Genomic DNA, 352,402 nt, shown 5'->3' with positions numbered 1-352,402 from the left:
AGCATCCTCATCACTCCAAGTTTTAATACTTCTATTTTAAAACAAAAAAAACTGTAGGCAAAGTCGATTTTCATCGAGTTTGTCTACAGTCTGAACAGAGCCTTTTGAGCTCTGCTTTTATGTCGCTTATAAACCCCGTAATAAATAATGGCAACCATATTTTACACTTCTTACTCGGTTTTGCGCCCTGCTTCCAGATAAATTCAACTCTTCAAAGCGAGTGTCCCCACCCCGTAAGGAAATGCCAATGAATACAGTACCCACTGGTTTCCCTTCTTGTTCATCGGGTCCTGCCACTCCAGTAAAACTGATACCTACATCTGCATCAAGCTTCTCCCGTACCTTAGAGGCCATTTCCATGGCACACTCTCCGCTCACGACGCCATGAGTTGAAATGGTTCCTTCGCTTACGCCTAGCACATCCGCCTTTGCATCGTTTGTATAGCTGACAATACCGCCTTTGAACACTTTTCCAGCACCTGGTATGGTCGTTAACTGTTCTTGAAACATTCCACCGGTCAAACTTTCCGCCGCCGCGATCGTTAGCTTACGGACCGTTAATTCTTTAACCAGTTCTTTTATCAGCGATGTATTATCACTTCCATAATAATATTGACCGACCCGACTAAGGATTTCCTTCTCCGCTCCCAAAATAAGCTCTTCACACTTTTCTTTAGACGATTCTTTTGCTGTAATCCTTAAAGTCACTTCCCCTTCAGCTGCAAGTGGGGCAATGGTTGGATTGGTTTGGTCTACGAGAAGATCTTCTATCACCGTTTCCAGCTCCGCTTCCCCTATTCCGTAGAAACGAAGAACCTTCGAATCAATTCGTTCATGCTTTTCAAGCCTTTTCATGATTGCTTCATATCCGTAGTTTAAGAACATTGGTTCCATTTCGCTTGGTGGACCAGGAAGCAGCATATATGTGATTCCCGATTTAGCCAAGACCATTCCGGGTGCCATGCCATGGTCGTTTGGCAATACATCACAGCCTTCCAAAACAAGAGCCTGCTTCTTATTATTTTCAGTCATTGGACGACCGCGCTTTTGAAAGTACGCTTCTATGGATTGTAGTGCATCCTCATCAAAGACGAGCTTTTTCCCAATGTGGCGAGAAATTGTCTCCTTCGTTAAATCATCCTTCGTTGGACCAAGGCCACCAGTAAAGACAATTAAGTTAGCCCGTGACTCAGCAATCTCTATGGCTTGTTGCAGACGACGGTCATTATCTCCGACGACAGTATGGTAAAAAACATTGACACCCATTTCAGCAAACTGTTGCGATAAAAACCTTCCGTTTGTATTGTTAATTTGCCCCAATAGAAGTTCAGAGCCCACTGCAATGATTTCTGCATCCATATCAACGACCCCTTCGTTACTTAGAATTAATGAAAGCTTGCTTGTTTTTCACAAAATAATCGGCCCCAGACCATATTGTAAAGATTAACGCAATCCATAGAGCGATATTGGCAAATGGAAGCGAAATAAAAGCAAATGGCAGGTTATGAAGCAATAAAGCAGATATTGAGACAATTTGTGCCCATGTTTTAATTTTACCCAATTGGTTGGCCGCGACCACTTCACCCGTACCGGCTAAAACCAGGCGTAAACCAGTAACGGCAAATTCCCGACTGATAATGACGATGGCAATCCAGGACTGGCCATACATTAAATTTAAGTCAACTAAAACAATCAATGCTGCCGAAACAAGTAATTTATCGGCCAACGGGTCTAAAAACTTCCCTAAATCAGTAACCAAATTATATTTTCTTGCAAAATGACCATCAATCCAATCCGTAGTAGAAGCTATGATGAAAAGTATAGCCCCCGCTAGATGCGCCACCGGCAATGTATACTCTCCCCAAGTAAGTGTTCCCCAAGAAAAAGGTACGAGCATGATGATTAAAAAAACTGGAATTAGACAGATTCTTGCTACTGTAATCTTATTAGGCAGATTCAAACTTTTAACCTCCAAAATATACGCTTGCTTTTAGGCAATGCGCTTTCCATCATTGTAATGTGGCCAATGGCCAGGTTTACCTATGTATAATTTACCTCAAAATCATTGATGTATGCCGGTTTAACATGGACATTTTCCATATAGAAAAGAGAAAAATAGTCATCTAAGAGATGACTATTCCGCTTTCGTAAATTGTATCGTAACCAATTGCGTAGTCATATCATTGGGTGAAATAGTATACTCAAGCTTTTCATCATTGACAAAAATTTCCGTTTCGTTTGCTCTACCAATATTAATGACAGCTTCTTTTTCTTCAGTAAAATCTATTTCCTCACTTTCATTTTCCTTGATTGTCCCTTGGAAAAGTAATTTCCCTTCACCATTTGTAATACCTACCCATGGCGAACCTTTAGAGGAAACTTTCAATTTGAAAGTATCCGAACCTTTTAACTCATACGTACTATTTTTACCGCTAGAACTGACAACAGTCAAATCCTGCTCAATCTTTTCTTCTTCTTCTTCTACAGCATTGTCTTTATCCTTTTTATCAGCTGTATCTGTTTCTTCTTTCTGGTCTTTATCTACTTTTTCTTCTTTTTCGTTAAACTCATTACTTTCGTTATATCCAACCACTTCATTCGGTTTATCGCTCTTTTTATCATTGTCATTGGACTTACTCATACTATTGGAAACCAACACCCAAATCAATATAGCGACACCAATTACCACGATCACACCTAGGATTTTAGGCAACATCTCTACAAATTTGGAGTCTTTTGCCGGAATCGTCTTACGGGTTTGTACCCTTGAAAGCTGTTCAGGCAGTTCCTCGCTATAGACAGATGGCACGTCGCTCTTGAACTCCTCGAATATTTCATCAGGGTCCAGACCTACAGCTTCACAATATTGCTTGATGAATGCCCGCACATAAAACTTTCCGGGCATCATACTATAATTTCCCTCTTCAATCCCTACAAGATACCGCTTTTGAATCTTTGTCAGTTCCTGTAAATCATCAAGGGTAAGCCCTTTGGCTTCCCTAGTTTCTTTTAATCGATTACCTAATTCAGTCAAATAAAACACCTGCCATTTTAAAAGTCAAAGGATCCAAATTCCGAACCAGAAAACTGATCTTTTTGGTCCACAACTTCATATGTAATTTCTTCTTCTGGATTGTTTCTTAGTTCAATAATATAATCAAAGTCTTCGAGCGTATACTCCGTATTTTGAACAAACACATCTGGATGTTCAATGACTTTGACAGCATCAAGCCTCATTATTTCACGGATAAGCTGCCAATGTCTCTCATTGGCGCGACGGGTTGATACAATTCCGTCTAGAATAAACAAATTATCATTATTGTACTCATCCTCGATAAGTTGACTGCGAATCGTCTGCTTTAGAAGGGTAGATGACACAAACAACCATCTTTTATTCGCACAAACGCTTGATGCAACTATCGATTCGGTCTTTCCGACTCGGGGCATTCCTCGAATACCGATTAACTTGTGACCTTCTTGTTTGAATAGTTCGGCCATAAAGTCCACCAGTAAGCCCAATTCATCACGAACAAATCTGAATGTGTTTTTTTCATCGGCATCACGTTGTATATAACGGCCATGTCTGACCGCAAGCCGATCGCGTAATTTGGGTTCTCTAAGTTTAATGACCTTTATCGTATCCATCGTATGGAGAATGGACTCAAATCTCTCTATATTTCGGCTGTCGTTTGCCCTTAAAAGCAAACCTCGCCTGCCTTGGTCGACACCGTTAATAGTGATGATATTAATGGATAGCATACCCAGCAAAGATGATATGTCCCCTAATAAACCTGGACGGTTAACTTGAATTTCATATTCAAAATACCATTCTTTTTTCTCCACGATAACACTCCTTAAGCCTAGAAGCTTTTATCCAACCATCGAGTATTACTTATCCATCATACTATTTCATCTTCTTTACTTTTAAATTATTACTGTCTAGATTCTATAATATAGTATTTCTTGATAAGTTAAAAGGAAAAACCCTATAAAAAATCTCCATTTTCATTGAAGGATAGCGGAATATTTTATATAACCAAGATAAAGGCCCCATTACAAGGGTAACGGGGCCTTTATCTTCACATATTTACTTTGTTCCGTTGTTCTCGACTAACTTGACCATTACATTTGCCATTGCTTGTTTTTCCTCATCGCTCGCAACGGACCAAAGATCAGCTAGCACTTTTTCTTGGTCGTTTTGGGGCTCAACCTGCTTAGCTAAGTAATCACCGATTTCGAAAGCCAAGCTATTTACTGTCTCATCATTCAACCCTTGGCGTTCACCCTCATTAAGACGGTCTCCCAAGAAATTTTTCCATTGATCCCAATTGTCTAATACAGACATGTGTGGTCACCCTTTCCTTCAAAATAGTACAAGTATATTTTGTGAAGGAAACGATGAAATTATGCATCTTAAAAAATTTTATTCAAGTGTACCAACCGCCATTTACACCAAGGATTTGCCCGGTTATATAAGAAGCCTTATCGGAAAGTAAATAGGAAACGGCTTCCGCCACTTCCTTGGCACTCCCCATCCTGCCCATTGGGATGTCGCCTTTAATGATTTCCAAATCCTCCGCACTAAAAGATTCCAGCATGGAAGTTGAAATCGCGCCAGGGGCGACGGCGTTTACACGAAGTCCATTTAATGATACTTCTTTGCTTAATGCCTTGATAAAGGCATTTTGCCCTCCCTTGACCATCGAATAAAGCACTTCACATGAAGCACCTGTCTGACCCCAGATGGATGTAACTGCGACGATGGCCGCCTTTTCTTGATACATTAATTTAGGCAACAATTCCTTGGTTAATTGAAAAGGGCTGGTCACATGTAGCTGAACCATTTCATTGACAATCTGCTCAGTCATGTCTGATATGAGTCCATAATAACTATTCCCGCTATTAAGGACGATGGCATGAAGAGCAAATATATTTTCCACCAATTTTTTGTAACCGTCCCCGGTAGACAAATCTGCCTGAATCGGGATGAGTTCGACCTGAAATGGACGAAGTTGTTCAATTAGATCATGAATGGCTTCCTCATTGCTATTGTAATGTAAATAAAGTGAATAATTTTCTTCCGCAAGTTTTAAAGCAATTTCCCTGCCGATTCCTCCGCTAGCTCCCGTTATAAGGGCAAAACGCTTTTCCACTTTCATGCCCCCTCTATATGTTATTTAGGAAGTACCTCACAGACCGTCATCCGCTCAACGGAGATTAGATCCTTGGCAATCTGTTCGATGTCTTCCATTTTAAGTTTTTCCAAAACTGCTACCACATCGAATAATTTCATCTCATTGAATGCATACCGCGTAAATTGGTTGGCAATATATTCGGGTGAATTCAGTGAGCGAAGGAAAGAACCAATTTTTTTCTTAATTGTTCTTTGCAAACTTTCTTCACTTAAACCAGTACCTTTTTTAGAATTCTCCAGGATTTCCAACAAAGACTTTGTTAATTTTTCAGGATTGGCCGTGTCTCCACCAATTAAAGCGAAACCAAACCCTTGTTCCTGGGTATAATCATACGAGAAGCTTTGATCAATCAATCCCTCCTCATACAGGCCTTCATGAAGGGATGAACTTTTCCCGAACAGCATTTCTAAGTATATATTCGTTGCCAGTTCCCGTTTCAAAAGTTGTTCGCCTGTTTGAAAAACATCATTGGCCTTGATTCCAATCATCACTTTCGGTGTTTGAACATTCATTTTTAAAATGTCCTTATCCTTAGCTACTGTATCGGGCTCCTTTTCGAATCTCCGTTCGATTTCCGGTTGTTCCCGGTAGTCTTTACCGTTTTGATTATCCCGTATCTGCTTCATCGTTTTCTCCACATCCACTGGTCCTACAACGAATAATAGCATGTTGCTTGGATGATAGAACGTATTGTAACAATCATAAAGCATGTCTTTCGTAATATCTGCGATTGATTCGACTGTGCCTGCGATGTCGATCTTCACAGGATGGTGATGGTACATGTTCGCAATCGTACCAAAATATAAACGCCAATCAGGGTTGTCATCATACATATTAATTTCTTGTCCTATAATGCCTTTTTCCTTCTCGACGGTCTTCTCGGAGAAATAAGGTTCTTGGACGAAGTCTATTAATGTGGTTAAGTTCCTTTCAAAATTCGATGTGCTCGAAAAAAGATAAGCCGTCCTTGTAAACGATGTGAAGGCATTGGCGGACGCACCCTGCTTAGAGAATTGTTGAAACACGTCTCCGTCTTCTTTTTCAAATAACTTATGCTCTAAGAAATGGGCAATTCCATCCGGTACTTTTGTAAATACTTCTTGGTTCAATGGTTTGAAATGGCTGTCAACTGAACCGTACTTTGTCGTAAACGTGGCGAATGATTTGTTAAACTCTTTTTTTGGAAGAATATATACCTCTAATCCATTCTCCATTTTTTCATGATAGAGCTCTTCTTTTAATTGGGCGAATTCAATTTTTTCCATTATTCTTGCACCTCCGTTCCAGATAGGAAGTAAATTGTATCTAGCTCAATCTTTTGGCCAACTTTGATAATATCTTCCTTGGTTGTCTGTTCCGTTTTTTCAAACCATTCATCAAGTGAGATATCTTTCCCCGATAGAACATTATGATAGAGGATTTCGACTAATCCCCTTGATACATCAATGGTTTCTAGAAGTTGATTTTTAATGACAGCTTTCGTTTGCTCCAATTCTTCTTCCGAAAAATTCCCTTGCTTCATTTCCTTCATTTGTTCATGAATGATATCTATCGCCTGCTTATAGTTAGCATTTTCGATGCCAGCCATCACCATTAGAAGTCCCTTATGACTTTCAAGTCTTGAGGCAGCATAATAAGCCAGGCTTGCTTTTTCCCTGACATTGATGAAAAGTTTTGAATGTGAAAAACCGCCAAAAATCCCATTAAACAGCTGGAGGGCATAATAGTCGGGATCTCCATATGAAATATGCGTCCGATACCCCATATTCAACTTCCCTTGTTTCACATCAGCACTCTCAATGATTTCTTGTTCTTTCTCAACTTTTCCCCCTATATTTCTTTGAAGTCGGGCCGGAACCCGTTCCGGAAGGGAAATATATCGGTCAGCCAGCTTCTCCACTTCTGACTCATCAATATCACCAATGACATACAGATCGATATCATCCTGAGCCAGCATTTTTTCATAAAAAGCATAAAGTGATTGTGGAGTAATGGTCTCCAGGTCTTCTAAATTGCCACTGGCCTCCAAAGCATATGGCTCATTTTTACACATTTCCTCGACAAGACGAGTAGCGGAGTATCTCATTTTATCATCATAGATTGACTGAATACGTTGCCTTAATGACCTGATTTCATTGGTAACAGTCTTGGCATCAAAAGCCCCTCCATTTGTTTTGGGATGAAAGATCACTTCAGAAAGCAACGCAAAAGCTTTTTCCAGAAGGGGGGTCGGGTCGCTTAAGAACTTTTCGTTGACGATATCAATGGTAAAGCTCACGACTTGATATTCCCCTTTTTTTGCCACATCGACGTAAAAGCCCGCTCCATATAGATCATCCAAATAAGACCGAAGCTCGGGCGTAGTTGGGAATTTACTTGTACTGCTTTGAAGCACATATGGCAATAAAGCACGGTATGTAACGGAATCCTTAGTCAGTGGAGCTTTCATTTTCAACACGAGCGTGTTTGTTTTATATTTATCCGTATGGACAATATGCAGCTTATATCCGCTTTTTTCTGTAACTGTGTCGGATGCAATAGACATGGATTAATCCTCCTCGATATGGAATGCATTCTTAATTAAGTTATTGTTTGTAGATACGTAATCTTTTAAACATCTCCTTAAAATATACATGTCAAAGGAAAATTCATGCAAGTTGCAGGTACTTTTTTTGTAAAAGTTCCAACTTAACTATCTTTACTCTGTCCCTGACATGAAAAAAAACGGTCAGCATTATAATAGCTGACCGTCAAACTTTTATCTGTTTCCTTTGATATACGGCTGACCAGATGCCTTAGGTGCATCTGCGCGACCGATGAATCCAGTTAATGCGATAATTGTTAGAACATAAGGCGCAATTAATAGATAGACAGATGGTATGTCTTTAAAGAATGGTAAGCTTGATCCCACAATACTCAAGCTTTGAGCCAGTCCAAAGAATAAGGCGGCTCCCATAGCCCCGATTGGGTGCCACTTACCAAATATCATGGCCGCAATAGCCATGAACCCTTGACCATTGATGGTCGCATGGTTGAATTCATTAGAAAAGATGGTCGCATATATTGCTCCGCCGATTCCCCCAAAAGCACCTGAAAGAAGAACGCCTGCATACCGAATTTTCGTAACGTTGACACCCATCGTATCAGCGGCCATCGGGTGCTCCCCTACAGCCCGGATTCGTAAGCCGAACGGCGTTTTATAAAGGATATACCATACGACAAATGAAATTAAAATAGCGATATAGACGATATAGTATCCATTCGAGAAGAAGATTGGACCGATGAATGGGATATCGCTTAATAATGGGACATCAATCCTCGGGAATGTTTCCGTAATACGATCTGTTTGTCCTTTATCATAAATCAGCTTGACTAAAAACATCGTGAGCCCGACTGCCAATAAGTTGATGGCGACCCCACTAACCGTTTGGTCCGCCCTGAATGTGATCGACGCAACGGCATGGAGAACCGAAAATAACAATCCGGCAACCATAGCGGCTAAAACTGCCAGCCACGGAGTCCAAGCGCCAAATGTTTCGGCAAAGGTTAAGTTAAATACAATCCCGGTGAAAGCACCAATGACCATTAATCCTTCTAACCCAATATTGATGACGCCAGCCCGTTCAGAAAATACTCCGCCGAGTGCCGTGAATATAAGCGGAGCAGCTAGAGCGATCATTGATGGTACAATAATTTGTAAAACTTGATAAAAGTCCACTTATTTCACCCCTTTCTTAAAACGATTGGCAATCCAACGAATAAAGTAACTGGATGCTACGAAGAAGATGATCAATGCAATGACAATGTCTACAATTTCACTAGGTATGCCTGTTTCAAGTGGCATGTTCAATGCCCCGGCTTTTAGTCCACCGAATAATAAGGCTGCCAACACAACACCGATGGCCGTATTCGCTCCGAGTAACGCGACTGCGATACCATCAAATCCCATACCTGTGAATCCGCCTTTTACGGCAGCATATCCGAATGTACCCAATCCTTCCATCGCTCCAGCAAGACCAGCGAATGCACCTGAAATGACCATGGATAGGATAATGTTCTTATTGACGCTCATCCCTGCGTACTCAGATGCATGCTGATTAAATCCAACCGCTTTCAATTCAAAACCGGTTTTGGTTTTTTCTAAAATGAACCACATGATGATCACACATATGATGGCTACGACAATTCCCCAGTGCATCCGGGAATAATCGGTCATACTTTCAAAGAAAGGTGAACGAAGAGAAGCAGAATCAGCAATTCTCTCTGTTTTATCCAGCTTGTCCGTCAATACGTTCCGGATTAAATAGTTCGTTACATATAAGGCCGTATAATTTAGCATGATAGAAACGATTACTTCGTGTACACGAAATTTCGCTTTTAAATACCCCGGGATAAAGGCCCACAGAGCTCCTGCAGCGGCCCCTGCTAAAATCGCTAAAGGTAAATGAATGATCCCAGGAAGTTCAAAAGCAATTCCTACCCATACTGCAGCCAGCCAGCCTACGATTAATTGTCCTTCAACACCGATATTGAATAGACCCGTACGAAAAGCAAAAGCGACCGCCAAACCGGTAAGGATATAAGGGATGATCGTCCTGACTGATTCTCCCACATAATAAGAATCCCCAACAATGCCGCCAAGCATGGAACCATATCCTGCAATTGGATCGTATCCACTGACCAACATGATGATAGCCCCTACAATTAAACCGAGGATGACGGCAATCACCGGGTTTAGTAATTTGGATAAATATTTAGATACAAACTTCATGATTTTGTCTTTAGTCATGTTGTTTCTCACCTGCTCCCGTCCGTTTACTGCCAGCCATAAGAAGCCCAAGTTCCTGTTCTGTCGTTTCTTTAGGATTGACAATGGCCACGATTTCTCCCTCGTATATAACAGCAATTCTATCGCTCACATTCATGATTTCATCCAGTTCGAATGAGATGAGAAGTACCGCCTTGCCCGCATCACGTTGTTCAATCAAACGTTTATGAATAAATTCAATCGCTCCAACATCGAGTCCTCGAGTGGGCTGTGCGGCAATCAATAAATCCGGGTTTCTATCAACTTCCCGGCCGATGATTGCTTTCTGCTGGTTTCCTCCCGATAGAGCCCTTGCAGGTGTATACTCACTTGGTGTACGAACATCATAAGATTTAATTAAAGAACGAGCTTTTTCGAATATTTTTCTTGAATTCAAGATTCCACCTTTGGAAAATGGCTGTTGATAATACGTTTGCAGGACAATGTTTTCCCCAATGCTATAATCGAGGACCAAGCCATGCTTATGACGGTCTTCCGGGATATGTCCTACCCCTGATTCCGTAATTTTCCGTGGTTTTAGATTCCGGATTTCCTTGCCATTCAATTGAATGCTACCAGCTGTCGTTTTCCTTAAACCGGCCAAAGCCTCAATGAGTTCGGATTGACCATTGCCATCCACTCCTGCGATACCGACAATTTCTCCAGCACGGACGGTTAAATCCAGGTTCCTTACGGCTGAAACTCCCCTGGCATCCTTCACTTCAAGTCCTTTTACATCTAAAACGACATCCGTTGGGGTACCTTCCGTTTTTTCCGTTTTAAATAGGACTTCCCGGCCAACCATTAAACTAGCTAGTTCATTGGGGTTTGTTTCACTGACAGTAACCGTCCCAATTCCTTGTCCTTTACGGATGACTGTCACACGATCACAAACTTCCATGATTTCCTTAAGTTTGTGGGTGATCAAAATGATAGATTTCCCTTCTCTAACGAGCGCCTTCATAATCGTTATCAGCTCTTTAATCTCTTGAGGGGTCAATACGGCCGTAGGTTCATCGAATATGAGAATCTCTGCCCCACGGTAGAGTGTTTTCAAAATTTCGACACGTTGTTGCATCCCTATCGAAATGTCGGCAATTTTCGCATGAGGGTCAACACGAAGCTGGTATTGTTCCGATAGTTTCCGAACTTCTTCACTCGCCTCTTTTAAATCAATTTTCCCAGCCTTTGAAGGTTCTTTTCCCAAAATGATATTTTCAGTGACAGTAAAAGGATCAACAAGCATAAAATGCTGATGCACCATCCCGATTCCTAAATCATTTGCAATATTTGGACTTGTGATTTTATGGGGCTCTCCATTCACTCGAATTTCCCCTTGTTCTGGTTGGTAAAGTCCAAACAGAACATTCATCAATGTCGATTTTCCGGCACCATTTTCACCCAATAATGCGTGAATCTCCCCTTTTTTCACTTGAAGGGTTACATTATCATTAGCGACGATTCCAGGAAACTCCTTTCGGATGTTCAGCATCTCAATTACATAATCCACGTATAATCAACCCCTAAATGAGTGTATATGAAACTTAACTAGAAGATTGGCTTATCCCTACCTTATTAGAAAAAACCAAATGAGAAACTATGAATCTTTCATAGTCTTTCATTCATTTTTTTCCACCAGCGTTTTTGGGGAAAAGAAGGAATAGGAAAATGTTCCCTACTCCCTCTCGATCTTTCTGATTATAATTCTTCTTGGAATTTTTTGAATTCATCATCCGTGCCAGGAACCACTAAATCACCTGACTTGATTTTCGCAGTCCATTCTTCTACTGCTTTTAAAGATTCTTCAGAAACATTGTCTTTCGATTCTGAAATGCCTACACCATTCTCTTCGATACCATATTCAATGGTTTCTCCACCAGGGAATTTTCCATCCTTCGCTTTTGTAGAAAGGTCTTTAACCGCAATATCAACGCGTTTGATCATGGATGTTAATGTAACATTTTCATCTGTTCCTGGAACATCTCCCAGTTTAACTTGATCACTATCCACACCAATTACATAAATTTCTCTCTTAGGATCTTTTTGTTTTTGTTCCACTGCTTCAGTGAATACACCTTTACCCGTACCGCCAGCAGCATGATAAATGATATCTGCTCCTGAAGAGTACATAGACCCAGCAGTAGATTTACCGATATCAGCCTTATTGAAATCACCGGCATACTTGACTTCTACTTTTGCTTTCGGGTTTACTGCCAATACACCAGCTTTGAATCCGATTTCGAATTTTTTGATTAATTCGGATTCAACTCCGCCGATAAAACCGACTTTGTTCGTTTTCGTTTGAAGTCCAGCTATAACCCCAACCAAGAAGGAACCTTGCTGTTCTTTGAAATTAATACTTGCAACATTCGGTTTATCCACAACAGTATCGACGATAGCAAAATGTGAATCAGGACGTTGGTCAGCTACTTCTTCAACTGACTCTGCTAATAAGAAACCAATGGCATAAATCAAACTGTAATCTTCACGGACAAGCGTATTCAAGTTCTTTGCATAGTCAGCATCCGATTTCGATTGCAGGTAATTGTATCCATCCTTACCTTTTTTCAAGTTATTTTCTTTCCCGAAGTCCTGAATTCCTACCCAAGCGGATTGGTTGAAAGACTCATCATCAACTCCACCCGTATCGGTCACCATCGCTACTGTGAAATTATCTTTCTTGTCTTTCCCAGTAGAAGATTCTTTATCATCGTCCTCTGAATTACCACAAGCCCCCAATAATGTACCAGCAGCAAGAACAAGCGAAAGAGCTAAACCCAATTTACGCTTTTTCATTTTTTTTCCTCCTAAGATTGATGGTTTGAGCAGGAATGTTCTGAAAAGTCATTCATGTTTGCGTTTTCAATGGTCCACAAAAAAACTAAACGGTTAACGGTGTGCCATAGTGGAAACAAACGTTTGCATTCATCCTTATGTAAGGGACTATGCCTACACCCGTTTCCGAAGGACATGAAAACTGAACATATTGGCTTTAAAGTAGTTAACAGAATACAAGATAGGCTGGTCCCAGTCATCCAGATGCATCTGCTTTAGAACGAGCAAGGCAGCTTCAGGCGTACATTTAAGGATAGGAGAAACCTTCTCATGGTATCCGATAGGCTCTATTTCAGCTACGGCATGGGTGATTTTCCTATCAGCGTCCCTTTCCAATATATCAAAAAGAGACTCATCATTACGGTCGAAATTCACCGAGAGAATAGATTCAGGAATTTTATCGATACAGTAGATGACAGGCTCACCATTCGCTGTTCTTACACGTTCAATAATCACGATGCGTTCATCCGGTGTACATGAAAACCTGCGGATATCCTCTTCTGTTGGTTCTTGAGTCGTCGAACTTAAGAAAAACGTCCCCGGCTTCATCCCTGCCTCCTCAATCATATCCGTGACACTTTTTAGTTGCTCGATACCTGAAGTGAACCGTGGCTTAGGATTGACAAAGGTTCCGACTCCATGGCGGCGAATGATGATATTTTCTTCTTCTAAAATTCGCAGTGCTTCACGAAGCGTCGCTCTACTCACTCCTAGCTTTTTTGCAAGATCGAATTCAGAAGGGAATTTTTCATTTTCCTTGTAAACTCCTGATTCAATATCTTGCTTCAGGTAATCAATGACCTGCAAATATAAATGTCGACTATCTGATTTAATAGACATACAGTTTCCCCCAGCTTGTTTCTTAAGACATCAGACATCTGATGTTGAATCATTCCTACTAATCGAAAATAATATAACATTTTTTCAACTATAAATAAATAGAGTTTTACTAATTAACTGAAAAGAATTTAGTAGAATATACCCCCCTATTTTCTTCCACGTAGTAAAAACGTTGCAAATCTTACGATTATTTGCCCTAATCCAACTATTGGTCATGGGTAAAATTCTTATTGCGAAAATGACACTGCTTTCTTTCCAAGAATCCGTTTTGCTGTATAATAGAACTTATCTTCTTTGAAGGGATGATCGAATTATGTTAAACATTACAGAATATACCGTAGAAAAATTGACCGACCCATTCGGAATCTTATCCGGAGACCGCTTTGAATACTTTTTAGATATTGAAGTTCCGGAAGAGGACGAACTCTTTTCAGAGAACGGTTTATATATCCGGGTTTTATTTGTTGTCGAAGAACAGAATGGCAGACTTGTTAAATATGACATTCTAGAAAAAGGCAGCGATCAACTGTTTGATTTCGAGTTAGAAGATGAAGAAGTAGCCATGATTACTGCCTTCTGCCTAGAGCATCTAGACGAAGCGACAGTAAATTAAAAAATACCGGGCAGTTGCCCGGTATTTTTTTATACCTAAGATAAATGCGCTTCATCATGATCATCTTTGGAAATTAACACATTACGTGGTTTACTTCCTTCATATGGACCGACGATTCCCCTTGCTTCCATTTCATCGATTAACCTTGCAGCCCGCGTATAGCCAATCCTGAAACGGCGCTGAAGCATCGAGACAGAAGCTGTCTGCATTTCGGTAATTAAAGCCACCGCTTCCCCATATAAACTATCTTCGACTTCACCGCTTGACGTCTCCGGTATCTCATCCGGAATCATTTCTTCGTTGTACTGAGCTTTCTGTTGGGAAATGACGAAAGTGACCACTTCTTCAACTTCATGATCAGATAAGAAAGCCCCTTGGACGCGAATAGGTTTTGAAGATCCAACAGGTAAAAATAGCATATCTCCACGGCCTAGCAGTTTCTCCGCACCTCCCATATCGAGTATGGTTCTTGAATCTGTTGAGGAGGAGACACTAAAAGCGATCCTGGATGGGATGTTGGCTTTGATGACACCCGTAATAACATCTACAGAGGGTCGCTGAGTGGCTATGATTAAGTGGATGCCCGCTGCCCTTGCCATCTGTGCAAGACGTGTGATAGCATCTTCTACGTCATTTGAAGCCACCATCATCAAATCAGCCAGCTCATCGACTATCACTACTATATAGGGTAACAACGGTTGTTTGGAATCTTCTTCACTGTTAAAACGGTTAACGTAATCGTTATAGCCTTCTATATTACGCGTACCCGTGTGTGAAAAGAGCTCGTAGCGTCGTTCCATTTCACTGACCACTTTTTGCAAAGCTTGGGCCGCTTTTTTTGGATTAGTCACGACTGGTGCCAGTAAATGCGGAATTCCATTATAGACATTGAGTTCCACCATTTTCGGATCAATCATCATCATCTTCACTTCATGAGGTTTTGCCCGCATCAAGATACTTGTGATAATGCCGTTGATACAGACGGATTTCCCACTGCCTGTAGCCCCCGCTACCAGTAAATGGGGCATTTTATTAAGTTCCGCCTTAACCGCTTCACCGGAAATATTTCGGCCTAGACCAATTTGCAGCTTGGCATCCGGCTTGTCCACTTCTTTTGCATCCAATACTTCTCTAAGGGAAACCATTGCCACCTCGGAATTCGGCACCTCAATCCCAATCGCCGATTTACCTGGAATCGGTGCTTCCATCCGGATATCTTTAGCTGCAAGTGCCAGTGCCAGGTCATCGGAAAGGCTCACTATTTTACTGACTTTCACCCCTACATCCGGGTGCACTTCATATTTAGTGACAGCCGGTCCCAAATAAACTTGAGTGACTCTTGCTTTGACCCCAAAGCTCTGAAAAGTACGTTCAAGCTTTGCCGCATTTTCATGAATTAATTGATACTCTCCACTTTGATCCGTTTTTTTCGGTTGCGATAACAAGGAAAGTGGCGGTAGAGCATATTCTTTATTTTCTACTTCCGTAAAATTGATGGCGGGAACAGGATCGTCATGTTCTTCTTCAACTTCAGCCGAAGGTAGCGTTTCAGCAGACGGTTGTTCATCCTTTTCATCATCACCGTATGCTTTATCTGCAAAGCTTGAAATAATACGCTCTGTCGCCACTTGTTGTGTCTCTTCTTCCTGCTGTATGGCATGAACCTCTTCTTCCACTGGTTCTTTTTCACGTTTTTTCTTTTTGACCGGATCTTTTTTCTTCTGTTTCTTATCGTTCTTCCAGGTTTTCATATCATCACTAAACGCGGTCCATTGCCTTTTAACAAAGCTACCAAGGGCGAAGGCAAATTTACCAAGAGTATCGCCTAGTGTTTTCCCAGTCAGTAATACAATCCCGATGATTATTAGGACGATGGATACGATTTTTGAACCCGCTTCATCGAACAAGAAATAAGAAGCAGCGAATAAAACAGCACCAACCATCCCACCGCCAAGATCCTTTGTGCTAGCATTTCCGGTCACTTCCATCCAGAACAATTCCCAAGTATTCGAAATGACACTTGGCTTTGCGAAAGGACCACCTTCGGCCAATAAATTAAAGAGGGTGACATGACTAAGCAGTAGCATACTCGCAACAATGAAATACAAACCAATTAACTGCCGTTTCAGCAAATATGGAACTTCTCTTTTAATCATCAAATAAAAGCCCGCCGTTATTGCCCCTAATAAAAAGAGGATATACCACTCCCCCATAAAGAAACGGACTAAAAGGACGGTACCATTTCCCACTGCCCCTAGTTTTGCAATGGCAATGACGGCCAGACTTATTATAATCAGACCAATCAATTCATATTTAAGCGTAATCTTTAATTTTTCTGTACTTTTCTTTTTCCTTTTTTTCTTCTTCACCATAAAATCACCTGATTCTTCTTGAAACTTCTTTCCATTCATATGGTACAACTCAATAGGAAACAAATGTTCGCTCATCGATTATATCAAAAAAATATCATGTTGTCCCTTGTTCGTGTCTTATCTAACATGGAATAATCAAACCAATGAATAAAGCAGCCAAAGGGCTGCTAATTTTTTCATTAGTATATCATAATTTCTCTCCGTTGGTCCTTTTTTCTAATTTCTCAACGGTTCGAATACATTGACGACTTCACCAGGCTGTACATTGGTCTTCATGTAATCCTCAGGATTCGTACTCACGATCCGATCAATGCGAAACGAACTTCCTCCTTCATGTTCCACCATAACATGAACCCCATTCACCTTCATTTCAATCATTTGTGCAATTTTCTCATGGGGATGAGGGAAGATGATTTCTTCTGGAACGATCGTATAAAGTGTCATTGCAGTAGCCCCTCTTCTCCTTTATTTGTACTTCTTTCCTCCATGAATTCATTCAGTTTCCTCATCGCCTGCCCTACTCCTCCGACACCATCAATCATTCCTACATCGACCGCTTCCACCCCGATTACATTCGTGCCTATATCCCTCGTTAAATTTCCTTTAGCGAACATTAGATCTTTAAAACTGTCTTCGGTAACATTGGAATGCCGTGTGACAAACTTTATGACCCGTTCCTGCATTTTATCTAAGTATTCAAATGTTTGCGGTACTCCAATGACCATACCTGTCAACCTAATAGGATGGATCGTCATGGTCGCCGTCTCTGCTATAAAGGAATAATCACAAGATACGGCAATCGGCACCCCAATGGAATGTCCGCCGCCTAAAACGATGGAGACGGACGGCTTAGACAAGGAAGCTAACATCTCGGCAATGGCTAGTCCCGCTTCCACGTCTCCTCCGACGGTATTTAAAATGACAAGTAACCCCTCAATATTAGGATTTTGTTCAATCGCAACAATTTGAGGAATAACATGCTCATACTTTGTCGTTTTATTTTGTGGAGGAAGTTGCATGTGACCTTCAATTTGACCAATGATCGTCAAACAATGGATTTTTGAGTCTTTCGATAATTGTGGGACACTTGTTGTTCCCAACTGCTGAATCTTCTCAATTAAAGTTGAATTTTTACCTTCCTGCCGTCCTTCATTTTCATTTGGTAATGGTGTATCCACTTATGGCAACCCCTTTCTCAAAAGCCTACGCCCTTATTATGTCTCGAGTCTTAAACTTCATTCTTCCAGTCAGATAGCCTGCATGAGAAAAAGCCTTGCCCCTTATAAAAATCGAAATCGAAAGGAATACAAAAAGGCAGAAACGTTGTATGAACGTTGCTGCCTTTTGCATTTTCACTTATTTGAAAAAGGGGTATGAAAATCCCTTCTTTATTAATATTCCATGATGATGGGTAATATCATCGGGCGACGCTTTGTTTTTTCATAGAAGAATTGGTTTAGCGCATCACGCATTTCCTGTTTCAGCGTGGACCAATCGAAAGGCTGACGAGAACCGTTTTTCTTCACTATCTCATTGACAATGGCTGTTGCTTCCGTCATCATTTTTTCTGATTCACGTACATATACGAATCCACGGGAGATGATTTCCGGACCTGCAGCAATGCTCTTATCTTGTCGATTCAACGTGACAACAACAATCAATATACCATCTTGTGATAACAGACGGCGATCACGGAGTACGATATTCCCGACATCACCAACACCACTGCCATCAATTAAAATATTTCCAGCAGTTACCTTGCCTGAAAGGGCAATCTTATCACCATTCATTTCAATGACGTCACCTTTTTCAGCAATCATGATGTTTTCCGGCTTGATTCCGGCAGAGATACCTACTTTTTGGTGAGAATAAAGGTGACGGTATTCCCCATGTACCGGTATGAAAAACTTAGGGTTCATCAGGTTGATCATCATTTTCAATTCTTCCTGACTACCATGGCCCGTAACATGGACCTTATATTTATTAGAAGAAACGACTTCCGCACCCACCCGGTAAAGTAAGTCGACGGTTTTTGATAGAATGAGTTCTCCACCCTGTAGTGGGGACGCACTGATCAAGACCGTATCCCCTTTCTTAATCGTAACTTGCTTATGAGTCTGCTTCGCCATTTTTTGAAGTGCCGCTATCGGCTCCCCTTGATGACCCGTTGATAGCACCACAATTTCACGGTCTTCGTATTGGCTGATTTCACTGACCGGAATGATTAAATCTTCTTCCACTTTTAAGTAACCTAGATTTAAGGCTGTTTCATATACCCGCTTCAGACTTTTTCCAACAACGGCCACTTTCCTTTTATTCGCTGCAGCCGCATTGAAAACATGCTGAATTCGATTTACGTTCGAAGCAAAGCAGGCAACGATAATTCTTCCGGATGTGGAACGGAAAGCTTCGGTAATATCCTTGGCCACTACCGCTTCGGATGGTGTATAGCCTGGTTTCTCCGCTCCTGTGCTATCAGATAGGAGACACAGGACCCCTTCTTCTCCTATACTTGCCATTTTGCCTATTTCCGGTTTATACAGTTCGGTCGCAGCTTGATCAAACTTGAAATCACCGGTGTAGACGATGGCCCCTTCACGGGTATGGATGACCACTCCCACAGAATCAGGGATACTATGGTTCGTACGGAAAAAGGAAACAGCAGCCTCTGGGAAACTCAAAAGGGAATCAGAGTCAATCTCAGTAAAAATTGCCCGGCCATTAAAGCCATCTTCCTTCAACTTAGTCTTAATCAGCGCTAGTGTTAACTTTGTCCCATAAACAGGAACAGGTAAATACTTCAATACATAAGCTAGGGCTCCCATATGATCTTCATGACCATGCGTTATAAAAATCCCCTGAATCCGTTCTTTGTTATCCATCAAATAAGAAATATCAGGTATAACAGCATCGATGCCAAGCATTTCTTCTTCCGGCAACATCAAACCTGCATCCAAAAGATAAAGGTCATCGTTCACCTCAACTACATACATATTTTTACCAAGTTCCCCTTGTCCCCCAAGAGAAATCACTTTAATTCCATTATTTTTATCTTTACCCAATCGAATATCCTCCTTAAAAAATAGCCGTTCATAAGTTCCAATGATTTCATTATAACTCAAGTTCAAAAAACATGACAACACATACCATTTTTAGAAAGATTTTTTCCTCTACTTGGCCATGCGTATATGTATAGGTCCCACTTCTCAATTTTTGTCTTTTTTAAAGAAAAGACTATTAGAAGTATAAGCCTTTATCCTATAACTGGAAAGAAAATAATACGGGAATCCCAAAACTAATCATTCTCTATGTAAAAACAAGCCAATCATTAAACGATCAGCTTGTTTGGTGATTATTTTTATTTATTTAAGACGGATATGAGCGTTAAGCGCTCTTTTTCAGTCAATGGTACAATTGGTAACCTGACTGAGCCTACATCTATGCCACGAATTTGAAGAGCCGTTTTAACAGGCGCAGGGCTTGGTGCTGCAAATAAGCCTTTTATGAGCGGGAGTAGCTCCTGATGAAGTCTCGCCGCTTCCGATAAGTTCCCAGTGACGAAAGCTTCAACAATTTTCTGCATTTCATTCCCGGCTACATGGGAAGCAACCGATACGACCCCAACCCCACCGATTGCTAGTACAGGAAGGGTTAAAGCATCATCGCCACTATATAAAGCGAAATCTTCATCCGTTTCGGCAATGATTTGGGTCATGGCGTTTAAATCGCCGCTCGCCTCTTTCACAGCCACGATATTCGGTATTTCCGCAAGGCGAATAATGGTCTCCGGTTCAATATTGACCGAAGCACGTCCCGGAATGTTATAAACCATGACCGGCAATGTCGTACTTTCGGCAATCGCTTTAAAATGTTGGTATAGGCCTTCCTGATTCGTTTTACTATAATAAGGAGCCACCAACATGATTGCGTCGGCGCCATTCTTTTCTGCTTTTTTAGTCAGCTCAATGGAAGCATATGTGTTATTGCTCCCAGTTCCCATGATGATTGGCACCCGTTTTTCTACAACCTTGGTGACATGGCGAAGCAAGGCTATCTTCTCTTCCGAGGATAATGTCGGTGATTCCCCAGTTGTACCCGCAAGTACAAGCGAATCCGTTCCGTTCGATAATAAGTAATTGACTAATTTAGTTGTTTTTTGAAAATCAACGTTTCCCTTGCTATCGAAAGGGGTGACCATTGCGGTTGATACTCTACCAAATATCATTATTTAACACCTCTTTAATTTTTAAAACCTCTATATAATAGATTATTCTGCTTCTATTTCATGTAAATGGAATGCATCATGAAGTGAATTTACAGCCTTGATTAAATCTTCTTCCTTCACTAGAACCCATATAGTCGTATGGCTATCCGCGGATTGTAGAATCGAGATTTCATTTTCCGATAATGCTGTGACAATTTTTGATGCAACCCCAGGTACTCCGTTGATGCCTGCTCCCACGACTGATACCTTCGCACAATTCCGCTCAACGAGAGGCTCATGTCCCATTCCTGTAAGAATGGAAAGTGCAAGTTCGGTCATCTCTTCCGTGACCGTATACACGACACCATGCGGAGAAATATTGATAAAGTCTACGGAAATAGATGCATTTGCCATTGCTTTAAACACTTCTGCCTGTAAATTATATTGTCCTTTTTTTGCATTCACCTTAATTTGGGTGATTTTCGAAACATGAGCGATTCCTGTAACGAGTCTTTCCCTGATATCACTACCTTGGCTTCCTTTATTGACACTGGTAACCAGAGTTCCCAACCCTTCACTGTATGTCGAACGAATCCGGATTGGTACTTTTGCCTGCATAGCAATTTCGACCGCGCGGGGATGGATGACTTTAGCGCCTTGATATGCCATATTGCATACCTCAGTATATGAAACGATCGATAATGGGCGTGCATGCTCTGCAATCCGTGGATCAGCGGTCATGATACCTTCGACGTCCGTGAAAATATCAACGCGGTCAGCCTGTAAAGCCGCCCCCAATGCAGCAGCCGAAGTGTCACTTCCACCTCGTCCAATAGTTGTCATGTCCCCATTTTTAGCGGCCCCTTGGAAGCCTGCGACCACGACGACATCCTTCAATTCAAGTTCTTTCAGAAGACGGTCACATTTCATTTCAATGATTTTCGCACTCGAAAATTCATAATTCGTCTGGAACCCTGCTTGAGCACCTGTGTATGCAGTAGCCTCGATTCCATGTTCCAATAACATATTCGTAAATACGACAGAAGAGATCGTTTCCCCTACCGACATTAGTAAATCCTGTTCCCGCTTGGAGAGGCGGGCGTTGGAACCATTCACTAAAGAAAGTAACGTATCCGTCGCATATGGATCGCCTTTCCTACCCATGGCAGAAACAACGACCACCACTTTGTAGCCTTCTTTAATTGCCCTTTCGATATGATTCTTGGCATGGGCCCGGCTCTCTTCGTCCCGGACTGATGTCCCACCGAATTTCTGGACGATTATTTTCACTATTCTCACCCCAAATATAAGCCAGCTCCCCCGTTAAGGAAGCTGACCTAACTCTCTATCATGTTGACAAGTCTTAGCTGCTTGAGTTTTTACCTTACTTAACTGTCACTAACCCTAATTTTAAAAGGCTTTCAGCTATTTGGACAGAATTCCATGCTGCCCCTTTTAATAGGTTATCGGAAACTATCCATAAATGGAAGCCTTTATCTTCATCTAAATCTTTACGGATCCGGCCAACGAATACGTCATTCTTGCCGACAGATGATGCAGGCGTTGGATAAACCTGTTGTTCTGGCTCATCTTCTAATACGACTCCCGGTGCCGTTTTCATCAAATTCTTGATCTCAGACGCAGAAATGCCTTCTTTTTCGACTTCGATGTATACGGATTCCGAATGCCCCGTTACAACAGGAAGCCTTACGCAAGTTGCCGCTACAGGTAGCTCTTCCATATGCATGATTTTCTTTGTTTCATTAATCATTTTCATTTCTTCAAACGTGAATCCATTATCTTGGAACCTATCGATTTGTGGAATGACATTGAAAGCAATTTGATAATGCTTGGCATCCCCTTTTACCGGCAAGATTTTTGGTTCGATTTCTTTTTCATCCAGAAGATCACGAGCCTGATCCTTTAGTTCGTTTATCGCAGCGACTCCAGCTCCAGATACTGCCTGGTATGTTGAAACGACTACCTTTGATAAACCAAACTCTTGACGGATTGGTTCCAATGCAACAACCATCTGGATTGTTGAGCAATTCGGGTTGGCAATGATCCCGTTATGCTGTTTCAAGTCCTCTTCATTTACTTCCGGTACAACAAGCGGAACATTTTCATCCATGCGGAACGCGCTTGTATTATCTACTACTATCGCTCCTCTTTTTACTGCTTCAGGAGCCAATTCCTTAGACACACTTCCTCCTGCACTGAAAAGAGCGATATCTATGCCTTCAAAGCTTTCAGGTTTTGCTTCCTGAACTTCGATTTCTTCGCCTTTAAATGACAATTTAGTCCCTGCAGAACGAGCCGATGATAAAAAGATGATTTTCTTAATCGGTAAATCCCGTTGTTCAAGTGTTGAAATCATTTGTTGTCCTACTGCTCCAGTCGCTCCTACTACTGCAATATGCAATCCCTGTGTCCCGGTCATTTGTCCATACTCCTTTTCTATCTCTAAAAGTTGGTTTATAATTTGTCTAATTATTTCTACTTGCTCAGAATATCATATATTTTAACACATTAACATTCGAAAGAACGCACTTTAACAAAATATTCTGGTAGTATAGATTGTTTTTGGTTCTTAACGATAATTCCAACTGGTTGCAAAGCATGAACAAATGACATTTCCTGGATTTAGGCATTATGGAACGACAATTAGATTACATCATCTTTGAACCTTTCAATAATCACTGGCTGTATTTGTTCTCCTTCTATTGCCGCCACGATGGTATCCCGAATCAAACTCATTCTCGCCACCATCGAGCTCGGTTTGCCTACCGGATTATCTTGGCCGTATGGAACAAAATAAATATCCTTTGCAGCCATCAGCCTCATTAAATTTACACCATTCAAACCAAGGGCATCGTTGGTTGAAATCGCAACCACAACTGGACGGTGATTTCTCATCGTCGCTTTTGCAGCCATAAGTACAGGCGAATCTGTAAGGGCATTTGCCATCTTACTCATCGAATTCCCGGTCAACGGAGCAATGACCATGCAGTCTAGCGGCAATTTAGGTCCTAATGGCTCTGCTTTGACGATTGTATCAACGGCTTCATTTCCCGTCAATTTTTCTATACGTGCAACCCAGTCCTCCCCATTTCCAAAGCGTGTTTCCGTATTTTGAACAGTGGATGTCACAATCGGAATGACTTCTGCCCCTTCATTTATAAGTTTTTCTATCTCGGGAAACACACTATCGTATGTGCAATGCGATCCTGTCAATCCAAAACCGATCCGTTTACCTTTCAGACTCATAATTTTTTCCCCTTTCTTTTCAAGAATTCCCCTTGGATCAAGACCCCAAGTGCATTCGCCAAAATTTGACCGGCAGTTTTCGGGGCCACTATCCCCGGTAGGCTTGGCGCCAATAACGCTTTAATTCCCCTTTTTTCCGCAAAACGAAAATCCGTCCCTCCAGGCTTTGAAGCAAGGTCAATAATCAAAGTGTGAACGGGCATGTTTGCAAGAACGTCTGCTGTAATGATTGGAAAAGGGATGGTATTAATGCAAATATCAACATTTTTCATTTCGGACGCAAGATCATTTAGATGAAAAGGGATTATCGCCATTTCAGTAATTCTCGCAATATCTTCGCTTTTCCTCGCCCCTACCTTCACTTTGGCTCCAAGTGCTTGAAATGATCGTGCCACACTCATCCCAACCCTTCCTAGGCCTAGAACGGCAACATCCGATCCATGGATGGTAAAATCCGTGTGTTGAATAGCCATCATGATTGCGCCCTCTACGGTGGGAATCGAATTGTATATCGCTACATCGTCTCGTTCAAATAAGAGTACGAGTTTACGATCTGCTTCCTTGAATAGTCGATCGAGGTAATCATTACTGATTCCTGAATAAAATACACAATCCTTTGGCGTGTCATTTATCATGGACTCGGTCAAGAAAACATCTTCACTGGAGAAGATGGTTTCCACTTTACCGGTTGAATCCGTCCCTCGCACAGGCAAGATAACTGCATCCAGTTCCGTAAAATTTATATCTTCTAATTTCTCCTTAACCGCACCTGTAAACGCATGGTCAAGCTGTTCAAACCCTACTAAAAACAGCTTCGCATCTAGCTCAGTCAGTTTACGAACAACTTCAAGCTGACGCGCATCCCCACCGATTACAGCGATTTGCATGTCTGTGAGCATTAAATCGTCACCTTCTTTTTAAAAATCCAACCCACTCCTCGCCCAAGATCAACTCTTGAAGGCGTTTTGTTATCCGATATTCATTCAGTCTCCATCCATCTTATGTACTGAAATAAAGAACGGTGATTAGAAAAGTAAAAACGCCTATAGCTATTACCAGCTAAGGCGCTCTTTAGTCTTTTCTCATTTTCATTCCTATCCATCCATATGTTCTCCGTCTTCCACCGAATGAGCTTCAAGTTCTTCCCTAAAATCGATAATGAGCATATCCGTTCCCACTTTTTTAATGTGATTCCATGGTACCCTGATTTCACTTCCATTTCTGAAAAGCCCAAACCACTTTACTGAAGGAATGACCAAAGTGGTAATTTGTCCCGTTTCGTCAAATTCCAAATCCGTTTGTCCCAGGACACCTAATCGTTCTGCCCTGTTCACATCGACTATCTCTTTTCCACTTAATTCACTCAGCCTCAAATCCGTATCCCCCTTTTTTTCTCCTTAATTCCATCTATATCCGAAATCAAGAGAACTTAGAAGGCATTTATAAAAATAGTCGTCCCCTTCCTTCCAAAAAAAACCTGCTCTCCTAAACAGAAGAACAGGTCGTAGATATTTATTTATCCCAATTTTCCAAAGGGCTCACCAACGATAAAGAGTGTTCTGTGAAGATACGGTTTGCTAGTTCATTGACACTATCTTCCGTAACTTCATCAATCTTGACGATGATATCATCCAGTGAACGATGCTCACCTAGCATTAGCTCATTTTTGCCATTACGGCTCATTCGGCTGTTTGTGCTCTCAAGGCTTAGCATTAAGCTACCTTTTAGCTGTTCCTTACTATTTCGCAATTCTTTTTCTGTGATTCCGTCTCTTTTCAGCGTAGCAAGCGTCTCCTGGATCGTATCATACAAGCTGTCAAGCTGGCTTGTGCCTGTCCCACCATAAATGGTCACTAAACCCGTATCCTGGTAGCTTGAATGGTAAGAATATACCGAGTAGGCCAGCCCACGTTGCTCACGGACCTCTTGGAATAGACGGCTACTCATGCTACCTCCAAGGATATTATTCAATGTGACTAGACTATAGGTTTTATCATTTCCGATTTCCAAACCTTTGAAACCGAGGCATAGGTGTGCTTGTTCAGTCTCTTTTTTACGAGTGATTCTATTTTCATGGAACGAAGGCTTCACCAATTCAAGACGCTCTTCCCCACCTTGATAGGAACCAAAGTAACTTTCCACTTCCTGAATCAACTTCTCGTCCACATTTCCAGCAATCGAGATGACGACTTTATCAGGCGTATACATATCATGAACATATTTCTTAAGTGTTTCACTATTGAATGTTTCCAACGTACTTTCCGTACCAAGGATTGGATAGCCAAGAGGATGATTTTCATAGACAGCCTTGCTCAAAAGGTCATGGACGATATCATCGGGTGTATCTTCATACATTTTGATTTCTTCATAGACAACATTTTTTTCTTTTTTCAATTCTTCCTCATCAAATGTAGAGTTGAAGAACATATCAGCAAGAATTTCAAGAGCATAGCTTGCATGGTTATCCATTACTTTAGCATAGTAGCATGTATACTCTTTTGAAGTAAATGCATTCACTTGGCCGCCAATGCTGTCAAACGACTCGGCGATTTCACGCGCGTTCCTCGTTGTCGTCCCTTTGAAAAACATATGCTCAAGAAAATGGGATACACCATTCAGTTCCGGTGTTTCATTCCGCGAACCGGTCTTGATCCAAACTCCAATTGCCGCTGAACGCACTGTTGGAATATTTTCCAATACTATTCTTACTCCATTTTGACACGTGTATTTCTTAATCAACTAACATTCCTCCCAATCATTCTATGCTGCTATCGTAACCAAAGCGTTACGGATTCAAACGTTCCTCACTAACTGCTTCCGAAACCTTAACAACTTCCAGGTCTTTCTTTTCTATATTAATAATTAACGTCTCCAAGGATTTGGCTGTAGATTCTGTCGGATGCATTAAAATAAAAGCTCCAGGGTGAACTTTAGAAAGGACCCTTTGTTGAAGGACCTCGGGGCTCGGTTTTTGCCAGTCAATCGTATCCACACTCCACATCACGGTCCCCATTCCTAAAGAACTCGCAATTTTGACCGTTTCGTCTCGATAACTCCCACTTGGAGGGGCGAACCAATTCATCTTCACGCCCGTCACAGCTTCCACCACTTCATTCGTCTTGGTGATTTCCTCCCGTGTTGCCTGTGAGGAAATGGTTTGCATATTAGGATGCGAGTATGAATGATTACCTATTTCATGACCACCATCCACAATCATTTTTGCGAATTCCGGATTATTTTTCGTCCATTTCCCTTCTAGAAAAAACGTCGCCTTTACATTATGCTTCTTCAACACAGCCAACATATCTTGTAGGTATTCATTTCCCCAAGCCACATTGATTAAAAATGATACAACCTGCTTTTCCGGATGTGCCCGGTAAATGGGTGCAGGCTCAAGATCTTTTAAATGGACTTTTGGGGGAACTTGTTCATACACAAGCTTATCCTTATCGAATTTATCCTCCTTCTTCATTGCTTTATACGAAGCCTGGATATTGACCGTAAGGCCATTATACCCAGGAACGGTCTTCCAAACCGAATCTATTCGTGCATCTTGGGGTGCAATCTCATATTTTTGGGCTGATCCTTTTATCTCGGTAAGCAGTTCATCTTCCTGCTTCATGGTAGCCACTGATTGATTCGTTAACTGGGTCAAATAAACTTGTGTATATGGATTTTGCACTAATAACCATGATATACCTGCAATGGCACTTATCGCAACTATCTGCTTCCATTTATTATTCATTTTTTACGCCCCCTTCATACAGAAATGTATGAAGAAAATGGACAAGGTAGAACATGACAACTTTCAATTGCTGAAATGCTTATAAATATGGAGCCTTTTCAAACAAAAAAAGCATGCAGGTTCATAAAGAGAACCGCATGCCGTATATTCTTTTTTCTTATGATTGAGAAGGATTAGCTGCTTCTTTTTGTTCTTTAAGTACAGCTTTACGAGAAAGGTTAACCCTACCTTGTTTATCAATCTCAGTGACCTTTACTAATAACTCATCGCCAAGTGAAACGACATCTTCCACTTTGCCGACTCTTTCTTCAGCCAATTCCGAAATATGGACCAAACCATCTTTACCATTGAAAATCTCAACGAAGCAACCGAATTTTTCAATGCGTTTAACTTTACCTAAGTATAGTTCACCCACAACGACTTCACGAACGATGTCTTCAATGATTTTTTTAGCTTTTTCAATCATTGGTTCGTCCGTTGAAGAAATGAATACCGTACCATCTTGTTCGATATCGATTTTCACGCCGGTCTCTTCAATGATTTTATTGATATGTTTACCACTAGGTCCGATAACATCGCGGATTTTGTCCGGATTAATGGTCATTGTAACGATTTTAGGCGCATATTTGGACAATTTTTCACGCGGTTGATTGATTGTAGCAATCATCGATTCCAAGATATGCATGCGGCCTTTTTTAGCTTGAAGCAATGCTTCTTCAAGGATTTCTCTTGAAAGACCATCAATTTTGATATCCATTTGAAGAGCGGTAACACCTTTAGATGTTCCAGCCACTTTAAAGTCCATATCGCCAAGGTGATCTTCCATGCCTTGAATATCAGTCAGGATCGTATAATGCTCACCTGTTTTTACAAGACCCATTGCGATACCTGCAACCGGTGCTTTCAATGGAACACCCGCGTCCATCATAGCTAGCGTACTAGCACAGATACTTGCTTGAGATGTTGATCCATTAGATTCAAGTACTTCAGATACAAGTCTGATTGTATAAGGGAAGTCTTTATCATTTGGAATGACTGGTTCCAATGCTCTTTCACCAAGTGCACCGTGACCGATTTCACGACGTCCTGCCCCGCGGATCGGACCTGTTTCCCCAACACTGAAATGTGGGAAGTTATAATGATGCATAAAGCGTTTTGACTCTTCTGTTCCAAGCCCGTCCAAAATTTGTACATCTCCTAGTGCTCCCAGTGTACAAATGGATAGTGCTTGTGTTTGTCCGCGTGTGAACAATCCAGAGCCGTGGGTACGTGGTAAAATCGTAACTTCAGATGACAATGGTCTGATTTCATCAGGATTACGGCCATCCGGACGTACTTTTTCTTCCGTGATTAAACGGCGGACTTCTGATTTAACCAGTTTATTTAAAATTTCTTTAATTTGTTTTAGTTTTTCTTCATCAGTTTCTTCTTCGTATTTAGCCAACACATCATCTTTAACCTCTTTGATGGCGGCTTCACGTGCATGTTTTTCCTGAACTTGTACAGCTTTGTTAAGTTCCGCCTCACATAGGCCTTTCACTTCTGCTTCAAGTTCTTCATCCACTTTATACAAAGTGATTTGTAGCTTTTCCTTGCCAATTTCAGCAACGATTTTTTCTTGGAATGCAATGACCTTCTTGATTTCATCATGTCCAAACATGATGGCTTCAAGCATTGTTTCTTCAGGCACTTCATTCGCTCCAGCTTCAACCATGTTGATAGCGTCCTTTGTTCCAGCAACCGTTAAGTTGATATCACTTTTCGCAAGTTGGTCAACAGTAGGGTTTATGATGAATTCATTATTGATTCTTCCTACTACTACGCCCGCGATTGGTCCTTCAAACGGAATGTCAGAAACTGAAAGTGCAAGGGAAGAACCTAGCATTGCTGCCATTTCTGTAGAACAATCTTGATCAACACTCATGACCATGCTGATGATTTGAACGTCGTTCCTGAAACCATCCGCAAATAGTGGACGAATTGGACGGTCAATTAGACGGCTTGCCAAAATAGCTCTTTCGCTCGGTCTACCCTCACGTTTAATGAAGCCCCCTGGAATTTTACCGACTGCATACAGTCTTTCTTCGTAGTTGACTGTCAACGGGAAGAAGTCGACGTTTCTAGGTTCTTTAGAAGCAGTTGCTGTACTTAAGACAGCTGTTTCGCCATAACGGACTAAAACGGCTCCGTTCGCTTGTTTGGCCAACTGACCGATTTCTACCGTTACATTACGGCCGGCCCAGTCAAATGAATACGTATGTTTTCCCTGTCCCATTTATTAAACCCCTCTCTGAATCTTCGCTATTAGAGGCTTAGTTTACCTAAACCTTTATTAAATTAAATCATTATATGTGAAAGTAATTGAACTCAAGTTATAACCAAACTATCACTATTATGCACGAAAAAAACAAGTGTTAACAGTAATATGACTAAATATTTATTCATTCAATTATGTATATATCTTAATCATTTATGAGTAGAAAAAAACTCGGCGGCTGCCGAGTCCAAAGGACGATGGCTTAGCCTAAAAATTGATAGCGTCCAAATCATTTGAATAACATCAAAAAAGCGGGAAATTTCCCGCTTTTTTTGAAAAAATTATCTACGTAGACCTAATGTGTTAATTAGTGTACGGTAACGAGTAACGTCTTTATTACGTAGGTAAGTTAAAAGATTACGACGTTTACCTACCATTTTAAGAAGACCGCGACGAGAATGGTGATCTTTTTTGTGTGTGCGTAAGTGACCGTTCAAGTTGTTGATTTCTTCTGTTAGTACTGCGATTTGAACTTCTGGAGATCCAGTGTCAGTATCGTGAGTTCTGAACTCAGCGATAAGTTCGTTTTTGCGTTCTTGTGTAATAGCCATGTTATTATTCCTCCTAAAATTCTGTAAAATCACCTATTACCGAGCCAGCGTCGGAGTCTCGACTAGCCAAGCAATGGTTATTTTCATACATACAATAGAATACATGTTTTCCGTCAAAATTGCAAGCCTTGTCTTCTATCCTTTTGGTTTCTTACAATGTTACCCGTTCAATTCGGCAAAATATGCTTGCGTATTTTGCTTGTCAATTTCAATCTGGTTGACTAACTCTTCAAGTCCCGAGAATTTGCGCTCGCTTCTCAACCTGATATGCCACTCGACTGACACCTGTTCTCCATAGATATCTCCTGTAAAACCTAATGCATGAACTTCTACGCTAGGATATTCGGGTTTTTCTTCATGGAATGTCGGCTTATACCCTACATTGCACACCCCATCATACCAGGATCCACTTATTTTAATCCTGACTGCATATACGCCAGGTGCGGGGAATATGTAATCATCACTCACTTCAATATTCGCGGTCGGGAATCCTAACTTTCTCCCCCGCTTTTCTCCATGGACTACATGTCCCTTTGTTACATAGCGACGACCCGCTAAATGATAGAAGTCAGAAAAATCACCATTGCTGAGCGTCTCCCTGATTCTTGTGGAACTTACCTTTCCGTCCTCGAATGTCTGCTTTGCAACGACGGTTTGACCAAATCTTCCCTTAGCATAGGCAGGTAGATCATCCATCGATCCATTACCATAGCGGCCATAAGAATAATCAAAACCTGCTACAACGTGACGGACATTCAGACCCACTATGTAATCATCCACAAACTCCTCAGGTAGCATCGAAGCGAATTCCTTACTGAAGTTGACGACAAATAGGTAATCGATTTCCATCGTTTCTATGATTTTTATCTTATCTTCCAGTGGTGTAATATAACGAATGTTTCCCACTTTCTTCCCTAATACAGCGGAAGGATGTGGATCAAATGTCATGACTGCTGACATAAGATTCATTTCATGAGCCTTTTGCTTAGCGGTTTGGATGACAGTTTGATGTCCTTTATGGATGCCATCAAAAAAACCAAGTGCCATGACAAGCTCAGGGAAGTCATCCGGTTTAAATTGATGAGGATGCTCTAATGCAATCACTTTCACCTTTCAATCTCCTCTTTCCGACGGCAAAAACGGTCTATGATTCTTGTGCGAAAACTTTGACAGGTTTAATTAACCCTTCTTTTGTGGGATGTATTTGATAAATGGCAATCGCCTTATCAGTGGGATCCATCATGACAAATGGTTGCCCCTTTTCAAAAACAACATCCTCCGTTTGTTCCAATACCGCACCGTTAAGTACTTTCTTTGCTACTTTATCATTAATCTGGAATTTCGGCAAATGTAACAATCCACGTTCTAATGGCAACAGAAAATCTCCTGTCTTTTCTGATTCCATGAATTCTTCCACCTCAGCGAACGTGAAACAATCCTCAAGCGTAAAGCCAGCCGCTTCAATCCGGACCAAGTCCGACATATGTGCCGGGTATCCCAATCTTTCGCCCATCATCACCGCTAATGTCCGAATATAGGTTCCTTTGCTACACTTGACACGAAACCGGAAGGAAATGGTTTCACCTTTGAATTCTAAACGGTCATCCAGTAAAGTAATATCATGAATAGTTACTTCCCGTGTTGGACGTTCCACTTCTATCCCAGCCCGAGCATATTCATATAGCTTTTTGCCATTTACCTTGACAGCTGAGAACATTGGTGGAGTTTGTTCAATTGTTCCTGTTAGGGATTTCAATACCTCAAGGATTTGTGAACGTTGAAATGTTTCGGTTACCTTTTGTTCCGCCACCTTTTCTCCAGTCGCATCTTCGGTAGCCGTTGAAAAACCAAGCGTCACTTCCCCTTCATACGCTTTACCTGCTTCTGTTAAGTATTCGGCAATTTTCGTTGCCCTGCCGATACATATCGGTAAAACACCGGTGACTTCAGGATCTAAAGTGCCCGTATGTCCGACTTTTTTCGTTTTTAAAATCTTCCTTAATTTAAAAACACAATCATGGGATGTCATTCCCTTTGGTTTCCATAATGGGAGTATGCCGTCCATTCCTTCACCTCATTAATCTTGTCATTTCAAAAAAAAGAGGCCGAGCCAAGAAGTGCAAAGCACTTATTGAGTCAGCCTCCATTTACTGCTTGCTTATTCTTCGTCTTTTACTGAAGGTTTTTCCTCTTTTTTGATTTGAGAAATTAATGATTCGATACGGTTACCATAATCGACGGATTCATCAAATTCAAAAAACAACTCCGGAGTTTTACGCAAGCGAATTCTTTGCCCAATTTCTGAACGCATGAATCCTTTTGCCTTTTCAAGACCCTGCAAAGTTTTTTCCCGTTGCTCCTGGTCTCCCAAGACAGAGATATAAACTGTTGCTTGTTGTAAATCGCCTGTCACTTCAACATCCGTTACTGTGACGAATCCGATTCTTGGATCTTTAATTTTGCGGCCGATGATTTCACTCAGCTCTTTTTTCATTTGTTCGCCCACACGATTTGCTCGAAGGCTCATAATATCACCTCGCTAGCTTATAGCCAGTCTATATCTGTTATTGTGCGCTCAATTTCCGGAAATGAATCTAGAAATTTAAGGGCATTTTGAAGTTCCCTCTCAGTAGCTTTCCTTGAGGATGAAACGGTTACGATAGAAATCTTAGTACGCTGCCAAAGATCCTGGAAATCCGTTTCCGCTACCGAGACATTAAGCTTCTGCTTAAGCCGTGTCATGACACGTTGCAACACAGCTCGTTTTTCTTTCAAAGAATGGGTGTCATAGATCATGCACTCACATTGGACGGATCCAACGATCATTTACGCTCGATCTCTTCCATTATATAAGCCTCAATTACATCGCCCTCTTTAAGGTCATTGTAATTTTTAATGGTAATACCACATTCATAATTTGTTGCCACTTCTTTAACGTCATCTTTAAAACGTTTCAATGCGTCAATTTCACCTTCGTAAATGACAACACCTTCACGAATTAAGCGAATTCCGCTGTCACGCGTAAGTTTTCCTTCGGTAACATATGAACCAGCAATTGTACCAACTTTAGATACTTTGAAAGTTGTACGAACTTCAGCTTGACCAATGATTTTTTCTTCGAACTCAGGATCAAGCATCCCTTTCATAGCCGATTCAATCTCTTCAATTGCTTTGTATATGATACGGTGAAGGCGAACATCAACTTGTTCTGATTCAGCGGCACGCTTCGCATTCGCATCTGGACGAACATTAAAACCAATTACGATTGCATTAGAAGCGGTAGCAAGGATGATATCAGACTCTGTGATAGCACCGACGCCGATATGAATGATTTTTACTTTAGCGCCTTCTACTTCTATTTTATTCAGGGAAGCGGCTACTGCTTCAGCAGAACCTTGAACATCCGCTTTTAAGATGATGTTCAATTCCTTAATTTCCCCTTCTTTCATTTGTTCAAACAATGTATCAAGCGTTACACGTGATTTTTCATTACGTTGTGAAGCAAGTTGTCTCTGTGCACGTACTTCCCCAACTTGGCGGGCTGTTTTCTCATCTTCAAAGACGATGAAACGGTCGCCTGCTTGTGGAACTTCATTCAATCCAGTGATTTCAACCGGTGTTGATGGACCTGCATCCTTAACACGACGTCCAAGATCACTGACCATGGCACGTACACGGCCGAAAGTGTTACCGATAACGATTGGGTCTCCGACTTTCAAAGTACCGTTTTGGACTAGTAACGTCGCTACAGAGCCACGGCCTTTATCCAAACGTGCTTCTATAACCGTTCCGTTCGCTTTACGGGTTGGATTGGCTTTATATTCTTCTACTTCACTAACTAGTAGAATCATTTCCAGCAAGTTATCAATTCCTTCGCCCGTTTTGGCAGAAATAGGTACGAAGATCGTATCTCCACCCCATGCTTCAGAAACTAAACCATGCTCTGTTAATTCTTGCATGACGCGGTCAGGATTAGCTGCTTCTTTATCCATTTTATTAACAGCAACAATGATTGGAACATCCGCTGCTTTAGCATGGTTAATCGCTTCAATTGTTTGCGGCATTACACCGTCATCCGCTGCTACAACAAGAATCGTAATATCCGTGATTAAAGCTCCACGAGCACGCATTGTTGTAAACGCAGCATGTCCTGGTGTATCAAGGAATGTGATTTTCTTGTCATTGACTTTGACTTGGTAAGCACCGATATGTTGAGTGATTCCACCCGCTTCGCCTTCTGTTACTTTCGTATGGCGAATAGAATCAAGCAATGTCGTTTTACCATGATCGACGTGACCCATGATAGTTACGACTGCTGGACGTTCGATTAAATCTTCAGAAGCATCTTCAGTCACTAATGACTCAAGATCTGTCAAGTCAACACGAATCTCTTCTTCAGCCAATACTCCGTACTCAGTACAGATTAATTCGATAGCATCTTTATCCAACGTTTGGTTGATTGTAGCCATGACTCCAAGCATGAAAAGCTTCTTAATGATTTCAGAAGGTTCACGGTGAAGTTTCTTACCAAGTTCCATGACAGTCAAAGACTCATAAAACGTAATTTTTTCTGGAAGTTCTCTTTCCTTACGTTTTGTAACTGGTGCCTGCGGCGCCGATTGTCTTTGTTTGTTATTCTTATTACGGTTATTTCTTCCCCTGCTAAACTGTCCTGATGGTTTTTTAGTGCCCAACGGTTTAACTGGTGGCTTTTTCTTTAGCTTTTCTTTATTGATCGTGCTTTTCTCATCTGCTTCAGCTTCGTATTTCGCAACCGTTGCATTTGCTTTCGGTTCAGCAGCTGCTTGGGTTGGTTCTTCGCTTTTTGGTTTAAGAGAATCGTTTAATTTGTTTACAGTTGAATCGTCTAATGCTGTCATATGGTTTGTTACCTCTATATTCATTTCTTTAAGTTTATTTATTACGTCTTTACTTGAAACGTTTTTCTGTTTTGCATATTCATATACACGCAATTTTGTCATACGTTCACCCCCGGTAAATTTAATCGAGCAGCATTCGGAGTTTTTGTGCAAAACCTTCATCAAGAACTGCGACGGCAACTCTAGCATCTTTGCCAATAGCATGGCCGAGCATAGATCTGTCTTCGACTCTTTTTAAAGGAACCTGATAAAATGCGCACTTATCAGAGATTTTTTTCTCAGTGTTTTTTGAAGCGTCCGCGGCTAAAATAACAACTTTGGCATTACCGCTTCTAATCTCTTTAACCACTAATTCTTCACCCGAAATTAGCTTGCGTGCTCGATTGGCCAAACCTAATAGAGACATCCATTGTTGTTGTTGGGTCATGGTGTTAGTCTTGCTCCTTATCCACTAATTCAAGCAATTGTTCATAAAGGGAAGAATCGATTTGAGTACTAAGGTGATTTGCCAGCACATTTTTCTTTTTGGCCAGCTCGATAATATTCCGATCAAGGGTCAAATAAGCTCCCCTTCCCGATTTTTTTCCGGTCGGATCAAGGCTGACTTCCCCTTCTTTAGATCGAACGATACGAATGAGTTCTTTCTTTGGCTTCATAACGCCAGTGGCAACACATTTACGCATCGGGATTTTTTTTCGGCTATTCATCTATTTTCACCTCTACCTTACTCGTTATCCTCTTCGAATTCTTCATCCTCTTCATTCACATAACTATCCCGGCTTAATAAGAACTCCTGTGCTTCAACAGGGTAAATACCAGCTTCGCGGGCTTCCGTTTCACTCTTGATATCAATTTTCCAGCCAGTCAGTTTGGCTGCTAAGCGTGCGTTTTGTCCACGCTTACCAATTGCTAGTGAAAGTTGGTAGTCAGGAACAATGACCGTCGTCGCTTTGTCTTCTTCTTTAACGATTACTTCAAGCACTTTTGAAGGACTTAAAGCATTCGCAACAAAGATAACAGGATTTTCTGACCATTTAACGATATCGATCTTCTCACCTTTTAATTCATTGACGATAGCCTGGACACGCTGTCCTTTTTGGCCAACACATGAACCAACTGGATCGACTTCCTCATTATCTGAGTGTACAGAAATTTTTGAGCGGTCGCCTGCTTCTCTGGCAACTGATTTGATTTCTACAGTTCCATCAAAAATCTCAGGCACTTCTATCTCAAACAAACGTTTTAAAAGACCTGGATGAGAACGGGATACAAAAATTTGTGGCCCTTTCGAAGTCTTTTCAACTTTTGTAATGAAAACCTTGATGCGGTCGTGAGGTTTATACTGTTCATTTGGCATCTGTTCATTGACAGGAAGCAATGCTTCAATTTTCCCCAAACTCACATAGATGAAACGTGAATCCTGGCGTTGCACGATACCTGTCATGATATCCTCTTCACGGTCTATGAATTCTGCGTAAATGATACCACGTTCAGCTTCACGCACTCTTTGTGTTACGACCTGCTTGGCTGTTTGTGCAGCAATACGGCCGAAATCTTTAGGCGTAACTTCCATTTCCACAATATCTTCCAACTGGTAGTTTGGATCTATTGCTCTTGCTTCTTCAACGGAAATTTCCAGACGTGAATCGAATACTTCCTCGACTACATCTTTTCTGGCAAATACTCGCATGGTGCCTTTGCCTAAATTCAAGTCGATACGTACATTTTGTGCTTGGTTAAAGTTACGGCGATATGCCGATATAAGTGCAGCCTCAATCGCGTCGATCAAAACTTCTCTCGAAATTCCTTTATCATGTTCTAAAATATAGAGAGCATCCAATAACTCATTGCTCATGGTGATCCCCCTTACGGATATTTAATTAATAATTGCTTGATTAAGAGAAGGTAATGGCAAGTCTTGCTTTCGCCACTTTTTCAAATGGAATGACGACTATTTTCTTTCTAGTCTTGATTTTGATTTCAAGCGTCACTTCATTCCCATCATAATTGGTCATGATTCCTTCGAATTCTTTTTCATTTAAAATGGGCTCGTATGTTTTTATGTAAACATTTTTACCGATAGCATTAAGGAAATCCTTCTCTTTTTTTAGAGGCCTTTCCGCTCCGGGAGATGAAACTTCGAGAAAATAAATTTGTGGAATTGGATCGACTTCATCAAGCTTTTCACTGAGCTTTTCACTCGTTTTCCCGCAATCTTCAAGATCTACGCCTGTCTCTTTATCAATGTACACTCGAAGGAACCAGTTCTTGCCTTCCTTCACATACTCCACTTCAACTAATTCAAGCTGCAATTCTTCAAGAATTGGTAGAGCTAATTCTTCTACAACTTCCGTTACCTTTTTACTCATTTGTTTCCTCCATACGTGCGTTGTGTGCGCTTGGTTTCGGATTCAAAATTAAATGGTCAATACAACACGAAAGAGTGGGTTTCCCCACTCTTGCCATTGGTTCCTCTTAGTATTTCCAATAAAAATATACCATAATCAAGATATTTTTGCAAATATCATGTCTGTTTCTTCCTTTTCATAGGCAGTTCCACACTTAAAATAAGGAAAGCTGATTTTGTTCTGGAAGAGCCTCGAGACAGCCTTGTTTATCAAGGTATTCAAGAATTGTCTTGGATACTTTCCCCCGTTGTTGCAAATCTTCCTTGGAGAGAAACTCTCCGTTTTTGCGCGCATTGACAATATTGATCGCCGCATTCGTACCAAGACCTGGAATCGAATTGAAAGGTGGAATTAACGTGTTACCCTCAATGATGAATTGGTCTGCACTCGATTTATACAAGTCTACCTTGGCGAAAGAGTATCCACGCTCACACATTTCCAACGCTAGCTCAAGTACCGTCAGTGTGTTTTTCTCTTTCGTGGAAGCATCCAACCCTTTTACATTTATTTCATCCATCTTGGTCTTGATTGCTTGTGACCCACGTGTCATGGCATCTATTTCGAAGTCATCGGCACGAACCGTGAAATATGCTGCATAATACAATAATGGCAAATGCACTTTGAAATAGGCAATCCGAACCGCCATCAACACATATGCGGCAGCATGTGCTTTCGGGAACATATATTTAATCTTCTTACAGGAATCTATATACCATTCCGGCACTTGATTCTTACGCATTTCCTCTTCGAATTCCTCAGACAAGCCTTTCCCTTTACGTACGGATTCCATGATTTTAAAAGCAAGGGAAGGGTCTAGTCCCTGATAAATGAGATAAACCATAATATCATCCCGGCAACCGATTACTTCGCTAAGTGTACAGATTTTATTATGAATCAGTTCTTGTGCATTGCTCAGCCATACATCGGTACCATGGGATAAACCAGAAATCTGGACAAGCTCGGAAAATGTCGTCGGTTTAGTGTCCTCAAGCATTTGTCTAACAAAACGCGTTCCAAATTCAGGTATGCCAAGTGTCCCGGTTTTACACATGATTTGATCTTCGGTCACACCTAACGATTCCGTGCTGCTGAATATCTTCATTACCTCTGGATCATCTGTAGGAATCGTTTTTGGGTCAATACCACTTAAATCCTGAAGCATCCTGATCACCGTCGGATCATCATGACCAAGTATATCCAGTTTCAAAATATTATCGTGAATGGAGTGGAAATCAAAGTGAGTCGTTTTCCACTCTGAGTTTCTGTCATCCGCAGGGAACTGTATTGGTGAGAAATCATAGATATCCATGTAATCCGGGACAACGATGATTCCCCCTGGATGCTGTCCAGTTGTCCGTTTAACACCCGTACATCCTGCGACAAGGCGATCTGTTTCTGCACCACGCATATGGATATTATTGTCGGCTGAATAGCCTTTAACATATCCGTATGCCGTCTTTTCAGCCACCGTACCGATTGTACCGGCACGATAAACATAATCTTCTCCAAATAGGACCTTCGTATAATCATGGGCTTTCGGCTGATATTCACCAGAGAAGTTCAAGTCAATATCGGGGACCTTATCCCCTTTAAATCCAAGGAACGTTTCAAATGGAATATCATGACCGTCTTTCGTATAGGCAATGCCACAATCCGGGCAATCTTTATCAGGCAAGTCAAACCCTGAGCCTACTGACCCATCATTGAAGAATTCCGATTTCTTACATACAGGGCACACATAATGAGGCGGCAGCGGGTTCACTTCCGTAATTTCTGTCATCGTCGCAACGAATGACGATCCGACCGAACCCCGGGAACCAACGAGATAGCCATCATTCAATGATTTTTTAACCAGTTTATGAGAAATTAAATAGATAACGGCGAATCCATGGCCGATAATACTTTTTAGTTCCTTTTCAAGACGGGCCTCAACGATTTCCGGTAGATTCTCTCCATATATCTTTCTAGCCATTCCATAACTCATTGCACGCATTTCTTCTTCTGCACCCTCGATTTTAGGTGTATATAGATCGTCCTTGATTGGCTTGATGTTTTCTATCATATCTGCAATTTTATTCGTATTTGTGACTACGACTTCTTTTGCCTTCTCGGCACCAAGGAAGGAAAAGTCCCTTAACATTTCATCCGTTGTACGGAAATGGACATCTGGTAGCTTATGTCGATTCAGCATATTCGCCCCACCTTGTGAATTCACAAGGATTTTACGGTATATCTTGTCATTCGGGTCCAAATAATGCACATTTCCTGTCGCTACAACAGGTTTATTAAGCTTTTCTCCGAGCTTGACAATGTTTGAAATAATCGTCTCTAACGACTTTTCATCACGGACAAATTCAAGCTCTATCAAATGTTGATAAACATCCTTTGGATGGATTTCAAGATAATCGTAAAACTCGGCAATTTCAACAACATCCTCAAAACCCTTTTGCATCATCCCTTCGAAGACTTCCCCTTTATCACATCCAGAACCAACGAGAATTCCTTCACGATATTTTTTTAGTTGAGAACGCGGAATCCGCGGAACTCTGTAAAAATAATTAATATGGGATAATGAAATCAATTTAAAGAGATTTTTCAAGCCTTCCTGTGTTTGTGCAATCAAAGTACAATGAGATGGTCGAGAACGCTGATATGCATTTCCGTTTCCCATATTGTCATTTAATTGATCATGATGGGTAATGCCTCTCGCTATCGTTTCCTTCAACATCTTCAACATCAGGTACCCCGTAGCCTCAGCATCGTATATGGCCCTATGATGTTGAGTCAAATCAATATCGAGCTTTTTACACAATGTGTTCAACCGGTGATTTTTGAACTCAGGATATAAAAATCTCCCTAATTCCAGCGTATCCAATACGGGATTGGTTGCTTTTGGATACCCAATATTTTTGTAGCCCATGTTCAAAAAGCCCATATCAAAACTTGCATTATGCGCAACAAGGATGGCATCTCCCGCCCATTCCTTGAACTTTTCCAATACGTCTGAAACTTCCGGTGCATCCACCAGCATATCATCTGTGATATGAGTCAAGTCGATGATCGTATTGGATAACGGTCGATGTGGGTTAGCGAATGATTCAAATTTATCAATGATGTCTCCATCATGAATTTTCACGGCTGCTAATTCAATGATCGTATCATAAACGGCAGACAAACCAGTCGTCTCGACATCGAAAACGATATAGGTGGCATCGGAAAGCGGTATATGTGCTTCATTATAAGCGATTGGTACACCGTCGTTCACGAGATTCACTTCGACACCATACAAAATCTTGATGTCATGTTTTTGACCGGCGCCGTAGGCCTCTGGGAAAGATTGAGCCCCTGCATGATCGGTGATGGCAACAGCCTTATGACCCCACTTCGCGGCTTGGGCAACAAGAGCGGATGTCGGCGTCACTGCATCCATTTGGCTCATCGGTGTGTGCATATGAAGTTCGACGCGTTTTTCACCCTCAGGAGCCTTATCCTGCCGTCCCTGCTTAGAAATCTCATTAATATCGTTTGCGATCATAACTAGATCGCGAACAAACGTATCATTTTGAATGCTACCTTGGGCACGTACCCACATTCCTTTTTTAACACGGGCTAGGATGGCAGCATCCTCTTTGTCACGTGAAAACATTTTAACTAAAATAGAGCTTGTATAATCCGTAACTTTAAACGTCAATAGACTACGTCCGCTCCGGAGCTCACGGACTTCCGCGTCAAACACGAAACCTTCAATCGCTATCCTGCGCTCTTCATCAATAATTTGCTCTATGCTACGGAAATCGGCATCTTCTTTAATGGTGTACCCGATTTTAACTGGGCCTTCGTAAACACCCTCGTCTCCTTTTTCCGATTCTTTCTTCTGCATCTCTAGTAACGCGGCAAGTCCCTTTTCCTCATCTTCCTTTTGCTTCTCTGCTAAAAACTTCTTGTAATCAGTTTCCGAAACGTTTTCGTTCACTTCTGCTTCAAGTGTTAATGGAGGGAAACCATACGTTTGATAAATATTCGAAATGAGACCGGAGTATTTCTGTTTTAACTGTCCAGCTTCCGCACCATTACGTGCATTGACGACGAGCTTATACCCTGTCACTTTGGGTTCTTGCTCATTTAAGAGTGATAAAAGTGCTGGCGATATGCCTTGTAGCTCACTTATGCAATTTTTCCAGTATTCTTTGACCAATTCCTCCGTCACTATCGGATTGGCAACATTCATGGTGAATGTAACCTTGGCAATATGGGCAAAAGTACTAGTTAAATGATTTGAAAATCTTGTATGAACACTGCATGGAATTAACGCAGGTATATTAAAGGCAAAATGCCATTTTTGGGACTCTCTCTCTATGGAAAGTTTATCAATTTCGGCACCGATGAAAAAATTCACAAAGGCATCCTCAGTCAAGCCCAATTGCTGGAGCAAGAGTTGAAATCTCTCTCTACCGCTGTTTGGATTTTGATCCATTTCCTCTCTCCCCTTTATCTACTATCTAAAGATATTATTCATCAGTTTCATTCTAATAACAGTGGTTATTATAACATACTAGATGCAGTTCACGGACATCTAATTATAGGGAAAAGGAAAGGCATCATCCAAATGAATGATGCCAAATCAAGCTATGATTTTACTGCTTTATCCCAATAATTCATATAACTTCTGTGCAAGTTCCGATGTTTCCAGTTCAAGCACTTCACCTGTTTTACGGATCTTCACTTCCACGATGCCTTCGGAAGCTTTTTTACCGACCGTTACGCGGACAGGAAGTCCAATCAAGTCAGAATCTGCAAATTTCACTCCGGCACGTTCATGACGGTCATCCATCAAGACATCCATGCCTTGTTTTTTAAGTTCAGCATATAGTTTTTCTGCAAGTTCAGCTTGAGATTGATCCTTCATATTAACCGGAATCAAATGGACCTGGAACGGAGCCAAATTCACCGGCCATACTAAACCTTTCTCATCATTGAATTGCTCAGCGACAGCTGCAAGTGTACGAGATACACCAATACCGTAACAACCCATGATCATCGGTTGCGAACGGCCGTTTTCATCTAGGAACGTCGCGTTCATCGCTTCGGAATATTTAGTCCCAAGCTTGAATACGTGACCGACTTCAATTCCTTTAGCAAACTTGATTATTCCGTTGCCATCCGGTGATGGATCTCCCTCTTGGATAAAACGAAGATCGATAAAACTTTCCACCTTAAAATCACGGTCAGGGTTTACATTCACAAAATGATAATCTTCCTCATTAGCGCCGCATACTCCATTAACCATTGCTTCAATGGCCAAATCGGCGATGACTTCTACGCTTGAGGCAATATTGATTGGTCCAAGAGAACCTACCGCACAACCTAAGACTTCTTTCGTTTCGTTAGGGTCCACTAACTCCACGACTTCAGCATTGTAGAAGTTTTTTACTTTGATATCATTCACTTCATGATCTCCTCGTACCAAGACGAGTACATATTTTTCATCCACTTTAAATAACAAGGACTTGATCAATTTTGAAGCATCGGTTTTTAAAAATGAAGCTACATCATCAATTGATTTCTGTCCAGGAGTATGAACTTTATCAAGTGTTCCCTGCTCTACGGAATCTTTTTCATATTTTACCGCTACAGGCGCCATTTCAATATTCGCCGCATAATCGGATGTATCTGAATAGGCAATCGTGTCTTCTCCAATTTCAGAAAGCACCATGAATTCATGTGTATCCTTTCCACCCATCGCTCCTGAATCGGCGATGACTGCACGAAAATCAAGGCCACAACGGCTAAATACATTTGAATAGGCCGCATAAAGTTTTTCATATACAGCATCAAGACTTTCTTGATTTGCATGGAATGAGTAAGCATCCTTCATGATGAATTCGCGTCCGCGCAATAAACCAAAACGAGGTCTTTTTTCATCACGGAACTTCGTTTGGATTTGATAAACCGTCAATGGCAAACGCTTGTATGACTTCACTTCGTCACGGACCAAGCTTGTAACGACCTCTTCATGTGTAGCTCCAAGGGCAAATTCACGGTTGTTACGGTCTTTTAATCGCATTAATTCGGGTCCATATGTATACCAACGACCGGATTCCTGCCAAAATTCCGCTTGTTGAAGGGCTGGCATCAATAATTCTACGGCACCTGCATTGTCCATTTCTTCCCGAACAATCGCTTCAACCTTTTGAAGCACTTTATTACCAAGCGGCATAAAACTGTAAACGCCACTTGAATTCTGTCTCATGAATCCTGCTCGCAACAAAAGCTGGTGGCTTTTAATTTCTGCATCTGCAGGGACTTCCCTCAATGTAGGGATTAACGTCATACTTTGTTTCATATCTACACCTCTTCAATATTTCCTTTAAACTTCCATACGGAAATTTACGGGTCATGTAATACAAAATTACATAATTATTGTCTAATTGATTTAAATTAAGTTGATTTCATTCGCTCTTTTTCGATTATACTTACGAATTCCCGATAAAACAAACTATTTTGCCCAAACTCTTCAAAAAGTTACAAGTAGATTCAAACAGCCAACAGATAGTTCTGCTGGCTTGTTTGGTTTCATTAATATCAGCTTATAGGAAGAATCTCTGGATGTCATTCCATGTCACGACGATCATTAACAACATCAGCAAAGCAAATCCGATGAAATGCACCATTCCTTCTTTTTGGCGATCAATTGGTTTTCCTCTTAAGAACTCAACCACGAAGAATAATAATCGTCCGCCGTCCAAAGCAGGTAACGGTAAAAGATTCATGATTCCTAAATTTATGCTGAGCAACCCAGCCCATTTCATCAACGTGAACAAGCCCTGTTTTGCGACTTCCTCAGTTGATTTATATATACCTACTGGACCAGATAGACTGTCAATCGTAAAGCCACCCGTTACTAGGTCACCCAGAATGATGAAAATCTGTTTCGTCCAAAAATACGTCTCCGTCGCACCATATTGAATGGCTTTTAGTGGAGCTTTTTCAACGGGCGGGTATACCCCGATGATTCCAATTTTCTGACCTTCCCTCTCGACTTCCTGAGGAGTAACTGGAACTTCTAACGTTTTACCGTCCCTATATACAACGAATTCGATTTCTTTACCGGGACTTTTTTGGATACTCGCCTGTACATCTTCCCAGGTTGTGACTTCCGTACCTTCAATCGATTGAATGGCATCCCCTGATTTAAGTCCAGAAGTAACGGCTGCACCGTCCTTAGTTAATTCACCCAGTTTGGCTTCGTCCACCACGACGCCTTGAAATAAACCAATCAATGTAAAAATAACAAAAGCTAGAACAAAGTTCATTGCTGGGCCTGCTAAGATTGTTAAAAAGCGGTGTCCAAGAGATTTAGATGCAAACTGGCGATCATAAGGGGCAATTTGGTTCTCGACCCCATTTTCAACGATTACGGCTTCCTTATGGATCGAAAACGTTTTTAACGTGTCTTCTTCTCCCTCTTCATATCCCGTAAGTATCAGTTTATGATCTAAATCTATCACTTCCACTTCGACAAGCCGAATATCCGGGTATTTGTCTTTGTTGTTCAAGATGATTTTCGTGACGGTTTCTTCTTCATCAAACATCAATCCCACACGGTAACCAGGTTTCAATTCAATATTTTCCGCATCTTCTCCGGCCATTCTAACGTATCCACCTAGAGGAAGAAGACGTATCGTATAGACCGTTTCCTTCTTTTTATATGTGAATACTTTTGGTCCAAATCCGATTGCAAATTCGCGGCATAGAATTCCAGCACGCTTCGCAAATACTAAGTGTCCAAGCTCATGGAAAAAAACAAGAGCGCCAAAAATGATAATGAACGCTATAAGCGTTTCTAGAGTCTGCATGTTCTGGTCACCTATCTTTCACTAAGGATTCTATAAACTTCCTTGTCATTTTATCGACTTCCTGGATCGTTTCTAAGTCAGGACTCGCTATGACAGAATGTTTGTTAAGCGCTCTTTCTATCAGGGTTTCAATTTCTAGGAAAGAAACTTTTCCAGATAAAAATGCAGCTACTGCAGCTTCATTTGCAGCATTCAACACCGTTGTCATCGTGCCGCCCATTTTACCTGCTTTGTAAGCGAATTGCAAACAAGGATATCGAGTGAAGTCCATTTCACTAAAGTGGAGTTTTCCCGCTTCAGCCAAATTCAAACGCTTCCGTCCTACAAGAGGCAGTCGATCTGGATATGTAAGGGCAAATTGGATGGGTACACGCATATCAGGTGTACCTAACTGTGCCATCACACTGGAATCATGAAATTCCACCATTGAGTGGATAATGCTCTCCCTATGGAGAAGCACGTCAATCTTTTCGTATGGAAGATCAAACAACCAGTGTGCCTCGATTACTTCCAATCCCTTGTTCATCATGGATGCTGAATCGATGGTGATTTTAGCCCCCATAGACCAGTTTGGATGGTTTAAAGCCTCTTCTACCGTGACGCCTTTTAACTCTTCACGGGTGCGATCACGGAAACTTCCACCAGAGGCAGTAATGACTAAGCGCTCGATATTTTTTTCTTGTTCACCCTGAAGTGCTTGAAAAATTGCTGAATGCTCACTATCGACCGGAAGCAGCCTTACCCCGGCCTTTTTCGCTTCATCAATGACCAAATGGCCCGCTGTTACCAAAGTCTCCTTATTGGCAATCGCAATATCCTTACCGGCTTTAATCGCTTGCAAAGTCGGATAAAGTCCTACGCTGCCGATGACCGCATTCACTAAGACTGTTGCTTGATTATACACAGCCACTGCCGTTATTCCCTCATCGCCATACATGAACTCAATATCTTTCCGGTTAGAGAACTCGCTTTTCAAAACCTCATAATCTTCTTTTGTCTGTACGGAAACTAGTTCTGGTTCAAACTCTTTTATATAGGTTCTGACCAAAGCAATATTCTTTCCGGCCGAAAGTGCCACTATCTTAAATTGATCGGGATGGGCCCTGACCACATCCGCCGTTTGCTTGCCTATCGAACCTGTTGCACCCAGAAGGCTGATATACTTCAAATCCGTTCATCTCCTAATTCCATATAACCTTACCTTTTTAATTATAATACATGCAATAAATGTAAGATTGGTAAAATAAATATTAAACTATCCAGCCTGTCTAAAATCCCGCCATGACCAGGTAGGATCTTTCCTGAATCCTTTACACCATAATGACGTTTATAAGCCGATTGAACAAGGTCTCCCAGTTGGCCGAAGATTGCTATGATTAATGATATCAACAACAATTGCCATATCGAATAGTCAAGGGATGAAAATACGTAAAAAAGCACACCTACGACTAACGCGGAAACTACGCCTCCAAAAAATCCCTCGACTGTTTTATTAGGACTGATTTCAGGCCATAACTTCCTCTTACCGATTGCTTTTCCAATGAAGTATGCTCCTGAATCGGTTGCCCATATCGTAAATAAAGTAAGAAGGATATAGACTAGACCTAGAGATTCATTGTCACGTGTTTCAAAGAAATAGTAAAAGCCGATGCCTAAATAAAGAATCGCAATGACCAAAAATCCTGCATCATCGAAAGTGAACATATTTTTCGAAAGGACCGTATAAAGCAATAGCACTAAAACGCCGATTAAGAAAAGCTGTACTTTGTCATAATTATTTTCAGTTAAAAACGTGCTATATTCATTCGGCAGTAATAATATCCAAAGTAAAACATGTGAAAGAATCGCCTCAAAGGAGAATACACGCATCTTTTTCATTTTCATCAATTCATACAAACCGATAGATGCTAGAAGATAGATTACCAATAAAAAGGGAAGCTTCCCTATCATCACGATTGGAATGAAGATGGCGGCAGCGATGACTGCCGTAATAATTCTCTGTTTCATTATTCCTATTTCCTCGCCTTCTACATTAAACGCCACCGAACCTGCGTGAACGTTTTTGATACTCCTCGACAGCCTGTAGTAAATGACCTTCACTAAAGTCCGGCCATAACACATCCGTAAACCATAGCTCGGTATACGCTGACTGCCAAAGCATGAAGTTGCTTAACCTTTTTTCGCCGCTTGTACGGATCAACAAATCCGGATCGAGCAAATGTTGTGTCATTAAGTAGCTTGATACTATTTCCTCAGAAACATTTTCCTTTATTATACCATTTTTCACATCATGTATGATGCTGTTGACCGCCGCAACTATTTCTCCACGGCTTCCATAATTAAGGGCAAAGTTCAAAATCATCCCGTTATTATTTTTCGTATCCTCCATCGCTTGTTTAACTGCTTTCTGAGTATGTGACGGGATTAACGATAAGTCTCCCATCATCTCCACCCTTACATTTTCAGCTATAAGCTCTGGCAAAAAGGTGCCTAGGAATTCCTGTGGAAGTTTCATTAAAAAATCGACTTCACTTTTCGGACGTTTCCAATTTTCTGTGGAGAACGCATAAACGGTCAACGTTTTTATTCCCAACTCATTAGAAATCTTTGTTATTTTTCTAACGGTTTTCATTCCTTCATGGTGGCCTGCCACACGTGGCAGCGCACGTTTTTTAGCCCATCGGCCGTTTCCATCCATAATAATGGCAATATGTTGAGGAACATTAGACTCCTTAATATGCTGGATCCTACTTGCTACATCGGAAGAAGCATCTTTTTTAACGAAACGCTTCCATAGTGAATACATATGTTAGTCCCCCATTAGGTTGTACTTATCTCTACAAAGGCAATATTTACGTGCACTATGTATATTTTTTGGATTCTAAATAAGAACAGAATCTATATTATAATATCAAAAAAAAACTTGTTCTCATATTATTATTATGAAAATATTATCTTCATTAGAAGTTGGCAAGAAATAAATAATGCATATCCTTTCAAGAAGAAAAGGCAAAAAGGACCTCCTCCATCATTTTCAAGCTCTTACTAACTCAGGCGTAATCATAATCGGAGAAACCTTATTATAACAGTTTTCTCTTTTTAACACACCTATATGTTAGATCAAAGACATGACCACAATGGATTCGGCCCTTTTATTCAATGCTTTTAGAAGGGATTAGACTTCTAGAATTTCTTTTTCTTTATCTTTTGTAATATCATCGATTTTTGAGATGTTGCCATCCGTCATCTTTTGAATGTCATCTGCATAACCGCGCAAATCATCTTCTGTGATATCGCCATTTTTCTCAAGCTTTTTCAACTCATCGTTAGCATCACGGCGAACGTTACGAACCGCGATTTTTGCTTCTTCGGCTTCTTTCTTAACGACCTTGACAAGTTCTTTCCTACGTTCTTCTGTTAACGCAGGAATGGCAATCCTGATTATAGAACCATCATTAGAAGGATTTAATCCTAAATCCGATTTCAAAATTGCTTTTTCAATCTCGCCCAAAATCGTTTTGTCATAAGGCTGGATGACTAAAAGTCTTGCTTCTGGTACAGAAATGCCCGCCATTTGATTGATAGGTGTTTGGGATCCGTAATAATCAATTGAGATTCTATCAAGCAATGAGGCATTTGCTCTTCCGGCACGGATGCTGGCTAATTCACGTGTGTAAGCGCTAATGGCTTTTTCCATTTTCGTTTTCGCATTCGAAATAACTTGTTTCGGCATCTTTTATTTCCCCCTTACAATAGTTCCAAGCGTTTCGCCTAATACAGCGCGCTTAATATTACCTTTTTCCATAATAGAGAAGACAATCAATGGAATATCATTGTCCATACATAGCGAGGACGCAGTAGAATCCATGACTTGTAATCCATCTTTTATCACATCAAGATATGAAAGCTCATCATACTTCACTGCATTTTTGTCTTTAACAGGATCAGCATTGTATACCCCATCCACATTGTTCTTCGCCATCAAGATGACATCCGCTTCAATTTCAGCTGCACGTAATGCGGCAGTCGTATCCGTTGAGAAATATGGGTTTCCTGTTCCTGCTGCAAAAATGACTACTCTCTTTTTCTCCAGGTGTCTAATTGCACGTCGTCTAATATATGGTTCTGCCACTTGTCTCATCTCAATGGACGTTTGGACGCGCGTTTCAATCCCAAGCTGCTCGAGGCTATCTTGTAACGCCAATGAATTCATGACTGTAGCGAGCATGCCCATATAATCGGCATTTGCACGGTCCATGCCCATTTCACTACCGATTTTCCCGCGCCATATGTTCCCGCCACCGACAACCACAGCTACTTCTACATCCAATTCAGCTACTTCTTTTACTTGTTCTGCAATCGACTTTATAACTGCAGGATTAATTCCGAAACCCTCGTCTCCAGCCAATGCTTCACCACTGAGTTTCAATACGACACGTTTATATTTAGCCATGAGAACCTCCAACTATGTAATCTTTTTGTTCGTCCATCATGCTCATTCTTGCATTAATCAAAAATTCAGGACATTTTAAAAAATAGGGAACACTATAGTGTTCCCTATTTAACCATTTTCTTACAATCAATTAGTCCTTTTTAACTTGGTTCATTACTTCTTCAGCAAAGTTTTCTTGACGTTTTTCAAGACCTTCCCCTACTTCGTAACGTACGAATGAAAGGATTTTTCCGCCTAGTGCTTCAACGAATTGTCCTACTTTTTGATCTGGGTTTTTAACGAAAGCTTGTTCGTTTACACAGATTTCTTCGTAGAATTTGTTGATACGTCCTTCAACCATTTTAGCAACGATTTTTTCTGGCTTGCCTTCGTTAAGGGCTTGTTGAGTAAGAACTTCACGTTCGTGCTCTAGCTCAGTAGCGTCTACTTGGTCACGAGAAACATATTTTGGGTTAAGAGCTGCGATGTGCATAGAAACACCTTTAGCTGCTTCAGCATCAGTTGTACCTTCAAGAACTGTAAGTACGCTGATACGTCCACCCATGTGTAGGTAAGCGCCGAAAGCATCGCTGTCTGTTTTTGTAACGACTTGGAAACGGCGAAGAGTTAATTTTTCACCAATTTTAGCTACTGCTGCATTGATATGATCAGCAACTTTCACACCGTTTTCCATTGTTTGCTCAAGAGCAGCTTCTACAGTTTCAGGCTTGTTAGCCAATAAGAATGAAGCCAATTCTTTAACAAGAGTTTGGAAACCTTCGTTTTTAGCAACGAAATCAGTTTCTGAGTTCACTTCAAGGATTACTGCTTGGTTTCCGTCTACTACGATAGAAGTTAACCCTTCAGCAGCGATACGGTCGCCTTTATTGGCAGCTTTTGCAATTCCTTTTTCGCGAAGGAAGTCAATCGCTTTATCCATATTTCCTTCAGTTTGTACAAGTGCTTTTTTGCAGTCCATCATGCCAGCGCCAGTTTTTTCACGCAATTCTTTAACTAATTGTGCAGTGATTGCCATAATATAAATCCTCCTCAAATTAAGTGCGGTTTATTCAGTTTTTACCCATTTTGCTAGATAATACTTGTTTTCAACAACAAATACAACAAATCGCAGCAAATTTTTACAAAAAATATTTATTGGTCAACGTTATGACAAATAAGCTCGGTTCTCTCCAGTTTCAAAAATCAGCCGTGATAAGGCACGGGATTTATGTATGCTTATTTAGTGCAAAAAAAAGGGATAAAAGGCATTATCCTCTTATCACCTTTTTTCTCACTAGTTAAGCAGTTCTGTCAACTATTAAGCAGTAGTTGTTTCAGTTGCTGTTTCTTCGCCTTGTTTAGCTTCTAAGATAGCATCTGCCATTTTACCTGTTAATAATTTAACAGCACGGATTGCATCGTCATTCGCAGGAATAACTACGTCGATTTCGTCCGGATCACAGTTTGTATCAACGATACCAACAAGTGGAATGTTTAATTTGTGTGCTTCCGCAACAGCAATACGCTCTTTGCGAGGGTCGATAACGAAGATCGCATCTGGAAGAGTCTTCATATCTTTAATACCGCCTAAGAATTTTTCTAAGCGATCCCATTCTTTTTTAAGTTGGATTACTTCTTTTTTAGGAAGCACTTCGAAAGTTCCGTTAGCGTCCATTTTTTCGATATCTTTAAGACGATTAATACGTTTTTGGATTGTTTCAAAGTTTGTTAAAGTTCCACCTAACCAACGTTGGTTTACATAGTACATACCAGAGCGGATAGCTTCTTCTTTAACTGATTCTTGAGCTTGTTTTTTAGTACCAACGAAAAGAACAGTTCCACCGTTAGCAGCTAGTTCTTTAACGAAGTTATAAGCTTCTTCAACCTTTTTAACTGTTTTTTGAAGGTCGATGATGTAGATGCCGTTACGCTCAGTGAAGATATATTTCTTCATCTTAGGGTTCCAGCGACGTGTTTGGTGTCCGAAATGCACACCAGCTTCAAGCAATTGTTTCATAGAAATGACTGACATTTTAGTTCCTCCTAAATGGTTTTGTTTTTCCTCCGCTCCGATCATTTTCATACAGAAACTGTATAAACAGCACCATCTGCTAGAATCACGGGCGTGTGTATTAACACCATTTCATAATATATCATACTCAGGTGATACAATCAAGCAATATTTATCTATCCATACGGAACTTTAATAAAAGCTCAATTTCCGTTTGACCCCTATTTAATTTTTTGGCGATATCTTCAATTGAAAGACCTTGCTCCACTAAATAGTCTACCTGTTCATTTAATGATAATTCTTCTAAAGAATCCTGTAGCATGGCTGAAAAATCTTTTTCCACGCGTGCCTCTTGTTTGGTTAAAATGGAGGCCTCCGCCGAAAGTTCGAGCTTGTCCTTCACTTCATTGGCTGGCTTGAATTCTTCTTCTATTCCAGTCTGGTTCATATAAGCATTAGCAGCCTGCAATTTCTTCCCGTTAAAACTTGGTTCTTTATAGTCAGGGAATGATTCCTTTTCTAGTTCTGCTTCCTTTTCTATAGGTGGCCTTGTTTTTACTATTACTGACTCTTCTATCTTTTTCTCATTAGGTAAGACGTCAGTTTGTGTAAAAGCTTTTATCAAGGCTTCGTTATCTTCCTTCATTTCCATTAGATAGCCTGTTAGTAGTTCTTCCATTTCAATTATCGTGGCTTTTTGTTCCTTTTCTAGCTTACTTAATCGATTTTGTCTAAGATATAAAAGAATAACGGCGAAAATCGTGAAAATATTTAGACTAAAAAGGAGTAACATAAAAAATACTGACATGGTGCCTCCTCTTAACCGGAATAGTCGATACTCTTTCCTTTATAGGGATGGGGATCTATATTCTCTGTTGTTTGTCTCGTATTGTCTTTCTTCCTACGCTGTTTAAAAAACGGACCCTTATCCGCGCTACCTTCCTTTTCATAAAAATGAGCTGGGAGCTTTTGTTCCTCGCCCATTACAGTCGTTTGTTTTCGTTCCTCTTCTTTTCTTCCTTGATGGGTGGCATGATCCTGTTGGATTAGATTTTTTTGTAAAAGTTGTTCTTGGATCTTTCCGGCATCTTGGGTTCTTGGAAGGGCAATTTGCATCTCGATTGCTTTTAAACCCACAGCCATCCACCCCTATATTTCTATAGTGATTCTTCTGTATAACTGCCTGTGTACACATGTTCTTCCCATGGATTCAAAATGTTCGGAATGGTCTGTCCAAACTGATGAATCCATGCATTTCTCATAGAGCATGCCTCGAAGCATGACACTAAATAAAAATATGGGTTAACTTTTTTTATCCTGCATAGCATGTCTAAGTTTAAATATCGCCCTTGAGTGAATTTGCGATATCCTTGATGTGGAAAGACTCATCACTTGTCCAATTTCCGTCAGCGTAAGTTCTTCTTTATAAAAAAGTTGCAATACCAACTGTTCTTTCTCATTTAGTGTTTCTATGACCTTTGCTAGCTCTGCATACAATTCTTGTCTTAGAACATTCTCTTCAGGCAGGTCTGCTTTATCATCTTTAATATGGAAATTCGTTTTTTCTTTGTCATCCTGTTCTTGAGGATTTTCATCCATGGATAAAACATTGGCAAAGAAATGCTCGTTAAGTGCAGCATATACTTCATCTTCCGGAATATTTAATTCAAATGCAATTTCCTTTGGTGTAAGGTTCCGCATATATTTTTGTTCCAATTTTTCAATAGCTGAATCGATTTTTTTCGCTTTATCCCTCGCACTCCGCGGTAGCCAATCCTCTTTCCTTAAACCATCCAATATGGCCCCACGGATCCGGAATGAAGCATATGTGTCAAATTTCAGATCACGCTTTGGATCAAAGCGCTCCAAGGCATCAAATAAGCCCATCATCCCTAAACTCCTAATGTCATCACGACTGACATTCCTAGGAAGGCTGACTGAAATACGTTGGACATGGTAAGATACAAGTGGAACATATTTCTTCACCAAAACGTCCCCTGCTTGCGGGTCCCTGCAGTCGACCCAATTTTTCCAGCATAACTGTTCTTCTTCGATAGTCAGTTGAGACATGGGATTTCCTCCTAACATTGTTTACGTTTTGTAATCAAAACGGTCCTCGAAGGCTCTAGGTGCAACAATATTTTGATTGCAGTGTTCCCGTCACTTTCCGGCTGCGCAAATTTCATCTTCCCAATTAAATATTTCTAGTCCCTTTATTTACTGTCCGGATATTAAGCATGCACTTTGTCACATTGAATTCTATCGTCCTACCACTGTTCCCGCCGACGTCCTCCGAAACGACCTGTATTCGTAAATCAGCCAATTCTTTCCGGACAGCTACAACATTTCGGGGTCCTATTCTCATTAAATCCCCCCCAGAGGCAAATTGAAACATTTGTGCACCTCCAGCCAGCTTTGCTTTTAAAAAAGCAGGCCTTGCTCCTTCCTTCACCAGACGATTCACCAATTCCTTTACGGCTGTATCGGCAAACTTGGCCCGATTAATCTGACCAGACTTAGCAAGTGAAGAATCCGGCAACATGACATGCGCCAAACCGGCAATCTCTCTTTTCTCATCATAAATGACGACCCCTACGCATGAACCAAGCCCTGAAGTGCGAATCGAATAAGGAGGTTTTACAGTATTCATATCCGCTATCCCCACTTTAACAACTTGGATTTGCAATAATTCAACCATTTATTGTCACTCCCAGGGCAGCAAAAATAGTATCAAAGGAATCAGGATCGGGCAGTAAAAAGAAATGGCCATTGATAGATTCAGCAAACCTCTCATTCTGCGCTAGGACGGTATCTATCACAATAGCAGAATCACTTACTTGTGATAATTCCAGTAATCCATAACTGATAGTTGCTCCCACCATATCGATATTCAAGGAAGGAACCGATGGATATATATTCAACTTAGTAAAATCCGATAAAGAAGAAAGATAGGATCCCGACAGGATATTCCCTAATTCCTGTAGACAAGAAAGAGCTAATTCAGAATGCTGTGGTTTATCAATGGAGAAGGTTTCATCCCCTATCATCTGTTGAATGAAATATTCAGCTACAGGTAATGAAAGGATAAAAATCATGCTTCCAGTGGCATCTCCTTCAATTCGCAAAAAGACACTAGCCACAACATGTTCTGCTCCCCCTGCCAATTCCATCATTTCATCAAAGGAAACTACCCGGACATTAGGAACATTCATATCTATTTTTTTATTAAGAATGGCAGAGAGTGCAGTAGCAGCATGTCCCGCCCCAATATTCCCAATTTCTTTGAGGATATCGAGGTGGATGGGGTTGATTTTATCAATAAATGACATCCCTTTATCCTTCTTTTCTCACGATTTCATTTGCTTCGAGACTTAAGGCCTTCTCCAAATTCACCAATACAAGCAAACGTTTTTCAATTTTTGCGACACCGCTGATATATTCCGAAGCTAAATGACCGACAACTTCCGGCTGAGGCTCAATGCTCTCGACAGGAATGTCAAGCACATCATTGGCTGAATCGACAATCAACCCTACTTCGATGTCATCAAGGACAACGATGATGATCCTCGTTGAATCGTTATATTCAACCTCTTCAAAACCGAAACGGACTCTTAAATCAATAATGGGGGTAATCACACCCCTTAAATTAATCACACCTTTAACAAATGGAACGGCTTTGGGCACCCTTGTTATATGCAAAAGTTTTTCTATTCCACTTACTTTATCCACCGGAATCGCATATTCTTTGTCTTTGATTTGAAACACGATTACTTTTATATCTTGAACAGGACTTGTGGTCGACATTCAATTATCCTCCTCTTTTTACCCCTCAACCATATCTACTGTTCATCCATTGACCCTTGTTTCCAAAGGGTCTCCAGTAATCAAATGGTAGGAAGGATTGTAGCGAATCTATATATTAAAATGGTCAGTGAATCAATGCATTGCAATCGACAATCAAGGCTACTTGGCCATCGCCTAAAATAGTAGCTCCAGATATAGCAAATGCAGTCGATAAATAATTACCTAATGACTTCAAGACGATTTCAAGTTGCCCTATAAAGGAATCCACTACAAGTCCCGCCATTTTTTCGCCTTTCCTGACTATAACGATTGAAAGAAACTCTTCTTCTTCGTTTTGTACGGGCACTTCAAAAATGTCCTTTAGGAACAGGAGTGGCAGCACTTTTCCTCTAAAGTCGATCACTTGTTGATTATGGGCATTCATAATATCTTCTTTTCTTATAATGGCTGTCTCTATAATAGAAGAAAGAGGGATTGCATATTTCTCCTGTTGAATTTCAACTAACATGACGGAAATGATAGATAACGTCAAAGGAAGTTGTATGAGAAAAATGGACCCTTCATTCTCCTTAGAGTCGATTGTTACCGATCCGCCCAGTGATTCTATTGTGTTCTTCACGACATCCAAACCTACGCCACGGCCAGATACATCCGAAATGGTATCGGCTGTGGAGAAACCTGAAGCGAAAATCAATTCATAAATTTGCTTATCCGATAGTGTTGCGGCGGTTTCCTTCGTTAGTATTCCATTGGAAAGGGCTTTACTTAAAACCCGTTCTTTATTAATACCAGCTCCATCATCTTCAATTTCAATGAACACATGGTTACCGCTATGATAGGCCTTTAATAGAATCTTCCCTACTTCATTTTTCCCCATAGAAAGACGCTTTTCAGGTGTCTCCACTCCATGATCCATCGCGTTTCTTAATAAATGAACGAGTGGGTCGCCAATTTCATCAATGACCGTTCGGTCCAATTCAGTTTCAGCGCCGATAATCTCTAAATCTACCTTTTTATTTAAATCCCTCGCTAATTGGCGTACCATTTTCGGAAAACGGTTGAATACCGTTTCGACAGGAACCATGCGCATGTTCAACACAATCGTTTGCAAATCGCTTGTTACGCGAGACATTCTTTCCACAGTTTCGTGCAGTTCCTGGTTATCCAAATCGCTTGAAATTTGATCTAACCTTCCTCTATCGATAACTAGTTCTTCAAATAAGTTCATTAATATATCTAGCCGCTCGATATTTACCCGAATGGTCTTGCTTGGAGCATGCTTGACCGCTTTTTTTGTTTCTTTAGCCTCATTGATTGAAGGTGACTGGTCCGTACCTTCCTGAGGCTTTTTATCGGCCGCTTTTTTTTCCTCTTTAATATTTGCAGCATGACGTAGTTCTTCCAGATTTAGGGCTGTTATTTCGACGACATCCACTTCTGAAACCTTCATGATTTTTTTCTTGGTCTCTTCAATCGATTCATTGGTCACCAATGTAACCGTGAATTTCTGATCAAATTGTTCTTCCTCCAAAAGTTCAGCGGGTGGATTCGATTTTATCACCTCACCTGACTTTTCAAGAACTTCAAACACCATAAACACTCTTGCAGCTTTTAAAAGGCAGTCGTCACGTAAGCTGATTGAAATTTCATAGCTTTTAAATCCTTGTTCCTTGGATTGCTGCAAAACAGTCATTTCGAATTCGTCATATTCGCCCATCGTTGCTTGTTCCATTGTTTCTAGAACGGGAGATGCTGCTGCCGTTTCATTAATTGTAGGGATAACCAGTGATTCACCTTTTTCGATTTGTTGCAATTTTCGCACCACGTTCGTCACATCACGTTTGCCATCTCCGCCTTCAGCAATCGACATGACAATTGCTTCTAGGTCATCCACCGCCAAGAATATTACGTCGAACAGTTCAGGAGTTAGGATAATTTTGCTGTTCCGGATCGCGTCTAGAACATTTTCCATTTTATGGGTCAAATTAGCTAAATCCTCATAGCCCATTGTAGCCGACATACCTTTTAAAGTATGTGCGGAACGAAAAATCTCATTGACTATCGAAAGATCCTCCGGGTTCTTCTCAAGTACCAACAGCTGTTCACTACACGTTTGAAGATGTTCTTTACTTTCTTCAATAAATACCTCTAAATACTGATTCATATCCATACAATCTCCACCCCCGTATGTTAGCAATAGCCAATTATGGCTTTTGCTATTTTATCTACATCCTCTATGCTATCTATTAAATTGGTAGCAATTGCCGCCTTTGGCATTCCAAAGACAATTGACGTCTCCTGTGACTCTGCTATTGCCTTTAAGGGACCAGTTCTTTTCAACTTGGTAAGTCCGCTTGAACCATCCATACCCATTCCAGTCATGACAACAGCTATTTTTGCAAATTCCGCTATTTCACTTACTGATTCGAAAAGCACATCCACCGAAGGACGGTGCCCATTTCGCTGCTCGGATTGATCCAATTCTACCGCAAGGCTCAAACCAACTTTTTTCACTTTGAAATGGAAGCCCCCCGGCGCGATATAAGCTACTCCTTTTTGAATCAACTCCCCATCTTCCGCTTCCTTTACCCGTATCCTCGATAATGAATTGAGCCTATCGGCTAAGGATTTCGTGAAGCTGGGAGGCATATGCTGGACAATCAAAATAGGGGCATCGATATTTTCCGGGAGACCCGTCAATACTGTCTGCAAAGCTCTTGGTCCTCCTGTCGATGTACCAATAACTACAATCTTTTTATTGCCATGGAACCATTTTTTCATATCATTATCAATATCGTTAATTTCTTTTGATTCTATTTTACTATATTTTTTCCAGTCTGATGGGTTTCTTCCAACATTTATCGCACTTTTTTGTAGTTTGTGAACATTTGCAAGGCTGGCTGCCATAACTTTCTCACATAGTTCTTCCTTAATTTTATGCAAATCCAGTGAAATAGCCCCTGAAGGCTTAGCAATAAAGTCAATGGCGCCACTCTGCATGGCGATACATGTACTTTCCGTCCCTTCCTTCGTCGTGCTTGATAGCATGACCACTGCTGTCGGACATTCTTCCATAATCCGGTTTAACGCTTCTAATCCATCCATAACCGGCATTTCAACATCCAAGGTGACGACATCCGGTTTCAGCGATTTTATTTTTAATAAAGCATCTTTACCGTTCCTGGCCGTACCAATGATTTCCATTCTATTATCTTCTGCTAAAAGTTCAGAAATCAGCTTCCTCATAAACGCGGAATCATCCACGATCAACACTTTAACCTTTTCCATATAAGGAAACCTACTTTCCAAGAAAATATCGTTTCATATTTTGCAGGAAATTACTTTTTTGTATAATTGATTCTTCACCTAAGCCATGATTTACATATCTAGATACAACCTCGATTAGAGATTTGGAAACAGCCGCATCAGGATAAGAAAGGATAAAAGGAATTTGCTTGGAAACCGCTTTGGAAACGGATCTATCATCGGGGAGATATCCAAGTGTAACCATCTCCGCTCCAAGGAATTTTCTCAGGGCATTTTGAAGTCTGATCATCGTTTCTTTCCCTTCCTTTTTCGTGAACACTCTATTGCAAACGAGAAAAAATGGAATCTCATCATTTATTGAATGAATGTATTTCATCGTAGAGTAAGCATCCATCACAGAAGTCGGTTCTGGGGTTGTGATGATGATTAACTCATCCACACACAAAAGGAATTTTGCGGAATCCTGTGTGATACCTGCCCCCATATCAAACAATATATAATCATAACTCTCTAGCAGAGAACCAAATTCATCAGTAAAACGTGCATATTTATCTTCATCTAAAGTAAAAAGGTGGGTCAGCCCGGTTCCACCTGTTATTACGGAAATTTGTTCCGGTCCTGTGGTCATAATCTCTTTCAAGCTTAGACCATCTTCAAAAAAGTCAACGATGCTATATGGAGAATGCTGCCCAAATAAGATATCTATATTACCCATTCCAATATCCATATCGAACAACAATACCTTTTTTCCCAGTTTCGACAAGGAAATGGCAAAGTTCAAAGAAAAGTTGGATTTACCGACTCCACCTTTTCCACTCAAGATGGCAAGTGTCTTGGCCATTAAATGGTTTTTTTGCAATTCCAGTCTCCTTCTTAGGTTTTCAGCTTGATCTTTCATAATCTTTAGCTCCAAGAACCATCTTCAATAAATTGGATGAAGTTGCTTTTTCAATATCATCTGGCACATTTTGTCCATTTGTTATATAAGCTACCCCCAATTTATGAGTGTGAATAAAATTAAAGATCGAACCAAAAGTAGACGTTTCATCCGCTTTCGTAAAAATGACCTGCTTAATCGGAACCGTCGTGAACTGTCGATAAATATCCTCCATGTCCTTTTGCTTCGAAGTCAATGAAAGCACTAAGTACGTTTCCATCTCATCTGTGAAGTGGATGATTTCCCCTAGGTCTTTAACATACTGCGGATTGCGAAAATTCCTTCCAGCTGTATCGATAAAAACATAATCATAATGAGAAAAGCGTTCTGTGGCTTTTTTGAAATCTTCCAAGTTATAAGCCACTTCGATTGGAACGTTTAGAATCTTTGCATATGTCTTCAACTGATCGATAGCAGCTATCCTATACGTGTCGGTTGTAATGAAAGCTACCTTCTTATCATGCTTCAGCATGGTCTCTGCTGCTACCTTAGCTAAAGTTGTTGTCTTGCCAACACCTGTCGGACCTACAATATTAATATATTTCTTCTGCAGGCCGGGCCTTCCATTCGGTACCTGATCCACTAGTTTACACAAAGATGCTTCTAGCCAGTTTTTAATCTCTTCATCAGTAGAATCCGCTTTAGTAGCAAACCATTTATCAAGGAGCTCGTCCATGATTTGTGAGCGGATAACTGTATCGACATCCTGTTCGATAAGATACTCATAAACTTGTTGTAGTTTCTCCGGATAATGGGCGTGTGATGGGATTTGTATATTTCTTATCATCCCTTTTAACCCCTCAATTTCCTTTACCAGTTCAACATCTCCCCGGTTGATTTGTTTTGATGCAGCCTGTTCATTGTTTTTCGCTATAGTACTCTCAAGTGCCGGTTTTACAGGCAGCTTTTTCTCTTTTTGTTTAGTTACGGGTTGGGCGGGCTGTGAAACGGGATCGATGGCAGCCATGACTTCAATATTCCTTTTCTTGAACAACCCTAGAAAACCACCCGTGAATACCGCTTTCGAACTTAAAATGACCGCTTCACTGCCTAACTCTTGTCGTATCTGCTTCATGGCTTCAGACATGGAAGGTGCCATATATTTCTTTACTCTCAATCAATATTCACCACCCCTACACTTTGTACTTCTACATTTGATTCGAGTTCATTGTATGAAAGAATCGGTACATTGGGAAAATAACGTTCTGTCAATTGTCGAGCGTACATACGTACAGCTGGGGAGCAAAGCACAATCGGTTGATGATCCATCAAAGTCAGCTCCTCCAATTTACTGGCAATCGCCTCTAGTATCGACTGGGATACAGTAGGATCGAGCGATAAAAAGTTACCATGTTCAGTTTGTTGTACCGCATCTGCAATCGCCTTCTCCACTTTTCCCGATAAAGTGATGACTTTTATCCGGTTTTCTCCTGAAATAAAGGAGTTCGTAATTTGCCTTGCTAAATTCTGCCTTACATATTCAGTGAGCAAATCGGTATCAGTAGATAACTTTCCATAATCAGCAAGCGTTTCAAAAATGATTGGTAAGTTCCTTATCGAAACTTTTTCTTTCAATAGTTTTGCCAATACCTTTTGGACATCCCCAATCGATAATGGATTCGGGGTGACCTCCTCGACGAGAATCGGCGATGTTTCTCGTAGATGATCGATTAATTGTTTCGTTTCCTGCCTGCCCAAAAGTTCATGAGCATTAGCTTTGATGACTTCCGTTAAATGCGTGGAAACCACACTCGGAGGATCCACCACGGTATAGCCCATCATTTCCGCATGCTCTTTCATGTCTTCCGTAATCCATTTAGCAGGCAGACCGAATGACGGTTCAACCGTATCGATTCCTTCTATTGTATCGTCCTCTATACCAGGACTCATGGCTAAGTAGTGGTTCAAAAGTAATTCTCCGTTGGCAATTTCACTTCCCTTGATTTTCAAGCGATATTCATTAGGATTCAACTGGATATTATCCCGAATCCGCACCACCGGGATGATCAGACCCATTTCGATTGCCAGCTGTCTGCGGATCATGACCACCCGATCAAGAAGGTCTCCTCCCTGATTCGTATCGGCAAGGGGGATTAGTCCATAGCCAAACTCAAATTCAATGGGGTCGACACTCAAAAGGTTCACGACGCTTTCAGGACTTTTCATCTCGTCCGTTTCCAATACTTCTTCCATCTCCTGGATTTCACTTTCATCAGGTTGTGGTGTTTTGGAAATGACATATCCACCCAGAACCAACAAAGCGGCAATCGGCATTGTGAATACATCCGATATGGGGGTGAATAATCCCAAGAGGAAAATTGTTGCTGCAGTCAAGTAAAGCATTTTAGGAAATTGAAATAACTGCTCAACGATATCCGCACCTAAATTGCCATTAGAGGCCGCACGAGTCACGACAATCCCTGTAGCCGTTGAAATCAGTAATGCCGGGACTTGGCTGACGATTCCATCGCCCACCGATAACATGGAAAAATGGACGGCCGATTCGCCAAAGCTCATGTCCAATTGCATGACACCGATGATCATCCCAAAAATCAAGTTGATGATGACAATGATGATACCTGCAATGGCATCACCTTTTACAAACTTGCTCGCTCCGTCCATGGATCCATAGAAATCAGCTTCGTTGCTGATTTTTTCTCGCCTTGTACGTGCTTCGCCTTCAGAGATCATCCCAGCGTTCAAATCGGCGTCAATGGCCATTTGTTTCCCAGGCATCGCATCCAGCGTAAACCTTGCCGCTACTTCAGATACCCTTTCGGACCCTTTAGTGATGACAATGAAATTGATGATGACCAAGATTATAAATACCACTAAGCCTACAAGAACATTCCCTCCAACCACAAAGGAGCCAAAGGTTTCAACTACACCGCCAGCATCTCCATACGTCAAAATGGCACGAGTCGTGGACACATTCAAACCGAGTCTGAATAGTGTTAATAATAAGAGCAGCGACGGAAAGATTGAAAACTCAAGCGGCTCTTTCATATTCATCGTAGTCAATAGAACCAACAGCGCAAGAGATATATTTAAAAGAAGTAAGATACTTAATAACCAAGTTGGTAATGGTATGACCAACATGGCGACAATCATGATGACACTCGATATAACAACCAAATCTCTTGCTCGCATGTTTTTCTCTCCTAACTAACAGGTAACAATCTACCTTTTAAAGCTTGCCTTTCGTTTTATATACAAAGGCCAGTATTTCAGCGACTGCCTTAAAAAACTCTTCCGGTATCGCTTGTCCCACTTCGGCTTGATCATATAACGATCTTGCCAAAGGCCGATTTTCAACCATGACGACATCATTTTCTTTCGCGATATATTTAATCTTCTGAGCAACAAAATCCACACCCTTCGCCACGACAAAGGGAGCTTCCGCTTCATTTTCATCATATTTTAGAGCAATGGCAAAATGCGTGGGGTTTGTAATGACAACGTCCGCATTCGGCACTTCCTGCATCATTCTCTGGGCAGCCATCTGACGTTGCTTTTGCCTGATTTTAGATTTAATGAGCGGGTCGCCTTCAGAATTTTTATATTCATCCTTAATATCTTGCTTAGACATCCGGATGTTTTTTTCAAAGTCATATTTTTGATACATATAGTCCAATAGTGCAATGAACAATAAAGCCACGGCAGCATAATACCCTACTTTAATCGTAATATCCGCCAATGTTGCCATTGCATCTGCCACAGATATCTGTGATAAAATCATAATCTCTTCCATACGGTTCCAGAGTACATAAAAAGCAACAAAACCAACAAATGATATTTTAAGAATGGATTTCAATAATTCAACAATTGCCCTCATGGAAAAAATTCGTTTAAACCCTTTAATGGGGTCCAGCTTTTCGAGCTTGAACTGAATCGATTCCGTAGAAAACATAAAACCGATTTGCATCACATTGGCCAAAATCCCTGCTACCACTGCTGCCAGAAAAACAGGACCCAGAACAAGTCCCATCTCTACAAGAATTTCGAGCAAAATGACTTGCATCCCCTCTTCACTGAAATCGGCCATCGTGAAGTTCTGTAGGTATTTCTTCATAAGGGAGAGTAAATGATTGTACATATAGGGTCCCATCAGCAGCAACACTGAGAATACAGTGATTAAATTAACTGATGTGTTGACATCCTGACTTTTGGCAACTTGTCCTTTTTTCTTTGAATCCTGACGTTTTTTTGGGGTTGCCTTTTCCGTTTTTTCACCGGCGAAAAACTGTAAATCCAGTTGTATCCATTCCATTGTCATAAGCCCCCGATCAGCTGCATTAACTGACGCATCGTCAGGAGCATGAAGTTAAATAACTGTGACACAACCGTCATCATCATTCCCATGACTATGATGACAATCGCTAAACCCACGATGATTTTCACAGGGATGCCGACAACAAAAACATTTAGTTGAGGAACGGTCCTTGCTAGGATACCAAGCGTGACATCCACTAAAAATATGCTCCCCACAACTGGGATCGCCATTTGAAAGGCAATCATAAATGCTTTACTAAACGCCTTGGCCAAGTACTCTATTATTGTTTGGTCGCCGAACGGGACGAACAATTGGTCAATCGGGATAAATTGATAGCTATAAAAGATTCCATCCAGTAGTAAATGATGACCATTGGTGCTTAATAGAAACAATAGGGCTATCGTGTATAAATATTGTCCCATCAAGGGACTTTGTGCTCCTGTTTGTGGATCGATGACATTCGCTATCGAAAAGCCCAGTTGAAAATCGATTAACCCACCGGCAATTTGGACCGCAGACAAAATCATATAAGCAGCAAACCCAATGAAAAGTCCTACAAGTGCTTCTTTCATGATCAATAAATAAAAAGTCACATCCAAATCCAGAACCGGGGCATCGATGGTATAGTACATGATCCAAGCCAGGAAAACCCCCAACCCGATTCTGTGCTGTATCGGAATTGATCGATACGAAAAAATCGGCATGGCCACGAAAAAGGTAGTAACCCTGACTACTATTAATAAAAAAGCAGGAAAGTAAGGGAATATTTCCTCCATGCCCTAACCTACAAATCGATTCAAATTACCGAATATATCATTGGCGTACGATAATAGATGACTGAGCATCCATGGGGCCAATAAAATAAGCGCCAATAAAACAGCCACAATTTTCGGAACGAAGGCCAATGTTTGCTCCTGAATCTGAGTGGTTGCCTGAAAGATACTTACTAATAACCCGACCACAAGAGCTATCAACATCAACGGACCCGCAACAATCAACACCATATAAATCCCTTTTTCTGCTACATCAATCACATAATCTGCACTCATCTTTTCTCACCTGCTTAAAAACTCTGTAATAATGACTTCACTACTAAATACCAACCATCAACAAGAATGAAGAGAAGGATCTTGAATGGGAGGGAAATCATGACCGGCGGTAACATCATCATCCCCATTGACATCAGGACGCTGGCAATAACCATATCTATCACTAAAAATGGAATGAAAATCATGAATCCTATTTGAAAGGCCGTTTTAATTTCACTGATTGCAAATGCTGGAACAAAAGCAGTCAAGGGGATATCCTGTATCGTTTTTGGCTGTTCTACCTGGGCATAGTCAAGAAATAAGGCCAGGTCTTTCTGTCTCGTATGAGCGCTCATAAATTCCTTAAAAGGAATCGCTGCTTGCTCATACGCCTCTTCCAAATCAATTTCTTCATTAAATAAAGGAGTCAATGCCTTCTCATTCACTTCCTGGAAAGTGGGAGCCATGATGAAAAAAGTCATGAAAAGAGCCAAGCCGACCAGTACCTGGTTCGGCGGCATCTGTTGCGTCGCCAGCGAAGTCCTGACAAAACTGAGTACGATGATGATCCTCGTAAAACACGTCATTAAAATCAATATACTAGGAGCAAGAGATAAAACGGTTAGCAAAAGAACTAACTTGACGGAAGTAGAGACGCTAGTGGGATCACTGTTGTTAAAGAACTCCATGAACTCATTCATTCTTTGTCTCTTCCTTTCCTATCAAGTTCTTTTAACAGCTTCTTCCTGCTTTTAGACATTTTCTCGAGCTGATTTTTGAACTCCGAGGAAAAACTATTAGTCTCTGTTTCATCCTTTTTCAGCCATTTGCCTTTCATTTTTGCCACAAGATCTCTTGGCTGGATCATCTGGTCCATTTTCCCATTGTAATCTTCTATCAGCTGTTCATATTCTTTTGGATCATCTATTTCCTTTAAAAGTTGGATGTTTTCACCAACCCCTACGACTAGAATCCTTCCTCCGACTTTTACAAGCTGTACGGATCGGTTTGCCCCAAGACTCGTACCTCCCAGATTCTCAACCGAATTGGCTTTTTGATACGTTTTGCTTTTCTTTCCTACAAATCTTAAAACTATATAGAGCAGCACGACCACAAAAATGGTCGCAAGAATCATCCTGAGGAACTCCCATCCAGTAATCCCCACTTTTTCAGGATTCGTTGCTTCATCGGTAGATTGGGAATCGGTAGAAAGGGATTCTTTTGATTTATCAGTTTTATCCGTTTTTGAATTTTCTGGCTCAAAAAAATTCTTTACTGTGTCATCCTGATCTTGTGCATGGGCCTGAATGGCCCCGCAAAACACAATGACTAGCGCTAATGAAACTTGAAGCCATTTTTTTAAAGCAAACAATATGAAGACACCCTCTTAGTTAGCTTAGTGCTTTATTTATGGCTTCCAATACGCGATCCGCTTGGAACGGTTTTACAATGAAATCTTTGGCTCCCGCTTGAATGGCATCAATGACCATCGCTTGTTGGCCCATTGCAGAGCACATGATGACCTTGGCTTGAGGATTTACCTTTTTAATTTCCTTTAATGCGGTAATTCCATCCATTTCAGGCATCGTTATATCCATCGTTACAAGATCCGGGTGCGTTTCTTTATATTTCTCAACTGCTTGGGCTCCATCTGCCGCTTCTCCGACAATCTCAAAGCCATTTTTAGAAAGGATGTCCTTGATCATCATTCTCATAAATGCTGCATCGTCTACAATTAATATTCTATTTGCCATTTTGTTTCTTCCCCCAAATTTTATCTAATTTTTTTTAATCGGTCGCTCTGACTCATAATATCAGTAACTCGAACTCCAAAGTTTTCATCAATGACAACAACTTCGCCCTTTGCGATTAACCGGCTGTTTACAAGAATATCAACGGGTTCCCCAGCCAGTTTATCCAATTCAATGATAGAACCGGATGACAACTCCAGGATTTCCTTGACCGAACGCTTTGTCCTGCCAAGCTCTACCGTTACTTGAAGAGGAATGTCCATCAGCATGCTGAGGTTCTTCGTTTCCGATTCTTGAAGTTGATAAGGCTGAAAACTTGTGAAACTAGCTGGTTGGATATTTACAGGCTTTCCATTGGATGCACTTGGTGAACCAAAATGCTGAGGTTCATTGGGCATTTGATAAGTCTGTTGTTGTGCCTGATAAGGCATTTGTGCATATGGATCATGGGCTGATTGGTTCGTAATCGGCATCTGTGATTGAACTGTCGCTTGTGTCGGAATGCTCTGTGGCTGATTTTTGGCCACCTGTTCCATTTCCTTTGGAATTTCGGCAGGTTCACTATCTCCGGTACCATTCAATAGTTCATCGACCAATCCCTTAGCGAACTCTAAAGGCAATAACTGCATGATGCTTGAATCAATTAAATCACCGACGCGCAACCGGAACGAAATTTTTGCAAATAGATCTTCGTTCGGGATGGCGTCCTCGCCTTCGCCGTTCAAAAAATTGAGTAAATCTATGCTAGGTGGAGAAATATCAACCTTTTTGCTGAAAATGGTCGACATTGACGTAGCGGCGGACCCCATCATTTGATTCATTGCTTCCTGGACCGCGCTTAATTGGATTTCACCTAGCATATCCGAAGGACTTAATCCATCACCACCCAACATCAAATCGGCGATGATGGCTGCATCACTTTGCTTGATAACAAGCATATTGATACCGGAAAAACCCTCCGTATACCTTACTTGGATGGCCACATATGGCTGTGGAAACTCCTCTGCTATCTTACCCTTTTCAATGATGGTAACAGTCGGAGTCGTGATATCCACCTTTTGGTTCAATAAGGTAGATAATGCAGTTGCTGAGCTTCCGAAAGAGATATTCCCGATTTCACCGAGTGCATCCAGTTCCATTGCTGATAAATAATCAGCAATGGGAAGCGAGCTTACCCCTTCATCTGTATCATCTGTACCTTTTAAAAGGGCATCTATTTCGTCTTGTGAAAGCATTTCGTCACTTACCATCTTCGTCTCCCCCTTTCAAAATATCAAGAATCTGGATGGCATGTTTTTTACCTACTTTGCCTGGCTGCCCACTATATTTTGGAATTCCTCCAACTTTAATTAATAAAGGTTGATCGATTGCCTGATTTAAATCGATAACATCACCTACATCAAGAAGCAGAAAATCCTGTATGGTAATATCAGTGGTTCCAAGCTCGGATATAATCGGGAGGTCTGAATTCCTGATACGCGTTTCCAAGACCTTGATTTCCTCAGGCAGTCTTTCTTTTTGGGACGTTTCCATCCAGTAATGAGCAGATAACTTTGGTATGATTGGTTCTAATACGACGTGCGGTATACATATATTGATCATTCCACTTGTTTCACCAATCTGGGTATTCAACGAAATGACCACCACTGTGTCATTGGGTGAAACTAGCTGTAAGAACTGCGGATTCACTTCGAATTCCGTCATCACCGGTTCGATTTCGACAATTGTCTCCCAGGCTTCCTGTAAATTTTCAAAAGCCTTCTCAAAGAGATTTGACATGATTTTCGTTTCGATTTCCGTTAGACTGTCAACTTTATTTGCACTGACGCCCCTGCCGCCCAACACCCGGTCCATCATGGAGTACGCAATATTCGGGTTGACCTCCAGTATGATGCGACCATCCAAGGGTGGGACCTCGAATACATTCAAAATTGTCATTTTTGGGATGGACCGTATAAATTCTTCATAAGGGATTTGGTCAGCGGAAGCGACCGAAATTTGAACATAGGTTCTTAGCTGCGCTGAAAAATAGGTTGTCAATAACCTTGCGAAATTGTCATGGATGCGTGTCAAACTCCTAATTTGGTCTTTCGAGAACCGGAGCGCTCTCTTGAAGTCGTACACTTTCACCCTTTTTTCTATTTCTTCTTTCTTTAAATCGTCTGCATCCATTTCTCCTGTAGAAATCGCTGATAGTAGTGCATCAATTTCATTTTGCGATAATATTTCCCCGGACATTAGCATTCACCTCCAAAACTTCCCCTTCTTATTTAATGAAGTCAGGATGTTCTTATTGAAGAATCGAGGAGGTTATATAAACCTTTTCAACTTTTCCTTCTTCCATTAATTCATTAATTTTAGTCTTTAATGTATTCTGAAGTTTTTCCTTGCCCTTTTTACCTGTCAAATCTGTTGCCTTCATTTCGGAAAGCTCGGTTATAATGATATTTTTCACTTGAAAATTCCTTTTTTCCAGTTCTTCTTTAGCCTTTTTACTATCTGTCTGGACCATAAATGATATTTTAATATAATCATTGCCCGCTAGATTCGTCGTAATCTCAGGAATTTCAACAGAAGATTTAACGATTTCATCTATACTTGGCTTGTCTTCTGCCGATGTGGGGTCAGATAACTTCGTAACAACCACTACTGCTATGACGCCAACCAGGGTTATCGCCACAAGCATAATCAATATAATCGTCAATAGCTTTTTTTTCATACGCTTCCCTCCCCATCTTTTTGAAATCCAAGAACGTTAACGGAACGGTAGAATTGAATGATAGCCTGAATCAATTCCTCTTCTTTCTCAAGTACTACAATCTTCTTGCCATTTGTAAAAGTAATGGTCGTATCCGGCAGCGATTCGACCGTATCTATGTACAATGCATTAATATGAAATCTTTTGCCATTCAGCCTTGTCACTTTAATAATAATATGTAGGAGCCAGAGCAAATCAGCGCCTGGCTCCTCCCTCCCTTAACCTATCGTTTTAAGTTAACCAGTTCTTGCAGAATTTCATCAGACGTCGTGATGATCCGCGAATTCGACTGGAAACCACGCTGAGCAACAATCATCTCCGTGAACTCTTCGGATAAATCGACGTTGGACATTTCCAATGACCCGGATGCAAGTGTTCCGCGGCCATCCCCAGCTACACCGATGTTCGCCGTTCCTGAGTTAATCGATTCCTGGAATGTGCTACCGCCAGTTTTGGTTAAACCAGAAGCGTTTGAGAACTTGGCGATGGCCAACTGACCCAATGTCACGATTTTCCCGTTTGAGTATATTCCATTAATTTCACCTGAAGCGCCGAAGTTAAAGCTTTCCAGTTTTCCTTCTTTATTACCGTTTGGATTGACAAGAGCTGTTGTTGTTCCTGCAACTTGGGTAAGGTTTGAAAAATTATAATTTATGGTAGCTTCTGTTTTATTACCAGAAGTGTAATTACCGTTATTATCAAAAGCAAGAGTAGTTAATTGACCTGAACCTGTAGTACCAGGAACAGTCGGTGGTTCCTGGTCTACAAATACATCCCATGAACCAGTAGTAGCATTTGGTTCAGATGTTTTTTGAAAATACATCGTTTTCGTTTGTTCTTGACCCTTATCATCAATCACTTTGATTTGCTGACTAAATACGGAACCTTTAATAGCGTCTGCTGCAAGATTCTCACTCACGGTTACTGTAGTTGTCTTTACTGCCGGTAAAACAGCATTTACGTTAACTGCTACATCACCGATTGTATTCGATAATTTTCCATTTGCATCAACCTTGTAGGCTTGTACTTTGGATCCACTCGAGTTTACGAGGGTACCATTATCATCTAAATAGAAATTTCCGGCACGTGTATACGATAAGGCGTCACCTTGTTTAACGACGAAATAGCCATCACCGGATACAGCCAAGTCTAGATCACGTCCAGTAGTTTGCAAGCTTGATTGACTATGAATCGTGTCTATCGTCGCGATTGTAGATCCTAAACCTACTTGTTTGGCATTGGTCCCCCCTCTATTTTCCGTTGCAGCACTTGCCCCTGATATTGTTTGGTTCATCGTATCACTGAAAGTAACACGGCTTTTCTTAAAACCATACGTATTTACATTAGCCACATTATTCCCGATGACATCCAATTTTGTTTGTAAGTTTTTCAACCCACTGATTCCTGAGTACATTGAACGAAGCATATTAAACGTTCCCCTTTCATATTAGCGACTGCTTCTGTCATTCCACAGTCTAGGCTTCCTATACTAGGGCCGGCCCGTTAATCCAGTAATATGGTTCCATTGATATTCGTGAAAATTTGAGACGATGCTTCATCTCGGTCCATGACAGTGATAACTTTGTTATTTTTCGTGCTGACTACGAGCGCCGCATTATCGGTGATTATGAGTGACTCTGTCACTCCCATCTTTTTGGCCTCACTTGCTTTATCGGCAATTAGATCCCAAGTTTGGGGATTTATTTCTATTTTCCTTTGATTCATCCGCATTTGAGCGTGTTTACTGATCGTCAGTTTTTCAACATCTGTTACAGCTGTCTTGAAGTGCTGTTGAAATCCTTGCTGGACCGTTTGCCTTTGTCTCAAGGGTGATTTCATCAGTGGTATCGCTTGAGCGGAATTAGTTTGAAAGCCTAGTTTATTCATCGTTCCGCTCCTTAAGCGCCAGCTATTTTTATCAATTGCTCTCTTGATAATTTTGTGCCTGTTTCATCATCCACTTCGATTTGCAGCTTGCCATTATTCATCGATACTGATGTTACAATGGCCGACTGCTCACCGTTTTTCTCATCATTCCACGTGACACTTTTACCAATCAGCTCGCTTGCTGTCGTCAGGCTATTTGAGCCTGTTCCCGTCTGCTTCATGGCTGAAATATTCGCCGGTTCAAGTTTGGTTCCATCTTCTAAAAGGAAATAAACTTTATCTCCTTTAAATTGAATTGAATCCACGATTCCTGTTCCTTCTTCAATTGCAAGGTTCTCATCACCCTCGTCAAGTTTATGCCATGTCACTTCTTTACCAACAAAGGAGTTATAGTTCATCAAACTATTTTGCTGATTGGATGCAAGCAACTCGTCCATTTTAGTTCCGATATTCATCATCTGTTCTAAAGATGAAAAAGTCGCCATTTGGGCTATGAACTCCGAATTGTCCATCGGGCTTGAAGGGTCTTGATTTTGCAGTTGAGTAAGCAACAACTTCAGGAAATCATCTTTTCCTAGATTATCCCCCGTTTTTCTTGTTTCGGTTTGATAGTTTGATAACATGAGTGATGTATCAATCGTCGTCATTTCTTCACCTACACTTCTAGATTTAACAGGGCTTCAGCAAATGAACTGGTAAATTCACTTTCTGATTCTTCGTTACTTTCCTGCTTGCTTTCTTGGTGTTGTCTGCTTTGGTCCTCTGCATCTTTCTGGCTGAATTTCTCTGCATTGAAAGAGTTGAAGGCCTGTGCAATTTCGATTTTTTCGATTTGAATGTTCTGCCCGCTAAAGGCTTGCTTTAAACCTTGAACCTGTTTCTCCAGCATATCCTTTGCTTGTGCTGTAGTGGCTAAGATTCTTGCTGTCATCAGACCATCTTTTTGGATCAATTCAATTCTAAGTGAACCCAGGTGTTCAGGATTCAGTCTGATTAACAGCTTATTGACGCCATTCGTTCCTGAGAAATTTGATTTGTTCAGGATGGATTCAAATCGCTTGACGAATTCATCTTGACTAACCGTCTGTCCATCTTTGGAAGCTGTCATAACCAGCTGTTCCAGTTTTGTGATTTGCCCCTGTACACTTGCACCTTGGTTAATAGCTTCATTTAAAACCTTTTCATTGCTAAGCGTTCCTGAATTTCCACTTTTCGTTAGAGTGAGCTTAAAGTGAGCTGACTTTACAATCTGTATTGGCAAACCCAGACCTTGCTTGTTTCCTTCTTTATCAGCCCCTACCATCCGAGAGAATGCATTCCTCACCGTTTCGAGAGATTTATTCTGCCCTTTGTCCACTAGAACTGAAAAATCAAGATCTCCACTTTTTTTCTGTTGCTCATTGGACACCCATTTTTCAAGCTTTCCGGTTATTCCATCAAGCACGTTCTTCATTTGCTTCTGGATGGATGCTTCGTCCTGTGTCATATCTTTAGTTTCTGATAGAAGTTCCTGAACTTTCACTAGCTTTAAAAGGTTTGCCGTTCCCTCTATTGGGAGCTGTTTCCACTCATCTTCACTTAACGATGCAACTTGTTTAAGGATTGTATATAGGTCCATGACATTAGCACCGAGAAGACTTTGAGCGTCGAGTGCCATCTCTTCCTGGTCACTATCTAAATCAAGTTCTTCGATACTTGTAAAAAATCTCTCTAGACTAGTTTTGTCATCACCGTTAAGAATTTGCAGTAGCTGTAAAAGTAACTCTCCCGAACCTGACGACTCGTTTATTAACAAGTCCTCAGCTGCTACTCCCCCTTCAAGATCACTTAAATTGGATTGTTTCAAGAAATCCACCAAATCCTTTAGTGTTGTGAGTTTTTCCTCCGAAAGAGTGATAGATTCTGCATCCAACGTCTTGTCCGAATCTGTCTCTACAGTCAATGCGGATTGAAGGGCGGATCCAAACTGGGCATTTGATCCTTGGCTCTGGTTGGGTTGTACTTTTTTATTCACTGATGCCAAAGGTAGCATCGAATTAATGGCCGAATTCACGTTTAAATCACCTCCTTTCATACGACTTACGTACTAGACTCTGTTAGTTTCTTCGTTAATCTGACAGCATCTGCGGTAGGCATCTGCTCCAAGACCTTCGCTAATGTATCAGCTTTCATACTTGCCAAGATTTTCACGGCATCTTCATCGTTCATCTCCGTAATGATTGGCGCTGATTTTTTAGGAGCCATCGTTTCATATGTGCGTATGATGTCCTTGAATGCCCGTTTACTCCCATCCTGGCTTTCTTTAAGCTGATTCAATTGAGTTTGTATTTGCTGTTTTTCTGCCTCAGCCTTTTCGACCGCTTGATCACGGGTGTCAATGATGCTTTCAAGTTTCTTTATCTCTTTTTCCTTGTCTTTAATTTCAGTCTCTAGTCTAGCCAATCTTTTTGAATCCTTACCAATCTCTTGTGCAGGTTTTACTTTTTCATCATCTTTTTCAAATAGTTCAGTTAAGGGGATTTTCCCTGATAGCTCCTTAGCCTTTTCCATGACATTCACACCGGCTACAGTAAAAACGATCAATGCAACAGTCACCGCAAAAATCAAAGGGATAAAGATGACAAGAAACCATTGAAATTTACTTATTTTACTTTCTTCCAATTCATCCAATCCAGTTGGTTCTTCTTTTTTACGCATTCTATCACCTAACGCCCTTTACTTAAGAATTGCCTGATAGATATTTCATCCATTTGTCTATTCTCATCTTCCTTGATGATATCCAAGAATTTATGAAAATCGTTTTCTTTCATTTTCTCGTACTTCTTCACTTCAATATTTCTTTCCATTAATACTTCTTGCAGGACATTCATTTTATAACGAGCTTCTATGACTTCCTCCTGGCTAAGACTTATGAGCTTTTCAAGATTGTCCATAAACAGCTGGTGATGGCGAATTTCTTGAATGGACAAACCATTTCTCAACCTTTCCTCTTGGAATGCCAGTAAGTCCTCTTTTTTCTTCAAGAACTTATATAGTTTTCCAGCCACTTCTTCAAACTTTTTCAGCGCTGTATTATATTTAGATAGTGCATCTCTTTTTTCTTTTTCTTTTATGGTAAGGATCTTTTCGAACTTATATTGATAAATCATAGCTACTCACCTCTTTCCATCAAATCTACAAGGTTTCCTATACTTATATCTTTAGGCGCCTTTTCATGAGTGCCCTGCTTTAAAAATGAAATGATTTCCGGGTAGCGCTTTATGGAATTATCTATTTCCTTCGAAGATCCCCTTTTATAAGCTCCTATATTAATTAAATCTTCCGAATCCATATAAGTAGATAAGTTTGCACGTAGTTCTTCTGCCGACTTTTTGTGTCTTTCTCCAACGATGTTATTCATGACTCGGCTGATGCTCTTTAAAACATTAAGCGCGGGATACTGGCCCTTGTTAGCCAAATTACGGTCTAAGATGAAATGCCCGTCCAATATTCCCCTGACTGCATCGGCAATTGGTTCATTCATATCGTCTCCATCAACAAGAACTGTATAAAAGGCTGTTATAGATCCTAGTTGATTTGTTCCCGTTCTTTCTAAAAGTCTTGGAAGAATGGCGAATACCGATGGTGTATACCCTTTTGTCGTAGGTGGCTCACCGACAGCTAGTCCGATTTCCCTTTGGGCCATCGCCACCCTTGTGACAGAGTCCATCATCAACATTACATTCAATCCCTTATCCCGAAAGTATTCTGCAATTGCAGTTGCTGTCATTGCTCCTTTAATCCGCATCAACGCTGGCTGATCGGAAGTTGCCACCACCACAATGGAACGAGCCAATCCCTCTGGACCAAGATCCTTCTCAATGAACTCCCGAACCTCCCGACCACGTTCCCCAACAAGTCCAATAACATTTAAGTCAGCTGTCGTATTCCTGGCCACCATGCCTAGCAATGTACTTTTCCCTACTCCACTCCCAGCGAAAATCCCGACACGTTGCCCTTTTCCGACTGTTAGTAGACTATCTATCACCCTGACACCAACATCAATCGGTTCATCAATCGGTGGTCTTTCCATAGGATTGGGAGGATCTTGATCGACTGGTACCGTAGCTAGTCCCTTCGGAAGCAGGGAATGATCGATGGGAAAACCCAGAGGATCGACAACCTGGCCAATCAATCCGCTTCCCACTTTTATCTCAAGGCTACGCCCACTTCCTTCGACGATGCACCCTGGTGAAATATCACTCACAGCTGTAAATGGCATGAGAATAACCATTTCATCGCGGAAACCGACGACTTCAGCCAGTATCGGTTTTTTCTTTTTTTGAACACCGGTATAGATATAGCAAACGTCTCCAACAGAGCTTTCAGGGCCTTGAGATTCAATCATCAACCCTACGACACGCTTGACTCGGCCATAGTGTTTAAATGTATCGACTTCATCAATATAGGGTATGAGGTCTCTCGCTTTCATCTTTACTCCCCTTCCAACAGTTCGGATAGTTTTGCCTTAATTTCTAGTAGTTGACTATCGACACTTGCATCAATTCTTCCATTCTCCGACTCTATGATACAGCTGCCTTCATCCAATTCATCATCAGGATAAATATATAATTCCGTTTCTTTTGGAAAAATCGAAATCAGTTCATCCTTGTGAGAAAGAATCGATTGGTATCTGGACGGATGAATGTGCAGCTGAACTTCCCGGTATTCCCTTGCTTCTTTAATCGCTCCCTTAACGAGAGATAAGAATGTTTCTTCCTTAGCCTCCAATTGCTGTCCGATGATTTTTTTGGCTACGTTCAATGCTATATCTAGAATGACTGATTCAGAGGATTCAAGATGCTGCTGATAATCAACTTTTGATGCCTCCACCACTTCTTTAGCAAAAGCGATGTCCCCGGCCATCTCGTTATAGCCCTTTTGAAGTCCATCCTCAATGCCCTGTTGGTATCCTTCTTTTTGTGCTTGTTCAATGTATATTCTTTTTTCCTCTTGCTCCCAATAATCCTTTGCTTGTTGAATTTCTTCGACAATCGTTTCGGCTTGCTGCTTTGCTTCTATTAATATGGCATCCGCTTCTTGTATGGTTTGATTAAGAAATTCATTAGGTGGGAAGTGATTGGTGACTTGCCCCTCATCATTTTCTGTTACCTGGACATCAAATTGCCGGATTTTAATCGTGAATTTGTTACTTTCATCTTCCTTCGCCTGATGAGATTTAATAATTCTAGACAATAATATCATCCCCTCCGCCACGGGCGATTACAATTTCACCAGTTTCTTCAAGGCGGCGAATGACAGCAACGATTCTTGATTGTGCTTCTTCTACATCACGTAGACGAACAGGTCCCATATATTCCATTTCTTCCTCAAAGGTTTCGACCATCCGTTTGGACATATTGCGGAATACAATGTCTTTCACTTCCTCACTTGCCACTTTAAGTGCAAGTTTAAGATCTTCATTATCCGATTCCCGAACCACGCGTTGAATGGCTCTACCATCAAGGGTCACGATATCTTCAAAGACAAACATCCTCTTCTTGATTTCTTCTGCAAGTTCAGGGTCTTGAATTTCAAGAGCATCCAAAATGGTTCGTTCCGTGGAACGATCGACTCCGTTCAGGACATCTACCACAGCTTCGACACCACCGGTTTGTGTATAGTCCTGGGTAACGGTTGCAGAAAGTTTTCTTTCTAATATCTGTTCCACTTCATTAATAATCTCTGGCGAAGTGCTATCCATCAAAGCAATCCTTCTTGCAATGTCTGCCTGCACTTCTTGAGGCAGTTCTGATAAAATTTGTCCGGCCTGTGTTGGATCAAGATAAGATAAAATCAGGGCAATCGTCTGAGGGTGCTCGTTTTGAATAAAGTTCAATATTTGCCCTGGGTCTGCTTTACGAGCAAAGTCGAAAGGCCGAACTTGCAGGGATGAAGTTAAACGGTTAATGATGGCCGCAGCTTGATCGGTACCTAACGCCTTTTCCAAAACCTGCTTCGCGTATCCTATCCCACCTTGCGAAATATAATCCTGTGCTAAAGCGATGTTATGAAATTCCTCTAAAATCTCTTCCTTATCGTGCGAGTCGACACTTCTAACTCCTGAAATCTCCAGAGTCAGCCTCTCGATTTCTTCTTCTGAAAGATGCTTATATACGGATGCAGAAACATCCGGGCCTAAGGAGATAAGGAGGATTGCCGCCTTTTGTTTACCTGTCAATCCACCCTTTTTCTTTCGATCTATCACTTGCATGGCCTCCTAATCTTCTGCTATCCAGCTTCTTAATAATTTTGCGAATTCATCTGGCTTCTCTTTAGCCAATTTTTCAAGCTGTTTCCTTTTTAAAGAGGCCTCCGATTCCGTCTCTTTATTTAAATCAGGAACTTCGAATTGGGCTTCCTCTTCTACTTCCTCGTAATACTCCTCTTCCAAATCCCGTTGACGTCTTGAACGGAAGAATAAGACTAATAGAATGATAATGACTAGCAATAGAACTCCACCAACAATATAAACCCATATCGGTAGTGAGGAAGCATTCTCCTCTTCTGAGATCTTCATTTTTCCATTAAAAGGTTGTACGGAAATGGCAATCTTCTGATTTAATTCATCATCTGTCAGTTCTTCCCCTACCGCTTTTTTATCTATCGTCGTTCGGATAATCGTGCTTAGGATTTGTGTGATATCATCCACGCTCTGTTGAGATAATGAATTCGGATCATCAGCGGTAGGTGGTTCTACCATGACTTGAATGCCTAAATCCTTGACTTTATATGGACTTTCAACGATTTCTTTCTTGATTCGGTTCACTTCACTATTTATAGTTTCATCTGATTTTTCATAATCGCCTGAACCTGTCGTACCTTCTACATAACTGGAACCCAATGAATCCGCGGAGTCTTCACTTTGGGGAATTCCCCCATTTTCAGCTGCGTCCCCGCTATACGATTCGTTGATCCTTTGGGCTGAAATTTCTATTCCAGCCATATTTTCCTCATCTACCGGCTCCACAAGGTTCTCTTCCCGATTTTCTTGAGTAAAATCAATGTCGGTCGTAACGGAAACGGCCACTTTATCCCGCCCCATAATAGTTCCAAGCATATTTTGCACTTGTCTTTGTATATCTCGTTCTATTTCTTTTTTTATCTCATTTTGAGATTGAAAAGCAGAACCGAATGACGAATTTTCATTTTTAAGGTCATAATACTCAAAATCTTGATTCATGATGACGATATTATCTGTAGGAAGGTTGGGAACACTTTTCGAAACAAGATGATATAGGGAATTGACTTGACTCTCCTCGAACTTATAGCCCGATTTCGTATTCAATACAATCGATGCTGAAGCTTCACCGGCGGATTCGCTGACAAAGACTCCTTTATCAGGAAGCGTAATCATGACGCTAGCGTCCTCGACTCCATCAATTTTCTTTATTAAATTGGATAACTCTGTTTGCATCGTATCCAATTTAATTACATTAAACTCATTTTCAGTCATTCCCAATCCAGCTCCCTGGCTAAAGAATGAATAATCGATGCTACCAGACTCAGGTATTCCCTCAGCCGCTAGTTCGACTTTGAGCGTATCAACACTTTCTTGTGGTACTTTGATGGTTGTACCGTTATCCGCAATCTCGTTTTTTATTCCTTGACTGTCTAAATTTTCTTTTATGCTACCCGTCTCGGATGGTTTCAGATTGGAATATAACGGAACCAATGTCGTTCGGGTTGCGAAAAATGAGGCAACCATGACGATGATGATGACTAATGCCGTTGAACCAATCATTATCATCTTTTGTTTTCTACTTCTTGTACTCCAGTAACCAGTTATTTTATTTTTAAAGTTCACTAGTGCATCATTCATTTAAATCCCCCGGTCAGTCTATGAATTTATGAGAGGAGGCATTTTCCCCCCTAGCCATTTTTCTCTCTTTATATGAGGTCTTTAAAATGAATGTTAAATGCTCATTCTCATCATTTCCTGGTAGGCTTCGACCACTTTATTCCGAACCTCTAACGTAGCCTGCATCGTAATGCTCGCCTTTTGTGAAGCAATCATCACATTATGAAGTTCCACGTCTTCTCCGTTAGCTAACTTAGCTGTAAGGCTGTCCGATGATACCTGGGCCTCGTTAACTTTATTCATAGTTTCTTTTAATACGGACGCAAAATCTTGTTGCGCTTCGTATGGTGTACTTGTGTTAGTCTGCTGACTTTTCCATGCTTTATCTATATTGCTTATGCTTGAAAGAGAAATCCCCTCCATAATGCACACGCTCCAATCAAAAATTATTTACCGATTTCTAATGCCTTCATCATCATTCCCTTTGATGCATTCAAAACAGTGACATTGGCTTCATAGGATCTAGTGACGCTCATTAAGTCGACCATTTCTCTCAGTGGATCCACGTTTGGCATCTCTACATATCCATCTTCATTTGCATCTGGGTGATCTGGATTGTAATCCAGTTCAAATGGTGTTTCATCTTTAACAATTCCTGATACTTTTACACCTGTACCCGTACCGTTCGTTTTTCCGGTTGCTGCATCTAGAAAACTTGCAAAACTTGCTTCCTTATTTTGCAGAACAACCGATTTTCTTGAATAAGGTTTCCATTGTCCCGACTCCGCATCAAATTCGGCTCTAGTCGTATCGGCATTAGCCATATTGGCAGAAATCACATCCATCCGAAGCCTTTGGGCAGTCAAAGCTGAGCCCGTCGTATTAATACTCTGAAAAATCCCCATTACTTCCCACCCCTAATCACTGATTCCAATGACTGGAATTTACCCGAAAGTCTATCCGTTACAGCATTATAATAAATTTGATTCGTAGCCAGGTCCGTCATTTCTTTATCGACATCCACACTGTTCCCGTTACTGTTATAATTCACATTGTTCTGTGTAACAATGGAAGAAGTCGCTTTGCCGTTTGATTTAAAGCTAAAGTGCCTGTCATCGGTACGATATGATTGAATAGCCGTATCAAGTTCTGTTCGAAAGGACTTTGTATTAGAAACATCTTTCGCCTTATAATTCGGCGTATCGGAATTAGCAATATTTTGCGAAATGACCTTTTGTTTCGTACTAGAAAAATTCAGAGCGTTTTCCAGTGATTGAAAGGTATTTGAAAATAACTCCATTTTGTCGTTCCCCTCTTTCTATCCAAGCAAATAATAACTTATGTGATAAATAAATCCATTATCTTAATATCCTTAATTTTAAAGAAACGCAAGAACGATGTCTATAATCAATATATAGACTTTAGACCTATTATAGTCGAAAAATGTCACAATTTGCTCAAATTTATAGCTTTTTCATTTAAATTCCTAGTCAATTGTGACGTTATATTACATTATTTTATGATTTTATCCATTTTTTATCTTTAAATACTTATTTATCATACAGAATCACAAACCCATATACCTGATACTTTAGAACTAATTAGTATAGAAACCATCAGGTATATATTGGTAATAGTTTAATGGTAATCTACATACTGCTTCAGCAAAGGGTGAATTAACGTGTAAAAAATCAGATTTTTTACAAATACTGACTCCCTAATTTTTTTAAAAGAATATAAAACTATTAAAGCATTCGACTTTTTTCCACATATTAAACTTCCCGGAAATTCCGATTAATAAATGCCTGAGATATAAAGTATTCTTAAAATTAATGAAGACAATCTTTTATTGACCATAGAGGACTGTCTATTCAGATAGCTATTACAGTATAATTACCCTTTATAAGGAAAAATATACTGTATTTTGGATAAACGATTCTTTATCCTCATACTGCCTATTAGAATTTGATTCCAATTACCCTATAATGGAAAACTTCATTATAAATTGAACCTCCTACATGTTCTTATAACTACTACCTTAGTTTTACCGGATGAAGGATATATTAAATAAGTGCAATTTAATATATATACGATTATATTTCGTACCTAACCCCAAAAAGGCACGATCTCTCACCCACTAAGAGATCGTGCCTTTTTGGTTAGATTGCTAGAAATCGAGATGCTAATTTTCTCCATCTACATTTAAAGATAAAAAAAGGATCCGGAATTAAATTCCCGAACCCTTTCCTTTGGTACTATCAGCTTTATATCTAGAGCTGAATTTTAGTTATTTTTAAGTTTTTCTAACTCGTTAAGGAATTTATCGTTCAATACTTTGATGTACGTCCCTTTCATTCCTAATGAACGTGATTCAATAACACCGGCACTTTCAAGTTTTCTAAGTGCATTTACGATTACTGAACGAGTAATACCAACTCTGTCTGCAATTTTAGATGCAACAAGTAATCCTTCGTTCCCTTTAAGTTCTTCGAATATATGTTCAATAGCTTCTAATTCACTGTAAGAAAGTGAAGATATAGCCATTTGAACGACTGCTTTACTACGTGCCTCTTCTTCAATCTCTTCTGATTTCTCACGAAGGATTTCCATTCCAACAACAGTGGCTCCATACTCCGCCAAGATTAAGTCGTCATCATGGAACTTATCTTGTAATCGAGCAAGAATCAATGTTCCTAAACGATCTCCCCCGCCCATGATAGGAACGATGGTAGTTAGGCCATTTGAAAACAACTCTTTATTCTCAATTGGGAAAGCTGTATATTCGCTTTCAATATCGAGGTTAGAAGATGTTTCTTGGATGTTGAATAGATTCTTTGTATACACTTCAGGGAATTGCTTATCTTCTAACATTTTATACATACGTTCATTTTCGATTTGTTGGCTTACTGCGATTCCAAGTAATTTTCCGCGACGGCTAACGACGAATACATTCGCTTCGATTACTTCACTTAAACTTTCTGCCATTTCTTTGAAATTAACTGCTTTTCCTGCTGCTTTTTGGAGCATTGCATTAATTTTTCTTGTTTTTGCTAATAAGTTCATCTGACTTGTTCCTCCTAAAAATACCATGGTTCACAATTGACTATGAAGTTGTATTTCCGTAATGTGATGTAATTTGCTTAGGCAATGAATATTGCCGCTGGTTCATTCTAAAGGATAAACTGGCTTAAGTCTTTATTACGGGCAATCGAGCCCAGCTTATCTTCGACATATTGAGGAGTGATTGTAATCTTCTCCATCGTAATGTCAGGAGCTTCGAAAGATAAGTCCTCTAGAAGACGCTCCAGGATTGTATGAAGGCGCCTTGCCCCAATATTATCTGTGTTTTGATTAACCTCGAAAGCCACTTCTGCTATCTTACTTACAGCTTCGTCAGAAAATTCAATTTCTATACCTTCTGTTTCTAATAAAGCTACATATTGCTTTAACAGAGCATTATCCGGCTCGTGTAAAATTTTCACAAAGTCTTCGACGGTCAATTTGTTTAATTCCACACGGATTGGAAAACGGCCCTGCAGCTCAGGAATAAGATCCGAGGGTTTAGCCGTATGGAAAGCCCCTGCTGCAATGAAGAGTACATGATCGGTTTTAACGGATCCGTATTTTGTTACAACTGTAGACCCTTCAACAATTGGAAGGATATCCCGTTGTACACCTTCTCTTGAAACGTCCGCTGAAGAACTTCCCGACTGTTTGCTAGCGATCTTATCAATTTCATCGATGAATATTATCCCATTTTGCTCTGCACCGTATACAGCATCCGATGTTACTTCATCCATGTCGATTAATTTTGCCGCTTCCTCATTGGTCAAGACAACTCGTGCTTCGCTTACTTTCAATTTACGCTTTTTATTTTTCTTGGGCATCAAGCTTCCCAAGGCATCCTGCATATTCATCCCCATTTGTTCCATTCCCGAACCTTGTAGCATATCAAACATGGATGCGGCCTGTTCTTCCACCTCAACTGTAATCATTTCATTCTCTAACTCGCCTTTAGCCAGCTGATTGGCCACAAGCTTTCTTTTTTGCTGAAGGCTTAAATCTTCTGAGTTGTCACTCGAATCCTGTTCAGCTTGATTCGTTCCTCCTCCGAAAAATGCTTCGAGAGGGTTTTTGAAATTGCTCTGTTTTTTATTAGATGGCACTAATAAATCAATTAAACGGCGATTGGCATTTTCCTCTGCCCGTTCTCTGACACTAACCATCTTTTCTTCCTTCACGAGGCGGACGGAAGTCTCCACTAAATCACGCACCATGGATTCTACATCACGGCCGACATAACCGACTTCCGTAAATTTCGTTGCTTCCACTTTCACAAAAGGAGCACCAACCAATTTAGCCATTCTCCGAGCAATTTCTGTTTTCCCAACACCAGTCGGTCCAATCATTAATATGTTTTTAGGAACGACTTCATCACGAAGTTGTTCTGAGAGTAAAGAACGACGATATCGATTACGCAATGCAACCGCTACTGCACGTTTTGCTTCACTCTGTCCTACAATATATTGATCCAGTTTCTCTACGATTTGCCTCGGTGTTAAATTAGTTTTCTTTGACATTGTGCGCTCCTCCTTACAACTCTTCCACGATTATATTCGTATTTGTAAATACACAAATTTCCGCTGCAATTTGTAAAGATGATTGGGCTATTTCCCTTGCCGATAGGTTTTCACTAGAAAAACGCTTTAAAGCCCTGCCTGCAGCTAGAGCATAATTTCCACCAGATCCTATGGCTAGAATCCCGTCGTCAGGTTCAATTACTTCTCCAGTACCGGAAACGAGAAGCAAATCTTGTTTATTCATGACAATTAACATTGCTTCCAGCTTTCTAAGCACATTATCACTCCGCCATTGCTTCGCCATTTCGACGGCTGCACGTTGAAGATTCCCATTGTATTCCTCAAGCTTGGCTTCAAACATTTCGAAAAGAGTGAATGCGTCTGCAACAGAACCTGCAAAACCTGCCAGGACATTCCCGTTAAAGATTTTCCTCACTTTTCTTGCCGTATGCTTCATCACTACTGAATTCCCTAAAGTAACCTGCCCATCACCGGACATGGCACATTCTCCTTTATGATGCACTGCAAATATCGTTGTCATAAAGTGTCCCCTTTCAACTTTTAAGCCCGCGGATGTGATGCATTGTAGACTTTTTTTAATTGGTCCTTTGTTACATGCGTATACACTTGCGTAGATGAAATTTTTGAATGTCCAAGCAGTTCCTGAACCGTACGTATATCTGCCCCGTTATTTAAAAGGTGAGTGGCAAATGAATGCCTCAACATATGGGGATGCAGATTTCCATCAGCGGCCGACTTTTTAATCAATTCATTTAATATATAACGGACCCCCCTAGGTGTAAGGGGTTCTCCGCGAAAGTTAACAAATAAATAAGCATGCGCCTTAGCGTCAGACGATGTCATTTCCATCCTGGCTGTACGTATGTATAAATCTATCGCTTCCTGAGCATAACTGCCAACCGGGACATACCGATCTTTCTTCCCTTTTCCATGGATCAGTACGGTTCCAAGCGAGAGATCGATATCCTGTACTTTGATTTCACAGCACTCACTTACGCGAATGCCAGTAGCATACAGTAATTCCAGTAATGCAACGTTTCTGATTTCAATTGGGGTATCTTTCTTTAAAGAAGAAAACAACTGATTGACTTCTTCCTCATACAGAAAGCGAGGCAATCTCTGTTCCTTTTTGGGTAAAGATGCAAGGGAAAAAGGATTATCCTTGACTTCCCCTTCCCTCATTAGAAATTTATAAAAACTACGCAAACAAGATGTTTTTCTTGCTACAGTCCTCTTTGAAAGTTGTTTCTCATATAAATTCGTCAAATATAGCCGGACATCCATATATTCGACTGACGCGACATCGGTAATCCGTTGTTCGTTCAGGAATAAGAAAAATTCGTGAATATCCCGCTTGTAATTTTCAATCGTGTAGTGTGAACTATTTTTTTCTATTTGTAGATATTCAATGAAGGAAGATAACGCCTTATTTTGATTGATCATAGAAACACCTCGCAAAGGCTTATAAATAGTATCATACTTTAAAACAGCAGGCAAATGATTTTACAAACTTTTCACAAAGTTCTGAATTGTGTCTAAAGCGCGATTTGCATGTGCCTCATTTCGTTCCTTTTTCGACTTGATTCTGATTTCTAAATCTGGGAGGAGACCAAAATTCGCATTCATCGGCTGGAAGCTCTTCCCGTTAGTGGACGTAATATACCTTGCCATGCTCCCTATTGTCGTTTCAGCAGGGAAAACGATTGGTTCCATCCCTTGAACCAGTCTTGCTGCATTAATTCCGGCGACCAGTCCTGATGCGGCAGACTCCACATACCCTTCCACACCCGTCATCTGGCCGGCAAAGAATAAATCTTCCCGGTTTTTGAATTGATAGGTCGGCTTTAACACATTCGGAGAGTTGATGAATGTATTGCGGTGCATCACTCCATAACGGACAATTTCAGCATTCTCTAATCCTGGAATCAGCTGAAGTACCTCTTTTTGAGGTCCCCATTTTAAATGTGTCTGAAAACCAACAATGTTATAAAGGGTTCCAGCTGCATCATCTTGACGAAGTTGAACGACAGCAAATGGTCGTTTACCCGTTTTTGGATCTTCCAATCCAACCGGCTTCAACGGTCCGAATAGCATCGTCTTTTTCCCACGAGATGCCATTACTTCTATTGGCATGCACCCTTCGAAGAAGATTTCTTTTTCAAATTCCTTAAGTGGCACAGTTTCTGCAGAAATCAGCGCTTCATAAAACCGATCGAATTCTTCTTCGGTCATCGGACAGTTCAAGTAAGCAGCTTCCCCTTTATCATAGCGGGACTTTAAATAGACTTTATCCATATTGATGCTTTCTTTTTCAAGAATTGGAGCTGCAGCATCATAGAAATATAAATATTCTTCATCCATAATTTGCTTCAAGCTATCCGATAAAGATTGGCTAGTCAATGGACCCGTAGCTATAACGGTTGGACCCTCAGGAATCTCTGTCACTTCTTCATGGAACACGGTCACATTTGGATGATTTTTCACCCTCTCCGTTACAAGGTCAGCAAATTCGTGACGATCGACGGCTAATGCACCACCAGCAGGAACAGCACAAGTATCTGCTGCGGAAATAATAACGGAATCCAATGTTCGCATCTCTTCTTTTAAAACACCTACAGCATTTGTTAACGTATTTGCCCGAAGTGAATTGGAACAAACAAGTTCAGCGAATTTATCGGTATGGTGTGCAGGCGTTTGCTTAACCGGACGCATTTCGTACAAATCAACTTTTATTCCTCTTTTAGCTAATTGCCAAGCAGCTTCACTTCCTGCAAGCCCAGCACCAATTACACTTACTTTTGCTTCTTTCATATTTCGAACCTCCATGTATAGATATGATAAAACAGGAAGATTTATCATCAAAATTGTTTTTTACAAAATCTTCATTTTAACGATATGTTTATATGTATACCCCATCTTGCACATTCCTGCTGATGCACTTTTTAAGTATGTCTATTTGGATAAATGCCTTAAGTCGTGTTCTTACAGAAACAATAACTGGACACAAAGAGGAATTATAACTTTAAATGAAGGCACTTGTCCACTGAATTTTACAATACTTGAGCAAAATTAAAAAGTTTCATGCCTTTCCAATATATTCTGCGAGGAACATCCTTCTCTTTATCATGATATCATACCTTACCTAATATGAAGAAACTCAGCTCTACCCGAGTCAGTCCTTTTTTGGTGAACATGAAAAAGGTGGGCATGATTGCCCACCTTTCCTTAAGCTTGAGGTACCTCTTTGAAATCACAGTCCATACATTGTACTTGTACGCCTTTTTTAAGTTTTTTCTCAACAAGGGTACCTTCACATTTTGGACAATTACGCGGCAATGGCTTATCCCATGAAATGAAATCACACCCTGGATACGTATCGCATCCATAAAACAGGCGGCGTTTTTTACTTTTCCGCTCGATGATGTTTCCTTCTTTACATTTTGGGCACTTCACACCGATTTCCTTGACGATTGGTTTCGTGTTACGGCAGTCAGGAAAATTGCTGCATGCCATGAATTTTCCGTATCTCCCCATTTTGAAGACCATTCCATGACCGCATTCTTCACAATCCTCGCCAGCAGGTTCATCTTTAATTTCAATCTTTTCCATCTCGGCTTCTGCCTTGGCCAAATCAACAGCAAAATCCTTGTAGAAGTCATCAATGACATTAACCCATTCAACACTTCCAGCCTCTACACCATCAAACTCCTGTTCCATCTTGGCTGTGAATTCAGCATCCAGGATATATGGGAAGAATTCGCGAATTAGTTCAAGGACTATTTCACCAAGTTCGGTCGGGATAAATCGTTTGTTATCAAGCGTGACGTAACCCCTTTTTTGTATCGTATCCAAAGTAGGGGCATAAGTGGATGGCCGACCTATGCCTAATTCTTCCAGAGTTTTAACAAGACGTGCCTCTGTATAGCGGGGCGGCGGTTGCGTGAAATGCTGCTTAGGCTCAACATCTTTTGAAAAGAATTGATCACCTTTTTTCACATCAGGAAGGGTATTCTCCTTTTCCTCCACCGAGTCATCCGTTCCTTCAACATAGACCTTCATAAAACCAGGAAATTTAACTTTTGATCCATTTGCTCTGAATATGACATCTCCGTTATGTAAGTCGATGCTCATTGTATCCATAACAGCAGAAGACATTTGACTTGAAACGAAACGTTCCCAGATCAATTTATATAAACGGAATTGGTCTCTGGATAAAAATTCTTTCACTAAACCTGGTTCCCGCAGTGTGCTAGTCGGTCTCACTGCTTCATGGGCATCCTGGGCATTTGTCTGTTTTTTCTCTTTACGCTGTTCCGTCTGGACATACTCTTCACCATAACTAGTTGAGATGAAGTTATGCGCTTCGAGCTTAGCCACATCGGAAATCCGGGTTGAATCCGTTCTCATATAAGTAATCAGTCCGACTGTTCCTTCTTTTCCTAGCTCAATTCCTTCGTAAAGCTGCTGGGCAAGCATCATCGTTTTCTTGGCCCTGAAATTCAATTTACGCGCAGCTTCCTGTTGTAGGGAAGAAGTTGTGAATGGTGCAGCTGGATTACGTTTTCTTTCTTTTTTCGTCACGGTACCGATTGTAAATTCCCCACCGCTCAAAGAATCCAGAACCTTCTTCACGTCTTCTTCCGTATTCAATTCAGTACGTTCTCCCGCAAGGCTGAAAAAGGAACCCTCAAACTGTTCTTTTCCTTTTACAAAATCGGCCTTGATTGTCCAATACTCTTCAGGAACGAAGTCTTTGATTTCTTTTTCACGATCTATGATCATTCGGACTGCAACTGATTGAACCCGTCCGGCACTCAAGCCTTTTTTCACTTTTTTCCACAATAGAGGGGAAATATTGTACCCGACCAAACGATCCAATATCCTCCTTGCCTGCTGGGCATCAACCAATTGCATATTAATCGGTCTCGGAGATTTAAATGATTCTTTGATTGCTTCTTTCGTAATCTCATTGAATACGACACGGCAATCCGAGTTTATGTCGACGTCGAGGCTATGCGCTAAATGCCAGGCAATCGCTTCACCTTCTCTGTCGGGGTCAGCTGCGAGATAGATTTTTTTTGCTTTTTTTGCTGCTGTTTTCAATTCTTTTAAAACCGGGCCTTTGCCGCGGATTGTTATATATTTAGGTTCATAGCCATGTTCAACATCGACACCCGTTTGACTTTTAGGTAGATCGCGTACATGACCCATGGAAGCTTTAACTTTATATTTCTTTCCTAAGTATCGCTCTATCGTCTTTGCTTTTGCGGGCGATTCCACAATCACTAAGTAATCTGACATCCAATAAATCCTCCTCAAAGAGGTAATATAAATCTTCACTATTATTAATCATTCAAAAATCATTTGTCAACACCTCTTTACTTTTCCAATCCCGCTGATTCATCAGGATTTAGATATTTTGACAAGAGGTGCCTGTTGCAAAACTTATAACAGTTTTACAATTTTTTCAACCTTTTTGTCTAATATTTTATTCTATTCACCTAAAAAAGCACCTTTTTCGACAAAAATTGGAGGTTTCACCGTATATCTTCTATATTATATTGTTTTAATATTCCTCCTCAATCTGTTCAGCTGTCAAAACTAATTTAGCTCCCTCTTGAATTAATTGATTAGTCCCCATTGATTCAAGACTGGTTATATTACCAGGAAGTGCAAATACGTCCCTTCCCTGGTCAAGTGCAGCCTGCGCTGTGATAAGCGAACCACTTCTCTGCTTTGCCTCTACCACGAAAATCCCCTGCGATAAACCACTGATGATTCTATTGCGGAGAGGGAACATCCAAGGTTCCGATCTCCTAGTCGGAGGGGTTTCCGAAAGAAGCAATCCCTTATCGATGATCACCCTTGCGAGTGGAATATTGATTTTCGGATAAATGTGCATTAATCCCCCTCCTAAAACCCCTATCGTATGTCCACCTTCGTTCAACGTGATTTTATGGGCAATCGCGTCAATTCCAACTGCCACTCCACTAATAATCACGAATTTTCTCTTTACGAGTGGCGTTAAAATCGTTTTTAAGGCCTCTAACCCGTACGAGGTTGGATTCCGTGTACCAACGACACCTATGGTATTCTTCTTAGCTAAAAGCTGTTTATTGCCTTTTAAATAAAGCACCCAGGGGGGATCGAAAATTTGTCTTAATAGATATGGATAGTCTTCATCAAAAATCGTCATACAGTGGATTTGATTATTTTCATATTGTTTCAGTTTTTCAATCGTATTGTAAGAATGCAAGTCTGCGAGAAAGAGTTGGAGTTTGTCGTTCGGGATGGTGAGAATTTCTTTCCATTCAGCATACGTTTTTGTAAAGAGGGTGGTGAGGGATGGGTCTGCAGCCAAGATCATGTTTATCGTTTTCCAGCCTGCACCACGACAATGATGAAGGTGGATTAGCTTTTCATTTCTGTTCAATTTGGAAGCACTCCTTTGAGGATTATTCAAAAGCAGGGGATGGTCGTATGGTTTGTCAAACGAAGATGTCATGGATACTTTCGAAGGGTACTTACTATAGAAGTGAAATAAAGGCCGACCAATATCAGGTCGGCCCATCTCTTATTAATGCGTTTTACAAGGTTCGTACATGCCTTTTTCTTTTAAGACGGATATCAAGGTTTCTCCCATGACCGATGGTGTTTCAGCAACTTTAATTCCACATTCATTCATGACGCGGATTTTTTCATCGGCTGTTCCTTTTCCTCCTGAAATAATTGCACCAGCATGTCCCATACGTTTTCCAGCTGGAGCCGTACGTCCTCCAATGAATCCAACAACCGGTTTCGTCATATTTTCCTTAACCCAAATGGCCGCTTCTTCTTCTGCTGTGCCACCGATTTCCCCTATCATGATTACCGCATGGGTTTCTGGATCTTCATTGAACGCTTTAAGCACATCAATGAAATCAGTCCCATTAACAGGGTCCCCACCAATGCCGACAGCTGATGATTGCCCAATACCTTCTTGTGATAATTGATGTACGGCTTCATAAGTCAGAGTACCAGAGCGAGAAACCACGCCAATATGGCCTTTTTTGTGGATATAGCCAGGCATTATCCCGATTTTGCATTCTTCCGGGGTAATCACACCCGGACAGTTAGGTCCAATTAAGCGTGTTTTTTTGCCTTCCATATACCGCTTGACCTTAACCATATCAAGGACTGGAATATGCTCGGTAATACAGATGACGAGATCAATCTCCGCGTCAACCGCTTCTAGAATTGCATCTGCTGCAAATGGAGCTGGTACATAGATAACCGATGCATTCGCCCCTGTTTCAGTGACAGCTTCGGAAACTGTATTATATACAGGTACCCCTTCCGCTTCTGTTCCACCTTTACCCGGAGTGACCCCTGCAACGATTTTCGTACCGTATTCTAACATCTGTTTTGTATGAAATAATGCTGTTGAGCCAGTGATTCCCTGAACGATCACTTTCGTATCTTTATTAATATAAACGCTCATTATGTTCCCCCCTGCCTATTATCCTACAAGTGATACTATTTTTTGCGCTCCGTCTGCCATGGATTCAGCAGCGGTGATATTTAGACCAGAATCTTTCAAAATACTTTTCCCTAAATCAACATTCGTTCCTTCTAAGCGAACAACGAGTGGAACATCCAGGCCTAGCTCTTTTGCAGCAGCTACGACGCCTGTCGCGATGATGTCACATTTCATGATTCCTCCGAAGATATTGACAAAGATGCCCTTTACTTTTTCATCGGACAGGATAATCTTGAAGGCCTCTTTCACCTTTTCCTCTGTAGCGCCGCCCCCGACGTCAAGGAAATTGGCTGGGTCGCCCATATAGTGTTTAATGATGTCCATTGTTGCCATTGCAAGCCCGGCGCCATTAACCATACAGCCAATATTTCCGTCAAGCGATATGTAACTAAGACCATGTTTTGATGCTTCAATTTCTTTAGCATCTTCTTCATCCAAATCACGGTACTCTGAAATATCTTTCTGACGGTATATTGCATTGTCATCAAAATTCAATTTAGCATCCAAGGCCATTACATTGCCATCCCCCGTCACGACTAACGGATTGATTTCGGCAATCGAACAATCTTTTTCTACGAATGCTGTATATAAGTTGATCATCAATTTAGATGCTTTATTTATTAATGGAGCTGGAATATTAATATTAAAAGCGATTCTACGTGCCTGGAAACCCGTTAAACCGACCACAGGGTCAATTACTTCCTTGAAGATTTTCTCGGGAGTTTTCTCAGCCACTTCTTCGATTTCCGTTCCGCCTTCTTCGGAGGCCATCAATACTACACTGTTCGTTGCACGGTCCAAGACCAGACCAATGTAATATTCCTTGGTGATATCGCAGCCTTCCTCGATAAGTAAACGCTTCACTTCTTTACCTGCAGGCCCTGTTTGATGGGTCACCAACGTTTTACCAAGAATCTCTTCTGCATATGTACGCGCTTCATCAAGATTCTTCGCAACCTTAACTCCGCCGGCTTTTCCGCGGCCACCCGCATGGATTTGAGCTTTGACGACAACAACATCTGTACCTAACTCCTTCGCCGCTTCAACTGCTTCATCAACAGTAAAGGCAACTCGGCCATTTGGAACAGATACCCCGTATTGTCTCAAAATCTCTTTCCCCTGATACTCATGGATATTCATTTCCCATCCTCCTTATCTACTAAAAAACAAAACTTAGATTTGGTGCGTGTTTTCTCTACCATATTACAACAAAATTCTCTTTCATGCATAATTTTCTTTATCGACTATGAAAAATAATTATTACAATATACCTAATTAACCTTCTATTATATGGAAGAAAATACATTATTCATTCATAGGCTCATTTTCAGGATGATCATTTTACACCTACAGACTTTTTTAATTAAACACCTTATTTAAAGCCATTTTTAGGAATTTCTTTGCTTCACTTTTATAAGATTTGCACCCTGATTTATTTTTTTGGACAAAAAAAATAAAAGCACGAAGCTTCTGCTTCATCCTTTTATCATTAGTTTACTATGTTTTTAATATAATAATTTTTTTCAGTACTTTTTATGGTTTCCTTCACAATCCGACCATTTTTTTAACCTGCCGAATAAAATTAGGGTTTTAACTTTTAGCATTCCGGTCCACCTTATAAACAAAAGCGAATACTTCGGCAACAGCTCCATATAATTCTTCCGGTATCGTTTGATTAATATCAAGCTGACCCAAAAGTTCCGTTAACGTTTCGTCCTTCTGTACAGGAATATTCAGTTCCTCTGCCTTTACCAGGATATTCTCTGCCGTCTTGCCTTTTCCCTTAGCCAACAAGACAGGTGCCTGCGATGACTTTGCATCATACTTTAAGGCAATCGCTTCTTTCCGTTTTTCCTGTTTCATATCCGAATGTCCACCCCACTATAAGTTCCTGTCTCCGAAAAAGGAACAGTAGTCTGCCTCACACCCGTATTTCTTGTGCGTGTTGTGTCCTGAAATAAAACTCCTGATAACTTGTAATCCATCAATCGCAAATTATCCTTCAACACGTCCAGATAATTACTCGCCGCAGTTTCAATTGTTTGATTCTGCTCGTTGATGATAGTCACGTTGATGACGCGGTTTTGGATTTGCATGTCAATGATGGTTTCGTTAAGGTTCTCTAACTCTAAATAAAACAGGATACGACAGTAATCGGGATCGATCTTTCCATCCTTTGTTTTCCTTCCACTCCATTGCAACGTTAAATCCGTTTGGAACGAACCTAAGTTGAGAGGAAGGGTGAGCAATAAATTTTGCATGGGTCCGTTATCCTGTGAAAGAACCTGCTGAGCAGTGAGCCGATTCACTATTTGTTCAGCCATGTCTTTAATTGCTGGTGGATGCTGCTCATTCAACAATTTTAGGAGTAAAGGCTTGAGAGTTTCTAACTCCTCTGATAGCGCTTCCGATTCGCCTCCCGATAGATTAGCAAGAACATGCTCCAGTTGAAGCCCAAGCATTTTGGTCCATTCTTTCAGTTGTTGGGCTACAGCTGTCCCATTTGTAAAATCATTTGGTTGAAAACCTTCATCTATTAAATGGCTCAGCACTAGTTTCTCGGGATTGATAGCAGCAGAGGGAGTTTCTGGAACTTGCTTAAAAGCCTGAAGTAGAAGATCCCCCACTTTCCCCTTCGACTCACCAACTTGCCCTACATCCTTATTTATTTGACTCAATAATTCATCGACTTCTAGATCGACCGGGGTGATTTTACGATTGGCAGACACCTCGGAAAAAGCACGTTCAAGTAAATGTGAAGTAAGATTAAGGACTTCTTTTGTAAACACTGGAATTTGCCGGACCGTCTGTTGCATCCCCTGCCATTGGGTATCAGCCTTAGAGCTCTTTAATGATTCTGAGATTAACTCCGGCCCTTCATTTTCGCTTTGGATTCCATTCCGTTGAATCATAGGGATAGTCCCTGGTTCCCTTGCCGAGGAGCCTTTCCCAAAAGCACGTTCAAGCAGGTTTAGATTAAGTCCAGACCTTTCATTGGTTGCGATGCTTTTATACGGTATTACATCTTTTACATCTGAAGATGCCGTCGCTCCTATATCCGAACTCCCCCATAGTTTAATAAGGTTAGATTCCATATTCCCTTGTCCAAGCGTTCCATTTGCTAGTGCTTGCAGTCCTTGCTGTAGTTTATTAGCCGTTGGGGTCTTCATGGGTTCCGGCGCCCGCACCGATTCAGCAACTATGCTTCTCAGTAATTCCGTTTCAGTTATCCCACTTGGAATGAAACCGGTCTTTTGAAGCAAGGAAAAGGCTCCTGATTTCATATCTGGTGTCGACTTGGAATCAAGCCAAGTTGCAATAAGTCTGTGCAAACCAGTTTGTTGCAATTGATCTTGTTTAGTAATATGTAGGGACTCCAATACGGCTTTTAGCTGCACCAGCGTCTTTGTGTCAGATCCGCTTTCCTGTAATTGTTGTTGCAGACCACTTAGTAACTTATGAAAAGGTTCACCTTTTGCTAGTTCGGCCAATGCAAAAAATACCTCCTTAACAAAAGGTAGCTGCTGCGTAACCATCGTTTTAATAACGGAAAGTCCCGATTCAGTTGTACTTGCCGCTTTAACCCATTGCAATGCTGATGAGAAGAAATCTTTGGTGATGGGGAATTGATTTCTCAGTAAAAACTCGGCAAGCTTTGCAGACTCTGGTTCCGACTTAACACCAAGGTAAACAAGTAGCTGTGCCGCTGCTTCTTTTGTATTCGAGAGGTTCACATTCGGGGAATCAAGTACTTTCAAAACCACCTGTCCCTCATTTGGCTGCACTTGAAGCCAATATCTTTCCCCAACCTGTAGCGGGACGTCCAGGTGCGCAATCATTTTTTGTTGGCCAATCTGCACTTCAGCCGTTTGGTTCGGAAAGATCTTATTCACTTTTCCGAAAAGAATTTGCCCACTCTTTAGATTCGTGCTTCCTTGTATCTCAACGGGTGTAGAAACAGACTGACCATTTGTTATTAATTGCATCCCCTCATCCTCCTTTAATCCTTATTTCCTTGCCGAAATTTCCTTTACAGGTGCGAAACTTCTTCTGTGCCATGGTGTAAGCCCATGCTTATCGAGAGCTTCGAGGTGTTGGCTCGTACCATAGCCCATATGCTTTTCAAATCCATACTCCGGGTACTTTACCCCATATTCCTTCATCATCCTGTCACGTGTCACCTTAGCGACGATTGAAGCCGCAGATATGGTAATACTTCTAGCATCTCCTTTTATTAGCGAGAGCTGAGGAATGGGCATATCCAGTTCCATTGCATCAATCAATAAATGATCCGGCAATTCCGAAAGATTGTTCACCGCTGCCATCATGGCCTTTTTCGTAGCCTGATAGATATTGATTTCGTCGATTTCTTCGCTATGTACAATGCCTATCCCAATTGATATAGCCTCTTTATGAATCGCCTCATAAAATTGTTCCCTTTTGGACTCGGAAATTTTTTTCGAATCATTTAGCCCAGGCAAATAGAAAGTCTCTGGTAAAATAACCGCACTTGTCACTACCGGACCAGCCAAGGGCCCTCTTCCTACTTCATCTATACCGGCAAGAACCGAAAACCCTTGTTGGCGCAGCTCTCGCTCAAACTCTGACATTTTTAAGAAGGTATCCCTGATTTGTTGAGCTTTTTCGTAGGTTTTGTTCCATTTGCCGATTAAATCGGCGACTCCCTTGCGAGCATCCTCTCGGCATTCTTGCAAAAAAGGATCTTCCGGATTACTTATGGATTTTAATCTTGAAGAAATTTCGTTAATATTCATGGCTGTTTTCATTTTTATCACCCATCATTATAAGTATCGGCAGAAATGTTACATTCCTATAGTTCCATCAAAAATACGGAGCGGAAAAGAGACATCATTTAGGTTAAAACAACCTTCGATGCCTAAAGTCCCGCTCCGTGTTTATTCTCTGTACAGCTTGGCCCAGACAGAGGTTAGTCGGGCGTGTTTTCTTGATCCTCTTTAGGCGGTAGCTCGAATGTGAGCGGGCCCATCTTTTCAGAACGGATCTCACGAACGACCAGTTCTGCGGTCTTATCGTAATCGATATACCCTCCAGAGGCTATACATCCTCTGAACTTCCCAACTGCATCGAAAAGTTCCAGCGTTTCTTGTGGGATAACATCAAGATTATATCGTGATTTCAACCGATCTGGATATTCTTTTTCCAAGAAGCGAAGACCATAGAGAGAGACTTCGTGCAAGTTTAAAATCGTATCCTTGATTGCTCCTGTCAAGGCCAATCTTAAACCGACTTCCTGATCCTCGAATTTAGGCCACAGAATCCCCGGTGTATCTAAAAGTTCGAGTTCCTTACCGAACTTTATCCATTGCTGGGCCTTCGTCACACCAGGCGTGTTGCCCGTTTTGGCAATGTTCTTCCTAGCAAGCCGATTGATCAGCGTCGATTTCCCGACATTCGGAATCCCGACGATCATCGCACGAATCGCACGCGGCTTGATTCCTCTTGACTCCATCCGATCATACTTCTCTTTCAAGAGCATTTTAGAAGTCGTCGTAATCTGATGCAGACCATTTCCCGCCTGTGAGTTAATAGCAATTGCCGTTTTACCTTGTGATTTATAATAATCAAGCCACTGATTGGTTTTTACCGGATCAGCCATATCGGCTTTATTCAACAAGATAAGCCTTGGTTTATGCTGGATAATCTCATCTATCATCGGATTCCGTGAAGATGCCGGGATACGTGCATCCACAAGTTCAAATATGATGTCCACCAGTTTTAATTTTTCTGTTACTTCCCGTCTCGCTTTGGCCATATGGCCAGGGAACCACTGTATTGTCAATGGAATCCACCTTTCTACTATTCCACCAATCGAAAGTCTTTGATTGGCCAGTAAACTAATTTAGTTTTGCCTAACACTTCCCGGTACGAAACAACCCCGATATGGCGGCTGTCCTTGCTGAAGCGACGATTATCTCCCAAAACAAATAAATGTCCTTCAGGCACCGTTTCTTGTTCAATGATATCACTTAATGTAAAAGGCTCGGTCAATGGTCCACCATCAATCAATTGCTTTTTATATTCATCCAAATATGGTTCGCCATATTCTTTTCCATCCACATAAAGTATATCATCTTTATATTCCACCTTTTCACCAGGAAGACCTATGACCCGTTTAACGTAATCCTTGCCTTCCGGCGCTTTAAAGACGATGATGTCGAATCTTTTTGGTTCACCCACTGAATAAGAGAATTTATTAACGAGCATACGGTCTGTATCCTTCAAAGTCGGCATCATGGAAAAGCCGTCCACATAGATTGGGGCCAAAAGGAAATAACGAATAAGCGTTACTAAAATGACCGCAATTAGGGCTGCCTTTATCCATTCCCACAATTCATTTTTCTTTTTCGCCATCCTTACCACCCTTTTAGAAAAGCATATCATCTAATCATTTTAACATGTTACGGACGCTATAGCGAGCAGGTTTAGGACCCTCTCACTTCTTTTCCGGATGGTTTAATCGATAAAAAAAGGAGCCTGTAAAACAGGCTCCTTTTTTTGTATACGATTTGGTTTCGCACCTTATGTGGATCATGGTAAACCCGCATAGAGAGATTCGAAGAATTAACGACGAATTTCTTTAATACGTGCTTTTTTACCACGAAGTTCGCGTAGGTAATAAAGTTTCGCACGACGGACTTTACCGTGACGGATAACTTCTAATTTCGCAATTTTTGGTGTGTGAACAGGGAAAGCACGTTCTACTCCAACGCCGTAAGAAATCTTACGTACTGTGAAAGTTTCACTAACTCCGCCGCCACGACGTTTGATTACAACGCCTTCAAACAACTGAATACGTTCGCGAGTTCCTTCAATAACCTTAACGTGTACACGTACTGTGTCACCAGGTCTGAATGATGGAAGATCTGTGCGAAGTTGTTCTTTTGTAATTTCGTTAATAAGATTTTGCATGAATTCCAACTCCTCCTGGACGCTCTTGCAAATACTGAATTGTTTTGCAGCGGAACATCGATATAAGACCGGACTTTTGCCCAAGTCACAAGGTCTATCCTACCATACAATATGCATTGATGCAATAGCGATCATTCTTCTTTTTGAATCTCTGACAGCAATTTTTTCTCAAGATCGGAAAGTTCATAGCTTTCAAGCAAATCAGGTCGTCTCTGCCATGTTCTCCGTAATGATTCTTTCATCCGCCACTCATCTATTTTTTTATGATTTCCGGATATGAGTGGATCCGGGACTTTCATGCCCCGGAAATCTGCAGGTCTAGTGTAATGAGGGTGCTCTAATAAACCAGAAGAATAGGAATCAAGAATCGGGGAATCAACATTTCCAAGAACACCCGGCAACAAGCGGACAACACTATCTATAATGACCATGGCCCCCAATTCTCCACCTGTAAGTACATAGTCGCCTATTGATATCTCATCTGTGACGATATGCTCCCTGATACGCTCATCATATCCTTCATAATGGCCGCATACGAAAATGAGATGTTCTTCCTTTGCAAGTTCCTCTGCTTTTTTCTGCGTGTAGCGCTCCCCCTGCGGGCAAAGGAGTACTACCCTAGGTTTTAGGTCACCTTGGCCTTTGATCGCTTCTACAGCATCAAAAATGGGCTGTGCCTTCAACACCATGCCTGCCCCACCGCCATATGGGTAATCATCAACAGTTGAATGTTTATTATCTGCGTAATCGCGGAAATTGGTCACTTGATAGCTGACAGCCTGCTTTTCTGCCGCCTTTTTTAACATAGACGAACCAAGCACTCCTTCGAACATTTCTGGAAAAAGAGAAAGTACATCGATTTTCATCAGTCCAATAGTCCTTCCATCGGCGTGATGATAACCTTTTTCTCCGAGATGTCGACCTCTTTTACAATCTGATCGATATACGGGATTAGAACATCCTTGCCTGCCGTCCTTTTAATGACCCAAACATCATTGGCACCTGGAGTCAATACCTCTACGATTTCTCCTATTTCCTCTTCTTCATCCGTGAAGACCTTACAGCCGATGATCTCGTGGAAGAAAAATTCCCCCTCATCCAGTTTGCCAAGCTGTGATTCCTTTATTCTCAAAATCCCGTTGCGGAAAGCTTCTACCTGACCGACGTTATAATAGTTTTCAAACGTCAATAGATTAAAGTTTTTATGAGTCCGGTGTGACCTGATTGTAAGCGGCAATGGTTTTTTCTCTGTTTCCCTGAACAAATACAGCGTATTGCCAACTTTGTACCGCTTCTCCGGGAAATCTGTTGATGAAATAACACGGACTTCTCCTAGAAGACCGTGCGTATTGACGATTTTACCTACATTAAACCAGTTTTCCATTCTTTCACCTCTAACGAATTTCCGAGACAATTCCATCTTTAATGACAATTGTCTTCGTTGTCATAAGATCGTCCCAATCTGCCCCGATTTCTACATCAATAATGCTTTGGACTTCCCGTTCCTTCAGTTCGCTTCCAATAGGAAGGATTTCCAACTGTTCCATTTGAAATTCAAGCAGTTTGATTTTTTCCTGCCTTTGGTTAATTTCTTTTTCAAAATGAGAACGAAGGCTGGCGGGCTGAAGGTTACGGGTCTTTTCAAGTTTTTTCAGTTCAAAACGAAGCTGTTCACTTTCTTTTTGAAGTTGTAGTCGTTTTGATTTGTACTTATCGAGGAGCTGATTCTTGCTGGATTCCGTTAATACTTGGTTAACGATTACGTTTTGGAGAATTTTCATTCCAGCGCCTCCTATTATCTATGATTTCTTATTTCGTTCAAAAAATATGTATGATAGGGTAATCTTTTGAAAAATGAGGGTCATTCTCTTAAGTATAACGTAAAACGGTGAAAGATGTGTCTCAAAAGAATGAAAATTAGACCCCGAATCCATGAAATTGTAAGTAGACCCGGGATTGAACTTTTCTTGAAGTACAAAAAAAGGAGGGGATTAGCCCTCCTTATTCGGAAATCTCCAAATAGATTTTCTTCTGCTGTGAAGATCCTGCTGCATATACCACAGTTCGAATCGCCTTAGCAACACGCCCTTGTTTACCGATGACCTTGCCCATGTCTTCTTTATGAACGGAGAGGACATAAACAACCCGGTCGGCTTCTTCCTTCGAAGTTACAATAACCTCTTCCGGATGATCCACAAGTGCTGAAACAATCGTTTCAATTAAAGATTTCATCAACTAGCGTCGATTACTTGCTGTTTTTTGCAACATGGAATTTTTCCATGATGCCTTGAGTTGAGAATAAGTTGCGAACTGTATCAGATGGTTTAGCTCCATCTTGTAACCATTTAAGAGCAAGCTCTTCATTGATGTCAACTTTAGCTGGTTGAGTCACCGGGTTATAAGTTCCCACTACTTCGATGTAACGTCCGTCACGTGGTGAACGAGAATCTGCAACTACAATACGATAGAAAGGAGATTTTTTTGCTCCCATACGTTTTAAGCGAATTTTTACTGCCATTTTAAATAAGCACCTCCGAATAGTTTCACACAAGATAGTATAATATCAAATGTCTTGTATGTTTGTAAAGGTTTTTTTCTTAACAGGTGAAAAAAGTGTTTAAATAGGCGGTTTCAGCCTATTTTTATGCTCATTTCCCATGAAAAAAACTTACATGAACGGGAATTTAAATCCCTTTTTCTTTCCTTTTTGCATGCTTGTAACTTGTTTCATCATCTTTTTCATTTCTTCAAATTGCTTCAGTAGACGGTTCACTTCTTGGATCGATCTTCCGCTCCCTTTGGCAATCCGTTTCTTGCGGGATGCATTCATGGTTTCTGGATGTTCTTTCTCTTGCGTCGTCATTGAACGGATGATAGCCTCAACATGACCAATCTGTTTCTCATCGATCTGAAGGTTATCCATCCCTTTCATTTTATTCGCACCAGGAATCATCTTCAAAATATCATCAAGCGGTCCCATATTGCGCACTTGACCAAGCTGTTCAAGGAAATCATCAAAGGTAAAAGTAGCGGTACGCATCTTTTTCTCTAATTCTTTCGCTTTTTCTTCATCAACATTGGCTTGTGCTTTTTCGATAAGGGTCAATACATCGCCCATACCAAGGATTCTTGAAGCCATCCTTTCTGGATGGAATGCTTCAAGTGCATCCAATTTTTCGCCCATACCGACAAATTTAATCGGCGTGTCCGTAACGGAACGAATAGAAAGTGCCGCACCACCACGAGTATCCCCATCTAGCTTCGTTAATACGACTCCAGTTAGACCGAGCTGTTCATTGAAACTTTGAGCCACATTGACAGCATCCTGACCTGTCATCGCATCGACAACTAGGAAGATTTCATCCGGTTTGGTCAATTCCTTGATATCTTTCAGTTCGCCCATCAGATTTTCATCAACATGGAGGCGACCTGCGGTATCAATCAACACATAATCATGATGTTCTTCCTTCGCCTTTTCAATCGCCTGTTTCGCAATTTCTACAGGACTGACCTGATCACCTAGGGAAAAAACAGGCATGCTTAATTGTTTGCCAAGTGTTTCAAGCTGCTTAATCGCCGCCGGACGGTAAATATCAGCCGCAACCAGCAATGGCTTACGGTTGTATTTTTTTCTAAGAAGATTTGCCAGCTTTCCGGTAGTCGTCGTTTTACCTGCCCCTTGAAGACCTACCATCATAATGACAGTCGGTGGTTTGGAGGCAACGGCAATCTTACTCTGTTCGCCGCCCATCAGCTGAGTCAATTCTTCCTTAACTACTTTAATTACCTGTTGACCGGGGGTTAAGCTTTTTAGCACTTCCTGACCTACCGAACGCTCACTTACACGCTTCACAAATTCCTTCACGACTTTAAAGTTAACATCCGCTTCAAGCAGGGCCAAACGAACTTCACGCATCATTTCTTTAACGTCTGCTTCGTTGACCTTCCCTTTTCCACGGATTTTTTGCATCGTGTTCTGCAGTCGGTCGGCCAATCCTTCAAATGCCATATTGCCGCCTCCTAATCTAACTTCTCAAGCGCTGTAATTGCGTCAAGCAACTTTTCTTTAGAAAAGGATTCCTTCTCTAAAAGATCCTTCACATTCGCAATCCATTGGTTACGCTCTTGAAATTTTTGAAATAACAATAGCTTCGCTTCATATTCTTCGAGCATTGCTTCTGTTCTTTTTATATTATCATAGACTGCCTGCCTACTGACTTCGTATTCATTGGCAATCTCTCCAAGAGAGTAATCATCCAGATAGTAGAGGGCCATATAGCTCTGCTGCTTTTCCGTTAACAACGATTGGTAAAAGTCATACAAATAATTAATCCGCGTTGTCTTTTCAAGCATGTTAGCAAGCCTCCCTGCTGTTAAGTGAAAACCCTTTACAAGTTTATATTGTATAGTGTCGATTATTTCATGTCAAGCTAAACTCCTTACCACAAGATAAAAATCATTATTTTTTTCGTTTTCTCGCTTCAATCAGGCGCTTCATCTGCTCTTCACGTTCCGATTCCGATAGTTTATTTACAGGTTCCTTCTTGTGGTGGCGAGCTGGCACTGCTTTTACCTGCTCCTTTTTTTGCTCGCTTTCTACAGGCTGCTTCTTTAATGCTTCTTCCTTACCAACTTTTTGTTTTACCTTTTTCAGTTTTGCGACTCTTTCGTTTTGCCTAGATGAAGTGGTTTCTGATTTTTCACGACTTCCCGTAAAGATACGCGAAACTCTGTGCCAACCAAACCTTCGGACCGCAATTTCGCAAAATAAGAGCATGAATGCCGATAAAAGCAGCCAAGAACTAATACTTTGTTCTTGCCTTGACGTATTTTGCAATGGCCGGAATGCCTCAGATTCATCCTTCAACTCCTGACCACCCGAAACAGCCAATAATTCCTTAATAAGCGCTTTGTTTAGGCCTTGTTGCAGGTATTCCTCTGAATAGGGCACGGTGAAACCTGTTTGATATAGATTCGTACTTCCACCCTTGGTATCTTGTTTTATGCTGAGAAAATACATCCCTGATTGCTTAGGCATGATGACTTCGTATTTTCCCGGCGCGATGAGCTTCGTATTGACGTCTACTTCCTCACCTTTTTCAGACACTACATTTGCCGATACAGGAAGGTGATTTTGTGTGGACGATTCAAGGTTGATGACCGTTTCCTCCCCACCATTATCCTGTGTGAGCATATACGGCTCACTTTCGAACTTGGGCAGCGTGTTTGTGATCAATTGATTGAGAAATGTCCCCCACTTTCCCCAAGCAGGCCAATCGCCCGACCATTTCCCACTAATGTCCGAAGTGAAAGCTGCCGTAGTTCCCATTCCATATTGCCACTCGGCAAGGACGGGATCCTCTTTTTCACTGATCAGCGACTGTAATGCACGCTGCTTTGCAGTTGTCGCGATGTAGGCATTCATCTTAGGTACGCCATCCTTAAACAATCCGTTCCATTCCGGATTGTCCTTGATAGATGGATAAAATGGGGTATCCTCAATGTAAGTGCGGCTCGCCATGACGGTTTCCCTCGATAAAATGCTCGGAATAACGGAAGCATCCGTGACATCGTAATAGCGCCCCGCACCAAAGTCGGCCAAGTCCTCAAGTAGGTTCTTATCGGCATCATTTCCAATTGAAACGGTAGAGAGGGTTATGTTCTCTTCCTTTCCTTCTTCAATCAAGTCTTCATAATTACTTGAAGCGTTTGACTGTCCATCGGTCAACAAAATAATGTGCTTCCGCTGCAACCTTTCATTCCTTAACTTATCATAGGCCATTTCAAGCGAGCTGAAGATTTCAGTACCGCCACCTGAAGACAGTGTACGAATCTTCTCCACGACTTTTTCCTTATCCTTAAGTGGGGCTGCTTCGATGATTTCCCATGGTCGGTCATCGAAGGCAATGAATCCAAACGTATCCTTTTCACGCAAAAGTTCAACAGAGCGGGCAGCCGCTTCCTTTGCCAATGATAGCTTGTTTCCATCCATACTGCCTGATCGGTCGAGAACAATCATCAGTCCAAGAGATGGCATCTCTTTTTTTCCTTTGATGTCCATATCTACTGGAAGTAATCTCTCAATTGGTGTCTTGAAATACCCGCCGAGCCCGAAACTATTTTCTCCGCCGGTCATCACGAACCCATTACCGAAATCCTTAACGGACCGCTCTATCATTTTCATTTGAATTTCCGAGACTGAGGTGGCAGGAACATTATTAAACACAATCGATTGGTATTGTAAAAAACCGGATAAAGTGGTCGGCAGTTTTTCCGGTATCGTCGATTCGACAATTAGCCCGCTGCCGTTCAAAATATTTTCAAGCCGTCCTGTTGACTCACCTTCGACAATCAATACTTTTGGTGTGCCTTTTACATTCGTGATTGCCTGCAATTGGTTATTTTCCGCAAATGTATCATTTTCAGCGATGATTTCGGCCTTATATACTTGTAGTCCAGTTTTCTCGGCTGTATGAGAAACAGAGAATAAATTAGTCCCTTCTTTTACACTCACTGCCTTTTTGATGATTTCCTGATCATTCAGTGAAATGCGGACAGTCGCTTTTTTCGCTGTATTGCTAAAGACCTCCAATGAAATCTCCGTTTTTTCGCCTTGATAGATAGATGGGGGAATCGTTACATTCTTCAGGGCGACATCTTCGCCAATCGATTCGATTAGTGGCACGATGTCGAGCTCAATATTTTTATTTGCAAGTAGTTTGGCCTCCTCCACACTGCTTCCCGACGTTTCATTACCATCCGAAAAAAGGACGATTCTCCCACTTGAATAGCTCGGAATGAGCGAGGAAGCAAATTGAATGCCTGAATCCAATTGACTTGCCTCTTCTTCCACTTCACCGCTAAATTGGCTTATGGGTGTATGTTTTGTCGACAACGCCTGCTCAGCAACGGCACTGCCCCCAAAGGCTGCCACCGCAAAGGAGTCGTCTCTACCCATGGTTTCAACACTTTTCTCAATCCAAGCCAGCGACTTTGTGTCAGAGTCTTTGACACTTGCAGAACGATCGACTAAAAAAACAACCATCGATCCCTTGATAGGTTGTAGCAATTGCGGAACGCTCAGTGCCAATACAATGAGAAAAAAAATACATGACCGCAATATGGCCACAACGACCGTCTCTACATGCTTCGTTTGATTACGTGATTTTATCACATACATATAAATAAGCGCTGCACAGGGAAGCAGCAATAAAAAAACCAGGGGATAAGTAACATCAATGCCCACGTCGATATACCTCCCATTCGGCCATTAGTAGCAGAAGGGCCATACAAGCCAGCCAGTACCATAAGATATCCTGTTTTGTATCGCTTCCCCCTTCTTTCAACTCTGATGATTTCATATTCATCTTGAACGACGGAGCTGAATCGACTCTTTTTTCCCTTTCGTCCAATAAAACCGAAAAGTAAAATGCCTGTTCTCCCGCCAGTGCTTCGTATATACCGGGCTTATTTGGCGCTCGAAAGCCCTCCTTTTGCAAATCAATGGAAAAGAGATTCGTTCCGGACTCTGTAAATATAGCCAATTTTCCCGTTTCCGTTCCAAGATTCAACCACTTTTCTTCACCAGGCTGATAGTAACCTAGAAAGTTCGACTGTTGGGTCAGCCATTGATAGGAATTATATAAAAATATAGGAAATCCAGGTTGTAACGGCCAATCGCTGTCCGCAACGGAGAAGTTCAGGGCAATGATCGGCTGTCCTTGGTGCGTACCTTTTTGAATGAGCGGTATACCCTCACTTGTAGTAACATGATGCCATTGCTTGCTGATCGGAGGGGATGACGATTTAATATACACTTTGTCCATATTTACGTAGTCCATGAGTGGGTCACCCGTTCCCTTTGGTTGACCTGTCAGTTTTTGTTTTCCTTTTTCAGTGGCATTGATAAAAAGAAGCGGGTACGATCCAAGTTCCTCTAAGTCCACTCCTTCGGCAATCACGATTCCATCCATTTCGACTTTTTCTTTATCCTCAAGCTGGATGATATCAAGGCCAATCGTTTCGAGCCCATTAATCAAAAATGGATTCACATCCCCCACTGCATAGACTTTCTCATATACGGCCGTTTGGATGGCCGTCATTTCATTGTCCGCTGAATAGTCATCATCCAAAATGATGGAGGCCGTATAATACGGTTTTTCTTTCAGAACCGGTATATCAATTATTTTCTCGCTGCTTGCTTTCACCATTATCCTTTTTGTGAATAGAACATCTTTTCCATTCGTTACTTGAAATTTCACCGTTTCATCCTGCTTCGTTTGATTTTCAATGACCGCCACCCCAGTAATGCCTCCTTCAGAGCTTGCCGTGCCAAATGAAAGCAAGGAGAGATTGCCAGTCAGGCTGCTGAAATTATGTACACCAATGGGAATGTCTTCCGATAACCCCCTAAGGTCCTCCTCCACAACCGCATCGGAGTATAAATGAATGACCGATTCTTTTCCAGCCGCTAGCGAGTCTGCCAGTTTCAATGCCTTATCAACATGCTCATGACTGTATGTTAGCTCCATTTCTTTTATTTGTTTTTTTAACTCAGCCCGGTTTGTTTCGTGATTGGCAAGTATCACAGGCTTTTGACCAGCATCTATGATTGTCACTTCTTGATCATCCACCGCTTGAAGCATCTCCCCCACTTCTTGCTTGGCTTTTTCAAACCGGGTGAGCTCCCCTTCTTTTGCACTCATCGAAGCCGATGTGTCGACAATTAGGATTAGGTGGTCGCCCGGAATGCCCTTTTGAAACCAAAAGGGTCGAACCAACGCGAACATGAGGAGGAGAAGTACGAGAAGTTGAAGCCAGAATAAGAGATTATGCTGTAATTTATGAAGCCATGGAGAAGCCTGCCATTCATTCAGCACCTGCTCCCATAATAAATTGGACGAAATCGTCGTTTTCTCATATTGCTTCCGGAAAAAATAAAACAGAATGACGGCTCCGATAAAAATGGTCAATAGAAAAAAGATTGGGTTTGAAATATGCATATCTTCACCTCAATTCATTAGCCCGTGGCGTGGGAAGTCGTGAAATAAAATCGTTTGTATATCCGTTTCAGCAGATATGAGCATATAGCGGCTGCCAAGACTTTCACAGATAGCTTCAAGCTGCTCGTTATGGTGTGCTAGACGCCTTCGATAGTTGTCGATGAGGGTCGGATTAAGGCTAACATTGACCGCTGTTTCCATTTCACTATCCACAAACTTCAGGTCCCCATCATACATAGGTTGAAGTTCCTCTTTCCCCAGCAGTTGAATGAACCAGACTTCTTGTCTTGCCGAGCGTAGCTTTCTTAAAGTCGCCTCCACCTTTTCGATGGGCTCAAGACCATCCGAGATGATAATCGCAAGTTGCTGATTCCTCACCATCACTTTGCCAAGTTGCTCATAAAACTCCCCGCTTCTCTCCGTATCTTCCAATCCAGCTATCTCTCGAAAAACCCTTTTACGGTGAACCGCTCCTTTACGTCGAATAGGATGGGCTCCTTGATTACCGACGGGAACAAAATTCAGACGGTCTTCGCTTGCAAGGACAACAAAGCTCAATGAAGCGGCGAGCTTTCGCGCCTGTTCCCATTTTCCCGGGAGAGCTCGCATCGAAGAAGACATATCCAGGTAAACGGCCACAGATAACTCCTGTTCATCGAGGAACCTTTTTATATAATGCTTCTGGGTTCGGCCAAATACATTCCAATCGATTTGCCGGACATCGTCTCCCGGTTGATAGGCCCGAAAATCGGAGAACTCAAGCGAAGAACCAAACGCACTCGACCGTCTCGAACCTTTATGCATCCCACGCTTCCTCGTTTTCACGAGCAATCTCTTTTTCTGCAGCCTTTCTAAAAAAGCATAAGCTACCATCAAACCGGCGTTCCTTTTCCTAATTTATACGCCGACTCAACGACTTCAGAAATAATGGAATCGATGAGAACCCCGTTTGCTTCCGCTTCAAAGTTGAGTATAATCCGATGCCTCAGCACAGGATAGGCCGTTTGCTTCAAATCACCGGCAGAAACATGATAACGCCCGGCAAATAAAGCCCTCGCCTTTGCCATTTTGATCAAACTTTGCAACCCACGAGGTCCGCTTCCGAATTGAACGTATTGCCGGACAAGTTCCGGCGATTCCTCCACATTTGGATGAGTACTCGAAATAATCGAAACCGCGTAATCCAGCATCTCTTCTGAAATAAGGACGTCCTTTACTAGTTGCTGCAGTAACAAAACATCCTTGATGGAGGCAGCTTTTTCAATAGAAATGGTTTCCCTGCCTGTCGTTCGAAGGGCAATCTGCTTTAATTCCTGCTTTGATGGATAACGGACAAGAATCTTACAGATAAACCGGTCCATCTGGGCTTCGGGCAATGGATACGTCCCCTCCATATCGATTGGATTCTGGGTTGCAAGCACAAAGAAGGGCTGATCAAGCTGTTTCGTTTCCCCCATGACTGTTACAGTTCTCTCCCCCATTGCCTCTAAAAGCGAACTCTGTGTCTTCGGCGTAGCCCGATTGATTTCATCAGCTAAGACGATATGAGAAAAAAGAGGTCCCTCATGGAAGGTAAACTGCTGCCTTCCGTCCTCTCCAGGTTGCAATAACATGGTTCCCGTAATATCGGAAGGCATCAGATCTGGTGTAAACTGGATTCTAGAAAACTCTAAATCCAGGCATTCCGAAATCGTCCGAACGAGCATCGTCTTCCCAAGTCCCGGCAAGCCTTCAAGCAATACGTGGCCACCTGCAAAAATGCTCCATAAAACTTGATCGATCACGTCTTCCTGCCCAACTATAAAACGGGAGATTTCCTGCTTAACTCTCTCAATCATAGTCCCTGCTTCATTAAACTGCTGTTCTTTTTCCGTCATTTTCCCACTACCTTTCCGGATCAAGATTATTAAAATAATTCTTGACGATATCATTCAAATCAGAGGGTAGCCTAAGGCGATCCGTACTTTTGCGATAAGATTCCTCATACTGCTGATAGACCTCCTCATAATTCCGCAAGTTCCCCCTCAATACTGGACCCTCGGCCTCCTCCTGCTCGCCACTCCCTTCACCAAGTTTCCCATTGTCGGTTTCCATATTCTGCTTTCCATCGGTCTTTTCGGGAATCGTCAGCATTTCCCTCGACCCTTGTCCAGCCCCCCCCTTTGTGCCTCCTTTTCCTCCGCCGGTTCCACTTGCTCCTTGTCCTTGTCCTTGACCTTGTCCTTGTCCTTGACCCTGTCCTTGTCCTTTTTGGCTTCCGGGATTATTCCCAGAATTGGCGTTGGGCTGTCCATTAGGCGTAGAGGAGGGCTGACCTAGGGGCTGATTGGCGGGTTGGTTCCCTTGTGTTCCATCGCTGTTAGAAAAAGCTGTTTGAGAAGAAGGAATACCATCTTGACTCATTTTATTCTGAAGTTGGGATCCCGCTTGACGAACAGCTTGATTGGCTGATGCTAACTGCTTGGCAAGTTCTCCCGATTCCATCGCTTCCTCCAACTGCTGCATCAGTGCATCCAATTGTTCTTCCGTTAATGGAAGCTCCTGCTCTGTGTAGCTCTCTAGGGCCTGCTTCTGTTCCTTGGACAGCTCATCCCATCTTTCATTTAGTTCTTTCAGTTCTTTTTCGACCAGTCGCATGTCCTTTTGTTCAAGTGCCTTGGACAGCTCCGTAAGGCCGGTTTTTTTTGACTGATCCTTCCAGGTTTCCAGTGACTCTTGCTTTTCTCTTTGCTTCTTTTCTTTTAATTGCAGCTCGCTTGACTGTTTGGCGAGTGCCTCTAAGGCCTTCTCAGCCTCTTTCTCTAGCGCAACTTTCTCTTTTACATCTTTCAATGTCTTTTTGACATCAGGATCCTTTATTTCCTTCACTTTTTCATCAAGCTCTTTTTTGACCTCCTCGACAAGCTTCACTTCTTTTTCCGCCTGCCTGGCTTGATCCATTTTCTGATTTGGCAAAATTGCCAATAGGGAACCTCCTATTGCTAAACAAAGAGCTAGCGTCAGCCATTTCGGATGTACCCATACTTTCTTCCTTCTGAGGGCCTCCTCCTGATGGATTTTCATATGGTGAATAGCATCCCTGAGCTGGAGTGACTTAAGCTCACCAATCTCCCCTAAAAAAGCGAATCCCGACACGACACGGTCATCAGGAACATACTGGTTAAACAGCAAAGCAGCCGTTTTATTACCGGGTTTTCCTTTAATGATTCTATAGACAAAAAAAGCAAGTAAACAGATGATTCCAATGAAAAAATAACGGAAAACGAAGGGTATGACTACTATACGTGCCATGAAAAATAGTAAAGTCGTCCATGCAGACACGGCAAGGAGTAAAAGTTGCCCCTCCCTCATCACATGCTGCATGAAAAGTTGCCGCTTAACGGGTTTAATCAACTTGAGAAACTGGAGTTCATCATGGGTAAGATCCTTGTTCATCGTTTTGTCTTCATTCCCACGCGCAGCTTTTTAACGCTTAGAAGAACGGACCCGATTAGTAGAAGTGCGTAACAAATCAAATGAGACGCCCAAAGTGGAAAATCAATCCCCGATAACTTCTGGATTTCCTCAGAGTAAGTCGGTTCAACAAAGCCGATTAATACGATTGGGGTATTTAGCATGGCCGCTAAGTAAGGCAATGGGTTAGTCGTTGGTGTGGTCACATTTACCTGATTCCCCACGGCCATGGTAGTGAATAGTAGGGTCAATAAAGCTGTGCCACCTACTAAAAACAATGTGATTCCATAAGTCGTGACCATCGCCGCAATGGTTTTTCGCACAAGTGTAGAAAAAAGCACCCCGATACTGCCATATACGATGACGGTGAAGACATTGAAGCCCAGCACCATCAAAAGCTGATTCGGCGAAATTCCGCCGAATAAAAAGACGATGCTATATAGCGGTAAACTGGCCACAACCAGTAATAGCAAGTAGGAAATGGATGAAATTAATTTCCCGAAAATGATGCCTGTCGAGCTTTGGGAAGTCGTCAATAAAATATTTAACGTCTGTCGCTCCCTCTCACTCGAGATGACGCCTGCCGTCAGTCCAGGTGTAATGAACAAGACCAAGGCCAGTTGGGTAACGGATAGAAATATAAACATACTCCGGCTTGCATCCGGGTCAACGCGCCCGCCCATGCTACTAAGAGACTGAATAAAAATCATACCGATAACGATGGCACCAATCGCAAGAACATAGAATAATACACCTAAAAAACTTTTAAAAGAGCGAAAGCGTAGCTTAAACTCTTTATTCAAAACCGGATTCATCAGCCAGCTCTTCATGACAGTTCAACCCCTTTCGTGATTTCCATGAACACATCCTCCAGATCCGTCTCTATTTCCGAAAAAGAGACAATGGGCAAGTCTTGCAACATACAGGACTTCAGCAGCTGTTGTTGGGCCCCTGCATCTCCTTTGAATAGAAACTGAATCGTTTTTTCATCAACATGCGTATTGATCTGGCTAATATCCGGATTATCTTCTAGAAAAGCGATGGATCGCTCAATATCCTTATGAACCTTAATAATCAGGCTCTTTTCGCCCTGCAGCTTATGTTGGATTTCCGCGACCGACCCTTGTGCTTTCAATTTACCCTGATCGATGATGCCGAGCACATCACACATTTCCGCAAGTTCAGGTAAAATATGCGACGATATCAAAATCGTTTTACCCATATGTTTCAATTCCTTTAAAATCTCCCGCATTTCAACACGAGCCCTCGGGTCAAGCCCGGAAGCGGGTTCATCCAAAATAAGCACTTCGGGGTCGTGTATCAGACTCCTTGCAAGACAAAGCCGTTGCTTCATTCCCCGTGATAAAAGATCCACATAGGAATCCTTTTTATCCGATAAATTTACGAGCTCGAGCAGTTGTGGAATCAGTTTACTCCGTTCCGAAACGGGTATACCATAACTTGCTCCGTAAAAATCCAGGTACTCTTCAGCCTTCAATTGATCATACACACCAAAAAAGTCAGGCATATAACCGATCTGGCTACGGACTTGTTTAGGTTCCTTCGATATATTGTAGCCATTGATATAAGCCGTTCCCGATGTTGGTGCAAGCAAGGTAGCCAAAATGGAAAAAGTCGTGGATTTCCCTGCCCCATTTTGACCGACAAAACCAAACACGGTTCCTTTGTCTATTTGCAAATCCAAATGATCCAATGCGGTGAACGTGCCATATTGTTTAGTTAACTGTATAATTTCTATCATTTCTCCACCACTCCCTTCACAGTGATTTGTGGCATCCTTACACTCGGGTCATCATCATTATCTATCATGACTTTTATCTGGATGTTCCCTTGTTTTGATACATAGGATGATATATCCTTAGTCCCTTTGAAAGTAATTTCCCGTTCTCCCTTAGGTATCGATTCATACTTTTCAGTCGAAAAATTATAGAGTTCATACTTAACATCTTGTTTACTGAACTTAATCGTCATTTCTGACGCTTTGAATGTATCGTCCTTCATGATCTTTGGAACTGAACTGATATATTCATATTCTCCCCTTTCAAACCAATACGTACCATATCCTTCTTCTTCGCCAACTGAACCCCGGAGGGCATTCACAGACCCCGCGAACATTTCTTTTGACAATGTCACTTCCCCAGCCAAAATTGTTTTCGGACTGAATGTTTGGAAAATCAGATTATCTATATTCACTTTCGGTTTTTTCGATAGTCTAACGTCTACGATTGAATCGTCGGTTATACCGCCGATGACAGGTTCGGATTTTGTCGAGGCCCCTCCGAAATACGCCTCCGTCAGATAAAGAAGCTGATCCCTGCGCATTTTTTCAATATCGATTTTTTTTCCCATAGTTCCATTATTCCAAGAAGACGATGTCGTTCCATACGGTTTAAATAAGAAATCACTCTTTAACGCTTCATTTACCTTGATCTCTGCCCCCTTCTTCAACGTTCCGAGATTGATTCGTTCATTGCCGGTCAGGATCATTAATTCCTTAAGGTCATAAGGTGTCTCATTTTGAATCGTACCTGTCAAGGTCCTGTTTTCAACGGTCAAGTCATTTTTCAATTGACCTGCATTTTCTTTATAAACCTTTCCTATAAAGGACCTGGTAGACCAATATTCGACGTTTGGAAAGGTCAATTCCATATCGGTAGCTTTCTCTTCAAGCATTGGTGCTCTTTTCACGCTTCCACCTAATCCCTCCTGAGTCATTGGCATCGCAACTAACTCATTTTTCGGGAAAGTCAGGTTGTAATTGCCTCCTTTATTGGACAGGAGGACATTCGATTGGATGCCGATGATTTGGTCATCCTCAATTTGATAGATTCCCAATTGATTGAGTTGAGGTTTGGCAAGACGATCTTTCGCTCCGACGGCAAACGTTAGAATCGTCGTAATGCAGGCAATCAAAGGAATGATCCACCAAGCGTGCTCCCTTTTATCCATTTTCCTCAGAATAACAAATAAAATCGGTACAATGATCACAACGTAGACTAACAGCAACAATGCCAATTGAATCACGGATAAATTCGTATCATCAAAGTAACTATTGGGGTCATTCATTTCCCATCTTGCTTCGTCCATGAATTCACTTGAAGTGGAAAACGCATTCAACTCCACCTTCTTTAAAATCGCTTCAAACCACGTGCCGTATCCTTTCCAAGAGGCAAGTGGCTCATCTCCTAACGAAAAGGCCGTCTGGACAATCATCCCGTTTCCATATTGCTTTTTGACAACGGCCGGTGATGACCCGCTCTTCGCAATGATTTCTGTCCCTTTCTCCACTTCACCAGTAAAGCCCGGCAATTGTTCAAAGGATGGTCGATATTTTTTCTTTTCTGTAAGAAAGGATGAATCCATCTTGATTCCTTTATCCATCTTCATCGGTAAAAGGTTATACAGGGACCCGTATGATTGAGCGGCACTTGGTGATGACCCGGAAATCAATACACCACCAGAACGGATCCAACCCTTTAGTGCTTTCTGTTGTGCCTCATCCAAAGCGGCAATTGCAAATTCATCAATGATTAAATAATCTAACATTTCATAGCCAATTGACTGTTTAGGCAAATCTTCTTTTTCCAACTCGACCATCCTGGCTTGGAGGGATGGCAAGACTCTCAATTCCGTCAAACGATCGAAATTTTCACTTAATACTCCAATCAGGTCCTCGCTTTCATCAAAGAACTTAGGTGCCAGTACCTTCGGGCCGGAATAGTCTACTTCTTTACCATTCTTCCAATCTCCCTCATAGAGATAAATCGACTTCGCCAGTGCGGTCCCATTATAATTATAATTTTCGTCGGTATACCCTGGAAGTGAAACAGAATAGGTTTTCTTGCTTTCCTTTGGCAATTCCACTTTTAGAATTTGCGACCCTCCGAAATCGTAATCGGCCTGAAATTGAAAAATCAGCGTACCGCTGAAAGCCTCCCCCTTATTTTCGATATGTACGGTCATCGGCATGGCCTTGGCCCGAGTTATGTATCCATCAAACCCTGTTTCAATCGAGATTTTTATGTCCGTGTCCGCTGCTTTTGCTTGAACTGTATATGAATGTAAAAATAGGCCTAAAAATAATAAACAAGCAGCGATTCCCTTTAATTTTCTGAACAACCGAACTCCCCCTTTTTTTCTATACTCCTAATAGACGATTAGATCACGAAAAAGTATACAGTATTTATATAAAAAGTAAAAAAAAATCAAAAAACCGGAAGGGAAAATCCCTTCCGGCTAAAACTATCCACCTTTATACTTCTTCTTTATCAATGATATCGGCAAAGAGCCCATACACATATTTTTCAGCATCGAATTCTTGAAGATCGTCCATTTTTTCACCAAGTCCGACAAATTTCACGGGAATGGAAAGCTCATTTCGGATCGCTATGACAATTCCGCCTTTTGCTGTACCATCAAGCTTCGTTAAGACGATACCCGTTACATCTGTCGCTTCCTTGAACGTTTTCGCTTGAATGAGTGCATTTTGACCCGTCGTTGCATCAAGGGCAAGGAGCACTTCATGTGGTGCACCAGGCACTTCACGTTCAATTACACGCTTCACCTTTTCCAATTCCTTCATCAAATTCACTTTATTTTGCAGACGGCCTGCTGTATCACAAATCAGGATATCGGCTTTGCGTGCCTTAGCCGCTTGAACGGCATCGAACATAACAGCAGCAGGGTCAGATCCTTCTCCTTGTTTAATGACACTGACACCGACACGTTCTCCCCACACTTCGAGTTGCTCAATCGCTCCGGCGCGGAAAGTATCACCAGCCGCCAATACGACCGATTTGCCTTCTTCCTTAAACTTATGGGCAAGTTTACCGATTGTCGTTGTTTTACCTACACCGTTCACACCGACAAAGAGAATGACCGTCAGGCCGTCTTGTTGAATGTTCAAGCTGGATATTCCTTCTTCATCACCTTGGTAAATTTCAACAAGTTTTTCAGAAATGACAGATTGCACTTCTCTCGTATCAGAGATATTGCGCAGTTTCACTTCCATTTTTAATTGGTCGATTAATTCCATAACGGTATCGAAGCCTACATCAGCCTGGATGAGAATCTCCTCAAGTTCTTCGAAAAAGTCTTCATCCACTTTCCGGTAACGGGCAACGAGTTCATTAACCCTTCCGGTAAAGGAATTCCTCGTCTTCGTTAAACCTTGCTTAAACTTTTCCCCGATTGATATTTCGGATGTTGCTTTTTTTTCAACTTCTACTTCTACTTTTGTTTCTACAGCTGTTTCTTTTTCTTCTTGTGCCGTGAATTTTTCTTTTAGCTTCTTGAAGAAACTCATTGTCCCACTTCCTCTAATTCATGGATTTATATTTCAACAAAGTTCTCTGATTCCTCCATACGAACGGAAACTAATTTGGAAACACCTGACTCTTGCATCGTAATGCCATAGAGGACATCCGCTTCCTCCATCGTCCCTTTACGATGGGTGATTACTATAAACTGAGTCTCTTGACTGAATTTCCTTAAAAATTGGCTGAAACGAACTACATTCGCTTCATCAAGTGCCGCCTCGACTTCATCGAGGATACAGAAAGGAACGGGCCGGACCTTTAAAATCGAGAATAAAAGAGCAATTGCAGTCAATGCTCGTTCTCCACCGGACAAGAGACTTAAGTTCTGTAGTTTTTTCCCCGGAGGCTGTGCGATGATATCTACTCCCGTATTCAATAAATCATTGGGATCTGTCAGTTTTAATTCAGCCCTGCCACCACCGAACAGTGATTTAAATACCTGTTCGAACTGTTCACGAATCGCATAGAATGTTTCTGAAAAGCGTCGTTTCATTTCCTCATCCATCTCGTCGATAACCTGGAATAAGGTATCCTTAGCCTGCTGCAGATCTTCTTTTTGACCGAGAAGGAACTCGTACCTTTCGGCTACACGGGCATACTCGTCTATTGCTCCTAAGTTGACCGTCCCCAATTCTTCAATGGCCAGCTTAATGAGCTTTACCTTTTTCTGAGCTTCTTCGATAGGTATCATTAATGGATACTTTTCTTTAGCCCCTTCATAGGATAATGTATATTCCTCGCGTAAATGATCCAGGCGGTTTTCCAGCGCCACATCAAGTCGGGTTAATTTGACCTCTTCATCCTTGACCACTTCAACGATACCTTTATAGAGACGACTTTCCTCTTTCAAAGCTATTTCGAGGGTTTCGAGATGAGTTTGCATTTCGGTCTTTTCCTGTTTTTTGGCGGAAATATTTTCAATGGCCGCATTCTTATCAAGCAATCTTTGTTGGGCCATGTCTTCAAGCGTTTCTTCCCCGCTCGAACTGTCCGTCATTTCATTTGTTAAAAGCCCCAAGTCATCCTTGTTTTCAGTTAAGGTGCTGGTCTCTTTTTCCATGTCCGCCTCAAGCCGTTCCATTTTTTCTCTTTGATTTTGAAGCTGACCGCGTTTTGAGGCCAATGTTACCCTTAACTCGCTCGTTTCTTCGGCAAGACTTTCCTTTGATGATTGCTGTGATTGTTTTTGTTCTGTCATTTCCGCTATAAGGCGGTCAAGCCCATCGATTTCCACTTTACAGGATTTCAGCAGTTCTTCCAATTCTTCGAGCCTTGCTTTCTTTTGCTGTTGCTCTTCTAAATAGGAGTTTTTATCCAAATCATAAAGGTGTAGGCGATCATTCACATTTCTTTCTTGTAGCTCGACTTCACGAAGTTCACCTTTCAGGGATTGCTCCTGTAATCGTAGCATTTCACCTGTTTTTCTCGTTTGTTCAAGCGTTTGCTCTTGAACACCGACATCCACCTTCAGCTGTTTTACCTGTTTTTCAAGCTGGTTCGTTTTTAATTCCATCCCGGCTAGCTTCTCATGTAATTCTTCAAGCTCGGTTTTCCGGGATAGTAGTGAAGTCGATTTTTGTTTGATCGTTCCACCCGTCATCGAACCACCAGGGTTGACGACATCCCCTTCAAGCGTAACAAAGCGGAAACGGTGCTGCACCATTTTTGCCAGTTCGTTGGCTCCTTTTAAGTCCTTTGTGATAATGACGGTTCCTAGCAGGTTTGCCGCGATGGAAGCATGTCTTTCATCATATTGGATCAACGAGGAACCTGTCCCGACAAAAGCAGGGTGATTCTTCAGCATCGATAGCTGGTTCGATGAAATCTCTCTTCCTTTGATGACAGATAAGGGCAGGAAAGTCGCCCGTCCAAACCTGTTTTTCTTCAAGAAGGAAATGGCTTCACGGGCATGTTCTTCTCTCTCCACAACCACATGTTGCATCGCCCCACCTAGTGCTGTTTCGATGGCGGTTTCATATTCCTTTGGGACCTTGATCAGTTCCGCCACTGCACCTTCAATGCCTTTTAGAGTACCTTTTGCTTTTAGGACTTCCTTAACACCTTGAAAGAAGCCTGCATAGTCCTCTTCCATCTCTTCAAGCAGTTCCTTTCGGGATTTTGCCTGTTGAAGGAATTGATAGGCCTTATATAGGGTCGTTTCCTGTTTTTGATACGTATCTTTTGCCGTTTGTAGCTTATTCTGTTGATTTCGGAAAGAAGTGACATGGTCTTCAAGCTGCTTGCTCAGTTTTTCCATACGCTTGGAGTATTCCGACTTTTTAGCAGTGATTTCCGTTCTCTCGGTAAGGAATTTTTCATTTTCGTGATCCAGTTTGGAATTTTTATGTTCCTGCTGCGTGAGTTGCTGCAGAAGGTAATGCTTTTCATTTTTGGCGGCAGCCTGCTTGTTCAGCCACTCGATATAGTCACTTTTCTTCACTTCTATCAGGGCTTCAATGTCGGTATTGAATAGACCTAAGCTTTTTTGTTTTTCATGTAAAAGCTCTTGAAGCTGTTTTACTTCAGAACTCAATGCATGCAGAACTTCCGTTTCTCTTTCCTTTTGTAAAGAAAGACGTTCAACGGCTGCCTTGCCCTCTATAATCGCTTTTTCAAGCTGTGATTTATTTTGTGCCGCATTCTTTTTCCGTTCTTTCAATACTTCTTTACGACCCTCAAGCTTCTCAAGCTCTTCGCTGGCGTTCAATAGCACTTCTTGAAGCTCGTTAATCGATGTTTCGAGTCCGGCAATGCTTCCTCGAACCTCTTTAAGATGCTCTTCACGTTCATGAAGCCTTCCAGCCAATTGTCGCTCCATCTCATTGTGTTTCCCAAGTTCCTGGGTAAGACTTTCCCATTTTTCATTAAGTTCTTCAATTTCAAAAACGGTCAAAGCCACTTCGATTTTTTCAAGTTCCTCTTTCTTATCCAAATATTCTTTGGCCAGGGAAGATTGAATTTTCAAGGGTTCCACTTGACCTTCTAGTTCATGAAGGATGTCATGAATCCTGTTGAGATTATCTTGTGTTTCCGTCAGTTTTGATTCCGCTTTTCTTTTTCTTGTTTTATACTTCAAGACACCAGCGGCCTCTTCAAAAATAACTCGTCTTTCTTCTGCTTTGCTGCTTAGGATTTCTTCCACTTTCCCTTGGCTGATAATGGAAAATGCTTCGCGTCCAAGTCCTGAATCCATAAATAATTCAACGATATCTTTCAGGCGGCATCCTTGATTATTAATGAAGAATTCGCTTTCACCCGATCGATATACCCTTCTTGTCACACTAACTTCATGAAAGTCAATTGGAAGGGTGTTGGTCTCATTATCCAAAGTCAAGGAAACCTCTGCAAAATTCAAGGCCTTTCTTGTGTCACTTCCTGAGAAGATGATATCTTCCATTTTTGCTCCACGCAGTGATTTTGCGGATTGCTCTCCAAGAACCCAACGGACTGCATCAGTCACATTGCTTTTACCACTACCGTTCGGTCCAACCACTGCCGTGACACCAGGTACAAATTCAATCGAAATTTTATCTGCGAAAGATTTGAATCCTACAACGTCCAAGCGTTTGAGGAACATGACCTTTCCCCCTCTACTGTTCAACTATCTTGTTGAGTTTTTTTCTTTAAAACGGCCAATGCGTGTTCGGCGGCATGTTGCTCTGCCTCTTTTTTCGATTTTCCCACACCAGTTCCTAGATCTTCCCCATTCAAAGAAACCGTAGAAACGAACTCTCTATTATGGGCCGGTCCTTTTTCCTGCAGTATTTTGTATTGCAGAACCCCAATTGCGTCCCGTTGGATAAGCTCTTGGAGCTGGCTCTTATAATCCATCACATGAGAAAAAGCACCCTCGTCTATCTTCGGAAACACGACATTTTTCAAGAACTGCACAACCGGCTCTAATCCTTGGTCAAGATATAAAGCGCCAATATAGGCTTCGAATACATCTGCAAGCATGGCAGGGCGTTCTCTACCGCCTGTCATTTCTTCCCCTTTACCAAGCAATACATATTCCCCATAAGAGAGGCTGTTGGCAAAGTCGACTAGTGACGGCTCACAGACAATGGCTGCCCTTAATTTCGTAAGCTCTCCTTCACTCATCATCGGGTATTTCTGATACAGATATTTCGAGATTGTCAGTTCAAGTACTGCGTCTCCTAGAAATTCTAGCCTTTCATTATCTTCGTAAGGCTTGCGGCGATGCTCATTCACATAAGATGAATGTGTAAAAGCTTTTTTCAACAAATTTTCATCTTCAAAATGAAAACCCAGATTGTCCTGTAACTCTTTAAATTTATTATCCTTACTTAATGGTTTACGATTATTTACGTTCCTACGCATCACAAAAACCCTCCACTACGGTTCAAAAACAAATTTTTCCTACATATAAAAAGAAACCTGGCAGGAATTCCTGTCAAGCTTTCCTATGTACCATCATACAGTATAATCCGCTTAAAGAAAAATAGCCAGCAGCGTTGATGCTTGACACATGGAACTTAATCGGAACTGCACGTATTCGTTCAAGCCTGTTATTTTCCAGACCCTTACATTACAAGAGAAAGCCCCGTTAAAAAACGGAGCTTTTAATCAAAAGACATTAACATTACATAGTGCTTTTTATGTAATTCACAGCATCACCCACTGTGGCGATTTTTTCAGCGTCATCGTCCGAAATTTCCATATCAAATTCGTCTTCAAACTCCATGACTAGTTCGACTACATCTAGGGAATCGGCACCAAGATCTTCTTTGAATGAAGCTTCAAGCTTTACTTCTGATTCTTCAACGTTCAAGCGATCTACAACGATTTTCGTTACTCTTTCTAATACATCTGCCAATATGTTCACCTCCCCTCAAGACATTATAAATTATATTTCAAAAAAATCAAACCTAAACTTACATCACCATACCGCCATCAATATGAAGGGTTTGACCCGTCATATAGCTGCTTGCCTCTGAAGCGAGAAACGTGGCAACTGATGCAATATCCTTTGGGTCACCGAAGCGGGCTAAAGGTATTTGTGACAGCATCGCTTTTTGCACGTCTTCCGTCAGTTCACCAGTCATATCCGTGGAGATGAAACCTGGAGCGATCGCATTGACCGTGATCCCTCTTGATGCAAGCTCCTTGGCAGTGGACTTTGTCAAGCCAATCACGCCTGCCTTGGCTGCAACATAGTTTGCCTGCCCCGCATTCCCCATCACACCGACGATGGAAGCCATATTGATGATTTTGCCGCTACGTTGCTTCATCATGTGTCTTGTGACTGCCTTTGTGCAAAGGAAGACACCTTTTAAATTCGTATCGATGACCGAATCCCATTCTTCTTCCTTCATCCGCATCAATAAATTATCACGGGTAATTCCAGCATTATTGACTAAAATGTCGACCCGGCCAAATTGTTCAATGACCTCTTTAATCATGCCTGTTACTGATTCACTATCTGATACATCGCATTGAACGGCAAATGCTTTTCGCCCAAGTGCCTTGATTTCATCGACCACTTCATTAGCTTTTGTTTCGCTTCCAGCATAATTGACAGCTACGTCCGCTCCCTGCCGTGCGAGTTCCAATGCCACTTCCCTGCCGATACCGCGGGAAGCACCAGTTACTAGTGCCTTCTTACCTTCAAGAATCATGCTGGTTCCCCTTTCAATGCTTCGACCGTTTTATGTAGGGTTTCTGTATTCGATACTGAGTGAATATTGACGGATCGGTCGATTTTTTTAATCAATCCTCCCAGTACCTTGCCTGGTCCCACTTCAATGAACGTGTCCACGCCTAATTCAAGCAGCTTTTTGACACTATCTTCCCAAAGAACTGGTGAATACAATTGTTCAATTAATTTATTTTTAATCTCTGATGGTTCTGTGATAGGCTCGCCCGTTACGTTTGAAATCACCGGAATGGGTGCCTGTCGGAAACTCACTTCATCAAGTACCTTTTGAAGTTGTTCAGCCGCAGGTTTCATTAATTCAGAATGAAACGGCCCGCTCACATCAAGAGGGAGAGCACGTTTTGCTCCGCTTTCCTTCGCTTTTGCGCTCGCAAGCTTGACGCCTTCTGCCGTTCCGGAAATGACGATTTGCCCCGGACAGTTAATGTTAGCCAGCTGAACGGATTCACCTGCATCAGTAATATCAGCCGTTACAAGAGCGAGTGCTGTACGGTCCATTCCCAGAATTGCGGCCATCGAGCCTTGGCCATTCGGAACAGCGGCCTCCATGAATTGACCACGTTTTCTAACAGTATAGACAGCATCCTCAAAAGAAATTGCACCTGAGGCTACCAATGCCGTATATTCCCCTAAACTATGTCCTGCAGTGTAATCAGGCTGGATGCCCGCTTCCGCCAAGGCATTGAACAAGGCATAACTTGTAGTCAATAGCGCAGGTTGAGCATTATAGGTTACCGTTAATTCCTGCTGAGTGCCATTGAATATAAGCTCGGATAGCGCAAAATCCAGTTTTTCATCCGCCGTTTGAAAAATTTTCCGTGCTTGCTCATTTACCTCAAATAAGTCTAAACCCATCCCTATTGACTGTGAACCTTGTCCTGGAAAGACAAAAGCAATCTTACCCATCCCAAACTCCCCTATCTCTATATTTATTGGACTTTTTCTATCGTCTTCGCAATGGTCGGAATCACATCATGACTCACCATATCCCGGGTCTGACGGATCGCGTTATAAATCGCATTTGCGTCGGAAGAACCGTGTGCCTTGATGACAGGTGCCTTCAAACCGAATAATCCAGCCCCACCATATTCCGAGTAATCCATTTGATTTTTAATGCCTTTTAGTTCCGGTTTCACTAGTGCTGCGGCAATCTTACTCTTCATATTGCTCATCAACGCGGATTTTAACATATGAAAGACACTCATGGCTGTTCCCTCAAGCGTTTTCAGCACCATATTTCCTGTAAAGCCATCCGTCACAACTACATCTGCCGGACCGTTCAGAAGATCCCTGGCCTCTACATTCCCTATAAAGGAGATGTCCGATGATTGCTGAAGGAGCGTGAAAGCCTGCTTCGTCAGCTCGTTCCCTTTTTTCTCTTCAGTCCCAATATTTAAAAGGCCCACACGCGGTTTTTCAATTCCACGCACCTTTTGGGCATATACGGAACCCATTATGGCAAATTGAAGCAGGTGCTCCGGTTTCGCTTCTGCATTCGCTCCCACATCAAGAAAAACAAAACCTTTACCATCTATTGTCGGCAAGGTTGGGGACAATGCTGGACGTTCGATTCCTTCGATTCTCCCGACAACGAACAAGCCGGCTGCCATCAAAGCACCTGTATTTCCTGAAGATATGCATGCATCCGCTTCTCCATCGGCCACTTGGCGGGCTGCTAATACCATCGATGCATTCTTCTTGCGACGGACCGCACGAACAGGTTCATCGGTACTTAGTATCTTTTCTTCCGTATGTATGATCTTGATCCGTTCATTTTTCGTTAAGAACTGGTTGATTTCGCCTTCGTTCCCTACTAAGGTTATTTCCACATCGGGAAAGGCCTCGACTGCTTTCATGGCTCCTAATACCTGTGCCTTTGGAGCATTGTCTCCACCCATTGCATCTAGCGTTATTTTCATGAACGTTCATCCTTTTCTAAGCAAGTTAAGAGCGATACATTTCGAACTCACCTTTGAATACCATTTCATTTCCTACGTAGCTTCTGACTTCCACTACGGAACGATCTGCTTGATACTCCACCTTTTTAACTTTCGCTTTAGCTACCACTCTTTCATTTTCCTTGACGGAACGAGTAAATAGAATGGATGCTTTTGCCGTTAAGGCCAGTTCATCATTGATGACCGCCACCGCCAATGAATTAGCTTGAGCAAAAAGGTGATGACCCCTTGCGATTCCATTGCGCTTAAAAACATGCTCTTTTTTTATATCTAAAATAGAAATTGCATTTTCATCTAAATTCAAATCTATTACTTCCCCAATGATCTCATCCAATGGCAATGCCCTTATTTCGTCACTGAATTTCTTCTCGGCTACGTTTTTTATACGTTCACGAAGCTCCGGTATTGATAATTCAAGACGATCGAGCCTAATTGTCTGGACGCTCACCGAGTACTTTTCAGCCAGCTCCTCATCCGTTACAAAAGGATTCTGTTTAATCGTTTCGATTAATAATTGCTGGCGTTCCTTCTTGTTTCTTCGCATTTGAAGGTCACCATCCATAATATTATGACTAGGTACTAATAGTAGTATATATATTTTAAAAACAGATTGCAAGATTTTGTGGAAATTCTCACAATCTGTTTTACTGTTTCATTCAATCAAGACGATCAGTCAAGCTTTTCTCCTGTCAATACGCCTGTACCTTCCAAATGTGCCCGGAGCGACGCGTATTCTGGTGCATGCCAAAAACTATTTGAGGCTATCAATTTCGCAGCATCTTCCCTAGCAACTTCCAGCGTCCGGTAATCATGGACCATGTCCGCCACTTTGAATTCGGGAAGTCCGCTTTGTTTTTTACCGAAAAAGTCCCCTGGACCTCGAAGCTCCAAATCCTTCTCTGAAAGGACAAATCCATCATTCGTCTCTGTCATGATCTTCATCCGCTCTTTGCCGACTTCCGTTTTCGGATCGGCAAGCAGGATGCAAAAAGACTGGTTGCTCCCCCTCCCCACTCGGCCACGTAACTGATGCAGCTGGGAAAGACCAAATCGTTCAGCATCATAAATGACCATCACCGTGGCATTGGGTACATTCACCCCAACTTCGACAACTGTGGTGGAAACAAGGATTTGCGCTTCGTTGGAACTGAATTCCTGCATCACTTCATCTTTTTCATCCGCAGGCAAACGCCCATGCATGAGCCCCACCTTATAACGATTCACGAAGTATTGCGTAAGCATGGCATGGACATCGAGAACATTTTGCAAGGAGTCAAGTTTTTCCGATTCCTCGATCAATGGGCAGATGACATATGCTTGTCTGCCTTTTTGAAGTTCCTTTTCTACAAAGGAGAGGATTCTATCGAGCATTTGGTGTTTCGCCCAATACGTTTCGATGGCTTTCCGTCCAGCCGGCATTTCGTCGATTGTGGAAACGTCCATCTCGCCGAACACTGTAATGGCGAGTGTACGGGGAATCGGTGTCGCCGTCATGAAAAGGACATCGGGATTTCCTCCCTTTTCACGCAGGACGCGTCGTTGTTCAACACCAAACCGATGTTGTTCATCCGTTATAACCAAACCGAGGTCCTTGAAGTTCACCTCGTCCTGAATCAGTGCGTGGGTTCCAATCAAAAGATCAAGTTCCCCTAATTCAAGTTTCTCCAATAATTCTCTACGCTTCTTCCCTTTTACCGAGGAGGTCAATAAAGCCACCTTTACTCCGACTGGTTCTAACATGGCGGTCAATGATTGAGTATGCTGCTCAGCCAGAATTTCAGTCGGGACCATTAGCGCTCCTTGGAAACCGGCCGATATGGTCGCATATAGGCAAATCGCGGCCACTACCGTTTTTCCTGAGCCTACATCTCCTTGTAAAAGCCGGTTCATGCGGTAAGGCGATTCCATGTCAGTCAGGATTTCCTCGACAACCCTGTTCTGGGCAGTCGTTAATGGAAACGGGAGGGTATCAATGAATCCCTTCACCTGCTGCCTATCAAATTCTTGTCCAGTCCCTCCTGACTGTTCGCGCTGTATTTTACGAAGTGCCTGCATTTTCAGCTGAAACAGCAAAAACTCCTCATATACAAAACGACGGCGGGCTTGCTTAACATCAACTGCCGATATAGGAAAGTGCATCATGCGAAGCGCATCTTTACGTGGCATCAACTTATAGGTTGTCAGCAGCTGTGGTGGGAGGTTTTCCTCAATCATATTTCCATATTGGGAAAAACCATTCGTGATATGGCGACGCATACCTTTTACCGTAATGCTCCCCTTGACGGAATACACGGGTTCGAATTCCTTTTCCCGGCTATGATCTCCAACATGGCATTCCGAACCAGTGATGGTTTGGCGATGACGATCCCATTTACCTGTCACTGTCACGGTTTCCCCGATTGTAAGTTTTGATTTCAAATAAGGCTGATTGAAAAATATAACCGTAATTAAATATCTTCCAGTCAACAACTTAATCGTTAGCCTGGACTTCTTCTTCCCAAAATAGCCCAAGGTCGGCACTGTATGAATTTTCCCTTCTACAGTGACGCGTTCCTCATGTTCAACCGTTTCTAAGTCCCTTAACCGGTAGTCTTCATAGCGATAGGGAAGATGCTCTAGAAGATCATTGACGGTATGGATCTCCATTTCCTGCATCGCAGCAGCTGTCTCTCCCCCAATGCCCTTAACTGCCGTAATTGGTTCCTGTAAGCTGTTGCTCACTTGTTACTTAACGGCAAGCCAAAGATCTTCGCTTCCAACTTCCGTCCAGTCGGGGTGGCCGCTAATCCTCCTTGTGCAGTTTCCCTTAAGGCCGATGGCATCGCCTGTCCGATTTTGTACATGGCATCGATTACTTCGTCACACGGAATTCGGCTTGTAATACCTGCTAACGCCATATCAGCTGCCACCATGGCGTTAGCTGCCCCCATCGCATTCCGCTTCACACAAGGCACTTCTACGAGCCCAGCAACAGGGTCACAAACCAGACCAAGCATGTTCTTTAATGTAATCGCCATGGCGTGGGCACTTTGAGATGGCGTTCCACCAGCCATTTCAACGATGGCGGCCGCGGCCATCCCTGATGCTGAACCCACTTCCGCCTGGCAACCTCCTGCGGCCCCAGAAATCGAAGCATTATTAGCAACAACGAAACCAAATGCCCCTGCAGTGAAGAGGAATTCAATTTTTTGTTCCCGATTTGGCTTTAATTTATTCTGCAAAGCGAACAAAGTTCCTGGGACAACGCCTGCCGATCCAGCAGTTGGCGTCGCACATATCGTCCCCATCGCTGCATTCACTTCATTTGTTGCCACAGCTTTACTGACCGCATCCAACAAAAGTTCACCCGATAATGAGTTTCCCGTTTTAATATAATTCTGAAGAAGCACGGCGTCCCCACCTGTCAAACCCGAAACGGAACGGACTCCTTGGAGCCCTTTTTCAACGGCCTGTTCCATGACGTCAAGGTTTACACCCATCTGGTGGATGATTTGGTCCCGGGTTTTACCCGACACCTCCATTTCCTGTTCGATCATGAGCGTCGAAATTTTCACTTGCTTTGCTTCTGCCAATTCTACTAGTTCTGCTACATTTCGAAACATGTCCTCTTTCCCTCCTTAATGAAAACGGTTGCCTCAAGTAACTCAGTCGACAATCCTTGCGACCTTGGTGATATGAGGCAATTTCGAAATTTCATCGATGACTTGCTCTTCTATATTCACATCCACTTCGATGGTCATAAGTGCCATCTTTCCCTTTTCTTTTCGTGATACTTCCATCTGTCCTATATTAATTTGATGCTTGGCCAAAACGTTAGAGACATTGGCAATAGCTCCGAAACGGTCATCATGAACGACAAGTATGGCTGGGTTGTGACCCGAAAGCCTTAATTTGAATTCATTCAATTCGATTATTTCGATTTTGCCACCTCCAATCGATATCCCAACGAGCTCCAGTTCATCCGCATCATCACCAACCGTTATCTTCACAGTATTCGGGTGTTCCGGAACGGCCTCTTCTTCTTGGAAGGCAATGTCCATGTTCTTTTGACGGGCTATATCAAGAGATTCTTTGATTTTCTCATCAAAAGTATCAAAATCAAGTAGTCCCCCTACAATGGCCACATCCGTCCCATGACCTTTATGGGTCTTTGCAAAAGACCCATAAAAAGAAATACGGGCCCATTTCGGTTCTTTGTTGAATAGATTCCTTGCCACCCTGCCTATTCTCGCAGCTCCGGCTGTATGTGAGCTCGAAGGTCCAATCATAACGGGACCGATAATATCAAATACACTCCTATATTTCACGTTCTATTCCTCCTTCATTACGCGCTGGACTTTAAGAACCTAAAGAAAAACGCTAGAGGTTATCTTCTGATTGGTCACAGTTCCTGCATGCATGCTGTTTTATAACCTTTAGTCCGCAAAAATAAACTGCATAGCCTAATGACCTATGCAGTTTATTACTTTTTATCGAGACTTCTATATCACATCTATTAAAGGGCAAAAGACGATCAGGTGATCTTACCCAAGTAGATGGTTTAGTTTATTCAATTGAGAAAATGAAAGCATATAACGGCTGTTTACCGTTATGGACTTCAACTTCAACATCTTCAAATGTTTCTTCACAAAACGCGACAAGCTCATCCACTTCTTCTGAAGTTGCATCTTCACCATAAAGAATGGTCAAGATCTCAGAATCTTCGTCCATCATTTTGGATAAAAGATCCTTTGCAGCCTGAGCCTTGTCTTTATTTTTCACTTTGATGGTGCCTTCATCAATACCCATGAAGTCGCCCTTCTCGATTGAAAGACCATCAATGCTTGTATTCCTTACAGCATATGTGATTTGACCTGTTTTAACATGAGAAAGAGCATCGGTCATCACCTTTTGGTTCTCTGTAATATCCAATGAAGGGTTGAAAGCAAGCAATGCTGCCATTCCCTGCGGTACAGTTTTGGCAGGAACGACCATCACGTTATCCCCAAGGACATCAGCAGCTTGATTGGCAGCCATAATAATATTTTTATTATTAGGCAGAATGATTACTTTTTCTGCATGGGCTTCTTCAACTGCTTTCACAATGTCTTCAGTACTAGGATTCATCGTTTGTCCGCCTTCAATGACTGATTTTGCACCGATGCTTTTGAAAAGCTCGCTGATACCGGCACCCATCGCCACAGAAACGACACCATATTTATCCTTGGCTTTCGGTTTTGTTTGAAGTGGCGTTTTAGTTTCGCCGACTATAGCTGTATGCTGTTCACGCATATTATCAACTTTCAACTTAATAAGACTACCGTATGTCTGACCATAATTAAGGCAATTACCAGGTTGTTCAGAGTGAATATGTACTTTAACTATTTCATCATCAGAGATGACTAATAATGAATCTCCAAATTCACTTAAATCATTCCGGAACTTCTCTTCATTGAACGATTGGGCAGCTGGCTTATCCTTTTCCAACCGGACCATGAATTCCGTACAATAACCAAACACGATATCTTCCGTATTAATGTGTCCTTGTACGTTAATGTGATGTTCAGCACTCACCATATCATCCATGCTTGGGCCATTGGCTGAACGAACGGGTAAAGCTTCACCCTTCAATTCTGCTAGGAATCCTTCATAAACGAAAACCAACCCTTGTCCACCGCTATCGACCACACCGACTTCTTTCAATACAGGAAGTAAATCAGGTGTCCTTTTTAAAGATGCATTTGCCTCAGTAACAATATCCTCCATTACCTGGATAAGGTCCTGATGCTTGGCAGCAGATGAAACCGCTTGCTTGGCTGCATCCTTCGCGACTGTTAAAATGGTGCCTTCAACAGGCTTCATAACGGCTTTATAAGCGGTTTGTACACCCGCCTCAAAAGCATGGGCGAATTCTTCACTATTGATGACCGCTTTATTTTCGATAGATTTTGCAAAACCACGGAAAAGCTGTGAAAGGATTACTCCAGAATTACCTCGAGCCCCCATCAATAGACCTCTTGAAAGAGAAGTACCCACTTTTCCGATATGTTCTTGTACATTATTTTGTACTTCCTTAGCGCCGGAAGTCATAGATAAATTCATATTTGTTCCTGTATCTCCATCTGGAACCGGGAAAACGTTCAATGCATCGACCATTTGGGCGTTGGCTGCTAAATGATTAGCTCCCTGGATGATCATTTCAGCAAAGCGCTTTCCATTTAAACTTGTAATTGACACAAAACTTTCCTCCTATACTTAAGGGTTCGTAACACGAACTCCCTGTACAAAAATGTTTACAGAATCTACAGCTAATCCAACAGTTTTGTCCAGAGTGTATTTTACCTTTGATTGCACATTATGTGCAACTTCCGAGATTTTCGTTCCATAACTAACGATAATATACATATCGATATGAACTTCTTCCTCATCTTGTCGGACTATTACACCCTTAGTAAAGTTTTCTTTTCTTAGTATTTCGGCAATGCCGTCTTTAAATTGTTTTTTGGAAGCCATTCCTATTATTCCGTAGCAATCAATAGCAGCACCACCGGCTACAGTAGCGATTACATCATTAGAGATATCAATTTGTCCATATTTCGTTTGTAATTCGATAGACATTTTCTTTTTCCCTCCCAAAACTAACTCAACTAAAGACATTTTACTATAATGTCTATTGTTTTAAAAGTAAATGTCATACGGTACTTAATATAATTCAATTTTAAAGGGGGTATGTCAAGGTTTTTTTCTTGAAAGTAATTAACTGAAGTATTGCATTCTCACGGTAGGTGTGATAAATTATTAAAGTATTTCACAAAGACTTAAGACAACTTCGTAAACTTAAGCTTGTTGTAGTTAGGAGGGAATTTGACATGGCACGTAAATGTGTAATCACTGGAAGAAAAACCCGTTCTGGTAACAGCCGCTCTCACGCAATGAACGCTAGCAAGCGTACATTCGGCGCTAACCTTCAAAAAGTACGTATTTTAGTTGACGGTAAACCTAAACGTGTATACGTTTCTGCAAGAGCTCTTAAATCGGGCAAAGTAGAACGCGTATAATGTTACGGCATCCTCTAAGGATGCCTTTTTATTTGAAAATGGCTGCCGCTTTTATAATGGGTGATGATTGGACAATCTGATTCTTTCAGAAAGATCATCACCCATTAAAAGCCTGTCCAACCTATCGTTTCTTTATTGTCCCCAGCCAAACCAAAAAATAACACCCCCTTTATAGAAGGTGTCACGTAAATATGTTTTATTAGCCTTTTTTAAACGCTCCGAGCATGGCCCTTACCAAACTGCCCAGAACTTTTGGCAATTTAATTGTATAAAATTTCATAATGCCCCTCCTCTTTACATCCCACAAATTTAAGATGAAGTGGAACTTTTCTATTACAACATAAGCTTTTAAGCGGATATAGGATGAAAAGTATATCCGAATCTGCTCTAAGCATGAATTTTAATCTCTGCTTCTTATCACCATTAATATGCCTTCCTCAAATGAAACATTCCCACAATCAGAAATTAGTTCATTGCTGACACAGAGTGTGGAGCCCAATTCAAGCTTTGCATCAACAAGTGGATACTTAAACCCCAAGAGTGTAATGCCGGTGATCTCTTCGGTTACCGGAAGCAGGGAAATATACTTCCTCTCTTCATCCAAGGTCAAGGGGTAGGATCCTGGCGTCTTCACGGTTAAGCTATTCTGACAATCGACTATATACATATCAATATCCTTGTGATAAGGCAGGATGCTATCTTTCTGCAATAATTGGATATTGCCGAGAAAATGGTCCAGCCGCCCTCCTGTTGCACCTAGAATATGTATTTCATTTGGCTCCTGCTCCATTGCCCATTTAAATGCAATTTCCAAATCGGTTTCATCCTTCTCAGGAGGGTAAAGATGAATATTCTCCATCCTTTTTTGAATCTTGGACCATTCCTCTTCGGATACGGAATCGAAATCGCCAAACCCACACTGAGGAACAATGTCATTTTCAAGTAAGGACCAAACACCTCGATCGACCCCAACCCACAAGTCAGTACTCTCTTTATAAGTCGTTAAATCAGGCCACAAATCCTTTGGGCCTCCAGCCATAATGCTTATTTTCATATTCCGCCACCCTATTCTTAAGATTCTTTACATGTTTGATTGTTTTAAAAAAGCCGATCATCATCGTAGTATAGATACGATAATGTCGGCTTTCTCTCTTTTTAATTTCCACGAATTCTCTGAATCGCTGCCTGGCGATCTTCCTGGTTATATATGGCTGACCCGGCGACAAGTACCGTTGCTCCCCGTTCAATACAAACTTTGGCCGTTTCTTCATTTACCCCGCCATCTACTTCAATTTCAAGATTGGGATTGTACAAATCAGCCATCGCCTTCACTTCGGAAATTTTTGGCAGTACAGAAGCGATGAACTTTTGCCCCCCAAATCCTGGATTGACGGTCATCAATAAAACCATATCTATATCTTCGATGATCGGTTGGATCACGGATGCTGGAGTGGCCGGATTGAGGACTACCCCCGCTTTAACACCAAAGGACTTTATCAATTGAATCGTGCGGTGTAGGTGGGTACACGCTTCTACATGGACAGTGATATAGTCGGCCCCTGCTTTGGCAAACGCCTCGATATAGGCATCTGGACGTTCAATCATCAAATGGACGTCTAGAGGGAGTTTCGTCACCGGTCTGATAGCATCGACAATCAATGAACCAATTGTGATGTTAGGCACGAAATGGCCATCCATAACGTCTACATGGATATAGTCGGCTCCGCCCCTCTCTACATCCAAGATTTCTTCTCCCAGCTTTGCGAAATCAGCTGATAATATGGATGGTGCAATTTTAACCATACTAATACCTCGGCTTTCTATCTCTTATTTCCTCTAAAAATTGCATATAATGTTCGTACCTGTATTGTGGGATTACCCCGGTTTCTACCGCTTCTTTCACAGCGCACTTCGGTTCCTTGTCATGGAGGCAGGCCCTGAACTTGCAGTCCTCACCAAGCTTATGCATCTCAGGAAAACAATACGATAGACGTTCTGCTTCCATTTCCGTGAATTCAAGTGAACTGAATCCAGGCGTATCCGCGACGAGGCCAGTGCCCATGTGAATCAGTTCCACATGACGTGTGGTATGCTTTCCGCGTCCCAAATGAGATGAAATGTCGTCTGTCTTTAGGGCCAAGCTCGGGTTGATCGCATTCAACAACGAGGATTTCCCCACTCCGGATTGACCGGCAAACACACTGGTTTTCCCTTCTATTAAAGGAATAAGCTGATTGACGCCTCCTGTGGTTATCGAAGAAGTTTCCAGCACTGTATAGCCTAACTTCTGATAGTCCTTGATATGCTGAGACAATTTCTCTTTTTTATCTTCCGTTACCAAGTCCATTTTGGTCACGACAATAATGGGCTCGATCTCATTATCTTCAATGAGGACCAGGAATCGATCAAGCAGAGCTGGACTGAACTCGGGTTCGACTGCTGAAAAAACAAGAATGGCCTGATCGACATTCGCTATCGGTGGACGAACCAATTCATTCTTTCGTGGCTTGACCTCCGTTACCGTTCCGTCCGTCTTATTATCAGCCTGATATACAACGTAATCACCAACAAGGGGCGTTACCTTATTTTTACGAAAAACGCCTCGACCCCGGCATTGGAATACTTCTTCTCCATCTAAAACATAATAAAAGCCGCTTAAGGCTTTAATGATTTTTCCTTCGGGCATAGCCACACTCCTAATTTGATTAAATTCATTCCGGATAAGTGATGGTTTTTTCCTTTATCACCTGTCCGTCACGCATGACTTTATATCCGGCTTTCTTATCTTTGGACACCAAGAATTTGATCTCTTTTTCTTCAGTTTCCAAGAGCGAAAAAGTATCATAGGGCTCTGTCATGCTATTATTGATGTCTTCAATGAAGATTTGAACTTGCTGTGGTTTACCGGGCTCTACAGGGTCATATTCGATCGTGATTTCCTCTGTTACCGTCTTTGGTGGAATCTCTTCTTTCCCTTTTGAAAGGACCACGCTTACCGTACTTCCCTTGTCCACTTTAGTAGATGGTGCAGGTTCCTGCGAAATAACAAGTCCCTCGGCCACTGAATCCGTATACACCTTTTTTTCGACGGCAATTTTTATTCCACTTTCATTGGAGTAATCATTCAAAGCCGTCTCATTGAAACCCGTTAGGTTCTTTAATGTTAATCGATCGGCACCCTTACTGACCATGAGTTCGAGCTCCGTTTCCGAAGCAATGACTTCAAAGCCTCCTGAAGGATCTTGATCAATGATCGTCCCCGGCTCGCTTTCATCAAATACCTCTGTCACTGCAACGTCCTTGAAGCCCATCTTATTGAGCATACTCTCGATATCATCATACTTTCTTCCTTCATAGCTAGACAATGTAATCGTTTCTTTACCAATGCTTTGATAGATATCTATTTTAGCGCCTTCTTTGACCAGCTTACCTTCTTTAGGGTTGGTCTTGATGACGAGACCTTTTTCGACCTCTTCATCATTAATCTCAATCGTGTCCCCCGTGACAAGTCCTAATTCCACCAAGGTAGAAATGGCATCATCCAGCTCTTCCCCTTTTAAGTCAGGGACGGTCACTTCTTTAGTGCCAAGCATGGATGGAAAAACGGTAATGGATAAAATGGCAACCACCGCTAAAACCAAAAAGATGGTAACTAAAATCGCGGGCCATTTTATGCGCCGATTACTTTTTTGCTTCGATTTCGTTTTTTGTTTTTTCTGTTTCTTTTTAAGCTTAGTCGCTGTAGCTGGCTCATCACTTTGTTCATCTTGTTCAACTACGCTCGCATTTTTTTCCGGTCCTCTTATGATTGTCTCATCTATACTTGACAGCTGGTCATTCGTGATGATGGGGATGGCTTTTGTTGCATCATGATCTTCCGGAATGACAAAAGGCAATTCATTTAAGCGCTCTGGATCAAGCGAAGTTCGAATGTCATCTTCCATTGAATCGACGCTTTCATAACGATAATATGAATCTTTTGCCGTTGCTTTTAGAATAATATTTTCCACACTTTGCGGTATATCAGGATTCCAACGCTTTGGCGATGGGGTTTCCGACTGGAGATGCTTTAACGCAATGGAAACTGCAGATTCACCTGAAAAAGGGAGCCTGCCAGTTAAAATCTCAAACATCACGATACCCAGAGAATAGATATCCGATTTCTTATTGGCCATGCCGCCTCTTGCCTGTTCTGGAGACAAGTAATGAACAGAACCTAAAACTGCATTTGTCTGGGTTATATTCGTGGCACTTAGAGCAAGGGCAATTCCAAAATCAGTGATTTTAACGGTTCCTTCTTTATCAATCAGGATATTCTGAGGCTTGATGTCCCTATGGATGATTCCGTTATGGTGGGCATGGGAGATGGCAGCCGTAATTTGCTTCATGATATCTAAGGCTTTTTCAACCGGAATTGGATAGTATTTTTGTATGTATTGCTTTAAAGTAAACCCGTCCACATATTCCATGACGATATAGTAGATATCATTTTCTTCTCCGACATCATAGATACTGACAATATTCGGATGGGCTAGACTCGTTGCTGATTGCGCTTCCCGATTAAAGCGTTTAATGAATTCATCGTCATTATTAAAATCCATCCTCAGGATCTTCAAGGCAACATCACGGTCCAAAATCATATCTCTTGCAAGGTAAACATTCGCCATACCGCCACCACCGACCATCTCGATCAGTTTATAACGGCCGTTGATCCTTCTACCAATCAACATTGAGTTCACCTGCTTTCGCTTTCATCAATAAATTGAACAAGCACAAGGGTGATATTATCTTCTCCACCATAGTTATTGGCCATTTCTATTAACGACTGTGCCTTTTCTTCAAGTGAATGTCCATTGTTAACCATTTCTTCGAGTTCCACTTCACTTACTTTATTCGTTAAGCCATCAGAGCAAAGCAAAAGCATATCCTGCTCTTCGAAAATGACTGTCGTAATGTCCATTTCCACTTGCAGTTCAGTGCCCAATGCACGCAACAACACATTTTTCCTTGGATGATGCTCAGCGTCTTCCTTCGTGATCTGACCAGAACGGACCAGCTCATTAACAAGCGAATGGTCTTCCGTGACCTGCTTGAATCCGCTTTCGTTATACAAATAACACCGGCTGTCCCCGATGTTTGCGATGGTTGCAAATTTATCTGTGCATATTGCCGCAACAATGGTTGTACCCATGCCCTTACATTCCAGGTTCGCTTCGGCATGTTCAAAAAGCAATTGATTGACAAGGAGGATTTGTGTTTTCAACCAATTTTCAGCATCATTTGCCGTTTCAATACCACTTGACTCTTCCCATCTTTCCTTCAAAAGGTCAATCGTCATCCCACTCGCTACATCCCCGGCACGGTGGCCGCCCATGCCATCTGCAACGATGGCAAGGCGTACGCCTTCCGGATTACTAAAAACTCCCCCATTATCTTCATTATGTTGGCGGACTTTCCCACGGTCAGTCTTGAATATTGCCCTCATAGGGTCACCTCGTCTCTTCTTTACGCTCCTTAGCCCGAAGCTGGCCACAGGCTGCGTCAATGTCACTGCCTTGTTCTCTTCGAATTGTTACATTAATGCCACGTTTTTTCAATGTTTTTTCAAACTCAAAAATCTTATCCCGAGGTGTACGTACATAGTTGCGTTCCGGTACATAGTTAACCGGAATTAAATTGACATGACACTTGATGTCTTCTATTAAATCGGCCAGTTCTTCAGCGTGCTCTACTGAGTCATTTTCTCCACCGAATAGACCATATTCAAAGCTGACACGGCGTCCTGTTTTTTCCGTGTAGTATTTGATGGCTTCAATCAAGTCAGGAAGCTTATAAGCCTTATTTATCGGCATCAATTTACTTCTCAACTCAGTGTTCGGCGCGTGAAGTGATACAGCAAAATTGATTTGCATGCTTTCTTCGGCAAATTTATAGATTTTAGGAATAATCCCACTAGTCGAAACGGTGATATGGCGAGCACCTATGTTCAACCCTTTTTCATGGTTGATATTTTTAAGGAAAGACATCATATTATCATAGTTATCGAATGGTTCGCCGATTCCCATGATAACGACCGAGCTAACGCGTTCTTCAACTTCATCAAGTGCTTGTTGGACCTTGACGACCTGGGCAACGATTTCCCCTGATTCAAGATTACGTTTTAAACCACCAAGCGTCGATGCACAGAATGTGCAACCGATTCTACAGCCTACCTGTGTCGTTACACAGATGGAATTCCCATATTCATGGCGCATTAATACGGTTTCAATTGAGTACCCATCATGCAATTCAAATAAGAACTTCATCGTTCCATCATTGGATGTTTGTTGGATCAATGTCTTTAACGTCGTGAAAGTGAATTGATCTTCCAATTTATCTCGCAATGTCTTAGATAGGTTAGACATATCCTCAAAACTTGAAACGCGTTTTTTATAAAGCCAGTCATAAACTTGGTCCGCACGGAAAGCTTTCTCACCGTTTTCAACCAACCATTCTTTAATTTGATGAAGCTCCAACGAATAAATCGATGGTTTTTCTGGTGTTGTGTCTTTTCTCACTCTTGATGATTTCGTAATCTCTGCCATTACAGCACCTTCTTTCTAAAACTCGCAATAAAGAAACCGTCACTGCTAAAATATTGCGGGAACACTTGCAAGGTATGACCTTCAACAAATGGTTGAACACTTTCGGGCATTCTTTCAGACAATGTTGTATCGCTTTCGAACTCCGGATGTTGTTCCAAGAACGTCGCTGCTACTCTGTCATTTTCTTCTTTGTCCACTGTGCATGTACTATATACTAACTGTCCACCTTGTTTCAGGAGCGGAGCAGCTGCTTCCAATAATTGTTTCTGTATGTTTGAAAGTTTCATTATATCATTATTTGTTTTTGTATACTTCACATCAGGCTTACGACGCATGACGCCTAATCCGGAGCAAGGAGCATCTATCAGGATTCGGTCAAACCCTTCTTTATTGAAGTGTTCCTGAACATGTCTGCTATCTAAGACCTGCGTTTTAATGTTGTTCCTTAACTTTAGTCGCTCTGCCTGTTCCTTGATGAGCTTAACCTTATGTTCATGAAGGTCAAGAGCATATACCTGTCCCGTCGTCAGACCTTCGGCAATATGCATTGACTTGCCTCCTGGCGCTGCGCAACAGTCCAAAACTGCATCGTTATCATGTGCACCAAGCGCATGGGCGACCAGCATCGAACTTTCGTCCTGAATGGAAAGAAGACCCAATTTATAGCTTTCGGAATGTGCCAGGTTCCCTTTGTAACTGATAATGGATTCCGGCACGAATTCACTGGCTTCCACATCATATCCCTCTTCAGTCAAAATACTGATTAATTCACTGCGGGAAATCTGTTTCAAGTTAACTCGTCCCGTCTGTAATGGAGCCATTAAGTTAATTTCACACATTTCCTTTGTTTTCTCATACCCATATTGCTCAACCCAACGGTTTATCAACCATAATGGATGACTCACTTCAATTGATAGGCGTTCACGGTCGTCCTTGATATCATCAAATGATGCAACACCATTTCTTTGGATATTGCGGAGCACCCCATTGACCATTGACTGCGTTCCTTTATGCCCGCGTTTTTTCGATATCTCGACAGCTTCGAAAATAATCGCATGATCTGGCACTTTATCTAAATAAACCATTTGGTATACGGAAAGCCTAAGAAGGTTAATGACCCAGCTTTGCGTTTTTTTAGGATTTTTTATATATGGCTGTAGATAGTAATCCAATGTCATCTTCCGCTGGATCGTTCCGTAGCTGATTTCTGTTAACAATCCACTATCCACTGCAGACAATTGATGCTTTTTAATCAAATTATTAAGTAACAGGTTGCTATAAGATTGATTTTTCTCTACAGATTCCAAGATGTCGAGAGCAATATCGCGTACTCCCTTTTTAGTTTGTGTCATTAGTTTCTCCTAACTTTATACCTGCTTTAATGAATGAACCCGCACCAATCAAGTAATTCTTCGCTGGCATTTTTTTCTTACCTGATGGTTGTAGTTCGGTGATGAGAATCGCCGTTTCATTTCCAGTCGCCACGACCATTCCTTCATCAAGCACCTCAATGATCGTTCCGGGGCTTGTTTGAGCGTTCCCTTTAACTTTCTTTGTCTGCCAGATTTTCAGGACAGACCCGTTTACGAGTGTATAGGCAACAGGCCAAGGATTCAAGCCGCGGACATGATTATAGATGGCCTCTCCCGTTTTCGACCAGTCGATTTTTTCCTCTGATCGTTTAATGTTGGGAGCAAAAGTTGCCTTTTCCTCGTCTTGCTTAATTGGGGATAGCTCACCATTCAATAACTTCGGCAATGTGTCGGCAAGTAAATCCGCACCGACCTTACTCAACTTATCATGCATCGTACCGACATTATCTAGTTCTTCGATGACCACTTCTGCCTGAGTTAAAATATCTCCGGCATCTAATTTCTCAGCCATATACATGATGGTGATTCCCGTCTTTTCTTTACCTTGTAAGATGGAGTAGTGAATAGGCGCTCCGCCACGTAGTTCAGGTAGTAAAGAGGCATGTACATTAATACAGCCAAATTTAGGAGCTTCCAATAACTCATTAGGAAGAATTTGTCCGAAAGCCGCCGTCACCACTAAGTCCGGTTTTAAACGGATGATCTTTTCCAATTCTTCTTTTTCACGGATTTTCTCTGGCTGGTAAACGGGTATCCCTTGTTTGATTGCTTCAACTTTAACCGGTGGTGGAGTCAAGACTCTTTTCCTGCCAACCGGACGATCCGGCTGAGTGACGACAGCAATCACTTCATACCCCTCGTCAATGATTCGCTTAAGCACCGGTACTGAAAAGTCCGGCGTCCCCATAAAAATAATTTTTGTCATTTTTCTTCAAACCTTTCTAACTCTTCCTCTGTAATATATCGGGACACTTTACTTGTAAATAGCACCCCTTGCAAATGATCCATTTCATGCTGGATGGCCCTAGCCAGGAAACCTTCAGCTTCTATTTCGAAAAAATTCCCCTTCCTGTCCTGTGCACGCACTTTGACACGGTATGGACGGGACACTTCCCCATATAGGTCTGGAAAACTTAGACAGCCTTCAACGCCTGTCTGTTCTCCCTCGACTTCCAGCACTTCCGGATTGATCAATTCAATGACACCTGATCCTTCCTCTATCTCTACGACGGCGACTTGTTTTTTCACGCCCACTTGTGGGGCTGCAAGACCCACTCCATCCGCTTCAACCATCGTTTCGTACATATTATTTAACAGCTTTGCCAATTTTTTATCAAAACTTGTTATTTTAGCGCATTTTTGTTGTAAAATTTTTTCAGGAAACATGACAATCGGTAAAATAGTCAAAGCGAAAAGTACCCTCCTAATATAAAAAACAAAACTTACTATATAAAAACGCAAGCCTGAACAGCTCGCGATATCATAACAACTACATCATAATCTGCGGATTTAAATCAATGGAAATCTGCAGGTGATTTTGGGCCGTTTCCTTTTGATAATGCTCCAAAAGCGTTCGTAAATGGTGATAAAGCTCCGGCTCTCGTTTGTATTTTATCAGACATTGGTATCGATATCTATTGTTGATTCGACTAATTGGGGAGGCGACCGGCCCGAGGACGATAGAATCCTTATGCAGTCGCGAACTCAGGAAATTAGTAATCTTATCCGTCACACTCACGGTTTTCATCAAGTCCTCATGAGAAACCGTTACGAGGATTACATAATAATAAGGAGGATAATGGGCTTGCCTCCGGATGTACATCTCCCTTTCATAAAATGCATCGTAATCCTGCATAGCGGAAAGCTCTATACTGTAATGCTCAGGCGTATAGGTTTGGATCACCACTTCACCAGGAAGTGTATGTCGCCCTGCCCTTCCGCTGACTTGCGTCAATAGCTGGAATGTCTTTTCCGAAGAACGGAAATCAGGCAAATGCAGCATCGTATCGGCTGAAAGCACGCCAACCAACGTAATATTCGGGAAATCAAGGCCCTTGGCAATCATTTGGGTTCCAAGCAGTATATCCGCTTTCCCTTCACCGAATGCATTCAGCAGCCGCTCATGTGATCCCTTCCTACTCGTCGTATCGACATCCATCCGAATTACTCTTGCATCAGGGAGGATCTTGGCAAGTTCTTCCTCCACCTTCTGTGTACCCGTTCCAAAGAATCGGATATGGTCACTCTCACACTCGGGACACACAGAAGGCATCCCTTCCTCAAACCCGCAATAATGGCATTTCATTATATCATTAAAGCGATGGTAAGTGAGGGAAATATCACAATTTGGACAGTTGATCACCAATCCACAACTACGGCACATGACAAAGGAGGAATGCCCACGCTTATTTAACATCAGTACCGTCTGCTGTCCCTTTTCGAGCCGATCTTGCAACTTCGTGAATAGCAGTTCGGAAAACATTGAGCGGTTTCCCGATCTTAGTTCTTCCCTCATATCCACGATATCGACTGCAGGCATAGCATGTTTATTCATCCGCCGACTGAGGGTCAATAACTGATAGACATTTTTCTTGGCACGGGCAAAGGATTCTAGGGTAGGGGTGGCACCTCCGAGGATGACAGGGCATTGATAGGATTTCGCTCGTTCAATCGCAACATCCCTTGCATGATAACGCGGATTTTCTTCTTGCTTGTAACTCGCCTCATGCTCTTCATCAATGATGACGATCCCAAGATTCTCAAATGGAGCAAAAACGGCCGACCGTGCCCCTACCACTACTTTTACTTCTTTACGATGAATTTTCCTCCACTCATCATATTTTTCTCCAACGGATAAACCACTATGCATGACCGCAACCTGCTCGCCAAAGCGTTCTTTAAACCGTTTCACCGTTTGGGGAGTCAAAGAAATTTCCGGAACCAACATGATGGCTTCCTTCCCTTTCTCCATAACCGAAGCGATGGCCTGTAAATACACTTCTGTCTTCCCACTTCCCGTTACACCATATAAAAGGAAAACATCATGTTCGTCCTGTTTAATCTTCTCCTGAATGGGCCCAAGCGCGGCAGCCTGCTCATCTGTTAATGTGAAGGGATTGGATTTATTAAATACACGGTTTTCATAAGGGTCGCGGTATACTTCTTGTTCCAGTTCGACCAATGCCCCTTTTGCCACAAGGGACTTCACCGTCCCACTAGAAGCATTAACCAATTCAAGAAGCTCCTTAAGCGGTATCGGGTCTGGGTGTTCAATGAAATATTGGATGAGCTCCTGCTGTTTTCTTGCATTTCCGGATAGCGACGAACCCATTTCTTTCAATTCCATTGGAGATACTAACGGTTTTATAACCCGTACCGTCTTTTTATTGAGACGGTTTTTCACAAAATACACTAACTCTAAATTGCCTTTTTGCAACTCTTTTTGAAGAAGGGAAGCATGTTCCCCTTCTATCGCATCTTTCCATGATAGCGAATCATGCTTGCCAAAAAGAGCTTGTATCATCGTGGACAGCTGGGCCTTTTTACCGTCTACGATATTGATGACTTTTTCATATTTTGCTTTCATTGCTGCCGGTAGCATCGCTTGCAGCGCCGAAATTTTGAAACACATGGCCTCTTTCGTCAACCAGTCACCAAGTTGCAGCAATTCATCATTTAAAACAGGCTCCAAATCCATCAGTTCTTTAATATGGCGGAGCTTAGCAAATTCACTTTTATCTTTTAGCCCCGTTACGAATCCCTGCACCATTCTGGGACCAAACGGAACAATGACTCGCATGCCAGGTTTAATGACCTGGATCCATTTCTTAGGAATTCGATAATCGAATTCCCTATCCGTTTGTTTTGCAGGTACATCCACTATGACGGATGCAATATCCATTAGACATCAATCCTTTTGCATGCAGGATACTTCTGCCAAAATACTTTTGGCGATATCCGCTTTACTCATTTTTGGAAGTTCGATGGAACGCCCATCCTTATTAAAGATCGTAACAATATTTGTATCCGTGCCGAAGCCTGCACCCGATACCGTAACATTATTGGCTACGATCATATCGGCATTCTTCTTCACCAATTTCCCTTTTGCATACTCTTCCACATTATTCGTTTCGGCTGCAAAACCGACTAAGAGCTGATGAGTCTTATTCTTGCCCAATTCCATAAGAATGTCCTTTGTCCGTTCAAATTCAATCACATTTTCACCAGGCTGCTTTTTCATTTTCTGTTCATGATAGAATTTGGGTTTATAGTCGGCAACCGCAGCCGTCATAATTACCACATCACTCGAGTCAAATTGCTCAAACACCGCTTCATACATATCTGCGGCTGATTCGACGGGAATGACCTTCACCTTCGAAGGCGGAGCCAAACTCACGGGCCCGGTGACCAAGGTCACATCGGCTCCCTGATTGGCTGCCTGCTCGGCAATGGCATAGCCCATCTTGCCACTAGAATGGTTCGTCACGAAGCGTACAGGATCGATTGCTTCACGGGTAGGCCCCGCCGTGATTAAGAATTTCTTACCCTTAAGTGGTTTCAAGCCAACTTCCCCAAAGTATTCTTGTAGATGTTGTACAATCGTTTCCGGTTCTTCCAGTCTTCCCTTTCCTACATAGCCGCAAGCCAAATACCCTTCACCGGGCTCTATGAATTGATAACCAAACGTACGAAGCGTCTCCATATTCTTCTGCACAGCCGGATGAGCGTACATATGGACATTCATAGCCGGAGCTACCCAAACAGGGGCCTCCGTTGCAAGCAACGTGGTCGTGATCATATCATCCGCGATGCCATTGGCTATCTTGCCAATAACATTCGCTGTGGCAGGCGCCACCAGGACAATATCCGCCCAATCAGCAAGGTCGATATGGGCAATGACCGAGGAATCTTTTTCATCAAATGTATCGGTATAAACATCATGTCTTGAAAGTGCCTGAAAGGTAAGAGGCGTCACGAATTGGCGCGCCGAGGCACTCATGATCACCTTAACGTGAGCCCCTGCCTGCGTCAGTTTACTGGTCAGGGCTGCAGCCTTATATACAGCAATTCCGCCAGTGACACAAAGTAGAACCTTTTTATCGATTAGCATGCAAATTTCCCCTAACTATACATTCTATTATTAACTAATTATGAAGGTTTACAGGTAAAATTTCATTATATATGCGCAAGAACCTTGGTAAGTGTCAATAAAGTCCATAACCGCTTTTTGGATTGCTGTTTGTTTGCTCCTATCCAAAATCAAAACAAACAGGCCTGACACACCTTTGCCGCAGGAAGGAAGCAAGTTCCAAAAGTAACGCATCCTGTTTGCTGTTAGGGTGTCAGGCCCGATAGGTCAAGCTTAAGTGTTCAATTATTTTACTTCAGATGAATTATCATATGATAATTTACCAGAATAGATTTCTTCAAGGGCACGACCGACTGATTTGTGAGAAACTGGTTTAGCAATCATGCAGTTATCTTTAATTTGCATTTCTCTAGCACGCTTGGCTGCCACAGATACAAGTGAGTATTTTGAATCGATTTTCAGTAATAATGAATCAATAGATGGATATAACATAGTTTATTCCGCCTCCAACATTTTTTTATAAAGAACAGCAACTCTTTCCCGACGGCAATGTTCGGCAATTACAATTGCATTAATTCTAGCACAAGCAGCATCTACATGGTCATTTTCAACGACGTAATCATACAGATCCATAAGCTCTATTTCCTCTTTAGCCACCTTCATGCGCCCTTTGATCGCTTCCTCCGTCTCGGTACCACGGGTTACGATCCGACTTTCAAGTTCACTCAAGCTTGGCGGGGCAAGGAAAATGAATAGGCCTTCAGGAAACTTTTCCCGAACCTGCCTAGCTCCTTGTACTTCGATTTCAAGAAAAACATCTTTTCCGGAATCAATCGTTTCTCGGACATAATCAACAGGTGTTCCATAATAATTGCCGACGAACTCCGCATATTCCAGGAGCTTTCCTTCTTCAATCAACGCTTCGAAATCCTCACGCTTTTTAAAGAAATAATCTACCCCATCCACCTCACCTTGCCGTGGAAGTCGTGTCGTCATCGAAATTGAATACTCGAATGCCGTACCCGGCTGAGAAAAGATTGCCTTTCTTACGGTACCCTTACCCACACCTGATGGGCCGGACAAAACAATTAATAAACCTTTTTCTCTCATAATCTTTCAGTTACCCCTCTTCTACGCTATCATCTCGATCTTGAAGCCTTGCTGCAACCGTTTCCGGTTGAACGGCGGATAAGATGACATGGTCGCTGTCTGTAATAATAACGGCCCTTGTTCTTCTGCCGTATGTAGCATCTATTAATGATCCGCGATCACGGGCATCCTGGATAATCCTTTTTATTGGAGCAGATTCAGGACTTACAATGGATACGATCCGATTTGCGGAAACGATATTACCAAAACCAATATTAATGAGCTTAATTGACATTTTTGTCCCCCATTCATATTCTATTGTCGCCTTGACAGGGTTATCATAAACCGATTATTCGATATTTTGAACCTGTTCCTTCAATTTTTCAAGCAGGCTTTTCATTTCAACCACTTCTTTTGTAATGGCTGAGTCATTTGCCTTTGAACCGATCGTATTGACTTCCCTGTTCATCTCTTGAACGAGAAAATCCAATTTCCTCCCAATCGGTTGGCCTTGCTTAAGGGTATCCGAAAACTGTTGCACATGGCTATCGAGCCTAGTCAATTCTTCATTTATATCACATTTATCCGCAAATATGGCCGCCTCTGTGACAATGCGACTATCTTCAATCATTCCATCAGTCAACTCGGAAAGCTTTATTGTCAGTCGATCCTTATATTGCTTTACAACAGAAGGCGCATAGGTTTTAACCCCCGCTACAATCTCAGCAAACTTCTTTAACTGACTTTGCAAATCACTGGCCAGCCCCTGTCCTTCCTGAACACGCATTTGTTTCAGGTTTTCTAGGGCACCCTTTACTGATTCCATAAGCAACTTTTCCAAATCACTAGGAACGGTCGCTACTTCTTCCATCAAGAAAATCGATTCGAGTTGCAGTATATCTTGAAGCGAAATGGAACCGCCAAGGTTATATTTCCCCTTCACTGCATCCATCAGGCTTACATATTGATCTGCAAGATTCCAATCGATATCAACATTTTTAGAAACCAGGCTTTTCCCTTCGACCGTTATGAAGAGTTCCACCCGTCCCCTTCTTATGTATTCACTCGCCATTTTTTTCACTTTTTCTTCCAGAACCAACAGCTGGCGCGGCATTCGAATCGTATATTCGCAGAAACGATGGTTGACGGTCTTGATTTCTGCAAAGACCTTGACCTGTTCGTTTTGTGATTCTCCTCTTCCATAGCCCGTCATACTGGTAACCATGTCTCCACTTCCAATCAAACATAATGTAGTAACTTGGTATGTTCATTCAATCTATATCAGCATTTTCACGTCATGATCAGTATAAATAAAAGGTTCTAAAAATAAAAAGGTAATAGAGAAAGACTCTATCACCTAAAAGATTATATCATATTTTATTGTGCTTTTCTTGCTAAAAAGGTTCCCGCCAGTAAAAAAGTTGGGATTGATGACATTCCTACCACTAATAGCCAATCCCTGCCCGAAATCGGAACGGTGTGAAAGATTGCCTGTAGCGGCTGTACATACATGACAGCAAGCATTAACAACAGGGAAGAGAGCACTGCTCCCACTAAATACAGATTGCCAAACGGATTTCTTGAGAAAATGGACTTTTCACTCCGACAGTCAAAAACATGGATCAACTGGGCAAGTACAAGGGTCGCAAATGCGATGGTCTGTGCATATGCAAGATTATCAGGATTCGCACGATATACCACATAAAAGGCAATTAACGTCGAGATCCCAATTAAAAAACCACGTGAGAGGATTTTCCAGCCTAGTCCCCTCCCAAAAACCCCTTCATTAGCATTTCTCGGATTCCTTTTCATCACATCTTCTTCAGGATCATCGAGACCCAAAGCCATAGCCGGGAGTCCGTCCGTCACCAAGTTGACGAATAGGATTTGAATGGGAATCAATGGTAAAGGTAAGGCACAAAGCATGGCGAAAAACATGACAAGAATTTCACCAACATTCGATGCCAACAAATACCGGATAAACTTCCGAATGTTTTCATAGATGTTCCTTCCTTCTTTAATAGCCGATTTAATCGTGGCGAAATTATCATCGACCAAAATCAAGGAAGAAGCCTCCTTTGCGACGTCTGTACCCGTGATGCCCATTGATATACCGATATCGGCCGACTTTATTGCCGGAGCGTCATTGACGCCATCCCCCGTCATCGCAACAACATGTCCTTTATTCTGTAAAGCCTTCACGATTTTCAACTTATGTTCCGGGGAAACACGGGCGAACACAGACACTCCTTCAACGATTTCTTCGAGCTCGTCAACTTCCATCGCCGATAATTGATGACCTTCGAGTACACGGTCTTTCCCTCTTAAAATACCAAGATCTTTAGCAATAGCCCTGGCTGTTATAACATGGTCGCCCGTTATCATGACCGTTTTAATTCCCGCATCCCGGCATTCCTTCACTGCTTGTTTCACTTCAGGACGAGGTGGGTCTATCATGCCCTGCAGCCCCATGAAGGTCAAATTCCGTTCGGCCTCTGTCTCATGGAGTAGAATGGTTCCCTTTGAAAGTGGTTTGTAACCCACTGCAATCATCCGAAGTGCACTTGATGCAAGCTCATTCATTTTCAGTTGAACCCGTTCCTTGTTTTCCCGATTTAGCGGGTCCGTTCTACCGTCCACTAAAATCGTATCACTCTGGGCTAGCAAAACATCTGGTGCCCCTTTTACTACGACAAAATGGTTTTCTTTATCATCCTTGACTACAACACTCATCATCTTCCTTTCAGAATCGAATGGAAACTCCCTCACGATCGTGAACTGGTTTGACAAATGCTCCCTCGTCAAACCCGCCTTCATCGCCGCTACTACCATCGCGCCTTCTGTCGGATCTCCGTCAAGAATATATCCTTTACCTCTCTCATTTACCTCGGCTTTGTTGCAAAGAATCCCAAATGTCACCATTTGGAGGAGAGCCTTTTCATTTTTTGGAGCGACCGAAACTCCTCCTGAAGAAAACTCCCCAGTCGGATGATATCCTGTCCCACTTACATCCCATGTCTTCCCGCCACTCCAAATTTTCGTAACCGTCATTTTATTCTGGGTCAATGTTCCAGTTTTGTCGGAACATATCACCGTGGCACATCCAAGCGTTTCAACCGCAGGCAACTTCCTAACAATGGCCTTTTGTTTAATCATCCGTTGAACGCCAAGAGACAAGGCTACTGTCACAATGGCAGGCAAGCCTTCCGGGATGGCCGCAACAGCCAAGGAAACACCGGCTAAAAACATGGTATAAAGATCATGCCCTTGAAGGACACCCGTTAATACGACGACTCCAGTTAAGATCAACGCGGTAATGATTAAGATTTTTCCCAATTGTTCCAATCGTCGTTGTAGTGGCGTTTCCTTGGTTTCTGCTGTTTGAAGAAGGTCCGCTATCTTCCCCATTGCTGTGTTCATTCCTGTCGCGACAACAATTCCAATACCATTTCCTCTAGTGACCATCGTTCCCATGAACGCCATATTTTCCTGATCCCCGATGCTTTCCGCCTCGCCCATTAATGGATCGGAGCATTTCACGGCTGGAATGGACTCGCCAGTTAGAGCTGATTCTTCAATTTCAAGGCTGGAATGGTCGACGATCCGTAAATCTGCCCCTATTCGGTCCCCGCTTGCAAATTTCAAGATATCCCCTACTACCACTTCCCTTGAAGGGATCTTCAGCCATTGCCCGTTCCTTAATGCCTGAACCTGTGGGGCTGTCATTTCCTTTAAGGCATCCAATGATTTTTCAGCCTTACGTTCTTGAAAAAACCCAAGTACCCCATTTAAAAAAACAATGGCAATGATGGCAATCGCATCGATATATTCACCCAAGATGCCAGAGACCAAGGTTGCCGCAAGCAAGACAATGACCATAAAATCTTTAAATTGAGCGAAGAACAGTAAAATGGCAGATTGCTTTTCCCCTTCTTTCAGTTCATTGAATCCTTGCTTGTTCAGCCTGTCCTTTACTTCTTTCTCATTCAAACCAGCTTTCACGTCCGTTTGAAGCGCCTTCTCCATTTCTTGCTTATTCATTTCCTTGAACTCCATCGAGTATCACACATCCCTTTGAATAGAATGAAATAGGCCCCAGTATACATGCTCAAAACAGGCACTTAGCGTTGCTCACCCTCATCCGCCTGCATACTAAACTACATAAAACAACTGCTCTTCTTCCATGATTATTCAGACTCGTCCAAAAAAATGCTATAATTAATCTGAAATTGCACAAACGGATTATCCGACCTACCGATGGATTAATGAATGTCAGGAATAGACTCATTCCCATGTTTATTCCAGTAATATAGGCAACCATTTTAAAACGGCTATTGAAAGAGCCTTATAGAAAATCTTATGTAAAGGAAGTAAAATGAATGTCATTCGATGGATTATTCACGAAAGCGATAACGGAAGAAATCGCTTCTTTATTAAAAGGCGGGCGCATCAATAAAGTGCATCAGCCCTATAAAAACGAAATCATACTGGTGGTTCGGGCTGGAGGTAAAAATCAAAAGCTACTATTATCTGCACACCCGAGCTATTCAAGGGTACAGCTGACAGAAGAAAGCTATGAAAATCCGAAAGAGGCACCAATGTTCTGCATGCTGCTCAGGAAGCATCTGGAAGGATATACAATCGAGGACATCTATCAACATGAGCTAGATCGGATGATCATCCTCGAAGTGAAAGGTAGAAATGAACTGGGCGATGTTTCCCAGAAACAGCTAATCATCGAAATTATGGGTCGTCACAGCAATATCATCTTAGTTGATAAAGAGCGGAATATGATTTTAGACAGCATCAAACATGTATCACACGCTGTGAACAGCCACCGGGCGATATTACCTGGCCAGGAATACATTCTCCCCCCAGAACAGGAGAAGCAAAATCCATTTGACTCCACTGACGATGATATAAGGAAATCGCTGGACTTTAATGCTGGAAAGCTTGACCGTCAGCTAGTAGCCCATTTCTCAGGAGTTTCACCCCTAGCGGCTAAAGAGGCAGTTTACCGTGCTGGTTTGGCGAACAGTTCGACACTTCCACCTGCTTTCTCTAGCCTTATAAAAGAGATTGCAGATCGAGAGTATGTCCCGACCATCAAACAAGATGGCAGTAAAGAAGTTTTCTATATGCTTTCCCTGAATCACCTGAGGGGTAAAGAAAGGTCATTTCCATCCTTAAGCGAGATGCTTGACCGCTATTACTTCGGGAAAGCCGAACGGGACCGCGTCAAGCAAAAGGGCCAGGATATAGAACGCTTCATTACGAATGAAATAGAAAAAAACTCAAAAAAAATCGGCAAATTGGAACGTACGCTAAAGGAAACGGAACGCGGGGAACAATACCAGCTGTTCGGTGAATTGCTGACAGCCAACTTATATCAAATGAAAAAAGGCATGAAGGAAATCGAGGTCATCAATTATTACAATGAAGATCAAGAGACTGTCGTTATCCCGCTTAATCCATTAAAAAACCCATCTGATAATGCACAGAAGTACTTTTCAAAATATCAAAAGTCCAAAAATGCGGTCGTTGTCGTCCAAGAGCAAATCGAAAAAGCCCAACTGGAATTGGCTTACTTTGAAGCCTTGCATCAGCAATTGCAGTCTGCCTCACCAAAAGATATCGAGGAAATACGCGAAGAACTACAAGAAGAAGGCTACATCCGCCAGAAAAAGAAAAAGGGCATGAAAAAACCTGCCAATGCCAAACCGCAGCTTGAGACTTATTACAGTAGTGATGGAGACCTCATATTTGTCGGGAAAAATAATAAGCAAAATGATTACTTGACGAATAAATTTGCCCGTCGTGATGAAATCTGGCTTCATACGAAGGATATTCCCGGCTCACATGTCGTGATTCGGAATGAATCACCAAGTGAAAATACGATAAAGGAAGCGGCCGCTTTAGCTGCATTCTTCAGCAAAGCCAAGCAATCAAGTTCGGTGCCTGTCGATTTCACCCAAGTTCGCCATGTGAAGAAACCAAATGGATCGAAACCTGGGTTTGTCATCTATGAACAACAGCAAACCGTTTATGTTACCCCTGATGCCGATACGGTCATTTCTTTAAAAGAAGCGACACACGTAAAAGGATAAGTATTAATAAAAACAATACCATGTGAACTGCACCCCGCTTGTTAGACATGACCTAACAAGCGGGGTGCAGTTTTTATTTTGGTTGAAGCATCATCTTAGAGATGGTAAAAGTGAAGAATATACTAATAGAAATCGTAAAGAGAAGGGCCCTTTTGATCTCATGAAAAAACGATGCCTTGAATGTCACCAGGTCGAAAGTCTTGTTAAATAGTAAAAACAAAAAAAATAAATACATATTTTAGAAATCAAGATGGAATAAATACCTATTCAAAGATCTATGCTTCTCTAGTCCATCATTTGTAAAGCACTGAAGGTTTGATTTTTTCAACCAAATCCGTAAAAACTATGGTAATATAGTTCCTGTTGTAAAAGGGAGGAATTATTTCAATGAAAAAAATATGGAGTATGAGTCTTTTGTTGGTGGTTTTACTATTGACTGCCTGTTCAGGTGAGGAACAAACTGTTTCAACTGAGAAAGGTTCTTCTACCAATACAAAAGCTGAACAAAAAGATAAAAAAGAAGCGAAAGTAGAAATAATGCAAGAAACATTCGGTGCTTGGAAAGATTCTATTGATTCTGTTTGGGTGAACTATTCTGCCGAAGTGAAAAATACCGGAAATGCCCCTGCTTCGTTAAGTGATATCCAAATTAATTTTGAAGGGGAAGACGGAAGCGTCCTTGGTACGGCCAGTATGATAACGGCTACACCTGATGTCATCATGCCAGGTGAAACGGCGTATATTGGTGAATCCACTATTTTAGATTCTGTGAAAGACCCTAAATTGGTCAATAAAGCGTATTCTAATATAGATTTCGATACAACAGATGAGGAACCAGCCTATTTAAAAACGGAAAATGTTAAGTTGAACGCTTTGAGCGGTGATTTTTCAGATAATCCTTATTCTGTCACAGGGAATGTGATAAATGACGGGGATGAAAAAGCGGATGACATTCGTTTGGCATCTGGTTTATATGATGGAGAAGGGAAATTGGTAGGCGTATTGAATGGTTCATTAGATATTGGGTTGAATGCAGGTGGAAAAACGGCATTCGAACTGAACTATCCAGAACTTCCAGCTACCGTCAAAGGAAAAGCGAAAGAAGTAAAAACTGTTGCTTACAGTTGGAAGTGGTAATTTAATAGTATAAAAAAGGCTATTTTATTAAAAAAGTGATAACTAGAATGTTTCCACATGAAACAAACTTTGGTACACCGCTTGTATTAGTGGTGTGCTTTTTTATGTTAATACGAACCCTGATCACCCCCTTTTACTTCCACCATAGCCAAAACTGTAATGGCATAGTATATGTGTCATGGGGGTACGGTACCAAAAAAGTATAAAACAGCACCCCATATTCAGTAGAGAATACGTGGTGCTGTTTAAGCGTACCTATCAAACATCAACCCATTAGCTCTATTTATGCAGAAATCCAGGCGGAGTCTTCGGGATTTTCACGCCATTTTTTTAGCTTTTCCAGTTCCCCTGCAGTAATATAGCCTTTTTCATTAGCTACTTTAATCAATGAGGAATAATCACTTAAGGAGTAGTTCGTAATGTTTTCAGCAGTAAACTTTTCTTTTCCCTTTTCTAATTCGTATGTAAAGATGGAAACGACCCCAAGGACCTCGCATCCTGCTTTTCTAAGAGCGTCTACTGCCGTGATGACGCTACCGCCTGTAGATATTAAATCTTCAACGACAACCACTTTTTGACCTGACAAAGCACGCCCCTCAATTTGATTGCCCTTTCCGTGTTCCTTCGCTTTCGAGCGGACATAACACATCGGCAGGTCCATTTTATCACTCACCCAAGCGGCATGCGGTATTCCAGCCGTGGCGGTGCCAGCGATTAGCTCAGCATCCGGGAAGTTCTGTTCAATCAATTTTTTCAATCCCTCGGCGATTTCATTCCGAACCGCTGGATAGGAAAGAGTTAAACGATTATCGCAATAAATGGGTGACTTGATTCCAGATGCCCACGTGAATGGTTCATTTGGCTGTAGGAATACCGCTTTGATTTCTAAAAGTCGTTCTGCAATTAATTGGTTTAACATCGAATTCCCTCCCAAGATGCCTTCATGTCTAAATATGTTTGTAATGGATCTTTTGCAGATGTGATTGCTCTACCTACCACGATTGCATCGGACCCTATGATCCTTGCCTGCTCAGGAGTGGCTATTCTGTGTTGATCATGTGTTGGTCCACCTGCATTACGGATGCCTGGCGTGACCGTCATAAATTGGTCGCTGATATGTTCATGGATTCTTCTTACTTCATGCGTCGAGCAGACAACACCATCAAGGCCGGCCTGGCCTGAGAGCTTTGCATAGTGCAGTACTGCATCTTCAAGTGTTCCGTTGATGTTTTGTTCGAGATTCATTTGTTCCTGTGACGTACTTGTCAGTTGGGTCACCCCTATGCATAATGGGCGTTTTTTTCCGGTAGCCGTTCCACTATCAAGGCCTTCAAGTGCCGCTTCCATCATTCTGCTTCCGCCGGCCGCATGGACATTCACCATATCCACATTCAATGTAGCAAGCCCCCTCATTGCCATTTTGACCGTATTAGGGATATCATGAAGCTTCAAATCTAGAAAAATATCATGCCCTTGTTCTTTTACAAATGAAATGATTCCCGGTCCGTTCTGATAAAACAACTCCATCCCGACTTTAACTGCTAGTTTCTCCGATTGAAAATGTTGTAAAAATTGCTTCGTTTGAATCAGGCTAGGAAAATCAAGCGCGATGATTAACGATTGCTTCATTCTGCTTCCAACTCCTTCCGGTACATTGCGAAATATGCTCAAATCCTAACTCATCCAACAATTTGGGCAATTCTTCAATAATCGTCGGGCACACAAAGGGATCCACAAAGTTTGCTGTTCCCACCGCAACTGCGCTTGCACCTGCATAGAAAAATTCAATGACATCCTCCGCAGAAGAGATGCCGCCCATACCAATGATTGGAATCGAAACTTGCTGACTCACTTCATAAATCATCCTAAGTGCGACTGGTTTAATGGCAGGACCAGACAATCCACCAGTCTTGTTTGAAAGGATCGGCTGACCCGTTTTTAAATCCAACCGCATGCCGACTAGCGTATTGATCATTGTCAGACCGTCGGCCCCTCCCTCTTCAACCGCTTTGGCCATGGCTACAATATCGCTGACATTGGGAGAAAGCTTCACATAAACAGGGACCGAGGAAACTTCCTTTACTGCCTTAGTTACTTCCTTTGCAACTTCGGGAATCGTCCCAAAAGCGATGCCGCCTTCTTTCACATTCGGGCAGGAGATATTCAATTCAAGTGCCACGACATTCTCTGCCTTGCTTATGTCCCGGGCAACTTTCACATAATCGGCTATATGGGATCCGGCAATGTTTGCGATGATCGGCACATCATATTTATCGAGCCACGCCAATTCTTCATTGATGACTTTATCCAGACCCGGGTTTTGCAATCCGATTGCATTCAGCATCCCTGAGGAGGTTTCGGCGACACGCGGTGTCGGATTGCCAAAACGAGGCTCTGGTGTGGTCGCTTTAATCATGATGGCTCCCAATATATCCAAATCAAAGAACTGGCTGTATTCACGCCCGAATCCAAAACAGCCCGAAGCTGGCATGACCGGATTTTTTAAGTGTAAACCGGGTAGTTCTACCGATAATCTGCTCATAGTACCACCTCTCCTGAACGAAATACGGGTCCGTCACTGCATACCTTCTTATAACTAAAGCCTTCCGGATCGTCTGCAGTGTGACATATGCAGGCAAAACAAGCACCGATGCCACACCCCATCCTTTCCTCTAGCGATAGATAAAGCTTCTTGTCGCTATACCCCGCTTCCAACGCCTTCAACATCGGCGTTGGCCCGCAGGAAAAGACCGTTTCAAATTCCGCACCCAGCTTCTCGATTACCGTCGTAACGAATCCTTTTGTCCCATATGATCCATCCACCGTTGCAATATATGTATCTCCTAATTCACTAAACTCTTCTTCATAAAAAACGGCAGCCATCGTTTGGAAACCAAGCACATGAATAACCCGAACGCCTCTGGCAACCAGCATTTTTGAGAGCTGGAACAGGGGAGGGACGCCTATCCCCCCACCGACCAACAATGCAATCTCCCCAGCTTTCGCTTCATCAACCGGAAAGCCGTTGCCAAGTGGGCCGAGAATATCTACCCCTTCCATCTGCTTTCGCTGGGACAATAATGTTGTTCCCTTCCCTTCAGCCCGGTAAATCATCGTGAATTCCTTTTTGCTTTTATTGTAAGAAGAAATCGAAATCGGGCGTCTTAGCAGCGGCTCGGTACCTTCCGTCGGTTTAATTTGGACAAATTGCCCCGGCTGCTTCATTTCAGAAACTAACTCACCTTGTAGGGTTAGCTCAAAGATAGATGGAGCCAGCTCTTTATGTGTCAACACCTTCATTGTTTCCTTCTTGATCATGTATAGCTCACCTCACGACTTTTTTTCGTCTTTCCCATGGCTTCCGTCGAGAATGTCATGGATTCGATCACTCTTAAAATGGCTTCTGCTGTATCCAATGATGTCAAGCAGGTAACTCCATTTTCAACCGATTCACGTCGAATCCTGAACCCATCCCGCTCCGGTTGCTTCCCTTTTGTCAATGTATTGATGACGAACTGGGCTTCGCCATGACGGATGACATCCAACAGATTCCTGCCTTCTTCTCCGATTTTTCCTACGACAGCAGTTGGGATGCCCGACTCTTCCAGCATATTCGCCGTTCCACTTGTGGCAATTAGCTTGAAGCCGATGTTATGGAAGCGTCTGGCTAATTGAAGTGCTTCCTGCTTATCTTTATCCGATATGGTTAACAAGACCGTTCCATGGCTTTGTATGGTGAAGCCGGAAGCGACAAGTCCTTTGTATAGGGCCTTTTCAAGTGTGCTATCTTTCCCCATGACTTCCCCAGTCGATTTCATTTCAGGCCCGAGTGATATGTCCACTCCTCTCAATTTAGCAAAAGAGAAGACAGGCACTTTTACATAGACCCCGGTTTGTTCGGGAACCATTCCTGACTGATACCCATGACTTTCAAGGCTTTGTCCCAGAATCACCTTTGTTGCGAGGTTCGCCATGGGTACATTTGTGATTTTACTTAAGAATGGAACCGTACGACTTGAACGTGGATTCACTTCTATGACATACACTTCGTCATTACTGATGACATATTGGATGTTCAGCAAACCAATGATTTTCAATCCTTTTGCCAATCTGGTGGTGTAATCGATGATCACTTCTTTTTGCTTATCCGTTAGGCTTTGGGGCGGATAGACGGCAATCGAATCGCCCGAGTGAACCCCTGCCCGTTCGATGTGTTCCATGATTCCAGGAATGACCACGGTCTTGCCATCCGAAATGCCGTCCACCTCCACTTCTTTACCCGTTAGATACCGATCAATCAGTACCGGGTGTTCCGGATTGATTTTCACCGCATTTTTCATGTAATGAAGCAACTCTTCTTGTTTGTAGACAATTTCCATCGCTCTTCCTCCGAGTACATAGGAAGGCCTTACTAAAACCGGGTATCCGATATCTTCAGCAATGATGATCGCTTCTTCGACGGACGTGGCCGTTTTCCCTTTAGGCTGTGGAATGCCCATTTCTTGGAGAGCGGTTTCGAATTTGTTTCGATTCTCCGCACGGTCCAGGTCTTCTAAAGAGGTACCGAGTATTTTCACACCCCGATGAACTAACCCCTCTGCAAGATTGATGGCGGTCTGCCCGCCAAATTGGACGATGACCCCTTCTGGTTTCTCCAAGTCGATGACATGCATCACATCTTCAAGTGTCAACGGCTCGAAGTAAAGCTTATCGGAAATACTGAAATCTGTTGATACCGTTTCAGGATTATTATTGATGATGATTGCTTCATAGCCCGCTTCCTTAATGGCCCACACGGAATGTACGGTCGCATAGTCGAATTCAACACCTTGACCAATTCGGATCGGACCAGACCCCAGTACGATGACGCTTTTTTTATCCGTTACCACCGATTCGTTTTCCTCTTCATACGTTCCGTAAAAATACGGCGTTTCTGATTCGAATTCTGCGGCACACGTATCAACCATTTTATAAACTGGTATGATTCCATGCTGTTTTCGATATTCATATACATTGATTTCAGCGACTTCCCAGATTTCCGAAATGGTTTTGTCGGAAAAGCCAAGCTCTTTAGCCTTCTGCAGGACTTCCGTGTCATAAATATGAGTACGTAACTCTTGTTCAAAGTCGATGATTTTCTTCAGTTTATGAAGGAATAATAAATCGATTTGACTCCATTCGTGAATGGTTTCTATCGTTTTTCCTCTTCTTAATGCCTCACCGATATAGAATAACCGTTCATCTCCCGCTTTCCGGATTCTTTTTTCAATTAATTCATCATTGAAATTCTCACTCAACTCGAGGTGATATACCCCGGCTTCAAGGGAACGAACAGCTTTAAGTATCGATTCCTCGAATGTTCGGCCAATCGCCATGACTTCTCCAGTTGCCTTCATTTGCGTGCCGAGTCTACGGTTGGCACTTTCAAATTTATCGAACGGCCACCGAGGGATTTTCGTGACGACATAATCTAGCGCCGGTTCGAAGCTGGCATACGTTTTGCCCGTAACCGGGTTCATCATTTCATCTAGCGTCAAACCGACTGCAATCTTAGCCGCAAGTTTGGCTATCGGGTATCCTGTCGCTTTCGATGCGAGTGCCGATGAACGGCTTACCCGTGGATTGACTTCAATCACATAGTATTGGTAGCTATCTGGGTCAAGGGCAAGCTGAACATTACAACCACCTTCGATTTTCAAGGCACGAATGATTTTCAATGAAGTGTTCCTAAGCATTTGGTACTCTCGGTCACTTAGCGTTTGACTTGGTGCCGCAACAATCGAATCACCTGTATGTACACCGACTGGATCGAAGTTCTCCATATTACATACGACTATCGCATTATCATTGGAGTCTCTCATCACTTCATATTCCACTTCTTTAAAACCGGCAATGCTTTTCTCAAGAAGGCATTGATGGACAGGGCTGCTTTTCAAGCCGCCTTCAACAATCTCAATCAATTGCTCTTCGTCTTCACAGATCCCGCCTCCTGTTCCCCCCAATGTGAACGCGGGACGAACGATGACTGGATAGCCGACTCGTTCCACGAACGCATAGGCCTCATCTAAATTATGTATAATGTCGCTATCCGGAACCGGCTCATCGAGTTCATTCATTAACGTGCGGAACAAATCCCTATCTTCCGCTTGTTGGATGGCAGAAAGTTTCGTGCCCAGAATCTGGACGTTGCATTCTTCCAATATCCCCGCATTGGCCAATTCCACGGCCATATTCAATCCCGTCTGTCCGCCCAAAGTCGGAAGCAAGGCATCCGGACGCTCTTTGCGGATGATTTTACTAACAAATTCCAGGGTGATCGGTTCGATATAAACCGCATCAGCCATTTCACTGTCGGTCATGATCGTCGCGGGGTTTGAGTTGATCAGAATTACCCGGTAGCCCTCTTCTTTTAATGCGATGCATGCTTGAGTTCCTGCATAATCGAACTCAGCGGCCTGGCCGATTACGATTGGACCAGAACCAATAACTAAGATGCTTTTTATATCTGTGCGTTTTGGCATGTTTCTTCCCCCTTTGTAGTGGCAACTTCAATGTTCCGTAAAAATTCATCGAAAAGATAATTGGCGTCTTCCGGTCCTGGTGACGCCTCCGGATGGTACTGAACCGTAAAGGCCGGGTAATGTTTATGGCGTAAACCTTCGATGGTATCATCATTCAAGGCAGTATGTGTAACGGTAAGGTCGGTATTTTCGATTGAATCCGTTTCGACTGTGTAACCGTGATTTTGCGAAGTAATGGACACTTTTCCCGTACGAAGATCCTTTACTGGATGGTTGGATCCGCGATGACCGAATTTTAGTTTGTCTGTATCTGCCCCGTTTGCAAGCGCGAACAGCTGATGGCCCAGGCAAATTCCGAATAGTGGGACTTCTTTCTGGATTGTCCGAATCATTTCTAACGTTTCCCGAACGCTTTTTGGGTCTCCAGGTCCATTGGACAGCATCACTCCATCCGGATGATAGTTCATGATCTCCTGTGCCGTGATGTTATAAGGAACGACCACGACGTCACACCCACGTTTCGTCAACTCTCGTAAAATACCATGCTTCATTCCGTAATCGACTAGAACCACTCGCGGTCCCCTACCTGGACTTGAGTAGGCCGTTTTAGTAGATACCTGTTTCACTTGAGTGGTCGGGAGTACCGTTGCTTTAAGCTGGGCAATAACCTCATCGGCCTTCTTATTCATATTACAGAGCGCCCCTTTAAGAGCACCTGTCTTTCTGATGATCCTTGTCAGCTTTCTCGTGTCAATCCCGGAGATTCCAGGGATATTCTTCATTTTCAAATAGTCATCAAGTGATAATTGGTTGCGCCAGTTAGAAGGAAATTCTGCAGTTTCCTTCACGACGAATCCCGCTATGGCTGGATTGATCGATTCAAAATCGTCTCGGTTTATTCCATAGTTCCCAATTAGCGGATATGTCAAAGTAACAATTTGACCACAATAAGATGGATCAGATAAAATTTCTTGATAGCCTGTCATCCCTGTGTTAAATACGACTTCCCCGATTTTCTCCACGTCTCCACCGAATGCTTCGCCAATGAAAACCGTACCATCTTCTAAAATAAGCTGTCTTTTCATCCCTGAACACGTCCTTTTTCCCAAGCTAACTTTCCTTCTGAAATCGTCATGACCGGCCACCCCTGACATTTCTTGTCATGGAAAGGTGTATTTTTTCCCTTTGAAGCGAATTCTTCTTTATTGATCGCCTGTTTTGCATTCAAATCGATTAACGTGATATCCGCCACAGCTCCTTCTTTTAGCTGGCCGAATGGAAGCGAGAAGCAATCAGCTGGTTTGATGGTCAGGAAGTCTACCAACTGTTTCAGAGTGATGATTTCTTTTTTGACCAGTTCCGTATAAAGCAGTGGGAAGGCCGTTTCTAGACCTACAATTCCGAATGGAGCAAGCTGCATGCTTTGCTCTTTTTCCTCAACGCTATGAGGGGCATGGTCTGTTGCGATAAAATCGATGGTTCCATCAAGCAAGCCTTCGATTAAAGCATCACGATCTTCGCGTCCCCTTAAAGGAGGGTTCATTTTATAATTCGTATCAAGCCCTGGTATATCATCTTCTGAAAGTAATAGATGATGTGGGGTCACTTCCGCAGTGACTTTGATACCGGCACGTTTAGCGTCTCTTACGGTTCTTACCGATTCTTTCGTTGATATATGGCAGACGTGGTAATGGCAGCCTGCCGCTTCCGCAAGCAATATGTCACGGGCAATATGTACAGCTTCGCATACAGAAGGAATTCCATTGATTCCATTTTCTTTGGAGAATCTCCCCTCATGAACGGAGCCTTTATTGATTAAGCTATTATCTTCACAATGGGCGACCACAGCCATATCAATGGCAGCTGCCCGCTTCATCGCTTCAAGCATCATTCCTGCCTCTTGAATGCCAACACCATCATCCGTAAAGGCGAATGCCCCTGTCTTCTTCAGTGCTGAAAAATCAGTCAGCTCCTTGCCAGCTTCTCTAATCGTGATCGAAGCATAGGGCAACACGCGAACATGTGCCGTTTCTTCAATTTTTTTATTCAACGCCCCAAGGTGCTCCACAGTATCAGGTACAGGTCTTGTATTGGGCATGGCTGCTACTGTCGTAAAGCCACCTCTGGCCGCCGCCAAGGTTCCCGTTTCAATGGTTTCTTTATGTTCTCCCCCCGGCTCACGTAAATGTACATGTAGATCTATGAATCCTGCTGTAACAAGCAGCCCATCAGCATCTACTACTTTACTATCTTCCGTAGCCAGGTTCTCCCCTATTTTCGTGATGAACCTTCCCTCTATTTCTATATCTGCTTTCTTGAATTGATTTTGATTATCTAGCAATACTCCATTTTTGATGACAGTTTTCATGAGTGTTTCCTCCCTTATTTTTTTCAAGCACATTTTTTAACACAGCCATTCTGATAAAAACGCCATTTTGCATTTGTTTGAAGATTCTTGAGCGGCTGCATTCGACCAAATCACTGTCAATCTCAACTCCGCGGTTAATGGGGGCTGGATGCATGATGATGGCACATGGTTTCATCGTTTTTTCACGAATCTTATTCAAGCCAAACCTTTTCAAATACTCCCCATTTTCCACGTCATATTTATCACTATGCCTTTCATGTTGGATTCGGAGCAACATGACCACATCCGCTGTCGCTACAGCTTGATCGATACCTTCGTATTTCGCCAATCCATTGTTTACGTCAAACCATTCGGGAGGACCTGAGAATACAACTTCTGCACCTAGGCGGGTGAGTGCGTCTGCATTGGATTTAGCCACACGGCTATGCCTCACATCTCCAATAATCGAAATTTTCAGACCTTTAAAACTAGTAAACTCTTGCTTTATCGTCAATAAATCGAGCAGAGACTGTGTCGGATGATTTCCGCAACCATCACCCGCATTGATGATGGGGATATGTAATTTGCCTCTCAACTCATCAAAATAGTTGTCCTGCTCATGACGGATGATGAGAGCTTTGACTCCAATCGATTCAAATGTTTTCGCTGTGTCGTATAAGGTTTCTCCTTTTAACACGGATGATGTCCCCGCATCAAAAGGAATGACCTCAAGTCCTAATTTCCTTTCAGCCATTTCAAAACTTGATTTGGTTCGCGTGCTTGGCTCAAAGAACAGATTGGCGACCATCGTCTGCTGCATAGGCATCCAGTTCGTTCCATTGGCAAACCCCTCTGCCTCGTATAAGATCGTTTCGATTTCAGTTAAAGATAGCTCATTCATCGTCAATAATTTTTTCATCATTCCTGCTCCTTTCACAATCTTTTTTTGTGATGCGGGGCATAAAAAAAGCCCCGTCATTTAAGGACAGGGTGAAGGTCATAAAGACTTGGAGTACTCGGGAAATTCCCCCTTTCCTTTCCTCTTCCGTCTTTACTGCAACACCCTTCTAAGTCTCTCTGGACTTCTTTTAAAAGGTGATTTATTTAATGTTTATTTTTCAAAGATGTTTCCGGTCACTTTTTCTCTGTCCGGCAATACCAAGTTAAGTACAATCCCCACTATTGCTGATAGCGCCATTCCGGATAAAGAAACATTTGCGGATAATTGTACGAATGCTCCACCAATCCCAATTACTAAGATGACCGAAGCAATCATCAAATTACGTTTTTTATCAAAATCCACTTTATTATCAATCAACATCCTTAAACCGCTTGAAGCGATGATACCAAAGAGAAGAATGGAAATCCCCCCCATGACGGCCGTTGGTATTGATCCGATCACCGCTGAAATCTTCCCGTTGAAACCGAAGATCATAGCAGTCAAAGCCGCACCACCGATGATGTAGACGCTAAATGCCTTTGTCATCGTCAGGACCCCGATATTTTCTCCATACGATGTAAGTGGTGGTCCCCCGATAATGGAACCAATCATGATGCCTGCGCCGTCACCAAGGATGGATCGATGTAAACCCGGCTTTTCCAAAAAGTTTCTACCTACCACTTTACTTAATACCATTTGGTGTCCGATATGTTCAGATAAGGTGACGATGGCGACCGGGACCATGATGGCGATGACTTCCCATGAAAAGGTGGGTGTATAGGTTATACCAGGAATCATGAATTCCGGCATTTCCCACCATTTTGCCGTTTCAATCGGTCCATAATCGATAATGCCTGCAATTGCCGAGCAGCCATATCCGACTATGATCCCCATCAATATTGGAATCAGGTTAAGAAAGCCTTTAAAAAATACGTTACAGATAATCGTAGCTGCCAAGGTGATGAGTGCTATGATGATGTAAGTAACGCTGTACTTGTCTTGCGGATCATACATGGCCATGTCAACTGCTGTCCCAGCGAGGCTCAGCCCGATTACTATGATGACGGGACCGACGACCACCGGTGGCAATAGAACCATCAACCAGCGTAAACCGACTTTATGAATGACCAACGCCACTATTCCATATATGAGTCCTGCTACAAAACAGCCGATCATGGCCGCTTCCGGTCCACCAAGTGACTTGGCCGCGATTATGGGTGCTATGAAAGCAAATGATGAACCAAGATAAGCAGGGATTTGGCCTCTAGTAATCAATAAGTATGATAATGTCCCTACCCCACTGGAAACCAATGCTACTGCAGGGCTCAGACCGACCAGGAATGGCACTAGCACCGTTGAACCAAACATCGCAAACAGGTGCTGGATGCTTAATGTCACCCATTGACCAAACCTTGGTACGTCTTCCACGTCGAGGATGATGTCTTTTCTTTCGTCTTCCATTTCTTTTCCCCCTATGAACATTGCATCTAAGCCACAAAAAAAAACCTCTTTGCAGCATATACAAAGAGGGTTTCACGGATGGGCCTGCCCTATACCTGTCAGGCTAAGGTCCCTTTCCATTTCACTCCCTTTGCCGGCCTCTCTGGACCGTTTTTAAAAGGGCAATATTTAATTTATCATTTCGCTAGTATGGTGACTTGATCGAGCTCGTCAACTTCCGTTAAAGTGACCGTAATCTTCTCGGATTGTGAAGTTGGAATATTTTTACCGACATAATCGGCACGGATTGGAAGTTCCCTATGGCCTCTATCAACTAATACAGCAAGTTGGATTTGCGAAGGTCTTCCCATATCCACCAAAGCATCCATAGCAGCTCTTACGGTTCTTCCCGTAAATAGTACATCGTCCACTAAGATGATTTTCTTATCAGTTATTGGGACCGGAATGTCCGAGCCTTTTACAACCGGTTCACCATCGTTCGTCTTTTTCGATAAATCATCACGATAAAGCGTTATGTCTAATTCACCTAATTGAATTACTTTATTTTCTATTTCACCGATGCGCTTGGCAAGTCGATCAGCAAGGAAGATCCCCCGGGTCCTAATCCCGATTAAGACACAATCCTCAATCCCTTTATTCTTTTCAATAATCTCATGTGCAATTCTCGTCAAGGCTCTGCTGATGGCCTTTTCATCGAGCACGATTGCTTTCTCATTCAAATGGACCACCTCAATTTCTTTTGAACTGTGAGAGCTCTCCTTCAACAAAAAATCCTCACACCAAGAAGGTGTGAGGATTTTTCTACAAAAGGGTATATGTTCCCCTTTTGCTATCCGTTTCCTTCTCAGTCTCTCTGGACTGTGTTAAAGGTTCTCATTAAGTTAATATAATACTATCTCATAAAAATAGTCTTGTCAAATACTACTTCTACGTAGTTGTTCGATTAGCTCCGTAAATTCTTTAGGAGCTGGCGCTTCAAACTCCATATATTCATTCGTCCGTGGATGAACAAAACCAAGAAGACCTGCGTGTAACGCTTGTCCGTCCAATTTCAACGTCTTTTTAGGACCATATTTAGGATCTCCTGCAAGAGGGAATCCAATATATTTCATATGAACACGGATTTGATGGGTCCGTCCTGTTTCAAGCTGACACTCTACTAATGTAAACGCGGTGAAACGTTCAACCACACGGAAATGAGTTACCGCATTTTTAGAGTTTGAATCCGTAACCGTCATGCTCTGACGGTCTTTTTTATCACGGCCTATCGGGGCATCAACCGTTCCGAAATCATGGGGAATCACTCCATGGACCACAGCTTGATACTTACGGGTTACTGTTTTATCAACAAGTTGCTGAACAAGTTTCTCGTGTGCCATGTCATTTTTCGCAACCATCAATAAACCTGATGTATCCTTATCAATACGGTGGACAATACCTGGACGCATAACGCCATTGATTCCAGAAAGATCCTTACAATGGGCCATCAACCCATTAACAAGAGTACCTGTTACATGCCCCGGTGCAGGGTGGACAACCATACCACTCGGTTTATTGACAACCAGTACGTCTTCATCTTCGTAATAGATATCCAAATCCATTTCTTCAGCGACTGCATCCAACTCCACAAGTTCCGGAATCAGCACTTCAATTTCGTCACCTATGCTACATTTATAATTGGACTTAATGGCAGCCCCGTTCACTAACACATGATCATCTTTGATCCATTGTGCAACTTGAGTGCGTGACCATTCCTCATTTAAAGTAGATAGAGCCTTGTCAATCCTTGTACCTTTTAGTGTTTCGTCGATGCTGTATAGCTTTTTATCCATTATCTTTCTCCTTAGCGTTTTTTTCTTCCAAGAACATGTGAATCACGAGCAGCACGACACCAATCGAAAGGGCGGCATCGGCAATATTAAATACCGGGAAACTATAGCTGAAAATATAAGTATGGACAAAGTCGACTACTTCCTGGCGAGCAACACGGTCAATGAAGTTTCCTATTGCCCCACCTAGCATAAGACCTAGGGAAACTCCAAGCAGACGGCTGTTCTTCGCCATTTTCTGAATATAATAGACGACTCCAATAATGACAGCGATGGTGATGATGTAGAAAAACCACATTTGACCTTGTAGAATTCCCCATGCTGCCCCACGGTTACGATGCGAGGTAATATATAGAAGGTTTTCAATAATTTCAATGCTTTCTCCGTACTCCATTTTTTTCACAATCATCCATTTTGTCAGCTGATCGAAAGCTATGACCAAAAGGGCAATTAAGTAATAAAACACATTTCTTCCCCCAAACTAATCAAATCTTCACTTTTGAATTGTAGCATAAACTAGAAATAATGACTAATACCAAAAGCATTACATCTAGCAGTTGGTGAAGAATATTAGAATAGAAAGGAACTTTATTCCGGTCTTTATTCAAATGCGCTCTCATTTCAAATAAAAAACCGGCTCCCATATTAACTGGGAACCGGTCGTTCTAAAATGATTAATTCGTATAATGCTCTTTCACGACTGTTGCACAGCGTGGGCAAAGTGTTGGATGTTCTTCCACTTGACCTACATCTTGAGAAATATTCCAGCAACGTTCACAAGTTTCTCCTTCTGCTTTAGTTACCAGGATGGCCATATCCTCAAGTTTAACAGCTTCGGATGGGGCACTGGCCACATCGCCCGCGATATCAAATTCGGATACGATGAATAACTGTTCAAAGCTCTCCTCGATACTATCAAGAAGATTCCTTGTCTCTTCGTTTACATAAACGGTCACTTTTGCGTTCAGTGATTTCCCGATTACTTTTTGGTTACGTGCTTCTTCCAATGCTTTCAGGACATTATCACGAACATGCATGAATGCCGTCCATTTTTCCTCAATCGCTTCGGCATTATCCACAGAGATTTCCTCAGGCATCAATGTCAACTGTACACTCTCTTCCGTTACACCCGGAATGAACGTCCATACTTCATCCGCAGTATGAGACAGGATTGGAGACACTAATTTCGTTAAGCTGATTAAGGACTCATAAAGGACAGTTTGGATTGCTAAACGGTCTTTCCCGTTTGGCGCTTCACAATAAAGAATGTCTTTAGCATAATCAAGATAGAACGAACTTAAATCCTGCGTACAGAAATTGTTGACCATATTATAAATGGTAGCAAATTCATAATTTTCATAGCCTTGTTTTGATTGAGTGATCAGCTTATTCAATCTTACTAGCATATATTGATCCACTTCACGCAAATCTTCTACCGCCACTTTATCCGTTTCCGGATTAAAGCCATCCAGATTTCCTAGTAGGAAGCGGAATGTATTACGGATTTTACGATACACTTCGGAAACCTGTTTTAAGATAGGATCTGAAACCCGAACGTCAGATTGATAATCAACAGAAGCAACCCAAAGACGTAAAATATCAGCACCAAGCTGGTTCATAACTTTAGATGGAAGGACCACGTTACCAATAGATTTACTCATTTTACGTCCTTCGCCGTCTAATGCGAACCCATGGCTAAGTACACCTTTATATGGTGCTTTTCCTGTCACGGCAACACCTGTTGAAAGTGATGAGTTGAACCAACCGCGATATTGATCGGACCCTTCAAGATAAAGGTCAGCCGGACGTTGAAGTTCTTCTCTTTCTTCAAGAACCGCTTGATGGGAAGAACCGGAGTCGAACCATACATCCATGATATCCGTTTCTTTAGTGAAGATACCGTTTGGACTTCCTTCATGTGTAAAGCCTTGTGGTAGAAGATCTTTTGCTTCTTTTTCAAACCAGATATTTGAACCGTGCTCACGGAATAATTCTGAAATATGATTGATTGTTTCGTCCGTGATGATTGGTTCGCCATTTTCTGCGTAAAATACTGGAATTGGCACACCCCATGCACGTTGTCGGGAGATACACCAATCTCCTCGGTCACGGACCATATTGAATAGGCGTGTTTCACCCCATGCCGGTACCCATTTCGTTTCTTCGACTGCCTTCAGCAAATCATCACGGAAGTCCTTGATTGAAGCGAACCACTGTGCAGTTGCACGGAAGATCGTCGGCTTCTTCGTCCGCCAGTCATGTGGGAATGAATGTGTGATGAATGTAAGATTCAACAGGGCTCCCACTTCAGTTAATTTTTCGGAAATCGCTTTATTTGCTTTATCATAGAATAATCCAGCAAACTCCCCTGCTTCTTCAGTCATGACACCTTTTTCATCGACTGGGCAAAGAACATCCAAGCCATATTTCTGACCGATGATAAAGTCATCTTCCCCGTGTCCTGGAGCTGTATGAACACAACCTGTTCCAGCTTCAGTCGTTACATGCTCACCTAACATCACTAGTGATTCACGATCATATAGAGGATGTTTCGCTACAGCACGATCCAACTCACTGCCTTTTACCGTTTTCTCGATAGTTGGGTTTTCCCATCCAAGCGTTTCTTTAACAGATTCCAATAAGGCTTCTGCCACTAAGTATTTTTCATTTTCCACTGCAACGACCACATAATTCAATTGTGGATGTAGGGAAATTCCAAGGTTGGCCGGAATCGTCCATGGTGTTGTCGTCCAAATGATGATTTTTACACCTTCATCAATGACACCTTTACCATCAGTCACTTCAAATGCTACATAGATTGAAGCCGAACGTTTATCTTGGTATTCAATCTCCGCTTCAGCAAGAGCCGATTCACTCGAAGGGGACCAGTAAACAGGTTTCTTCCCTTTATAGATATAGCCTTTTTTCGCCATTTCACCAAAAACCTTGATCTGTTGTGCTTCATATTCAGGCTTTAACGTAATATAAGGATTATCCCAATCCCCGCGAACACCAATCCGCTTGAATTGCTCACGTTGATTGTTAATCTGTACGTATGCATATTCTTCACATAGCTTTCTGAATTCAGCGACGCTCATTTCTTTACGGTTCACGCCTTTTTTAGTCAAAGCCGTTTCAATTGGGAGACCGTGCGTATCCCAGCCTGGAACATACGGTGCATGGTAACCGCTCATGGACTTAAAACGGACGATGAAATCTTTTAAAACTTTATTCAAGGCATGACCCATATGGATATCACCGTTTGCATATGGAGGTCCATCATGTAAAATGAATAACGGTCGCCCTTCAGTGTGCTCTTGCACTTTTTTATAGATGTCCATCTCTTTCCACTTTTCCTGAATTTCAGGCTCGCGCTTCGGAAGGTTGCCCCTCATTGGAAATTCAGTTTTAGGCATTAATAAAGTATCTTTATATTCCATTATAAAATTCCTCCATCCATCTATCCATAACTTCATTTGAGTTGATTGACCCGATTCGCAGACAAAATAAAAAGCCTTCTCATCCCTGAAAAAGGGACGAGAAAGCTTTGCTTCCCGCGGTACCACCCTGGTTAGAAAGATTCACAAAACGGCTGAATCCTTTCCTCTCGAGCATTCGTAACGTGAATGATACGCATCGTTTACTTGCTGCATAAGCAGGTTCAATTCAGAACTCAAGGGTGATGTTCAATTCCTTCTCTTATCCCGGGCTTACACCGTCCCCGGGTCGCTACATATAAGGATATGAGGAATTTACTGTCCCTGTCATCGTCTAATGTCATCATGAATAGTATTGTTAAAAAATTATATGCGAAAAAAGTGCTTGAAGTCAAGGAAACGTTTAATTTTCCTCATCTACTCCATCATTTAATTCTATTTCAGATGCATCCACTTCGTATTCAAGCAGATGATCCCAGTCGTCATTATCCAACAAATCGAGCTGTGCTCCGACAAGCATTTTAAAGCGAGTACGGAAAACCTTCGATTGTTTTTTCAAGTCTTCTATATCCATCGCTATTTTTCTTGCTTTCACAAGCGACTCATTGACAATCCGGTCAGCATTCTTTTCTGCTTCCTTGATGATCAGTTTGGCTTCTTTTTGGGCATTGCGCTTTAATTCTTCTGCAGCTTCCTGCGCGACAATGATAGACTTATTAAGCGTGCCCTCGATAGTCGTGAAATGACCTAAACGATCGAACGTCTCGTTCAATTTTTCTTCCATTTCTTTCTTTTCTCTTAGAATCAATTCATAATCTTTAATGACTTGGTCTAGAAATTCGTTAACCTCATCTTCATCATACCCTCGAAATACTTTACTAAATTCCTTGTTATGTATATCTATCGGGGTTAAGGGCATTGTTGCACCTCCAGAACAATTTCTACTCTATTACATTAAAACTCTATATTCGACAAAAAATATGTGAATCCTGCTAACAACTAAATTATTTTTTCCTACCTAATGAGATTCTCCACTTATCCTTTTTCGTTTTCCCATCGATTGAAGTGATTTTACATCGACCGAAACCCCTGATGGATAGAGTATCCCCCTCACGGCATTCTTCAGAAACGCTCTCCGTTTGCTTGAAATTAACCTTGGTTTTCCCCGACGATATCAACGTCTGGGCTTTTTGCCGGGAAATATTCAAAACAGCCGAAAGTACGCTATCAAGCCTTAATGAGCTAACGGTACTGACCTGCTCTTCCCAGTTGTCCTTCACCACAAGGATATCCTCAATCGGAATCCTTTTAATGGTTACGGAAGCATTGCCTATCTTATCCAGGTTTCCCGTAAGGTATGAATCCATTTCCCCTGTTGCAATAAATTGGACTTGCTCCTCTGTCACTATAATATCACCGAATTTTTCACGTTTTACCCCCAGTGACATCAAGGTTCCAAGTATTTGCCTGTGTTCAAGTGTAACAAATTTTTTTGGATAGGAGATATCATATAAGGAGATATTGAAATCAGATGATTCAGGAGAGTAGTAATCAGGATAAATGAGGGCACGTTTCCGTTCAACGAAATCACTCCCGCCGTGAAATTGCAGTAGCACATCCTGTTTGTTTCCTAATAGGGATGTGAGGATTTCCTGCTGACGCGGATCCAGAAAGTCAGAAAGTTTAGGAGCATAAGAATCTCTAACCTGGTCAATCCAATTCATTGCCTGGTCGATAAATTCCTTTTCCTCCGGCCTGAAATGTTGATATATACTCATGTAGAATGCATGCTCCTTACATATGGATAAATGGTTGTACACAAGAATGAATCGTAACTTACACCTTCGTTACTACTACACAGCCAAGAATTCACCTAGCTGTGTAGTTACTGGCCATTCTATTATTTTACGTCTTTAGTATGAACTACAAATCATCCGAATAAGCTTTGTAGATAAAAAATCCCATAATTCTTCGCAAAATTTAAAACCAACAAGGCTACAAGTGGTGATATGTCGATCATGCCGAGTGGTGGGATGAATTTTCTGAACGGTTCTAAATATGGTTCGCAAATTTTTACCAGGAATTGGCCAATCGATGTTTCCCGGGCATTAGGGAACCAAGACATTAATATGTAAACAATTAATGCCATTGAATAAATTTCAACTAAATAATATAAACCTTGAAGCACTAGAGCCATTAACCATTACCACCTCGCTTCTTCGTACTCCTTATCCACTTCAAAACCGGTAATATTACCGGAAACATCAACGTTATCCGGAGTACACAAGAATATGTCTGTACCGATTTTTTGGATATCCCCACTGATTGCATATACAGTGCCGCTTAAAAAGTCGATAATCCGCTTTCCTTGGTCATGCGGGATTCGCTGAAGATTTACAACGACTGCACGACGGTTTTTCAAATGGTCAGCGACATCCTGAGCTTCTGCATAAGCACGAGGCTCCAATAATACTACTTTAGAAGATTTTTGCACGCTTTGCAAACTTACTATATTTTGATTTGGATTATTTCCTGTAGAAGCAGGTGGGGTCTGCTGTTTTGCAGGCTTTACCGCTTTACGCTCCATCTCCTCTTCCTCCACCACTTCGTCCTTATATTCATACTCATCATCCAGCGCGAAATAGGATTTAAACTTTGATACGAATGACATCTTTTACGTACCTCCTTATAATTCTTCGCCTACCAGTGCAGTACCAATCCGAATCATGGTAGAACCTTCCTCGATGGCAATCATAAAATCATTGGACATCCCCATGGATAATTCCGAGCATGGAGCATGAGTCAATTCCGCTTTTTGAATTTCCAGTTGGAGGTTTTTTAATGTACGGAAGCAACCTCGGAGTACCTGTTCGTCCTCTGTAAAAGGTGCCATTGTCATCAACCCAACGACCTTCACCTTGTCAAAAGCCCCTAGTTCTTTAATAAATTCAAGCGTCGACTCTGGATTCAGACCGTGTTTAGACTCTTCACCAGAAACATTGACCTGCACTAAACAGTTTATCGGCTCTTTTGAACGTTTTTGTATTTCTTCTGCCAACGATATACGATCCAAAGAATGAATATAAGCAACTTTATCAATGACATTCTTAACCTTACGTGTCTGCATGGAACCGATATAATGCCAGTTCGGTGTATCCTTCAACACTTCATATTTATTCAATAAACCTTGATCGCGATTTTCACCTAAATCAGTGACACCGGCTTCCAATGCCTCTTTTGCCCTCTCGATGGAAACATATTTTGTAACCCCGATTAATTTGACATCTTCCCGATGCCTGCCACTATTTTTACACGCTTCATTTATTTTTTCTTCGATGTTTTTTAGATTTTCTGCAACTTTCATCGCTTTTCAAGATCCTCCTTCCAACCAATAAAGCTCATCAACCTACCACTTTTCCCATTATCCCGGCGATGGGAAAAAAATAAATCCTCATCACAGCTTGTACAATATGAAGTCACAGCAATCTGCTCCCTCGGGATTCCAGATTTCTCCATGATCATAGCGTTCAGTTCTTTAAGATCTAGTTGATATTGTCCTTCACTAATTAAATTATAGGGCTTCTCGTCATTTTCTTCCAGCAAATTCCGCACTAAATCTATGACTTTATCATCTACAACATAACATTTCGAACAAATAGAGGGCCCAACTACGGCAAATATTTCTGATGGTTTTATACCTTCATGTATCCACGCCTCTACCATATTGTGCGCAATGCCATTAACGGTTCCCTTCCAGCCGGCATGTGCCACCCCAACCATTCCATGTGTAGGAGCATAAAAATATAAAGGCACACAATCCGCATAACAAAGGGTCAGTAGGACATTTTTATCTCTCGTATAAAAACCGTCTGTCGCCCTAAAACCAGAAGGATAATCAGTGGCGCCTTTCCCACAATCCCGAGTCGTTACTTGCTGGATATGAGTTTCATGAGTCTGCTCGGCCCCTACCCAATGATTAAGCGGAAAAGATAGTTTTTCAGCAAGAATTCGGCGGTTTGCCTGTACATCCCCTATCTTGTCCCCAACATGAAAGCCGGTATTCAATGATATAAAGCAGCCAGAACTGACTCCTCCGTTTTTCGTTGTAAAGCCCGCCACAAGCTGGAGATTTTGTTGTCTCCAGCTATCAACAAGCAAATATTGATCTTCGACTAAAACAAAAGGTTCTTTCATGCTTTCATTCCTCTTTATTTTTAGTTTAGTGTATCATAAATATCCCTCTAATACCCTCTAAAGGTACCCCTATAACCGTTCATCTTTCAGCTCTGTTTGAAATATCGTCTGATGTTCGACAAGGATGACATCCGCCCCAATTTTTTTTATTTTTCGCCAAGGAATCACGATATCTTGCTCCCTCCCAAAAAAGCCCATTAGCCTGGTACTATTCGAAACAATGATTGCTTCAATCATTCCCGTCCCCGTATTGATTTCTAAGTCTGTCATATTCCCCAATTTCTTTCCATCTGCTATATTGACGATATCCTTAATTTGAAATTCAGAAATTCTAGTCACGCCATTCAGCTCCTCCTGAAATGTGTTTCTCCAGATAAAAAACCTTTTTTTATGTATATGACTGGTTTTGTTCAAGAATGAAGGAATCGGGAAATAAAGGTCTTTATGCAGTGGCTTGAGCAAACTAAAAAAAAAGCCGCTACGGCTAGGTTGCTGATTGGCGGGCAAGAGAATCATCCCTTACCCGCTTCAGTCAACTGTCACTCGTGCTCAGCTTTTACTGTTGAATGTTTTTATTCATTTGCTTGATTGCCGCTTTTTCCAAGCGGGAGACTTGAGCTTGTGAAATGCCGATTTCCTCGGCTACCTCCATTTGGGTCTTCCCTTGGAAAAATCGTTTACGAAGGATCATTTTTTCACGGTCATTCAACCGTCTCATCCCTTCGTTTATGGCTATCTCATCAATCCAGGTACTATCCTTATTTTTTTCATCACTTAATTGGTCTAGTACATAAATCGGATCCCCGCCATCATTATAAATCGGTTCGAAAAGGGATACTGGATCTTGGATTGCATCTAACGCGAAAACAATTTCTTCGTGCGGTAATCCTAACACTTTGGCGATTTCTTCAGCTGTGGGCTCACGTAAAGTCTGGCTGATAAGTTTTTCCTTAACCTGCAATGCTTTATAAGCAATGTCCCTTAAAGACCGGGAAACACGTATTGGATTATTATCACGAAGATACCTTCTGATTTCTCCAATAATCATTGGTACAGCATACGTTGAAAACTTTACGTTCTGACCCAAGTCAAAATTATCTATCGATTTCATCAACCCTATACAGCCTACCTGAAATAGATCATCTACATATTCTCCCCGATTGTTAAAGCGTTGAATGACGCTCAAAACGAGTCGAAGATTCCCGTTTACCAGTTTCTCTCTTGCTGAAAGCTCGCCACCTTGCAATTCTTTAAAGAGTTTTCTCATTTCATCATTTTTCAAAACCGGTAATTTCGATGTATCCACACCGCAGATTTCAACCTTGTTACGAGACAAAATTCTTCCCTCCTCACAGGAGTGCTGTACAAAAAACAGTATTTCCGCGGGAGGGAAAAATATGCATAGGGTATTTTTGAAAAATCAAAACATCTCTTCATCCAAGCACAAGAAAGTACGGTCTCAAAAGCTTTATACTCGAAATATTTTTTTACACCATTTTATTAAATTCTTTTCTTAGCCGTTTAATAATTCTTTTCTCCAACCTTGAAATATAGGATTGGGAAATCCCGAGCATATCCGCAACATCCTTTTGCGTCTTTTCTTCTCCGCCAGCAAGTCCAAATCGAAGTTCCATTATTTGTTTTTCCCGATCAGAGAGCTGCGTCAGGGCTTTCGTCAGTAGCTTCCGATCCACATTCGCCTCTAGATCCTTAGTGATGATGTCATCATCAGTCCCCAGAACATCTGAGAGCAGGAGTTCATTTCCATCCCAATCGATATTCAAGGGCTCATCAAAAGAAACTTCCGAACGGATTTTATTATTTCTCCTTAAATACATTAATATTTCATTCTCGATGCATCTCGAAGCATATGTAGCAAGTTTGATTTTTTTCTCGGGATTGAATGTATTGACTGCCTTAATCAAGCCAATGGTCCCAATGCTAATTAAATCTTCGATATTGATTCCCGTATTCTCAAATTTCCTTGCAATATAGACGACAAGCCTTAGATTCCTCTCGATTAAGATAGAGCGGGCAGCTTCATCGCCTTTTGGTAACTTATTGATCAATATTGCCTCTTCTTCTTTTGAAAGTGGGGGCGGGAGCGCCTCACTTCCTCCTATATAAAATATTTCGTCCGTCTTCAATCCGAGCTTGAACAAGAGTTTGTACCAAAAATAGGTGAGCCGAAGAATAAATTTCTTCAAAATAATTCTCCCTTCTAAAATAGACGAATTGTGGAGCCAAATTGAAAGAGCAAAATGTTATGAGGCATTTTTCACCGGAATCCCGGTTAACATTTTTGGATGGACGATAGATTGATAGCTATTGTCCGCAGAAAGTTGTTGAAAGGTAAACGACACAAGGCCCTGCTTGACTTGATACTCGTTTTCCCCTTGGGATATTTTAATGAAGTCCGGCTTGATGGCCGTTAGCAATTGATGTTCATGCCCCACCACTTTATATGGAATTACGCGCATACGGCCCGTCCATGTATATTCAGGCTGTTCTTCCTGTCGGACCAGGATGTCCGGATTCTTGAACAATTCAACCATATCCGAAGGGATTCCAGCTTCATCTCCAGAAAGTGAAATGATCATAACAGGCGAACGGGTTATTGGATCATATAATTGATTCCCACTGTCCACAAGCCCCTGAAAAGTCCCTTCAAACTCTGATACTTTCACCGTGACTGACACCAGTTGCTCATGCGTTAGTTTTGTCATCTCCATTTCTTCTAGAGTACGCTTGGAAAATTGCCAGGCAAGCGGGAAGCCAACCATCACAAAAATCCAGCTGACGGGGTCACCAAAACGATTGATTCCGGCATATTGACCAGGGTTTTTGGAAACGATTTGATATTCGAATAGATAGTGAAGGCCAAGGAGGATCCCACCTGATAAAAACGTGACAAAGTATAAAGTGGCTAATGACTTCAGGAAAAGGTTGAATCTGATGAACCCAAAGGTGGCCAGGACCATAAAAAGAGAAAATGCGATTTTCATATAAAATTGGTCAGCCATTGCGTAAAAAGGGGTAAATGCCAATACGATGATTAGAGAACCTATCAGCCCGCCGGCACAAACCCGCCAAAGGGCGACCCGCCGTTTGAGAATGATTGCAGTCCAATATAAGAGGAGGCAGTCAAATAACCAATTCAATAACCAAATCACATCTAAATATAAGGTCAAACACTCACCCCTCCTTTTAGAATCTAACCTTCCACTAGCAAAAAGTATAACGCACCTGATAATAGAAAGTGTGTCACTTTTTGTACAGGAAACTTAAGAGTTTTTCAGTCTTTTTTAGCCTTTTTGTAGAAAAACAGCTATTGATTTTTTCAAGACTGCTTCATACCAGTTACGCTCCCTCATTTAAAGCTGTCGATTTATGGGTTGTAGAAGATAGAATTTCTTTCAGCTTCTCTTCTCAGAGTTCCATTGTTATAAAGGACCATCTCCAAATTCAAGTTGGAAATCCATTATCCATTCCAGCCGCCTTTACGTCCTTTCATGAATTTTATGGATCAGGGCATAGCCCAACGGTTCAAACAGGTGGAGAGCAGCTCTTAGGGCCTTAAAAGTCCATATGGCGATTAACCAGTAATAATCAATCGAAACATCTTTCCGAAAAAAGCAAAAAAAGGGCCGCTCCCATAGGGAACGACCTTTTCTCTTTCAGATTAACGCCTTCTATTACGATTGCGTAGGAAGGTTGGAATATCCAAAGCTTCCTCACCTTGTCCTTGATTATTATTCCTTGTAGGCTGTTCGTTCACTTCTTCTCTCTTCACTTCACGATTTACACTAGGTGTAGGCGCTTGTGTTTGAGGTCTCGTTTGCTGTTGTTGCTGTCCAAGTGTAGAACGACCCGGAGCTCGCATGGACGTTTCAGCTTCGGTAAATCCCGTCGCAATAACTGTAACAACAATTTCGTCCTTTAAGTTTTCATTGATGACAGAACCGAAAATCATATTTACCTCTTGATCAGAAGCGGTGGCCACAATATCGGCTGCCTCTTGGACCTCGAATAAACTTAGGTTCGTTCCACCAGTAATATTCAATAGAACCCCTTGAGCCCCATCGATGGACGTTTCAAGCAACGGACTGGAGATCGCTTTTTTAGCTGCTTCAGCGGCGCGGTTTTCTCCAGAGGAGATCCCGATACCCATCAGGGCCGATCCACGATTTGACATGATGGTCTTAACATCGGCAAAATCCAAATTAATAAGACCAGGAACAGCGATCAAATCTGAAATCCCCTGTACCCCTTGACGAAGGACATTATCCGCTTCACGGAATGCTTCAAGCATAGGTGTGCTTTTATCAACAATTTCAAGAAGTCGGTCATTCGGAATGACGATAAGCGTATCGACCGATTCTTTCATGGAGGCAATGCCACCTTGCGCCTGGGTTGCACGTTTGCGTCCTTCAAACGTGAAAGGACGTGTAACGACACCAACTGTCAGTGCACCAAGATCTTTAGCAATACCCGCGATAACTGGGGCAGCACCCGTACCAGTTCCGCCGCCCATTCCAGCCGTTACGAAAACCATATCAGCGCCTTTTAGCGCTTCTTCGATTTGTTCTTTACTTTCTTCTGCCGCTTTTTTACCTACCTCAGGATTCGCACCAGCACCCAATCCTCTAGTAAGCTTACCGCCGATTTGCATTTTAACTTCTGCTTTTGATAAATTAAGTGCCTGCGCATCAGTATTGACAGAAATAAATTCGACACCTTGTACACCATGTTCGATCATTCTGTTTACCGCATTGTTACCGCCGCCGCCAACACCTATAACCTTTATCGTTGCTAATTGTTCTAAATTAGAATCAAACTCCAACATGACAATCCTCCTATTTTGACGAAATTCCCGATTTTTTGTTTTTATTCAAAAAAGTAACCCAAGATTTTTTTGAATTTCGATTCACCTTTTTCACCTTGTTTTTTAGCCGTGTTCTCTTTATGTTTCTGAGAGGACTTCTGGCTCCGCTGGTCATTATTCTCTTGTGCCTGACCAGCTGGTACAGGAGTTTTATTTGTGGTGTTCTTTTGCATTCTCTCTTTCTTGCACGCATGTTTAATTAGACCGACAGCTGTCGTATATTGCGGTTCTCTGACACCAATATAATTTGGTTCGGCTGTCCTGACACGATTTTGGAATACATACTGAGCAAGTTCCAGTACTCCTGGCATCTTAACGGCCCCACCGGTCAATACGAACCCTCCCGGTACTTCCTGAAAACCAAGTCTTCTCAAATCATCTTGTATTAACTCGAAAATTTCGGTCAACCTCGCCTCAATTATATCTGAGAGCATCAGCTGGTTACATGGTTGTTGCTGGTCGCTGCCGATGATTGGTATCTGGAATACTTCGTCTTCTGACGCATCATCATAAAAGGCATGGCCATGCTTAATTTTAATTTTTTCAGCTTCCTCCATGGTAGTCCTTAGTACAATGGAGAGATCCTTTGTAAGCGTCTCCCCGCCTATAGGAATCACGGAAGTATATTGTAGATAGCCTTGCTCGAAAATCGCTAGAGTGGTAGAACCTCCCCCAATATCGACAAGCGCTACTCCAAGTTCCTTTTCATCCTTCGATAAAACCAGCCCACCTGCTGCCAATGGCTGAAGGGCAATATCCGTTATTTCTAACCCTGCTCGTTCCACACACCGCAAGGAATTATGTAAAATTGTCCGCAGACCTGTTATTAATATGCCTCTCATTTCCAGACGGACGCCAATCATGCCCCTTGGATCGCTAATTTCATCCAACTCATCAACTTTATAATGAATCGGCACCACATCGATAATTTCCCGGTCCGATGGTATGGTAATTAACTCAGCGGCTTCTCTAACACGGAATACATCGTGTTCATTAATCTCTTTATTTTCACTAGATACGGCTACTACCCCATGGCAAGGCTGAAGCGTTACGTGGTTCCCGCTGATACCGACGATCACTTTTTTGATTTCCATTCCTATCATTCGTTCAGCTTGCTCTACGGCCTTTTGAATGGATTGGACTGTTTCATCTATATCGACGATGGAGCCTTTCTTTAGCCCTTCTGATTTTACATTTCCTACGCCTATGATATTTAATGTGTCATTGACCATTTCCCCAATGATTACTTTTACACTGGATGTACCGATGTCAAGACTTACGTAGATTTCGTTGCTGTTCATTCCATGGCACCTCCTTCAGTTTATACATATATTAGTAGAATAGCATTATCCTATCAAAAGACCTATTCATTTTAGAATAACAGACCTAATTACAACTCGCTAATATTATAATAAAGTGTCATCTCGTATTATTAAGAGAAAACTCGTAGGTTTACAATCTTTATAATAGTTATCGTTCGTCTCTTGGTATCTAAATGTCTTACCTAAACTTAATACTGACTTAATCTATTCGGCATTTATACCGCAATTCCCTCTAATAATATAGATTTTTTCCATTTTTTTCAGAAAAAAATCTCTTATCCAACTGTGCCCTTTGAATTTCACCCGTATTTTGAAAGTTTCACACGTAAATACAAAGATTCCAGCTAAATACAAGTCTACACCAAGATGTACACCTAGAAAAGTCAAACTTGCAGATAAAACTATTATTAAATAAGAATACAACGGCCAATACCACATCTTCACGGGAAGTTTGAAACGTCCCCGCAACTCCCCACATTAAAAATTCCGCATGCAACAAAGACTACAAAAATGAATATCAGGTCCAACTAAAATCCATGGATTTTAGCACTCAAGAGAATCAACCAGTTGGGGCATGGTCCCCTATCCCATTAAAGGCGGAGAAGGACCCATATATGTATAGTTCTTGGAGTCTCATTTTTACTGGCACTATCAGCAAAATCACTGCAGACCCACATTATCCACTTCCATTTTTAGCTAAAAACGTATTACATTCGGTCATCCTGTACTTGCCTTTTCTATGTTGGTCAAACACTTATTCTTTTCCGAAAATGTACGCTAACTTTAGTTCAATCATTGTTGTTAAAGCAACGGATTCACTCCGGCTCGTCTTCCTTTTGTTCAGACTCATCAAAGGCTTTAAAGTAGGAACCGACCTCTAGATCGATGACTCCCTTTACCTCGGGATCCAATTGGCTGATAATGGATGGATAGTGTATCATTTTCTCAGATAGAGTACGACTTGTCGCACTAACTTCAAATCCATCATTCATGTACATAACAATATGGTATTTATCCGTTTTAGTCGGGTCATGGTGAATCTCGGAAATAGCATTTTGTATGGCCACAGGAAGCTTGTCCAGTTCCTCCAAAAGTAACTTTAATGCTTTACCCTCTTTGAAACCAATTAAAACAGGGGCAAATACTGGATTTTCACCACTCTCTAACTCTTTTAGGATGTCACCGTTTTCCAATATCGGAGCAAATTTACCATTCATGGATAAATAGGCAATTCTAGTATGCTCAGAAACCGTTATTTTAACGGAATTAGGAAAAACAGGTACAACACTGGCACTTTTTATATCCGGATTTTTTTTTATGTTGGCGGCAGTCTCTCCCGTGTCAACTTTCCAGATGCTTCGGTCTTTCTTGATGTTACTTAATTTAATAATTTGCTTAGAAGTAATATACTGGTTTCCCTCTACCTTTATGGACTTCACATAGCTTAGCGGGGATAAAAAATATAATACACAAGCAACCAAAATGAAGAAAAGGGAAAGCAAAAGAACAAGTCGTCTATTTGCTTTGCTCTTTCTAATTTGCTTTAGCTTAGGAATGCGGTCCTCAATGGAAACGATTTTCCCCTTTTCCACCTATTTCACCTCTTCCTAAAATGGATGATTGGTGACACTCACCAAAAAATAAGAAATAGAATTTTTCAAGTAACACATTATACCACAATATTTGGATATAAAGAATGAATATCCTATTGTTTTCTCCCGATGATTTCTACTTCTGTTTCCAATTCAATTTCATACTTGCTATATACCGTATCCTTCGCGTGTTGAATCAGAGCTTCCACGTCTGCCGCACTTCCATTACCAGTGTTGACGATGAAGTTTCCATGCATAGGGGAAATTTGGGCCCCGCCTATCGAATGCCCCTTAAGGCCAGCATCCTCCACTAACCTTCCTGCATGTCTTGGCAGTGGATTCCTGAAAATGCTTCCAGCACATGGCAAGTTATATGGTTGGGTATCTTTACGATAGTTTTTGTTATTCTGCATTCTCTCGACGATTTCACTTCGGTTACCCTCTTCTAATTGAAAGATGGCCTCCAGCACGATACCAGGTTTTTTCTTTTGAAGGAGAGATGTTCGATACGAAAACTCCATTTCCTCCTTAGAAAGCCAAGCCAAGGTTCCATCTTCAAATAGGACATGCACTTGCTTAAGGATGGCACTCATATCCGAATCGTGTGCACCTGCATTCATATACACAGCACCACCAACGGAACCTGGAATTCCACTGGCAAACTCCAGCCCGGCATATCCCTTTTTACTAATCTTCACTGATAAACTTACAAGGGAAACACCAGCTCCAGCCTTCACTTCCGTCCCATTGATTTCAAGATGATCCAGACCTTTACCTAACTTCAGTACCACACCTTCGATTCCATCATCGCTGACAAGGAGGTTTGAACCTCTTCCTATTGCTCTCCATGGCAAATTATTATCTTTGATGACCTTCATCGCTTTTTCAATATTTTCAATGGAGGATGGCTCGATGAATAGATCCGCGGGTCCACCAATTTTCATTGTCGTATGATTAGCAAGTGGCTCATGTTCCAGTATCTTGCCGATTTGCATGTCGGTTAATTGTTGTATCGCTTTATCCATGATTAACCTCCTTGTGCACCTAGATTTTAACATTATAAGTTTCATTTCCCCACCGTAATGAGGCCTCTAATTATGCAATATCAAAAACACTATTTTGTTTAACTTGAAAATGAGCAAGAGTAAGCGCCTCTTCGGTCGAACCCTCTTATACTATAGTCTAAACAAGGCCGTATTGCCAATATTTATTGTAGATATCCCCACATTCCTCTTTGGTAATATTTAAGCACCATTTCATTTTTTTCAAAATCTTCTCATACGGGGCCGGGCAAATCACCGGCAACCATTCCAATCCATCCATTCCACCAAAAAAGAAGCCCGATTTTATGACGGGCTTCCTCTTTAAGAAATGTATATCATCTTGCTTTAAAACCTTGAATACCGACTGATATTCAGCAGTACGCCAATGGCCATCAACATGAGTGTCAGGGAGGAGCCACCATAACTTAATAGCGGCAAGGTGATACCGGTAACCGGCATTAAACCAGTGACCACGCCAATATTGATCATGACTTGAATAGCTACCATTGCAATGATCCCGACCGCTACCAGGCTACCGTATAAGTCTGGCGCACCAAGGGCGATTCGTATCCCACGCCATAGCATGAGAGCGAATAATAAAATCACAAGTGAACCTCCAATGAACCCTAATTCTTCAGATAGTATCGCGAATATAAAGTCGGTTTGCGGTTCTGGTAAATAGAAAAACTTTTGACGACTTTGTCCTAATCCGAGGCCGAACAACCCACCGGGGCCGATTGCATAAAACGACTGGATCATTTGAAATCCACTTCCGAGCGGGTCTTCCCAAGGATCGAGGAAGGAGGTAATCCGTTTTATCCTATATGGGGCCGATAAAATAAGGCCGACAAAACCAGCTACTCCGAGTAGGGCTAGGCCAACAAAATGGCTGATTCTCGCACCTGAAATAAAAATCATCACGATACATGTTCCAACCATCACTGTTCCTGTACCGAGATCAGGCTGTAACATGATAAGCCCAAATGCTAAAAATACAATGCCCAACGATGGCATCATCCCTTTTTTAAAGGAAGTGATCAGTTTTTGTCTTTCCGATAAGAACTTAGCTAAAAAAGCAATCATCGCTAACTTCATGAATTCGGACGGCTGTACGGAGAAAGCTCCCACGCCAATCCAACTCCGGGACCCGTTTCTTGCCATCCCGATACCTGGTACCAAAACGGCCACCAGTAAGATGAAGCAGATAATAATTAGCAATTTGGCCCAAGTACGCCATGTCCAGTAATCGACATTCATGATAAAAAACATGGCTACGACACCTACACAGGCAAACAGCAACTGTCTTTTAGCAAAATAAAAGGAGTCATCGAATTTATAGTCTGCCCAAATTGCACTGGCGCTGTAAACCATAACTAAACCTATTGTCAAAAGGCTTAAGGTGACGATAATGAGAATAAGATCAGGATTGGATTTTTTTAATGGCACGGACATCCACCTCTAGGAAGTTTTTCGAGCCTGTACGAATATAAAACACTACCTGATATGCCACTTTTTTAGCGGCACTTAAGTCAAAAAAAAGCGATAACGGCTCATTATCGCTTTTTTTTCAAGGTGTCAACGTAGAAGCAGGTTCACTTCCTTCTGCGAAAGCTCTTACTTAAGTTTATGCACAGCCTCCATAAACATGTCTCCTCTTTGTTCAAAAGTTTTATATTGATCCCAGCTTGCACAAGCAGGAGAGAGGAGGATGCAGTCGCCTTCATTCGATAAATCAAAAGCAACAGGTACGGCCTTTACTACATTATCGACACGTTTGATATGGGTTATTCCTAATTCTTTAGCTATCCGTTCAATTTTTTCTGCCGTTTCACCAAATGTGATGACCGCTTTGACGTGTTTCATAGCCGGTTTCAACTCGTCGAATTCATTACCTCGGTCCAATCCGCCAGCCAACAAAATAACCGGTTCAGTGAATGAAGTAAGCGCCTTGGATGCTGCAAGGATATTCGTCGCTTTGGAGTCATTATAGAATTTACGTTTTTCAATCGTTGCAACATATTGCAGACGGTGCTCCACACCGCCGAAAGTCGTCAAAACGGTATGAATGGCCTCATTAGACACACCCTTCAACTTCACTGCAGAAATAGCCGCCAGCACATTTTCCAAGTTGTGTTTTCCCGGGAGGGCAATATCCGAAACGGCAATCACTTTTTCACCGCGAAAATACACGGCTCCGTCTTCTACATAGGCCCCATTCTCATGCTTCACTTCTGTAGAAAATGGTACAAGTTCTGCCTTCGTCTTCTTGGTCATGTTTTTAACATCCACTTGATCTGCATTGAAAATCATGAAATCAGAAGCCGTTTGATTTCTTGCAATCGCCGCTTTCGCCTCAGCATATTCTTGTTTGGAACTATGATAATCCAAATGGGCATCATACAAATTCGTCACGATTGAGATTTCTGGCCGGAACTCTTCAATTCCCATCAATTGGAAGGATGACAATTCAATGACGATCGTATCTGCAGCTGTTGCCTTTTCAGCAACACCGGATGCTACCGTTCCAATATTTCCAGCAATAAGTGGTGACTTCTTACCAGCTTGCATCATTTCGAATATTAACGTAGTAGTGGTCGTTTTCCCATTTGTACCCGTGATTCCCAAAAATGGTGCTTCACTTATTTGGTAAGCGAGTTCTACCTCTGTGATGACCGGAATGCCTTTCTCCATTGCACCCTTAACAAGCGGGTTGCTATAAGGAATGCCTGGGTTCTTCACAATGAATTCGAATCCCTCATCCAATAGCTCAATCGGGTGGCTGCCACAAATGACTTTTATCCCTTGTTCAAGAAGCCCTTGTGCTTCCGGATTTTCCGATAGTGGCTTCATATCATTGACTGTTACGAACGCACCTAATTTATGTAGAAGCGAAGCTGCCGTGACTCCGCTTTTTGCCAAACCTAATACCAAAACTTTTTTCTCTGAGTATTTTTCTGTCTCTTTCAATTTATATCCACACCTCTAAATAGATTCCGAGTACCGCACACAATAATCCAACTGTCCAAAACGTCACGACCACGCGCCATTCAGACCAGCCAGAAAGCTCATAATGATGATGAAGCGGGCTCATTTTAAAAATACGCTTACCTCTAAGCTTAAACGATCCTACTTGTAAAATGACGGATAGAGTTTCAATGACGAAGACTCCACCAATAATGACCAACAGCAATTCAAGTTTGGTTAATAGAGCAATCGTAGCAATCGCTCCCCCTAAGGCTAGCGATCCTGTATCCCCCATAAACACCTTTGCTGGGTGGGCATTAAAGACTAGAAAGCCTAAGACTGCGCCGACGATTGCCACTGAGAATATCGCCACGTCGTATTGTGACTGGCTCCAAGCAAGTATGGCAAAAGCACCGAAAGCAATCGCGGACGTTCCTGAAACGAGACCATCCAATCCATCAGTCAAATTGACGGCATTAGAAAAACCTACCAACCAGAAAATCACGATAATTAGGTACGCCCAACCAAAATTAATGGAAAAATCAGTACCTGGAATCGTCAATTCAGGGTTGAAGCCGTCAGTCTGTTTGAAAACGAAGTAAAAAATGACGGATATCACGATTTGGCCTAGAAGTTTTTGCTTTGAAGTCAAGCCTAGGTTCCGTTTCATGACGACTTTGATAAAATCATCCAAGAACCCTAGTAAACCAAATCCTAAGGTAACGAATAATAATAAGTACGTTTCAGTGGATGGTTCTGAAAATTTAAATGTCATAACTAATGTGGCGATGGTGACTGATAATAGAATCACCAATCCGCCCATAGTAGGCGTTCCTGTCTTCTTTAGATGGGATTGTGGGCCTTCCTCCCTGATACTTTGCCCAAATTTCAGCCTTCTTAAAAACGGTATGAAGATTGGTGATAGAAGAACCGTTACTAAAAATGCCATCAAAATTGTATAAAAAATTACTTGTTCCAACATTCCTACTCCCTCATTCCTAACACAATTCAAATATACATTATCCTTGTTGCTATTTCTTTGTTTGGCGGGCGTGAATTAATTTGCACCCAATTTTGTTTGAATTGCTTTTTCTGCTTCTTCACGATCATCAAAGTGAAGGATGGCATCTCCGACCAATTGGTAAGTTTCATGCCCTTTTCCTGCAATTAAAATGACGTCTCCCGCTTCGGCTTTTGAAACGGCATACTCAATCGCTTCTCTTCGGTCCACTATCACCGTATATTCTTCTCCTTCAACTCCCGCTTCCATATCACGAAGGATTTGCAATGCATCCTCGCTGCGCGGATTGTCGGAAGTGAATATAGGGTCAGTTGCCAATCTGCAGGCAATCGCTGCCATGATGGGCCGTTTTGTCTTATCCCGATCCCCACCACAACCTACAATCACGAAAATTTTACTTTTTGCAAACTCCCCTACGGTCTTCAAGACATTTTCAAGACTATCTGGTGTATGCGCATAATCAACTATGACGGGGAAATCCTGATTCGCCATAATAAGCTCAAAACGACCAGTAACACCCTTTATTGATTCAATTGATGCTATGGTCTCATCTAGATTAATTCCCCCACACAAAGCCGCGCCAATGGCAGCAAGGACGTTATAAACGCTGAATTTCCCAATTAACTGCAACTTAACGTTACGTATATCCCTGCCAGCTGTTAAAGTGAAAGTCGTGCCTTGAGCGCCAATCTGTATATCACTCGCCCTAATGTCAGCATCTTTATCAATTCCGTATGTAACAACTGTAGCGGCAGTCGCCTTAATAAAATCGGCTGTTGCTTCATCATCCGCATTTAGGACTGCATATTTAGGGCGATTTTCCAATTGCGCATTGCCCAGCTGGGAAAATAACAATGATTTCGCATGTTTATATCGCTCCATCGTTTTATGGAAATCTAAATGATCTTGCGTTAAGTTAGTGAATACTGCTATATCAAAGTCACATCCATGAACACGGCCAAGTTCAAGAGCATGCGAAGAGACCTCCATGATGGCCGTTGAGACACCAGCTTCAGCCATATCATGAAAAGCCTTCTGAAGCGTGACACTGTCTGGCGTCGTATTCTTCGTTTCAAATACTTTATCGACGATTTTTGTATACATCGTACCGATCAAGCCCGTTTTTTTCTTTTGATCTTCGTAAATCTTTTCAAGCAAATGGCTTGTGGTCGTTTTTCCGTTCGTACCGGTGATTCCTATCAGGTTCATCCTTTGGGTTGGGTGACCGTAAAATGCATCAGCGAGAACGGCCATGGCCCTACTTGAGTCACGGACAACAATCACAGGTACATTTAAGTTAAGCTGTCGTTCAGCAATGACAGCTGCAGCGCCATTTTCTACGGCTGATTGGGCAAAATCATGACCATCCACTGTATAACCTTTTATGCAAACGAATAAACTTCCGTCTTTAACTTTACGGTTATCATTTTCAATGGAGGTAATCTCCGGATTTTCTCCTTCATGCGCATCCAAGGAGTGTAAATAAGTTAGTAATGCGTGAAGCTTCATTTTTCCATCCCTCTCAACTTAATTTGAGGATTAATTATATGTGATTAGTTTTGGCTTGTCGAGAAACCAGCTTTTATTATACGGGGTTTAATCGACTCCGTAAACAAAGCGGCTGATTTTTTTCAGCCGCTTTTCACTATTCTTATTTTATACTTATTCTGTTTGTTCGCCAAGATAAATTCTAATTGTTGAACCTTCTTTTAATTTCACTCCTGCATCAGGAGCTTGTTTTATGACTTTATCCCCCTTACCGGCCATGTCTATCTTAAGGTCCAGAAGTTGGGTTTGTAACTCTTTTTTGCTCATTCCAACAACATTTGGTACCTCGATCATCACCGGATCGGTCCAGACTTTTTCTTTTTCAATCTGGTTTTTCCTCGGTTTGACACCCATCGCCCTTAGTGAATCCTCCATGATGTTCCCAACAATCGGGGCAGCGACCACACCACCAAATTGAACGGTCCCTTTCGGATTATCCACAGCGATATACACGACGATTTGGGGATCATCCGCTGGGGCGACACCAATAAATGAGAGTATATAATTATTGTCTAAATATCTCCCGTTCTCGGCTTTTTGGGCTGTTCCTGTTTTCCCCCCGACCCGATACGATTCCACGAAAGCTCCCTTACCGCTTCCTTTTGCCACAACGGATTCAAGTGCTTCCCGAACTTTCTTCGAGGTTTCTTCGGAAATCACCTTTTTTTTTGCCTGTGGGGTTTTCCGCATGACCACTTCCCCCGTTTTCGGGTCGACCAATTCTTTTGCAATATAAGGGGTATATAGTGTCCCTCCATTCACAGCTGCCGATACAGCCGTGACCTGCTGGATGGGCGTGACGGCAACACCTTGTCCAAAAGCCGTGGTTGCCTGTTCAACGGGACCAACACGATCCATATTGAACATGATCCCCCTACCTTCCCCAGATAAATCAATGCCCGTTTTTTGACCGAAACCAAAATCATTTATATATTGGAACAATTTATCTTTACCAAGCCGGTTCCCTAGCTCAACGAAACCCGGGTTGCATGAGTTTTCTACGACTTCCAGAAAAGTTTGGTCACCATGACCTCCGCTTTTCCAGCAATGCAATGTAGAACCTGCAACCTCCACATGGCCGGGATCATAAAAATGGTCGTTTTGTAGATTCACCTTTCCTTCCTCTAGAGCAGCGGCAAGGGTGATGATTTTAAAAGTTGAACCTGGCTCATAAATGCTCCATACCGGCAAGTTACGGTTATATACTTCTGCAGGTACATCTTGGAATTTCGCTGGATCGAAGGTGGGCCTGCTTGACATGGCCAGTATTTCGCCCGTCTTCGGATCCATTGCAATGGCTATGAGTCCATCTGGATCATAAGTGGCCTCCGCATTATCCAGTTCCCGTTCCACAATGGTCTGAATTCGGCTATCAATCGTCAGTTTCAAATTATCTCCGTCTACTGGAGCCTTGAAATCATCCGCCATATTCTCAAGTCTTTTCCCTTTTGCATCCGAATAAAATTTCACAAACCCTCTTTCTCCATTAAGTTCCTTATCATACGATAGTTCGATTCCCATCAATCCCTGGTTATCCGAGCCTGTGAACCCCAGTACATGTGATAAGTACTCACCGAATGGGTAATGCCGCTTGGAGTCTTCCGCGATATATATACCTTTTATGCCGAGGGCCTTGATTTCCTTTGCCTTTTCATGAGAAATTTTCCTTCCCTCGGGAATCCTGGCGCTCATCGCCGGTTTGGTTAACCATTCAAAGGCTTTCTCCTTCGTGATATTCAATATGGAAGCTAGCTGTTCAGAGGTTTCACTTGGATTCTCTATTTGTCGTGGGATGACATATACTGTCGGTGCTGAGATGTTCGTTGCCAACTCGACTCCATTTCGATCCAATATTTCACCACGTTTGGCTTCAAAGGGGATATTCCTACTCCACGAATCCTTAGCTAAGCTTGTCAAATCATTTCCTAGATAAAACTGAACGATCCCTAGGCGAATGTCAATGATAAAAAAGACGACTAATCCTATTGCCAATGCGATTGCGAGCCGTTTTCGGACGGTAACATTTGAAACACGCAAAAACAGGCACCTCCATTTCATACATGCTCAATATATATGCTTGTCTACTTGGTGGTAGAATAAAAACATGCAAGAAAAAGAGTGACCCATATGAGCCACTCTTTTTCTTGCATGCTTATTTTACTCTACAGTCGTCTCTTTTGTTGGCGAATCCTTCGGTGGCTTTTCCGGCTGCCTTAATTCGACTTTGAAAGAGTCTCCTTCTTTAACCTTTGTGCCACCTTTAGGACTCTGTTTACCCACATATCCTGTGCCTGACGTATTCAGATTAAGCTTGGCAATGCTAGCTACCTTCATAACATCACGCAGTGACCAACCAGCCATGTCCGGAACCTTCATTGCCCCTTCAGAACGGAGAATAATTTTTTCCCCTTGAAGAAGGGAACTACCCGATTTAGGGGATTGGTCGAGAACTTTCCGTCCCGTTCCGATTACTTCCACTTCATATCCTAACTCCTCGAGTTCTTTAACGGACGAATTAATAGGTTGATCCGTATAGTCTTCAATCTTGTTAGTTTCCTGCTTTTTCAAATCGGATGGCTTTATGTTTAAATACATGAGGCTGTTTTGCATGACCGGGTTAAATATTTCAGAAAGAGGATCAGCTCCTACATAGGAAACACCTAATTTCGGTTGTTTGACAGCCACATATACGACAAGTTGCGGGTCATCGGCTGGAGCCATTCCCAAGAAGGAAAAGAAATAGTTGTCCTTACCTTCAAGATATCGACCAGTCGGCCCAGGAATCTGCGCAGTCCCCGTTTTTCCGGCTACGTCATACCCATCGATCGCGTACTTCTTGCCCGTTCCTTTTTTTGCCGAGACGACCGTTTCTAAATATTCACGAACTTGTTTTGCCGTCTCTGCCGAAATCGGTTCCCCCGCCACTTTCGGTTTGGTCGTTTTCAACACTTTTCCGGTATCTTGATTGGAAATACTTTTAATGACATAGGGTTGCATCATCTTTCCGTCATTAGCTACCGCTGAAGCCGCTTGTATCTGTTGGATTGGTGTGACCGTTGTCCCTTGCCCAAACGCGGTAGTGACTTTTTCCATTTTATACTTATATTGAATCTTGCCTGTAATCTCATTCGGCAGATCTATTCCCGTCTTTTTATCAAAGCCAAACTTCGTCAAATAGTCGCGGAATGTATCCGCACCTATTTTATCCATGGCTAAGGTTGCAAAAGCGACATTGGAAGACCGTTGAACCCCTTCAAGAAAGGACATGGTCTTGCCTGGCTCGATCCCGCTATGGTCGCCTATGGAACCTGTTGCAGCCTTGTATCTACCTGTTGTAAAACTATCGTTGGGATTAAAGACCCCTTCTTCTACAGCCGCTGCTAGAGTAAATGTTTTAAAGGTGGATCCGGGTTCATAGGTTTCTTCAATGGCCAGGTTGCGCCAAGTATCCGTAAGCCCTTCCTTCGTCGTCGGATGGAATGTCGGCCTTTGGCCCATCGCCAATATTTCGCCTGTTTTAGGATTGGAAACGATGGCGATGATTTGTTCCGGTTTATATTTCCCCTGGACTTTATTCATGGAATCTTCCAGGAATGTTTGTATTTTCTTATCGATTGTGAGCGAAACATTATTCCCATTATGGGGAGCTGATACCTTTTCCTCCGCCCCTGGCAAGATCAATCCCCAAAAGTCACTTTCATAGGTCAGCTTTCCATCCGTTTCCTGCAATTCTTTATTAAGGTACTTTTCGATACCGAATTTCCCTGTCATCTCTTCTGTTTCTTCATCCTTTTCTACATATCCAATCAAATGAGAAGCAAAGACCCCATTTGGATAGAAGCGTTTGTTCGTTCTTCCAAACGTGATTCCTGGCAACTCTAATTTTTCGATTTTCTGTTTGGTGTCCTGCGTCAAGTCTTTTCCAGCACTCCCAAACTCCACTTGATACGCCCCTTTTTTTGATAGGCGTTCATAAATGGCCTGTTCATCCATATCTATATATTTAGCAAGCTTACTCGCGGTCATTTCTGGGTCTTTCACCCGTTCGCTTTCTTTTTCGCTCAAGATGGCACGTAAGATATAGGAGGAAGTATCCACAGCGATGACGTCTCCCTTAGTATCTAGAATACTGCCACGTTTCGCTTCAATAACCTGCTCTTTCTCATATTTCTTATCGATTTTTGAAGCAAGTACCTCTCCCCCGGCTGTACCCGTCACACCAATATATAAAAAGCGGCAGATTAATACAAAGAAGAGCAGGCTGAATACGAAGAATAATCCAGCTGCTCCAAGCTTCATATTTTTTTGTTTCTGCATCAGTTCTGCACAACCTTCACGTTATTATCATCCAATCCAAGGCCTAATTTGGCAGCGATTGCCCAAATGCGCTCATATCTACTAAGTTCGTCGACCTGCACCATTAAATCATCATTCAATTTACCTTGTTCTTCAATGGTCGCTTCAACCTGTTGGATTTCTTTATTCGTTTCATAAATGGCAGCTTGATTGGAAACTATCTTCACACACGCAAAGGTAATCATGATAGCAATGGCGCATAGTAATAACACTTCACCAATCGATATTTTCGCTTTACGGATGACAACAGTTTGCTGGGATTGTTGCTGTTGATCTTCATATTGCTTTTCTTGTATTTTTTTTGCTATGGCACTCATTCATGCTCCCCCTTACTGTTTTTTTCTGTAGTTTACTGTTTTTCGGCAATCCTTAATTTCGCCGAGCGTGATCGGTTATTACCTTCCAGCTCTTCTTCCGAAGGTAAAATCGGTTTTCTTGTAATTAATTTCAGAGTCGGTTTGAATTCATCAGGGATGATCGGTAGGCCATGCGGAAGATCTGGTAGGGCGCTGGCTTTTTTAAATACCGTCTTACATATCCGATCTTCCAATGAATGGAAAGTGATGACAGATATTCTTCCCTCGGGATTCAACATGGATATCGCTTGTTCAAGGGAATCCTCAAATACGCCCAATTCATCATTTACAGCGATTCTGATTGCCTGGAATACTCGTTTCGCAGGGTGTCCACCTTTACGTCGGGCCGGGGCAGGAATTCCTTCTTTAATTAATTCCACTAACTCAAATGTCGTTTCAATCGGTTTTATTTCACGGGCCGCTTCTATTTTCCGGGCAATTTGCTTGGAGAATTTCTCTTCCCCATACTGGAAGAAAATCCTGAGCAAGTCATGGTAAGACCATGAATTCACCACATCATAAGCTGAAGTCGCCGCACTTTGATCCATCCTCATATCCAGTGGAGCATCGTGATTGTAGCTGAATCCACGTTCAGGTGTATCTAGTTGTGGAGAGGACACACCTAAATCATAAAGGATCCCATCTACCTTATTGACTCCACGAGCATTCAACTCTTCTTGAAGATATTTAAAATTATTAGGAACAAGTACGACACGGTCCCCATAGCTTTCTAATTTAGCTTTAGCATTCTGAATCGCCGTTTCATCCTGATCAAAAGCATACAATCTGCCTTTGTCAGAGAGCTGTGACAGCAAGTATTCGCTGTGACCTGCTCCTCCTAAAGTACAATCTACATAAATTCCATCAGGTTTGATGTTCAAGCCATCAACCGTCTCTTTTAATAACACTGTTGTATGTTGAAACATGTTAGACATCCTTCCAATCGGTAATTGAGTCACTCTATTCGAGGGCAGCCTTAAATTTCAAAGCCAATCATATTTTCTGCTATCTCAGCGAAAGAATCCTCTGAAGCTGAAAAATAGTTTTCCCAAAGGGATTTGCTCCAAATCTCAATTCGATTGGTAACACCAAGAATTACACATTCTTTTTCCAATTGGCCATATGAAGTAAGCGGCGTGGGAATATTAATTCGCCCTTGCTTATCAATTTCGCATTCTGTTGCAGCGGAAAAGAAAAAACGGGTAAAGGCACGAGCGTCTTTTTTGGTTATGGGCAGGGCTTTCAGCTTCTCTTCCAATAGCTTCCACTCATTCATAGGATAACCAAATAGGCATTGATCGAGTCCGCGGGTAAGCACAAATTGTTCCCCTAGGTTGTCCCTGAATTTCACCGGGACAATCAGACGGCCTTTTATATCGATGTTATGATGGTACTCTCCCATGAACATACCCACTACCCCCACATTCTAATCTCAATGTACCACATTCCCCCACCTTTCTCCACTTGTTTTTACTTTCGCCTTTATTGTAAAAATCCCCTTCTTTTACATAGAAGTTTATTTAGCCAATATTCTTATCGAAAACCTCTCTTCTTCTCGAATGGGCACAAACTAAGAGAGTGTTCCTCTTTTCCTGTCGAAAGTTTTCGGAAAACAAAAAGAAGACAGGCGAATCACCTGTCTTTAATCTTCTTTATATCCTCCACTTTTCTCCACCGCGGAGACCTTACAAGTAAATCAGTTTATGCTGGTTATTAAACTGATAGTCCAGTTTCATGATTTCCTTTATAAAATCGGGTCCATATTGATTCAAGTAATAAAAAACATTCCAGGTTCTCTCTTGGGGAGATTCCAAAGGATACAGCGAATTGGCGATACGTTCGTATTTTTTCAAGACGAACGAGTGACGTTCTTTCGTCCGTTCCCCAATCTTACCGTTCATGAATGCTAGTTGTTTCTGGATGAATTCAATATTTTTATTTAGAATCGGTTCAAGCCCCTTATCCAATGAAACAGCATGCATCGATAACTTTTGATGGTTCTCTTCAAGTTGGGATTTCATCGTCTGGAATAAGTGATCGACCGTTTCATCTTTCACAGAATCGAGATAACGCTGTACGGTTCTTCCCGTCCCTTCGGTTAGCACTGTCTTCAACGTTATTTCCGTTTCATCCAAGTCCGTCTGGATACCCCGCTCAACGATAGTTATATTCAATCTTGGGATGATGGGTGGCATCTTCATAGCAAATAGTTCAAATGCTCGTTTCAATTCTGCCCAATAGGCAATTTCACCCGGTCCAGAAATGAAGGCTAGAACGGGAAAGAGCATTTCCTGCATGAGTGGGCGCGTAACAACATTATTACTTAATTGCTCTGGATGGGTTTTCGCCATTTGCAAGAGTTCCTGCTCCGAGAAAGAGAGCTCACCATTTCTGGCAGTGAACTTGCCCTCCGACCGTTTAAGTAAGCAGCGATCTTTTTTGGCAGTATCGTAATAAAACAGATTGGCTGGCTGTTCTCCCATTTCAATCATTTTGGAATAACCTTGTTCTTGCATGAAGGTTTGTTGCTTTCCAACCTCTTCTGCAATCTTTTCGCTTTTTCCTATCAACGACTCAAAAAAGCCTGTTTCTAAATTTCTAAGGGCTGGATCTCCTGCGTCAACAAGCAAGAGGCCATATTCTTGGAACCATTCGTGAATCAAACGAGCAAAAAAGTCGACGAATGTATTCGATTGCTTAACGGTTTCCTTCATATCCATAAGGAGTTTATTCGTAAAGGCGGTTTCGCCATATGTTTCAATGATTTCTTCGAACCATTGCTCCATCTTTTTTTCATCGATTTCTATATCTGTGATCATGGTCTTGAAAGGCTGATAAGAAGGATAAGATTTTTTATCCGGTTTACCATTTTTCATGACATACACATGGTTGACCTCAGCTAGGTCATGATCTTCACCAGCTATCCAAAACACAGGAATGACCGGTTTTCCCAGTGACTTCCTTTGTTCTAGTGCAAGCTTGATGATTGAAATCACTTTATGTATCGTATAAAGGGGACCAGACAACAAGCCCGCCTGCTGTCCTCCAACGACAACGACCGAATCATCACGTCGTAATTCTTCAATGTTTTTATTAACAGCCTCACTGCTTGAAAAACGAGACATATATGTCTGTATGTAATTGGATAATGCTTCTCGTGAAAAAGTCCTGTTCATCAGCTCTTGATATCTATTGCGATAGATGTCCGGGTTGGACAAGTCATAGTGAAAATAATCTTCCGTTTCAAGCTCGCCCTGTAAATAGTCCGATGCGAAACGGTTTAATGATGGTAACGCGAGATCTTTCATCTCCATGTATGTTCTCCCTTTCTCTGCAACTACAATTCTTTTTAGAGTATAACATTCTGTTTTAAGAAAACAAAAAATGTTGCCCAGGAGCAGAAAATTGATGCTTTGCCATTCATTATGCAGTAAAGATTCTAGTAATTCTCGTAATAAATCCTATAGAAAATAAAAGAAGGTACGCGCAAAAAAAGAATGCGAAGTTCACTCTCCAAAATCCTTTCAATACTTTTTGAAAAATGATTTCTCCTTTAACTTGATAATGGACAAGAACAACAACGAATGCATTGGCTATCATGATGAGCATGATCACCCAAAAAATATGTATGTCCCAAATTGTCACGATTAAATAATGGACCGATAATACAAAAAACAAAGTACTCATATCCATGGCAAATTGAACGGAACGCTTATGGTTCCTTGTAAATTGCTTGGCACTAATAAAAAATATGACATAACCTATAAATGGAAGTGTAATGAAAATCGCGGCAAGACTTGAAACAAAGTTTGGCATACCCTCATCCCCCTTGGAACTCTTTTCCTTTGATCATTGCATAAAGAGAAGACGTTAAACATGCCTTTTTCTCTTTTCGTATTGCCTCCGAAATGATATAACCTAAGATTGCGTCGATTTCCGTTTTTCTTCCAAGTTCAATATCTTTCAGCATGGAAGATCTATTTTCTGAGGTCTTCGAACACACGGATTTTACGTGGTTAAAAGATTCCTCTGCATCTGGTAATTCCAGTACAGACGATATTTCAGCAAATAGTTCCTGGAATAATCGGTAATAATACGGATTACTGATCAAACGCCCATTTTCCACTTCCAATAACGCGGTCAGAGGGTTGATTACAGCGTTAACGATTAACTTGTCCATTAGCATGGCATGGTAGTCCTCACACTTACGGAATGGAAAGTAGTCGTTGTTCGCATCCAGAAATGGAAGTACATTCAAGTCCCCCCTGAAAGACGCAACTCTGGTTATACCAAACCCGGTATGTTCCACTGTATTCGGGTCGAGCTTCAACGCCCCATGTTCCACCACACCAACACAAACGGTCGCTGACTTCAACTCCTTTAAATAAGAAATGTGCCCATAGCCGTTCTGCAAAAACAACAAAGGTACATCCATCCCCTCGATCACTGGCAGGACTTGCGGTATATGATACTGTTTAACCGCGACTAGGATTATCTCTTCTCCCCTTATTCCACTTTCGATTGCGTTGGATGTTATATTTCTTTTCCTGGTCACTCCATTCACGATGCAACGGAGACCCTCACTATTAATACATGATGCCTGTTCCTCTGTACGTGTATAAATCGTTACACTGTGCCTCTCACTTAAATAAGAGGCGAATAACAATCCAACGGAGCCGCCTCCAATTACGCCGATTTTCATATTACCCTTCCTAACTTTTCTCATATACTGACTATTTTAACACATTTTCTTTTTTCACTACCTTGCTTTTTCCATATCAAGGGGGACCAACAAAATGCTACAAACAAATCGTTATCACCATTTCCGTCTTTCAACAGCTAATTGCACAAAAACACAAAAACATAGAGAAGTATAAATACGCCAGCCATGGGTATAACTCCTTCTTCACGAGCTAAATTAATGGTATATTATATATGAAAAGTCGTGGATTCCTTAAAGTTTTTAAACACAAACGAATGATACCCTATCTTTATTCTTTGATGATCGATATAAAGAAAAGGAAAGGGATAATGATCAAACGGCTTGTTAGACTCGATTTAGTGAGGAAAGGTTTTAATGGTGACTGTAGTTAGGGTTACTTGTTGATTTAAAAGCATGACGGGAGTAGTTTATCAGAATGAGGGGGAGTTTTATATGGAATACAAGGTGGAACGGTTACTTGTGAATTTTAAGACGCTTGAGGAGTTCAAGAAGTTCAAGGAATATGGGATGCAAGAATTATCCATGCTCGATGATTTAGAGGGGAATATCATTGAGAACGACAGTCAATCGCCTTTCTACGGCATCTTTTATGGTGACATGTTGGTTGCTAGAATGAGCCTATACAAAAAAGATGCTAAATTCGACCGATATTTTGATAAAACAAAAGACTTTCTTGTCCTCTGGAAGCTCGAAGTTCTTCCCAACTACCAAAACAAAGGGTACGGCAAAGCTTTAGTCGACTTCGCCAAAAGCTTTAATATGCCAATCAAAACGAATTCCAGGGTACACTCCCAAGCGTTCTGGGAAAAGATGGGCTTCTCTCCCGCATCCTATGAAATGGATCGTGACTACGGAGAAAATCCTTTGATTTGGACCCCCATTGAAAAACAAGATGAAATCATAGATACACAAGAATAAATGAAAAATGCGGGCGGATTTTTTCCACCCGCATTTTTCATTTATTTACCCTTTCCAAGTTACCGTTCTTATCCATTTGAAAACTCACCTTTGGATTTAACTTTTCATCTTCTAGGACACTGAGTTTTCTAGCCCGCTCCATAATTTGCATGAGAGCCCGATAATCTTCTTCCACTACTCTTAAATTATCCCGTAATAACTCATTCTCTTCCCGCAGCCTTTCATTTTCCTGTTCAAGATTATAAGAATGCCGGGCATTCCTTTCCATTTCTTCCCTATCAATTTTAAAGGTTTCATCCACCTTCGTTAAATATGAAATAACGTCTTGGAGAGGAGTAGATGGCGATGATGGCAATTCCCTTTTCCACTCAGCTGCTACCTCTTGTTCGTTCGGGACTTCTTCATTCTCAACAGCTTCCCCTTCGAAACCATTATCCCGCATGGCCTGTTCTTTTCTCTGCTTTTTAGCCAACTCAATTCCTGACTTATATTGCTTTCTGACAAAAGAATTCCAACGAAAACCGCAGGCTGCAGACGTTCTTGTTAACTGTTTCCCCACCTCTTCAAATGCCTTCAGTTGCGTACTGCCTTCCCTAATATGCCTTAGCACCACTTCAGCCAACAATAAATCCTCGTCCTGTGTCCATGCATCTTGTCTCGCAATCGTCATCTCTCTACCTCCAAGCAAGTTTTACTTCATGATATGCACTTGATAGGAAAGATAGACGGAATATAGAAGCGATAAAGATTTATTTTTTTTTATTAAAAAAACGGCTGACCGCGTCATGATGGGCTTCCGTTGCCCATAGTTTGGAACATTCACGGATTTCCGCATCCATTCTTTCTTTCAGGCCTCCATCTTCCCATTTCTTAACCAGTATTCTTTTATAAGCCATTAAAACCCCGGGTTCATGGCGTAGGAAATGTTGGGGAAATCTTTCCCAGTCTTCCATATCAATTATCTCGTCTATGAAACCAAATTCCTTTGCATCCTCGGAGCTATGTACTTTAGCATCAAGCAGTAACTTCATCGCTTTTTGTTCCGGAAGTTTTTCAAACAAGAGTGACGCTGCCCCCCAGCCTGTTGTTATCCCTAGCGTTCCCTGAACAAACCCTAACTTTATCCCCTTTTTCGCCAATCTGAAATCACAAGCCGTGGCAATTTCACACCCGCCTCCGACAGCGCTTCCGTTGAGTAGGGCAATTGTAGGTTTCGGAAAGATCGCCAGTTCATACAGTACTTTCCCCATCCTCGATAGCATGGCAAAAGCCTCTTCCTCTGTATAAAGATTTTGAAATTCACTTAAATCGCCCCCCGAGCAGAAAGCCTGTGAGCCCTCTCCCGTCAAGAGTAATACTTTGACATCCTTATCACTAGCCGCTTGTGATAAAGCTATTCCTAGTTCATCCATCAACTGAAAATTAACCGCATTTCTTTTCTCAGGTCTATTAAATGAAATCTTCAAGTATCCTTTTGCATTCTTTTCAACGATTAATGTGTTATACACGTGAACACCTTCTCCATGTCTCTATTTATTCTAAATATTCAATTAAATTAATTTGTAAAAAAAGCGCAGAGATTTATCTCTGCGCTTTGATTAGCGTGTTGCATAATCAAGAAAGCAATGCTTTCGAGTAGGTCAAGAAATTATTTTGCGACAACTTCTTTTCCTTTATATGTTCCACATTCTTTACACACGTGATGTGAAAGAGTCATTCCACCACAGCTCGGGCATTCTACCATACCAGGTACTTGAAGCTTGAAGTGCGTACGACGTTTTCTTTTTGCAGTTTTCGACGTTCTTCTAAAAGGTACAGCCATTATTCCCACCTCCTTAAAAAATATAAAAAAGCTGGAAAAATCGGATTAGCGATTTTTCGTTCCAATTAAGATTCTTTATTGTTGTCAAAAAAGTCGGCAAGCTTTGCAAATCTAGGATCAACCTTATGTTTAGTTTCTTCTTCAGAAATAACAGCCCAGTCTTTCCCGGATTGAGGAGCAGCTTCATTAGGATCGACATCCTCACAAAAAACCTGCATCGGAATTTCTAGCAATAAATTTTCTTTAATTACCGGTATAAGATCTACAACATCGCCTTCCACCACAGTAACGTCTTCTCCGTAGAAATGATCGCCATCTGCTTTTAAAAGAAAGGTTTCCTTTGTATCAATATCAATCGGATATTTCACGTCTACCAGTGTACGGGAACAAGGTAATGTTAATTCACCTGTAAGATGTAAGTGAAAAGTAATCTCGGTCGAGTTGATATCAGCTCTTCCTGTTACTCTAATTGGAGAAACGTCGCGTATTTGCTTGTCTCTTTCCTTAATGTCTAAGACATCCACCAATTCATCTAACTGCAAATTTTTGTCCCGAATTTTTTGAAGTTGACTAATTGTCCATTTCATATGAAATCACCTCAAGGCAACAAAAATAATTATAGCTTTCAATTATAAGTTTGTCAATATTTTTTCTTTACACTATAATGTAGTCATCCTAACTGATTTGCCAAGTTTAAAATCATTTCAAACAAAAAATCAGGACGAAACATTCTAGTTCTCTTACTTGAAATACTATTTTAGCACTAAGTTGGAAAAATACAAAGTTTTTCTCTGAGGTGATTGAATGAAATCTTGCGGTTTAGTAGTCGAATATAATCCATTTCATAATGGCCATGCACTCCATGCCAGAGAAAGCAGACAAAAGACAGAGTCGGATATAGTAGTTGCTGTGATGAGCGGACCGTTTTTACAGCGAGGTGAACCGGCGCTTGTCAGTAAGTGGTCACGAACGGAAATGGCCCTACTGGGTGGCATTGACCTTGTCATTGAACTTCCCTATTCCTTTGCTGTCCAAAAAGCGGAACTATTCGCGAAAGGTTCCATATCCCTTCTCGAATATTTGGGCTGTGACTCCTTCTGTTTCGGCAGTGAAGATGGCCGAATCGAACCCTTCATCGAGGCCCATGGCATTCTATCTGAAAATGCCGAAACATATAACGAAACTCTTAAATCTTTGATGGAAAAGGGAAACAGTTACCCTGCAAGTGCATCAAAGGCATTCCAAGCGATAAGCAAGAACACGGAGATGTTGGATTTAACAAAGCCAAATAATATCCTTGGTAAAGAGTATGTTAGTACGGCCCTATCCAATGGATTCTCGATTGAACCCTATACGATACAACGGGTGGCCGCTGGCTACCATGATGTCCAGCTATCTTCAAGCCCCATCGCGAGCGCAACAGGGATCCGCAAGGCGCTACTAGAACAAAAACAGGAATTAGAGGCAGTGGGGACTTATATCCCCCCTTCAACCTTGCATGGGCTTCAACATTACCTAGCCACCTATCATGCTTTACATGAATGGAATATGTATTGGCCTTTATTGAAGTATCGGATTCTCGCATCCTCCCTGACAGAGTTGGCCGACATCTATGAAATAGAGGAAGGAATCGAGTATCGGATGAAGGAAATGGCAAAGGAAGCTATGAACTTTCATGACTTCATAACCGCCATGAAAACAAAACGCTATACCTGGACCCGAATTCAACGGATGTGTGTCCATATTTTGACCCATACGTTAAAAGAAGATATGATTCATGCCGAGCAACCTTCTTATATCAGGTTGCTTGGGATGAATCGTAGGGGGCAAGCTCACCTTCGAAAAGTAAAAAAAGAGTTGCCGGTCCCGCTCATATCCAGGCTTTCAGCCTATCAAGATCATCATATCGATACGGACATGCGAGCTGCACAGGTATATGCAATGGGGCTACGCGAACCTTATCAAACGGCGCTAATGAAGAGGGAGTTTGAAGCTCCAATCATAAAAACCAATTCGTTGGACACATGAAAGGCAGATCCTCTCCCTATCACACAAAAAAGCGCAAAACAGTTAGACTGCTTGCGCTTTTTTTCATTTTTTCGTTTCCTTGATCTTGGATAAATACTCTAATGCGTCATCAAAACTATCCACGGGGATGATTTTCATTTTCGTTTTAATGTCCTTCGCTGCTATCATCGCCTCTTCATAGTTCGACCCTGACGCGCCATTTTCATTAGGGGCAAAAAAGATTTCGGCTCCGGAATTATCAGCTGCGACAATCTTCTGCTGGATTCCGCCGATTGGACCAACCGTCCCATCATCCGTTATGGTTCCTGTCCCCGCTATATCGTAGCCTTTTGTAATATCCCCCTCTGTTAATTGGTTGTAAATTTCAAGGGAGAACATCAATCCAGCTGAGGGCCCACCAATTTGATCCGTATCGATCGTAACGGTCGGCTTCGTGATAACCTTACGATAATCATCAAGGGAGATGCCTATTCCTACCCTACTGGAATCATCCTTAAATGTTTTTAAAGGAATCGTGACCTTTTTCTCTTCACCTTCCCTTTTAAACACCAAATCAATCTCGTCTCCAGCTTTCTTACCATTGATATAGTCCATGAACTCTTGGGCTGACTTGAATCTCACACGATCGACTTGTATAATCTGATCTCCCGCCTTCAATTCCTTCGCTGCCGGCATTTCTTCGAGTACATCCAGAACATATACACCTAAGTATTGATAATCTACCTCTTTGCCCGCTTTATCATAAGCAATCTTAATTGCGTTATTTTTAGACCCGTCCATTAAATGCAACTGCCTGACATTATATTCTTCGTCTGTTTCATCTTGACTACGAATCGAGGTCTCCGGATAAATTTCCTGGTACTTACTCCACTTAGCTAATAAATAGGAGTAAATATTCGCCTTCCCCATCCTTACGGTAGTCAACATGAAGCTCCCTTGCTCTTCGTCCGCACCCGATACTTGAATAATCGGCTCCAATTCTTTAGCCATTCCTGGTTTCGTCACATAATATGGGAGAGAATATAGCGCCGAGGCTATAAGGAGTATAGCGGCCACCAGGATAGTGCGTACAAACATTTTACGATTCATCTACATAAGACTCCTTCCAAGCACTGATACTTTGCTTAATCTGATCTACCTTATCCCTAGCAGCATCTTCTCCAATACTAATTATTTCCTGTATATTTGTAAATGCCTTTGAACTGTATTTTTCCACTCTTGGTCGGATCATGACATCCGAGGCAACTACTCTACTTTCGACCAATTCCATTTGCAAGATGTCGAGACTCTGCATGATAACGTCATATATCGAATTTATTTCTACGTCCTGTTTCACATGTGCAACATCCACAGCAATGATAATATCCGCTCCCATTTCCTTTACGACCGAAACCGGGACCCTATCAATTACCCCTCCATCGACAAGGAGTCGATCTCCAATTTTCTCAGGAACGAAAATTCCCGGGACCGAGATACTGGCTCTTACCGCAGGGGCTAGCGGTCCTTCACGAAATACGACCTTTTCCCCCGTCCTGATATCCGTGGCAACAACAGCCACCGGTATATCCAAATCTTCAAGATTCTTGCCGTATGTGAAAACCCGGATTAAATCCTTCGTTCGTTTACCTGAAATAAAGCCCATTTTTGGTATCGTAAAATCCAAGTAATATTTACGTTTAAATGCTCGCGAAAGTGTATAAAGCCTCTCAATATCTGAACCCGCGCCATAAAAGGTAGCCACCATCGCTCCCATGCTGCTTCCGGCGATCATATCTATTGGAATGCCTTCTTTTTGCAACACCTTAATTACCCCAATATGTGCAAAACCTCTCGCTCCCCCCGACCCGAGTGCTAACCCGATCTTTGGATGCGGCATAAAAATCTCCCCTCACTATAAAAGTTCAATTCTTTTCAAAATCGTACTCATACAAAGTTATGGTCTTAAACAGTTTTATAGAAGCATATTGTTTATATTGACAGTAAAACAAGCCAAACAACAGAAGATTCAGATAACTTACCGAAGCATATAGCCTTTCACTGTATCTATTATCTACATTTTATCATGTTTTACCAGTAGACCCTACGCTATTCGTAACCCTTTTAGGAGGAGGCTCAGAACTTGCTTAAATCAAAATCTAAAACAATAGTATTAGCCATCACGGTTACCATGATGGCAGTTGGCTTAGTCATCTTCCCCCAGGAATCCTTTGACGCTTCTAAAGGTGGATTAAATATGTGGTGGAAAATTGTTTTTCCCTCCCTCCTTCCTTTCTTGATTTTTTCGGAGTTATTAATTAGCTTTGGCGTAGTCAAGTTCATCGGTGTGATACTCGAACCTTTCATGCGACCCTTATTCCGCGTACCCGGTGTTGGAGGGTTTGTATGGGCTATGGGGCTTGCATCAGGTTTTCCGGCAGGAGCCAAATTCACGGTAAGGCTCCGTCAAGAGAAACAAGTCAGCCAAATTGAAGCGGAAAGACTCGTTTGCTTCACTAATTCATCCAACCCTCTGTTCCTATTCGTTGCAGTTGCCGTAGGATTTTTCCACAATCCCCACTTGGGCATCATCCTGGCACTTGCCCATTATTTAGGCAATCTGTGTGTAGGGATTTTGATGCGCTTTTATCGGAGAAAAGAGGAAAAGGGGAAATTCCAGCCCAAAAGCACAGCTAAACTGCCTTCCATCAGACAAGCCTTTAGTCAAATGCACCGCACACGCTTAAAAGAAACCCGGCCGTTTGGAACGTTGCTTGGTGATGCCGTTCTATCCTCCATTCAAACGCTCCTTATGATAGGTGGATTCATCATCCTATTTTCTGTTGTCAATCGACTTTTATTTCATATGAATATAACCAGCCTGCTTGCGACAGGAATCGGAGGGATATTGCATCTCATGAAATTTCCCGATTCTTTAAGCCTTCCATTCATCTCAGGCATGTTTGAAATGACTCTTGGATCTAAATTAACCAGCAAGATAGAAAATGCGAGCCTCCTGCAACAGACAATCATGACTAGTTTCATCCTTGCTTTCAATGGATTTAGCATTCAAGCCCAAGTGGCCAGTATCATCGCAACGACCGATATTCGTTTTATGCCATTTTTCCTGGCCAGAATTGCACATGGCTTCTTTGCCGCCATTTTTACCGTTATACTCTGGGAACCCTTCTATAGAGGCACTGATTACAATGGAAATGTAATTAATGATTTCCCGGTCAATGGATTTACAGGAGAACGTGCACATTCTCTTTACCAATACATGTTGGATTTTGGTCCGCTTCTCACACTCGCTTTTCTCATGATTTACATCATCTTATTCGCTAAACGTCTCATCAGCGACTTTCATAAATAAAAAAGAGCACAGTCCACAAAGCGGGCCATGCTCTCTTTCCTATGCTTTTTGTTCTTCGTACTTTTGTGTCAAAGCTTTCTGAACAACAGGCGGTACTAATTCTGTTATATCCCCACCATATTTCGCGACCTCTTTTACGATACTGGAACTTAAGAATGAATATTGATTTTTCGTCATGATGAAAAATGACTCAATATTGTTGTTCAAAAATCTATTCATCGAGGTTCCTTGCATCTCATATTCAAAATCTGAAGTCGCCCTCAAGCCCCTGATAATTGCATTGGCGGAAACGCTTTCAGCATAATCGACCGTCAATCCCTGGTAGGAATCCACCTTAACATTCGGCATATGAGCCGTTGCTTCAGTGATTAACTTCAATCTCTCTTCTACAGTAAACAGTGAATGTTTTGCTGAATTGTTCACAACAACTACATAGACCTCATCAAATACGTTAGCTCCCCTTTGAATGATATCAAGATGGCCAAAAGTAATCGGATCAAAACTTCCCGGACAAATCGCTATTTTCGACATTCATCGTTCCCCCTATTCGTGTACGTTCCCCCACTGATAAATCGTTACCGCAATACTCCCATATACTTCTTTTCTCTTGATTGTAAAGTCGCCAATTTGTTCTGGCAACGAAACATCATCGCCATGCTCACAAACAATATACCCCATATCGCTGAGCAAGCGGTTTTTATGTATCTCTTCCAATAAATCCACGAGCTTTTGCTTTTTATAAGGTGGATCAAGAAAAATCAAATCAAAGATCATTTCTCTTTTCACCAACGCCTTTAAAGCACGTTCTGAATCATTTTTATAAACCTCAGCACAGTCCGTGAATTTACATAATTCCAAGTTCGCCTTGACAGTTTGGTTAGCTTTAAAATCGCGGTCTACAAAGATAGCTCGATCCATCCCCCTGCTCAAGGACTCGATTCCCAATCCACCACTGCCGGCAAACAAGTCTAAAACAATCCCGCCCTCAAAATAAGGACCAATCATGTTAAAAATGGATTCCTTGACTTTATCCGTAGTCGGCCGGGTTCCTGTACCCGGTACAGCCTTAAGTGGTCTTCCTTTGCAACTTCCGGAAACGACCCTCATCATTCTCACCACATTTTATGACAAATTTCTGTTACTTTCCTATCCTAACATATTAGAAATTACTAGCCAATAACAAAAGCCAAATACACCCGTTTAAGCGAGAACAATTTAAATACATTCCCCCTTTAAATAAAAAGGGCATATCCTCCTCATTAAAATCTCTAATAGTTTGAATAGATAAGCTGATTTTGGTCATAATGAAAATAACAACATGACTTATTAAGTGTTGTTGCCAACCGCGGAGAAGGCTTACGTTTCCCCATAAGTCTTCCTCCGGTTTCTCCTCTCCCTTTGCCTTCTGGTCCTTAATTAGACATAGAAGGACCCTGCATGAAAGTGCAGGGTTTTTTTTATGAAACTGCCGTTATCATGGGCTTTTAGAACCGATTCAGCTTTAAGTTGGCTCTTCTCTTTTACGGGATAAAATGATAAAGTAATGAAAGATAAGTTAGTGAGGAGAGGTTTAATTGATTCAACGTTTTATAGAACTTGGACAAGGTTATTCAGATATATATGAACTGATCGAGGTAGGGCGCAATCAGCAACACCGTGTAGCTAGGATGCTGGCCATGCATACTACGCTTGATGATAAAAAGGTAACTTCATTGGTTATCGTCATGCAACCAACAGATCCGGGAAAATTCCAACCTCTATATATTTGCCGTGAGGGGATCCCAAACCCTCATTTTACCGCCAATAAACGATATCAACTATTTGAAGATCTGGCTAAAGAACTAGACAGACCAATTATAGAAATAGATGTGAAGTCTTCAAAACTTTTCGCCGAAATAGAATTGTACTATCAGCACTTGATAGGTATTTTGCGTATGAATAGATACCTACCGCCATTGGGCTGAAGAGATGAAAAAAAGTGCTGACTCCTCGAGTCAGCACTTTTTAGATACCCATTTTATAATCGTATTCCTTAGCCTTATCCGGTTTAGAATTTTCGAATTCCATTTTAAGGAAAGGTTTATAAGAAAGATCAACCTTTTTGACAAAGGAGTAATTATTCAGCTTTTCAACCAATGGTTCAACTTCATCCATGTTCGTATAAAGGACGACATATTTCAGCTTCTTTGAAACGTAATGGATATTTCCAAACTTCCTAAGCATTTTGGCTTGTTTTAATGTATGTAAATAGACGATAATTCCTTGTCTTGCTCCAAGCATATCAATAACTCCCTTTTATAAAGGCTTTAACTAATTTTAGCATAGCAGAATCCTTTCTTTCAACCAAGAAAAATGATTATAAACAAAATTCTCTTACTATTATGAATCATTTCGGGGTCATGAGTAAAAGGGGATAAAAACCATTGAGTGACTAAGAAGTAATGATTGTCCAGACTGTATCTTGCTCGTGAGTGAAATGAACATTTGCCGAAAAAAAAAGCCTGGTGAAATGTCCAGGCTTTCATCATCTTATGCAGAACAACCACAGCTTCCACCTGTTCCGCAACTTCCTGACGAGCAGCCGCCTGAAGATACGAAAAATGGATTTCCTGCAGGTGTTTTCACTTGTTCCGAAACAGCATGGCCGATTAAGCCACTAATTTCATCTAGGATACTCTGCAATTCCGTTTCTGCCATCTTGAACTCAGCAATGGTAGGGTGCATATCCATATCCCGTTTTGCCTCTCGGGTCTCCATATTGATGCGCTTATAGTCCGGATGATACTTACCGAACCTTTGTACATCTTCAAAAAGATCCTTTAGAGAAGTAAACTTGGAGATTTTTGTTTGCGCCTCTTTATCGCTTTGTAATTTATATAAACTAAGAAGATAATTTTCCCCTATATCAGAATGAAGGATCGTTTCTGCTAATCCGTCTGCATGTTGTAAAATATCAACAATTTCCATAGTAGCAAGCATAAATAAGCTCACCTCCACCATCATTTTACCATTTATTCTTTTCATATGCCATTGCTATGATTACATAGTGGACGTGATATGTACTTCGATCTCTTTATTCAGACCCGTTTTTTGACCCGAGTCATTCAATATCTCCAGCCTGATCTTATGCGCGCCATGTGGAATATCTTTTAGGATAAAGGCTGCCGTATGCTTATTGATTCTCTTTTTATCATCTAAAAGGACAGAAACAGTGGCCAACTGTTTTGAAGTATCTCCTGAAAAACTATAGTCGTTCAGGTAACATTCCACATATACAGAGTTTCCTTTGACAAAAGTCTTCACTTGAAAATCCTCATCCATCGTTTGGGCGCTTTGTACAGTGGTGGCAGCCTTAAGGTCAGAAACACTAGCAGCCGAGACATTTTTGGGTTCAGGGATTTTCTTTCCACAACCTGTTGCTGCCATCAGCACTGTTAGAACTATAATCATTCTCTTCATGACATCGTCCCCCTTTTGTCAATATTATTTGCCAAAAGGAGTAATTTACTCTTTTTTTCTTCATTCGCTTGGTACATTCATCGCTTGGAACATATGGAGCATCATCGAAGCAACCTGAACACTATCGGAGAATTTAGAGATTCGATGGGGAATTGATTTTTCAAAAAAGTACTTTGCTTCTGTTTCAAATTTATCCAACTCATGGGGATTACGCATTAACCTTTTATACCAAGCAGGCTGAATCCTTAAATACTTTTTCATATCCTCATTAGTCTGGATGAAGTCATACACATTTTGACGCATGGAATCCTTCCTCCCTCCCGCTACTTAATCCTTGTTAAATAAAAATGGATTACTTCTCTGCTCAGGTGCTTTTGGCGGAGGAGTGGAGTCCCCGCCCGATTTATTTCCCTGGAAAGCCGATAGCACACCTTGAATGGCTCCAATTGCTTGGTTGGCACTTGAAATATATTGTTGTATTTGTCCGATATCCATGTTTTTAACGGCACTCATAACCGTACCCAGTAACTCAGAGCTCTGCTCTCCCTTTTCTGTGGCGGTTACCACCGGTTCAGTCTTTCCTACAGAAGCTTGCACACTGTCCTCAGCCTGCCAGCGTGGATGATCTTCACCGAGTAGGTACCATTCTTCAAAAAGCTCCTGCCATGTTGCTTGCTTATTTCTCACTTCATTCACTAAATATGGATGCACCTTGACAAACTCCCTAAATCCATCAATGGAGGGGCGTTTTTTTTTTGCCATTACTCTTCACCTCACACTAAGACATCGCCTATTTTACGATATGCCTCTATGTATGAAAAAGTGCATGGATCTTATTCATTCATCCGGCTACATATAGTATAATATTGGAAAAAAGGATGTTTTTTTATGAGTATAGAAGCACTTGTCGAGGATTTCAAGAACTTGGCAATCACGGCCGATGAAGCAGATCTACGCGTATTATCAGGAATCATCTCCAGCCTGAAGGAGAAAAGAAAAAATGAAAAATACTCCTATATCTCCAATCTCCTTAAGCTTAACAAACAGGTTAGCCACGACGGCACATCTCTTTCGATGGTGATGCCTATCACCCCTTTATCCCATAATGAATTGAACATCACTCACGGAGGAATCATCGCCACACTAATTGACTCAGCAATGGGCACTCTTGCCGGCTCGACAGTCCCAAAGGGTTATGCTACTTTGACAACGGACATTCAGGTACGATATGTAAAACCTGCTATCGGTGAACAGTTGACTTGTACGTGTAACATTATGCATACAGGCAATAAAACCATCATTCTTGAAGGAAAGGTTTATCGAGATGACGGATTACTTTGTGCCGTTTCCACTGGTAGTTTTTTCATCGTGAATATGAAAGGACAATAAAACGGATCCCAGAAGGATCCGTTTTATTTCTTCGCAATAAAGTTCTGTGTGTAATACTTTTTATAAACCCCTACACCTAAATCGGTAAACTCTTCACTCAACATCGTTTCCCGATGACCCTCGCTATTCAGCCAGCCTTCCATAACAGCCGCTGCGTCCACATAATTTGCTGCAATATTTTCGCCTGCCGCACTATACTGGATATTCCCCGCTTTTAATCGGTCAGCTAAATCCCCTTTGGTTTCAGAGACTTGTGTTTCTTCCTGAGTGCCTTTCATCTCTTGGCTATTAAGGTAAGCAATCTTTGCAATTGAATCATTCCAATTTAATGGCTTCAAATCAAACCTACTACGCATGATATTCGCAATATCAAATATTTGCCGTTCATTCCCTACTCTCACATTAGTCCATTCCTCTTCGGAAAGATCCTTAACAGGCACTAGCGAACCATGATAGGTCAGCTCATATGGCTGCTGTTTTAAAAGAGTGGAATCATCCAAAAACCGGACACTCGAAACGGTTCCAGAAAACTTATCTAAATACAACTGAACATGAATATCCCCAAGTTCTATCAATGGTCTCATATTCATATCCTCTTCAGACAATTCGAAACGGTAGACGCTATCGCCAGCCTCTATATCAACCGTTGGTTCTATATATAAGCTAGAATAGATAGCATCAATGGATTGGCCGATTTTAAAAGGGGAAATATTCACATTGTCCCCGATTCCGTATGCAGAAACGACTTTCCCATTTTCCATGGCCAATTGAAAATAGTCATTATAATCTTTATTATATATCCACCAATCATATCCATATGCGGACATATCAATTCGATCCGGTTCACCGAATTCCTTTTTGACCTCTTTTATATTCTTCCCAATTGTAATCGCTAATCCTTCTTTAGCCATTACTTCATCTTTCTCCATATGCGGATTCTTTTCATTTATCGTATCGTTAGGATTAACATCTTTGTTTCCATCTATGAGAGGATTCAGCTTTTCCTCCAGACCGATATTCGTATAAATGCCGATTATGAAAAAAACAATACTTAACAGCAACACCTTTCCGAACCTGCGCAGAGGACACACCCTCTCTCTATGCTTATGTATCTAATACTAGCTTTCTTTCCTGATTATAACATTGTTCCATCATAATTTTCTATTTAACGATAGATTACATCATTTTTTAATTTTGCAAAAATGGAACTTTTGTGAATCATAAAAATACAATGTCGAGTTCATTGCAACTTCCATCATTTCATACTATTATAAAATATAGGATAAAATGGTATATTATAAATATGCTTGGGGAATTTTCGTTACTTTCACTACATAATATTTTCCTTGTATGTCATTTTAATTCCCAAATGCAAAAATAGGAGGTACTACTCGTGAAATTTGAAAGCTTTGGAATTGAGAACATCACAGCCGACTTAAACCGATTAGATGACCTAATGCCGGAATACGGTTTAATACGTGCCGAACAATGGGACTATGAGAGAGTAAGTTATGACCGTAAATTCGAATTGAGAGAAGGCACTTTTTATCTGCGTATACTAGGCTATGCCGTCGAAGGTGATGTGGGGGCTCATAGGGCCACAATGAAACTAATGGTTCCACTTTTAGGAAAACACTATTATCCACATGGCATTGAATATGGAGAAGGAGAGTTCTTCCCCCCTTCATTAGTGAAACAGTGTGAAAAAATCCTGGCTCAGGTTAAAGAGGAACTTACACAATTTAATGGACTGTAAAAGTGACTGGAAACTGAACAAACAGAAGAGAGGAATCTCTGAACACCCCTCTTTTCTTGTATCAAAAAGGCCTGATGTTTTTACACATCAGGCCTTTTTTAGTTTTATGATCCAAGAATCGCTTTAATCAGTGATGTTGTCTCTCCACCGTGATAAATGACATATAGTAAAAGATAAACGGCCAAACCAGTGATTCCAGTGAAAAACCAAATAATGCTAGTCGTAGGACCGATTTTTCTATGAATCGCATACTTACCTTTTAAACCTGTTGTCAGCATAATGATTCCAAGTACTGCCCCGGTAGTCGCAAGTGTGATATGGAAAATCAAAAAGATCGTGTAATAAATTTTAATATCATCCGGTCCTCCGAAAGATGTATTACCAACGAAAATCGTACGAGAAAGGTAGATAGTGAAGAAAATTATCGCAAAAATCGCGGCCACTATCATGGTCTTTTTATGTGTCTCTGTTCTGCGCTGTTTAATTTGGTACCAGCCTATTGCAACCGTGATTGAACTTAATACAATGAAAGCTGTGCTAATTGTTGGAAGAATCGGTAAAGACATAAGATGTAGTCCTCTCTATATTTATTAATCATCTATTATTCTATAAGAGGTATTCATAAAATTCAATAAAAGCAAGCAAACTTAACACAATGCTCACTTTTATCAAAAAACCAAGTCAAATAACTAGCCTTTCCTTCGGTTTCATGTTTAGCCTATATTTTGAAGTAAGAATACCGGAAACCCCTAACAAGGCAAATGAAAGACTTGTCCACTCAGTAGACAAGTCTTTCACGAAATGATCATTCTACAGTCTGGAAATCTGTAGGAATAGGGTCAATTTCGCTTTCACCGCCATTCTCCTTCTTGAACCAAGCAAAGAAAATGACACCTAAAACATATCCTAAAACGATTTCTTGAATGACCTTCATCAATACTCCACCTAGCTGTTGGTCTTCAAGCAAAGGCAGCCCATTAAACATTTCTGGACCACTGAGCGTCAGGCCTGACAATGCCGATGCAGGCACGCACAGTTCCATGGCACTAGCCCAAGATTCAGCATTAGTGAACGTATCATACATTGGATAATCGGCAAAAATGATCAATGCACACGCAGGGGTCATTAAAATGCCACTACCAAAAATATATGCTACTTTTTTAACCCCCGAAAGGCTTTCATATTCAGGAAGCTGATTAACCAAAGGAAACCACATCAAAACAGCTGTCACAAATAAAATCACCGTATAGCCTGCATGGACCAACATGCCAGTTTTGATGAAATCGAATACCAATGGGATATGATACAGCGAAAAAAGAACATTAAATAGCATAAGTGCAAAGAGAGGCTTCGTGAAGAAGCGAAACAGCGACTTCATTCCCCTTATATCTATTAAAGATCTCCACACCCATGTGGGTATCGCAATGATAAATAAGGGAGGTATCACCAAGTAAAGCAGTGCCATTTGAAACATATGTGCACTGAACATGATATGACTGAGCAAATCGATAGGCGACCCCTTGACCACATAAAGAAGAATCATGGCCATTAAGAAATAGACTACCTGTTTCAAGGGAACCGGTGAACTATCCTCAAATCTATTCCTGTACTTTGTCACCATCAAAAAATAGCCAATGGTAATAAGTACGAGGACGGCAAAGTAAAATGGACTCCATAAAGCACGAAAGCCAAAAATATCAATAGACATAAAATCACCTCGTTCGTAAACTTTTTTCCATTACTATCCTTCTATTATACCTAAAATAAACCGCAGTAACAAATATAGATAAACCTGGATTTTACTGGGCGATAATTATAAGAAAACCGGCTATTTTAAAAATAGCCGGTCCCTATCTATCATATCCAGACAATCGTGATAAAAGCTAGCACTGTAATCAACCCGACTGCAAGGCCGGAAAAGAGAAACAATGTAATAGTGCCATGACCTTTATGCTTCATATGCATAAAATAATAAAGCTGGAAAATGACTTGTATAACTGCCAGCAATAAAATGACTGGCTTAATGAACCAATGTGAAAAACCTTCTATTCCTACAGCGGCAAATGCCACTAAAGTTAAGAAAATCATAAGACTAAAAGTAATTACTTGATGCTTCATCTCTTCAGCATTTTTCTTACGACGATATTTTAAATCGACATTCGGGTTTGCTGAATTTGACTGTTCATTCGCCATCAGTTATCCCACCATTCCCATTAAATATACGACTGTAAAGATAAATACCCAAACAACGTCAATGAAATGCCAGTAAAGACTTGCCACATAAAATTTAGGGGCATTATATAAATTCAAACCCCTTTTCGCATTTCGGAGCATCAGGGATATGAACCACATTAAACCGAAGGCAACGTGTCCTCCATGAAATCCGACTAACGTATAGAACGCCGAACCGAATGCACTACTAGTAAAAGTATGCTTAAATTCATGAACATAGTGGTTAAATTCATAAATCTCAAGACCGAGGAAACCAAAACCTAATGCCACAGTGATAACGATCCAAGCTTGCATTTGTTTAAAATGATTATTTTTCATGTGATACATTGCGTACACGCTTGTTAATGAACTAGTCAGCAAAAGCATGGTCGCAACAAACGTAAGAGGTAATTCGAATAGATCTTTTGCCAGTGCTGCATTTTCATTAGGAACTTTATCCTTTAATGCAAGATACGTAGCAAAAAGTGAAGCGAATAATACCGTCTCTCCACCAAGAAACAACCAGAATCCTAAATATTTATTTTTACCTTCTAAAGTCGCTTTCTCAGGAGAAGCAGGCCAAGTAGCATCCGTGAATTTTTCATCTGCTTGCATTATGCCTTAACCTCCTTATCATCATCATCCATAAGGTCTTCTTTATGAATATGATATCCATGGTCGTCTTTGACAGAACGTATGAACATGGAACCAAATGTAATCAAAAGCCCGATTATGATTACAGGCAAGGTCCAATTTTTATCATCCATATTATATAAAGCACCAAATGCGGCTACAAATAAACCGAATGACATTACTACAGGAAGGATAGAATTATTAGGCATATGAATATCACCAAGTGGCTCTGCTGGCGTCATTTCCTTTTTACCTTCCATTTTCTCGACCCAATATGGATCTAACCCGCGGACAAGCGGAAGTTGCTTGAAATTGTAGAATGGCGGCGGTGATGGGATGGCCCATTCAAGAGTACGGCCATCTCCCCAAGGATCATTGCCGACCTTGACGTTTTTAACAGACGTAATGATAACATTTATGACTAAAACGATGACAGCAAATGCCATTAGGAAAGCCCCTACTGTACTAATCATATTTCCTGTATTAAGTCCTTGGTTATCCAAGAATGTGAATACACGACGTGGCATCCCCATTAGACCAAGGAAATGTTGAATAAAGAATGTTAAATGGAAACCAATCAAGAAAGTCCAAAAAGTGATTTTCCCTAAGCCTTCATTTAACATCGTTCCAAACATTTTCGGCCAATAGAACGTAATCCCCGCCAATAAACCCAATACAACCCCACCGACGATTACATAGTGGAAATGGGCAACGACGAAATAGCTATCATGAAACTGGTAATCAGCTGGTGCAGCTGCATTCATGATACCTGTCACGCCACCCATTGTGAAGGAAGGGATAAAGGCGACGGCATAAAGCATTGGAACCGTGAATTTCACACTTCCGCCCCACATCGTGAAGATCCAGTTGAAAATCTTAATACCGGTAGGTACCGCAATTGCCATAGTGGCAACGGCAAAGATTGCATTTGCAATAGGTCCTAAACCAGTGGTGAACATATGATGTGCCCATACCATGAAACCTAAGAAACCAATTAAGACGGTTGCAAACACCATGGATGAATAACCGAATAATCTTTTTCTCGAAAAAGTTGCAAAGATTTCAGAGAATATACCAAAAGCAGGCAAGATCAAGATATACACTTCCGGGTGACCGAATATCCAGAATAAATGCTCCCAAATAATCGTATTCCCCCCGGCTGCCACATCGAAGAAGTTGGCTCCGAACATCCTGTCAAACATCATTAATACTAGCCCAACAGTAAGTGGTGGGAAGGCAAATAATATTAATGCAGAAACAACAAATGTTGACCATGTAAATAGTGGCATACGCATATAGGTCATTCCTGGCGTACGCATATTGATTATGGTCACAAGGAAGTTAATCCCTGCAATTAAGGTTCCCAAACCGGAAATCTGTAGTCCCAGTACATAAAAATCAATACCATGCCCTTCAGAGTGAAGGGATAAAGATGCATAAGATGTCCAGCCTGCATCAGGGGCTCCACCTAAAAACCATGAAAGATTTAAAAAGATACCCCCGAAGAAAAACAACCAGAAACCTAATGAGTTTAAAAATGGGAACGCAACATCACGTGCCCCAATTTGTAGCGGCACAACCGCGTTCATTACCGCAAATACCAACGGCATGGCCGCCAGGAAAATCATCGTCGTGCCGTGCATGGTCAATATTTCGTTATAAAACCCGGCACTTACAAAATCATTATTCGGGATTGCCAGCTGGATACGGATGAACATTGCTTCCAAACCGCCGATCACAAAGAATAATCCGCCTGCAATTAGATATAAAATGGCGATTTTCTTATGGTCTACCGTAGTTAGGTAATCCCAAATCGTAGCGCCAAAACCTTTTTTATTAGCGTGCGTACTCACGATTTAACCTCCTTAATCAATGTTCTATTTTTCTTCCACCTTGAGCTCTAAAAGGTAAGCTGTCAGTGCATTAATTTCTGAATCAGAAAGCTCGCCGTAAGTACCGGTCATTGTGTTACCCGGTTTATACTTTTCAGGATTTTTGATCCATTTTTTCACGTTTTCTTCCGTGTGATCCAATACTCCCGCCACTCGTTCACGTTCGCCGAATGTAGCCAGGTTTGGAGCTTGACGGGCTGCTTCAGGTCTACTGTCATTTGGGGTAACCGCATGACATCCGATACAGCTTTTATTGAAGACCTCTTCCCCTTGCTTAGCAACATCCCCTTTTGCCACAGGTGCTTTTGCAGTCTTCATATCTTTAGTCCAAGCTTCGAAGTCAGCTTTTGATTTCGTAACGACCTTAAAATCCATTAATGCATGGGATGGCCCGCAAAGCTCAGCACATTTCCCATAGAATAAATCGTTAGAATTTTCTGCCTTTTCGCTATCGAATTCTAAGAAAAATGAATTGACTCCATCAGTGTTCGTATCCATTTTCCCTCCGGCAGCCGGAATCCAAAATGAATGTTTAACATCTGAAGCTGTCAAATTGAAATAAACTTTCTGATCAGTCGGAACGACCAAATCCTGACTGGTAATTACACCTAGGTCTGGATATTCAAATTCCCACCAATAAAGGTTTGCCCTAACGTTGACCACCAAAGCATCCTTCGTTTTTCCATCTTTATCTTTCTTATCCATTGCACTAGTGTCAGCTAAGTCAAAAGTGGTAACGACAGTCGGAACAGCCAGAACAATCAAAAGAAGGATAGGAATAACAGTCCAAATAATTTCGAGTTTGTGACTTCCTTCAATTTGTTTCGGTATTGTCTCGTCGCCTTTCTTTCGGCGGAAGCGGAATAAAACTACAACGAATAAAATGATTACTACAATAATCACCAGTACCATGATTAATGTGCTCAATACCAGTAAATCAAACTGTGTTTGCGCAACATCGCCAGCTGGCTTCAGCGTGGATAGGAATGGTTCACCGCAGCCCGAAAGGACAAGTCCTACTATACCCAGCAAAGCAATTAGGCGCCATTTGTGCAGCCTTTTTTTCATAGCTTCAGAAACCCCTCTTTCATCAAAATTTTCTCACAAAATTCAAAATGGGCGCTATTGCGAATATTCTCTCTATGTCAATTTCTTTAAAAGAAAGAATCCCTAAACTAAGGATTACTCTAGTGAATCAAACCGCTCTAAGGATGGAATCTCATGATGTTTTTCTGAATAATATGTATAGCGGTCAGTGTCCAATTTATTATCAAGTAAGGTGCAGCCCATTAACAAACGGGCTACAACCCTATGATGTATACTAAGTTTAAATAAGTGTAACGATAACCATCGCTACAAATAATATAGTCATATAATTAAGCGAATATACAAACATGGAAGTTGCCCACTTAATATCATCTTTCTTTTTATACCCCTTCAATCCCAAAATAAGCCAGCCGGTACTTAATAGTGCGGCCAAGACAACTAATGGAGTGCCTAAGGGAGTTAAAAAGAATGGAATGAACATTAAAGCAATGATCCATACTATAATTGATTTTTTTGCCCTTTTAAAGCCTTTTACAACAGGAAGCATTGGAACCCCAGCTGCCCGATATTCCTCAACCCGCCTCATTGCAAGGGCGTAAAAATGTGGGGGCTGCCAAAGGAACATGATAGCGAATAAAACCCACGCAATCACATCAAGGTTTGGATCGATCGCTGCCCATCCAATCAGGGGTGGGACCGCTCCCGAGATACTGCCTATTATGGTATTCGAAACAAATCTTCTTTTGAAAATCATCGTATAAAGAACCACATAGGCGAATACGCCAAACGCCCCAATCAATAGCGTCGTCATATTAGTCAAGGCAAGTAAAATAAGTCCTGTAATAATCAGTCCAAAACTTAGGAACAACACCCTGGAAGGTTGTGCTTTTCCAGTTACAGTAGGACGGTTTTTGGTTCGTTCCATCAAATGATCGATATCCCGATCATAGTAATTATTAAAACTGCAAGATCCAGCCATGATAAGAGCCGAGCCTGCAAGAGTATAGAACACCACATCAAGATTACTAAAAAAGCTAAGTCCTGCAAAGTGAATCGCTAACCACACCCCAGTAAAAGCCGTGATTATATTTGAATTGACAATCCCCACTTTAATAAGTGCCAGAAAGTCTTTCCAGGCTGTAGTTTTTGGTATATCCGATTGAAGGGTGGCTTTACTGTCCTTCAAGACAGCTTCTGACATACCCCTTGTTTCTGACATTTGTTTTCCTCCTTTGAATCACTCAAAAACATGCAAAAGTAAAAGGTAGCACACTTAGTACATAACTATAAATCATTATTTCATACTTTTCTATATTTGTAACCAAGGAAGCGCAAACAAAAAGTAAATAATTTACTTTTTGCCTATATCATTGAAAATTTAAGAAACCATTCAAAGCAACTATACTATATAGTGTTCATCCATAACAGTAAAAATTAGTAAAATCATTTCTTCAATATATTAAAACACATTTTTGGAAGCTTTTGTGAAATTTTTTCGAATAATTTTTGACCAAATTGTGTCGAGTTATTTTTCGATGAAAATACTGTAAACATCATGAATTTCACTTAAATCGCCATGTGGCGATCATTATGGAAATATCCTACATATTCCCCCATTTCACTCTTTTTTACCATCCCCACTTCTTCAATTTTTATCAAATTCCCTTCTGAGTTTCAATCCATATTGATGGTAGCATTTAGGGATGCACTTTTTTTCGAACTTGTAAAATCATACTATTTTGTGTAATATCGAGGAGGTTCTACAAATATTTATCAATTACATTATGATATGATAATATGGTATGGATTTAATAAAACTAACTAATATGACTCCAAGAAAAAGGTGGGACTACTGGTGAAATCGTCACTTAAATGGTTTGCTGTTTTAACTACGATTGTAATGCTCTTTATCTTAATAGGGGGAGCCTTAGTCACAAAGACCGATTCCGGCATGGGCTGTGGTAGATCATGGCCATTATGTAATGGTCAATTAATCCCCGAAAAAATTACGTTCGCATTGGTTATTGAACTCTCCCATCGGGTTGTCTCAGGTGTAGGCGGATTCATGGTCCTGCTTTTATCAGTTATGTCTTGGCGAAAAATAGGTCATATTCGCGAAGCCCGCTTTCTATCGATTCTTTCATTCGGCTTCCTAGTTCTTCAAGGATTAATAGGAGCTGCTGCAGTTCTTTGGTCTCAATCTGATTTTGTTTTGGCTCTCCACTTTGGTATTTCCCTTATATCCTTTGCTTCCGTATTTTTATTAACCCTATTGATTTTCGAAGTGGACAAGAAGTTTGAGGCTGATAAACTGATTGTTGACAAAAGAATGGGATTTCACATTACCGGCATTTTGATTTTTTGTTTACTGGTCGTATATACCGGTGCTCTCGTAAGACATACTGAATCTAGTCTTATATGTAAAGATTGGCCTCTATGTGGGAATGGAACCTTCCTACCTACTAACACCTATGAATGGATACAAATGGGTCATAGGGCGATAGCAGGGATGATTTTCTTATGGGTTTCCTACGCTACCTTTTTGGCACATAAACACTATAAACATCAACGGGTCATATATGGTGGTTGGAATGCAGCATTCATTTTAGTCTTTTTACAAGTAACCGCCGGAGCTTTCATTATCTTTTCTAAACAAAATCTATACATTGCATTGGCACATGCTTTATTTATAGCCTGTTTTTTCGGGGTGATGAGCTATTTGCTTCTTCTCACTACAAGAAGCAAGAAAAACGCATTACTTATTGAAAAGGAGAATCAAGTTTCTTCTATTAATGAACGAGATGAGGGAATTGTATCACCGACCATTCCTGCCAGATGACGTCTGACTTTTCAAACAATAACAGGTATACAAAAAGCCATCATTCAAAATGATGGCTTTTTGTATACCTGTTAAAAGGATAGCCTGAAAGAGGGCACTCCAGATGTTATCCCATCCGTGCGCCCTCTTTCAAAGCTAGTCTCTGACTCTCTTAGAGTTACTTAGTTATTTCAATCAATAGATCACCTGTACTGATGGCTTCTCCGTCTTTAACATAAATGTCTTTAATTGTACCAGAGAAAGGTGCTTGTACAGTTGTTTCCATTTTCATGGCTTCTGTAATGATCAGGTGATCACCCTGCTTGACTTGATCGCCTTTTTCGACGACAACGCGGATGACCGTACCAGGCATCGTAGCCCCAATATGTTCTTTATTTTTGGTGTCAGCCTTGATTTTGGTTTGCACGGACGATTTAATATTCTCATCCTTGATGATGACTTCACGAGATTGACCATTCAATTCAAAATACACAACCCGTGTGCCATCAGGCAATGGCTGTCCAATTGACACTAATTTAACGATAAGGGTTTTCCCCTTTTCTATTTCGACTTCGATTTCTTCTCCTAATCTCATGCCATATAAGAAAGTGGCTGTGTCTAGGTTGGATACATCGCCGAATAACTCTTTCGTTTTATTATAATCCAAGAATACTTTAGGATATAGGGCATATGCAAGCACATCGAAGTCTGTGACAGGACGTCCCACTTCTCGGAACAACTCTTCTCTTAATGCATCAAAATCTACAGCTTCCAGTAGTTCACCTGGTCTAACTGTAATCGGTTTTTTCCCTTTCAGGATAACTTCCTGAAGTTCCTTTGGAAAACCTCCCGTTGGTTGTCCCAAGTACCCCTCGAATAATTCAATAACGGAATCAGGAAAATCAATGGCTTGACCCTTTGTAAGGACATCCTCTTCCGAAAGGCTATTTTGTACCATGAATAAGGCCATGTCGCCTACAACTTTTGAAGATGGTGTCACTTTAACGATATCTCCGAACATGACATTGACGCGTCGATACATTTCCTTCACTTCATGCCAACGATCTCCAAGACCTACTGCTTTAGCCTGCTGTTGTAGATTACTATACTGTCCACCTGGCATTTCATGCTTATAAACTTCCGTGTGGGGTGCATTCATGCCACTTTCGAAGTCTTTATAGAACTTCCGTACCTCTCCCCAATACTCTCCTAGACGTTCAAGTGAATCCACTTCAAGTTTAGGCTGTCTACCCGATCCCTCCAGTGCATAATGAAGGGTTTGAATACTTGGCTGCGAAGTTAAGCCTGCAAGCGAGCCAATCGCCGTATCCACAATATCCACTCCTGCTTCAATGGCTTTTGAGTACGTAAAGATACCATTTCCGCTCGTATCATGCGAATGCAAATGAATAGGTAGAGAAGTCGTTTCCTTCAATTCCGATACAAGACGGTAAGCCGCATCCGGTTTCAAAAGACCTGCCATATCTTTGATAGCTAGAATATGAGCACCTGCATGCTCCAATTCCTTCGCCATGTTTTTATAGTATTCTATATTATATTTGCTGCGCGATGAATCATTCAAATCACCTGTGTAACAAATGGCCGCTTCGGCAATTTTACCAGATTGGCGGACAGCATCAATAGCCACTTCCATCCCTTTTACCCAGTTTAAGCTGTCGAAGATCCGGAAGACATCAATACCCGCCGCCGCTGATTTCTCAACGAATTCCTGTATGACATTGTCGGGATAGTTTTTATAACCCACTGCATTGGAAGCTCTTAAAAGCATTTGTAACAGGACATTAGGCGCTTTTTTCCTGAAACTTAACAAACGCTCCCATGGATCTTCTTTCAAGAAGCGATAGGCTACATCAAACGTTGCCCCGCCCCACATTTCCATGGAAAATAGGTTTGGAAGTAATTTTGCCGTAGGCTCTGCAATGTCCAGTATATCCTTTGATCTAATTCTTGTAGCCAATAATGATTGATGTGCATCACGGAAAGTCGTATCCGTAATTAATACTTCTTTCTGTTCCTTAATCCAGTTAACCAGGCCTTCTGCTCCTCGTTCGTCTAGAATATTCTTCGTACCTGGAGTAAGCGGCAGATTCTTGACATCCGGAATCGGTGCTGGGTCAAAGACCGGTTTTTTCTTCGTTTCCACACCTGGAAAACCATTCACCGTTACATTGCCGATATATGAAAGCATTTTTGTTCCACGGTCTTTTCTGACTGGGAAGTTAAACAATTCAGGCGTTGAATCGATAAATGAAGTATCGTACTCGCCCGTAATGAAATTCTTATGTTTGACAACATTCTCAAGGAATGGGATGTTTGTTTTAATTCCTCGAATCCTAAATTCCTTCAGGTTACGCACCATTTTGGAAGCAGCCTGCTCAAATGATAGTGCATGTGTTGAAAGCTTGACTAGCAAGGAATCATAATATGGGGTAATCACTGCACCTTGGAATCCATTACCTGCATCCAAACGTACGCCAAATCCTCCACCTGAACGGTAAACCATCATTTTTCCAGTGTCAGGCATAAAATTATTCAACGGATCTTCGGTTGTCACCCTTGATTGGATTGCATACCCATTTGTTTTAATGCCCGCTTGTTCTGGAATGGCGATCTTTTTACCATGTAGTTCATGGCCTTCGGCAATCATGATTTGCGATTGAACAATATCGATTCCTGTAATCATTTCGGTAATGGTATGCTCTACCTGAACCCTTGGATTGACTTCAATGAAATAAAATTCACCATTTGCCACAAGGAACTCCACTGTCCCAGCATTGACATAGTCAATATTTTTGGCCAATTTGACTGCAGCCTCGCAAATCTCTTCTCTAAGGCTCTCCGGAAGCGAAACTGAAGGAGCAACTTCAACGACTTTTTGATGACGTCTTTGCACCGAGCAGTCACGTTCATATAAATGAACGGTATTACCATGAGAATCTGCCAAGATTTGAACTTCGATATGCTTTGGATTTTTAATGTATCTCTCTACGTATACTTCATCATTCCCAAAGGCTGCTTTCGCTTCAGATTTACAGCGATTGTATGCTTCTTCGGTTTCTTCAAGTTTTTCGACAATACGCATGCCGCGTCCGCCTCCACCAAGTGAGGCTTTTATAATAATCGGGAAGCCGTACTTCTTACCGAATTCTTTTACTTCTTCCACGCTTGTTACTGGTCCATCACTGCCTGGAATGACCGGAATACCAGCCAGTTCAGCTTGTGTTCTAGCCTTTACCTTGTCCCCAAACATATCTAAATGCCTTGATTCAGGTCCGATGAAGATAATTCCCTCTTCTTCGCAACGTTTAGCAAAATCTATATTTTCTGAAAGGAAGCCATAACCAGGATGAATAGCGTCAACTCCACTCATTTTGGCAATCGCAATAATCCCTTCAATATCCAAATATGCATCGATCGGCTTTTTACCTTCACCAACCAGATATGCTTCATCAGCCTTATAGCGGTGATAGGATCCGTAATCTTCCTTGGAATAGATTGCAACTGTACAAATGTCTAATTCCGTACATGCCCGAAAAATTCGAATCGCAATTTCCCCGCGATTTGCCGCAAGTACCTTTTCTATACGTTTAACCATTGCTACCACCCTAATCAATATGTATTTTTATAAATATATAGAAAAAAAGTGTGAGAGATATCACAACTTTTCATTCTCCATTAATAGAGATAACTTAAACGTCCATTTCATTAAGTGAATAATGAAAAAGAATAAAGCGAAATTTTTAAATAATTACTATTATTATGATATACCAACTTTTCGTACTTTTCACTTTAATAAGTAATTAATATAACCATAATACTAAAATAAACTGAATACAATAAAAAAATAAAAAATTCTTTCGTTTATATTTAAAAGTATTTTTCAATCCACTTTTTGTCTTAGTGCCATTGGATCAGTAACCGTATTCAAGTTTTGTAGAATATTAAATGTTGTGAATGAATTTGATACATCATTACTAATATAAAAACATAAAAAGGACTAAACAAAGAATGTTCCGTCCTATTAGTATAACACTTTTAAAATAAGTATAACCTATTCATTTGATTATGTATACAAATAAAAAACTCAAACAATCATCGAGATTTGTTTGAGTTAGTATGTGCTATATATTATTTTTTTAATGATGCTTCATGTAATACTGACAATTCTCTTTCGAGTGTCTCTAAAAGAGATTTGCCTTCCAATTCCTCTATTAGGTCTAATCGTACAGCAAAATCAATTTCCCGTGATAGACCAAACATTTGAGTATCCAGTACCTCTTCATATAAAGGACATTGAGGCATAGTGAGATTCTCCATTTGAACTTTTATCAATTTTAGAATCTTGTCAGCATCTGCCTTTAATAAAGCAAAAGCTTTTTCTCGATGATTGACAAGCATTTCAGATGCCATGTTAAATCCCCCCGCTCAGAGCGATTAAATCTTATCTTTAAATTCTACCTTTAGTTGTCTTAAAAAGCAAGGATATTGACAAACTAAATGAATAACGAAACCTGGAAGAATTGTGCCGATGCATGCTCGATAATGTGACAATTCTCCTGTAATTGATTATAATTGTACATGTATGTGAGCAAAGGAAGGAATGAGATATTTGGAATCCATCGTGTTTATTAACGGAAATGTGAAATATCCTCTTACAATAGACCCTGGAGTATGGATCTTCGATGACCGTAAAATTGAGATTGATACATATTTCAGTGAAGAAAGAGTACAGATCAATGAACTAGAAGATTATACTAAGAAAGCTTCTAGACATTGGCAAAAAGAAATTCAAGAGGGAGCGGTTCTACCCCCTACAATAAAAACAGAACGGAAATTCGAGAAACAACGATTGCTTGAAGGTTCTTTTGGCATTCTGTTTGAACCTTTTTTAAAAAATGCCGAACCCGCTGATGATGCAACCGAAGTTATCGTTACTTCAGAAGGCAAAGAATTGGCGTTTCCGCTAGAAGATGCCATGAAATTTTTCATCGGGTTTTCAAAGGATGGACAACCACTTAAAGTGTCTGAAGGTGGTCCCATGGAAATTTATTTTGGTGATGGAAGTAATATCGACAATCCAATCAAGTATGTCACGTCTTTTACAGTCAAATAAGCTCGCCGATAGCGATACTCCAGAAAATGGCAGGGGATTTTCCCCGTGCCATTTTTTTATTTATAAAAGCGTTGCAGCAAGCTGTGCCAATGTAGATCTTTCCCCTTTTATCAGCTTGACATGCCCAGCAATCCGCTCCGTCTTGAATTTTTCGACTACATACGTCAAGCCATTATTATATTCATCTAAATATGGATGATCAATTTGTTCTGGATCTCCCATCAACACGATTTTGCTTCGTTCCCCTACCCTTGTTAAGATAGTCTTTACCTCATGTTTCGTCAGATTCTGTGCTTCATCAATGATGATGAATTGATCCGGTATGCTCCTTCCCCTGATATACGTCAGGGCTTCTACTTCAATCGAACTCATCCCTGCTAGAATGGCATCCAATTCTCCTGGTTTCTTGGTATTGAACAAGTATTGCAGATTATCGAATATAGGCTGCATCCACGGCTTCAATTTTTCTTCCTTTTCTCCAGGCAGATAACCAATATCTTTACCGACCGGTACAATTGGCCTTGCGACAAGAAGCTTCTTATAATGGGCTAAATCCTCTGTTTGCAACAAGCCTGTTGCCAAAGCAAGCAACGTTTTCCCAGTGCCCGCCTTACCAATTAGTGTCACAAGCTGTACATCTGAACGAAGCAACAAATCCAAAGCCATCGTTTGTTGAACATTCCTAGGCTTAATTCCCCAAATATGTTCCCCTTCATACATCAACTTCTTAACAGTCTTACAGTTTTCATTGATGATCCCAATCGCCGAGGCTGAGCTTCCTAATGTATCCTTCATGAGGAGAAATTGATTGGGATAGTATTGATCTTCTGACAACTCTTCAAGTTCTAAATAACTTTTTTCATAAAATTTATTTAGGTTGTCAATTGAAACAAATATCTCTTTATATCCACCATAGACATGGTCCAATTCAACGACACGGTCATTTAAAAAGTCTTCTGCCTCAAGTCCGATAGCATCTGCCTTTACACGCACTAGTGTATCTTTGCTAACGAGGATGACCGTCTTTCCCTCTTCCTTCGTCTCTTCTTCCAATGACAAATTTTTAGCAACCGCCAATATTCGATTATCATTTGTTTTCTCGACAAAAATTTCCTGTAGTTCATGAAAAGAACGATGATTAAGTTCTATTCGTAAACTTCCTCCATTATGAAGCGGGATACTCTGGTGTAGTTTCCCTTTTTCCCGAAAATGATCAATTAATTTCGAAACCTGCCTTGCATTCCTTCCGATTTCATCCATATACCTTTTCTTAGAATCCAATTCTTCTAATACAACTGCTGGAATGACGATTTCATTAACCCCGAATGAATAAATGGAATACGGATCCTGCAACAGGACATTCGTATCTAAAACATAGATTTTGTCCAATATGACGCCTCCTGCCTGCTCTTTATCGGATATACCTAACAATGACTGCTCTTAGCAGTTATGTAGCGGACGAGACTGTTGATAAAATATATGTCCCTTTGTATAAAGATAGAAGAACAATTACAGACTATAAAGAAATCTTCCTTGATATAAAGATGCCAAATACACAATATGATCAATGAATTCTACGAGAAAAAAGGAGACGGAACTCTTGCGCAAACAAATTTTTTCATTGGCTGCACTCTTACTGATGTCAGGTTGTTCGACGGATCATGCAAGTGACGATTCAAAAGACCAGGCTAAAAACGGCTTAACCCAAGTTCATAACTCGACCATTCAGGAAAGCGATCGCAGGACCGGACAAAAAACATCCAAAAGGCTAACGAATCTGGCTCAATCAGTACCTGAAGTGAATGATGCCACCGCAGTTGTAATTGGGAAATACGCCCTGGTGGGGATTGATATCGACGCGGACATCGAACGCTCACAAGTCGGAACCGTTAAATACTCGGTTGGAGAGACATTAAAGAATGATCCTCATGGTGCCTATGCGATTGTCGTAGCCGATCCAGATTTAAATGCACGAATCAAAGAAGTTGCAGCAGACATTAAAAATGGCGAACCAGTAAGGGGGATATTAAATGAGTTGGCAGATATCACAAGCAGAGTCATACCTGAGGTACCTGGTGACACCTTGACACCTACCCCTGCAAAGGTTACGGATGATCAAGGGAACTCGCCCCATAATCAAGATGACAGAAAACAATTAGAAAAAGAACAAAACGAACAGTCCAATCATCATAAAGATTAACCTTTTCACCCCGTCGAATCTTCTTCGGGTTTTTTCTTATGTACAATTGCAAATCCCACACGGGAGACTTGTACTTTATCCTCGTTTTGGCATGAAATTATTGGTATACTTAAACACATACTGAAATCGAAGTGAGGTTCAATAATTATGAAGGTAAAATGCGTAATATGCGATCAAATCGAAGACATACCAGATGATAGTCCAGAAGCTAAGAAGCTACGTAACCGTCCTATACATACCTACATGTGCGATATATGTAAACAACGCATTGAAGAACGTACAAATGAACGGATTGCCACAGGCAATTTCCATCTCTACCGCACGATAAAAAAAGAAGATGAATGGTAAATCGTTCAATCGGATACTCCTGATTGGTCTGTTCAATGGATTATTACTTGGCTTTATAACGAAATGGATTGAAGTGTCCTCAGGAATAAAAGTGTATCAGCTTTTATTGAACGTGGATTTCATTCCTATTTTTGGGGAAATCCCTTGGAATGAAGCATGGCTATTTTCTTTTCATTTATTTATATCAATCTTCCTTACTTATGGCTATGCCTATATGATTCAAAAAAGAAAGATTGTGAAGCGATTTGCCTTTGCTAATTTATTCATCATTCCTGCCATCCTGCTTTATTTTCCATTGGCTTTCCTTTCTAAAGCCATGGTTATTCCTTCTTTTGACTTGTTCACATTCTTATTGTGGGCACTTGCACATTTTATTTATTCTCTGTTCCTTCCATTGTCCATACAAAAATAACCGTGCGGAAAACCGCACGGTCATTTTTGTATTACTCGATATTTTTATACTTATCTGGCTCAAGTTGTATCTGATCCAACATGATATCAATTAATTCAATCGGGAAACGTTGCTTTTTCATTTCGTCTCCTACTTTATATTCAACAAAATAAAAAGGTTCTGTTTTTGTAACGGAATCAATCCTCACCTGGTGGTCGTTCTGAAGCATCTGCATAAAAAACATTTCTGTTTCTCGTGCGGCTGTATCATCGGGCCTTTCATCACAAACAACTCTTATCGTCAGCCAATTGTATAAAGCATCTTGTAATGATTTCATAGCTCACTCAAGCCTGTTCTTCTTTTTTCGAATTATGAAGACGAATCTTATAAATTCCAAGGACAAGAGATGCTATGACTAACGCTTCCCCCATTGGGAGAAACACAGCGAAGAAAGAAAGAAGGGTACATCCAAGTGCCATTACCGCATAGATAATCACATTTTTGAGCAAAGGTAGCTTTTTGGCGAAACCTAGCTGATAGACAAGGATGCATAATCCAAAGATTGTTAAATACAAATACCACATTCCCGCTTCAGGGTTCTCATCCACTCTGTACAACGCTGCAAAAAATGATAATCGCTCTTGGATATCCAATCTTTACTCCTCCTCTAGCTAATTATTTTTCTTCAACAGCCACTTTTTTTCTTTTAGCTGCTCTTTCACGTTCGTTTTTATCAAGAATTTTCTTACGAAGACGGATTGATTCAGGAGTTACCTCACAATACTCATCATCGTTCAAATACTCAAGTGCTTCTTCAAGAGACATGATTCTTGGTTTCTTCATTGAAGAAGTTTGATCCTTATTTGCTGAACGCATGTTTGTCATTTGTTTTGCTTTAACGATATTAACCGTTAAATCTGCATCACGATTATGTTCGCCGACAATCATACCTTCATAAATGTCAGTACCTGGTTCAACAAAAATGACACCACGGTCTTCTACTTGCATAGTACCGTATTGTGTTGTTTTTCCTGATTCCATAGATACTAATACACCTTGACGTCTTCCGCCAACTTGGCCTTGTGCCATTGGTTGGTAGCTGTCAAATGAATGGTTCATGATACCGTAACCACGAGTGATTGTTAAGAACTCAGTAGAATAACCGATAAGTCCACGGGCTGGAATCGTGAATAGTAAACGAACTTGACCGCTTCCGCTATTGACCATGTCTAACAATTCGCCTTTACGTGCACCCATGGATTCCATGATAGCACCAGTATGCTCTTCTGGAACATCGATTTGAACACGTTCAACTGGCTCGCAACGTACGCCATCAATAAGACGAACGATAACTTCCGGTTTCGAAACTTGAAGCTCATAGCCTTCACGTCTCATGTTTTCAATCAGGATAGAAAGGTGAAGCTCTCCACGACCAGAAACAATCCATACGTCCGGAGAATCAGTATTTTCTACTCTTAAGCTTACATCTGTTTGCAATTGGCTTTTCAAACGCTCTTCGATTTTACGAGCCGTTACGAATTTACCTTCACGTCCTGCGAATGGGCTGTTGTTTACAAGGAAAGTCATTTGTAATGTTGGCTCATCGATACGTAGGATTGGAAGCGCATCAGGATGCTCTACTGGGCAAACCGTTTCACCGACGTTGATATCTTCCATACCGGAAACGGCGATTAGGTCACCAGCAACAGCTTCCTGGATTTCAACTTTTTTCAAGCCGATATAACCAAAGATTTTCGTTACACGGAATTGCTTAACTGATCCATCAAGCTTCATCAATGAAACTTGTTGTCCTACGTGCATTTTTCCGCGGAATACACGACCAACACCGATACGTCCTACATAGTCGTTGTAATCAAGTAAAGCCACTTGGAATTGCAGTGGTTCTTCTGAGTTATCGACTGGAGCAGGAATCGTTTCGATAATTGTTTCGAATAATGGAGTCATGTCTTTTTCTTGTTTAGTAGGATCTGAATCCAAGCTTGCTGTTCCAGCAATACCTGAAGTGAAGACTACTGGGAAGTCTAATTGTTCTTCTTCAGCGCCAAGTTCGATGAACAAGTCGATAACTTCGTCGACAACTTCATCTGGACGAGCAGAGTCTTTATCAATTTTATTCACGACAACGATAGGCGTGATTTTTTGTTCCAAAGCTTTTTTCAACACGAAACGTGTTTGAGGCATACAACCTTCATAAGCATCGACAACAAGTAAAACGCCATCGACCATTTTCATGATCCGTTCTACTTCACCACCAAAGTCAGCATGACCAGGTGTATCCAAGATATTAATTCTTGTGTCTTGATATTGAACTGCTGTATTTTTCGCAAGAATCGTAATTCCGCGTTCTTTTTCAATAGCATTAGAATCCATCGCACGTTCTTCAACGTGTTCGTTTTCACGGAAAGTACCAGATTGCTTAAGCAACTGATCCACTAAAGTTGTTTTACCATGATCGACGTGGGCAATGATGGCTATATTACGAATATTTTCTCTTAATTTCAAAAAATTCACTCCTAAAAAAATTTGGTGTTTAACGTATCACTAGTATTAACTTACATATTATATCACAAACATGGTAGAAACAAATAACGAAATTATGTACAATAGAATTATTAGGGGTGATTTTAATGAATATTAAATGGAATTTCTTAATTTTAGCGATACTGGCTACAGCAAGTATTGGCTCCATTGGCATCTTTATCGCGATAAAGAGCATACTCGGAATAGTAGCTGCAATCGTTGTGCTATGCGGAATAATGGGGTATGGCTTCTCTCAAAAGAAAAAAACTGCGTGAAGCAGGAAAGTTATAAATAAAAAAACTCGCTGCTGATAGCGAGTTTTTTTATTTATAACTTTATACTCCGAAAATTTATTTTCCATTAAAGGTTTTTCCTGCATATCGTTCACTACTTTCTTGAATTATCCGACAAGTATCGTTCGAATACTTCCTTATGTAGACCAGGTTTAGAAACAAAAAGAGAATCTCCTGATAGGAAGTTCAATTCCTCCCCTTTAATGTTGGTCACTTCCCCACCAACCTCTTCAATAAGTAACGCCCCTCCAGCAAAGTCCCATGGCATAAGGCGCATCGTTATATAAGCATCCAGGCGTCCAGCAGCTACGAAAGCAAGTTCCAGTGCAGCTGATCCGTATGATCGTGTTCCCCTGACATCACGGACAAGCGGGGCAAGGAGGTTTGGATCGATTCGGCGGTTTTCCGTTACCCAACTCGCATTCATCGATAGAATGGATGTACTGACAGAACCTTCTTCTAACGGGGCAAGCCTTTGTTCATTCATAAAAGCTCCCTGCCCTTTAACAGCATGGTATAATTCATCATGCACAACATCATAGACCATGCCGATTTTCCCGATGCCATCCTGGTATACACCGAGAGAAATGGCAAAATTCCGCTGTTGGTGGATAAAGTTCAATGTACCATCGATGGGATCAATAATCCACACCGTCCCCTTTAAATCCTTTATCTGATTCCCCATACCCTCTTCTCCAAAAATACGATGGTCAGGAAATGTTTCATTTATATGTTCAACAAAGAATTTTTCTATTGCCTTATCCATATTCGTTACCAAATCATTAGGATTCGTTTTTTCCTCGATATTCAGCTTGGTTTCAAAGGACGCCCGAAGCTTGACCCCCGCTTCCCTCATCCATACCTTCGCATATGTATCCATTTCTTTAACCGATGCCATCATAATATCCCGTCCTTTGTCTTCAAAACTACATTAAATAGATATTCTAAAGAGTAATGCAAATATACCATGACTTCAAGTTTTTAACATCTTCACATTTTAAGCTTTTTAAAAATTTCAAATTCAATCCACTTAAATGAACAGTCCACCACTTCAAGACTTCTTTCCTTTATTCATCAATAGAAATATTCAAATCCGCTATTGGGAACACTTCAGGTATATAATGAAAAACGGACACATTATTTTCTAAAAAAAATAAGTGTCCGTTCAACTATTATAGATTTCATTATCCATTTAATTCATATGCTCCTTATTGATCTTTACAACTGTTCATTTACAAAGCCTTAAGCTTTAGCAACTCCAAACGGATACGCTCTAATCTTTGCTTGCATAGTGACCTCATCTGATCGTTTTCTTCACTGATCGCTTCAAAAAGGGTTGCTAATTCATAGTCCATTTCCATTCTTAACACTGCAGCTCTATGTCTTTCTACTTCTTTAGCTTTTAATGCTTGGTTCATGACTTGTTTCATAATTAACATTCTCCCTTCATCAATAAACTTAATTTTCAGAATTTAATTTTATTTTATCATATGTCTTCCACCAACAAATAGCAACTAATTTGTGTTCTTACCCATCAATTTATTTGAAATCAAGTTACAAAACGCTATTTTCGAAATTACCTTATACTTATGCTACAATATGTGCAGATATTTACGGTAGGAGAGATAAATGATGAAATTATTAAGTTTCACTTCTGATGATTTTAACGCATTTAAAATTGATGGATTAGAACCGCGAATGGAAGCTTTAAAAGAAAAGATACAACCTAAGCTTCATGCATTGGGCGAACATTTTTCACATCAGCTATCTATCATGACTGGTGAAGAAATGTTTCCTCATGTAGCAAGGCATGCCAGACGGAAAGTGAACCCTCCTAACGATACATGGGTTGCTTTTGCCGCAAATAGCCGGGGCTATAAAATGATGCCCCATTTTCAGATAGGTTTATGGGAGACACATTTGTTCATATGGTACGCCGTCATTTATGAGGCCCCCAATAAGGTAGAAATAGGACAGCATCTTGAGAAAAACATTAACCGGTTAAAAGAAAATATCCCTTCTGACTACGTTTGGTCAATGGACCACACAAAGCCTGAAGTCATTCCACATGAAGGGCTTTCTAGTGAAGATTTACACTCCATGTTTTCCCGTTTGCAAACGGTCAAGAAGGCCGAGATCCTTTGCGGAATACAAATCCCCCGCGAAGAGGCCATTCAATTAAAAGAAGATGAATTCATCCAAATCATTCAAGATGCGTTTGAACATCTTTTACCCCTATATCAATTAAAATAAACGCTTATGTCGTAATATGACGTATATCTACAAAATATAGACAAAACGATGGAAGCACGGAGGTGCCTTTATAGGTACCTCCGTGCTTTTATTTTTGAACCAATATTTTACTTGCGCTGATGAGCTCGGTGATGTGTTCCTCTTTTCCCGTTTCAAAGCATTCTATGACCTTGCTTCCGACGATGACCCCATCACAGGATTGAATCGCATTCCTTACATGCTCGGGCGTTGAGATGCCAAACCCGGCAAGAACCGGGACAGGGCTCAGTTCTTTTACCTGTTTAAGATATTCACCGACATCGCCCCCGAAGGTATCACGGGTACCCGTGATACCCTTTACCGTAACTGCGTAGATAAAGCCTTCAGCTCCTGCTGTAATCTCCGTGATTCGATCCCTTGAAGACGTGAGGGTCACAAGTCGAATCAGTGTGATACCCGCTGTTTTGATGGATGAAAACACCGTTTCTTCCTCAATCGGCAAATCAGGAATGATACATCCTGCTATTCCAGCATGAAGGCAATCCTCTATAAACTCCTTTAGACCATATGCCATGATGGAATTGGTGTACCCCATTAGTATAATCGGGATATTCACATCGTTTTTGATTTCCGTTACCTTTTTCAAAATATCCTTCAAAGTCGTGCCCTTCTCCAAAGAACGAATCCCTGCCTGTTGAATAACCGGCCCATCAGCAACTGGATCGGAAAAGGGTATGCCCAATTCAACAGCGGTTGCCCCGTTTTTTTCTAGGAACATCAGCTGGCTTTTTAATCGATCCAAACCTCCATCGCCTGCCATGATATAGGGGATGAACGCCTTTTCTCCCTTGTTTACACAATCTTGCATCACTTTCGTTAACTTATTCATGATTGCTGCCCCCTAAAATGGATTGGACTTGTTCAACATCTTTGTCACCACGACCAGAGAGACAAATGACCAACCCTGTCCCTTTTTCCATTTCTTTAGCCAGTTTTAACCCATAAGAAAGGGCATGAGAGCTTTCTAAAGCTGGAATAATCCCTTCTTCCCTTGAAAGCAATACAAGGGCATCCAAGGCTTCCTGATCAGTAACGGAAGTATATGTGACCCGATTCGTATCCTTTAGGTAACTGTGTTCCGGTCCTACTCCGGGATAATCCAACCCCGCTGAGACCGAATGGGCCTCCTGGATTTGGCCGTCTTCGTTTTGCAAGACATACATGAATGCCCCGTGAAGCACGCCGGGCCTTCCCTTAGTCAAACTTGAAGCATGTAATGGTGTATGGAGACCATGACCTGCAGCTTCTACTCCATATAACTTCACCGTTTCATCCTCTATGAAAGGGTAAAACATGCCCATTGCATTACTGCCACCCCCAATACAAGCGACCACTGCATCAGGAAGCCCATTTACCAAGTCTGAATACTGGCGCTTTGTTTCATTGCCAATGACGCTTTGATAATCGCGAACAATGACGGGAAACGGATGTGGACCGAGGACAGAGCCCATAATGTAGTGAGTGTCTTCTACATTTGCAACCCAGTATCGTAATGCTTCATTTACTGCATCCTTCAAAGTGGAGCTCCCTTGTGTAACGGAAACAACCTTTGCCCCTAACAATTCCATTCTGAATACGTTCAATTTCTGCCTTCTGATATCTTCTGCACCCATGAAGATGATGCATTCGAGCTTCAATAAAGCACAGACTGTCGCCGTCGCTACGCCATGCTGTCCTGCACCTGTTTCGGCTATGACCTTTTTTTTGCCCATTTTTTGAGTCAATAAAGCCTGGCCTATCGTATTATTTATTTTGTGGGCACCTGTATGGTTCAAATCCTCACGTTTCAGGTAGATATCGGCACCACCTGCAAGTTTCGTCAGGTTCTCAGCAAAATAAAGAGGTGTTTCCCGACCAACGTATTGAGTCAGGTAATAGGATAGCTGCTTTTGGAAATCCGGATCATTTTTTGATTGTTCATAGACCTCTTCAAGTTCAGTGATTGCAGCCATCAAGGTTTCAGGGACAAAACGGCCACCATATGCCCCGAAGTGTCCAGTTTGGTCAGGTTGTATATACGTACTCATCTATTCATTCCTCTTCTCCTGTATATTTTTTGCCTTCCTTATAAATGCCTTTATTTTTGTTGCGTCCTTCACCCCATCAATCTCCACACCACTAGCGACATCAACCCCGAATGGGGATACGGCCAAAATCGCTTTATCCACATTATCCGGATTTAAGCCACCTGCAAGAATAACCTTGTCCAGTGGAAGCTTGGCTTTTTGGAGCATATCCCAATCTAATGTCATTCCTTTTCCCGAGGAACCTTTCGGCAAATCGACCAGAAGATACTCAGCGGGATAATCGTTAAGGTTTTCAAGGTCCTCTTCTGAATGTATGGCGAATGCCTTAATGACAGGTAGCGGCATCCTTTCGGCAAAACTAGTAGACTCGTTTCCGTGCAGCTGAATATAATCCAATCCAGCGATGCCAGCCGTCCTAATCACATCCCGTTCGGCCTGATTAGAAAACACCCCTACTTTTTTCACATGTCCAGGAAGGTTTCGTCCAATTTCACGCACCACCTCAGGTTGGACTTTCCGGCTGCTTTCTGCAAAAATGAACCCGATGAAATCAGCACCTGCCCCTACAGCCGATTGGACATCCTCCAATGTTTTCAATCCACAAATTTTGACGAACATATTTTTCTCCTTACCTCTTAAAAGTTCACTTGAAGTTCATTCATCGTATCCGAAAGGTTGGTGGAAGTCATCAAGGTTTCACCCACTAAAATCCCCCTGGCACCCGCTTTTTTCACACGCAGGACATCTGCTTTCGTTTTGATTCCACTTTCACTGATAATCATATGAATGTTCGGATCAAGCAGTTTCGCAAGCCGTTCCGTTACAGCCAGGTCCACTTCGAATGTTTTTAAATTTCTATTGTTGATCCCAATCAATTCTGCTCCGAGGTCCACCGCCTGTTTTAGCTCTGATTCATCATGGACTTCAGTTAATACTTCGAGCCCTTTACTTTTTGCATATTGATACAACTCATGTAGGCGCTCTTTCGAAAGAGCTGCCACAATTAAAAGAATAATGGTCGCACCTGCATGGTAGGCCCGGTCAATCTGGATTTCATCAATGATGAAGTCCTTACAGAGTCTAGGGATTTTGACAAGTTGGCTCACGTTTCGTAAATCATCGATCGTTCCTTTAAAGAAAGACTCGTCCGTCAAAACGGATATGGCAGCAGCTCCCCCTTTTTCATAAGATAGGGCTTGATTGATGGGGTCAACATCCATGTTTATCGTACCCTTTGACGGAGAAGCACGTTTTATTTCTGCTATAACCGAAATGGAGGCGGCTGTTTTCAAAGATTCCACTAGCGATGGCCTTGTTGAACGGACCGCCTCCGACTGTGGAAAGCCGCTTCCTTCTTTATAATGGGCAACCTCCACTTTTTTCCTTTCGATGATTTTCGTTAAAATATTTTCCATTTACATTACCACCTTATTACGGTTGCCATAGGCAATTAAATTTTCTAATTTCGCAAGAGCTGAACCGCTGTCCAGGCTATCTTTGGCCAGAGAAATGCCCTTTTTAATTGTGGGCGCCGTTCCATGGGCGAATAATCCCAGCCCTGCGTTCAACAAAACGGTATCCCGGTAAGCCCCTTTCTCTCCTTTTAAGACACGTAGCATAATATCAGCATTTTCCTTAGCGTCTCCTCCACGAATTTCCTCATTTCCGTAGATGGGCAAATCCACTTCTTCCGGATTCAGGGTAAAGGGGATGATGTCCCCTTCTTCCAAAAGGACGAGAGAATTTTCTCCCTGTAGACTTGCTTCATCCATAGAACCTGCTCCATGGATGACAACCGCACGTTTTCTGCCTAATTTGTGGAGCACCTCGGCAAATAGCTCAAGCATATCCCGACGGTTAATTCCCAATAGTTGCGTTTCGAGTTGCACTGGATTTGTTAATGGACCTAAATAATTAAAGACAGTTGGGATCTTCAATTCTTTTCTCACTTTCATAATCCGGGCGCTGTTTGGATGGAGTGACGGCGCAAACAAGAAAGTGATGCCGTTTTCCTCCAGCAGTTCTTTCACCATTCCAGGTTCAAGGTATAAATTGACCCCTAGCTCTTCCAAAACATCCGCACTTCCCGTCTTACTCGAAATGCTACGATTTCCATGTTTGGCAACCTTTACTCCGGCACCGGCCAGAACAAATGCAGAAGTGGTACTGATGTTGAAGCTTTGTGAGCCATCTCCACCTGTCCCGCAATTATCCATCACGTTTAAACTAGTCGAATGTACACTTCTTGCTTTTTTCCGCATGACCCTGACCAGACTGGCGATTTCTCCCGCCGTTTCTCCTTTTGCTTTTAATGCTATAAGAAAAGCCGCCATCTCGCTTTCTGTAATATCTGTAGAAAATAACGCTTGGGCTGCTCTACTCATCTCATCTTCCGTCAATGTTTGACGCTCTGCTAACTTCACTAAATACTCCTTCACAACTGACTCCCCCACTCGTTTTAAAATTATAAAATGGATTGTTCCTTCTCTAATTGATATGCATCCGCAATCTTATAAAATTCATGTAACAGTTCTTTGCCAATCTTTGTTCCAATTGATTCAGGGTGAAATTGGAGACCATACAGCGGATAATCCCGGTGTTTCAATGCCATGATCTCTCCATCGTCCAACGCATTCGCCGTAACTAGTAACTCAGGAGGCACGCTTTCCCTCTCAACTACCAGGGAATGGTAACGCATCACTGGGAATCGATGTTCCTGATTAACAAAAACCCCCGTCCCATCATGCTCAATAACCGATGTCTTTCCATGCATGATTACTTGTGCTCCAACCACTTTCGCACCAAAAGTTGCGCCAATCGCCTGATGACCAAGACAGATTCCCAAGATAGGAAGCTTCTTATAAAAGGAACGAATGATTTCCATACTCATTCCCGCATCTTCAGGTCGTCCTGGACCTGGGGAGATGATGATTGCCATTGGGTTCATGTCCTCAATTTCAGCAATGGTGATTTCATCATTCCTTTTCACAATCAAATCTTTCTCGACTTCTCCTAAATATTGATACAAGTTGTAAGTAAATGAATCATAGTTATCAAGCAACAAAATCATTTTTTATTTACCTCCATCAACGCCCGAGCTTTATTCTGTGTTTCCTCATATTCGGTTTTCGGATCCGAGTCATATACAATTCCCGCTCCGGCCTGTACGTAGGCATGCCCCTCCTTGATAATCATCGTCCGTATGGCAAGGGCCATATCCAGGTCACCTCCGAAACCAATAAATCCAATTGATCCTGAATAGACGCCTCGCTTACAGTTTTCAAGTCCATTGATCAATTCCATGGCCCTGATTTTTGGGGCACCAGATACAGTCCCAGCAGGCTGACAGACCGTTAAAGCATCTAAACTCGTAAATTCCTCCCTAAGCTTGCCGCTAATCTTGGAGGCAATATGCATCACATGCTGATATCTCTGAATTTCCATTTCTTCCGTAAGATGAATCGAACCAATTTCACAAACCCGCCCGAGATCGTTTCTTCCCAAGTCTACAAGCATCCTATGTTCAGCCAATTCCTTCTCGTCCATCAGTAAGCTTTTTTCTAACCCCTTATCTTCCTCAACCGTTTTTCCCCTAGGTCGTGTACCCGCGATGGGATTCACATGCACCATACCGGCTGAAACACTGATTAAGCTTTCCGGCGAAGAACCCAGAACGGTGTATTCTCCAAACTCAATATAGAACATGTATGGTGATGGATTGGCTAAGCGAAGTCGTCGATATGCATCGAACGGCTCTCCATCAAAGTCAGCCTGGAACCTTTGTGATAACACGATTTGGAACACTTCACCCGCTACAATCGCTTCCTTCGCTTCAAGCACCATTTTCTCGAACTCCACCTGACTGAAGTTCGAATCGAATTCCAAAAATTCCGACGATAATTCTTGTGACGGTTTACTCGGTTGATTGATTTTCTCCTTCATATCCGCTAAACTTTTTTTTCCATCGTCTTCGGCAGTCAAAAGATGAATCTTTTGCAGGACATGGTCGAATATGTACAATTCCTTAAAAAATAGAAAATGGGCATCTGGCATCTGAAGTGGATCAGGGGGTACATCACCAATCTTTTCAAATAAACGAATAACATCATACCCCAGGTACCCGACTGCACCCCCATTAAATGGGGGAATATTCACCGGGATACCCTCAAGTTCAACCAACAGTTGATCCTTCAGGAACTCGATGATGTTCGCTTCCTTCACTTCCTCTTCCCCGGATACAGAATCCTTGACGTGAACTTGATTGGCTAATGAAGTGACCTCCAAATAAGGATTGGACCCTAGATAGGAATAGCGACCATTATCATGATGTGAATTTGAGCTTTCGAGCAGGAATTTTTTCTTATCATTTAATTTGCGAAATATGGAGATTGGTGTGTGAATATCCCCTTCTATTGTTTCCATTTTAAAATGAAGTTTCTTTTTCTCATTCAAAGAATTCATGAACAATCCCTCCCTTTATGTCAATTACGTTATACGTTTATTTTTTCTCCCGCCGTCAGAATAGGAGGTGGAGCTTATCTTTTTAATCCTTCGTCATAACATCGTCAGAAATGGAACATATAAAAAAATCCCCTGCAAACACAAATATTGTGCTTGCAGAGGACGGAATACCGCGGTGCCACCTCAAGTTGGAAAAATCACTCTTTTTCCCTCTTACAGCAGGATATAATCCTGCACACCCTTTAACGGAGGCAACCGGGTTTCCCTACTTCATTTCAAGAAACCACTCATAAGTCCATTCATCTTCCTACTTCGTACCGGTTTTCAGCTGATCCGGCTCTCTGTGACGATGCTAAAGAAAGATTACTACTCTTAATCAAAGATTTAATTATCCTTTTTAAAAAAAATGCAAAAAAGCCCCTCATCCAAAGGACGAGGAACCCGTGGTACCACCTTAATTAGCTATAATAGCTCACTTTACGGCACAAAAAACATTACATGCCTGTCTCCATTAACGATGAGATAATCGCCAAAGCCTACTCCGTCATCCGTTTCGGTTTGGGGCTCGGAAGTCCATTCGCTTAAACTTGTTCACCAGTTTTCAGCAACCACTGGCTCTCTACAGAACAATATTAAGGTACTATTCTTCGTCACTGCCTTTATCTTTTCTTGTTTATTATGTTAAAACATAATTTGCAGGAAGTCAATAAAGTTTTCTAACAATTGAAAATTTTATTTCATTTTAATCCAATCACCATCTGCAAGTGCTTTCGCTTTCTTAATAACATGATAGGCAGAATACGTGCTGGCCGATTCGAATTCGTCCGTATACCTCTTTTCATCCGCCTTACCTGGGACAATCACCTTAAAACGGCGATAGGCGTTCATGAATGCTTCTTTTTCAATTTTACTTTCATAAGCTTTCTCGACTGCTTCAAAAAATTTAATGACGTCGACGATTTCTTCCGTTGACCAATCAAGATCCATAGGATATTGATAATCCATACTTATTCACTCCTTCTAGTTAAATCCTGTTGAATGGGTAACTTTCTCACTCAGCCCACTTTGAGCGAATGGCCTCCGCCTCACTGATGATACGTTTGAATAGCTGGGCCGTCGTTGGTACATCATGGATCATCCCCATGACCTGTCCTGCCCAAGCGTAGCCTTCGTCCTCGATTCCATCATGAATATACCTTTGGTTTGCTTCTCCGCTTATGTAATCCTTCAATTGCTCGTATCCACCGTTTTCTTTTTCAATTTCAAGAATCTTATCCGTCCAGCTATTAGAAATGACGCGGGCAGGAGCACCAATTGAACGCTTAATGACAACGGTATCATTTTCTGTTCCGGAAACCAAGGCATTTTTATATAATTCATGGGCATGGACGCATTCCTCGACAGCAATGAATCTTGTACCCATCTCGATACCTTCGGCTCCAAGGGCCAATGCAGCCATTAACCCACGTCCATCCCCGAATCCACCTGAAGCGATTACGGGAATGCGCAAGGAGTCAACCACTTGCGGTATCAATATGGATGTACCGATATCATCCCTTCCTAAATGACCTCCGCCTTCCTGCCCGACCACCATCACAGCATCCGCACCCAATTGTTCGGCTTTGACGGCCTGCCTCTTTGCGGCAACTAGCACAAGCTTCTTTACAGGCGTATCTTTAAGAAATTCTAGAAATGGAGCAGGGTTGCCACCAGTTACCGAGACAATGGCAATTCCTTCTTTCATCGCTGCCTCAAGCATATGTTCATAGGGCCTGCCATGCTGACCAATGGCGAAATTGACGCCAAAAGGCTTATCCGTCATAGCTTTTGTCTTTCGGATTTCCTGAACCAATTGATCCGGGTCATTCAACGACATGGCCGTTACCTGTCCCAAACCCCCAGCATTCGAAACCGCTGCAGCCAATTCCGCATAGGCAAGGTGTGCCAATCCCCCTTGCACAATTGGATACTGTATCCCCAATAAATCAGTCACGCGAGTTTTCCATTTCAAGAACATCTTCCCCCTTGTCCATTCTTTAATACTCTACACGAATCATTATGGCAAATACTGTTTATTTATTCAAATCATAAACTCACCTATATCAGGAAGTTCATTCAACAATCGCTAATACATTTCATTTGCCTAGTTTCATAGATTCTTTCGCCTTAGCTTGCTATTTTAGGGTTTAAAAGTATAACTAGGCATTTATTGTTAGACATGCTATAATTCTTTTGTTTTATGTCTACCCATAATTCGCAGCCCGATTTAATAGAGGCTGACACGCAGAATAATATACTGCAGTAAATGGAGTATTTTTATATATTATATTGAAAAGGGGCTACAAGAATTTGTCACAGAATGAAACACCCTTATATACTGCTTTGTTACAGCACTCAAAAAAGAATCCTGTTCAATTCCATATTCCAGGTCATAAAAAGGGGAAAGGGATGGATCCCGATTTTCGTGATTTCATCGGGGAAAATGCCTTATCGATAGATTTGATCAATATTGCCCCACTTGATGACCTCCATCAGCCAAAAGGAATAATCAAAAAAGCTCAAGACCTAGCAGCTGAGGCTTTCGGGGCTGACCATACATTCTTTTCGGTACAAGGAACAAGCGGTGCAATCATGACGATGGTCATGTCGGTCTGCGGACCCGGAGATAAAATCATCGTTCCGAGGAACGTACATAAATCCGTTATGTCAGCCATCGTATTTTCCGGTGCCGTTCCCATTTTCATTAATCCTGAAATCGATAAAGACCTGGGAATCTCCCATGGAATAACTATAGAAGCCGTTGAAAAAACACTAAAGGAACACAGCGATGCCAAAGGACTTTTGGTAATCAACCCGACTTACTTCGGCATTTCGGCAGACTTGCAGAGTATAGTGGAGTTGGCACATACTTACCATATGCCGGTGCTCGTTGACGAAGCACATGGGGTCCATATTCATTTTCATGAAGAACTGCCACTATCCGCCATGCAAGCTGGAGCCGATATGGCAGCTACGAGTGTTCATAAACTTGGAGGTTCGATGACGGGCAGTTCCGTTTTAAATGTAAAGGACGGACTGGTTTCCGCAAATCGGGTCCAGGCAATTTTAAGCATGCTCACAACGACCTCGACATCCTATATCCTTCTTGCATCACTTGATACAGCCAGAAGGCAACTAGCAACGAACGGAAGGGAAATGATCGATGGTGCAATAAGGCTTGCTGAATATGCAAGGAACGCAATCAATGAAATTCCTTATTTATATTGTGTAGGGAAAGAAATATTGGCGAGTAAAGCTGCCTTTAGTTATGATCCGACAAAATTAATCATTTCTATTAAAGAATTGGACATTACCGGATATGACGTGGAGAAGTGGTTGCGTGAGAAACATAATATCGAGGTGGAGCTCTCTGATTTATATAATATCCTTTGTTTGATCACCCCAGGGGATTCCATAACGGAAGTGGATATATTAATCAATGCCCTTAAAGACTTATCGGAAGAATTTAAGGAGTGGGCTGCCGATCATGGAAGAATCGAAGTCCTGCTTCCCGATACTCCGCCACTTGCCCTATCGCCAAGAGAGGCCTTCTATGCGGAAACCGAGGTGGTGCCTATCGAGGAATCCGTAGGAAAGATCAGTGCAGAATTTATTATGGTCTATCCCCCTGGGATCCCGATTTTCATACCGGGCGAACTGATCACCGAGGACAACATTGCCTATATCCAGAAAAATATCGAGGTGGGCCTTCCCGTCCAAGGTCCTGAGGATCCAGAAATTAAATACTTACGGATCATTAAACATTAAAGAAACGGTAAAAACCAGAGCAATCAGACATACGCTCTGGTTTTTACTCGTCGTTTACAATCATAATCGTTCCTTAATTGGGTCTTCCCTCATGGAAAAAGGGCGTCCAGGTTATATTTCCTGGAACACCCTCAAAATCTATTATCAGTCAATGTTGTATGTCCTATTCCTTAGAGGCAGCTGTATCACAGCTGTGGCAGTTGTGATTATGTGTATAAAGTACACTTACTTTTTCATCTTCAAAATGATCAATCGTGCTGTTGCAAGTTTGACAAACGATAGTTCCCATTTTTACAACCCCTTCCTCTATATTGTATGCATGAAACGATTAATGTAACCGCTTTATTCCATTATAATATAGCACATTTAATATTTCAAGCTATAAAGTATGTCATATATAGATTTTTCCAATTCGTTATTTCATAAATTCCAATATTAGAAATTCCCCATTGTTTTCATTGGCTTCAGGAAAACAAGTCCTGATTAGCGTTGCTATTCCCCCCTGATTTGTAGACCGCATATCATCGTCAGAAAAACAGAAGTACCCATCTGTACCGTTGCCTGGTTCAGCGTATCCCTGAGCGGGTCCAAACATACGATATCAAAAGCCCTCACCTTGTCATGGCTTCCGGCAAGAAATACAGCTTCCAGCAATTCCCCCGGTTGCATCCCACCAGTAGTCGCTGCTGGAACACCAGGAGCAAACGCCATGTCGAGAACATCCATATCAATCGTCACGTAAATCATATCCACTTGATCATTTAAATGAGCTAATGCCTCTTTTATCACCTGTTCAAGACCTTGCTTCCTGGCTAATCGTAAAGGGACATACCTGACTCCTTTCTTCTTTGCATAGTCAATTAAATCCCTGGTGTTATAAAACCCATGCAAGCCAATATTATGGATATGCTTTCCCTCGACAATGCCCGCTTCAATCAACTGACGCATGGGTGTACCATTAGTAGGACCGTTTTCTGAAGGATCCCGCAAATCAAGATGCGTATCGAATTGCAGGATACCTATTTTACTATCAGGATAGATTTGCTTCATTCCTTTCACCAGCATGGCTGTTGTAGAATGATCACCGCCAATTCCACCAATCAAGGAATTCCGGTACATATCGTGAACAGCAGCGGATGTCTCCCTAATCGACTGATGACAAAGGCTGATATCCGTTCCATGCATGGGTGCATCACCTAAATCCCATACCTGCATCCCAGAGAAATCCACATCATAATCCATGTTATAGGTAGAAAAGCCTTTCCATGAACGACGAAAATAATCAGGGAACTCCGATGCTCCCGATGGGCTGATGGATGACCTGGATAGTGGGGCCCCAAAGAAGACACAATCCGGTTCATCCATATCTCCTGCCATTCTCTGCTCATCAATTGTCCGAATCCACTGGTGGACCTTCGCTGGGTGGGCTGCCGGGAATGCTTCCTTCCTCCAAGTAAAAGTTGCCGGTTGAAGATGAACGTCACTCAACAAGCGCTCCCCCTTTCACAACGACTCTTCCTTTTTTTATGACGGTATGTGTGTGATTGACTCCATAAAAATACTGAAGTTTGGCGAAGTGATCTACGTCAAAAATCGTGATGTCCGCCTTTTTGCCGACTTCGATGCTCCCGATTTCCTCAGCACGATCAATGGCATGGGCTGCATTGATTGTGACGGCCGTTATCGCTTCAGCAGGACTCATCCCCATCTTCATACAAGCAAGATTCATCATGAAAGGTAGAGATACCGTCGGCGAAGAACCCGGATTACAATCCGTGGAAAGGGCGACCGGTACACCTAGATCAATCATCTTTCTGGCATCGGCGAATTTTTTCATTAAGAAATAGGCTGTTCCCGGTAGTAAAACACCAACCACCCCCGCTTTTGCCATCTTCTTCATCCCCGTAATCGATGCTTCTAGCAAATGATCTGCTGAAATGGCCCCTAATTCAGCCGCAAGCTCCGCTCCTTCATACGGCTCGATTTCATCCGCATGAATTTTAGCCTTCAGTCCGAATTTCTTTCCGGCCTCCAAGATCTTCTTTGCCTGTTCGGGGGTGAATACGCCTTCTTCGCAAAATACATCGTTAAACTCCGCCAATTTAGCTTGTGCAACTGCAGGGATCATTTCATTAATGATTAAATCAACAAAAACTTCAGGGTTTTCTTTAAAATGTAGGGGGACGGCATGGGCACCCATAAAGGTTGAAACAACATCAATTGGATGTTGTTCATGAAGTAACTTTGCCACTTCAAGCTGTTTTCTCTCCGTGTTCCAATCCAAGCCATAGCCACTTTTCGCCTCGACTGTCGTCACCCCTTGTAGAAGAAATCCGTTCATGCGTTCCAAGCTCTCTTCAAACAACTGGGTGTGACTCGCTTTTTTCACAGCCTCGGTCGTCGCATATATGCCCCCGCCATGATTCATGATATCCATGTAAGTGGCACCTTCCAGGCGTTGATTAAACTCCTTTTCCCTGCTTCCGGCAAATACTAAATGGGTATGTGGATCTACCAAACCAGGCGTAACCAACTTGCCCGTTGCATCTAGGGTCTCGGCTTGAGCTAGACGATGCGTGTACTTTTCCAGTAAATCACTCGTTCTGCCTACCGCTTGAACGATTCCGGCTTCGAGCCAGACGCTTCCATTTTCGATGATTTGCAAGTCTGACATTTCTGCCTTAATCCTGGGGGCTTTCATCTTCCCGTCGAGTGTGATCAATTGGGCCGCGTTTTTTATGAAAATGGGTCTACTCATCTACTTCTCTCCCAACATCGGCATATGAATTCCCTTTTCCTTGGCTGTCATAATCGCCAGTTCGTAACCGGCATCAGCATGGCGCACCACACCCATTCCAGGATCTGATGTAAGTACCCGTTCAAGCCTTGCTTCCGCTTCCTTCGTACCGTCCGCCACTATCACCATGCCAGCATGAATCGAATAGCCCATACCGACACCGCCTCCATGATGAACCGAGACCCAACTTGCCCCACCAACAGCATTGATTAATGCATTTAAGATTGGCCAGTCGGAAACGGCATCACTGCCATCCATCATCGCTTCTGTTTCACGGTTAGGCGAAGCAACAGAACCTGCATCCAAATGATCCCTTCCTATCACAATCGGCGCTTTCAATTCCCCAGCTTTGACCAGGTCATTAATCATTTTCCCGAGCCTGGCCCTGTCTCCATATCCAAGCCAACAAATTCGGGCTGGAAGGCCTTGAAAAGGGATTTTCGCCTGTGCCAGTTTTATCCAATTGCATAGATTCTGGTTTTCTTTGAATTCTTCGAGCAAGACTGCATCAATTTTATAAATATCCTCGGGATCTCCCGATAAGGCAGCCCACCTGAATGGGCCCTTCCCTTCGCAAAAAAGCGGACGAATATAAGCCGGAACAAAGCCTGGAAAACTAAATGCCTGATCCACGCCTTCATCTTTTGCCATCTGACGAATGTTGTTTCCATAATCAAAGGTGATGGCCCCCTTTTCCTGCATACTCAACATGGATCTAACATGGCTGGCTATCGTTTGTTTAGAGGCAACAACATATGCCTTCGGATTATCTTGTCGAAAACGTCTGGCTTGTGCTACCGTCATTCCTGAAGGGATATAGCCATGTAACGGGTCATGGGCGGATGTTTGGTCCGTCAATACGTCAGGGATGAATCCACGTTCAATCAGAAGTGGCAAAATATCTGCTGCATTTCCAAGCAGACCGATGGATAAAGGTTCACCCGCCTGCCTTGCTTTTTTCACAATGGCAATCGCCTCATCCATATCGGATGTTTTACGATCGAGGTAACCGTTTTTTATTCTCCGGTCGATTTTGGTTTCATCCACTTCAATGGCGAGACAGACCCCCTGATTCATGGTAACCGCTAACGGCTGCGCTCCTCCCATTCCACCAAGGCCGGAAGTCAAGGTGATGGTATGTTTTAATGACCCTTGGAAATGTTGCCTGGCAAGCTCCGAGAATGTTTCATACGTCCCCTGAATGATTCCTTGGCTACCAATATAAATCCAGCTGCCAGCAGTCATTTGTCCATACATCATCAATCCTTTTTTATCGAGTTCATGAAAGTGATCCCAATTGGCCCAGGCCGGCACGAGGTTGGAATTAGCTAACAAAACTCGAGGCGCATCCGGGTGTGTTCTGAAAACGGCCACAGGTTTCCCTGATTGAACCAATAAGGTTTCATCCGTCTCCAATTCATGTAGCGTTTTCATGATTTTGTCATAGCTTTCCCAATTTCGAGCTGCTTTGCCTATCCCTCCGTATACAACCAGTTCTTCTGGATTTTCAGCTACTTGAGGGTCAAGATTGTTCATCAGCATCCTTATCGCCGCTTCTTGAATCCATCCCTTCGCATGAAGAGTAGAACCTTTGTAGTTTACAATTTCCCTTTGTTCCTTAGCTCCCATGTTTTTCACCCCTTATCTAAAAGTCATGCATCCATTCCGTAAAGTCATACGTTTTCAACCACGTGGTACAGGCTTCAATATCAGTGGAAAACATTCGGTCAGACTTAATGGTCGGTACAATTTCCCTGGCCTTTTCATAAAATTGAAAAGTCTTCGGACTCATATATTCTGTACCCCTATATTCAACGCCTTGCATCGCCGTAATGCATTCAATCGCCAACACCCTCCATGTATTCTGGATTATTGCATAAGCATGTCTAGCAGCGATGGTCCCCATGCTCACATGGTCCTCTTGATTAGCTGATGAGGGAATGGAATCGACACTCGCAGGATGAGCTAGCGTCTTGTTTTCCGAGACGAGTGATGCTGCACAATATTGCATGATCATCGCACCTGACTCCAGTCCAGGTCTGGCACTTAAAAAGGGAGGGAGATCATTCAATTGGGGATTAACGAGCCGCTCAATCCTTCTTTCCGATATGCTTGCAACTTCCGCAACCCCTAACTTTAAGAAATCCATGGCAAAGGCAATCGGCTGTCCATGAAAGTTCCCCCCGGATATTACATGGTCACCTCCATCAAAAATCAGCGGATTATCGGTGGCTGCATTCATTTCAATTTGCAATTTTTCTTTTACATATCCGAATACCTGCCAGGAGGCCCCTAGGACCTGGGGGATGCACCGGAGCGAGTATGCATCTTGCACCCGAATTTCCCCTTGCCTGGAAGTAAGCCTGCTTCCTTCGAGCCACTTCCTCATTCTCTTGGCAACAGCAATCTGTTCCGGGTATCCTCTTGCTAGGTGAATCCTTTCATCAAACGTGTCTATAATCCCATTTAATGCTTCGACAGTCATCGCGGCAATCGCTTCAGACAACCATCCGATTTTTTCCGCTTCCAGAAAGGCCACCACCCCCATCGCCGTCATGGCCTGCGTACCATTGATTAGTGCGAGCCCTTCTTTGGCTTCCAACTCGATTGGTGAAATGCTTTCCAGTTTCATGGCCACGGAAGCATTCACAATTTCTCCTTTATAAAAGACCTCTCCCTCCCCCACTAATGCAAGCGCTAAATGTGAAAGTGGAGCTAAATCCCCACTTGCACCAAGAGATCCCTGCTGTGGGATAACCGGATGTATCTCTGCATGTAAAAGTGCCAATAAAGTAGAGATGACTTCAAGTCTCACGCCTGAAAAGCCTTTAGCGAGAGCATTTGCCCGAAGTAGTAGCATAGCTCTGGAAACACTTTCGGGAAATGGGCTTCCTACTCCACAGGCATGAGATTGGATGAGGTTATATTGTAGTTGTTTTACATCTTCGGTATCGATAAATACATCACTGAATTTCCCAAACCCAGTCGTAATCCCGTATAGTATGCGTTTATCCAAGACAATTTTTTCTACTGCTTTCCTGCTATTCAAAACATTTTCCAGAGCATTTTGGGAGAGGGTGACCTTTTCCTTCTCAAATATGACCTTTTTTGATAGATTTACCGTTAAATCCTCACCAGTAAGAATCATGCCCTACACCCCTTTAACATAGTAAAGGAGCTGCATCACTTTAAATAAAGCGATACAGCCCCTTTTTTGTAGCAACTACAATTGAATCGATACCATGTATAGTCATATTCATCTCACTCCTGGAAGAATATTAATTGTTTAAATTTTACAAATAAAAAAGGCTATTTGTCAACCTGTTATTACATATTTTACCATAAAACTGTATCTGGTTTGAGAATGTGAGGAAGGAATTATCCCAATTACAGTTACATATAGATAGGTATATAAAATATCCATTTAATGTTAATCTATTATAAAGAAAACAAGGAAAAGGAGGCTGAATAATGATTGAAAATGCCTATATCAAACTAGTCCCGGAGTCTGTGAAAACCAATGTCACGATTGAGGACGTGAAGGAATTACTCACCTATTACCAAATGGTCACCTCAAAAACAGGAAAGCAACTGGATTGGGACTATGATAAAAAAGCCTTTCCTTATGATATGAAAGAGCCGGATGAAATGAAGGGGAACATGATTTATTTACAGTCCAATGTCGACCGTTATCATATGATATTAATTGGGGTCGACCAAGAAATCATTCAAGATGAGGACGGCATGGAACGGATTCAATCATATATCCAATTCACTCTTCCTGAAACAGCTACATTCGGGGATAAAGGCAAAGCTAATGAATTATGTAAATTCCTCGCAAAAAAATTGCAAGGCCAACTCCACCTCTTTAATAAACGAATCATGTATTATTATCCCAGAAAGTAATGAACACCCCTTAAGGCATTCGTATAAGGATATAGACATCTATATTAAGGCTAAGTCTAAAATAGTCACAATTTCCAATCATTTTTTCTTTGGTAAGGTACGTGAAAGAATCATTATTTAATGGATGGTTATACTTCTGCAATAATAATTTATGACCTTATTTCGAATCTCAACTTATCAATACGGGTAGATTATACGAAAAAGGAACCAAAAGCATTCTCCTTGAATGCTTTTTTCTTTTGGTTACAATAATAATGAGTCATGATTATTGACCTATCAAGTGAATTAACTTAATGTTGATGGATGTATTATTTGTATTATTAGGAGGAAATGGTTTGAAGAAACTAATCACACTCATAATATCTTTTTGGGTTCCTGGTGCTGGGCATCTATTCTTAAGCTTACATCCTAGTTGGGAATGGGCATCAAGAGACAGAAAGCTATTTAAAAGAGGTATATTTTTTGCTTTGGCATATTTAGTGTCTTGCTTACTTGCGTTCGTCTCCATAGGGTTCATTCTTGCCCCTATTGTGATAATATGTGCAATGATTGACAGCTATAGACAAGCGAATAAGATTCTATAAAAGCAAAGTCCTGAACTGTTGTTCATCATAAAAGGCATTCGGAATATTTCCCGAGTGCCTTTTTAATCGCAAAGTAATAATCAATGAGACCGATTTCGAATGATTAATAGATACTTTTATGCAGGGGTTTCTATTAATCTGGGATCAAGGAATGTGTAGCCTTTTTTTTGAAAACCATTTACGATATCTTCAATCGCGTCATGCGTCCATTTCCGATCATGCATCAATAAGTTCGCTCCATTCGATAAATATGGACTATTTAACATGATATTCGTTAAAGCCTTATCATTTTGATACTCTTTTTCCCAATCATAGCCATAGGTCCAGTTCATAACCAACATTTTTTCTTGTTTCGCAATTCCTTTGGAATATTCGGTATTCGTCCCGAACGGAGCCCGGATGAATTTGGGCCGCTCACCAACGATTTCTTCTACCAAATCATTTAATTTAACGATTTCTTTTTTTTGAACCACATCAGTCTGTTCCTTCAAGTTAACGTGAGAATATGTATGGTTCCCAATTAGGAAGCCCATATCATGGATTTCCTTCAATATTTTTTTCTTTTCATCATCTTCAATAAAATGGCCATTCACAAAAAATATAGCTGGCACTTGAAGCTCATGGAGCGTTTTTGCAATGTCTAGTGAATATTTATCAGGTGCATCATCAAATGTCAAAAGGACAACTTTCGGATCAGCATCTTTAATTGGTTCAAATGACCAATTTGCCTCATTCAAACGATATTGGACTTGAACCTTCTCCTCTTCTGCCTTCCCTTTTTCAATTGGTTCCTCCTGTTTCTCACTAAGCTCTACTTCTTTTTGTTCATTTTTGATATTGCTCGATGTTTCGACGGTTTTTTGATTTTGTACAGGGGTAACATCCATTCCATTACACCCCATCAATACAAGTGATATCATCGCAAACATGCACAAGGGTCTGATAAGCATAATTCCTCCATTGGTATAAGTCGCATCACGGCGTAAACCTCATTCAATAAACAGGTACTAATGTTTCTAAAAGGATTTGCAATACACCATAACAGAGTAAACTGATAACGGTGACTAGCAACGTCCTTCTATTGGATTTCAGTATCATTTTTCCGATATAAATGGCTAAATAAGAAAAGACCAAAAACATGAATACTTTAAAAACAAAACGATCATTGACTGACAGCCATTCAACCACCGTATATCCACTCCAAACAATTAGTTGAAAAAGGATGACAAGATAATCTTTCAAGTGATCCACCCCATTTATATGAACAATTGGCCGTTGCTTTATTTCGGCAAACTTGTTCTCAAGTCACACCGCTCCTGCTATTTTTTTATCCTATTCTACAAATTTCAAACCTTTTTCCCTATTAAAACGGATCATATTCTTTATAAATATATGCCCGTCTTCACATTTCATTAAGTATTTCGGATCGGTAACCTTAACTTATAACGAAAAAAAAGCACACTGCCCAGGAAGGGCAGTATGCTTTTTGGGAAAATAATTATTTGATGATATGGATAGGAGTTCCAAGGGCTACTTCAGCAGCTTCCATTGTGATTTCCCCTAAAGTTGGATGCGCATGAATTGTCATCGCGATATCTTCAGCAGTCATTCCTGCCTCGATAGCTAAACCAAGTTCTGCAATCATATCAGAAGCGTTTGGTCCGGCGATTTGTGCGCCAATTACCAATCCGTCTTCTTTACGGGTAATAAGCTTCACAAAACCGTCCGTGCTGTTCAATGAAAGAGCACGTCCATTTGCAGCGAACGGGAATTTAGAAGCTAATGCTTCGATTCCTGCTTCTTTCGCGTCTTTTTCATTATAACCTACAGAAGCAAGTTCCGGTTCAGTGAATGCCACAGCCGGAATCGCTAGGTAGTCAATTTCAGAAGACTCGCCAGCGATAGCTTCCGCTGCGATTTTTCCTTCATAAGAAGCTTTATGTGCTAATTGAGGTCCAGAAACGATATCACCAATCGCGTAAATGTTTTTCACATTTGTACGACATTGTTTATCAATTTCAATCAAGCCTCTGTCCGTCATTTTGATGCCGACTTGTTCAAGACCGATTTCAGATGTATTCGGACGGCGACCTACTGTCACTAACACATAATCCGCTTCAACTTTTTTCTCTTCGCCTTTTACTTCATAAGTAACCGTAACGCCAGTTTCAGTTTCTTCCACGCCTTTAGCAAGAGCTTTTGTAACAATTTCAGCACCTTTGTTTTTAAGGTTCTTTTTAACTAGGGCTGCCATTTGTTTTTCAAAACCTGCAGAAAGAATTTCTTCTGTACCTTCAAGGATCGTTACTTTCGTTCCAAAGCTTGCTAATGCGCCGCTAAGCTCTGTACCAATGTACCCTCCGCCGATAACGACGATTGAACCTGGTAATTCTTCCAAAGCAAGAGCACCAGTAGAATTAAGTACACGTTTAGTATATTTAAATGACGGGATTTCGATTGGTGTAGAACCAGTTGCGATAATCGCGTTTTTAAATGTATATGTTTGAGCTGAGTCTTCATTCATGACACGGATGCTATTTTCATCTACGAAGTAAGCTTCTCCTGACACGACCTCAACTTTATTTCCTTTTAATAGGCTACTTACGCCACCTGTCAATTTATTTACAACAGATTGTTTCCATGCTTGCACTTTAGAAAAGTCAACAGAAACCTTTTCCGCAAAGATCCCCATATCTTCTGAATGCTGAGCATTATGGAAACGGTGACCTGCTGAGATCATCGCTTTTGAAGGGATACAACCTACGTTCAAACAAACTCCGCCAATTGATCCTTTTTCAACAACTGTTACTTTTTGTCCAAGCTGTGCTGCGCGAATTGCGGCAACATACCCCCCAGGTCCTGAACCTATTACTAATGTATCTGTTTCGATCGGAAAATCTCCTACTACCATTGTTTACGCCTCCATTAACAATAATTCTGGGTCGTTCAATAACTTTTTGATGTGATTTAATGCATGCTGAGCAGTGGCCCCGTCAATAATACGGTGATCAAAGCTAAGTGATAATGCCAGAACTGGAGCGGCGATAATTTCCCCGTCGCGAACAATTGCTTTTTCGGCAATGCGTCCAATCCCTAGAATGGCAACTTCTGGATGATTGATTACAGGTGTGAACCATTGACCGCCTGCGGAACCGATATTCGTGATGGAGCAAGAAGCGCCTTTCATTTCATTGGAAGCCAACTTACCATCACGAGCTTTCGCAGCTAATTCATTAATTTCTTGTGAAATAGCAAAAGTTGATTTTCGATCTGCATCTTTTACAACTGGAACTAACAGACCTTTTTCTGTATCTGCCGCAATTCCGATATTGTAATAGTGTTTATGGATAATCTCACTTGTTTCATCATCAAATGATGTATTAAGCATAGGAAATTCACGTAATGCACTAGTTAAGGCTTTAACAACATAAGGTAGGAATGTAAGCTTGATTCCTTTTTCTGCAGCAATATCCTTGAATTTCTTACGATGGGCAACTAGCATCGTCACATCAATTTCATCCATTAATGTAACATGAGGAGCCGTCTGTTTCGACTTAACCATTGCCTTGGCAATCGCTTTTCTCATGCCGCTCATTTTTTCGCGCGTTTCAGGGTATTGCCCTTCTGGAATTGCCACTTTCGTATTATCTTCTTTCGTATCCGAATCTATTTGTTGTGAAGCATCATCACTTTGACGAGCTGGTTCTTTTGAAGCGGATGTGCCATTTTTGAAAGCATCTATATCTTCTTTCATGACGCGGCCATTATCTCCTGAGCCAGTAATCTCGCGAATATTTACCCCTTGTTCCCGTGCATACTTTCTAACAGAAGGCATGGCAATGATACGTCGTGTAGGATCTGCTTCAACCTGTGGCTGAGATCCCGCCTTTGGTTGAGCTCCTGCGCCCGTTTCTTCACTATTTTCCTGAACCGGTGCAGCTTCTTTATTGACTTTCTGTCCGCCTTCAGCAGTAGCTTGAACCTGAGCTTCAGTATCTTTATCACCTTCTGCTTTCGCTTCTTCCCCATGATCCCCTTTAAACTGAAGATCTTCATACCCAGGAGCATCAAAAGTGACAAGTACATCTCCGACTACAGCCACCGTTCCTTCTTGAACAAGAATTTCTTCAACGGTACCTTTCACCGGTGATGGAATTTCGACTACAGCTTTATCGTTCTGAACTTCACAAAGTACGTCATCTTCTTGAATCGTATCTCCTGGTTTAACAAACCATTTTACTATTTCACCTTCGTGTATACCTTCTCCGATATCAGGGAGTCTAAATTGGAATGCCACTGAATTCAACCTCCTATATTAAATCATACTTAGGGCTTTGAATAAAGCCCTTTGTCATGTATTTCTACTAATGAGAAAGACTCTCCAAAGCCTTTACTTTCATTCTTCTCATTAAAAGTAATTAGAATTTCAACACTTTTGTCGCTGTTTCGATAATATCTTTATAATTTGGAAGCCATACCGTTTCAGCCTGAGAAAATGGGAAAACTGTATCGGCAGCCGTCACTCGTAAAACGGGAGCATCCAGACTTAAAATAGCACGTTCGTTAATTTCTGCTACAACATGTGCTGCTACACCAGCTTGTTTTTGGGCTTCTTGAACGACAATGGCCCGTCCCGTTTTTTCAACAGAGGCAATAATCGTATCAATATCCAATGGAGAAACAGTACGAAGGTCGACCACTTCTACCGAATGTCCTTCTTTAGCCAATTCTTCCGCAGCCTTGATGGATTCCTGCACCATCGCACCATACGTAATAATGGATAAGTCCGTTCCTTCTCGTTTTACATCTGCTTTTCCTAATGGAATCGTATATTCTTCCTCAGGAACTTCCTGACGGAAAGAGCGATATAATTTCATGTGTTCAAGGAAAATGACAGGATCGTTGTCGCGAATTGCTGAAATCAACAAACCTTTTGCATCGTATGGAGTGGAAGGAATAACTACCTTTAATCCAGGTTGCTGAGCCATTAATCCTTCTAGACTATCCGCATGCATTTCAGGAGTATGAACTCCACCGCCAAATGGAGAACGAATGGTAACCGGTGCATTGTAGCGACCGCCTGAACGGTAACGCATACGAGCAAGCTGTCCACTGACTGAATCCATTACTTCATAAATGAATCCAAAGAATTGTAATTCAGGAACAGGACGGAAACCTTGTAAGGAAAGACCGACTGTCAATCCACCGATGCCTGATTCTGCAAGGGGTGTATCGAAAACACGTTCTTCACCGAACTCTTTTTGAAGATTTTCAGTCGCCCGGAACACTCCTCCATTAACGCCGACATCTTCTCCAAAAACGAGTACATTCTCATCATTTTTAAGTTCTGTACGTAATGCATCTGTAATTGCTTGAATCATCGTCAATTGAGCCATGGCTTACTTCGACTCCTTTTCTTTATAAATTTCATATTGTTCTTTTAGGTTGTAAGGCATTTCTTCAAACATGATTGAAATAAGGTCTGTCACTTTTTGTTTTGGTTCTGCGTCAGCCTTTTTGATTGCTTCTTTTATATCTTCTTTTGCTTTCTCTATCGTTTCATTCTCTAATTCTTCATTCCAAAGCTCTTTATTTTCCAAGAACTTACGAAGTCTAACAAGTGGATCCTTTTGTTCCCACTCATTATCCAAATCCGTTGTCCGGTAACGCGTTGGATCATCCCCAGCCATAGTGTGAGGTCCATAACGGTAAGTCAAGGTTTCAATCAGTGTTGGGCCTTCTCCATTTATGGCGCGCTCACGTGCTTCTTTCACTGCAGTATAAACCGCTAATGCGTCCATGCCGTCTACCTGAATGCCTGGAATACCAGCAGCCACCCCTTTTTGGGCCAATGTTTTAGCTGCAGACTGCTTATCGACAGGTGTTGAGATTGCAAACCTATTATTTTGTACAATGAATATAGCTGGCGCTTTAAATGCTCCGGCAAAGTTGATTCCTTCATAGAAATCCCCTTGTGAAGTTCCTCCATCGCCCGTATATGTTATCGCGACAGCTTTTTTACCACGCTTCTTAAGACCAAGTGCTACGCCGGCAGCTTGAATATATTGGGCGCCGATAATGATCTGTGGTGAAAGGACATTCACATCTTCCGGTATTTGATTCCCTTTAAAATGTCCTCTTGAGAATAAGAAAGCTTGCCAAAGTGGCAGGCCATGCCAAACGATTTGTGGAACATCACGATACCCTGGAAGAATGAAGTCCTCTTTCTCCAAAGCAAATTGAGAAGCTATCTGAGAGGCCTCCTGCCCTGCGGTAGGCGCATAAAAACCTAATCTTCCTTGTCTGTTAAGGGAAATAGAACGTTGATCCAATATCCGTGTATATACCATACGGCGCATCAATTCCTGTAATTGTTCATTACTTAAGTCAGGCATTGCCGCTTCGTTCACGACTTCTCCCTCTTCATTTAAGATTTGAAACATTTCAAATTGTTCTTCAACTTTTTTCAGCTGGTCTTGAACATTAATTTTAGCCTGTTTAGTTTTCTGAGCCATTTGGCACCTCATCCTTTCATTAAAAAGGTTAGTAATTATTATTCTATAAAGCAAAATGATTTGTCTTATAGTTTCTTCAAGAACTTATTGTTTTATTTTCCCCTTAAGAATAATCTCTCAAACAAGGGAATCGTATTTATGTCTTAATCTTAAGCTGTACCAATAAAATAATCAAGAAATATGATACAAGAACTTTGGTAAATTTAGTGTACAAGATGAATTAACATCAAGTCAATCACTTATACTTCCCTACATTCAAAATTTTATTAGTTTTATTTTCCACTAATCGACCATCTGTTATAGTTTTCGTCATGCATCTGTACTATAAACTTTGCCACTTTTAGCTCCCGTAAGGTGCCAAAGGATAGTATTTCGCTTCAACTCCTATTCCTAAAGAATCAATCATGACCTTTATCTAAAGGCATTTCCAACTTTTGAATAGTATTGTAAGAAAACTTTATATACTTTCAATCGTCTCAACTGTTAGAATTTCTTTATTTATTTTCCCTTAGTACAGGTCAGAAAATATTTCCGTTGAGTTTTTTCACTTTTTAACGGAAATCTGATCATTTTATTTTCTTAACCAAACGCACATAAGGCTATGAGCAATGCCCATAGCCTTATTCCTCTTCTTTAATCTTTGTCAGAGTCCGTTTTTTTTATGCCTGCCGTTTCATAAAAGCTATCTTTTTCTTGATTATATTTTGTTGTTACCGCATTAAATTTCTCATTGGCTTTCACAACTTTTTCATATGTTGTATTAATTTTATCAATTTGACTTTGGAGTTCATCCATTTTTAGATCCTCTTTTTTGAATAGTTCATATAGTTGCTTATCATTCGCTAAGCTTTGTTGATAGGTTTTGTATACGTCCTCATATTTTTCATATCGTTCATTCATTGTCTTTTCCATTTTGACAGCTTCTTTTTTTACCTTTTGATCTTCAATTTTATCAGTTTGCCCTTCCATTTTGTCGAATTGCTTTTTCGAGGCATCCATACTATCTTTTTCTTTTTCGATTAACTCTTCTCGTTTTTCGATATTTTTTAATGCTTCGTCGGAAAGTTCCACGATTTGGTCATACTCTTTCATCCCGAGTTTGATGATTTTTTCATATATTTCTTTTTCTTCTTTTTCCAAATCATTTAAAGGCTCTTGTTTCTCTGTAAAATTACTTTCTTTCTCAACTGTCTTGTCTAGAATTTTAACGACTCTTTCCTCAGGTGAACCGCTATTCATACATCCGGTCATCATTATGACAGAAACAAACAAAACGACGTATAGACGATAAAGCTTCAAAACTAACACTCCCTCTGATCCTTCTATTAGGATGTTTTTAAGAAATTCCCACATCTGAATTTAATAGCAGTCACTACACGCGTTCCACTACCGAAAACAGGATATTTTTCAAGTCTGGGTTAGAGCCTACACGATTCAACCCCTACCGCATAGGCTGTATTAAACCATTTCAAATCAAGATGGTTGAATCCCAAAATATAAAACGGAGGTATAATTATGTATTATGGAGGTTACACCCAAGATTGTTGTTATCCAGTATCCGCTGCACCAAGTTATGGTTATGGAGGTTATGGCGGTGGCGGCGGTTGTGGTTTCGGCGGCGGCTTCGCTTTAATCGTAGTCTTATTCATACTACTGATCATTGTCGGCGCATGCTTATGCTAAACAGATAATCACCCTCTCCCTTTACCCAAAATATCATGTAACTACCCTTATTAAAGAAAATTATAAATGAAAATGAAAATGAAACAGCCTATAATGCCGTAAATACTATAATGATAGGGATGGTCCTTCTTCCCTATCATTGTCTCTTATATTAACTTCCGAGCATATTTTTGTTAAAATAATCCCATACATATATTTATGAAACTTAGTGGGGTGAAAGAACTTGTTTACAATGGATGATTTTGTTGAAGAAGACAATCCAATATTAAGGAAAGTGGCTGAAGAAGTTCCATTACCTGCTGCTGAAGAGGACAAAAAGGTCTTGGCCGCCTTAATGGAGTATGTACAAAATAGCCAGGATACTGAAATCGCTTTGAAATATGGTTTGAGGGCAGGAATTGGTTTGGCCGCACCACAGGTGAATATATCCAAACGCATGATCGCTGTACATCTTAAAAATGAAAAAGGCGAATTAATTAGCTATGCTCTATTCAACCCAAAACTCGTAAGCCATTCCGTTGAAAGGTCCTATCTTACCGCCGGCGAAGGCTGCCTCTCCGTTAATCGGCCCATTTCTGGTTATGTACCTCGTTATGCCCGTATAAAGGTATCCGGTACAAACATAGAAGGAGAAGATGTTCAGCTCCGGTTAAAAGGTTTGGCCTCCATCTGCTTCCAACATGAAATCGATCATTTAAATGGTATTATGTTTTATGATCACATCAATCATGATGATCCTTTCAACGTCCCAGAAAGTTACATTCCAATTGAAAGATGAGTTTCATCCCAGTAAAGGCAGCAAAGACCCCCACCGTTTATATAAGTGGGGGTCTTGCTGCCTGCCTTACATTAAATCAATTCAAGTTCTTTTAGCCCATGGAGGATGCCGTCTTTATCGACGTCCGTTGTCACGTAATCAGCTTCCTGTTTGACGAGCTGTCCTGCGTTGCCCATAGCCACTCCATACCCCACAGCTTTAAGCATTTCTATATCATTTAAGCCATCTCCAAATGCATATACATCCTCAAGGTCAAATCCGACCTTTTTCATCAAAGTCTTTATCCCTTCAGCCTTTGAACCCCCAAAAGGCAAAACATCCGTTGAATAGGTATGCCATCTAATAAAGTTAAATTTATCGTACATACCCACGTACTCCGATTCTTCATCCTCAGAGCAAAATAATAAGGCTTGATAAATGTCATTATTTTCATAAAAATCCGCCTGATGCCCCGGATGTGGGAATTTTAGAGTGCTCAAGGCTTCTTCAATCCGATTATGATACGGAACGCTTGATTGCATCGTTTCCTCATTCATGAATACGATAGGCACTTCATTTTCCTCCGCAGCCTTATGCAGCCTTCTGATTTCAGATAGATTCAACGGGTTCTTATAGATGACTTCCCCTTCAAAAACGACATATTGTCCATTAAAACTAACGAATGTATCGATACCAAGTTCTTCTCTTAAGTCTTCAAACATGAATGGTGCACGTCCCGTCGCAATGGCTACGAAGACTCCGCTATCCTGCAGTTGCTTCACTGCTTTCTTTGTTGAAGCCGGTAATTTTTTTTCATGATCCAGTAATGTTCCATCAATATCAAAGAATACGATTTTCACTGACTATTCACTTCCAATTCATTCAGTTTACCTTTTTTTAATATGTACCCATTTAATAATTGTCATTAAAATAAGTCAAGTAACTCCTTTTCAAAACACCACATTTATCCAGGTTTTTCATTCGTGGTTCAGCATATATTATATATGAGACATCTAAATCCCCCTTCGCCCTCTCCCAAGATAACCAAGCATATGGTAGAAATGACGGCCTTTTTTTCATAAATAAGCCTTTTACCTGTAAAGACGTATTTACTTTATTGAATAATCCTATACAATAATAACTAAGGGAGCGTGATCGCCATGTTAAAGAAGCTTCGTAAAAAGCTTGTAAAACAATGGAATGATCTTCTAAGAAAAAAATCAATCGCATGATGCCATTTTCATTCTGCCAATGGCCGTCATCCATTTGCGAGATTTTTTTGTACAGCCCTTCAAAAACTTGCGGAGGGCTTCTTCCTTGTTGTACAGTTCTTATTAAGCCTACTTTGAAAGATTACATGTACATACTATAATATCCATATCTTTGCACAGGTTCACACATCGGTGATCCCCTTTCTTTTAGCAAGAAACCGATTTCACCAAGCATTGATTGAAGGATTATTTTTTAAATACATAGATGTTCCTTTTAAAGAGGCCCATTCCGGAACATTTCTTTATCCAATTAAGTTTTACATGTAGTAAAAACGGAAAGGATAAAGGATAGAGGTCGGTTAAACTACGAATTCAGCTATTTATTTTTATATACTATTCCGTATTGGTATAATAAGTTAAATAAAAACCCCTCTTCCAAAAGGTAAGTTGGGTTTGTTTTTCCATGATGTTGAAAAACATGTAAAAATTGTTGTTTTTATATATAATGAAAAAAGCAATGTAAACAAGTGAGGAGAGATTAAAATGGTTTTTAAGGTATACTATCAAGTAACCATATCTGAGGTTCCCATCAGGGAGAATACGCAAACGATGTATGTGGAAGGTGAATCCGTCCGCGACGTCCGTTTAAAGCTAAAGGAAAAACCTTATAACGTAGAGTTAGTAGCACCAGTAGCTGGCGCATATTTGGAATACGAAAAACAAAGTGAAGATTTTAAAGTATTGGAGCTAGGATAATTTATGAAATTTGTGAAAAACGATCAAACTGCTGTATTCGCCTTGGGCGGTTTAGGCGAAATCGGTAAGAACACATATGCTGTTCAATTCCAAGATGAGATCATCGTCATCGATGCGGGAATTAAATTCCCGGAAGACGAACTCCTCGGAATAGACTATGTGATACCAGATTACAGCTATTTAGAAAAAAATGTAGATAAAATTAAAGGTGTCTTCATCACACATGGTCATGAAGATCACATTGGCGGAATTCCATATTTACTAAGAAAAGTGAATGTCCCTGTATACGGCGGCAAGCTGGCACTTGGACTACTTCGCAATAAATTGGAAGAACATGGTCTATTACGCCAGACAACGATGATTGAAATCAGTGAAGATGAAGTCATCAAATTCCGGAAGACTTCTGTCTCTTTCTTCCGTACGACTCACAGTATCCCGGATTCTTACGGAATCGTGGTTAAAACTCCTCCTGGACAAATTGTCCATACTGGTGATTTCAAATTCGACTTTACACCTGTAGGAGAACCGGCCAATTTGACAAAAATGGCCGAAATCGGAAAAGAAGGCGTATTGTGCTTACTATCCGACAGCACGAATAGTGAAGTGCAGAACTTTACGATGTCAGAGAGCCGCGTAGGCGATACGATTCAAGATATCTTCCGTAAAGTAGATGGTCGAATCATCTTTGCAACCTTTGCATCCAATATCCATCGCCTTCAACAAGTCGTTGAAGCAGCTGTTGAAAATGGCCGTAAAATTGCCGTCTTTGGACGTAGTATGGATTCAGCTATCGCTATCGGTCAAGAACTTGGTTATATCGTTGCACCTAAAGATACATTTATCGATGTACAGCAATTGAACCGGATGCCTGCAAACAAGGTGACCATCCTTTGTACAGGTAGCCAAGGTGAACCAATGGCAGCTCTTTCAAGAATTGCAAACGGAACTCACCGTCAAATTCAAATTATACCTGGAGATACTGTCGTTTTCTCTTCTTCACCAATTCCAGGTAACACGATCAGCGTATCAAGAACCATTAACCAATTATATCGTGCGGGCGCAGATGTCATTTCCGGTCCATTGAATAATATTCATACTTCCGGTCATGGCGGTCAACAGGAACAAAAATTAATGCTTCGTTTAATCAAGCCAAAATTCTTCATGCCGATTCATGGTGAATACCGTATGCAAAAACTTCATGCAGGTCATGCAATGGATTGCGGTGTACCTGAGGAAAATTGCTTTATCATGGATAATGGTGAGGTACTTTCATTAAGTGAAAATACGGCTCAAATCGCCGGGAAAATCCCTTCTGGATCGGTTTATATCGATGGAAGCGGCATCGGCGATATCGGGAACATCGTTTTACGTGACCGTAGAATCCTTTCCGAAGAAGGACTTGTTGTTGTCGTTGTCAGCATCAATATGAAGGAATTCAAAATCGCTTCCGGTCCGGATATCATTTCACGTGGTTTCGTTTACATGAGAGAATCTGGAGACCTGATCAATGATGCTCAGTCCCTCATCACCAAGCACCTGAATAAAGTGATGGAGCGCAAGACCACTCAATGGTCTGAAATCAAAAATGAGATTACAGATACTCTATCACCATTCTTATATGAAAAAACAAAACGCCGCCCGATGATCCTTCCGATCATCATGGAGGTACAATAATTAAGAAACCCCAGCCGAATGGCTGGGGTTTTTTTTAGTTTAAAGGAAAGGAGGACCTGCAGAAATCGGCAGGTCCTCCTTTTTTTAATCGACGATTTTCTTTTCAAACCGATTGATGTCAGAATCGGCTCCAATGACTATCAAGATATCCCCTTTATGGATCAAATCATTGGCCTGGGGCGAAACATTAATTTCATTTTCTCTTTTAATCCCGACAATATTCAACCCGTAGTGGGCCCGGATGTCTAGATCGAATATCGATTTTCCGTTCATCTTTTGGCTTGCCACGATTTCCACAATGGAATGTTCATCGGAAAGCTCAAGATAATCCAGGATGTTATTAGAACCGATGTTATGGGCAATACGCCTTCCCATATCCCGTTCTGGATGAACCACGAAATCCGCTCCAATCTTTCGGAGCACTTTCTCATGATAGTCATTCTGGGCCTTGACCGTAACATTGCTGACACCCAGTTCTTTAAGCATGAGGGTCGTTAAAATGCTTGCCTGAATATTTTCCCCAATAGCGACAATGACGTGTTCAAAATTCCGGATACCGATATTTCTAAGTACGTTTTCATCAGTCGTATCTCCAACGACGGCATGCGAAGCTATTCTGGCATATTCATTAACGCGGTCTTCATCCACATCGATGGCTAGCACACCCATTCCCTCTTCTGCCAAGGTCCTAACAATACTGCCGCCAAAACGGCCAAGCCCTATCACTGCAAATTCCTTTTTCACAGTAAGCCCTCCAAACTCTTCCATTCGTCTTACAGGATATATCATCATTTACCATGGTCATACCCTCTACTGTTATGCTCTTTTACCTTTATACGTTATATACTTTGCTAAATGATCGATGGCAAGTTGAATGGCTTTCTCATCGGGCATTAACTTGGCATGATGCAACCCATAATCGGATGCTACACCAAGCCAGAACATGAAGCCCGGAATCTCCTTCAACATATAACCGAAGTCTTCCCCCGTCATCGCTTCTGTACAGCGATGCAATTGAACCTCTGATGATTGTTCGGTGAAATCCATGAATTCACTGGTCAACTTCTCATCATTATATACTTGATGATACATGCAGCCATAGTCTATTGTCGCTTTACACTCATATCCTACTTTAATGCCCTCTACAAGGGCTTCGATCCGTGACTTAACCTTAACCATCGTTTCAGGGTCCAGGGTCCTTATAGTGCCTTCTAAACGAGCCTTCTCCGCAATGATATTTTGAACGGTTCCTCCCGTAATCTTTCCAATGGTGATTACCGCTGAATCCAATGGGTTCACATTACGGGAAACAATGGTTTGCAATTGTCCCACAAGTGAACAGGCAGTGATGACCATATCATTAGTATTGTGCGGATAGGCTGCATGTCCACCCTTGCCTTCCAGATCGATGAATAGTTCAGATGTATTTGCAAATAAAAGCCCCTCTTTAACCGCAATCGTCCCAACCGGGTATTCAGGTGCCACATGGAGAGCAAGTATCATGTCAGGCTTCCATTTTTTCATAGTCTCGGATTTCAACATCGGTTCAGCCCCGCCAGGCCCTTCCTCAGCCGGTTGAAAAATGAATACTAAGTCATCATCGATTGGATATTCAACAAAATGTGTCAGTAGACCGAGGCCTATGCTCATGTGGAAATCATGTCCACACGCATGCATATAGTCGTCATGTGTAGAGGCAAATGGCAATCCTGTCTCTTCTATAATTGGCAAACCATCGATATCAGCTCGGTAGCCAATTACCTTATTGGGATTATTTCCTTTGATTTTCACGAAGATCCCTGTTTTCCAAGTTTCGACTTCCATTCGTTCTGAAGCCAAGTTCATTATGTATGTAAGCAAATATTGTTGCGTCTTGAATTCTTGAAAACCTATTTCCGGTATTTGATGTAAATCGCGCCGTATCGTAACAAACGGGCTCTGTTCCATATTTTTTCACTCCCTATACAGAAAGCGTGGATATAGGTATCCACGCTCTTGAACATATTTCAGGTTGGAATTAAAGTTGACGAAGCTCTTGCATGATTTCAGTTTTTGATTTTGTTTTTTCATCTATTTGTTTAATGACTTTAGCCGGTATACCAGCAGCCACTGAGTATGGAGGGACATCTTTCGTGACGATGGCTCCTGCCGCAACAACTGAACCTTTCCCGATTGTAACGCCTTCCAGAACGACTGCGTTAGCACCAATTAACACATCATCTTCCAACACGACAGGTTTTGCTGAAGGTGGCTCAATGACACCAGCAAGGACAGCTCCAGCCCCCACATGACAGTTTTTGCCCACTGTTGCACGTCCTCCAAGAGTTGCATTCATGTCGATCATTGTACCTTCACCAATAACAGAACCGATATTGATTGATGCTCCCATCATGATAACCGCATTGTCACCAATTGAAACTTGGTCACGAATCACTGCACCTGGCTCGATGCGGGCCTTGATGCCTTTTAAATCTAATAGTGGTATAGCAGAATTGCGACGATCATTTTCAATCACATAATCTTCAATCTTCGATCCAGCTGTTTCGATAGCCGTTTCAATTTCAGACCACTCACCGAATACAACGCCGGTGTTGCCTGTAATGAAAGTTTTAGCAGCAGGGCCAAAATCTACGCCATCTAATTCACCTTTGACATATACCTTTACTGGTGTTGACTTTTTACTATTGGAGATAAAAGAAATAATTTCATTTGCATCCATTTTGTTCATGCTCGGTAAAACCTCCTAATTATGTATCGTTACTCGTTTTAAATTTAACAGACAACAGCTTACAAGACAAGGAATGAATATCTTTTTATAAATGGTTTTTACTAGCGTGACACCATCTTTCGAAGACTCACAACATGCCTTGATCACGTATATGTTCTTTGACCACTTCCGTGAAGGCTTGTACCTGTTTAAGCTGAAAAGCAGATTCATATCCACAAAGCCATGTATCCCGTTCGATTGAATGGTTTTGTCCATCCAAGAGGGGAATCTTAAAGATATTCGTGTCTTTATCATGTAAAGTGATGGCAGGTAGGATCGCATAGCCAATCCCATTGAATACCATTTGCTTACATGTTTCAATTTGATCGACGACTATCGTATTTTTAGGGGTGGTCTTGAATTGACGATGCCACCAATCCTGTATTTCCTGATAATAATTCGAATCACTTTTAAACTGGATAAAAGGGCGATCCGTTTCGAATACCTGGTCCAGTTCCTTCATCTCTGTGTCCACCAGGTAAAGCATATCCGTAAACAAATGCTGTTTTACGCCTTTCCAATCTGGTGCCCCACGGATGATGCCGATATGTACCTGCCCCTCATATAAGGACTTTAAAATTTCACTGCTCCAGCCAGTGATTAAAGAAATTTTGGCATAGGGATATTTTTGTACGAACTTTTTCAAAACTTGTGGTAACCAGTTCTGTCCGACTATTGAAGCACAAGCAATTTTCAAGGTACCATATACTTCATGATCCATTGCCTGGATACTTTCCCTCACCGTTTCTTCCTTGGCCAATATATCATTAGCCAATCGAATGACCGCTTCACCAGCAGGTGTCAAGGAAAGCCCTTTTTGCGAACGCAGGAACAACTTTGATCCCCAATCCTTCTCTATTGTTTGCAGACGTTGTGAAAGCGCAGGCTGGGAAACGAATAAACGCTCCGCAGCTTTCCTCATATTCATCTCCTGGGCCAAAACGGATAATAAATGATATTCTGAAAAAGACATACACACCAACCTCTTGATAATTAATTCTTATCACATTGATTCATTTTATATAAATTTAATTATCAACAAAGATCACCTATATTACAAGAGAAAAGAAATGGAATGATACTCATGATGATGTTTTATTGCTCATCATCGGGTTTGCGGCGTCTAGAGTGCCATGATCTAAATTCTCGAAAGAACCCCCCCACCCAACAGTTCAAATTCATTTTACATGGCGTGACCAACGCCTCAGTGATTCATCTTGTCACTCGTGTAGGCATGACCTTGAGCATCCAAAAAAAGAGGCAACCCATGTGTAGATTGCCTCTTCTTTCTAACTATTCAGTTCCCTTTTCCCTTCTCTTTAGTCTTGTCAGAGTCACTAGACTGATAACGGCAAAAAGTAGGACGATGAGATAAATGGTGTGCAGGGACGTCGTAAGTCCTTCCTGTAATACCTCTACTACATCTTTAGGCAGCATAGCACGCTCTTCACTATCCAATAATTTATTGGCTGTGTCGATCGTCACTTTTGATTCAACTGCTGCATGTTCATTCAAATAGGCTTGCAGCCTTGTATTCATGACTCCCCCGAGTAAAGCGGCTCCCACAGTATTCCCAAGATTCCGCATGAACATATTCGAGGCAGTTGCAATCCCCCGGCGTTCCCAACTGACCGTCTTTTGTATGACGACGATGAAAGATGTCGATGTCAAACCCATCCCCACCCCAACAAAGAAAGATCCCATTGCTGCAATAAGTGGACCAGCTTCTGGCTTCATCAAAACTAAAATCGCGCTTCCAAGAATCAAAGAAACCCCACCAAGGAGTGATGTAGCCTTAAACCCTATTTTTAACAAGAGTCTACCAGCAAAAACCGAAGCAATTGGCCAACCAATGGACATGGCAGTCAGTGTAAAACCTGCAACTGTCGGTGAGCGTTCCATTACCCCTTGAACAAACGTTGGAAGGAAACTCGACAACCCAATCATCATCACCCCTGTTGTCAGGGAAACAAGGTTCGCTATTAAAATTGAGCGCTCTTTCCATATTTCAAATGGCATCATTGGCTCGGAAGCCCTTTTTTCCTGAACGATGAATAAAACAAACGAAACGACGGCAATTCCAACAAGTGAAATGGCTGGAGTAGAAGCCCAGGACCATTTTACTCCACCTTGGACAAGGACCACCATCAAGGTTGATATCGATAAAGTTAACAATGCCGCCCCTATATAGTCAATATCACGTTTTTTCTTTTCAATATTTTCATGAAGGAACATCCAGATTCCAACAAATGATAGTAAACCCAGGGGAATGTTGATCCAGAATACAAGTCTCCAAGAAAGAGACTCGACAATCAACCCGCCCAATGCCGGTCCCATGACAGCAGAAATACCCCATACGCTTGAGAGGTATCCTTGGATGCGGGCCCTCTCTTCATTCTTATAAATGTCCCCGACAATGGTTGAGGCTACTGGCGCGACCGCCCCGGCACCAAACCCCTGCAGAAATCGATAAAATATGAGCTCCGTCATCGAGTCAGCAAAGCCACATAGAACCGAACCAATCAGGAAGACGATAATGCCAAATAAAAGAACAGGCTTTCGACCGACTATGTCGGATAACTTTCCATATATCAAGACCGTCACGGCATTCATAAGTAAATAGCCGGAAAAAACCCAGCTATATAATGAAAAGCCACCCAGGTCACTGACAATGGCAGGCATGGCCGTCGACACAATGGTACCTTCAATTGCATTCATGAACATCGCCATCATGATCGCCGCAAGGATGAATGGCCGCTTTAATTTTAAGTTTTGACCGTTCGAAGTATTTATTGCTTGTACCAAGTTACGCATCCTCTCAACTAATATGATATCTATGGTTAACCCATTTTTAGTGATTTATGTAGAATAAGAAAACTCGCCACTTGGCGAGTCTGAGGTAAACTGTTCATTTACTATGGATATTTCCTCATTCAGGCAACAATTGTTCTTTAAAGACTTTCTTCAAAATCGCCCTTCTCGTAAGAATGCCTTCAAATAGATGTTCGTCATTCTCAACACAGACAAATGGATGATCAATTAACATTTCTACCCCTTTTATCAATGGATCGTCTATATTCAGACGAGGTATATCTATATTCATAATTTCGGAAACTTTTTTATTCTCCAGATTATCAAATTCAATTCTCTCAAGTCCCAAGATAGAGTCGAGAATGACTGGTGTGCTGATTAAGCCATGCAGTTTGTACATTGGATCTAACACAGGAATGGCCGTATAACCGCTCTTCGTTAATACCAAAAGCGCATGTTCTAAATTATTGGTTACCTGCACGTGGGCCACGCGTTCAGAAGAAATCATTAAGTCTTTCACGCTGGATTCCAATAAATCCCCATCATGAGTACCGATCATGTTAAAACCCCTTACCATATGTTTTTATATATATATCCCTTATTCTAGTTTAACATAAACACGCAGAAAAGGCCCAATCAAACACCCCTTCAATTCCAAAAAAAGGGACCTTTTAAAAGGTCGATTACCCCTTGCTTGTTTTGATATCACCTTTTTCATAACCACATTCAGGGCATCGATAAATAACATTTTGATTGGACTGGGCGGTTAAAACATCCTCTAATATCCTCTCATCGGAACAAACAGGGCATATCGCTTTTGGTTTTTTCATCTTCATCCCTCCTCTTTATAATGTGTCATAAAGTCATTGTATTCATTCAAACCACCTGGCTCCCTAAATCACACTAATAAACAAAATAAAAAAGCTGCTTTCCTAATGGAATGCAGCTTTTACAAATTAAATTAAGATTGAAGAAGATCAAAGATTTCAATGGTAATCATATCAACATTATCGAATTGATATTTTGATGATTTCCCTTTATCACTGTATACTTCAAGCTCGAACATTTCTGTTTTGCTGAAATATGTAACCTGGCATTTTTTCACACCATCTATTTCAAAAAAACGCTGAGCAGATTCAGATTCCTTTGCTTGCTCTTGAAGACTTTTCAATCTGGTAAGAATGCCCTGTAATTGAGACATACTCCCTCTCCTTTCTGAATAAAACCTTTTCGATAGGTTTCACTATACCATACTTTTCTATACAGTAGCCACGCTGAAATAAATTCAGAATAATTAAAACCTTCATTCTTTACATGCTACTATTATCAGAATAAAATAAGGAATGAATTTTGTACACAAAAAATTTTCCGGAGGTGCATTTTATTGGTTAAGGTTAGTGATCTCGGTTATCGTGTTTCTCTCATTGACGGTTTTGATCTAGGTAGGGAGAACCGAACTGGTACGTATGTAATGGCCGATAGGGTCATTACTTTAGTTGAGACATCCGCCAGCCCCTCCATCCCTCATGTACTCAAGGGGTTGCAAGCGCTGGGGATAGCTTTAGAAGACATTACATATATCATTCTAACCCATATTCATTTGGACCATGCAGGGGGGGTTGGCCTTTTTTTACAGCATTGCCCGAACGCAAAAGTGGTTGTCCATCCAAAAGGTGCGCGCCATCTTGAAGATCCAACGCGATTGGTTGCAGGGGCAAAAGAGGTCTACGGTGCGGATTTCGACAAACTTTTCAACCCCATCCTTCCAGTTCCGCACGAAAAAATCATTATTAAGGGAAACAAGGAATCCCTTGAAACGAGCGACAACTGTACCTTGACCTTTTATGATACCCCAGGCCACGCAAACCACCATCTCAGCATATACGATTCAGTTTCAAAAGGAATGTTTTCCGGTGATACGGTCGGTGTGTACTATCGTGAACTTGAACCAGATGGCATCGAATTATATTTACCTTCTACATCACCTAATCAATTTAATCCCATAGCGATGCTTGCCGCTGCGGATTTGTATGAAAGTTTGGATGTGAATCGGATATATTTTGGCCATTACGGCGTTTCGGATAATCCAACGGAAGTATATAAACAATTGCGTTACTGGTTGCCCATTTTCGTTCAAACAGCTGAAACTGCCTTCAACGAATACAAAACGTTCAAGGAACAAGTCGATGCAACTATAGAAATGATTTTCGATAAAGTCACCACCCACCTTGCATCAATGGGCATAACGGGGGACCATCCCGTGTTCGAGATTATTAGGATGGACCTGGAAGTCTGTTCCATGGGGTTAATCGACTATTTGGTCAAACGTGATAACCCAGGATATAATCCTATCCAAAAGTAGTGCCATTCTTTATAATGAATAAGAACTCAATTAAAGATTATTTGGAGGAAATCATGAAAGACATTACCCTATATACACAACCCGAATGCCCTCCCTGCAAGATAACGAAATTGTTTCTGGATGATAACAATATCGAATATAAGGAAAAAGATATTAAAGCAGATGGGCATGCCCGCAAAGAATTAACTAATAAATATGGATCATATTCCACACCTACAGTAGTCATCGATGGAAAAGCCATCATTGGTTTTAATATCGATGCCATTGAAAAGGAATTGAATCTTTAATTTTAAAAAAGTCTAAAGAAGATCATCCTTCTTTAGACTTTTTTCATGCTGGATATTCGATTATCCAATCAACTATATTACTTATCTGCCTGTTCTTTTTGATTTGCGCTTTCATATGAAACGTCGGCAACCTTCCAGACGTCATTTTCTTTTTTCAAGGTAACTGTCTCTACATGTTTCCCGGAAGTGACAGGGCCCCCTTCTGATGCCTCAAATGACTCTTGTACATACATGTAGTCCAAGTTTTCCCCATAGATTACTTCTGTATGATCATCATAGCTAAAGAAAGGAATATAATAGGGTGCGAAATCCGAACCGAAGGCCATATAACCTCCCTCGACTTGCACGACATTGGCTTTATAAAACTTATCTATGAACTCTTCCGTGAAGTGATCATTCAGTTTTCCTTTAATGTCTTTCTCCGTTCTTATTTCCTCACTGAGTGAACCTTGATCATTTAATGCTTCCTGCATTAACGAAAATACTTGTTCCCTATGTATGCCTTCTTCTGCAGTAACAGGTAAGCCTCCGATTAAAAGAAGAGCACTAACGACGCAAGCAACTAAATATTTTTTCATAGTTTCATCTCCTAGGTAGTATAATATCCGAATCATACCGGTTTTTGTCTATACTTTTCCTTACCCGCCATGGATAAGACCAAACTGAAAAAAAATACCATATTGGAAAACTACCCGAATATTGGTAGTTTTCTTCTCGCTATTCCATAAAAAAAGAAGATTTCATAATTTCCGAAATCTTCCTTCTTATGAATTATTTAAATGCATAATAAAAAATGAAACCAGCAATCAAGACCGTTGCAACCAATAAAGAAATAAAAATCGGATTCCACAAATATGGATGCTCTTTTACTGAATCATCGAGAGACGAATCGTACTTCCCTTTGACCGCTTTCTGCCCTTTTGCAACAGAATAGGTATAAAAGAGTAAATATATCGACATGATGATTACGACAATGAGTAGAATCCAAATATATGTACTCAAAATATGTCTCCTCCAAGCATTATTTTTGCTTATCGTTACACATTTTGAACAATATTATACCTGCATCCGCTTTTATAACAAGGCTTCGTTTTCATAGAGGAAGCTATAGGACAAATCAAAGAAAATATATTCTTTATTATTCAGCGGATATGAAAAGGTTCTAATCGTCTCCCCCGTTTCGATATCACTGTACAGATCAGATAAAATGCCTTTTTTTTCATTGCGCATTTTAACGATATTTTCAAGGAAATAAGGGCGCCAGCTCCAATTATGATTCATATATTTAGGTTGGACCACCCATTGTCCGTCTTTATGAAGAATATTAGGCGATTTCTGATACCCTTCTTCATCACAAATATATAACCGAAAACATACTGAATCCAATTTTTTCGCCAGGATTCCGAGGAATTCCTCATGCGAACCTTTTCCTTTTTGTTGTTTGATGAAATCTTGCATGCCTTCGTTAAACTGTAGGGTTTTTTGATAAACGGCTTCCATCTTTTTTGTTTCCAGAGATATGAAAGATTGGCATTCCTGATGAAATTTTTCTCGAAGTAAATCTTTATCAATAAATTCCCCGTCAGGTTTTGCTAAGAAATACCCCTGATAATAACGCCCCCCATTCTTCCAAGCAAAACGGAGCTGGTACTCAGACTCGATATTTTCAAACAGTAAATTGGCCCCTATCCTACGTGCTAGCATACTGAGCGAGAAGAGAATGACCTGGTATGCGTCTCCCCCTGATATTCGAAGTTGATTCAAATTCACTTTTAAAATATTCGGAGAAATCTGAGCAATATGATCGAGTTGACTATCTTCCCCAAGATGATCAAATGCTATTTTAATGCCGTATGTTTTAAAATAGGCGAGTACATGTTGTAATGGTTCGTAGTTTTCCGGGCTGATCGTATCCGATAGTTCAAGAACGATTCTATTCATTTCCTCCGGTTGAAAGTGACGATGGAGAATTTCCATAAATTCTTCGCCATGATCGAGCATAAGCAAATTGGGATCGCGATTAATAAAAATGAGAAAATCCTCACCATAATCCCTTATTCGTTCGAGAGCTATTTCCAACACATAATTATCCACTTCTATCCGATATTCTTCAGGCACGGAAGAATCGTGAAAAAAAGTACCAAGACTTTCATATTCGCCCTTTTCCTCATAGCGCCCTAGTATTTCATACCCGATGACCTGATGTTGATCTGCACTGAAAATGGGTTGAAAAAAAGGTGTTACCCTGTCTAAATTCTTTAATATTTTTTCTGCATCCATGATGTATTCCCCCTAATTACGAAACATCAATATGCAAAAATTATACCATTAGTTGTTGGCGTTGATAATACTAACTTTCGCAATCCTCCCTTTTCACCCTTTATATGGGTAAAAATATAGGAAGGAATCTCTATTATTTTACTCGGATATAGTAAAAGGCCATTGTTCTAAAATCGAACAATGGCCTTTTTAATGCACGATTAAAATGGGAAGAACAATGGAATCGTTATGACCACGATGACACCGATGAAGATTTGTGTCGCAATGCCTATGACGGTGAAATCTTCATATTTATAATCGCCCGCAGTCATGACCAACGCATTTGTAGTCGCCACTCTTGGTGTCGCCAAGGCCAGGCTTCCTGCAACCGCCAGTGAGAGGAAAACCGGAACGGGATCGATTCCCTGATTGACTGCCGAGGTTAATGCCAGGGGCGTCATAACGACTGTAGCTGCCCCATACGGGATGAATTGGCTCAGGATCAGGGTCAAGAGATAAAAGACCGCCAATAATCCATGTGCACCAATATTATTGAATAATAAAGCCATCCAATCACTTATCATCCTGACACCACCTGTATCATCAAAAGCAGCGGTCAGCCCCAGCATGGCCGCAATTAATAGGATAGGTTCCCAATTTATCTTTTGATAGGCATCTTCCATGGAACGGACACAGCCAGTTACGATCATCAGCAAGGCAGCGGTAAGGACCGACAAAGCAGGAGGAATCGAATCAATCGATAATAGAACGATCATGATGCCCATTATGGTCAAGGCAATCCACGTTTTGGATTTTGAATCCACAGCGGAACTTTCTTCTGAGGTTGTACCTATCACTATCACATCCTCTAGATCGGAAGAAATCCTCTCGATATTCTCCCACTCCCCGTGAATCAATATCGCATCGCCAGGTTTCAAACGCTCTGTTCCGACATCCGCCTGGATATATTCACCATTCCTATTGATTGCAAGCACGTTACATTGGTATTTTTCACGAAAATGAACATCAATAAGAGTTTGATTTTCATAGTCCGAGTTCGGGACGATCAATATTTCCGTCAAACCAAATTTACTGCTAAGGAAATGTTTCTTAATTTGTTCCGTATTAAAGTGTTTGAATTCCAATTCATAGTGCTCCGCTAATCTCTGAACCGCGTCTTCTTCACCAAAAACCAAAATGATGTCATCCGGATGCAGTACCTCATTGGCCCTGGCAGATATCGTTTGTTGCTTTTGAAGCAACGGCAACTGCTTGTCTTTGGATTTCCGTTGAATTTCAATTAATGTCAATTCATATTGAATGGGAAGCTGAAGGTCGGATAGCCTTTCTCCGACAATATCCGATGAAGCAGGAATGTGTAGGTAATGCAAAAGATCATACACTTTGTACATTCCAGCCAGTTCCCCCGCAGATAAGCCCTTTACACTATTATTGGCTGCAATTGTTTTTTCCGGTAATAGCAAACGTCCCAGTGTGAGCATGAAGAAAAGCCCAGCTATAAATGCAATCAAACCGATTGGTGCGAAATCAAAGAAAGAAAATGTCTCTAACCCATTTTCCCTCAATACATTGGCTACAATCATATTTGACGGGGTACCGGTTAGTGTAATGAGTCCGCCAATACTGCATGCATAGGCCAGTGGCAATAAATAACGGGTCGGACTTGTTTTTTGTTGCAAAGCCATGCTCATTACAAGTGGAAGCAAAATGGCAACAATACCGGTACCGCTTAATAGTGCACTTAATAGGCCTGCCGTTACCATGACGATCAATAGTGACTTCCACTCATTCCCACCACAATAGTTAAGCAATTTGTTTCCTATCTTTTCTATGATTCCAGTATTGAATAATCCTGCCCCGACGATATATAGGGCCGCTAGCATAATCACTACGGGATTGGCAAACCCCGCCACCAGTTCATTAAATGTAAGTATGCCAGTCAGCCCCAGAACAGCAAGGGCACAAAGAGCGATTAAATCCGCACGAAATTTACCTTGTATAAAAAGCGCGAACGCGCATAGAAGTATAATCAGTGTAATAAACATTGGTTCGGTCATCATGCTACCTCCGTGTAAATGTCAGTTTTAAACTGGATATTAACCATTCGACTCCAATAAACTAGGTTTCCCTTTGCCTATAGAAGAGATTTCTTCTAATTATGTACATTGTTTGTTAATATGAGGAAGTAACATTCTTAATGTAGATAGGTTGATTAATTTGAGTAAAAGTATTTCCCGAAGAACATTTATAAAAAATGGCCTGCGTACGCTGGCGACTGTAACTGGTTTAAGCGTTGGGGGTGGATATTACGCCCATAACTTAGAGCCAAAGTGGTTAGAAATAAAGCACAATTTTATCAGCCACCCTCTTATTCCTAAAGGTTTTGATGGTATGAAAATGATACAGTTCAGCGATACCCACTTAGGCTTTCAATTTCAGCTTAGTGACTTGCAAGCGATTGTCGAGAAGATAAACCAAATGGATCCGGATATTGTTTTATTTACCGGTGATTTGATGGACGAGCCCAATAAATATAATGCTCAAAATGAAATCCCACCTGTGTTGAATCAACTTAAAGCGCCCTTGGGCAAGTTCAGCATTTTCGGTAACCATGATCACGGTGGGTATGGCTCCGAGATATATCGAGATATCATGGAAAAATCGAATTTCACCATGTTGCAAAATAATTCCGCCCGGGTTTCATTACTTTCAGCAGAAGAAATATTCCTAACTGGTGTGGATGATGCGATGCTCGGAAAACCTGACTTTGAAAAGGCTCTCTCAGGTATACCAAAAGGGGGGTTCACCATTATGCTCTCCCATGCTCCAGACCTGGCAGATATATCTAGCACTTATGATATCCACTATCAGATTAGCGGGCACAGTCACGGCGGGCAAGTTCAAATTCCTTTGATTGGTGCCCTTGTCACTCCCCCATATGCCGAAAAGTATACGGAGGGGACCTTTGATCTTGGTTCCTTGACTCTACATGTTAACCGAGGTCTTGGCACAACCCGACTTCCTTATCGCTTTTTATCGCGCCCTGAATTGACCATTTATGAACTAAGAGCAGAATAACAAGAAATACAGGGGAAAATCGCCAGACTCATTAACAAAGCCTGTGCGTGAAAATTCCTATGTAGTGAATTATAGCATTAGATGGTGAATGGAAACACCTCGATAATTTTACCATCCTGCAAAAGTGTTAATGGATAAGACCTTTAAAGCATATAACCATATAGGAACGCCAAGATGCCACCAATAACCGATACCGTTATGTAGATAAGACATTCTATGTAGCGGTGTTTTTTCATAAGGTCAAGAGCTTCCATACTGAAAGTGGAGAAAGTCGTAAAAGCACCGAAAAATCCCATTGAAAGCATCAGCTGCATAGAAAGTTCCCATTCTTCCTTTCTTGGAAAGATCCATCCTAACCCGAAACATCCAATTAGATTAATCAGCAAAATACTAAATGGTATGGGCTTCGAAGGCAGAAGCTTATTAAATAAAGTCTGAAACATATATCTGAAGGCTGCACCGAAAAACCCTCCAATCAAAACGGAGAAAACATGAATCACAAGGTCTCACCTCTTTTGTCAGTAAAAGGACGCAGCCCTATAAAACCAGCAAACAGTCCCATTACAAGCGTAGCTCCTAGATAAATCGCTGCTTGAATCATGGAATGCCGCATAAGCGTTACCATTTCCTGAGAAAATGTAGACATGGTGGTAAACCCTCCGCAAAACCCACTACCAAGAGCTAAAAAAACGAGTGACTTTTTTTTAGAGGCGAAATACCCATTTATCGTTCCAAGCAAAAAACACCCTACTATATTTATAAGGAGCGTCCCAAATGGAAAGAAAAAAACGGATGTCGAGGCACTAATTGAATAGCGTAATAATGCTCCACCCGCACCTCCAAAACCTACGGCCAAAACCTTCTTAAAAGGCTCCATAAAACCACCTCAACTATTTGAAAAACGAATAGATTCATTATAACAGATTCAGCTGGAACAGGCTCTTTTCATAAAATAAACCATACTATGTAAAGACATAGAGAAAAGGAGGCCAACCATGCAAACACAATATTATTATCCTTTCTATCCCTACCAACAATATCCACATCCGCAAAATGTATATCGTAACGGATACGGGGATGAAATGGGAATTGAATATGGGAACGATGAACGCTTCTTTCCATTCTTTCCTTTATTGCTCCCTTTATCATTTGTGGCTGGATTAGCAGTAGGTCCGTTATTATTCAACAACCGTCCACCGTACCCGCCGCCGTATCCGCCGTATCCTCCCTATCCGCCCGCTTACCCTCCTTATCCTGCCCCTCCCTATCCAGGCAATCAGGGATATCCGGGGTACCAAGGTTTTCAGGGCTACCCACAACAATTCGGCGCACAAGCCGCAGTCAATGAAAATATTAATATCTACACCCAATAAGGGTTGCACAGAAGGCGGAATGAACCGCCTTCTTTTCTTAATGGATACAAGTTCTTTACCTTATAGTTTTTCACAAATTAAAGCGTCACAGTATTAGAATTTGCTTCCTTATATATTTTGTAGTGGTATAATATGAAATGCATAGATGGTAAAGTGTTGGGAATAACTTTAAATTATAAATTTTTGAACTATTTTCCATCCGACTCTACCTTACAAGCCTAATATCACACCAATATAAATAAACGGTAGACTTGATTGAAGAAATCTATTTCAATAGCATTACTTCTAAACCTATGATGAAAAGGAGTTTCTACTATGAATCAAACGAAAGGACATTCTGAAATGGATGAGTTTTCGATAAACTCCCTTGCCCAAGCAGTGTTTATAGTAAATAAACATGCTAAGACTGCATTGGAGCCTAAAAATCTGTACAATCTAAAGAAGCTCGCATTAAATAAGCTCATGCAAGAAGGAAAAGCGAAGAAGATGGGACTCCATTTTTCTGACAACCCTCGCTTTGCCGCGCAACAATCCGATGTCATTGTTGAATGTGGATCATACGTCTTTCACCTACCGCCTACGAAGGAAGACTTAAAAACCCTCCCCCATCTCGGCAGTCGCGCAGCGTCCGTACGAAATCCTAAAGCTGCCTTGTCACTATCAAAAGCAAAGCAAATTTTACAAACTTACGTTGGACAAGCTGGCGAAAAACAAACCAGCCCTGTAAAGGCCGAAAAAAAGTCATATGGACGGAGTCAAGTTAAACAGCCCTTTCACAATCCATTCCCCTCTTCTTTTTTAGGAAAAGGTTCAAAGTATTAAAAGAAAAAAACGGGACGAGGATCTAATTTCCTCGTCCCATTTTCATAGGTTATAAAACAAATTGATCGATCAATCTTATCAGTTCCGCAATCTCCGGTTTGCTGATCTGTGCATCCGCACCGACTACCTGCCCTTTATGGCGTAGGCTATCTGTAATCAACGATGAAAATATAATGACCGGCAATTCAGCGAGTTTGCCATTCTCCTTAATTCTTCTAGTAAGATGATGCCCGTCCATTTGAGGCATCTCAATATCCGTAATCACCAGTTGGATTTCCTCCACAATCGTTTTGCCGGCTTCTACGAGCCCTTCCAAATAATTGATGGCATCCTGACCATTTTCGTAGAACTCCAATTGTTTAAATCCGGCTTCAGTCAATGTATCGAACAGCAACTTACGCAGTAATGGCGAGTCCTCAGCAATCAAGATTCTCTTTTCGGAATTTTGACGTTGACCAAGTTTTCTAACCTGCTGAACATTGATTCCTGACTCAGGATTGATTTCGACGACGATTTTCTCAAAATCCAGCAATAATATCATTTCACTGTTTAGTTTGATAACGCCGATAATCTGGCTTTCCAAGCCTTGATACATATCCGAAGGCTTTTCGATTTGTGTCCATGAGATACGATGGATCTGTGTCACCGTATGGACATGGAAGACGACTTTTTGCTGATTGAATTCAGCGACTATGAATTTATCCTGTTCTGGATTTTCCGATGCAGGAAACCCTAAGGCATCAGCTACATTAACGACAGGAAGCACTTCACCACGAAGCTCAATGATCCCCTCCACATTCGGATGGGAGTGAGGCACAAGGGTAATATGTACAGGATTTATGATTTCCTTCACTTTAATTACATTTATGCCGAATTTATTCTTTCCAATCCCGAATTCGACGATTTCAAGTTCATTCGTACCGCTTTCAAGTAATATTCCTTTATTGGCTTCCATTTATTTATCTCGCCCTTCCCTTACATCTATCATTTATTTATTCAATATACTACTTTTCTAGATTGAAAAATAATACATTTTAGCAAAAAAAACCTTTACCTTATAGATAAATGACTTCTACCTAATAATTCGGTTATTTACGCCGATTGTTTAGAATCCTGGGCAAAAAATAATATTGTGAAAATGAATTACCGAGGCACACGAAAAAAAGAAGGCCCACCTTTGAGCCTCCCTACTTTGATTCATTTACTTTTTTACGACAAGCGTTCCGACTATCATATCGTGGAGCGCTTGTTTCTTTTCCGTGAACCCGGCCATGATATAGCCGATATAAAGGATGACTCCTGAAATAATCGTAGCGAAATAGCGGCCCGCAGCCTTGCCGAAACCGATACGATTTCCATTTAAATCCACCACTTTAATATTAAGCAGTTTTTTCCCGACAGTCCCCTGCCATTTCGAAGAGTGTAATAGAGTATAATATAGAAAGCTAATAAGTATAGCTAAAAATAAGGTGATGAAAGTCCCGCCCATGAAGGCCAAGATTTCTCCGCCTCCCGGCTCATAATTGGGATCAAGCATGTCTTCCTGAACGCTTGACATGCTGCCGAGCCAAATTAGATTCACGATGGTCATCAGGATTCCTGTGGGGATACCGATTATGATTCCATCAATGATATTGGCACCAAATCGTATCCAAAAACCTGCATACTCTCTTCCTTCATCTGGATAAACCTCTACTAATCTTTCCATAATAAACTACCTCTCTTTCACATTTTTGGAAATTAATGATAACCTATCCATTATAACAAAGACTTTTATCATTGTTCCATCAATATGGCAGATCGCTTAATCGATTTTACCTATTACGAGACTTTTTACCTATTTCCAACCAGCCTTTTTTGACGAAATATAAAAACATCATAAAAGCAATGCCACCCATCATCCCAAGGATTACATAATAGCCATAGTGCCAATTCAATTCAGGCATATACTTAAAGTTCATACCATACACGCCCACTATGAAAGTGAGTGGCATGAAAATGGTCGTAATGACAGTCAAAGTCATCATCGTAGAATTCATATTATTCGAATTGACCGACAGATAACTATCGCGAATATCTGAAGAAAAATCCCGATAGGATTCAAGCATCTCCGTTAGCTTAATAAGGTGATCATATACATCATGGAAATATAGATGCTGATCCTTTAAATAGTTCAACCTATCAGAAGTAATCATCCTATACAATAAGTCACGCATGGGCAAGATTGTACGCCGAAGCTTCGACAAATCCGTTCTCAAATCGAATAGCTGATTCATCAATTCCGATATCGTTTCATTCTCCGTGTTATCCTCGATACTGTTAAGCTCGCTTTCCATTTTATAAACAGGAGGAAAGAATTCATCGACGACCCGGTCAATCAGTCTATGCATCAAGAAGAACGGCCCTTGCTTTAAGGTTTCCAACTCAGGGATTTCCCTCCAAACCTCTTCTAGTTCCTGGAGTTCTTCCTTATGAAATGTGACCAACCATTTTTCCCCGATAAAAAGACCCAATTCGACAGCCTTGAAGATTTTCTGCCTTATGGCATGTATCACGAGGAATTGATAGCCTTCATAAAAATCCATTTTTGGCCGCTGGTTATAGTCATCAAGGCAATCTTCGATGGCTAAATGGTGAAAGTGGAAATGGCTCGATAGCACCTTTATTTCCTCTACAGTAGGTTTTGAAAAGTCCACCCAATACCATTCAATATAATCATCACTTAATTTTTTTAGCTCTAAATCAAAAATGACCTCTTTTTCTTTTGTTATGGCACAGGTTCTAATCATTTATATCAATCCTCAAAATTTTCTTGATCTTGAACTTCATTATACCTTCAATACATTAATCACAAAAAGTATTTTTTCCTCTCCCCTTACAAAATGATAAAATAGAATGGATTTGATACATTCATATAACCATTCACAAACTGATAAGAACAAGGAGGATATTCAAATGGAACATTTAGTAAACCCGCTTGTAAAAGAGGTTCAAATATCTGGAATCCGAAAATTCTATAATCTAGTCGCCGATATTAAAGGGACCATTTCTTTAACGATAGGTCAGCCCGACTTCCCTACACCCCGACATATTAAGGAAGCCGCAAAACAGGCGATTGATGATGATTATACGGTTTACACCCATAATGCCGGATATTTGGAATTAAGGGAAGCCGCGAGCGCTTATGTAAAAGATAAATACCAGCTTTCATACAATCCAGTCAATGAAGTCATCGTAACTTCGGGAGCAAGCGAAGGAATCGACATTACATTTCGGACCATCCTCACCCCTGGAAATGAAGTGATCCTCCCAGGCCCCGTCTATCCAGGCTACGAGCCGATCATTAAAATGAGCGGGGCCGAGCCTGTTTACGCTGACACGACTAAGAACGGTTTTCGTTTGACCGCTGATATCCTAAAAACATACATAACCGAAAAAACCCGTTGCATCGTTTTGCCTTACCCTTCAAATCCAACCGGGGTCACACTAACGGCAGAAGAGCTACAGGACATCGCAGAGCTCGTGCGTGGCAAGGATATTTTCATTTTAGCCGATGAAATATATAGCGAGTTGGTTTTCGACCAGGATCATGTTTCAATCGCCACTTTTTTAAGGGAACAAACCATTGTGTTAAATGGTTTATCAAAATCCCATTCAATGACTGGTTGGAGGATTGGTCTGTTATTTGCTCCCGAGTCGATTTCTAAACATTTGTTAAAGGTCCATCAGTATAACGTAACTTGTGCCTCCTCCATCTCGCAACGTGCTGCCTTAGCTGCGTTAACAGTTGGAAAAGACGATAGCATGTCCATGAAAACGGAATATGCTAGTAGGAGGGACTACGTGTACAACCGATTACAAGCAATGGATCTGGATGTGGTCAAACCGGATGGTGCCTTTTACTTTTTCGTAAAACTGCCTGAAGGCTACCCATCCTCCTTGGAGTTCTGCCTGGAACTAGTAAAACAGGAAAAGGTAGCTGTCGTTCCTGGAGATGCCTTCTCGCCACTGGGGGAAGGATACTTCCGGATTTCCTATGCCTATTCCATGGAAACACTTAAAGAAGGATTGGATCGTATCGCAGCCTTTTTAAAATAACTGTGAGTATAGTATGCACAAAAAAATGGCCATCAACAGTAGGAACCGTTGAGGCCATTTTCTTTGTAAAAAAGAGAGTATGGCAATATTAATACAACCTTCGTAAGAATCGCACTTCGCGATAGCCTTCTTCCTTATTGGTTGTCGTAAGGCTGACCTCGACTATTGAACCCAATAGATCCGTCATCACCTCTTCAAATTCCCTGGCGTTTCGCGGTTTCGAATGCCCTAGGTTTTTTAACTCCCTCATTAATATTTGAAAACCAGCATCGGTCTCGATATGACTGAATTTCACCGGTAAGATCAAGGGGCTCTCATTCATCAATTTCAATTCCCAACGAATGGGCTTTGTTTGGTGAATCGTTTTTTCCCGTTTATACCCCTCGATTCGGACAATATATATGCCATCTTCAAGTTCCTGGAACTTCATGTGGATATCGTCAAAGTCACCCATACGTATCTCTCCTTTTTGTAAAGGCTGTCGCTTACAGCTTATTCAAAAAAGGAGCGGATAGCACTTTTAATTATAGTGTTTATATAAAGCCTGGGTGCCGCTGTTCTCCTCACCAGCCTCTGCAAGCCCATCATACAGAGATTTGCTCAAAGTTAATCCAGGCGCATCCCACCCCATTTTCTCCACTTCATCAAGTGCAATTTTCATATCTTTAATAAAATGCTTGATATAAAACCCTGGTTCAAAATCACCTTTGACCATTCGTGGGACAAGATTGGATAGGGACCAACTGCCGGCAGAGCCCGAGGAAATGCTTTGGAGGACTTTTTCCGGATCAAGCCCTGCCCTTGTAGCGTATGAGATGGCTTCCGTAACCCCGATCATGTTGGAGGCAATCGCTATTTGGTTGCACATTTTCGTATGCTGACCTGAACCCTCAGGGCCTTGATGAACAATATTGCTTCCCATGCACTCAAGAATTGGGCGTACTGTTTCAAATGCAGCAGGATCTCCGCCCACCATGATGGTTAGATTGCCATCACGGGCACCCACATCTCCTCCGGAAACTGGGGCATCAAGAGCTTCCAGCCCCTTTTTCCGTGCTTCTCCCGCTATCTTCATGGCCAAGGAGGGTGTGGAGGTTGTCATATCTATTAAAAGTGTCCCTTCTTTTGCACATTCAATAAGGCCCTGTTCCCCCAGATAAATTTCCTCGACATCACTCGGATACCCGACCATGGAAATGATCACATTCGTTTGTTGGGCAATCTCCCTAGGTGTTGCTGCCCACTTTGCCCCCTTACCAATCAACTCTTCTGCCTTTTCCTTGGACCTGGTATAAACATGTACCTCGTAACCTGCTTTAAGCAAGTTTCCCGCCATGCTCTTTCCCATAACCCCTGTACCAATAAATCCGATTACTGTGTTTTTCTCTTTCATGTTCATTCTCCCTTCGAATCATCTGTGAATTAATGCAAACTAGATGGATTTAACCATCCCTCCATCTACCAAATAAGATTGGCCGGTTAAATATGTATTGGCCCCAGAAACGAGGAAGGTTACGAACTTCGCAAATTCCTCTGGTTCGCCATAACGCCCAAGCGGGATGTTACTAAGGGCTTTCCCTGTGATATCTGCAGTTGAGACACCCTGTTTCTCGGCATTGAATTGATCCAGATGTTGAATGCGCTCGGTTGCGATTCGACCCGGTCCAACCGTATTGATCAATATCTTGTCTGGTGCTAGCTCTGTAGCCAATGTTTTCGCCAATCCCACGATTGCCGTGCGGAAAGTATTCGATAGCAATAGGCCGGGTATTGGCTCTTTAATAGAAGACGATGCAATGTTAACGATCTTGCCGCCTTGTTTTTTTAGAAGCGGTAAGCTTTCACGAATGGTTCGGATAAAGCTCAATAAATTCAGTTCAAATGAATGTTGCCAGTCTGCATCACTAAAATCATTAAATGTCCCCCCTGGAGGACCTCCGGCATTATTGATAAGGATATCTAGCCCGCCAAATTCTTCAGCCACTTTCTCCAACAACGACTTAATATCATCAGGTTTTGTAATATCCGTCACTTTATACGACACTTTCCCCTTGCCGATCTTTGATAATTCCTTTTGAACTGCCACCAATTTTTCTTCACTTCTCGCAGCGAGCATGACGTTGGCACCTTCTTTAACAAGCTCTTCCGCTATTGCCTTTCCCAACCCTTGGCTCGAGGCCAGAATCAAGGCATTTTTCTTTTGTAAATATAAATCCACTGTACTTCCCCCTTTTTCATAAAAAATACCAAACATGATTTTATTATATCCTTTATTGTATAAAGTGAAAAATCTGAATTATCAATATCCCAATTCCCCGGAGAGTTTTATCCTATTCCCCCAAAAAAATCGCCGGCTGGGAAACCCAGCCGGCTTTAAAAGGGGGAAATGAGAATGTCAGTTGCTCATATCGAGCTAAACAACTGTGCTTGTCCTTTATTTACCCATGTATAACGTTGTTAAACATCTTTTGGAAGATTTCAAAAAAATAAACACGGTGCTTTCATCCATTGAAGTTTCATTGGATGAAAGTGCCGTTTGTCATGCTATTTATTCACTTTTTCAAGTACAGCTTCTTTCACTTGTTCGTTTGTATCCATCATCAAGACATCTTGTGATAGTTTTTTCATTTCTTCAAGGGAAAGTTTCCTGATTAGAGATCGAGCTTTTAAGATAGAGGTGGCACTCATCGAGAATTCATCAAGGCCCAACCCAATTAAAATAGGGACAGCCACTTCATCTCCCGCCATCTCGCCGCACATTCCTGCCCATTTTCCTTCTTTATGGGCAGCATCAATTACCATTTTAACAAGTCGTAATATTGCCGGGTTATATGGTTGATATAAATACGAGACTCTCTCATTCATCCGGTCCGCTGCCATTGTATATTGAATCAAGTCATTCGTACCAATGCTGAAGAAATCGACCTCTTTGGCAAAAATATCTGCCATGACCGCAGTGGAAGGAATTTCAACCATGATGCCGATTTCAATCTTTTCTGCCACCGGGATATCCTTTTCAAGTAATTCCTGCCGCACTTCTTCCAACACAGCTTTGGCTTCGCGGAATTCCGTTAAGGTCGCAATCATTGGGAACATGATTTTCAAGTTTCCGTAAATGCTTGCCCGTAGCAACGCCCGTAACTGGATACGGAAAATTTCTTGCTCATTTAAGCATAAACGAATTGCCCGATAGCCAAGGAATGGGTTCATTTCCTTAGGTAACTGCAAGTAGGGTAACTCTTTGTCCCCGCCTATATCAAGTGTTCTGACGACAACCGACTTTCCGGCCATCCCTTCCAGCACCGTCTTATAGGCTTCAAACTGCTCTTCTTCACTAGGCATTTCATTTCTTCCCATGTAGAGGAATTCTGTCCGGTACAAACCGATTCCTTCCCCACCATTTTTGTGAACACCATCTAAATCCTTTGGTGTCCCAATATTGGCTGCCAGCTCTACTTGGTGCCCATCTTTTGTAACCGTTTGTTCATGGACCAACTTTGCCCATTCAGCCTTCTGCAAGGCATATTTTTTCTGCATTTCCTCGTACCGTTGCACAAGTTCAGGGGTCGGGTTAATATGCACTTCGCCATTAAGCCCGTCTATGATGACCAAGTCCCCATTTTCGATGGAAGCGGTCACCGTTTTAGTTCCTACGACTGCCGGAATCTCTAATGAACGAGCCATAATGGCTGAATGTGATGTTCTGCCACCGATATCAGTCGTGAACCCTTTAACATACATCGGATTTAACTGGGCCGTATCAGAAGGCGTCAAATCCTCGGCAATGATGATCACTTCTTCTGCAATCATGCTTGGATTCGGAATATGTATACCCAAAAGATGAGATAGGACACGTTTTGTTACATCACGAATATCAGCGGCTCTTTCCTTCATGTACTCATTATCCATTTGTTCAAACATCGTAATGAACATGCTTGCAACTTCATGTAAAGAAGATTCAGCATTTATGTTTTCGGACTTGATTTTATCCTGAACAGGGTTCAAAAGTTCCGGATCGGAAAGTACTAGTAAATGGGCATCAAAAATGGCTGCCTTATCGGCCCCCAAATCCTGCTCGGCCTTGTTCCTGATGATTTCCAATTCTGAAGTAGATTTTTGGATGGCTTCCTTGAAACGGGTTACTTCAGCCTCAACATCCTCAATACTCCTTTTTTCAACCGACAATTCCGGTTCGATAAGACGATAGGCTTTCGCGATGGCTATGCCGCTTGACGCTGCGATTCCACTTATCAGCGTGGACATTATTCTGCCAAACCTTCTCTGCTCAATGTGTCAGAAAGTGTTTTTAGAGCATCATTTTCATCGCTGCCTTCTGCAGTAATCGTGATTTCTGCACCTTTACCGATTCCAAGAGACATAACACCCATAATGGATTTAAGATTCACTTTTTTCTCTTTATATGCAAGGTTGATTTCTGAATCAAATTTACCAGCTGCTTGTACAAGCAATGTAGCGGGACGAGCATGAATTCCTGTTTCTGCAGTTACTGTAAACGTTTTTTCTACCATATAAATCATTCTCCTTTAATATAAAATAAACTAACAAGAATAGGATATGTAAGGTTTTTCCCTATTCATTTAAGAAAGATACGAAAATCTACGATTTCCTTTTCAGAATATCATTATCATTCTCAACAAACAAACCATAACTATCCTGTTTCTAAAGAATCGTACAAAAATTAGGATAAAACTGCAACAATTAATTTATTTCCTTTAAAAAGTTTTAGATGGACAGTTGTGCAGACTTTGTGAAAAACGCCTTAAAACTCAGCAAGATAAAGAGGATGACCGTTATGGAGACACTACCAAGAATCCCAATAAGTATGGCAATTTGATATTCTATGGCGATGAGCGGACTGATTCCCGAAAGAATTTGCCCAGTCATCATTCCCGGAAGGAAAATGATCCCCATACCCAACATATTATTCAAAGTCGGCAGCACTGCCGAATCGAAAGCGGCATCCACATATTTTTTGACGGCTTTCTGCGGCGTGGCGCCAAGCATCAACATCGCCTCCACCTTATCGCGGTTACTTGTGATGCCGTCGTGCAGGTTCTTTAAAGCTAACGTAACGCCGGTCATCGCATTCCCCACAATCATACCAGCAATCGGGATAAAGTAACGTGGTTCATACCATGGCGTGAAATGGATGACGACCAAGTTAAAATAAAGCAAAGCGGCCATCGGACCTGTGAGCATACTCAAAATGATCATTCGTTTGATTTTCTTGCTGAGCGTAAAGGGTATTTGTTTAAAAATATTTCGGATAGAGAACCAGGCTATCAAACATAAAAATCCTATTGAAAGCAAGGGATGGGGATTCTCGAATATATACGTCAATACATACCCTGCAAGAATAAGTTGGACCGTCATGCGTACTGTAGCGAGCAAAATTTGTTTTTCCCTCGATATCCCTCGCCATTTTACAATGATAAGCAGGAGAACCACGAATACATAGGCCGCACATAAACGCCAAAGCTCAATATTTATTATCCCACTACTCTCCATTAATAGTCCCCCTCCTTTGACTTTTTAAGAACGATCCTTTCCTCAGCATATTCATCCACAAGTTGCCTGGAATGAGTAATCATGACCACGGTTCCCATTTCCTGTTTCACTTTTGTTAAAAAACGGTTCATGACATCCAACTCTGACTCTTCATCAAGAGCGGATGTTGGCTCATCCAATAAATATACGTCAGGCTTTAATAGAAGCAATCTTGCCAATGCCAACCTTTGCTTCTCCCCACCCGACAATTTCTCTACATCAGCTGATAATGGCTTCTTTAACAATACCGTTTCAAGTACGTTTAGTAGCTCGTCCTTTGATTCCTTTTCTCTTTCGGTCAACTCTAATCCAAATTGGAGGTTTTCTTCAATGGTTCCAGGTAAGGTGAGTGCTGTTTGAGATAGCATCGTAACTTGGCGACGGAGCTCTATCGGGTTAAATGTTCCAAGGAGTTGCTCTTGATAAAAAATCGACCCGGTGTCCGGCTCATTCATTCTATTTAATAGTCTAAGCAGTGACGTTTTCCCAGCTCCGCTCTCCCCAGTCAAACAAGTTATTTTCCTTGCCGGGATTTCAAGATGGTCAATATTTAGAATCCCTTTAAACGTTATGTTTTCTAACCTGAACATATTTCCGGTTCCTACCTTTCTTGCTTCACGATTTCTTAATAAGAATAAACCATCAGAGAGGACAGTGGATATGGTGAAAATAGAATATTTTTCATTTTCTTTCATCATTTTATAAGGTAGTATTATTTGCGACCCTTACTTATCCATGACACCATGGAAAACAACTTGAATGGAGGATTTATGGTGACTACACCGACATATAGTACTTTTTTTAAATATGTATTTTTACTGATTTCGTTATGTGCGTTTACATTAACAGGTTGCCAGGAAATAACCGACGATTTGTCAGAAGAAAAGTCCACAGAAGAAACGAATACTTCCACCAAGGAAAACTCCCTTTCTACAGACCAAGTCTCCAATGAATCAAAAGGAAAAACCTTCACAGCTCAAATAGTTCGCGTGGTCGATGGCGACACGGTGAAAATTAAGACGTCTAATGGAAAGCAAGAAACGGTCAGGCTTCTTTTAATCGATACCCCCGAAACCGTCCATCCTTCCAAGCCCGTACAACCCTTTGGTCCTGAAGCTAGCAAGTTTTCAAAAGAGCTAATGCCTGCCGGTTCGGAGGTGGAAGTGGAGACAGGAATCGGTGAACGAGACAAATATGGGCGTCTGCTGGCCTATTTTTATGTAGATGGAAAAATGGTAAATAAGCTTCTGCTAGAAAAAGGGCTCGCACGGGTCGCATACGTATATGCACCCAATACAAAATATCTTGACGAACTGGAAGCCATCCAGAAACAAGCTCAAAAAGAGGAAATCGGCATTTGGTCGATTGAAAACTATGCCACTTCGAAAGGATTCGATGATTCGAAAACGGATAAAGGAACAACAGAAAAAACCACCGAAAAATCATCGTGCTCCAATCCGAACATTAAAGGAAATATCAATTCAAAAGGTGATAAGATCTACCACATACCAAGTGGACAATACTATGATATAACAAAAGAAGAAGAAATGTTTTGTACAGAAAAGGATGCAGTGAAGGCCGGCTTCCGGAAATCACAGAGTTAAGGTCATACACGTATCCATCCGTTCATTCTTGTAAATGGATAAAATAGAAAACGGAAAAGATACTGAATTTCCAGGGGGACATATTGTGAAATATAACAGGGATGAAGCATTTCGTTTTATTTTCGATCGTCCGCTTTCTGGTTTTTTTAGCATCATTAGAGTAAACAACTTGGAAAATAAAAGCCGAAATGGGGCCATGTCCGTTCTGGACATCAGTGCCGGAGGGCTCAAGTTCCAGTCCAATCTTGACCTTCCGGAGCAAGCGGACCTCGAGCTTTTGCTAACTTTCATCATAAATGCAGACGAGATTGATTTACGTGGACGAATTCTCTGGAAAAAGAAAAGTGGATCCGCTTATATGTACGGTTTCATTATGAATGAAAATGAAAGTTTGAAAGAAACGATAATCAAGGAACTGAAAATCTATCGGAAAAATAATCAATAGTTTCATTAGGCGCACCCGGCAAGCCGGGTGTGCCTTTATTTATTTTGTCTAACCCAATCAAAACTTCGAAATATCGATAATGGATGGTGCTTTTTTACGTTTTTCCGTCGCAAAATTCAATTTTCTCCCCTTTATTTTATGCATTTTTCCATTTCGATATATTCCATGAAATTATTTAAGGTGAAAGCACCCGGGAATATACGAAAAGTGCACTTTTTAAAAAGGCGTAGAAAATGGACGGTTTTACAAGTTTATCAGAACAATTCACTCCGATGATTCATCATGTTATCCGCTCACTATCCATTTATAAAAACAAAGAGGATTTCTTTCAAATTGGATTAATTGCATTATGGGAAGCTCAAGGCAAGTACAAGGAAGCAAACGGACAATTCTCCAACTTCGCATATACAGTCATAAAAGGGAGAATCATCAATGAATTAAAACGCCTCCATAAATACGACACGCATATCCAGCCAGTTGACGCAGCGGTTCTTGAAATAGAAGATCCCTTTTCTATGCACACAGAGGCCCTCGTGACAGAGAACCTCTTAGCCTACACAGAAAACTTGACATTGAACCAGCAACGCTGGCTCATCTTTACTTTCATCGGAAATAAAAATCAAAATGAAATCGCCAATACATTCAATGTCTCGATTGCAGCCGTGAAATCATGGCGAAAAACCACCCTTCTTAAATTGAGGAAGGAGATGGATATTCCATAAAAAAATAGGAAAAGGACGGTTCATCGATTCGAACCGTCCTTTTCCTATTTTAACTTCTTGCTTCCTCTAAATACGTATAAATGACTTCCCCATTATGTTGGGCATTTCCTCGGAAATGTTTGAAATCCGCTCTTTGAACAAGCACTTCACGAAAACTCAAAAATTCTTCCTTATTGATCCTGAACTCTTCCATTTCCCGATTAGCCAGTTTATTCAGGACTAGTTTTGCTTCTTCGGAATCCATTCTATTTCCTCCTTATTAGTTGTTTCTGTTCCTTACCTGTATAGGAGAAATTCCGTTTCTATTTTAACATAACCTTAACGCTTATTATCAATCAGAACTTTTTGTGGTCTCTTGACTATATTATTCTTTACGAATACATAAAAATAGTGCAAACTGTAAAGTAAAATATCACATTGTAAATTGATTGGTATTTTTCGTACATAAGTATCATCCAGACTCATACAAGTAAGAGTAAGTGTGCTTATATTGATTTCCATAATATGCAAAAAACACATACCTGTACTTTCTAACCAGTCATTATAACTACTCTATATCTTTTTACTTGCACTTCCCAGGTCAAAATCTAAACAGCAAGGTGTTCGAATAATCCATTTATTCATAGTTACTGATTATCATTGAAAACGAGATGGGAAAGGATGATTACCATGAAGAAAGCGGAAGTTGGAAATATCATTGAATTTAGAGAAGGCTTACAAGGAATCGTCGAGAAAGTGAATGAGAACTCTGTAATCGTGGACGTCACGTATATGGAAAATTACCTTGACTTGGAGCTTGAACAGAAGACAGTTGTCAATCATAAAAATTATAAGATCATCGGATGAAGGTACTGAACGACGGAATGGTTTTTGACCATTCCGTTTTCCTATGCAGGAACTTTATGGTTCATTTGGTTACCATGATATCATTTGTAACTTTTTTCTTTTTCATTCGTCTATATATAAAAGGGATGATTCTCTCCAGAGCGTCGATAGGTCATGCCTTTCTACACATATGAGAAATTCAACAGAAAGTTGAGGGAAAACGATGAAAAAATGGACGCAATATTTAGGCGGAGCGACAATGGCGGCCCTATTGCTGAGCGGATGTGGGACAACCACGGACGACAAGACGGCTGAACCACAAGAAGATACGGTAAAAGAAGAGAATACAGCAGGCTCAACAAATGGAGCTACTGATAGTTCTGAAGGGACAAAAAAGGTTAGGCTTATGGAACAGAATTTGCAATATACAAGTAATGGGGAAGCAAAAGAAGAAACAGCCTTCCTGAAAAATAGTGATAATCAACCATTTAGCCTATACGTCTTACAACAGTTCGAGTTGACTGCCGAGGAGCCTGGAAAGGATGTCCTTTTCCTGACCGATGACGACTCTGTATCCATGAGGATTGAATTATTAACGGGCGATGTCAAATGGGACGAAGTAGAGGAAAATGTCCAAACCCAACTGAAAAGCATTTCAGAGAAGATAGAGGACCCGGCACTTAACATAGATAATGGTTCCGGCTATGAAGTCGTGAACGGCGATGATGTGGTTACTTCTGTCTTACTCAAAGATGAGAAGTCCCCTGTCCGCTTAACCATGTTTACAAAGAAGGACAAAGATTACCGGGATGCCTTTCTAGAGATGGCTAAAACAATCATGAAAGAATCCTGATATCAAATAAAGGGAAAGGGCACGTAAGCCCTTTCCCTCGTTTTATATTTTTTTGCCTGCATCACTTTTCCAGACGAGGATTAAAAACAGTAAACTTATGTATCCAAATACCGGATAGAGATAACCCAGGAGTCTTCCATATCCGTACGTGCCGATAATCAACGCCACAATAAAGCTGAAGGCGATGATGAATATGCCAGGCACTTTAATATAGTTGCTGATTTGCCTCTGCAATCCGTAAATATTTCCGATGACTGAAGTGAAGATTTCGCCGTATATCACCAAGATGAACATCCAATGTAAATGACCGCCCACCATTTTCATAAGGACCGCCGATGGAATTTCATAGCTCATCACATCCGGAAGGGTCATAAGTGATAAATGCCCAGTGAGTAGAATAATCGTAAGGAATACCCCACCCAAAATAGCACCTTGCTTTATAATTCTTTCATCCTTAACCTCATACGCCACCGGAACAAGCACCGCCTGCGCTAAAGCCAGGTTAAAAGCGGTATAGGCAAACGGGGAGAATATCATCTTCAAGCTGATCCGTTCTTCTGGGAATTGCGTTAGAGAAGATAAAAATTCACCCGTCCCTAAAGTCGAGAAGAACAGAATCAAGCTAAATAGAATCATGATGGGAACAACAAAAGAATTCACTGTAAAAAGCCCACGCATTCCTAGCATCAAAACCAATGAAGCCAGAAGGGCCGTTGTCCAGCTCCCAACGTTTTTCGAGATGCCAAGCTGTTCCTCGAAAACGGCACCTGATCCCGAAATCATGACCGCTGTAACACCTAGCAGCATGATAAGGAAAAAAACATTGATGACGCCCGCTAATTTCTTCCCAAATAAAAATTGATTGAATTCTTCATAGGAAGCTGCCTTGATCCTTGAGGAAATCAACATGATCTTCGTACCACTGAAAATGAAAATATAGCCTGCTATTAAAATCCCGATAAAGCCATAAAAGCCATAACGGGTAAAGAACTCAACAACCTCCTTTCCAGTTGCAAAACCCGCTCCGACAACTGTACCTACATAAACGGCTGCAACCTGAAAGATTCCTGACCACCTAGAAAGCATGTACACCCCTCCTCCCTACATCTATATGTAAGAGGGAGAATTTTAAGACAGTCCAAGTCAGATTAACCTAAATTAATGGGAAAGCTTCGGTCCTCCCATTTTAAAAACGCTCCCTCTAAAGGGAGCGCCTTTCTATAGAAGACCCGCTAACGATTCACGAGATTTCACAACTTATAAAGCTTGGTCATCGACCGAACTCAGCCATTCATCGATAACCCTTACGACAGACTGCACAGTACCTTCTGCAAATGGGGAATCAAGGTTGGCCGATTCCACGAGCCCAAGGAATGATTTACTTCCTCCAAGTTGACAAAGGTTTAAATAGTCCTTCCACGCACTCTCATCTTTTTCCACAGACTTTTTCCAAAATTGGAAAGCACATATTTGAGCCAAAGCATAGTCAATGTAATAAAATGGAGACTGATAGATATGACTTTGACGTTGCCAATAGCCTCCGCCCTCTAAAAATCCGTTCTCTTCATAATCACGATGAGGTAAGTATTCCTTCTCGATTTTGCGCCATGCCTGTCTTCTCTCAAGTGGCGATGCGTTTGGATTTTCGTAGACAAAATGTTGGAATTCATCCACAGCCACCCCATATGGCAGGAACACGAGCGAGCTACTTAAATGGGAGAACTTATACTTTTCTGTATCTTCTTTGAAGAACAGATCCATCCAAGGCCATGTAAGGAACTCCATGCTCATCGAATGGATTTCGCAAGCCTCATAGGTTGGCCAATTATATTCCGGAATATCCAGGTCACGGCTTCGATACACCTGGAAAGCGTGTCCTGCCTCATGTGTAAGAACATCGATATCACCAGATGTCCCATTGAAGTTGGAAAAAATGTAGGGAGCTTTATAATCTTCAATGAATGTACAATATCCACCACTTGCTTTTCCTTTTTTAGCAACCAGGTCCATTAAATCATTTTCAATCATAAAATTGAAAAACTCATCCGTTTCGGCAGAAAGTTCATGGTACATTTTTTGACCATTTTCCACGATCCACTCCGCTTCGCCTTTAGGAACGGCATTCCCCGTACTGAATTGGAAATTCTCATCGTAATAATAGAGTTTCTCCAGACCTAGGCGTTTCTGCTGACGTTCCTTCAAGCGGGTAACGAGCGGGACCACTTCCTCTTTCACCTGTTTACGGAAAGCTGCCACCATCTCTGCATTATAATCGGTCCGTGTCATGCGATAATAACCTAGCTCGACGAAGTTATCATACCCTAATGTCGTTGCTATGCCATGTCGCACCTTTACCAGCTCATCAAAAATCCGATCCAGTTCGTCCTGCTTCTCTGCAAAGAAACCATAGTAAGCATCACTTGCCATTTTTCTGATGGAACGGCTCTCAGACTCCATGAAGGGCTGAAGCTGTGCCAATGTCCGCTCTTCTCCCTCAAATTCAATTTTCGCGGAAGCTATTAACTGTGAGTACTCACTTGCCAGCTTATTTTCTTTTTGCAGTTGCGGGATGATTTCCGGCGAGAACGTTTTGAGCTGTGCCTCAGCCAAATCAAATAGTTGCCTTCCCCACTTGGACTCAAGTTCCCGACGGAATTTCGATTGAACGAGTTCTGTATAAAACGCGGAAGTCATTTCCTCCATTTCAGGTGAGAATTCGTCCAAATAATCATTTTCATTTTTATAAAACTCATCAGTCGTATCAATGGTATGCCGAATATAGACCAGATTGCTCATCGTACCAACATAGTTTCGAATGGCATTTATTTCACTTATGGCCTCTACTTGTTCTTCAACCTCAGTCGCATCCACAAACTGCTTAAGAGCTTTCGTGAACTTCCCTTTAATGTCATCCAATTCAGGCCGTTCATATTTATACTCATTAAATTTCATACTTACACCCCAATTTCATCATTTGTATCCCTTTTTCCCAAAAAAACACCTATCGTGTTCATTGGTTGCCAGTTAAAATAGGACATAATTACATTCGCCATATTCTTATGTAAAGCCTTCCTATTTACGAAAAAAGTAATAGGGTTCTCCGCCTTTAGTGGGCATGACCGTCAGTTTCGGACGAATCATAATAAAACTACAAAAACACCTCAATTAAATTAAGGTGCTGGTTTACTGGATTATTTTTTTGCGGAGTAACCAATCTTTTTCAGTAATTCTATTGCCGTTTCTTTTTCCTCTTTCGTAAGGACGCTCATCACATCATCGATTCTTTTTTCATGATCAGGAAAGACATCCTCAATAAAGGCTTTACCTTTATCCGTAATTTTGGCAAACGTTACACGTCGGTCATCTTTACAAGCTATCCGCTGTAAAAACTCCTTCTGTTCAAGCTTGTCCACTACATAAGTAATGCTACCGCTTGCAAGCAGGATCTTGCCACCGATTTGTTGAAGAGGTTGATCACCTTTATGATATAACAGTTCAAGTACGGCAAATTCAGTAGGATTCAAGCCCGCTTCAGCTATATGTTTATTCACTATATCATTAATCGAACGGTGAGCTCTTGACATCACGATAAACAGCTTTAATGACTGTTGGATGCTATCATTCCCCATAACTTCACAACCTTAAAATTTTTAATTAAAATATCTTGAATTGAAGGTTATTATATTCTATTGCGCCTTTTTTGTCAATTTGCCTATAGGGCATGGCTATTGCTATTGTTTAATTCTCCAGTTTGATATACTAAAAGAAAAAATAAAAGTAGTGACCACATGAATTCAAGGCAGAGATTTTCGAAATACATACTTATTGTCATTTTACCATTAATCATTTTAACTATCACTTATTGGTTATATTTTGATTATTCCATCCAAGAAGAACGGAAAGCAAAGGCTGAATGGATTGGATCCGTTTATCAAAAATCGATAGACCAAGTAATCAGGGAAACCAAGGGAAATGTGGAATGGTTGAGTCGTAACCGTTCTATTCCATATATGGACGAAAAATCAAAGAATCAATTGTTAGACTCCATCAAAGATACAGACCCCAGATACGCTGACATTTATCTACTGGATCGAGAAGGAATGACCATACATAGTACAAGCAAGCAGCCCCCCCAATCCAAATTAATTGATCATGAAGATATGGACTTAGCTATAAATACTCAAAAAGCGGTGATGGCCCACAAAACAGGAATTGATGATTTGAATTGTACATGCTTCACCATCTTCGCCCCAATATTGGAAAAGGATAAGGAAGTACGGGGATTTTTATTGGTTCAGATCAAATTCGATTATTTAAAGAATATCTTGAATACACTTTCACCTGAACAAACAGTAAAACTTCAAACGAATGAGAGAGAAAAGGTCGTTGATATAAATATCGGGAATGTAAACCCAAGTTCAAGATGGATGACCCTCCCCTTGACAGAAGCCGAATGGTCCATATCAGTTAAAATGCTTGAAAAAAAGGATACCCAAAACATCCATATATTCTATTCTTTTATATTTTTCACCTTCATCATCACCCATGTGATTTATATTATTGTATATGAGTTCCTCTATCGTAGGAATTCAAAAAAACAAAAACAACTCATTGATGACCAAAAGTTGAATTTCGTAGGTACACTTGCAGCAAGTACTGCACATGAAATCAAAAATCCACTCACGGGCATAAAAGGACTTGTCCAATTGCTAAATGAGAAGCATCCAGATGAACAAGACCAGTTTTATTATTCCATCATCATGAAAGAGATAGAAAGGATAAACAGTATCGTCAGTGAGTTCTTGATTCTAGGTAAGCCGATGGTGCAAAACTTATCCTCATATGATGTACGCGGTATCGTTGCTGAATTAAGACCGATAATAGAATCTGAAGCTCGTTTTTACTGTATCGAAGTCGAATGGGATATAGTTAGGTCACCACTTCCTGTATACTGTACGAAGGACCAACTCAAGCAGGTCATACTTAATATAGCAAAAAATGGCTTTGAGGCCATGGAACAAGGCAAAAACCTGGCCATACATATTTATCAAAAAAAACAAGAAGCTATTATAGAAATCATTGACACTGGACACGGGTTGGAATCGAACGACATCCAGAAAGTATTTGAGCCATTCTATACTTCCAAAAAGGAAGGGACCGGTTTAGGACTTTTCGTCTGCAAGAGAATCATCGAACTCTTCAATGGAACAATCGAGATTACAAGCAAGCTTTCGGAGGGTACGACGGTCATGATTCGCTTACCAATCCTAAAAGAGAACGTGAGTAAGTAATCTATATGGAAAGAATCACGTTTCAGTAAAGTAAACCCTTCTATCCTAAGATAATCATCTTGACGGACCTTAAATAAAAGGTCACTAGAATAAGATTCTAATTTAGAAAGAAGGCAAATACATATGGCAAGTACCACAGCAACTAAACCTATACCAAAAAATCAAGAGATGACCCTCAAAATAATGATTATTATTGGCATATGCCACTTAATGAATGATTCTCTTCAGGCCGTGGTACCGGCCATGTTTCCCATCCTAGAAAAATCCATGTCTTTAACTTATACACAGTTGGGCATGATTGCCTTCTGCCTGAACATCATCTCATCACTTCTACAGCCAGCTGTCGGATTTTATACCGATAAAAAGCCACTGCCTTATGCTTTGCCAGTTGGATTAACCAGCACATTAATCGGAGTCATCATCCTGGCTCTTGCACCAAACTATATAACTATACTCGGTGCTGTCGTTTTAATGGGCTTTGGATCAGCCATTTTCCACCCAGAAGGATCCAGAGTCGCCTATATGGCTGGAGGTCCCAAGCGTGGATTGGCCCAGTCAATTTATCAAGTGGGTGGAAACAGTGGGCAGGCACTAGCTCCGCTCATCACGGCCATCATTCTTGTCCCGTTCGGGCAGAAGGGCGCTCTCTGGTTTGCTTTCGTTGCCTTTGCCGCGGTCATGCTATTACTGTACATAGCCAAGTGGTATTCCCAAAGGCTCGTGCATTTTCAGCCAAAAACTCTGGCGGCTAAAGTCGTTAATAAAGAGCGTTCCAATAAAGTGGCCAAAGCCTTGGTCTTAATATTATTCATTATCTTCGCCCGCTCCTGGTATGTATCCTGCATGACAAATTTTTATAGTTTTTATTTAATCGAACAGCACTCATTCACAATAAAAGCGGCACAGATCTTCCTTTTTGCCTTTTTAGCCGCTGGGGCAGTCGGGACATTTTTCGGTGGCCCGCTCGCCGACCGCTTTGGGCGGAAAAACGTGATACTTTTTTCCTTTGCTGCAAGTACGCCGATAACCGGTCTTCTGCCATTCGTACCACCGATTGCAGCTTTCATTCTATTACTGATTGCCGGATTCATCATCATGAGCAGTTTTTCCGTTACCGTCATATATGCACAGGAATTAGTTCCCGGTAAAGTGGGGACAATGGCTGGTCTAACTGTAGGACTCGCTTTTGGCATGGGGGCGATTGGATCCGTTTCATTGGGGGCGATTGCAGATATTATCGGGATTGCAGCCATGATTAAAATCGTAGGATTTTTGCCCTTGCTAGGGATCCTCAGTGTCTTCCTACCAAGTGATTTCATGTTAAAACAATGGTATCCCGAAAAATAGGTTTCACACTGTAACCAATTTGGATAATCAAAAATACAATACATTATTGTTTTACCCAGAGAAGAAGAAAAAAGAACAACCATGCAAAGGAGAAATTTATGAGTGGAGTTTTATTAGGCAGTATCCTCTCTGCTATGTCTACAGGGGCCGGTGCGCTACCGATTCTTTTCATTAAAGGGTCCATGACCCATCGATTCAGGGATACACTTTTAGCATTTACAGCTGGAATCATGATGGCTGCTTCCTTGCTAAGCCTCATTCCAGAATCATTGGCAACCGGGGGGTATATCCAACTTATCATCGGGGTTTTCCTCGGAGTCTTAACTTTAACGATGATGGAAAAAAATATTCCACACATTGATCTCGGCCATACGAAAAGTGGTATTCAATTTGATGAGAAAGCTTTGCTCATCATCACGGCCATCACATTGCACAATATTCCTGAAGGTCTCTCCGTTGGGGTCAGTTATGCCTCAAATGCGCCTGATACAGGGAATTTGATAGCTTTTGCAATAGGTCTCCAAAATGCTCCCGAAGGCTTGCTCGTCGCATTGTTTCTAATCAATCAAAAAATTGGGAGATTCACGGCTTTCATAATTGCCACCTTAACTGGCGCCATAGAAATCGTCACGGGTCTATTAGGATATTACTTAACCTCTTATATTGAATTCTTGGTCCCTTATGGTCTTGCATTTGCCGCTGGGGCTATGCTATTCATCGTCTACAAAGAATTGATTCCCGAAAGTCACGGGGATGGGAATGAGCGCACCTCCACCTATTCCTTCATAGTCGGACTCTTATTTATGGTCATCTTATTGGAAATTCTATGATAATTGAACATGACAAAGGCTGGCTCCTTATGTGAGTCAGACTTTTTCCTTTTTAAACAGCCGCAGATGATAATTTATCAAGCTGACTGTTAAGAATATATCTCCTGACATAAAACAAATCTTTGACAGGCACTCCTATGAAACTGACTCCATACCGATATGCATCTTCCATTTCCCGCTCATTTTGTATCCTGATGGTAAAATGATTCCTGGCATGATCAATCATAAAGGTGATGGTATGCAACTCTGCTTTCATTAGTTTGTTTTCACACGAAAATCCTAGGCCCTTGATGCTCAAATCAATCAACTGAACCCTTTCACTTTTTTGGGGGGACTGGATTTTTCCTTGAGCAACATACGATACCCTTGCAGCCCGTCTTCTTTCACTATCCTGAAGGGTATCGTACCATGGAACAAATAAGTATAGATTATTCTCTTGTTTTTTTATGATATTCGTTTCGAATGTTTGGGATTTATGCAGGCAGATAACGGCATCACCGGAATTAAATCGATCAGGATCCATAACAATGACATTCATCAGTTCCCCTTCGATAAAAAATAATGCCGCCTGGCTAATCTCCCCTCGTTTTACTAGTTGAATATATTCCATTCTTGACCTCTATTTCTTCATAGTCACTGCTATCCAAAGATAAATTCACGATCCATTTTCTTATATATTTTATTAAAGGAAGTAATCATTGTAGAAAGGTTCCTGTAAGATGACGACCAAGTCTTTTGTTTCCACTCTCATTTCAATAGGCGTATGATGTTGCAGAATCAAATATTCATTAATCAGTTTATCAAGCTCCTCACTGATCCGAATGGTATGATTATGACTCATTCCGTGTATTTGCGCAAAATCCATCATTTCCCACCGTTTTATTCGTATTTCGTTACAAATTTCCATTGCATTCCGACAATTCATACCTATATTCACTACTCCTGCCCTTTTTAGAGTTTGATTATATTTAAGAATTATTACAAAATATACCTTATATGTAAATAGGTTCGCAAAAAAAGACAAAACTTCTTATATTGCGATAAAATTCAAAGCAACAGAAGACAGAAAATGACGGGAACCCTTATGACCTTTTCAAACAAAAAAAAACCCTTCAATTTATGAAAGATTTCAAGTACCCAACCTTGTGAAAAGAACCAGTTACCCAATTGGCATCATCCTCTAAGCTTCACTTTTAATGGGCAAATAGATATGAAAAACTGTCCCTTTATCGACTTCGCTTTCCACTTCGATATATCCATTATGTTCTTCTATGATTTTATAGCTGACCATCAATCCGAGGCCGGTCCCTCTTTCCTTTGTCGTATAAAATGGCTCACCTAACTTTTTTAACTTTTCTTTGGATATCCCGTTTCCTTGGTCAATAATCGAGATGCGAACGTGGCTATTTGATACTTGGCTCGATTGGATACGAATTGTGCCGCCATCCGGCATGACTTCCAGTGCATTTTTAATAATATTGATAAATACTTGTTTTAACTGATTTGCTTCACAGAATATGTTGCATGCAATTCCCTCAAAATCTGTCTCAAAGCGGACATTATTAAGTAAAGCTTGTGCCGCTAAAAGCTCCAGTGTCTCTTTCAGGATGATGTGCAAGTCTTGTTCCAAATATTGAAGGGCCTGCGGTTTAGCCAAAACCAGGAACTCTGTAATAATCGTCTCGATGCGCTGTATTTCTGAAGTGATTATGTGAAAATAAGTAGAGAAATCCTCTTTGACCAAATCTTCAAGCAGTTGGATGAAACCTTTTAAAGCTGTCATGGGGTTTCTAATTTCATGGGCGATTCCGGCGGCAAGTTCACCAACAACATGTAAGGTATCCGATTTCCTGATTTGTTCTTGCATTTCAAGCCTTTCACTTACATTGCGAAAAATGGTTAAATTCAGGTTTGAATACAGATTGCCTCTTGTTAAAAATTCAATATGCTTAATCCTTCCATCTTGGAATTTTAGTGGAATGATGGAAGAATACACTCCTTTTTTATATACCGCTTCCACATGTGCATTCAAATCAATTGCATTTTCCGGTACTTTTCCGATGAATTCCTTTACGGTTAGAGAAAGGAGTTTTTCCTTAGAGATTTCCAGTATTGCCTTGCCTGATTCATTAAAGTCCGTAAATCCATCCTTGTTCCATAAGATCAACCCATCAAGTGACCCCTCAAAAATTTCCCTGAATTTCTCTTCACTTTTCCTTAATTCTTTTTCTATTTCCCAGCGTTCGGTTACATTACGAAAGATGGTTACATTATACCCATCGCCCTCATGTTTCTTTGCCGTTAATTCAAGTAATTTGATTTGATTGTTTGGCATCTTATAAAAAATATCATCCCTGACTTGGCCGTCTCTTTCAAAAGTAGCAAGCATTCTTTTAAAATAACGATTTTCCTTATAGATGAATTTCCATATGTCACTGCCAATCATTTCTTCCTTAGTGGATTCAAATATTTTACAGGCTGATTGATTGACTCGAAAAATAACACCGGCCTCATTCCAAAAAACGATTCCTTCCATCGATTGATCAAATAACTCGGCAAAAATCCTTTCGCTCGACTCTAATTTCTTTTCAATAATATTCGATTCAGTGATCTTCGAAAACGTCGTTATGAATAATTCATTTCCGACTGGTGTACGGGTTGAAAAAGTAAAACGACAAAGCTTCCCATGTAGGGTTACCTCCAATTCACCCATAGAATTCAATGTTGTAAAAATTTCACTAACCCCTTCGTCTAGCTGTGACTTATCATCATGTGTCACCAAATCTGATAGTCTTTTCCCAATAAGATCTCTTTTATTGATTTTCAAACCATTCATGAATGCGGAGTTTGCCTCTAATATAAGTCCTTTACGACTTAAAAGGAGAATACCCTCTCTTGCTGTATCGAAATTATCCAAAACCATTTGCGGTGGCATCAAATTCCCGACCTGATCGATTTCAGACACATCCTCCAAACGAAAAATCCTCTTCCCACCTGAAAGTGTCCCAACCTGTATAAACTCAAACTCCCTCATGTTTCCATTATGGAGTTGTACCGCTTTCCTTTCCTTAAGAGGCTTTTTATGCCTGCTTAATCCCTCCACATCCACTGCAAGTAAGGTACTTGCTTGAAGAAAATCACTAAGCTTCAGTTTAGCCAGTTGTTCTCTGGGCTGATCGAACAACAAGCATGCCGCCTCATTCGCATAGGTGAATCTCAGGTTTTCATCGATCATTATATGGGGCTCTATAATGGAATTAAAGATTTCTTTATATTCTTCGATGTGTTTATTCAACCTGATGATTTCCTCATTACAGGCAGCCTCGTACTCTACATTCATATTCAAACCCCTTTCCTAACCTACTTCCATTCATTTCTTTCGACACCTATCTCTTTCGACATTCGCCCCAAATTCCCTCGCTATTCCAAAAAAAACAGTAGAATAGAATTAGTCATGCGTGTAAAATTTATATTGCCATTCCTTTAATTCATTTTTGAATTAAGGGAAATTTAAGCTCTTTCCATGATAATGGATTTCAATCTCTATTTTTAGGGTATAGAGATACAATGATTTCTTCTCCTAAAAATAAATATTTGGAGGCAACTATGAAACAACGTGATTTTTTCTTTGACAATGCTAAGTTCATTCTCATGGGCTTTGTCGTTTTTGGACACTTGTTGAACACCTATATAAACGATAGTGAAACGATTTATGCACTTTACAAAACCATTTATTCCTTCCATATGCCCGCCTTCATCCTTGTTTCCGGTTTTTTTGCAAAAGGATTTTATCAAAAAGGGTATTTAGCGAAAATCACCATGAAAATGATCGTACCTTATATCATTTTCCAAATCATTTACACGGTGTACTATTATTTTCTATATGATCGTTCTTCCTTCAATGTAGACATGCTCACCCCCCATTGGTCTTTGTGGTTCTTGATCAGTTTATTTTGCTGGAATATCATGCTTCTCGGTTTCTCTAAGCTGAAGCCGCTTGTCGGTATAGGTTTATCGTTCCTAATTGCCTTGCTAATTGGATATGTGGACTTCATTTCCAATTTCCTAAGCTTATCGAGAACGTTTGTATTTTTCCCCATGTTTTTAATTGGGTATCATTTAAACAAAGATCATTTAAAAAGACTATTTACACCTAAAGTCCATATAGCATCACTCTCTATCATCCTTGTTGTTTTCATCGGTTTTTATTTAAAAGCAGATATCAATTATAAATGGTTGCTTGGCTCTAAGCCCTATTCCGAGCTAGAGGAAGCGTCCATCATATCCATGTTTAAACGTCTTGGTTTTTACGGATTAAGTGTCATTACAGTGTTTAGCTTTTTATCCTTTATCCCAAGACAACAATATTTCTTTACCAACTGGGGTAAGCAAACCCTGTATGTGTACTTGCTTCACGGCTTCTTCATTCGTTTTTTCCGTGAAAGCACCCTTCAGGAATACTTTAGTAACACCGAAAGCTTCATCATGCTAGCCGGGCTTTCCTTCTTGATTACAGTTATGCTTTCAAGCGAAATCATAGGTTCCATGGCACAGCCCATTATCGAATTGAAAATATCCAGGACCAAACAGTTCGCTCGTAAAGTTAAAGAATATATAAAGCCTAGTAAAGAACATAAACAATCTACTACCAGGTTTTAGAACAAAAAGGGCAGCCATAGGGTTGTCCTTTTAATTTCTTCTATTTAACATTTTATACTGTAAGTGGTTTTCCAAAACCAAGAGACTATGGTACAATTATTCGTTAGTGCTTGTTGGCTTTTAGATAACATGTACACGAAAGGAGATAGGCGCTTTCATTGCGCCATTTTTTATGAATATAATTATTAGTACTCTTAATGCAAAATACATCCATACATCTCTATCCATACGATACCTGAAGGCTTATGCCCAACCGGAATACGATGCACAGCTTGCGGAATACACCATCAAAGATCCGATTATGAACATCGTCGGCGACCTCTATTCCAAAAAGCCGGATGTAATCGGATTCAGTTGTTATATATGGAATATCGAAGAAACCATGAAAGTCGTGGCGATGCTTAAAAAGATCAATCCTGAACTGGTTATCATCCTCGGTGGTCCTGAAGTGACCTACGATGTTCATGATTGGCTAGATCAAATTCCAGGTGCTGATTTTATTGTCATTGGCGAGGGGGAAGTAACCTTCAAGGACCTGCTTTCCGAAATTGAAGGGGAACACAACTATAAGAAAGTTAGTGGAATTGCTTATCGGCAAGATGGTAAAAAGGTGATTCAGCCCCAGAATGGCAAGGTGGACCTGAAATCCCTTCCCTCACCATACCGTTTAGAGGAAGATCGTAATGAGATATCCAAACGGGTGACGTATATCGAGACAAGCCGTGGCTGTCCGTTCAGCTGTCAGTTCTGCCTATCATCGATTGAAGTGGGTGTGCGCTATTTTGACCGCGAAAAAATTAAAGAAGACATCAGGTATTTGATGGATAATGGGGCAAGAACGATTAAGTTTGTCGATCGTACCTTTAACATTAGCCGGAGCTATGCGATGGAGATGTTCAGGTTTTTAATTGATGAGCATCAACCTGGAGTCGTTTTTCAGTTCGAAATCACGGCTGACATCATGCGCCCGGAAGTCATTCAATTCTTGAACGATCATGCGCCTGCCGGATTGTTCCGTTTTGAAATCGGTGTACAGTCTACGAATGATCATACAAATGATCTCGTGATGAGAAGACAGAATTTCGAAAAGTTGACCCGAACTGTCACGATGGTAAAAGACGGACAGAAAATAGATCAGCATCTCGATTTAATTGCTGGCCTGCCTGAAGAAGATTATTTTTCATTCAGAAAGACCTTCAATGATGTTTTTGCACTACGCCCCGAAGAGATGCAACTCGGATTCTTAAAAATGTTGCGTGGCACTGGGCTGCGCATTAGAGCGGATGAACACGATTATATTTACAGTGATCATGCCCCTTACGAAATCCTGGGAAACAATGTTTTAACCTTTGATGATATTGTCCGCATTAAACAAGTCGAAGATGTCCTTGAAAAATACTGGAACGATCATCGAATGAACCATACAACCGAGTTTCTTGTAGAAACGGTATTTACCTCCCCATTCGACTTCTTCCAGGAATTCGGCACCTATTGGGATGAGCAGGGCTGGTCACGCATTGGGCATCAGCTAGAAGATTTATTCAAGCGATTAGAGCTATTTTTGATTAAAAGGGAAACCAATCAATTGAATAATGTCATCGGTCTCATGAAATTGGATTACTTTAAGAATCAAAAATATAAGCCACGTAAACCTTGGTGGGAAGCCTCTTTAGATAAACATGGCCGTTCTAAGATTTACGAAGAAATTCTTAAGCATCCCGAGCACCTAGGAACCGATTTCAGGGATTTACAACTGAACGAAAAGGAAATATATAAGCATACCTTGATTGAAGAACTTCCGTTTGATTTAGAAACCTACTTAACGGATGGGACCATAATTGAACAACCTTCCATCATGCTTGCCTATTTTGATCCAAGTGGTAAAGGTTCTCGCATCTTTTCACTATCTAAGGCTGAAAGCACAATACAATAAGAATAAGGACGGACCCCTGTTTGTGGGGTCCGTCCTTATTTACTTTTTGTTATTTTTCGCGGCCAGTATTTCATAGATCTCGGTTGCATTCATATCTTCACTAAATTCCATACCGAATTCCGTTCGTACGTACTGGGCCTTATCTTTTTTCTCTGGTTGTTTACGTGTTTGTTTATTCATTTAACTTCTTCCTTTTCTGCCTTGTTTAGAGTTACGGTTTGCACCCTTCATGACATTTTCATCGGCTGCAAATTCATTTGAAAATTCATCTATTCCTTGATTCTTCTTCGGCGTTTTACTGGCTTTTACAGCCCCATCAACATTGGCTTTCCTTTTCATTTTCATTCCACCTCTATAAAAAAAGTTAACATTATAGAATGGGGTAATTCCGTTCAAAATTATTCACGGATAATATATCGTCATTCGCGTACATTAAGACTAAAAACGGAGGAGGATATAATGAAGAAAAAACTCGATAACCCAATTTTATCAGATACTCAGCCACATCAAATCAATGCACCTAGCTTCAAGAACACTGGAATAAAACCAGAAGCACCATTTGTGAATGAGTATGGAGTGGTCATCGGGGACAGTAAGTACGCCTCAGACAATTCACCGCTTGAAAATTGGAGTGAGGATACAGACCCGGAAATCATGGCTGGTGATGAATGGGTCCACCCGACAAATGATATTGGCTGGAACTCGACTGAAAATCGGGAACTATTAGAAGCCAAACGAGATCCTCAAGCCCCTTTTTTCCATCCCGATAAAGATGTCAGCTCCGAAACGGATTAAGCTCTCGCAAATTTAAGGGTATCCTGAAACTTCCAGGACACCCTCTTTCCTTATTTAATCTGCAAAATCAATTTCCCTTTCGTTTGACGCGCGTTCATTTCTTCATGAACCGCCGCTGCCTGTTCGATTGGATAAATACCTCCGATTGTCATCTTTAGTTTACCTGAGGCTACATAAGAGAAAAGCTCTTCGATACTCGGTACAAGCAAATCCGGCCTTTTCATGATCTGGGGTAGGAAAAAACCTATGACGGATTGATTACGGCGCATTAAATTCTGAGGATTCATCGTATATAGCTCACGACTAGCATTGCCAAAAACGACTATGCGACCAAAAGGAGCCAGACATTTCAGGGTCTTATTGAAAATGTCCCCTCCTGCCATTTCAAGGGCAACATCCACGCCCTTACCGTCTGTCGCCTCTCTCACTTCGAGCTCCCATCCCTCTTTCGTATAATCAATGAGTACGTCCGCCCCCATCTCTTTTGCGAGTTCCAATTTTTCTTCGGTGCTAGCTGTGGCAATTACTTTCCCTGCCCCGAAAATCTTTGCAAGCTGGACAGCAAGCGTCCCAACGCCCCCGGCTGCTGCATGGATAAGTACCGCTTCCCCAGCCTGCAGGCGTCCCATCGTCTTTAAGATGTGATACGCACTTAGCCCTTGAAGGGGTAAAGCAACCGCATCATGGAAAGAGATTTCAGCCGGTAATGGAATGGCGGAGAATTCATTGGACAAGGCATATTCGGAATAGCCGCCTGATTCAATCAAACTCACAACCCTAGTTCCAGCCTTGATCTTGGTTACTTTTTCGCCTACTTCCACCACAACCCCTGCCACTTCTGCACCTGGAATAAACGGGAGCGGCGTTGGTACGACATATTGCCCTTCTCGCCGGGCTGTATCGGCATAGTTGACCCCGACACAGTCAATTTCAATCAACACTTCATATCCGGTAGGCGTGGGTTTTTCCTTTTCTGTCAACTTTAGAACTTCAGGTCCACCGTAGGCTTCAAATTGTATGGCTTTCATCTTCTTCCCCCTCTTTTAGTTCCCCGTATATTTCGGCTTTCGTTTCTCTTTGAATGCAGTAACCCCTTCTATATGATCTTCAGTTGTCCCCATTAGGGTTTGGGTAATCCGTTCCTGTTCAAGTATTTCCTCAAGTGAAGCCGTAAACGAATGACTCACAAGTTTTTTCATCATTCCATAGGCTTTTGTTGGCCCATGTGCCAGCTTGTCGGCTATCTTTAACACTTCTTCTTCAAGTTGATTCAATGGAAATACATGATTGATAACGCCTAACTGATGTAAACGTTCGGCCGAAATCGGTTCGGCCGAGAAAAAGAGTTGTTTGGCAAGATGCGGTCCCACTAATTTGGGTAAAAAGTATGAACCACCTCCATCCGAAATTAACCCTACCTTTGAAAAACTCATAGCAAATTGGCTATCCTCTGCAGCCACGATTAAATCGCAAGCAAGTGCCAAATTAAAACCAGCCCCTGCAGCAAATCCATGTACCGCGGCAATAATGGGAACCTCGCAGGAATCCATCGCCAATATACAATCATTCAGTTTACCGACATGGTCATACATTTGTACGGCAGTGGCCTGGCCCATCGATTTGACATCCCCTCCGGCGGAAAATGACCGTCCGGCTCCCCTGATTACGATGGCTCTTATTTGAGAATTCTGCCGAACATCAACAATCGTATTGGTTAAGTCCGCTATCATATCCGGACTAAAGGCATTCAAACTTTCAGGCCGGTTCAAAGTCACCAGCAATACATGATTGGAAACCTCCGTTAATAAATGTTCTCTTAACATGTCTTCATCCCCCTTTATTTGATTAACCATCCACCATCCACTAAAATATCGGTGCCTGTCATGTATGAGGCTTCAGGTGAAGCGACAAATGCGATGACGTTACTGATTTCCTCTGCCTTCCCTACTCTTTCGAGGACCGTGTTTCTTTGTATCGACTTCAGGAATTTCTCATTCTGCAAGCCATCCTCCGTTAATGGAGTTTCAATGAATCCCGGTGATACCGAATTAACCCGGATTCCGTATGGAGCCAGTTCAAGTGCCAATGACTTCGTCAGACTAAGTACACCAGCTTTAGCAGAACTGTAATGCGGGATATGGGCCCCTGCTTGATGGGCGGATAGTGAGGCCGTGTTGACGATGGCCCGATTGCCGGCAGAGTCAAGTTCATGGCTTGCCGCTTCTTTCATCACCTTCCCTAAATATTTTGAGACAAGAAAGACACTTTTCAAATTGACATCTTGGATCATATCCCAGACTTCTGTGGAGGTATCTAAAAGTTTGGAGGACCTCGATCCTCCCGCGTTGTTTATCAAAATATGAAGATCCCGGTATTGTTCGGTAACATACATGGCCAGCTCTTTAACGTCTTCCTCATCCGTAACATCAGCAGGAAAAATGTCAGCCAGCGGGATAGTATGGCGGGCATTGATCTCAGCCGCCACTTCTTTCAGCTTCCTTTTCGTCCTTCCTACTAATAAAACCTGTGCACCCTCATCCGTTAACCTTAATGCTGTCGCTTTCCCAATACCCGAACCTGCACCTGTTATTACAGCAATGGATTGTGAGAATCTCATTGTTTCACACCTTTCCTTCTTACCTTATCGACCCTTTATCTCTGCTGCCTATTCTTCACAGTTTGTATTTTTCCATTTATCAACTCCGGAACAAGGGTTATCGACCCTTTTTGAGTTGCCAACCTCAAATCGCCATTTAAATCATGATCTTCAAACAGCTGACCAACATGCGAAGTTTGGAGGATTTCAAAGGCACTGTTGATATTCGTGCTATAAAAGGCACATGCTGCTTTCGCTGCATCATTTAACAGGAACGCATCTTGTGTCCCATTGACCAAACAATGAATCAAATGGCCGGCCCCATAAAAATCTTCCATACTGAATTCACCCGAATTGCCCGAACACACAATAACAATGGTTTCCGTTTGGTGAACGTTTTTGATTTTTTCTGCAACGGATGGATTATTCAGTAAAGAGGCAATATACACCTTTTTGGCCGAACTTGATTTTTGTAGGGCCACTGTGCCATTAGTTGTCGATAAGACAAGCGTTTTACCCTGAACTAGCTTATTCAACAGCGTCGGACTCGGATAGATGAAGCCCTCAATAGGTTGGGCCCTCATTTCCCCGGCAAGGAGGCATTCCCCTTGAGTCATATCTTTGCTTTTCAATTCGGCATCGGCAGGGCTCAGGACAGGGATTACCTGCTCCGCTCCATTATGAAGAGCAGACACGATGGTCGTGGTTGCTAATAGCACATCTAGTACGATGGCGACTTTCTCCCCATCTAGAAGCTTGTCCCTGTTGATTTCTTCTTTTTTCAATAGCAAGTGTATATGCTGCATCGTCTGTTTCATCTAATCAGGCTTCCTTTGCGGCTACGTGGGCAGCATGAGTAATTAAACTTTTCACCATTTTCCCCAATGAAGAAAAGCGTATATCCTTGGTCTGCCCCAATTCATACCGATAATAGATTTGCTGAAGAATCACAGCTAACTTGAAATAGCCAAATGTCAAATAATAATCGATGGTAGAAACGTCTCTACCGCTTCTCACAGCATAGGCTTCGATAAATTCATTCCTTGATAAAAAACCATCCATAGTAGTAAGCGATGCTTGGCCCAAACCGGATTTGACCATTTCTGGGTCGCCACTTTCCGTCCAATAGCTTAAGGCAACGCCTAAATCAGCCAGCGGATCACCGACCGTCGACATTTCCCAATCAAAAAGGCCGACCATCTCGCTTAAATTCTGGTTGAACATCGCATTATTGATCTTAAAGTCATAGTGAATGATCGAGGTTTGACTATAACGCGGCATATTCTTTTGTAAATAAGCAACGAGCGGTCCCACTTCCTTGATTTCATCCGTCTTTGCCCGTTCATATCTGGAAATCCACCCGTGTACCTGTCTCTCCATAAATCCATCAGGCTTTGAAATTTGAGCTAATCCCATCTTTTCATATGGAATGGAATGAAGATCCGCAAGCTGATCCACCATGATAGTGGATAGTTGACGGCACTTTTCCACAGTCGGGACAATATCTTTAGGAAACATGGAATCTATTACTATTCCATGTTTTCTTTCCATTAGAAAAAAAGGGGAGCCCACAACCGAGACATCATCCGAAAACAGGATGGGTTCAGGCGCTGCTTGAAAATACGGATGGATGGAAGAAAGAATATGGTACTCCCGTTTCATATCATGGGCTTTTGGAGCGACCGGACCAAGTGGAGGTCTCCTCAATACTGCTTCCCACTCACCGACTTTAAGTTGATAGGTCAAATTGGAATATCCTGTCGAGAACTGTTGCACTTCCAATGGATCATTTGGCAAATCCACTATCTTTTCCTGGAGGAATGCCTCTAGTCTTTTAACACCGAGCTCCTCCCCTGAACGAACAGGAATGGTATCATCCATCGTTCCCTTCACCCCTTGTACTTTAGTAAACTAGCTATGGACAATATGCGAGACTAATCTTTCTTTAATCGTTTCAGGAATGGGTTCGCTTTTTTGTTCCCCGAAATTAAAGCAAACCAATATCGCCGTTCCTTTTGCGATGGTCTCTCCCGTTTGCGAACAAATAATATCATGGCTCATCTCACAGCTTTTCGTCCCTACCTTTGTCAAATATGTTCGAACGGATAAGAGTTGGTTAAAGTACCCTTGGGTAATAAAATCGCATTTTGTCGAAGCAAGTAAGAAATTCCAGTCTTCGATATTCGGGGCCAATCCCAGCGCTTCAAAGAATTTCATTCGGGCCTCTTCAAGATAAATAAAATAACTGGTGTTATTGATATGTCCCAATGCATCCGTTTCAGAAAAACGCACGTTCACATTAAGTTCATGCATAATATACCTCCTAATTTTTAGCGATGGGAGAACGCGGGTTTCCGCTTTTCCAAAAATGCTGCAACTCCTTCTTTCACATCTTCCGTTTGAAAGATTTCCTCAAAAAGATTCGTTTCAAGCTCCAACCCTTGTTCAAGTGTGGATTCGCTCCCTTCATTGATGGCCTTCTTAATTCTTGATAGGGCCTGTAATGAATGCCTTGTCATTCGGGATGCCAACTTTTTAGACTCGTTTAACGCGCTTCCCACATCCACGACTTTATTGACGAGCCCAATTTTTTCTGCTTCCTGAGCGGAAAGTGGATCTCCAGTAAAGATCATTTCCTTCGCTTTAGCATTTCCTACAAGTCTCGACAAACGCTGCGTGCCCCCAGCTCCTGGAAATAACCCTAATTTCACTTCCGGTAAACCGATTTGCACGCCTACTTCGGCCACGCGCAAATCACAAGCCAGTGCCAATTCACATCCACCACCTAAAGTCATTCCATTCAAAACAGCGATGGTCGGTTTAGGAAATTGGTCAATCTGAGTTAAAACCCCATGGCTTTCTCTTACCGTCTCCTTCATATTTGGATTGCCCATCATTTGTGGGAATTCTTTTATGTCCGCACCTGCGGCAAACGCCATATCTCCAGACCCGGTAATGAGCACGGCAACAATTTCATTATCATCTTTAAGTTGTGTGAAAACTTCGGACAATCCTTGAAATACCTGTCTGCTGATCACATTCAACGGCGGATTATCAATTGTCACAATCGCAAGCTGATTTTCTTTTTCCACTCTCACTAAGTTTGTCATACATTCTTCACTCCTTGATTTGTATAGTCGTACCAGCCTTTTCCAGTTTTCCTTCCTAAATTACCTTGTTTCACCTTTTCCTCTATACAGGCATTAGGTTTATCTTCTGGATTACCTGTTTCTTTATAACGTTGCTGCATAACGTAGTAACCCACATCAATACCAGACAAATCCATCAATTCAAATGGGCCAATGGGGTGACTTAAAGCTTTACGGCAAATCAAATCGATGTCCTTATAATCCGCTATCCCTTCTTCATATAAATAAAGGGCTTCCCGTTGCAACGCCCCCAATATGCGATTTGCGACGAACCCGGAAATTTCCTTGCGTAGTAAAATTCCTGTCCGATTCATTTTCTCCGTGACTTCTAATGCAAGCTTCGCTGTTTCTTCGGATGTTTGATCACTCATGACCACTTCCACGCAATCCATGACAAGAGGCGGGAAAAAGAAATGCATATTGATGAACTTATCCGGACGGTTCGTCACCCCCGAAAGTAAACTATTCACGATAGTCGAACTATTTGTCGCAAAAATGGTGTTTGCCGGTGCAAATTGCTCTAGTTTAGCGAAGACTTCCTGCTTCACTTCAATTTTTTCGACTACCGCCTCAATAATCAAATCGGCATTGCTGGCGGCTTTATTCAAATCGGTCGTAAATTGAAGACGGGTGAAGGCTGCCAATCTACTGTCTTCACTCAGCTTTCCTTTTTGCACCCATTTATTCATGATTGCCTCTAACTTTTCCTTTGCCGATTGCAAAGCAGTGTCCTGGACATCCTGTAATACCGTATTGAATCCGCCTAGGGCAGCAAGCATCGCAATTTGATGTCCCATCTGTCCTGCCCCGATTACCGATATCGACTGTATCTTATTGGTCGACATTGAGTCACCCTCCCTTTTTAACTCGTTTATTCATTAATTCCATGTAAAATCATTTCCATGAATATTTCGGCCACTTCCCGATCTGTCTTTTTTCCATCAGGGTCGAACCATTGATAACTCCAATTGACCACACCCAAAATGGCAAATGAGATAATAGAGGTATCAAGAGTAGAACGGAATTCCCCCCGTTTGCCCCCCTCTATCAACAATCCTTCTATTTTATTGCGGAATTCATCCCGCTTCGGAAGGATTTGATCCAATTTATCTTTGCTGAGGTTTTTCATTTCGCGGAAAAAGATGGTTGCACTCGACTTTTTGGACTTGATGCTTTTTAAAAGCATATAAACCATATCGAACAGCTTATCCTTACATCCTTTACTAGTATCCTGAAGAATCGTTTCCTGCCCAATTAGCAGTTCATTGATATAAGCGAGATGAATATCCATCAGTAGCTGTTCTTTACTTGTAAAGTAATAATAAAACGTTCCTTTTGTCACCCCTACCGATTCGACAATATCCTGAATGGACGTTTCGCTGAAGCCTTTCTGTTCGAATAAGCGTATGCCATGTTCCGTCATTTTATCTTTCATGTGTGTAATCCCCGCATTCTGTTAAACTATCAGTTGAATTGATACCATAGGCTTTCGTACAATCATGCCTCTTCTTATTTCCTAGTCATTTCTTCTCTTAAAGCGCGCCTTAAAATCTTCCCGACATTTGTTTTTGGAAGTGCATCTCGAAATTCAACTAATTGAGGGACTTTATAAGCCGATAAGTTTTTCCGGCAATAATCGATGATTTCCTGTTCGCTGGTTTCCTGGTTACTTTTAAGAACAAGTACCGCTTTTACGCTTTCTCCCCTATACGCATCTGGAACTCCGATTACCACCGCTTCCTGGACGGCTGGATGCTCATAAAGTACCTCTTCCACTTCACGCGGATAAATGTTATATCCGCTAGCAATGATTAAATCCTTTTTCCGATCTACAATATAGAGATATCCATCCTCATCCACTTTGGCGATGTCCCCCGTATAAAGCCATCCATCTCTCAATGTGACCGCTGTCTCCTCCGGCATGTTCCAGTACCCTTTCATCACTTGTGGGCCTTTAACCACCAGTTCTCCCAATTCCCCTGGTGATACTTCACTCAATCCCTCCCCCAGGTCCACTACTTTATAATCCGTCGATGGGAAACCAATCCCCACGCTCCCTGGCTTTCTTTCAGCAAACGCCGGATTGCAATGTGTGGTTGGGGATGCTTCTGAAAGTCCATATCCTTCCAATATCTTCGCACCTGATTTCCTCTCGAATTCACGAAGCAACTCAACGGGCATCGGTGCACTGCCACTGTTACAAAGGTGTATAGAATCCATGCCGTATTCTTCGGCTTTAGGATGATTCGTCAAAGCGACGTACATTGTCGGTACTCCAGGAAAAGTAGTTGGCTGTTCACGCTTGATTGTTTCAAGTACTTCTTCTATTTCAAAACGAGGGAGCATAATCGAATCCCCCGCAGTATAAATGGACAAATTCATTGCAGACTGCATCCCAAACACATGGAAAAGCGGGATGACCGTCAACGTTCGTTCCCTTCCCATTTTCAACTCATGTTTAAAAAATTCATAAGACTGAATGACATTGGCCAAGATGTTGCGATGCGTCAGCATGGCACCCTTGGATCGTCCCGTTGTTCCTCCTGTATATTGAAGGACGGCTATATCATTTACAGAATCAAATGAAACAGGGATTATGTTACCGTCACCCGTTTTCAAAAACTGGTCAAAAGCAACATCGGGTTGAAAATCCGCTTCAGATGGCTGGAGACTGACTACAATGACATTTTTCACATTCCCATTGGGCTGTACGCTCTTCACTTTTGGATACAATCCATCTAAAATGACAATCGTCTCGGCTCCGGAATCCTGTAGAATTTGCTGAAGCTCCCTTTCGACCAACATTGGATTGACTTGGGTAATGATTGCCCCTGCCGTCAAGGCCCCATAATAGGCGATAACGTATTGAGGACAGTTAGGTAGCATGAGGGCAACGCGATCACCCTTTTGCACTCCCTTTTTTTGAAGGGCGGAAGCAAAAGCCTGTGATGCAAAGAAGAGCTCTTTGTACGAAATCTTTCTCCCATAAAAGGTGATCGCTGTGTTGCTTGGATAGGACTCAAATGCCTTTTGGAGGATCTGTTGCACCGGGACTTCAGGGACTTCAATTTCCTTCAAGATTGAATCAGGATAAACGGACAGCCATCTTTTATTATTCATTACATACCCTCCAGCCATTTTTGATTCTATTTTCTACATGACATGAGAACCGCCATCAACAATCAGGATATTGCCCGTCACATAATCTGAAGCTTTTGAGGCGAGGTATACAGCAGCACCCTTCAAGTCATCCTCGTTGCCTAATCTTTTGAGCGGAGTGGAATCGAGAATAGGACTTTCCCCTTTAGCTAGCACGCCTTTCGTCATGGTTGTGGGAAAGAAACCCGGGGCTATCGCATTTATGTTGATATTATGTTGACCCCATTTAGCGGCTAAATCTTTTGTCAAGGTTATGACCGCTCCCTTGCTCGTATTATAGCCAACGGCATCCAGTATGTTTGGATTCGTACCGCCCAGACCGGCAACCGAGGCGATGTTTATGATTTTTCCATATCCCTGCTCAATCATGATCCTGCCAACAGTCTGGCACATGATAAAGGTACCCGTTACATTCACATTCATCACTTTGTTCCAGGCCTCAAGGGGCATGTCGATGGCCGATGCTCCCCAGGATGCACCGCTATTATTCACCAAGATATCGATGGAGCCAAATTTCCGGATCGTTTCATTCACGACTTCTTGTACGTCGGCAGGATTTGTGATATCGCATTTAAAGGAAAGCGCCTTTACGCCAAGTTCCTCCACGCGGGCGGCAACTTCATCGCACGCGGCCTTCTTTCTTGAACACAGGACGACATTGGCCCCAGCCTCGGCAAAACCGGTCGCTATCTGTTCGCCCAATCCCCTTCCACCGCCAGTAATTATCGCCGTCTTTCCAGTTAAGTCGAATAACTCGGTTATTTTCATATTTTCACCTCATCCTTTTGATACTTACGAAGTTCGATTTTAGCCACCTGTTGACGGTGTACCTCATCTGGGCCATCCGCTAGCCGCAATGTTCTAGCATTGGCCCAATGGGCAGCAAGCGGGAAGTCACCTGAAACCCCTGCAGCACCAAAGCCTTGGATTGCACGGTCTATCACCTTCAATACCATATTGGGAGCTACTACCTTTATCATGGCTATTTCAGCTTTCGCTTCTTTATTTCCAACAGTATCCATCATATAAGCAGCTTTTAAAGTCAAAAGTCTGGCTTGTTCAATTTCAATCCTCGAATCGGCCACCCACTCCATGATCACCCCCTGTTTCGACAAAGGCTTACCGAATGCTACACGTTCTTGTATGCGCTTACATAATTCTTCAAGTGCTCTTTCAGCTGCACCGATTAGCCTCATGCAGTGATGGATCCTGCCAGGTCCGAGTCTTCCTTGAGCAATTGCAAATCCTTTCCCTTCACCCCAGAGGATGTTTTCAGAAGGGACCCTGACATTAGTAAATGTGATTTCAGCATGTCCATGTGGGGCATGGTCATAACCAAAAACAGAAAGCATACGTTCAATTTTGACGCCGGGTGTATCTAGCGGCACCAGAATCATCGATTGCTGCTCATGTTTGGGTGCTTCGGCATTGGTCTTACCCATGACAATTGCAATTTTACACCTCGGATCTCCAGCCCCAGATGACCACCACTTTCGACCATTGATGACGTATTCATCACCTTCCCTTACAATTCTGCATTCAATATTAGTTGCATCGGAAGAGGCCACTTCAGGCTCAGTCATCGAAAAACAAGACCTTATTTCCCCGGCAAGCAAGGGTTTAAGCCAGCGTTCTTTATGCTCATCCGTTCCATAACGAACCAAAACTTCCATATTTCCCGTATCCGGTGCATTACAGTTGAATATTTCGGGTCCTATCATGGATCTTCCCATGATTTCACAAAGTGGTGCATATTCAAGATTGGTTAAACCTGCTCCGTGTTCACTATCAGGTAAAAACAAATTCCAAAGTCCAGCTTCCTTCGCTTTACCCGTCAATTCAGATAAAATGGGCGGTATGGCACTCCAGCGACTGTTTTGTTTTTCTAATTCCTTTTGATAGACGGCCTCATTTGGATAGACATGTTGTTCCATGAAACCGATTAACTTTTTTTCTAAGTCCTTCACTTTTTGAGTGTGTTCGAAATTCACATTCATTCCTCCCTTTTACTAACTAACTGGTCGGTATGTTCATTCTTTTCCATTATATTATTATTTTTACAATATTTTCAATAATTAAATTTTATTTTCTGAAAATTGATTCATTATTTTAAAAGGTACCTCCTTTTTTTCACTGGTTTTGCAGGTAGGAAAGATACAAACGATTTTCGTTCCTTTTGCTCTCTCACTTGTTATGAACACTTTTCCCCCATGATTTTCAATGATCTTGAAACATACAGAAAGACCTAACCCCGTACCTGACGATTTCGTCGTGAAGAATGGTTCGCCAATTTTTTGAATCGAGTGTTCTGGTATTCCCTCCCCTTCGTCCAATATGCCTATTGAAACCTCGTGATCCTTTTCTTGAATATTGACAAAAATGTTACCACCATTCGCCATGGACTCAATCGCATTTTTTATAAGGTTAATTAGTACCTGCTTGATTTGATTTTCATCACAGTAAATTAAAATCGGGTCTTCATCAAAGTTTTTATGAATTTGGATATTATTAAGAACAGCATTTGTCTCCAGCAACGTTAAAACATGATTGCAAATACCGATTAGATTTTTTTCCGAAAATTCAGTTTTACTAGGCTTCGAAAGTAACAATAATTCATTGAGGATTTGCTCGATCCGGTTAATTTCTGAGAAAATGATGTCATAATATTCCTGTTTGTTTTCAGACCCATCTTTGATTAATTTTACAAACCCCAAGATGGAAGTCATAGGATTTCGGACTTCATGGGCAATACCAGCTGCAAGTTGGGCAGCTGTGGATAACTTGCTGGAGGTAATGGCCAAATGTTCATTCAGGCTTACAAGTTTTTCTTCTGCATGTTTCCTTTCATTGATTTCCGATAATATGCCCGCCGTCCCAATGAATTCACCTCCGTCGTCATAGACTAATTTAACGAATGCTTCTACCCAAGACCCTTCATTATTTCGATTATTCATTTTAATGTCGACACGGAAATATCGCTTTCCTTCACGGAAGGAATTTGCAAACGCTTTCAAAATACGATGATAAGATGTCTTATCTATTTCTTTGGAAAAATGGAGACCCAGTGATTCATTGACAGTCCTTCCGCTCATCATTTTCCATGCTGGATTCAAGTATTGCCATTTCCCTTTTTCGTCCGTTTTAAAAATCACTTCATTGAAGCTGTTAAGCAACTCTTTAGAGGATTTAGAAATAATGCGATAACGTCCTTCGCTATCTTTCAACAATTCAATGGTCCTTTGCTTTTTATCATAGACGGCTCCTAACAACCATGCAACGGCAGCAATAATGGCAAGATAGAATATTCCTACTACAGGGACTTTCCGTGACTCAGCGTAAAGCCAAACTATATAGGGTAGTTGCAATGCGGAAAATAGGGTGGGGACAACCAGTCTGCCAACATAGCTATTCAACCTTACACCTCCCATACTTACAATATAATTTTATTTATTGTCCGATTCGCTTAAGGTTTGGTTATATATGGTAAATAATCTCTTTAAAGTAAAATTCCATAAAATATCCGCAATTCCTGCTATTAACCAAAAAAACCTCTCCAATAACGGAAAGGTTCATCTTTATTATTTAATAATCAGCCAATTATGACACGCTCTTTAGGATAATGGTAGTTCTCTGTAACTTCTTTATGACCGATGATATAGAGGAAGGAGGTAATTCCAACCCGACCAATAAACATAATTATCATAATGACAACTTTGCCCACATTACTCAATTCCGGAGTAATGCCCATCGAAAGGCCTACTGAACCGAAAGCGGAACAAACTTCAAAAATGATCTGCATCAAAGTGAAGTTCTCGCTTATAGTCAAAACGAAAATCGCCAGGATACATAGCAGGGAACCCATTATCATGACAGCCGTTGCTTTTCGGGTATCATCAGGATGCACTTCCCTTTTGAATACTTTAATGGACTTTCTCCCCCGCATGAAGTTCCACAAAAAGAGAATCATGATAGCAAGGGTCGTCGTCCGTATGCCACCACCTACAGAACTAGGCGATGCTCCAATAAACATTAGAATGCTCATCAGTAATAATGTCGGTTCCGAAAACTCGCTAACAATCATCGTCGAAAGGCCACCACTTCTCGTATTCGACGACATGAATAATGAGTAGAAAAGTGATTCATGCCAGCTTTTTCCGTGAAAAAAGCCCTTGATTTCAAGGAGATAGATAAGGATGCTGCCTCCAATGATAAGACCAAAAAAAGTTACCGAGGTCAGCTTTGTAAACAAGGAAAAGTGAAACTTATAACTACGCGAACTATTCGACAAAAACTCTTTTAATTCGATTAAGACCGGAAATCCGATTGCCCCAAGAATCAGGAGGATAATCGTGATAAATTGGACGAAATAATCGCCTTTGAAAGGGATCATGGATACACCACTAATATCAAAACCAGCATTTGTAGTGGAACTGACCGCTAAAAAGAGTCCATTTACCAAGGCTGCCTTCCAATCTGGATAATAATTCAGGAAGTAAACACCTAAAATAAGAGCTCCAATTAATTCAATTACGACAAAAATCTTTATAATTTGAATCAATAACTTAACAAGACCCGAAAGATTAGTCTGATTCTGGTCAGTCATGATCAGCTGTCTTTCTTTGATCCCAATTTTCTTGCCTAAAATCAACCAAAAAAAAGTTCCAAGTGTCATTATGCCAATTCCGCCAAATTGGAGAACGAACATTAAGATGAAATAGCCCGTGTTACTGAATACGTCAGCTGTATTGACTACGGTTAATCCTGTCACACTTACTGCGCTAACCGCAGTGAAAAGTGCATCCATGAATCCCCATTTCACTCCAGGTTTTAGAGCAACTGGCAAACTAAGCAGTATTGTAGAAATACTGACGGCCATAAAGTAATAACCAACGATAAGTTGGGCTGGCGTTAATTTTGATAATAGCTTTTTAATAGCAACCATGCAGTTTTCCTTTCTTACTCTACGTAATCGATGATTGTTACAAAATCTATCTTAGTGTACTCTTTTTTCGATGATTTTTCCATTACCTTTTAGGAACTGACTTACTTACAACAATAAGGTAGGTTTACCAATAAATTTGACATCCGTCCTATAAGTAAAAACAACCGTTTTACTCATACTATAATTACAGCGGAAAAACCGCTGAACCAATAAGGGGGAAAATAAAATGGCTAATAATAGTAGCAGCAATAAACTTCTTGTGCCTGGAATTGAACAGGCATTAGATCAAATTAAATATGAAATTGCTTCAGAATTCGGTGTTCAATTGGGTTCAGATACATCAGCCCGAGCAAATGGTTCGGTTGGTGGAGAAATTACAAAACGACTTGTCCAGCAGGCACAATCTCAGCTTAAAGGTCAATAATTAACCTAACTGAATATAATGGATAAGGGCCCAGCTATTAGCTGGGCTCTATTTATGGTGAAAATCGATTTCATTTTTCTTAGGGGAATGTTCACTATTTTGTTTTGTTGCTTTTTCTTTATGGGGTGGTTGTTTCGGTGCTTTTTCCTTTGGCAGTTGCTGCCTTGACGCCTTTTCCTTTTGTGGCTGTGGCCTTGCTGCTTTTTCCTTTTGTGGCTGTGGCTTTTGCGCTTTTTCCTTTTGCGGCTGTGGCTTTTGTGCTTTCACCTTTTGCGGCTGTGGCTTTTGTGCTTTCACCTTTTGTGGCTTTGGCTTTGGTGCTTTCACCTTTTGTGGCTTTGGCTTTGCTACCTTTTCCTTTTGCGGCTGTGGCTTTTGTGCTTTCACCTTTTGTGGCTTTGGCTTTGCTGCCTTTTCCTTTTGCGGCTGTGGCTTTGCTGCTTTTTCCTTTTGTGGCTTTGGCTTTGGTGCTTTCACCTTTTGTGACTTTGGCTTTTGTGCTTTTTCCTTTTGTGGCTTTGGCTTTGATGGCTCCTGCTTTGGTGCTTTTACTTTAGGATTATTCACCTTTTGTTTTTTCTGAGGCGATTCTTCCTTTTTTCTGGTTGACTCTTCTACTGAATCCCTTGAAGATTTTACCGCTTTTTCCTTTTGCTCGAGCTCTTTATTTTTTTCAGGTATTGTTCCGGCTTCTTTTTTATGTAATTCACGTTTGCTACTATTATTTTCACTGTGTCTTGAATGATTCGCGTTACTTCCCTGTACCGGTTTCCTTGTGTCCCCTTTTTCCTTCTCCTTTTTCTCGAGCTTCTTTTCCACATATTTTCCGGTAGATATCCCCTGCTCCCTTGCGTGTTTGCGGTCACTTTCTGTTGCTGGGATAACTATCAGCTTTGTTTGGGCGATATTATCCTGAGTTGAGATTTTATTAATTTCTGATTTTAGGTTCTTATCCAGTTCTTTATTCTCATCCAATAAAGTTGTTGAAACCACAATTTGTTTTTTCCCTTTCAAATAACCAAGTTGTTTTGTGGTCTTCACGATACGATTCGTGACCGTTTTAACATTCTTGCCTTTCCAGTTTGAAATTTCCCTAATCACCAACTTCCCATCTCCATTAAGTCCAGTGAGCTTGAGAACCTCCAGTTCATCATTAAGTTCCAATTCAATACTTGGGTTCACATCGATCGTCATATAAGCCGAGACATGGTCAGAAAACAATGACGGAAGGAGGGAAATGAGAATAAGAAAACTGGATGTCAAGCTGAGCACGACGGTTTTCTTTGCTGAAAAATGAAAGGTGGAAAAAGAAAAATTAAACGATGGTTTAACAGTCGAAAAGGTAATTTCCTCTCCTACTTTATAGGGCCGGGCTTTCCTTTTAGTTTTTAAGAACTCGCCTTCAGGGGTTAAAAGAGTGACAAAACGTTTATTTATAGAAAGAACAACTCCTTTTTTCATCCATTAATCACCCCTTTAATATACTCGTTCAAGTACAGGAAATCCCCATTCAGTATTATGGCCACAGCAATGATATACTTTCGGTTCCGTTCAATTGTTTTTCGACTCACTTCCACCCTACCCTCTAGCTGCTTAACAGGAAGACGTTTCTTGGTAAACAGGATTTCTTTTAACTCGTCATCTTCCATTAGCATTTTAGCTATCATGATTGCTCCTTTCCTAGCATCAGCATGTTTCGGAGAAACTTCGACAAGATCGTCAAACGACAGACCAAAATCTTGTAATTCATTTATGTAAAGATGAATTTCTTCACTTCTTTTTTCTGATTCCAATTGCTTTTCATATTCTTGTATGGAATTTTTATCATCGAAATAACTTTGGTTTTGGTTATTTTCTTCGTCCACTGCAAGATCCACAGTCATTTCTTTACGTCTTGACTGGCTCCGCAAATAGTCAATAACCCTCCTTTTAACAAGGGTTTCTGCAAATGCCAGTAACGAACTTCCTTTTTCAGGAGAATATTTATCGATTGCTTCATTAAATGCAATCAATCCAATACTGAATTCATCATCTGTTTCATATATGTAACGTCTGCAAACGGATGAGACGGTTTTAGCTATAAAAGGCTTGAATGATTCTATGGTATCATTTCGAAGGCTTAAATCGCCTTGTTGAATTTTCAAGACGGTCGATTCTAAAGAACGCTTTTTTTTGAATGCTGTAAACAACAAACCAAGCATTTGTTCACCTCGCTCCTATTGATGCAAAATAATGCATCAACATCTTAATCTTAAGGGGAGCAAGCCTAAATGACAGTTCCAAAAGACCTATTTTCCGAAAATCACAGATTAAATTTTCGATATAACATGATAAAATGCTTAGTTTTTTCTCGTTTATTACATTAAAGTTACAGTTCAATAAAAAAATCGAAGTTTTCTAATGGTTTCATAGGACATTTGTCATTTTTATTACTTTAATTTAATATTTGACTCTTAAGCATAAATTTCGAAAATAGGATTATTTTTTTGTGGGTAACGCGGTCATTTTCCACAAAATGATTAATTTTCATTGCACAAAAAAATGTCAGGCGTGACTTTCACGCCTGACATTTTTTATACTTCTTGAATTTGTTTCTCTTTTTTACTCGAAATGACCCAAGCACCAACCGCGATTCCAACTAATACAACCCAGAAAATTGACTTCCAAAGGGTTGATTCAGGGAAATGCTGTTCTAAGACGCCGAGGGAAGGATGAGCTAGCGTGTAGACGGCCAATTTAACCCCTACCCAACCTACAATCAAGAAGGCTGCAGTTTCAAGTGATGGACGCTGATGAAGCAACTTCACGAATCCATTAGCTGCAAAACGCATGATGACCAAGCCTATCATCCCGCCGAGGAACATGACAGCAAATTGTCCTCCGTCAATTCCACCGACCTTCATCCAGCCTGTAGCAGGAAGTGTAACAGCTAATGCAACGGCTGCCAGCATCGAATCAATGGCAAATGCAATATCCGCTACTTCTACTTTGACGACGGTCATCCAGAAGCCGGATTGTTTCTTAGGTTTCTTGACTTCAGCCTCGCCTTTACCAGCATATTTCTTATAAAGATGCTGAAAAGCGATGAAGAGAAGGTAAAGCGCACCGAGTGCTTGAACTTGCCATACGTCGACAAGGAAAGAAATCAGGAATAAACTTGCAAAACGGAAAACAAAAGCTCCTAACAATCCATAAAACAAAGCTTTCCGTTGTTGATCTTTTGGTAAATGCTTAACCATGACAGCCATGACGACTGCATTATCAGCAGCGAGTATCCCTTCAAGTCCGACCAAGATAAGAAGGACCCATCCATATTCCAATAATAACGATACTTCCATATATTTTACCTCCAATAGTTTGTATTTTCCTCCCTATCGGCATTTGGCAAAATAAAAAGACCTCTGCCGTATAGGCAAAGGTCTTGCTGAACATGAAATCATGTCAACAAAGCCGATGAATGTCTCCATTCACGTAATGACGACTTTGTTTTAGGGCGAACCCTAACGCTACTCCCCTTTGATTAAAGGAAAATCAGTTATTAAGTATATTAGTAGTATACGTGCTACCCGCAAAAATAACAATCATTTTTTTCGTTTTTCTTTGGAAATCTTTAATAATTCCATATATTCTCTTCCAAATTTGATCCAATTGGTCTTGGCTGAAAAGTAATGTTGGAACAGCGATAAAAATCTTGGGTATTTCCCTTCATAAGGATACCACTGGATTTCCGAATTCTTTTTCCCTTTATCCTGCATGATCGCTTTTTCATGGCAGAATATCCGCATTCCCTGTTCCCCATGATAACGGCCAATACCACTTTGCTTTGCCCCGCCAAACGGCAGTCCATGATTGGCAACGGTTATCAAGACATCATTGATGGTCACCGCTCCTGTCACTAACTGACGGGCCACCCGGTTCGCTTTTTCCTCATCCATGCTCCATACGCTTGAGTTAAGTCCATATTGACTGTCGTTCGCAAGACGAACCGCCTCTTCTTCACTATCGAATGGCACAACAGGAAGAACTGGGCCGAATGTTTCCTCATTCATGATTTTCATCGAATGATCGACATTGGACAAAATGGTCGGTGGGATGAAATAAGTACTTCCCTTTTTCCAGTCATGCGGAATGCTGCCGGATTCCATGATGGCTCCCTTATTCAGTGCATCATCCAAGTGGTCTGCAACGATATCAAGCTGGGCCGGGAACGTCATCGAACCAACATCGTCCGTTAATTGTGTACCCTGCCTTAAAGCAGTCGTCTTTTCCTTCAGCAAGGACAGAAACTCTTTATAAACGGTCCTTTCCACATAAACCCTTTCCACGCTCATGCACACCTGTCCACTGTTAGTAAAAGCTCCCCAAAGTGCCCCATTTACAGCACGTTCCAAATTGGCATCACCAAATACGATCATCGGATCCTTTCCACCAAGTTCGAGCGTAGTGGGGATTAATTGTTTAGCCGCCACTTCACCGATAATTTTACCGGTCCTTACAGATCCGGTAAAAAATATATAATCGGGTTTTTGTTCCGTCAATGCCGCCCCTAGCTCTTTTCCGCCATGGGCAAATTGAATGACGCCCTCCGGAAAACCAGCTTCTTGAAACAAGTCATCCATGCTTATACCCACTAAAGGGGTCACCTCTGAAGGCTTGGAAATGACCGTATTTCCACCAATTAAGGCATTCAGTATCGGCACCATCGCCAGTTGGAAAGGATAATTCCAAGGTGAAATGACAAGGACCGTCCCACGTGGCATATATTCAATATAGGATTTCTTACCAATTAACATGAGTGGGGTTGATGCCTTCTGCCTCGAAAGGGCTTTTGCAGCATGTTTTTCAATATGCTTGATCGCATCTATCGTTGGCATGATATCTGCCACAAGCGCTTCTATCTTGACCTTCCCCGTATCTTTCGAAATCGTTTCTGCTAGTTCATCCATCTTTTCCACCATCAAAAAACGAAGGCGCTTTAAATAGTTCAAGCGTTCGGCGATGGGTAGTTTAGACCAATTCAGAAAAGCCTGCCTTGATTTTATATATAATTGAGGAATGGACTCCAGTGGGGTTTCATCAAGTTCCGCTATTTTCTTTCCTGTTGCCGGAGAATACACTTCCCACTTTTTATGTAATTCTTCCATAATGTCTCCCCTTGCTTCACCTTATTTTTATCTGGTATCTTTTTTCGTTTTTGTTTCTTAAATAAAATTCGACCATGGCCGGTACGCCATCCTTGAAATTCGGGCAAGCAATTCCAGATCCCGCTAAATCAGCCTGTGCTTTTGTACAATCGAATCGTCCCTGCCATGTGAAGTAATCCAATGCTTCTTTTTCGACACCTAAATATGTCCGTACAGGACGGATCGATAAAAAGGCCTGGCTTACCGCCATTGGCATATGACCCTTTGGTTTCTTCTTATATAATTCACCAACAAAAAGTTCATAAATCTCAGTGGCTTTACAAGGACTCGGATCGGTTAGATGATACGTCTTACCTACACCTTCTTTATATAATGCCAGATAAGCGGTTGACTGTATAATATAATCAACTGGCACAAGATTGACAACGGTCTCCCTTTCCGACGAGATATATGGGTACATAGGCAGGAAACTTAGACGATCTAGGAAGTTGAGGATAAAATATGGCCCGTCAAATTTGATGGTTTCCCCTGTCTTGGAGTGTCCCTTCACGATCCCTGGACGGATGATTGTTGTGGGTACTTCGCTTTTTAATTGCTCGACCAGTAATTCTGCATCATACTTCGTCCGCTCGTAATGGTTCTTGAAGCTTTTCGGCAGTACAAGTTCATGTTCAAACAGGTCACCTTCCCGATTACCGGCAACGTAAGCGGTACTAAAATAGGTATAACGCACAAGGTTGGGGATCCCTTTGACCCATTCATTCACATGCTTCGTACCAACGACATTGACTAGCTGAGCAATTTTTTCCGGGACAGCCAAATCATATATCGCAGCTAGATGAAAAACATGCGTGATTTCTTGTTGAAGACTTTGACTCTCCGGAACAGCGATATTGAGGTTCTCTTTCGTGATATCTCCTATCACTAATTGGAATAGCACCTTTGCCCCGTCCAGTTCACTTTCTATTGTCTTGATTTCCGCTTCCGCTTTTCCCATTTGCTCAGGTAGTACAAGTAGATAGACTTTATCTACTGCCTCGTCCCGTTTTATAAGCTCCCTAATCAACTGATTGCTAATGAACCCTGGAAAACCAGTAAAAAAGTATATATGTCCCATCCTATCCCTCCCTTTAATTATCTTAATTGTAAGTTATTTGACAAATTATTACTATTATTCAAGGGATGAAAAGAAAAATATTGTTTTTTAAAAGGAGTATCCAACCAGATTATCGAAAATAGAGAATAGTAGTATTCATGTGCATTAAATAAACCGGGTGTTTATATTCGATTCTTTAAGGTTAAATTCTAGTAAATGATTAAAATCATTATCTATCTAACCGATTTTCCGTTACTATATAAGAAGGCGAATTTTTCGCGCATACATATTCGAGGTGAGCGCACAAGTGAAAAGAATTATTAAAGCATATGATTTCCCAATTTTCATCGCAGTCACATTACTTTGTCTGTTTGGTTTAGTCATGATTTATAGTTCGAGCATGATTACTGCAGTTGCTCGATACGGCTTGTCCATGGATTTCTTCTTTGAAAAACAAAAAACGGCCTTTATCATCTCATTCATTGCCATGATCGTGACGATGATTCTTCCTTATAAGATGTACAAGCACAAAACGTTTTTAATGAGTATGATGTTTGGAATGGCTGGTATCCTTTTACTTCTATTCATCTTCGGCCATACGGCGGGTAATGCTACGAGCTGGTTTAAGATAGGAACAAAATCCATTCAGCCCGCGGAGTTTTCCAAGCTAGCCATGATTATTTATCTGGCCGCCATTTACGGTAAAAGACAGGATCGAATCAACAGCATCGATAAAGCCGTCATTCCACCGATCGGGTTTCTCGTTGGTATTTGCTTTTTAATTGCCATTCAACCTGACTATGGAACGGCTGCCGTCATATTTCTCATTGCAGTTACCATGGTCCTTTCGTCTGGCATGTCTTTTAAAAGTATCTTTAAGCTATCTATACTTACGATGCTATTAATCGGCCTTGTAGCTCTAGGCGTACTAGTGACAGGGAATTTCTCGAGTATTTTCACCGAGAATAAGGTATCCCGTTTTACCGGATTCGCTGATCCTTTCGGTACAGCCGGAGAAGACGGATATCAACTCGTGAACTCTTTATTTGCAATCGGTTCTGGCGGTCTTACGGGAGTCGGCCTTGGAGACAGCGTACAGAAGTATGGCTATCTTCCCGAATCCCATACCGATTTCATCATGGCCATCATTGCGGAAGAGCTAGGAATATTCGGTGTGGCTTTCGTCCTGTTGACACTCGGTTTCATCGTCTTAAGGGGCTTCATCCTTTCTGCAAAATGCAAAGACCCATTTGGCAGCCTTCTCTTGATTGGTATATCTTCCATGATAGGCATACAAGTGGGCATTAATGTTGGAGGCGTGACGGGGCTCATTCCCATTACAGGGATTACCCTTCCATTCATCAGTTATGGTGGTTCATCCTTACTCCTACTGATGCTTTCAATGGGTATCTACCAAAATGTCGTGATGAGAATGAACTTGCTTGAACAAAAAGAAAAAGTCATTACGACGGTTCCAACGGAAGATATTATCTCTTCCAAGTGAATTGGATAAAACCAATTTAACAAAAAAAGGGCTGACCCAAACATCATCAAAGGTGACATTTGGGGCAGCCTTTCCTATTTCAAGAACTTCAAAGGGTAGCTACTGCTTACTATACTTTAGAAAAGGAGAGGTACTGATGAAAATTAAACTGTTCATTTTTTTAACGTCTTCCAAGGAACATAAGGAAAAAAATAGATCCGAAGTTGTAATGAAAACATTTGAATCATCCTTTCGTCCCTTTCTAGGAGATATCATCGAGGACCCTGGATTTGATGCTAAGTATCATAATGGGTACGAGGTCGTAAAAGTCACTGTTAATTATGAGAAAGATGAATGCTATGTATCTATGAAACCCGTGGCCATAGATTTAGAGGAATTGTCTATCGAAGATTATATAGATAAGCTTTTGGCGAACGGATGGAGTATTGTTTCAAAAGAAGAGTCTGTAATGTAAAAAAGCGGTGAAGAAAAACCATTCGTTTTCTTCACCGCTTTTTTTCTTACTTATTATAATGAATGCCGATTTTTGTGAATCCACTGATCAAACTAAGTAATGGACAGAGTAAACAGAAAAAAGCAAATGGTGCATACTCCAAGGTCGGAACATCCAGTACCTTTGTCAGAAAGACACCACAGACTCCCCAAGGTACAAGTGGATTCACTACCGTTCCTGAATCTTCAAGCACACGTGCCAGTGTCTTAGGATGCAATCCCAGATCATCATACTTTTGTTGGAAAGCCTTCCCCGGCAACAACACCGATAAATATTGCTCCCCAACAAGGAAGTTGGTACTGATTCCTGTAAAAACAGTTGCGGCAATTAACTTCGAAACACTCGTCAGCGAATCCTGAATGCTACTAAGAATAGATGGGATAATGCCCAATTCAAATAAAAGTCCACCCATGGCCAATGCCAATAGAACGAGAGAAATCGAGAACATCATGCTTTCAATGCCACCCCGGGATAAAATGGAATCCAGCTGTTCCATCCCACTATCGAGGACGAAACCGCTAAATAGAATATCAGCTAGCTTCGGAACAGTAAGACCCGGTGTTTGTAAAAAGGCAATGATTGCTGCGGAAACGATTCCTGCAGATAAAGTCGGGATGGCTGATATCTTTTTCAAAGCCATACCTAAAACGATGATAAATGGAAGCAAGCTCCATATACTGATATTCGTTTCCATCTTCAACGTACGGCTCATCACTTCTATTTCCTCTATCCGGGCTATATTGATATCAGGGGAAAGGAAGAAAAAGATAACCAGCGTGATAATAAATCCCGGAAGTGTCGTCCAAAGCATATTTTTAATATGTTCAAACAAAGATACGCCCACTGTTTCCGATGCCAAGTTCGTTGTATCGGAAAGTGGTGACATTTTATCCCCAAGAAAGGCCCCCGAGATAATGGCACCCGCCGTGATGGCCAGCGATAAATCCATGGCCGCCGCCATTCCGATGAAAGCGACACCTATCGTAGCCGAGGTGGTGAGTGAACTCCCGATGCACAATCCGAGAAGCGATGTCACCAGAAATGTCACTGCATAAAAGGATTCACCAGAAATCCAGTCAAATCCATAATACATGATGGTCGGAATTGTTCCGCTCGCCATCCAGATTGAAATTAACATTCCAATAAAGAAGAAAATATAGATGGCTCCCATACCGGAGACCGCCCCTTTGACGATAGCTGACTCCATGATTGAAAATGGAAGCTTTTTCACTTTCCCATAAACAAATAAAAAAAGGATAGCTACTATAATTGGAATATGAGGATCCAAACCATAATGTATAATTCCAGTTGCTATAATCAATAATAGAATGGCCAAAACACCGAGTGCTTCGGGCAATGAGAGCTTAAGCTTCGCATCTTCAAGACGCATGATATTTTTCACCGCTTTCAAGTTAAATATTCTCGAGGTAAGAATCGCTCGCACTCACTTTCACTTAGACGCTTTTAAGCACTAAAGCATAGGTATAAATATATATAAGTTTTTCAATATTGTCAAAGGAATTTTATTCTATACGGTGCTCATAGTATCACCAAATTGCACGAATACCTTCTACGATTCTATTCATATGCATTATCCTTAAGTCTTCCCCTTTATTACAGTTACGTGATGATCCTTAGATGTCCTTTTCGAATTTATTCTCTAAGCTGAAGACATAACTATAGGAAAAACTAATCACTATTGATTTCTATGAGAAAAGCCCGTGTTTATGATCCACGGGCTCAACCTTATTTTAAATCCATTGGGTTATATAAAGTCACATCCGGATTCTTATCCTGGAACCAACGTAATGCAAACTCATTTTCAAACAAAAATGCATATTTATCATAACGGTCTTTGACCAGTATGCTTCTAGAACTGTGCAGATTTTCATCGAGTTTTTCATCTTCTGCCCAACGGGTGATTTTGCTACCCATACGCTCCATCATTACCTCAACATTGTATTCGTTTCTCATTCTGTGTTCGAATACTTCAAATTGAAGTTGACCAACGGCACCGAGAAGATATTCTTCCATACGGACCGTTTTGAAGAGCTGAATCGCTCCTTCTTGGACCAGTTGATTAATACCTTTATGAAAATGTTTCTGCTTCATAACATTTTTAGCCGTTACCCGCATGAAAAGCTCAGGGGTAAACTGAGGTAAACGTTCAAACTGATACATATCTTTACTTGTCGTAATCGTATCACCAATTTGATAGTTCCCAGTGTCATACAGACCAATGATATCTCCGCTCACGGCTTCATTCACGGTGTTCCGGTCATCCGCCATGAATTGGGTAGAAGACGAAAGATTGATTGGTTTGCCCGTTCTGCTCAAGTTTACATTCATTCCACGCTCGAATTTCCCTGAACAAATGCGGAGGAAAGCAATCCGGTCACGGTGTTTCGGATTCATGTTCGCTTGAATCTTGAAAATGAATCCGGAAAATTCTTCACTGACAGGATTCACTTCACCTGAAGTGGTCATACGAGCTTGTGGCTCAGGTGCAAACTGGAGATAAGCATCTAAAAATGTTTGGACACCGAACGCCGTTAACGCACTACCGAAAAATACTGGACTTAGTTGACCATTAGCAATTCTCTCTTCCGAGAACTGGTTTCCGGCTTCCGTCAACAGCATAATTTCTTCTAATGTTTGCTCATATAACGGTGATTCCTTCAATATATGATCTCCATCAAGTTCACCTTCGTCATTCAAAGTAAGGTAACGTTCCGGTCCTTCCGTCTTGAATTGTTCGATGCGGTTATTGAATCGATCGTATATACCTACGAAATCTTTTCCCATCCCGATCGGCCAGTTCATTGGATACGTTTCAATACCAAGCACTTCCTCAAGTTCAGCAAGCAATTCAAGTGGCATTTTCCCTTGACGGTCCATTTTATTAATGAAGGTAAAAATCGGAATGCCTCTCATCCGACATACTTTGAATAATTTAACCGTTTGATCTTCAATCCCTTTTGCCGAATCGATAATCATTACGGCACTATCTACAGCCATCAGTGTGCGGTATGTGTCTTCACTGAAATCTTGGTGACCTGGTGTATCCAGGATATTCACACGGAAATCGTCATAATCAAATTGCATGACCGAAGATGTAACGGAGATTCCCCGCTGCTTTTCAATCTCCATCCAGTCACTCGTTGCATACTTTCCTGTTTTTCTAGCCTTAACTGTTCCGGCATCACGAATCGCGCCACCAAACAGTAGTAGTTTCTCTGTTAATGTAGTTTTCCCGGCATCCGGGTGGGAAATTATTGCAAAAGTCCGTCTTGAATGGACCTCATCTTTTAAAGTAGGCATAATATGTTCCTTTCATTATTGGAATTGTCACATAGCATGTATAGAGAACCTAATCGTTTTTTTCACATTGGAATGTCAACCTTTCCTAGTATGCAAAATTCTTGAACATACACAATATATGTACGAAAAATATATCATAAGGCTTATACCTTCGCTACTCCGGTATCCATTTCAATCAACCTTACTATTTTAACACGATATGAACGAAAGATGTAGAGGTGAATGAATCCAAGAAATGAAAGGAGTAATAAAAAACAAAAGACGCTGTATCAGCGTCTTCTCCCCTGGTGCTTATAATGTGATGTTGAGTCTGCTAGTTACTTATCCTACCAGCCTTCATGGCTTTTTGATTACGCTTTTTTTTCCAACGTTTCTTGACTTCTTTAAAGATTAAAGGAGCGGCAAAAATGACTGCTCGTTTTAGGAGTTTTTTCATGATTCATCATCCTTTCTTTCCTTTTCTATACCCAAAATATCGTTTAGGAAAACTTTAGTTCGCCCCACATCATTCTTTTAATGTCAGCTTAAGTAAATCGATTCTCACCTTCGCTTCCTTCATCATTGATTTCAGTTTTGCTTCATTTTCCTCTTCTTTTTGAAGCTCAGCCTCTATCATTTTCAGCTCATTTTCTACCGCCGCATACTCCTCATTCGCTATCCCTACTTGATCATGCAATTGTTTCCAACGTTTCATGACTGCCTGATTTTCATTCTGCCATTTCGAACGATTTTGGCTCGTGAACGCCACATCCATTTTGTTTGACAAACTCTCCATTTCTTCAAGAGGATACGTGGCTCCCTCTACTGATGCGTGGGTCCCCTGCTTCGAAGTGATGCCCTCATCCGCAGTTGAAGAATGAGTAGAACCTTCTTCATCTTTACAACCCGCCATGAAAACCGCCACGATGACTAGTAGAAAATAAACCTGTCTAATTTTCATCCATCTCCCCCCTTTTGCATATTTTTTCCTTAAAGTAAGAATAACTTACGTAAACCGTTCAATAAAAAATATAAATGGGAGCGGCAACTGGGCAACATCCCTTTGGTTTTTATGCAATTTCCTTGTTTTGTAACTCATTTCTTAATTGTTTTCTTGCCCTATACAGATTGATTTTAACCGTCGACTGCTTAATGTCGAGAACCATGGCGATTTCGCGTTCTTTTAACCCGCCATTCACCTTAAGCAATAGTATTTCCCGCTGTTTATGGGATAATTTAAATAAGACGTGGATGATGTCTTCTTTTAATGTCCATAAATCCATGGCATCTTCTACCTCATTTTGACTACAGGACTGACTTTCCAACCAATCCATCATTTCCTGCTGAATCAAATGGCTTCCCCGTTTTTGCTTACGCGAAAAATCAATGGCCGTCCTCGTGGCGATGCAGGCTAACCATGCCCCCATTTTTCTGTCATCCTTGATCGTATTACGTTTAGTATAGGCTTTTATATAGGTTTCCTGAGTAATATCCTCGGCGAGATATGGACATTTGATGATGGATAAAGCAATGTAATAGATTCGCTTATAAAATGAATGATAAACCCTGGTGAAACCTTCAGCTTCATTACAATGTCCTTTCTTCAAATTCATCCTCCCTTTCTATTCATTCAAAGTGGTTTAAAATAAAATCGGGAACATGGTCACCAGAAAAAGTCCTTATCTCAAAATCCCGGCTACCCTTATAATAAAAAACAGCTGTATACTTTCCTTCCCCATAATCCAATTGACTGTTTTCGATGGCCATCTCTATTTCATCAGGCTGATCAATCTTCAACAGAATCGACTGCTTTTCCACTATTTGTTCAATTTCTTCTTCGGACGTACTATATAAATTAAAATCGGTCTTCGTTACAAGAATATGAGAGATATCATTTGCCGTTAATCTTGCCTCTTCAGCTTGTCCCGTTTGTTCCATCCAATTTGTGAAGGCAGGATAAGAAGAGTTCCAATTCATATAGATGGTCTTGTTATTTTCGAGAAGAACTTCAATGTATGCATATTCTCCCCAGGTCTTCGTCATTTGGGCGAGTGTCTGGTTATTCAGGTCTTCCGATAACGCCTGAACCGCTTCCGCAAGCTGCTGTTTATCAGTAATGATTACGGACTTATCCATTTCTCCGGTGGCATTGATTTTCATTTTGGAAACTTCTTCAACCGGTACATGCAACAGCTCATTCACTGTTTGTTTATATTCGCTAGATTCATAGATTTTGGCTAAAAGCGGCATATACGACTCATAATTTTGCAAATGGTACTCCCTCGCTAAATGTCTTCCATTTTCAAGTTCGTATATAAGAAACACGGAGTTTTCAGGATTAGGATCTGCGACGCTCTCCATCTTACCCTTTTCAAGAATCTGCTGATGTAACAAACGTACAGCTGAGATATTTTCTTTTTCTTTTAGATAGATTGAACTCCCTGAATCCTCATCTTCATAATATATAGGTGAATGGTTCCCTATATATATTTGGTTGATCATCTTTTTATCAGGCACCTTTGACTCATACGAAAGCGGATCTAACTTTAGAAGGATGGAAAAAGCGATGACACTCACCATAAAGGTGATGTACCCTTTAAAAGAAAACCGGACCCGCCAAGTCTTTTGCAAGACGAGATCGCCTAAATAATAGCCAATTATGGATCCAATCACATAGCCGAACACGACCCATTCGATTTTCCCGGTTGTTTGACTAAAATAAAAGCCGGAAAAAAGCATCATGCTTATCGTTAAACCATATTTAAATACCGGTTTAATCAAGGGGAACACAAAGGCTTGCGATACATGCTCCAGCTTTCTCCGTTTATAGAGAACCAATGAAAGCCATAGAAATAGGCAGGAGACCAGTGCATAGATTAGTAGCTGAAAGGAGAAAACATTCATTTTTTCCATTTCAGTTGCCGCCAATATAGGGGACATGCTATTCATGTTGGCACTTAAGTAGTATTCGGCAAAAAAACCAACCATCAAAAACTTCACATTCGCCGCTAGTAAGATAAATAGCCCAGCTGGCAACCCAAGCGTTATATAGGTAAGTAAGCCCTGTAGAGCCGATAATCCCGTCACCATTCCAATTAAGACAGCTACAGAGAAAATCACTGTCTCCATGACAAAAGTAATGCCCACCCACGACCAAATATCTGTCAGGCTATACAATTTTTCAACATCTAAGGCTGAGTGGAATAAATACAAGATGAGGCCTGTAAGCAAAATGGGGACAATGATAAAGGAAATCCCCATCCCTATCATATGAACGTATATACTTCTCCTAGTGATCGGTAAACTATGTATAAAATCCGAAGCCTGTTTTACTTGTAAAAATCGAAATAGGAAAATGGCGAGCAATACCGGAATGCTTATGACTAGGACGAATTGAATCATCCCCTGACTGGAAAATAAATTTACAAAGTTCATATATTCATTATTATTATTGAGAATAATCGTTAATATTTCCAAAGGCAGTGCAAAAATGAGGCCGATAAAATAAAGAAACCCAATCCATCCGGTACTTCTAAAAATATAAAATACCAGTTCTTTATTAAACGAGACTATTTTGAATGGCATAGCCGATGTCCCCCATTTCATATATGAAGATCTCTTCCAAAGTGAGGGGCAGGATATCGAATATATCAGGTTGAAACTGGCTGAAATGAGTCTTGATATCAGATTCTTTTCCTTTTAAGATGCAGACGATGACGCTGCCCCTCCTTTCCTTATTCAGGATTTGCATGCCACGGTAAATGCCATATGGAATTTTATTTTTAAAGGCTATTTGAACTTTATGTACATCCGCTTTCAAATCATCCAAATCCTTCTGGATGATGAGCTCCCCTTGATGCAATATCCCCACATGATCTGCTAAATCTTCAATTTCCCGAAGGTTATGGGATGAAATCAAGATCGTCATTTCTCGTTCGGATACATCCTGAATCAGCAACTGTTTCACATTTTTGCGCATGACCGGATCAAGCCCATCAAAGGGTTCATCGAGTATTAAAACTTCTGGCATCGTTGAAAGGGCCAGCCAAAAAGCAACCTGCCTCTGCATTCCCTTAGACAGCTTGTGAATTTTATATTGAAAGGGAATCGCAAACACTTCCTGCAATTGATAAAAACGTTCTTGATTCCATTCACTATAAACATGACTATAAAAACCTGCCATTTGCATGATGGAATAGTTAGCCAAGAAGTAAGGCATATCAGGAAGGAAGAAACATCGATTTTTCACTACCCGGTTTTCAAATACTGGGGATTCATCGATAAGAACTTCACCGCTATCCTGGATCAAATTTCCTGATAGCATTTTCAATAGGGTCGTCTTTCCTGCCCCGTTCGATCCCAACAATCCAAAAATAGATCCTCTTTGTATATCCAAACTAACGTCTTTGATCGCTACTTTTCCTTCATATAACTTACTAACACGCTTGATTTCTATCATGTTTCCCCCCCCTTTGCTATCGAACTTATATCCTTGACCAACCTATAAATTTCTTTTTTTTCGATACCAATATACAGGGCTTCCGCTAACACCCTAGTAAGCTCCGACCTTATCTTCTCTTCCTTTAATGAATTCTTCAATTCCCCGGGGGGTAAAACGAAATTACCTTTTCCTGGTATCGTATATATAAACCCTTCCGCTTCAAGCTGCCTATAAGCTTTTTGAATCGTATTAGGGTTAATGGTCAGTTCCTGAGCCAATATTCTAACGGAAGGCAGCTGGTCATGTTCTTTTAGTACGTCACTGATTATAAGCTCTTTGAATTTTTCCATTAATTGTTCATAAATGGGTCTTCTACTTTGTACGTCCAACTCAAACATCATCAGCCCCCTCACTGTAATAAGTGTACTACTTGGCTTAATACAGTTATTATAAAACAACTTATTCCAATTTAATACATTTTTTAAATAAATTATAAATAGATGACCAACTCTCTTTCTTTTGTTTAACAAGTCCAATTAATGGGAACCTATATAATATAACTAAATCAAAAGGAGTTGTTTTTTTGAAACCATTATATACAACTGCAGTTACCGTACACGGTGGACGTGAAGGCCATGTAAAATCGGAGGACGGCATCCTCGATTTTGATGTAAGGTCACCGAAAGAATTAGGTGGTTCTGGTGAAAAGGCAACAAACCCGGAACAGTTATTTGCCGCAGGGTATGCCGCTTGTTTTGGCAGTGCATTGAACCTTGTACTTAGTAAGGAAAAAAAGAAAGTGGATACATCCGTGACTGCGAATGTCACAATCGGGAAAGATGAGACAGATGGCGGTTTCAAATTGGCCGTTAGATTAGATGTTTCCATCCCAGACCTGAGCAAAGAAGAAGCTGAACAATTTGTAAAGAAAGCACACGCAACTTGCCCTTACTCCAAGGCAACTCGCGGGAATATAGACGTTACACCAATCATCGTATAATGAAAAAGGAATGGATGCAGCTTCTAAATCTGCATCCATTCCTTTTTTTATTTCCTATAATATACAACGCGCGCCTTACTCCTTCATTCCTCCTTCTCTCCCTTTCAATAGAGACGTTTTGACAACGTTCTTTTATTTCTTTTAAATGAGGGTAGATACCTAATAACCCATAAATATAATCAAGGAGTGTGCAAATTGAAAGAGTTATTCCTTATAGTCTTTATCATCTTATTCATCCTACTCATTTTTTCCTTTAACAGAAGGAAAAGGGTGGTTCCCATTCTCTCAAATCAACATACACCACTAAAGATTGGACATCGCGGGGCATCGGGATATTGTCCTGAGAATACAATGGCATCCTATTATAAAGCAATAGAGATGGGCGTGGATGTTCTGGAAGTAGATATCCATCTTAGTAAAGATGGGGAACTTATGGTGCATCATGATCCAACTCTCGAGAGGACGACTAACGGTAAGGGAAATCTCAGGGACTATACAGCCGCAGAGTTACTAGAATTGGATGCCGGGAGCTGGTTTCACCCTGATTTTAAAAATGAAAAGATCCCCTTGCTTAGCGAGGTTTTGGAAACTTTTTCGTCTTATGAGATTGGACTATTAATAGAAATTAAACACCCCTCCCTTTACCCCGGTATCGAGAGAAAACTGGCAGAAGAACTCTTGAAAAGTCCGCTTAATTCAAACGTTGAAAATAAAATCATGGTTCATTCTTTTGATATGAACTCCATGAAAACTTTTCACGAACTCTTACCCAAAATTCCAGTCGGTGTACTAATCAATCGGCGAATTTCGGATCAAAAACTAAAAGAGATTTCAGAATTTGCAACTTTTGCGAATCCAAAGCAAACGTTGTTAAACCCGAATCTTAAAACACGAATTCAGAGTCACGGAATGAAAGTATTTACTTGGACAGTCAACAATAAAAAACAGATGCAATCTCTAAAGAAAATGAACTTGGATGGAATCATTTCGGATTTTCCTGACTTTTTTTGAAAGAGAGATAACATTGGATCCCCCCCAAAAAACAATCCGCTTCTGCGGATTGTTTTTTTCAATAGCATTGAAAAGATTGAATTTCATCTTCATCGGTACCATAGTAGGCCCATCGTTTTTGATTGGGTCTCCAGCGGTAACCTGCAACGGTATTCCGACCAACATACGTAGGATAAAGCCAAAATGAGCGGCCATTCCTTAACCAAATATACGTATTTTTATATAAACACCCTCTCATTGCCCCAGCTTCAATTCCGAAAAAACCTACATTTGGAAATTGGGGGATGAATGACGGCGGAGGTACAGTAGGTGGTCCTCCTCCTTGAGGGGGCCTTGGTGGCGGACCTCCTTGAGGTGGTCGTGGCGGTGGACCTCCTTGAGGCGGTCGTGGTGGCGGACCTCCTTGAGGCGGTCGTGGTGGTGGTCCACCTTGAGGCGGACTTGGTGGTGGCGGCTGCCTCTCTTCAAAATTCAGATAGTCAAATTGATTGGGCTCCACTGGAAAACCATTATCCACATATGGGTTAAATGGATTAAGATAGAAATGACTATCAAAATAATTGATGTGCGAATTAAATGGATCGTATAGATTCATCCTTTTTTCACCTCGTTATAAACTTCCCTCTATTCATATGTAGGCTGCAGACCATCCGTGACATGGCTGACTGATATAATTAAAATGATTTTCATTCAGCGTACCCATGAAAAACTAAAATATCCCTCTATTTTCTTTTTAAAAAACATATGATTTTTTCGCATTCTATAACTTGAATCTGGTATAGTGTTCTTACAGATATTAGAATGCGTTTTATACAGCAACTATCCTTATCTAAGAAAAAGAAGGGATTACTATGTGGGAGTTATTATTAGAATTTGATTATCAAACCATCCGCCATGCACTATGGGCAGGGTACTTATTGACCTTCGTCTTCCCTTTTGCGGCGTTTTACTTTATTAATAAAAATCAGACACTCTTAAATGATAAATATCAAGCTTCACTTCACTCAAGCCCTGGTAAATCTCTTGTTTATACAGGTAGCGTTTTTCATCCACTAGGAATACGACGCTTTATCACTTATATTCGCCAAAAGGACTCTCCAGATGATTCTGAAGAGCCAAGCCTCCTTCTCATTGTTTAACCATTAACAATTTGAGGAGGAATATATTTTGAAGAAGAAAAATGTACTATTAATTGGAACACTCTTTCTAATGATCGGCCTTTTATCAGGATGTTCAGCAGCTACTAGCGGACCCTTTCATACTGTAGTAGTCAATCCGATGAACACATTGCTTGAATTTAATGCGGATTTTTTTAACGGGAATTATGGGATAGGCATCATCATGATGACTGTCATCATTCGTCTCATTCTGTTACCATTGAATATCAAGCAATATAAAACACAACGCAACATGAAGACGAAAATGAATGGACTCAAGCCAGAAATGACTGCCATTCAGCAGAAGATTAAAGAAACGAAGGATCCGGCCAAACAGAAGGAACTTCAGCAGGAAATGATGAAACTCTATCAAAAACATGGTGTCAATCCTTTAAATATGGGTTGCCTGCCCCTTTTGATCCAGATGCCAATTCTAATGGGTGTGTATTATGCGATTCAAGGATCTCATGAAATTGCTACCCATAACTTCCTTTGGTTCAGCCTTGGGGGGCCTAACATCGCCATGGCACTCATTGCCGGAGTCATTTACTATTTCCAATCTGTGATTTCCATGAGGCAAATGCCGGAAGATCAACAGAAACAAATGAAGATAATGAGTTTGGTCTCACCTGCCATGATCTTGTTCATTTCATTCTCCGCCCCTGCTGCTTTGCCACTATATTGGTCAGTAGGCGGATTATTCATGATTGTACAGACCATTGTACTTCAACGTGTTTATAACAACGAAAAGACTAATGTGCCTGCCGTCAATGAAACCAACGCAAAAAAAAGCTAACCCTATTACTATACCCTGTAGTTCAGACTTTTCAAGGAGTCTGAACTACAGGGTTTTTTATAGGATAAAGGGTAAAAGGCCAAAGAAGATGACCTTTATGTAAGGATCATCTTCCTAAAGCCGCTATTTACCTATTTCCATTCATTTTCTTAGGCAATGCATTTTTTGTAATGGTTTCGAAAAAACGCTCTACATAATTAAAATCGGTGTAAAAAAACAATAGAAGGTCCCCAGGTTGGGATAATTCCCAAGCTTTTAAAAACGCATCCATTTCATTTGGAACAATGACTGCCTGTTCACCGGTCAAACCTCTTTTAAACGCCGCTTCCTGAATCAGTTCAGCTACTTCTAAAGGGTTTCTGCCTCGCAAATCATCGTCCTCTTTAATAATGAACAAATCCGTCTGTAAAGCCACGATATTTGCCAGGCTAATGATTTCTTCATTTATTCGATCGCCTGGTCCCGCCAAAACAGTAATGAGTCGATTTCTATGATACGCACTAACGGTATCGAAAATGGCTTTTAGTCCTGCTGCATTATGAGCATAGTCAATGAGAATGGTCCTTTCATTGACCTTTTTCAAGTTAAATCTTCCTTTGGATAGATTTCCATCTGGCATGAATGTCATAGCCTTCTTTCGTAATTCATCGATAGAAATGCCTTGTGTCGAGGCTGCCGCTAAAGCTTGGAGCAAATTGGATACGTTATGGCGGGCCTTACCCTTAATCGTGATGGGTACTTCCTCACATTCCATGAAACGTTTTACTCCTCCGTTTTCCACATAATTGATTATTCCTTGTTCATCCACAAACCAAGCCCTTTTTCTTTCTTTAATCGCTGCCATTATGACGGGATGATTGGCTTGAGTAGAGGTATAAATCACTTCCCCGTCTGTATATTCGTTCATGGCCACTACATAAGGGTCATCCGCGTTCAACACACAATATCCATTTTCGAGAACAACCTCCGCTACCAGTCGCTTTAATTTAACTAGGTCCTCCAGCGTTTCAATTCCATCACGACCAAGATGATCCTCACTCACATTGGTAATAACCCCTACGTCGCACCTACGAAAAGCAAGCCCTTCCCTTAAAATCCCACCTCTTGCTGTCTCCAATACGGCTGTATCTACTTCTGGATGGGATAAGACCATTCTTGCACTTATTGGCCCACTGCAATCCCCTTGATCGAGAACCTCTTGTCCCACATATACCCCGTCGGAATTCGTCATTCCGACTTTATTCCGATCATTAGAAAGAAAATAATGTATCATTCTGGTCGTTGTGGTTTTTCCGTTTGTCCCCGTTACTGCGATAATCGGGATGGCCGCTTCTTCTCGGCTAGGAAATAGATAATCGACAATTGCCTTGCCCACATCTCTTTTTTTGCCTTCACTTGGATAATGATGCATCCGAATCCCCGGTGCTGCATTCACTTCTATGATGGCCATTTTTGTGTAATCGAATGGTTTCGAAATGTCGTGGCAAATAAAGTCTATGCCCGCTACATCCAGATTAATCGCATTTGCAGCACCTATAGCCACTTTCCTTATAGTCGGGTGAACCTGTTCCGTTACATCGATTGCCTTCCCTCCAGTTGAAAGGTTTGCATTTCCGACCACTTGGATTACCTCGCCTTTTTTCGGAATGCTCCCCAGGTTCCTGTTCTGTTTTTCCAAATAACACGTTACCGTATGTGTAAGGGGGATTTTGGACATCGGTTTTTCATGGCCCTCTCCCCTCAACGGATTCTGGTTTTCCTTCTCTATCAAGTTGCGTATAGTCTCCCTCCCATTCCCGATGACGTAAGGTGGTAGCCGGAGACTAGCGGCAGCAAGCTTTCCATCTACGACTAATAAGCGATAATCATGTCCTTCAAAATGGCGTTCCACAATGTACTTCTGTACGTGGGATTCCAAGCAATGAGCGACATTAAATAATTCATCTTTATTTTTAATATGGGTAATGACCCCTTGGCCCTGCCGCCCGTTAAAAGGTTTAAGGACGAGTGGAAAACCAAGTCTATCCGCTGAATCAAATATTTCCTCAATCGAATGCGCGACTTCGCCTTCCGGTACGGGAAGGCCACAGCCTTTCAGAATTTCCTTCGTCATCGATTTATCACAGGCATTCTCTACGGCTATATTGGAAGTCTGGCTTGTAATCGTCGCCTGGACAAACTTCTGCCTAGAACCAGTCCCTATCCGGACCAAGCTATTTTCCCCAATTCGCTCCACAGGGATATTCCTCGCATGTGCCGCCTGGTAAATGGCCTCTGTACTAGGTCCCAATTTATGTTGGTAATATAAATTGGCTATTTGCTCCACATAGGATTGAACATTGATAGTCTTTTCACGTTTTAAAATGGCTTCCACGATTTCTTTGCTGGAGAGGAATGCCTGAAACCCCGACTTAGGCTCCTTATAATCGTAGGTAACGGAATAAACCCCAGGGTCTTTCATCATAATCGTTTTCCCACGAACAACGTCTATACCAGCCATATTTTGCAGTTCAATCGCCATATGCTCCAATACATGTCCCATCCATGTACCACGGTTCAACCTCTCAGCAAAACCACCCTCGTATCCATGAGAACATGTATGCTTGCCCAGGTCGGGGAGCACCTCCAACAGCCTTTCATTAAAGCCAGGAATCGAATCAGATGGCCTTTCCTCCAGTTCCTCCAAGTCCAATTCAATGCAAATGGTTGGTTTATATGCGAAAAAGTTAGGTCCTTTTAAATAGCGGACTCGATTGATTTTCATGATTGAATCCTCTTCTCCAGCGACAATTTTCTTGTCTTCAAGTCAAATTGATACCCTCTAGTTAAAGCATGTAGACGAAAACCTGAAAGTGTCAGTTCTTCGCTTCCGTTTTCAGCAATCGTAATATTGATATAGTCACTACTACTTCCATCAAGCACCAGAACTTGATTTATTCCATACACTTCAAATTTCCCATCGCTTACTACTATCGCTGTATTTTCATCTATACCAATACCCATGATTTCTTCATTTTCGGCTATCGCACTTAATAACCGATCGAACCGGCCGCGTTGTGAAAAATGCTGGTCAATCAGGAGTCCATCCAAAAATCCGAATCCCTTCCCTATTTCCACCTTCAATTTTTCATCATCCAGTTTCATATCTGCGGCAACAATCATTCGCTTCCCCATAATTGAGGCACCCGCGCTTGTCCCGGCCACGACCATTCCATCATGCCAGGACTTCGAAAGAGTCTGATGCAATCGGGAATCACGGATCAGCTCGGACAATCGACTTTGATTCCCCCCTGTTATGAATACAGCCGAAAAAGAGGCCAATTGTTCACAAATGGCCGGATCCTCTGCATCTCTTTTCGAATTCACCTCGAGAACTTCCACTCGATTTACACCAAGCTCTTTAAAGATGCGGATGTATTCTTTACTAACCTCATCGGGAATTTCGCTAGCAGTCGGTAGGATCCCGATTCCACCTGGTTTTCTCGTTGCAAGCTCCACGAATTTATTCAAAACTTCACCTTCTAGGCATTTATCTTCCGCCCCGCCGATGATCAGTAATTCTCCACAATTCATTTGCCTGTACTCACCTTCACCTATAGATTTAAAAACAAGAATTTGCTTTTTCCATAAACACGTAATCAATAGTATGGTACTTTAGCATAAATTCCATTCATCCAAATAATAAAAACTGTGCAAATCCGTTTAAGTTATAGGCATAAGAGGAAGAGTAATAAAGAGAAAAATAAAAGGAGTGGTGAAGATGAGTCAAGATCAATTAAAAGAAAAAATATTGAATGTGATCAAGGAAAGTAAAATCGGAGTCCTATCAACAGTAGAAAATAATAAGCCCTATTCGCGCTACATGACATTCTTCAACGAGGAATTAACCTTTTATACACCAACAAGCGTAAAGACTGAAAAAATAGATGAAATAGAAAAGAACCCACATGTTCATGTCTTGTTTGGCTATGACAATGAAGGCCTTGGCGATTCATACATTGAAATTTCAGGAACATCGAAAATCAATGATACCGCCGAATTGAAGAAAAAATTATGGAATAAATCCTTTGAACAATGGTTTGAAGGGCCAGAAGATCCAAACTACGTATTATTACAGATCAAACCCGATTCTATTCGACTTATGAATAATAACGGTGAGCCACCAGAAGAACTAAACCTTTAAGTAACCAATTGACCGATAAACATCGTAATTTGACCGATATATTGATAAATGGACCGATATATCTTCAAGTTTGACTGATAAACGAATGGAATCGACCGATAAATATAAAAACCCTCGCTTAAGCGAGGGTTTTTATGTGATCAGACAAGCTCAGATTGTAAATAGTGTGCAACTAGGTTCGCTGTATGCTTCAAAGATGAGAGATGCGTTCTCTCAAATGCATGCGATGCATCAATCCCTGGTCCGATCAAGCCATGAACCACATCGAATCCTGCACGGATTGCTGCTGAGGCATCAGAACCATAGTACGGGTAAATATCGACGCGATAATCGATGTCATTCGCCTTGGCAAGTGAAACCAGATGCTGGCGTAACTTATAATGGTACGGACCGGAAGAATCTTTAGCACAAATGGAAACACTATATTCATCCGTCGTTTGCCCTTCCCCGATTGCGCCCATATCGACAGCTAAGTATTCAACCGTCTTATCAGGAATATTGGAATTACCGCCATATCCGATTTCTTCATTATTTGAAATCAGGAAATGCGTCGTATATGCCAATTCGATTTTCCCCGCTTGAATCTGCTCAATAATATGAAGCAAAATGCCAACACTTGCTTTGTCATCCAAATGTCTAGACTTCAAGAAACCAGTCTTCGTTTCCTCGATCCTTGGTGCGAATGAAACAAAGTCACCAACGGATATGCCCACGGCCTCTGTTTCCTCTTTTGATTTGACGACTGCATCGATACGAACCTCGATTGTCTCTTCATCACGCTTAGCGTCCCCGGCATTTTTGTACACATGTACGGATGTTTGGTTAATCAATATCGTGCCTGTGACAACATCTCCACTTGCGGTATGGATTTCACAGTATTCTCCTTCAACGGAATTCCACCGAAACCCGCCAATCATCGTCAACTTCAGCCGGCCATTTGGCTTAATTTCCTTAACCATGGCTCCCAATGTATCCACATGGGCCGTCAGCAATCGATGACAGCTATCATCTTTACCTTTTAAAGTGGCAAGCAATGCTCCCTTGTTCGTGATTTGGTAGGGGACTTGCTTACTTTCCATGAAGGCTGCCGTATACTTAATGGCCTGTTCCGTATAACCGGATGGACTGGGAATGGATACTAACTCTTTTATGTACGAAACGATTTCTTTTTCATTAACTTGATTCATCAATGACACTCCCTTCTTCTTATATAAAAGTATATCTCTTTCAGTGTTCAAAGAACATATTAAAAGCCATATAAAAAGACCGTCATATGACGGTCCCATACAACCGAAATTTCTTAATCCAGATAACGTCATTAAACTTGCGAACCATGATTACTTTAATTGTCTTTGTTTATTGGACATTTCCTTCATGAATTCCAAGAAGGCAATTCTCTTTTCATCAGGATAGGCTACGATGTCTGCAATGATTTCCTCTTCAAGTGGCTTTAATAGACGACCGACCGATTCCGTAAACAATATTTCAAGTTCCCGCTTTGTTTCATTTGGGTTTCTCACTTCCATCACTATCACCCTTCCAATTACTTACTATTCATATATAACCTTAATTCACCATCTTAAAACCAAAGAATCGGCTGCCAATGGAGGCAGCCGACTTTCTACATTATTTTTTAGCTGATTCTTCTGTCACACCTACATCAAACCATTGATATTGGCGACCTGCCGTATAATCATAACCGGTCACACGTTCATTGACCCCGGTCATTGTATATCGGAATAGAGTTGGGATAAGAGGCACTTCATCATGGATCAATTGTTGCCACTCGTTATAGACATCGACACGGTATTGATCGTCGAACGCTTCCTCCGAAATTCCTTTTGCCAATAGTTCGTCATTCTTGTCATTCACCCAACGAGTATAATTGAATTGTGCTTGTCTTGACCAGATTCCAGATGGATCTGGATCGGAAGCCACACCCCAAGCTGCTTGGTAAATATCAACCTTATCGCTATCTTTTTTCAACATATCATAAAATGAATTGAACTCATGAAGACGTCCATCTAACATTTGTACATCCAGTCCGACTTCCTGCCATTGCTGGATATAATATTTCGTAAGCGGTTCGGCAATATCTCCACCACTCATGGATGCAAAATTAATTTTGAACTCCTTACCATCCGGATCTTCGCGAAGGCCATCGTCATTCGTATCTTTATATCCTGCTTCATCCAATAATTTTTTCGCTTTTTCTGGATCATATTCATATGGCTTTATATCTTTATTGTTATATTTAAAGGTTGGCGTAATAACCGAGTTGGCAGGGAAACGAAGTCCTTTATACATCTTCTCGCCGACCTGTTCGTTGTTGATGGAATAGGCCATCGCCTGGCGAAGTCGTTTATCTTGGAATTTCGGGTTATCCATCACGTTTTCGCCTTTTTTCTTATCATAGTGCCCTAAATTAAAACCGATGTACGTATAAGCCAAATCGACTTTTCCTAAAATCTCGATGTTTTCCAACTTATCGGCTTGATCATAATAATCCGCTGAAACTTCTGCTACATCAACATCCCCGTTTTCCAATGATTTTACAACAACGGATGGGTTGATGACTTTCAATGTGACGCTGTCCAACTTAGGAGCTCCGCGGTAGTAATCTTTATTCGCTTCGAATTCGACCGCTTCACCTTGAACGATTTTCTTCACTTTGAATGGTCCGAAACCTATTGGGTTTTTACGGATTTTATCGGAAGACTCCAAATCACCAATCGCAACATCTTTTAAGTATTCCTTGTGAAGCGGATATGTCCATAGTCCTGTCTTAACCGAAGGATTCGCTTTCTTAAAGGTGAAGCTGATTTTCTTTCCGTCTACCTTGATTCCGGAAATACTGTCTGCCTTACCTTCATGATACTCTTCCATCCCTTCAATCAATGCCATTTGTTCATCATAACGGACTCCCTTGTACTCTTTGCTTCCCATTACGAGATAAGCATATTCCAAGTCGGCCCCCGTTACAGGTTTACCGTCATGCCAATTAACATTGTCTTTGATGGTAAGTGAGACCGTTTTATTATCTTCTGATATTTCATAGGTAGCTGCGCCTTCATTTGTAAATACCCAATCTTCATCGGTATCCAATAAATCTTCATCAAAGAACGTAATAACTTGATTATCCGGATCACCTTGGTAGAAGACTTTATTTAAGATTCCTTCAAATGGCGTATCAGATACCAAACCGTAAGTAAGGTGACCGCCTTCGATTGGTTTCCCTTTATTTGATGTAACCGCCGGGAATTTCGATGCATCCACTTGTTCAACAGCTTTTCCCTTTTTCTCCTTAGTCGACGTATCATCTGAACATGCAGCAAGAAGTAGCGACGATATGGCCAATGCACTTAATACTTTGCTATAATTTTTAATTTTCATGACATACACTCCCCTTTTTTATCCTCTTCTTTGTCTTGCGTCAGCAGCACGTTTCAATGCTTGACCAACAAAATTTATACTCAGCATCAACACTAGAATCATGAGTGATGCGGGTATCCATATCCACCATTTGTTTTCTAAAACATCTGGGTTTCGAGCATAACTTATGAGCGTACCTAAACTCGGTGTGCTCTCTGGAAGACCGAATCCTAAAAAGGTCAAGCTGGATTCTAGGCCAATATTGCCTGCAAGATTCAAAATGAAGTTTACGATGATCAGAGAACTTATATTTGGAAGCACCTGGAAAATAATGATTTTCCAATGTGGAGTACCAAGTGTTTGTGACGCATGAACATAATCCAATTCTCGCTCAGATAATACCTTCGAACGAATGAGCCTTGCCTTACCGGTCCATAAAAACAGCGTCATGATCAAAATGAAAACCGGGACATTAAAAGTAGGCACAATCGTAACGAAAACAATGATGAACATTAACTGTGGCAGCGCAATGACAAAATCTATAATACGCATGATTACATTATCGGTAGCACCGCCAAAATAACCAGCAAGAAGCCCAAAAGTCAATCCGATGATAGCCGTGAATAAAGTAATAAATAAACTAATCGTGAATGAATTCCTTGTACCGATGATGAGTTGTCCAAATACATCCCGTCCACCATAGTCAGTTCCAAGCCAATAGTCCGAAGATGGCTCCATATAGATGGATAGGAAATCGACTTTAGCGATTTCCTTGGCATCCATGAAGAAAGATGCGCCATAAACGAAAAGCAAGATGGCTGCCAGTAGAATCAATGAGCCCATTGCCATTTTATCTTTCTTAATTTCCTGCCAAATGATTTTCATTCCCGAAGGACTCACTTCTTGAACTTGTATGTTATTTCCATTTTCAACTTTCATTTCCATTAGACTCACCCCACTTCCTATTCTATCCGTATACGCGGATCCACCGCGCTAAGTATGATGTCAGAAAGAAGAGTGCCAAGCAAAGTGGCGAATCCTGTCATCATGACAATGGCCGTCACGACACTGAAGTCCCTTAGGCTTACAGAGCTAAGGAATAGCTGGCCTAATCCTGGATAACTGAAAATGGTCTCGATTATGACAGAGCCACCGATTAAACCAGTGATTTCATATCCTAAGAATGCAGCAATCGGTAGGAATGAATTTCTCAAGATATGTCGTGAGTATACTTTCGATTCCGGAACACCTTTCGATCGAGCGGTCCTTACGAAATCCTTAATCTTATTATCTATGATTTCATTTCGCAAATATTGAATGGTACTTGTCGTTGCAATTAAAGCCGTACTTAAAGCTGGCAGGATCAAATGGTTAATCTTACTGACCACATAAGCGAACGTCCCTGAATCCAATTTGGAATCGACGCTTCCACCAGATGGGAACCAATTTAGACCGAACCCGAAAACAAATAGCATAATAAGAGCAAATATGAAAATTGGTGTACCAAAACCTAGATAACTGTAACCGGTAACTCCTTTGTCCATCCACGTATCATTATATCTACCGCTAACTATGCCGAGTGGAATAGCTAGCAAATATGTAAAGATAAGAGTGACGATTGCAAGAAAAACCGTATTCCAAAGCCTGTTTTCAATGACATCCATAACTGGTATTTTGTGCGTATAAGACACTCCGAAGTCCCCTTGGACAGCATTGGATGCCCATCTTACATATTGTTGGTACCAAGGGTCATTCAAGCCCATGTCATCCCTGATTCTTTCAAGCTCAGCCGGATCCGCCCTTGGGTTGCTTATTTCCTGACCTGACAAGGCATCACCTGGCATGGCTTTTGC

General features: G+C 41.3%; 347 protein-coding genes, 1 riboswitch and 3 other annotated features (1 of these 351 only partly in view). Of the genes, 49 read left to right on the top strand and 298 right to left on the bottom strand.

Translation table 11 applies throughout. The features are described from left to right. Window positions 1–126 precede the first annotated feature (126 nt). From ACIQXU_RS08040 to ACIQXU_RS07980, 13 genes are all read right to left on the bottom strand, one after another. Window positions 127–1,359 carry a competence/damage-inducible protein A gene (locus ACIQXU_RS08040; protein WP_402987995.1) on the bottom strand — a complete coding sequence of 411 codons (1,233 nt, stop codon included), beginning with the start codon at window positions 1,357–1,359 and terminating at the stop codon, window positions 127–129. A gap of 16 nt (window positions 1,360–1,375) precedes the next feature. Then, complete coding sequence (pgsA, locus tag ACIQXU_RS08035) at window positions 1,376–1,960, bottom strand: CDP-diacylglycerol--glycerol-3-phosphate 3-phosphatidyltransferase (protein WP_402956357.1); 585 nt, start codon at window positions 1,958–1,960, stop codon at window positions 1,376–1,378. A gap of 174 nt (window positions 1,961–2,134) precedes the next feature. Beyond that, entirely contained in the window at window positions 2,135–3,043 is a 909-nt protein-coding gene (locus tag ACIQXU_RS08030; RefSeq protein ID WP_402987992.1) for a helix-turn-helix domain-containing protein, read from the bottom strand. A gap of 8 nt (window positions 3,044–3,051) precedes the next feature. Next, window positions 3,052–3,843, bottom strand: a complete 792-nt coding sequence (locus ACIQXU_RS08025) for a DUF3388 domain-containing protein (RefSeq protein WP_402868453.1) — start codon at window positions 3,841–3,843, stop codon at window positions 3,052–3,054. A 244-nt stretch (window positions 3,844–4,087) separates the two neighbouring features. Then, the gene (locus tag ACIQXU_RS08020; RefSeq protein WP_402868451.1) at window positions 4,088–4,345 is read right to left on the bottom strand and encodes a DUF3243 domain-containing protein; all 258 of its coding nucleotides are present in this window, start codon (window positions 4,343–4,345) and stop codon (window positions 4,088–4,090) included. A gap of 82 nt (window positions 4,346–4,427) precedes the next feature. Further along, on the bottom strand, window positions 4,428–5,159 hold the full coding sequence (gene ymfI / locus ACIQXU_RS08015) for an elongation factor P 5-aminopentanone reductase (protein WP_402987989.1): 732 nt from the start codon (window positions 5,157–5,159) through the stop codon (window positions 4,428–4,430). 14 nt (window positions 5,160–5,173) lie between these two features. Continuing rightward, the gene (gene yfmH / locus ACIQXU_RS08010; RefSeq protein WP_402987986.1) at window positions 5,174–6,460 is read right to left on the bottom strand and encodes an EF-P 5-aminopentanol modification-associated protein YfmH; all 1,287 of its coding nucleotides are present in this window, start codon (window positions 6,458–6,460) and stop codon (window positions 5,174–5,176) included. Next, the gene (gene yfmF / locus ACIQXU_RS08005) at window positions 6,460–7,740 is read right to left on the bottom strand and encodes an EF-P 5-aminopentanol modification-associated protein YfmF (protein ID WP_402987982.1); all 1,281 of its coding nucleotides are present in this window, start codon (window positions 7,738–7,740) and stop codon (window positions 6,460–6,462) included. Before yfmF ends, yfmH begins: the two co-directional genes overlap by 1 nt. Before the next feature lie 213 nt (window positions 7,741–7,953). Next, complete coding sequence (locus tag ACIQXU_RS08000) at window positions 7,954–8,913, bottom strand: ABC transporter permease (protein WP_402987978.1); 960 nt, start codon at window positions 8,911–8,913, stop codon at window positions 7,954–7,956. Then, window positions 8,914–9,984, bottom strand: a complete 1,071-nt coding sequence (locus tag ACIQXU_RS07995; RefSeq protein ID WP_402987972.1) for an ABC transporter permease — start codon at window positions 9,982–9,984, stop codon at window positions 8,914–8,916. Next, a complete protein-coding gene (locus ACIQXU_RS07990) occupies window positions 9,977–11,512 on the bottom strand; it encodes an ABC transporter ATP-binding protein (protein WP_402987964.1) in 1,536 nt (511 codons plus the stop codon). The genes ACIQXU_RS07995 and ACIQXU_RS07990 overlap by 8 nt, the downstream gene beginning before the upstream one ends. Window positions 11,513–11,700: 188 nt before the next feature. Then, window positions 11,701–12,798 carry a BMP family lipoprotein gene (locus ACIQXU_RS07985; RefSeq protein ID WP_402868437.1) on the bottom strand — a complete coding sequence of 366 codons (1,098 nt, stop codon included), beginning with the start codon at window positions 12,796–12,798 and terminating at the stop codon, window positions 11,701–11,703. A gap of 153 nt (window positions 12,799–12,951) precedes the next feature. Continuing rightward, a complete protein-coding gene (locus tag ACIQXU_RS07980) occupies window positions 12,952–13,677 on the bottom strand; it encodes a GntR family transcriptional regulator (RefSeq protein WP_402868435.1) in 726 nt (241 codons plus the stop codon). A 313-nt stretch (window positions 13,678–13,990) separates the two neighbouring features. Here ACIQXU_RS07980 and ACIQXU_RS07975 point away from each other — a divergent pair, with 313 nt between their 5' ends. Next, window positions 13,991–14,290 (top strand): DUF6509 family protein, encoded by a 300-nt coding sequence (locus tag ACIQXU_RS07975; RefSeq protein ID WP_402868433.1) that lies wholly within the window; start codon window positions 13,991–13,993, stop codon window positions 14,288–14,290. A 35-nt stretch (window positions 14,291–14,325) separates the two neighbouring features. Here ACIQXU_RS07975 and ACIQXU_RS07970 read toward each other — a convergent pair whose 3' ends face one another. From ACIQXU_RS07970 to ACIQXU_RS07425, 110 genes are all read right to left on the bottom strand, one after another. Further along, a complete protein-coding gene (locus ACIQXU_RS07970) occupies window positions 14,326–16,659 on the bottom strand; it encodes a DNA translocase FtsK (RefSeq protein ID WP_483878350.1) in 2,334 nt (777 codons plus the stop codon). Window positions 16,660–16,878: 219 nt separating this feature from the next. After that, window positions 16,879–17,106 carry a YlzJ-like family protein gene (locus ACIQXU_RS07965; protein WP_402868431.1) on the bottom strand — a complete coding sequence of 76 codons (228 nt, stop codon included), beginning with the start codon at window positions 17,104–17,106 and terminating at the stop codon, window positions 16,879–16,881. Continuing rightward, window positions 17,103–17,840, bottom strand: coding sequence for a ClpP family protease (locus ACIQXU_RS07960; RefSeq protein ID WP_402868430.1), 738 nt, complete (start codon window positions 17,838–17,840; stop codon window positions 17,103–17,105). The genes ACIQXU_RS07965 and ACIQXU_RS07960 overlap by 4 nt, the downstream gene beginning before the upstream one ends. Before the next feature lie 213 nt (window positions 17,841–18,053). After that, window positions 18,054–19,724 carry a ribonuclease J gene (locus ACIQXU_RS07955; protein WP_402868428.1) on the bottom strand — a complete coding sequence of 557 codons (1,671 nt, stop codon included), beginning with the start codon at window positions 19,722–19,724 and terminating at the stop codon, window positions 18,054–18,056. A 296-nt stretch (window positions 19,725–20,020) separates the two neighbouring features. Next, window positions 20,021–20,890, bottom strand: a complete 870-nt coding sequence (gene dapA / locus ACIQXU_RS07950) for a 4-hydroxy-tetrahydrodipicolinate synthase (RefSeq protein ID WP_402868575.1) — start codon at window positions 20,888–20,890, stop codon at window positions 20,021–20,023. A 39-nt stretch (window positions 20,891–20,929) separates the two neighbouring features. After that, window positions 20,930–22,156, bottom strand: a complete 1,227-nt coding sequence (gene dapG / locus ACIQXU_RS07945; protein WP_402868426.1) for an aspartate kinase — start codon at window positions 22,154–22,156, stop codon at window positions 20,930–20,932. Window positions 22,157–22,250: 94 nt separating this feature from the next. Further along, window positions 22,251–23,306: an aspartate-semialdehyde dehydrogenase gene (asd, locus tag ACIQXU_RS07940; RefSeq protein ID WP_402868424.1), complete on the bottom strand. Its 1,056-nt coding sequence runs from the start codon at window positions 23,304–23,306 to the stop codon at window positions 22,251–22,253. Window positions 23,307–23,530: 224 nt separating this feature from the next. Then, window positions 23,531–24,133 (bottom strand): dipicolinate synthase subunit B, encoded by a 603-nt coding sequence (locus ACIQXU_RS07935; protein ID WP_402956346.1) that lies wholly within the window; start codon window positions 24,131–24,133, stop codon window positions 23,531–23,533. Then, window positions 24,130–25,032 (bottom strand): dipicolinic acid synthetase subunit A, encoded by a 903-nt coding sequence (gene dpaA / locus ACIQXU_RS07930; protein ID WP_402956345.1) that lies wholly within the window; start codon window positions 25,030–25,032, stop codon window positions 24,130–24,132. Before dpaA ends, ACIQXU_RS07935 begins: the two co-directional genes overlap by 4 nt. A 195-nt stretch (window positions 25,033–25,227) precedes the next feature. Further along, complete coding sequence (locus tag ACIQXU_RS07925) at window positions 25,228–25,506, bottom strand: YlmC/YmxH family sporulation protein (protein ID WP_402868419.1); 279 nt, start codon at window positions 25,504–25,506, stop codon at window positions 25,228–25,230. A gap of 139 nt (window positions 25,507–25,645) precedes the next feature. Further along, window positions 25,646–26,872, bottom strand: coding sequence for a M16 family metallopeptidase (locus ACIQXU_RS07920; RefSeq protein WP_402868417.1), 1,227 nt, complete (start codon window positions 26,870–26,872; stop codon window positions 25,646–25,648). 46 nt (window positions 26,873–26,918) lie between these two features. Next, entirely contained in the window at window positions 26,919–27,878 is a 960-nt protein-coding gene (locus tag ACIQXU_RS07915) for a polysaccharide deacetylase family protein (protein WP_402868415.1), read from the bottom strand. A 157-nt stretch (window positions 27,879–28,035) separates the two neighbouring features. Beyond that, entirely contained in the window at window positions 28,036–30,153 is a 2,118-nt protein-coding gene (gene pnp / locus ACIQXU_RS07910) for a polyribonucleotide nucleotidyltransferase (RefSeq protein ID WP_402868413.1), read from the bottom strand. Between the two features lie 323 nt (window positions 30,154–30,476). Further along, window positions 30,477–30,746: a 30S ribosomal protein S15 gene (gene rpsO / locus ACIQXU_RS07905; protein WP_402868411.1), complete on the bottom strand. Its 270-nt coding sequence runs from the start codon at window positions 30,744–30,746 to the stop codon at window positions 30,477–30,479. A 159-nt stretch (window positions 30,747–30,905) separates the two neighbouring features. After that, entirely contained in the window at window positions 30,906–31,856 is a 951-nt protein-coding gene (gene ribF / locus ACIQXU_RS07900; protein ID WP_402868407.1) for a bifunctional riboflavin kinase/FAD synthetase, read from the bottom strand. Between the two features lie 34 nt (window positions 31,857–31,890). Further along, window positions 31,891–32,811: a tRNA pseudouridine(55) synthase TruB gene (gene truB / locus ACIQXU_RS07895; protein WP_402987953.1), complete on the bottom strand. Its 921-nt coding sequence runs from the start codon at window positions 32,809–32,811 to the stop codon at window positions 31,891–31,893. A 93-nt stretch (window positions 32,812–32,904) separates the two neighbouring features. Continuing rightward, window positions 32,905–33,273: a 30S ribosome-binding factor RbfA gene (rbfA, locus tag ACIQXU_RS07890; protein ID WP_402868404.1), complete on the bottom strand. Its 369-nt coding sequence runs from the start codon at window positions 33,271–33,273 to the stop codon at window positions 32,905–32,907. Window positions 33,274–33,290: 17 nt separating this feature from the next. Then, a complete protein-coding gene (locus ACIQXU_RS07885; protein ID WP_402987947.1) occupies window positions 33,291–33,572 on the bottom strand; it encodes a DUF503 domain-containing protein in 282 nt (93 codons plus the stop codon). Then, the gene (gene infB, locus ACIQXU_RS07880; RefSeq protein ID WP_402868401.1) at window positions 33,569–35,728 is read right to left on the bottom strand and encodes a translation initiation factor IF-2; all 2,160 of its coding nucleotides are present in this window, start codon (window positions 35,726–35,728) and stop codon (window positions 33,569–33,571) included. The genes ACIQXU_RS07885 and infB overlap by 4 nt, the downstream gene beginning before the upstream one ends. A gap of 19 nt (window positions 35,729–35,747) precedes the next feature. Continuing rightward, window positions 35,748–36,053, bottom strand: a complete 306-nt coding sequence (locus ACIQXU_RS07875; protein WP_402868399.1) for a YlxQ family RNA-binding protein — start codon at window positions 36,051–36,053, stop codon at window positions 35,748–35,750. Window positions 36,054–36,057: 4 nt separating this feature from the next. After that, window positions 36,058–36,333 (bottom strand): RNase P modulator RnpM, encoded by a 276-nt coding sequence (rnpM, locus tag ACIQXU_RS07870; RefSeq protein ID WP_402868398.1) that lies wholly within the window; start codon window positions 36,331–36,333, stop codon window positions 36,058–36,060. A 17-nt stretch (window positions 36,334–36,350) separates the two neighbouring features. Next, window positions 36,351–37,481, bottom strand: coding sequence for a transcription termination factor NusA (gene nusA / locus ACIQXU_RS07865; protein WP_402987944.1), 1,131 nt, complete (start codon window positions 37,479–37,481; stop codon window positions 36,351–36,353). A 40-nt stretch (window positions 37,482–37,521) separates the two neighbouring features. Further along, window positions 37,522–37,995 carry a ribosome maturation factor RimP gene (gene rimP, locus ACIQXU_RS07860; protein ID WP_402868394.1) on the bottom strand — a complete coding sequence of 158 codons (474 nt, stop codon included), beginning with the start codon at window positions 37,993–37,995 and terminating at the stop codon, window positions 37,522–37,524. A 193-nt stretch (window positions 37,996–38,188) separates the two neighbouring features. Then, window positions 38,189–42,508 carry a PolC-type DNA polymerase III gene (locus ACIQXU_RS07855; protein ID WP_402868392.1) on the bottom strand — a complete coding sequence of 1,440 codons (4,320 nt, stop codon included), beginning with the start codon at window positions 42,506–42,508 and terminating at the stop codon, window positions 38,189–38,191. A gap of 168 nt (window positions 42,509–42,676) precedes the next feature. Next, the gene (locus ACIQXU_RS07850) at window positions 42,677–44,377 is read right to left on the bottom strand and encodes a proline--tRNA ligase (RefSeq protein WP_402987941.1); all 1,701 of its coding nucleotides are present in this window, start codon (window positions 44,375–44,377) and stop codon (window positions 42,677–42,679) included. 244 nt (window positions 44,378–44,621) lie between these two features. Continuing rightward, on the bottom strand, window positions 44,622–45,890 hold the full coding sequence (gene rseP, locus ACIQXU_RS07845) for an RIP metalloprotease RseP (protein ID WP_402868389.1): 1,269 nt from the start codon (window positions 45,888–45,890) through the stop codon (window positions 44,622–44,624). 7 nt (window positions 45,891–45,897) lie between these two features. Then, window positions 45,898–47,058, bottom strand: coding sequence for a 1-deoxy-D-xylulose-5-phosphate reductoisomerase (dxr, locus tag ACIQXU_RS07840; protein ID WP_402956342.1), 1,161 nt, complete (start codon window positions 47,056–47,058; stop codon window positions 45,898–45,900). 41 nt (window positions 47,059–47,099) lie between these two features. Continuing rightward, entirely contained in the window at window positions 47,100–47,897 is a 798-nt protein-coding gene (locus ACIQXU_RS07835; RefSeq protein WP_402987938.1) for a phosphatidate cytidylyltransferase, read from the bottom strand. A 25-nt stretch (window positions 47,898–47,922) separates the two neighbouring features. After that, window positions 47,923–48,696: an undecaprenyl pyrophosphate synthase gene (locus ACIQXU_RS07830; RefSeq protein ID WP_402868383.1), complete on the bottom strand. Its 774-nt coding sequence runs from the start codon at window positions 48,694–48,696 to the stop codon at window positions 47,923–47,925. Between the two features lie 369 nt (window positions 48,697–49,065). Then, entirely contained in the window at window positions 49,066–49,623 is a 558-nt protein-coding gene (gene frr, locus ACIQXU_RS07825) for a ribosome recycling factor (RefSeq protein WP_402868382.1), read from the bottom strand. A 3-nt stretch (window positions 49,624–49,626) separates the two neighbouring features. Next, the gene (gene pyrH, locus ACIQXU_RS07820) at window positions 49,627–50,343 is read right to left on the bottom strand and encodes a UMP kinase (RefSeq protein ID WP_402868380.1); all 717 of its coding nucleotides are present in this window, start codon (window positions 50,341–50,343) and stop codon (window positions 49,627–49,629) included. 130 nt (window positions 50,344–50,473) lie between these two features. Further along, window positions 50,474–51,358, bottom strand: coding sequence for a translation elongation factor Ts (gene tsf / locus ACIQXU_RS07815; RefSeq protein ID WP_402868378.1), 885 nt, complete (start codon window positions 51,356–51,358; stop codon window positions 50,474–50,476). A 282-nt stretch (window positions 51,359–51,640) separates the two neighbouring features. Beyond that, the gene (gene rpsB / locus ACIQXU_RS07810) at window positions 51,641–52,354 is read right to left on the bottom strand and encodes a 30S ribosomal protein S2 (protein ID WP_402868377.1); all 714 of its coding nucleotides are present in this window, start codon (window positions 52,352–52,354) and stop codon (window positions 51,641–51,643) included. A 151-nt stretch (window positions 52,355–52,505) separates the two neighbouring features. Next, window positions 52,506–53,141, bottom strand: a complete 636-nt coding sequence (locus ACIQXU_RS07805) for a hypothetical protein (RefSeq protein WP_402956340.1) — start codon at window positions 53,139–53,141, stop codon at window positions 52,506–52,508. A gap of 11 nt (window positions 53,142–53,152) precedes the next feature. Beyond that, window positions 53,153–53,470: a hypothetical protein gene (locus ACIQXU_RS07800; RefSeq protein WP_402987935.1), complete on the bottom strand. Its 318-nt coding sequence runs from the start codon at window positions 53,468–53,470 to the stop codon at window positions 53,153–53,155. 165 nt (window positions 53,471–53,635) lie between these two features. Next, on the bottom strand, window positions 53,636–54,403 hold the full coding sequence (locus ACIQXU_RS07795) for a FliA/WhiG family RNA polymerase sigma factor (RefSeq protein WP_402868372.1): 768 nt from the start codon (window positions 54,401–54,403) through the stop codon (window positions 53,636–53,638). 124 nt (window positions 54,404–54,527) lie between these two features. After that, complete coding sequence (locus tag ACIQXU_RS07790) at window positions 54,528–55,031, bottom strand: chemotaxis protein CheD (RefSeq protein ID WP_402987932.1); 504 nt, start codon at window positions 55,029–55,031, stop codon at window positions 54,528–54,530. Continuing rightward, on the bottom strand, window positions 55,024–55,662 hold the full coding sequence (locus tag ACIQXU_RS07785; protein WP_402868368.1) for a chemotaxis protein CheC: 639 nt from the start codon (window positions 55,660–55,662) through the stop codon (window positions 55,024–55,026). The genes ACIQXU_RS07790 and ACIQXU_RS07785 overlap by 8 nt, the downstream gene beginning before the upstream one ends. A 4-nt stretch (window positions 55,663–55,666) precedes the next feature. Then, entirely contained in the window at window positions 55,667–56,137 is a 471-nt protein-coding gene (locus ACIQXU_RS07780) for a chemotaxis protein CheW (protein ID WP_402956335.1), read from the bottom strand. A gap of 124 nt (window positions 56,138–56,261) precedes the next feature. Beyond that, window positions 56,262–58,307 (bottom strand): chemotaxis protein CheW, encoded by a 2,046-nt coding sequence (locus ACIQXU_RS07775; RefSeq protein ID WP_402987929.1) that lies wholly within the window; start codon window positions 58,305–58,307, stop codon window positions 56,262–56,264. A gap of 20 nt (window positions 58,308–58,327) precedes the next feature. Beyond that, on the bottom strand, window positions 58,328–59,425 hold the full coding sequence (locus tag ACIQXU_RS07770) for a protein-glutamate methylesterase/protein-glutamine glutaminase (protein ID WP_402987926.1): 1,098 nt from the start codon (window positions 59,423–59,425) through the stop codon (window positions 58,328–58,330). 10 nt (window positions 59,426–59,435) lie between these two features. Continuing rightward, a complete protein-coding gene (locus tag ACIQXU_RS07765) occupies window positions 59,436–60,302 on the bottom strand; it encodes a MinD/ParA family protein (RefSeq protein WP_402987924.1) in 867 nt (288 codons plus the stop codon). Then, window positions 60,286–61,458 (bottom strand): flagellar biosynthesis GTPase FlhF, encoded by a 1,173-nt coding sequence (flhF, locus tag ACIQXU_RS07760; protein WP_402987921.1) that lies wholly within the window; start codon window positions 61,456–61,458, stop codon window positions 60,286–60,288. Before flhF ends, ACIQXU_RS07765 begins: the two co-directional genes overlap by 17 nt. Beyond that, window positions 61,455–63,491, bottom strand: a complete 2,037-nt coding sequence (flhA, locus tag ACIQXU_RS07755; protein WP_402987918.1) for a flagellar biosynthesis protein FlhA — start codon at window positions 63,489–63,491, stop codon at window positions 61,455–61,457. The genes flhF and flhA overlap by 4 nt, the downstream gene beginning before the upstream one ends. A gap of 37 nt (window positions 63,492–63,528) precedes the next feature. After that, window positions 63,529–64,611, bottom strand: coding sequence for a flagellar biosynthesis protein FlhB (gene flhB, locus ACIQXU_RS07750; RefSeq protein ID WP_402868355.1), 1,083 nt, complete (start codon window positions 64,609–64,611; stop codon window positions 63,529–63,531). 2 nt (window positions 64,612–64,613) lie between these two features. After that, entirely contained in the window at window positions 64,614–65,390 is a 777-nt protein-coding gene (gene fliR, locus ACIQXU_RS07745; RefSeq protein WP_402868354.1) for a flagellar biosynthetic protein FliR, read from the bottom strand. Between the two features lie 3 nt (window positions 65,391–65,393). Continuing rightward, the gene (gene fliQ, locus ACIQXU_RS07740; protein WP_402987915.1) at window positions 65,394–65,663 is read right to left on the bottom strand and encodes a flagellar biosynthesis protein FliQ; all 270 of its coding nucleotides are present in this window, start codon (window positions 65,661–65,663) and stop codon (window positions 65,394–65,396) included. 14 nt (window positions 65,664–65,677) lie between these two features. Then, window positions 65,678–66,343, bottom strand: coding sequence for a flagellar type III secretion system pore protein FliP (gene fliP / locus ACIQXU_RS07735; RefSeq protein WP_402868349.1), 666 nt, complete (start codon window positions 66,341–66,343; stop codon window positions 65,678–65,680). After that, the gene (locus tag ACIQXU_RS07730; protein WP_402987912.1) at window positions 66,340–67,014 is read right to left on the bottom strand and encodes a flagellar biosynthetic protein FliO; all 675 of its coding nucleotides are present in this window, start codon (window positions 67,012–67,014) and stop codon (window positions 66,340–66,342) included. Before ACIQXU_RS07730 ends, fliP begins: the two co-directional genes overlap by 4 nt. Window positions 67,015–67,033: 19 nt before the next feature. Further along, entirely contained in the window at window positions 67,034–67,396 is a 363-nt protein-coding gene (cheY, locus tag ACIQXU_RS07725) for a chemotaxis protein CheY (RefSeq protein ID WP_063231856.1), read from the bottom strand. 20 nt (window positions 67,397–67,416) lie between these two features. Beyond that, window positions 67,417–68,643 carry a flagellar motor switch phosphatase FliY gene (gene fliY, locus ACIQXU_RS07720; RefSeq protein ID WP_402987909.1) on the bottom strand — a complete coding sequence of 409 codons (1,227 nt, stop codon included), beginning with the start codon at window positions 68,641–68,643 and terminating at the stop codon, window positions 67,417–67,419. Further along, window positions 68,633–69,631: a flagellar motor switch protein FliM gene (gene fliM / locus ACIQXU_RS07715; RefSeq protein ID WP_402868343.1), complete on the bottom strand. Its 999-nt coding sequence runs from the start codon at window positions 69,629–69,631 to the stop codon at window positions 68,633–68,635. Before fliM ends, fliY begins: the two co-directional genes overlap by 11 nt. A 52-nt stretch (window positions 69,632–69,683) precedes the next feature. After that, window positions 69,684–70,112 carry a flagellar basal body-associated protein FliL gene (gene fliL, locus ACIQXU_RS07710; protein WP_402987906.1) on the bottom strand — a complete coding sequence of 143 codons (429 nt, stop codon included), beginning with the start codon at window positions 70,110–70,112 and terminating at the stop codon, window positions 69,684–69,686. After that, window positions 70,109–70,324, bottom strand: coding sequence for a flagellar FlbD family protein (locus ACIQXU_RS07705; protein ID WP_402988021.1), 216 nt, complete (start codon window positions 70,322–70,324; stop codon window positions 70,109–70,111). Before ACIQXU_RS07705 ends, fliL begins: the two co-directional genes overlap by 4 nt. Window positions 70,325–70,374: 50 nt before the next feature. Further along, entirely contained in the window at window positions 70,375–71,577 is a 1,203-nt protein-coding gene (gene flgF / locus ACIQXU_RS07700; protein ID WP_402987903.1) for a flagellar basal-body rod protein FlgF, read from the bottom strand. Window positions 71,578–71,654: 77 nt separating this feature from the next. Beyond that, window positions 71,655–72,038, bottom strand: a complete 384-nt coding sequence (locus tag ACIQXU_RS07695; RefSeq protein WP_402987900.1) for a TIGR02530 family flagellar biosynthesis protein — start codon at window positions 72,036–72,038, stop codon at window positions 71,655–71,657. 11 nt (window positions 72,039–72,049) lie between these two features. Continuing rightward, window positions 72,050–72,685, bottom strand: a complete 636-nt coding sequence (flgD, locus tag ACIQXU_RS07690) for a flagellar hook assembly protein FlgD (RefSeq protein WP_402987897.1) — start codon at window positions 72,683–72,685, stop codon at window positions 72,050–72,052. An 8-nt stretch (window positions 72,686–72,693) separates the two neighbouring features. Next, window positions 72,694–74,091 (bottom strand): flagellar hook-length control protein FliK, encoded by a 1,398-nt coding sequence (locus ACIQXU_RS07685; RefSeq protein ID WP_402987894.1) that lies wholly within the window; start codon window positions 74,089–74,091, stop codon window positions 72,694–72,696. Between the two features lie 26 nt (window positions 74,092–74,117). Then, window positions 74,118–74,735, bottom strand: coding sequence for a MotE family protein (locus ACIQXU_RS07680; RefSeq protein WP_402987891.1), 618 nt, complete (start codon window positions 74,733–74,735; stop codon window positions 74,118–74,120). Window positions 74,736–74,743: 8 nt separating this feature from the next. Further along, window positions 74,744–75,187 carry a flagellar export protein FliJ gene (gene fliJ / locus ACIQXU_RS07675; protein ID WP_402868333.1) on the bottom strand — a complete coding sequence of 148 codons (444 nt, stop codon included), beginning with the start codon at window positions 75,185–75,187 and terminating at the stop codon, window positions 74,744–74,746. A 2-nt stretch (window positions 75,188–75,189) separates the two neighbouring features. Beyond that, the gene (fliI, locus tag ACIQXU_RS07670) at window positions 75,190–76,509 is read right to left on the bottom strand and encodes a flagellar protein export ATPase FliI (RefSeq protein ID WP_402956307.1); all 1,320 of its coding nucleotides are present in this window, start codon (window positions 76,507–76,509) and stop codon (window positions 75,190–75,192) included. 2 nt (window positions 76,510–76,511) lie between these two features. Beyond that, entirely contained in the window at window positions 76,512–77,273 is a 762-nt protein-coding gene (gene fliH, locus ACIQXU_RS07665) for a flagellar assembly protein FliH (protein WP_402987888.1), read from the bottom strand. After that, window positions 77,266–78,285, bottom strand: coding sequence for a flagellar motor switch protein FliG (gene fliG / locus ACIQXU_RS07660; protein ID WP_402956303.1), 1,020 nt, complete (start codon window positions 78,283–78,285; stop codon window positions 77,266–77,268). The genes fliH and fliG overlap by 8 nt, the downstream gene beginning before the upstream one ends. A 12-nt stretch (window positions 78,286–78,297) precedes the next feature. Beyond that, on the bottom strand, window positions 78,298–79,899 hold the full coding sequence (gene fliF, locus ACIQXU_RS07655) for a flagellar basal-body MS-ring/collar protein FliF (protein WP_402987885.1): 1,602 nt from the start codon (window positions 79,897–79,899) through the stop codon (window positions 78,298–78,300). A 93-nt stretch (window positions 79,900–79,992) separates the two neighbouring features. Beyond that, on the bottom strand, window positions 79,993–80,301 hold the full coding sequence (gene fliE, locus ACIQXU_RS07650; protein WP_402956299.1) for a flagellar hook-basal body complex protein FliE: 309 nt from the start codon (window positions 80,299–80,301) through the stop codon (window positions 79,993–79,995). A 23-nt stretch (window positions 80,302–80,324) separates the two neighbouring features. Continuing rightward, window positions 80,325–80,783 carry a flagellar basal body rod protein FlgC gene (gene flgC / locus ACIQXU_RS07645; RefSeq protein ID WP_402956297.1) on the bottom strand — a complete coding sequence of 153 codons (459 nt, stop codon included), beginning with the start codon at window positions 80,781–80,783 and terminating at the stop codon, window positions 80,325–80,327. After that, a complete protein-coding gene (gene flgB / locus ACIQXU_RS07640; RefSeq protein WP_402956295.1) occupies window positions 80,783–81,178 on the bottom strand; it encodes a flagellar basal body rod protein FlgB in 396 nt (131 codons plus the stop codon). Before flgB ends, flgC begins: the two co-directional genes overlap by 1 nt. Window positions 81,179–82,161: 983 nt before the next feature. Further along, a complete protein-coding gene (gene codY / locus ACIQXU_RS07635; RefSeq protein ID WP_402868321.1) occupies window positions 82,162–82,941 on the bottom strand; it encodes a GTP-sensing pleiotropic transcriptional regulator CodY in 780 nt (259 codons plus the stop codon). 107 nt (window positions 82,942–83,048) lie between these two features. Further along, window positions 83,049–84,458, bottom strand: coding sequence for an ATP-dependent protease ATPase subunit HslU (hslU, locus tag ACIQXU_RS07630; RefSeq protein WP_402868319.1), 1,410 nt, complete (start codon window positions 84,456–84,458; stop codon window positions 83,049–83,051). Window positions 84,459–84,471: 13 nt separating this feature from the next. After that, on the bottom strand, window positions 84,472–84,999 hold the full coding sequence (gene hslV, locus ACIQXU_RS07625) for an HslVU peptidase proteolytic subunit (protein WP_402868317.1): 528 nt from the start codon (window positions 84,997–84,999) through the stop codon (window positions 84,472–84,474). Between the two features lie 20 nt (window positions 85,000–85,019). Then, a complete protein-coding gene (gene xerC / locus ACIQXU_RS07620) occupies window positions 85,020–85,922 on the bottom strand; it encodes a tyrosine recombinase XerC (protein WP_402868315.1) in 903 nt (300 codons plus the stop codon). Between the two features lie 60 nt (window positions 85,923–85,982). Next, a complete protein-coding gene (trmFO, locus tag ACIQXU_RS07615; protein WP_402987880.1) occupies window positions 85,983–87,305 on the bottom strand; it encodes an FADH(2)-oxidizing methylenetetrahydrofolate--tRNA-(uracil(54)-C(5))-methyltransferase TrmFO in 1,323 nt (440 codons plus the stop codon). A gap of 399 nt (window positions 87,306–87,704) precedes the next feature. Then, complete coding sequence (gene topA, locus ACIQXU_RS07610; protein ID WP_402868312.1) at window positions 87,705–89,780, bottom strand: type I DNA topoisomerase; 2,076 nt, start codon at window positions 89,778–89,780, stop codon at window positions 87,705–87,707. 265 nt (window positions 89,781–90,045) lie between these two features. Then, on the bottom strand, window positions 90,046–90,912 hold the full coding sequence (gene dprA, locus ACIQXU_RS07605) for a DNA-processing protein DprA (protein ID WP_402987877.1): 867 nt from the start codon (window positions 90,910–90,912) through the stop codon (window positions 90,046–90,048). Window positions 90,913–91,056: 144 nt separating this feature from the next. Then, the gene (gene sucD, locus ACIQXU_RS07600; protein WP_402868308.1) at window positions 91,057–91,959 is read right to left on the bottom strand and encodes a succinate--CoA ligase subunit alpha; all 903 of its coding nucleotides are present in this window, start codon (window positions 91,957–91,959) and stop codon (window positions 91,057–91,059) included. A gap of 18 nt (window positions 91,960–91,977) precedes the next feature. After that, a complete protein-coding gene (gene sucC / locus ACIQXU_RS07595; RefSeq protein WP_402956288.1) occupies window positions 91,978–93,138 on the bottom strand; it encodes an ADP-forming succinate--CoA ligase subunit beta in 1,161 nt (386 codons plus the stop codon). A 450-nt stretch (window positions 93,139–93,588) separates the two neighbouring features. Continuing rightward, complete coding sequence (locus tag ACIQXU_RS07590) at window positions 93,589–93,861, bottom strand: EscU/YscU/HrcU family type III secretion system export apparatus switch protein (protein ID WP_402987874.1); 273 nt, start codon at window positions 93,859–93,861, stop codon at window positions 93,589–93,591. Continuing rightward, window positions 93,858–95,984 (bottom strand): hypothetical protein, encoded by a 2,127-nt coding sequence (locus ACIQXU_RS07585; RefSeq protein ID WP_402987871.1) that lies wholly within the window; start codon window positions 95,982–95,984, stop codon window positions 93,858–93,860. Before ACIQXU_RS07585 ends, ACIQXU_RS07590 begins: the two co-directional genes overlap by 4 nt. Before the next feature lie 21 nt (window positions 95,985–96,005). Further along, the gene (locus ACIQXU_RS07580; protein ID WP_402956499.1) at window positions 96,006–96,773 is read right to left on the bottom strand and encodes a ribonuclease HII; all 768 of its coding nucleotides are present in this window, start codon (window positions 96,771–96,773) and stop codon (window positions 96,006–96,008) included. A gap of 173 nt (window positions 96,774–96,946) precedes the next feature. Continuing rightward, a complete protein-coding gene (gene ylqF, locus ACIQXU_RS07575; RefSeq protein ID WP_402868300.1) occupies window positions 96,947–97,819 on the bottom strand; it encodes a ribosome biogenesis GTPase YlqF in 873 nt (290 codons plus the stop codon). Window positions 97,820–97,836: 17 nt separating this feature from the next. Then, a complete protein-coding gene (gene lepB, locus ACIQXU_RS07570; RefSeq protein WP_402987868.1) occupies window positions 97,837–98,391 on the bottom strand; it encodes a signal peptidase I in 555 nt (184 codons plus the stop codon). Between the two features lie 210 nt (window positions 98,392–98,601). Further along, entirely contained in the window at window positions 98,602–98,949 is a 348-nt protein-coding gene (gene rplS, locus ACIQXU_RS07565; protein WP_402868296.1) for a 50S ribosomal protein L19, read from the bottom strand. Between the two features lie 131 nt (window positions 98,950–99,080). Next, complete coding sequence (gene trmD / locus ACIQXU_RS07560; RefSeq protein ID WP_402956280.1) at window positions 99,081–99,815, bottom strand: tRNA (guanosine(37)-N1)-methyltransferase TrmD; 735 nt, start codon at window positions 99,813–99,815, stop codon at window positions 99,081–99,083. Further along, window positions 99,815–100,333, bottom strand: coding sequence for a ribosome maturation factor RimM (gene rimM / locus ACIQXU_RS07555; protein WP_402868292.1), 519 nt, complete (start codon window positions 100,331–100,333; stop codon window positions 99,815–99,817). Before rimM ends, trmD begins: the two co-directional genes overlap by 1 nt. Before the next feature lie 10 nt (window positions 100,334–100,343). After that, on the bottom strand, window positions 100,344–100,730 hold the full coding sequence (locus ACIQXU_RS07550; RefSeq protein ID WP_402956278.1) for a YlqD family protein: 387 nt from the start codon (window positions 100,728–100,730) through the stop codon (window positions 100,344–100,346). A gap of 220 nt (window positions 100,731–100,950) precedes the next feature. Beyond that, window positions 100,951–101,181 carry a KH domain-containing protein gene (locus tag ACIQXU_RS07545; protein ID WP_402868288.1) on the bottom strand — a complete coding sequence of 77 codons (231 nt, stop codon included), beginning with the start codon at window positions 101,179–101,181 and terminating at the stop codon, window positions 100,951–100,953. A gap of 13 nt (window positions 101,182–101,194) precedes the next feature. Beyond that, window positions 101,195–101,467, bottom strand: coding sequence for a 30S ribosomal protein S16 (gene rpsP, locus ACIQXU_RS07540; protein WP_053345299.1), 273 nt, complete (start codon window positions 101,465–101,467; stop codon window positions 101,195–101,197). Between the two features lie 150 nt (window positions 101,468–101,617). Then, entirely contained in the window at window positions 101,618–102,958 is a 1,341-nt protein-coding gene (gene ffh, locus ACIQXU_RS07535; protein WP_402868286.1) for a signal recognition particle protein, read from the bottom strand. An 11-nt stretch (window positions 102,959–102,969) separates the two neighbouring features. After that, complete coding sequence (locus tag ACIQXU_RS07530) at window positions 102,970–103,302, bottom strand: putative DNA-binding protein (protein WP_402868284.1); 333 nt, start codon at window positions 103,300–103,302, stop codon at window positions 102,970–102,972. Window positions 103,303–103,408: 106 nt separating this feature from the next. After that, window positions 103,409–106,195, bottom strand: coding sequence for a VWA domain-containing protein (locus tag ACIQXU_RS07525; protein ID WP_402987865.1), 2,787 nt, complete (start codon window positions 106,193–106,195; stop codon window positions 103,409–103,411). Further along, window positions 106,185–107,951 (bottom strand): vWA domain-containing protein, encoded by a 1,767-nt coding sequence (locus tag ACIQXU_RS07520; RefSeq protein ID WP_402987861.1) that lies wholly within the window; start codon window positions 107,949–107,951, stop codon window positions 106,185–106,187. The genes ACIQXU_RS07525 and ACIQXU_RS07520 overlap by 11 nt, the downstream gene beginning before the upstream one ends. Before the next feature lie 9 nt (window positions 107,952–107,960). After that, window positions 107,961–108,755 carry a DUF58 domain-containing protein gene (locus ACIQXU_RS07515; RefSeq protein ID WP_402868279.1) on the bottom strand — a complete coding sequence of 265 codons (795 nt, stop codon included), beginning with the start codon at window positions 108,753–108,755 and terminating at the stop codon, window positions 107,961–107,963. Window positions 108,756–108,823: 68 nt separating this feature from the next. Then, window positions 108,824–109,828 carry an AAA family ATPase gene (locus ACIQXU_RS07510; RefSeq protein WP_402987856.1) on the bottom strand — a complete coding sequence of 335 codons (1,005 nt, stop codon included), beginning with the start codon at window positions 109,826–109,828 and terminating at the stop codon, window positions 108,824–108,826. Between the two features lie 7 nt (window positions 109,829–109,835). Then, window positions 109,836–111,386 carry a hypothetical protein gene (locus tag ACIQXU_RS07505; RefSeq protein WP_402987853.1) on the bottom strand — a complete coding sequence of 517 codons (1,551 nt, stop codon included), beginning with the start codon at window positions 111,384–111,386 and terminating at the stop codon, window positions 109,836–109,838. Then, window positions 111,383–112,234 (bottom strand): ABC transporter permease, encoded by an 852-nt coding sequence (locus ACIQXU_RS07500; protein ID WP_402987850.1) that lies wholly within the window; start codon window positions 112,232–112,234, stop codon window positions 111,383–111,385. The genes ACIQXU_RS07505 and ACIQXU_RS07500 overlap by 4 nt, the downstream gene beginning before the upstream one ends. Further along, the gene (locus ACIQXU_RS07495) at window positions 112,231–113,166 is read right to left on the bottom strand and encodes an ABC transporter ATP-binding protein (RefSeq protein ID WP_402987847.1); all 936 of its coding nucleotides are present in this window, start codon (window positions 113,164–113,166) and stop codon (window positions 112,231–112,233) included. The genes ACIQXU_RS07500 and ACIQXU_RS07495 overlap by 4 nt, the downstream gene beginning before the upstream one ends. Then, window positions 113,163–115,544: a hypothetical protein gene (locus ACIQXU_RS07490; protein WP_402987844.1), complete on the bottom strand. Its 2,382-nt coding sequence runs from the start codon at window positions 115,542–115,544 to the stop codon at window positions 113,163–113,165. Before ACIQXU_RS07490 ends, ACIQXU_RS07495 begins: the two co-directional genes overlap by 4 nt. A 133-nt stretch (window positions 115,545–115,677) precedes the next feature. Beyond that, window positions 115,678–116,730 (bottom strand): signal recognition particle-docking protein FtsY, encoded by a 1,053-nt coding sequence (ftsY, locus tag ACIQXU_RS07485; protein WP_402868269.1) that lies wholly within the window; start codon window positions 116,728–116,730, stop codon window positions 115,678–115,680. Between the two features lie 26 nt (window positions 116,731–116,756). After that, complete coding sequence (smc, locus tag ACIQXU_RS07480; RefSeq protein ID WP_402987841.1) at window positions 116,757–120,320, bottom strand: chromosome segregation protein SMC; 3,564 nt, start codon at window positions 120,318–120,320, stop codon at window positions 116,757–116,759. Between the two features lie 20 nt (window positions 120,321–120,340). Then, a complete protein-coding gene (gene rnc / locus ACIQXU_RS07475) occupies window positions 120,341–121,084 on the bottom strand; it encodes a ribonuclease III (protein ID WP_402868266.1) in 744 nt (247 codons plus the stop codon). 262 nt (window positions 121,085–121,346) lie between these two features. Continuing rightward, window positions 121,347–121,580 carry an acyl carrier protein gene (locus tag ACIQXU_RS07470; RefSeq protein WP_053345291.1) on the bottom strand — a complete coding sequence of 78 codons (234 nt, stop codon included), beginning with the start codon at window positions 121,578–121,580 and terminating at the stop codon, window positions 121,347–121,349. Window positions 121,581–121,638: 58 nt separating this feature from the next. Further along, window positions 121,639–122,382, bottom strand: a complete 744-nt coding sequence (gene fabG / locus ACIQXU_RS07465) for a 3-oxoacyl-[acyl-carrier-protein] reductase (RefSeq protein ID WP_402987838.1) — start codon at window positions 122,380–122,382, stop codon at window positions 121,639–121,641. Beyond that, the gene (gene fabD, locus ACIQXU_RS07460) at window positions 122,379–123,326 is read right to left on the bottom strand and encodes an ACP S-malonyltransferase (RefSeq protein ID WP_402987835.1); all 948 of its coding nucleotides are present in this window, start codon (window positions 123,324–123,326) and stop codon (window positions 122,379–122,381) included. Before fabD ends, fabG begins: the two co-directional genes overlap by 4 nt. 23 nt (window positions 123,327–123,349) lie before the next feature. Next, window positions 123,350–124,339 (bottom strand): phosphate acyltransferase PlsX, encoded by a 990-nt coding sequence (gene plsX, locus ACIQXU_RS07455; protein WP_402956261.1) that lies wholly within the window; start codon window positions 124,337–124,339, stop codon window positions 123,350–123,352. Between the two features lie 25 nt (window positions 124,340–124,364). Beyond that, window positions 124,365–124,922: a transcription factor FapR gene (gene fapR / locus ACIQXU_RS07450; RefSeq protein WP_402868260.1), complete on the bottom strand. Its 558-nt coding sequence runs from the start codon at window positions 124,920–124,922 to the stop codon at window positions 124,365–124,367. 125 nt (window positions 124,923–125,047) lie between these two features. Continuing rightward, window positions 125,048–127,099 (bottom strand): ATP-dependent DNA helicase RecG, encoded by a 2,052-nt coding sequence (gene recG / locus ACIQXU_RS07445; RefSeq protein ID WP_402987832.1) that lies wholly within the window; start codon window positions 127,097–127,099, stop codon window positions 125,048–125,050. Beyond that, window positions 127,096–127,980, bottom strand: coding sequence for an L-serine ammonia-lyase, iron-sulfur-dependent, subunit alpha (gene sdaAA / locus ACIQXU_RS07440; protein WP_402868257.1), 885 nt, complete (start codon window positions 127,978–127,980; stop codon window positions 127,096–127,098). Before sdaAA ends, recG begins: the two co-directional genes overlap by 4 nt. Window positions 127,981–128,022: 42 nt before the next feature. Further along, window positions 128,023–128,685: an L-serine ammonia-lyase, iron-sulfur-dependent subunit beta gene (sdaAB, locus tag ACIQXU_RS07435; protein WP_402987829.1), complete on the bottom strand. Its 663-nt coding sequence runs from the start codon at window positions 128,683–128,685 to the stop codon at window positions 128,023–128,025. Between the two features lie 238 nt (window positions 128,686–128,923). Then, the gene (locus ACIQXU_RS07430) at window positions 128,924–130,594 is read right to left on the bottom strand and encodes a DAK2 domain-containing protein (protein WP_402987826.1); all 1,671 of its coding nucleotides are present in this window, start codon (window positions 130,592–130,594) and stop codon (window positions 128,924–128,926) included. Window positions 130,595–130,612: 18 nt separating this feature from the next. Next, on the bottom strand, window positions 130,613–130,975 hold the full coding sequence (locus ACIQXU_RS07425) for an Asp23/Gls24 family envelope stress response protein (protein WP_402868253.1): 363 nt from the start codon (window positions 130,973–130,975) through the stop codon (window positions 130,613–130,615). 251 nt (window positions 130,976–131,226) lie between these two features. Here ACIQXU_RS07425 and rpmB point away from each other — a divergent pair, with 251 nt between their 5' ends. After that, on the top strand, window positions 131,227–131,415 hold the full coding sequence (gene rpmB / locus ACIQXU_RS07420; RefSeq protein WP_402868250.1) for a 50S ribosomal protein L28: 189 nt from the start codon (window positions 131,227–131,229) through the stop codon (window positions 131,413–131,415). Window positions 131,416–131,614: 199 nt separating this feature from the next. On the opposite strand, the gene spoVM is transcribed toward rpmB, so the two are convergent. The 17 genes from spoVM to ACIQXU_RS07335 all read right to left on the bottom strand — a co-directional run bounded on the left by spoVM (window position 131,615) and on the right by ACIQXU_RS07335 (window position 149,606). Then, window positions 131,615–131,695 (bottom strand): stage V sporulation protein SpoVM, encoded by an 81-nt coding sequence (spoVM, locus tag ACIQXU_RS07415; RefSeq protein ID WP_034313769.1) that lies wholly within the window; start codon window positions 131,693–131,695, stop codon window positions 131,615–131,617. Between the two features lie 120 nt (window positions 131,696–131,815). Further along, a complete protein-coding gene (locus ACIQXU_RS07410; RefSeq protein ID WP_402868249.1) occupies window positions 131,816–132,469 on the bottom strand; it encodes a thiamine diphosphokinase in 654 nt (217 codons plus the stop codon). 101 nt (window positions 132,470–132,570) lie between these two features. Further along, the gene (gene rpe / locus ACIQXU_RS07405) at window positions 132,571–133,218 is read right to left on the bottom strand and encodes a ribulose-phosphate 3-epimerase (protein WP_402956252.1); all 648 of its coding nucleotides are present in this window, start codon (window positions 133,216–133,218) and stop codon (window positions 132,571–132,573) included. A 1-nt stretch (window position 133,219) separates the two neighbouring features. Further along, complete coding sequence (gene rsgA / locus ACIQXU_RS07400; RefSeq protein ID WP_402868247.1) at window positions 133,220–134,101, bottom strand: ribosome small subunit-dependent GTPase A; 882 nt, start codon at window positions 134,099–134,101, stop codon at window positions 133,220–133,222. A 25-nt stretch (window positions 134,102–134,126) separates the two neighbouring features. Next, entirely contained in the window at window positions 134,127–136,145 is a 2,019-nt protein-coding gene (gene pknB / locus ACIQXU_RS07395) for a Stk1 family PASTA domain-containing Ser/Thr kinase (RefSeq protein ID WP_402987823.1), read from the bottom strand. Window positions 136,146–136,150: 5 nt separating this feature from the next. Continuing rightward, a complete protein-coding gene (locus ACIQXU_RS07390) occupies window positions 136,151–136,900 on the bottom strand; it encodes a Stp1/IreP family PP2C-type Ser/Thr phosphatase (protein ID WP_402868245.1) in 750 nt (249 codons plus the stop codon). A 4-nt stretch (window positions 136,901–136,904) separates the two neighbouring features. After that, window positions 136,905–137,999: a dual-specificity RNA methyltransferase RlmN gene (rlmN, locus tag ACIQXU_RS07385; RefSeq protein WP_402868244.1), complete on the bottom strand. Its 1,095-nt coding sequence runs from the start codon at window positions 137,997–137,999 to the stop codon at window positions 136,905–136,907. Beyond that, window positions 137,999–139,351, bottom strand: coding sequence for a 16S rRNA (cytosine(967)-C(5))-methyltransferase RsmB (gene rsmB / locus ACIQXU_RS07380; RefSeq protein ID WP_402868242.1), 1,353 nt, complete (start codon window positions 139,349–139,351; stop codon window positions 137,999–138,001). The genes rlmN and rsmB overlap by 1 nt, the downstream gene beginning before the upstream one ends. Next, window positions 139,338–140,297 (bottom strand): methionyl-tRNA formyltransferase, encoded by a 960-nt coding sequence (gene fmt, locus ACIQXU_RS07375; RefSeq protein WP_402987820.1) that lies wholly within the window; start codon window positions 140,295–140,297, stop codon window positions 139,338–139,340. The genes rsmB and fmt overlap by 14 nt, the downstream gene beginning before the upstream one ends. Then, the gene (gene def / locus ACIQXU_RS07370) at window positions 140,294–140,779 is read right to left on the bottom strand and encodes a peptide deformylase (protein ID WP_402868238.1); all 486 of its coding nucleotides are present in this window, start codon (window positions 140,777–140,779) and stop codon (window positions 140,294–140,296) included. The genes fmt and def (ACIQXU_RS07370) overlap by 4 nt, the downstream gene beginning before the upstream one ends. Before the next feature lie 82 nt (window positions 140,780–140,861). Continuing rightward, a complete protein-coding gene (gene priA / locus ACIQXU_RS07365; RefSeq protein WP_402987817.1) occupies window positions 140,862–143,273 on the bottom strand; it encodes a primosomal protein N' in 2,412 nt (803 codons plus the stop codon). 6 nt (window positions 143,274–143,279) lie between these two features. Further along, window positions 143,280–144,482 (bottom strand): bifunctional phosphopantothenoylcysteine decarboxylase/phosphopantothenate--cysteine ligase CoaBC, encoded by a 1,203-nt coding sequence (gene coaBC, locus ACIQXU_RS07360; protein ID WP_402868234.1) that lies wholly within the window; start codon window positions 144,480–144,482, stop codon window positions 143,280–143,282. Window positions 144,483–144,746: 264 nt separating this feature from the next. Further along, on the bottom strand, window positions 144,747–144,953 hold the full coding sequence (rpoZ, locus tag ACIQXU_RS07355; protein ID WP_402868232.1) for a DNA-directed RNA polymerase subunit omega: 207 nt from the start codon (window positions 144,951–144,953) through the stop codon (window positions 144,747–144,749). A gap of 3 nt (window positions 144,954–144,956) precedes the next feature. After that, window positions 144,957–145,571: a guanylate kinase gene (gene gmk / locus ACIQXU_RS07350; protein WP_402868230.1), complete on the bottom strand. Its 615-nt coding sequence runs from the start codon at window positions 145,569–145,571 to the stop codon at window positions 144,957–144,959. A 10-nt stretch (window positions 145,572–145,581) separates the two neighbouring features. Further along, entirely contained in the window at window positions 145,582–145,845 is a 264-nt protein-coding gene (gene remA / locus ACIQXU_RS07345; RefSeq protein WP_034313813.1) for an extracellular matrix/biofilm regulator RemA, read from the bottom strand. 54 nt (window positions 145,846–145,899) lie between these two features. Then, window positions 145,900–146,775, bottom strand: a complete 876-nt coding sequence (locus ACIQXU_RS07340; protein ID WP_402868228.1) for a YicC/YloC family endoribonuclease — start codon at window positions 146,773–146,775, stop codon at window positions 145,900–145,902. A 152-nt stretch (window positions 146,776–146,927) separates the two neighbouring features. Further along, the gene (locus tag ACIQXU_RS07335) at window positions 146,928–149,606 is read right to left on the bottom strand and encodes a calcium-translocating P-type ATPase, SERCA-type (protein ID WP_402987814.1); all 2,679 of its coding nucleotides are present in this window, start codon (window positions 149,604–149,606) and stop codon (window positions 146,928–146,930) included. A gap of 323 nt (window positions 149,607–149,929) precedes the next feature. Between ACIQXU_RS07335 and ACIQXU_RS07330 the strand changes: the two genes are divergently transcribed. After that, window positions 149,930–151,657, top strand: coding sequence for an Rqc2 family fibronectin-binding protein (locus ACIQXU_RS07330; RefSeq protein ID WP_402987811.1), 1,728 nt, complete (start codon window positions 149,930–149,932; stop codon window positions 151,655–151,657). Between the two features lie 387 nt (window positions 151,658–152,044). After that, the gene (locus ACIQXU_RS07325) at window positions 152,045–152,794 is read left to right on the top strand and encodes an FxLYD domain-containing protein (RefSeq protein ID WP_402956233.1); all 750 of its coding nucleotides are present in this window, start codon (window positions 152,045–152,047) and stop codon (window positions 152,792–152,794) included. 283 nt (window positions 152,795–153,077) lie between these two features. Here the strand turns inward: ACIQXU_RS07325 and pyrE are convergent, their stop codons facing one another. From pyrE to ACIQXU_RS07125, 40 genes are all read right to left on the bottom strand, one after another. Next, entirely contained in the window at window positions 153,078–153,713 is a 636-nt protein-coding gene (gene pyrE, locus ACIQXU_RS07320) for an orotate phosphoribosyltransferase (protein WP_402987808.1), read from the bottom strand. Continuing rightward, window positions 153,707–154,423, bottom strand: a complete 717-nt coding sequence (gene pyrF, locus ACIQXU_RS07315) for an orotidine-5'-phosphate decarboxylase (RefSeq protein WP_402868220.1) — start codon at window positions 154,421–154,423, stop codon at window positions 153,707–153,709. Before pyrF ends, pyrE begins: the two co-directional genes overlap by 7 nt. Beyond that, on the bottom strand, window positions 154,395–155,336 hold the full coding sequence (locus ACIQXU_RS07310; protein ID WP_402987805.1) for a dihydroorotate dehydrogenase: 942 nt from the start codon (window positions 155,334–155,336) through the stop codon (window positions 154,395–154,397). Before ACIQXU_RS07310 ends, pyrF begins: the two co-directional genes overlap by 29 nt. Beyond that, a complete protein-coding gene (locus tag ACIQXU_RS07305; RefSeq protein WP_402987802.1) occupies window positions 155,333–156,112 on the bottom strand; it encodes a dihydroorotate dehydrogenase electron transfer subunit in 780 nt (259 codons plus the stop codon). The genes ACIQXU_RS07310 and ACIQXU_RS07305 overlap by 4 nt, the downstream gene beginning before the upstream one ends. Beyond that, complete coding sequence (gene carB / locus ACIQXU_RS07300) at window positions 156,109–159,315, bottom strand: carbamoyl-phosphate synthase large subunit (protein WP_402987799.1); 3,207 nt, start codon at window positions 159,313–159,315, stop codon at window positions 156,109–156,111. Before carB ends, ACIQXU_RS07305 begins: the two co-directional genes overlap by 4 nt. Beyond that, window positions 159,294–160,400, bottom strand: coding sequence for a carbamoyl phosphate synthase small subunit (locus ACIQXU_RS07295; protein WP_402987796.1), 1,107 nt, complete (start codon window positions 160,398–160,400; stop codon window positions 159,294–159,296). The genes carB and ACIQXU_RS07295 overlap by 22 nt, the downstream gene beginning before the upstream one ends. Continuing rightward, complete coding sequence (locus tag ACIQXU_RS07290; RefSeq protein ID WP_402987793.1) at window positions 160,397–161,683, bottom strand: dihydroorotase; 1,287 nt, start codon at window positions 161,681–161,683, stop codon at window positions 160,397–160,399. The genes ACIQXU_RS07295 and ACIQXU_RS07290 overlap by 4 nt, the downstream gene beginning before the upstream one ends. Continuing rightward, window positions 161,646–162,581: an aspartate carbamoyltransferase catalytic subunit gene (locus ACIQXU_RS07285; protein WP_402987790.1), complete on the bottom strand. Its 936-nt coding sequence runs from the start codon at window positions 162,579–162,581 to the stop codon at window positions 161,646–161,648. The genes ACIQXU_RS07290 and ACIQXU_RS07285 overlap by 38 nt, the downstream gene beginning before the upstream one ends. A 192-nt stretch (window positions 162,582–162,773) precedes the next feature. Continuing rightward, on the bottom strand, window positions 162,774–164,084 hold the full coding sequence (locus tag ACIQXU_RS07280) for a solute carrier family 23 protein (RefSeq protein WP_402868208.1): 1,311 nt from the start codon (window positions 164,082–164,084) through the stop codon (window positions 162,774–162,776). Between the two features lie 155 nt (window positions 164,085–164,239). Continuing rightward, window positions 164,240–164,782 (bottom strand): bifunctional pyr operon transcriptional regulator/uracil phosphoribosyltransferase PyrR, encoded by a 543-nt coding sequence (gene pyrR, locus ACIQXU_RS07275; RefSeq protein WP_402868570.1) that lies wholly within the window; start codon window positions 164,780–164,782, stop codon window positions 164,240–164,242. Between the two features lie 195 nt (window positions 164,783–164,977). Continuing rightward, complete coding sequence (locus ACIQXU_RS07270) at window positions 164,978–165,895, bottom strand: RluA family pseudouridine synthase (protein WP_402868207.1); 918 nt, start codon at window positions 165,893–165,895, stop codon at window positions 164,978–164,980. After that, window positions 165,888–166,358 carry a signal peptidase II gene (gene lspA / locus ACIQXU_RS07265; RefSeq protein WP_402868205.1) on the bottom strand — a complete coding sequence of 157 codons (471 nt, stop codon included), beginning with the start codon at window positions 166,356–166,358 and terminating at the stop codon, window positions 165,888–165,890. Before lspA ends, ACIQXU_RS07270 begins: the two co-directional genes overlap by 8 nt. A gap of 208 nt (window positions 166,359–166,566) precedes the next feature. Next, complete coding sequence (gene ileS, locus ACIQXU_RS07260) at window positions 166,567–169,332, bottom strand: isoleucine--tRNA ligase (protein ID WP_402987787.1); 2,766 nt, start codon at window positions 169,330–169,332, stop codon at window positions 166,567–166,569. Window positions 169,333–169,421: 89 nt separating this feature from the next. Further along, window positions 169,422–169,669 (bottom strand) — a binding site (T-box leader). Window positions 169,670–169,732: 63 nt separating this feature from the next. Continuing rightward, the gene (locus ACIQXU_RS07255; RefSeq protein ID WP_402868201.1) at window positions 169,733–170,248 is read right to left on the bottom strand and encodes a DivIVA domain-containing protein; all 516 of its coding nucleotides are present in this window, start codon (window positions 170,246–170,248) and stop codon (window positions 169,733–169,735) included. A gap of 85 nt (window positions 170,249–170,333) precedes the next feature. Continuing rightward, window positions 170,334–171,107: a YlmH family RNA-binding protein gene (locus tag ACIQXU_RS07250; protein ID WP_402956214.1), complete on the bottom strand. Its 774-nt coding sequence runs from the start codon at window positions 171,105–171,107 to the stop codon at window positions 170,334–170,336. Window positions 171,108–171,259: 152 nt separating this feature from the next. Then, complete coding sequence (locus ACIQXU_RS07245) at window positions 171,260–171,526, bottom strand: YggT family protein (protein WP_402868199.1); 267 nt, start codon at window positions 171,524–171,526, stop codon at window positions 171,260–171,262. A gap of 6 nt (window positions 171,527–171,532) precedes the next feature. After that, window positions 171,533–172,000 carry a cell division protein SepF gene (locus tag ACIQXU_RS07240; protein WP_402956212.1) on the bottom strand — a complete coding sequence of 156 codons (468 nt, stop codon included), beginning with the start codon at window positions 171,998–172,000 and terminating at the stop codon, window positions 171,533–171,535. A 15-nt stretch (window positions 172,001–172,015) separates the two neighbouring features. Beyond that, window positions 172,016–172,693, bottom strand: coding sequence for a YggS family pyridoxal phosphate-dependent enzyme (locus ACIQXU_RS07235; protein ID WP_402868195.1), 678 nt, complete (start codon window positions 172,691–172,693; stop codon window positions 172,016–172,018). Further along, window positions 172,690–173,523, bottom strand: a complete 834-nt coding sequence (gene pgeF, locus ACIQXU_RS07230) for a peptidoglycan editing factor PgeF (RefSeq protein ID WP_402987784.1) — start codon at window positions 173,521–173,523, stop codon at window positions 172,690–172,692. Before pgeF ends, ACIQXU_RS07235 begins: the two co-directional genes overlap by 4 nt. A gap of 69 nt (window positions 173,524–173,592) precedes the next feature. Further along, entirely contained in the window at window positions 173,593–173,862 is a 270-nt protein-coding gene (locus ACIQXU_RS07225; protein ID WP_402868193.1) for a YlmC/YmxH family sporulation protein, read from the bottom strand. Between the two features lie 217 nt (window positions 173,863–174,079). Then, on the bottom strand, window positions 174,080–174,901 hold the full coding sequence (sigG, locus tag ACIQXU_RS07220; RefSeq protein WP_402868568.1) for an RNA polymerase sporulation sigma factor SigG: 822 nt from the start codon (window positions 174,899–174,901) through the stop codon (window positions 174,080–174,082). A gap of 109 nt (window positions 174,902–175,010) precedes the next feature. Beyond that, the gene (gene sigE, locus ACIQXU_RS07215; protein ID WP_230158218.1) at window positions 175,011–175,730 is read right to left on the bottom strand and encodes an RNA polymerase sporulation sigma factor SigE; all 720 of its coding nucleotides are present in this window, start codon (window positions 175,728–175,730) and stop codon (window positions 175,011–175,013) included. A gap of 57 nt (window positions 175,731–175,787) precedes the next feature. Then, the gene (gene spoIIGA / locus ACIQXU_RS07210; RefSeq protein ID WP_402868189.1) at window positions 175,788–176,714 is read right to left on the bottom strand and encodes a sigma-E processing peptidase SpoIIGA; all 927 of its coding nucleotides are present in this window, start codon (window positions 176,712–176,714) and stop codon (window positions 175,788–175,790) included. A gap of 491 nt (window positions 176,715–177,205) precedes the next feature. Beyond that, on the bottom strand, window positions 177,206–178,369 hold the full coding sequence (gene ftsZ / locus ACIQXU_RS07205) for a cell division protein FtsZ (protein ID WP_402868187.1): 1,164 nt from the start codon (window positions 178,367–178,369) through the stop codon (window positions 177,206–177,208). Window positions 178,370–178,410: 41 nt separating this feature from the next. Then, window positions 178,411–179,709, bottom strand: a complete 1,299-nt coding sequence (ftsA, locus tag ACIQXU_RS07200; protein WP_402868185.1) for a cell division protein FtsA — start codon at window positions 179,707–179,709, stop codon at window positions 178,411–178,413. Between the two features lie 225 nt (window positions 179,710–179,934). Further along, entirely contained in the window at window positions 179,935–180,168 is a 234-nt protein-coding gene (locus ACIQXU_RS07195) for a DUF1290 domain-containing protein (RefSeq protein ID WP_402868183.1), read from the bottom strand. A gap of 377 nt (window positions 180,169–180,545) precedes the next feature. Further along, window positions 180,546–181,322 carry a cell division protein FtsQ/DivIB gene (locus ACIQXU_RS07190; RefSeq protein WP_402987781.1) on the bottom strand — a complete coding sequence of 259 codons (777 nt, stop codon included), beginning with the start codon at window positions 181,320–181,322 and terminating at the stop codon, window positions 180,546–180,548. A gap of 113 nt (window positions 181,323–181,435) precedes the next feature. Next, the gene (murB, locus tag ACIQXU_RS07185; protein ID WP_402956204.1) at window positions 181,436–182,347 is read right to left on the bottom strand and encodes a UDP-N-acetylmuramate dehydrogenase; all 912 of its coding nucleotides are present in this window, start codon (window positions 182,345–182,347) and stop codon (window positions 181,436–181,438) included. Between the two features lie 363 nt (window positions 182,348–182,710). Continuing rightward, window positions 182,711–183,817: a stage V sporulation protein E gene (spoVE, locus tag ACIQXU_RS07180; protein WP_402956202.1), complete on the bottom strand. Its 1,107-nt coding sequence runs from the start codon at window positions 183,815–183,817 to the stop codon at window positions 182,711–182,713. Between the two features lie 162 nt (window positions 183,818–183,979). Then, window positions 183,980–185,332, bottom strand: a complete 1,353-nt coding sequence (gene murD / locus ACIQXU_RS07175) for a UDP-N-acetylmuramoyl-L-alanine--D-glutamate ligase (RefSeq protein ID WP_402987778.1) — start codon at window positions 185,330–185,332, stop codon at window positions 183,980–183,982. 1 nt (window position 185,333) lies between these two features. After that, window positions 185,334–186,311 (bottom strand): phospho-N-acetylmuramoyl-pentapeptide-transferase, encoded by a 978-nt coding sequence (mraY, locus tag ACIQXU_RS07170; protein ID WP_402868174.1) that lies wholly within the window; start codon window positions 186,309–186,311, stop codon window positions 185,334–185,336. A gap of 75 nt (window positions 186,312–186,386) precedes the next feature. Further along, a complete protein-coding gene (locus ACIQXU_RS07165) occupies window positions 186,387–187,859 on the bottom strand; it encodes a UDP-N-acetylmuramoyl-L-alanyl-D-glutamate--2,6-diaminopimelate ligase (RefSeq protein WP_402987775.1) in 1,473 nt (490 codons plus the stop codon). 153 nt (window positions 187,860–188,012) lie between these two features. Continuing rightward, entirely contained in the window at window positions 188,013–189,935 is a 1,923-nt protein-coding gene (locus ACIQXU_RS07160) for a stage V sporulation protein D (protein ID WP_402868170.1), read from the bottom strand. Window positions 189,936–190,055: 120 nt separating this feature from the next. Further along, on the bottom strand, window positions 190,056–192,215 hold the full coding sequence (locus tag ACIQXU_RS07155; RefSeq protein ID WP_402956196.1) for a penicillin-binding protein: 2,160 nt from the start codon (window positions 192,213–192,215) through the stop codon (window positions 190,056–190,058). Continuing rightward, entirely contained in the window at window positions 192,215–192,571 is a 357-nt protein-coding gene (gene ftsL, locus ACIQXU_RS07150; protein ID WP_402868166.1) for a cell division protein FtsL, read from the bottom strand. Before ftsL ends, ACIQXU_RS07155 begins: the two co-directional genes overlap by 1 nt. A 32-nt stretch (window positions 192,572–192,603) precedes the next feature. Further along, complete coding sequence (rsmH, locus tag ACIQXU_RS07145; RefSeq protein ID WP_402956194.1) at window positions 192,604–193,536, bottom strand: 16S rRNA (cytosine(1402)-N(4))-methyltransferase RsmH; 933 nt, start codon at window positions 193,534–193,536, stop codon at window positions 192,604–192,606. Window positions 193,537–193,586: 50 nt separating this feature from the next. Next, entirely contained in the window at window positions 193,587–194,018 is a 432-nt protein-coding gene (gene mraZ, locus ACIQXU_RS07140) for a division/cell wall cluster transcriptional repressor MraZ (RefSeq protein WP_402868162.1), read from the bottom strand. A gap of 277 nt (window positions 194,019–194,295) precedes the next feature. Further along, complete coding sequence (bshC, locus tag ACIQXU_RS07135) at window positions 194,296–195,924, bottom strand: bacillithiol biosynthesis cysteine-adding enzyme BshC (protein WP_402956192.1); 1,629 nt, start codon at window positions 195,922–195,924, stop codon at window positions 194,296–194,298. A 109-nt stretch (window positions 195,925–196,033) separates the two neighbouring features. Next, window positions 196,034–196,426 carry a DUF3397 domain-containing protein gene (locus tag ACIQXU_RS07130; protein WP_402868159.1) on the bottom strand — a complete coding sequence of 131 codons (393 nt, stop codon included), beginning with the start codon at window positions 196,424–196,426 and terminating at the stop codon, window positions 196,034–196,036. Window positions 196,427–196,430: 4 nt separating this feature from the next. Then, on the bottom strand, window positions 196,431–197,312 hold the full coding sequence (locus tag ACIQXU_RS07125; protein WP_402956190.1) for a 2-dehydropantoate 2-reductase: 882 nt from the start codon (window positions 197,310–197,312) through the stop codon (window positions 196,431–196,433). 453 nt (window positions 197,313–197,765) lie between these two features. Here ACIQXU_RS07125 and ACIQXU_RS07120 point away from each other — a divergent pair, with 453 nt between their 5' ends. After that, window positions 197,766–198,251, top strand: coding sequence for an N-acetyltransferase (locus ACIQXU_RS07120; RefSeq protein WP_402868156.1), 486 nt, complete (start codon window positions 197,766–197,768; stop codon window positions 198,249–198,251). A 37-nt stretch (window positions 198,252–198,288) separates the two neighbouring features. Here ACIQXU_RS07120 and ACIQXU_RS07115 read toward each other — a convergent pair whose 3' ends face one another. The 4 genes from ACIQXU_RS07115 to ACIQXU_RS07100 form a co-directional block, all read right to left on the bottom strand. Next, window positions 198,289–198,921, bottom strand: a complete 633-nt coding sequence (locus tag ACIQXU_RS07115) for an RsfA family transcriptional regulator (RefSeq protein WP_402868155.1) — start codon at window positions 198,919–198,921, stop codon at window positions 198,289–198,291. A gap of 79 nt (window positions 198,922–199,000) precedes the next feature. Then, a complete protein-coding gene (locus ACIQXU_RS07110; RefSeq protein ID WP_402956188.1) occupies window positions 199,001–199,759 on the bottom strand; it encodes an enoyl-CoA hydratase/isomerase family protein in 759 nt (252 codons plus the stop codon). A 140-nt stretch (window positions 199,760–199,899) separates the two neighbouring features. Then, complete coding sequence (rpmF, locus tag ACIQXU_RS07105) at window positions 199,900–200,073, bottom strand: 50S ribosomal protein L32 (RefSeq protein WP_402868151.1); 174 nt, start codon at window positions 200,071–200,073, stop codon at window positions 199,900–199,902. A gap of 65 nt (window positions 200,074–200,138) precedes the next feature. Then, window positions 200,139–200,660, bottom strand: a complete 522-nt coding sequence (locus ACIQXU_RS07100) for a YceD family protein (RefSeq protein WP_402868149.1) — start codon at window positions 200,658–200,660, stop codon at window positions 200,139–200,141. 217 nt (window positions 200,661–200,877) lie between these two features. Here ACIQXU_RS07100 and ACIQXU_RS07095 point away from each other — a divergent pair, with 217 nt between their 5' ends. After that, on the top strand, window positions 200,878–202,101 hold the full coding sequence (locus ACIQXU_RS07095; protein WP_402956186.1) for a nucleotidyltransferase: 1,224 nt from the start codon (window positions 200,878–200,880) through the stop codon (window positions 202,099–202,101). 63 nt (window positions 202,102–202,164) lie between these two features. Here the strand turns inward: ACIQXU_RS07095 and ACIQXU_RS07090 are convergent, their stop codons facing one another. Further along, on the bottom strand, window positions 202,165–203,190 hold the full coding sequence (locus ACIQXU_RS07090) for a SepM family pheromone-processing serine protease (RefSeq protein ID WP_402868146.1): 1,026 nt from the start codon (window positions 203,188–203,190) through the stop codon (window positions 202,165–202,167). Next, window positions 203,180–203,977 (bottom strand): patatin-like phospholipase family protein, encoded by a 798-nt coding sequence (locus ACIQXU_RS07085; protein ID WP_402956184.1) that lies wholly within the window; start codon window positions 203,975–203,977, stop codon window positions 203,180–203,182. Before ACIQXU_RS07085 ends, ACIQXU_RS07090 begins: the two co-directional genes overlap by 11 nt. Window positions 203,978–204,220: 243 nt before the next feature. Between ACIQXU_RS07085 and ylbJ the strand changes: the two genes are divergently transcribed. Continuing rightward, on the top strand, window positions 204,221–205,450 hold the full coding sequence (gene ylbJ, locus ACIQXU_RS07080; protein WP_402956182.1) for a sporulation integral membrane protein YlbJ: 1,230 nt from the start codon (window positions 204,221–204,223) through the stop codon (window positions 205,448–205,450). A gap of 39 nt (window positions 205,451–205,489) precedes the next feature. Here ylbJ and coaD read toward each other — a convergent pair whose 3' ends face one another. Both coaD and rsmD read right to left on the bottom strand, forming a co-directional pair. Beyond that, window positions 205,490–205,981, bottom strand: a complete 492-nt coding sequence (coaD, locus tag ACIQXU_RS07075) for a pantetheine-phosphate adenylyltransferase (protein WP_402868140.1) — start codon at window positions 205,979–205,981, stop codon at window positions 205,490–205,492. Between the two features lie 12 nt (window positions 205,982–205,993). Then, complete coding sequence (rsmD, locus tag ACIQXU_RS07070) at window positions 205,994–206,557, bottom strand: 16S rRNA (guanine(966)-N(2))-methyltransferase RsmD (protein ID WP_402868565.1); 564 nt, start codon at window positions 206,555–206,557, stop codon at window positions 205,994–205,996. Window positions 206,558–207,024: 467 nt separating this feature from the next. On the opposite strand from rsmD, the gene ACIQXU_RS07065 reads away from it, so the two are divergent. Beyond that, window positions 207,025–207,414: a DUF7147 family protein gene (locus ACIQXU_RS07065; RefSeq protein ID WP_402868138.1), complete on the top strand. Its 390-nt coding sequence runs from the start codon at window positions 207,025–207,027 to the stop codon at window positions 207,412–207,414. Between the two features lie 40 nt (window positions 207,415–207,454). Here ACIQXU_RS07065 and ACIQXU_RS07060 read toward each other — a convergent pair whose 3' ends face one another. From ACIQXU_RS07060 to ACIQXU_RS07040, 5 genes are all read right to left on the bottom strand, one after another. After that, the gene (locus tag ACIQXU_RS07060; protein WP_402868136.1) at window positions 207,455–207,730 is read right to left on the bottom strand and encodes a YlbG family protein; all 276 of its coding nucleotides are present in this window, start codon (window positions 207,728–207,730) and stop codon (window positions 207,455–207,457) included. Window positions 207,731–207,979: 249 nt separating this feature from the next. Then, window positions 207,980–208,429, bottom strand: a complete 450-nt coding sequence (locus ACIQXU_RS07055) for a YlbF/YmcA family competence regulator (protein ID WP_402868134.1) — start codon at window positions 208,427–208,429, stop codon at window positions 207,980–207,982. Between the two features lie 60 nt (window positions 208,430–208,489). Beyond that, entirely contained in the window at window positions 208,490–208,909 is a 420-nt protein-coding gene (locus ACIQXU_RS07050; RefSeq protein WP_402987771.1) for a hypothetical protein, read from the bottom strand. A 60-nt stretch (window positions 208,910–208,969) separates the two neighbouring features. After that, window positions 208,970–209,212 carry a YlbE-like family protein gene (locus ACIQXU_RS07045; RefSeq protein ID WP_402868130.1) on the bottom strand — a complete coding sequence of 81 codons (243 nt, stop codon included), beginning with the start codon at window positions 209,210–209,212 and terminating at the stop codon, window positions 208,970–208,972. 24 nt (window positions 209,213–209,236) lie between these two features. Further along, window positions 209,237–209,671 carry a YlbD family protein gene (locus tag ACIQXU_RS07040; RefSeq protein ID WP_402868128.1) on the bottom strand — a complete coding sequence of 145 codons (435 nt, stop codon included), beginning with the start codon at window positions 209,669–209,671 and terminating at the stop codon, window positions 209,237–209,239. 126 nt (window positions 209,672–209,797) lie between these two features. Between ACIQXU_RS07040 and ACIQXU_RS07035 the strand changes: the two genes are divergently transcribed. Next, window positions 209,798–210,298: a PaaI family thioesterase gene (locus ACIQXU_RS07035; RefSeq protein ID WP_402987768.1), complete on the top strand. Its 501-nt coding sequence runs from the start codon at window positions 209,798–209,800 to the stop codon at window positions 210,296–210,298. Window positions 210,299–210,321: 23 nt separating this feature from the next. Here the strand turns inward: ACIQXU_RS07035 and ACIQXU_RS07030 are convergent, their stop codons facing one another. After that, on the bottom strand, window positions 210,322–211,362 hold the full coding sequence (locus ACIQXU_RS07030) for a CAP domain-containing protein (RefSeq protein ID WP_402956176.1): 1,041 nt from the start codon (window positions 211,360–211,362) through the stop codon (window positions 210,322–210,324). A 329-nt stretch (window positions 211,363–211,691) separates the two neighbouring features. On the opposite strand from ACIQXU_RS07030, the gene ACIQXU_RS07025 reads away from it, so the two are divergent. After that, window positions 211,692–212,054 carry a YugN family protein gene (locus ACIQXU_RS07025; RefSeq protein WP_402868123.1) on the top strand — a complete coding sequence of 121 codons (363 nt, stop codon included), beginning with the start codon at window positions 211,692–211,694 and terminating at the stop codon, window positions 212,052–212,054. Window positions 212,055–212,158: 104 nt separating this feature from the next. Here the strand turns inward: ACIQXU_RS07025 and ACIQXU_RS07020 are convergent, their stop codons facing one another. The 7 genes from ACIQXU_RS07020 to cyoE form a co-directional block, all read right to left on the bottom strand. Further along, entirely contained in the window at window positions 212,159–212,620 is a 462-nt protein-coding gene (locus ACIQXU_RS07020) for a DUF420 domain-containing protein (protein ID WP_402868122.1), read from the bottom strand. Window positions 212,621–212,859: 239 nt separating this feature from the next. Beyond that, window positions 212,860–213,762 carry a cytochrome c oxidase assembly factor CtaG gene (gene ctaG / locus ACIQXU_RS07015; RefSeq protein ID WP_402956174.1) on the bottom strand — a complete coding sequence of 301 codons (903 nt, stop codon included), beginning with the start codon at window positions 213,760–213,762 and terminating at the stop codon, window positions 212,860–212,862. Window positions 213,763–213,911: 149 nt separating this feature from the next. Next, entirely contained in the window at window positions 213,912–214,247 is a 336-nt protein-coding gene (ctaF, locus tag ACIQXU_RS07010; RefSeq protein ID WP_402868119.1) for a cytochrome c oxidase subunit IVB, read from the bottom strand. Between the two features lie 3 nt (window positions 214,248–214,250). Next, complete coding sequence (locus ACIQXU_RS07005; RefSeq protein WP_402868118.1) at window positions 214,251–214,880, bottom strand: cytochrome (ubi)quinol oxidase subunit III; 630 nt, start codon at window positions 214,878–214,880, stop codon at window positions 214,251–214,253. Further along, window positions 214,880–216,751: a cytochrome c oxidase subunit I gene (gene ctaD / locus ACIQXU_RS07000; RefSeq protein WP_402956172.1), complete on the bottom strand. Its 1,872-nt coding sequence runs from the start codon at window positions 216,749–216,751 to the stop codon at window positions 214,880–214,882. Before ctaD ends, ACIQXU_RS07005 begins: the two co-directional genes overlap by 1 nt. A 24-nt stretch (window positions 216,752–216,775) precedes the next feature. After that, complete coding sequence (gene coxB / locus ACIQXU_RS06995; RefSeq protein WP_402868114.1) at window positions 216,776–217,858, bottom strand: cytochrome c oxidase subunit II; 1,083 nt, start codon at window positions 217,856–217,858, stop codon at window positions 216,776–216,778. A 259-nt stretch (window positions 217,859–218,117) separates the two neighbouring features. Then, entirely contained in the window at window positions 218,118–219,056 is a 939-nt protein-coding gene (gene cyoE, locus ACIQXU_RS06990; RefSeq protein WP_402987763.1) for a heme o synthase, read from the bottom strand. Between the two features lie 636 nt (window positions 219,057–219,692). Here cyoE and ACIQXU_RS06985 point away from each other — a divergent pair. Then, window positions 219,693–220,676: a COX15/CtaA family protein gene (locus ACIQXU_RS06985; RefSeq protein ID WP_402868112.1), complete on the top strand. Its 984-nt coding sequence runs from the start codon at window positions 219,693–219,695 to the stop codon at window positions 220,674–220,676. A 157-nt stretch (window positions 220,677–220,833) separates the two neighbouring features. Here ACIQXU_RS06985 and pyc read toward each other — a convergent pair whose 3' ends face one another. Together pyc and ACIQXU_RS06975 are read right to left on the bottom strand one after the other, a co-directional pair. Continuing rightward, window positions 220,834–224,271: a pyruvate carboxylase gene (gene pyc / locus ACIQXU_RS06980; protein WP_402956168.1), complete on the bottom strand. Its 3,438-nt coding sequence runs from the start codon at window positions 224,269–224,271 to the stop codon at window positions 220,834–220,836. Between the two features lie 533 nt (window positions 224,272–224,804). Further along, on the bottom strand, window positions 224,805–225,086 hold the full coding sequence (locus ACIQXU_RS06975; RefSeq protein ID WP_402868108.1) for an Fpa/YlaN family protein: 282 nt from the start codon (window positions 225,084–225,086) through the stop codon (window positions 224,805–224,807). A 199-nt stretch (window positions 225,087–225,285) separates the two neighbouring features. Here ACIQXU_RS06975 and ACIQXU_RS06970 point away from each other — a divergent pair, with 199 nt between their 5' ends. After that, window positions 225,286–225,789, top strand: coding sequence for a molybdopterin-binding protein (locus tag ACIQXU_RS06970; RefSeq protein WP_402956166.1), 504 nt, complete (start codon window positions 225,286–225,288; stop codon window positions 225,787–225,789). A 60-nt stretch (window positions 225,790–225,849) separates the two neighbouring features. Here the strand turns inward: ACIQXU_RS06970 and ACIQXU_RS06965 are convergent, their stop codons facing one another. After that, window positions 225,850–227,178: a PhoH family protein gene (locus tag ACIQXU_RS06965; RefSeq protein ID WP_402868106.1), complete on the bottom strand. Its 1,329-nt coding sequence runs from the start codon at window positions 227,176–227,178 to the stop codon at window positions 225,850–225,852. A 211-nt stretch (window positions 227,179–227,389) separates the two neighbouring features. Here ACIQXU_RS06965 and ACIQXU_RS06960 point away from each other — a divergent pair, with 211 nt between their 5' ends. The 3 genes from ACIQXU_RS06960 (at window position 227,390) to ACIQXU_RS06950 (ending at window position 228,749) form a co-directional block, all read left to right on the top strand. After that, the gene (locus ACIQXU_RS06960) at window positions 227,390–227,989 is read left to right on the top strand and encodes a YhcN/YlaJ family sporulation lipoprotein (protein ID WP_402987758.1); all 600 of its coding nucleotides are present in this window, start codon (window positions 227,390–227,392) and stop codon (window positions 227,987–227,989) included. 147 nt (window positions 227,990–228,136) lie between these two features. Next, window positions 228,137–228,337, top strand: a complete 201-nt coding sequence (locus ACIQXU_RS06955) for a YlaI family protein (RefSeq protein ID WP_402868104.1) — start codon at window positions 228,137–228,139, stop codon at window positions 228,335–228,337. Next, the gene (locus tag ACIQXU_RS06950; RefSeq protein WP_402956163.1) at window positions 228,327–228,749 is read left to right on the top strand and encodes a hypothetical protein; all 423 of its coding nucleotides are present in this window, start codon (window positions 228,327–228,329) and stop codon (window positions 228,747–228,749) included. Before ACIQXU_RS06955 ends, ACIQXU_RS06950 begins: the two co-directional genes overlap by 11 nt. A 31-nt stretch (window positions 228,750–228,780) precedes the next feature. On the opposite strand, the gene ACIQXU_RS06945 is transcribed toward ACIQXU_RS06950, so the two are convergent. The 3 genes from ACIQXU_RS06945 to typA are packed head-to-tail and all read right to left on the bottom strand — an operon-like array spanning window position 228,781 to window position 231,251. Next, window positions 228,781–229,065 carry a hypothetical protein gene (locus ACIQXU_RS06945; RefSeq protein WP_402868101.1) on the bottom strand — a complete coding sequence of 95 codons (285 nt, stop codon included), beginning with the start codon at window positions 229,063–229,065 and terminating at the stop codon, window positions 228,781–228,783. A gap of 7 nt (window positions 229,066–229,072) precedes the next feature. After that, the gene (locus ACIQXU_RS06940) at window positions 229,073–229,381 is read right to left on the bottom strand and encodes a YlaH-like family protein (protein ID WP_402868100.1); all 309 of its coding nucleotides are present in this window, start codon (window positions 229,379–229,381) and stop codon (window positions 229,073–229,075) included. A gap of 22 nt (window positions 229,382–229,403) precedes the next feature. Then, a complete protein-coding gene (gene typA, locus ACIQXU_RS06935) occupies window positions 229,404–231,251 on the bottom strand; it encodes a translational GTPase TypA (RefSeq protein WP_402868099.1) in 1,848 nt (615 codons plus the stop codon). A 125-nt stretch (window positions 231,252–231,376) separates the two neighbouring features. On the opposite strand from typA, the gene ACIQXU_RS06930 reads away from it, so the two are divergent. After that, on the top strand, window positions 231,377–231,544 hold the full coding sequence (locus ACIQXU_RS06930; RefSeq protein ID WP_402987755.1) for a DUF5325 family protein: 168 nt from the start codon (window positions 231,377–231,379) through the stop codon (window positions 231,542–231,544). Between the two features lie 112 nt (window positions 231,545–231,656). Here the strand turns inward: ACIQXU_RS06930 and ACIQXU_RS06925 are convergent, their stop codons facing one another. Beyond that, the gene (locus ACIQXU_RS06925; protein WP_402868095.1) at window positions 231,657–232,460 is read right to left on the bottom strand and encodes an inositol monophosphatase family protein; all 804 of its coding nucleotides are present in this window, start codon (window positions 232,458–232,460) and stop codon (window positions 231,657–231,659) included. 334 nt (window positions 232,461–232,794) lie between these two features. Beyond that, window positions 232,795–232,992, bottom strand: coding sequence for a hypothetical protein (locus ACIQXU_RS06920; RefSeq protein ID WP_402868093.1), 198 nt, complete (start codon window positions 232,990–232,992; stop codon window positions 232,795–232,797). Between the two features lie 202 nt (window positions 232,993–233,194). On the opposite strand from ACIQXU_RS06920, the gene ACIQXU_RS06915 reads away from it, so the two are divergent. Then, complete coding sequence (locus ACIQXU_RS06915; RefSeq protein WP_402868091.1) at window positions 233,195–233,815, top strand: YktB family protein; 621 nt, start codon at window positions 233,195–233,197, stop codon at window positions 233,813–233,815. An 88-nt stretch (window positions 233,816–233,903) separates the two neighbouring features. Here the strand turns inward: ACIQXU_RS06915 and trpA are convergent, their stop codons facing one another. The 9 genes from trpA to ACIQXU_RS06870 form a co-directional block, all read right to left on the bottom strand. Continuing rightward, window positions 233,904–234,683 (bottom strand): tryptophan synthase subunit alpha, encoded by a 780-nt coding sequence (trpA, locus tag ACIQXU_RS06910; RefSeq protein WP_402868089.1) that lies wholly within the window; start codon window positions 234,681–234,683, stop codon window positions 233,904–233,906. Then, on the bottom strand, window positions 234,676–235,881 hold the full coding sequence (trpB, locus tag ACIQXU_RS06905; RefSeq protein ID WP_402987752.1) for a tryptophan synthase subunit beta: 1,206 nt from the start codon (window positions 235,879–235,881) through the stop codon (window positions 234,676–234,678). The genes trpA and trpB overlap by 8 nt, the downstream gene beginning before the upstream one ends. Next, entirely contained in the window at window positions 235,882–236,499 is a 618-nt protein-coding gene (locus ACIQXU_RS06900; RefSeq protein WP_402868087.1) for a phosphoribosylanthranilate isomerase, read from the bottom strand. It lies immediately after the preceding gene. Window positions 236,500–236,516: 17 nt separating this feature from the next. Further along, window positions 236,517–237,296, bottom strand: a complete 780-nt coding sequence (trpC, locus tag ACIQXU_RS06895; protein ID WP_402868085.1) for an indole-3-glycerol phosphate synthase TrpC — start codon at window positions 237,294–237,296, stop codon at window positions 236,517–236,519. Then, complete coding sequence (gene trpD / locus ACIQXU_RS06890; RefSeq protein ID WP_402868083.1) at window positions 237,297–238,319, bottom strand: anthranilate phosphoribosyltransferase; 1,023 nt, start codon at window positions 238,317–238,319, stop codon at window positions 237,297–237,299. A gap of 26 nt (window positions 238,320–238,345) precedes the next feature. Then, window positions 238,346–238,951: an anthranilate synthase component II gene (locus tag ACIQXU_RS06885; protein ID WP_402987749.1), complete on the bottom strand. Its 606-nt coding sequence runs from the start codon at window positions 238,949–238,951 to the stop codon at window positions 238,346–238,348. Continuing rightward, window positions 238,948–240,342 carry an anthranilate synthase component I gene (gene trpE / locus ACIQXU_RS06880; protein ID WP_402868080.1) on the bottom strand — a complete coding sequence of 465 codons (1,395 nt, stop codon included), beginning with the start codon at window positions 240,340–240,342 and terminating at the stop codon, window positions 238,948–238,950. Before trpE ends, ACIQXU_RS06885 begins: the two co-directional genes overlap by 4 nt. Window positions 240,343–240,497: 155 nt before the next feature. Next, window positions 240,498–240,731, bottom strand: a binding site (T-box leader). A 36-nt stretch (window positions 240,732–240,767) separates the two neighbouring features. Further along, window positions 240,768–241,005: a binding site (T-box leader), on the bottom strand. Window positions 241,006–241,074: 69 nt separating this feature from the next. Further along, window positions 241,075–241,347 (bottom strand): UPF0223 family protein, encoded by a 273-nt coding sequence (locus tag ACIQXU_RS06875; RefSeq protein ID WP_402868078.1) that lies wholly within the window; start codon window positions 241,345–241,347, stop codon window positions 241,075–241,077. Window positions 241,348–241,393: 46 nt separating this feature from the next. Then, window positions 241,394–242,353: an NAD(P)H-dependent flavin oxidoreductase gene (locus ACIQXU_RS06870; RefSeq protein WP_402987746.1), complete on the bottom strand. Its 960-nt coding sequence runs from the start codon at window positions 242,351–242,353 to the stop codon at window positions 241,394–241,396. 338 nt (window positions 242,354–242,691) lie between these two features. Between ACIQXU_RS06870 and ACIQXU_RS06865 the strand changes: the two genes are divergently transcribed. Next, window positions 242,692–244,149, top strand: coding sequence for an aminotransferase class I/II-fold pyridoxal phosphate-dependent enzyme (locus ACIQXU_RS06865; protein WP_402956153.1), 1,458 nt, complete (start codon window positions 242,692–242,694; stop codon window positions 244,147–244,149). A gap of 163 nt (window positions 244,150–244,312) precedes the next feature. Here the strand turns inward: ACIQXU_RS06865 and ACIQXU_RS06860 are convergent, their stop codons facing one another. The 5 genes from ACIQXU_RS06860 to hutH all read right to left on the bottom strand — a co-directional run bounded on the left by ACIQXU_RS06860 (window position 244,313) and on the right by hutH (window position 250,094). Continuing rightward, window positions 244,313–244,438, bottom strand: coding sequence for a GapA-binding peptide SR1P (locus ACIQXU_RS06860; RefSeq protein ID WP_402868072.1), 126 nt, complete (start codon window positions 244,436–244,438; stop codon window positions 244,313–244,315). A gap of 203 nt (window positions 244,439–244,641) precedes the next feature. Further along, the gene (locus ACIQXU_RS06855) at window positions 244,642–245,637 is read right to left on the bottom strand and encodes an agmatinase family protein (protein WP_402987743.1); all 996 of its coding nucleotides are present in this window, start codon (window positions 245,635–245,637) and stop codon (window positions 244,642–244,644) included. Continuing rightward, window positions 245,630–246,907, bottom strand: coding sequence for an imidazolonepropionase (hutI, locus tag ACIQXU_RS06850; protein ID WP_402987740.1), 1,278 nt, complete (start codon window positions 246,905–246,907; stop codon window positions 245,630–245,632). The genes ACIQXU_RS06855 and hutI overlap by 8 nt, the downstream gene beginning before the upstream one ends. Then, window positions 246,908–248,575 (bottom strand): urocanate hydratase, encoded by a 1,668-nt coding sequence (gene hutU / locus ACIQXU_RS06845; protein ID WP_402987737.1) that lies wholly within the window; start codon window positions 248,573–248,575, stop codon window positions 246,908–246,910. It lies immediately after the preceding gene. A gap of 16 nt (window positions 248,576–248,591) precedes the next feature. After that, on the bottom strand, window positions 248,592–250,094 hold the full coding sequence (hutH, locus tag ACIQXU_RS06840) for a histidine ammonia-lyase (protein WP_402987734.1): 1,503 nt from the start codon (window positions 250,092–250,094) through the stop codon (window positions 248,592–248,594). A 323-nt stretch (window positions 250,095–250,417) separates the two neighbouring features. Between hutH and ACIQXU_RS06835 the strand changes: the two genes are divergently transcribed. Next, complete coding sequence (locus ACIQXU_RS06835; RefSeq protein WP_402956145.1) at window positions 250,418–250,852, top strand: DUF1885 family protein; 435 nt, start codon at window positions 250,418–250,420, stop codon at window positions 250,850–250,852. A gap of 700 nt (window positions 250,853–251,552) precedes the next feature. On the opposite strand, the gene ACIQXU_RS06830 is transcribed toward ACIQXU_RS06835, so the two are convergent. The 7 genes from ACIQXU_RS06830 to ACIQXU_RS06800 all read right to left on the bottom strand — a co-directional run bounded on the left by ACIQXU_RS06830 (window position 251,553) and on the right by ACIQXU_RS06800 (window position 259,250). Then, window positions 251,553–252,386, bottom strand: a complete 834-nt coding sequence (locus ACIQXU_RS06830; protein WP_402987731.1) for a polysaccharide deacetylase family protein — start codon at window positions 252,384–252,386, stop codon at window positions 251,553–251,555. A gap of 43 nt (window positions 252,387–252,429) precedes the next feature. Then, a complete protein-coding gene (locus tag ACIQXU_RS06825; protein WP_402868055.1) occupies window positions 252,430–252,687 on the bottom strand; it encodes a hypothetical protein in 258 nt (85 codons plus the stop codon). 247 nt (window positions 252,688–252,934) lie between these two features. Then, window positions 252,935–254,347: a dihydrolipoyl dehydrogenase gene (gene lpdA, locus ACIQXU_RS06820; RefSeq protein WP_402987728.1), complete on the bottom strand. Its 1,413-nt coding sequence runs from the start codon at window positions 254,345–254,347 to the stop codon at window positions 252,935–252,937. A 3-nt stretch (window positions 254,348–254,350) separates the two neighbouring features. After that, entirely contained in the window at window positions 254,351–255,733 is a 1,383-nt protein-coding gene (locus ACIQXU_RS06815) for a dihydrolipoamide acetyltransferase family protein (RefSeq protein WP_402956139.1), read from the bottom strand. 121 nt (window positions 255,734–255,854) lie between these two features. Then, window positions 255,855–256,832 carry an alpha-ketoacid dehydrogenase subunit beta gene (locus tag ACIQXU_RS06810; RefSeq protein WP_402956137.1) on the bottom strand — a complete coding sequence of 326 codons (978 nt, stop codon included), beginning with the start codon at window positions 256,830–256,832 and terminating at the stop codon, window positions 255,855–255,857. Between the two features lie 3 nt (window positions 256,833–256,835). After that, the gene (pdhA, locus tag ACIQXU_RS06805; RefSeq protein ID WP_402956135.1) at window positions 256,836–257,951 is read right to left on the bottom strand and encodes a pyruvate dehydrogenase (acetyl-transferring) E1 component subunit alpha; all 1,116 of its coding nucleotides are present in this window, start codon (window positions 257,949–257,951) and stop codon (window positions 256,836–256,838) included. Window positions 257,952–258,584: 633 nt separating this feature from the next. Continuing rightward, window positions 258,585–259,250, bottom strand: a complete 666-nt coding sequence (locus ACIQXU_RS06800) for a YkyA family protein (protein WP_402956133.1) — start codon at window positions 259,248–259,250, stop codon at window positions 258,585–258,587. A 216-nt stretch (window positions 259,251–259,466) separates the two neighbouring features. Between ACIQXU_RS06800 and ACIQXU_RS06795 the strand changes: the two genes are divergently transcribed. Together ACIQXU_RS06795 and def (ACIQXU_RS06790) are read left to right on the top strand one after the other, a co-directional pair. Beyond that, on the top strand, window positions 259,467–259,634 hold the full coding sequence (locus tag ACIQXU_RS06795) for a YjcZ family sporulation protein (protein ID WP_402987726.1): 168 nt from the start codon (window positions 259,467–259,469) through the stop codon (window positions 259,632–259,634). Window positions 259,635–259,857: 223 nt separating this feature from the next. Continuing rightward, window positions 259,858–260,412 carry a peptide deformylase gene (gene def / locus ACIQXU_RS06790; protein ID WP_402987723.1) on the top strand — a complete coding sequence of 185 codons (555 nt, stop codon included), beginning with the start codon at window positions 259,858–259,860 and terminating at the stop codon, window positions 260,410–260,412. A gap of 71 nt (window positions 260,413–260,483) precedes the next feature. On the opposite strand, the gene ACIQXU_RS06785 is transcribed toward def (ACIQXU_RS06790), so the two are convergent. Further along, window positions 260,484–261,251, bottom strand: a complete 768-nt coding sequence (locus ACIQXU_RS06785) for a Cof-type HAD-IIB family hydrolase (RefSeq protein ID WP_402868042.1) — start codon at window positions 261,249–261,251, stop codon at window positions 260,484–260,486. A gap of 894 nt (window positions 261,252–262,145) precedes the next feature. Here ACIQXU_RS06785 and ACIQXU_RS06780 point away from each other — a divergent pair. Next, window positions 262,146–262,358: a DNA-dependent RNA polymerase subunit epsilon gene (locus tag ACIQXU_RS06780; protein WP_402868040.1), complete on the top strand. Its 213-nt coding sequence runs from the start codon at window positions 262,146–262,148 to the stop codon at window positions 262,356–262,358. Window positions 262,359–262,361: 3 nt separating this feature from the next. Next, window positions 262,362–264,032: a ribonuclease J1 gene (gene rnjA, locus ACIQXU_RS06775; RefSeq protein ID WP_402868038.1), complete on the top strand. Its 1,671-nt coding sequence runs from the start codon at window positions 262,362–262,364 to the stop codon at window positions 264,030–264,032. Between the two features lie 84 nt (window positions 264,033–264,116). Here the strand turns inward: rnjA and ACIQXU_RS06770 are convergent, their stop codons facing one another. The 8 genes from ACIQXU_RS06770 to ACIQXU_RS06735 all read right to left on the bottom strand — a co-directional run bounded on the left by ACIQXU_RS06770 (window position 264,117) and on the right by ACIQXU_RS06735 (window position 270,811). Beyond that, a complete protein-coding gene (locus tag ACIQXU_RS06770; RefSeq protein ID WP_402868561.1) occupies window positions 264,117–264,776 on the bottom strand; it encodes a potassium channel family protein in 660 nt (219 codons plus the stop codon). A gap of 72 nt (window positions 264,777–264,848) precedes the next feature. After that, a complete protein-coding gene (locus ACIQXU_RS06765) occupies window positions 264,849–265,979 on the bottom strand; it encodes an N-acetyldiaminopimelate deacetylase (RefSeq protein WP_402868037.1) in 1,131 nt (376 codons plus the stop codon). 70 nt (window positions 265,980–266,049) lie between these two features. Then, entirely contained in the window at window positions 266,050–266,760 is a 711-nt protein-coding gene (dapD, locus tag ACIQXU_RS06760; protein ID WP_402868035.1) for a 2,3,4,5-tetrahydropyridine-2,6-dicarboxylate N-acetyltransferase, read from the bottom strand. A 127-nt stretch (window positions 266,761–266,887) separates the two neighbouring features. Continuing rightward, window positions 266,888–267,772: a transcriptional regulator CcpC gene (locus tag ACIQXU_RS06755; protein WP_402868033.1), complete on the bottom strand. Its 885-nt coding sequence runs from the start codon at window positions 267,770–267,772 to the stop codon at window positions 266,888–266,890. Window positions 267,773–268,092: 320 nt separating this feature from the next. Further along, complete coding sequence (locus ACIQXU_RS06750; protein WP_402988018.1) at window positions 268,093–269,637, bottom strand: MDR family MFS transporter; 1,545 nt, start codon at window positions 269,635–269,637, stop codon at window positions 268,093–268,095. A gap of 91 nt (window positions 269,638–269,728) precedes the next feature. Further along, the gene (cbpB, locus tag ACIQXU_RS06745) at window positions 269,729–270,169 is read right to left on the bottom strand and encodes a cyclic-di-AMP-binding protein CbpB (protein ID WP_402868031.1); all 441 of its coding nucleotides are present in this window, start codon (window positions 270,167–270,169) and stop codon (window positions 269,729–269,731) included. A gap of 124 nt (window positions 270,170–270,293) precedes the next feature. Continuing rightward, the gene (locus tag ACIQXU_RS06740; RefSeq protein WP_402868029.1) at window positions 270,294–270,440 is read right to left on the bottom strand and encodes a hypothetical protein; all 147 of its coding nucleotides are present in this window, start codon (window positions 270,438–270,440) and stop codon (window positions 270,294–270,296) included. Window positions 270,441–270,571: 131 nt separating this feature from the next. Further along, window positions 270,572–270,811 carry a YkuJ family protein gene (locus ACIQXU_RS06735; RefSeq protein ID WP_402868027.1) on the bottom strand — a complete coding sequence of 80 codons (240 nt, stop codon included), beginning with the start codon at window positions 270,809–270,811 and terminating at the stop codon, window positions 270,572–270,574. A 183-nt stretch (window positions 270,812–270,994) separates the two neighbouring features. Between ACIQXU_RS06735 and ACIQXU_RS06730 the strand changes: the two genes are divergently transcribed. Both ACIQXU_RS06730 and ACIQXU_RS06725 read left to right on the top strand, forming a co-directional pair. Next, window positions 270,995–271,972 carry an MBL fold metallo-hydrolase gene (locus tag ACIQXU_RS06730; protein WP_402987720.1) on the top strand — a complete coding sequence of 326 codons (978 nt, stop codon included), beginning with the start codon at window positions 270,995–270,997 and terminating at the stop codon, window positions 271,970–271,972. A gap of 53 nt (window positions 271,973–272,025) precedes the next feature. Continuing rightward, the gene (locus ACIQXU_RS06725; RefSeq protein WP_402868022.1) at window positions 272,026–272,259 is read left to right on the top strand and encodes a glutaredoxin family protein; all 234 of its coding nucleotides are present in this window, start codon (window positions 272,026–272,028) and stop codon (window positions 272,257–272,259) included. A gap of 77 nt (window positions 272,260–272,336) precedes the next feature. On the opposite strand, the gene ACIQXU_RS06720 is transcribed toward ACIQXU_RS06725, so the two are convergent. The 4 genes from ACIQXU_RS06720 to ACIQXU_RS06705 all read right to left on the bottom strand — a co-directional run bounded on the left by ACIQXU_RS06720 (window position 272,337) and on the right by ACIQXU_RS06705 (window position 276,596). Next, window positions 272,337–272,837, bottom strand: coding sequence for a DUF3993 domain-containing protein (locus tag ACIQXU_RS06720; RefSeq protein ID WP_402987717.1), 501 nt, complete (start codon window positions 272,835–272,837; stop codon window positions 272,337–272,339). 193 nt (window positions 272,838–273,030) lie between these two features. Beyond that, window positions 273,031–273,261: a hypothetical protein gene (locus tag ACIQXU_RS06715; RefSeq protein WP_402868018.1), complete on the bottom strand. Its 231-nt coding sequence runs from the start codon at window positions 273,259–273,261 to the stop codon at window positions 273,031–273,033. 72 nt (window positions 273,262–273,333) lie between these two features. Continuing rightward, window positions 273,334–274,539: an EAL domain-containing protein gene (locus ACIQXU_RS06710; protein ID WP_402868016.1), complete on the bottom strand. Its 1,206-nt coding sequence runs from the start codon at window positions 274,537–274,539 to the stop codon at window positions 273,334–273,336. A gap of 200 nt (window positions 274,540–274,739) precedes the next feature. After that, window positions 274,740–276,596: an SLC13 family permease gene (locus tag ACIQXU_RS06705; RefSeq protein WP_402868015.1), complete on the bottom strand. Its 1,857-nt coding sequence runs from the start codon at window positions 276,594–276,596 to the stop codon at window positions 274,740–274,742. Window positions 276,597–276,756: 160 nt separating this feature from the next. Here ACIQXU_RS06705 and ACIQXU_RS06700 point away from each other — a divergent pair, with 160 nt between their 5' ends. Next, window positions 276,757–277,617 carry a metallophosphoesterase gene (locus tag ACIQXU_RS06700; protein ID WP_402868013.1) on the top strand — a complete coding sequence of 287 codons (861 nt, stop codon included), beginning with the start codon at window positions 276,757–276,759 and terminating at the stop codon, window positions 277,615–277,617. A 143-nt stretch (window positions 277,618–277,760) separates the two neighbouring features. Here ACIQXU_RS06700 and crcB read toward each other — a convergent pair whose 3' ends face one another. Both crcB and ACIQXU_RS06690 read right to left on the bottom strand, forming a co-directional pair. Beyond that, a complete protein-coding gene (crcB, locus tag ACIQXU_RS06695; RefSeq protein WP_402868011.1) occupies window positions 277,761–278,117 on the bottom strand; it encodes a fluoride efflux transporter CrcB in 357 nt (118 codons plus the stop codon). Continuing rightward, window positions 278,114–278,494 (bottom strand): fluoride efflux transporter FluC, encoded by a 381-nt coding sequence (locus ACIQXU_RS06690; protein WP_402987714.1) that lies wholly within the window; start codon window positions 278,492–278,494, stop codon window positions 278,114–278,116. The genes crcB and ACIQXU_RS06690 overlap by 4 nt, the downstream gene beginning before the upstream one ends. A 118-nt stretch (window positions 278,495–278,612) precedes the next feature. Here ACIQXU_RS06690 and ACIQXU_RS06685 point away from each other — a divergent pair, with 118 nt between their 5' ends. Continuing rightward, window positions 278,613–278,990 (top strand): hypothetical protein, encoded by a 378-nt coding sequence (locus ACIQXU_RS06685; RefSeq protein WP_402956118.1) that lies wholly within the window; start codon window positions 278,613–278,615, stop codon window positions 278,988–278,990. A 315-nt stretch (window positions 278,991–279,305) separates the two neighbouring features. After that, window positions 279,306–279,812 (top strand): YkyB family protein, encoded by a 507-nt coding sequence (locus ACIQXU_RS06680; protein WP_402987711.1) that lies wholly within the window; start codon window positions 279,306–279,308, stop codon window positions 279,810–279,812. Window positions 279,813–279,861: 49 nt separating this feature from the next. On the opposite strand, the gene ACIQXU_RS06675 is transcribed toward ACIQXU_RS06680, so the two are convergent. From ACIQXU_RS06675 to corA, 3 genes are all read right to left on the bottom strand, one after another. Beyond that, window positions 279,862–280,767 (bottom strand): chemotaxis protein, encoded by a 906-nt coding sequence (locus tag ACIQXU_RS06675; protein ID WP_402868006.1) that lies wholly within the window; start codon window positions 280,765–280,767, stop codon window positions 279,862–279,864. A 246-nt stretch (window positions 280,768–281,013) separates the two neighbouring features. After that, window positions 281,014–281,520: an RDD family protein gene (locus ACIQXU_RS06670; protein ID WP_402956116.1), complete on the bottom strand. Its 507-nt coding sequence runs from the start codon at window positions 281,518–281,520 to the stop codon at window positions 281,014–281,016. A 106-nt stretch (window positions 281,521–281,626) separates the two neighbouring features. Continuing rightward, on the bottom strand, window positions 281,627–282,601 hold the full coding sequence (gene corA / locus ACIQXU_RS06665) for a magnesium/cobalt transporter CorA (protein WP_402868003.1): 975 nt from the start codon (window positions 282,599–282,601) through the stop codon (window positions 281,627–281,629). Window positions 282,602–282,767: 166 nt separating this feature from the next. Between corA and ACIQXU_RS06660 the strand changes: the two genes are divergently transcribed. Next, window positions 282,768–283,910: an aminotransferase A gene (locus ACIQXU_RS06660; RefSeq protein ID WP_402987708.1), complete on the top strand. Its 1,143-nt coding sequence runs from the start codon at window positions 282,768–282,770 to the stop codon at window positions 283,908–283,910. An 88-nt stretch (window positions 283,911–283,998) separates the two neighbouring features. Here ACIQXU_RS06660 and ACIQXU_RS06655 read toward each other — a convergent pair whose 3' ends face one another. From ACIQXU_RS06655 to ACIQXU_RS06625, 7 genes are all read right to left on the bottom strand, one after another. Further along, window positions 283,999–284,364: a hypothetical protein gene (locus ACIQXU_RS06655; RefSeq protein WP_402868000.1), complete on the bottom strand. Its 366-nt coding sequence runs from the start codon at window positions 284,362–284,364 to the stop codon at window positions 283,999–284,001. 66 nt (window positions 284,365–284,430) lie between these two features. Further along, the gene (locus ACIQXU_RS06650) at window positions 284,431–285,303 is read right to left on the bottom strand and encodes an NAD(P)-dependent oxidoreductase (protein ID WP_402987705.1); all 873 of its coding nucleotides are present in this window, start codon (window positions 285,301–285,303) and stop codon (window positions 284,431–284,433) included. Between the two features lie 39 nt (window positions 285,304–285,342). Next, complete coding sequence (locus ACIQXU_RS06645; RefSeq protein WP_402987702.1) at window positions 285,343–286,128, bottom strand: SDR family oxidoreductase; 786 nt, start codon at window positions 286,126–286,128, stop codon at window positions 285,343–285,345. Window positions 286,129–286,454: 326 nt separating this feature from the next. Beyond that, a complete protein-coding gene (ptsP, locus tag ACIQXU_RS06640) occupies window positions 286,455–288,173 on the bottom strand; it encodes a phosphoenolpyruvate--protein phosphotransferase (RefSeq protein WP_402987699.1) in 1,719 nt (572 codons plus the stop codon). Continuing rightward, entirely contained in the window at window positions 288,173–288,439 is a 267-nt protein-coding gene (locus tag ACIQXU_RS06635) for a phosphocarrier protein HPr (RefSeq protein WP_402867991.1), read from the bottom strand. The genes ptsP and ACIQXU_RS06635 overlap by 1 nt, the downstream gene beginning before the upstream one ends. 214 nt (window positions 288,440–288,653) lie before the next feature. After that, entirely contained in the window at window positions 288,654–289,439 is a 786-nt protein-coding gene (locus ACIQXU_RS06630; protein WP_402987696.1) for an ABC transporter permease, read from the bottom strand. Continuing rightward, window positions 289,439–290,068 (bottom strand): ABC transporter ATP-binding protein, encoded by a 630-nt coding sequence (locus ACIQXU_RS06625; RefSeq protein WP_402956101.1) that lies wholly within the window; start codon window positions 290,066–290,068, stop codon window positions 289,439–289,441. The genes ACIQXU_RS06630 and ACIQXU_RS06625 overlap by 1 nt, the downstream gene beginning before the upstream one ends. A gap of 183 nt (window positions 290,069–290,251) precedes the next feature. Between ACIQXU_RS06625 and ACIQXU_RS06620 the strand changes: the two genes are divergently transcribed. The 3 genes from ACIQXU_RS06620 to ACIQXU_RS06610 all read left to right on the top strand — a co-directional run bounded on the left by ACIQXU_RS06620 (window position 290,252) and on the right by ACIQXU_RS06610 (window position 292,249). After that, entirely contained in the window at window positions 290,252–291,082 is an 831-nt protein-coding gene (locus tag ACIQXU_RS06620; protein ID WP_402987693.1) for a thermonuclease family protein, read from the top strand. Between the two features lie 85 nt (window positions 291,083–291,167). Beyond that, window positions 291,168–291,527, top strand: coding sequence for a PilZ domain-containing protein (locus ACIQXU_RS06615; RefSeq protein WP_402956096.1), 360 nt, complete (start codon window positions 291,168–291,170; stop codon window positions 291,525–291,527). Window positions 291,528–291,760: 233 nt separating this feature from the next. Next, window positions 291,761–292,249: a sigma-70 family RNA polymerase sigma factor gene (locus ACIQXU_RS06610; RefSeq protein ID WP_402867981.1), complete on the top strand. Its 489-nt coding sequence runs from the start codon at window positions 291,761–291,763 to the stop codon at window positions 292,247–292,249. A 49-nt stretch (window positions 292,250–292,298) separates the two neighbouring features. Here ACIQXU_RS06610 and ACIQXU_RS06605 read toward each other — a convergent pair whose 3' ends face one another. Continuing rightward, on the bottom strand, window positions 292,299–292,493 hold the full coding sequence (locus ACIQXU_RS06605) for an abortive phage infection protein (protein ID WP_402867979.1): 195 nt from the start codon (window positions 292,491–292,493) through the stop codon (window positions 292,299–292,301). Window positions 292,494–292,918: 425 nt separating this feature from the next. Between ACIQXU_RS06605 and ACIQXU_RS06600 the strand changes: the two genes are divergently transcribed. Together ACIQXU_RS06600 and ACIQXU_RS06595 are read left to right on the top strand one after the other, a co-directional pair. After that, window positions 292,919–293,095: a YkvS family protein gene (locus ACIQXU_RS06600; RefSeq protein ID WP_402867977.1), complete on the top strand. Its 177-nt coding sequence runs from the start codon at window positions 292,919–292,921 to the stop codon at window positions 293,093–293,095. Window positions 293,096–293,297: 202 nt separating this feature from the next. Continuing rightward, entirely contained in the window at window positions 293,298–293,927 is a 630-nt protein-coding gene (locus ACIQXU_RS06595) for a hypothetical protein (protein WP_402987691.1), read from the top strand. A 42-nt stretch (window positions 293,928–293,969) separates the two neighbouring features. Here ACIQXU_RS06595 and ACIQXU_RS06590 read toward each other — a convergent pair whose 3' ends face one another. The 3 genes from ACIQXU_RS06590 to ACIQXU_RS06580 all read right to left on the bottom strand — a co-directional run bounded on the left by ACIQXU_RS06590 (window position 293,970) and on the right by ACIQXU_RS06580 (window position 297,556). Continuing rightward, entirely contained in the window at window positions 293,970–295,013 is a 1,044-nt protein-coding gene (locus tag ACIQXU_RS06590) for a YkvI family membrane protein (RefSeq protein WP_402867973.1), read from the bottom strand. 171 nt (window positions 295,014–295,184) lie between these two features. Beyond that, complete coding sequence (locus ACIQXU_RS06585; protein WP_402867971.1) at window positions 295,185–296,879, bottom strand: M3 family oligoendopeptidase; 1,695 nt, start codon at window positions 296,877–296,879, stop codon at window positions 295,185–295,187. Window positions 296,880–297,118: 239 nt separating this feature from the next. After that, complete coding sequence (locus ACIQXU_RS06580; protein WP_402867969.1) at window positions 297,119–297,556, bottom strand: MarR family winged helix-turn-helix transcriptional regulator; 438 nt, start codon at window positions 297,554–297,556, stop codon at window positions 297,119–297,121. Between the two features lie 159 nt (window positions 297,557–297,715). On the opposite strand from ACIQXU_RS06580, the gene ACIQXU_RS06575 reads away from it, so the two are divergent. The 3 genes from ACIQXU_RS06575 (at window position 297,716) to ACIQXU_RS06565 (ending at window position 301,395) form a co-directional block, all read left to right on the top strand. Then, the gene (locus tag ACIQXU_RS06575) at window positions 297,716–299,218 is read left to right on the top strand and encodes an ATP-binding protein (protein ID WP_402987688.1); all 1,503 of its coding nucleotides are present in this window, start codon (window positions 297,716–297,718) and stop codon (window positions 299,216–299,218) included. Window positions 299,219–299,335: 117 nt separating this feature from the next. After that, on the top strand, window positions 299,336–300,565 hold the full coding sequence (locus tag ACIQXU_RS06570) for an MFS transporter (RefSeq protein ID WP_402956491.1): 1,230 nt from the start codon (window positions 299,336–299,338) through the stop codon (window positions 300,563–300,565). 98 nt (window positions 300,566–300,663) lie between these two features. Then, window positions 300,664–301,395: a ZIP family metal transporter gene (locus ACIQXU_RS06565; RefSeq protein ID WP_402867963.1), complete on the top strand. Its 732-nt coding sequence runs from the start codon at window positions 300,664–300,666 to the stop codon at window positions 301,393–301,395. 52 nt (window positions 301,396–301,447) lie between these two features. Here the strand turns inward: ACIQXU_RS06565 and ACIQXU_RS06560 are convergent, their stop codons facing one another. The 3 genes from ACIQXU_RS06560 to ACIQXU_RS06550 form a co-directional block, all read right to left on the bottom strand. Next, window positions 301,448–302,005, bottom strand: a complete 558-nt coding sequence (locus ACIQXU_RS06560) for a PilZ domain-containing protein (RefSeq protein ID WP_402956090.1) — start codon at window positions 302,003–302,005, stop codon at window positions 301,448–301,450. Between the two features lie 72 nt (window positions 302,006–302,077). Further along, complete coding sequence (locus tag ACIQXU_RS06555) at window positions 302,078–302,302, bottom strand: aspartyl-phosphate phosphatase Spo0E family protein (protein ID WP_402867960.1); 225 nt, start codon at window positions 302,300–302,302, stop codon at window positions 302,078–302,080. 273 nt (window positions 302,303–302,575) lie between these two features. After that, window positions 302,576–304,735, bottom strand: coding sequence for a PAS domain-containing protein (locus tag ACIQXU_RS06550; protein ID WP_402987685.1), 2,160 nt, complete (start codon window positions 304,733–304,735; stop codon window positions 302,576–302,578). Between the two features lie 266 nt (window positions 304,736–305,001). On the opposite strand from ACIQXU_RS06550, the gene ACIQXU_RS06545 reads away from it, so the two are divergent. Together ACIQXU_RS06545 and ACIQXU_RS06540 are read left to right on the top strand one after the other, a co-directional pair. Continuing rightward, window positions 305,002–306,054, top strand: a complete 1,053-nt coding sequence (locus ACIQXU_RS06545; protein WP_402867956.1) for an acyltransferase family protein — start codon at window positions 305,002–305,004, stop codon at window positions 306,052–306,054. 172 nt (window positions 306,055–306,226) lie between these two features. Then, window positions 306,227–307,987, top strand: coding sequence for a B12-binding domain-containing radical SAM protein (locus ACIQXU_RS06540; protein WP_402987682.1), 1,761 nt, complete (start codon window positions 306,227–306,229; stop codon window positions 307,985–307,987). A 39-nt stretch (window positions 307,988–308,026) separates the two neighbouring features. Here ACIQXU_RS06540 and ACIQXU_RS06535 read toward each other — a convergent pair whose 3' ends face one another. Beyond that, window positions 308,027–308,167: a hypothetical protein gene (locus ACIQXU_RS06535; RefSeq protein ID WP_402867952.1), complete on the bottom strand. Its 141-nt coding sequence runs from the start codon at window positions 308,165–308,167 to the stop codon at window positions 308,027–308,029. Continuing rightward, window positions 308,168–308,326: a hypothetical protein gene (locus ACIQXU_RS06530; RefSeq protein ID WP_402867950.1), complete on the bottom strand. Its 159-nt coding sequence runs from the start codon at window positions 308,324–308,326 to the stop codon at window positions 308,168–308,170. 120 nt (window positions 308,327–308,446) lie between these two features. Here ACIQXU_RS06530 and ACIQXU_RS06525 point away from each other — a divergent pair, with 120 nt between their 5' ends. After that, the gene (locus ACIQXU_RS06525; RefSeq protein ID WP_402867948.1) at window positions 308,447–308,782 is read left to right on the top strand and encodes a DUF3905 domain-containing protein; all 336 of its coding nucleotides are present in this window, start codon (window positions 308,447–308,449) and stop codon (window positions 308,780–308,782) included. Between the two features lie 50 nt (window positions 308,783–308,832). On the opposite strand, the gene ACIQXU_RS06520 is transcribed toward ACIQXU_RS06525, so the two are convergent. From ACIQXU_RS06520 to ACIQXU_RS06455, 14 genes are all read right to left on the bottom strand, one after another. Continuing rightward, the gene (locus tag ACIQXU_RS06520) at window positions 308,833–309,810 is read right to left on the bottom strand and encodes a quinone oxidoreductase family protein (protein WP_402987680.1); all 978 of its coding nucleotides are present in this window, start codon (window positions 309,808–309,810) and stop codon (window positions 308,833–308,835) included. A 15-nt stretch (window positions 309,811–309,825) separates the two neighbouring features. Further along, a complete protein-coding gene (locus ACIQXU_RS06515; protein ID WP_402867944.1) occupies window positions 309,826–310,605 on the bottom strand; it encodes an enoyl-CoA hydratase/isomerase family protein in 780 nt (259 codons plus the stop codon). Window positions 310,606–310,619: 14 nt separating this feature from the next. Beyond that, window positions 310,620–311,399, bottom strand: coding sequence for an SDR family NAD(P)-dependent oxidoreductase (locus ACIQXU_RS06510; protein ID WP_402867943.1), 780 nt, complete (start codon window positions 311,397–311,399; stop codon window positions 310,620–310,622). 35 nt (window positions 311,400–311,434) lie between these two features. Further along, window positions 311,435–312,196 (bottom strand): 2-phosphosulfolactate phosphatase, encoded by a 762-nt coding sequence (locus ACIQXU_RS06505; RefSeq protein ID WP_402867942.1) that lies wholly within the window; start codon window positions 312,194–312,196, stop codon window positions 311,435–311,437. A gap of 4 nt (window positions 312,197–312,200) precedes the next feature. Then, window positions 312,201–313,259, bottom strand: a complete 1,059-nt coding sequence (locus ACIQXU_RS06500) for a phosphotransferase family protein (RefSeq protein ID WP_402987677.1) — start codon at window positions 313,257–313,259, stop codon at window positions 312,201–312,203. A gap of 30 nt (window positions 313,260–313,289) precedes the next feature. Further along, on the bottom strand, window positions 313,290–313,691 hold the full coding sequence (locus ACIQXU_RS06495; RefSeq protein WP_402987673.1) for an acyl-CoA thioesterase: 402 nt from the start codon (window positions 313,689–313,691) through the stop codon (window positions 313,290–313,292). 17 nt (window positions 313,692–313,708) lie between these two features. Next, a complete protein-coding gene (locus tag ACIQXU_RS06490) occupies window positions 313,709–314,488 on the bottom strand; it encodes an enoyl-CoA hydratase/isomerase family protein (RefSeq protein WP_402867939.1) in 780 nt (259 codons plus the stop codon). Continuing rightward, complete coding sequence (locus tag ACIQXU_RS06485) at window positions 314,485–315,372, bottom strand: 3-hydroxyacyl-CoA dehydrogenase family protein (RefSeq protein ID WP_402956082.1); 888 nt, start codon at window positions 315,370–315,372, stop codon at window positions 314,485–314,487. Before ACIQXU_RS06485 ends, ACIQXU_RS06490 begins: the two co-directional genes overlap by 4 nt. A gap of 26 nt (window positions 315,373–315,398) precedes the next feature. Beyond that, a complete protein-coding gene (locus ACIQXU_RS06480; RefSeq protein WP_402867937.1) occupies window positions 315,399–315,962 on the bottom strand; it encodes a TetR/AcrR family transcriptional regulator in 564 nt (187 codons plus the stop codon). Window positions 315,963–316,036: 74 nt separating this feature from the next. Continuing rightward, window positions 316,037–317,647 (bottom strand): long-chain-fatty-acid--CoA ligase, encoded by a 1,611-nt coding sequence (locus ACIQXU_RS06475; protein ID WP_402987668.1) that lies wholly within the window; start codon window positions 317,645–317,647, stop codon window positions 316,037–316,039. A 33-nt stretch (window positions 317,648–317,680) separates the two neighbouring features. Beyond that, a complete protein-coding gene (locus tag ACIQXU_RS06470) occupies window positions 317,681–318,454 on the bottom strand; it encodes an SDR family oxidoreductase (RefSeq protein ID WP_402956078.1) in 774 nt (257 codons plus the stop codon). After that, window positions 318,451–319,620 (bottom strand): acyl-CoA dehydrogenase family protein, encoded by a 1,170-nt coding sequence (locus ACIQXU_RS06465; protein ID WP_402956487.1) that lies wholly within the window; start codon window positions 319,618–319,620, stop codon window positions 318,451–318,453. Before ACIQXU_RS06465 ends, ACIQXU_RS06470 begins: the two co-directional genes overlap by 4 nt. Before the next feature lie 141 nt (window positions 319,621–319,761). Beyond that, window positions 319,762–321,099: an ATP-binding protein gene (locus ACIQXU_RS06460; RefSeq protein ID WP_402987664.1), complete on the bottom strand. Its 1,338-nt coding sequence runs from the start codon at window positions 321,097–321,099 to the stop codon at window positions 319,762–319,764. Between the two features lie 176 nt (window positions 321,100–321,275). After that, the gene (locus ACIQXU_RS06455) at window positions 321,276–322,628 is read right to left on the bottom strand and encodes a TrkH family potassium uptake protein (RefSeq protein ID WP_402987660.1); all 1,353 of its coding nucleotides are present in this window, start codon (window positions 322,626–322,628) and stop codon (window positions 321,276–321,278) included. A gap of 226 nt (window positions 322,629–322,854) precedes the next feature. Between ACIQXU_RS06455 and ACIQXU_RS06450 the strand changes: the two genes are divergently transcribed. Then, entirely contained in the window at window positions 322,855–323,052 is a 198-nt protein-coding gene (locus ACIQXU_RS06450; RefSeq protein ID WP_402867932.1) for an alpha/beta-type small acid-soluble spore protein, read from the top strand. A 48-nt stretch (window positions 323,053–323,100) separates the two neighbouring features. Here ACIQXU_RS06450 and ACIQXU_RS06445 read toward each other — a convergent pair whose 3' ends face one another. The 5 genes from ACIQXU_RS06445 to ACIQXU_RS06425 all read right to left on the bottom strand — a co-directional run bounded on the left by ACIQXU_RS06445 (window position 323,101) and on the right by ACIQXU_RS06425 (window position 329,313). Next, window positions 323,101–324,513 (bottom strand): anti-sigma factor domain-containing protein, encoded by a 1,413-nt coding sequence (locus ACIQXU_RS06445; RefSeq protein WP_402987657.1) that lies wholly within the window; start codon window positions 324,511–324,513, stop codon window positions 323,101–323,103. Beyond that, entirely contained in the window at window positions 324,510–325,253 is a 744-nt protein-coding gene (gene sigI, locus ACIQXU_RS06440) for an RNA polymerase sigma factor SigI (protein ID WP_402987654.1), read from the bottom strand. Before sigI ends, ACIQXU_RS06445 begins: the two co-directional genes overlap by 4 nt. A gap of 372 nt (window positions 325,254–325,625) precedes the next feature. Continuing rightward, window positions 325,626–326,390, bottom strand: coding sequence for a TerC family protein (locus tag ACIQXU_RS06435; protein WP_402867929.1), 765 nt, complete (start codon window positions 326,388–326,390; stop codon window positions 325,626–325,628). Between the two features lie 88 nt (window positions 326,391–326,478). Further along, window positions 326,479–326,579: riboswitch (yybP-ykoY riboswitch) on the bottom strand. 54 nt (window positions 326,580–326,633) lie between these two features. Further along, the gene (locus ACIQXU_RS06430) at window positions 326,634–328,196 is read right to left on the bottom strand and encodes an aldehyde dehydrogenase family protein (protein WP_402867928.1); all 1,563 of its coding nucleotides are present in this window, start codon (window positions 328,194–328,196) and stop codon (window positions 326,634–326,636) included. Window positions 328,197–328,212: 16 nt separating this feature from the next. After that, a complete protein-coding gene (locus ACIQXU_RS06425; RefSeq protein ID WP_402987650.1) occupies window positions 328,213–329,313 on the bottom strand; it encodes an SDR family oxidoreductase in 1,101 nt (366 codons plus the stop codon). A gap of 286 nt (window positions 329,314–329,599) precedes the next feature. On the opposite strand from ACIQXU_RS06425, the gene ACIQXU_RS06420 reads away from it, so the two are divergent. Further along, complete coding sequence (locus ACIQXU_RS06420; protein ID WP_402867926.1) at window positions 329,600–330,796, top strand: FtsW/RodA/SpoVE family cell cycle protein; 1,197 nt, start codon at window positions 329,600–329,602, stop codon at window positions 330,794–330,796. Between the two features lie 136 nt (window positions 330,797–330,932). Then, window positions 330,933–331,250: a hypothetical protein gene (locus tag ACIQXU_RS06415; RefSeq protein WP_402987647.1), complete on the top strand. Its 318-nt coding sequence runs from the start codon at window positions 330,933–330,935 to the stop codon at window positions 331,248–331,250. A gap of 46 nt (window positions 331,251–331,296) precedes the next feature. Here ACIQXU_RS06415 and nhaC read toward each other — a convergent pair whose 3' ends face one another. The 8 genes from nhaC to ACIQXU_RS06375 all read right to left on the bottom strand — a co-directional run bounded on the left by nhaC (window position 331,297) and on the right by ACIQXU_RS06375 (window position 339,428). Beyond that, on the bottom strand, window positions 331,297–332,691 hold the full coding sequence (gene nhaC / locus ACIQXU_RS06410) for a Na+/H+ antiporter NhaC (RefSeq protein ID WP_402988015.1): 1,395 nt from the start codon (window positions 332,689–332,691) through the stop codon (window positions 331,297–331,299). A gap of 344 nt (window positions 332,692–333,035) precedes the next feature. Further along, window positions 333,036–334,610 carry a peptide chain release factor 3 gene (locus ACIQXU_RS06405; RefSeq protein WP_402867924.1) on the bottom strand — a complete coding sequence of 525 codons (1,575 nt, stop codon included), beginning with the start codon at window positions 334,608–334,610 and terminating at the stop codon, window positions 333,036–333,038. Between the two features lie 313 nt (window positions 334,611–334,923). Next, the gene (locus tag ACIQXU_RS06400; RefSeq protein ID WP_402867923.1) at window positions 334,924–335,046 is read right to left on the bottom strand and encodes a hypothetical protein; all 123 of its coding nucleotides are present in this window, start codon (window positions 335,044–335,046) and stop codon (window positions 334,924–334,926) included. Window positions 335,047–335,115: 69 nt separating this feature from the next. Beyond that, window positions 335,116–335,550, bottom strand: coding sequence for a hypothetical protein (locus ACIQXU_RS06395; protein WP_402987644.1), 435 nt, complete (start codon window positions 335,548–335,550; stop codon window positions 335,116–335,118). Window positions 335,551–335,659: 109 nt separating this feature from the next. Beyond that, a complete protein-coding gene (locus tag ACIQXU_RS06390) occupies window positions 335,660–336,196 on the bottom strand; it encodes an RNA polymerase sigma factor (RefSeq protein ID WP_402987641.1) in 537 nt (178 codons plus the stop codon). A 19-nt stretch (window positions 336,197–336,215) separates the two neighbouring features. After that, window positions 336,216–338,174 (bottom strand): DUF6449 domain-containing protein, encoded by a 1,959-nt coding sequence (locus ACIQXU_RS06385; protein ID WP_402987638.1) that lies wholly within the window; start codon window positions 338,172–338,174, stop codon window positions 336,216–336,218. Next, a complete protein-coding gene (locus tag ACIQXU_RS06380) occupies window positions 338,149–339,048 on the bottom strand; it encodes an ABC transporter ATP-binding protein (RefSeq protein ID WP_402867919.1) in 900 nt (299 codons plus the stop codon). Before ACIQXU_RS06380 ends, ACIQXU_RS06385 begins: the two co-directional genes overlap by 26 nt. Further along, on the bottom strand, window positions 339,045–339,428 hold the full coding sequence (locus ACIQXU_RS06375) for a GntR family transcriptional regulator (protein WP_402867918.1): 384 nt from the start codon (window positions 339,426–339,428) through the stop codon (window positions 339,045–339,047). The genes ACIQXU_RS06380 and ACIQXU_RS06375 overlap by 4 nt, the downstream gene beginning before the upstream one ends. Before the next feature lie 185 nt (window positions 339,429–339,613). Here ACIQXU_RS06375 and ACIQXU_RS06370 point away from each other — a divergent pair, with 185 nt between their 5' ends. The 5 genes from ACIQXU_RS06370 (at window position 339,614) to yidC (ending at window position 342,994) form a co-directional block, all read left to right on the top strand. Next, window positions 339,614–340,030: an organic hydroperoxide resistance protein gene (locus tag ACIQXU_RS06370; protein ID WP_402987635.1), complete on the top strand. Its 417-nt coding sequence runs from the start codon at window positions 339,614–339,616 to the stop codon at window positions 340,028–340,030. A gap of 195 nt (window positions 340,031–340,225) precedes the next feature. Next, complete coding sequence (locus ACIQXU_RS06365; RefSeq protein ID WP_402987632.1) at window positions 340,226–341,041, top strand: glycerophosphodiester phosphodiesterase; 816 nt, start codon at window positions 340,226–340,228, stop codon at window positions 341,039–341,041. Window positions 341,042–341,350: 309 nt separating this feature from the next. Next, window positions 341,351–341,569: a hypothetical protein gene (locus ACIQXU_RS06360; RefSeq protein ID WP_402987629.1), complete on the top strand. Its 219-nt coding sequence runs from the start codon at window positions 341,351–341,353 to the stop codon at window positions 341,567–341,569. Between the two features lie 323 nt (window positions 341,570–341,892). After that, window positions 341,893–342,180: a hypothetical protein gene (locus ACIQXU_RS06355; RefSeq protein WP_402867914.1), complete on the top strand. Its 288-nt coding sequence runs from the start codon at window positions 341,893–341,895 to the stop codon at window positions 342,178–342,180. Between the two features lie 28 nt (window positions 342,181–342,208). Continuing rightward, window positions 342,209–342,994 (top strand): membrane protein insertase YidC, encoded by a 786-nt coding sequence (gene yidC / locus ACIQXU_RS06350; RefSeq protein WP_402987626.1) that lies wholly within the window; start codon window positions 342,209–342,211, stop codon window positions 342,992–342,994. A 127-nt stretch (window positions 342,995–343,121) separates the two neighbouring features. Here yidC and cphA read toward each other — a convergent pair whose 3' ends face one another. Both cphA and ACIQXU_RS06340 read right to left on the bottom strand, forming a co-directional pair. Then, entirely contained in the window at window positions 343,122–345,758 is a 2,637-nt protein-coding gene (gene cphA / locus ACIQXU_RS06345) for a cyanophycin synthetase (protein ID WP_402987623.1), read from the bottom strand. Next, window positions 345,755–346,567 carry a cyanophycinase gene (locus tag ACIQXU_RS06340; protein WP_402867911.1) on the bottom strand — a complete coding sequence of 271 codons (813 nt, stop codon included), beginning with the start codon at window positions 346,565–346,567 and terminating at the stop codon, window positions 345,755–345,757. The genes cphA and ACIQXU_RS06340 overlap by 4 nt, the downstream gene beginning before the upstream one ends. A 187-nt stretch (window positions 346,568–346,754) precedes the next feature. Here ACIQXU_RS06340 and ACIQXU_RS06335 point away from each other — a divergent pair, with 187 nt between their 5' ends. Continuing rightward, window positions 346,755–347,177 carry a pyridoxamine 5'-phosphate oxidase family protein gene (locus tag ACIQXU_RS06335; RefSeq protein WP_402867910.1) on the top strand — a complete coding sequence of 141 codons (423 nt, stop codon included), beginning with the start codon at window positions 346,755–346,757 and terminating at the stop codon, window positions 347,175–347,177. A 140-nt stretch (window positions 347,178–347,317) separates the two neighbouring features. Here the strand turns inward: ACIQXU_RS06335 and ACIQXU_RS06330 are convergent, their stop codons facing one another. The 5 genes from ACIQXU_RS06330 to opp4B form a co-directional block, all read right to left on the bottom strand. Next, window positions 347,318–348,364, bottom strand: coding sequence for a M42 family metallopeptidase (locus ACIQXU_RS06330; protein WP_402987620.1), 1,047 nt, complete (start codon window positions 348,362–348,364; stop codon window positions 347,318–347,320). A gap of 150 nt (window positions 348,365–348,514) precedes the next feature. Continuing rightward, window positions 348,515–348,706: a hypothetical protein gene (locus ACIQXU_RS06325; RefSeq protein ID WP_402987617.1), complete on the bottom strand. Its 192-nt coding sequence runs from the start codon at window positions 348,704–348,706 to the stop codon at window positions 348,515–348,517. A gap of 97 nt (window positions 348,707–348,803) precedes the next feature. After that, window positions 348,804–350,570, bottom strand: a complete 1,767-nt coding sequence (gene opp4A / locus ACIQXU_RS06320) for an oligopeptide ABC transporter substrate-binding protein (protein ID WP_402987614.1) — start codon at window positions 350,568–350,570, stop codon at window positions 348,804–348,806. 18 nt (window positions 350,571–350,588) lie between these two features. Beyond that, on the bottom strand, window positions 350,589–351,488 hold the full coding sequence (locus ACIQXU_RS06315) for an ABC transporter permease (RefSeq protein WP_402988012.1): 900 nt from the start codon (window positions 351,486–351,488) through the stop codon (window positions 350,589–350,591). Window positions 351,489–351,511: 23 nt separating this feature from the next. After that, window positions 351,512–352,402: the 3' portion of an oligopeptide ABC transporter permease gene (opp4B, locus tag ACIQXU_RS06310; RefSeq protein WP_402867905.1), read on the bottom strand. 78 nt of this gene lie beyond the right edge of the window; 891 of the gene's 969 nt are visible here — the last part of the coding sequence; the start codon falls outside the window, past its right edge — the gene reads right to left on this strand; the stop codon is at window positions 351,512–351,514.

Source organism: Peribacillus sp. NPDC097284 (genome assembly GCF_044761765.1).
In the GTDB taxonomy this organism is placed as follows: Bacteria; Bacillota; Bacilli; order Bacillales; family DSM-1321; genus Peribacillus.
The sequence above is the reverse complement of the archived record's forward strand: the minus strand, read 5'-3'. Positions and strand labels throughout refer to the sequence as shown.

Excerpts from the sequence above, each read along its gene's own strand:
- ACIQXU_RS08040 (WP_402987995.1), bottom strand. The coding sequence starts at position 1,359 with ATGGATGCAGAAATCATTGCAGTGGGCTCTGAACTTCTATTGGGGCAA.
- ACIQXU_RS08020 (WP_402868451.1), bottom strand. The coding sequence starts at position 4,345 with ATGTCTGTATTAGACAATTGGGATCAATGGAAAAATTTCTTGGGAGAC.
- ymfI (WP_402987989.1), bottom strand. The coding sequence starts at position 5,159 with ATGAAAGTGGAAAAGCGTTTTGCCCTTATAACGGGAGCTAGCGGAGGA.
- yfmH (WP_402987986.1), bottom strand. The coding sequence starts at position 6,460 with ATGGAAAAAATTGAATTCGCCCAATTAAAAGAAGAGCTCTATCATGAA.
- yfmF (WP_402987982.1), bottom strand. The coding sequence starts at position 7,740 with ATGTCTATTGCATCCGACACAGTTACAGAAAAAAGCGGATATAAGCTG.
- ACIQXU_RS07995 (WP_402987972.1), bottom strand. The coding sequence starts at position 9,984 with ATGACTAAAGACAAAATCATGAAGTTTGTATCTAAATATTTATCCAAA.
- ACIQXU_RS07985 (WP_402868437.1), bottom strand. The coding sequence starts at position 12,798 with ATGAAAAAGCGTAAATTGGGTTTAGCTCTTTCGCTTGTTCTTGCTGCT.
- ACIQXU_RS07980 (WP_402868435.1), bottom strand. The coding sequence starts at position 13,677 with ATGTCTATTAAATCAGATAGTCGACATTTATATTTGCAGGTCATTGAT.
- ACIQXU_RS07975 (WP_402868433.1), top strand. The coding sequence starts at position 13,991 with ATGTTAAACATTACAGAATATACCGTAGAAAAATTGACCGACCCATTC.
- ACIQXU_RS07965 (WP_402868431.1), bottom strand. The coding sequence starts at position 17,106 with ATGACACTTTATACGATCGTTCCAGAAGAAATCATCTTCCCTCATCCC.
- asd (WP_402868424.1), bottom strand. The coding sequence starts at position 23,306 with ATGACCGGGACACAGGGATTGCATATTGCAGTAGTAGGAGCGACTGGA.
- ACIQXU_RS07935 (WP_402956346.1), bottom strand. The coding sequence starts at position 24,133 with ATGAGTCTGAAAGGTAAACGGATCGGTTTTGGATTGACAGGATCGCAT.
- dpaA (WP_402956345.1), bottom strand. The coding sequence starts at position 25,032 with ATGCTCACAGACATGCAAATCGCTGTAATCGGTGGGGATGCGCGTCAG.
- ACIQXU_RS07915 (WP_402868415.1), bottom strand. The coding sequence starts at position 27,878 with ATGAATAATAAATGGAAGCAGATAGTTGCGATAAGTGCCATTGCAGGT.
- pnp (WP_402868413.1), bottom strand. The coding sequence starts at position 30,153 with ATGGGACAGGGAAAACATACGTATTCATTTGACTGGGCCGGCCGTAAT.
- rpsO (WP_402868411.1), bottom strand. The coding sequence starts at position 30,746 with ATGGCTATTACACAAGAACGCAAAAACGAACTTATCGCTGAGTTCAGA.
- truB (WP_402987953.1), bottom strand. The coding sequence starts at position 32,811 with ATGGACGGCATACTCCCATTATGGAAACCAAAGGGAATGACATCCCAT.
- rbfA (WP_402868404.1), bottom strand. The coding sequence starts at position 33,273 with ATGAGCCTTCGAGCAAATCGTGTGGGCGAACAAATGAAAAAAGAGCTG.
- ACIQXU_RS07885 (WP_402987947.1), bottom strand. The coding sequence starts at position 33,572 with ATGATCGTTGGATCCGTCCAATGTGAGTGCATGATCTATGACACCCAT.
- infB (WP_402868401.1), bottom strand. The coding sequence starts at position 35,728 with ATGACAAAATTGCGTGTATATGAATATGCAAAACAGAAAAACGTTTCA.
- ACIQXU_RS07875 (WP_402868399.1), bottom strand. The coding sequence starts at position 36,053 with ATGACCCAACAACAACAATGGATGTCTCTATTAGGTTTGGCCAATCGA.
- rnpM (WP_402868398.1), bottom strand. The coding sequence starts at position 36,333 with ATGAATAGCCGAAAAAAAATCCCGATGCGTAAATGTGTTGCCACTGGC.
- nusA (WP_402987944.1), bottom strand. The coding sequence starts at position 37,481 with ATGAGCAATGAGTTATTGGATGCTCTCTATATTTTAGAACATGATAAA.
- rimP (WP_402868394.1), bottom strand. The coding sequence starts at position 37,995 with ATGAGTAAAAAGGTAACGGAAGTTGTAGAAGAATTAGCTCTACCAATT.
- ACIQXU_RS07855 (WP_402868392.1), bottom strand. The coding sequence starts at position 42,508 with ATGGATCAAAATCCAAACAGCGGTAGAGAGAGATTTCAACTCTTGCTC.
- ACIQXU_RS07850 (WP_402987941.1), bottom strand. The coding sequence starts at position 44,377 with ATGAAACAAAGTATGACGTTAATCCCTACATTGAGGGAAGTCCCTGCA.
- rseP (WP_402868389.1), bottom strand. The coding sequence starts at position 45,890 with ATGCAGACTCTAGAAACGCTTATAGCGTTCATTATCATTTTTGGCGCT.
- ACIQXU_RS07835 (WP_402987938.1), bottom strand. The coding sequence starts at position 47,897 with ATGAAACAGAGAATTATTACGGCAGTCATCGCTGCCGCCATCTTCATT.
- ACIQXU_RS07830 (WP_402868383.1), bottom strand. The coding sequence starts at position 48,696 with ATGTATTCACTATGGAAGCGTTTCGTTAAAAAAGATGCTTCTTCCGAT.
- frr (WP_402868382.1), bottom strand. The coding sequence starts at position 49,623 with ATGCCGAAACAAGTTATTTCGAATGCGAAAACGAAAATGGAAAAAGCC.
- pyrH (WP_402868380.1), bottom strand. The coding sequence starts at position 50,343 with ATGGCTAAATATAAACGTGTCGTATTGAAACTCAGTGGTGAAGCATTG.
- tsf (WP_402868378.1), bottom strand. The coding sequence starts at position 51,358 with ATGGCAATCACTGCACAATTAGTTAAAGAATTGCGTGAAAAAACTGGC.
- rpsB (WP_402868377.1), bottom strand. The coding sequence starts at position 52,354 with ATGTCAGTCATTTCTATGAAACAATTGCTTGAAGCTGGTGTGCATTTC.
- ACIQXU_RS07805 (WP_402956340.1), bottom strand. The coding sequence starts at position 53,141 with ATGTCAGTATTTTTTATGTTACTCCTTTTTAGTCTAAATATTTTCACG.
- ACIQXU_RS07795 (WP_402868372.1), bottom strand. The coding sequence starts at position 54,403 with ATGTCTCAACTGACTATCGAAGAAGAACAGTTATGCTGGAAAAATTGG.
- ACIQXU_RS07790 (WP_402987932.1), bottom strand. The coding sequence starts at position 55,031 with ATGGTTGAATTATTGCAAATCCAAGTTGTTAAAGTGGGGATAGCGGAT.
- ACIQXU_RS07785 (WP_402868368.1), bottom strand. The coding sequence starts at position 55,662 with ATGTCATTTATTGATAAAATCAACCCCATCCACCTCGATATCCTCAAA.
- ACIQXU_RS07780 (WP_402956335.1), bottom strand. The coding sequence starts at position 56,137 with ATGTCGACCACAAGTCCTGTTCAAGATATAAAAGTAATCGTGTTTCAA.
- ACIQXU_RS07775 (WP_402987929.1), bottom strand. The coding sequence starts at position 58,307 with ATGGATATGAATCAGTATTTAGAGGTATTTATTGAAGAAAGTAAAGAA.
- ACIQXU_RS07770 (WP_402987926.1), bottom strand. The coding sequence starts at position 59,425 with ATGGAAAAGGTTAAAGTGTTGATCGTGGATGATTCCGCGTTTATGAGG.
- ACIQXU_RS07765 (WP_402987924.1), bottom strand. The coding sequence starts at position 60,302 with ATGAAAGATCAAGCTGAAAACCTAAGAAGGAGACTGGAATTGCAAAAA.
- flhA (WP_402987918.1), bottom strand. The coding sequence starts at position 63,491 with ATGCGAGCAAGAGATTTGGTTGTTATATCGAGTGTCATCATGATTGTC.
- flhB (WP_402868355.1), bottom strand. The coding sequence starts at position 64,611 with ATGGAATGGATACAACTGGATTTACAGTTTTTCGCCGGTGAAAAAACG.
- fliR (WP_402868354.1), bottom strand. The coding sequence starts at position 65,390 with ATGGAGGAAATATTCCCTTACTTTCCTGCTTTTTTATTAATAGTAGTC.
- fliQ (WP_402987915.1), bottom strand. The coding sequence starts at position 65,663 with ATGAGTGCAGATTATGTGATTGATGTAGCAGAAAAAGGGATTTATATG.
- fliP (WP_402868349.1), bottom strand. The coding sequence starts at position 66,343 with ATGAATGAGTTCATGGAGTTCTTTAACAACAGTGATCCCACTAGCGTC.
- cheY (WP_063231856.1), bottom strand. The coding sequence starts at position 67,396 with ATGGCAAATAGAATATTAATTGTAGACGATGCAGCATTTATGAGAATG.
- fliY (WP_402987909.1), bottom strand. The coding sequence starts at position 68,643 with ATGGTAAGTGACGAAATGCTTTCACAAGACGAAATAGATGCCCTTTTA.
- fliM (WP_402868343.1), bottom strand. The coding sequence starts at position 69,631 with ATGTCCGGGGAAATATTATCGCAAAATGAAATTGATGCACTACTATCA.
- fliL (WP_402987906.1), bottom strand. The coding sequence starts at position 70,112 with ATGAAAAAAAAGCTATTGACGATTATATTGATTATGCTTGTGGCGATA.
- flgF (WP_402987903.1), bottom strand. The coding sequence starts at position 71,577 with ATGCTTCGTTCAATGTACTCAGGAATCAGTGGGTTGAAAAACTTACAA.
- ACIQXU_RS07695 (WP_402987900.1), bottom strand. The coding sequence starts at position 72,038 with ATGAATAAACTAGGCTTTCAAACTAATTCCGCTCAAGCGATACCACTG.
- flgD (WP_402987897.1), bottom strand. The coding sequence starts at position 72,685 with ATGACGACGATTGATACATCACTCATGTTATCAAACTATCAAACCGAA.
- ACIQXU_RS07680 (WP_402987891.1), bottom strand. The coding sequence starts at position 74,735 with ATGCGTAAAAAAGAAGAACCAACTGGATTGGATGAATTGGAAGAAAGT.
- fliJ (WP_402868333.1), bottom strand. The coding sequence starts at position 75,187 with ATGATTTATCAATATAAGTTCGAAAAGATCCTTACCATAAAAGAAAAA.
- fliI (WP_402956307.1), bottom strand. The coding sequence starts at position 76,509 with ATGAAAGCGAGAGACCTCATACCCTATATTGATGAAGTCGATACATTT.
- fliF (WP_402987885.1), bottom strand. The coding sequence starts at position 79,899 with ATGAATGATGCACTAGTGAACTTTAAAAATAAAATAACTGGTTACTGG.
- fliE (WP_402956299.1), bottom strand. The coding sequence starts at position 80,301 with ATGGAGGGGATTTCTCTTTCAAGCATAAGCAATATAGATAAAGCATGG.
- flgC (WP_402956297.1), bottom strand. The coding sequence starts at position 80,783 with ATGGGGATTTTTCAGAGTATTAATACGACGGGCTCAGCTTTGACTGCC.
- flgB (WP_402956295.1), bottom strand. The coding sequence starts at position 81,178 with ATGGAGTTATTTTCAAATACCTTTCAATCACTGGAAAACGCTCTGAAT.
- codY (WP_402868321.1), bottom strand. The coding sequence starts at position 82,941 with ATGAACTTATTAGCAAAAACAAGAAAAATTAATGCAATGCTCCAAAAA.
- hslU (WP_402868319.1), bottom strand. The coding sequence starts at position 84,458 with ATGTCAAAGAAAACTAATTTAACACCGAGGCAAATCGTAGAGAAACTG.
- hslV (WP_402868317.1), bottom strand. The coding sequence starts at position 84,999 with ATGACAACGATATTTGCAGTGCATCATAAAGGAGAATGTGCCATGTCC.
- xerC (WP_402868315.1), bottom strand. The coding sequence starts at position 85,922 with ATGATCAATCAAAATAAGGCGTTATCTTCCTTCATTGAATATCTACAA.
- trmFO (WP_402987880.1), bottom strand. The coding sequence starts at position 87,305 with ATGGAGGTTCGAAATATGAAAGAAGCAAAAGTAAGTGTAATTGGTGCT.
- topA (WP_402868312.1), bottom strand. The coding sequence starts at position 89,780 with ATGTCAGATTACTTAGTGATTGTGGAATCGCCCGCAAAAGCAAAGACG.
- sucD (WP_402868308.1), bottom strand. The coding sequence starts at position 91,959 with ATGAGCGTTTATATTAATAAAGATACGAAAGTGATCGTTCAGGGAATC.
- sucC (WP_402956288.1), bottom strand. The coding sequence starts at position 93,138 with ATGAATATCCATGAGTATCAGGGGAAAGAGATTTTGAGACAATACGGG.
- ACIQXU_RS07590 (WP_402987874.1), bottom strand. The coding sequence starts at position 93,861 with ATGAAACAGGAAAAACGGAAAGAAGCGATTGCCTTAAAGTATGATGCA.
- ACIQXU_RS07585 (WP_402987871.1), bottom strand. The coding sequence starts at position 95,984 with ATGCAATTAATAACAAATGGTCAGTCTGTTTCTACACCCGTTGAGATA.
- ACIQXU_RS07580 (WP_402956499.1), bottom strand. The coding sequence starts at position 96,773 with ATGAATATTAACGAAATTTCTTCAAGATTAAAATCCATAAGTAATCCG.
- lepB (WP_402987868.1), bottom strand. The coding sequence starts at position 98,391 with ATGGCGAAAAAGAAAAATGAATTGTGGGAATGGATAAAGGCAGCCCTA.
- rplS (WP_402868296.1), bottom strand. The coding sequence starts at position 98,949 with ATGCAAAATCTTATTAACGAAATTACAAAAGAACAACTTCGCACAGAT.
- trmD (WP_402956280.1), bottom strand. The coding sequence starts at position 99,815 with ATGAAAATCGATGTACTTTCTCTTTTTCCAGAAATGTTCGAAGGAGTG.
- rimM (WP_402868292.1), bottom strand. The coding sequence starts at position 100,333 with ATGGAAAACTGGTTTAATGTAGGTAAAATCGTCAATACGCACGGTCTT.
- ACIQXU_RS07550 (WP_402956278.1), bottom strand. The coding sequence starts at position 100,730 with ATGAAAATTCTCCAAAACGTAATCGTTAACCAAGTATTAACGGAATCC.
- ACIQXU_RS07545 (WP_402868288.1), bottom strand. The coding sequence starts at position 101,181 with ATGAAATCTTTAATTGAAACGATTGTTTCAGCACTTGTGGATCATCCG.
- rpsP (WP_053345299.1), bottom strand. The coding sequence starts at position 101,467 with ATGGCAGTAAAAATTCGCTTAAAACGTATGGGAGCAAAAAAATCTCCT.
- ffh (WP_402868286.1), bottom strand. The coding sequence starts at position 102,958 with ATGGCATTTGAAGGATTGGCCGACCGACTGCAGAACACGATGCAAAAA.
- ACIQXU_RS07530 (WP_402868284.1), bottom strand. The coding sequence starts at position 103,302 with ATGCTTGAAAAGACAACGCGGATTAATTATTTGTATGACTTTTACCAA.
- ACIQXU_RS07520 (WP_402987861.1), bottom strand. The coding sequence starts at position 107,951 with ATGCATATTTCAAACCCAATCTTTTTTCTATTGACCATTTTTATCGGA.
- ACIQXU_RS07515 (WP_402868279.1), bottom strand. The coding sequence starts at position 108,755 with ATGCATAAAGGTTCGAGACGGTCGAGTGCGTTTGGTTCTTCGCTTGAG.
- ACIQXU_RS07510 (WP_402987856.1), bottom strand. The coding sequence starts at position 109,828 with ATGACGGAAAAAGAACAGCAGTTTAATGAAGCAGGGACTATGATTGAG.
- ACIQXU_RS07505 (WP_402987853.1), bottom strand. The coding sequence starts at position 111,386 with ATGAACAAGGATCTTACCCATGATGAACTCCAGTTTCTCAAGTTGATT.
- ACIQXU_RS07500 (WP_402987850.1), bottom strand. The coding sequence starts at position 112,234 with ATGAAGAGCTGGCTGATGAATCCGGTTTTGAATAAAGAGTTTAAGCTA.
- ACIQXU_RS07495 (WP_402987847.1), bottom strand. The coding sequence starts at position 113,166 with ATGATAGAAATTATACAGTTAACTAAACAATATGGCACGTTCACCGCA.
- ftsY (WP_402868269.1), bottom strand. The coding sequence starts at position 116,730 with ATGAGTTTCTTCAAGAAGCTAAAAGAAAAATTCACGGCACAAGAAGAA.
- smc (WP_402987841.1), bottom strand. The coding sequence starts at position 120,320 with ATGTTCCTCAAACGCTTGGACGTTGTAGGATTCAAATCTTTCGCAGAT.
- rnc (WP_402868266.1), bottom strand. The coding sequence starts at position 121,084 with ATGCGTAGGAACGTAAATAATCGTAAACCATTAAGTAAGGATAATAAA.
- fabG (WP_402987838.1), bottom strand. The coding sequence starts at position 122,382 with ATGATTCTTGAAGGTAAGAAGGCACTAGTAACTGGTGCTTCCCGCGGT.
- fabD (WP_402987835.1), bottom strand. The coding sequence starts at position 123,326 with ATGGGTAAGATTGCTTTTGTCTTTCCAGGACAAGGTTCACAGTCAATA.
- plsX (WP_402956261.1), bottom strand. The coding sequence starts at position 124,339 with ATGAAAATAACGCTAGATGCAATGGGTGGAGACAATGCTCCAAAGGCA.
- fapR (WP_402868260.1), bottom strand. The coding sequence starts at position 124,922 with ATGCGAAGAAACAAGAAGGAACGCCAGCAATTATTAATCGAAACGATT.
- sdaAA (WP_402868257.1), bottom strand. The coding sequence starts at position 127,980 with ATGTTTCGAAATGTAGCAGAACTAGTAGAATTGGCAGAAGCAAAGCAA.
- ACIQXU_RS07425 (WP_402868253.1), bottom strand. The coding sequence starts at position 130,975 with ATGTCTATCGAATTACAAACGAAATATGGACAAATTGATATCTCTAAT.
- rpmB (WP_402868250.1), top strand. The coding sequence starts at position 131,227 with ATGGCACGTAAATGTGTAATCACTGGAAGAAAAACCCGTTCTGGTAAC.
- spoVM (WP_034313769.1), bottom strand. The coding sequence starts at position 131,695 with ATGAAATTTTATACAATTAAATTGCCAAAAGTTCTGGGCAGTTTGGTA.
- ACIQXU_RS07410 (WP_402868249.1), bottom strand. The coding sequence starts at position 132,469 with ATGAAAATAAGCATTATGGCTGGAGGCCCAAAGGATTTGTGGCCTGAT.
- rpe (WP_402956252.1), bottom strand. The coding sequence starts at position 133,218 with ATGGTTAAAATTGCACCATCCATATTATCAGCTGATTTCGCAAAGCTG.
- rsgA (WP_402868247.1), bottom strand. The coding sequence starts at position 134,101 with ATGCCCGAAGGAAAAATCATTAAAGCCTTAAGCGGCTTTTATTATGTT.
- pknB (WP_402987823.1), bottom strand. The coding sequence starts at position 136,145 with ATGTTGATTGGTAGAAGGATCAACGGCCGTTATAAACTGATCGAGATG.
- ACIQXU_RS07390 (WP_402868245.1), bottom strand. The coding sequence starts at position 136,900 with ATGAGGGCAATATTCAAGACTGACCGTGGGAAAGTCCGCCAACATAAT.
- rlmN (WP_402868244.1), bottom strand. The coding sequence starts at position 137,999 with ATGGCAGAGATTACGAAATCATCAAGAGTGAGAAAAGACACAACACCA.
- rsmB (WP_402868242.1), bottom strand. The coding sequence starts at position 139,351 with ATGACACAAACTAAAAAGGGAGTACGCGATATTGCTCTCGACATCTTG.
- fmt (WP_402987820.1), bottom strand. The coding sequence starts at position 140,297 with ATGACAAAAATTATTTTTATGGGGACGCCGGACTTTTCAGTACCGGTG.
- priA (WP_402987817.1), bottom strand. The coding sequence starts at position 143,273 with ATGGATATTGCATCCGTCATAGTGGATGTACCTGCAAAACAAACGGAT.
- coaBC (WP_402868234.1), bottom strand. The coding sequence starts at position 144,482 with ATGCTAATCGATAAAAAGGTTCTACTTTGTGTCACTGGCGGAATTGCT.
- rpoZ (WP_402868232.1), bottom strand. The coding sequence starts at position 144,953 with ATGTTATATCCATCTATTGATTCATTATTACTGAAAATCGATTCAAAA.
- gmk (WP_402868230.1), bottom strand. The coding sequence starts at position 145,571 with ATGAGAGAAAAAGGTTTATTAATTGTTTTGTCCGGCCCATCAGGTGTG.
- remA (WP_034313813.1), bottom strand. The coding sequence starts at position 145,845 with ATGTCAATTAAGCTCATTAATATTGGTTTTGGTAATATCGTTTCCGCA.
- ACIQXU_RS07340 (WP_402868228.1), bottom strand. The coding sequence starts at position 146,775 with ATGGTTACCAGTATGACGGGCTATGGAAGAGGAGAATCACAAAACGAA.
- ACIQXU_RS07335 (WP_402987814.1), bottom strand. The coding sequence starts at position 149,606 with ATGGAGTTCAAGGAAATGAATAAGCAAGAAATGGAGAAGGCGCTTCAA.
- ACIQXU_RS07330 (WP_402987811.1), top strand. The coding sequence starts at position 149,930 with ATGTCATTCGATGGATTATTCACGAAAGCGATAACGGAAGAAATCGCT.
- ACIQXU_RS07325 (WP_402956233.1), top strand. The coding sequence starts at position 152,045 with ATGAAAAAAATATGGAGTATGAGTCTTTTGTTGGTGGTTTTACTATTG.
- pyrE (WP_402987808.1), bottom strand. The coding sequence starts at position 153,713 with ATGTTAAACCAATTAATTGCAGAACGACTTTTAGAAATCAAAGCGGTA.
- pyrF (WP_402868220.1), bottom strand. The coding sequence starts at position 154,423 with ATGAAGCAATCGTTAATCATCGCGCTTGATTTTCCTAGCCTGATTCAA.
- ACIQXU_RS07310 (WP_402987805.1), bottom strand. The coding sequence starts at position 155,336 with ATGAGCAGATTATCGGTAGAACTACCCGGTTTACACTTAAAAAATCCG.
- ACIQXU_RS07305 (WP_402987802.1), bottom strand. The coding sequence starts at position 156,112 with ATGATCAAGAAGGAAACAATGAAGGTGTTGACACATAAAGAGCTGGCT.
- carB (WP_402987799.1), bottom strand. The coding sequence starts at position 159,315 with ATGCCAAAACGCACAGATATAAAAAGCATCTTAGTTATTGGTTCTGGT.
- ACIQXU_RS07295 (WP_402987796.1), bottom strand. The coding sequence starts at position 160,400 with ATGAAAAGACAGCTTATTTTAGAAGATGGTACGGTTTTCATTGGCGAA.
- ACIQXU_RS07290 (WP_402987793.1), bottom strand. The coding sequence starts at position 161,683 with ATGAAAACTGTCATCAAAAATGGAGTATTGCTAGATAATCAAAATCAA.
- ACIQXU_RS07285 (WP_402987790.1), bottom strand. The coding sequence starts at position 162,581 with ATGAAAAAATTATTGACGATGAATGAGCTATCTTTAACTGAAATCGAA.
- ACIQXU_RS07280 (WP_402868208.1), bottom strand. The coding sequence starts at position 164,084 with ATGTTCATAGGGGGAAAAGAAATGGAAGACGAAAGAAAAGACATCATC.
- ACIQXU_RS07270 (WP_402868207.1), bottom strand. The coding sequence starts at position 165,895 with ATGGATAAAAAGCTATACAGCATCGACGAAACACTAAAAGGTACAAGG.
- ileS (WP_402987787.1), bottom strand. The coding sequence starts at position 169,332 with ATGGAATATAAAGATACTTTATTAATGCCTAAAACTGAATTTCCAATG.
- ACIQXU_RS07255 (WP_402868201.1), bottom strand. The coding sequence starts at position 170,248 with ATGCCCTTAACCCCGATAGATATACATAACAAGGAATTTAGTAAAGTA.
- ACIQXU_RS07250 (WP_402956214.1), bottom strand. The coding sequence starts at position 171,107 with ATGAGTATATATCAACATTTCAGGCCGGAGGAAAAGGAATTTATCGAC.
- ACIQXU_RS07245 (WP_402868199.1), bottom strand. The coding sequence starts at position 171,526 with ATGGCTCTAGTGCTTCAAGGTTTATATTATTTAGTTGAAATTTATTCA.
- ACIQXU_RS07240 (WP_402956212.1), bottom strand. The coding sequence starts at position 172,000 with ATGTCATTCGTATCAAAGTTTAAATCCTATTTCGCGCTGGATGATGAG.
- ACIQXU_RS07235 (WP_402868195.1), bottom strand. The coding sequence starts at position 172,693 with ATGAAAGTTGCAGAAAATCTAAAAAACATCGAAGAAAAAATAAATGAA.
- pgeF (WP_402987784.1), bottom strand. The coding sequence starts at position 173,523 with ATGAAAGAACCTTTTGTTTTAGTCGAAGATCAATATTTGCTTGTTGAT.
- ftsZ (WP_402868187.1), bottom strand. The coding sequence starts at position 178,369 with ATGTTGGAGTTTGATTCTAATTTAGAACAATTAGCAACGATAAAGGTT.
- ftsA (WP_402868185.1), bottom strand. The coding sequence starts at position 179,709 with ATGAACAGCAACGAAATCTACGTAAGTCTTGACATCGGTACATCCAGT.
- ACIQXU_RS07195 (WP_402868183.1), bottom strand. The coding sequence starts at position 180,168 with ATGTGGTATTGGCCGTTGTATTCTTATTTAATAATAGTTTTATCTGCA.
- murB (WP_402956204.1), bottom strand. The coding sequence starts at position 182,347 with ATGGATAAAGCGATACAACAATTAACCGACATGCAAATCGGCAAGATA.
- spoVE (WP_402956202.1), bottom strand. The coding sequence starts at position 183,817 with ATGTCCGTGCCATTAAAAAAATCCAATCCTGATCTTATTCTCATTATC.
- mraY (WP_402868174.1), bottom strand. The coding sequence starts at position 186,311 with ATGTTGGAACAAGTAATTTTTTATACAATTTTGATGGCATTTTTAGTA.
- ACIQXU_RS07165 (WP_402987775.1), bottom strand. The coding sequence starts at position 187,859 with ATGAAGCTTCACGCATTACTAACTTATTTACACTCCTTGGATGCGCAT.
- ACIQXU_RS07155 (WP_402956196.1), bottom strand. The coding sequence starts at position 192,215 with ATGCAGAAACAAAAAAATATGAAGCTTGGAGCAGCTGGATTATTCTTC.
- ftsL (WP_402868166.1), bottom strand. The coding sequence starts at position 192,571 with ATGAGTGCCATAGCAAAAAAAATACAAGAAAAGCAATATGAAGATCAA.
- rsmH (WP_402956194.1), bottom strand. The coding sequence starts at position 193,536 with ATGTTTCAACATACAACAGTGTTATTAAAAGAGACGGTTGATGGCTTG.
- mraZ (WP_402868162.1), bottom strand. The coding sequence starts at position 194,018 with ATGTTCATGGGAGAGTACCATCATAACATCGATATAAAAGGCCGTCTG.
- bshC (WP_402956192.1), bottom strand. The coding sequence starts at position 195,924 with ATGGAGATGAAAGATCTCGCGTTACCATCATTAAACCGTTTCGCATCG.
- ACIQXU_RS07130 (WP_402868159.1), bottom strand. The coding sequence starts at position 196,426 with ATGCCAAACTTTGTTTCAAGTCTTGCCGCGATTTTCATTACACTTCCA.
- ACIQXU_RS07125 (WP_402956190.1), bottom strand. The coding sequence starts at position 197,312 with ATGAAAATCGGCGTAATTGGAGGCGGCTCCGTTGGATTGTTATTCGCC.
- ACIQXU_RS07120 (WP_402868156.1), top strand. The coding sequence starts at position 197,766 with ATGGAATACAAGGTGGAACGGTTACTTGTGAATTTTAAGACGCTTGAG.
- ACIQXU_RS07115 (WP_402868155.1), bottom strand. The coding sequence starts at position 198,921 with ATGACGATTGCGAGACAAGATGCATGGACACAGGACGAGGATTTATTG.
- rpmF (WP_402868151.1), bottom strand. The coding sequence starts at position 200,073 with ATGGCTGTACCTTTTAGAAGAACGTCGAAAACTGCAAAAAGAAAACGT.
- ACIQXU_RS07100 (WP_402868149.1), bottom strand. The coding sequence starts at position 200,660 with ATGAAATGGACAATTAGTCAACTTCAAAAAATTCGGGACAAAAATTTG.
- ACIQXU_RS07095 (WP_402956186.1), top strand. The coding sequence starts at position 200,878 with ATGAAATCTTGCGGTTTAGTAGTCGAATATAATCCATTTCATAATGGC.
- ACIQXU_RS07090 (WP_402868146.1), bottom strand. The coding sequence starts at position 203,190 with ATGAATCGTAAAATGTTTGTACGCACTATCCTGGTGGCCGCTATACTC.
- ACIQXU_RS07085 (WP_402956184.1), bottom strand. The coding sequence starts at position 203,977 with ATGCCGCATCCAAAGATCGGGTTAGCACTCGGGTCGGGGGGAGCGAGA.
- coaD (WP_402868140.1), bottom strand. The coding sequence starts at position 205,981 with ATGTCGAAAATAGCGATTTGTCCGGGAAGTTTTGATCCGATTACTTTT.
- rsmD (WP_402868565.1), bottom strand. The coding sequence starts at position 206,557 with ATGAGGGTCGTTTCCGGAAGTTGCAAAGGAAGACCACTTAAGGCTGTA.
- ACIQXU_RS07060 (WP_402868136.1), bottom strand. The coding sequence starts at position 207,730 with ATGCTTGGAGCAAGACAAGGAATTATCGTCTATTTACATACATTAAAA.
- ACIQXU_RS07055 (WP_402868134.1), bottom strand. The coding sequence starts at position 208,429 with ATGCTTGCTACTATGGAAATTGTTGATATTTTACAACATGCAGACGGA.
- ACIQXU_RS07050 (WP_402987771.1), bottom strand. The coding sequence starts at position 208,909 with ATGAAGAGAATGATTATAGTTCTAACAGTGCTGATGGCAGCAACAGGT.
- ACIQXU_RS07045 (WP_402868130.1), bottom strand. The coding sequence starts at position 209,212 with ATGCGTCAAAATGTGTATGACTTCATCCAGACTAATGAGGATATGAAA.
- ACIQXU_RS07040 (WP_402868128.1), bottom strand. The coding sequence starts at position 209,671 with ATGGCAAAAAAAAAACGCCCCTCCATTGATGGATTTAGGGAGTTTGTC.
- ACIQXU_RS07035 (WP_402987768.1), top strand. The coding sequence starts at position 209,798 with ATGAGTATAGAAGCACTTGTCGAGGATTTCAAGAACTTGGCAATCACG.
- ACIQXU_RS07020 (WP_402868122.1), bottom strand. The coding sequence starts at position 212,620 with ATGTCTTTACCGATTCTTCCAACAATTAGCACAGCTTTCATTGTATTA.
- ctaG (WP_402956174.1), bottom strand. The coding sequence starts at position 213,762 with ATGTCTATTGATATTTTTGGCTTTCGTGCTTTATGGAGTCCATTTTAC.
- ctaF (WP_402868119.1), bottom strand. The coding sequence starts at position 214,247 with ATGGCGAATGAACAGTCAAATTCAGCAAACCCGAATGTCGATTTAAAA.
- ACIQXU_RS07005 (WP_402868118.1), bottom strand. The coding sequence starts at position 214,880 with ATGCAAGCAGATGAAAAATTCACGGATGCTACTTGGCCTGCTTCTCCT.
- coxB (WP_402868114.1), bottom strand. The coding sequence starts at position 217,858 with ATGAAAAAAAGGCTGCACAAATGGCGCCTAATTGCTTTGCTGGGTATA.
- cyoE (WP_402987763.1), bottom strand. The coding sequence starts at position 219,056 with ATGTCAGAAACAAGGGGTATGTCAGAAGCTGTCTTGAAGGACAGTAAA.
- pyc (WP_402956168.1), bottom strand. The coding sequence starts at position 224,271 with ATGGTTAAACGTATAGAAAAGGTACTTGCGGCAAATCGCGGGGAAATT.
- ACIQXU_RS06975 (WP_402868108.1), bottom strand. The coding sequence starts at position 225,086 with ATGGCATCTGAAATGCTTGTCAATCATCGAGAAAAAGCTTTTGCTTTA.
- ACIQXU_RS06955 (WP_402868104.1), top strand. The coding sequence starts at position 228,137 with ATGAAGGTAAAATGCGTAATATGCGATCAAATCGAAGACATACCAGAT.
- ACIQXU_RS06950 (WP_402956163.1), top strand. The coding sequence starts at position 228,327 with ATGAATGGTAAATCGTTCAATCGGATACTCCTGATTGGTCTGTTCAAT.
- ACIQXU_RS06945 (WP_402868101.1), bottom strand. The coding sequence starts at position 229,065 with ATGAAATCATTACAAGATGCTTTATACAATTGGCTGACGATAAGAGTT.
- ACIQXU_RS06930 (WP_402987755.1), top strand. The coding sequence starts at position 231,377 with ATGAATATTAAATGGAATTTCTTAATTTTAGCGATACTGGCTACAGCA.
- ACIQXU_RS06925 (WP_402868095.1), bottom strand. The coding sequence starts at position 232,460 with ATGGCATCGGTTAAAGAAATGGATACATATGCGAAGGTATGGATGAGG.
- ACIQXU_RS06920 (WP_402868093.1), bottom strand. The coding sequence starts at position 232,992 with ATGAAACAAGTCATGAACCAAGCATTAAAAGCTAAAGAAGTAGAAAGA.
- ACIQXU_RS06915 (WP_402868091.1), top strand. The coding sequence starts at position 233,195 with ATGAAATTATTAAGTTTCACTTCTGATGATTTTAACGCATTTAAAATT.
- trpA (WP_402868089.1), bottom strand. The coding sequence starts at position 234,683 with ATGAATAAGTTAACGAAAGTGATGCAAGATTGTGTAAACAAGGGAGAA.
- trpB (WP_402987752.1), bottom strand. The coding sequence starts at position 235,881 with ATGAGTACGTATATACAACCTGACCAAACTGGACACTTCGGGGCATAT.
- ACIQXU_RS06900 (WP_402868087.1), bottom strand. The coding sequence starts at position 236,499 with ATGTTCGTCAAAATTTGTGGATTGAAAACATTGGAGGATGTCCAATCG.
- trpC (WP_402868085.1), bottom strand. The coding sequence starts at position 237,296 with ATGGAAAATATTTTAACGAAAATCATCGAAAGGAAAAAAGTGGAGGTT.
- ACIQXU_RS06885 (WP_402987749.1), bottom strand. The coding sequence starts at position 238,951 with ATGATTTTGTTGCTTGATAACTATGATTCATTTACTTACAACTTGTAT.
- trpE (WP_402868080.1), bottom strand. The coding sequence starts at position 240,342 with ATGAATTCTTTGAATGAGAAAAAGAAACTTCATTTTAAAATGGAAACA.
- ACIQXU_RS06875 (WP_402868078.1), bottom strand. The coding sequence starts at position 241,347 with ATGGATTATCAATATCCTATGGATCTTGATTGGTCAACGGAAGAAATC.
- ACIQXU_RS06860 (WP_402868072.1), bottom strand. The coding sequence starts at position 244,438 with ATGGGAACTATCGTTTGTCAAACTTGCAACAGCACGATTGATCATTTT.
- hutI (WP_402987740.1), bottom strand. The coding sequence starts at position 246,907 with ATGAGTAGACCCATTTTCATAAAAAACGCGGCCCAATTGATCACACTC.
- hutU (WP_402987737.1), bottom strand. The coding sequence starts at position 248,575 with ATGGGAGCTAAGGAACAAAGGGAAATTGTAAACTACAAAGGTTCTACT.
- hutH (WP_402987734.1), bottom strand. The coding sequence starts at position 250,094 with ATGATTCTTACTGGTGAGGATTTAACGGTAAATCTATCAAAAAAGGTC.
- ACIQXU_RS06835 (WP_402956145.1), top strand. The coding sequence starts at position 250,418 with ATGATTGAAAATGCCTATATCAAACTAGTCCCGGAGTCTGTGAAAACC.
- ACIQXU_RS06830 (WP_402987731.1), bottom strand. The coding sequence starts at position 252,386 with ATGCTTATCAGACCCTTGTGCATGTTTGCGATGATATCACTTGTATTG.
- lpdA (WP_402987728.1), bottom strand. The coding sequence starts at position 254,347 with ATGGTAGTAGGAGATTTTCCGATCGAAACAGATACATTAGTAATAGGT.
- ACIQXU_RS06810 (WP_402956137.1), bottom strand. The coding sequence starts at position 256,832 with ATGGCTCAATTGACGATGATTCAAGCAATTACAGATGCATTACGTACA.
- pdhA (WP_402956135.1), bottom strand. The coding sequence starts at position 257,951 with ATGGCTCAGAAAACTAAACAGGCTAAAATTAATGTTCAAGACCAGCTG.
- ACIQXU_RS06795 (WP_402987726.1), top strand. The coding sequence starts at position 259,467 with ATGTATTATGGAGGTTACACCCAAGATTGTTGTTATCCAGTATCCGCT.
- ACIQXU_RS06780 (WP_402868040.1), top strand. The coding sequence starts at position 262,146 with ATGGTTTTTAAGGTATACTATCAAGTAACCATATCTGAGGTTCCCATC.
- rnjA (WP_402868038.1), top strand. The coding sequence starts at position 262,362 with ATGAAATTTGTGAAAAACGATCAAACTGCTGTATTCGCCTTGGGCGGT.
- ACIQXU_RS06765 (WP_402868037.1), bottom strand. The coding sequence starts at position 265,979 with ATGGAACAGAGCCCGTTTGTTACGATACGGCGCGATTTACATCAAATA.
- dapD (WP_402868035.1), bottom strand. The coding sequence starts at position 266,760 with ATGAACAAAATGGATGCAAATGAAATTATTTCTTTTATCTCCAATAGT.
- ACIQXU_RS06755 (WP_402868033.1), bottom strand. The coding sequence starts at position 267,772 with ATGTCTTTTTCAGAATATCATTTATTATCCGTTTTGGCCCAGGAGATG.
- cbpB (WP_402868031.1), bottom strand. The coding sequence starts at position 270,169 with ATGATCGGTACTCATGATGGGGATTTATTGGAATCCAGCGTGAAAGAC.
- ACIQXU_RS06740 (WP_402868029.1), bottom strand. The coding sequence starts at position 270,440 with ATGAAAAAACCAAAAGCGATATGCCCTGTTTGTTCCGATGAGAGGATA.
- ACIQXU_RS06735 (WP_402868027.1), bottom strand. The coding sequence starts at position 270,811 with ATGTCTCAATTACAGGGCATTCTTACCAGATTGAAAAGTCTTCAAGAG.
- ACIQXU_RS06725 (WP_402868022.1), top strand. The coding sequence starts at position 272,026 with ATGAAAGACATTACCCTATATACACAACCCGAATGCCCTCCCTGCAAG.
- ACIQXU_RS06720 (WP_402987717.1), bottom strand. The coding sequence starts at position 272,837 with ATGAAAAAATATTTAGTTGCTTGCGTCGTTAGTGCTCTTCTTTTAATC.
- ACIQXU_RS06710 (WP_402868016.1), bottom strand. The coding sequence starts at position 274,539 with ATGGATGCAGAAAAAATATTAAAGAATTTAGACAGGGTAACACCTTTT.
- ACIQXU_RS06705 (WP_402868015.1), bottom strand. The coding sequence starts at position 276,596 with ATGACCGAACCAATGTTTATTACACTGATTATACTTCTATGCGCGTTC.
- ACIQXU_RS06690 (WP_402987714.1), bottom strand. The coding sequence starts at position 278,494 with ATGGAGCCTTTTAAGAAGGTTTTGGCCGTAGGTTTTGGAGGTGCGGGT.
- ACIQXU_RS06685 (WP_402956118.1), top strand. The coding sequence starts at position 278,613 with ATGCAAACACAATATTATTATCCTTTCTATCCCTACCAACAATATCCA.
- ACIQXU_RS06680 (WP_402987711.1), top strand. The coding sequence starts at position 279,306 with ATGAATCAAACGAAAGGACATTCTGAAATGGATGAGTTTTCGATAAAC.
- ACIQXU_RS06675 (WP_402868006.1), bottom strand. The coding sequence starts at position 280,767 with ATGGAAGCCAATAAAGGAATATTACTTGAAAGCGGTACGAATGAACTT.
- ACIQXU_RS06670 (WP_402956116.1), bottom strand. The coding sequence starts at position 281,520 with ATGGAAAGATTAGTAGAGGTTTATCCAGATGAAGGAAGAGAGTATGCA.
- corA (WP_402868003.1), bottom strand. The coding sequence starts at position 282,601 with ATGATTAGAACCTGTGCCATAACAAAAGAAAAAGAGGTCATTTTTGAT.
- ACIQXU_RS06660 (WP_402987708.1), top strand. The coding sequence starts at position 282,768 with ATGGAACATTTAGTAAACCCGCTTGTAAAAGAGGTTCAAATATCTGGA.
- ACIQXU_RS06655 (WP_402868000.1), bottom strand. The coding sequence starts at position 284,364 with ATGGGTGACTTTGACGATATCCACATGAAGTTCCAGGAACTTGAAGAT.
- ACIQXU_RS06650 (WP_402987705.1), bottom strand. The coding sequence starts at position 285,303 with ATGAAAGAGAAAAACACAGTAATCGGATTTATTGGTACAGGGGTTATG.
- ptsP (WP_402987699.1), bottom strand. The coding sequence starts at position 288,173 with ATGTCCACGCTGATAAGTGGAATCGCAGCGTCAAGCGGCATAGCCATC.
- ACIQXU_RS06635 (WP_402867991.1), bottom strand. The coding sequence starts at position 288,439 with ATGGTAGAAAAAACGTTTACAGTAACTGCAGAAACAGGAATTCATGCT.
- ACIQXU_RS06630 (WP_402987696.1), bottom strand. The coding sequence starts at position 289,439 with ATGGAGAGTAGTGGGATAATAAATATTGAGCTTTGGCGTTTATGTGCG.
- ACIQXU_RS06625 (WP_402956101.1), bottom strand. The coding sequence starts at position 290,068 with ATGTTCAGGTTAGAAAACATAACGTTTAAAGGGATTCTAAATATTGAC.
- ACIQXU_RS06610 (WP_402867981.1), top strand. The coding sequence starts at position 291,761 with ATGGACGGTTTTACAAGTTTATCAGAACAATTCACTCCGATGATTCAT.
- ACIQXU_RS06605 (WP_402867979.1), bottom strand. The coding sequence starts at position 292,493 with ATGGATTCCGAAGAAGCAAAACTAGTCCTGAATAAACTGGCTAATCGG.
- ACIQXU_RS06600 (WP_402867977.1), top strand. The coding sequence starts at position 292,919 with ATGAAGAAAGCGGAAGTTGGAAATATCATTGAATTTAGAGAAGGCTTA.
- ACIQXU_RS06595 (WP_402987691.1), top strand. The coding sequence starts at position 293,298 with ATGAAAAAATGGACGCAATATTTAGGCGGAGCGACAATGGCGGCCCTA.
- ACIQXU_RS06590 (WP_402867973.1), bottom strand. The coding sequence starts at position 295,013 with ATGCTTTCTAGGTGGTCAGGAATCTTTCAGGTTGCAGCCGTTTATGTA.
- ACIQXU_RS06585 (WP_402867971.1), bottom strand. The coding sequence starts at position 296,879 with ATGAAATTTAATGAGTATAAATATGAACGGCCTGAATTGGATGACATT.
- ACIQXU_RS06580 (WP_402867969.1), bottom strand. The coding sequence starts at position 297,556 with ATGGGGAATGATAGCATCCAACAGTCATTAAAGCTGTTTATCGTGATG.
- ACIQXU_RS06575 (WP_402987688.1), top strand. The coding sequence starts at position 297,716 with ATGAATTCAAGGCAGAGATTTTCGAAATACATACTTATTGTCATTTTA.
- ACIQXU_RS06565 (WP_402867963.1), top strand. The coding sequence starts at position 300,664 with ATGAGTGGAGTTTTATTAGGCAGTATCCTCTCTGCTATGTCTACAGGG.
- ACIQXU_RS06560 (WP_402956090.1), bottom strand. The coding sequence starts at position 302,005 with ATGGAATATATTCAACTAGTAAAACGAGGGGAGATTAGCCAGGCGGCA.
- ACIQXU_RS06555 (WP_402867960.1), bottom strand. The coding sequence starts at position 302,302 with ATGGAAATTTGTAACGAAATACGAATAAAACGGTGGGAAATGATGGAT.
- ACIQXU_RS06550 (WP_402987685.1), bottom strand. The coding sequence starts at position 304,735 with ATGAATGTAGAGTACGAGGCTGCCTGTAATGAGGAAATCATCAGGTTG.
- ACIQXU_RS06545 (WP_402867956.1), top strand. The coding sequence starts at position 305,002 with ATGAAACAACGTGATTTTTTCTTTGACAATGCTAAGTTCATTCTCATG.
- ACIQXU_RS06540 (WP_402987682.1), top strand. The coding sequence starts at position 306,227 with ATGAATATAATTATTAGTACTCTTAATGCAAAATACATCCATACATCT.
- ACIQXU_RS06535 (WP_402867952.1), bottom strand. The coding sequence starts at position 308,167 with ATGAATAAACAAACACGTAAACAACCAGAGAAAAAAGATAAGGCCCAG.
- ACIQXU_RS06530 (WP_402867950.1), bottom strand. The coding sequence starts at position 308,326 with ATGAAAAGGAAAGCCAATGTTGATGGGGCTGTAAAAGCCAGTAAAACG.
- ACIQXU_RS06525 (WP_402867948.1), top strand. The coding sequence starts at position 308,447 with ATGAAGAAAAAACTCGATAACCCAATTTTATCAGATACTCAGCCACAT.
- ACIQXU_RS06520 (WP_402987680.1), bottom strand. The coding sequence starts at position 309,810 with ATGAAAGCCATACAATTTGAAGCCTACGGTGGACCTGAAGTTCTAAAG.
- ACIQXU_RS06515 (WP_402867944.1), bottom strand. The coding sequence starts at position 310,605 with ATGTTAAGAGAACATTTATTAACGGAGGTTTCCAATCATGTATTGCTG.
- ACIQXU_RS06510 (WP_402867943.1), bottom strand. The coding sequence starts at position 311,399 with ATGAGATTCTCACAATCCATTGCTGTAATAACAGGTGCAGGTTCGGGT.
- ACIQXU_RS06505 (WP_402867942.1), bottom strand. The coding sequence starts at position 312,196 with ATGAAACAGACGATGCAGCATATACACTTGCTATTGAAAAAAGAAGAA.
- ACIQXU_RS06500 (WP_402987677.1), bottom strand. The coding sequence starts at position 313,259 with ATGGATGATACCATTCCTGTTCGTTCAGGGGAGGAGCTCGGTGTTAAA.
- ACIQXU_RS06495 (WP_402987673.1), bottom strand. The coding sequence starts at position 313,691 with ATGCATGAACTTAATGTGAACGTGCGTTTTTCTGAAACGGATGCATTG.
- ACIQXU_RS06490 (WP_402867939.1), bottom strand. The coding sequence starts at position 314,488 with ATGACAAACTTAGTGAGAGTGGAAAAAGAAAATCAGCTTGCGATTGTG.
- ACIQXU_RS06485 (WP_402956082.1), bottom strand. The coding sequence starts at position 315,372 with ATGTCGACCAATAAGATACAGTCGATATCGGTAATCGGGGCAGGACAG.
- ACIQXU_RS06480 (WP_402867937.1), bottom strand. The coding sequence starts at position 315,962 with ATGAAAGATAAAATGACGGAACATGGCATACGCTTATTCGAACAGAAA.
- ACIQXU_RS06475 (WP_402987668.1), bottom strand. The coding sequence starts at position 317,647 with ATGAATAATAAAAGATGGCTGTCCGTTTATCCTGATTCAATCTTGAAG.
- ACIQXU_RS06470 (WP_402956078.1), bottom strand. The coding sequence starts at position 318,454 with ATGAAAATAACCGAGTTATTCGACTTAACTGGAAAGACGGCGATAATT.
- ACIQXU_RS06465 (WP_402956487.1), bottom strand. The coding sequence starts at position 319,620 with ATGGAACAACATGTCTATCCAAATGAGGCCGTCTATCAAAAGGAATTA.
- ACIQXU_RS06455 (WP_402987660.1), bottom strand. The coding sequence starts at position 322,628 with ATGGTTGCTATTAAAAAGCTATTATCAAAATTAACGCCAGCCCAACTT.
- ACIQXU_RS06450 (WP_402867932.1), top strand. The coding sequence starts at position 322,855 with ATGGCTAATAATAGTAGCAGCAATAAACTTCTTGTGCCTGGAATTGAA.
- ACIQXU_RS06445 (WP_402987657.1), bottom strand. The coding sequence starts at position 324,513 with ATGAAAAAAGGAGTTGTTCTTTCTATAAATAAACGTTTTGTCACTCTT.
- sigI (WP_402987654.1), bottom strand. The coding sequence starts at position 325,253 with ATGCTTGGTTTGTTGTTTACAGCATTCAAAAAAAAGCGTTCTTTAGAA.
- ACIQXU_RS06435 (WP_402867929.1), bottom strand. The coding sequence starts at position 326,390 with ATGGAAGTATCGTTATTATTGGAATATGGATGGGTCCTTCTTATCTTG.
- ACIQXU_RS06430 (WP_402867928.1), bottom strand. The coding sequence starts at position 328,196 with ATGGAAGAATTACATAAAAAGTGGGAAGTGTATTCTCCGGCAACAGGA.
- ACIQXU_RS06425 (WP_402987650.1), bottom strand. The coding sequence starts at position 329,313 with ATGGGACATATATACTTTTTTACTGGTTTTCCAGGGTTCATTAGCAAT.
- ACIQXU_RS06415 (WP_402987647.1), top strand. The coding sequence starts at position 330,933 with ATGAAAATTAAACTGTTCATTTTTTTAACGTCTTCCAAGGAACATAAG.
- ACIQXU_RS06405 (WP_402867924.1), bottom strand. The coding sequence starts at position 334,610 with ATGCCTACTTTAAAAGATGAGGTCCATTCAAGACGGACTTTTGCAATA.
- ACIQXU_RS06400 (WP_402867923.1), bottom strand. The coding sequence starts at position 335,046 with ATGAAAAAACTCCTAAAACGAGCAGTCATTTTTGCCGCTCCTTTAATC.
- ACIQXU_RS06395 (WP_402987644.1), bottom strand. The coding sequence starts at position 335,550 with ATGAAAATTAGACAGGTTTATTTTCTACTAGTCATCGTGGCGGTTTTC.
- ACIQXU_RS06385 (WP_402987638.1), bottom strand. The coding sequence starts at position 338,174 with ATGCCATTCAAAATAGTCTCGTTTAATAAAGAACTGGTATTTTATATT.
- ACIQXU_RS06380 (WP_402867919.1), bottom strand. The coding sequence starts at position 339,048 with ATGATAGAAATCAAGCGTGTTAGTAAGTTATATGAAGGAAAAGTAGCG.
- ACIQXU_RS06375 (WP_402867918.1), bottom strand. The coding sequence starts at position 339,428 with ATGTTTGAGTTGGACGTACAAAGTAGAAGACCCATTTATGAACAATTA.
- ACIQXU_RS06355 (WP_402867914.1), top strand. The coding sequence starts at position 341,893 with ATGTGGGAGTTATTATTAGAATTTGATTATCAAACCATCCGCCATGCA.
- cphA (WP_402987623.1), bottom strand. The coding sequence starts at position 345,758 with ATGAAAATCAATCGAGTCCGCTATTTAAAAGGACCTAACTTTTTCGCA.
- ACIQXU_RS06340 (WP_402867911.1), bottom strand. The coding sequence starts at position 346,567 with ATGAATTGTGGAGAATTACTGATCATCGGCGGGGCGGAAGATAAATGC.
- ACIQXU_RS06335 (WP_402867910.1), top strand. The coding sequence starts at position 346,755 with ATGAGTCAAGATCAATTAAAAGAAAAAATATTGAATGTGATCAAGGAA.
- ACIQXU_RS06330 (WP_402987620.1), bottom strand. The coding sequence starts at position 348,364 with ATGAATCAAGTTAATGAAAAAGAAATCGTTTCGTACATAAAAGAGTTA.
- opp4A (WP_402987614.1), bottom strand. The coding sequence starts at position 350,570 with ATGAAAATTAAAAATTATAGCAAAGTATTAAGTGCATTGGCCATATCG.
- ACIQXU_RS06315 (WP_402988012.1), bottom strand. The coding sequence starts at position 351,488 with ATGAAAGTTGAAAATGGAAATAACATACAAGTTCAAGAAGTGAGTCCT.